The sequence below is a fragment of the Anaerocolumna xylanovorans DSM 12503 genome, from assembly GCF_900143645.1.
Classification (GTDB): Bacteria; Bacillota; Clostridia; order Lachnospirales; family Lachnospiraceae; genus Anaerocolumna; species Anaerocolumna xylanovorans.
Map to the genome: position 1 here is coordinate 1 of NZ_FRFD01000003.1, position 461,373 is coordinate 461,373.

A 461,373-nucleotide genomic window follows, 5' to 3' on the forward strand; every position below is an offset into this window, starting at 1 on the left:
GCTGGCCTTAAACCAGTACCCGCAGATGATATCATGCTAAAGAAATCCTTATTGAAACACTAATTATCAGCTGAAAATATGATACAGGCAGAGATTAGTCCATGAAAATGTAAATTCATCGTGTGGAACTTACTTTTACACAGTATTTTCCAGATGTCTGCTTTTTGTACGCAAAAAAAAGCTAAAAACAGTGTCCACAGTTCTATTATAGCTATATTAATTTAAAAGTAAATGTAATATTAACTAGTAAAATCAATAAAGTAGAGGTTGTGATTACAAAAAACTTCGCTGTAGTCTATAGGAATTTCGATTTACATTCAAGGTTACCTTTTTATTTTACAGGATATTTTTAAATACCACTTGACTTGGAGTTCACTCCAAGTGCTAAGCTATAAAAAAATAGATAATAATATAGTGGAAAGGAAGTGCGTGAATGAATACAAGGCAATGATGAAGGCAGCCTTAAATTTTGGAGTCACTCCGGTTGAAATAAAAGATGTGAAGCAATCCACGTAAAAATGGATGTAAAAGTAGCAGCAGAGGATTTAATCAAGATTGATGGATTATTAGAGAAATATCCAAATATTGGCCTAAGGTACAGCGCCAATGAAAACAAATTCGTAAAAAAGATTAAACAAAAAGGAGAAAAAATAATATGAATAATTTTGTATACGACATTCCTACCAGAGTTTATTTCGGAGAAAATCAGCTGGGAAACCTGGGTGCTGAATTAAGCAAATACGGTAAAAAGGTACTTATGACCTATGGCGGTGGTTCCATTAAGAAAATCGGTCTTTATGATAAGATTGTTGAGGAGATTCAAAAAGCAGGATTAGAGCTTTTTGAATTATCCGGAATTGACCCAAATCCGAGAGTGGCTTCCGTTAATGCAGGCGCTGATATCTGTAAGAAAGAAGATATTGACGTTCTTCTTGCAGTAGGCGGCGGTTCTGTACTGGATTGTACCAAATACATTGGTGCAGCAACCTATTATGATGGAGATGCATGGGATATCCTGCTTCAGAAGGTACCTGTAGACAACTGCCTTCCGGTAATTACTGTTCTGACACTGGCAGCAACGGGCTCTGAAATGGATGCAGGCGGCGTTATCAGCAATCCGGAAACAAAGGATAAAATCGGTCTGGTTTTCCCAGTAATGCAGCCAAAGGTTTCTTTCTTAGACCCAACTACTACTTACACGGTGAATAAATTCCACACAGCTTGTGGTGCAGCAGATATGCTGAATCACATTCTGGAAGTATATTTTAATATGGATCAGGATTTATATATGTTAGATTGTGTCATGGAAGGACTTATGAAGACCATCATCAAATATGCCCCTGTTGCTTTGGAGGAACCGGATAATTATGAAGCCCGTGCAAATTTAATGTGGACTTCTACCTGGGCAATCAATGGATTTGTCAATGGCGGAAAACGTCAGGCCTGGAGCTGTCATCCAATGGAGCATGAGCTGTCGGCTATCTATGACATTACCCATGGGCTCGGACTTGCAATCCTTACACCAAGATGGATGGAATATACGCTTAACGAAACTACCGTTTCCAAGTTCTATCAATTTGGAACCAATGTATTTGGCATTGATAAAAATTTAGCCCCCATGGAAGTGGCAAAGAAGAGTATTGAGATGATAAGTGATTTCTTATTTAGTACACTGGGACTTCAGAGTACCTTTACCGAAATTGGTATTGATGAGACGAATTTTGAAATTATGGCAAAGAAAGCCTGCATGGATAGCGTATTGCCGGGATTCAAGCCACTGAATCAGCAGGATATTGTTAATATATTTAAGATGTGTCTGTAAGAAAAGAATATATAGGAGAGAAGCGTTTAAATGAGCAAAATAGCAGTGGTATATTATTCCTATACCAATAATACAAAAAAAATAGCGGAAATGATTCAGAGTAAGACAGGCGCAGAGGTATTTCAGATAGAGACCGTTACACCTTATACAGGAAGTTATGATGAGGTGGTAAATCAGGCCCAGAAAGAAATTAATTCGGGCTTTAAGCCGCCAATTCAGTCATTAAAGATGCAGCTTGACCAATACGATACCGTCATTCTAGGTACGCCGGTATGGTGGTATACTATGGCGCCGGCAGTCTTTACATTTCTGTCGGAAGCAGATTTAAGCGGTAAAAAGATTATCCCTTTTGCCACAAATGCAGGATGGCTTGGACATACCTTTAAGGATATCAAGAAATTGTGTCCTGATTCGGAAGTAGTAAGCGGGATGAACATTGAATTTTCAAAAGAAATATTGAAAACATCAATAAAAGCTATAGAAAGTTGGATAGTAGGTTGAAAAATAAATTTTCCAACTACGAATTAGCGAATATTCAATCACGGATTGGATATTCAGGAAAGGCATGGTTATTAATATGACAATTACAGAAGTCGCTGAAAAGTACAATATTACAGCGGATACTTTAAGATACTATGAACGGATTGGTTTAATACCACCGGTACCAAGAAACAATAGCGGAATGCGTGATTATGATGAAGAGTCCTGTGGATGGGTTGAACTAATGCGCTGTATGAGAAAAGCAGGTGTACAGATTGAGGCATTGATAGAATATGTTGCATTATTCCGTCAGGGTGATTCTACGGTTGACGCTAGAAAACACATACTGAAAGAACAACGGAATCAATTGGCAGAAAAAATGGAAGATATACAGAAATCTCTGGAGCGTTTGGATAAAAAAATTGAACGGTATGAGCAGGGGTTAATGATAAAAGAGAAAGTTCTGCAGGATATGAGAGAAAAAGCAGCTGAAAAGTAGTTGCAGTACAGGATAATTGAATGGAGGTTTTAGAATTGAGACGTGAGAGCAATAACTTTCACGTCTTTTTTTATCAAACCACCAGAACACAAAAGCGAAAGGCAGCAGTATCAAAAGTCGTTAAAATACAAATAATCTAGTTTGTGTATATTACCTAAATCAGCAAAAGAATTTATAATAAATTCATAAATACATTTGAACTTAGGGAGGTAGCAAAATGAGTAAAAAGATAACAAAACTATTATCAATGTTTCTGTCGCTTATGCTTATTCTTACATTGGGGGTAGGATGCAATAAGAAAGATACATCTGATGAAAATGCAACGGGGGATAATAGTGAAATAACTACAAATGAGACAGCGGCCAATGACACAACTGCAAATGGGGATGAGCAGATTACATTAACCTTTTGGCATACTTATGGTGATGGTGAAGAGACACAGTTTAAAAATGTTGTTCTTCCTATGTGGGAAAAAGAGCATCCAAACATTAAAATTGATGCTGTAAGGCAAGACAGCAGTCAGTATCACCAGATGATTGTAACTGCATTTGGTACCGGACAGACTCCGGACATAGCAAGAATTGATATTGTTAACACAGCATCTTATGCCAATCAGGGCGGACTTGTTGCTTTGAATAATTTTGATGGTTTTGACGCGAACAAGGCAAATTTCCTTGATGGTCCATTATCAACCAATTTATACAACGGCAGTTATTATGGATTACCGCTTGATACCAACTGCAAGGCTGCGGTAGTGAATATGAATACCCTTGCATCGATTGGATTAAATCAGGTTCCGGCTACATTCGAGGAATTTTTATCAGCAGCTGAAAAATCAAAAACTCCTTTAATTAGTGTTTCCGGCGTTGGAGATTGGGACTTCTATCCTTATTTCTGGCTGTTTGGCGGTACTTTAACTGATCCTGAATTTAAGAAAGCAAGCGGTTATTTAGACAGTCAGGCAAGTATTGATGCTATCAATAAGTTAGTTGAATTAAACAAGAAAAAAATTCTGACAATCAAAGAGGTTGATGGAACAGCTGATGCATGGGATGGTATTAAGACCGGTGAATATGCAATGTTTTTTGAAGGTCCGTGGTTTTTTGGCTCCTATGAGGATAATCTTGCGCAGGGTATTCAAGCTGCTCTGATTCCTGCTTATAACGGCAAAAGTGCTTCAGTTGTAGGAGGTGAGAATATCGTAATGTTTAATAGCTCCAAACACCAGGATGCCGCTTATGAATTTCTGAAATTCATGACTTCGGAGGAAGTACAGTTAGCAATGCTGGATGTTGGACAGCTTCCGGTATTAAAGAGCTTAGTAACGAATGAGAAGGTTACCGGTAATCCGGTATGGTCAGTTTACATGAAGCAAGTAGAGACAGCGGGTGCCAGGATTCCTTCACCAAACCATGATGAAATCGGGGCAGTCTGGAGTAATGCAATGACTAATATTTTTGTAAACAAAGCCGATGTAAAGAGCGAGCTTGAGAGTGCTGCAGCTCAGATTGATGAATTATTAGCACAATAGATGGATGTGGGGTGCCACAACCTGATTTAACGAAAGGGTTGTGGCATGTTTTATGAAAGGGTGAGATTATGCCATATGACATTAAAAAGAGGAAATGGAAAAAGTACAGGAAGGGAATTTTAGCAGCGCTTCCTTTTATCACTCCGGGATTAGTGCTGGTTTGCATATTTGTCCTGTATCCCATGTTGTTTACCTTTAGAATTGCTTTCTCTGATTATCAGATTGTAAAGAGAGAGATAACGTGGATAGGGTTTGAGAATTTTATCTCTGTTCTTACCGCTAAGAATAGCAGCTTTTGGTATGCTATCCGTAACAATTTCTTATATGCATTTGTTACAACACCCTGCATTATCTTTTTGGGTATGTTCTTTGCGTATCTGATTAACAACTTAAGTAAAGGGAAAACAATATTCAAGGTGGGTTTCTATCTCCCGGTTATTACCTCCTGGGTTATCGTCGGTTTAGTATTTCAATATTTGTTTAATAGCAGTAACCGGGGCTTGATTAATTATGTAATTGTAGATGTACTGCATCTGACGAAGAATTATATACCATGGCTGCTTAGAGAGTGGACGGGTAATACGGCAATCTGGATTATGGGTATCTGGAAAAATACCGGTTGGGCTATGTTAATTTATACCGCAGCACTCCAGGGAATTTCAAAGGATCTTTATGAGGCGGCTTCCCTGGACGGCGCATCCTCCTGGCAAAGATTTAAAAGAATTGTGATTCCAATGGTAAAACCAACTACGTATTTTGTTCTTGTAAATATGGTGATTGGATCCTTCAACGTATTTATCCAGGTCATGCTCTTAACCTCGGGTAAGCCAAACGGTACAACCTCAGTGCTCCAATACCTGTTGTATGATAAGGCATTTAATCAGTTTAAATTTGGTGAAGCATCTGCCATCGGTCTTATGACAGCAATTACCATCATCATACTAACGGTTATCTTAAACCGGGGATTGAAATTGGATACAGTGGATAAGGAGGAAACCGTATGAGAAAATTTAAAGGCAAAAAAGCTACAGAACGTGTCGGGCAGGGCATCCTATGGATTTTCTTATTATTTGCGTTAGCGATATTTTCCGTACCTTATTTGTTCATGATATCAAACTCTTTTGAAAAGTTTAGCTTTTCGCTTCCGTTTCCGCCAAGAATTTTTCCGAAACAGATTATTTTTGATGCATACCGGTATATTTTAGGCTTGGATATTTTCACAGTTGCTTTTCGAAACAGTGTAATTAACACAGTACTTACCGTAGCGATTGAATTACTGGTTGCAACTTTATCGGCATATGGCTTTGCACGTATTAAGTTTCCGGGCAGGGAGGTACTTTTTAAAATTTATCTCTTAACTCTGATGGTACCCGGTTTTTTGAACATCATTCCGCAATTTATTACACTGGGTGCTATAAAGCTTCCGTTTCCGGGTCTTAAGGAGGGTCTTGTAGGAACAAGACCGGGATTAATACTGATTTATGTTGCTACCGGTATATGCGGACATACTTTTTTCTTACGCAATTTCTTTCGCGGCTTGCCAGATGCATTATCTGAATCGGTTATTATGGACGGCGGCACACATATGACTATTTTTACAAGAATTATGCTGCCATTATCAAAACCTGCGATCGGAACGATGACAATTTTTGCATTACAGGGAATATGGGAAGAATATTTTACAGCGAAAATACTGCTTGGTGCAAATGAAGCTATGATTACACTTCCAATGCTCTTACAAAGATTGAACGGAGAGCATGCCACCAGATGGGAATGGGTATTTGCAGCTTCGATTTTAATACAGATCCCTGTTATTATTTTGTTCATCCTGTTCCAAAGGAAAACAGTAATCGGTGGGCTTTCTGAAGGCTCAGTGAAACAATAAACAGCATAAGCGGAGGAACAAGTTATGAAGGAACATTTAGCATATGTAGATTGCTTTCCTGATAAAGCCCAATATTTAGAGGGTGAATTGGTAGGTATCCTACTGGAGGCAGAGAATCGGGAAAATATAATAGAAGTAGAATTCACAGTATCAGAACTAGACCGGATTTTATTTAGAAAAACGGTAAGAACATCAGAACTGATGGCAGGCGCTATCGCATATAAAATGTCATGTGAGCTGCCTGTTGGTAATTATGGAGTGGATGTAAAAGTTATCTATGCCGATTATACTATTCAAGTACATACCGCTTGTGATGTAGTGGAAACTTACGATTCCGTAATCCGGTATGGTTTTCTTACGGATTTTTCAGAGCAGGATAAGGAGGATGCCTCTGATATTAACTATGCAGTGAAGCTCCATCTGAATGCATTACAGTTTTATGACTGGATGTACCGTCATGATAAACTGGTCGCTGAGGAAGAAGAATACCTCGAGCCGTTAGGAAGAAAAATATCGTTGCAGACAATCAGAAATAAGATAAATCTTTGTAAACAGCACGGAATTCGCCCCTTTGCCTATGGTGCCGTATACGCGGCAAGTAAAGAAGCATATGCAAAGCACCCCTCCTGGGCTTTGTATAAAAAAGATAGGGAGGTCCTAAGTTTTGCTGATTGGCTTGTTTTCATGGATACCTCTAATGATGCGTCCTGGTGTAACTATATTATAGAGCAGTATGCTGATTCGGTAAAACGTTTAGGCTTTCAGGGAATCCATATGGACACCTACGGTTTCCCGAAATATGTATACAATGACAGGCAGGAAAGAGTATCATTAGCGGAAACATTTCCCGGGATGATAAAACTTGCAAAGCAGGCAGTGAAAGAGATTGATGACAAAGCCGGAGTGATATTTAACGCAGTAAATAACTGGCCGGTTGAATGTGTGGCGGCTTCGGAGCAGGATGCGACTTACATTGAAGTTTGGGCTCCCCATGTTACGTACCATCATTTATATACACTAATTCGTGAGGCAAAGTATCTTGGAGCCAGGCAGGTAATTCTGGCAGCTTATATGAAGCCCTTCACAGAGGCGAAGACAGAGGAGGAAATCTTGGCTGCGGAATATTCCTTGTTATTAACCAATGCGGTGATTCAGGCTTCAGGAGGATATCAATTAGTATTTGGGGAAACGAATTCTGTACTTAGTGACAGCTACTATGTAAACTATTCGAAATTAAGAGATGAATTCATTCCAAAAGTAAGATCCTATTGTGACTTTGCGGTTCGATATGGTAAACTCTTATATGACAAGGATGCTATGGATATATCAATGACGGCTGCAAATGGAATTAACGAGGATATTATTTTTACTTCGCTTAATGACAGCAACATTCAGTTTACTTCCAGCGGCAGAGAAGGCAAGATTTGGACTATCATCCGAGAAGCCAGGAAGTATCTGACGATTCAGATGATTAATCTAACCCAGATAAATGATTTGTGGAACCAGCCGAAAACCAAGCGGCCGGAAGCAGTATCCGGGATACAGGTTAATATACTGTTAGATACGGATATCAAGGGCGCTTTTATGGCATCACCGGATGATGGAACCTGTACGCCGATTAGATTGGAATATCGGCTGGAGCAAAAATCAAATGGTCAGCACGTAATTATTACAGTACCTAAATTGGAATTATGGAACATGATATGGATAGAACTTTCATAAGAGTGGAGGATATGGATGTTATTTTCATATAATACGGATATCTTGCCTAAGGTAAGAATGATAGGGAAAATTAATTATATCAATCCTTGGATACATTTTGAAAGAATCTCGAATGAATTTATCTTATATTTTATTCGGGAGGGCGAGATGTATCTGGAGGAGAATAAAATCCAGTACCATTTAAAGAAAGGCGATTATTTCCTTCTGGAACCGGATTTATGCCATAAGGGGTATAAGGAAGCTCCCTGCAGTTACTATTATGTGCATTTTAAACATCCAGACCTTAATAGGGTTGACCCCAAATCAGAAGAACAGGCAATTACCGGCATTATCGAAAAGAGGAAGACCTCACTTCTTAGCTATAATTTAGATGAGTCGGACCCAACCGATCCTTATGCAATAATAAATAAGAGTGACAGCATAGCAGATTATCAGGATTACAAAGGTGTTTTGAATATTGCTGTCAGCATTTATAACCGAAGAGAAGAACACTATAAACGTCTGTCATCGGTAGAATTTCACCGGTTTTTAATGAAAATCGCCCATGAATTCGTTCTGAATAATGTAACACATACTGCGGGCACGGCAATAAAAAAATCCATTCTGAAGGTGGATGGAATATTAAATTATTTAAACAGTAATTATATGAATAAAATCTCCAGTAATCAGATTGAAGAACTGTATGAAGTGAATTTCGATTATATTAATCGGGTGTTCTCGGAACAAACCGGGCATACGATATTTCAATATTTAAACTCAATAAGAATTAACCATGCCAAAGAATTAATCAGTACAACGAATCTTAACTTTAATGAAATTGCGTATCTTACCGGAATTGAGGACCAGTATTATTTTTCTAAAATCTTTAAAAAATATTGCGGAATAACACCTACCCAATATTATGAAACTATGAAAAGTAAAACGATAAATCAGTGACAGTTTTGCTGAGTAAACATCAATAAGAAGAAAGAGATTGACAAATATTTTAATGGTCTTGACTTTCTTAACCATTGAACATTTTATTTCTATTAATGGTATAATTGTTTAAACGGTTAAAGCTATAATTCTATGGAGGAAGAAAGTTGGATATTATAAAAGCAATGGAAGTGAGACATTCGGTCAGGCAGTATCTGGATAGGAAAATACCAGGAGATATCATTGAAGAACTAAAGAAAGAAATTGAAATCTGTAATCAGGAAGCCGGACTTCACATTCAGCTTGTTACGGATGAAAAAGATGCTTTCAGCGGAATGATGGCACACTATGGAAAGTTTGATGGAGTTCAAAATTATATAGCACTGATAGGAACAAAGGGAAAAAAGCTGGATGAAACGATTGGATATTATGGTGAACGAATTGTATTAAAAGCACAGCAGTTAGGGTTGGATACCTGTTGGGTGGCTATGACATTCAGTAAAAGAAAGTGCAGGGTAAAGATAAACAAGGGAGAAAAAATGGTGTGTGTTCTTTCTCTTGGCTATGGAAAAACACAAGGGATTTCTCATAAAAGTAAAGATATCAGGGAATTATGTGATTTTGAAGGGGATATGCCTGACTGGTTCAAAAGAGGGATGGAAGCTGCAGTACTTGCACCTACCGCAATGAATCAGCAGAAGTTTATGATTTCCTTGAAGAATGATACAGTCAGTGCAAAGAAAACAGGCGGTTTTTATTCCAATGTTGATCTTGGGATTGTGAAGTATCATTTTGAAATTGGGTCTGGAAGAGGATTAATTTAACGTAGGAAGAAAAAAGCAGGGTAAAGCTTGTGCTTACCTTAATAATATTATAGATATCAACAAATAGAAAAGTGTCAGAACCTTTGTATGGGGTTCTGACACTTTTCTGCCTGAAGGTTTTAATCTGAAAACAGAGCCTTGTATTCGGAAATGCTCACGGTCCTCCCTTTATCTGTTAACTTAATGACTTCCGCTTCAAGGACAATATTTTCTTCCTTTAACAGCAGCCTGATAATCTTATCTGTAAAAGCCTTATCCCAGTGAAAATGGTTTGCCAATGTATGAACACCGGCTTCCTGGGCTTCTTCATCACTTCCTTCATGATTATATAAATGAAACAGAAGTGTTTTTTTGCTGAAGTCTAATTTCTGTCTGCTGCGCCTTTTTAAGGAACTTACCAATCCTCTGCGGGGAGCAGTTATGAACACTATGAAGAATACAAGCCCTGTCATTACTGCCATGCTGCCGGATATAGAAACATCAAAGAATACTGCCAGGTAAAAGCCAAGGATACCATTTACAGCTCCTATCATTGCACTAAGTATCAGCATATGCTTCAAATTATCCGTCAACAGATAGGCTGTAACAGGCGGGCCAATCATAAAAGCAACTACCAGTACGGAACCGACTGCTTCAAAAGCGCCTACTGTTGTCATGGAGACAAGCATCATAAGTCCATAATGGATAAGAGCGGGAGAGAATCCAAGAACGGCAGCCAGCATTGGATCAAAGGTCACGACTTTTAATTCTTTAAAAAAGGTGATAATAAATGCAAGGTTGATAATTAATAAAGCCAGGGTACTATAAATTGCTTTTGCACCGATATCGTACCCGAATACCACCATACGGTTAAAAGGAGCGAAGGCAAGTTCGCCAAGCAGGACAGAATCCGTATCAAGATGGACGGAGCCGGCATATCTGGTTATCAATATAATTGCAATGGAAAATAGAAATGGAAATACAATACCGATGGCGGCATCTTCCGAAAGCAGCTTCGTCCGGTTTAAGGTTTCCGTAAGCCATACAGTTGCCAGGCCTATTAAGGCGGCACCAAGTATCAGGAACGGAGAGGATAGATCATGGGTCAGGAAAAAGGCAAGGACAATACCCAAAAGAATAGTGTGGGTAATGGAGTCCGACATCATTGACATTTTCCGCAAAACCAGGAATACGCCAGGCAGAGAGCAGGCTACGGCAACAATTACAGCAATCAGCTGGATTTCAAATTGTGGGGACATCAGGCTCACCTCCTTCATTTTGTAAAAGCTGTTTCAGGTTTCTTCTGTGTATTACTTTCTGGAGAATACCTCTTCCCGGTGCAAACAGTACACTGAATATAACAAAGCAGCTGATAAAAACTACAATGGCAGGTCCGGTAGGAAGCTTTGCCGTAAGGGAACTGGCGGCCGTGCCTAAAATACCGGATATTCCACCGAAGAGAGCGGAAAGGACTGCCATAATCCAAAATTTATTGGTCCATTGCCTTGCCGCAACAGCGGGGGCAATCAACATAGCACTCATAAGAATAACGCCTACGGTCTGCAACCCGATAATAATTGTCATGACAATCATAAAAGATAATAACAGGTTTAATTTATGTGCTGGGAAACCAAGACTCCTGGCATATTCCGAATCAAAGATAAAAAGCTTAAATTCTTTCCAGAATAAAAGAATCAGGGTAAGCAGTACTACACCGCAGATTACCATAAAATAAACATCTTTTTGCAGTAAGGTGGATGCCTGCCCGAAGATAAACCGCTTTAATCCCGCCTGATTGGAGTTGGGAATCTTCTGCACATAGGTCAGGAGCACAAGACCGGCTCCAAAAAATACCGACATGACGAGGGCAAGGGCGCTGTCAAATTTAATCCGTGTGTGCTTTACAATACTGATTATGAATAAAGTGGCAATAAGCCCTGAAAGCAATGCTCCGAGAAGAAGTACCTCTGTATCCTTGGAACCGGTCAGTACAAATGCCATTACGACCCCGGGAAGTGCCGCATGGGATACTCCGTCCCCAAGAAGGCTCTGTTTGCGAAGCACGGCAAAGCTTCCTAAAACACCGCTGATTAATCCCAGGATGGCAGAACCCAGGGCGACTGTCTGAAAGGTATAGTCTTTTAGCAGATAAATAAGATTTTCCATAAGAATCCTTCCTCCCTAAACCACACTCTTTAATAAGTTACAGGTACTGCGGTAAGCCTTTTTCAGGTTCTGTTCGTGGAAAACTTCTTCCACCGGTCCGCTGGCAATTACTTTGATATTGATCAGAGTGACCCAGTCAAAATATTCCGGAACGGTCTGTAAATCATGATGTACCACCACTACGGTTTTACCGGATTCCTTTAGTTCTTTTAATAATATTACAATAGCTTTTTCCGTCTGGACATCGACGCCTTTAAAGGGTTCATCCATAAAGTAGATATCGGCAGTCTGCATTAAGGCTCTTGCCAAAAAGACTCTTTGCTGCTGACCGCCGGACAACTGGCTGATTTGACGTGAAGCGTAATCCTCCATGCCGACTTTTCGTAAACTTTGCATCGCTGCCTCCCTGTCTATTTTACCGGGGCGTTTTATGAATCCCAGCCTGCCATAACACCCCATAAGTACAATATCCAGTACAGTTGCGGGGAAATCCCAGTCTACGCTGCCGCTTTGGGGAACATAGGCGACCTTATTCTTTAATTTACGAAGACTGTTGTCTGTTTCCTGGAAGAAACGTACTGTTCCCGATACCGGAACTAAAAGTCCCAGCATAGCTTTTAATAGTGTAGTTTTACCGGCTCCGTTGGGACCTATGACTGCCATTAATTTACCCCGGGGAATATCTAAATCAATATCCCATAGAACCGGTTTTGCATCATAAGCAACGGTTAAATCCTCTATTTGAACGGCATAATCTGATTTGTTTAATTCCATATGCATAACCCTCCTTTATATTGTGAACTTTATTTTAAAGCTTTTACAATAGTATCAATATTAGCTCTTACGGTCAGAATGTAGGTTTCGGCACCAGAGTCTTTACCGCCTAAGGAATCGGAGTAAAGTTCTCCTCCTATACTGACATCAAAACCCTTTGCCTTGACTGCAGCCTGTAAGGCTTCAATAGTTTTAGGCGGTACGGAAGATTCCACGAATATTGCTTTTATTTTGCGTTCGGTAATAAAACCGGCTAAACTGCTGACATCAGCAGTCCCAGCTTCGGCATCGGTACTGATACCCTGTAATCCTTTTACTTCAAAACCGTAAGCTCTGCCGAAATAATTAAAGGCATCGTGGGCTGTTATCAGGACCCTTTGTTCCTTAGGGATTTCATTAACCTTATCTTTGATGTAGGTGTCCAGATCATCCAATTCTACCAGATACTCCTCAAGGTTATTGGCGTAATCCTCCCCATGGGGCGGATCAGCTGCAGATAATTTATCGGCCACGGTCTTCGCAGCGTCCTTCCAGAGAGAAACGTCAAACCAGATATGGGGATCGTGTATGGAAGTATCATTCTCCCAGGATAACAGATCCTCTTCATTAAGTCCGTCTTCTATGCATATTACGGTACGGCCTCGGTCCGTGAGGGATTCAAAGATTTCTCCCATTTTGCCTTCCAAATGCAGGCCGTTGTACACAACAACATCTGCGTTTTGCATCAATGTAACATCTCCGGCACTTGCCTGATATAGATGGGGATCAATACCGGGCCCCATAAGTCCGTTTACCGTGACATGTTCTCCGCCGATAATTCCTGAAAGATCAGCCAGCATGGTAGTGGTTGCTACAATGTTTAAAGTATCCGCAGTTTCTTTCGGTTCGGTTTTTTGGCAGCTGGTTAAGAATAAGACTGCTATAATACTTAAACTGAATAAAATTTTAAAATTTCTAATCATGAAAATCCTCCATTCATTAAACTGATATAAACATAAGTCTTAAATTACATATTCTCTTGTGTTAATCTGAACCCTTTATAGGGTTTAATAGTCAGCAGAGGTTTATTGCGTCCCAGCTGATCAAAAGTTCATAATTTAGGCATGCCTAAATTAATTTTAATTATAAACCTAAATTATATAAAATGCAAGTGATTATCAATATCAATTAAAAAATAAAAATACCTTATTGGCAGTCAGGCCACTCTGCGTTATTATGTAGCGGTACTAAACGTTGTTAAGTACCTATATGGATATGATGGGACTTTTTAAGAGAATGAACACAAATTTTAAGAAATGACGAGGAGAAAGAATTATGAGCTTTAGCAATGAAACTAATTTCATTTATCTATCCACTTCTCTGCTTTATGGGAAAATGCTAATTTTAAAAGTAGTGGTGTGATGACCGTTGTCAGTAAAACAACAAGAATGGTCGGAATAAAGACTTCTTGTGTAATGATGCCGTTCTGTACGCCTATATTGGCAGTTATAATAGCTACTTCACCGCGGGAGATCATGCCGATACCAATCTGAAGGGATTCGCTGTGTTTCATTTTGAAAAACCGTGCCGCACAGCCGCAGCCTATTACTTTGCCTGTTACGGCAACAAGGAACATTACAATTGCAATTAAAAGAACTTTTGCTGTGATTCCATCAAGGGTCACAGATAGCCCGACGCTTGCGAAAAATATCGGCGAGAGAAATCCGGATGAAATAGTTTTTATACCACGTTCCAGGTAGTTCCTTCGTTCTGTTCTGGAAAGCAATAATCCAAAAAGGTAAGCTCCGGTTATGGCAGCGATACCTAAATGTTCCGCAGTAAATGCAATTAGCAAAGCACTTGCAATTGAGAAAGCTAACTGTGATTTTCCGGAGGAAATCTTAGAAGCAAGTGTGTTTATGTGTTTAGGCAAATAAATAGCCGCAAGGGTGAAACACAGAAAAAACACCATAATTCCTGCTATGGTAAAAATAACTGATCTACCAGAGCCTTTATCAACAGATAACAGAACGGATATTAACATAAGACCCAGGATATCATCGATAACTGCGGCCCCAAGAATGTTTATTCCAACTCTCGAATGCAATTTTCCAAGTTCGTTAAGTGTTTCTACGGTAATGCTTACGCTTGTGGCAGTAAAGACAATGCCGATAAAAATATTTTCAAGGATATTGCTGTAAAATAGAAAGGCACACAAAGAGCCAAGAATCAGCGGTACAAAAACGCCCAATACGGCTATTACTGCTGAGGTTTTTCCTGATTTCCTGAATTGGTCAAAATCGGTCTCAAGACCGGCATGGAACATTAGCAGGATTACGCCGATATTGGCTAACAATTTTATATTGTCGTCATATGGAACGGCGTTAAAAACCATAGGTCCCAGAATCACACCTGCCAGTAAAGCACCCAATACTTCAGGCATTTTAAATTTTTCAATAATCATACCCCCTAATTTGGTTGCTATCAGCACTAATGCAATTGAAAGTAAAGCGTTCTCCATCTGTTTCTCCTCCAAATAAATAAAAAGTGGAAAGTCCCTAAAAGGACTTCCCACCCAAGAAGTTCGTTCTTGAAAACGATATTAAGAAATACCGTCCAACCGATTCGTTATCATTATTTTTTGTATTCTACCATAACTTTATATTCCTGTCAAATAATTAAGAAGGATATTGGAGGAAATAAGGTTTTCAGCTCTGCCGGTGTGCCGTTAGCGATTATATGGCCTTTATGGAAAATGGCAATTACATCAGCTATCAAGACCTGCCGTAGTTCATTCCCTAAAAGAGTACATTTGCTTTTATTTCTATGTTTGGCATATAATATAATAGAAAGTTCATACTTGCATAAAGAGAGAAGTGAGTATAACGAAAAGGTTAAAAACAATATTACTTTAAGTGGGAGAACTTCCAAGTGAAAAAAATTCTTGTAATTGATGATGAGATTGCAATCAGGGATCTGATTGAATTGGTGCTAAAAAGAGAAAATTATCAGGTAAAGACTGCTGAAAACGGTGCTATTGGACTTATGGAGATTGACGCTTTCCATCCGGATTTGGTTTTGCTTGATTTAATGCTGCCTGATTACTCCGGCTACGATCTTTGCAGGGAAATTGTAAAAAAGTCTACTATTCCCATTATCATGCTATCGGCAAAGAACGAAACCATTGATAAAGTGTTAGGGCTTGAGCTTGGAGCAGAAGATTATATGACAAAGCCTTTTGATAATAGAGAACTTATAGCCAGGATCAAAGTTGTACTAAGAAGACATGAACCGAGTGATCAGATTAAAACCGATAAGATGGAACCAATTGTATGTGGAGAACTGGAAATTGATCTGGAAACAAAAAGGGTGTTAAAGGAGGGAAATCAAATTTCCCTGACAGCAAAAGAATTTAAGATTCTTGAAACTCTTTCAAAAAGACCCAAAAAGATTTTTACCAGAGATGAACTCTTGGAAATTGTATGGGGGTACGATTATTTAGGTGACAGCCGGAGTGTTGATATGACAATTATGCGGCTTAGAAAGAAATTGGAAGATGATTCTGAGAACCCGAGATATGTAAGGACCATTTATGGATTTGGCTACCAGTTTGGAGGTGACTCTCTTTGAAGTATGCAACCAGGCTTCTTTTGAGTTACTTATTTTTCTCTGTATTATCCTTTTCCATTATTATTATCTCGGTTAATAAAGCCATTGATTATTATAGCTTTGTGACAATAGAGAAACAGATGATGGAAAAGGCGGATATTTGTGAGCTGTCTTTTAGAGAAGTACTTACAAGGTACGAAAAATCAACCGATCAGGTACAACCTTCCCATGTGGCAAAGGATGTCCTCGAAGTTTTAAAAGCTTCAGGAAGGGAAGTTAGAATCTATGATAATAACAGGAAGCTTTTAGGGCTGGCGGTGAACGGAATCTTAGTAAATAACGGCTCTCCTAAGATTTTTGAAGGAAATATAGGAAATGCCTTGAAGGGAAACTATTCTTATACTGTCACAAATAATGGTCTGATTTATTTTGCAATACCTGTTCAGGATAAATATTACCAAAATGCTTACGTTTTTGAGATAGTGGAAAATATATCTTATTTTTACGAAATCATGGACAAGATCAGGTATATATTATTGATTGGCGCAGGCGGGTTTACTTTTTTGATAATTCTTTCAAGTTTGTACATTGCCCGTAAAACAACAAAGCCGATTAAATATCTTCTTGGGGCTACGGAAAAGTTCTCCAGACAGCAATTTGAACAGGTCGAATTAAACAGGAAAGATGAGCTGGGGATGCTTGCGGCAGGATTAAACCAGATGGGTACGAAATTAAATGACTATATTCAGTATCAAAAGCAGTTTGTTTCCAATGTATCTCATGAGCTCAAAACACCCCTTGCCGCAATTCGGGGTTTCTCTCAATATTTATACGAGGGTGAAAATGAGGATGAGGACTTAAAAAAGATCTATTTTCATCTGGTAAATGAATCGGAACGCCTTACAAAGCTCATTAATGAGCTGCTGATTCTTTCTAAATTTGATAAAGCAGCACAACAGCTTAGTACGGAAAAGGAAGATTTATCGGAATTAACCTATAGTGTTGTTCAAGAGATGAAGCCAAAAGCAAAAAAAAGAGAAATAACGATAGAAGCAGATTTGGGAAAGGGAGTTTTGGCTGACGTAAATAAGATATTGATGACACATGCAATTGCGAATATTTTAGATAATGCTATAAAATACTCAAATATAGGAGGGAATATCAAAGTAGAGACTTCTGCCGGTCAAAATGAAGCAGTTATAAAAATAAGTGATCAGGGCATTGGGATTGATAAGAGTGACCTTTCTTTGGTACAGGAAAGATTTTATAGGGCAGGAAATTCAAATATTGCTAAAGGTTCCGGGCTGGGACTTTCTCTTTGCAGAGAGATTGTAGAAAAGTTTAATGGCCGGTTAATCCTGGAAAGTGAGATTGGAGTCGGAACTACCGTTTCACTTTTACTTCCCTTGGCGTAATGTTACAAGAATGATACAAGTTTGTTATTACTCTGATAAAAGTATTCTCTATAATGACACTGTAACATAAATAAATGAATTAAGATGTTTTGAAGGAGGAATAACAATGAAAGTATTTAGAAAAGCAGTAATAATGACTATGCTTTTGGTATTTTGCGGAATGGTTTTGGCAGGATGCGGGAAAGGAGAAGTTAAGTCACCGGGAAATACATTAAACGATATGCCCACTGATACACCGAAGGATGACACCCCCACGGATACTCCTGCCGACAGTTCAACGGATGCTTCTGAAGAAGTGATAAAGGAAGGCACAGTAGAAAAGAGCGGAAACGTTGTTTTAAAACAGTTGGCTTTTGTTTACAAGGAGAATGCAATTGCCATTTCGGACATTGCAGATGATGAAAAAATCGAGAGTATGCTGGGAAAAGCGGATGAAATCAAAGTTCACACTTATTCCCAAGATGATGGGTTAAATATGGATCAGCTTAATGGAATGACGGAAAAACAGTACCAGTTTCCTGGGCTTGTTATAAAAACCATTGATGGGGCTGAAGATAAGAAGTCTTTTATCTTTAACATTGAAATTACGGACCCGAAATATCCTACAATAAGAAATATTAAAGTTGGAGACAGCTTTGAAAAGCTCAAAGAGGCTTATCCTGAAGGGAATTTGCTGGGGGGCGAATTGAGTGACGAAGAGGATGATTTCCGATATGAGCCGGTAAATTATGTGGATGTAATGACTTTTCATATAAAAGATAAAAAGATTGAAAGTATTCAAATATATACACTTCTGGATTAAGCGGGTCAATTATAATGATTTATTTATTGCCGGCAAGCAGTGCCCTGTTATTTTTCTTTTAAATGGTTTTTGCCCCACTTGCTCATACTTTCCAATATGGGAATAAGTGATTCACCTGATCTGGTGAGAGAATACTCAACCTTAGGAGGTATCTGTGAATATGCTTCCCTATGTATAAAGCCGTCTGCTTCCAGCTCTTTAAGCTGCTGGCTTAACATTTTATGTGTGATGTTATTTAAGGATTTTTTGATTTCACCGTATCGCATTACCTTCTCTTGAGACAAATGCCATAAGATAACTAATTTCCACTTGCCTGCTATTAAATTCATAGTATATTCAATTGGGCAGCCATAGTTTACTTCGTTTTTAATTTCCATCTTATTTCTTTCCTTTTGGGTAGTATTATACGAAAAAGTGTATACTTGCGCGAAGTATCATTTTTGATATTATTATAGCATAAGAGAAAATAAAAGAAAGAATAAAATATTGGAGGCAACCATGTTAAGAAAAATAGATAGTACTAAATTGGGTAAATATAAAGAAATCGTTATATGGCTATAAAGCTGTTGTAAAAATTAATATATAAATTATTTGATAAGTAAGGTCTTAAAAGATACCTTTATAAGCTCTTTGGATGAATTAATATCCGGGGTTATAAAGGTGTTTTTTATGCAGATTTCCATTTATAAGTTTACTGCTTTTTGACAGCTAAAATGATACATTAACAAAATTGAAACAGCAAAGGAATTCTCGGATAAGTGTGTGGAGGCAGCTGGTAATTGGGCACCGGTAGCAGAAAGATTATGGGTAAATACCTCTTAAGGCAAAACTCCAAAACAATCTCCGGGCTCTCGTAATTTCCTGTCAATTGGTTTCATGTGTTTGCCGCGGTATCATGGTATCTTAGACTTGAATTAATCATTCAATAATGTAATAATAAATATAAGTAAAATATGATATTGTTTGAAGGAATAACATTGACTTTATACCAGCGGAGGAACTTATGGAAGAGCACGGAACCCAGGAAAAATCCTATATGAAAGTAATTGATTACATAAAAAGGCAGATACGCAGGGGGGAACTAACACTTGGCGGTAAACTGCCTGCGGAAAGGGAATTATCTGAAACACTGGGAATAAGCCGCAATTCTGTAAGGGAGGCTATCCGTACTTTAGACATCATGGGCGTTATTTCAAGCCAGCAGGGGGCCGGTAATTTTTTAACCGGTAACTTTGAAAATAATCTGGTAGAATCCCTGTCCATGATGTTCTTACTCAATCAAATTGATTATAAGCAAGTCAGCCAGCTGCGCAGGGCTCTTGAGATGGAAGCCTTAATGCTTGCCATAGACAACATCACGGAAGCGGAAATCCAAACCCTTAAACAAGTCATTTCCCAATTGGAGAATGAAACAGAGGCAAACAATGTTGTTCTGGATAAGAAGATGCATTATAATATTGCCCTGGCGTCGAAAAATACTCTGATAATCAATATCCTGGAGGCCCTTTCGGAAGTCCTGGATAAGTTCATTGTAGATTTAAGAAGAGAAATATTAAGTCAGGATGACAGCAGAAAACTTTTGATGGAAGCCCATAATGGGATGATTGAAAGTTTAATTACAAAGGATAAAAACCTCGCTTATGAATCAATTAACAAACATTTTGGCGTAATTGACGAAAAACTCAAAGAAAATGAGTAAAAAATAATGTAAAAATGCCTTTCAAAGTAATTTTGTACAAAGCATATGTTAAAAAAATGACGTTTGTTGACATATGTGCTGGGTGTAAGTATAATAAAAATACAAAGTGGTCCTACCAATTCTGCTTGTTTTGGTAGCTAATAGGTGTAGTAAAACAAACTGTTTTGCAGCACCATTTTTTTTACAGCAAAAATTGGTAGGACCAATTTCAGACAATTTATTTTGAGAGGCCATTGGGAATCTGGAGAAGTTCCTTTTGTCTTACAAAGTACCCACAGAATGGAGAAAGGTATGAAGATGATTTTAGAATTTGTTTTAGCCTTATTACCCATTATCTGGTTAATAGTTGCTTTAACAGCTTTAAAAATTCCGGGGTTTAAAGCTTGTTCCATCGCATTGGCAATTGCCTATGTACTTGCCGTATTTGTGTGGAAAATGCCGTTTACCGATAGCCTGCGTGCAGTTACAGAAGGGGCTGCCCTTGCAATGTGGCCTATCATTATTGTTATTATTGCCGCCATATTTACTTATAATGTCTGTGTTGCCACCGGTAAGATGGAGGTAATCAAAAAAATGCTGGCCGGCGTAACGAAGGATAAACGGGTCTTAGTACTTATCATTGCCTGGGGGTTCGGCGGTTTTATGGAAGGAATGGCAGGATTCGGCACAGCCGTAGCCATACCGGCCAGTATGTTATGGGGACTGGGATTTGATCCGGTATTTGCGGCTATTGTCTGCCTTATTGCAAATGCAACGCCAACAGCCTTTGGTTCCATCGGTATACCCACCACCACACTGGCTAAAATTACTGGTCTTAATGTGATTGATTTATCCACCAATACGGTAATCCTGTTAGCCATATTTATTGTACTAACGCCCTTTGTTTTAGTGGCCTTAACGGGAAAATCAAGAAAACCCTTTAAAGGTATCGTCCTTATTACTTTAATATCCGGACTTGCCTTTTTGATTCCGGAATACCTGGTAGCAAGATATCTGGGAGCAGAGCTTCCGGTGGTTATCGGTTCTGTCTGCTCCATGGCAGCCACCGTTTTAGCAGCCAAGTTTCTAGGTAAGGGAAAAGTGGATGAAGAGCATCTCTTGGAAGGAAAAAATGAAGAAAAAGTAACCGGAAAGGAAGCTTTAGTCGCCTGGAGCCCATTTATACTGATTTTCTTGTTCCTTCTGGGAACCTCCAAATTAGTGGCACCATTCAACGAGCTCCTTTCAACAGTAAAGACTACCGTTAACATTTATACAGGCAAGGGAGGTTCTCCTTATACTTTTTCCTGGCTGGCAACACCAGGTCTGTGGATTATCCTTTCTGCCTTTATCGGCGGGAAAATACAGGGGATTAGTTTTAAAGAAATGCTTCTTATCTTAAAAAAGACAATCCTGCAGATGATGAAAACCATTATAACCATTATAGCCATTATGGCTACCGCTAAGCTGATGGGCTACAGCGGCATGATTGCTTCCATTTCCCTGGTGTTTGTTACTTATACCGGTCCTTTTTATCCGTTATTTGCGCCTTTCTTAGGCTCTATCGGAACCTTTGTAACCGGAAGCGGTACCTCCTCCAGTGTGTTATTTGGAGGACTGCAGGCAGAAACCTCTACGGCACTGGGCCTAAACCAGGCCTGGATTTCTGCTTCCAATACCGCCGGTGCGGTTATGGCTAAAATGATTTCACCTCAAAGTATCGCCGTTGCAGTAGCAGCTGTAAAGCTTGAGGGAAAGGAAAACAAGCTGTTAAAAGGAACCATAAAGTACTTTGTTTTGTTTATTATTGTTGTGGGAATTGTTACCTTTATTGGGTCGAGATTTTTTATGTAATTTGTAAAAAAGGAAAGGAGTTAAGAGATGAATATTTTAGTATGTATTAAACAGGTGCCTGACAGTAATAAGGTGGAGGTGGATCCGGTTACCGGAGTACTGAAAAGGAATGGTGTGGAGTCCAAAATGAATCCTTATGATTTATATGCTATTGAGACTGCACTCCGGATAAAAGAAAAATTGGGTGGAAGCATTACCGCCTTAACCATGGGGCCGAATCAGGCGGCAGGAGTTATCAGAGAAGCCTTTGCCATGGGAGTGGACCATGGAGTTTTAATATCTGACAGAAAATTCGGCGGGGCGGATGTTTTGGCCACCAGCTATACCATTTCCCAGGGAATTAAAAAATCGGGAACCTATGATTTGATTCTCTGCGGTAAACAGACGACGGATGGGGATACCGCCCAGGTGGGGCCGGAAGTGGCGGAATGGCTTGGCATTCCCAGTTTATCCAATGTGTCTAAAGTCACGGAACTAAAGGCCGGTTCCATGGTAGTGGAGATGGATATGACCCATGAGATAGAAATAGCCGAGATTGAATATCCTTGCCTGTTAGCCGTTGATAAAGATATTTTTATTCCCAGGCTTCCCTCCTTTGTGAAAAAGCAGGAAACAAAGGACAGGGAAATAAGAGTTATAACCCTGGCCGATTTGGAAGACAGGGAAGAAAAGCATTATGGCTTGAACGGTTCTCCTACCCAGGTGCAGCGTATCTTTCCTCCAGAGGTAAATAACCATAGGGAAGTCTGGAACGGAGAGGGCAGTGAACTGACCGGCAGGCTGTTAAGCAAGCTGAAAGAATTGAAATTCGCTTAAGGAGGAGAAAAAATGGCTAAGTTAATCATAAATCAGGAGAAAGTCGGCAATATAAAGGAACTCATAAGCATATGTCCTTTTGGAGCCTTGGAAGAAAAGGACAATAAACTTCAGATAAATGCGGCCTGTAAAATGTGCAAGCTATGCGTAAAAAAAGGCCCCCAGGGTGCCATCGAATATGTGGAAGAAGCGGTGGAAGCAGTAGATAAGGATAAATGGAAAGGAATTGCGGTATATGTGGACCATATTGACGGAGTTATCCACCCGGTTACTTATGAATTAATCGGAAAAGCAAGAGAACTGGCAAAAAAAATCAATCATCCGGTTTATGCCATTATGATGGGGCATCATATCGGTTCACAATGTGAAGAGCTGCTCCATTACGAGGTAGACAAAGTATTTGTATACGATAAGGAAGAACTGGATCGTTTTAAAATGGAGCCATATACAAAAGCCTTTGAGGATTTTGTGGAAAATATAAAACCTACGGCTATTTTAATGGGGGCTACTCCTGTGGGCAGGCAGCTGGCGCCCAGACTGGCAGCCAGATTAAAGACCGGGCTGACGGCAGATTGTACGATACTGGATATCAATGAAAATACGGATCTGGTGCAGATAAGGCCTGCCTTTGGCGGAAATATCATGGCACAGATTTTAACACCGAATCACAGGCCCCAGATGGCAACTGTCCGTTACAAGGTTATGGATGCACCGGAGAGGAAGGATGCCGCCCAGGGAGAAATCATCCGCTGTAATATTGATTCGAAAGAATTGGCAAGTAAGGTTTCCGTATTGGATATCATTGCAAAAGAAAAGGAGCAGTTTATTGAAGCTTCCGAAGTTCTTGTAGTAGCCGGACGCGGAATTAAAAAAGAAGAGGATTTGGCTATGTTAAAAGAGCTTGCCGAACTTTTAGGCGGACAGATTGCCTGTACCAGGCCGGTCATGGAAGCCGGGTGGCTGGAAGCAAAACGCCAGGTAGGCTTAAGCGGGCGTACTGTAAGGCCAAAGCTAATCATTACCTGCGGAGTATCCGGTTCCGTCCAGTTTACGGCCGGCATGAATAACTCCGAACAGATAATTGCTATCAATAAGGATGAAAATGCACCTATTTTTAAGGCAGCACATTATTGCCTGGTCGGTGATTTATACGATATCATACCAAATTTAATCAGTCAGATAAAGGCAGGCAAAACGGTAAGCGCTTAGAATCCGGATGTGAGTTGCCTGTGAAGAAAAACATCTTCACAGGTAAAAATGAAATGAACAAAACGGTGCACATTTCAGGCTTTAGAGGTGCAAAATAGCAGGAATGGAGGAAATTATGAATTATAAAAGATTAGACCAGAACGATTTGAAAACTATCCGGGCAATCATAAAGGAGGAAGAAAGAATTCTTTATGGTGAGGAAATTAATGAAGAATACAGCCATGATGAATTAAGTGATACGGTCAGTTATCCCGATGTAGTAGTAAAGGTAATATCCACGGAAGAAGTATCCGAGATTATGAGGTATGCTTATGAAAATACCATTCCGGTTACCCCAAGAGGTTCCGGAACTGGCTTAGTAGGCGCTTCCGTAGCAATAGAACACGGGATTATGCTGGATACCAGCCTGATGAACCGTTTTCTGGAACTGGATGAAAACAATCTTACCATAACCGTAGAGCCGGGAGTACTGTTAATGGAGCTGGCAGCTTATGTACAGGATAGGGATTTATTCTATCCGCCGGACCCGGGAGAAAAATCTGCGACCATAGGAGGTAATATCAGTACCAATGCGGGCGGCATGCGGGCGGTAAAATACGGCGTTACCAGAGACTATGTGAGAGGCCTTGAAGTGGTCCTTCCCGACGGCAAGGTTGTGGAATTCGGAGGAAAGGTAGTAAAAAACAGTACGGGATATGCCATGAAGGATTTAATGGTAGGCTCGGAAGGAACCTTAGGGATCATTACAAAAGCTACTTTAAAGCTCCTTCCTTTGCCCAAAAAAGCAATCAGCCTCCTGATTCCCTTTCCGACCCTGGAAAAAGCAATCCGTACCGTGCCTTTTATCATTAAATCCAAGTCCATACCCACAGCGATTGAATTTATGCAAAGGGAAGTAATCCTGGATGCGGAAAAGTATCTGGGGAAAAAGTTCCCGGATAGCAGTGCGGATGCATACCTGTTACTGAAGTTTGACGGTAATTCCACGGAAGAAATTGAAAAGGATTATGCCAATGTAGCCCAGATCTGTTTGGAGCAGGGGGCAATTGATATTCTAATTTCCGATACCAACGAAAGGGAAGAATCCATTTGGAAAGCAAGAGGAGCCTTTTTAGAGGCAATCAAAGGTTCTACCACTTATATGGATGAAGTGGACGTGGTGGTTCCGAGAGGCTCTGTAAATGAAATGGTGGAATATATCCATGGATTATATAAAGAGGTGGATATCCGGATCAAAAGCTTTGGCCATGCAGGGGACGGCAATCTCCATGCCTATATTTTAAAGGATGATTTAAGCGAAGAGGAATGGGAAAATAAGATGAAAGCTGCCATGGATAAGATTTATGGAAAAGCCAGAGAACTAAGCGGGCAGGTATCAGGAGAACATGGTATCGGTTATGCGAAAAAGTCCTACCTCATGGAATCCATGGACCCGGCTACTGTTGAAATTATGAGAGGAATCAAGAGAGCTTTTGACCCGAAAAATATCTTAAATCCCCATAAAGTATGCCAGATGTAGGGATAGTGGATAAAGCATAAGGGACAGCTTAAATGGTATGCAGCCGTTTAAGCTGTTTCTTTTTTAATTCATACGGGAAAATTTTCGAATTTCCTCGTATGAATTAAAAACGCTCCGCTTAGGATGCGCACTCGCTTTCGCGGAAGAAATCCTCCCGCTGGTCGGATGCGCGAGACGTCAAGAATGTGCCAGGGCACATTCTTTATTTTATATACAATTAATCCAGGATGTATTAAAATAACGGTAGAATATAATTTATATAGGAAAGGCGGAGATTATCAGTGAATAATAAGAATTCTTATGACCTGATTCTGGCGGGTACCGCCGGCGAATCTTTACAGGAAGGAGTTGATGTGCACAATAAATAATAAAGGAGAAATTAAATATGAAAATAAATCATCCTTTATGGCGAACTCTGCGTTCACTTAAAGGAAATCAACGGGCTTGCGTTGTAACGGAGCCATTATGGGCAATTCCCAATAACCTTTTTCTGCCCTTCGCATCGATATATATGGCCGCAATAGGATTGCAGGACGTCCAGATAGGTATGGTTGCCAGTTTGGGATTGGCAGCGCAGTTCTTATCGGGATTGTTATCTGGAGCTATTGTAGATAAATACGGCAGGCGCAGAACAATGCTGGTATTCGGTTTACTTAGCTGGCTCCTCCCCTGTATGCTTTGGGCAGGAGCACAGGGTTACTGGTATTTTATGTTTGCCGCAGCCTTGAATGGAATGTGGAGAATAACAGGTAATAGCTTCAGCTGTATGATTGTTGAAGATGGTGATTCCGGACAACTTATTAATATCTATACGATTCTTAACTTTTTTGGCTTGATGGCGGGATTTATTTCGCCGGTGGCAGGTCTTTGCATCGACCGGTTTACCCTGGTGCCGACCATGCGGGTCATATATCTGGCGGCAATGATATTGATGGCCATTAAGTTTGTGATACAGTACCGTTTGGCAAAAGAGAGTGGGATTGGCCTGCGCAGAAGAGAGGAATGCAGGGGGCATTCATTATCTTCGCTGGCCTTTGGCGGCTGGGGTGTATTTGTATCTGCGCTCCGTCACACCAAGCTGTTGCCCTATGTGGTACTTATGACGCTGATGACCTGTTTTAATATCGTACAGGCTACGTTCTGGCCGTTGTTTGTTACGGCTTCTTATGGAATAAGTGCTTCGATGCTTTCAGTGTTTCCAATGGTTAAAGCCATTACCACGATATTGGTTTACCTGTTTATAACCTCACATATCAGCATGAGGTCCCTTAGACATCCTTTGCTGTTTGGACTGGGATTGCAGTTTCTGGGGCTGACGGTATTGCTTTTATGCATGCCTTTTGCGGCGGCATCAATCTGGGCAGTATCCTTTTCGGCAATCTGCGAAGCCTTTGCACTTGCAGTCCTTGGCCCCGTAACAGAATCCATGATGTCGGTTGCGATTCCAGCTAAGGAACGTGCCAGGGTAAACAGCCTGATTATGGCGATGATCTTACTTATCAGTATCCCGGTGGGTTGGATTGCGGGACAGCTCTCCCAGCGTGACCGGATGCTGCCGCTGGTTATGAACATAGGCCTGCTTCTTGCGGAATTTCTGATGGTACTGGTCATTACACGAATATCAAGGGAAAAGCACCCATTGTTATAGAAAGATTTAAAAAATTAACTGCTATGTTTAGGAGGCAAGATGAAGATAACAGATGTGAAGCAAAACCATGGCAAAAGCGGACTCGTTGATTTACATAATCAGATATTACAATGCCGGTTATGTCAGGATACTTTTGGATTCGAACCGCATCCTATTATACTGGGTACTTCTAATGCCAAGATCATGCAGATCAGCCAGGCTCCGTCTAAAAGTGTGCATGAGACAGGAAAGCCGTTTAATGATGCCAGCGGAAGAAAACTTCGCGGGGAATGGTATCGAATATCGGATGAGGAATTTTATAATCCTGATAATTTCTATATTGCATCAATGGCGCATTGTTATCCCGGAAAGGCGCCTGGCGGCGGAGACCGCCGTCCGCCCAAAGTTTGTTCGAAACAGTGGCTTCTTAAAGAAATGGAGCTTGTCGATAATCAAATTTATATTTTGATCGGTGGAATTGCAGCGGAATTTTTCTTTCCGGGAGAGAAAATTACATCCTTAGCTTTTGAAGACAGGAAAATTAATGGGAAACCTGCCTATATACTGCCCCATCCGTCACCTTTAAATATGAAATGGTTTAAAGATTATCCCGAATTTACAGAAAAAAGAGTTCTTAAGATACAGAAAGAAGTTCATAGGGTATTGGGCATTTAAAGGAACATAGATTACCATTGAAGATGTTGCAAATTACTGTCATTCCCAAAACCACCTCCAGCTGCTGCCGTAATCTGTAGTATCATCAGCCGTTGTCTCGGGGCATGAGTATACGATATTATAACCAAATCCTTCAAGTATAATCGCGTCACAGCCGGCACCGTTATCTTTGGCAAAGATTGGACTCTGATTATTATCATAACGTATTTTATCAATAGCAGCAAAGCTGACCGGAATGAGTAAAGCTATCAGTAAAACTAAAACAAATAATGAGAGAAACACCTTTTTCTTTTTCATATATGGTTCCCATCTGCGTGCTTATTAGCACATCTGAAGTATGCTTTAGATGTGCTAAAGCACGCGTACAAAATCAGGGCGAGTGAAAGATTTATCTTTCACTCGTATCCTCCGCTCTATAGTAAAGTATTCACATATAGCATAACTTAAATTTTACCAATTAACAATACTTAAGTTAGCTCATCCGCCTTTTTCCGCCTGTTGTCTGAATTCTGTAGGGGAAAGCCCCCAAATCTTCTTAAAAAGCCGGCTGAAATAAAGGGGATTCTCATATCCGGTCAGCTGTGCCACCTCGGATATCTGGAAGAGAGGATTAGTCAGCAGCTCTTTTGCCGTGGTCATACGGATATTGATAATATACTGCCTTGGTGAGGTTCCCACATGTTTTGTAAAGGTATCAATGAAACGGTAATAATTCAGCCCGCGCTCCCTGGCAAATTCCCTGATTGTAAAATCCTTTTCCGGAGACAAATGAAAAATTCGCAGTGCCTCTTCCACTTCTTTATTATAATTCTCAAAAGTCTTATTTTCCCTGATTCGGTTTCTGCCCATTTTTAACAGAAGCTGCTGCATCATCAGCTTAAGCTGCTCCTCGCAAAGGGGCTGCTTTAACTGCAGTTCCTGGATGATTCCGTCAAAGAGGTGGATATAACTGTTATGGACTCCCACATTATAGATATTCTCTTCTCCCCAGCCGGTTTGGCTTAAAAATAAGTTATCTTTTTTGCAGGAGAAGTGAACCCAGTAAACATCCGGATGGTCCTTTAGATAATAATAATAGAACTGGGGATCTCCCGGATGGAAAAGAACACAACTCCCCTTCTCCAGTATCTGAAGCTTCCCCTTTATTCGAAAGTGTGCCTTTCCGTCAGCTACATAGATAAGCTGGTAATTAGCAGCTCCCAAAGGCCTTTCTGTCTGGAATTCCTCTTTATGAAGCAAGCGGTACCTGCCGCTGCAATGAACGAAAAAGTCCTGATCCGATACGGATTTTTCATCGGACTGCCAATCATAATATCCTACTACTGTAAGCATAAGACCTCTTTTCTAAAAGACTCCGGTATTTTTACCGCCGTGTATGTTCGTATCTATATTGTATATTTCTTTCTTTCCGGTGTCAAAACAAAATGAAAACTTTGTGCATATAGATATCAATTTTATGTATGGAAATATGGATAATATTTTGGTATATTCAAAAAAGAAAATAAATTTTATGCTGATGAAAGGAATAATTATGTTAAAGTCAGAATTAAAATTACCCCTGTATTATGAAGATCCTTCTGTTCTTCATGTGGGCTGTGAGGAAAACCGCAGCTACTATATTCCCTTTGCTCCCGGCGAAACAGGGAACAGTTCCCGGATGCAGCCGTTAAATGGAGACTGGGATTTCAAATTTTATACTAACCCTTTTGAAGTGGAGGATTTTACGGGGGCAGGCTATGTTTATGAAGGCTATGATTCCATTCCCGTACCGGGATGTATACAAATGTTTGGCTATGATCATCACCAGTATACCAATGTTAATTTTCCCTTTCCCTATGATCCTCCCTTTGTTCCGTCAGATAATCCCACCTGCGTCTACCATCGCAGCTTTATAGTGGAGCAGGAGACAGAGAGTTTTCATTATTATCTGAATTTCGAAGGGGTGGATTCCTGCTTTTATGTCTATATCAACAAAAACTTAGTTGGGTTCAGCCAGGTATCCCATTCCACCAGTGAATTTGATATCACTTCCTGCATAACCCCGGGTGTAAATGATATTACCGTGGTTGTACTAAAATGGTGTGACGGCAGTTATCTGGAAGACCAGGATAAATTCCGCATGACAGGAATTTTCCGTGATGTATATATTATCAGCCGCCCTGCAAATCATATCCGTGATTTCTTTGTAAAAACCCTGCTAAAGGATAACTATACCAAAGCAGAAATCAGAGTGGATTTTGAATATTCCGGTGAAGAGGTTCCGGTAACCTGTACCTTAACGGAGGCTTCCGGTAAGGTGATAGCAGAAGGAGCCATAAAGAATTCACAGCTTGTGCTAAAAGTAACAGACCCGGCGCTCTGGAGTGCAGAAAAACCTTATCTGTATACCCTTATCATTGCCGCTCCAGGTGAGGTCATTTATCAGAAGTTGGGTATACGTTCTGTTGAAGTGATTAAGGATGTCATTCATATTAACGGTGTAAAGGTAAAGTTTAAGGGAGTTAACAGGCATGACAGTGATCCCTTAACCGGTTACACCATCAGCAAAGAGCAGGCATTAAAGGACTTAAAGCTAATGAAGGAAGCCAATATTAACGCCATCCGTACCAGCCATTATCCCAATGCCCCCTGGTTCACCGGATTATGCAGTGAATACGGCTTCTATGTTGTGGGAGAAAGTGACCTGGAAGCACACGGCGCCACATGTTTTTATGGAGGAGGCTGGGAGACCTATGGTGATCTGGTTCAGAGGGAGATGTTTGCCAAGGCAATCTTAGACCGCAATCAGAGAAATGTTATCAGGGATAAGAACAATGCCAGCGTTATTATCTGGTCTATGGGAAATGAGGCGGGTTATGGCAAGGCTTTTGAGGATACGGGCCGCTGGATAAAAGAGTATGATCCTACGAGGCTGGTGCATTATGAAGGAAGTGTCAGCCAGTCCGGCGGACACATAAATGATACCTCCATGCTGGATATATACAGTACCATGTATGCTTCTATCCCCAGTATAGCGGAATATTTAGAGAGCAATCCCAAGCCTTATATGCTGTGTGAATTTGTCCATGCTATGGGTAACGGGCCGGGAGATATAGAGGATTATTTCGACTGCATTTATTCCCACGAGCGTTTTGTGGGCGGCTTTGTATGGGAATGGTGTGACCATGCCATTTACCGCGGAATTACCAAAGACGGGCGTAAAATATTCCATTACGGCGGAGATTCCGGTGAGTATCCTCATGACGGGAACTTCTGCGTAGACGGCATGGTATCCCCTGACCGTATTCCTCATCCTGCCCTGGCAGAATATAAAAATGTTATCCGTCCGGTACGTGCCCGTCTTGTAAGCAAAGAGGAACTGGCTGTTGAATTTGAGAATAAGCTGGACTTTACAAACCTGAAGGACTATCTGACCATAGAAGCAGAGCTCCTTTTAAATGGGGAGAAAATAGAAACCTATGACCTGGGGGCAATTGATTTACCTCCCCATGGCAAGACAGTAATGAAACTGCCGGCAGAAGAAAATTTTTTAACAGGTAAGAACGGCAGCATAACCGTAAAGATTAACTATATTCAGTCCATAGAGCTTCCCTTTACCTCAAAAGGGCATGAGCTGGGCTTTGACCAGCTGTTTATCAGGGAGAGTGCGGTTCCTTTTGTGATAGCCGGTGATAACGGTATAGCAGGGGATGCAGCCGTTACAGTAGAAGAAAATGCAGCTAAGGTTATCGTTACAGGGGCGAATTTTATATACCGCTTTGACAAATTACATGGTAATTTCGAAAGTATGGTGATAAATAACCGGAACATATTAGAAAAGCCCATAGAATTTAATATCTGGCGCGCACCGGCAGACAATGACAGAAATATCCGTGAATTCTGGGAAAAGGCCCGCTATGACAAGGCATTTCCCCGTGTATACGAGACCAGGGTATCGAAGGAAAACGGTGTAACAGCCATTTATTGCCGCCTGGCGGTTACGGCTGTTCAGATTCAGCACATATTGGAACTTGAGGTAACCTGGTTCATTGGAACGGATGGTACCATTACCATACAGATGGACGGAAAACGGAATAAGGAACTTCCTTTCCTGCCGCGCTTGGGCCTGCGGTTATTCCTTCCGAAAGAATATGACACGGTTAATTACGTAGGTTATGGACCTGGGGAGAGTTATATTGACAAGCATCGTTCCTCCTGGTATGGAAGGTTTAGCCAGAAGGTATCTGATATGTATGTGGATTACATCAAACCCCAGGAGAATTCCAGTCACTACGGCTGTGAGAAGCTTGAAATTCTCTCTTCCTTCGGAAAGCATATACATGCTACGGCAAAAGCACCCTTCTCCTTCCAGGCAAGCAGGTATACCCAGGAAGAGCTGGCATTAAAAGCTCACAATTATGAGCTTGAGAAGGCAGATAGTACAATCCTCTGCCTGGATTACAAAATGAGCGGTGTAGGTTCCAATTCCTGCGGGCCGGCACTTTCTGAAAAGTATCAGTTAAATGAAGAAAATATCTCCTTTCATATAACACTGCAATTTGAATAAAAGCTGTAATAGAAATCATACCAAGCCTGACAGATAGAAGCTGTAAACAAAGACCTGCCCGTTTCCGGGTGGGTCTTTGTTTCATTTAGCGGAGAATGTTGTCCCTGCTTTCCCTGAAGTTTCTGAATAGTGAAAAGAGCCAATTTTTCTTGAGTTGAAAATACAATATTTGTATTTTTTGTCGTGAATTTAATAAAAATATCTAATTTGTACAAAAAAAATATAATATTTTTAATAAAATCACGAAAGAAAAGGACATGTGACCTTTTCTGATTTGTAGAAATGTAATAGAATATCGACAGATTGCTGCAAATCATTTTAAGAATACAGAATCTATTAATATAAGCGCATACCGGAATGTGCATATGAGAGCTAAGAAAGGGGAACTACATGAAAATAGATGCAAAAAAAATATTTTATGCCCTCCTGGGTATTTTCCTGATTGGAATTGGTATTGCATTTAACAGTTGTGCAAAACTTGGGAATGACCCTGTTGGAATCGTATATGACGGGGTAAGAAATATAGCAAAGCTTAACAGCGAGCAGTTAGGCACCGCTTCTAACTTTGTGAATTACGGATTAATTGTACTGCTGATTTTTATAGGAAGAAGATACATCAATATAGGTACTTTCATTTATATTCTTCCTTATGGATTGTTTGTAAATTTAGGAACAAAACTTTACTATTATTTATTCTCTTCCAATTTAAATAATATATATTTTCAGAGCCTGGCAGTTGTAGTCGGATGCCTGTTATTGTATACTGGAGTTGCGATATTTATTGTTGTTGATATTGGTCTGGATCCATTTACCGGTGTGGTTATGGTGATTCGGGATAAAATTAAATGGGATTATAAACGGACTAAGATTATGTTCGATGTTACTATGGTCATAATCGGCACAATACTTGGAGGAAAATTAGGAGTTGTTACTATCGTTACAGCACTGATAGCAGGTCCGACGATTCAGTTTCTAGCCAACCAAATTAAAGCAATATTTGTAGAAAGGAAAGTGTAATAACATGGAGCAGAAATGGTTACAGCAGCTGCCCAAACTGGACTTACACTGTCATTTGGACGGCTCGATGAATTTAGAAACGGTTTCCTGCTTACTAAAGGAACAGGGAATTATCATACCGAAGGAACAATTACAAAAGGAGCTTCTGGTTTCAGAAGATTGTGAAAGTTTGCATGAGTATCTGCAAAAATTTGATTTGCCCCTTAAGTGCCTGCAGACGGAAAGCGGTCTGAAACAGGCCGCTATGGATTTGCTAGAAAGTGCGGCTTTAGAAAATGTAAAGTATCTGGAGGTGCGGTTTGCTCCTATGTTTTCTGTCGCAGGAGGACTTAGCTGCAATAGGGTAATTGAAAGTGTTCTGGACGGAATCTTAGAGGCACAGCGTCAATGGGATATTAGGGCTTCTGTTATTGTTTGCGCCATGAGGCATTATCCCCTTGAAAAGAATCTTAAGATGCTTGATTGTGCAAGGGAATACCTTGGAGAAGGTGTCTGCGCTCTGGATTTAGCAGGTGATGAAGCTGCTTTTCCGACCAGCGAGCAGCGGGAATTATTTCAAATGGCGAAGCAGCTTAATATGCCATTTACAATACATTCCGGTGAGTGCGGAAGTATTGTAAATGTGAAAGAAGCCATTACAGTGGGAACGAAAAGGATGGGTCATGGAATTGCATTAATGAAGGACAGTTCCCTTATGAAGCAATGCAGGGAAATGGGAATTGGAATTGAACTGTGCCCCACCAGTAATTTTCAGACGAAAGCAGTTAATGACTGGAAAGGGTACCCATTAAGGCGGTTTTTAGAGGAAGGTTTACTGGCAACTGTTAATACGGATAACCGAACGGTCAGTAACACCACAGTAACCAAGGAACTCTTAAGCTTAAGTGAAAATATGGGATTGGACGAAGGGATGATCAGGCAGCTTCTTAAAAATTCCGTAGAAATCTCCTTTGCTGCTGATAATATCAAACACAGACTTCTGAAAGAAATGGAGAAATAGGTGTGGAAGAAGGGAATGTCAATAAGATAGTTGCATTGCAAAACAGTCTGCCGGAAGAAAAAAGGGATTATTTAACCCGATATTTAAGCAATTCGCCGCTTTGGTTTTTTGAATCCATGCAGATTATACGCAAAGAAAAGAATAGTGTTTTTATCGAAGAAAATACAGAAGTTGATAATGTGTATATTTTGGTGGACGGGATTGTAAAGGCAATTGATTACCGCATTTGCGGTATTGTATATGATTATACGCGGTTCTATTCCATTAAGGTATTTGGAGCAATGGAAATCCTGCTGAATATGAAAAAATACAGAACTACACTCCAGACCGTAACGGAATGCACCTTAATTGTTATTTCCAAGAGTATGTTTGAGAAATGGATGTTAAATGATATCAATGCATTGCACATGGAAATAGAGTCCATAGGGACTTATCTTTTGGACCAGTCCAGAAAAGAAAGGGTATTACTGTTTCTTCAGGGCATTGACCGTATCATCTACCTGTTTACCCAAATTTATGAACAAGCCGGACAAAAAAGCCAGTGCGTGTTAAATCTTACCAGACTGGAATTATCAGAGCGTTCAGGATTAAGCGTAAAGACCATCAACCGCTCTGTTAAAAAAATGGAAGAGGATGGCTATATCAACCGGTCCGGCAATAAGATCATTATTGCAAATAAGCAGTATCTTCTCATGAAAGAGTATTTGGCACCAATTGTTGACCAGTCTTAGTTATCGTTTCGAGTGAATGAAAAATTAAACAACAATACCGGTGGGGGTATGAAGTGTTTAAATAGATGTTGACAATAAAATAATTCGGATGTAGAATTAAATTACTTCGAACCAAGAAGCAAATGGAGATGCTATGAAGATAACGGCTATGGAATTGGAACAGGAGGTCTACCGTTTTGCGGACAGTATAAAAGACTTGCTGTCTCCGGAGATTTGGGAAAATATCCTGTTGGATTGCTCCAAGAATGAAATGTTTGTTTTATGGCTTCTGTACCGGCAGAAGGAAGCCAATATGTCTCAAATTGCAGAATATATTCACGTTCCCCTGAACACGGCAACAGGCATTATCGCCAGAATGGAGAAGCGTGCTCTTGTAATAAGAGAGCGCAGCACAGAAGATAAGAGAATTGTGACAATACAGCTGGCTGAACAGGGAATGGCACAGATGCAGGCGGCTATTCGCGAGTTTTCCTATTATGGAACACAGGTATATGAGGCTTTTACTGAAGAAGAAATGGAATTATTCTACCGCATGATACAGAAACTTATGGAGATTATGAGGCAGGAACGTAAAACAGATACGGGAAAGCCCAAAATAAAGAAAATAACCATTGAATAATATGTCAGCACTGCTGGCATTTTATTCGGCTAAATAATTCGAAGCTCGAAGTGTTCATACAATGAATTAATAAATATCCAATCAAGGACTGAATATTCAGAAAAGAGGAGTGTGAAAAATAAAATGCATTTTTCACTTTCTATTTGGGCAGTATCGCAAGTAAACTTGCGATATGCATGGGTGTTAGTGTGAAAAATAAAATGCATTTTTCACTTTCTATTTGGGCAGTATCGCAAGTAAACTTGCGATATGCATGGGTGTTAGTGTGAAAAATAAAATGCATTTTTCACTTTCTATTTGGGCAGTATCGCAAGTAAACTTGCGATATGCATGGGTGTTAGTGTGAAAAATAAAATGCATTTTTCACTTTCTATTTAGGCAGTTTCGCAAGTAAACTTGCGAAATGCATGGAGGTTAATATGAGCAGGCTATATATTTTTACAGGAAAAGGCGGAGTCGGGAAAAGCAGTGTTGCTGCCGCCCATGCAATCAAGAGTGCGAAGGACGGGTATAGGACATTGTTGGTTAGTACGGATATGGCACATAATCTGGGGGACATTTTTGAAACAGCTTTAGGCAAGGAACCATTTGAAGTGGCAGAGAATCTGGATGCTTATGAGATTGATCCAAATTATGTGATGGAAAATGACTTTCCAGGTATTCAGGAAAGCCTTGGCAAACTTCTCCCGCAGACAGGCGGCAGCAATATGGAGGATTTCGGAATGCTTCCCGGAATGGAGGAATTATTTTCACTTCTAAAGATCACAGATATATACAAGGAAGACAGTTATGAGAGGATTATTGTAGACTGTGCACCAACAGGAGAGACCCTTTCACTTTTAAAATTTCCGGAATTATTGTCCTGGTATATGGAAAAGTTTTTTCCTGTTGGAAAAGTTGCAGTTCGTCTTTTGGCTCCGGTTTCAAAACAGTTTTTTAAAATAGAATTGCCAAATAAGAAGGCCATGAATGATATTGAACAGATGTACTTAAAACTGGCAGAACTTCAGGAACTGTTTAAAAACAGGGAAACAACAAGTATAAGGCTGGTGACGATACCGGAAAAGATGGTAGTCGAGGAGACCAAGAGGAATTATATGTACATGAACCTCTATAACTTTAATGTGGATGGACTCTATATTAACCGTATTCTTCCACGGGAAATTGAGAATGAATTCTTTGATGACTGGCTTTTGATACAGAAAAAATACATGGCACAGCTGGAAGATAATTTCGGAATGCTCCCAATCTATCGAATACCATGGTATGACGAGGAGCTAAAAGGCAGCCATGCTGTGGAAAGAATCTGCAAGGATGTACTTAGCGGAGATGAGGTGTTTGATACAAAAGTAATTACAGACCGTGAGACTTTTGAACGGAATGAGAAGGGATATGTACTGTCGGTGTCACTGCCATATGCAAAAAAGGAAGAGGTGGACCTGTATCAGTCTTATACGGATGTTGTTATAAAGGTTGATAATTTTAAACGGAATATTCCATTACCGAATGCACTTCGTACCTATACCATCACATTGGCTAAATTAGAAGAAGGCATACTTCACATTCAGTTTGAAAAGGAGGAAGAAGAAAATGAATAAAGAGATGGTGAGCAGATTAAGAGAAGCAGGGAAATATGAAAAGATGGCAATTCGCGCACTTCTTCCGGAAAGAGCAGTAAAGCATATGGAAGTGATTGAAAAGGAAATGCGCACCATGTTTATGGAAATGGTGACAGATGCCGTCAGGTGTGCGGGAAACGTCAGAAACGATGACGGACAGAATGAAAGTGAAAAAGAGAAAGATTCTAAGGTAAAGAAAATAAATATCGGTTAGCGGGAGGCAGAAATAATGAGAATTATTTTATATACAGGAAAAGGCGGCGTAGGTAAAACCAGCATGGCAGCAGCCAGTGCAGTCAGGATTGCAGAATCCGGTAAAAAAGTATTGGTTATGAGCACGGATCAGGCACACAGCCTGGGTGATTCCTTCGATAGGAAGCTTGGCAGGGAACCGGAAAAGCTGGCAGATAATCTGTATGCAATGGAGATAGATTCCGTTTACGAAAGTGAAAAAAGCTGGGGTAACTTAAAAGGATATTTTAAAGAACTTTTGACAATACAGGGAGATGGAGGAATTGAAGTGGAGGAACTTCTTGTATTTCCCGGATTGGAAGAATTGTTTTCCATGTTTAAGATATTAGATATCTATGAACGGGGGGAATATGAGGTGTTGATTGTAGACTGTGCGCCAACCGGTGAAACACTTTCCCTGCTCAAATATCCGGAAAAGTTATCAGGTTTTATAGAAAAGGTACTTCCAATTAAGAGAAAAGGGGCAAAAATAGCCGGTCCAGTGGTGGAGAAGGTAATGAAGCTGCCAATGCCGGAGGACAATGTATTTGACGACATTGAATACATCATGCAGAAAATGGAACGTCTGCAGAAGTTAATGTTGAATAAAGAAGCTGTCAGTCTCCGTATCGTAACAACACCGGAAAAGATTGTTATACAGGAAGCAAAACGTAATTTTACCTGCCTGCACCTGTATAATTATAATGTGGATGCCATATTTGTGAACCGTGTTTATCCGGATAGGGCAATGGAGGGATATTTTCATAAATGGATTGCCATGCAGGAGGAGGGACTTCGTGAAATTGCAGAAAGTTTTTCGGAGGTTCCGCGTTTCTATCTTGAACTGCAAAAGGAAGAACTGCGCACATTTCCGGTTCTTAAGCGGGTTGGTGAGGAATTATTTGCAGGTACAGATATTACAAAGGTGTTGTTCTGCCAGGAAATTTACCATATTAATTATGAGGAAGATAAGACGGTTCTGAAAGTATTTCTTCCCTTTGCCGACAAGGAAGAACTGGAGCTGCGCCAAATTGGAAATGAATTGTTACTGGGTGTAAAAAATGAAGTCAGAAGATTCCCGCTGCCCCTTAAATTGCAGGAAAAAGAAATCAGCAGTGCAAAATTCGAAGAAGGATTTTTAAATATTTCTTTTAAATAGTTATTGGTATTCTAAGTTAGCTGTCATAGCAGGAAATATGTTATAGCATTTCAAAGCATCCTGTTTTATAATGAAGCCAATGGCTAAAACTGCCTCGGACTGTATCGGCTGCACAGCTTGTGAGAAACGCTGTCCTTTCGGAGTAAAGGTAGTGAAACGCATGGAAAAGGCCGTGAGGTTGTTTGCCTGATGCAAATGAGTTATGGGGAATGTAATTGTATATTGTTATCAGCAGAAGATAAATCGGAAGAGAAAGTAAAGAAATTATCGACAGAGAGGTTAAGAGGTATCAATAAAGAGAAGGCTTAGAAGAGAATCAAAGAAGGTTGGACATCTGTCTATAGAAAATATTCATAAATGTTGTAATTGAGAGTTTTAGATGTTAAAATATGGGCAGCTATGAAGTCGGATTATGCAATTAGGAGGAACGGGGAAAAGGTGGAGGTCAAATGAAGTCATTGGAGGAGAGAATAACCGAACTTGAACAAAGAGTGGCTTATCTGGAGTGCGTCATAAAAGAATCAGAATTTGACAAATCGGGAATGCCAGGTACTGAAACAGCAGATAAAGAAACAGAGCGGGCAATGCTAATACAGGGAGAAGTAAGAAGGAAGGAACCTGCTGCAGCAATACGAACCCAGCCGGAAGAAGACAAGGAAAGCAAAAACGAGGGAAACAAAGACAAAGAAGCATTGGTTGGAAAATACCTGATAGGGGCATTGGCAGCGATGCTTATTTTTATAGGAGCCATTTCTTTTATCGGCCTGGTATGGAATCGAATGACACCGGAAGTGAAATTATTGATTATAACGTCGGCAGGAGCTATATTGACTGGTCTGGGGTTTTGGCTTATTAGGACAAAGAAAAATCCAATAACATCAATTATCCTTGGAACAGGAGCCGGTTTACTCTTCATTGCGATATTATCTGCCAATCTGGCATTTCATTTGATTGGAAACAATATATCCATATTCTTAGCCGGTATATGGGCGGTATTCTTTATCCTGTCTTCACGGTATACCAATTTATTTTTTACGACGATTATAGCATATATTGGAAGCTACATTGCATTGCTGTTAGGGTTGACGCTTATACAAGGAGATATGGACCTGCTGGTAATGGCCCTGTTCGTATCGAGTATTTCAGCGGTAATGCTATACAAAACCTTCAAAGGTAATAAAACGGAATTAGTAACCAGTATAGTCCTGTCCATTGTAAGCTATGCAACCATACTGTTCCGATGCTATATGGACGGAGCGGCTGGGGCAGAACAACTGCTGGACAGTTATGCCGTGCAGACGGTCACGATTATCATTGTGTATCTGCTTATGAACCTGTTTTATAAAAAGATTAACCATGGGGGCACTACTCCGGCTTATCTGGGAGTCAGTGTAACCACAACGATATTGACAATTTTATATATAAGCAACTTAAGTGACAATTATCTGGATTTGAAAGGAATAACCTGTTACATATTGTTTTTTGCAGTTAACCTGGTGCAATTTCTGTTAAATAGTGTATTTTACAAAGAGATGGAAAAATGGTTAACGAGATATTATGCCGTTATTCTGGCAGCTGTTTCTTTCTTGATCAATGTAAAATTGTATCAGGTGCCTACCGGAATCATTCTGATAGGACTTTTGCTGGTTGCAAGTGAGAGGGTATTTAAAAAGGAAGTCCACTCCTTATTGATCGGGTTTATAATTCTATTTGATTCGTTTTTCCTGATAAGCAATTATTCCGATAATTTGATATGCTCAGTCTATGGATTAATCCAGTTAGGATTGCTGGTATATGTGTTATGGCAAAGCAGCAGCCTGAAAAAATATAAGCAGATTAACATCCTTAAGTTAATCGGTATCGCAGTAATAATGATGAACAGCTTTGGTATACCTTCCAATGTGATAAACTGCATACATGCGCCGCACATAAGCAGATACACGGACAATGCGGCGGGCTATTTCCTTGCTGTTCTTGCTGTCATTGCCTTGGTAAAGGTCGGTTATTTCAAAAATTGGGAGAATGAACAGTTCAAGTTTTGGGGAACAAATGATAGCTTGGAAAATGATAAAAAGATGCATAGGCTGGTCTGCTTGCTTACTACTATATTATATTTTTATGGGCTAAGTGAAATAGCGGCTGCAGACAGGACATTTCTTCGGCTGATATTTACCCTGGCTGTAACTGCGGTTGCATTAATGCAGAGCAAAATAATTCTTTCTGATAACAGCCGGTATAAGCAATTGACAGGAATCTGGATTGTTCTAAAATATTTAATACTGACATGGACTATACTTTGGGCGTTTTTAGACACGGAAATAGCATCGGTTGTATATAGCATAGTTGGACTAATCGTAGCTATAGGAAGCATATCAGTAGGATTTAAGTTAAAAATCAAGAGTATAAGGCAGTATGGGCTGGTATTGACCATCTTAATGGTAGCAAAATTCATATTTGTGGATCTTAACCAGGAAAACTCAATTACCAGAGTTTTTGCACTGATTATAGGGGGAAGCCTGTGTTTTCTGATCAGTTTTATTTACAATAAATTAAGCCAGAATTATTCATAAGAATTTCGTGGGTTTTGCGGCCGATTGGAAAGGATAAATATTTGCGGATGTATTTTCTACCAGGAAGATACATCTGCTTTTTTAAATTCATTCTGTAAGAATGAATTTAAAAATAATTGTATTGCTACCTAAGGTAAATAAATGATAAAATAAAAAAATGCAAATTAATGAGGCAGAAGGAGAATGAAAGATGCAGAGGATTCTGGTTGTTGAAGATGAAGCGCCAATTTCAGATTTAATTGTTTTAAGCTTAAGTTCTGCCGGATACTTTTGTGAACAGGTTTTTGACGGAGAAGAAGCTGCTGATAAATTGATAGAAGAAAGATATGACCTTATATTGCTGGATATTATGCTTCCCAAGGTGAATTGATTTGAATTAATGGAGTTTATCCGGCCGCTTGGCATTCCTGTGATATTTTTAACTGCCAAAGGTAAAGTAGAGGACAAGGTAAAAGGCCTTAGGCTGGGAGCAGACGATTATCTGACCAAGCCGTTTGAAATCATGGAACTGCTTGCAAGAGTTGAGAGTGTACTAAGGCGTTATAATAAGGCGGCTGATAAATTAGTATACAGGGACATTATAGTGGACATTCAATCCCACACGGTAAGGAAGAAAGATGAGGAAGTAATTCTTACGGAAAAGGAATTCGACCTGCTGGTTTTGCTGATAAGAAATAAGAATCTGGCGTTATTCAGGGAGCAGATTTATGAAAATGTCTGGGGCGGAGAGTATACCGGGGACAGCAGAACGATTGATCTGCATATTCAAAGACTAAGGAAGAAGCTTGATTTAAAAGAGAATATCGTATCCTTATTTAAAATAGGGTATCGGCTGGAGGAGTAAATGAAGCTTTCATGGAAGATATTCAGAAATACAATCTTATTGGTCTTTTTTGCTTTAAGCCTCGGAGGAACGATAATGATTTCTATGACACTGAAGCATTCAATCTCATCCGAAATAATGCAGGAAAAGAAAGAAATCCAGTCAATGCAGCGGGATATGGCAGTGCTGATGGCTAATGACAGCCGGACCTTATACCTGGAAGAAAGCAAAGTGCTGGAGTTGGTAATAGAAACCCTGAATGAAAACTGGAGAGCGGAAGGGAGACAATTCCGTATAAGGGATAAAGAAGGAAAGATACTTGCTTACAGCGGAAATAACCCATTTGTGGACATGGAAAGCCCGGGTGAGAATAAGTTAAAGTATACGATTTACCAGGAACAAAAACTGTATTATATGCAAATGACATTAGCTGTGAAATTTACAAATGATACGGTAATACTTGATAAGTGTACAAATATCACATCAATATTTTCATTGAGGAATACACAGTTACGTTTCTTTTTCATAATTATGCTAAGTGTTGGCATCCTGTGTGCGGTATTGAATTTCCTGAACATGCTTTGGATTTCCAAAACATTGTACCAATTGCAGGATACAGTAGTAAAGATGCAGCAGGGCGATTTAAAAGCCAGAGTTCATAGCAATTCAGATGATGAGATAGGGGTGCTTGCGGAAAGCTTCAACAATATGGCGGACAGGCTGGAGAAAGATATCCTTGAATTAAAGGAGGAAGCGAGAAGGCAGGAAGAATTTGTTGGAAGCTTTGCACATGAAATCAGGACACCATTAACCTCTATTATAGGTTATGCGGATTTATTAAGAAGAAAGCAGCTGGAGGAAACCGCTTATTTTACTGCAACAAACTATATTTTTACAGAAGGAAAACGGTTGGAAGGGTTATCAGTAAAATTATTGGATTTACTGGTAGTAAAAAGTGCAGTACGAGATTATACGGTGCTTTCTATCCGTAAGCTGCTGGAAGATTCTATCGGTACGATGCAAAGCCTCTTAGACGAGAAGGAAATTACCGTGGTGAGGGAGTTGGACGAACTTAATGTCAGGGCAGATGAACAGCTGATGAAAACTGTTCTGATTAACCTTATGGATAATGCGAGAAAAGCAGTAGATATAGCCGGAAGAATACGCATAGAAGCGAAAGCAGAAGGGAAGAAGGTACGGATTACGGTCTCGGATAATGGGAGAGGTATTCCAACGGAAGAAATACCAAAGATTCAGGAAGCTTTTTACCGGGTGGACAAATCCCGCTCCAGAAAAGAGGGAGGAGTCGGACTCGGACTGGCTATCTGCGCCAATATTATGAAATTGCATGGCGGAGAAATCCAATTTGAAAGCGGGTTAGCAAAAGGAACGAAAGTAACGCTGTTATGGGAAGGAGCAGTCAATGAAGCACAGGCTAAGTAATATAAGAGAAATCCTTGCGGTAATTGTTGTTACAGGCATTATTACTGTTGTTCCGTATATATATTTTCAATTGCAGGAAGGGCATTTATTGGGTATGAAACCGGAAATTCCGGTTGATACTGTGGAAATACAAAAAAGTAATGCAGAACAGCTCAACCTGGAGCAAAGAAGAGATATGATTCGCACCGGCGAAGCGGATGTAGAAAGAATTTCCCTTAAGACGGGAAATGCATATAGCCTGTATGAAGCCAGAAAACAATGCTATAGGGAGCTTTGCAAAATACCGGCTTTAAAAATGGATATCGATGGACCTGTGCAAAGAGAGATTGATATATCGCCGCAGTTGCTGGTGAATGCAAAAGTTCCTTCATATTCCATGATTATATGGAGCGGCTCTTTGGAAATAAAGGATATTCCTTATAAAATAGTATTGGATGAAGATAGCGGAAAACTGTTAAGTATTCAAATAGCAGATGAGAATATAAAGGAGTATGAGAAGTTACAGGAAGTTTTCGAAAAGGAATTGGAAGAATATTTTTATCAATAACCGGTGGAAGATACAAGTTAGATACATCTCTGTGAGACACTTATATGGTAATAATAAATGTCAGGAGGATTTGAAATGAAAAAGAGAAGAATGAAATTATTTGGTATTGTCATGGCGGTTATTCTGGTAGTGGGAGGCTGCGGGACAAAAAAGACAGAGGTTAAAACAGAAAAAGCTTTTGGTACCGGTATTGAATCGAGTGCTAATCCGGCAGAAACGAAAGAGGGAACTGATGAGGCACAGGTAAAGGCGGATATTCCTATGGTAGATTTGCCGGAAGGTATAAAAGGAGTAAAAGCAGAAACTGCAGCAAATGGGGAACTAAGGGACTTGATTGTTGAGGATATGGAAATACCGGAGGATTACCTTGAAACAACTCACTATTATTATAATTATGTTGATTTAAATGATGATGGTGAAGATGAGATATTTGCCATTGTTACCGGACCTTATACGAGCGGAACTGGCGGCAGTACGGCTATATGGGTATCGAAGCAAGCCGGTAAACTGCATATCCAGGAGGATTTTACAATAGTTAATACACCAATTATCATAAGTGATAAAATAGAAAACGGATATCACGAATTGATAGTTCCTTATTATGGAAATAGTAAAGATCAATATTCTGTTCTAAGCTATCAGGATGGAGAATATATCAATGTTCCCGATGGTAAAATTATAGATTCTCTGCAGGGGATTACTGGAAAAGCTATTATAGCAAATGATTTTATAAAAGAAAGTGAAGCCGGTATTAAGGGCTTTAATTTAATGGCAGAATAGAGTAATACCTGTGGGTACAAAAGCAAATTTGACAAAGTGGTTCTGGTCATAATCCGGAGCCGCTTTTTTATCTTATAGAAAATTACATCCTATAAGATAAAAAGCCTTACGGGCAGGATGCACATGCCATATGGCCATATTCAGGCCATATTACTGTGATAATTTATTACTATCTTATTTAATAGGATACAATTAATTATCAATAGCAGGAGGAAAGACATGGACAAAAAGATAACCACAGTAAGATATTTTTCGAAAACAGGTAACACAAAGAAATTAGCAATAGAGATAGCAAATGCAGCAGGGTGTGAGGCATATACAATAGACAAGCCGGTAAAGGAGAAGGTTGATGTACTTTTTCTGGGAGCGTCCGTATACTGGGGAGGGATAGACAGTCAGGTAAAAGAGTTTATTCGTACTCTGGATGCGAATAAGATAGGAAAAGTAGCTGTTTTCTCTACTTCGGCTCTGGCACAAAGAGCATATCCTGAAATCAAAAAGCTCTTACTTTCACAGGGAATCCAGACAGCAGAAGGAGATTTCTACTGCAGAGGGCAGTTTAAGGTAATGCACAGGGAGAGGCCGGATGCAGAGGATTTAAAAGCAGCACGAAAATACGCGGAAGTAATATCAAAGGGATTAGCAGGGGAAAAGAAGGTTGCAAAATGAGACTGGCATGGAAAGAAATCAGATACAATTGGAAAAAATACTTCTTTATAGAAATCCTGCTTGTGCTTATGATATTTATGGTAATGTTTTTATCCGGTCTGGCAAACGGTCTGGCAAGGGCGGTCAGTGCGGGAATTGAAAATATGGATGCTTCATATTTTGCGGTAAGCTCCGACGCAGAGGATTTGATAACGGTATCAAATCTTAGTACAGATACTTTGGAACAGGTGAAAAGTGCCGCAAGGGGTAAAACAGCAGTCCTTGACATACAAAGAATGAATCTGAATAAAGAAGGAAAATCAGAAAAGCTGGATGTTACGTATTTTGCTGTTAATCCTGACGAGTTCTTAAATCCCGGGGTCATAAAAGGCGGTAAACTTACAAGTAAAGCACATACCATTGTTTTAGATGATGCCTTTGAAGAGAATGGCATAAAGGCGGGAGATGTTTTGGTGGATTCAGCATCCGGGGTGGAACTTACGGTAACCGGTTTTACCAAGGACGCAATGTATGGGCATACTCCTGTTGGTTTTATCAGTACAAAGACCTATACCGATATTCGGACCGCCATTAATCCGGGGTTTAAGGCAGGGTATCACGCTATTGCCCTGAAAAGTGATAATCTGTCCGGTAAGAGAATAGACAAAACGGATATTGTCAGCAAAGCGGAAATTATTGCTCATATTCCCGGCTATCAGGCGGAACAGACAACGATTAATATGATATTATGGGTGCTGGTATTCATATCAGCGGCAATCTTGGGAGTGTTTTTCTATATTCTTACCATACAAAAGTACAAGCAATTCGGTGTTATGAAGGCAATTGGAATGAAGATGGGAGAAATTACAAGAATGCAATTTTCCCAGGTGCTTCTTCTGGCATGCTTTGGTATGCTGTGTGGGAATATTTTGGCCTTTGGTATGGCCGGTATACTTCCGAAGAGTATGCCTTTTTATCTAAATCAGATGAATGCTTTTATCATCTCGCTGGCATTTGTCGCGATATCACTTCTTTGCAGCTTACTTTCTGCCGGTAAGATAGCGAAGGTAGACCCTGTAACAATAATCGGAGGAAGTGAGGAATAATGATGTTTGCGCTGGAATTAAATCATATATCAAAGGCTTATCAGGATGGAGAAAGGGAAAACCTTGTACTGAATGATCTCTCCCTTAAGATAGGGAAGGGAGAGTTTGCCGCAGTACTCGGCCCTTCCGGCTCCGGAAAAAGTACGCTGCTAACAATTGCAGGGATGTTGCTTTCTGCGGATAAAGGAAATATAATAATAAATGGAGATAATGTATCCGACAGGAAACAAAAGGAATGGACAAAAATCAGAAGGGAAAAGCTGGGATTTATTTTTCAAAACCATCAGCTCCTCCCCTATCTGACAACAGAAGAGCAGTTAAAACTTGTTGCTGATATGAAGCCCTACAAAACAAAAGAAGAAAGAAACAAAGCCGTAGACGAATTGTTACAGGAGCTTGGAATCAGTAATTGTAATAAAAAGTATCCGAAGCAGATGTCAGGCGGTGAAAAGCAGCGTGCTGCCATCGCAAGAGCCTTCATAAACCGCCCGGAAGTTATTCTGGCGGATGAACCTACGGCAAGTTTGGATGGGACAAGGGGACGCCAGATAGCGGAGATGATCAGGCAGGAAGTAAAAATAAGAAATACAGCGGCTATTATGGTAACTCATGACGAGCGCATTCTTGATCTTGTGGACAGCGTATACCGTCTGGATTACGGGAATCTGCTTAAAATATAACGGAAAGGGGTGACAGGAAATGTTTTCTATATTGGTTGTGGAAGACGATGAAACACTCAATAAAATGATATGTGCAAAATTAAAGCAGGAAAATTTTAAAACATTTCCTGCCTTTGACGGAGAAGAAGCCCTGCAGGTAATGGATAAGGAATACATTGACCTGATTATCTGTGACATTATGATGCCAAAGATGAATGGCTATGAGCTGACAAAGGCCCTGCGCTTTGCCTCTTACCAATTGCCAATATTAATGATAACAGCCAAGGACCAGTTAGAAGATATGGAAAATGGGTTTAAGGCCGGAACAGATGACTATATGATAAAGCCAATCCGGATGAAGGAAATGGTACTAAGGGTCAATGCACTCCTGCGCCGTGCCCAGATTGCGGTTGACAAGAAAATAGTAATAGGAAATACGGTGCTGGATTACAATGCTTTAACGGTACGGATAAAAGAAGAATATTTTGAAATGCCTCCAAAGGAATTCTATCTGTTATTTAAGCTCTTAAGCAATCCCAATAAAATATTTACCAGGCTGGAATTGATGGATGAAATATGGGGAATGGATTCGGAAGCGGACGAAAGAGCAGTGGACTCCCATATTAAAAAATTAAGGCGTAAGTTCGAAAACTATCCGGACTTTGAGATTATTACAGTGAGAGGTTTGGGATATAAGGCGAAATATTAACCCATGGGAGGTTTTATGAAAAATGAGGATAGCAAAAAAGAAAAAAGAAGATACCGGATGTCACTCCGGCTTTATTATTCCCTGGTGTCCATTACTACCTTGTGCAGCGCCTGTATTTTTTCCTTTGTTTTAGTTTTAATTGGAATGAAGCTGTTTTATCACGGGGCATTTACCCCGCAGGTGGCTATTATCGTATGTCTTCTGGTGTGTACCCTCACCATGCTATTTGGCGGTATTATGTTGTGGTTTGGTGCAATACATCTTATAAAACCCATCGAAGAAATAACCAGGGCTGTAAAAAGAATAGCCGGCGGAGATTTTACCGTTCATATTGACAGAAAAACAAAAAGCAGCAGCGAATATGAATTTACCAACGAGATAGATGAGCTGGCCCGTAATTTTAATACTATGACAGCGGAATTAAACGGAATGGATTATATGCGTAAGGATTTCATGAGCAATGTATCCCATGAAGTAAAGACGCCGGTGGCAGCCATTACCGGATTCAGCGAAATATTAATGGAAGGCGGTCTTAGTCCCGGGGAGGAGCAGGAATACCTTATGTTAGTGAATAAAGAATCCCTCCGCCTGTCCCGTTTATGCGAAAATATGCTTCGTATGTCAAGGCTGGATTACCAGCAGATAGTTGCAAAGAAGGATAAAATACGTGTTGACGAGCAGATACGTAAGTGCATTATCATGCTGTCTGAAAAGTGGCCGGATAAAAGCAGAAACTATGAAGTAGACTGCGGCAATCTCCTGGTTATAAGCGATGCGGATCTTTTGACGCAGATATGGGTGAATCTCCTTGACAATGCCATAAAATATTCTCCCGAAGACAGCAGTATCTGGATTACCGGTAAGATTGAAAGGAATAATCTGATTGTAGCCATCAGAGACGAGGGAGAAGGAATCAGCCCCGAGAAACAGTCAAAGATTTTTGATAAGTTCTATCAGTGCGAGGAATCACACAAAAAGCAGGGAAATGGACTTGGACTTTCCATTGTAAAAAGAATTATGGAGTTACTGGGCGGAAGTATCACCTGTATAAGTGAAGAAGGTAAGGGTACCATAATGGAAGTAAAGGTACCGCTTCTATAGCAGAAAGAGAGGAATATAAAGAATGAGTCCTATTTTTACCGGCGTACGGGCCAAGTGGTTACCCCTGTATAAGGAACTGCACGGCATGGCAGCAGAAAAGCTTGGAACCTTTGAAGAATATGAGACATCCAGTACCTTGACCTGGAAACATAATTCAACATTTGCAGAGATTAGTGGGAAAAAGGATTGCATGGTTGTCGGATTTGCTTCGGATAGTATTCATGAGGAATGGGAGCCGGCTAAAGTAGTAAGAACCTCAAAGAACAGGGTGACCCATTATTTTGAAGTGACAGATAACAAACAATTCCCTGAACTGCTTGAGCGTATAGTTAGGGCATATGACTTAACCAAATCCAACCGCGCTTCCAGAAGTGTGGAAGATAAACCAACATACACCACCTTTGAGGAATATTTTGCCTTATTCCCGGAAGAAGTGCAGGAGATTCTAAAGAAGATACGTCAGACCATCAGACAAGCTGCCCCGGAAGCCAGGGAAAAGATAAGCTGGCAGATGCCGACCTTCTGGCAGAAGGAAAATTTGGTGCATTTTGCCGCGATGAAAAACCATATCGGACTCTATCCTGGGGAGAGAGGGGTTGCTGCTTTTACCGATAAACTTTCCGGCTATAAGACTTCAAAGGGAGCAATTCAATTTCCGTTATCAGAACCTATACCTTATAAGTTAATTGAGGAAATTACAAGGTTTCGGGTTAAGGAAGCCACAGGTACCGAGGGAATAAGCGGAGACGGCAGGAAAGAAGTATATGAGTTTGAAGCTGTTATTAAAAAGGTTCCGGACATAGACGGCGCTTATGTCGAGATTCCCTTTGATGTAAAAGAAAAATACGGTAAAAGCAGGGTACCGGTTCATGCCACTTTTGACGGAGAGCCCTATGACGGAAGCCTGGTGAAGATGGGAACACCCTGTCACATCCTTGGTATCCGTAAGGAAATCCGTGCAAAAATCGGTAAGCAGCCCGGCGATACTGTCAAGGTTACTCTGGAAGAAAGAAATACAAAATAGAGGCGGAAAGTGGCACAAGAAAATTGTAAAATTCCTAACTTACTGGTATCATAATAATAGAAGAATCGACATACAGGCTAAATCAGGCTGTGGTTTTAAATAGACGGAAAATGAAGGATTTGAATAGATTATGAAAAAACTAGTTATTGGAATATTAGCCCATGTGGATGCCGGCAAGACAACATTATCAGAAAGTATGCTGTATCTAAGCGGTAAAATAGGAAAGTTAGGCAGGGTAGATAAAAAAGATGCCTATCTGGATACCTATGAGTTAGAAAAGGAAAGGGGAATCACCATATTCTCCAAGCAGGCAATCTTTGATATAGGCGAAACCCAGATTACCTTATTGGATACTCCGGGACATGTGGATTTTTCCGCGGAGATGGAAAGGACACTTGGGGTACTGGATTACGCCGTTCTGGTAATCAGCGGTGCAGACGGAATACAGGGGCATACCAAGACCTTATGGCACCTTCTTGATAAGTATCAGATACCGGTGTTTCTCTTCATCAATAAGATGGACCAGGAGGGAACGAATAAGGATAAACTGATAAAGGAATTAAAGCAGTTAGAGGACGGATGCATCAATTTTGAAGATGAGACAGATGGTTTTTACGAGCAGCTTGCCATGTGTGATGAAATTATGATGGAGTCCTATCTGGAAACCGGACGTATTGAAATGGTGCAGATGAAAGAAGCCATAAAGAAGCGCAGGGTATTTCCATGTTTTTTTGGTTCTGCTTTAAAGGTAGAAGGTGTGGAGCAGTTACTGCATGGTATCGAAAAGTATGCCACAATACCTTCTTATCCCAATGAATTTGGTGCCAGGATATTTAAAATAACAAGGGATGAGCAGGGAAACCGTCTTACTCATCTAAAGCTTACCGGCGGAAGACTTAAGGTGAAAGATACCCTGACAAATGGTACATGGGAAGAAAAGGTCAATCAGATCCGCCTTTATTCCGGAGAGAAATACGAGGTAGCAGGTGAAATAGAAGCAGGTTCCATATGTGCAGCAGTAGGACTTAGCATGACAAAAGCCGGAGAAGGACTGGGGATAGAAAGAGCGATTCATACACCGGTATTGGAACCCGTGTTATCCTATCAGATTATTCTTCCGAAAGACTGTGATCCAAGAGTGATGCTTCCAAAACTTCGCTGTCTTGAGGAAGAGGAACCGCAGCTTCATATAGTCTGGGATGAGCAGCTTAAGGAAATTCAGGCACAGATTATGGGAGAGGTGCAGATAGAGATTCTTTGCCATCTGATAGAAAGCCGGTTTGGTATTCCGGTAGTATTTGGTGACGGAAGGATCGTGTATAAAGAGACAATTGCAGATACTGTAGAAGGGGTGGGGCATTTTGAACCCTTGCGCCATTATGCGGAAGTTCATCTGCTATTAGAACCGGGGGAACCCGGAAGCGGTCTTGTGTTCGGTTTGAACTGCAGCGAGGATATTCTGGGTAAAAGCTGGCAGAGGCTTATATTAACCCATCTGGAAGAGAAAGCACATAAAGGAGTGTTAACCGGGGCGGCGGTTACAGATATGAAGATTACCCTGGTCTCCGGCAGAGCACATAATAAACATACGGAGGGCGGAGATTTCAGAGAGGCGACTTACCGCGCGGTACGGCAGGGGCTAAAGGAGGCCAAATCCGTACTGCTAGAGCCCTATTATACCTTCCAGCTAGAGCTGCCGGAGAGAATGGTCGGAAGAGCCATGACTGATATTGAGAAAATGTGCGGCACAAGTGAGATTGCACAGACCCATAACGGAATGGCATTTCTTAGAGGCAGTGCCCCGGTTATTACTATGCGAAACTATCAAAAAGAAGTGGCTGCCTACACCCAGGGCCTTGGCAGGTTATTTTGCAGTCTGAAAGGATATGAGCCATGCCATAATGCAGAGGAGGTCATTGAAAGCATCGGATACGATTCGGAAAGAGATATGGAAAATCCGACGGGCTCCGTATTTTGCGCACATGGTGCAGGCTTTTTGGTGGACTGGTATGAAGTAAAGAACTATATGCATATGGAAGGGTATCTGAAAGAGAAGACTAACTTACCGAAAGAAGCAGTCGGAAATAAACCCACACAGGCAGAGGATAGGTGGATTAGCTTAGAAGAAGTTGATAAGATAATAGGCAGCATTTCCTATGCAAACCAGGGAAGGAAGTCGGGCTGGAAAAAGCGCAAAACAGCCCTTGAAAACTATTATGAAAGCATCAGCAGCGGTAAAGCCGGCAACATGGGAATACAGAAAGAAACCAGGGAAGAGTATCTTCTGGTAGATGGATACAATATCATCTTTGCATGGCCTGAACTTAGTGAACTTGCAGAGGATAATATGGACGGCGCAAGGATGAAGCTGCTGGATAGTTTAAGCAATTATCAGGGAATCCGTAAATGCCGGATAATTGTTGTATTTGATGCATACCGGGTTCAAGGGCACCTTGAAGAGGTGATAGATTACCATAATATCCATATGGTATACACAAAAGAAGCGCAGACAGCGGATCAGTATATTGAAAAATTCGCCCATGATAATCAGAAAAGATACAATATCGTGGTTGCTACCTCGGACGGCTTGCAGCAGGTTATCATACGGGGAGCCGGATGTTCTCTGTTATCTGCCAGAGAACTAAAGGAAGATATGGAAGAGGCCAGTGAGAGGATGAGGCAGGAATATCAGAGCATCCAGGAAAATAAACGAAACCACCTGATAGATAACCTGTCTCCTGAAGCAAAGCAACAGATGGAAAATCTGATAAAGGAAGAAAAGGAGAAGTAAACAAGAATGTTTGCTTCCCCTTTTCTTTTATGTATCAGGGATAAAATTCTTCAAGATATTCCAATAGTCCCATTCTGGAAAACAGGCGGTCTGCCGCTAAGGGCTTTGTACGGCGCTGTTTGCCTGAAAGTATTTCCTCTGCAACATTCTTTGCTTTAAGAGGTAATACCCTTAACAGCATGGCAGAGACAATATCGTCATAGCTTATCATAAAGTTACTTGGCATAACAAGCATATTTTCATAAAATACGTGAAAGCCCTTTTGTTCCAGCTGCCGGATAATGCGTACACGACATGCGGTATTGGGGCTGATTTCTCCACCCCCGGAAACAGAGATGACCGAAGAACGTTGCTTTTTGCCCCTTGGCAAGGATGAAATCCATTCTTCCAGAAGCTTTGGGGCGTTAAAAGCATAAACAGGGTAAAGGATAAGGAGCAGGTCAGCCTCATATTGCAGGGAACCCTTTAAGGGAAGTTCTGCTTTGCTTATAAGAATGCCTTTTTCCAAAAAGATTTTTTCCAGGTTACCGGCAATCAGCGCGGTGCCTCCGGTACCACTGAAAAACATAAGATGGATTGTTTTAACAGATTGCATAATTGACTCCTTTCTTATATGCGGCGGCTTTTTATCCGCAAAAAGATTCCGGTAAAGAGGAGTAAGAGCTGTACCAAAGCAACGGCAATCCATACACCGTTTATGCCAAAAATCTTCGGCAGAATAAATGCTGCAAGTGGCAGCAGTACAAAAGCTTCTCCATAAACCATAACGGCAGCATTTCTGCTCTTTTTTACAGCGTTGAAATATTCCGTAGTCACACGGGAAAAAGCATACAGCGGCAGTGACAGGGCACATAGCGGCAACGCTGTTTGCAGGACCCTTGCTGTTTCCCCCGATACACCAAAGAAGTCCGCAATGGGATTACGCAGCAGGATAATGGCGGCAGTAGCAAGGATGCCAATAACAAAGGCCATAGCATAAGTCCATTTCCGGAAGGTCTTTACTGCCTGGGGGTTCTTTGCTCCATAATAGAAGCTGATCAAGGGCTGGGTACCTTCCCCTACTCCCTGTAAAAGGAGCTGCCCGATGCTTAGGACATAGGAAATAACCGCAAAGGCGGCAATTGCCGTGGTACCGCCATAGGTAACTGCCTGCCGGTTAATAATAAGTATGGTCAAAGAGGGAATAAAGCTTAAACCAAAAACAGGTATTCCCACCTTAGCAATGTGGCAAAGCATATTTTTCTCCAGTTTATAACAGGAAGAAGGAATCCGGCTCTCCTTTTTAAATAAAATAAATAATGCAGGAATGCAGGTAATAAATTGCCCCACCAGAGTAGCCAATGCAGCGCCCCTGACACCAAAGCCAAGAAGCATAACAAATACGCCGCTTAAAACCGTATCAATAGTAAAATTCATCAGCATCAAAGACATGGCAATCATGGGTTTGTTCTGATTGCGGAGTAAAGGCGTGACTCCGGTAGCAAAGACTTGCACAACAGCTCCGCAGGCAAGGATTTTTATATATTCACTGCCTAATGTAAGAATTTCGCCTTCCGCTCCCATTAAACGCAGCAGCGGCTTTCCAAACAGAAGCAAAAATGCGGTAATTACAAGGGAAGATAACAGCAATGCAACCAACGTGTTGCCAAAAGCTTTATCGGCTCTTTTTTTATCGCCTGCTCCCATATAGTTGGAGATATTAACAGAGCCACCCATACCGATTCCGGTTCCGATATCCAATATCAATGCGGCAAGGGGCCAGGCCACATTAATACTGGCAAGACCGACATCTCCCACTGTACGTCCTACAAAGAAGCCATCCACGCTGACATAAATGCCGGTTACCAAAAAGGTAATCATGGACGGCAGGATGTATTTCCAAAATTGCTTTTTCATTCATAAACCTCCAAAATAAAACCAGTGTACGGATGCATTATAACTTTTCATTCTTATTTAATGCATCCTTTAGATTATGATAAAAGGCCCAATTGCCCTTTATCAGCCCTTCCCGCTCTGAGAGACTCATATGCCTAAAAGCTTCCTGCTCAAAGGCAAGCAGATCAGATAGAAGAAGGTCTGCATATTGCTGCCCGGCTGTGGTGAGCGTAATAATCTTGCTGCGCTTATCATCTTTGGCGGTTTCTCTTGTAAGATATCCCTTTCTTTCAAAAGAATCCAGGATAGTGTTTACGGTCTGCTTTGGGAAAAGCAGACTTTCACAAAGAAACCGTAAAGTACATTGGTCCGGATATTCGTGGATGATATAAAGTGTAAACAGGGAATTTATCGTAAGACCGTATCTTTTGGCCCAATTCTCATAAATGAAATTAACACCCCAATAAACATCGTAATAGTTTTTGATCTCCTGCCTGATATCATTATTGCACATGAACAAAAGCCTCCTGGTATATATAAATTAGTCCGTATTCGGACAAAATTAATAATAACATAGTTTTGTATTTTTTTCTATAGCTTTTCCTCTAAAATTTATTTTAAAAACAGTTATGAAATTAGAATTAATATTGACATATGCTGGGTGTTATATTATCATAATCATAACAGCGTTATTAAATTTAACACTGTTATGATTTTATGGAGGAATATTTTATGGCACGGGAAGAGCAAAAAATGCGCAGTGAAATAGTTCGAAGGGAGATTCTTGATACAGCATTGGAAATCGGCATCAGAGAGGGCTTTGAGGAGGTATCCATAAGGAAAATCATCAAAAAGATGAAATACTCTACAGGTGTTATATACCATCATTTCAAAGATAAACAGGAAATTATAGACGCAATAGAAGAAACACAGACAGAATGGCTGCGTACTCAAATCATGGAAGTGCTGGATAACGAAAAGGACATTGTCTCCGAAATGGAAGCGGTATTTCATAGAATTATGAAGCTGGCATTTGAAGAACCTGAAAAATACAACTTAATTGTCCTGCATAAATATAGCAGACGAATAGCAGAAAAACCTCAGTGGATATCCCATTTGAGCGAAAGGCTGAAAGCAGGAATGGAAAGAGGGTTGATAAAAAAAATGGACCCTGAAAAAGCTGCTTTTGCTATTTGGAGTTCTTTTCTGGGTTTTCATCTTATGATTTCAAGGCATACAGATATGACAATGGAACAGGCAGAAGAGATGTTTAAGGTTCAATATAATATTATCTTAAAGGGGGTTCTTTATCATGAGTAAATCACGTATTGTATATGCAACCAAGACCAGGCACTCTAAAAAGCTTGCACTGGCAATGGGAAAGGCTTTAAATGTTCAGGCAGATAATGTAGCAGATAATCCTGCTTTAGAAGAGGTGGGGTTACTTTTCATTGTCGGCGGTATTTACGGAGGAGGAAGTCTTCCGGAGCTATTGGAGTTTGTAAAGAAGTTAGACAAAGAAAAAGTAAAAAAAGCTGCCCTCGTAACTTCCAGTGCAACAAAAAAACAGGGGCAGGATATGATACGAAAGCTTCTGGAGGAAAAAGGGATTCCGGTTGCAGAGGAATTGTTAAGTCAGGGTAGCTTTTTATTTATGAAAATAGGCCATCCCGGTAAAGATGATGTGAAAGAAGCGGCAGAGTTTGCTGTCAGGCTGTCGGAAAGAGTGAAGGAGTAGATGAAAAAGGCAGGTATAGTTCTTTTTATTATAATTATTATTGTCCTGGGAGCTTATTTATGGATGGCTGGCAGTGCAAAAAGTGAATTAGCAGCAATGGTGTATGAGAACGTTGATATGAATCTGGTGGCGGACGGCACCTATTATGGGGAAGCAGATGCAGGCATGGTTTTTGTCAAAGTCAGCGTGACAGTGAAGGATCACTCGATAGAAAAGATTGCTATTATAGAGCATAAAAACGGATTGGGCAGTAAAGCGGAAGCTATCACAAAAGACATGATAGCTGGGAACAGCTATCATGTGGATGCCGTCAGCGGTGCAACGTTTTCCAGTGAAACGATAAAAAGTGCCGTCAGCAAGGCATTAAAAGAAGGTTACAATAGTGGCAGATGAAGGGGAAAAGGCCGGTATATATCACCAACTGAAAGCCATCGCCTGCAGTTGGTGATATCCATTATATTATGATAAGGAACTTTTAACAGGCCTTCTGATTTATTTATCGCTTTTTTCTACCAGTTCCAATTCTACACCATTAGGGTCCTGAATCAGCATACCGCGGCAATGAAGCTTATCCATTAGGGTTGGCGGCATAATAACCGGTACATTGTATCTTAAAAACATGTCGTGATAAGAATTCAGATTGTCGACCTCAAATGCAAGATGGCGGAAACAGCCTAATGTTTTTTGCGTATTGGCGGACTTGGGCTCTTTTGTATAATAATTAATCAGTTCCAGTCTGATCCGGCCTGGCAAGGAATAGTAGGTTATACATGAATCCCCCATATCAATGGTTTCCAGTTTCTCAAAATGCAATATTTTGGAGTAAAATATATCGGATTGCTCCTGATCAAGTACATTAATTGTAAAGTGGTCAATTCCGGTTATCATAGCAGCACCCCGCATTAATTCATTAATTTTCCAGTATGATACGTTCTTTAATCTCCGGGCTGACAAGTACTTTTACCAGTTTCTTGTTTTCCTGGATTTCTTTTAGAGCGGACTCCAGTTCTTCAAGGGGGACGATCATGGATATTAGAGGAGTGGGGTCGATCCGGTTATATTGTAAGAGTTTAATGGCGTCACCCCAATCGTTGCCAATCCCTGCACAGCTTCCGGATACCCTCTTTTCATGCAGCACGAATTGATAAGGAGAAATGCTCATCTGGTCGGTTTCCTTGCAGATACCAAAGGATTCTACTTTACCGCCTCTTCGCACCATCTGGAATGCCTGCTCATAGGTCCTGGGATTTCCCACTGCTTCAAGAACGTAATCAGCACCGATTCCGCCGGTCAGGCGCTTAACCTCAGCAACGGTGTCAGGTGTTTCGGTGAAATCAATAATATAATCAGCGCACATTTCTTTTGCCATTTTCAAGCGGTCTTTATTTCCGTCAATGACAATAATGGGAGCGGCACCTCTTAATTTTGCGAGGCAGCCATGAATAATGCCAAGACCGGAACCGATAATAACGACACTTCCGGCAATATTGCAGTCCATATTGCGGGATGCCTGGATTGCGGTGGTAAGAGGTTCAACAAAGGCTGCCTTGTAGTCGTCAACCTCATCCGGAACATGGTAAACATTCTTCCAGGGAACTTTGATGTATTCCGCAAATCCACCCGGCAAATCCTTGGTACTGATGCCTATTTGTTCAAAGGATTCGCAAAGCAGTCCGTCACCATGCCGGCAGTAATAGCAGGTGCCGCAGTTAATAACAATATCTGCACTAACACGATCCCCTATATGTATGCCCTTGGCATTCTTACCCGCTTCGGCAACTGTACCAAAGAATTCATGCCCTGTAATAAGAGGCAGCTTTTCGGGAACATATTTTCCTGTGAAAATACTCCAATCGGAACCGCAGATTCCGCAATATTTAATCTTAATAAGGACCTCGTCATCCGTAATTTCAGGAACAGGTACTTCTTTTAAGGTCATCTTATAGGGAGCTTCCACTACCTGAGCTTTCATCATTTTACTCATGATACTACCTCCTTATTTGGTAAAAAGTTTGTCGTTACGTCCTTCGTAAGGCGCCTGAATCATCAAGGGCTTTAAGAAGGCAATGGTCTTATCGACACCGTCTGCTCTGGACATTGTTACATCTTCATGTTCATAGCTGAATACTCCGTCATAACCGGCAAGGTAAAGCTCGGTGATGAGGCTCTTCCAGTCAACACTGCCCCAGCCTGGGATACGGAAGCGGAAGGAGCGGTTTAGCTCTGCCCAGTTACCCTGGAACATCCAGTATCCGCCGCGGGGAAGATTATGGGAGAGAATTTGTGTGTCCTTTGCATGAACAGCAAATATCTTATCTTTCATCTCATCCACGAAAGCTTCTACGGATATCCCTGTGTAAAGGAGATTTGCAGGATCCATATTTATACCGAAGTTCGGATGATTGTGAAGTAATTCGACAGCTCTTCTGGCGCTGTGTAAATCATAGATAATGTTATTGGGATGGGCTTCGATTGCTAACTTAACACCATATTCTTTATATTTTTCCAGAATGGGAGTGAATCTTTCTACGAAGTTTTGCTCCTCTTCTTCCCATCCCTTGCTGTTAGGAAATACGTTGAAGTGTCCCATATTTTGAATGCCGGTAAAGCCTATAACAGTCGGAACCTCTAAGGCATTGGCTATCTGTGCGCTGCGGATTAAGCTGTTTATACCAAACGCATGCTGTTCTTTGGGGGTTCCGCCGCAGATGTGGGCAACATCCTTGCCTTCACCTAGGATTGCCATACTGTCAGCATGATTACTCAATGCAGATATAAAGAGTCCGTGGCTTTCTACCATTGATTTTAATTTTTTTGCATTATCACCCTTTGTAATTTCATCGGGGTCAAGCTGCCCATTGTCTGTATAAGTTGGAATTTCGACTGCTTCATATCCTTTTTCAGCAGCCAGTTTTACTACATCCTCAAGTTTCCAGTCAGAAAAGTTAACTGTACAAAAACCTACTTTCATAAATAGTACCTCCTCCAATTATTTCTTTATCTTTTTCTCGACTTCTTCAAATATTGTATTAGCAGTTCTTACACCGATTCCAAAACGGTCACAGCCTGCTTTTACCATCTGTTCCAGGGTATCTAAGTTTCTTACGCCGCCGGCTGCTTTGATTTTTGCAGAATTTCCAATGACTGAACGAATCAGCTTTACCGTCTCTACTGTGGTTGGCTTCGGTCCCCAGCCGGTGCCTGTTTTTATGTATGTCGCTCCGGCAGAAACACCGATCTCGCTGGCTCTCTTAATTTCCTCATCTGTAAGGTAGCAGATTTCCAGGATAGTCTTAACTGGAACACTGCCTGCCGTTTCAACAACAGCTTTGATATCGTTTTTTACATAGTCATAATTGCCGCTTTTTAAGGCGCTGACATTGATAACCATGTCCAGCTCTTTGCAGCCCATAGAGAGCAGTTCATTTGCTGTAGATACTTTAATGTGAGTAGTTTCAGCGCCTCCGGGAAATCCGACCACGCCTGTAACAACAGTATTAGGGCAATCTGCCAATTTGTCAAGGGTATAACGGGTAGCCCAAGGCATTGGACTGGCACAGATACAATTGTACTTTCGTACAATATCAATCATTTGGTTGATTTCCTCCATTGTTACGTCGGTCCGAACTGTACTGACATCCAATATTCTACCCAAATTAGCGTAAAAATTTGTTTCATTAACCATTTTACATTCCTCCGCTGTATTCATTTTGAAAACATAATTATGAATTCGAGATGAATATAACATAAAAATAATGTTTGTGTCAATAAAGTTACTGAAAAATATTTTTGTTGTACAAATATCACAATAAAAATAATAAAAAACCATATAAATGCACAAAGTGAATTAATATAAAGTCCAAGTGATTGACAAAACATAATTATGTTTGTATAATATGCCTCATAATCAAGAAACGAGGAAAAGCCGTTATGAAAGTAATTGCGTTTGATCTTGGAACAGGTGGTGTAAAGGCTTCCTTGTATGATGAAGCTCTTGATACACTTGGAAAGGTATTTATTGAATATGAGACGTTATTTCCGGGACCTTCGTTCCATGAACAGCGTCCGAAAGATTGGTGGCAGGGTGTGGTCAGATGCTGCCGCAGCCTGTTAGAAGAGACTGCTGTAAGGAAGGAAGAGATTGGATGTGTTGCTTTGTCCGGGCATAGTCTTGTGAATGTTCCGGTTGATAAGAATGGAAATTGTCTTCTGGATGCAGTTCCTATCTGGTCAGATACCAGGGCTTTAAATGAGGCGGACGAATTTTTTCAAAAAGTAAACAAGGATGAATGGTATATGACCACAGGAAATGGATTTCCCAGTGCATGCTATTCTATATTTAAACTGATGTGGATGAAAAAGCACGAACCGGATGTTTTTAGGAAGACCTATAAAGTGCTTGGCTCAAAGGATTATATTAATTTTAAACTAACAGGGAAGATGGCAACGGATTTCTCCTATATTTCAGGGTGCGGCGCTTATGCTTTAAAACAGAAAAAGCTAAAGGAAGAATATTTGGAGACAGCAGGATTGCCGGGAGATATCTTCCCTGATATTGTGACATCCCATACCATAATAGGATATGTTACCCGGGAGGCGGCACAATTGACAGGCCTTAAGGAAGGAACGGCCGTTGCCTGCGGAGGTGTTGATAATGCCTGTATGGCATTGGGGGCAGCAGGGGCAGAGGAAGGAAAATCTTATATTTCCCTTGGAACCTCCAGTTGGATCCCTGTTAATTCTCATGAACCAATCCTTGATAAGGAGAAAAAGCCTTATGTATTTGCACATCTTGAAGAAGATATGTTTACTTCCGCCTTCTCCATCTTTTCGGGAGGAAATTCTTTTAGATGGATACGGGATGCTATCGGAAATGAGACAGAGGGAATCAAGGAAACCTATGACGAGCTTTGCAGACAGGCAGAAAATTCTCCTCCGGGAGCAAAGGGAGTGATATTTAATCCAAGCCTGGCAGGAGGGACATCCCAGGATAAGAGTGTTAATATTCAGGGGGCTTTTCTGAATCTGAATTTGGCAGTCACAAGGCAGGATTTGATTCGATCCGCCTTGGAAGGTATTACAATGAATCTGAAATGTTCCTATGACTTTATGAAAGAAAAAGTGGTTATGGATGAGGAACTGCTGATATGCGGAGGCGGGAGCAAAAGTCCCTTCTGGATGCAGCTATTTGCGGATGTCTTTGACGTTACTGTTATAAAGAGCAGTATTGACCAGGATGCAGCATCTCTGGGAGCGGCCGCGGCAGCCGCAAGGTCGTTGGGAATTATCAAAGACTACAGTTTTATAAAACATCTGCACAGGATAGAAAAAAGCTATATACCAAATGCAGAGCATGTGCGGATATACGAAAAGCAGTTAGAGATATTTAAGCATGCATCAAAAGTACTGGCTGATTTTGGTGATTATATGCATAATGCATTATAATACATTTTATAATTTAACGAATCGAAGGAGGATTTAAAAAATGGGGTACAAGGAAACATTATTATCTCCAATCAAAGTCGGAACACGTGAATCTAAGAACCGCTTCTTTATCCAGGCTATGGAATGCTGCGATGCGGATAAGGAAGGCAATCCGAGTGAATTAACCTTGGAACGCTATACCAATCTGTTCAGAGGTAAGGCGGGAATAATTACGCTGGAAGCTATTTCAATTACTCACGAATCAAGGAGCCGTGATAATCAGTTAATGATTATGCCTGAAAATGCAGAAGCGTTAAAACGGTTTATTAAAAAGCTGAAAGAAGTTAATCCGGATGCTTTAATCGTATTTCAGTTAACACATTCCGGGGAATTGAGTAATCCAAATTTTTCAAGAAGAGTAACAGTTAACCCGCTTTATGGTTATGGCGGGGATTTGTTAACGGAAGAAGAAGTGGATAAGATTATGGATGAGTATACACTTTCTGCTCAAATTGCCCATGAGGTTGGAGCAGATGGTGTGGATTTAAAGCTGTGCCATGGCTATCTTGGCTCTCAGATTATCCGCCCTTATAACTCCAGGGACTGGAAGTATGGCGGAAGCTGGGAAAACCGCAGCCGTTTTGCATTTGATTTATACGAAAGGATCTCACGTGCCGTAAATGATAAAAACTTCCTCATTGGCTCCAAGCTTTCCATGTGGGAAGGTTTCCCGGGCGGTTTTGGTACGGATGCAGAGGATTCTGCCCTTATTGATTTGAAGGAACCCCTTTCATTGGTAAAAGGGCTAGAGGAAAGAGGGGCCCAGTATTTTGTTGAAACCCTTGGAAGCCCTTCCATTACGGTAAGTCTTGTACAGGCAGAGCGTCAACATCCATACATAGCTTATTTACACCAGACCTTTCAGAAAGCATTAAAGGATGCAGTAAAGCCGGAAACAGTCATTGTGGGCTCTAACTATTCCGTATACGGAAGGGGAAATAGAGGACTTCAGGCATGTGATCCTGCTGAAAATACAATGCTGAAGGTTGGTGCACGTAATATTGAGCGCGGAATCACAGATATGATTGCATTGGGAAGACAATCCTTTGCAGACCCTTTACTGCCTTTGAAATTAGAAGAAGGAAAAGAGCAGGATATTCATTTTTGTACAATCTGCGACAACTGTCTTGAATTATTAATTCGCCAGAAGCCTATTGGATGTTGTACCTTTAATAAATACTATACGGATACTCTTGTAAATACCAGAAAAGAAATGGGGAAATTAAATCAGAATCATACCTGATGTTTGGGTGCCGGAGGTTATGAAATAATATCTGAAAAATTGAATTTATATGATACAAGGAGAAGAATATAATGGATGCTAAAAATTTTTGTAAAGCTCATTTGTTAATAGGTATTCTTGCAGGTTTGGTTATGCTGCTTACAAATGTTTTACAGGCGGTTGGTTTTATTACACCGAATGCAGGGTTGACTTTTGTGGCTTTTATTGCATGGTCGTGCTACTTTTTTTCCGGCTGCACGCCAAAGGATGCTCTTATTTCCTGGAGCAGTTTTGCTGTAGGTATTATCTGTGCAGTTATTATTTTTCTATGTGGTTCCTTATTCAGCGGTTTTGGTATGAATACAGCCTATGTAGCCCTTCCTCTTGCAGTGGTGGTTGGAGTTATCTTCATGGATTTGGGTGAAAAGCTTCCCTTTGCCAACAGGGTTTCTGCAATTTATCTGGGGGCGGCAACATTTTTCGGTATGATGGGGATACCGGCAGTAGCTGAAAAGAGATATTTATTAGTAGCCGTTGCCGAACTGGTTTATGCTGCAATCGGATTCTTTTCAGGATATCTGACAGTAAAGATTTTAAACTACTTTTCTCCAAAAGCTTAAGCTGGAAAAATACAAAGTTCGGACAGGCAGAAAGGAATACCGGATGATGGGGCCGTGTGAAAATGGTATAAAAAAAGATATACCTTCCGATTTGTTAATAGGCTTTGGCAGGCAATTAACAAGAGAAGATATATCCCTTCAAAGAAACCCATTTCAGTAAGTTTTCCTTGATAGTAACAGTATAGCAAAGTAATTGGAATTTGAAAAGAGGAAATAGAAGCTTGTTTGACAGAATGAAAAGTTATTGCTATACTTAAAGCTAAAATAAGGAAAAAGTATGAATCAAAAGGAGCATTGTACATATGGCAGGGATTCCGTCTTATAAAAAAGTTTATATTGAACTGAAAAACAATATAAGAAATGGAATATATAAACAGGGTGCTCTTCTGCCGACAGAACCAGAGCTAGAGAAAATGTTTTCGGTAAGCCGGACGACTGTCAGAAAGGCAGTAAGCCTTTTAGCAGCGGACGGATACCTGAAAGTAAAGCAGGGACGTGGTACGGAAGTAGTTGATTTAACTGCAATTCAGCGTTTGAATAAGATTACTTCCATTACGGAAACACTGACACAAAAGGGGTATAAAGTAACCACTCAGGGGATGTGCGTCGAGAGAGTTATGGCGGCGGAGGATGTTGCGGCAGCATTAGGAATTGCTGTGGGAGATGAGGTTTTCAAACTTCAGCGTGTGCAGTGTACAAATGATATTCCTATTGCTATTATGGTAAACTATATAAAGATGGAGGCTGCTCCGGACCTGGATAAGTATATCAATCAGTTTACAAGCCTGTATTCATTTTTAGAAAAGCAATACCATATCGTATTTAAGGATGCAACGGAACATATCTTTGCCATGGCAGCAGACTTTAATGAATCTCAAATTCTAAGGATTCCATTTGCTTCCCCGTTGCTTTGCAGCAAACGTATTACGCAAAATGAGCAAGGACCTGTTGAATATGCGACGATAAAGCTGGTTGCAGAAAAATATGAGTACAGTGTATATTTAACGGGACGTGATTAAAAGACAGGTGTGCCAGGACGAAATGAAATAATCGTCTTGGCACACCTGTTTATTTGTCCCGAAAATTCTTGAAGTAATAGACTGCTCCCACGATTCCGGCGTCATTAAAGAGGGAAGCGGCCTTTATCTGAAGGCCCTGGCGAAAGGCCGGCATTACCCGTTCCATTACTTTTTTTTGGAGCGGTTCGATAAACAGCTTCTCCTGCTTGCTGACACCTCCGCCAAGGAGTATAAGCTGCGGGTTGAAGATATGGGTCAGACTGACCAGACCTTGGGCAATATCATCAAGCCATTGGCCATAAATAGGCAAAAGTACAGGATTACCGCAGGAGAGTAATTTGAAAATACTCCTGCCGTTAATACTTCTGTTTTCAAAGTCCTCCAGGGAGAGCAGCCCCTTTGAGACACTTTCGGCAACGGCATTTACCAGTGCCGTAGTAGAGGCATACTGTTCATAGCAGCCCCTGTTGCCGCAGGTGCAGGGCTTTCCGTCTCCTTTTAGGGAGAAATGCCCCAGCTCTCCGGCAAATCCCAAGCCTGTGAAGATTTTGGAATTGATAAGGATGCCGCCGCCTACACCTGTTCCGATGGTTATTACAAGAGCATCGGATACTTCTTTTGCTCCCCCAATCCACTTTTCTGCAAGGGCTGCGCAGTTCGCATCATTCATAACAGTAACCGGCAGTTTAAAATTCTCAAAAAGGGTATCACGGATTCTGCTCCCCTGCCAATTCTTTATATGTCCGGCAGTACCTGCAATTACACCATTTGATGGGTCTACCTGTCCCGTTGCAGATACGCCGATTCCGGCAAATTCGCCTGGAAGCCGTCTATGTTCCTCTAAAAAATGTTTAAGGCTCTTTACCGCTGTGTTAAGGATAGGGGTTTCATACCCGTCGAAAGCAACCTCGAAAGCGGCGGAAGAAAGCACAGTGCCTTCTTCGTTAATGATACCAAGCTTTAAGGAGGTACCGCCGATATCCATGCCGATGTATTCCATAGTAACCTCTTTCTGGATATCCAATCTCTGATTGGATATCTGTTCCTCCTGATTAATCATTTAGAGATTTCCTTAAAGCAAAAAGGGTTTCTTTATGCTTTTGGGATTTAAAAAAAGAATCGTTTTCAACATAATAGGTGTAGAAAATATCAATCATTACCAATACAGGAAATTGAGGTGATATCATAGTGCCGCCTTCCAGATTCTTGGTTGTGGCAACATAGAGAATCTCATCGCAGTATTCTTTTTCGGCAATCTCTTTGTTGGAGGTTATCAAAATTATCCTGGCATTATGTTCCTTTGCCAGCCGTATTCCTGACAGGATTTCCTTTGTTTTTCCGCTTAAGGAGATAGCAATCACCAGATCATCAGAATCCAAAAGAGCGGAATACATTTGTATCATCTGGGAATCTGTAATAGCTTCTACGAAAAGGCCTGTCCTCATGAACCGGAGGCGGAATTCATTGGCAGCAAAGCCGGAGCTTCCCATACCATATACACAAACCCTTCTGGCTTTGTTTACCATATTGGCAATCCGCTTCATCTGTGCTTCATCCAGCAATTCATAACTTTCTTCCAACAGCCTCCAGTAGGTGTTTCGTACCTGAGCTGACAGGGTACTGATATCCTTTTCTTTTATACTGCCTTCCAAATCCTTTTTATATACGAAAATCAGCTCCCGGTAGCCCTTAAACCCGCATTTTTTAGCGAAGCGGGAAAGAGTGGCCTCCGATACGTACAACAGCTTGGACAGATTTCTGGATTGAAAATCCATTTTCTTGGTATTGTTTAGAAAAAAGTCGGCTACACTCTTTTCAACAGGTGTAAATTCATCATAAACTTTTAATATTTTCTGCTTGATTTCTCCGTTTGCATAGTTCATAAATCTACTCCTATTGTGCACAGCATGTTTAGCCTCATTATACACATATCATATTGTTTACACAATAGATTATACCACAGAAATGATGAAAGTATTTTCACAAAACATATGTATAGTTACAACTTGTGCAATTACTTTCAGTATAGGGCTAACTTATTGTTAAATTAAAGGGATGTGCTATAATTCAAACAACAGATACCGGTGAACCGGCGGAGAAGGAAAGGAGCCAGGAATATCGAATCAAAGATTTGATATTCACGAAAGGAGTTAAAATGAAACTGGATATCAGCCATTGCAGTATGGAAATCAGGTGGGTAGTAGAAGAAGTAAAAGATATATTGCATATAGACCTTACGGTTGGAGGCAGAATGTTAATTGCCAAAAGCTGCGAGGAACGGGGGTTTGAAATAAACAGCAGCAAAGAAACATTGAAAATACAGTATCAGCGGATTCCTGATTTTTGCCGTGCTTTACTGACAGCCTGTGCCAGAAATGATGCAGACTATATGGTAAGAGAAGCCTCTTCCTTTCAGGAGTTTGGGGTGATGCTTGACTTTTCAAGAAATGCAGTGATGCGTCTTAGTAAGATTAAGCAGTATATCCGGCTGCTGGCGCTTATGGGATACGATTTTCTTGGGTTTTATATGGAGGATACCCTTAAAGTAGAGGAAGAACCCTATTTCGGATATATGAGAGGCGCTGTGACCAAAGAGGAGCTAAAGGCGGCAGATGAATATGCCATGCTCTTTGGTGTGGAAATCAGAGCATATATACAGACCCTTGCCCATTTAAATCAAATAACCAGATATGAGGACTACAGAGAAATTATAGATACCCAGGATATTCTTCTGGTGGGAGAGGAAAAGACCTACCAGCTGCTGGAAAATATTATCCGCACAGTCAGTGAGGCTTTAAGCAGCCGGAAAATTAATATCGGAATGGATGAAGCACATATGGTAGGGCTTGGGCAGTACCTGGATAAGCATGGCTTTACTGACCGTTTCGATATCATGGACGGACATCTTAAACGTGTTTTGGAAATTTGCAAAAGACATGGCTTAAAGGCCCAGATGTGGAGTGATATGTTTTTCCGGCTTGCCTATGCCGGTGAATATTACATAGATGATGATGCACCCTTTAAGCTTCCTGACATACCGGAAGATGTGGAGCTGGTATATTGGGATTATTATTCCTGTAAGGAAGAGCATTATAATGGGATGCTTAAAAAGCATTTAAAACTTACCGATAAAATTGGGTTTGCATCAGGAGCATGGAAATGGATGGGGTTTGCACCCTATAATTCCTACAGTATGGAGATTGGAAGAACATCAATAAAAGCCTGCCGTGATAACGGTATCAAATCTGTAACGATAACGGCATGGGGAGACAATGGCGGGGAAGCCAGTCATTTTTCCATTCTGCCCGCTCTTTATGCCGATGCAGAGTATAACTACAGGGAAGAGCCGGAAAAGGAGAAGTTTAAGATCTTAACGGGAATAGACTTTGATAAGTTTATGCTGATAGATACTGCCAATCCAAGCCCGGAGGACAAAACAGTACATAATAACGCCAGCAAATATCTGCTGTATAACGATGCTCTGCTTGGCACCTTCGATTCCCTTGTTACGAAAGGCTTATCAAACTATTATGAAAAGGCGGAGGAACAGCTTAGGGAATGCTGCATGTCTGCAGATTATGGTTACCTGTTTGCCACCCAGAAAAAGCTGTGCCGGGTGCTTAAAGATAAAGCAGAACTTGGAATACAGATAAAAGAAGCTTATGACAGGAAAGACAGCCAGCTGCTAAGGGAAATTGCCAGCGAAAAAATCCCGGTAATACAGGCAGAACTGGAAGATTTTTATCATGCTCTGGAAGTGCAATGGGAAACAGAGAATAAGCCTTTTGGCTTTGAAGTCCAGTGCATCCGCCTTGGAGGCCTTCAAAAAAGACTGGATTATGTAAAGAAAAGGCTGGCAGAGTATACCTCGGGAAGAGTAGACAGCCTGGAAGAACTGGAAGCTGACAGAAAACCTTTCGGATATTATAAGGAAGAGGATATAAAACAGGTGAATTATAATTTTTGGCACCACATAGTAACACCATCTGTAATGGAATAGTACAAGGCAATAAATGTATTTTTTATCCACGATAACACGGTATGGCAAGGGGGCCTGCCTGTTAAATATTTTATTTATCTTAAGGAGGATTTTATATGAGGAAAGCAATCAGTATGTTACTGGTGTTGGTACTTGCCATTGGAATGATGGCTGGCTGCGGCACCAAGAGTACGTCGGAAAACACAAAGAAGGATACACCCGCGGCAACTGGAGATGATAAAACCGCGACACCAACAGAAACGGCTGAAACCGCGGAACCGGTTACCATTGAATTCTGGACCATTTCCCTGCAGCCTACTTTCACGGATTTCTTCAATGGGCTGATCAAAGACTATGAAGCCGCAAATCCGGGTGTTACTGTGAATTGGACTGATCTGCCCTATGATTCCATTCAGCAGAAACTGGTTACAGCTGCAGCCGGGGGCACTTCACCGGATGTAGTTAACTTAAATACCCAGATGGCATTAACTCTTGCCGGAAAAGGTGCACTGGTGGATTTAGAGGCAGAAGCTACGGCAGAGCAGAAGAGCATTTATGTGAAGAGTTTATATGACTCTGCAAAAATAGGCAACTCTGTCTATGCATTTCCCTGGTATGCATCTCCGAACATTATGTTCTATAATAAAGAACTGTTTGAAAAGGCAGGTCTGACAGAGATTCCATCTAAATATCAGGATGCCTTTGAGATGGCAAAGACTATGAAGGATAAAACAGGCGCTTATCTTTACAATCCTCCGGAATTCTTTAGTTTATTATTTGAGCAGGGGATTCCGATTTTAAATACGGATAGTACTGCTGCAGCATTTAATACACCGGATACCGTTAATTTACTTCAGTCTTTTAAGGATATGACGGATGCGGGTTATCTGCCAAAGACTAACTGGGGCAGTTGGGATAATGAATTAAAGCTGTTTGAGACAGGAAAATTAGCTACCATAAGTTCTTCCGGATCTTCCTTATCCAGAATCAAGGATGAGGCACCGGATGTATACGAAAAAATTTGTATTGCCACACCTATGACGGGCAGTATAGGCTTAAGCCGTAACCCCCTTATGAACGTTGTCGTTCCGGAAGCCAGCAAGAACCATACGGAAGCAATCAAATTTGCATCCTTTATTACCAATGATGCAAGCCAGCTGGCATTCTGCAAGCAGGTTGCTATTTTCCCTTCTACCACTGCTGCCAGTGAGGATCCGTACTTTGAATCAGACACAGCCACTCTGGAAGGAATCGCCAGAAAGATGTCCGTTGATATAAGCAAGACCTCCAAGGATTACTCTTTGGGTATCGAAGATCAGGGAGATGTACAAAGTGGTGTTAATAAGGTTTATGAGGCTGTTATCATTAACGGTGCTGACATTCAAAAGACGTTAGACGCGCAGGAGAAAGCAGTTAACAGCGTATTACAGAAATAGTGTTTTAAGAGGGCTGCTGCTAAATAGCACCCGGATGTATTAAGTTTGTCTGGATACACACAAGTGTACTGCCTGGCTCATTTTTAGCAAATCATGAGGCGGGCAGCACACTAAGTTTTTATGACAATGCTTAATTAAGAAGGAGGTATTTATGAAAGTAAAGACCAGACAGACCATTAAGGCATATATGTTTATGGCCCCGGCGCTGTTCATGATAGTCGTCTTTGTTCTTGTTCCAATCATCGGCAGTTTGCCTTTAATGTTTTATGATTATTCTGTGTTGGGAAAAACTAAATTTATTGGAATGGATAATTTTAAGCGTGCCTTTAGTGACCCGGAATTTCGTATTTCTATTATAAATTCTATTTTGTTTGTGGCGGTAGTACCGGTATTACAGATACTGTCCATTCTTTTAGCTTTGCTGGTAAATCGAAAATTAAAGGGAATTTCCATATTCCGTACTTTGATATACATTCCTGTTATTACTTCTATGGTTGCAGTTTCAATTATCTGGGGTTTTCTCTTTGATCCCAGCGGTCTTATAAATACGGCTCTGCAGGATATGGGTCTGATCAGCAATCCTCTCGGATTCTTAAGCAGCGGGAAGACAGCCATGATCTGTATCATGTTCATAACGATATGGCAGGGGCTTGGTTATTATATGATGTTGTATTTGGCGGGACTTCAATCTGTCCCGAAAGAATTGGAAGAGGCGGCAATTGTAGACGGTGTCAATAAGCTGCAGGGTTTTATAAAAATTAAACTTCCTTTATTAAAACCTTATATTTGGTTCTGCACTCTTAATTCGGTCATATCGGCAGTCGGAGTATTTGATGTTGTCTATGTACTGACCAAAGGCGGACCTTACAATGCGACACTGGTAATCAATTATTATTCCTATACGAAAGCATTTACCGATTTTGAGTTTGGTTATTCGGCTGCAATCGGCGCGGTACAGGCAGTTATTACCTCGGTGCTAAGCATTTTTGTCTTTCTTTATGGCAAAAAGGGAGGAGGCATGACCTACAGTGATTAAAAAAATCAAACGAAAAAATAGGAGCACGATACTTGCCTATCTTGGCCTTATCCTGATTTCTCTCATTTGTGCAGGCCCTTTTTTATGGATGCTTTCCACTTCCTTTAAAACCGGACAAAACATCTACAGCCTGGAATTTTTTACGGCTCACCCGACTTTGAATAATTATCTGGGCGTGTTTAAATTCCTTTCAGTACCGAGATATATCTGGAATACGCTGGTTATTACCTTAAGTTCCATTGCCATTGATGTTGTTTTTTCAGCGCTGTGTGCCTATCCTTTGGCCTGTATGGAATTTAAAGGAAAGAAAATCATTATGGGGATACTGATATCGACTATGATTATTCCGGCAGCGGCAGGAATGATTATTAATTACCTGATTATCAGTAATGTACATTTGCTGAACAGTCTGGTGGGTGTTATACTGCCCGGTTCTGTCAAAGTATTTAGTATCATTTTACTTCGGCAATCCTATCTTGGCGTACCCAAAGAGCTGATTGAAGCGGCAAGAATTGATGGCGCTAAGGAAACAAGAATATGGAGACAGATTATGGTACCGGGTATTATGCCTTCTGTCAGTACGGTTGTAATTTTTGACTTTATCAGCCGCTGGAATGAATTTCTCTGGCCTGTTATTGTTCTGCAGGATCCGAAAAAGTATCCGTTAGCAACCGCCTTGTCGTATCTAAACGGCAGCTTCAATTATAAATTCGGTTATATTGCCGCGGGAACTGTCATATCGATTGTACCTATTGTTCTTGTATTTTTGCTTTGTCAGAAGAATTACATCGAAGCCATCAGCGGTGCGGTGAAAGGATAACACAACACAATGAATTCAAATTATTTTGTATGGATAGAAATCGAGGCAAATAAACGGACGATAACCAATGCAGCCTGCTTTGAACAAGCAATGGAGAAGTGCAGGGCAGCAGGTATTGACGCAGTAATTCTTAGCGTAAAGGATACCACGGGATTTGTTATTTATGAGAGCGAAATTGCACCCCATTATGCAGAATATGATGAGGCATTTGAAAAGAAGGATTATCTGAAAGAATGTTTGGAAACAGCCCACCGTAAGGGATTGAAGTTCTATGCCTCCATTGATGTGTTTGCCGAAGGGAATAAAAGGAAACCTCATGAAAAAATGCCGGGCATCCTTAGGAAAGACTGGCAAACTTATGTATATGGCATTGATGAAGCAAAGAAACCGGTAATTCAGCCGGTATCAGAAAAAGCCGTGATAAATACCATTGGCAGCATAGATGATTTTGGAGAAATATTTGTGAACCCGGCTAATGAAGAGGTATGCAGCTACGAGTTGTCCCTGCTGAACGAAATAATGCAGAAATATACTATCGACGGTATTGTACTGGACCGTGTCCGCTACGTAGGATTAAGCTCGGATTTTGGACCTGTTACAAAGAAAAAATGGGAACAGCAGTTTAAAGATGTATGCAGTTGGCCCGAAGATATTTACCGCATTAAGGAAGAGAAAGGGAAACTGCAGATAGAATATGGCAATTTCTTCGGAGAATTCCTTAATTTCCGGGCAAAGACCATTACAGATTTTGTGAAAAGGGTAAGAAAACTGGTGGACAGCCAGGACAGAAGGCTTGAATTCCTGGACTATACCGGTTCGTGGTATCCTCTTTACTATCATGTGGGAGCTAATTGGGCTTCGAAGGATTATGACGCCAGGGAATATCCTTTCGTGGATATACAGGAATACAAAAAGACCGGATATGCGGAGCAGCTTGACGGCCTTTTGTCAGGATTCTATTATCCGCATGTGACAGAACAGGAGGCAGAGGAGGCAAGGCAGCCTGCTTTCTGGTACAGCGTAGAAGGTGCTGCCAGGTTAGCGGGTCATGTCACACAAAATGCCGTGACCGTTGTCGGAAGCCTGTTTTTGGAGCAATACCGGGAAAACCTGGAGGACATGACCAGGGCGATAAGAATGTGTTTTGAAAAATCCCACGGCTGTATGCTATTTGATTTGTCCTATCTGGTGGACAATGATTGGTGGAGCTATGTTTCGGTAAATGAACAAAAAGGATTCTTTTTGGAGCCTTTGCAGGAAAATGATCTGACAGAATTAATTCAGCTTTGGAGTGAATGCTTCCCGGAGGAATTTCAGGTATCCGCAGAACATCTGCACAGATGTACCTTTCTTGATGAGCAGTTTTGCCCCGAAGCATCCCTTTGTATCCGAAGCAGAGAGGGACAGAGGCTTTTGGGCGCCATCTTATGCAAGAAATCCGAAAGTTTGGGTAAGGGACAGAATTCAAATGCATGGATCACAGCGTTGTTGATTAAACCGGAATTTCAGAACAGGGGATTGGGAACACATCTGTATCTGGCTGCCCAAAAGGTACTGTCAGAAAAACCGGTCGGCAGGATATACGCTGGACAGGATTATCACAATATATTTTCCGGTATTCCGGCACCCGATGAGAAGAAAACAGCCTTCTTTCGGAAAATGGGATTTCAGGTCAATACAGAGGAGCATTATGATCTGACAGCCGACCTGTTCGGAAATGATAAAATCGACCGCTTTGACACCTCTTCCTTTCAGGAAAAATTCTATGCGGAAGTTCTAAAGATGGAGGAGAAGCAGGAGTTGTATCGGTTTTTGCAGGAGGAATTTCCGGGAATCTGGGCCGAAAGCATGGAAGAGTATCTGGAAAATGGTGGCAGTCCATGTGAAATTATAGTATTAAAGGAGCTGCAGAATAGAAAAATCGCCGGTTTTTGTAAGGTTCATGGGAATTGTGACCAGAACGGTGAACTGGGACCCATTGGAATTGCCAGGGCAGTCAGGGGGAACCATGCAGGGGAATACCTGCTCCATCAGTCACTTCTTCATTTGAGAAATCTCCAATGCAACCACATACGGATTGATTGGACAATTTTAAAAGATTTTTATGGGATATTTGGTTTTCAGCCGTATCGGGCATATCGGGGAGCTGTTAAAGAACTGTAAAATGCGGTTATTTTTTGGTAATGAAAAAAATACGACGAATGACCCGGCAGAGAAAAGGAAAAATGAAAGGTTTGTGCTGCCAATCTGCGGGGAAGAAAAGAGGTTGATAACTTGATTCATATAAAAGGTTTTTCAGAGGAAGGCAATTGGTATAAGGGTAACCTTCACAGCCACACTATCAATTCGGACGGAATGTTCACTCCCTGGGAAGCAGTAGAGGAATTTAAAAAGAACGGATATTCATTTTTGTGCATCAGTGACCATAATTTATATTTAGATTACAGAGAGCAGCTTGGGGAAGAAGATTTCTTAATACTGCCCGGAGTGGAAGCAGCAGCCATACTCTACGATGATGAAGACAGATGCGTAAAGGTACACCATATGAATGGTATCCTGGGCACAGCAGCCATGCAGGAGAGCGCTCCGATGAAATACCAGCATATGGAGGAGGTAGGACCTTTTATTTACCGTGGATCCTGGGACGGTGCCGGGGCTGCCGGGAATCTGGCAAGTGAGCTGCATAAAAGGGGATGTTTTGTTACCTATAATCACCCTATATGGTCCAGAGTGGAAGCAGAAGAATTCATCTTAGAGGATTTTGAGATACTGGAGATTTTTAACTATAACACCCAGAATGAAAGTGAAACAGGATATGATACGACATACTGGGATGTCATGCTTCGAAGGGGAAGACACATTTTGGCGGATGCGTCGGATGATAATCATAATGCCGGTTTATTTGATGATGCCTTTGGCGGATATATTGTAGTAAAGGCAGACAGTTTAACTCATGATTCCATTGCCAGGTCTATTCTTACAGGGAATTATTATTCCTCTTCCGGTCCCGAAATATATGACTGGGGAATCAAAGACGGAAAGGCCTATATTACCTGCAGTGCATCAGAGAGAATCAGTTTTATCACCGATGGCTTTGTGGGGGCAGGAAGTACCGTTTTAAGAAAAGCAAAAGAGGATTGGCTGCAGGAGGCGGTATATCCGCTTACTGGCAATGAAACTTATATTAGAGCAGAATGCAGAGATTTATACGGGAAAAAAGCTTGGACTAATCCAATCTATATAGAATACCAAAGAAGGTAAAGAACATTTCATAAAAAAGATGGGAGGAGGCTAAATCCATGAAAAAACACTATGATGTCATTGTAATCGGGGGAGGAACGGCCGGTTCGGCCGCAGCCATAGCATGCGCAATGGCCGGTGCCCGGACCCTTATTGTTGAACGGAATTCCTATCTTGGCGGCAGTGCATCAGGAGGACAGGTCACTCCCATGATGCATATAGGAATCGACGGCAATTATGGGGATTCTTATCTGAATGAAGTAATAAAGAAAAAAATGGCGGGAGAAGGAAATGCAGCCGACGATCAGTATGGCAACGACGGCTGGATTAATCCCGAGATGCTTAAATTTACACTGGAAGAGCTATACACGGAACACGGCGGTGAAATTTTGTACCTTACCGAGCTCATTGACACAGTGGTAGAAGAAAATAATATAAAAGGAATCCTCGTTCACAACAAATCAGGTCTTACACTAATTACCGCAGAGGTATTCATTGACTGCACCGGGGATGCGGATGCGGCTTATCTTGCGGGAGTTCCCTGTTTTGTCGGAGATGAAAAAGAGCATAACAATCAGGCTATGTCCCTGCGCTTTATGCTTGGAAATGTCGATATAGAAAGGTTGAAAGCATTTTTAAAGGACATAGGAGAGGAAGATATACTTAAATATCCTCTTGTGGAGATTGCTTCGGTATGGGAACAGGATACCCCGTTATGCAGATTGTTCCGAAAGGGTCTTAAGGAACACAGGATTGAATATGAGGATGGTATGTATATTCAGGCTTTTGCAGTTCCCGGGATGCCTGGGGTGATGTCATTTAATTGCCCGGAGATCCCTGATATCTATAATACACTTGATTCGGCAGAGATTAGCTGTGCCCTGGTAACCGGAAGGAAAATGATAAAAAGGCTGTATCGTTTCCTGCAGGAATTTCTTCCCGGATTTGAGAAGAGCTTTTTGGTATCGGTAGCAGAGATGCCGGGTATTAGAGAATCCAGAAGAATAAAGGGACTGTATGTACTAAGCGAAGAAGATTACGAAAGAAGGGCAAAATTTGACGATGCAATTGCAAGGACAGCTTATCCGATAGATATTCACGGTCTGCTGGATGAGAAACAGCTGGGAATCAAAGCAATGGAAAGAGGGGAATATTTCGAAGTTCCTTATCGGTGCATAGTCACAGAAAAGCTTGAAAATTTACTGGTGGCAGGAAGATGCCTTTCATCGACCTTTACCGCCCAGTCGTCTGTCAGAATACAGCCTACCTGCAGAGCTCTCGGAGAGGCCGCGGGTATTGCCGCCGCTTACTGTGTAAAAAACGGCAGGAAAGTGAATGAGCTGGACGGCAGAATTGTAAGAGACTTTATGGCATCCCCTGATTATTCTTCTCTTCTATGAGAGGGATGACGAAACTTTCGGTATAAAAAGAAAGGATAAGAGGTATGGGAATCGGAGTGGCGGAATTAACCGGGCAATTTGGGGAAGCCGGGTTAGGCCGGGGGGATACGGTGTTGTTTCATAGTTCCCTGAAAAGTTTCGGATTCATAGACGGCGGGGCCGATGCGGTGATTGCAGCGCTGACAAATACCATTGGAGTGGAAGGTACGTTGGTTGTACCGACACTTACCGGGCACAGAGAAGATTCGAAATCCTGTCCGCCCGTATTTGATGTGGTAAATACGAAATGCTGGACAGGGATACTTGCAGAAACCGTAAGAAACCGGAAGGATGCCATACGTTCCCTTCATCCTACACATTCAGCTGCAGCAATCGGGTACCGGAAGGAAGAATTGACCAGGGGGCATGAATATTCAGGCTCTCCCTGTGATGAGAAAAGTCCTTATTATATCAATGCTGCAGTAAAGGGATATATATTGCTGGCGGGTGTTGACCAGGAAAGCAATACTTCCATACACTCCTGTGAAGAAATTGCTATGGTGCCTTACCATTTGCAGCCGGATACGGTCAAAATCAATATCACCGGCTATGGAGGACAAAAGCTTACAGTGACAAACCGGCTGCATAATTGGGAAAAGCCTGCAACCGATTTTAATAAGCTGGATGAACTCTTTGAAAGCAAGGGTATTATGAAAAAGTACCGGGTTGGCAGCTCCCTTATCCGGCTGATCAATGCTTATGAAATGTTTGAATTTACGGTAAGCCTGTTAAGAAAAACTCCGGATTATCTGCTTGTATGAGGTCCGGTATATATAATGAAATGCTGGCATAGATAAACATAGAAAAATGGCATGGGAGGGAAAGGAATGGATAAGGTAAAAATAGGCGTGATAGGGACAGGGAGCATAAGTAACTTACATATGGCGGGTTATAACCGTCTGGAAAATGTCGAAGTAATTGCTGCATGTGATATTAACGAAGAGCGTGTAAGAAAATTTGCGGAAACCTACCATATAGCCAATACATTTACCGACTATAATGAGATGCTGAAAATGGAGGAACTTGATGCGGTCAGCGTAACGGCATGGAATAATGTCCACGCTCCCGCAAGCATTGCGGCACTAAATGCCGGAAAACATGTATTGTGTGAAAAACCCCTGGCGCTAAATGCAGATGAGGCATTGGGAATGGTGGAAACATCGAAAAAAAATGGTAAAATTCTAATGGTGGGATTTTGCAGGAGATTCGGAGAGAATGCGGTATCTTTAAAAGAAATGATTGCAAAGGGAGATTTGGGTCAGATATATTATGCAAAGACAGGCTGCCTTAGAAGGTGTGGAAATCCCGGCGGATGGTTCTCGGACCGAAGCAAATCCGGCGGCGGTCCGGTTATAGATCTCGGAGTGCATATGATTGATCTGGTGCGGTATCTTTCCGGCAAACCGAGGGCTGTGTCAGTTATGGCATCAACCTTTGACCATATGGGAATGAGAACAGAGGTCAAGGGGATAACAAAATATAACTCGGCTGATTACAGTGAATACAACGATGTGGAAGACTGTGCAACAGCTTTGATCCGGTTTGAGAATGGAATGACACTTTTTTTTGAAACGAGCTGGGTGCAGAATATAAAAGAGGATTCTCTTTACCTGGAGTTGTTTGGAGATAAGGCTGGTGTAACAATGGAACCCGAGTTTGAAATATATGAAAGCAAATACAATTACCTAAGAAATACAAAACCGGTATTGAATGCCGAGGGCAGCGGCTTTGAACATAATTTTATTGAGGAAATAAAGCATTTTATAAACTGTATTGCTGATGGTGCCATATGCCTGAATCCGGCAGAGGATGGTCTTGAATTGATGAGGATAATTGATGCAATCTATCAATCAGCAAAAACCGGTCACGAGGTATTAATTTGAAAAATGCATTGCATTTTTCAATTTATTATTTAGGCAGTATCGCAAGTAAACTTGCAATATGCATGGGGATTAGTGTGAATTATTGAGAAGCATAATTCACAGACAAGTTTGTGCCTGCGAAATCCTCGGCCCAAACTTGAGGCGTGTTGGAAAGGGCATCGTTGTTGGTGCGAAAATTTAAAAAGCAATATGGAGGTTATTATGAAACTGTCAGTAAGCGCATGGTCTCTTCAGGAGAAGCTGTTTGGGCAGGAGATTACCATATGTGATTTTATTCATTACTGCCATCGTAACGGCATCAGATCCGTTGAACTCCTGGATTGTTTTATAAAAGGAGAAAGTGACATAAGAGAAATTACCGAACTCCTTGCAAGACTTGACATGGAGGTGTCCGCATACTCCATAGGGAATGATTTTGTACTCCCGGACTCTGGAGAAAGAAATAAACAGGTGGAGTACCTAAAGAAAAGCATGGATTTAACAAGAAAGCTTGGCAGCAGCCGGATGAGAGTATTCGGCGGAAGTGAAAAAGAAGGTATAGCCTCTGAATATGCAGAGGATTGGATCGTAGAATGTTTTCAGAAAGCTGCCCCTTTCGCGGAGGAAAAAGGAATCACAATGGTGCTGGAAAACCATGGACTTATTACAGGAAAATCGGAGCAGATAAAGAGAGTTATCGAAAGAGTTGGTTCTAAAGCTCTCAAGGCAAATGCGGATGTCGCCAATTTTATTCTGGCAAATGAGAACTCTCTTGATGCAGTAAAAGCTCTTTATGATCAAATTGGTTATGTTCACTTGAAAGACTTAAAAAGAGTGAATGGGGAAGAGGGTTATACTGCATTAGATGGAAGCGTTTACCAGGGAGTTGTTCTAGGCTGCGGTGATGTTCCTATTGCCCAGACTATTCTTTATTTGAAAGAGAAAGGTTATAGCGGCTACCTGTCAATTGAATATGAGGGGTTAGGTGATCCTATGAAGGATACGTCTGAATGCATTGAATATTTAAAGAATGCCGTAAGGTAAGAAGCGGGAACAGATGAATATGACATTTAAAATAGATTGCTAATACAGTGATTATAACTCTATAAGAATTATAACATTTCAGGAGAAAGGCATAAGATATGAAGAAAAAAATCGTTTTACTTCCATTAGATGAGAGACCCTGCAATTATAGTTTTCCCTACCGCCTGTTTGAGCATGAAGACATCGATATTGTAAGGCCGGAGAATTTGGGACATAAAAAGGAACCGGCGGACGTTCTTACAGTTGCAGAATTTCTAAAAAAAGAATGCAAGGATGCGGACGGGCTGGTATTGTCGGTTGACATGCTGCTCTATGGCGGGCTGGTGCCCTCCCGTATTCATGACAGAGAGTTAGAAAAGTTAAAGGAACAGGCAGCAGTTATAAAGTCTCTCAAAAAAGAAAATCCCAAATTGATTATTTATGCATTTCAGGTTATCATGAGGTGCCCTGATTATTCCAGTGATGATGAGGAACCGGATTATTATGAACAATATGGCAAGATGATTCATTTAGCCGGTGAAATAGTGCATAAGAGCCGTCTTGGCCTGTGTGATGGCGGGGAACTGGATCATATATTAAGCCGTATTGACTGTGACAAGCTCAATGACTACGTAGCAAGAAGAGAACGCAACAGGGAATTAAACTATACCCTTATAAACTATGTAGGACAGGGCTATGTGGATGCGTTAGTCATACCTCAGGATGACTCTGCTCCCTATGGTTATGCCGCCATTGATCAGGAGGAGGTTCGTGCCAGGATAGACAGTGAAGGACTATCCGACAGGATTCTGATGTATCCCGGAGCCGATGAGGTAGCACTTACTCTGATGGCCAGAATGATAAATACGATAAAAGAGAAAAAGCCTAAAGTATATGTTAAATATGCCAGTGAAGGTTCCAAGGCAGTGATACCTATCTACGAAGGTAATACACTGGAAAATACCATAAAATATCATATCCTTTCAGCAGGCTGCCAGCTGACGGACTCCTATGAGAATTCAGATATTATACTCGCGATAACTGCTCCGGCCTATAAAATTGAGGAAGCCACCGAACAGCCCTGCCTGGCAAAGGGATACTGTGCCGACAGGAATCTTCCGGAGCTTATAGATTTTATAAGGAACAGGGTGGCAGAGGGAAAGATAGTCACAATAGGAGATAATGCTTATGGTAACGGCGGGGAGCTTCTTTTAATTCGTCTGTTAAATCAGAACCGCCTTTTGGATAGAATAGCAGGCTATGCCGGCTGGAATACCTCTGCGAATACCCTTGGTACTTCTATTGCAGAGGGAGTAGATTATTATCATTACGGAAGTACAAAGAAGCATATGGATTTCCTGGTGGAGCGTTATATTGAGGATGCCGGTTATTGTTCCGTTGTAAGGAAAAATGTGACCGAGGACTTAGAGAGCTATGGGATGAATTATTTTGATGTAAAAGAGCAGCAGGGTGAAATCAGCAAACGGGTGAAAAAAGAGTTGGAGCAGTTTATGCAGGAGTATATGCCATCCATTTCACCGGATATCCTCTTAAAGAGTGTGTGGATGCCCTGGAGCAGAATGTTTGAAGTTGGAATAGAAGCAAGCCATGGTCCCTCTAAGGAGCTTCTCTAAAAAGTTGATAGTAAATCTGGTTTCTGTATAAACAAAAGAAAGGTGAGAGTATGAGTAGAAATGAGCAAATATTGCAGCAATTAAGGGGAGGGCTGATTGTATCCTGCCAGGCATTAAAAAATGAGCCTCTGCACAGTTCCTATATTATGTCCAGAATGGCGGTATCAGCAAAAGAAGGCGGAGCGGCGGGCATTCGTGCAAATTCTCCGGAAGACATACGAGAAATCAAAAAGGCAGTGGAATTGCCGGTGATTGCCTTATACAAGCAGGATTATGAAGACTCTGAAATATATATAACTCCTACAGAAAGGGAAATAGAACTGTTAATGGCTGAAAACCCGGAAATAATTGCGATGGATGCCACAGGCAGACTTCGTCCCGGGGGAATCACACTGGAAGAGTTTTTCCCTAAGATAAGAGAGAAGTATCCGCACCAGCTGTTTATGGCCGACTGTGCTACTTTTGAGGATGGAATGAATGCACAGAAGCTTGGCTTTGACATTGCAGGCACTACCTTATGCGGTTATACAAAAGATACCAAAGGAGTTTCCCTTCCGAATCTGAACCTGATAAGAAGTCTGACAGAAGCCCTTAAAATACCGGTTATTGCAGAGGGGGGAATTTGGGAAGTAGCCGACTTACAGTTAATAATGAAGGAAAAGGTACTTGCTGCCGTGATTGGTACTGCAATTACCAGACCCAGGGAAATAACAAGAAGATATGTGGATAGCATATAGAAGAGAATGAGAAAAGCCCAAGAGCTCTTTAAAAGATAAGCTGCCAGTCTTACATGCGTTCAGTAGATATTTCTATGATTGCATGCAGGACTGGCAATTTATCTTTGTGTCCTTCTTAAGACATTTGTTAAGGGCAGTTAAAATTTTGTGAAATTTCAATTTCTCCTTGCGTTGGAGCTAACTCCAAGTGATATCATGAAAGTATTATAAGATACATGAAGGGAGATTAAGAAATGAAGAAATTAGGATTTGGCTGCATGAGACTTCCTATGAAGGCTGGAGACACCGGAATAGAAGAAGTGGATTATGAACAGTTTAACCAAATGATTGATCTGTTTCTGAAAGAAGGTTTCAATTATTTTGATACGGCCCATGGATATGTGGGCGGAAAAAGCGAGCTTGCATTAAGAGAATGTCTGGTAAAGAGATATCCAAGAGATTCTTATATTCTTACAGATAAACTTACTACACACTTTTTCAAAAAGGAAGAAGAAATCAGACCCTTATTTGAGCAGCAGCTTATTAATACGGGAGCCCAATATTTTGATTATTATCTGATGCATGCCATGAATCGTGACTTTTACCAGAAATATATTAAATGCCATGCCTTTGAGATAGTAAGACAACTAAAGGAAGAAGGTAAAATCAAGCATATCGGAATATCCTTTCATGATAAAGCGGAAGTGTTGGAAAAAATACTCCGTGAACAGCCGGATGTTGAAGTAGTGCAGATACAGTTTAATTATGCCGACTATGACGATCCGGGAATTGAAAGCTATAAATGCTATCAGGTATGTGAAAAATATAATAAACCGGTTATTGTAATGGAACCGGTAAAGGGAGGGGCGCTTGTTGATCTCCCGGGGGAGGCAAAGAAATTACTTTCAGATCATAACAGTGAAGTAAGTTTAGCCAGCTATGCCATCCGCTATTGTGCTTCCTTTGAAAAGGTATTCATGGTGTTGAGCGGTATGAGTAACATAGAGCAGATGGAAGACAATATCAGTTACATGAAAGAATTCAAGCCTTTTACCAAAGAGGAGTATGGTATGATAGACCGTATCAGAGAAATGCTCAAAACCCAGGATAACATTGCCTGTACGACCTGCAGATACTGTATTGATGAATGTCCAAAGAGTATACCCATACCGGACCTTTTTGCCTGTTATAATGCGAAGAAGCAATATAAGGACTGGAACAGCGAATGGTATTATGGCGTTTATACAAATGGAAAAGGAAAGGCAGCCGATTGCATAAAATGCGGTAAATGTGAAACAGTATGTCCCCAGCATTTGACGATTAGAGACTATTTAGAGGAAGTCAGCGGTATATTTGACAGTAAATAAAGATGTTTATTGACAGATGTCTGCCAAGATACCAGGGATCAGGAATAAAGTTTTTATTTTGCAAGGAGTATTTATAATAAGGCTGACCTGAAAATTGGTTAGCCTTATTTTTAAACTTTTTGAGTTTCAAAAGGCAATATAGTACAACAAAGTGCAATAAAGTTTATTAAATAGCAATAAAGTGTTGACAAGTACAAATGAATCAACTAGTATTAAGCTACAGCCAGGCTTGGAGGATAAACCATTATGGAAGAAAAGTTTTATACAATTTATCAGGTTGCAGATTTGCTGGGCATGCATCATAAAACAATCAGAAAGTTTATAGCAGAGGGGAAATTAGGAGCGGCTAAGGCAGGAAAGCAGTGGCGAATTTCTGACAACGACTTATCTGCTTTTATGGAAAATAGTAATGTGAAGGCAGAAGAAAAAATAGAAGGAAATACCTCTTTAGACTTTACAACAAAAACGATGGATGCTGCAAAGACAAGAATAAATGTGTCAACCGTCATCGACATAGATGATATAGATAAAAACCAGTATATGCGGGTATCGAATACCCTTATAGCTTCGATGAACAGCAAAGATTTAATATTTCAGGGTTCTACCCTTAACGTGAAATACTATGAAAGCGAGAGCAGACTAAAGATATTGCTTTGGGGATCGGTAAAATTCATAGAAGAAATGCTGGATATGGTGACTATGCTGGTAGAATCTGTTTAAGGAAGGAAAATAAATAAGATGAACATTAAAACATTAGAAAAGAATAATATTTTAATAGCAATTGTACAAAGCGATGAGGTCATAATAACAGATGTACAGTCCGCATTGGATTTTATGATGAGCATAAATTATGAAACTGGCTGTAATCATATTGCCTTAGATAAAGCGGCCGTTACGGAAGAGTTTTTTAAGCTGAGTAGTTGCCTTGCAGGAGAAATTCTTCAAAAGTTTATAAATTATCATGTGAAATTCGCTATCATCGGTGAATTTTCTCATTATACAAGCAAGCCCTTAAAAGACTTAATATATGAGAGTAATCATGGGAAAGATGTGTTTTTTGTCTCCACAGAAGAGGAAGCAATCGAAAAATTGTCTTCTATATGATAAATAATAAGTGGATTTGCAAATAGAAGAAGGTTGTTTAAAGAGAGAAAAGAAAGAATATTAAGTGAATGAATATCATTCATTGACAAATGGGATAGCTTATGTTAAGATGCGTTTATAAGCAAGGCAGGTGAGTAAAATGAGAGAGGTAAAGCCGGTAGAAGTCAGGAAACAGGAGATTTTGCATGCGGCAATAAAGGTATTCAAGGAAAAGGGATATGATAAGACTTCAATCTCTGACATAGCTACATCTTTAAAAATATCCCAAGGCTTATGCTACCGGTATTTTAAATCAAAGGAAGAGATTTTTGAGAGTGCGGTGGACGTATATGCCGGGTATATTGCCGACAAGATGATTGAGGTGCTATGTAATCCTAAAATGAATTTACTGGAGAAGATAATTTATATTCCCAATTTCAGCGACATTGAGAAGGAAAATAAAGAGTATTATGATATTTTTCACGGACAAGGAGCGGATTCCTTTCACGATAGATTGTCATTAAATATCTGTAAAAAGGTTTGTCCCCATGTTCAAAGGCTGCTGACAGAGGAATGTGAGAAGGGACAGCTTCGGTTAAAGGATCCTAAGACAGCGGCATCCTTTATGGTTTTCGGACAGTTAGGAATACTGATTGATAAAGAAATTGAGGGTGAGAAAAAGAACATAAAGATTATGGAATTTATAAAATCTGTACTGGAAGAGATTACTTTGTAATAAAAGGGCTTTCTGTAATTGGAAGTCCTTAAAATAAAATCAAATAATGAATGATATTCATTCATTAAAGAGAGACAAGTGTGAAAAGGAGCATGGTTATAAATATGAATTATCAGGAAAGAACGGTTACAAAAACAAAAAAACATTTTGAAGAATCAGCAGAGTATTATGATGAATCCTTTGACGGAAAATTTGTAAAGCCAATGTATGAGCATATACTAAGGCGGTTAAGGAAAGAAGAATGCGCCAGTATATTGGATGTAGGCTGCGGAACCGGTAATGTGTTAATCGAACTTGCCAATGGAAGCAGAAAGCTGTATGGTGTTGACCTTTCAGAGAATATGGTAAATATCGCAAAAGAAAGGCTAAAAGATAGTGCAGTAATAGTAACAGCAGATGCCGGAGAATTGCCCTTTGAAAATAACTCCTTTGATATCTTGCTATGTAATGCCTCTTTTCATCATTATCCGCAGCCGGAAGCTGTACTGGGGGAGATGAGAAGGGTTCTAAAGCCCAGTGGCGTACTGTTAATAGGCGAAGGATATGCCTATCAGCCATTTCGAATGTTTTTGAATATTTATTTCCGCTTTTCGGGCGGAGGAGATTACCGTTCCTACGGAATAAATGAATTGAAAAAGTTGTGCAAACGTGCCGGCTTTGATGAAATCACAATAGAGAGAAAGGGAATGCGGATATTTTTAGAGGCAAAAACGGTAAAGTAGAGACCTATGAAAAATAATAGTAAAATACAAAAAATTGAACTATTTGAAATATCTGTTATAGCATTTTTTTATATCCTGCCAGCTATATCGATTGCGACGGAATATCTTTATGATAAAAGTTCAATTATATACATAGCCGTTAAATGGATTCTATTTTGGGGAGTAGGCATGCGGCTTTTTACATGCGGCTTGAAGCAGGCTATTCAACCTGCATTTACTGCAAAAAGCATATTTGATATCAGAGAAGAAAAGGCATATTCTATTGTGAGAGAATTAGGTTTTGCCAATATTTCCACTGGTTTGTGCGGAATTCTTTCGCTATTTTACGGAGGATTCAGAGGAGCAGTATGGGTAATAGGTTTGATTTATTATATGCTTGCCCTTATTCAACATACTGTCAGAAAAGAAAAAAATGCGTCAGAAAGATTTGTTACTATAACAGACTTTACGATTGTACTGGAGCTGATTATTTCAGGTTTATTGTTAGCTAACAGATAGTATCATAAAAAAAATAACTTAAAGGATAGAGTCTATCCTTTAGGTTATTTTTTTGAATAGGATTTTAATTCTTTCGTTAAATCCTCCAATGTGACCTTTGACAATTCTTCTCTCATTGCAGCTATTGCATCATCAAAATGAGAGTGAAGGAGACTGCGGATATTGCTGCCTACAGGACAAGTACAGGAGGTATGGGGATGAAACTTAAAGATTTCGTCCGTTTCATCTGTTTCTACAGCAGCATAAATATCCCATAGTGAAATCTCACCGACAGGCTTTGCAAGCTCCATTTTACTTCTGCCGGGTCTGACGGATAACAGACCGGCCTTTTTTAGTTTAAGGAATATATTGCGAATAATGACGGAATTACAGCCTGCACTTTTTGCTGCAAGTTCACTGGTAATCCGTGTATCCGGAAAATAAGCAACCATCATCAAAGCATGTACTGCGATTGGAAATTGTGTACTTACACGCATATTAATCACCCGCTTTGATTGTAACTGATTTTATTAAAAAAGTCAATTGTAAGCGTTGACATTACAAATATGGAGTGTTATTATTGTAATGTAAAATATTACAGAAGGAGAATTTGGCATGGAAACATTGAAAGCTATGGCATTGAGAAAATCAGTGCGCGCGTACAAGGATGAACAAATAGCAGAAGAGAAGCTGGAAACTATTTTGTCTGCCGGCTGTGCTGCGCCAGTTGGTATGGCAAGGTATGATTCTTTACATCTGACGGTAATCCAGGATAAAGAAGTAATAAAGAAAGTTTCGGAAAGCATCATGCAGATGCTGAAGAGAGAAAATGATCCGCTCTATGGTGCAAGGACACTTATTTTAGTTTCTTCCCAAGAAATGCCTGCTCCCGGTCTTGATTATACCAATGCTTCCTGTGTTATGGAGAATATGTTGTTAACAGGAGCTGATCTTGGAATCGGAAGCGTTATTGTCTGGGGAATAGCCCTTGCAGTGGAAGCAAATGAGAGCCTGAAAGAGGCGCTTTCTATCCCGGAAGGATTCAAGCCGCTTATTGGTGCATGTTTTGGATATGCAGCAGATACAGAGCAGAAAGAAAAGGAATTAACAGTAAAGATTCAGTCAAATAGAGTATAATATAAAATAGGATTTTTTAAATGAAAGACGTAAGAGTGCAATAACTTTTATGTCTTTTTTAGTTTTGCTATGTCCTCAAAATAATCAAATATGTAAGGTTAAGTTGACATGCTTATTGAACAGTAGTATAATCAATGTAAGGTTAACATTACATATAGGAAAGGCATGGTTATTAAAATGAAGAATAGAGTCAAACAATTAAGGGAAGCCCTGGGGATGACTCAGGAGCAGTTGGGCGAATTAGTCGGAACCTCCAGACAGGCTATCAATGCTATTGAAACAGAAAAAAACGAGCCGTCTATATGGCTTGCATATGATATCTCCAGGGTTTTTAATGAACCCATTGAGAATGTGTTTTTATTTGAAGAAAGTGAAAGAAAGTCAAGAGCAGATGTAAGCAGGGGGTATACTTATGGCATTAAGAGAGATTAGGACCTTTGAGGATGATTTCTTAAGAAAGAAAAGCAAACCGGTTGACAAAGTCGATGACCGTATCAGACAGCTTCTTAAGGATATGGCAGAGACTATGTATCATACTCCTAACGGAGGTGGATTGGCGGCATGTCAGATAGGAATACTAAGACGTCTGGTAGTTGCCGATATGGGAGAGGGATTGTTAAAGCTTGTTAATCCGGAGATTATTGAAGAAGAAGGCGAGCAAATAGTAATAGAGGGATGTTTAAGTTATCCTGGCATCTGGGGCAAGGTAAAAAGGCCTTCCCGGGTAGTAGTAAAGGCCCTGGATGAAAACGGACAGCCGATTACAATAGAAGCAGCAGGAGCAATGGCAAAATGTCTTTGCCATGAAATTGATCATCTGGAAGGAGTTATCTTCACGGATAAGGTGATAGAATATGTCAAGGTAGAATAGGACAATAAACATTTGGACTTAAACGGAGAGAATGTTAAATGAAAAGAAGAAGATTTACTTATGATGAATGGGCAGGCTTATTAAAACAAAATTTTTGCCAGCAAAGAATAGATAATATGCATTTTAAGGGCATGGCCCGGCTGATTACGATGGAGGAAGTAAAAGAACCTGTCATTTGGAATTTTCATAATGATGAAATTCTCATATGTGATAATGGAATGAAGTGGTTAGCTATGATGCCCGATAAGGAGTATTATGTAATCAGTGCTCTATTAAATTCTAAGAATGAAATCACTTTGTGGTATATCGATATGATTGCAGAGTCCGGGATCGATGAAGATGGTATTGTTTATTATTATGATTTATATTTGGATTTAGTGGTTTATCCGGATGGAAAAGTTTATACAGATGATATGGACGAGCTGGAGGAGGCTTTAAAAAACAAAGATATATCAAGGGAACAATATAATCTGGCAATTGACACGAGTAATAATTTAAGGGCAGGATTACTGGCAGACAGAAAAAAACTGCAAAATATCTCTATGAGCTGCCTGCAGGAATTTTTCATGGAGAAAACTTCCCGCAGGGGATTGTGAGAAAGGCTTACTAATCAGTTATACGAAAAGACACCATCTGACACCGAACTTATCAATAAAGTCTGTACATAGCGGGCTGAAATCGCATGGACCCAAGGGAAACAGGATTTCACTGCCCTCTTTCAGTGTCTCATAAGCATGTTTCACTGCATCTTCATTTCCTTCGCCATAATGAAAGCAAAACTGCATGGTATTACCGGGAGTGCTCTTATCCATGCCGTCGTTTGCCTCGGATATTGCAAGGATATGACCGTCAACATCAAGTTCCGAATGGTAAAATGAACCGTCTGAATTTTTTACATGAAAGCCCAAGGTGGCATGAAATGCTTTTAAATACAACTCCACGGTCTCACCGCTTCCTTTTACATAAATTTGCATCATTGATCTTATCATAATAACCTCCATGCATACCGCAAGTTTACTTGCGATACTGCCTAAATAGAAATTTGAAAAATGCTTCGTATTTTATAGACCAGCTTTATCTGTTATTTCTGACTTGATATCATTGTCCGCAGACGGCGGTTTCCTGGCAAGGAGAATATAAGAAGTGATCCCTGCGGTTATCGGTATAATCAAAGTGACACCCAGGCTGCTGCACAGGATGGATATGATTTCAGAGCAGAATACCTTTGAATTTATTATGGTTGAAAAGGAGTAATGCAAATCTTTTAACCAGAGAATAAGAGCCATATATCCGCCTACAAATGCAAAGTAGAGCGTATTTGTGGTGGTTCCAAGGATATCCCGTGAAATATTTAAGCCAGACTCAAATAATTTACGCCTTGTAATGGAAGGGTTATGGATATATACCTCATTCATGGAGGAGGAGATGGATATTGCAGTGTCAATAATTGCCCCGATTAACCCCATAATGATAGTGCTGATAACGATTTTGGTAAAATTAGTGCCGATATAAAGGGAATATAAGCTGATTTCTTCAAACTCCTCTTCACTAAAGCCCTGTATCCTGGCGGCATAGCCTATAAAATAGATAAAGAAAAACAGGACAGCCAATGTGATAAGGGTGGACAAAAAGGCAGCCGTTGTTTTAGGGTGTTTCCCATTTATGTAAAAGAGAGAAACATAACTTATCAGAATGCAGGCCAGAATGGTTATAACGATTGAGTTTAAGTTATGTGCTATCAGTATAATGGCAACAAAGATAATAAGAAAATTCAACAATAAGGAAAGAAAAGATTTAGTACCCTTTTCTTTGCCGATTAATTTCATGAGAATAAATAAGATGACAGCTAAAATAATGATAACATTCATCTGTTTCTATCAGCTGTTGAGCAAGGAGGGCATTTGCTGCAGCGTCCTTTCTTCTTGATTTTAACTATTCATAGCCTCTGTTTTACGAAACCTGCTCCCTTTTCTTTAAATGCCGGTGCTGCATAAATACAGAGGTATAAAGGGAAAGAGGGATTGCCAGAACAATGCCGATGCTTCCTGTTAAAGCACGTATCAGCTCCAGGGAAAGGTTCATATTAAAGCTGTATCCGGTTTGAAAACCATTTTTAAGGTATACCAGCAGCATTGGAATGGCACCGCTGACATAGGCAAAGAACAATACATTCGTCATGGTACCCATAATGTCCTTTCCTATTTCCATTCCGGAATCCATCAAGGCTTTCCTTGAGATATCCGGCTTTTTTTCGCATAATTCATAGATGGAAGAAGAGATAGTGATACACACATCCATAACAGCCCCGAGACACCCCACCAGAATTTCAGCCATGAAGATTTCATGGGGAGGATGGGTTAAAAACTGCATTTCTTCATACCGTACCCCTTTTTCATTGGTCAGCTTCATTACAATATAAGCAATAATCAGTGTGAGGAAGGTACCTGACAGTGTGGATATAATGGCTGTAAAGGTCTTTTGGTTGTACCCGCCAACAAGGATAAGGGAAAAGACTGTGAATACAATAACCACGATGCTGCAAACGAGTAAAAGGTTAATTCCTCTTAAATACAAATCCATAACCAAAGAAAAAAGGATAACATTAAAAGTAAGGCTAAGCAGTGAGAAAAGCCCCTTTTTCTTTCCGACGGCAATAATAAAAACAGTAAACAAAACAGCCATTAGTACAATATAAGAATCTCTTTTAAGTCCCTTAATGGTTCCGGTCAGCGTGGCCTTTGTGTTGTCATCCAGTGATATAAATAAAGCATCGCCTTTTTTGTACTGATTATCTGCGGCACCGGAATAGGAGTACTGATTTCTAAGCTCTATGCTTTTGCTTTTTAATGTCCCATTTAGAATCTTACCGGTAAGAAGCTGAGTGTATAGAATGTCTTTGTTTCCGTAATAATCCGTAGCCGTTTCTTCTTTTATCAATTTTACGGCTGTTATTTTAACAATGGTCTCCTTGTAAAAATTATAATTATTGTTCACGAACACAAGGAGAAATAAACAGCAAATTCCTAACAGGATATACAGTGATTTTTTCATAATCGCGCCTTTGACATAAATAAAATTGTCTTAAAATCTCTAATTATCCTATCACAACACTTAAAAATTGTAAATATCAATTATTTATACCGGATTTATTTGACTTGTCAGGTGACAAGACATGTGCTATAATAGGCGAAAAATGAAACTTGGGAAGTGATGAGTGATAGAAGACATGATTAATAAGATAGAGGAATTAAAAAAGGAGAAGGATATAGCGATACTGGCCCATTATTATACCGACGGTCAGATACAGGCTCTTGCCGATTATGTCGGGGATTCCTATTATCTAAGTAAAATAGCAACAGAGATACCCCAGAGCACTATTTTGTTCTGCGGGGTGTCTTTTATGGGGGAAAGTGCCAAGCTGCTTAACCCGGAGAAAACCATAATTATGCCTGACAGCTATGCTGACTGCCCGATGGCGCATATGGCTGATATTGATGAAATAGAAAGAGTAAGAAAAGATTATGAGAATGTGGCAGTGGTCTGCTATGTGAATTCAACAGCTGAGATTAAGGCTCATTCCGATGTATGCGTAACTTCGGCAAATGCCTTAAGGATAGTAAAAGCACTGCCTAATAAGAATATCTATTTTATACCTGACGGGAACCTGGGCAGATATCTTGCTAACAAAATTCCTGAAAAGAATTTTATATTATGTGACGGTTTCTGCCATGTACATACGAGCATTACAAGGGAAAATGTAGAAAAGGCGAAGCAGGTGCACCCAGAGGCTCTTGTTTTGGCACATCCTGAATGTACCTGGGATGTATTAGAACTTGCCGATTATATCGGAAGTACCTCCGGAATTATAGATTATGCTACCCAAAGTGAGGCAGAAGTTTTTATCATATGCACGGAAATGGGAGTGCTCTACGAGTTGGAATTAAAGAATCCGGGTAAAAAGTTTTATTCCGTAGGGCACAGGCAGTTCTGCCCGAATATGAAGCGGATAACAACAGAGCGGGTTTTGGAACAGTTACAGAATATGAGCAACGTGGTTGAACTTGACGAAGAAATGTATGATAAAGCAAACAAACCTCTTGAGAGAATGTTGGCTCTGTCAAAATAAGGTGAAAAGAGTGAATATGAAGGCAGATGTTGTAATAGTAGGAAGCGGCGTGGCCGGTTTATACTGCGCACTTAACCTGCCAGATGATAAAACAATCCGACTGATTACCAAGAATTCTTTGGAAATGAGCGATTCTTATCTGGCACAGGGAGGAATATGCGTACTGAAGGAAGAAGGAGATTATGAAAACTTCTTTCAGGATACTTTAAAAGCAGGACATTTTGAGAATGACAGGGCAGCTGTACAGCAGATGATATGCAAATCCCCGGAGGTAATAAAGGATTTGATTTCACTGGGGGTAGAATTCGAGCAAAAGGACGGAAAACTGCTGTACACAAAGGAAGGTGCCCACTCCCTGCCACGAATTTTATATCACAAGGATATTACAGGGCAGGAGATTACCGGAAAGCTCCTGGCACAGGTAAAGAAGAAAAAGAATGTCATTCTTATGGAATACACGGAAATGGTGGACTTAATATGCCGTGACAACCGTTGCAGCGGCGTTGTAATCCGCACAAAAGAAGGAATTAACTTAAGGCTGGATGCTGACTTTACCGTATTGGCAACGGGGGGAATCGGAGGGTTATATGAGGATTCCACCAATTATCCGCATTTGACAGGGGATTCTCTGGCACTTGCTATAAGGCATAATATCCGGCTAAAGAATATTAATTATATACAGATACATCCTACCACCCTGTATTCTAAGAAGAAGGGCAGACGATTTTTAATTTCAGAGTCCGTAAGAGGAGAAGGAGCATACCTTCTCAATGCAAAAAAAGAACGATTTGTAGATGAGCTTTTGCCAAGGGATATTTTGACACAGAAGATTCTGCAGCAGATGAAAAAGGAAGGCAGCAGGCATGTGTGGCTTTCGGTTACCCACTTGGGAAGGGAAAAGATAATGGAGAGGTTTCCTAATATTTATGAGCGCTGTAAGGAGGAAGGAATCGATATTGCAAAGGATTGTATTCCTGTAACACCGGCGCAGCATTATTTTATGGGAGGAATTGAAGCAGACCTAAGCAGCAGAACCTCCATGGAGTATCTTTATGCGGCAGGAGAGACCAGCTGTAATGGAGTACATGGAGCAAACCGTCTTGCCAGCAATTCACTATTGGAAAGTCTGGTTTTTGCAAGGGAAGCCGCAAGGCATATCTCAAAAGTACAGAAAAATAAGAGTTTTCCTCCGGTGGCAGTGGATCTTAAGCAGTATAATGATTATGAGAAGCTGCAGGCTAAGAATAAAGAGCTGGTATTAAAAGAAATAGAAAGGGCAGCACAGAATGTACAACGAAATAACCTTCAAGTTAAATATGGATGAGCTTATATTGCAGGCTTTAAGGGAGGATATCTCCAGTGAAGACATCACAACGAATGCAGTTTTAAGAGAGAAAAGAGAAGGCAGGGTCGAACTTCTTTGTAAGCAGGCTGGCGTCATAGCAGGCATGGAGGTCTTTTTCCGGGTATTCCTTCTGTTAGACCCGGCTGCCAGGATGGAAACCCATATAAAAGATGGAGACAGGGTTAAGAAAGGCGACCTCCTTGCTGTGGTAACAGCCGATGCAAGAGCATTGCTCTCGGGAGAAAGAACAGCATTAAATTATCTGCAGCGTATGAGTGGAATCGCCACTTATACAAGAGAAGCAGCTGACCTTTTAGAGGGAAGTAATACCAGGCTGCTGGATACGAGAAAAACAACACCCGGCATGAGAATCTTTGAGAAATATGCAGTTAAAGTCGGAGGAGGCTATAATCACAGATACAATCTCTCGGACGGAATCTTGTTAAAGGATAATCATATTGCAGCAGCAGGCGGAGTGAAGCGGGCAGTTGAGATGGCAAGGGAATATGCTCCTTTTGTGCGAAAGATAGAAGTTGAAGTAGAGAATCTGGAAATGTTAGAGGAAGCTTTGGAGGCCGGTGCAGATATTATTATGCTCGATAATATGAGTATAGACATGATGAAGCAGGCGGTTGAAAGGACGGCAGGCAGGGCTAAGACAGAATGCTCCGGGAATGTGACAAAAGAGCGTATTGTAAGCTTAAGGGAAATCGGTGTTGATTATATTTCCTGCGGAGCCTTAACCCATTCCGCTCCCATACTGGATGTATCGTTAAAAAACCTTGTTATAGTGGAGGATGAATTCCACAGCTAATATGAATATTCATAAATTACCGGGTAAGTGTTATTAGAAACGGGTTAATTAGGTTTTATTTACCCTAACAGAAGAGATTATAGTGTTCAAGTACCATCGACTACAGTAGTAAGATCAAGGGTTCCAAAGTTAGAATAAAACTTTGGGACTCTTAATTTTTGCTATTTGCTTATCAGGTAGTTGGTTTAATGGAAGGAAGTTTATCCCATTTCTCATGGCTTATTCTTAAGAATCGGTTTGTGTTCCCCGTAACTGTAACTGTTTTATAAGAATTATCATGGCCGAATTAATCTATAAATACTCCGATTTGTTGGTATGGTTTTTGAGGAGTTCTAAGCACACATGGATATCAAGCAATCATAAAGTAGAAATTTAATATACAAATAAATAGGATAAAATGAATTAATATTTTACAATATCACAAAAAATGATAAAAATAACCAAAAATATAACGTTAAATACTTACAAAAAAATGCTAAAATTATCACAATATTTGGAAAGGAAGTATATGAATTGAAGAAAAATCAGATTATAGCTATGTCCCTGCGAAATCCGAAAGAATAGAGTCATGTCTCATGAAGGAATGGAAGTGTACAGAGGTTGTAATACCAAATTATTATTCGAGTATTTCAAGTTTGTTACATATATTAACATGCTTTTAAGTGATACATAAAATAGCAAGAGTATATAGGAGAATTTTGTATGACTATTGAGAATGAAGTTATATTAAAAAGTGTTATAGATATTTCATCATTACAAAACATTGACCTGGAAAGTGTTAATTGGAGCAAAGTAGTTGATATTCTAGTTGAAAAGAAGCTTATGTTGTTTTTGTATCCAAAGATTAAAAAATATATTGTAGATGAACAGATGGATTCTTATGAGCGGATATACAAAAACCTATATCAGGTTATAGACAGACAAATAGATGAAATAAAGAATATCCAAAAGAAACTTAGTAATTGTGGAATCGAAGCAATGTTTGTAAAGGGGGTATTTCTTTCAAAGGCAGCATTTAATAGTTTGTATGCGAGACAATGTGCTGATATAGATATCTTGGTTAATAGAGAAGATATGGTAAGTGCTTATAACAGTGTTTATGAATTAGGATATAGATTTTGGACTGGAAATGATGAAAATGGTGAGCCATTACTTTCAGAAAAACCAGATTACTTATTTAGTGATGACTATCATGAGTTTGTATGTTTAAAAAAGGGAAAAGGTTACAATGATAACAATAATGTTATTATAGAGATAAAATATGCCACTTCAGCCATTCCATACAAATACATAATGGATTTTCAAGAAAATTTTCAGATAGAAGACGTTGATGATGTCAAAATCAAAACATTTGATATACCCTTTACATTAATACATATATGCGCGCATCTATATGTAAATACTCAATGTGAAGATGGTTATTTAAATGATGGAATGTTTAGAGATCTTGTTGATTTGAAAATGTTTTTATATCGGCACGAAAATATTGATTGGAAGTTTATTTATAAAAAGGCAAAAGAATATGAGATTGTTCATGAATTATATTTTGCATTGTATTCAGTAAATTCAGTTTGGCCGAATACAGTTAGTGAAGAAATAGTAGAATGTTTCAGCCCAAGAAATATTACTTATGCTTATAATGGAAATGAATTTGGTGAGCTCCATAATTGGAAGATAGATATCGTCACAAGGTGTTTTGATGAAAAACTCCGTTTGAAGCAATACAGTGAATTATATAAAACAGATATTTTCAGTGATGTAAACACCCCTGTCATTGTGAGTGACGGCAGCATGCATCCGTTTCTAATGGAAAAGGATGATATACAGATTCGGCTATTTATATCATATGATTATGCTAATAGTTGTATTAAATTGATTACTTTATTTGATCTTGAAATGTTTAAACAAGAGAATTTTTATTTTTTTATCACAGTAGTTGATAACGATGCGTCTCAAGACCTTATAGAGCGTACAATTAGTAACCATAAGAAGTTGTGTCGCACAAATCTTAAAGGAACATGGGAGACTTATGATTACCATAAACAGGGGATTAACTTTATTAATATAAAAACAGAAGAAATATTCAGTTCTCAGTGTGACAAAGTTTATATATTAATAGATACATATAAAGCAATTGGAGAGGGGGGATTTAGAGGAACCGGAGTTAAAGAAAAATACATTATTTGCAATACGACAAAATAAATAATTATTTGGAGGGATAGAGGAGAGAATTGTGAAGCGAAGAAACGGTAAATATTCCGTATGGGAGAATAGCAAGTATGTAATTGATGGGGTTAAGATGTGGCAGCCTCTTGTATTACCATTGACGATAATACATGGATTGATGTATGGACTGAGTGCGTATGTATGGTTATACGCAGTAAAGTGGATTATTGAGATACATGGAAGTCCGATGGGGACAACTGATAAAGTAAAACAGATATTTATACTTATAGGCGTTTTATCAACTATGGAACTTGTTATGCTCGTAATATCCAACTTATCCGATAAAGGCAGTGAGGGAAGGATGCACGATGTTGAATATCGCTTCGCACAATTCTGGGTTACCAAGGTTTGGACAATGCCATTTAGTATGCACGAAGATCCGGAAGTACAGAAGAATATCTTTAAAGCCAGGAGAGCAATTAATAACAATGGTAATGGTTTAGCGGGGTTACAATATTGGACGAATCAGATGCTTCCGCATGTAGTCAAGGTTGTTATAGCATTTATACTTCTTACTATGATGAATCCTTTTATAGTTATACTGATAATAATATTATCCTACATTAGATTCGACCTGATAAATCGAGCTTCCATTTATGAAAAAGAGCAGTGTGAGAACATAGTGGCAAAAGAGCAGTTGGCTAGTCGAAAGTATCAAGAGGAAGTCGCAGACTTTACACATGGAAAAGATATCAGATTGTTTAAAATGCAGATACCGCTCTATCGACTGCTTCGTAAACAGAGTGATATTTTAAATAAACAAAGTATTCTGGCACAGAATAGATATGCAAGGAATTATGTGATAGGTGATATTCTGGAGTTCATTCAGGAAGGAATTGCCTATAGCTTGCTTTTTTATAAGGTGCTATTTAATGATTTATCAGTAGCCGATTTTACTTTATATCTGGGAAGTATACATAATGCAGTGAATGCATTAAACGAGATTTTTTCTAAGATAATTCGTATTAATAGTGAAAGCCGCCATATAACAGACTTTCGAGAATTTATTGAAAGCAGTCTTAAACAAGAAGATATGTATGCAAAGAGTACATTTAAGGAGGATTACCTTACCTGTATCAAGGCATATGAAGAAAGAAAAGATGAGTTTAAATGGGATCAGAAGGCTGAATATGAATTTATATTTGAACACGTATCTTTTAGATATCCTGGAGCCAAAACTTATGCGTTACAGGATGTATCACTCTGTTTGAAAGCCGGCGAAAAACTGGCAATTGTGGGAATTAATGGAGCCGGGAAATCGACTTTTGTGAAACTTTTATGCCGCCTGTATGAACCCACGGAAGGTCATATTTATCTGAATGGTAAAGATATTAGGGAATATGATTTAAATGTTTACAGATCATTGATTGCTCCGGTTTTTCAGGAAGATGAAAGTCTGGCTTTTTCTATTGCACAGAATGTATCAATGAAAAAAAAGGATGAACAAGATCGCGATAAGATTTTGGATGTTTTGGATAAGGCTGATTTAAAGAAAAAAATACAAGAACTTCCGGAGAAAATGGATACGTTCTTGTATAAAAATCTGAGTGATGCTGGTGTTGATTTATCGGGTGGGCAGAAACAAAAATTGATGTTTGCGAGAGCGCTTTATAAAGAGTCACCGGTCATTATTTTGGACGAGCCGACGTCAGCGCTGGATGCGATTGCAGAGAGCAAGTCGTATGAGGATTTTAATCTGATTTGTGAGGGCAGAACTACCGTTTATATCTCCCATAGACTTTCCAGTACGAAATTTTGTGATCAAATTGCTATGTTTGAAAGCGGTCAGTTGATTGAGTATGGTACGCATAATGAGCTTATGCAAAAGAAAGCAAAATATGCAGGGTTGTTTGAGGTACAGGCTCAATATTACACGAAGGAAGGGAAAACACTGTATGCTTAAGACATTAAAATTCTTTTATTCTATTGCATGGCGTGAAAGACGAGACTATATTGTTCTCCTTTTGATCAGTATTATTTTGAATGTCGGCCAACCATTTCTTAACCTGATTATTCCTAAATTTATACTTGAAGAACTGGTTGGCGGTAGAAGGCCCGATGTGTTGATTGAGCTGGCAGCATGCATTACACTTGGTAATATGTTATTTATGGCTCTAATTCATATTGTCAAGACTAATCTTGCAAAGTGTGATGACTGGTTTGATCGGTATCTTAATGACGGAATCAGTCAGAAGTCTATGTCAATGGACTTTGCATTGACGGAAAATCCACAGGCACTAAATCAATATAGAAAGGCCAGTGAAGGTATCGCCTGGTATTCGGGCGGTATGAAAGGATTGAGTGAAAGTGTTCAGATGTTTTTCTCATACATTTTTACAGTAGCAGGTGTAATGTTTATCGTGGCAGTAAAGAGTCCGGTACTTCTTGTTGTAGCTATTTTTGCAGTCGTAGGCGGATCGGTTGCCGTGTGGCAGACTAATAAGTGTTATAAGATTGAATTTGAGGTTTTTCCAAAAGTGAACAGAGCCTTTGCATATGTAACAGGGAGTGTATTGGAGCCCAGGTATTCAAAGTGTATCCGCTTATATCATGCAGCATCAATGATGAGGGATCAGTTCGAGGAAACAACAAAACAATGCGCAAAAATTTTTGGTTATACTGCGGTTAAGATTGGAAGATGGAACTGTATTGGCAGTTTAGTTAACTTCTTAAAGAACCTTTGCATCTATGGATATCTCGGATATATGTTTCTGATTGGAAATATAAATATTGGTGATTTTGCGTTATTGACAGGATCGGCGAATACATTGAAGGATAGCTTACAGGGGGTTCTAAATCAAGTACAGGATCTTCGGAAAAAGTTGAATTTCATGGAAGAATACGTGAAGTTTATAAATATGAGAGAAGACACCAAGCTTGGAAGTCTTCCTGTTGATACGAATAAAATACCTATGATTGAGTTTAGGCATGTATCGTTTCGTTATCCGTCTGTTAAGGAGTATGTATTGAAGGATGTTAATATAGTCATTCCACAAGGGCAGCATTTGTCCGTGGTGGGATTGAATGGTGCTGGAAAAACAACATTTATTAAACTTCTGTGCCGTCTTTATGAGGTTGACGAGGGAGAAATTTTGCTTAATGGCGTAAATATTAAAGATTATGATTATGATGCTTATATGAAAGCACTTGCAGTAGTCTTTCAGGACTTTAAATTGTTTGCGTTATCCATGCGAGAGAATATTAAGTTGGGTGACAGTGAAAAAGAAGAGCAAGATCTAAGAAGTGTTTGTGAATTGAGCGGACTCGCTAACAAAATTGATACTCTCCCTAAAGGTCTTGATACGCAGATATATAAGTTTTTCGATAAAGAGGGAATTGAACCTTCTGGTGGTGAGATGCAGAAAATGGCAATTGCACGCGCTCTTTATAAGGATGCACCGATTGTCGTTTTGGATGAGCCTACCGCAGCCTTAGATCCGATTGCAGAACATGAAGTATATAGTCATTTTGATAAACTGGTGGGTGGAAAAACGGCTATTTATATTTCACATCGTTTATCTTCCTGCAAGTTTTGCGATATGATTGCTGTATTTGCTGATAATACAATTAAGGAATATGGTTCACACGAGGAATTAATTAAAAAGCAGGGTGGATTCTATGCAGAGATGTTTTCGGCACAGGCTAAGTATTATGCATAAAAATCTAAAGCTAATCAAATAGATAATTAAGGTGAGTATGTATGGAAAGAAAAAAAGAAAAAGCAGGTAATATTTCTTATTTAACACTTAAATTGACTAATCGATGCAATTTGAACTGTGCTATGTGTGGACAGGTGTTTTCACCGGAAAGATTTTCGAAAGATGAACTGGAATTGGACATTATTAACCGGATTTTAGAGGAAACACCATTTGTGAAGCAGGTTTATTTGTTTGGCGGCGAGCCACTTCTTTATAAGGAATTATCTGAATTATTAGAGCTGTTGCAGAAAAAAAATATTATGTCACGGATTACAACAAATGGAACGCTATTGGTAAAATACGCTGAAGATATTGTTAAATATGGTGTAACTAATGTAGAGGTTTCACTAGACAGTCATAATAAGGATGTTCTATCAAGCATAAGAGGATTTGATATTTATGATTTGATTATAAAAGGAATTGAACATCTGGTAGATGAGAAAAGAAAATATAATAGTCAATATCCCAAAATAAATATTAATTGTGTAGTGTTACCGCATAATTACAAGGAATTGGTTGAATTTGTAGATCATGTAAGGAGCCATATACAAGGCGTCGACAGTATTTATTTTCAATATCCTATGATAACAACGCAAGAACAGGGAATATCTCAAAATAAAGTAACGCAAAAGCTATTTGGAATGGATAGTATTTCGTGGAAGTGGTTTAATAATCCGGCTCAGCAATTTGCAGATGAAGAAATTCGATATATATATAATGAATTAGAGTTATTAAAGCATGATCCATTAGCAAATTTTAAAAATGTCAGTAATTATGAGGAACTAGAAAGGCTATTATCTCCACGTTATGTTAAGGAAGAGAAAGTTTGTGAGTGCCCGTTTACCGCATTAACGATATTCCCCAACGGTGATGCAACATTTTGTACTGATTTTCCTGATATTGTATTGGGCAATGTGTATAGAGAAAGTTTAAATAATATTTGGAAAGGTAGTAATAGCCAAAGATTTAGAGAATATTTAAATGTTGAAGGTGGCTTTCCGATTTGTGCGCGGTGTTATCATGTTGACGAAAAACTAATGGAAAGTTAAAGGTGGTACTGCAAGTATGAGTAAAAAAGATTATTTAGAAATAGAAAATATGGAGTGGGATAAACAGTATGTAGACGGGATGTGGGATTATCTATGTCAGCCGGATGAAGGAGCGAGGTATTCAATTATCTGTGGCTTTCTTCGAAGGTATGTATCGGGTGGTAAGATACTGGATTTAGGCTGTGGAGCCGGTGGCCTTTGGGATTACCTTATCGATACGGAAAGAGAACAATATACTGGTATAGATTTTTCTGATGAGGCTATAAATCTTGCTTGCAAGAAATCTTTCAAGTCTTTTTTGGTCGCCGATATACGGGATTATATACCTGGTAAAAAGTATGATGCAATTATATTTAATGAAGTTCTTTATTATTTGCCCCAAGCATTGAACACCGTCAAAAGATATTCGAAATATTTGGAACTTGGCGGTATACTTGTTGTTTCCATGTTTTCTTATCCTAATATTTTTGATAATGAATATAAAATTGTAGAAAGAACCCTAAAGGCACTGGAATATGAAGACAGTTTTTTAACTCTGGATAAGTTGGTTTTAATAAATGAAACCAGATGGAAAAGAAAATGGTATTTAGTTGCTTTAAGAAAGAAAAATAGTATACCTATAAAATTTTCAGTTGAACAGGCATTCTTTGATGAGTTTAGAAATTATAAGGTAGGTCCCGGAGAATACTGCAATATTGAAGGAGAAGAATTTTTCTTAAGGTCAAAGTTTGGTTATCATCTCTATTGCATGTTTTTTTCTGTAAATAATGCTAAAAAGACAGTAATCATAAGTCATGGGGATGTTAATTACATCCCTTATCTCAAATATATTAATATATTCTTCCAAAGAGGATTCAACGTATTAGTGTATGATATGAGAGGATTTGGGAAAAGTGGTGGAGATGCTACGACTTTTGGGTATTATGAAAAAGACGACTTGAGCTCTTGTATTGATTGGGTTATGAATAGATGTGGAACTGATGGTGTCGTAGGACTATTTGGGGATTCTATTGGTGCTGCGGTATCCCTGCAAAATATGCGGATAGATGACAGGGTATCTTTCTGCATATCAGATTGCTCGTTTATCGACATGCCGGCATGGCTGAAAGGCAGTATGGGTAAGAAAGAACATATTCTCCCCGTATGGATTAGATATTTTTTCAAAAGTATGCTCTATAAGATTAAGACAGGTATTTCATATAAAGATATTTCACCTTTTATTGCTGCTTCTGAAATTAAAAAGCCCATCCTATTTATTCACGGGAAAAAAGATAGTATTGTGCCTTATGAAATGAGTGTTAGGATGTATGATATTAAAAAAGGTATAAAACAAATAAAATTATTTGACAACGCAAATCATGTTACAAGCTATACCCAAAATAAGGAGGAGTATGATAGAACTATTGGCGAATTTCTGAATGAAATTGGAATTGTCTAAAATCATACAGAAAGATTGTTGTGTTTGGTTACAATTCCTTTGTCCGGGAAAAAAGAATGGCTTTGATTTGTTGGGCATAGTTGAATTTATCATTGCTGCAGAAGATGGCGTTATTGAAACTAAGTAATTAAAATTAATTTTGGATTTAAAGATAGATACCTATCATTACAAGGAGACATAGAATGAAACCTATATTTATATCAGGGCCACATGGATGTGGGAAGACAACATTAATTAATAAACTATTGAAGGACCAAATTAATTTTGTTCTTGATGATTATAAGATTGACTTCGTAAATGATTTAGCGAGTATTTCAATAATGACAGTCTACGAAGAATGTCTACTTAGAATATATCATAGATTTTATACTGCAGAGCAGGCTATCTTGAAATGTAAAAATACAAGCGATAATAAAATATTAGTGGTTGATCGAAGTATCTATGATTCATTGGTATACAACAAAGTAGAATATATATTGGGGAAAATTACAAAGAGCCAATATGATAACCTGACTGAAATTGCTGATAATGGGTTAAAGGTTATTAAACCGTATACTGTAATATTAAATCCAAATCCAGATATAGTAGTAGATTACTTGGAAAAAAGGCAAGTTTCAGGTACACGAAAAGATAGAGACAAATTATGCGCTCGCGAGGATACCCATGAATATATCAATATGATGAATGCTGAATATGTTAAACTATATACAGAAGAGAATGTTCTTGTTATCGATAATAAAGAAATTGATGGAATGAACAAGGTGTATAAATGGATATCGGCTGAAGTGCTTCTATAATAAACATACACAGTTATGACTCTTTTACTTTGAAATAAATACATATCTATCATAAAGGATACATTCGTTCCTTATTTGATACTATTTTTTAAAAATAGAGTGATTTTCAAAAACAATTACAAGTTTTAAACAACAAGGAGGAAATTTTAATGAAACCAATATTTGTAGCAGGGCCACACGGTTCGGGAAAAACAACACTAATTAGCAATCTCATTGAAGACTCAGACAAATTTATCAAGGATGATTTTCAAATTGATTTTTCAAATGAGATGGAAAGTCTTCCAACAATGACTATCTTCGAAAAATGTCTTATTAGATTATACCATAGATTCTATACTGCTCAACTTGCTATTAAAAAATGCAAGAATTCTGAAGATGATAAAATTCTTATAATTGATCGAAGTATTTATGATTCTTTAGTATATATCGAAGTTGAGTATTCACTTGGAGAACTTACGAAAGAACAATATACAAAGTTAAAAGAAATTGTGGATAATGGATTAGAAATGATTAAACCTTACACCATAATTTTAAATCCAGATCCTAATGAAGTTGTTAATCGTTTAAATAAAAGAAGACTTATGGGGACTCGAAAGAAGAGAGACGAGTTATGTGCACGAGAGGATAATGTTGATTATGTAGGTATGATGAATGATCAATTTATTAAAATTTATACGAACGAAAATGTTATTCCTATAAAAAATAATGAATCTGGAGAACTTGAAACAATTTATAAATGGATTGATGAGAAAGTACTTTCTTAAAATACATAGGATTTGAGAAAAAATTATGGACAGATATATTATATTAGATATTGATAGAACAATTATTAACGGTACATCTTGGTATCATGCATGTACATATCCGGATTTGTTAATTCGTGAGGATAAGATTGAGTCATTTAAAGAACTAAACAATAATTTATATAACCGAGGAACTTTTTTTGATAAGGAAAGTTTTAGAAAATTAACTTTTGAGTTAATCAGTAAAAATGTCACAGAAAAATGTATTAATATTTTAGAAGAGCAGGATTGTGCCGGAAATTTATTTCCAAACCAATATATAAATAATGATTTTCTTGAATGTATAGGTCTATATACCATAAAAAAGTTAGTAAGTATGGATGACTATTGTATAAAAATCATATCAATGATACAGAGATATTACACCGGTAATATAAAAATATTATTTTTAACAAGTGGCTACGCTTCTTATATGAAAGGTCTATTGTCTGTTTATATGGATAATTTCAAAGAAACAATCGATTGGTCTGTTATAGGATCTGATTTATCTTTTCATGATGGAAATGTGCAGTTTGAAAAAATTATTACTCAAACAAAAAAATACTATATTGTTAATGAAATGATATCTCAAAATAATGAAATTGTTTTATTGGCAGATGATTCTCAAGAGGATAGAAGACTATTTGATGTTGTTGGAAAAAATGGGGGGTATGCCTTTAATGTTCAATATAATTCAAAAAATCATACATTGAATTGGGATGATTTGTATAAAAAAATAAATACGAAAGATAATATAAAAAAGTATCTGACTCAAAATAGTGAGATAAAACTACAGGAACTTCCAAGTAATATTGCAGCATTTTTTAAAAATCATTGTAATGAAATTGGTATACTTCAACTCAATAAAGATGAATTTTTATCTTTCTGTGATACATTGAATGATGCTAAGTTATGTGAGTATGTAAATAAAATGGTATATGAAAAAGATCAATATACATATTTACGTGGGTATACATATTATTTTTGGTTACCGCCTTATATAAATATGAGCTTAGAAAGTAAATTTGTTAGATGGAAGAAATTGTATACCATTGGATGTGATCTGATTCGTTATATAAATAAAAAGGAATTAAAGTTAAGCCAAAATGTAAATCTATTAACATACATGGCATGCGATCACTTGCTGGCTGCATTATATTTGGCTTTATATTGCATGGAAGAACAGAACCTGAATGGTAAATATATTGATATACTAAATTATCAGAAGATTCAAGAAGCAGTTTGCGTATTTAATCATATTGTATACTTAATTTTAGAAGATAAGAATTATATATCAGAGCTAAATGAGTTAGATGATATTCTAAATGCAATTAATGTTTCTGATTTGTATATAATAGATGAAAGTAAGAAGTATCTGCTTGAATTAGATAATTATATGACAGTCTTTACATCTGCAAAAAGCATCGTTGAGGAACTTGATGATAAGGTTTCTGAAATTGATTCAATAGTATGCTTTGGTTTCGGCGGAATTGCGATAGGATATGCTCTTCAAGCAATTATAAATTTATCAAGAACAGTACCAGCTAATTTGTATACCAGCCACTACAGTTCTAAAAGATTCTTAAATGAAGATAATTTAATAAAACAAATACCTATTATCAATCAAAGAAATACTTGGAAAGATAATAGTAAGATTTTATTAGTTGACAATAATGCAACGACTTTTAAAACACTACAACGTGCAAAAAAATATTTAATAGCACGAAAAAACGAAGTATATTGTGCAGTTGCAGAAGTCGACTATAATAATGTATGTAGTTGGATTCTTGATGAAGAGGGTTGCGAAGAAATGTGTGATGAATGGTATGATACACTTGACTTTTCTCCTATTAATGAATACATAAGTGCATATAATACTTGGGGTACCAGTCAAAAAAGTGTATTTTTAGAACACTTATATCTTAAAAATGTAGCAGTGTGTGAATTGAGCAGCAAGACGAAGAAAAATATTTATAGCAAACATAGGAAAATATGTCGCGTACATAATATTTATGATCTTAAAATTGCGCTTTCTATGGGAGCTACAATGATTGGAATACATGCTGTGATTAATAAAAATAATAATTATTATGATGATGAAATTTTTTGTGGAAATCATGAAAAAAGATATCCTAATTTACCTGTACCTGATTACGAGGTCGACGGTATAAGATATATGATAGCACATTTACCACCAAACATTACCCCGGTTTTAGTCATTGAAAATGAATTAACAATAGAAGAAATAAAAAAAATTGCTGAAATATATGGATTAAGCATAAATAAGAGTGGAATTCAATTCCAGTTTTCGATAAATGAAAATTATTTAAATTCAATTATTAACATGGGATTTGCACATCTAATTATATCAGTGGGTATCATGCAAAATGACATTTTCTTATATTTGGAAAATATTAGCATGCTGCTTAGAGAAGAAAATGATTATCTTTTATTAGATATGTCAAAACATCAGCCACAGTTGATAGCCATGAATGCTCACAAGGCCGAGTATTCTGTTGAATTTGAAGATAAATTCCAGAAACTACAAAAATTAGTGGACTTACTGAAAAAATTAAGTATATCAATATTATTAGCAGATGATTTGAATCCTGATGAATTGATATTATGTCAGTTAGCGTTAATGTCAAATGGTGTTAATTTAGTAGGATTAGATATGCAAAATAATATAGAACTTCATAAATCGGAACAGGGTTACTGCAAAATAAAATCAAAAGATAATATTTATTATTATGCAAAAATAAGAAAGTCTATTGACAAAATAAAGAAATGGCAAATATACGAATCATGTCCTTTAGACTAAATTATCTATAAATTGCTGTTTGGGATATAGGATGAAATACTATTTATATCAAATTAATATTCTATTTAAAATGCTAAAGATTGTTTGGAATCACGATATTAAAAAGAAAGGAAGCTATGGTGGCTTGCTTCTATAAACATCATACAAGGTAAAAATGAAAAAAGATGAAATTATAACATTAAATATGACGTCTAATGTAGTTGACGATGGGAATTTCACCACTGATTACTATAAAGATTTAATTTTATATAAGAAAGATACAAAAACTTATATGATTTTAGAAAGAAAATTTCTATCAAATTATTCATTAAGCTCATATAACAATTTGACATGGAATGTCAAGTTGTTATCGTTTCCAACAACGAAGCAAAACAATTTTATTGTTGATATGAATGGAATTGATAATTTCATAACTTCAAAATCCTTAGTGTTTAATGATTCAGATATTAGAAAAATAATACTTTTACACCTTAATGTTCAGAATAAATGCTTTACCAGATTTGGTGTATCTGGTGCTCAGCCAAGTGTATATCATCCAGGTGGGGAAGTCCTTGAATTTCAGAATATAGATTATTCTAACAATACGGGAAAATCAAAAAGTGTCAGTGGGTATATGAATTTACCTGAAGATGAGTATAGCAAAGCCATTATGTTAAGTGAAGATGGAATTAATTTGCGAGAAGAACGGGCTGTATATTCACATACAGCATGGATTGATCAGCAAGAAACAAACACACCTATAAATATAGAAGTTACACCAGAAAAAGATGGTGCGAGTTTGCTGTCTTTAATTTATGATTTTTGTAGCAGTACTGGATTAGATGCTGCTGGAGTGTGTGTTAAGTTAATCGGTAATAAAAAAATTCACATTAAAGGAAGAGTGCTTAAACATATTCCACAAGAAGCATTTAAGTGCCTTCAAGAGGCTACAGATATTGCAACAGAAAAGGAATTTGAATTGCCTCCAAATTCTGAAATGCAGATTTATGGTACTATATATAAGCGATATGAACCTGAATGGGGTAAATTAACAAATGGAAGACAATACGAAAAAAGAGGTCACTATCATGCGCTAATTTCAGGTGAGAAACTAGATAATATTCATCAAGTTTTTCATGTGAGAGAAATAATAGTTGACACTGATGTATCTATTGCAATTGAATTATATCCAATTAATAAAGCGTTTAGAATATATCCACTTGAAGCAGAAAATGGTACTTATCATATTGCATCGTCACATAGAGAAGCTAAAAGTTTTGCTGATGAATTTGCTGAAGAAACATGCGAAATAAAAGCAAAATTAATATAAGCTCTAACTATATTGCTTATAGTTATTTGAACTCAACAATAATACATAAAAGAAAGGAAAAACATAATTATATTATGTGAAATTAATTATGAGTGAAAAAATATCAAGAAAAATTATAGTTACTGATTTAGATGGAACTTTATTAAAGGATGACAAAAGTATATCTAAATATACTTCTGATGTAATTAAAAAATTATGTAATAATGGGCATAAATTTGTTATTGCAACCGCAAGACCGCTTCGTGCTGCAAAAAAATTTATGGAAAACATTGATATAGATGCCGGAATATATCATAATGGAGCATTGATTTATATGGATGGAGAGAAAACAGATGGTTTTCAAATAGATAATGTTAAAATACTGATAGATAATATTTTATTTGAATATCCACAAGCAGCAATTGCGGTAGAAGCCGACGATGTATTGTATTCTAATTTTGATGCTAATCGCCTTTGGCCAGGTAACGGATTTATATATACCAATTCCAATTTTTCAGAATTGATTGAAAAAAAAGCTGATAAAGTAATAATTGAGGTTTCCTCCTTAGAAGATATGAAAAAATACCAAGAATTACTACCAACAGATTTATATATACAGCTTTCAGAAAATAAAATCGGAATGATTATGAATAAAAAAGCAACTAAAAGTAATGGAATTAATTTTCTCGCTCAAAAGTATAAAATTGATGTAGAAAATATCATTGCATTTGGTGATGATTACAATGATATAGATATGCTCAAATTTTGTGGTATGGGTATTTGTGTAAAAAATGCAGTGGATGATGTAAAAGTTTTTGCTAACCAAATTTGCGACACAAATGAAAATGATGGTGTTGCAAAATGGATTGAGGAGTTTATTTTATGATAGAAAAAGAACTAAAGATTAAAATATCTCAACAACAATATGATTTAGTAAAAGATTTATTTAATTGGGATTCTAAAGTTGTCCAAACTAACTTTTATTATGGTGATTTGAATACAGTTGAAATAAATAGTGAAATGACAATAAGGATCCGTGAAATAAGTAATAAACGGTTACTACAAATAAAAAAACCAATTGCTTACGATAAATCAATACACATAAAAGAAGAGTTTGAAAAAATTGTAGATTCAATTCCCTTAAGTATAAGCAAAGAAGAGCTAAAAGAAATAGCAGGAGTAGATATGCCTGATGTTTCATTACTAGGTAAACTAGAAACATTAAGATTTACTTCAAATTGGGATGATAAAACAGAAGTATGCTTAGATAAAAGCCAGTATTTTGATTGTATTGATTATGAAATTGAAATTGAATATCAGGATGAATTACCAGAGGAAATCCTAACAATACTAAGCAAAAATTGTATAACATTAGCTGACAAAGTATATGGAAAATTTGCTCGTTTTATGAGAGCTTATTTAAAAAAATTACATGAAAATAAGTGATAAAAGGAAGCATTAGATAATGAGAGAACGACAAGTATTGAATATTGGGCTATGTCCCAATAATATGAATGAAATACATCAACTTTTAGACAATATATTTAATGGTTATATTAAGCAAAGCAGTAATGAGCAAGACAATATTTTCAATATACTGTTTAAAAAGAATGATCATTTTGTTTGTATTATAGGTGAAATGCATGAAGATATTGTTACATTGTTGTTTTATGGAAATATCGATTTGCACGAGATAGAAAAAAAAATAAAGTCTCTAAACATAGACTATTTTCGAACTGTATTTTCTAAACAAACATTATCATAATTTTTAATCAGTGCTGTTATTTTTACAATTTGACACTTATCTTATAAATACAAAATATAATTATGTTATACATTAAGAGTTGTGTGAAATACCTCTGACTGCTTGTGTAGGTTTGGATTGTAAAGGATTATTGTTTTCGTAGCTTAATAAGGTTAGGATGTATCAATGTGGTCCGAAATGATTCATGATGAATATTTTAAGAATATAATAGCACATAGGAGTATATCGTAACCGCAAAATAATCCTACTATGTATTTCTCTTGTCGAATTATGTGTTCATTGATGGACTTGCTGCCATTGTCCAAGAACAGTTTCATCTGGATCCATTTTCAAAATGTCTCTTCCTTTTTTTGCGGAAGACATAGGAACCGTATGAAAGCTCTTCTGTGGGAAGGTGATGGTTTTATTCTTCTATACAAACGATAAGGAACCGGTTATTCTTTATGACTGTCAACCCTCCAGAAATGGAGACCATGCAGCAACCTTTTTGAAAGATTTCAAAGGTTATGTGCATTTGGATGGTTACTCAGGCTATAATAAACTGTCCGACATTACAAGGTGTGGCTGCTGGGGTCATCTGAGACGAAAAATATGGAGAATTACCTTCTTGACGGAAGATGTTCCATATCAAACAATGCAGCCGAAAATGCTATCCGCCTTTTTACAGCCGGACGCAAGAACTGGTTGTTTGCAGATACTCCTAAAGGAGCTTCTGCATCAGCAGCTGTATATAGTATTATCGAGACAGCGAAAGCAAATGGTCTTACTGTATATACCTATCTTGAATATCTGATATTATACATGCCAGACACAGACTGGCATAATTATCCGGATGAGCTGGATAATTATGCCATGGTCAGAAAATGTAAAAGCAGTATGTGCCAAGTAACTTAGGGATCGGGAGTATAACCGGTCCTTTAACTATACCTTATTAATTTTTTTACTGTAGTCAGTGTGTTCCATTATCTTATCTTGTATGTCAATCAAGGCCGGAATAACCACCGGAAGGAATACAAGACTAAGCAGCATAAGCCCGATAACTACTGCAATAGCAAGTTCCATCAAGATTACCAGATTGGAAGGGTACAGGGTGGCAAAGGTTCCGGAGAGTATGACTGCGGCGGATAATACCACAGAGCCTACATGTCTGGCTGCCTGTATGATAGCTTCCTTTGCAGGAAGTTCAGGATATTCCCGGAAGCGTTCCATTAAGAAGATACTGTAGTCAACTCCCAGAGCGGCTATCATAACAAAGGCAAAGAAGGGGACATTCCATGCCATTCCGCCGGGATTATGAAACAGCATATCCGAAAGCCATGAGGTAACGGACAGGGAGGTGTAATAGGCAGCAATCAGAGAGCCAATGATATATACAGGGATCCAAAAGGAACGGGTAACCAGAATCAGCAGGATAAAGATAGCTGCGAGTACAATAATCTGGGTAAAGGTAATATCATGGGTAGCCATATCACTCATATCCTTTGATAGGGCTGTTGCGCCTGCAAAACCGAACTTTGCATCACTTAGAACAGTACCGTTTAGATGGCTTTTTACTACTTCGTTAAGGGTATTCATCAACTGAATGGAGGAATCGGCGTAAGGCTCCGTATCTAAGTTGATGGTCACCCTGGCATAGGTTCTGTCATCTGACATGTAAGCGTTTAGCATGGTAGTGATGTCATCTGTGCTTAAAGCTTCCTCTGGAATATAGAAAGATTTTGCGGCAGTTAGCTGGTTAAGAAAATCACTTCCTTGAGTAAGTCCGTCTGTAATTTTAGTAAGTCCGTTTTTCCCGGTAATGATGCCGTTCTTTAGGTCACTGATGCCGCTTGCTAGGGTGGTAAGGTTGTTGGTCAGAGTGCTTACACCTTCCTGTACCTGGCCAGCTCCTGTCTTTAGTTTATCCATATTGGCGATAATCTGCTGCTGTCCTTTATTTCCCTCTTTCAGTCCGGTGTTAAGGACTTTTGCTCCTGCCTCTAACTGGCTGATTCCTTTCATCAGTTCAGAATCAGAAGAAGTATTTGTGATTACAGAAGAGAGCGCAATGCTTATCTGGTCAAGCCCTTTATTTAACATGGCATAGTTGGTATTTGCCTGGGTCATTCCTAAAGAAAGCTGGTCTAAAGACTTTGAGAGGGTGGCAAGATATGCCTTTAAGGCAGCAACATCCACATCACCGGGAAGCTTTTTATCAAGATTGCCGACACTGGCTTCCATGAGCTGTTCCAATTGCTTTAACTGGCCTATGGAGGTGCCTAAGGTTGTATAGCCATCCGAAAGGCTGACGTAACCGGTCTTAACCTTATTAAAGTTCGTGTTGATGGCTTTCAGGCCCTGATTTAAGGTTGTGATACCGGTCTTAAGCTTTGCGGCACCGTCAGCCAGGGAGGCAGCACCGTCTGCCCCTTGCTTAATACCGGAATCAACTGCTTTTAAACCGTCGTTTACGGCAGAGAGCCCCTTTGTCAGATCGCCGGTTCCGCTGTTCAGGTCATTTAACTGGGAGAAATCAGGAACACTTAATTGCTTTTCTATGGTATCAAGACCGTCATTTACCTTACCGATTCCGTCTTTGGCGTCGGAGAGTCCTTTTGTTACCGTCTTTAGCTGGCTGTCCGTGTACAAATCGGAAATGGGTTTTCCAAGAGGCTGTGTGGGGCCGGACACCAAAGCTATGCCATTTACGGTTTTTAAGGTTTCTGTCAGATTGTCGAGAGCTGCCAGAGCCTCATTGTTATCCATGGCATCTTTATTTTTTATAACCAGAGTGACAGGCATTGCCTTCCCGGCGCCGAATTCATCGGCAATAATATGAAAGCCCTTTACGGAAGGAGTGTCGGAGGGCATATCAGCCATACTGTCAAAGGACAGCTTTGTAGTATTAAAAAAGATTACAGGTACGATAACCGCTGCGACAATCAGTAAAGACAGAATGGGGTGCTTTACACTGTTAGAGGTAAGCCCTGCCCAGAATTTACTTTCCTTATGTCCGGCAGAGGCTTTGGAAGGCCAGAACAGGCGGGGACCCAACAGTCTCATTAATACCGGTGTCAAGGTCAGTATCTCAAGGAGCAGGATGGCAATACCGATGGCGACAGAATTGGCGGAACGGTATACCGGGAACTGTACAAAGCTTAAGCTTACAAATCCCATGAACACCGTAAGTCCGCTGTATAGGATTGTTTTACCGGAGGTCTTTAAGCTCTTTATTACGGCATCATCCACGGACAGTCCATGGGATAACTCTTCTTTAAAGCGGTTTAGTAACAGAATGTGGTAGTCTGTACCGATACCAAAGAGCACTACGATGATAAACATCTGGGTGAAGTTCGTAATGGGAAAGCCAAAGGCTGAATTTAAAACACCTATAATACCCATAGAGCAGATATAAGAAATTCCTACAGCCAGCAGGGAAACGATTGGAGTGACGGCAGAGCGGAACATTAGTATCAGGACTATCAGAATGAATATAATCGTTATGGCACCGCTTTTTTCAACACCTTTATTTACAGTGTTCATATAGTCATTGGCAATTGCAGGGCCTCCGGTTATGTAATGCTCCACCGGAATATCTTTTACGGCAGTTTCAAAGCTGTCAAGAATCTCTTTGCGGTTTCTGTCAGCTAAGTCGTAAGTAACCTGAACCATCAAAGTGGTTTTATCTTCGGAAATCAATTGGTCCTTTGCTGAGGGAGTTCCAAAGGGATCAATCAGATTGGTAATCTTTAGACTGTCTTTATCGGCATTCAACTTATCAAGGCCCTTGCTGATATTGTCCATATCATTGGTTGACAGAGCATTATCACTGTGGAATACAACAATCAAAGTATCTCCGTTAGAAGAACTCATATCATCCAGCATTTTTTGTGCAACATTGGAAGGAGAGTCTTCTTGTAGTGTCGCTTCCCCTTTTCCGCCAAGGATACTGCTAAGGTCTGGCTGGTTTAATACAAATAGTACTGTAACGGCAACCCAGACGGCTAGTATCAGGTAGCGGAAGCGAATCATATTGCGCATAATTATTCCTCCTTTAATTAATTACATTTGTACAAACTGTTTAATATAAAACACTTGTATATTATCTCAAGTGAGAGTATTTTAGTATAAGAAGAGAAAGGGTTCAATCATTAATACAGGAGTGTTTTGTGGGATAATCGACAGATGGGGGAACATTTGTAGAAAAGTTTATAAAAATATTAGAATCATAAAAAGGGGATTTGTTTTGAAAACGAATAATAATGACCGCAGGGTGCGAAGGACAAAAAAGCTGTTAACAAAGAGCCTGACTACCCTTATGAAGGAAAAGAAGATTAATAAAATTACCGTGACAGAATTAACAGAGTTAGCTGACGTGAACCGTTCCACCTTCTATCTGTATTATAAAGATATCTATGATATGATTGAGAAGATCGAGAATGAAATGTTCGAAGACTTTAGTGTGGAATTGAATAAGCTGTGCCTTTCAGAACCCAAAAAGGAAAATACCGTATCTTTCTTTATCTTCGTTTTTGATTTTATAAGGGAGAATGCTGACATCTGCAAGATTCTTCTAGGGGAAGACGGTGACTATAATTTCTTAAATAAATTCAAGGAAGCAATCCTTAAATATCAGCCTCCGGTTATGTATAAGTTTGGAGGTGCCATGGAGAAGTATTTTATGCCCTTTGCCATATCGGGATGTATCGGGGCTATCCAGCAGTGGCTGGAGGATGATATGAAGATTTCTTCCATGGAAATGTCGGCTTTTTTGATGGATCTGATATCCAGCGGGATAAAGCCTGTTGGAGAGGAGATTGATTAGGCAGCTTTTTTGGCTATAATCTCAAAACAAATGGATGCTTTGGGATTTTTGCATTGACATATATAGACCATCTATATATAATGTTATATATAGATAATCTATATATAAAGGAGAACAATATATGGCTATTGATAAAAGCTTGCTGACGGGCAGTACAACGACACTGATTTTAAAGTTACTGGAAGAAAAAGACATGTACGGATATCAGATGATTGAAACCCTTGCCAGGAAGTCAGATGAAACCTTCAAGCTAAAAGCCGGTACCTTATATCCGATTTTGCATGGCCTTGAAAATGACGGTATGGTGGAATCCTATGATGAAAAAACAGATGGAGCCAGAATCAGAAAGTACTACCATATAACATCAAAGGGGAGAAAGCTCCTACAGGAAAAGAAACAGGAATGGGCAGCTTATACTTCGGCAGTCAATAAGGTTTTGAATGGGGGTGTGAGCTATGCAGCCGTTTGAAGAAATCAAAAAGTACAGCAAAACTGTTTGTGAACAAATAAGATGGAAAAAGGCACACTCTATGATTGCAGAGGAAATAGAAAATCATATCTGTGACCAGCGGGATGCATATATTTCAGAAGGTGAAGAGGAAGAAACGGCAACCCGTAATGCAATCACACAAATGGGAGATGCAGTTACGGTTGGAATGGAACTGGATAAAACACATAAATCAAAACCACAGTGGGTACTGATTTCTTTGACTATTATTTTAATGCTGATTGGAGCAGGCGTGAGTTATTTAACCAATACCTTCTGGAATTCTCCGGGCAGTTTTCATATCTTTCCGTTCATAGTTGCCTTGGCTGCCTTTCTTATTACATATTTTCTGGACTTTTCTGTTTTAGGAAAATATCCGAAGCAGTGTTATCTTTTGACTTTGGTAATTGGCATGTTGGGATTGATGCTGTCTTCCCAGATCAACGGCAGGGCCTGGTTTGTGTGGGCAGGCAATTCAGTAAGTCTGGCATATTTATCCCTGCTATTTCCGCTGACATACTCCCTGTTTATCTATACTATGAGAAATAAGGGAGCTCGCGGCATTATTTTTTGCGGGATAGCGTATATTCCATATGCAATTATTTTATTGCTTATTCCAACTGCCACAGGCTTTGTTTTGTACACTCTCACAGCCTTAATTCTGTTATGTGCTGCTATTGCTAGAGGCTGGTTTGGTGTCAGTAAAAAACTTGGTATGTTATTCGTGCTCTTTCCCGCAGGATGTGCAGCTGCGCTTTCATGTGTCTGGTGTGTGTTTAACGCTTACCGGATTAGCCGGATTAGTATACTGCTCCATCCCTATTCTGATCCAAAGGGGTATCAGACAATTCTGATCCGTGAGCTGATGTCTAATGCGGCATTTACAGGGAAAGGCACCATCCCCCAAAAATACGGAGAGAATCCTTTATCTATGTCGTTTTTTGGCACCGACTTTGCACTTACGGCATTGACACATCATTATGGATGGATTGCATTTCTTGGTGTCGTGATGATTTTTACCGTCTTTTCTATCCTAGGTTTTCATTATGTGTCGAAGCAAAGAAGTGTTCTGGGGTTAATGGTGTCCTTATCCATTCTGTTGACTTTTGTAATGCAGGCAGCTATCTATATAATTGACAATCTTGGATATGGCTTATTATCAGCACTTTCCCTGCCTCTGGTATCCTATGGGAAGGCAGCTCTTCTAATCAACTCGGGCTTGATTGGATTTATGCTTTCAGTGTTTCGGACAGGGGATATTGTTAAGGACGGTTACAAGCCTTACAAAAAACCAGGCTCTTTTATTGTTTATGAAGATGGAAAATTAATAATAGACTTGACAATGCGAAAGACGTATAAGGAGAATTGAATTGCCATTTTTTACCCTGAAAAGGGAATCTATCATCAGACGGGAGGAAAGAATGAGTGTAGCGTGGGACTGGCGCACCAGTCCCCCTGCTTGCCATCGGCTTGTTATATTACTCCTACCGGAGCGGCAAATACCAGCTTTGTTACATGATCACCGTTATTGCGGTCTTTTTGGTTGTCTTTCCGATTGTTTTTATCACAGGCGGAGGATTTCGGGGTTCCATGCCGATGTACTTTATTTTCGTAGCCCGTACGGTAAAGATTAATATCGCACCTTGCTGAATATGTACTCGTTTTTGCAGGGGCTGGACAGTTCAAACCAGCCGTCCTCATCGAACTTCATCTTTTTGCGCAGATTGGACACATGTGCCTTCACCGTGCCGGATGCGCCGGGGGACATCTCTCCCCACGCACGGCGATAAATTTCATGAAAGCTGGGCCGCTGTCCGGCAAACAGGGCGAAGCAGTCTAAAAGCTGCAGCTCTTTTGAGCAAGCAGAATGTGATTTCCGTCCAGGGTGGCTTCTCCCGCCAGAAAATCAACCGTAAGCGGAGGAAGCTCGATTTTCCCGGCGGACATAACCCCGTTTCTGCGAAGCTGCGCCGCAACATGGGCACTCAGCACATTCAAATCATAGGGCTTGGTGACGTAATCGTCCCCGCCCTGAAGCAGTCCTTTTATCACGCTCTCATTTTCATCCCTGCAGGTCAGGAAGATGATGGGGGCGTTTGTTTTTTGCCTCAGCTCGGCGTAGAAGTCAAAGCCGGGGCCATCCGGCATCATCACATCTAAAAGAATCAGGTCGGGGGCGTGTTCCTCCAGCGCAAACCGTGCCTGTGTAAGGGTGGCTGCGCAGATTGCCTCACCTCCATTTCATTAAATTATTTTACCATATTTTGTATGAAAAAGGAATATTGAAAAATTTTTCAAAAACTGGTAAAGATTTCTTAACCTTACGCACAGGGAGAAATTTTTCTGCTACGATTTAAACTATGCCGGAATGTAAAAGCGGAATCGGCGGAAATGAGGTGATAACGTATGCTACAAATTACCCGGGTGGACATTTTAGACGGCCAGACCTTGGACATTGAGCTGAATAACGGCAGCATCGTGCTTCTGGCTTTGGCTGTGCTGTATGAATTTCCGGGATATGAAGCTCTCAAGGAGGACGACCGCATCCTCTGCCCCAGGACGACCGGGCAATTTGTCTACTGGCGGGACGGTCCAAGCCTCAAGATGGAAGAAATCATGAAACTGTCGTTTCAGCAAGGCAAGGATGAAAAGTAGTATGAAAAAAATCAAGACAATCGTAAGGAGGAATGATTTGATGAAACGAACATGGGAATAAATGGGTATCCTGCTACTGGCGGTAGCAATGGTATTCACCATGCTGCCACTGACGGCGGAGGTGGAGGGTGGCATCTGTACCCACGAACACGGGAAGGGATAGACCGAGGCCGCTTTCCGTGGATGAGCTACTTGCCATCGTCGGCAAGCCCGGCGATTAAGAATGGCAAGTCAGGGATTCCAGTTTTTCCAAAAAATGAGAGGGGGATTACCGTCATTGAACACGACCCGTACTGGAACATATAAACCATCGCAATACAATACACTTATTTCATACTGGGACGAATTTGTTGTCTACAATTCACTCAGCGGCTGTTTGTCTTTGCTAAACGCCGAAGAAAGAACGGCGCTGGAGGATATAGGCGGCGGCAACCCGGATATAGGCGGTATGGATGACGATTTTTTAGACAGGCTCTTAATAAATAACTATGTCGTTCCGACTGATATTGACGAGCGCGTCATTTTGCAGGAAAAATACCTGAATATGCAAAATGAAGGCTCCACCTTGACTATGACCATACTTCCAACGCTCTCCTGTAACTTCCAATGCGATTATTGCTTTCAGGGCACAAACAAAACAGGCGGGGTAATGGCAGATGACGTACAGGATGCGGTTATTGCTTTTGTGAAAGAAAAACTTGCGGGAAAAAAATCGCTACATATTACTTGGTTTGGAGGAGAACCAACTCTGGCGATGGACATCATCAAACGGATTTCCGACCGCCTGATTGCCTATTGTGATAAAAACAACATCGCTTATCAGGCCGCTATCATCACCAACGGTTATTTGCTCACCCCGGAGTGTGTCGGTGAACTGTATGTCAGGCGGGTACGCACCATACAGATCACTTTGGACGGCCCTTCCAGAATCCATGACGCCATCCGCTATCTCAAGAGCAGCAAAGCCGGTACCTTTAGTCAGATTATCGGCAACATAAGCGCATACCGGAGTGAGTTTCCGATTCACACCACTATCCGGGCAAACATAGACGCGAACAATAACGACTTATGTGATGAACTAATTGATGAAATGAACGCGGTTTTTCAGTCTAAAGAAAACATCAGTTTGTATTTTTCGCTTATACACGCTTCTACGAAAGAATGTAACCATATTGCAGAATCCGTCCTCGATGGGCAGACTTACGCCGGTATGGAAACAATCTGGTTGAAAAAAGCTGTAAACAGTGGTCTGTCAGGAATCGACCTTCCCATACAAAACATGGGCATGTGCGGTGCATCAAAAAACAACGGCTACGTTATTGTTCCCAACGGTGACTTACACAAATGCTGGGAAACGGTATCGCGATCCGAGTATAGAATTGGAAATATATGTGACTCACCGTCTATTCATCCAGATGCCGTGAGTAAATGGTTAGACTGGTCGCCGTTTGCCGAAGAAGAGTGTCGGGAATGCGCTATCTTGCCTAATTGCCTTGGATTCTGCCGCTATCATTTTATATATAAAGAAAATTATAGTGGTCACTCTAAGGAATCTATGTGTCCATCTTTGAAATACCAAATATCGGAAAGGCTGCGGCTCTATTTGGATACACATAACCATCGTCCTGAGAAAGCAGCCGTCGTAGAAAAAAATTGGAGGGATTGTACATGAAAGAAATCAAAGGTGCTGATGTCAACGGTTATATCACCGGGGGGCTTGACCTTACGGTGCGGGCAAGGACGGTGAACGACGAAATCATTGCACTTACGGTCACCCCGGATGGAACGAACGCAATGTTTAGCGGCGTGGAAATTACCCTGCCCGATGAAATCAGGCATATCGACCGGATAGTGGATTTGTTAGATATCTTAAAAAACTGCCGAGTCGAATTGCTTGACGGCAAGGCCTTGCAGTTGCTTCCACTGGAACGGCAGGTGGGTTTGAGGGCGGCGGGCGGTTGCAACTCCCAAGGATGTGCGACCGCAGCATGCACCACCAATTACCCGAACTGTAATGCGGAAGCCTGTGCGGGCGCAGCATGCTCCCCCGACGTGTCACCGTGTTTTGCGGAAGCCTGCGCCGCAAATGCCTGTGCGGCTTTAGCGTCTCCCTGCAACGGACTTCTCTGCTCGGCTAAACTATGCGCCGCCGACGCTGCACCTTGCGCTACGGTTGGCTGCGTTGCTGCCGCCTGCGCCGCGGCCTCCGCACCCTGTGCCGCGGCTGGCTGCGCAGGAAAGGCTTGCGCGGTAGACGTGATACCCTGCGTAGGAGACGGTCAGCTAGGCCCGTGCTTGGTCAATTTTCCATACTGCCCGTTTATACTTTGACAGGTTAAGAAGGATAAAACTCATGCAAATTAAAAGCAAAATCCTATCCCTGCGGCCGGTACATCCCTCAGATTGGTTTGAGGGCACTGAAAAACTATTCTAAACAGTAATTAGAAAAAGCACTATAAATGTTGAAAAGTTACAGCGTTTATAGTGTTTTTTTGTATAATTATGTTATCAACTTTTAGAAGATATAACTTGTAAACAACTTTCTCAAGGAAAACGCTAAAGTATACTCAGAAACCTCTCTTTTTATCCATTATATTTCTCACTCTTGAATATTTCCTGGGCAAGAAATATAATGGATAAAAAAAGATTGCTTCGGAGGGAAGTCATGGAATATATCAGTGTAAAGGAAGCGGCACTTTTCACGGTTCTTGCTCTGACGCTGCTGGTCAGGCCGCTGGAAAGTCCGTATTGATTACATGAAAGGTTGGCAGGCAAATGAAGAAAGCATTACAATTTATTATAAATAAATTTTTGAATAAACAGCTTAACCTGCGTGCCCGGCTGTTTAATGTACTGGCAATGGCGGGAATTCTGGTCAGCTCCGGAGTGGGCACTCTCGCTTTAATAACGGACGCCGGTGCGGAAGCCGCACCTTTCTGCTATCTTTCGACGCTGCTTTCCATCGGCTTGTTATATTACTCCTACCGGAGCGGAAAATACCAGCTTTGTTACATGATCACCATTATTGCGGTCTTTTTGGTCGTCTTTCCGGTTGTTTTTATCACAGGCGGAGGATTTCGAGGCTCCATGCCGATGTACTTTGTTTTCGCAGTTGTTTTCACTGCATTTATGCTGGACGGGAAAAAAATGTTTGTCATGGCGGGAATCGAACTGTCTGTCTATACAGGGCTTTGCTTATTTGCCTATTTTTTCCCCCAGTATATCATCTGGTACAAAGCGGAATGGAACGTTGTTATTGACATTATTGTTGGCCTGATTGTTGTCAGTGTTTCCCTGGGCGCCACCATGTCCGTTCAGCTTCGTCTTTACGACGAACAGCATCGGGAGCTTGAAAAGGCGCGAAAGCAGTTGGCGGCGGAAAATGTTGCCCTTGAACAGATCAACCGCCTGAAAACCGAGTTTTTGGGCAATGTCTCCCATGAACTGAAAACACCGCTAACGGTGATGTCCGGTTATGCGCAGACAACAAAGCAGCTTGCACAGCAGCCCGACACGCTGGACGGTGAGGAGGTATCCCGCCGGATGACGCTCATTTCCTCCGAGGCGGAGCGGCTTTCCCTGATGGTGGGACAGGTTCTGGATGTGACCCGCATGGAAGAGGGCCGCATGGTCATGGAGCCGGTGCGCTGCTATGTGGATGAGATCATCCATGCCGCTGTTGAAACCCATTACCCCATACTGAACAAGAACCAAAACCGGCTGAACATCAGCATCAAAAGCGGGCTTCCCGCCGTCCATGCCGACCCGGTGCGAATTTCTCAGGTTATTGTCAACCTAATCTCCAACGCGGTACGGTTTACGTCAAAGGGGCTGATTACTGTGTCCGCAAGGCTGGAGGACCCTCATATCTTAGTCTGCGTGTCAGATACCGGTGTTGGAATCGCAGCGGATCGGCTTCCACATATTTTTGAGCGCTACAGCAAAAAACAAAAATCCGGCGGCGGTCAGGATACCGGCACCGGACTTGGGTTATACATATGCAAACATATCGTGGAACAGCACGGTGGAACAATCTGGATTGAAAGCAAGGAAGGGCAGGGCACCGACCTGTTTTTCACCCTGCCCGTACTGTAAAGGCTAATACCGCACCTTGCTGAATATGTACTCGTTTTTGCCGGAGCAGGACAGTTCAAACCAGCCGCCCTCATCAAACTTCATCTTTCTGCGAAGATTGGACACATGTGCCTTGACCGTGCCGGATGCGCCGGGGGACATCTCTCCCCACGCGCGGCGGTAGATTTCATGAAAGCTGAGCCGCTGACCGGCAAACAAGGCGAAGCAGCCTAAAAGCTGCAGCTCTTTTAACGTAAGCGGAATGCGATTTCCGTTCAAGGTAGCTTCTCCCGCCAGAAAATCAACCGTCAACGGAGGAAGCTCGATTTTCCCGGCAGACATGACCCCGTTTCTGCGAAGCTGCGCCGCTACATGGGCGCTCAGTACATTCAAGTCATAAGGCTTGGTGACGTAATCGTCTCCGCCCTGAAGTAAACCTTTTATCACGCTCTCATTTTCATCCCTGCAGGTCAGGAAGATGATGGGGGCGTTTGTTTTTTGCCGCAGCTCGGCGCAGAAGTCAAAGCCGGAGCCGTCTGGCATCATCACATCCAGCAAAATCAGGTCAGGGGCGTTTTCCTCCAGCAGAAACCGCGCCTCTGCAAGGGTGGCTGCGCTGATTGCCTCATATCCCTTGCCTTCAAAGTATTCCCGGTTGATTTCCAGCACATTGGCTTCATCCTCTACCATTAAGAGCTTTATTTTCTTCATTCCATCACCTCACGTTTGCTGAAATGAGTTTACCATATTTTGTATGGAAATGGAATATGGAAAATTTATAAAAAGAAAGTGGTAAAGATTTCTTTACCTTACACACAGGAAGAAAATTTTCTGCTAGGATTAAAACTATGCCGGAATGTAGTAGCGGAAACGACGGAAATGAGGTGATAACCTATGCTGCAAATTACCCGGGTAGACATTATAGACGGTCAGACCTTGGATATTGAGCTCAGTAACGGCCATTTGATCCTGTTTGATACCCAGCGCCTGCCCGAAACGGATCACAGCTATGACAGCCTGCGGGATTTGGAGGTGCTGCCCCGCCCGAGTACCGACGGTCAGAGCATCTTCTGGCGGGACGGTCCACGGCTCGCGCTGGGGGACATCCTGCGCTGGCTGACAGTTCAAAAAAACAATGAATGAGGAGGTAATATCAAAAAATGAAACGAACACTCAAAAAACTTGGCGCAGCGCTGCTGGCACTGTGCATTGTGATGACAATGCTGCCGGTAGCAGCTTTTGCCGGAACAGAGGATAATGTCACCGTTTCAACGGCGGCGGAGCTTAAAGCTGCGTTGGAATCAGCCACGCCCAAAAATATCACGGTGAACAGTGCTCTAATCCAAATGAATCTCACCATGGTGGGGGCCGACCACACGCTGAACATTGCCCAAGACCAGATAGTAGAGGTCATGGGCAGTATACTGACCATTCCCGCGGGTAAAACACTGACGGTGCGGGGCCCGGGAACCTTCAGGAATTGGTTAAACGATGGTATCGAATTGGAGGGAACGCTCTCGTTAAAGGATGGGCTGACCTTTAATGTCATTAACAACAATACGGGTACGGGTATGGGAGTGAACATCGGCGTCAACGGAAAACTTCAATCGGTGGATTGTGCGATAGCCATAGGGAATTCCGATGCTTCCAGCTCCGGCACCATTGGAATTGGCTCTTTCGGTACCATTGATATTCAAGGTGGCACGCTCCGGATTTATAATCAATGTTTTGGTTCAACAGGAATTTTCTCCCTCAGTCAGATGACCGTGTCGGATGGATGCGAAATAACGATTGAGAACACTGGTGATGGGTCAGTTGGAATTCTCTCCTTTTCCAATAGCATGCTTATAACGGGGTCCATGCTTACCATCAAAAATAGCAGGCAGATCGGCCAAAACACAGGACTTTCTCTAGCGGGTATTGCTGACATCGAAAGCAGCCAGGTTACGTTTGAAAATGCTGCAAATGGAGTGGCCATTGATCCTAGCGACGGAGCTTTGACCTTTAAAGAATGCGGGATCACGGCAAATACTTCAGAATGGGGCATTTTTTCTTCGGGGGGTACAGGATCAGTAGTCTATGAGGACACTACGATCACCGTTCCGTCTGGCAAAGCAATGATAGCCCAAAATTTATCTTCAATCGGGGGGAGCGGCACCTCAAAGATTATTTTGGCAGAAGGCGCCGGGCTTCAAGGCTATCCCATGCAGGACCGCGACACACCGCTGACCTCAACAGACCCGGTAACCGCAGGCGCGGCGGACGCAGCCGCCTCCCCCACAGGCTTAAGCGCGGGAACCTATACATGGGACGGCACCTATTTTACAAAGAGCGTTGACACCACTGCTCCCACGCTTTCGGCCGGAACGGTAAACCGTACCAGTGATACGGAGGCTGCCATCGGCTTTACCACCGGTGAAGAGGGCACTGCGTTCTATGCGGTAGTGGACAGCGGCGCAGCGGCTCTCACAAAAGAAAGTGTCGCGGGAGGAACCTCCCTTGGCACGGTTTCGGGTACAGTTACCGATAAATCCGTTACCCTGACCGCCGGAGCGAAGGACATCTATGTGGTGGTCAAGGATGCGGCAAACAACATCAGCGAGCCGCTGAAAATAGAAGCGGCGGCGTATTCCGCGCCGATCGGCGACGCGGGCTGGACGCTGGAGGACGGCCACCTGGCCATTACCAGCGACGAGGGCATGACCGGCTGGATAGCTGCCGGCTATACCCCCAAGGCCTCCGTCACCACCCTGACCATCGGCGAGGCCGTGTCCGGCATTCCAGTCAACGCGTTTGTTAGCTGCCTCAATCTGGCCACGGTAACCTTTGACGGCACGCCGGCCGTGACAAGCATTGGCGGCAGCGCATTCTCTTACTGTGCCCTCACCGCCTTTACCATACCCGCCAATGTTAACGCGATTAACCCCACAGCATTTGTCGGCACCCCGATTACCACATTTACCGTGGCAGATGGTAATACAGTCTTTGGCGTCTCCGCACAAAGTGGTGCGCTGCTGACAGACGGCGGGGCCACGCTGTACACCTTCCCTAAGGGGATAACCGGTGAATACACCGTGGAGGACAGCATTACCGCCATCGGCGGATTCGCGTTTGACGAAACTGATCTTTCCATCGTCGTCATCCCCGATACCGTGACCTCCATTGGGGACAGTGCATTTCCAGGCGATTCCATGCTGACCGCCGTGTTTTTCGAGAGCAATAATCCGCCCGCCATCGAAGGCAACGATAATTTTCTATATTGCGATAAGCTATCCTCCATCTATGTTCCGGCGGGCGCAGTGGATACCTACAAGGAGGTACCCGGCCTAGCCAACTGCGTCGATATGATCAAGGCGAAACCCGATGAAAACCCCAGTGTCAACAACGAAGACGGGCTGAAAGCGGCGCTGGAATATGAGCTGCCGCAAACCATCACGATGACGGACGACATCACGGTGAGCGCGGGCAACGTTATCGTGGGTGCAGACCACACGCTGAACATTAACGGCAACATGTTGACCATCAGTGGTAGCAAGGCCATCTATACAAACGCCAAAGCCCTGACCATTAACGGCGGCACGGTAAGGGTCGCCAACCCCGCCCAGAGTGGTATTCGGGGCGATACCGTTGGTGCCACCGGTGCTACCAGCGGCGGTACGCTGAACCTTGTAAACGTCACGGTGAATCTGGAGAACACAGGCAGTAGCGGCGGTCTGTCCAATATGAACATTACTGTGGGCAGCGGCGCCACCATCAACCTGAATTCTTCGACAGCAGGAGGCCAGATCCTGTTAGGAAATGATAGAACCCTGACCATCAACACCGGCGCCGCGGTGAACGTCAATGCTTTTAGTAGCATAGGTATTAACATCCAGGGGGGCACAGTGCATATAAATGGCGGCACGTTAAGCGTTAAGGTGGGTTCAGGGATTAACCAGGGTATTCGCTACAGCATGGGTGGCAGCCTCCTGAATTATTCTTCCGGTACACTGTCCGCCGAGGAGGGAAGCGGGATTTATTTAATTGATACCTCAAAGGTCAAAGGCCTAGGCGGCAAATTCAAGGACCGGGGCACGGTCTTTACCGATTCCGGGCAGGTCACGGTGGGCGACGGAAACGCAGCAGCCTCGCCGAACGGCTTAACAGAGGGCACATATTTCTGGAACGGCACTCAGTTCGAGAAGCATGGGATCAATGTCACCACAGAGCCGCAGGATGCAACTGTCACACAGGGCGCAATCAGCGGATTCCTGTCGGCAGAGGGTACAGCCAGCAATGGCAATCTGACGATCGGTTATCAGTGGTGGCAGCGCAACGAATTTCCAGGAGGGGGATTTAAGTACAGTATGATTGACGGGGCGACAGGCAGCAGCTTTGCCATCCCGACGGATTTAACGGAGGGGATTTATATCTTCCGCTGCAAGCTCACCGCTGCGGGCTGCCATGACGGGTATACACGCGATGTAACTGTGACGGTGAATGCGGCGGTACCATCAAGCAACGCCAATCTGGCGAGCCTGACGGTCAGCGGGGGAACCTTATCCCCGGCATTTGACCCGGGCACAACCGGCTACAGCGTCAGTGTGGCAAACAGCGTCAGCAGCATCACAGCAGGTGCGACGGCGGCGGACGCCGGAGCGACCGTTACCGGCGCGGGTGCGAAAGCCCTGAGTGTCGGAGCGAACACCATCACCATCACAGTTACCGCTGAGGACGGCGTGACCACAAAGACCTACACCGTCACCGTCACCCGTGCGGCGAATTCTGGCGATGGTAATAACAGCGGCGGTTCCCCGAGCACACCAACACCGACACCAACACCGGACCCTTCCACTTATCCGGTTACCGGCAATAGTGCAGAAAGCTGGAGCGGCGTTATGCAGGCACTGCAAGGCGGCGGCTCCGGACAGTTAAATATCAATATGACCGGAACCACAGTTCTTCCGGGAGCGGTGCTGAAAGAGCTGGCAGGGACGAATCAGACCGTTACCTTTACCTTAGGAGACGGAATTTCCTGGAGCATATCGGGAAATGAGATAAAGAAAGCAAGCGAAGATGGTTCGGTACCTGACTGGAAGAATATTGATCTGAAGGTCACGGTGGGAGCCGGACAGATTCCGGAGAAGACTCTGGAAGCGCTGGCAGCGCAGACAGGGGCAGCAAACAAAGAAGGAATCATCCTGTTGAGCCTTTCCCACGATGGAAGCTTTGGCTTTACACCAAGATTATCGGTTTCTATCGGCAGCAGCCAGGCGGGAAGAACAGCCAATCTCTTCTATTACAATCCGGCTACCGGACAGCTGGAGCTGATGTGCACGGCAGCGATTGATTCGGAGGGCAATACGGTATTCCCCTTCAGTCATGCCTCCGACTATGCCATCGCAGTGGACGACGGAACAATTCTGAAAGCAGAGCTTGATAAGCTGGCATTGACACCGGCAAAGAAGACCCTCTATACCGGCGGAAATACCGGGAAGTCAACGGCGCTGAAGGTTAGCCCGCCCGCCAGCTTAAGCACCCTGACAAAGGAAGACAGCCTGTATCCTGTTATCACCTATACCTCCTCTGATCCTAAGGTTGCCGCTGTGACGGCAGAGGGTAAGGTAACTGCGAAAAAGGCAGGGAAGGCAGTAATAACCGTCACGGTTACGGCCGGCGGAGTCTCTAAGGCTTTAAAGACGGACATCACGGTGAAGGAAGCCTATATTAAGCTGGTTAAGGCTCAGAGCAGCCTGAAGCAGGGGGAAAGCTTCACCTATACAGCCACCGGCTATGGAGTGAGCACCGATAAGATCACCTGGACTACCACCAAGAAGTCCATCGTGGTAATTGATAAAAAAACCGGAAAGGCCACTGGCAAATCGGCCGGAACGGATACTGTAGTTGCCAAGTATGGTAGCGTACAAAAAGTAATCAAGGTTATGGTTAAGTAAATTACTTTTATAGTAAATTATTTTTACAGGACGACAGAATGTGAAACAGTACCATCTCTTTTGTTGGAGGGAAGGTACTGTTTTACGTTCTGTTTTTGCGGTAACAAAATCATTGTTATAATCCTTATTTAAACTTATGCTGATCGAAACCTATATGGACCAAAAGGTACCGAAGGACGAATGCCTGCGTGTGCAAATACCGACAGTTTTGAGGAAAAGTCAGAAACTACTAAACGATATGAGACGGACCAGGTTGCTTAGAGCATGTGATAAAACTATCAAAGAAGGGCCACTATTTTACAGAGAGAGAAGTAAATAAATCATACAGCTCGGGAAGAACCTTTTTAAGAGAAACCGGGCGCTTTCTATTCGAATCAAAATAGCAATGAATGCTTTCTCCCCTTGTCCGAAGTTTACCGGTTAGAGCATCTGTAATCTCATATTGGACAGTCATTTTGGTTACGGTCAGGGAAGTAAGGGAAACCTGAATGTTTACTGTATCACCGAAACAGACCATAGACTTGTATTCGCAGGATATGCCAAGCAGTGCAAAGTCGATACCTTCTTTCACAGCACGTTCATAGCCGAAGCCAATCTGTTCCATAAAATCTACCCTTGCTTCTTCCATCCAATGAATATAATTGGCATGATGGATGATACCCATTTGATCGGTCTCATAATAATGTGTTTTTCTTACATATGGTTTGATATCCACGGGAAATACCTTCTTTCGGCTCTATTGTATGAATCTATAATAGTAAGTCCTCTTTTTAGGAGGGGATTAAGAGGTTAAGGAATCCGTTCTAAGTTTCTTAAGATACCTTATCATATTCTCTTCATCTATTTGGTTATATTCATATGAAAGACTGTCTGCAACAAAAACTGCTGCAGTATGGAAAAGTTCACAGGAATGAAATACGGATTCCCAAAGGTTATGATAGTCGGAATAGGTAAGTTCATATAATTCGTAAAGCTCCCCTGGCAGGTATTTCTTAAAATATTTGCCCCACATTCCCACAGATACTTTAAAACCGGTCTGCACACCAATATACCATTCCAGCATTTTATCCAGCTCGGCGTGGACTGTCTCATGATACATTCTCATGGCATAGGGCATCTGATCTCTTACCATAGCCTTGGCAACATTGTTAAGGCACCACCAGAATTCATTGCAGCAGCCGTCATACCAGTTCTTTGAAGGCTTCTTGACCCAGTAACCGCTGTCGTTTGACGGGGGAACGGCAGGAAGGAGATTGTCCTTATCCAACAGGGGGATGGTTAAGGTGTCAAGGGTATATTCTTCCTCCGTCACTTCTTTAATCTGTATATGCAAATCAATACGGTTGCCGTCTAAAAAAAGCATCAGCCAGCCATAGGAGCGGCTGTAATCAACATCCATACCAAATCCCAGGTCATTGGAGTCAGGCTCTTGTACCATGGCAAGTTCTCCAAACTTTTCTATCCAGTTTCTATCTTCCAGAAAGGAAGCCGTTTCTGTGACAACATATACAATATCGTAATCCTGGTAGTTGTCCCTCGTTACATTGGGGTTTGTTCTGGAACCGTTCATGTAAACAGCCCGTATACGCTCATCTTCTTTGGCAATTCCAAGAATCAAACCAAACATTTCATCTTCTGATCGCATGATTTGTAACCTCCGAGTTTGTATTTGTCTATCAGATCCCGGTTAGGAAGCCGGAATTGGGCGATAGAGTTCAAAAATAAGATAATTTCTATAAGCAGGATATGGGATAATACAGTTCACACTCGCAGTAGTGTTTATTGCATCTGGAATAATCCACATATTCGAAGTGGAACAGTTCCTCTAAATCAAACTTCACTGTCGGTGCCCAGGTGCCTAAAATATACTTCCAGATATCACGTAAAGACAGGGAGGAAAGTTCCTCAGGGCAATGTGGGCCCATATACTTAAAGACACCGTATTTATGTGTTTTGATGTGTTGTACTTTCATGCCAGGGGGAAGAATACTGTTCTGGTCCACCATAAGGGAAGGCTGATAATAGGTAAAAGTGGCCTGCTCCTTCGGAATTGTTGTTAAGCCTATGTATATATCTCTTTTGACAGGGTTTGCAATGAGGAGTCTGTGATTATAGAAGAAATCAATCCCATATCTTGTTGCAGTCTGGTTAAGTCGGTTATCTTCTATATCGATGATAAATTCATGTCCGGCAATTTTAAATGCCGGCAATACCGTAACAGAGCGAAAGAACATAAGCCCTTCTCCGGCTTTATTCATAAAATCCGCATTGAAGCGGTCCAGGATCGATAAGGGGGTAGGATTTCTTCGCCATTTGGACGGAGTGGCACCGAATTCTTCCTTAAACAGCCTGCTGTAAGTATGATCGCAGCCGAAGGTGTATTTGGAGGATATAAATTCGATGCTGTTATATTCACTGATTAAGTCCTTTAAGGAGCAGGCTATTCTTCTTCTGCGTACGTATTCCATAAGCCCGGTTCCGGTAGCGCCTTTCCAGATTCGAAGCAAGTGGAACTTTGATACATTCACATTCTCCGAGATATCATCCAGACTCAATTCTTTTAGAAGATTCTCCTCGATATAGTCCGTTGTAGCCTTTATGACGGCAAGCAGATAATTATCCATGAATTCCCTCATCCCAGCAATTTTTGTCCGTTTTTTCCTGTAACAGAATAGTATAATTATACCACATTTGAGAATGAGAACAAGCGTTTTGATGGAAGATTTTTATAGTTATTTTATAGGTTCTTTCGATATGAAAGGAGGAAGAAAGAGAATGGGGAATATTAAGCCTGAAGTGCAGGAGAAATACAATAAGGCAGTGGAAAGCTTTGTTATGAATATTAAGAGCGACCCTAACGTGATTGCGGTAATTGTATGCGGAAGTCTGGCCTATGATGTGGTATGGGAGAAGAGTGATATCGACACTACGGTCATTGTCAGGGATCAGGTGCTTAAAAAGGCTTCCTACTGCATTGCAGAGGATGATATTGTAATTAATGTAAATCTGATCACCCGGAGTGATTTTAAAAGGGGCTTTGAGAGGATGAAGGGCGGAAGTTTCCTGCAATCCTATTACTCAAGGGGGAAGATGGTTTTTACTTCAGATGAAAGCCTTAAGGACTATTTTGAAGAAATGAAAATCATGGACAGGGGAGATGTGAATTTATTCTTATTCTATGCCGCCTGCGAGCTTGTGGGGATTTCTGAAAAATGCCAGAAGTGGATAGAGGTAAAGGATAATCCTCTTTATGCCCAGTATTATCTGTTAAAGGCAGCAGATGTTATCGCCCGGATGGAAGTCTGCAAGACAGGAGAGGCTCCAAGCAGGGAAGCTATTCTAAAGGCAGTCACTTTGTCAGAGAAACTTATGGAGCCCTTTTATCAGGAAGCCATGGCGCATCATTTTACGAAAGAAGAGGTAAACAGATGCATTGCCCTTATTGATAACTACCTGGAGGCAAATCTGGACGCGATAAAGGAGCCGGTAATTGACTATATGAAGGACGGGGAGCTAAAGACACTGACCCTGCTTACAAATCATTTTCATACGGATGGGCATTTTATTGTATCCATATTCGATTATCTGGCAGAAAAGGGAATCATTGAGCGGGTATCCCAGACCATAAGGATAACTCCAAAGAGCAGACTGGCGGTTGAAGAGCTTGGGTTCCTTTACATTCCATGAGCATAGAAAAGCTATTCAGAAGTAACTTACATTAGAAGGAAACTGCATTTTAAATGAAAGGAGAAAGCAATGTCAGTCCGTACAACGATTGAAATATCCGGCGCAAAGCAGAATAATCTAAAGAATATATCTGTCGAAATTCCAAGGGACAAGCTGACCGTAATTACCGGTGTATCCGGTTCCGGTAAGTCCTCTCTGGCCTTTGATGTGGTGTATGGGGAGGGGCAGAGAAGATTCTTAGACTCTATCTCCACCTTTGCCAAGAGCCGTATCAGCCAGTTAAAGAAAGCAAAAGTGGACTATGTAAGGGGTCTATCCCCGGTCATAGCCATTGAACAAAAGAAGTCAAACAACAATCCCCGTTCAACGGTAGGTACCGTAACGGATATCAGCGATTATTTAAGATTGCTCTATGCTACTGCGGGAGCAGGAAAATGTCCGGTCTGCGGTAAGCCCTTAAAGCAGCTTTCGGCGGCCCAGATAGCAGAGCATATAACAACTCTTCCTCTTGGGACGGTAGTTGAACTTAGGGCTCCGGTTTATAAAGTCTATGGGGAGGATTACAGTTATACCTTTGATGCGCTTAGGGAAAAAGGGTATAAGAACCTTTTGGTGGATGGGGAGCCCTTTTCCCTTGCAGATAAGAAAGAGCTGGATGAAAGAAAGGAGTATAAGCTGGAGCTGGTCATTGACCGCTTTACCTTAAGGAGTGATAATTACATCCAGATAGCCAAGTCCATTGAAGCGGCAATGCTTTCACTGGAAGAAGATATTATGATAAAGGTGGAGGTTATAGGCGGTGTTTCGGATTCCTTTTATGAGAATTTTGCCTGTACAGAGCACCATTACTTCCTCTGTGATATGCAGCCTTTTCACTTTTCCTTTAATACACCGGCAAGTGCCTGCCGCACCTGTATGGGTGTGGGACTTTCCTATGTGGTAGAACCCAGGTTTTTGGTAGTTGCACCGGAGAAGAGTATCAACAAAGGAGCTCTAAAGAACACGGTCTATAATACCTCGGGAAAGGACAGTTACCGCACGGTAATTATGTACAGCCTGTCCCAGAAATACGGCTTTAGCCTGGATACTCCCTTTCACGAACTGTCGGAAGAAATCTATGATATTCTTTTTTATGGCACCAAAGGAGAGCCGGTCGAGATGCTCCAGCCGCCTTTTTCCACTAAAAAGAACTGGATTATAGGAAGAGAACGTCCTTTCTGGGGATTTGTCCATGAACTGGAAAGCTGGTATAAGCATTATATCCGCAAATCTTCCACTACAGAGGCCTTTGAGCCAAACTTTATCAAGGAATGCATGATTGAGAAGATATGTCCTGAATGCAGCGGAGCAAGGCTTAAGAAGCAGCGCCTCCTGATAACCGTAGGCGGAAAGAATATTGATGAACTAAGCCGCATGCAGCTGCCGGAACTTCTCGAATTCTTAAACGGCCTGTCTTTTGAAGAAGAAGTACAGGATGTGGCAGCCTCCATTATCCGTGAGATTACTGTCAGGCTAAAGCTTTTAATTGACATAGGACTTCATTATATCAGTTTAAGCCGCAGAAGCGACAGCATATCAGGCGGTGAGATGCAAAGGATTAAGATGTCGACCCAGATAAGCAGTGAACTGATGGGGATGCTTTATGTTATGGACGAGCCAAGCATCGGACTTCATCCGAGAGACTCCTTTAAGGTCATTGAAACCATGAGGAAGCTGCGGGATATCGGAAATACGGTAATCGTGGTAGAGCATGACCTGGATACGATTAAAAGTGCGGACCACATTATTGAAATCGGCCCCGGTCCCGGTATCCACGGCGGAAATGTAGTAGCCCAGGGAACGGTAGAAGATATTATGGCAGAGAAGACTTCCGTAACCGGGAAATATCTGTCGGGAGAGGCTAGAATAGAGATTCCGGTAAAACGCAGAAATCTGGGAGATGATTTTCTTTCCATACAGGGAGCCAGAGAAAACAATTTAAAAAATGTAGACCTTGATATTCCTCTTGGAGTATTTGTATGCGTAACAGGTGTTTCCGGCTCCGGTAAGAGTTCTCTGATAAATGAAATTCTGTATAAGCAGCTTAAGATTGACATGACAGGAGCCAGGATTGTGGCGGGAGAGCACGATTTCCTGTTTGGTGCCGGCTTAATTAACAATATCATTAACATCGACCAGGCGCCCATCGGCAGAAATTCCAAGTCTAATCCGGCTACCTATATCGGAATCTATGATAAGATCAGAGAATTGTTTGCAGCGCAGCCGGAGGCAATGGAGAAAGGCTATCAGGCTATTGACTTTAGCCTGACCCATGCGGGAGGAACCCGCTGTGAGCACTGCTCGGGAGATGGCATCATTGTAACAAATCTGCAATTCATGGCAGATATCGAAACCATATGTCCTATCTGCAAGGGAATGCGCTTTAGCGAAGAAGGGCTGGAAGTGAAATATCACGGCAAGAGTATCGCACAGGTACTGGATATGACCGTGGAGGAAGCCTGTGAATTCTTTAAGGACAATACCTACCTAAAGCATAAACTTGGCATTATGAATGAACTGGGGCTGGGATATATGTGTCTTGGACAGAGTTCCACGACACTCTCCGGCGGCGAAGCACAGAGGGTAAAGCTTGCCTATGAATTATCTAAAATTAAGAAGGGGGCACATAACCTTTATATTCTGGATGAGCCCACTACCGGCCTTCATTTGTCCGATATCCAGAAGCTCTTATTAAGCTTAAATAAGCTGGTGGATAAGGGACATTCGGTTATTGTGATTGAACATCACCTGGATGTCATAAAGTCAGCGGATTATATTATTGATATGGGTCCGGAGGGCGGCAGCAAGGGGGGCTACGTAGTTGCCGAAGGAACACCGGAGCAGATTATTAAGGCAGAGAACTCCTATACCGGAAGGTATTTAAAGGAAGTAATAGGAGCTGTATAACAGCTCCTATTCTACCGATTTTAAAGATTCAACCATATCAATTTTTCTAAGATTAAAATAAGTAGTAATCTGCATAATCACAGAAAAGACAATCGTGATTAAAAAAGTCCATAGGAAGCTTAAACCCTTGATGGATTTAAAATATACAAACTCGTCTCTTTCTATGATTCCTATTACAAAATGATGTAATCCGATACCTAAGAGAAGTCCGGCAGCGATGCTGATTAAGGTCAGAAGAAAGGCCTCCCGGTAAATATATTCGTTTGTTTCCATATCGTTAAAGCCAAGAACTTTTAAAGTGGCAATCTCACGCTTCCTCTCACTGATGTTAATAGACGTCAGATTGTAAAGCACAATCACCACTAAGAGGCAGGATACAAAGACAAGCAGAAGGACAACACTGTTTAAGCTGCTGTTTTCCTTTAGAGCCCGCGACAGGATATCATCCGTAAAGGTTACATTCACCACGAGATTGCTGTCAAGCAGGCTTTTGGCAAGTGTGCTTTTGTCTCCCTTGTAACCTGAAACAATCATATTATAGGAAAGATCTTTTTGAAATATCCTGGTATAAAGGCCTTTGCTGATATAGATATAATTTTTTAAATAATTTTCTGCAATATCGGAAACAGGCAAAGCAAAGGAATTATTATCGGAGTCTTTTATTTTTAAAATATCACCCTTTTTTATCTTGTAAATGGTGGCGATTTTCTCTGAAATAATAACTCCGGTATCATTTAAGCCGGCAGTATTTCCTGTCTTATAGTTCTTAAGATTGTAGTAGCCGGGGAAAATTTCCTCATCCTGCGGTACGATTAAATAGGCATCCAGTTCCTTCTTTTTCGACTGGCAGGTAACAGATGTCTGCTTTATCAATAAGGGATTTGTAATGTCATCCTCCAGGTTTATGGTATCATCTTTTAGTACAATCATATCGCTGTACCGGAAGATATCCCCATACTGTTTCTCTGCTATACCGTTGAAACTGTCTTTGATACCAAAACCTGTGAGCAGCAATGCCGTACAGCCGGCTATCCCGATGATTGTCATAAAGACTCTGGGTTTATAGCGAAAGATATTACGCATGGTTACCTTCCAGGTAAAGGAAAGGTGTTTCCAGATAAAACCGACTTTCTCAAGCAGGATAATCTGGCCTTTCTTAGGCGGAACCGGACGCATCAGGGCGGCAGGACGTTCTTTTAATTCATGATGGCAAAAGGCAGCAGTTACAATGGTCATAAGCAGTATGGCAACAGCCAGAATGGAAAATAAGCTTATGGCATCAAATTGCAGAATTAACGGCGGCAGGTTATAAGGAAAACAGTTGTAGACGATTTTCGGAATGACAGTACAGCCAATAAAATATCCGCTGATACTGCCCAAAACCGTAGCAGACAGAACATAAAGGAGGTAGGTTGTTACGATGCTTTTGTCATGAAAGCCTAAAGAAGCTAAGGTACCAAGCTCTGCGCGCTCTTCTGCAATCATGCGCCCCATAGTATTGGAAGTCATTAGCACAACAATCAGCATAAAAAATATGGGAATGATTACAGCAATCTGTTTAATGGTATTGGCAGCGGCTTTTAAATCATCATACCCGTTAACAACATTGTTTCGCTCCAGAATGGTCCATTTGGGCTTTTCGATTTCCGAAAGTTTATCCCTGGCATCCTGCAGCTTATTTTCTGCGTCGGCTATCTTGGTTTGGAATTCCTTTAAGTTCTTATTGTATTCGTCATATCCGTCCTTTAGTTTTTCATCATTTAGGGTAAGTTCTTCCTCACCTTTTTTTATTTGTTCTTTGGCACTTTCAATCCGGGTGTTAAATTCAGCAATCCCCTGATTTAACTCTTTTTCCTTTGCTGCAAGGCTCTTAATGGACTCATTTAGTGTAACAAGTCCCTTATAGGAAGCAGAATGGCCTTGAATCTGTGATTTAAGCTGCTGATATTCGGCACTGTCTTTGGGAAGTTTGCTTTGCTTGGCCTTTAAGATTTCAAGAGCCGTGTTTAGCTCTGTTATTTTGCCCTCCAGTTCATTTTCCTTCATGCCGTATTTTTTTAAGGTAGAATCAATATTACTCCAGCCGTCTGCAATCTTTTCCTTTGCATCTTTAAAAGCAGCATTCTGAGTAGTAATAGTTTGGTTTAGGTCTGATTCCTTCTTTGACAGTTCTTCTTTGGCATCACTTAATTTTGAGGTATTTTCATCAAGGGTATTCTTAGCATCGGATAGCTTTTTTTCGCCCTTTGTTTTTTCCTCTTCAAAATCCTTTTGGTTTTTTTGAATTTCGTTGTTTGCCTTATCGTAAATCTCCTGATATCTGGCGCTTTCCCTTGCCGGTTTTATACTTTCAATTTCGGTTTGAAGTGCTGAAATGATATCTTTGTATTCTTCAGAAAAAGCATTGAGATTCTTCGTACCTGCGGCTTGTATATTGATAAGAGTATACACATCCAGGATAAAATTCTCTTTCTTTACATAGAAATAGGAATAGAGCTTTCCGTCACCGACAGTAGTACTTCCGTAATCATCCGATAAAAAAAGAGGCGTTTTTACGGTACCCACAACGGTAAATTCGGTGTTCTTAAGATTGTCACTTTCATCGCTGGTTATCTTGATTTTATCACCGATTTTATAGTGCTTATTGTCGGCGGCACATTCGGTTTCACTTTCAGGCATACGGCCTTCCAACAGCTTTACAGTATTAACCTCTTCCTCGATTGCCTGAATCCTTAAGGCTTTTCCCTGCTCCAGCACATCAAGAGAATAGCTTGGTGTAACGGAACTTACGTTTTTTAAGGCTTTTAGGGCATCCGCATCCTCTGCGGTCAATCCCAAAGTACTTACTATTTGAAAATTCATTAATTTTTGGGACTGCATATAACTGCTTAAGGAGGAGGTAATGTCCGGGACACTTTCCTTTATTCCGGCAAAGAAGCCTACTCCTACCAGTACAATTAGAAAGAGGGAGAGGAATCTTCCTATTGATTTTTTTATTTTAATCAGAGTATTTTTATACAGCACGTTTATCACCACACAATTTCACTTGGATTTTTAGGGTTCTCATTGAGAATAACATGATTTACGGTTCCGTTTTTAATATGGATGACCTTGTCGGCGATATCTGCCAGCACTGCATTGTGGGTTATGATAATAGTTGTTGTCCCCATTGTTTTGCAGGTATTTTGAAGCAGCTCGATAATTAGCTGACCGGTGGTGCTGTCAAGAGCTCCGGTAGGTTCATCGCATAATAAAAGCTTGGGATTCTTGGCAATTGCCCTTGCAATAGCAACCCGCTGCTGTTCACCGCCTGAGAGCTGTGCCGGGAAATTATTCATACGGTCGGATAGGCCGACCCGTTCCAGGATAGTTTTTGGGTCAAGGGAATCCCGGCATATCTGGCAGGCAAGTTCTACATTTTCAAGGGCTGTCAGATTTGCTACCAGGTTGTAGAACTGAAAGACGAAGCCGATATCATTGCGCCGGTAGTTTACAAGATTTTTTTTATTGTATTTGTGAACCTCATTATTGTCCACCAGGATGCCGCCGCCGCTTGGACTGTCCATACCGCCTAAAAGGTTTAGGACGGTAGTTTTTCCCGCGCCTGAGGGGCCAAGTATAACAACCAGTTCTCCCTTTTCTACCGTAAAAGAACAGTCCTTTACTGCGGTTATGGTCACATCTCCCACTGTATATTCCTTTTTTATATTTGTTAGCTCAATAAAAGCCATGTATATTCCTCCATGAATTCGTTGTGTATATTATTAGACAAGGTGTTGAATACCTATCCTTGATATAGTATACTGACGGCATGTAATTAATTCAACAAGCAAAAATTTGAGAAATGAAAATTAGACAACAGATTTTATAAATGTGTTGGGAAAGTAACAAATAAAATTCAAAATGGGGATGAAGAGGATGATATGAAAGAAAAGAAAAACGACAGGCGGGTAAGGTACACGATCATGGTTATTAGGCAGAGCTTTGTAAAATTATTAAAGACAAAGCCCATTGCAAAAATCACAATCAAGGAAATCTGCGAGGAGGCAGATATCAACAGAGCCACATTCTATGCTCATTATCAGGATCAGTATGACTTGCTGCAGCAGATAGAGGATGATATCATTGACAACATCAATCAGTATCTGGGCAGCTATGATTTAAGAAATGCCCATGAGGTGCCGGTTGAAATGCTTGATAAAATATTAGAATACATAAAAGAAAATTCAGAAATATTTGATGTACTTTTAAACTCCAGCGGAGATATTAAATTTCAGCAGGAAGTTACCAATATAATCGGGAGACAGCACTTTGCGTTGCAGACAGCAAAAGAGGATGATGCCGAATATGTATATCTGTTTTATGCCAATGGCTGTATCGGTGTTATATTAAAATGGTTAAAAGACGGAATGAAGAAACCGGTAAAGGAAATAACCGAATTGATACTGGGGCTATCTTCCAATGGTGTGGAAAACTTTAAGGGATGTTAGGTGTTCGGCTTGACAGAAAATGAAAAGGAGTAAAGAATCACATGCAAAGTGCGAAAATAAACAGGGAATATGAGGATTCCGGCTATCAGGAGGCATATCCCTCCTTTACAGAATCGGTAATGATGCTTACGATGAAGGACGGAATTAACCTTAAGACATATATCTACAGACCTGCGGATAAAGAGAACAGGCTGCCGGATAATTCTATACCTGCTATCCTGGTGCGAAGCTGCTATCCTTCGCAGATGGAGGCTTATAAAAGCCACGGTGAAAACCTGGCCAAAAGGGGATATGCCTTTATTCTGCAATTTTGCAGAGGAACGGGAGGTTCTGAAGGAGAGTGGGTTCCGAATGTAAAGGAAAGAGAGGATGGGCTTGTAACCGTTAACTGGCTGAATGAACAGAGTTGGGTGGATGCAATCGGCTACTGGGGGAATTCCTATCTGGCCTTAACAGGCTGGGCCATAGCGGATATGGTTCCGGAAAAAGTAAAAGGAATGTGCCTGACCCATTATGGTACGGACCGCTTCTATTCCGCTTATGAAAAAGGAATGTTCCGTCAGGATGTACTTACCTCCTGGGCTATGGACAATGCCGGGTTTCCGGTTACGGCGGATTACCTGGAATCCTTAAAATATATGCCCCAGGCAGAGGTGGATGAAAAGCTGTGGGGAGGACGCCTTGACTGGTACAGAGAGTGGATTCTGAATACCCACAGAGAAGATGAGTACTGGCAGCAGGGATTTTGGAAAGAATTATATGAAATACCCTCCAAGGTAGAGGTTCCCTTATATATACGGAGCGGCTGGTATGATCACCACCATGGAAGCTCGATGCATACGTGGGATAATCTCGCACAGGAGGCAAAGGAAAAGTCCTGGCTGGATATCGGCGGTTGGAATCATTCCTTTCATTCCTGCCTTGAGGACTGTAAGACAGAGAACAGCAGGAACAGTGAAATCTTTGCTATCCTTGAATGGTTTGAGCTGGTTTTAAAGAGGAAAGAGACTCCCAAACAGCGGATTCGTACATACGCTATAGCTGCTGATTGTTGGCTTGAGAATAAAATATGGCCGGAAGAACCGGATAAGGTTCTTACCTGGTATCTGGGAAATCGTACACAGGAAGAACAAAAGAAAGAAATAGGCGGAACTCTTCAAATAGAAGCAGAAAAAGCAGAAGGGGAATTCACCTATGAATATGACCCGGATAACCCTGTGATTTCTAAAGGCGCAGAATCCCTCCTAAAAAATATGGCTCATAACGGAAGCTTAAAACAGCCTAAGGCAGGCAGACGGGCTGATGTTTTAAGTTTTCTATCGAAACCGATAGAAGAGAATATTCTGATCAGCGGAAAAATGAAGGCAATACTCTATGTATCTTCGGACTGCCCGGATACGGCCTTTACTGTTAAAATTATGGAAGTCAGGGAAAATGGGGATGCCTACAGTATCCGTTCTTCTATCACAGACCTTTGCTATGATATCGGACATACTTATGAGCCGGGGACAGCGGTGGAAGTTTCCGTTGATATGTGGGATATCGTCTATGAATTGCAGAAAGGCTCCGTACTGCGGATTGATATATCCTCCTCTGACTTTCCGCAGTATCATATTCACAGTAATTATGCCGGGAATTGGGCACTGGCCACGAAGCGCCAAAAAGCCATGCAAAAGATATACAGCGGGAAAGTTTATGCTTCAAGGCTTGAAATACCTGTAAAAATTACGGACTGCAAGTGAATTTGCGATATGCATGGGGGTTAAAATGCGAAATTTAAAAAATGATTTTGCCGAATCTGTAAAGAAGATGCTGGACAGTAAGACCCTGGATAAGATAACTGTCACAGACATTGTGAATGATTGCAAGGTTTCCAGGCAGGCATTTTATTATCATTTCAGTGATATTTATGACATCGTTGAATGGATTTTTAAGCAGGAAACGGAATATGCCCTGGAAAAGCACCAGAATATAGACACCTGGCAGATTGGTTATTGCAATCTGTTAAATTGGCTTAGGGATAACCGCTCTCTTGTAACGAATACCTATAAGTCCATCCAGCGTGAATATATTGAGAATTTTATGTACAATGTACTGTTTAACCATATCAATCAGGTGGTGGAAGATCAGGCAAAGGGATTTAATGTAAGCAAATACCAGAAGGAATTTGTGACGAAATATTTTACGCTGGCATTCAGCGCTATCGCTTTGGACTGGATACGTAATGGGATGAAGGAAGAACCGCAAAAAATCGTAAAGAATATTGAGGTACTGGTCAGAGGGGATTTTAAGAAGGCCCTGGAAAAGATGCATGCTGAAAATATGCTTTACAGATAACCGATGGTGTAAATTGTACTTTATGAATTCGAGGTATATATTGAGATTATAATATTTCGAAGGAGGTATTTGTACATGTATTATACAAATGGTAATTATGCGGCTTTTTCAAAACCTTTAAAATCCAGCACCGCTGACGGCAAAAAGGCATATTTAGTCGGCGGAGGGCTGGCAGCGTTGTCCGCGGCAGCCTTTCTGATCAGAGATGGACATATGGAGGGCAAAAACATATGTATTTTGGAAGAATTGTCTCTGCCCGGCGGTGGCTGCGATGGTATCAAGGACGACAACAGAGGATTTATCATCCGCGGAGGACGGGAAATGGAGGACCATTTCGAGTGCCTGTGGGATTTATACCGCTCTGTTCCATCACTTGAACTGGAGAATGCATCCGTGTTAGATGAATTTTATTGGCTGAACCAGTCTGACCCTTCCAGTTCCCCCGTAAGAGTAACGGTAAATCAGGGAAAGGATGCCGGTACTTTGCACAAATTCACGCTAAGTGACACAGCAGCTATGGAACTTTCCAAACTGGTGCTTATACCGGAAGAGGCACTTGATGATAAAAAGATTACAGATGTATTCAGTGAGGATTTCTTTGCTTCGAATTTCTGGCTGTTCTGGCGTTCCATGTTTGCTTTTGAGGAATGGCACAGTGCTATTGAAATGCGCAGGTATCTGACCCGTTTTATCCACCTGACCCATACGCTGACGGATCTTTCCGGTCTGCGTTTTACAAAGTATAACCAGTACGAATCCCTGATACTTCCTCTCGTTAAGTATCTGGAAGCAGAGGGCGTGCAGTTTAGATACGATACAATAGTAACAAACATTGAGTTCGACTGTAAAGCTGATAAAAAGGCGGCAAAGAAAATCATATGTACATCTAAGGGAGAAGATACCGGCATCTTTCTCGCAGAGAGTGATTTAGTGTTCATAACCCTTGGATGTAACACAGAGCAGTCTGGACTTGGGGATGATGACCATCCGGCAGCGGTTCCCGAAGGTATCGGTCCTTCCTGGGAGTTGTGGAAGAACATTGCAGCACAGGATGAAGCGTTTGGAAAACCGGAGAAGTTCTGCGGTGATGTAGCCGGTTCCAATTGGGAATCAGCCACCATAACCTGTCTGGATGATAAAATTCCGGCTTATATTTCAAAACTAACCGGCAGAAATCCCTATAACGGAAGAATTGTAACGGGAGGTCCTATTACCGTAAAAGATTCCTCTTGGCTTATGAGCTGGACGGTAAGCCGGCAGCCTCATTTTAAGGCACAGTCACCTGACCAGATAGCGGCCTGGGTGTACGGCCTGTTCTCTGATGTGAATGGAGATTATGTTAAAAAGCCTATGAAGGACTGCACCGGTACGGAAATTGTGGAAGAATGGTTATACCATATTGGAGTTCCGGCAGAGGAGATTACAGAGCTTGCAAAGAATCACGCACATTGTATTCCCTGTATGATGCCCTATGTCACTTCTTATTTTATGGTAAGAAAAGCAGGCGACAGGCCGGATATCGTTCCAAAAGGCGCTGTGAACTTTGCTTTCATCGGTGAGCATGTGGAAACTCCAAGAGATACGGTATTTACAACGGAATATGCTGTGCGTACCGGTATGGAAGCAGTTTACACGCTCCTTGATGTGGGAAGGGGTGTTCCCGAAGTATTTGGTTCGGCCTTTGATGTACGTATGCTTTTAAAGGCTACTGCAAGTCTTTTGGATGGGAAAAAGCTCAGTGAGATTGCCATGCCGCAGGATAAAAAGATGGCTCTTGGAAACCTTTTAAAAGAAGCTAACGGCACTGTTATATTAAAACTGCTGAAAGAAGCCGGACTTATCTAGTACAATATGCTAAAAGAAGCCGGATAGTATAAAGGGTATTTAAAATTAAGGTACGGGCGGCAGATGAACAGAGAATCTGCCTGCACGTACCTTTTTAAACAGGTGACTATAAGTTTCGGTTGATAAAATCCTTAATGATATCCAGCAATTCATTGCCCCAGAAGGAACCTTCGTGGGGAGCTCCGTCTACACAGATAAGTGTTGCATCGGCGCCTGCATCGGACAGCCTGTGATATATCAGTTCACTCTGGGAGTAATCCACGACAGTGTCTTGGTTGCCTTGCAGAATTAAGAAAGGCGGATAGGTAATTCCCTCTTTTATATGATTCACAGGATTCATTTCTAACAGTTTCTCTAAGTTTTCTTTTGTGTCTTCCCCGCGAAGGGCTGCAAAAAGTGCTTTCGTATCTTCATCCATTTGTGGAATATTTTCTATTACATCAGATAAATCTGTAGGGCCAAAGCAGTCAACAGCCATTTTTACGGAATCTGAAAATTCCGGGTATTCTTCTGTTTTATAACGCTTCTCATCTCCTGTAAGACCTACTAATAAAGCGGTATTGCCGCCGGAGGAAGTTCCCCAGATGCCGACTCTTTTAGGGTCAATCTGATATGTGTCAGCATTTTTTCTAAGAAAACGGATTCCAGTCTTTATGTCCTCTAAATATGCCGGAAAAGGATGTCCGTCAAGACAGTTCCGGTGGGTCAGCGTGGCAACTACATAACCTTCTCTTGCAAATTGTGCCAGCTGAGGCAGTTCATAATAGACATCAGGAAAAGTCCATGCACTGCCCTGTACAAATACAATCAAAGGATATCGGGGCTGTTCTTTTGCAGATTCATCTGCCCAGGGTTTTACAATCTGCATCTTTAAATCGACTCCCTGCCCGGTGGAAAATACAACATCAGGAATCATAACTGCCATGCCTTTTAAGGTCGGGTTGTTTTTTATTACTTTCACTTCTTTGTACGCCATAATAATCCCTTTCCTGAATATAAAATCTTTAATTTGATATTCGCCTGTTACATGTATATTACCATAAAATAGCGGATAAATGTAAAGAATCTTAAAGGGTAAGGATAGTAAATTGTACAAGAAGGGAAGTCAGTGAAAGAATCACCCAGCAGGCCAAACCTAACAGGATAGGTTTTAAGCCGTTTTTTACAAGTTTTACGAGGTTGGTGTTAAGTCCGATTGCCGACATAGCCATAACGATAATGTACTTTCCGGTCTTTACAAGCAGTTCCTTTGAGAAATCCGGCATCGGAAGAAAGGTACTGATAATAGAAGCAATGACGAAGCCTAAGATAAACCAGGGAAATATCTTAGACAGCCTGTAATTTAATTTATTCTCCTGTGATTTTTTTCTGGAAACAAATAGTGCAAGAACAAGAGTTACGGGAATAATCATAAGTGTTCTTGTAAGCTTTACGATAACGGCGAGATTTCCGGCTGCATTGCTAAAGGAATATCCGGCAGCAACGACGGAAGAGGTATCGTTTACGGCGGTCCCTGCCCATAGCCCAAAATGGTAATCGGTCATGCAAAGCACATGACCCAGAAAAGGAAAAAGAAAAGCAGCAATAACGTTAAATAGAAAAATAGTAGATATGGAGCGTGCCACATCCTCATCATCAGCCTGTATGACAGGAGCTGTGGCTGCAATTGCGGAACCGCCGCAGATAGCAGTACCGACACCGATCAGGATATTGGTATTCTTTTCTATCTTTAATACTTTTCCCATAAAAAAAGCACCTAAGAAGGTGGCAGTAAGGGTAAAAAGCATCAGAACGATGGTCTGGCTTCCTACCTTTAAGACACTGTAAAGATTCATATTAAAACCAAGCAATATAATGGAATATTGCAGAAGCTTTTTTGAAGTATATGTAATTCCGGTCTCAAGGGACTGTGGCCTTTTAAAAAATGCCAGTATCATTCCAAACAGGATTCCAAGCACCGGACTTCCGATAATGGGAAACTTCCCGCCGATTAACCAGGCCGGTATTGCAATGATAGCAGTCAATAATATCCCCGGTATTCTGCTGTGATTTTTGAACATAATGCCACTTAATTTGTTTTTTGTTAATTTAGCCATGTTTACACCTATTGCTGCCACAAATAATATGAGGGGAAGAATCCGTATGTAGCAGCTTTCTTTTTCTGTATTTTCTTCCACTTATTTTTTTGTCTTACTCCTTACCAGACAATAAATAATCAGGTCTTGTATCAGTATATCCCTTGACTGTTTATAAGTAAAATATTATTATCTTATACATATAATAAGTAAATAATTATGGATATAAAAGGAGTGGATAGTATTGACCTTACGGCATTTTCAAATATTTGTAGCAGTCTGCGATCATAAGAATATGACAGCTGCCGCAAGCACCATGTTCATGTCACAGCCCGCTGTCAGCCAGGCGGTATCCGAGCTTGAGGAGTATTATAATGTACGTCTTTTTGAAAGGTTATCAAAGAAATTATATCTTACCCAGGCAGGAGAAAAATTATTAAGTTATGCCAGGCATATCATAGGACTTAATGCGGCAGCGGAAAATGAAATGCGGGCCTTGAGTGAGAGTGGAAGGTTAAGGATCGGTGCCAGCGTAACAGTGGGTTCCTGTGTTCTCCCAAAGCTGGTAGCTGATTTTAGTAAGGTATTTCCGGGACTTAAAATCGAAGTAACAGAGGACAATACCTCCAAAATTGAGCAGTTGATCATAAATGATAAGCTTGATTTAGGACTGGTGGAAGGTGAAATTACATCCCAGGATATCATAAGCAGACCTATGGCAGACGATATTCTGGTTCTGATATGCGGGGCTGGTCACCCCCTTGCAACACGTAACAGCATTGAACCCTATGAACTGGAGAAAGAGAATTTTATTCTGCGGGAAATAGGAAGCGGAACAAGAAAGACATTCGAGGATGTTATGGCAGAGAATTCCCTGAAATGGACTGCAACCTGGACCTGCAATAATACGGACACCATCAAAATGGCTGTGGCAGAAGGCCTTGGCATCTCTGTGATTTCAAAGAGGGCAGTCAGTAAGGAAATAGAGGAAGGAATTCTTAAGGTTATAAATGTAAATGGTCTTTATTTTAAGCGTCAATTTAAGCTGATCCATCATAAGAATAAATATTTAACAGAGGCTATAAAGAAGTTTACCAAAGTTTGTCTGCAAAACCAGTAAAACCATGTGAATAGACGGTGTATCCCAACTATTTTGTTGACATGTATGAGAAATTCTTGTATGCTTGTGGTAGATTTAGTTTGTCGGTTTATTACTGATGTGCAGGCGGATTTGGAGGTGCATGGGGTTTTCAACTAATAGCAAATTAAGTATGGGCCTGACTGGCATGGAAGGGTCAGAATTATTTTGAGTATATGTATAAATATGACAGGGTGTCTTCAAAAGTATAATATTTTCTTCACAGTCTATAATATAGTTAAGATTTTACATCTCTATTTCTATTTTTATTGGCGTCTGGAAGAATATACCTTTGCGGCGCTCTTTTTTTACCACCAATTAAACAACAACATATGAATGACGTTTTATGAAGATTATGGGGTGATTTCCAAATGATTAAAAGGCATACAATTGCCAGTGCCATAATGATAGCTGCCATTTGTACCATAACCAGTGTGTTTTTCTGGATATCTTATCAGCGTATAAATATGGTATATCAGGAAGAAACGCAGGTTACAATTACAAATATAAGAAAACAGTTTCTGAAAGATACCGTCAATAATATCATTCAGGATATAACGGCGGACAGGGAAAATGAACGGGAGCATTATAAAAAAATTATTGATTTAAGATATAAGACACTGTCCTATGAGCAAAATCTGTCGGGTAAAGGGTATGCGGATTATTTTGCCCGTTGGTTTGGCTCTGATTTTTCAAAAGATATCAATGAAAATGAATGGACAGTTTTTTTATGGAATGACAGCAGTAAAAAAGTACTTTATGACCCTGCCAGCTTGGTTAAGGAGGATATAGACAAAACTCTGGGGGAGATAAAGCCTCAGATGCTTTATTACCGGATTATCGCCCATGGGAAAATTTACGGTTTTATCGGTGTAAGTAAAGGACATGTCGATAACAGGGTAAAAGAGACGGCAGCTGATAAGATACGAAAACTGAAATTCGACAATGGCTCCTATGTGTGGGTAAATGAAATCATCCATTATACAGGAGGCAAGGATTACGCAATCAGATTGGTGCATCCGAATCTCCCAAAAACAGAAGGAGTATACCTGTCAACGGATATGACCGATATTAAAGGAAACCGTCCCTATGCGGAAGAACTGGCAGGAGTAAAAGCACACGGGGAACTGTTTTTTACCTATTATTTTAAGGAGTTGGATAACAATATCGTATCGGAAAAGCTGACCTATGCCAAATTGTATAAGGATTTTAATTGGGTCATTGATATGGGCATTCCTTTAAATGATATCCGGCAATATATAGACCATACCAATGCTAAGAGTATGAAAACTGTAAGAAGCCAAATGATAGCTCTTGTGGCGTTGATGGTTGTTTTTCTTTCTTTCGGTTTGTTTCTTTTTCTCTTACTTGAAAGGTTTTATGCAAAAAGTATGAGAAAACAGATGGAACTGGAAATGAACAAGGATACTTTATCAAAAGCCCATAGCCGCAGATACGGTACCATTGAGCTGGTGAAGGCATTCAAGGAATATAAGAAAAACAGAATAACGGATACAGCAATTATTATGTTTGATGTGGATGATTTCAAAGGAATCAACGATAATTTCGGGCACGATGTGGGAGATAAAGTATTGACTCAAATTGTAAACAGGGTATACCAGGTGATACGAAGCACAGACTGCCTGATTCGCTGGGGAGGAGACGAATTCGTAGGTATCTTCCGCGGACTTAAGGAAGAAAATTCCGTCTATGCAGCCGAGAAGGTAGTAACCGCTATAGCAGATTTAAAAATACTGCAGGGAGAGGAAGTCATAACTCCTACTATTTCACTTGGTATCGCGTATTTTGAGGGAAAAGATGAAACTTTTGAGGAGGTTTTAAAGAGGGCCGACACAGCAATGTATATGTCAAAAAGAGAGGGTAAGAATAAGGTAAGCCTTTATAGGAAGGGGTAAAAAGAAGGACATAATGCTTTCCGGCCTGTCGGCCATTGGCATTATGTCCTTCTTTTAATCACGATAATATTACTGCTGTTCGTTGGTTAAGTGGAACTTTTCTAAGATATAGAAAGTAAGGGAAAGTGCCATACCAACAACACATGCAAGTACCATACCTTTTAAGGTAACCTGGCCGATTTGTAACGCCACACCTGACAGACCTGTTATGAAGACAACGGAGGTCAGAACAAGATTACGGCTGCGGCTGTAGTCTACCTGTCCGTCTACCATAACACGGATACCGGAAGCTCCGATAGTGCCATATAAAAGGAAGGAAATTCCGCCGATAACCGGTCCTGGAATGGTCTGAATTAAGGCTGCAACGGGCCCTATAAAGGATGATAGAATGGAGAGAATGGCAGCACCTGCGATAACCTGTACGGAATAGACCTTTGTCATAGCCATAACGCCGATGTTTTCACCATAAGTAGTGGTAGGAACAGAACCAACAAAACCGGAGAGCATAGTGGAGATGCCGTCTGCTAACAGGGAACGATGCAGACCGGGATCTTTAAGGAGGTCTTTTTCAACGATTTTACTGGTAACAATCTGATGTCCAATATGTTCGGAGGCAATAACCAGGATAACCGGCAATATCATAATAATAGCTTCAAGCTTAAACTTAGGTAATTGGAAATTAGGAATTACAAAGAGGTGAGCATGAAGCGCATTACTAAGATCAGCTGTTGTTACAACCTTTGTGATAAGTGCTGTAATGTATCCTGCAACGATAGCAACTAATATGGGGATTACAGCAAAGAATTTGCGAAAGAGTATATTGCCAAATACGGCGACTGCCAAGGTTACAAGAAAGACCAGAACATTTTTGGAATCAATAACTTTAACTTTATCAGAAAGGATAAGTCCGGCTTGGTCAGCGGCGGTTTGGGCAAGCTCTAAACCGATGAGAGCTACAACAGGTCCCATGGCTGCGGCGGGAAGTACGATATCAATCCATTTGACACCAAACTTATAAATGATGAAAGATAAAAGACAGGCGGCAAGGCCAACTGCGATGAAACCGCCCAGTGCGTAAGGATAACCCCATTGGGTGATAACGATACCGGCGGGCCCAAGAAAAGCAAAGCTGGAACCGAGATAAGCGGGAGCTTTGCCTTTTGTAATAAAAATAAATAACAGTGTGCCAATACCATTCATCAACAGTACAACTGCGGGATTGATATTGAAGAGAATCGGGACTAAAACCGTTGCACCAAACATGGCAAACATGTGCTGAAGCGATAGAGGAATCAGAAGCTTCGGCGCTACCTTTTCTTCGACTTGAATAATTCTTTTGTTTTCCACAAAAAAGACCTCCTTCTTGATTTTCTTGAGTAGTATAACACGGACTTCGATGGATTTCTATAACAAAATTTAAATATTTATTATTTTTTTTACTCTTAGTCCCCAGAAATTATAAATTATAACAATAAAATTACTGAAATGCCAAATTTAACCTGTATATTATTAACAGGAATTAAAAAAGGCTGCAAGAGCAGCCTTTTCATCTTTATTTTCATTTCCACTGGCAGAGACAGTTAACATATCTCTAGATTATTCCTGCACACCAGTTAATTGCATTGCATAAAAGCTGTTTAAAATCTTCCTGCTGCCAGGCACTTAACGTATGTCCGGGAGTCAGCACACATAAGCGGCCTTTTCCTATATTTCTGGTATATCCTCCGACTTGCTCTCCTCCGGTTGCAGAATAAGTCCTTAAGAAAATATCGGCATCGGAAGCAGTTAATTTGATATTGTAATGTTCATCTCTTACAGTGAAATCCCTGACATTGTCAACGATGGGATGTGCGGCAGATGCCTTCACCTCCACCATACAGCGGGGCGGATGTCCAACGAAATAGTTCCCGACAAAATCGGTATAAGATTCACCTTCCTTGGATGTGTTTCCGGCATGGAGAGAGAGAAAACCTCCGCCGTTTCTTACATATTCTTCGAATTCTTTCGGGCAGACCTCCGTAACCCCTTCTTCAAACCAGGGAAAGGTATTGGAGGAATTCACGACATTTCCCTTACAGCAGATAATTACCGGGTATTTTGCAATCATCTCTGGGGTTAAGATATCTTTGGCTGCTTTGATAACAGTAAAGTTATAAAGGTCCTTAAGAGGTTCAATGCCTAATTCCACAACTTCGGCAGGGTGCCAAAGGTCATCGCATAACAGCAATACATCATTCATATAAAATTACTCCTTGCAGATTCAGTCTTATGTTATTGTATGTCTATTCTTATAGTATATCCAAAGACAGGAAAAATGTCGAGGTGCGAAATTATACCTGGATACCCATGTCTGTACAATTGCCTTATATCCGCTATCCTTGGTTGATTTCACCTATAAGAGGTGATAAAATAAGGCGGAGAAAGTTTGAAAGATGCACAGAGATGGAGGTAAATCATGGGAAAGGCCGCTGTAATTACAGGAGCTGACAGAGGACTTGGGTTGGCGATTGTCAAAGAATTTTTAGAAAAAGGCTATTTGGTATATGCCGGACAGTATATGGCAGAATGGGGAGAACTTGGAGATTTAAAGAAAGAGTACGAAGATAAGCTTCGTATTATACCATTGGATGTAGGTGACGACTCATCTGTTAAAAATGCCTGTAAATTAGTTCAGGCAGAAACAGATTCTATTGATATGCTTGTGAATAATGCAGGAATCGCAGGCTCTGCCGGGGATATATACGAATTGGAGGAATTAGAGCGCGGTTTAGCCATGTACAATACCAATTGTCTGGGAGCCTTGCGTATGGTACATGCTTTTTTGCCCCTGCTGGAAAAAGGAGAGGAAAAGAGGCTGTGCTTTGTATCTTCAGAGGCGGGAAGTATCAGTGTATGCCACCGCGGGGAAGGATTTGTATACCCAATGTCAAAAACGGCCCTTAACATGGCAGTCCGTATGTTATTTGAAGAATTATACCCCAAAGGTTATACCTTCCGTCTATTTCACCCCGGTTGGGTAAAATCCTATATGTCCGGTACGAAAAGCACTGTGGGTAAATTTGAACCGGAAGAATCTGCTGCATCAGCCTGCAAATTCTTTGCAGAAGAGTTAATGCAGGAGGACGTACTAAGAATGTATGATAACGAATTTGCTGTATGGCCTTTTTAGACAGGCCGCAGATATTCAGAAAAGAGGTCATTATGGGATATAAAGTAGCAATAGAAGGACAATCAGATTCCTTTAAAGAGGAGCTTAACAGGGAATTTAAGAAAGCCGGGCATGAGGCAGCAGAAAGCGGAGCAGTGGATATTCTTGTATACTGTATTAATCCGCTTTCCTGTGAGGCAACGGATTATGATGCTTTATTAAAGGCATATGAGAATACGGCACTGGAGTTATTAAGAAAGGTATCGGAGTACCTGCCTTTATTAGAAAAGGGAAATAAAAAGAGGCTTTGCTTTGTTACCTCTTTAGATTCCAGTATTAACAATACAAGGACCAGCGACCATTGGGAGAGGATAATTTCGGCTTCCTGCAATATGGCGGTAAAGACTTTGTTTAACCGCCTGAACCCTCTTGGCTTTACCTTTCGGGTATTTGCTGCAGAGGATTTTAACAATCTTTCGGATGCTTCCTATGCTGTGCGGTATATGCTCCAGGACAGAAGCATGGAGGAAGAGTCCCACCAGCATTCCGATGAGAAAAGAATTGTTATCAGAGATAAGTATGAACGGGAATATCCCTGGTAAACTGTGTGAAAGTATAAATAGAAGGTCAGATTCCGGTAAATTTAAGGAATCTGACCTTTAATACTTCCTCTTTATTTTATAAGGTATTTTATGAAAAACATAGTTGCCATTGGGGTAGAAAGATGATATGCTAAAAGCCGTAAAGCTTGATTTATAACAGGGCTTTATTAGTTTAATCACCCTGGCTGGTTAAATTATAAATATTTGGATTAAAGGATGATTATTATATGTGTGAAAAAATTGATTTTAGCTATAAACCTGTTCTGGAGGGAGAGAAGGTTATCTTAAGGCCCTTTAAAGAAAATGACTGGGAAAAGATGCTTGTAATATTGGAGGAACCTGAATTAAGGCGATTAACGGGTTCCGTTACCAATGAAAAGGAAGCAGAGGAACCGACTGACCCCAAGGAAGCAGAAGTAATAAAGCAGTGGTACTTAAGCCGCAATGAGCAAACAGACCGCCTGGATCTTGCAATCATTGATAAGGAAAGCGGTGAGCTGGTTGGAGAAGTGGTATTTAATGAGTACGACGAAACAACCGGTAACGTTAATTTTCGTGTTTTAATGAGGCAAAGCGGCTGTAACAAGGGACTTGGAACAGAAGCAATTTTCATGTTCATAAAGTATGGGATGACAGAACTTGGAATCCATAAGATTGGACTGGAAGTATACAGCTTTAATCCAAGAGCCGAAAGAGTGTATCAAAAAGCGGGATTTGTTTTAGAAGGCGTAAAACGGGAAGATTTTTGCTACAACGGTGAGTATATTGATACCAGAATGTATGGAATGCTGCGGGAGGATTATTTCAAAAAATAAATGTATTTCACTTACAGCGGTTTATTAATTTAAGAAAGTATAAACAATGAGAATTATTATATCACCGGCTAAGAAAATGAAGATAGACACCGACACCCTGGAATATGAAGAAATTCCAAGGTTTATAGAGGATACGAAGGTCGTGCTTTCCCACCTAAGGAAATTAAATTATGAAGAAGCGAAAAAGCTATGGAACTGTAACGAAAAAATCGCCGCCTGCAATTATGAAAGACTTCTAAAGATGGACTTAAATCATAACCTGACTCCGGCTATCCTGTCCTATGAAGGAATCCAGTACCGGTATATGGCACCCAGTGTCTTTGAGTCAAAGGAACTTGCCTTTATTAAGGAACATCTTCGGATTCTGTCAGGATTTTACGGTTATTTAAATCCCTTTGACGGAGTTGTTCCCTACAGGCTGGAAATGCAGGCAAGGTTAGCCGGTGACAGCTTTCATTCCCTTTATGAATTCTGGAATAAAAAACTGGCGGAGCAGCTTTTTTTAGAAAGCAGCTGTATTGTTAATCTGGCTTCTGTTGAATACAGCAAATGCATCTCTTCCTATTTACCGGATAAGGCCGAGTATATTACCTGTATCTTTGGTGAACTGACAGGCGGAAAAGTTGTGGAGAAAGGGACACTGGTGAAGATGGCAAGGGGAGAGATGGTACGCTTTATGGCGGAAAACCAGATAGAAGACATAAAAGGAATGAAGGAATTTAACAGGCTTAACTTTACATATTCAGGGAAATTATCCAATAGAAATACTTATGTTTTTATAAAAGAAAAGAAATAAGAGTGTTATATAGAGGGCTGTCACCCATGGCTTACAAAAGGCCTTAGGTGACAGCCTGAATTTTTGATAACAGATAAAAAGTATGAAACAGGGTAAAATAATAAAAATTTTTTATTTTTAGTGTAACTTTTTATCACGATAGAACGAATAAGTAATGTATACGAAAGAATTATCAATGAGGTGCACTTCAATGATTCCTGATAAAACATTATATAGAGCCTTTTTGGAGGGTGACATTTCCGGATTCGAGGAGCTGGTATTACGTCACCGGCACAATCTGGTTTATTTCATTATGCAGTATCTGAAAGATTTCCACACTGCCGAAGATATGGCACAGGAGGTTTTTGCTTATATCTATCTGCATCCGGACAGGTATTTGACAAAATATGAATTCAAGACCTATTTATTTATGCTCGGGAAAAGGAGGGCAATTGATTATTTGCGCAAAAACAGCAGAGTAAATATGGTTTCTGTGGATGACCTTCAGCTGGAAGATGCAAAATCACTGGAAGACATCATCTATCAGAATGAGAATTCCAAAGCAGTACAGGAAGCAATAAAAGAAATGAAACCAGAATACAGCCAGGCAATAATACTCCTTTATCTTAATGGCTTTTCCTTAGCAGAAACAGCAGCCATTATGGATAAGCCGGTTTCTTCCATAAAGGTATTATCCCACCGGGCAAAAAATAAGCTGAAGGAAATTTTGCAGAAAGGGGGATACGCATATGAAATCTGATCAGGAGTTTTTAAAAGGTATATACGAAAAAGCAAAGGAAATGGAACTGTCGGAGCAGGAGGAGTTGAAAGAGAGCGAGAGCAGAAAAAGCTTTTTAAGAGCAATACCTTTAAGATACGCAGTAACGGCAGCCGCTTTTTTCATCCTGATTTCCGTAAGCGCTTTTTTACACAGTAAAAATAAACCGATGGAACAGGTGACCCCGCAGCCCATGACTATTGATGTAAGAGGAATTGATTTTGGAGACGGTCTGCAGCAATTATTTGACAACGCTACGGATATCATAGAGGTAAAGCAGGACAACAGCGGTGAAAAGGCTTATCAGGTCGTTGAAATTTACAGGCATTCCGGTGATGAGAAGGATATTTTATCGAAGATTACGGACAAGTTGCCTCAGTTAGAGAAAACACAGACGGCAGTTGTATTTCTTAAGAAAGAATCAGGCAGTATGAATGTACTGGAGAGTTTCATTGGAAGCACAAAGGAAGATACTTACCAGAATGATTACGGTGAGATACTAACAAAAAAAGAACTTTTGGAAATAAAATAACGGCTATTGTGAAAAATAAAAATCATTTTTCACTTTCTATTTGGGCAGTTTCGTGTAGATTGCAAGCAATCTACTGGTAAACTTGCGAAATGCATGGAGGTTAAAATGTTTAAGAAAATAATGAGTATGATGATGATTGCAGTATTGGTAATAGGTCTTGGAGCCTGCTCAAAATCCGCAAAGGATACAGTGACAAAGGGACCTGAGGGGGAACCGGGTGATATTATTAATAAAATCTATGAGCAGAAAGATCCCGGCTTAAAACTGGAAACAACCAAGCTTGACCTTACTGATTCAGATAAGCTGAAGTATTACCTTGGTCTTACCGATGCCTCTCTTATAAAGGAAGCTGCCGTTTCTGAAGCAATGATTACCTCCCAGGCATATTCCCTTGTTCTTGTCCGTGTAAAGGACAGTAAAGATACCGAAAAGGCAGCAAAGGAAATGTTGGACGGAATCGACCAGCGCAAGTGGATCTGTGTTATGGCAGATGATTTAAAGGTAGCGGCCTGCGGGGATATAATAATGTTAATCATGGTACAAAGTCAGATAGCAGACACCGTAACTTCCGACCAGCTTGTGGATGCCTTCAAGATAGTTTGCGGCGGTAAGCTTGACCAGACCCTGGCAAAGGACGAATAACCAGAGCCAAAAAATCAGGTATAACAAGGAGAAGCCATGTTATTTTCAAGTATAACCTTTTTGTATTATTTTCTGCCGGTTGTATTACTGTTGTATTTTCTTATGCCCTTTCGGTATAAGAATATGGTACTTTTGATTGCCAGTCTGATATTTTATGCATGGGGAGAACCGGTCTATTGTATTCTTATGCTGTTATCCATTTTACAGGGATATTTCATTGGGCTGCGTATTGAAGGTACTGCAGATAGCAGAAAAGCAAAGGTCCTAATGGCATCTTCTATTGTAATAAGTCTTAGCATACTGGGGTTTTTTAAGTATTTTGATTTTTTTATTGCAAATGTAAACAAGGTAACTCATCTGTCACTGCCTTTTCTTCGTATTGCTTTACCCATGGGAATCAGCTTTTATACTTTCCACATTATGAGCTATACCATCGACGTTTACCGGGGGAAAGTAAAGGCAGAGAAGGATATTTTGGCCTTTATGACTTATGCCATGCTGTTTCCCCAGTTAGTTGCGGGGCCAATTGTAAGGTATGCCGATATAGCAAAGCAGCTGCATGAAAGGGAGCATAGCTTATCCCAGTGTTATCTGGGCAGCAGAAGGTTTGTGGCAGGGCTTGCCAAGAAGGTACTCCTTGCCAATTCCTTTGGCGTACTGTGCACAAAGTTTCAGGATTCTTCCGATAAATCGGTTTTATTTTACTGGATTTATGCCATTGCCTATACTTTGCAGATATACTATGATTTTTCAGGCTACAGTGATATGGCTATAGGGCTTGGAAAGATATTTGGATTTCAATTCATTGAAAACTTCAACTATCCCTACATTTCAAAAAGTATAACAGAGTTCTGGAGACGCTGGCATATTTCCCTAAGCTCCTGGTTCAGGGATTATGTATATATTCCCTTGGGAGGCAACAGGGTTTCTAAGTTTAAGCATATACGAAACATCCTGATAGTATGGATGTTAACAGGCTTCTGGCATGGAGCCGCCTGGAATTTTATCCTGTGGGGCTTGTATTTTGCTATTCTTCTTATACTGGAGAAATACTGTTTTCCCAAATGGACAGAAAAGGGAAATGCTGTTTTGTCCCATATATATGTGATGGTATTGGTTATCATAAGCTTCGTATTGTTTAATGCGGACAGCCTTTCACAGGCAGGAAGTGACATTGGCAGTATGTTTGGCTTATCGGACATACCTTTTGTTTCAACGCAGGCACTGTATTATCTAAGCAGTTACGGTGTATTGCTGCTGGTTGGAATAACCGGGTCAACGCCGTTGTTTAAGGTACTTTATGAAAAGTTTGCAGAAAAGGGCAAGGGAGCTTTTCTTTTTGTTATTCTGGAGCCGGTGGTTCTTTGCAGTCTTCTGCTTGTTATAACAGGATATTTGGTGGATGGTTCTTTTAATCCGTTTTTGTATTTTAGATTCTAAGGGAGGTTAGTGTGAAAAATAGAAAGCATTTTTCACTTTCTATTTGGGCAGTTTCGCAAGTAAACTTGCGAAATGCATGGAGGTTAGTATGAAAGAGAAGTTGAAATATCGTATCGGAATTGCGGCGTTAGCAATTACTTTATTTACCGGTTCAGCTATTAACTGCCTAAAGCCTCAGGCAGAGTTCTCGGACAGTGAGAGAAGGCAGCTAAAAAAGCATCCCGAATGGTCTTTTGGTTCCTTTTTAGATAATACCTACGGTGATAAATTCGAAGATGCAGCCATGGACCAATTCCCTTTCCGGGATGAATTCCGAAGAATAAAGTCCTATACTCTGTATGACCTGTTCTGGGAAAAGGATAATAACGGCATCTATATTGAGGACGGATACGCAGCCAAACTGGATTATCCTTTAAAGGAAGAGTCCGTGCAGAATGCGCTTACTTCCTTTCGATATATTTATGATACTTACCTTTTGGGAGGCAGCTCAAAGATTTACACCTGTATTGTACCGGATAAAGGCTATTACCTGGCAAAACAAAACGGATATCCGGCAATGGATTATGAAAAACTCTATAGCAAGATGAAGGATGGCATGGATTATTCCGGTTTCATTGACATCAGAAATATGCTGTCCATAAAGGATTACTACAAAACCGACACCCACTGGAGACAGGAGGATTTAGGGCAGACAGCAAAGAAAATCGGTGAGAAAATGGGAATTGGAGATTCCTTGTCAGGCAACTATACAGTAAATACTTCGAAATTGCCATTTTATGGCGTATACTACGGGCAATCGGCTTTGCCTCTTAAAAGTGAAACCATCAAATACCTGACCAATGATATTATAGACAGTTGTAAGGTTTATAACTATGAAACCGGTAAAACAACAGGAGTATATGAACTGAACAAGCTCTCCGGAAAAGACCCCTATGAGATGTTCTTATCCGGAGCAGCTCCGCTATTAACTATTGAAAATCCAAAAGCAATAGAAAATAAGGAGCTTATCGTGTTCAGAGATTCCTTTGGGAGCAGCCTTATACCGCTTCTTATCGAAGGTTATTCTAAGATAACGGTGGTGGATATCCGTTACGTCAAAAGTTCCATTCTAAAAGACTACATCGATTTTGATAACCGGGACGTGCTGTTCCTTTACAGTACCCTTTTATTAAATGACAGCTATAGCTTGAAATAAAGACATCTCTTTTGTATCCGCTGTCAGGAGATTCGGATTTGGTTAAGGGTATAAATCCGCAATAGCCGGTTAAGACGGATGAGCAAATTGGATAGTATACCGGAAGAGGGATTCAGGGTGAAATCATTGCAAACAGGGTGGCTTTCCAGAAGACTGATTTGAATTCCCCATTTTTCAAGACTGCATATATTATTTGAACCCCACTGCATTTTCGCACCGTGGATTCCGGAACGTTTGACCATATGGTCTGCAGTTGCCAGACCGAAAGGGGTCAAATGATCAAAGAGAACTTCGCATCCGGGAAAGCGGGAGGCCAGAAGGCGGAACAGTGATCTGACCTCCTCTTCTGTAAAATACATAAGTACTCCGCTTATGAGAAAAAGAAGGCCATCTCCGGAGGGGATAATTTCGTCGGGAAAGCTGGGGTCGAACATGGATTTTGCAATAGAGGTCTTCCGGGGATCGTCTTTTAAGAGGGTTTTTCTTAGGTATACCACACCGGGAGCATCAAGATCATACCATTTTACAGTACCGTTATTGATACGGTAAAAGGTCGTATCCAAGCCGGCTCCGATATTCACTATGGTGGCACCGGGGTGGAGGGATATATAACGTTTTACCTGCTGCTCCATTTCCTTGGCCCTTGCTGCCAGCAAAATGATAAAATAATTTTTGATATGGGAATGGAATCCGGAAAAGTCATAGTCCAACTGTTTAATAATATCGTTGGCGTACAGGTCCTCTAAATCCGGGCAGTGGAATTCCGAAACCATTGCCCGGCACCAAAGTGGCAGCAGAAGTGTTTCATGAACATTCTTTAAGTTAACTTTGATATCACCTGTTGTAGTTTTAACTTCAGATAAATTCATATTTATAACCATGCTCCTTTCAAAGTTTGGAGACTTTATACCCCTTAATAAATATTTTTACTAAAATAACGGTCACCACGGTCGGGAAGGATTACCACAAGATTGTTGCCTTTTTCTGCACCTTCTGCAGCTTTTCTGGCGGCGGTTAGAGCTGCTCCGGAAGAAGATCCTGCCAGAATGCCTTCCCTGGCAGCTAACAGGCGGACTTCTTTTAAGGCTTCTTCATCCGTTACCTTAATGACTTCATCCACCAAAGCCATATCCATGGTCTCCGGCATAAAAGTATTTCCAATTCCTTCAACGGAATAGCAGCCGGGAGTACCGCCGCCCATGGTGGAACCTACGGGGTCTGCCAGGATGCATTTTAAGGCGGGAAGCTTTTCTTTCAGATACTTTGCCGTTCCGCTGAAAGTACCGCCGCTGCCGGCTCCGGCTATGAGGTAATCAATATTTCCGTCCAGATCGTTGTATATTTCAGGTCCTGTTGATTCATAATGTGCCAGCGGATTTTTGGGATTAGTAAATTGGTTTAGCAGCACTGGATTTTCAATTTCTTTCTTTAATTCTTCCACCTTTTCAAAGGCACCCTGCATTCCCTTTTCCAGAGGAGTATGGACAATTTCTGCTCCGTAAGCTCTCATAACGGCCTGTTTTTCTACGGAGAATTTTTCGGGAACGGCAAAGATTACCCGGTAACCTTTGCCTAAAGCTGCCAGGGCAAGCCCGATTCCGGCATTTCCGGCAGTGGCTTCTATAATAACGGAACCGGGTTTTAAGATTCCTTTTTCTTCTGCATCCTTAACTAATGCCATACCCATGCGGTCTTTTACGCTGCCGCCGGGGTTCCATAATTCCAGTTTGGCAAATACCCGTATGCCTTCCGGAAAATCCATCCGGTTCAGTAAGACAAGGGGTGTATTGCCGATTAAATCGCGGTAATCATTATAATATTTCATAGTGATAACGAACTCCTCCATAAAATAGGAGGAAGAGTTTCCTTTCTGTTATTTTGGGATAATGCCAGAAACAGTGCTATTATATGGAAGAATGGGAAAGGGCATTTTCCAGATCTTTTATTAAATCACGTTTGTCTTCGATACCGATGGAAAGCCTTACAAGGTTATCCGTTATCCCCAGCTGATTACGCAGCTCGGCGGGGATGGAAGCATGGGTCATGGAAGCCGGATGGCAGGCTAAGGATTCAACGCCTCCAAGACTTTCACCCAGGATTATAAGTTCCAGATGTTTATAGAATTCCCGGATATCAAAGCCTTGTGCCAATGTAAAGGAAATGATTGCACCGGCACCTGAAGCCTGCTTTTGATGAATCTCATAACCTTTAAAATCAGGAAGTCCGGGATAATATACCTGCTCTACCGATTTCTGGCCGCGAAGAAAGTCAGCGACATAGGAGGCATTTTCCAAATGTCTGTCAAGGCGCACCGATAAAGTTTTTATTCCGCGGATTAAGAGCCAGGAATCAAAAGGTTCCAGGATACCCCCGGTGGCATTTTGCAGGAAAGCAAGTCTTGCAGAGAGCTCTTCATTGCCCGTAACTGCAAGACCGGCTATCAGATCGCTGTGTCCGCCAAGATATTTTGTGGCACTGTGCACCACGATGTCAGCACCCAAGGTAAGGGGCTTTTGCAGATATGGGGTCATAAAGGTATTATCAACGATAGTAAGTATACCATAGGTTTTGGCAAGCACAGAGACAGCTTTAATATCAGTAATTGTAAGAAGCGGATTGGCAGGGCTTTCTATGAAAATACCCTTAACGGAAGGTTCCAATTCCTTTTCCAGCAAAGAGATATCGGAAGTGTCAACGATTTTATAAATAAGGCCAAACTGTTTAAAGACCTTATCCAGGATGCGGAAAGTCCCGCCATACACATTGTTGGAGATTAGAATTTTATCTCCGCTTTTAAATAACAGCAGTACGGTTGTGATTGCTGCCATACCGGAGGCAAATGCAAATCCGGCAGTGCCTTCCTCCAGTTCTGCAATCAGCTTTTCAAGTGCCTCCCTTGTAGGATTACCGGTTCTGGAATATTCATAGGGGACTTTTCCTCCCAGTTCCTTTTGACGGTAAGTTGAAGTCTGGTATATGGGGACACTGACGGCACCCGTATGTTCATCGCCGTCTACGCCTCCGTGAATTAGCTTCGTATTTATCAGATGTTCAGCCATAAATAATACTCTCCCTTCGCAATAAATTTTAGGTTTTCTGTTTACTACACCCTAAATCATACTATTAATATATGTATAATATGATTTTGGGTTACATTCTATTATCCATAGAAGGGAAAATGATGTCAAGTAAATTTTTATATCATTTTTATATTTTAAGTCATCTTGTATTATTGATAAAAAATGGGTATGATTTAACTATAAAAAAAGAAGGAGACAAAACGATGGAAAAAACCTATGAATTTCTAAAGAAATGCGGCACCTATTATCTGGCAACCCTTGACGGGGACAAGCCTCGTGTAAGGCCTTTTGGTACGGCTCATATTTTTGAAGGAAAACTGTATATTGAAACCGGTAAGGTAAAAAACGTATCAAAGCAGATGCATGCTAATCCTAAAATTGAAATCAGTGCCTTTACCGAGGGGAAATGGATCCGTGTGGAAGCAACTGCCGTAGAAGATGGGCGGATTGAGGCACAGCAGAGTTTATTAAACGAGTATCCTTCTATACAGGGTATGTATAAAGCAGGGGACGGGAATACGGAAGTATGGTATTTAAAAGATGCTACCGCTACGATCAATTCCTTTGGGGGAGAACCGGAGGTGGAGACGTTTTAGTTCTTAAGAGGAGTGCATATGTGTTTGACTAAAGGAGAAAGCAAAGTTTATGAAATTTTATTTTGCCCCATTGGAAGGGATTACAGGATATATTTACAGAAGTGCGCACAATACATGTTTTGGTAAGGCAGATAAATACTTTTCTCCTTTTATCACCACGAATCAGGATGACGCCTTTAAAAACAGAGATATCAAGGACATCATGCCTGAGAATAACAAAAATATGGTGTTGGTTCCTCAGCTGCTTACAAACAACTCGGGTGGCTTTATCAGCGCGGCGAAAAAGATAAAGCAGTTAGGATATGAGGAAATCAACTTAAATCTTGGATGTCCTTCAGGGACAGTCGTAGCAAAGCATAAAGGTTCAGGTTTTCTGGCGCTTAGGGAGGAACTGGACAAGTTTCTGGAAGAAATATTTACGGACCCGGTTATGGAGATTTCCATTAAGACCCGGATAGGAAAGGACCAGCCGGAGGAATTCTATGAACTGCTTTCAATCTATAATAAATATCCTCTAAAGGAACTTATTATCCATCCCAGGGTACAGAAAGATTTCTATAAGAATAAGCCAAACCGGGAAATCTTTAAAGAGGCATTAACTTTAAGCAAGAACCCCATTTGCTATAACGGAGATATCTTTACCCTTAAGGATTATCAGGAGTTTACAGAGGAATTTCCCGAGGTAGAAACCGTGATGCTTGGGAGAGGATTACTGGCTAATCCCGGACTCATAAGCCTGATAACAGAGAATAAACAGCTAAAGAAAGAGACCTTAAGGGAATTCCACGACAACCTATATGAAAATTACCGAAAGATCCTTTTTGGCGACAGGAATATACTCTTTAAAATGAAGGAAATATGGATTTACCTGGCGGCGTTATTTACAGAGCATGAAAAGTATCTGAAAAAGATAAAGAAATCCGAACGGCTTAAAGATTATGAGGAAGCTGTAAACAGGTTGTTTGCAGAGCAGGAAATACTGGCCGGTTAAAAGGAAAATCCTTTATGGCATTGGGCGGCCCGGCTGTGGGGTAAACAGCCCGGCCGCCTCAATCACGTTTTTTAAAAGCCTATTTAGAGAGCCGGTCAAAGTAGACTGTTATTGCCCTGCCAATGAAATCCGAAGCACCTTCTCCGTATATTTTATCCGTAGCTTCCCGAACAGCCTGGTTTGTTAAATATCCATCTGTCACGAGGTCCCAATAATTATCCCCCATATCTATTCCTTTTAAGCTGCGGTTAATAAGCTCCATTAATTCTCCGGTAATTCCCTGAATTTCATCAGAAGCTGTGTCTTTTGTCAAATCGGAGGTAAGTTTTTGGTGGAGCTTTTTATTTTTCTCAATATAATCTTCTGCAGTATCTTTGATTTCCTGCATCCGGTCCATGGTTTCTGTAAAGTTATCCAGATTTTTCTTCATAGCCTCCGTATACTTCTCAATGCTTCCATATTGCTTTACAGCCATCTGACCGATTACAGATTCCTTTTCTTTCATATTACCTTGCATCTTTTCGTATTCTTCTAAACTGCCCCAATATTTTATAATTTCGTCAAGATGGTTTTCCTTAAAATCATCCAGAGTATTGAAATATCCGGTCATATCAAATTCCTTAAAGCTCATATCATTTTCTCCTTTTAAAAGTCTGTCAATTAAGTCGGACAAGTTACTTAGTCTGTCAAGCTTAGCCTTAATCAGCTTCTTTTGGTCGGTTAAGGCCTTTTGCCTGTCAAACTGGGGGTTTTGCATAATCAATTTTATATCCTTTAAAGGAAAGTCAAGTTCTTTAAAAAACAATATCTGCTGCAGGGTTTCCAGGGATTTCTCATCATAGAGCCGGTAGCCGGCCGCAGTAATACTCTTTGGCTTCAGCAGACCGATTTCATCGTAATACTGCAAAGTACGGACACTTACACCCGTCAAAGCGGAAACCTGTTTTACAGTCATCATGGCGGTACCTCCATATAGTTGGATTATTATTTAAAGTTACAGCTGTAATTTTAAAGTACACTATCACGCACCGTGATAGTCAAGAGTTTTTTACAAATTTATAATTTTATTTTTATACCCGGACAAAAAATAAAAGAGGCAGGAAATAAATTTCTCTGTCTCTTTCTAATTATATAATACCACAAAACCGGGAATTTTTCAAGACTTGTAATAGATTGTAAACTGCCCTATAATGAGGTACTTACCTTGGAAGGAAGTTAGTGTGAAATAAAGGACATTTCACACCCTGATTGGCGGCAGTGCCACATCTGCAAGCAGATGCGGCATGCAATGGGAGCTAGTTTGAAAAATGCAAATTTGTGCCTACGTCCCAAAGTTTGCAGGTACAGGAAAGGGCATGGTTATTTTATGGAGGACAATTTATTTGAGTTGATGCAGCAAAAGAAACAGGAGGAAGAAATCAGGACTTTGGTGGCAGCTAATGAAAAATCAGAGGGTTTTGGACTTACGCTGTCTTATGAGGAAGCAAGGGAACTGGTTGCCGGGAGGAACAGCAGTCTAAAGAACAGCCAAAGAGTTGAATTTGGGGATGGTATCTTAAATAAGCTCATCTATCAGTTTTGTGACTCACAGTATATCAATCAGGATAACTATCTTCAGACATTAACGGACCTTCAGGACATCTTTTATCAGTTTAAGAACGAAGCGGAGGATAATCTGACAGATGATGAGCTGATAACTTTCATGAAAGAACAGTTTGAAGAAGTATGTACAGGAGATGTCGACTATCTTGCAGGAACCTGCCTTGAGAAATTTGCCGAGGCTGTCAGAGCAGGCTACAGAGGCTATACGGAAACAAGCGGGCATGGAGAGTACAGCCAGTTTGATGATGTGGTGCGCTGGGATAAAGATCTGTACTTTTCCGTACTAAAAGAACTCTTTTGGGAATAAAGGGAGGATGCATGGAATACGAAATGGAAGAGCTGCTTCCCCTTGTGGAAAAACTGACTTTTAAATACACTTCCGGAGATAGCAGCTCTGTCACTTATGAAACAGCCAGAATGCTGATGGAAGCTATTCTTTATTGTATCAGGGAGTATGACAGGGAGGGCAGCGAATTTGGTATCAGGACAAATGAAAAAACGGATGCAGCCACGGCTTATAAGCTTGGGTTTGAGGCAGTGACGGCAAAGGTTTATAAAACAAAAGAGCTGTATCATACCATACTGGAGGAGTTTGAGGATTATGGCTGCCGGAACTTACGGAATACTGTAATAGAAGGGATGCCGGCCTTTTTCCTTTGGTACGATCCGAAATTTAAACCCCAGGACCATCTTTTGACCCTTGATTATCCTGCCTTAAGACCGGTAAATGACCTATGCGGAGTAGATGCAATTTATCAGTATCTGCACAATATTAAAATAGAATCTGACTTTTTAAAGGCCTTTGGGAGCGTGCAGGTGGAAGAACTGTTAGAAAGGGTGATGCCTGATTACAGGAATCTGTATTATGACAATATATCCTATGAGGTGCTTTTAACGGTTGTGGGATGTATTGCAGCCAATAAGCCAGTCGGCAGGCTGCGTCTTACAAAGAAAGACTTGTCCGCGGTGGAAGAGTATTTTAAGGGAGATAGTGAAGAAACAGCGGAAATGAAGATAAACAGTCTGCTTTCTGATATGTTTCGGAGGGTTTATTTTGATAATGGAGAAATGGAAAGGTATTTCTGCTATCTTGGGAGGGAATATGCCGTGAGGATATTAAACGGCCTAAGGCATAATTCCCTGCCGCAAATTTTTTATATTATATGAAACACAGCATTACTGTAAAAGGATGTGACTTTAGTCATATCCTTTTCTTTCTTTTATCACTACCACAGGATAGACTGTCATGCTAAGATACCATTAGAAAGAAAAAGGCAGGGAGGAAAAGCAGAATGAGTGAGATTGTTTTAAGAACGGATGGAATTACAAAAAAATACAATAGCAAGGCAGTTGTGGATTATCTCACATTGGAGATAAGGCGCGGGGAGATATTTGGCCTTCTTGGCCCTAATGGCGCCGGCAAATCCACTACGATGAATATGATTTGCGGGCTGATAAAACCCAATGCAGGGAATATCAGTCTGTTTGGAAAGGAAATGAAAGAGGAAGGGAAGAAGATACTTGCTAAAATAGGCTATATTCCGCAGGAGCTTGCCATACATGAGAATCTAAAGGCCTGGGAAAACGTGGAGTTGTTTACATCCCTCTACGGAATCAAAGGAGCAAAATTAAAAGAGGCGGTAGAAGAGGCACTGGAGTTTGTAGGCCTGTCAGATAAAAGGAATATATTTGCCAAAAACTTTTCGGGAGGGATGAAGCGAAGGCTTAATATAGCCTGTGCGTTGGGACACAAGCCTGAACTTTTAATTTTTGACGAACCCACAGTAGGAATTGATCCCCAGTCCAGAAATTTCATACTGGAGAAAATCAAAGAGGCAAACAAGAACGGAACAACTGTCATCTATACCAGCCACTATATGGAAGAGGTAGAGGCTGTTTGTGAAAGGATTGCTATCATGGACAGCGGCAAAGTGATTGCGACAGGCACAAAAGAGGAGCTAAAGCAGCTCGTGACGGCGGATGCGGATAAGGAGCTTACTCTGGAAGAAGTATTTCTGACATTAACAGGTAAGAAACTGCGGGATTATACGGAGGGGGTATAAACTATGCCTTGGGCTTTTATAAAGAATAATTTCAAATTAATGTTTCGGAACAAGTGGAGCCTTTTACTTATGCTTGCCGGTCCTATACTCGTGATTGCTACATTATCCAGTGCTTTTGGCGAAATGATGAAAAGCTATACCCCGGCAGGTACTTTTACAGCAGGCTACAGTATAGAGGAAGGGAGCGGCTGGGAAGACGCCATGACCGGGATAGGGGAGGCGGCAGATAATAACGGGATTGAACTGCGGGAATTTTCTTTTAGCGGAACGCCTTCTTCCAAAGAAATCAAAGATATCTTTCAGAATAAAAAAGCAGCGGTGTTTGTAGAACTCGGGAAACATTCCTATCATATATACAAGCAGAAGGACTTAGAGGCCCAGGGAGGGAAATTTGAATATTTCTTTTATCAGGTAATACAGTCCTTAAGTCAGAAGACGCCAGGAAGTTTAGATGAAACCAACATTAAGACGGTCTTTGTTGATGCGGTGCCAAGACCCGATTCAACAGATTACTACGGCATTGTTCAAATCGTTTATTTTAGCTGGTGCGGTATTATTATACTGTCGCCGCTGTTTACCAGTGAAAAGAAAAACCGGATCGTGCAAAGGCTTAATGTATCCCCGGTATCCGGCTTTTCACTATACATGGGAAAGGTACTGCCCTGTATTGCGCTTACAATGCTCTTAACCTTTTTCGGTGCGGCATTGTGTACAATATTTTTAGGAGTAAGCTGGGGGAATCTGCCTGGTACTTTACTGGTTATGGCCTTTAGTATCATAGCATCTTCGCTGTTTAGCATTCTCATTTACTATCTTTTGGGGAATATGGCAATAACCATTGGAGTGATATTTACTCTGGTGTGGATAGCAGGCTATCTTGGAGGAAGCTTTGAAACCTATATATTTACATCGGTTCCCGACCGCTTGAAGGAATTATCCCCTTTGTATTATATAAACAGAACCCTGGTGGAGTATTCCACAATGGGAAGCAGCAGTTTTGCATCAAGGTGCCTTTTGTACCTTGCTGCTATCAGTATTGTTACTTTTGCGGGAGGACTGCTATTGGCAGGCAGAAGGAGGAAAAATCTATGAATGCTCTTCGCACACTCTTAATAATGAATATAAAGCTTTTGATACGAAACAAAGGATTTCTCTTCTTTCTTTTTGCTGTCCCGGTGCTGTCTGTGATGCTGTTAAATATCAGGCTTGGTGACGCTCCGGGTTCAAAAGTAAATATTCGGGATATTATTGAACAAAAAGATATGACAGAAAAAATAGTATATGACAGAGATTATACCCTAATGCCTATATTGGTATATGATAAATCCATGACAGAACTGTCAAGGTATTTCCAGGAGCAGCTGGCTAAGACAGGCATCTATCAGATTTACCGTGTAGATGCAACACATATCACGGATACTGAAATAGCGGATAACAGGAAGCTTCACCTGGAAAGGGATGTTGTTGCCAGCTTTATATGCCTGGATAAGGATTTTGATAAGAAGGCTGTCAATGGACGGATTGAGGATGGTTTTACCTTTTATAAAACAGGATTGGATGAAAGAGAAGAATTACTTTATCAGTCCGTCAAACAGACGGCAGTCTTCTATCATACTGCTGCAGGGAATAAAAATGCGGATGACATGTTAAAGCAGTTAAAAGCCCTGGAAAAAATCCAGCCGGAAAAGAAAGTAACAATTGTTGAGAATGGCGGGCTGACAGATTTGACGGACGAACAAAAGATAGATTTGTACGCTGTTAAAATTTCGATAGCGGTTGTAACAATAGCTTTTCTCTATGCCGGTATATTCATAGCCCAGACAGCAGTGGAAGAGAAAAACAATCTGGTATACACAAGGCTTAAACTTACCGGTACCAGTGAGCTTACGTACATGCTGTCAAAAATTATCATAACCCTGGTGACAGGCTTTTTGCAAACTGTTATAATGGGAATAGGAATTGCACTATTTGTAAAAGCGGATTTTGGAATCAGTATATGGAATTATCTGTTTCTAATCGGACTGTTGGGAATGGTATTCTGTAACATGAGCCTGGTGATGGGGATACTTTTAAACAATGTTATGAATGCCTGCTATCTGGCATTTATGATTTGGAGTGTAAGCTCCATGCTGTCCGGTCTGTACTTTCCTTTGGAGGAGGCTGGAAAGCTGTTAAAGAACCTGTCAAATCTGATGCCTCAGAATTGGACCATTGTTGCCGCAGAAGGGATAATGGGAAAGGATATCTCCGTATATTTTATGATACTGTGTGTTACGGCAGCCTATATTGTGATTATTATGAGCACAGGGGCCATAGGATTAAGATATAACAGGAATGAGTGAGAATGCAGGAACACTTGGAAATGCGTTATTTTGTATTTATAAAACTGATGATGGTTGTGGCTGTTGCCGTTTATGCGGCGGTATTTGCAGAAAGGGCGGATAGGGGCATTCCCTATCAGGTCCTGCTTGTAACAGCCCTCCTTTTTATGTCCGTAGTTGTATTGGAATTAATGGAAGAAAAAAGGGAAAGCGGGGCTCTTTTGGCTAGGAAAGGCTCTGTGGGAGCTTTGGCAGCGGAAGTCATATTTACTTCCGTTCTTATATGGGGATTCGAAAGAGACTATATCTATCTTCTGCCCATGGTATTTTTGGATATCATAATAGTGTTCAGACAGCCCTCTTTTTCTTATCCGGCAGTTTACCTCGGAATTCTTACGGCAGGTGACAAAGCGGCATATTTTGCAGCAGCTTCCTTTATTCTGGTGCTGTATTACCAGCATTATATCATTGTAAAAAAGGAACAGGTAAAGACAGAGGCAAGTGAGGAAAAGGAAGAAGAGCTTAAAAGGTATCTGGACAAAAGTGAAATAAAGTACAGGCTGGAGATTGACAGAAACCGCCTGTACCTTGAAGACAGGATTTTAGAGGAAAAGGTACGGCTGTCCCAGGCACTCCATGATAAGCTGGGGCATAGCATAAATGGTTCTGTGTATCAGCTGGAAGCAGTCAAGGTATTGATGGAGAAGGACAGGGAAGAAAGTAAGGCGATGCTTCAGACTGTTATTGACAACTTAAGGTCCAGCATGGATGAAATCAGGGTCCTTTTGCGGCAGGAGCGGCCCGGGAAGCGGCAGCTTGCTTTTATCCAGCTTAACAGCCTGTGTGAGGATTGCAGAAAAAAGTTTGGAATTGAGGCGGAATTTTCTTTGACCGGAAATGGGGAAGATATCAGCGGAAAGTATTGGGAGATTATTTTGGACAATTGCTTTGAAGCAGTCTCCAATGCACTAAAATATGCTTTCTGCACCAGAATTACCATTGAAATACTGGTCATGAACCGCATAGTTCGCTGTACGGTATCAGATAACGGCAAGGGCTGCGGGAAAATAAGCGAAGGCATGGGGCTTGACGGGATGCGAAGGCGGGTCAGGGAAGTGAACGGTTTTATCAGCTTTGCGGGAGAAGAGGGCTTTGTAATAAATATGCTTCTGCCCATAGAAGGCGGTCAGAATGAAAGAGAATGAGGAAAGGGCATGGTTATTGATATGGCTGACAGGATACGGGTCATTATAGCAGACGACAGTGATTTTGTACGGGACGGAATGAGAATCATACTAAGTGTGGATGAGGAATTCGAGGTTACAGGCTGCGCTGCAAACGGCAAAGAAGCGGTAGAAGCAGCCAGAAAGAATCCTTCGGATGTAGTTCTTATGGACATACAAATGCCGATCATGGATGGGATTGAGGCTACCGGAGTCATTGTAGAAGAAGGGCTGGCAAAGGTACTTATCCTTACGACCTTTGATGACTACGATCTGGTTCGGCAGGCAATAAAGAACGGTGCCAAGGGTTATCTGATAAAGAACCATACCCCGGACCAGTTAAAGCAGATGATAAAATCAATACATAACGGTGCCGGAGTTATGGAGGAAAGTATTCTTACGAAGCTTGCCAGAGAAGATAATAATGTGGTACCGGAGGCGAAGGGCTTTCCCAGTGAATTGTATACGGACAGGGAAATGGATATTATAAGAGCTATAGCGAAAGGTTTATCCAATAAGGAAATTGCGGAAGAATTGTTTTTGTCCGAAGGCACAGTGAAGAACTATATCAGCAATATTCTGGATAAAGAAGGAATATCCCACAGAACCCAGCTGGCGGTTTATTACCTGACGGGAAAACGGTGAGCCTAAAAGAAAATACTGTAAACAACCGGAATGATAATAGCAGGAAGAAGATTGCCGACTTTAAGCTTCTTCCCGAATATGAGGTTTATCCCTACACCAAAAATAAGGACGGAACCTATACAGGATAAGTAGGAAATCAGCCTGTCATCCATATAATGAGAGATAAGTGCCGCGCTAAGGGTAATTGCTCCCTGATAAACTAAAAGTGGAATAGAGGAAAACATGACACCGATTCCAAGGGAAGAAGCAAATACCATAACAATAATAAAATCCAGCATTGATTTTGCAAAAAGCATGGTAGCATCTCCTGTCAGTCCATCCTCAATCGATCCTACAATAGCCATAGCGCCAACGCAGATAACCAATGTTGCAGTAACAAAACCCTCGACGAATTGTGTATCGTTGTTGTCTTTCAGAAGCCTTTTAAGTTTATCTCCTAAATTCTCCATACGGATTTCAAGATTTAGAGCCTCTCCTATGAGACCGCCAATTACCAGGGAAAATACCAGAAGCATGGTATTAGAAGTTTCAAAGGCTCCTTTATCTGATAATTTCATAAGACCTGCCATAGCGCCGCTAAGTCCGATAAACAGGGTGGCAAGACCGCATGCCTGAATCAGAATATCATGGAATCTTTGTTTCAAACCATTCTTTATAATAAGTCCCAGACCACTCCCTAATATAACAGCTAAAAAATTGACTATTGTCCCTAAGCCTTTCATGCCGGTCTCCTATGTTGTTCATACTTTAAATTACATTTTCCACGTAAAATTCATTGTATCATAGATGAAAAAGAAAGAAAATAAAAAATACAAATTTTTCAATTTGAAGGACTTGACAAAATGAGGAATGCGAGTATAATTTGCTAGTCAGTTGCAATTAATAATTATACGAATGAACCTATGAGAGTAAGGAATAAAATAACAGAGAACAGGCACTAGTGTGAAATGAAAATCAATCATAAAAATAAGAAAATTTATCAGAATATTGTATATCCTTTAGCAGGTACCATATTGACAGCTCTGCTTCTTACCGTTGTTATTGAGAGTTTAAGCCGTGCATCACTTTATCAGGCATTGCTGTTCTTTAAACAGAAGCCCCTTTTGTTCTTTCTTAATTTTGCGGTTATATTGATAACCTTATCCATTTCCCTGCTGACAGCAAGAAGAAAGTTTTTCTTTTTGACCTTTACCGGAATCTGGCTGGTACTGGGTATTGTAAACCGGGTAGTACAATGCTTTAGGCTTACACCGATTTCAGCTATGGATTTATATCAGGCATCCGGACTGATTAAGACCTTGCCGGTGTACTTTAATACAATCGGGCTTATTTTTATTGGACTTTTACTGTTAGCAGGAGTTGCTTTCCTGTTTATATTATGGAGAAAGCTTAAGAAATCAAAACGCCTGGTGATTGCTCCTGTTTCTTTGCTGGTTCTTGCTTCTTTCCTGTTTATCCTGTTGTTCCATACAGTAACAAAGGAAAATATGCTGCAAAAAGAGTTCGACAATCTGCGGGATGCCTACCTGGAATATGGCTTTGCCTATTGCTTTACCAACAGCATTTTTGAGAGGGGTATCGACAGACCTAAGGACTATTCAAAAAAGCGGATGGAAGAAGTCTTAGACCAGATAGAGAATGAAACGGATAAGCTCTATACCGGAAGTACAGCGAAGGCAGAAAAGCCCAATATCATAATGGTACAGCTGGAATCCTTCTTTGATGTGAGCTATTTTAAAAATTATACATTTTCTGAAAATCCTGCTCCGAATTTCACAAAGCTTAAGGAAAATTGTCCTTCCGGTTTCCTGAAGGTTCCTGTTTATGGAGCCGGTACGGTAAATACGGAATTTGAAGTAATGACCGGAATGAGTATGGAGTTCTTTGGAACAGGGGAATATCCTTACAGAACTGTTTTGCGTTCAAAAACCTGTGAAAGCATCCCCTATAATCTTGACAGGAACGGATACCGCAGTTTTGTGATTCATAACAATACGGCGACTTTTTATAACAGGAATGATGTGTTTCCAATGCTGGGCTTTGATTACTTTGATTCCTGCGAATATATGAATGGATTGATCTATAATAAGATTGGCTGGCCAAAGGATGAGGTATTGACCGGTGAAATCCTAAAGGCATTAAACTCTGATGCAGAGAGGGATTATATTTATACCATAACCGTCCAGTCCCATGGAATTTACCTGGATAAAGAGCAGGATGATGCGAAAATAAAGGTAACACCCTCATCCGGGAATATTGCCTATCCGGATAATTTGTATAAGTCACTTTCTGGTTACGTCAATGCCATAGAATATTACGTCAACGAGCTGAATGAAACAGATCGTTTTATCGGGGAGCTGACGGAAAGCTTATCAAAATATGAAGAACCTACGGTAGTAGTATTTTACGGAGACCATTTGCCCCCTCTTTCTCTGAAACAGGAGGACATAACCAATGACAGGCATTCTACAGAGTATGTTATCTGGAGTAATTTTCCCATGGAAAAGACCAGATATGATCTTTCTGCCTACCAGTTAGGTGCTTATGTATTTAACAGGCTTGGAATGGAAGACGGTATTCTGGCAAAGTTTCACCAAAGGTGCTTTGAGGATGCGAATTATAGAGAAAATTTAAAGCTTTTACAGTATGATTTACTGTATGGTAAGAAGTATGTATTTAATCAGGAGAATCCCAATAAGAAAACGGATATGAGTATGGGAATCTATCAGCCGGAAGTCAAAGAGATTACCAGAGACGGGGATAATCTTCTCATAAAAGGAAGCGGATTTACCGAATGCAGTACAGTGATTGCAGATGGGAAACGTTGCAAAACAGAATTTATAAATGATACCTTGCTGAAAATACCATATAGGCAGTTGGAAGGCAAACAGGTTTATGTGGAACAGCTTGCAGGGGAAAAGACAGTTTTGGGAAAGAGTAAGGCTTTTAAATATGAGTAAGAGGGCAAAGGAGCTCTGGTCTTTCGGATTATACCGTAAGTCTGGGCTCCTTTCGCTTAATTAACGCATTATTGGTAATGGCGTCCTATCAATTGTTATATTAGTATTAATAAGAAGAGAATATATTTATATATTATACTATAAGCCGATTAATTACAGAATTATCAAAAAAGTGTTGTAAGTTTCTACAAGAATATTTATAATTTATGTAATAATTTAATGGAAAAGAGCGGCTTTTAAATTTAATTATGTTGGATTCTTAGAAAGAGGTCAATATGAAAGGTACAAAAGAAGAGATTGACAAATTATTTGAAAAAAGCTTGAAGGAATTAGATTTACACCATTTGGATGAAGCCATTAAGAGCTGTACGGAAGCAATTATTGGCTATGAGGAATTGGGAGAGTACTTTAAATGTGCCAGATGCCAAAATCTTCAGGGAGTTATTTATGCCGCTATGGACAATGAAACGATGGCAGTCGACTGCTATCTTTCCGGATTAGAATATTGCCGTAAGCATCATGTGAAAAATATAGAGCACCTCTTTTACTGTAACATTGGTACCAGATATATGGAGCTTGGGGATACTGCCAAGGCCCTTGACTTTTTTCTGAAAGCATTAGAGAGTTTGGAGGAAAATGGAGAAGGACTCTCTGAATTATATGAAAAGTGGACGATTGTAAACAGGCTGAATCTGGGGAGTGCCTATCTTAGACTTGGAAGATTGCAGGAAGCAGAAGACAATTTAAAGACAGCCATGGATTTGTCGGAGAGAACGAATGACAACACCTACAGTTTTACCATTATGTGCGGACTTTCAAAATGCTATCTTGCCAGAGGGGCAGAGGAATATACAAGAGAAAATCTCCAGATTATGATGGAATATGCCAGATTAAAGCTTGAACCGCTAAATGACTACATGCAGGACATCATAAGCTTTACGGAAATACTGAAAGCATTGGAGGAATATGATTTATGGAGGCAATGCATTGAGGAGTTCGACCAGCTCTCCAGAGTAGTAAAATCACGGACAGTAATGCTGCAGGCAGTTGAATTCTGGCTGGATTACTATTCCAGCAGAGGAATGGCGAAGGAGTACAAGAGAATGTGCATCCGCCACACCCAGCTGTATCTGGCCCTAAAGAAACATATTAACCAGGATAAAATCATGGCTTTAAATGCAAAGCTTGAGCTCCAGCAGGCTGAAGATGATGTAAGGGCAGCAAGGATCAGACTGGAGAAGGATGATGTTACAGGACTTAAAAACCGGTATGCCATGCAAAAGTATGGGGGCAAAGAGGTAGAGCTGGCGTATAAAACAGGAACTATGCTTGCCGTAGGCATATTGGATGTGGATCATTTTAAGGAATTAAATGATAATTACGGGCATCTCCGCGGAGACACGGCCTTAAAGCAGGTAGGTAATATTCTGGATAATTGTCTTGATGGATACGGGAATGTCTATCGTTATGGCGGTGACGAGTTCGTACTGATTATACCGAATGGCACCTATGAAGTGGCTGATAAAGTAGCTAAGAAGATTATTAAAAGCATTGCTAAAAGCCATATCCCCAACAAGACGGCTCCTATCAGGGGAGAACTTACGATATCCTTAGGGATATGCTGCTGTATTCCTAAAAAATCAGACCGGCTGGAGAATTTATTTGATATTGCAGATAATATCCTATATCAGGTTAAAAATAACGAGAAGAATGATTTTATTATAAAGATCATTGAAAATAACGAAAACAGTACTTCATAAAATTTTTTAAATCCGTAACATATGTTACGGATTTTTTTATGCACTCCTGCTATGATAGGTACATCAGGGCGAGATGAAATCAACAGGTAAAACGCCTAATAAACACAAATAACAGGAGGATATAAGAATGGAGAACAAGATGTTTTGTTATCAATGTCAGGAAACAGCAGGCTGCAGCGGATGTACACAGGCAGGGGTATGCGGTAAGAGCCCGGAAGTAGCGGCAATGCAGGATTTGTTAGTTTATGTATCCAAGGGGATTTCCGAAGTGACTACAAGACTTCGTGAGGAAGGAAAGAAAGTCAGTCCTGAAATTAACCACTTGATAACCTTAAACTTATTTACTACGATAACCAATGCTAATTTTGACGAGGAAGCGATTGTTTCCCGTATAGTTACAACTATAGATGCAAAAAAAGAACTGTTAGAACAGTTAGGTGATCAGAATAATCTTAGTGAAGCAGCCCTTTGGGAAGCAGGCAGAGAGGAATTTGGGGCCAAGGCAGCTAAAGTAGGCGTTCTTTCTACTGAAAATGAAGATATCAGATCTTTAAGAGAACTTATCACTTACGGATTAAAGGGCCTTTCCGCTTACGGCAAGCATGCCAATGCACTTCTTAACGATGATGAAGAGGTGGATGCTTTCTTACAGAAGGCACTGGCAAAGACTTTAGATGACAGCCTTGGAGCAGAAGAACTTGTTGCACTTACCTTAGAAACCGGTAAATACGGTGTAAATGGAATGGCACTTCTTGACAAAGCCAATACCACAGCCTATGGCAATCCGGAAATCACAAAGGTAAACATCGGCGTAGGAAAACGCCCCGGAATCCTTATATCAGGACATGATTTACGTGACATTGAAATGCTTTTAAAGCAGACAGAGGGAACCGGTGTTGACGTATATACCCACTCTGAAATGCTTCCTGCCCACTATTATCCTGCATTTAAGAAATACACCCATTTTACCGGCAACTACGGTAATGCATGGTGGAAGCAGAAAGAAGAATTCGAAAGCTTTAATGGGCCTGTCTTAATGACAACTAACTGTATCGTTCCTCCAAAGGACAGTTATAAAGACAGACTTTACACCACAGGAGCAGCAGGCTTCCCGGGCTGCAAGCACATCCCCGGTGAAATCGGAGAAGAGAAGGATTTCTCTGAAATCATTGAACATGCGAAGAAATGTGCTTCTCCTACCGAAATTGAAACTGGTGAAATCGTTGGAGGCTTTGCCCACAATCAGGTACTTGCCCTTGCTGACGCCGTAGTTGGCGCCGTTAACTCCGGAGCTATTAAGAAATTTGTTGTTATGGCTGGCTGTGACGGAAGAGCAAAGTCCAGAAACTACTACACAGATTTTGCAAAAGCACTTCCCAAAGATGCGGTTATATTGACAGCGGGCTGTGCAAAGTATAAATATAACAAGCTTGACCTTGGTGATATCGGTGGTATTCCAAGAGTTCTGGATGCCGGACAGTGTAACGATTCCTACTCTCTTGCGATTATTGCACTTAAGCTTAAGGAAGTATTCGGCTTGGACGATATTAATGACCTGCCTATTGTCTATAATATCGCATGGTATGAGCAGAAGGCTGTTATCGTATTATTAGCTTTACTGTACCTGGGTGTAAAGAACATCCATTTAGGACCCACACTTCCTGCCTTTCTTTCCCCTAATGTAGCAAAAGTTTTAGTGGAAAACTTTGGTATTGCAGGAATCGGAACAGTAGAAGATGATATGGAGTTATTCTTTGGCAAAGAAGATGAGGCAGCTGCAACAGCAGAAGAAGGCATCATCACAAAGGATATGTTAATTGGTGATATTCTCCGCATTGATTCAAACCTTGCTCCTGCCCTGTTAGAGATTGGTATGCACTGCTTGGGCTGCCCTTCTTCCCAGATGGAATCCTTAGAGGATGCCTGTGCAGTTCACGGTATTGATGTAAACGAAGTTATTGTAAAGTTAAACAGCCAGTTAACAAAGTAATTCCTGCTCCCTTCACCTTCCCTACTTGCTAAAAACCATGGAAATTCAGGGACTCCCGTATTCTGTATTTATTGTAAGATATGGCAGTCCCAGGTGTCCATGAAAAGGAGAAACATATGAGTGCATTTTTAGGACCAATCCATTACTGGGTATTTAATAAAGTAATATTACAGGAAGAATTAATACAAGATATTATAAAAGCATCCGGTGCTGATAACTGGGATGATAAATTAGAAGATAAGCTTTCAGAAGCCTATGGAACGATAGAAAATAAGCCTCTGGAGGATGTGATAGATTATAATAATATACATGGATGGCTTCAAGGCAGAATCTCTGTTACGGAAGGAAGACTAAGCCTGGCAGCAGCCGTTTTGCTGAAAGCAGACCCAAAACGCAAAGAAGATATTATCCGGATAGCCTATGAATTCGGAGAAAAACACCCCATTTCAGAAGAGGCAGATACCGAAGAAGCATTCAAGGCTATCTGTGACAGCCTGATTGATGGTATGCCCTGTGACGGAGTAAATGAAGTGCTGGAACAGGGAGAGGCTTACACCAGCTGGCAGCAGACTGCCTGTGTTCACGCCGGATACTGGGAACAGGTTGGAGAATCCGTCAGTGTTTATTATGAGCTAAGAAAGGCAATAATAGAAGGAATGTTAAGAGGGACAAGACTTACATTCAATGTAAAAGAAGACAGTATTTTTGAAATTGTAAGACAATAAGGATAAAAACAGGTCAAGGAGGTATGCATATGTACAGTGTGGAATTAATGGTGATGGAACACGAGAATATCCTTAAGTTTATCGGAGCGGTAGAAAATGCCTGCTGCCGTATCATAGAGGGTGATGAGGTTGATACAGATGACTTTGAGAAGATGATATACTTTGCCAGAAACTACGCTGACAAGCACCATCATGGCAAGGAAGAGCAGGTATTATTTGCGGAAATGACGAAGCATCTTGGAAAAATCGGAACGAATCTGATCCAGCACGGTATGCTGGTGGAGCATGACCTTGGACGTTTGCATATGTCCGACCTGGAGGAATCCATAAACCTTTACAAAAAAGAGCCGAAAACCATTCATAAACTCGGTATTATTGCAGGAGCTTCCGGCTATGCCAATCTGTTAAAAAGGCATATCGGAAAAGAAAACGAAGTAATTTATCCTTATGCGGAAAAAAGCCTGACCTCTGAAATCCTTGCCTCTGTTGATGAAAGGGTGAAAGCCTTTGAAGAAGAAGCAAAGGGACAGGGAGTACAAGAGTATTGTCTTGGATTATTAAAAGACCTTACCGGTAAGTACAACGGATAAGACCTTTCGTGTAAGCCCAGAGGATATCTTATCCTGTGTCAAGAATTATTAAAAAAATTCTTGAGGTATTAAAATAACCGGAATACTGATAAGATATTGCTGTAGAGGTAATACAAAACGGAAGGAGCGGTAAGGTATGAGACCTGATAAGCGCATCTATGAATCAATTTAATAGGGAACCTGTAATGGATTCGTTATGAAGAAAGCACTTAAAAGGGCATACTTTTGAAATAGTAATGCAGCACTGTAGAAGGAGGATTCTTTCTGCAGTTTTTTTGTTCATTTTTTTCATGGATCCATTTACAGTATTAAAACAGATGAAAGGAATGAAAAAAGATTGTGAAGGACTTATTTGTAAACGGTGTAAAAAAATATTTGGATTCTACCCTGGTATTAAAAAATATTAATTTTATGGTAAATGAAGGAGAAAGGGCAGGAATCATTGGGGAGAATGGCAGCGGTAAGACTACAATTCTTAAATTAATTGCGGGGATATTAACCCTGAATCATTGTGCCGGATATCCCTATGCTCCCGTACCTCCGGGCTTTGATGAGGGATGGGTGGTGATGCCTAAGGATGCAACCTGTGCTTACCTTAACCAGATACCGGATTATGAAGCAGGAGTTAAGGTTATTGATGTACTAAACCTTGCTTTTGAGGAGGTATATGGCATAGAGGCAGAGCTTAGAAGCCTTGAGGCCGAAATGCAGCAGGCACAAGGAACAGAGCTTGAGCGGATATTAAGGAAATACGATAATTGCCTTAAACTGTATGAAAGCAAAGGCGGTTATGAAGTTACGGAAAAATTAAACAGAATATGCAAGGGTCTTAAATTCAGCGAAGAATTCTTAAAGAAGGATTTTAACATATTAAGCGGCGGGGAGAAAACCACAGCGGCCCTTGGAAAGCTCTTAATGGACAGTCCGGATATCCTGCTTTTGGATGAACCAACGAACCATCTTGATATGGAATCCGTGGAATGGTTAGAAGAGTATGTAAGAAACTATAAGGGAACAGTAATTATTGTATCCCATGACAGATATTTTCTGGACCATACCGTAACGAAGATTGTTGAGATAGAAGACATGGAAAGTGAGACCTATCAGGGAAATTATACGGATTATGTCCGTATAAAGGAAGAAAACATAAGACTGTGGCAGGAAAATTATAAGGAACAGCAAAAGAAAATAGGGGCCATGGAGAATTCCGTCAAGCAATTGAGGGAATGGGCAGATAAAAGCGGAAATAACAAATTTTACAAGAGAGCTGCCAGTATCCAGAATAAGCTCGAGAAAATCCAACGGATAGAAAGGCCAAATTCTAAGAAAAGCATGAAACTAAGCTTTTCAGAGGCCAATAGATCGGGAAATATTGTAATCAAAGCAAAGGGGCTAAAAAAAGCATACGGAGAGAAAATACTCTTTGAGGATGCGCAGATGCAGGTCTGTTACGGAGAAAGAGCTGCTCTTATCGGGCAAAACGGCAGCGGTAAAACGACTTTCTTAAGGATGCTTTTAGGAGAAGAAACACCGGATGATGGCATTATCGAGTTTGGCAGCAGTGTAAAGGCAGCTTACCTTCCCCAGCAGCTTACCTTTTCAAACGAAGAACTGACAGTAGTTGAATGTTTCAGAGAGGATATTTCCATTCTGGAAGGAGCCGCCAGAGAATATCTCTCAAAATTTTTGTTCTTTGGAAGTACGGTATATAAGAAGGTAAAGTATCTTTCAGGGGGAGAAAGAGTACGCCTAATGCTTGCTAAGCTTATATTTCATAAGGCAAATCTTCTGATACTGGATGAACCCACCAATCATCTGGATACCTCTTCTATCGAGAATATCGAAAATACGCTGGAGGCCTTTAAAGGAACTGTGTTTTATATCTCCCACGACAGGTACTTTATCAATAAAACTGCTGACAGAATAGTAGCTCTGGAGGAGAGAAAGCTTAAAAGTTATGCCGGAAATTATGATGACTATAAGGCGGAGCTGGAAAAGAGGGACGCTTCCTCCAAAAAGGTGAATGAAAATGACAGAAAAGAAAGCAGTAAGAAAGAAAATAATAGAAAAAGTAACGGAATAAATACTAAAAGAAACGAAATGAAAATAGGGAAAGAGACAGGAAAAAGTGAGATAGAAAAGCTTGAGCGTACGATTGAAGAGCTGGAAAATGAGATAGAAATCATATCCGGGCGTATGAATTCTTCAAAAATCCAGCCGGAAGAATTAAATGATCTATACTGTAAGCAGGAAGAATTATCTTCCCGGTTGGACTGCTGTATGGAAGAATGGCTGAAAGCCAACAACTGAAAATGAATGCCGGCAAGACAGGGATTATAGGAAAGATAATGGGATACCGGGCAACTAAAAAAATAAGTTGCCGGTATCCCATTTATTTTTAATATTATAAATTTTTAAATTTGATAGTTGACATTTAAAAGAAGATAGTATATTATATGGAAAACATTATTAAACATATATGAATAGTATGTTTGAAAGGAAAGCTCTAAATAAGCAAATCCGATCACGAGTTGCAAATCAGTTAATGAAAAAAGAATAGGAAGGGTAAGGATTATGGCGAAAAAAACGACACAAATTGCAATCTACGGCAAAGGAGGCATTGGTAAATCAACGACCACATCCAATCTGTCCGCGGCACTATCAGAAATGGGCTATAAGGTAATGCAGTTTGGCTGCGATCCGAAAAGTGACTCCACCAATACACTCCGCAATGGTAAATACATACCAACCGTACTGGATACGTTGAGAGAAAAAAATTCAGTAAAGGCCAATGAAGTAATTTTTCAAGGATTCAATGGAATCTATTGCGTAGAAGCCGGAGGCCCCGCTCCAGGTGTCGGATGTGCCGGAAGAGGTATTATTACTGCCGTTGAATTATTCAAGCAGCAGAAAGTTTTCGAAGAACTGGATTTGGACTTTGTAATTTATGATGTACTGGGAGACGTTGTCTGCGGCGGGTTTGCAGTACCAATCAGAGAGGGTATTGCCGAGCACGTATTTACCGTATCTTCTGCAGACTTTATGTCTGTATACGCTTCCAATAACCTGTTCAAAGGAATCCACAAATACTCAAAATCGGGAGGAGCTTTACTTGGCGGTGTTATTGCCAACTCTATCAATGCACCTTATGCAAAAGACATTATAGATGATTTCGTAGCACAGACAAAAACCCAGGTAATTGAATATGTTCCCCGTTCTGTAACTGTTACCCAAAGTGAATTGCAGGGAAAAACGACCATTGAAGCAGCACCCAATACAGCCCAGGCTGATGTGTACCGCTCCCTTGCAAAAAAAATAGCAAACCATACGGAGTCAAAGACTCCGGCTCCTCTTGAAGTCAGCGAATTGAGAGAATGGGCTGCCAAATGGGGGGATTATCTCTTAGCCATGGAAACGGGAACCATAAGGACAGAGCAAGCTGGCAACTTATAATAGAAAAGGAGGCAATTCCATGGCAATTAATCTTAAGGTATCCACTGTTGGCACCAGAGAAAACCGTTTGGGGTCCATTACCGGTTATGAAGGAGACTTATATGATATCGTAGAGCAATCCCACTGCGGTTCGCTTAAGAACAAAGAGCGTTGTTTCAGCCAGTCAAGCACCTGTTTGTCTTCTTGTGCCCTTGGCCAGCTTTCAGGCATCCGGGATGTTGCGGTTATCAACCATGCTCCGGCAGGCTGTACGGCAACGGCTCCCGGCTCTGTGGTATTAAATAACCAGCTCGCAGCAAAGATAGGTGTAACCAATGATACAGTATTCCTGGGAACGGATATGAATGAGAAGGATACGGTATTTGGAGCTACTGACACCTTGCGGGAGATTGTGTTAAAAACTTATCGGACCTATCAACCAAAAGCCATTTTTGTGGCTACCTCCTGTGTTACCGGAATCATTGGTGAGGATGTGGACAGTATCGTTGAGGAGATCAAAGAGGAAATACCTGTTCCTGTAGTTGCTGTTCACTGCGAAGGTTTTAAGTCCAGGATATGGGCATCAGGCTTTGACATTTCCGACCATGCAGTGCTGCAATCCATTGTAAAGCCTCCGAAAGAAAAACGGGATGTTATCAATTTTAAGAACTTTTTTGAGAGTGAGAGACAGCAGATTACAGAGCTTTTTGAAGAATTTGACGTCAAGGTCCAGTTCCTGTATCAGAATGCTACCGTAGAAGAACTGGAGCATATCTCGGAATCCCTTGCCACCGTCTGTATCTGCGGTACTCTGGGAACTTACCTTGGGAATGCCCTGGAAGAGCTGTATGGAGTGCCCTATATCCGCACGATAAATCCTCTTGGTATTACCGGTTATGAGACCTGGCTAAGGGAAATCGGCAGGGTGATCGGAAAATCCGATAAGATTGAGAACTACATCGAAAGAGAGAGAGCAATCTATCTTCCACAGATTGAAGAATTAAAGAAAGAATTAAAGGGTCTTAGGGCTGTTATCGGTATGGGACCCGGATATACATATGAAGTATCCAGAGTGCTGCAGGAACTTGGAATGGAAGTAGTATGGGCAGCGGCCTGGCATTATGACGGTAAATACGATAATGAAGCAGTTCCACCGGCACTGGATCATTTAAAGAAAACTTCACCTGTCAATATCAAGCTAAGTGTGGCGGACCAGCAGAACTTTGAAGTGCTTAATATCTTAAATGAATACAAACCGGATATCTATTTCTCAAGACATCCGGGAACTACGGTATGGGCAATTAAACAGGGAGTGGCAGCACTTTATGTTGCGGATGAATACTTTATCTTCGGTTACAAAGGTACTCTGAATTTTGCCAAATCCGTACTGGATACCGTAAGGAACAGAAGCTTTGAGAAGAATCTGGCAGCCAGAGTGAAACTTCCCTATACCGATTGGTGGTATAAGCAGAATAATAATGCATTCTTAAAGGAAAGTGTCTAAGATTGGGAGGAAAGAGCAAATGGCTAAAATATTAAATCAACCGAGATATAAATGTGCACTGGCGGCGATGCAGACCGTTCAGGCAATTACAAGAGCACTGCCGATCCTGCATTCCGGTCCCGGATGCGGTGAAAAGTTAGGAGGAAGTGTCGGAAGTTCAGGCTTTTTTTCACCTCATATATTTCCTTGTACCAGTATCAGCGAAAAAGAAGTAATCTTTGGCGGAGATGAAAAGTTATATGAGACCATTGAGAATTCCCTTAAGATTATTGATGCGGATCTTTATGTGGTACTTACCGGCTGTACTCCGGAAATCGTCGGAGACAATGTAGAGGATGTGGCAGGCCGGTTCAAAAACAGTGAAAAACCAGTAATCTTTGCCTCTACGGCCGGCTTTAAGGGAAATAACTACCGTGGGCATGACTGGGTATTAAAGGCTATTTTTGACCAATATCTTACGGAAAAGAAACCGGTTCAAAAAGGCCTCGTAAATATCTGGGCGGGACTTCCCATGCACGACCCCTTCTGGCTGGGCAATCTGCGGGAATTAGAGAATCTGATTGAACGGCTGGGGCTTATTCCTAATACCATCTTTGGCTTTGGGAGGGGAATTGAAAATATCAATAAGATTCCGGAGGCGCAGTTTAATCTGCTGGTGTCACCCTGGGTGGGGCTTGAGAGCGTGCAATTACTGAAAGAGAAATTCGGAACACCCTATCTGCACTATCCGGTACTTCCTATTGGTGCTTATGAGACCTCCAAATTCCTCCGGGCGGTGGCGGATTATGCAGACTTTGACACAAAAGAAAGAGAAAAGGCAGAGGCGTTTATCCTGAAAAAGGAAGAAGAATATTACTATTATATCGAACGTTATGCAGATGTTTTTCTTGAGACACGTGTTATGTCAAAACGGTTTGTAGTAGTTTCCGATGCCAGCTATACCTTGGCAGTGACAAAGTTTTTGGTAAACGATTTGGGATTATTTCCATCCAGGCAGTATATTACGGATGATGCTCCCGAAGAGTACAGAGAGGATATTAAGAAATACTTTAAAGAATTAAACTACGGAATTGAAGCAGAAGTCACTTTTTCAAGTGACGGGCATCAGATACATAAAGAGATAGAAGAAGCCGACTTTAACGGCTACCCTCTTATTATCGGAAGCAATTGGGAGAAAAGCATTGCCAGAAAGACCAATGCACATTTTGTGAATATATCCTATCCATTAATTGAGAGGCTAGTTATTAACAGCAGCTATACCGGTTACGGGGGCGGCCTGAAACTCCTGGAAGACATTTATTCTGTGGCATTTACCCGCTTTAACTAAGACGGCAGATATTCGGAAAGTATCCGGGAATTATTGCCGCCGGCAGTTACAGCCACAAGTTTCGATGCATGGAAACAGCGCATAAATAGGAAAGGGTGAAAGAAAATATAAATATGAATAATTACGAGAACCTTAAGAATTCTCATCCATGCTTTGCGGGGCACAAGGCGAATAAAGGCAGAATCCATCTGCCGGTGAGCCCCGGGTGTAATATACAATGTAAATTCTGCGACAGAAAAATTAATGATTATGAACAACGGCCGGGTGTTACCTCTGTGGTAATTAAACCGGATGAGGCCTTGGAGGTCGTAAGGAAATCCCTTGAATTATGTCCAGAGATTACGGTTGTTGGTATTGCAGGTCCGGGGGACACCCTGGCAACAGATTATGCGCTTAATACCTTTCGACTCATAAAAGAGGCCTTTCCGGATATCATCAAGTGTATGAGCACCAATGGATTATTGCTGGAGGAAAGGGCAGAAGAAATTATTGAGGTTGGAATTGATTCTTTAACGGTAACAGTCAATGCAGTAGATCCTGCCATCCTGACCAGGTTAAATTCAGCAATTATCTATCACGGCAAGCATTATGAGGGGGAAGAAGCAGCTGCGATTCTTATCAGGAATCAGTTAGCCGGAATACAAAAAGTCTCGGAGGCAGGAATTACGATTAAAGTGAACACGGTGCTTGTGCCGGGGATTAATGACCTTCACATTGAAGAGATAGCAAGGACTGTCAGCGAAGCAGGAGCTTCCATTTACAATCTGATACCGTTGATTCCCCAGCATGAGCTGTCGGAATGCGAAGCGCCTAACTGTATGCAGATTGAAACGGCCAGAGGAAAGGCCGCAAAATATATTGATGTCTTTAGACATTGTCAAAGATGCAGGGCTGATGCCATTGGTATACCGGGGGAAAAGGATTTTGGAGACCAGATTTATCTGAATCGGATTGCCCATAAGGATACCTTTTCTCATGGCTGAACACTGTACTGAATTAGCAGGATGCAGTACAAGACGGCCAAAGATTTGATATCCGCAAAAGGAGTTAGTTTGAAAAATCAAGTTTTTCAAACGCAAATTTGTGCCTGCGGCCCAAAGTCTGCAGGTACAGGAAAGGCATGGATATTATATGTCCTACAAAATAGCAGTTGCCAGTACGGATGGCAAGGTAATCAACCAGCATTTCGGAAGAACGGAGAAGTTTTATATTATCGGGGTGGAGGATTCCGGTGAATACCATTACCTTGAGACAAGGGAAACATTGGCTGCCTGTCAGGGAGGCAGCCATGATGAGGATGCCCTGGCGCGAAATGTGGAGCTGTTATCCGACTGTAAATATGTATTAGTAAGCCAGATTGGTCCGGGGGCTGAATATGCCCTTAGTAAAAGAGGAGTTACGGCTTTTGCAATCGCTCATTATGTTGACGAAGCGGTAAAAAAGCTGATTCATTATCAGTCGGAAATGAAACTGAACCAAAAATGAAACCAGAGAATCAGCCTCTTAAGACAGAGGGCTAATAAACAGGAGATCGGAGAATGAAGATGAAGAGAAGAATAAGCAGCATGCTGGCTTTGTTACTGGTATTGGTATTTGCTTTATCGGCGTGCAAAGAGAAAACATCTACAGAAGCGGATACAAAGGATGCAACAGATTTAAGCTCTGTAACCCTTCGCGTTGGGGCTACCGGCTGGAACCTGCAGGGAGAGATTTTAAAAGTAGCAGGACTTGATGATACGCCTTACAAGGTGGAGTACACTGTGTTTCAGGGCGGAAATCTGGGACTGGAAGCAATGGCGGCAGACCAGATTGATTTTACTACGACTAGTGAAATTCCTCCGATTTTTGCATCCTTAGCTGAAAATGAAGGGAATTTCAAGATTATCGCCGTCAATAACAGCAATACACTGCTTCAGGAATTGATTCTTCCCCCCAACACAGGTATCAAGAGCGTTGCAGAATTAAAAGGCAAGAAGGTTGGGTATATCAAGTCAACAACAGCACAGTACTTTCTTTATGAAATGCTTAAGGAGGCAGGCCTTAAATGGACGGATATCGATGCCGTTGAAATCTCAACGGCAGATGGTGTGACCGCACTTCTTGGAGGCAACTTAGATGCTTTCGCAAGCTATGGCAATTCCATAAACGCAGCAAAGAACAGCGGAGCAACAACTCTTGCATCAGCACAGGATATCTTGTCCGGCAATTTCCCCTATGAAGCATCGGTAAAGGCTTTAGGTGATAATGCAAAAAGGGCTGCCATTGCTGATTATCTGGCAAGGCTTCAGTTAGCCTATGAATGGCAGAAGGGACACTTGGATAAATGGGCAAAGATTTCGGCTGACCCTACAGGACAGACCGTTGAGGATGCACTTGATGTCCTTAAGAAGGGGTATGAGCAGAGGGATACGAAGACGGTTGTTATCTCTGATGAGATTAAAAAATCGGAGCAGAATGTAGCAGATGCTTTTTATGAAGTGGGACTTTTAGAGAAGAAAGTGGATGTGAGCACCTTCTATGATGATTCTTTGACGAAAGCGTACCAGAGTGCTCTTGAAGCATTAAAAAAATGATAAGACAGGAAAGAGGAGATTATGAAATTAAAGCGTAAACAAGGGAAAAAGCAATATGAAATATTTCTTCAATGGCTTTTACCCCTGCTTTTAATCATTGCGTGGTATGTTGCTACCAGTAGTGGACACTCAAATACAATTTTTCCGTCTCCAATAAAGGTATTAAACCGGGCAGTAACCATGCTTGAAAACGGCCAGCTCCTTGAATATACGGCAGTCAGTGCCAGAAGAGCTGTTATCGGCTTTCTGATAGGAGGAGGGATAGGCTTTCTCTTAGGATTAATTAACGGCCTGTGGAGAATCTCGGATGTAGCGCTTAATACAACCCTTCAAATGTTAAGGAATATACCGGTTCTGGCACTTATTTCATTGTTTATTGTATGGTTTGGAATAGGAGAGAAAGTAAAAATCATTATGGTAGCCTTTGGTGTGTTCTTTCCTCTTTATATTAATACCTATCATGGAATTAAGAATATCGACAAGGGATTGATTGAAATGGGGAAGGTGTATGGGTTAAGGGGAATATCCTTATTCACCAATATAATCCTTCCGGGAGCGTTATCTTCTGTATTGGTCGGAGTCAGGTTATCTCTTGGCATTATGTGGCTGGTATTAATCGCCGCCGAAACAATTGCCGCCGACGCAGGAATTGGTTACATGGCGATGACGGCAAGGGAATTGATGCAGATGGATAAAGTCGTTCTTAGTATTATCATTTATGCCCTGTTAGGTAAACTTTCCGATGTCATAGCTTCAGCATTGGAGAGAAGGTTATTAAAATGGCGTGCTGTTTAAAGGGGATGTGCGGATATGAGTGAAAATGCGAACGGATATAAAATTGAATTAAAAAATGTGAAGAAAAGATTCGGGCAGTGTGAGGTCTTAGAGGATGTCAGCCTGACCATTGAGTCGGGAGAATTCGTTGCTATCGTAGGTCACAGCGGCTGCGGAAAGAGTACCTTACTGCGGATGATAGCAGGGCTTGATGTACCGACAGAGGGCACTATCCTGGTCAATGAAAAGGAAGTAACGGGAGTCAACAGCCAGGTTAGGTTCTTATTTCAGGAGGCAAGGCTGCTCCCATGGAAAAGTGTAATAGCAAATGTAATCATCGGCACGCCGGATAAAAACGAAGCAACAGCAGCACAGTCACTGGAAAGAGTAGGGCTAATCAATAAGAAGCATGAATGGCCGAAAGTACTTTCCGGCGGACAAAAGCAAAGGGTATCCTTAGCCAGGGCTCTGGCAGGAAGGCCGAATGTTCTTCTGCTGGATGAACCCTTGGGGGCATTAGATGCCTTTACCAGGCTGGATATGCAGGAGTTGATTGAAAAGCTCTGGTTAGAGCAGGGATTTACGGGGATTTTAGTTACCCATGATGTGAGTGAAGCGGTCAAACTGGCTAACAGAGTTATATTGATGGAAGATAAAGAGATAACCCTGGATATGAAAATAAGCCTTCCAAGGCCCCGCCAGAAGGACAATGACTCCAATTATTTCGAGCACTATATTTTAGATAAAATAATGAAGCTGGATGAGAAGGCGGCAGAAGTCCGCCGTGAGGATTACGCAATATAACAGAGTATAGGACCTAAAAGAAAGGAGCACAGGTATGCTTTCCATAAAGACACCTCTGGAATACGTCAGTCAGCCGGATGTGATAGAAAAGGCCGGGAAATACATAAAAAAATATGGCAATAAAGCACTGATTATCGGAAGCAAGACACCCCTTAAGGCAGTAGGCGAAGCATTTTATAAAAGCCTTGAAGAAAATAATATCGAATACATCATAAAAGAATTTACGGGTTTCCCCACTTTGGCAGCAATTGAAGATTACAGCAGGCAGGCAGAGGAGGAAAAGGTAAATCTTATCATCGGTATCGGGGGAGGAAAGGTTAACGATACGGCAAAGGCAGTAGGTAATAAAACGAAACTTCCTGTTATCGCCATACCGACTATTGCAGCCACTTGTGCAGCCTGGGCAGCGGTATCCATTCTTTACAATGAAGAGGGAGACTTTGTGACCTCCTCTCTTAATGAGAATTCCCCCAGACTAATTCTTGCAGATACCAGGATTATAATAACGGCACCGGCCAGATATACTTATGCCGGCATTGTAGATACACTGGCTAAATGGTATGAGACAGTGCCAAACCTTGATATAGCAGAAGATAATATCACTCTCAATATTGCAGTAAACGGAGCGAAGCTTGCCTTTGACCTTTTAGTAAGACACGGCAGAAAGGTTGTAGAGGATGGGCAGAAGAATATTATTACAAAGGAGTCTGTTGCTGTGGTAGATGCCATCATTTATCTGGCAGGTTTTGTAGGCAGCTTTACGGAAGACGAATTTTACGGCGGGTTTGCACATCCCTTCTACCATGCCTCCACCAGACTCTCCGGCACCCGTTTCCGTCTTCATGGGGAAAAAGTGGCCTTAGGCTTGCTGATTCAGCTGGTGCTTGAAAAGAAGCAGGAAGATTATATTATCGAAACCATCAGGGAGTTTGACCGCTTTCATCTGGCATTAACGCTGGAAGATATCGGAGTCAGGGAGAATGCGAAAGAAGACCTTAGCATAGTGGCAGAGCGGGTATTAAAAGAATTTCCCGGTTATACGAAACTGGGTATCGGAAAGACAGCGGAAGAAATTGTCGATGCCGCCTTTAGGGCAGATGCACTGGTAAGAAGAGTTCTTAGCAATCCTGTGGAGGTGTTTTGAGTGAGTACCGGGCAAAAAGAAGCTGCACCCAGAAAAGCGCTGGAGCAGATAAATAATTATATAACAGCCAAGACCATCGAATCGGTAAAGCGGGAGCTTGGTATAGACAGAATCATTAAGCTGGCAGGGAATGAAAATACCAACGGATACTCTCCCAAGGTAAAGGAAGCAATCAGGTTATCCCTGGAGGGCTTGTCTTATTATCCTGACATGAATTGTACCATCCTTCGCGAAAAGCTCTCAAAGCTTCACGGGGTTGAAGAGGAACAGCTGATATTCGGAAACGGTTCCTTTGAGCTTATTTCCATCATAGCCCAGACTTATCTGGAAGAGGGGGATGAATCCATTATAGCGGAACCTTCTTTTGGCTGGTATAAAAATGTTACCTGGCAGATGGGAGCGAAGGTAGTGAGTCTGCCTTTAAAGAACCACAAAGTGGATCTAGAGATTATAAGGGAAAATATAACGGACAGGACAAAAATCATATGGATCTGCAATCCGAACAATCCTACCGGAACCATTCTTACGGAGAAGGAATTAAGAGAATTCTTACAGGAACTGCCCTCTGGTATTATCCTGGTTCTGGATGAAGCTTATGTAGATTATGTCATGGAAGAGGGCTATCCGGATTCCGTCAGTCTGCTTAAGAGTTATCAGAATGTTATCCTGCTTCGTACTTTCTCTAAGGCCTATGGTCTTGCATCCTTTCGTATCGGGTATGGTATCGCCTCAAAGCAGGTAGTCTTGCAGCTTAATAAAGTACGTCTGCCGATTAATACCAATGCCCTGGCCCAGACCGCGGCAGCAGCCAGCTTAGAGGACCGGGAATTCTACCGGTATGTGCTTCAAAGTAACAAAGAGGGGCTAAAACTTTATTATAAAACCTTAACAGAACTGGGACTTGAATTCGTCCCGTCCAATTGTAATTTTATTCTTTTTAATACAGGTTTGGATGGTGATACCGTTACCGGAGAGTACTATAAGAAGGGCATTCTTATACGGTCCGGTAAGGAGTTTGGCCTGCCCACCTGGGTTCGGATATCCATAGGAACCAGAGAAGAGAATGAATTGGTCCTGGAAACCTTAAAGGAAATTTTAAGGCGGCAGGCATGAAGGAATGATAGAAGTCCTTTCACGAAAGGAGTCTTTATGAGTAAAACTTATTCAGGTATCAGAGAAAGCCGCCCTTATACCTATAATGATTGCGGCGGTAACAGCAGGGAGTTATCTTCCGAGTTTGGGAAACGCTGTTTGAAAGCAGCAGACCGTACCTTCAGCCAGGGACTGCAATGTCAGCAGATAAACAGCATGGCAGCCCTGATGTCTTTAGACGATGCTGTATTTGTTGCGCATTCACCCCAGGGCTGTGTCGGCTGTACCAGTATGGCAAGCGATATGTACCGCGTCGGCCAGGCACACAGAGGCGTCCATTATATAAAAAGTGCAAGAATCATTGTTACCAATCTGGATCAGAAGGATGTCATCCTTGGTGGTGAAGCGAAACTTAGGGAAGCTGTAAAATTAGCCCGGGAAAGATATCAGCCGAAGATAATATTCATATTTACCTCCTGTGCTTCCGGTATTATCGGTGATGATATTGATGCTGTGGCAAGGGATTTGCAGGAAGAGAGTGAAGCGTTGATAATTCCCGTACATTGTGATGGCTTCAAATCCAAAATATGTGCCTCCGGTTTTGATGCGGCATTTTTGGCAATTTCATAGTACATCTTAAAAGGAGAGAAGCCCCAGAAGCAGAAGGGACTAATCAATCTCTTTGCTCCGGTTTCCATAAGCTATAAGGATCAGTTGGAAATTGAAAGAATGCTGGGACTTCTTGGCCTTGCCTGTAACTATATCCCTTTTTACAGTTCCCTGGAGAAAATCAAAAGAATACCCTCTGCAGAAGCTTCTACTTCCATCTGTAAAGTATTTGCAGATGAATTTATGAAGGAGCTGGAAGAAGACTATGACATCCCCTTTTCCCACACGGTAATGCCTATCGGTGTCCGCAACACGGATAAATGGTTCAGGGGAGTTGCTGCTTTGTTTGGAAAAGAGGCCGAGGCAGAGGAATATATCAAAAAGGAACATGAAAGAGTTCTTCCGCAAATTGAAAAAATTAAGGAAAGGCTCCAGGGCAAGAGGGTCTTTATCTGCGGCGGAACCGGCCGTTCCTTTGCTGCCGCTGCTTTAATTGACGATTTTGGAATGGAGTTGGTGGGGCTGGAAACGCCTACCTATGATGATGACGCACAGATAGACATTGACTATCTGAATGAAATCCATAAGGATTATATTATTGATATTGCCAATATGCAGCCCTTTGAACAGGTAAATATCGTAAACCGCCTGAAACCGGATGTTTTTATCGGAGTACCTTCCTGGTCGGCAAGACTTGGCATACCGACGACCCATGTACTGGATATGAAGCGGCCTACTATGGGCTATGACGGTATTTTATATCTGGGGAATAAGATTGCTGACCAGATTGAAAATCCCGGTTTTAATAAGAAGCTTGCAGCTCATGCCAGACTTCCCTATAAAAAATCCTGGTATGAATCAGATCCCTTCAAATTCATAAAACCTTTGGAGTAGTGTCTATGGGAGTTTGGAATGGAGGAATATGTGCCGCGGGCAGGCGGCGGAATGGAGGTTATAAATGTCAGTTGTAGTAGAAAGTCCTCGTGGTACGTGTGTTCTTGGCGGAATCAGTGCGGTACTAAGCGCAGTAGATAAACTATGTCCGATTTTTCATTCAGGACCCGGCTGCTGTATGCAGACCACTGCCGGAGAAGCCGGGCAGTCAGGCGGAAAGCAGCCCCATTTCCTATCGGGAGTATCCTTGCCTTCTTCTAATATGTTAGAGAGGGAAGTGGTGTTCGGAGGAGTGGATAAGCTTCGCAGTACCATAGAGGGGGCTGTGGAGATTATAGACGCGGATGCTTATTTTGTACTAACCGGCTGTACAGCCGGAATTATCGGTGATGATATCAAAAGTGTTACTTCGGAATTTGCCGAGAAAGGGATCAGAGTATACCCAATAGAGACTCCGGGTTTTGCAGGTGACAGCTATTTAGGCTATGAAGCAGCTTTTAAAACCTTTCTGACCTACCTTGTAGAGGAGGATATTCCGAAACAGCCGAATCTGGTGAACCTTTTTGGTGTCATGCCCTATCATGATCCCTTCTGGTCAGGTAATCTTGAAGAATTGACCAGGATTCTAAAAAAGCTTGGGCTTAAGGTAAACACTTTCTTTACAGAACATCAGGGAATTGAGGCAATCCGCACTTCCTCTGCTGCTGCCTTGAATATTATCGTTAATCCCTGGCTGTTAAAAAGTGCGGCGGCAGAATATGAAGAAAGATTTGGTGTACCTGCCCTTCGCATTCCGGGAATCCCCTTTGGCGCAACAGACACCTCTGCCTTTGTAAGAGAGGTCGGGGAAGCACTAAAGCTTGACAGAGAGCTGGTGGAAGATATCATTGCCGAAGAGGAGGATTATATCTACAGCTATCTGGAGACAGCTATCGGTGCATTGAGCTGGAAGAAGTTTGCGGTAGTAGGTGACTCTAATACAGCAATTGGGGTGACCAGATATCTGGCGAATGATTACAGTTTTACGCCTACCGTTACTATCATTACGGACCCGGTATTCAGGACAGAAGATAAGGAGCGCATTATCAGACAGCTAAAGGAGCTGGAATACGCGAAACCTCCGGAAGTAGTATTTGAATCCGATCAGTATAAGATAACGGAGGAGCTTAAGAAGCATGGGGAGATAACCCTGCTGCTTGGAAGCACCAATGAGAGGGAGATTGCTTTGGTGAAAGATATCCAGTGCAGTGTTATATCCTTTCCGGTTACAGACCGGCTTATTTTTAACCGTACCTACGCCGGCTACAGGGGAAGCCTTACCTTTATTGAGGATCTCTATGACAATTTATAAATGTTAGAGATGCTTTTATCAGAAGATGGGAGGAAATTATGAGCGGAATTAAAAAGTCCATATCTGAGCTGGTAGGCCGCACGCCGCTGCTCGAATTGACAAATTATGAAAAGCAGAACAATCTGGAAGCGGAAATTGTTGTAAAACTGGAATATTACAACCCGAATCAGAGCGTGAAAGACAGAATTGCTCTTGCCATGGTGGAGGATGCAGAGCGTAAAGGATTACTAAAGCCAGGTTATACCATTGTTGAAACGACCAGTGGTAATACCGGAATCGGCCTTGCCGCAATAGCAGCAGTCAAGGGCTATAAATTCCGTGTTTATATCCAGGATCAGGTCAGTGAAGAGCGTTTTAAGGTAATCCGGGCTTTTGGAGGGGAAACTATCAAGCTTACGGAAGAACCGGTATTAGCAGAGGTTTTAAAGGAGACCAACGGGGATTTTGTAGCTGCAATTAAGGAATTGGAGGATAAGGTGCTTTCCAAAGAGAAAGACATCTTTTTCGTGAACCAGATTGCCAATACAGCTAACCCGGAGATACATAAAGCGACCACGGGGCCGGAAATCTGGGAGGATACCGGAGGTAAAGTAGATATTCTGGTCGCTACAGTGGGAACCGGCGGGACAATATCCGGAACAGGAGCTTACTTAAAGGCTAAGAATCCTGACCTTAAGATTATCGCAATCCAGCCGGGACCGGACTCTCTTCCCAGTGAAGCCAATCCTACGCCGGAAGAAATCACGGGAGTTCATCCTTTCTTTGGAGTTCCCGGTGAGAGGGTTCCAAGCACCATGAATCTTAATATCTATGATGAAGCCTTTGAGATAGAGACGCAACAGGCCTATGAGGCAGCCAGAGCGGTAGCAAAATCGGATGGGATTTTGATAGGAACCTCTTCGGGCGCGGCAATTCATGTGGCAACCGAGCTTGCTAAAAAGCCGGAAAATAAGGGGAAGAGAATCGTTGCGGTATTGCCGGATACAGGACTTCGCTATCTTTCTATGAATCTTTTTGAATAATTACTTTTTATATTGACAAATAGACATGGGAACTTTATGATATAAAACATATAAAAAATATATGTTTAGAATGAAATATAAAGAGTTTGAACGGAGGTTGTTATAATGAAAAGTGGAATGAAGATTTATACCATTGCTTTCAGAAACAATATACCTGCTCGATGTTGCGGCAGAAAGGCAGGATTATTTATTTGAAAAACATAATTATAATCGATTAAAAGAAAAGGAGACTTCTTTATGAAAGCAAAAAAACTTGTTACAGCATTGGTATTAATCGGGGTATTATCTTCTGTATTGGCAGGATGCGGTACAAAGGACAAAACAACCTCTGGCAGTAATCAGCCTGCTGTTACAGCAGCCTCGGATAAAAAAGGTACAGACACAGCCAAGGTAGAAAAGATCAGAGTTGCAGTAGCCAATGATTTTAATCCTTATGCATATCTTGACGAGAAAGGCGATTATATCGGCTATGAAGTTGATGTGCTGAAAAAAGTGGATGAACTGCTGCCCCAGTATGAATTTGAATATCAGACGGTGGCTGACCAATTCGTAGCTTTGACCTCTAATAAGGTGGATTTAATTTCCCACCAGTGGGAAAGCAATCCGGAGAGGCAGAAAACCTACCTGTTTGGAAAAGAAATTGTAACTACCTGGGCAGCCTATATTATAACCAAGGACGGTGCGGAGAAGCTTCAGACTTATAAAGAGCTTGAGGGAAAGACCGTTGCGACCTTCCAGGGCTCCAATGATGCATATCAGCTGGAAACCTATAACAAAGAACATAATAATGCCATTAAGCTTGAGTATAACAGCGGTGATTTTTCCGTGATACTTAGTAAGCTTGAAAGCGGTGCCGTAGATGCGTTCCTTTTGCCTCTTAGCTATTTGCCAAGTATCGAAGAAGGTTATAAAGTAAAACTGCAGCGCTCGGATGAGCCTTCCTATTATTCAGGAACGTATTTTATCTACCGCAGGGACGATGCGGACGAAACAGCCCTTCAGGAAGCAGTTGATGGTGTGCTGAAAACCCTTCACGAGGATGGGACCCTTGAGAAGCTGTCCACCCAGTGGCTTGGCGCTGACTATACAGTGGAGCCGGAAGATCAGAAATAGCCCTGTATTATAGGATTAGGAGATTAAAGCAGTATGGGAAATATAGATTATTTCAGCTTTCAAAGGGTTGCGGAATATTTTCCGCAGTTGCTGTCCCGCCTACATATTACACTGATTATTACCGTACTTTCACTGGTTATCGGATTGTTACTGGGTACATTGATCGCGGCTGTCAGACTTTTTAATATACCGGTTTTAAAACAGATAACTACGGTGTATATCTCCTTTATCAGAGGGGTACCAATTAATATTCAGCTCTTTATCGTATACTTCGGATTGCCGGCTTTACTGAATCCGGTGTTCTTAAGATTTAATATTGATTTGAATATGCTGGATGCGTTTTCTTTTGTTGTTGCTACCTATGCATTTAATTCGGCGGCATTTCTCTCTGTTGTGGTTACGGCAGCGATACAGGGAGTGGATAAGGGACAGTTGGAGGGGGCACGGTCCATAGGGATGACAAGAGGCCAGATGTTTATGCGGGTTGTATTTCCCCAGGCGTTTCATATTGCTATTCCGGAATTTGGTAATACTGTGATATCAACTCTGAAAGATACTTCACTGGCTTTTACGGTAGGTGTTGTTGATATGGTGGGTGTCATTTCCTCTATTGCGGCAAGAACCAGACATTCTCTGGAAGGGTATGTAGGAGCGGCGATTATATACTTTGCATTTTGTATTGTATTGGAAAAGGGATTCTCTGCACTGGAAAAGAAGCTGCAAGTGTATAAATAATAAGCACGCAGATAGGAACCAGGAGTGAAAGAAAATTTAAAATAAAAGGATGCCACGTATAGATTCTTTCACTCATTTTTATTTGTGGCAATATTGCAGACCGGTCTGCGGGTAAACCTGCGATATGCAACGGGTATAAATATGTATAAATTCGATTATTCATTCTTTCTCCACGAGCTGTGGGTAGCGGTGACTTATATACCATTGACTTTGAAGCTTTCCATGATTCCCATGGTATTCGGGTTAGTCTTTGGGACATTACTGGCTATCTTAAGAATCCAGAAAGTTCCGGTACTTAATACGCTCATAAAGATATATATCCTGATTTTTAGAAGCATGCCAATGGTACTTATGATCCTTATTCTGTATTTTTCCTTTATGTACGGATTTGATACTATTGCAGAATTAATGCACTTAAAGATACGTTCAGGTAATGTTCCGCCAATTATTCTGGCCTATATTATTTTAAGCATTGTATCCGTTGCATTTATGACAGAATCCATCCGGACGGCCCTTCAATCCGTACAAAAGGGGCAGGTTGAGGCGGCGCATTCTATCGGAATGAAAACTTCTGCGATTTACCGACGGATTATCATACCGCAGGCACTGCCGGTAGCGATACCGATTCTTGGAAACACTTTCATTGGATTGACCAAGGGAACGGCACTGGTATATATGATTGGAGTGACGGACCTGATTACGGGAGTGAAGATCGAAGCTAATGCAAGCTACCGCTATCTGGAAGCTTACATAGCCATAGCTGTCATATACTGGCTGTTATGCATAGCCATAGAGCAGGGAATCAGGTTACTGTCCCATAGAGTCAATGCAGTCAGCTAATCATTTATCGCAGTAGGAGCAAGGGGGTAAGGCATGATTCAGGTAAGGAATTTACAAAAATCCTTTGGCAGTAACAAGGTGTTAAAGGGAATTGATTTAAGCGTTGAGGAAGGAGAGGTTGTAGTAATATTAGGGCCCTCCGGTTCAGGAAAGACAACTTTGCTGCGGTGTATTAACTTCCTTGAGAAGGCTGATGAAGGTGAGATTGTCATAGGAAGCACCCAAGTAAATGCAAGGCATGCAACCAAAAGACAGATATTGGATATTTGCCGGAAAACAGCCATGGTATTTCAATCCTTTAATCTATTTAAAAATAAAACAGCTCTGGAGAATGTTGCGGAAGGACCTGTCATCGTACAAAAGGTTGAAAAACAAAAAGCCCTTGAATATGGCAGGGAGCTGCTAAAGAATGTCGGTCTTTCGGATAAATATGACGCTTATCCTTCTGAATTATCGGGAGGGCAGCAGCAGCGGGTCGGAATCGCCCGCGCTCTGGCACTGCATCCGGAGGTCATACTTTTTGACGAACCTACCAGTGCTCTGGACCCGGAGCTTGTGGGAGAAGTTCTGGGAGTTATTAAGAAGATAGCAAAAAAAGGGATTACAATGATTATTGTAACCCATGAAATGTCGTTTGCTCAGGACGTAGCCAACAGAGTGGTTTTTATGGATGAAGGTGTTATTGTGGAGCAGGGAACTCCGCAGGAAATATTCCTGGATGCCAAAGAAGAACGCACGAAACAATTTCTAAAGCGTATTACGCCGGAATATACCTATCAGATATAAGGCCGCTCAAATAAAAAACATAAAGCCCTGTTCGGCTTTCTGTCTTTCTGATTCGAATACAAGATCATAAAGAGTTGCCTTCTGGAGAGTTTCCTTAATCACAGAATCAAGAGGATCGAAGACCGTTACCTTCATAGCGGTTTCGATTTCAGGGGCTTTTTCCTTAATGGTTTCTTCCGTATTTTCAAATAAAGAGGTTTCGACAGCAGCCAGGATATCATAAACCGTAATTTGCTGCGGATCTGCGCTTAACTGGTATCCGCCCTGAGAACCTTTGATAGAAGTAACGATTCCGCCGCGTTTTAACAGGGAAAAAACCTGTTCCAGATAAATTTTGGAAATATCCAGTCTTTCAGAAATACTGATTAAGGTTATATAATCGTTTTTATTGTTAGCCTGTGCCATGTGTATGGTTGCCGCAAGTGCATAACGGCTTTTTGCTGATAATCTCATTGTACCCTCCAATCTGTTGCCGAACAGATTTGATATATTGTAAATTGATGGTGTTTGTTTTGAAAAAATGTGTATTAAAGCAGTTTTATCTGACAATAAAACTATATTTCACATTATTCAAATATGTATTCATAATATATGAAAAATACAACACTGTCAAGGGTATACAATAATGCACCATGGACAAACCCATGAAGGATGTCTTGGGAAATGTACGGTGATTTTCACATATATTTATTCATTTTCTCATTCAGGAACCCTTATTCCACTAAGAATGCCAGCCACAGTTTCTGCCATTTCAGTGTCATAAGGAACCCCTCAATAGAGACCTCATAAATATATGCAAAAATCACCTGTGTTCTTCCAATGACTTTCTTCATGTGCTTATCCTTATAATACATCATTTGCAGCACAAAAAAATTCCTGCATCCTTTGTTACCCTAAGGCCGCCTTTGCCAAGTTTTTCTGTTAAAAACCTTTCAAAGGTTTCTTTTTCGTCCCTTATAATACTCATTTGATTGCCATGGCAGGAATAGATATAATCGGCCAATGGTTTTATTTCCGTTACCAGCAGACTGTCATCATAGAGGTGCTTTTCTACGGTTTTAAAGAAAGGCTTTAATTCTTCCTCTCCGTCATCAAGGCCAAAGATGTCATAGAGCTTAACCTCGGAAAGAGCAATTTGATCGTTGTATTCCTTTGCCAGCTCTTCGATTTCTTTCATATGTTTTCTGCCATAGGTGCTAAGACACAGGCAGCCGCCTTTTTTTAAGACACGGTAAAGCTCACTTAAGGCTTTTTTTCTGTCTTTGGCATAGAACAGGACATGGTTGGCGAGGATTAGATCAAAGGTATTCTCTTTATAGGGAATGTCCTGTATATCAAACTGTTCAAAGGAGAAGAAAGAGGATATACCTTTTAATCCGGAAGAAGCACTTCTTAGCATACCGGAGGAAATATCGGAGAGCAAAGCAGAGATTCCCGGGGGCAGAGATGAGTGGTTCTCCCTCCAGAACTCTCCGTTTCCGCAGCCGGTTTCCAGAATGTTTTGATTTTCTTTTAAGGGGAGCATTTTGTATATCCACTGGTACCAGCCTAAAGGATTTACGGAGAATCTTTTGTGCAGGTCAATACGCACCTTAAGATTTCCGGCAGTTTTGTACTGGCTAAGGAGAGTTTCCTTCATATTAAGGAGGTGTATCAGACCGACAATATGATTCCAGTCAGGTTCTTCCCTTTCTGAAAGGACAGCTGAAGTTTCACGTAACATCTGTTCCATCTGCTTTAATTCAGCGATTTTTTCGTGGATAAGTTTTTGCTGCAGCTGTAAGGATTCCTTTATAAAGGATGTATCCAGGGAATTAACGGTTATCTCCTTGATTTCTTCCAGCCCAAAGCCCAGCTTTTTCAGTACCAGGATTCTTTGCAGGATAGCAAAATCCCTGTCTGTATAATAACGGTAGCCGGATTCTGCCATAAGGGAAGGCTTAAGCAGCCCCTTTTCGTCATAGTACCGTATTGTTCTTACGGATATGTTGGCCCTTTTTGAAAATTCTCCGGTAGTATAAAAGTTCTCTGCCATCGGACGCACTCCTTTTTATACATTTTCAATTGCCGAGTTTAGTTCATTTGGGAATATTTAAGAATTCTTTATTCTCCATATACCATTCTACCGTTTTCTCTATTCCTTCTTCAAAAGAAATCTCCTGTTTCCAGCCAAGCTCCTTCTGAAGCTTTGAAGAATCCATGGAATACCGTCTGTCATGGCCCTTCCGGTCTTCTATAAATTCAATGGGGGGAATGGTTAGGTGGTATTTCTCTCTTAAAATGCCGGTTATGCTTGAAACCACCTCAAGATTTGTATAATCCTTTCTGCCGCCGATATTATAAACTTCGCCTGTACGCCCTTCTGCCAGTACTTTATCAATGGCTGACAGATGATCTGTAACATAGAGCCAGTTCCTTATATTCTTTCCATCTCCGTAGATTGGGATAGGATTACCGGTCAGGCAGCTTAAAATGCAGTTTGGAATAAACTTTTCCTGGTACTGATAAGGACCGTAATTATTGGAGCATCTTGTTACCAGGACAGGAAAATCATAAGTTTCATAATAGGCTCTTGCCATATGGTCGCCTCCGGCCTTACTGGCAGAGTAGGGATTTCTGGGGCATAGAGGGGTATTTTCTGTGAATTTACCGGTTTCTCCAAGTTCACCATACACTTCGTCTGTTGAGATGTAGAGAAAGCGTTTGCCGTTATAGTTATTCTCCCAGGCTTTTTTGGCGGATTCTAACAGGCATAAGGTTCCGCAGACATTTACCTCGGCAAATTCCTTCGGGGAGCGGATACTTTTGTCCACATGGGAGTGGGCTGCAAAATGCACCACATAATCAATGGAATATTTTGCAAAGATTTCTGCTAACAGAGTTTCATTTCGGATATCACCTTTGATAAAGCGGTAAGCGTCATTTCCTTCATAACAGCTTACATTTTCTGACCTTGCGCAATAGGTCAGGGTGTCCAGGTTTAAGATTCTGACTTCGCCTTTATAGTGCTGCATCAGGTAATGAATATAATTGGAGCCGATAAATCCGGCTCCTCCGGTAATAAGATATGTTTTCATAGAAAACCTCCTGTATGTTTTTAATAAACACATTGTAGAAGGTCACCTAACGTAAGAGTCAAGAGCTTTAAAAAAAAAATTACATTAGCATGGTATCCATAATCTTTTGAAGCTTTTCTGTCTCTGGCTGACTGCTTCCAAAAGGATTTTCCGGCATTTGGGCAAGAAAGGAAAAGGATACGGGAAAGTACTTTTCTATACTTTTCATATAATCCTTTGGAAAGTATTCCTGGCTTTTTTGTACGCCCATCAAAATTAACTGATAACAGTTCATCAGAACAAACTCCAGAAAGGGTTTGTTACCGGCAGGGAAGGAACGGCACAAATCAGTTATAAAGGATAAGAGCTTATTAACCGTTTTTTCTGCCTCTTCACAGCGTGGGCTGATAGTAAATAAGGTCTGATGGTCTTTCATAGAATCTTCCTTTATATCCTGCAAATCGTCTGCAAGCTGCAGAAAGAAGCCAAAGCCCAGATAGAAGACCATATCTTCTCTGGTTATTTTTTCTTTTACAAAGTAGCGGTCGATTAATACGGACATACCGCCTTTGTACATAGAGATAGCAAGCCGCTTTTCATAATCTAATAAAATATCCGTTCTTTGCTGGCTTAGGCTTTCCACCTGTGCATCCAGCATTAAAAGTAAAAGCTCCGTTACCGGGCAGGGTTCTCCTTCTATACAGTCATCTTTTGCAGCAGAAAGAAAGTATAAGGTCTTTTCATCATACCAGGAGGTTGTATTCACCGACTCCCCTTTCAGGAAATCTCTGATAAGCGAGTTGTAGCGGGCTTTTTCTTCTTTTGTGCAGGCAGTATTGTCTATGTAATTATCGGTAAAGGGATAGAGCATGCTGTAACCGTAACAGGCTTTTGAAAAGAGAGAAGTATCCTGATGGATTTCCTTAAACATCAGGTAGACAATATAATTTCTTAGGGCTTGTCCCATATCCTCAAAGGACATGGCGGGGACATCCATACGTAATGTCTTTATAAATTCTTTGGTTTCCGAAACAAAGACTTCTATTCTTTCACGGGATAGATAATGATGCAATCCAAGGACCGTTTCTTCGGAAAGAACCTGGTATAGTAGTTTGTAGGTCTTTTTATTCCATTTTCTTTTCCCAAAGGGAAGGCGGGGATATCCTGTTATTTGCCGGTGAAACTGTGCGGATATCTCTTTTGCATAGGCTTCGTTCTTATTCTTATCCGCCTGCGGTACTTCCGTTAAATAGGGCGGAAAGGTGTCGTTTGCTGATAACCAGCGTTCCCTTACGATTGGAAGGAAAGAATTCAAAATTGTGTCCTTGTGAAAGAAATTCATGGCTTTTCTCCTTTATTCCCATTATCTGTATTATAAAGAAGATGTCCGTGAAAAGCAACAGGCTATTGATTGTATGGGATTGTTTTTGTATAATGGATACAGGAGTAATTGATTATAATAATTGGAGGAGCACACATGTCACAGACGACAAAGAGGGCTCTGGCTTATTCTCTCAAGAAGCTGTTAAAAGAAAAACCCCTGGATAAGATAACAGTAACGGATATTACCGAAGACTGTGAGGTTAACAGACAGACCTTTTACTACCATTTTAAGGATATTTATGATCTGGTGGAGTGGATTTATACTGTTGAGGCAACCAAGGCATTGGATGGCAATAAGACTGCCACCACCTGGCAGCAGGGATTTTTTCAGATATTTGAATATATATTGGAAAATAAGACATTTGTCAGAGGAACCTATCATTCTGTTAATAAAGAGCACCTGGAAACCTATCTTTATAATGAGACCTTCAATCTGTTAATTGGGGTATTGGATGAATTTGCGGAAGGAATGTCTGTAAGGGAAGAGGATAAAGCCTTTATCGTAAACTTTTACAAATATGCTTTTGTCGGTTTGATGCTTGACTGGATAGGGAAGGGGATGAAGGAGGAGCCCAAGGATATTTTGGATAGGCTTAGTATACTGCTGCAAGGAGATTTTAAAAATGCCCTGGAGAAGTTTAAGGGTAAATCCTACGCTTTAAATAAGATGAACCATGAGAAAAAATAATGTGGTCCTGTATAAAAAAATTCGATGAAGGCAGAATAATTTATACAGAAAACACAGTGTGTATAAAATTTTTACAATAAGAGCCCACTGATTAAAATTTCATCAGTGGGCTCTTATTGTATATTGTACCTGGCAGGGAAAAGAGATATAGTAAAGAAAAAATGATGGAGGTAACTTTTATGTATTACAGTAATGGAAATTATGAAGCGTTTGCCCGTCCCAGGAAGCCGGAGGGTGTGGATAAAAAATCCGCCTATTTGGTAGGTTCAGGTCTTGCCTCCCTGGCAGCTGCCTGCTTTCTTGTAAGAGACGGCCAGATGAAGGGAGAGCATATTCACATCCTGGAAGAGATGAGCCTTCCCGGCGGTGCCTGTGACGGTATCAAGGACAGCCAAAAGGGATTCATTGTCCGTGGCGGAAGAGAGATGGAAAATCATTTCGAATGTCTGTGGGATTTGTTCCGTTCCATTCCTTCACTGGAAACAGAAGAAGCCTCCGTTCTGGATGAATTTTATTGGTTAAATAAGAAAGATCCTAACTATTCCTTAATGAGAGCTACCATTAACCGCGGAGAGGATGCTCATACGGATGGAAAATTCGGTCTTAGTGAAAAGGCTTCTACGGAAATCATTAAGTTGTTTTTCACCCGAGATGAAGATTTGTATGATAAAAAGATTGAGGATGTATTCACACAGGAATTCTTTGATTCTAATTTCTGGCTCTACTGGAGAACCATGTTTGCTTTTGAGAATTGGCACAGTGCTCTTGAGATGAAACTCTATATTCAGAGATTTATCCATCACATCGGAGGACTTCCTGACTTTAAGGCGCTGAAATTCACCAAATACAATCAGTATGAGTCTTTGATTCTTCCTATGGTAAAATATCTGGAAGCTCATAATGTTCAGTTCCAGTATGATACAAGAGTTACCAATGTTATCTTTGAAAAGAAGGGCGGCAAGAAAGTTGCTGTTAAAATTGAATGTATCAGGGAAGGCAAGAAAGAAAGCATTGACCTGATTGAGGATGACCTGGTATTTGTAACAAATGGAAGCTGTACTGAGAATTCTTCCCTGGGTGACAATGACCATCCGGCAGAATTAAAGGAAGGCCCGGGAGGCTGCTGGGAGCTTTGGAGAAACATTGCCAGGCAGGATTCTTCTTTCGGACACCCGGATAAATTCTGCACTGACATTAAGGCAACCAACTGGGAATCTGCCACTGTGACAACTCTGGATGATAAGATTCCTCCTTACATTGAAAAGATCTGCAAGAGGGACCCGTTCAGCGGAAAGGTAGTAACAGGCGGAATTATTACGGTGAAGGATTCCAAATGGCTTATGAGCTATACCTTAAACCGTCAGCCTCACTTTAAAGAACAGCCCAGAAACCAGCTTGTTGTATGGGTATATGGTTTGCTCACCGATGTACCCGGTGACTATATCAAGAAACCCATGAAGGATTGTACAGGCATCGAGATTACAGAAGAATGGCTGTATCACCTTGGAGTACCGGAATCCCAGATTCATGACATGGCTGTTAATTCCGCAAAATGCGTTCCTTGTATGATGCCTTACATTACTGCTTTCTTTATGCCAAGAACTGCTGGAGACAGACCGAAGGTAGTACCCGACGGCTGTACGAATTTTGCTTTTATCGGACAGTTTGCCGACACGGTAAGAGATACCGTCTTCACCACCGAATATTCTATACGTACTGCTATGGAAGCAGTATATACACTGCTTGACGTAGACAGGGGTGTACCGGAAGTATTTGCTTCCTGCTATGATATCAGAGTGCTCCTGGATTCCACCTCAAAGATGATGGACGGTGAGAAGATAGGGGATAAGAAGCTTCCTCTGGCTGCAAATGTAGTCAAGAAGAAGGTATTAAAGAAGATATCCGGTACGGTAATTGAAGATTTATTAAAGAAATATAATGTAATCTAAACCTTTTCTACTAAATTGATTATCTATAAAAGGGGGCGCTGCAGTAATTTGCTGGGCTCTCTTTTGTACTTGTGTGTTTCTGGCGGGCAATGATAAAAAATAGGCAACAAAAGCGGAATGAATTCATGATATCTTCTTTACAAGGCTTGTTACTAGAGATATAATAGTTTTAATTACTACATATGGTAGCATATGGATATATATTAGAAGTATAAATTAATAATGCCGGGAGGTAAGAATATGTCTGACTATATTATAACCTGCTGTTCCACAGCAGATATGGCAGTTGAATTCTTTCAGGAAAATAATATTCCTTTAATTCACTTTCACTATACCATGGAGGGAAAGGAATATGAGGATGACTTGGGCAAGTCCATGCCCTTTGATATGTTTTACAGCAAAATAAAGGACGGGGCTGCATCTACCACTTCACAGCCCAATGCAGAGCAATATATGGAAGTATGGGAGCCGCTTTTAAAAGAAGGGTATGATGTATTGCACATCAGTTTATCCAGCGGTATATCAGGAGCTTTCAATTCGGCCTGCATTGCCAGGGATATGTTAGGTGATAAATATACGGAAAATAAGATTTATGTAGTGGATTCACTGGCTGCCTCTTCAGGCTTTGGGCTTTTAGTCACCCTTGCAAGTGAAAAGAAAAAAGAAGGATACTCTGTTGAAGAATGTTATAATTGGCTTCAGGAAAATAAGCTGACCATCCATCACTGGTTCTTTTCCACAGACCTTACAAGTTATTACCGCGGAGGAAGAATATCTGCGACTTCTGCCGCTTTTGGCACTATCTTAAAAATATGCCCTCTTCTTAATGTAAGCCATGAGGGAAAGCTGATTCCCAGAGATAAGTACAGGGGAAAGAAAAAAGTCTCGGAAGAGATGGTAAAGCGTATGGAGCAATATGCCAAGGACCGTTATGACTATTCGGGAAGGTGCTATATTTCCCAATCATCCTGCTATGAAGATGCAAAGCTGGTTGCTGATATGATTGAAGAAAAGTTCCCGAAGCTTAATGGAAAGGTAATAATTAATAACATTGGTACTGTTATTGGCTCCCATACAGGCCCCGGGACGGTTGCACTTTATTTTGTCGGTGATAAGCGTACAGAATAGGAGTGGCATCATTTCTTGTCTTCCAGAAGGTTCTTAAGCAGACTGATTAAAAAGGCTGCAAGTAAGGAATTTAAAAAGCCTCCCATGGTTATACCGGTTACAAAATGATCTGCAATCATAATAGTCCATGCATTGATTACAAAGTTAAATAACCCCAGAGTCAGAAGATTAAGAGGAAGGGTTATTAAGAGCAGGAGCGGTTTTAAGAGCAGGTTTACAATCAATAAGACAAAGCCGACTAGCAGTAAGGAAGCACTGCTGTAAACCGACACGGTCGGAATGGCAAGGGAGAGCAGATAAATTACCGCAATGTAGGAAATATAGTGAAAGAATATCTTTTTCATAAAAAGCCCTTTCTGATATGTTTATAGAATTTTTACAAAAACCTGTACGTCCCCGGTGGTTACATCCACTAGTTCATAAGGACCGTAATCTCCTAAGGAATGTAAAATGGAATAGCTCCCTTCAAGAAGTATTTTCAGTGCCTCCGGTGAAAAGTATACCTTTTTTTCACCGGAGGTTATTTTAGGAGTCGAGCCCTTAAAGGTAAACCATGATATAACTTCTAATAAATCCAGTGTACTGCCAATAAGCTCATCCAGTAGCTTTAAGGGTACGGGAAAGGAAAACGAAAAGGCTCTTTTTTCTTTTGATTTAATCGATACCCACATAACCGGATAGAGTTTATTCCACATATATTTTTACCCGTATCATACTTTTGCTGTCTTCATCCCAGGCTTCTACGTCCACAATGTCAGGGTCGTCCAGGGTACCGTTTAACAATTCACGTATAATGCCCTGAAAGTCGATGTCTGACAGATAAACTCCCTTACTTTCCATTTTGACTTTGGCATCGGGCGGAATATGGGTCAGGACCTTGCCGGTTACTTCACCGAGAGTTGTAATAAGACCTAAGGGGATATTGACATTGACATTGACAGTTTTGTTATCGGAAGTAACCTTAATTTTTAAGAACTTATAGCTGCTTTTTCTGATAACCGGATTTTGTACGGGAATCTCTTTTGATTCGCTGTTTTCTGATGTCTCCTTTGCGCTTCCTAAAGCTTCTAAGAGTTCCATGCCTTCGGCAGCAGTAATCTGCCCTTTTTCAATCATTTCCAGAATCTTTAATTGTTCGTTCATACTTTATACCCATTGCATATCGCAGGTTTGCCCGCAGGCCGGTCTGCAATATTGCCACAAATAAAAATGAGTGAAAGAATCTATACGTGGCATCCTTTCATTTTTAAATTTTCTTTCACACTTGGCTCCCATTATATTATATTATAGTTGCTATGCATTTAATTTCTTAATCCGTTCTGCTGCTTCCTTTGGGGAGATTTCTCCTCTTGATAATTGTTCTAATATTTCATTTTTGGCTTCTCTTAATAAATCGTTATCCCGGACTGTTTCCTTTGATGGCACCTCGAATCCAAGGTTTCTGATAACTGCATCTAATTTGCCGCGGACTGTTGGATAGGAAATTCCCAATTCCTTCTCAACATCCTTGATATTGCCTCTGCATTTGATGAATACCTTTGCAAATTCCAGGTCATCAGCCGGTAATCTGCAGAATTCACAAGGTTCAAAGTCTCCCTCCAGCGAGGTATGGCACTTTGGACATCCAAGCTTTGTGATAGAAAGCTTTTCCCCGCAAACAGGACAGTTGCCGGGTGCTTTAAATTTCATGGAAAATACCTCCTTTGTGTTCTTTCCTACAATATACTACCATGAATTCATTATGTCAATATAAAAGTTAAAAATATTAATATTTATATTAATATAATTGATTTTTGAATTAAATAATTGAATTTTAGAATGAAATATTGATAGAAAGTTCTTACTTTACCATAGAAAGGCCGTAATTGGATTTTTATTTGCGAAGCAGGGGAAAATATCTTATAATAAAAACGATGTATCAAGAGAAAGCAACAGTAAAATGTACGGGTGCATTTGCACAGAAATGAGGAAGTTATGTACGAGAAAGTTTTAGAATCAGCAGAATATATTAAGAGCAGAATAAGCCTTTCCCCTAAGATTGCCATAGTGCTGGGCTCGGGACTTGGCGATATTGTAGATTCTCTTACAGAGGTCGAAACAGTAGATTATCTAGATATACCGAATTTTCCAAAGTCTACCGTGGAGGGACATGCCGGAAGAATAGTTGCAGGCAGGTTAAAAGGCACTGAGGTGCTTATTATGCAGGGAAGATTTCATTTCTTTGAAGGATATCCCATGAAGGAAGTTACCTATCCGGTATTTGTAATGAAGCTTCTTGGCATTACGAAGCTGATACTTACCAATGCCTGCGGAGGGATTAATGAAAGCTTCATCCCGGGAACGATAATGCTTATCAATGATTTTATCAATCTTATGCCGTCAAATCCCCTTATTGGTATCAATGATGAGAGATTTGGCCCAAGATTTCCTGATATGACGGAACCCTACAATACGAGGCTTATCGAACTTGCAAAGCAGGTGGCATCAGAGAACTCTATTTCCTATGGGGAAGGAGTATATGCAGGCTTTCCTGGACCTTATTATGAAACTGCCGCGGAGATAAGGATGATAAGGAATTTCGGTGCGGATGCTGTTGGTATGTCAACGGTACCGGAAACAATAGCGGCCAATTATATGGGAATACAAGTACTGGGATTAGCCGTAATTACCAATATGGCAACAGGTATCCAAAAGGTAAAGCATTCCCATGAAAGAGTGCTCGAAATTGCAAAGAAAGCTTCCATTGATTTAAGCTGCCTGATAAGCGGAGTGATTGAAGGACTGTAAAAGAGTTTACCCTTTTTCATTTAAGAGGGATAATGCAGAGTAAAAAACATATATTGTAGTAATCGTTTTATAGGTGCTTGTGTATGTCAAATAAAAAATATCTGTGTATTTGTGGTATCCTGGCAGTTACACTGATAATATTATCGCTGCCGTTAATTAACTTTTCAGGGAATTCAGAGCAGGTAACCTCTTCTGTCAGTATGGAAGTACCTGCTGGAACAGAGGAAAAGATATACCTGCCTGTTGTAATGTACCATGACATCAAGAAGAGCAGTTCGGGTAAGGATATTATATATCCGGGTGAATTTAAGAGTGATTTGGAATATCTGAAGGAAAACAATTATACCTCGGTAACGATGCAGGATGTTATTGACTATGTTTATGAAGATAAGCCTCTTCCGGAGAATCCGATTATGATAACCTTTGATGATGGATATCTTACAACCTACCGTTATGCATATCCGCTCTTGCAGGAGTATGATACAAAGATTGTTCTCTCAATTATCGGCAAAAGTACGGATGATTTTACAAGGGTGGGGGATGACCATTTGCAGTACGCACATCTTACCTGGCCGTTGTTGGATGAGATGCTTGAGGCGGATGTGATAGAAATACAAAACCATACCTATAACCTTCACTCTACCCGTGCCGGCAGAGTGGGCTGTAAGCAAAAAAGAGGGGAGTCCTTAACGGATTATGAGGCTGTACTTACGGAAGATATCATGAAGCTTCAGCAGGAAGTCGTTGAAATGACCGGAACAGCTCCGACAACCTTTACAATTCCTTATGGGGAATACAATGAAAATACCATAGATATTATAAAAAAGCTGGGTTTTAAGGCTGCTTTGACCTGTGATTATGGAATTAATAAGATAACGAAAGACAAGGAGACGCTTTATCACTTAAAAAGAATATGCCGTTCTCATAACTACCCCATAGATGAACTCTTAGAGGATGTCAGAAAGACGATAAGATAAGAAAGACTGCTGATGCTGTAAAATACGCAGAATGTGTAAAAACATAAGAATGGAGAAATGTTGAAAGAAAATATGATGATAGAGAGGATGCCACGCTATAATTCTTTCAACTTTTTATTTGTGGCGAGGGGCTGTTGCAAAATAGAATTTACATACCATAGATTGCACTAGTGAACTGCAATTCTTCTAACATATGGTATATATTTCGTATTTTGCTACAGCCCCTGCAATGGGTATAAAAATGCAATTACAAATTGAAAAAGTCATATCCGAAGAGGATATCGGGCAATTGGCGCAGCTGGCTGATAAAATATGGAATGAGTACTATGTTCAGATTATATCAAAAGAACAAGTTGATTATATGGTAGAAAAGTTCCAGTCCGTAAAAGCAATTACGGAGCAGATGAAAAACCAGGGATATGAATATTATCTTTTAAAGCCGGATGGTGCAGCGGTAGGATATATCGGAATGAAAATAATGGAAGATAACTCCCTTTTTCTAAGTAAGTTCTATATCAGCAAAGAATGCAGAGGGATGGGCTATGCAAGGGAAGCTATGGACTTTATAGCAGCGTTTTGCAAGGACAGAGGATTGAATAAAATCTGGCTTACGGTAAACAAGCATAACAACAGTATAAAAATCTACGAAAAGCTGGGATATCATATAAAACAGACTCAGGTTGCCGATATTGGAAATGGTTATGTGATGGATGATTACATAATGGAAAAGGATATTATCTGAATTTTAAAAACATATAGAAAAGGCCGGAAGGCGGATTGTTTTATTATCCGCTTTCCGGCTTTTTCTATGCTTTTTACAATAAAGTCATGAAATTACACAACTGTAAAAATAAATAATTACAATAATCAAATGTATTTAAAATATACAAACAGAAGAAATTTGTCTACCATTTATGGTGTAAAGATTCCAAGAAGTATTTTAAATATCACATTGGGGGTAATTTATGAAGAAAGGAATATTTGTGAAAAAGAGTTGGAAGAAATGGGTTGCAGCAGCATTAACTCTGACTCTTGTTTTCAATGCAGGACTTCCGGGGCAGAAAGCTGGCAATACAGTATCAGCCGCCGGAAGTGACAAAGTAGTATTTACAGATTTTGAATCAACGGACTATACGGCTGGTGCCTATGGAAACAGCATTACCAGAGACAGCGCCAATGTATTGGAAGGAAATCAGGCCTTCCAGTATGTACAAGGCGGCGAGAAAAAGTGGGACAATGATTTTAAAATCAGAAGTGTATCCGGCAGTGCTATTGATGTTTCTTCTATGACAAAAGTAGTAGTAAATGTAAAGGATACCGTAGGAAGCAATAATTTTGAAGTGAAGTTAATTGATGCAAGCGGAAAAAATTCTGCTAAGTATACCTCTGCTAATGCTGTAAAAGACCAATGGACTACACTGGAAGTACCGTTAGATCAGTACAGTGGCATTGATAAGACTGCTATCAGTCAAATAGCTGTCTGGGAATGGAATGATGGAGACTATTATTTTGATGATATCCATTTTGAAGATGCCGATGGACATAGAATGGATTTTCAGGATTTTGAACACAGCCTTTACTATAATACCAATAATGGAACCAATAAGCTTACCCAGGCTGACCAAAACAGCGGAAGTGCTTCCTTACTCTATAATCAGGGTACGGCTGGCGGAGGAGGGGAAGCAATTATTAACCCCGGCAAGGAAAACGGAGCAGATGCTTCCGGTAAGACCTATATTGTATTATGGGTTAAGGATACCACCGGTGATAACAATTTTAAACTGGCACTTACAGATACCGATGGAAATACGTTTGACGATTGGACGGACGGAAGTAATTCACTGCAAAAGGCAGTTAAGAACCAATGGAAGGAAATAGCGGTACCGTTAAGCAAGTACAGTACCAACGGAGTAAACTTAAGTAAGATTGCTCAAATAAAAATCTACGAGTGGAATGCCGGAGATTTTTATATTGATGATATTTACTTTACAAATACCCTTCCTCCAAATCCTCCTGCGGCAGATTATGGGGAAGGTAATTATACCGAAAGCTTTCAATTAACACTGACGGCTCCGGAAGATGGCGGAACAATCTATTATACCACCAATGAGACAAAGCCGACTGAAGGCTCTGCTGTATATGCGGCACCTATTGCAATAACTGCTTCCACGGTAGTAAAAGCAGTTTTTGTCAAGGACGGGGAAAGCAGCAGAGTACTTACACTTAATTATACCATTATAGCAAGCAATGTTCCTAAGAAAGCGGTACTGGAGGATTTTGAAGGAACACCTAAGGTGACCAACGGTACAGTAACAGATAAGGATAAGTACCAGGGAACAAAGAGTATTGCTTATACTCTTACCGCTTCTGCAGATCCCACGGAGGGCAGCAGTTTATATGTTGAAGGAAACCAGACAGATACCTCCGTATACTCTTATCTGGTATTCTGGTTAAAGGATACCCAGGGAGCCAATACTGTGAAGCTTGGACTTGTGGATAAAGATGGAAATAAGACCGGGTTTAGTTGGATAAATACCCTTACCACAGAGAAAGGCAGTGCCGTAAAGAATACCTGGACAGAATATGCAGTAAAACTAAACAGCATATCCGGAATTAGTAACATTGACCGTACTGCAATAAAGGGAATATACATTGGGGAGTGGAATTCCGGTACTTATTATATTGATGATATCTATTTTACCAATAACCTTCTGCCTGTCAGCCCGAAGTCCAACTATGCTTCCGGCACCTATGAAAAGTTAGAGGGAGTAACCTTAACTACCACAACGCTGGGTTGCGATATCTACTATACAACGGATGGAAGTACGCCTACAAAAGCTTCTGCCAAGTATCAGACTCCTTTTAATTTTACAGAAAACACAGTAGTAAAGGCGGTTGCAATCAGGCAGTCTGATGAAGAGAGCAGTGCTGTTGCGGAATTCAATTATCACGTAAAGGCACTTCCAACCAGTGCAGTTGTTCCCTTTAATAATTTTGATGACGGAATTGACAAGGTAACGGCACAGGCAGGGGCAAAAATATCTTCCAATACAAAAGACAGCTACCAGGGTAAGAGTATAACCTATGAGATGAATACCTTAAGCGGTTCCCCTACGGAAACATTGAGAAGTATTACCATAAAGCCTGAAGATGGAATGACGGCTGATGTAAGGTTATCAAGATATCTGGTATTTTATGTAAAGGATGAACAGGCTTATAACAATACCAGAATGTTTATCAAAGATGATTTCGGCAATGAAGCTTCCGCATGGACTGACTGCAGCACGAAATACGGTGAATGGAGCATGTACTATGTGGATTTAAGCACGATGGAGAATTATAAGAATCTGGATCTTGCCTTCATTAAGGAAGTAACCTTCGGATTCTACAATACAGGAACTTATCTGATTGATGAAATGTATTTTACAGATAAGCTCTATACCGGACTTCCGGGAGCTGAAAAGCCTGCTTTAAGCCCGGCGGCAGGAGAAGTACTTACAAGCCTTACTCCAGGTACCTATGGAGTATTTGCACCCGTTGAGCTGGCAGCAGAAAAGGGTGCGGATATTTACTATACTCTTGACGGAAAAACAGATCCTGCCGATACAGCCCAGGCAAAGAAATACAGCGGGGTTATTAGTCTTACGGCACCTGCTGTTATCAAGGCAGTTTCAATTAAGGACAGTGCAGCAGGAAGCGTTTATACCTTTGACTATACTATTAAGCCCGGCACGGTTGTTACCATTTTCGGAAATCCGGGAACCTATGATAAATCTGTTATTGTAGCATTGCGTTCCTCGAAAGATGATACTCCTGTATACTATACACTGGATGGCAGTGAACCGACTACGGACTCCATCCGTTATAATTCTCCGTTCAGGATAGAAGAAAGCACTACCATTAAGGCTATCGGTTATGATAAGGGAGTAGCAAGTGATGTTAAGACCTTCGATTATATCATACAGGGAACAGAGGCAGGTGTAAAAGCACCAAAGGCTTCTCTTGCCGCAGGAATCTATGGAGCAGCCAAGGCAGTGGCGCTTACAACAGGAACAGCCGGTGCAGCAATCCATTATACCACCGACGGAACAACACCTGCCGTATCATCACCGTTATATGAGGGAGAGATTACCATAAATACAAATACCATTTTAAAAGCAATTGCTTTAAAAGATGGTAAGGCAAGCAGCATTTCAGAATATCAGTATACTATTAAAACCAATCCATCCAACTTCTTAAAAGCAGATGGAAAGAAGATCCGCAATAATTATGGTACCGGAGAGGAAGTAATCCTTCGGGGAACCAATGCAGGCGGCTGGCTTGTAACAGAGAACTGGCAGTGCCCGGTGGATGCCAAGGATATGATTACTTTAATAAGGACATTTACAGAGCGCTTTGGCAGTGAAAAGACAGCAGAGCTTATCAAGCAGTACCAGGATAACTGGTGGACGGCGGATGACTTTGACCTTGTGAAGGCAGAAGGAATCAATGTACTTAGACTTCCTATTACATATTTTGAAATGCTGAACGATGACGGAAGTTTGAAGACAAGTGCTTTTGAAAGACTTGACTGGTTTATTAAGGAAGCTAAGAAACGTGATATTTATGTCATGATTGATATGCACGGTGCAGTAGGCTCCCAGAACGGAAAAGATCATTCCGGTGACACCACGATTGCTGATATCGGTAATTTCTATGGCAATGAAGAAAATATTAATAAAACCATTGTTTTGTGGAAGGAAATTGCAAAACGTTACAAGAATGAATCTATCGTATGCGGTTACGACCTGTTAAATGAGCCCAGTGCAACAAAGCTGGTGCAGTATGATGTTTATGACAGAATTTATAAAGCCATCAGAGAAGTAGATAAGGACCATATGATTTTCATCCAGGGAATCTGGAATCCTACCGATTTGCCGGATCCATCCCTTTATGGCTGGGAGAATGTAGTTTACCAGTATCACTTCTACCAATGGTCAGGTTTGACAGACGCCACAGTCCAGTCAGATTTTATCAAAGATAAGATTAAGATGATAAATGAAACTACGAATTATAATGTTCCTTCCTTTATCGGTGAGTTCACTTTCTTTAGCAATACCGATAGCTGGAAACAGTGCATGGACCTTATTGAAGCACAGGGCTATGGCTATACCACATGGACCTTTAAGGTATCCGACGGAGGAGAAGGCAGCAGCTGGGGACTTTATACCGGCAAATCCAATCCGGTGCTAATTAATACGGATTCCTATGAGAACATTATAGATAAGTGGAGTACGATTAAAACGACAACCGGCTTTACCAGAAATTCTAAATTTGCAGACGTTCTAAAAGTATATTTTACAAAGAACAGACCGCTTGCTGTTCCTTATTCGGAATCCTCTGGCGAAACACCGGAAGATAACGGCAACACCGGAAATGACACCGGAAATAATAACGGAAACAATAACAGCGGAAGCAATCAGACAGGCAATAATTCAGGAAATACTGTAGCAGCAGCTCCCGTTATAAGCGATACACAGATTAAGGATGGCAAAGCTGTTATAACCATGTCACTTTCACAGGCAGAACTGCAAAAGGCGGCTGCCGGAAAAGATAAGCTCACAGTTTCCTCTTCTCTTCCGGAAAGTGAATTAGCCGCGCAGTTAAAGGAAGGCAGAGATATCTCACTCCGTATGGATTTAACACAGGCAATGAGTATCTCCAATGTGGAAATTGAAAAGATTCTTTTGACAAAGAATATTATGGAACAGATGGCTGCAGCACAAAAATCAATAGATGTAGCACTTGTTCTAAAAGACGTAACACTTAACTGGCATTTTGACGGAGCACTTATAAAAGCATCGCAGCGCCCGGTTACCGATGTTAACCTGATGGGTCAGGCAAGTGTGATTGCAGTCACAGGAGACAGCGGACAAAAGGGATTGAAACTCTCCCTTAATCATTCCGGATTGCTTCCTTCCACCGCCATCATTACGGTCACAGCCGGAAATTTAATAAATGAAGCCGGTTTAACAGTTGGAGGCGCAGCCTTTGTATACTATTATGACAAAGAGGCAGGAAAGCTTTTAGAGATTCCGAATAATAATGTAAAAGTAGGAAGCGGCGGAGAAATCAGTGTTCCGGTAACTCATTGCTCTGACTATGTTATTTTGGCAAAGAAACCGGATAAGTCCCTTCTTGTTACCCTCCTTGACCAGATTAAGGTAACAGCTGATAAGATCCCTGTTTATGTAAATGGCACAACCGGTAATACAAAGAGCATTAAAGTTACCTTGCCCCAGACCCTTGTAAAAGAGGGAAGCCAAACAACTGTTAAAGATTCCGGCATTGATACGGCAGCAATCAGTTATTCTTCATCCGATAAGAAGATTGCTTTGGTCGATAAAAACGGAAAAGTTACCGGTAAGAAAGCAGGAAAGGCTACCATTACCGTAACAGCGAAATTAGCAAATGGAACTTCAAGAAACATAAAGGTTTTAGTAACTGTTAAAAATGCATGGGTAGAAGTCATTAAAGCACCCAAAACAATAAAGAGCGGGAAAACAGGAGGATATCTGGTAGCATTTCATGGTTTTAAAGACAGCGATATTACCTGGATGACCACAAAGAAAGGTGCTGCAGTTACAGGAAAAAATACCGGAAAGGCAGCAGTAACGGTGAAGGGAACCACGCCCGGAAAAGATACGGTGGTTATTCTTTCAAAGGGTAAAAAAATCAAGACCTTTAATGTTACGGTAACAAAATAAAGTTTTTTATTGCAGATAATACAAAAATATCATAAAATTACACTTGTATTTAATGTAAAGTATACAGCAACCATAGGGAAGCACCTCATTACAGTGGTGATAATTTCCCTATGGTTGTTGGTGTGAAAAATACTATGTACTTTTCACATCCTGATTTGAGGCAGTAAATCATCTGCGAGCAGACGATTTATGCCATGGGAGCTGGTGTGAAAAATAGAAAGCATTTTTCACTTTTGATTTGGGCAGTATCGCAAGTAAACTTGCGATATGCATGGGATTAGTGTGAAAAAGAACCCCCTGCAGCAAGGGAAAGGAAAGCTTATGAAAAAACAAGTGAAAATAATTGCATGTATGCTTCTGCTAAGTTGTTCCATTTTATCTGTATTTACGGCTTGTACAAAAAAAGAGCATAAGTCTGAAGATGCTGTCAGGGCAGGGGATACTTTAGAAAGAGCAGACCTTGTGTTTTATCTGATGGGGGAGCCGCCTGCTGATATGTCCCTGATTCAGGATAAGATAAATGAACGGCTGCTGGAAAAGATTAATACAACAGTAACCTTTAAGTTCACGACATGGACGGACTGGCAGACAAAGTATGATATGATACTTTCCTCCGGGGAAGAATGTGATCTTATCTATACTGCCAACTGGATGAATTATGCAGGACTGGCCAGCAACAATGCATTTGCTCCGCTGGATGAACTGCTTACGGCATATGCACCGGAATTATACAATTATATTTCACAGGATGTATGGAAGCAGATGAAGGTGAATGACAAGATTTATTCTGTGCCAAGTATGAAAAAGGAATATACCAATGCAGGCATCATGTACCGGGAGGACTTAAGGGAGAAGTATGACCTGCCAAAACCTGACAGCTTAGAGAATCTGGAGGCTTATTTGATGGGAGTGAAGAAAAATGCCCCATCCCAGAGTATTATGAAGCCCTCTATTAACCCGGCTTCCTTTTCCTATTCCTTTAGTGCCACTTCTGTATTGCAGGCAAAGTATGCATGGGTACAGCCGGGAGCACCTTACGGTCTGGCAGCTGACTACAATACACCGTCACAGCTGTTTAACTACTGGTCATCAGAAGATTTTAAGAATGATATGAAGATTATGAAGAAGTGGGCAGATGCCGGCTTTTGGTCAAAAAGTGTTTTATCGGATGCCAATAATTCCGATGCTTTTATAAATGGGCAGGAAATCTGCATTGTAGACGGACAGAATCCGGCTAAATATATAGGGACCTATTATAATTCCAAGCTGGGAAATGACTGGAAGGTAGGCTATGTTCCTTATGCCGAGATTAACGGAATCGCTTATGCCAACCATCCCAGCGGTAATGGAACGGCTATTCCGACTAACTCCAAGTACCGGGAAAGGGCGGCGATGGCGCTGAATTTATTATACATGGATAAGGATATTAACAGGCTTATCCAGTATGGTGTTAAAGGCACCCACTATACTCTTGATGCGGAAGGGTACTATAAGGATGGTGAGGCACACAAAAACTTTGCGGCAGAGTCTGCCAACGCCTGGAGTTTAAGAAACCCCTTATATGCACTGCCGTCAAGAGGAGATGATAAACTGAATAAAATCTTTTCAGAGCTGCATGGCATTGCCCTGAAAACAAATTATCCCGATATTGATATTGCTTCGGGTTTTGTTGAAGTATACGATGATTATGCTTCTGAAAGAGCGGCCCTTGCAACGGTAATGACAGAATATCTTGCACCTTTGCAGGCTGGGCTTAAGGAGGATGTTGATGGGGCGGTGGATGAGTTTTTAAGAAAGGCTGACGAAGCAGGTCTCACTAAAATCCAGGAGGCTTATACAGCACAGTGGCAGGCCTATTGTGAGATGAATGGGTATAAATAAGCTGGGGGGAAGAGAAGATGCGTTTATTTAAAAAGGGTATATTTTCGAAATTATTTCTAAATATCACGCTTTGCGTTGTTTTAGCAATTTTACTCACCTCTATCGTACTTTATTCCAATTTTGAATCCATTCTGATGCATTATGAATACCAGGCCAGGGCAGAGCAGCTTAACAGCCAGCAGGGACAGGTATCCAAACTGTCGGAGGTGGCTGTTAAAATCGGAAATCAAATATATCACGATATGAATATAACGAAACTCTTATATGTAAAAGAGCCTAATGTCAATGACATGAGTGCGGCCTTTGGACAGCTGCGCACTTACAGGGCCTCCATACCCTATATAGAATCCATCTATATCTATAACAAATACAATCATTATGTATATGTCGAAGGGGGCAGTGACTATTCTGAACTTACTGCGAATGGTTATGAAAAGCTTAATGAGGGCTTCTTAGATGCTTCTGCCAGAGAGGTTATAACAAATTTTAAGGATTATAAGCCTTTTAAGCCAATTCCCAGATCATATTATTCAAAAACGAAGAAAAAGACAAATTATTTCTACACATTTTTTATGTATGATTCCTATACGAATAAACCGGATACCAGCGGAGTGCTGATAAACTTTAATACCGGTTATCTTTTGGATTCCTTTAAGGAGAATCTGAAAAATGACTCGGAATATTTTATAGTGGATGAAAAAGGCAATATCGTTTCCGAGGGTTCGAAGTTTGATATGCTAAAGAATTATTCTACAGCCGGATATATCAATAAGATAGTAGCCAAGGGAGATAAAAAGGGATACTTTACTGATACGGTAAATGGAGAAAAGCTATTTTTTGTATACAGCCAGAGGGATAAATACGGCTGGCAGTACGTCAGCCTGACCAAATATAAAACAATGCAGGAGAGCATACAGAATATTCAGGTGCTCACTATGATTGTAAGCATTGTGTTTGTTATATTCAGTATCCTCCTGGCATTCTGGATAACCAGAAGATTGTACCATCCCATCTATGAGATGGAAACAGACATCAGGGAATTGGAGCGTGAGAGGAGAAATGCCAAGAATATCCTAAAGCGTGTATACATCAGTGACCTGCTCTCCTCCAAAGAAATACCGGATAAGGAATATCTGCGCAATTATTTTCGAAAGATAAATATGGAATTGGACTTTGAAAAAGAGCTGCAACTTCTGCTCATACGTATCGGCAGGTATAAAGATGTGGCAGAGCGGCCGGATAAGGAACTGGAGCATGCCATAAAATTTGCCGTAATCAATGTGTTCACGGAGGTACTGGGGGAGGAATATACGGTACATGGTACGGATATGGGAGAAAATGACGTTATTTTGTTTATCAATACCGCTGTGGGGATTGACAGAGGACAGTTTATTGAGAAGCTTGGGCAGGCAGGGACTGTAGTATCAGGTTACTTTAATATTACACTTTCTCCGGTGTTAAGCAGTGACGGCAGGAAGCCGGAGCAGATTATGAATCTGTACCGCCAGGTGTCCGAAGGGGTACTTCACAGAGTCTTTTTCCCAAAGGGCAGTTTTATTGATGCCAAGTTAATTAATACGAAGGAAGCCAATGAATACGAATATCCTCTTTCAAAAGAAAAACAGCTGATGGAAGCGCTGATGGCAGGCAAGATTGCAGAAGCGAAGGAGTATTTTCTCTTTATCACAGAGGAGCTAAAGGACTATCCGATCTCAATATTTAATATGGCAACGGCCAGATTGGTAGTAACACTTAATAATACCGTAAATACTTTAAGGAAGAATAGCATCAGCGGTTCCTTTGAAAATGCGGATATGGTGCTGATGCTTCATCAACTGGAATCCAAGGAAGAATTCCTTGAAAGTTTCTACAGCTTCTTTGATAAAATCGGAGAAGAGCTGGAAAAGAAAAAGGCCGCCAGGCAGGAGAGCTTCTATGAGCAGATAAAAAATTATATATACAGTCATTATCAGGACCCGGATTTTTCCGTAGAAAGCCTTGCAGGTGCAATGAATAAGTCTGTTCCCTACATCAGCCGGGTATACTCCCAGACGAATGGAACTACGATAAAGGATACCATCAGCGAACTTCGGATGGACATGGCAAAGCAATTGCTGAAAGGCAAGAATCTGTCCATTAATGAAATAGCAGCAAGAGTGGGCTTTTCCAGTACTTCTTATTTTCACAAGGCTTTTAAGAAAGCCACGGGTGTTACACCAAAGGAATATCAGGAAAAAGGATGAAAGGAGCATGGTTACAAAGATGAAAGTTGTAAACGGAAGATTAATAGAAAACGGAAAAGAAATTGTACTAAGGGGTGTCAATCTGGGGGGATGGTTAATTCAGGAGAGCTGGATGTGTCCGGTCAGCGGAGAAGACCGCAAATGGGCTAACCTTGATACCTTAAATATTCTGGAGGAGAGATTTGGGAAAGAGCAGGCGCAGAAATTAATAGAGAGCTACCAGGACAACTGGATAACCGAATGGGATATACAAAACATTGCGGATAAAGGACTGAATGCTATCCGTGTTCCTTTCTGGTACAGAAACTTTATGACAGGGGAAGAAGGAAACTGGATAGAAGAGAACTTTTCTGAAAATCCCGGATTTAAACGTTTGGACTGGGTAATAGAAATTGCCGAAAAGTACGGTATCTATGTGATTCTGGATATGCATGGCTGTCCGGGAGGTCAGAGTATGGATCACTGCTGCGGAACCCTATGCAGAAATGACCTCTATACCAGTGAAGAACATTTAAAAAGCATGGAAAAGCTTTGGATAGCCATTGCCGGGCGTTATAAAGATAATAAGACTGTTGCGGTTTACGACATTATGAATGAACCACAGAATAACGGTGGTTACGAAGGAGAGCACAGCTATGACCCATTTCAGGAAGAAAGCTGGCAGATGAGCAATGCTGTTTATGACAGAATGATAAAGGCCATCCGTAAAATTGATAAAGAGCATATTATAACCGCAGAGGGTATCTGGCGGGTATCCAATCTGCCGGATCCGGAAGAAATGGGTTGGGACAACATGATGTACCAGACTCATCTTTACGATGATGACGAGAATTTTCATAATTGGACTCTTGCCATGGCTAAGACCAGGGAGAAATATGGTGTTGCAGGCTATGTCGGAGAGTTCCAGAACCTGAATGGAATCTCTATGTGCAATGAGCAGGGACTTAGTTGGACAACATGGTCCTATAAAGGCACAAAAGATGTTAAAACCTTCTTCTGGTATGTGGAAGAACTCCCCAAAGCAGATGTCAAAAACGATTCTTATGAAGAGATTCTGCTAAAATGGGGAGAGGTTTTAAGAACAGAGCACTTTACCGAACAAGAAGTTGTTACAAAGGCCGTAAACCTGTATAGTGACGGACGCTTTGAGGAGTACAAAGAGAAGATAAATATTCCGGAAAAGTGATTTTAATCTTTTATGCCAGGGATATTTGAGGTATGATAGAGGTGAGGTAAAGAGTAAAAGATAAATCTTTTACTCCCCCTGATTTTATATGCGTGCTAAAGCACGCATATGGGAGCCATAGATGAAATATAAGCACGAAAAAAGTGAAAGAAGAGAATACTGCATAACAGATTCTTTCAGCGGGTGAACCTTGGTTCACATATTTAGTGAGCCAGCTTTTGGTTATAAGGAGGACATATGAAAATTTTAGCAATTGGAAACAGCTTTTCAGAAGATGCTACGGCATATCTATATCAGATAGCAAAAGCAGGAGGAGATGACATTAAAGTAGTAAATCTCTATATCGGCGGCTGTTCTTTACAAAGACACTGGAACAATGTGGAAGGAAATATTGCTGACTATGATTACCAGTTAAACGGAAGCCATACTGACAGAAAGATATCTATAAAAGAAGCGCTTGTGGAAGAAGAGTGGGATATCGTAACCTTGCAGCAGTGCAGCGGGCAGAGCGGCCTTACGGAAAGCTATTACCCCTATATTGAAAAGCTCTCAGAGTATGTAACCAGTCTGGTACCCGGTGCAAAGCAGTGGATACATAAGACATGGGCTTATGAGAGGGATTCGGATCATGAGGAATATGGCTATTATGACCGCAGCCAGGACAAGATGTATGAAGCACTAATGAAGGCCTATGGCCTTGCCGCAGAAAAGCTTTCTTTAAAGATGATACCCTGCGGTGATGTGATCCAATATTTAAGAAAGCTTCCGGCTTTCGACTATGGAAATGGCGGCATGAGCCTCTGCCGTGACGGCTATCATATGAATATACCTTACGGGCGTTATGCACTGGCGCTGACCTGGTATAAGACTTTGCTTAATGGTGATATTCTTCTCAATACCTTTGTTCCTGCGGGGGAAGATGTACAAACAGATACAGAGCTTCTTAAGATAGTAAGAGAAGGTGTGAACGCCTGCTTTTACTAAAATATAAGGGCGTAATAGTATTGTGAACGGAAGATAATCTACAGTATATTTGGAGGTTGAAAAAATGAGATTATCCGATAGATGGAGCACAGAAAGACTGGTTATACGAAAGGCAGCTTTAGAAGACAGCAAAGAACTTAACTGTATATGTGCATCATGGGAAGATAAAATACATATGGAGGGTGATGATTTTCCAAAAGATTATATAGAAGATTGTATTGTTAATGGTGATCTACCCCCTATAGAGAATGCTGATATATCTGATTATTACATGATGACAATTCAAAAAGTGAATGGTCAGATTATAGGATTCTTTGATTTATATCATGGTTATCCGGATAAAGATACAATATGGATAAGTATTTTTGTAATAGATAAAGAGGTTCAGGGAAAGGCATATGGACAAGAGGTAATAAAAGCAATTTGTGACGAATGTAAAAAAGCAGGATGGAAATCAATTGGGCTTGGTGTATACTTGAAAAATTGGAAAGGTCTGCGTTTTTGGAGTAATAATGGCTTTAATAAGATAATGGGTATTTATGGCGATAAAGAATATAGTGAAAATACATTTTCTATAATTTCCCTTCGCAAAGAACTATAATAAATTCCTACTCCGATGAAGTAAGGTCAGGCTTAAGCAGTATCTGTGTATGTCCTGCGGCATCATAGTCCAAAGTAATAAGTTTCTTTAATATCTCAACAGCAATCTTTGCCTTTTGCCTGTTACTGATTATAATTCTTCTGGTATCAGCCATCAGTATATCCGTATCCTGATTGGAAGAAATGATGGCGATATCGGAATTATCAACATACCGTTCTACCTCGGAACCGAGGATATCACCAATAATGATACCCTTTCGGTTCTTTTTTGCATAAAGAAATTCCTTCAATCCGCAGTTACCATGATGGATATAAATATCTTCCTTTGCAAAGCAGTCGGTAATCCGCTCCCGCAAAGTTCTGTTAGTTACATTATCCATAACAAGATAGGGAGACTCTTCTTTTAAGAGTGCTTTTGCCTGGGTGATTGCAGTTTCATAATCGGGGAGTATTTTATAAAATAAGCCTTCATCAAAATCACAATCCAGGAAAATAACCGGAACATAATATTTGCTCGTAACCTTCTTTAGGGATTTCTCGTTAATATCTATGATAAATACAGCTTCCAGGGAGTGCTTGTATTTCATTTCAATATTCTCCAATTCATAAGCAACGGAAAGAATCGAATCATAGCCCGCAAGGTAAATTTCCCTCTCAAGCTCGGCAGCTAAATCTAAATACTGGTATTTTAGATTAGAGGAGGGAGGATTGCTTAAGTTCACAATAATCCCTACCAGATTACTTCTTCTATTGGCAAGGGACTTGGCAGTCTGGTTAGGTACATAACCCATGCTCTTGGCGGTTTCCAGTACCTTAATCCGGGTATCATGGCTGATTTTTTCCTTTTCCGAATGATTGATGACATAGGATACCGTTGCAAGGGACAACCCCAGTTTATCCGCTATGTCCTTCATTGTAACCTTTTCTCTTTTCATAAACAGACACTGCCTTTCCCGCATAATAAAGCAATTATAACATTATATAACTTGTCTTTCAATAAGGGGAAAAATAAGCTTTTATTATGGAAATAGCACAATGGGTGAAAATTTAATTAACTTAAATTTTAATGATAAATTCTATGAAAGCCTTGATTTATAAGGGATTATTAAAGATATAAACTACTTAACAAAATAATACTTAAGTTAAAAATATGTATAATATAGATAATAAAATCAAAAAATACATAGAATAAATTATGCAATATTACTTGACAAGGCAGAAAAAAGGTGATACTCTATGAACAGATTAAGCGCTTAAGTACTACTTAAGCAGAGTATAAATTATTCATTATAGCCAATTGTGTTGGCGTGAGGATTTAACGGATATCCAAGAACGGGATAGTGTGAATTATTGAAAAACATAATTCACACCCTGATTGGTGGCAGTGCTGCATCTGCAAGCAGACGCAGCATGTAATGGGAGCTAGTGTGAAAATTAAAAGACAATTTTCACACACAAGTTTGCGCCTGCGGTCTAAAGTTTGCAGGTACAGGAAAGGCATGAATATTAACATGACGAAACGAAAAGCATCGGTACTGATATCAGCGTTTTTGTGGGGCGGAGGACAGTTCTTTATAGGGAAGCAAAGAGTAAAAGGTCTCCTGCTTTTTTGTATAGAGATTATTTTGCTTAGCATTGAAGGCTTTTCCGGATATTGGCTGGATTATTTCGCAGGCAATATCAGAAATTTTAGAATTGGAATATATGGCGGTTTTTTTACCAGAGGTATCTGGGGACTTACTACGCTGGGAGACAAAGCGGGGGCAAGGTACGGGGATCATTCCACTATGCTTATGATAGAGGGTATTATCAGTGTGATGGTGCTTGCACTCTTTTTGCTGATATATATCTGGAATCTACGGGATGCTTATTTTACCGGTAAAGAGATAGATACAAAGGGGGTATATACCACCTCGAAGGAATATCTAAAGCATACCCTAAGCAAATCCTTTCCCTATATCATTCTGACCCCGGTAATTATCCTGGTGGCATTTATGGTACTGATGCCGATACTGTTTTCCTTTCTGACAGCCTTTACGAATTATAATAAGAACCACCTGCCGCCGGCAAGCCTTATAGACTGGGTGGGCTTTTCAAACTTTGTAAAGCTGTTCAAAGTACCGATATGGTCGGGAACCTTCTTCTCGGTACTGTTATGGACCGTCATATGGTCCCTGCTTACAACCTTTACCACTTATTTTTTCGGGATGTTTCAGGCGGTACTGTTAAACAGCAAACATGTAAAAGCAAAATCACTTTACCGGAGTATTATGATTCTTCCCTGGGCAATTCCCCAGATGATAAGCCTCCTGGTATTTAAGAATCTCTTAAACGGACAGTTTGGTCCCTTAGGGCAGTTTTTAATCGACATTGGGGTGACGAATAAGAGAATTCCATTTTTAACGGACCCCTTTCTGGCAAAAGTAACCGTTGTGCTCGTGAATCTCTGGATGGGATTTCCCATGTTCATGATTATGATACAGGGTATCCTTTCTAACATTGACAAGAGTTTATACGAGGCAGCCCAGATAGACGGCGGCGGAGATCTCCAGGTATTTAAAAAGATAACCCTTCCCCTGGTCTTTCAGGCAACAGGACCACTGTTAGTTATGAATCTTGCAGGGAACTTTAACGGATTCGGATCTATTTACTTCTTAACAGAAGGCGGACCGGTCAATCCCAATTACCAGCTTGCCGGAGACACGGATATTCTGATTTCATGGATTTATAAATTGACCTTGAACAATCAGATCTATGATATGGCTGCAGTCATGTGTATCATACTCTTCTTACTGGTAGGAAGCGTATCCTTCTGGAACTTTAAGAGAAGCAGTGCTTTTAAGGAGGTGTAGGAAATGAAAAGTAAGAAGAAAAGTCCAACCAGGATACTGAAGGCGGTTTTAGTAAATGCAGAGCTTATAATAACCTCCCTGATTGTTCTGATACCTGTAATATGGATTGTAATGTCCTCCTTTCATAAGGGAACAGGCCTTACCGGGTCCTCCTTAATACCAAAGCACCTAACCTTGCAGAATTATGTTCGTTTATTTCAGGAAACAGACTATATGATATGGTTTCGGAACAGTCTTTCCATTGCAGTACTAAATGCAGTTGTATCCGTTATCCTGATTTTGATAACGGCGTGGGTGGTTTCCCGGTTTCAGTTTAAGGGAAGAAAATCAGGGCTTATGGCAATGCTGATATTATCCATGTTTCCCAGCTTCTTATCCATGACGGCAATCTATACCCTTTTTATTACCTTTGGATTAAATAAGAGCCCTTTGTCGCTTGTCCTGGTTTATTCGGCGGGAGCTATTCCCTATAATGTATGGCTGGTCAAAGGGTATCTTGACGGAGTGCCGACTTCTCTCGATGAGGCAGCTTACATAGACGGAAGTTCTAAAATCAACACCTTCCTTAAGATTATAATTCCTATGGCAAAGCCGATTATTGTTTACTGTGCCGTTGCCCAATTCATGGCACCCTGGATGGATTATATTCTTCCCAACCTCCTGTTTACGGGGACCAATACGAAGACCATCGCAGTGGGGCTGTATGCTATGATAACCGGAAATGAAAACTCTTACTTTACAACCTTTGCAGCGGGAGCAGTACTAATTGCCATACCAATTACGATCCTTTATCTCTTATTCCAGAAATATTTGGTGGAAGGTATAGCAGCAGGAGCCAATAAAGGATAAAGAGATCTGAAATTATAAAGAAAAGAGGCATTATAAAATGAAAAAAACTCTGTCATTACTTCTAATCGTTACCATGATAGCAATGCTTGGCGGGTGTAAAAGGCAGCTTCCGCCGGAGGAAGCACCTGCAAATCAAACAACAGCGGATACGAAAACAACTGACACGAATACATCAGACACAAAAGCCACAGATGCCGCAGCCACAGCACCGGGAGATGAGGATACCGCACTGGTTCCGGAGGAAGGTGCAAAGCTCCTGTTCTGGACAGGGGACTTAGAATTTGGCAAGGCAGTAGCCGAGAAGTTCCAGGCAAAATACAATGTGCCGGTTACGGTAGAAGAAGTGGGACTTGGCGCCATTGATAAGATATCCTTAAGCGGTCCGGCAGGTACCGGAGCAGATGTCTTTATGAGTCCCCATGATTCTTTTCAGCATGGAGTTTCGGCAGGTCTGTTTTTACCGTTGGAGGATTCTGTTGCAGGCACCCTAACAGAGAGGGTAAATGAGGTAGGTATTAAAACAGTAACTTCCGATGGGAAGCTGTATGGAGTGCCGGTATCCTTAGAGACCAGCTGTTTATTCTACAACAAGGATATTGTGGGGGATGAACCTGCGGGGACCTTGGAAGAAATCATGGAAAAGGCGAAGTCTTTTAATAATACGGACAAAAATGAATTCTATTTCCTTAGCACCATTGGTGACGGGTATAAGATTTATCCTTTCTTAAGCGCAGAGGGCTTTCGTCTCTTTGGCAAGGATGGACTTGATAATGACAATCCGGGCTTTGACACCGATGAATTTGAGGGAGGGCTTGACCTTATTAAGCAGCTTCACGATATCGTGCCGGTAAGCTCAACGGACCTTGGTAATGTCAGTTTCTTAAGAAGCCAGTTTGAAGACGGTAAGGTAGCCTATGAGATATCAGGTCCCTGGGATATCAAGGAATTTAAGAGCAGCGGAGTAAACTTTGGCGTAACCTCTCTTCCTACCTATAAAGGAAAACCTATGACTCCCTTTGCCGGAGTGCAGAATGCGCATGTATCTGCCTTTAGCAAATATCCAAAGGCCGCACAGCTTTTAGCACAGTTTTTAGTAAGTGATGAAGGGGCAGAACTTTTGTATGAAAAGGCAAATAAAATTACAACGCTAAAAGATGTCAGCAATATCAAGGGACTTCAGGCGGATGAGTATATAACGCCTTTTGTGGATCAGTTCGCCAATTCCTACCCTATGCCTTCCGTACAGCGTATATCCTTCTATTGGACCATATCCGCAGGTGTGTGCCAGGCAGTCTTTGACGGTACCCTGACACCGGAAGAAGGAAGAGAGAAGGCAGTCTCGGACTGGAAGACCATGCTTACAACCGAATAGGAAAACTACAAGAGACACTACAACAGAAAGGCAGAAAAACAGCATGAATTTAGAAGCAATCAATCATACTCCAAAGAGCAGCGATGCTCATGCCTACGGAGAAAATACAATGCATATACGTCTTCGGACAGCAAAAGACGATGCTCTTAGGATAGAGCTGGTATACGGTATCAAATACGACTGGATGAATTATAAGACAGTCCCGATGAAGAAGATACTAACGGATAATCTCTATGATTATTATCAGGCGAATCTTGAGCTCACAGATACACGGATTGGCTATTATTTTAAAATAGAAGGAAAAGAAGAAAGCTTTTGCTATACAGAGGGCGGATTTTTAGAGAAGTTTCCCGATGATATGTCCTATTGCTATTTCTTTCAGTATCCTTACATCAATAAAGCAGATGTACATAGGGAACCGGTTTGGGTAAAGGACGCCGTATTTTATCAGATTTTTGTGGAACGTTTTTTTAACGGTGATGAACAGAATTCACCTAAGGACCTGGTACCCTGGGATTCCGAGCCAAAGCCAAAGAGTTTTTTCGGCGGTGATTTAAAGGGAATTCTAATGAAACTTGATTATCTGGCGGAGCTTGGAATTAACGGCTTATATCTGACGCCCATCTTTGAATCGCCCTCCAATCACAAGTATGATACGGTGGATTACAGAGAGATTGACAAGTATTTTGGGGATAAGGAGGTCTTTGGAGAGCTGGTCAGAAAATCCCACGAAAAGGGGATAAAGATAATTCTCGATGCCGTCTTTAACCATTGCAGTGACAGCTTTGCGCCCTTTAAGGATGTAAAAGAAAAGGGAAAAGCATCTCCTTACCATGATTGGTTTTTTATAGAAGATTACCCTTTGAGTAAGAATCCTTTGAACTATCAAGCCTTTGGATATATTTCTTATATGCCGAAATTAAACACTTCCAATAAAGAAGTGAAGAAATATCTTTTTGACACCGTAAGATACTGGATGGAGGAATTCGATATTGACGGCTGGAGGCTGGATGTATCGGATGAAATCGACCACTGCTTCTGGAGAGAATTCCGAAATACCGTAAAGGGTATCAAAGAGGATGCGATTATTATCGGTGAGAACTGGCACAATGCCTATCCTTGGCTTATGGGAGATCAGTTTGACAGCGTGATGAATTATCCGGTAACCAAGCTGTGCATGGATTACTTTGCCAGAAATATTATTGGAGCGAAGGAGTTTGAGAAGGGACTTGCTACCTTGTTAATGAGATATGCAGACCAGGTAAATGAGGCCATGCTAAACTTTTTAGACAGCCATGATACAGAGAGATTCCTTTATACCTGCAAAGAGAATAAAGGATATCTTATGAATGCCGCAGCCTTTTTGTTTAGCTATATAGGAATCCCCTGTACCTATTACGGAACGGAAATCGGAATGACGGGAGCTTATGATCCGGGCTGCAGAAGGGGCTTTGACTGGGAGAGGGAGCATTGGGATAAGGTTTTGTATGACTTTTATAAGAAGCTTATCCAAATCCGCAAAGAAGAAAAAGCATTAAAGCATGGTACTATCAGCTTTCACAGCGAGAATAATCTCTTTATTATGAAACGAAGCTTTGAGAAAGAAACTATCTATGTAGTTATCAATAATACAGAAGAAGATAAGCTATTTGAACTGCCTGAAAAAGAGAATGCAATTGTAAAAGAGTTACTAAGCGGTGCAGAAACCCGGGTGGAAAAAGTGGCTGGAAGATTTTTAATACCTGCTGTATCCTCCCTTTATCTGAAAACCGTTTAAATAAAAAGAAGGAAGGTAAAGTTATGAAAAATTTATGGAAAAAAGTAATGGTAGTTTTACTTGCAGCGATTGTAATCACTTCCGGGTCCGGTTTACAGGCACAGGCTGCCGGTAATAAGGTTACAATTCATGTAAAGGACGGAGCAGAATGGGGAAGCATGAATGTCTATAACTGGGGTGATGCCGGTGAAACAGCAGGAGTATGGCCGGGAACAGCTATGGAAGAAGAAGGGGACGGATGGTATACCTATACCTTTGATGCCACTGTGAACTTAAACCTTGTATTTAGTGCAAAGTCCGGAACACCTCAATCCGGTAATGTAAATGATGTATCCAAAGACGGTAAGGAATATTGGATTGTTGTAGGCGGAGAAGCTGCGGATAATGACATGGGAGTATCCGGCACGGAAGCTGTACTCTATACAGAGCCCGAAGAAGGCTGGCCGGCACTTGCAGCAGCTGAAGCTGCTGCTGATAAATCAACAGAGAAGTCAACTGCAGCAGCATCCGATGATGCAGTAAAAGATGTTCCTAAGACAGGAGAATCTTTCAGTGTTCTTCCTATCGTACTTATGGCAGGGGCTGTAGTAGTTTATGGTATTGCTTCCGTTCATAGCAAAAAGAGCAGAGCATAATATATAATATATTGTAAAGAGATTTTTATTTCATTACACTGTGGTTATAGAGGCAAATATAACTACAGTGTAATTTTTATGTTAAAGAACAGAGATATTGCTCTGTTACTCTTTGTAATATCCCGACTTATTGAGGGTGTACCAATCTAAAACAGTATTTTCCGGCTTTGCGTTCAATAGCAACAGGATTTCTTTTGCAAATTCTAAAGTTGCAGAGCCATTAGCCGTAATTATATTAGAATCGCAGACAGACTGCTTTTCGATAAAATTCTGTTCTCCATCATAAAAAAGATGACAGCTATATGTCACCTTTTATAGTAAGTATTCATTTTATCTAACCGGGGCAGAAGGCTTAAGGCTCTTGGTATTTGTATTATTAAGGCAAATAATGTATAATTACTTTTGCATAAAAGATTTATTTTCGATTGTGTTCAATGTTGTACATGGTTACGAAAGGATACTACAGATGGAATATGGAATGCCGACATTAATTGAATTTGATACATTAAGAGAAAATGCAGAGCTGTGTCATGACCTGGGACTTAAGTTTATTGAGCTTAATATGAATTTGCCTCAATATACGGAAGAATCATTTCAAAACATAAGCTATCTTGCGGAGTTGTCGAAAGAATATGGGATATACTATACCATCCATCTGGATGAGAATCTGAATGTATGTGATTTTAATAACCGGGTGGCAAAGGCATATGAAGAAACCGTATATGAAACTTTAAGAGCGGCCATAAGGCTTGGAGTACCATTGCTTAATATGCACATGCATAAAGGAATTTACATTACCCTTCCGGATAAAAAGGTATATCTGTTTGAAAAACACAAGGATATTTATTTTAAAAAGCTGGAACAATTCCGTAACCGGTGCGAGGAGATTATAGGAAGCAAAAACCTTACGGTATCCGTTGAAAATACGGACGGATATCAGCCTTTTCAAAAAGAAGGAATCGAATTGCTGCTTAAAAGCCCTGCATTTACCTTGACTTGGGATATTGGGCATTCCCATGCAGCAGACGGCATAGATGAAGAATTTCTTCTGGACCATCAGAAGCGGCTAAAGCATTTTCACATTCATGATGCTATAGAAAAGAAAAACCATCTTACCTTAGGAACAGGAGAGATAAATCTTTCTGAAAAGCTCTCCATTGCAGAAAATACCGGGAGCAGGTGCGTATTAGAGACTAAAACAGCTGTAAGCCTTAAGGAATCTGTGAAATGGCTGAAGGAGAGAGCGCTTTTCTAAGACTTTTATTCTAAATTGATTCCAAATCATTCTTGACAAAACCAGGCATACTGTATATAGTGTATATATACAGTATGCCTGGTTTTGATATACAGTTGTAATGAAAAAAGAAAAGGAGTGATAGATTGGATATATTCATCAGTAATTCGTCCAATGTGCCAATATATGATCAGATATGTAAGAGTATCAAGGATTTGATTGTATCAGGAAAGTTAGAAAGCGGAGAAGCTCTTCCTTCTATCCGTAATTTGGCAAAGGACTTGCGTATCAGTGTTATCACCACAAAAAGGGCTTATGAAGAATTGGAAAGAGAAGGCTATATCGATACCATACCGGGAAAAGGCTGCTTTGTTGCAACAAGAGGAATTGAGCTGTTAAAGGAAGCAAATCTAATAAAAATCGAAGAGCATATGCAAAGTATTGCGAAGCTGGCTGTTTCCTGCAATCTGGCCAATGAAGACCTGGTTGAGATGTTTCGGACACTTTTAAAAGAGGATATTTAAGAAGAGATATCATATAAGAAAGGATAGATCAAAATGAATGCATTGGAAGTTAAAAATCTTAGTAAAACCTATAAGGGTTTCAACTTAAGCAATGTCAGCTTTACACTTCCCAAGGGATGTATTATGGGACTTATTGGGGAGAATGGTGCCGGTAAAAGTACGACCATTAAGCTGATTATGAATACTATCAGAAGAGACGGCGGAGAGATAACAGTGCTGGGGAAGGATAATACCAAAGACTTTAAAGAAACCAAGGAAGACATCGGCATCGTACTGGATGAAGCTTATTATCCCGAGCAAATGACAGTCCTCCAGATTAATAAATTCTTAAAATACAGTTATAAAAATTGGGAGGAAGACAGGTTTTTTAATTATTTGAAGAATTTTAAGCTGCCGGAGAAAAAAGCCTTCAAGGAATTTTCCAGGGGGATGAAGATGAAGCTTGCTATTGCTGCGGCTATGTCCCATAAAGCAAAGCTTTTAATTTTAGATGAAGCTACCAGTGGACTGGACCCGATGGCAAGGGATGAAATACTGGATATATTTTATGAATATACCAGGGATGAGGAGCATACGATTCTTATTTCCTCCCATATTGTATCGGATTTGGAAAAGCTTTGTGATTATATTACCTTTCTCCATAACGGTAAGCTGCTCTTTAGTGAGGAAAAGGACCGTTTGTTGGAAGAATATGCCATTATGCATTGCAGCAAAGAGGATTTGAGAAATATACCAAAAGAAAAGATTTTAGGTAAGAGGACTTCTGCTTACGGGGCAGACCTGTTAGTAAAAAGAAGCAATGGATTTAAGCAATATCCTTTGGATAAAGCAGGAATTGAAGATATCATTCTATTAATGATCAAGGAGGGCGTTGCATAATGAAAGGTTTGTTATTAAAAGATTGGTATGTATTATTAAAACAGGGAAGAATTATGCTCGTATGCATCGCTTTGTATGCGGTACTTGCAGCAGGAGGCAATGAGGGAATGGGGTTTTTTGCTGTTCTTTTTGTCGCCATGCTTCCCTTCTGGGTTATAGGTATAGATGAACGGAATAAGTGGGATAATCTAGCGGCTGCAATGCCTTATGAGAAGAAAGAAATTGTCTTAAGCCGTTATATACTGGTAGGGTCAGGGCTTATTGTACTGATAGCCTTGTATCTGATAGCCAGCCTTGCAAAAGGGCTGTTAATGCCCCAGGCAGAAGCATCCTTTCATTGGCAATATATCATCAGTATAATAGCAATCGGGCTTATTTACGCTGCCATTAATTTACCGGTTATTTTCCGCTTGGGGGTGGAAAAGGCCAGACTATGGTTTATTATAATAACCGGCGGTATTGCGGGGGGACTTGGGGTATACTATAGCAGTCATTCAGAGGGAAGCAGCAAAGTAACGCACTTTTTATCAACAAACCTCTGGTTCGTCATGGTTCTTGCAATCCTGTTATTTTTACTGTCCGGTGCTATATCCGTCCGTTTGTATGAAAAGAGAGAGTTTTGACAGGTATTCATACTAATTCCTTAATACATCCGTCTGTTTCCATTTGCCGGAGAAGTAAAAGGACATGGAAAGGATAGCGGCTGCAATCCAGCCGATAGGCCAGGAGGCCCATATTCCATTGGTTCCGAATATAGGAGCAAGGGTATAAGAAAGTACCACTCTTAGAAATAAGTCGGTCAGAGTCGCTGCCATAAACTGTCCCATGGAACCGGCGCCTCGCAGCACACCGTCTGCCAGGAGTTTTACAGAGATAATAAAGTAAAAGGGAGCGGCAATCTGCAGAAAATGAATACCGGTGGCAAGTCCTAAGGAACTGTCTACCTTAAAAAAGGACATAAGCTGGCTCCCGAAAAAGGTATAGGATATTACAAAGGGCAGACAGATGGCTAGAACCATGCCAATACCGCTATGAAAGCCCTTTTTTATCCTGCCGTAATCTCTGGCACCGACGTTTTGGGCAGTAAAGCTGGACATTCCGTTGGCAAGGGTTGACAGCGAGGTTATGGCAAAGGTATTTAGCTTAATAGCGGCGGAAAAACCGGCAATAACCGATGTGCCATAGCGGTTAATAAGATTTTGCACGATGATATTTCCGATGGATATAAAGCTTTGCTGTAAAATGCTCGGACCCGCTACCCGTGAGATCTGCCATAAAACAGTAAAAGAGAAACGGGGATAAGTCTCTACTTTGATTTGCTTTAACCTTACTGCCAGTGTAATGAGTGACAGGATACAGGCAGTACCCTGTGCAATGAAGGTAGCCCAGGCAACACCGGCAACGCCAAGGTGCAGATAACCCACAAACAAAAGGCATAAGAGGATATTTGCCACGGAAGAACCTATGAGAAAATATAATGGCGTATTAGAATCCCCAAGAGAAGTAAAGATACCCGTTGCTACGTTGTATAAAAAGAGAAAGACAAAGCCTCCTATATAGATTTTAAGAAATAAAGAACTGTCCTTAAAGATATCCCCAGGCGTCTGAATCAGCCTCATCATAGGATCGGATATAAGAAGTCCTATCACAGTAAGAACAATGGATAGAACAAGGGTTGTAACTAAAGTAGTGGAAATGGCTGTTTTACATTTGGCATATTCTTTTCTTCCGAAAAGCTGGGAGATAATAACGGAGCAGCCGATGTTGCAGCCAAAGGCGATAGCCATGAATACCATTGTTATAGGATAGGAAGCGCCAACGGCAGCCAGGGCATTTTCCCCGGCAAACTTGCCGGCTATTATACTGTCTGATAAACTGTACATTTGCTGGAATATAACACTGATAAACATAGGAATAGAGAATTGGATCAGAACCTTACCGGGACTTCCTTTGGTCAAATCTTTTATCATACAAACTCCTTTTGTGAATATATAATTGAAAATTAATTTTTTTTGGGATTTTCTCTTGTTTCTTGACACGCATTTCATTATAGTATTCTTAAAACCATTTGTAAAATAGTAAAATGCGTCCATATCCATAGAGAAAAGGAATGGATAGAAAGGAATATATGAAGGTCAATCTGGAACATTATAAGATCTTTTACTTTGTGGCAAAGAATAAGAGCATAACAGCGGCAGCAAAAGAGCTTTATTTATCCCAGCCCACGATTAGCAAATATATTCAGAATCTTGAAAAAGAACTTGGAATGATACTTTTTATCCGCTCCAAAAAGGGAGTGGTATTAACTCCCGAAGCAGAAATGCTATACGAGCATGTATCAAAGGCTTACCGGCACATTGATCTGGCAGAAGAAGAACTGATGAACCGGAGAGAGTTGCAAGAGGGAATACTGCATATAGGAGCCAGTGAGATGACCATGCAGCATTTCCTTTTATCCTACCTGGAAAAATATAAGACATGGTATCCGAATATCCGGTTAAAGATATCTAACTGCTCCACGCCTTCTGCCGTTGAGAAGCTTCGGAATGGAATCATAGATATGGCTGTAATCATAACGCCCATGGAAGCGGAGGATTTAAATATTTATAAGTTAAAAGCCTTTAAAGATGTATTCATAGCAAAGAAAGGACATCCGCTGTGTGAAGGCAGGGTTTCTTTAAGAGAGCTTTGCTGCTATCCTTTTGTCTGCTTGGAAAAAGGAACCATCAGCAGAAAATATCTGGAGGAGTTGTTTTTGGCCGAAGGGGAAGGATTAGTTCCGGATATTGAACTGGCCTCAACGGATTTAATTGCACCCGCTGTAGCATATGGCCTTGGGATTGGCTTCGTTCCTTATAATTTTGCCGCTGCGGCAATAAGGGAAGGGACAGTTGAACTGATTGATGTGGCGGAGTCCTTGCAGGAAAGATATATCTGTGCAGTTACACTGAATTCACGTCCCCTGTCATCAGCCGCACAGAAAATGATGAAGCTGCTTATAGAAAGAGAAGAAGGTTTCAGATAAAGACAAACTGGACCATGACCATATAGACAATCGTGCCCCCTGCTATACTTAGCAGGGTATTTCTTTTCCATATATGAAGAAACAGGATTGACAGGACAGCGGCGGCTTCCGGCATGCCATGGGGAAAAGAAAGGAAGGAAACTCCTTTCAGGCAGTAAACGACTAAAAGACCGATAATAGCACTTGGCAGTACCTTGCCAAGGTAAGTTATGTAAGCAGGCGGAGTTTTCTTTTCGGGAAACAAAAGAAAGGGCAGAAACCTTGTAAGCATTGTTCCAAGAGCAATAGCAAATATAATAATAAGAGCCTGGATGGGTGTTAAGTACATGAGGGGATGTCTCCTTTGCGGAATTTTCGGTAAAGACTAAGCACGAAAAGTATTAGCAGCATGGAAGGGATGATAAAGTTTCCGGTGCCAAAGAGCATTAAGCATATTATTGAGCAGGCAATACCGGTTACAGCAGAAAAGTGATTCTTACCCTCCATCCATTGTTCAAGGAATATTACAATAAACAGGGCAGTCAGGACAAAGTCAAGTCCCTTGGTATTAAACTGTATGGCACTGCCAAACAGTCCGCCCAGGGTGGACGCCGTAACCCAATAAAAATAATCCAGGAAGGACACAAAGAAATAAAAAGCAGCCCTGTCCACACCTTCGGGAGGTTCTTTGCTGTTGACAATAGAAAAGGTTTCATCGCACAGTACATATATCAAAAATGGTTTCACCTTGCCGATGCCTTTGTATTTTTCCAGCATGGATAATCCATAAAATAAATGCCTGGCATTGACCATGAGAGCCATATAAAGGGCTTGCAGAGGGGCGAAGGGGCTGGTAAGCAAGGTTACGGCAACGAACTGCATACTGCCGCAAAATGCAATGGAGCTCATCAGAAAGGACCAAATAGGACCATAGCCGTTAGCACTCATTAAAAGTCCATAAGCAAATCCAAGAAAAGCAAAGCCGGTCAGTATGGGGAGAGTATTGGGAAAAGCGGCTAAAAAGGCGCTTTGATATTTATGCCGTTGGTTCATAGAGCGGCTCCTTTCAGTGTTTTTTGCAGCAGCATGGTACAGTGCCACAATGCCCTGCAAGAACAATTTTAAAATTATTAAAAAGGTTTGTCAATAAATTTGGAGCTATATGTCATATTGCTGTATGTTTGTCGGAATATATAAAAGAAATTATGTAAAACATATAATATAGCGATTGACAAAAACGTTTTCGCATGATATAGTATAGTTACAAAAACGTTTTTGAAATGATATTTCAGGTGGAGGTCTATTATGAGGAAAAAATTATTAGCTATTGCAATGTGTCTCGTGTTAGTAGCAGCATCTTTTGCAGGATGCAGTAAGAGCGACAACAAAGATGCAACAAATGCAGCAGCAACATCTGAACCTACAAAAGCAACATCTGATTCAGATGCCGGTAAGACAGAAAATACAGGTGAAAAAATCACTATCACAGTTACCAAATGGGGCGAAGTAACAGAAAATGATGTAGAAACCAAACTTATTGATGAATTCAATAAGACTAATGACAAGAATATTGAAGTGAAGCTGGATGTAGTACCCGGAGACGGCTATGGTGACCGTCTGACAACCTCTTTTTCCTCCGGTGAGGGATATGATATCTTCTTATCCGGCGAAGGTGACTTTTATAAATGGGTCGATAAAGGGCTTGCCAGTAATTTAAACGACCTGATTAAGGCAGACAGCTCATTTGCAAACAATATGACAGAATCCATTTACAATATGGGTAAAATCAATGATGGACAGTATTACTTAGTAAAAGACTATAATCCGATGTGCCTGTGGTATAACAAGGATATGTTTGACGCCGCCAAGGTAGAGTATCCAAATGCAAACTGGACTTGGGATGATTTATATGCAGCAGCACAGAAGCTGACAACCAAGAATGATGACGGAACCTTTAAGACTTTTGGCTTCCAGGCACAATCCTGGGCATATGCAGTATCCTGTTACTTAGAATCTAAAGGCTTATCCTATATCAGTACAGACGGAAAAACAGCAGACGGCTACTTTAACAGCCCGGATATGGCAAAAGCCCTTGACTGGTATTTCGGAATGGCAGACGGCGAAACAAGAGTATCTCCTACAACTGCAGATACTGATACTTACGGTGACGGAACATCCATGATGGTAAGCGGCAAACTTGCTATGTTCATTTCCGGCGGATGGGTAAAATCCTCCTTAGAAAGCGCAGGAACCAACTATGGTACTGCATTAATCCCCGGAAACCATACATCCTATATCTGTGCAGCCGGTTATACTATCGGCTCACGCTGCAAACATCCGGAGGCAGCCTGGGAAGTATTAAAGATGTTAACAGGTGAAAAAGCCTCTGAATTAAGAACACAGTATGAAGCCGTATTGCCTACTTCAAAGACTCAGCTGGATAAATTGGCGGCAACCTTTACAGATGACCAGAAAGCATTATTGCAGACACTGGATTACGGTGTACAGCCAATCGGTTTAAGAGGAGCTTTAGGCAGCAAGATTAACGAGATTTTATCCAATACCTTTGACCGCGTTGTCTTTAAAGACGGTAAAACACAGGATATTCTAAATGAGGAATTAAACGGCATCAAATAAATGAATGAATAAATAACAGGACTTAGGTGTCAGGAGTTTTTCTTAAAAATTTATACGAGCTTTAAGAAAATTCCTGGCACTTCTTTCAAGAAAAGAAAAGGAAGAGGTTATGATGAAAAAGGAAAACAAAAAGAAAGCAACTGCTTCACAAAAACGGGAGAATAGACAGGGCTATCTGTATGTTATGCCATGGATATTGGGATTTTTCCTTTTTACCCTGATCCCCATGTTGTTTTCGTTAGTATTGTCTTTGTGTAATTGGGATATTGTAACAGGACTTAAAACTGTTAATTTTGTTGGAATTGATAATTATAAGAATTTATTTCAGGATAGGGATTTCTTAAGATCTTTGAAGGTTACCTTTAAGTTCTGCCTGATATCCATACCTTTTTATCAGATAATATCATTGGCTGTTGCGCTGATGTTAAATATGAATATAAAGTTTATGAAGACTTTCCGTCTGATATATTTCCTGCCTTCCATTATTCCGGTCATCGCTTCCACCATGATATGGTCGCAGATATTCGGGGAATCAGGACTTTTAAATCAGGCATTAAGGCTTTTTAAAGTACAGGGACCTGCATGGCTGAATAATCCCAGAACTTCTTTATATGCCCTTATCATTATGGGGGTATGGGGTATCGGAAACACTATGATAATCTATCTGTCAGGGTTGCAGGGAGTAAATGAGGAGCTTAAGGAGGCAGCAAAAATTGACGGCGCCAAAAGCCACCAGATATTCTTCCGTATTACGATTCCTATGATTTCACCCACTATTTTCTTTAATGTGGTTATGGCAATTATCGGCTCCTTCCAATACTTTACGCAGGCTTACGTTATGACAGAGGGCGGACCGCTAAAATCCACATTGTTTTATAATCTCTATTTGTACATCAAGGCTTATAAGGACTATGAGATGGGCTATGCCTCTGCTATGGCATGGGTTATGTTTGCAATTATTATGATATTAACGCTGATTGTAATTAAGAGCTCCAGCTTCTGGGTTTACTATCAGAATGACGATAAGATTTAGGGAGGCAAGAATGAAAAACACAAAACTGTTTACCGGATTGGCCATGCTCCTTCTGTTGGCAGGTGCCGTCCTGATTATGGTGCCTTTGGTGTGGACTGTATGTATGGCTTTAAAGCCGGACAGCGAGATTTATTTAAAGAGCTTTTTCCCAAGTACTCCTGTCTTTGGGAACTTTAAAAGAGCTCTGACATCCATCGACTTTACCAGGTATTTATGGAATACCGTGAAAATATTAATACCGAATCTTATTGGTACTATCATTACCTCTGCTATTGTTGCCTATGGTTTCTCCAGATTTAACTTTAAGGGAAAAAGGGTGTGGTTTTTGATATTGTTAGCGACCATGATGCTGCCGGGTCAGGTTACAATGATACCCCAGTATCTGATTTTTCGCCAGCTTGGATGGGTTAATACTGCAAAACCGCTTATTATTCCGGCATTTTTCGGAGGAGGAGCTTTTTATATCTTCCTGTTAAGGCAGTATATGTCCGGTATCCCCAAGGATTTTGACGAAGCCGCAAGAATTGACGGAGCCAGTTCTCTTAGAATCTTTTCAAAAGTCATCATGCCTATGTGCAAGCCCGTACTTACGGCAGTCGGTATCTTTACATTTATGGGAGTCTGGAATGACTTTAACGGCCCCCTGATTTATTTATATGACAGCAAGAAATTTACCCTGGCCCTGGGATTATCCTTTTTTAAAGGACTCTATACCAGCAAATGGAACCTGTTGATGGCTGCGACCTTAGTCGTTATGCTTCCTATCCTGATTTTGTTCTTTGTTGCACAGGATTACATCATTGACGGTATTTCTATATCATCCGGTACAAAAGGTTAATTAGGAGGAATTATATGTATAGCGTAAAGACAAAGAGCACTAAACCTATGTATGTCTGCTCAAATGAACGAATTAAATTAATCGGAACCATAGACGGATATTTTCCTGACTTCGGACATCATCTGGAAAAGGAGATGGGAGGGCTGTGGCTTCATCCGATTAAGCTTTTAGACGGCTTTTGGCTGAAATTCACGGACCATACCAGTTCTACCGTGGATAGTTATATCCTGTCTGATGGCTTCGAGAATTTTCCCCATAAGAATGTTTTTTATTATGGCAATTCTTTAGGACATACGCCGGTAACTATAAAAAGAACCCAACTGGCACCCCTTAACTTAAATGGAATTATTATCACATATGAATTTGTAAACAGAAGCAGCACCGTAAGACAGTTATCGGCCTCCTTCCTGGCAAGAACGGATCTGTCACCGGTATGGCTATCGGAAGAAGCAGGTATCTATGACGGCAGAGCCGATGAAATGGAATATCTTCCGGAGGCTTCCGGGTATTATGCGAAGGATTCTGATAACCCCTGGCATTTAATGATTGGCAGTAATGTAAAAGAAGATAACAGCAGGATCGGGCAGTTTTTCGGGCCGGAAATCACAAGCGGAAGGGGAATAAGCCTGGCTTTGGATTATTCCTTTGCTCTGAAAGAAGGAGAAAGCAAAACCCTGCAATTCTTTGCCACCGGCTCGGACTGCTCTAAAGAGGAATGTTTCGAACAGTTCCAAAGAATCCGAAGCGGGGAAGATTTTGAAGCGGAAAAGATAGAGCATTACCGTAAAATCACAGAGCAGGCAAAGCTTAAGGTAGGAGATACAGACTTTGAGACGGTTTTTGACTGGATTAAGATTAACACAGATTGGCTGATAGTAGATACTTCAAAATACGGCAGGGCAATTGCGGCCGGAATACCGGAATATCCATGGTGGTTTGGCTGTGACAGCTTTTATACACTGCAAGGGGTACTGGCCCTGGGGGATTTTAAACTGTGCAGGGATACCTTAAGCCTTCTTTTAAATTATTCCAGGCAGTTAAACGGCAACGGAAGGATTGTCCATGAGATTACAACCAACGGCTGCTCGCCCAATTTAGGCAATACACAGGAAACAGCACACTTTATATCAGCACTCTGGAAGTACTATGAATGGACGAAAGATGAGGATTTCTTACGGGAAGCCTATGACTATGTGAAGCTCAGCATCAAATGGCTGTTAGAGCAGGATGATGATAAGGATTATTTTCCCACCGGATATGGAATTATTGAAATTGCCGGTCTTAACATGGAGATGATTGATTCTGCCGTATATACAGCAGAAGCTTATGAATGTTATGCAAAAATGTGTGACCTGATAGGAGAGAAAGAAGAAAGCAAAATATTTGCAGAGTTAGCAGAAAAGACGAAAGAAGCAATTAATACGAAGTTCTGGGAAGAAGAAACCGGCTTGTATTGTGATGCCCATGCTTCAAACGCTGCAGTTAACAAAAAGCGGGACATTATCATCGGTCAGCTAAAGGAAGCAAAAAACAGCGAGGCAAAGGAATATGTAAAGAGAATACTGGCGGAAAGAGAAGGCCAGGCAGAAGAGGAGTGCGGCTGGCTCCTGAACCGCAACTGGATCATCAATACCCCTATGGAGACTGGGATAGCACCAAAGGATAAGGCAGAGCGGGCACTTAAGAAGCTGCATACTTCCCAGTTTATCGGAACCTATGGAATGTACCTGGATGGCTTAAAGCAGGATGCCACCATGACCATATCCACCGGCGTTATGGCAGCAGCGCAGGCCAGATACGGATACAGTGACCGGGCTTTGGAACTGCTTGAAAGAATGTTTGCAAGCTTTTCTAAAAGTACCCCGGGTTCCATTTCAGAGATGTCACCGGATTATGGCTGCTTTGTCCAGGCATGGACGACTTATGCCGCAGTCGTTCCCGTCGTGAATTATTTCTTTGGAATACAGCCTCATGCATACGAGAATGTGATTTCCTTTGAACCTTCTATGCCGGAAAAATGGAAGAAGGCGTCCCTTGAAAAAATCCGTGTATTGGACGGTGAGCTGGATATATTTTATGAAAATAATAACGGAAAGAAAATCTTCCGTGTAAGAAATACCTCAAGTGCAAAGCTTGTAATAAAAGAGGAAGCAGATTATCAGGTGATAGATTGAAAAATGCATTGCACTTTTTAAATTTCCTAGAAAAGAGGTTAGGTTATAATGACGATAATGGACTATAAAAGGGGAAGCGGAGAGTTCCTTAACTGGGTGGTCACTGAATCCGCTTTTGATTCCAGATATTTGGGAAAATGTGAATCCATCTTCTGCCAGGGAAACGGATATATGGGCTTAAGAGCGGCACTGGAAGAGCAGTATGTCGGGGAAACCAGAGGGATGTTTGTTACAGGCACCTTTAATAAATTCGATGACGGTGAAGTGTCGGAACTTCCTAATTTTCCGGATATTACGAAATTAATGATAAGTATAGGCGGCCATCCCTTTGGAATGGACAGGGGAACCATAAAGAATTACGAAAGAACACTCAACTTAAAGAACGGGGAGGTTACCCGAAGCTTTCACTGGACCTGTGATAAAGGAGACGAATTTGAGTTTCGCTTCAGACGGATGGTTTCCATGGAGAATGAGCATGTGATAGCAGCTGCAGTTGAAATTACTCCTGTGACAGAAGATATTCAGATAGAAATCGAGAGCGGAATCGACGGAACAGTTACCAATACAGGCTCCCAGCATTTTTCGGAAGGAGCCAAAAGGATATATGAGAACCGGTTCCTGGAAATGATATCGGAAACCACACAGTCCCATGTTTTAGCGGCTGTTCATGCAGCTCATAAGATATTCACAGATGGCAAACCGGCAGAGGTAACACTCTTGCCTATCATTGACCGCCGGGTTATCAGAATCCGATATACTGTAAATGTAAAAAAAGGAAGCACCTTACGATTTGAAAAGATATCTGCTGTACATACCACAAGGGATCTAAAGTATGACGGATGGAAGGAAGACGATGCCAGGGAAGATATGAAGCTGCGTGCAGGGCAGCTGTTGATGGATATATGTGAAAAGGGCTATGACAGGCTCTTAAAGGAAAGTGAAAGAAAATGGGAAAAAGTATGGAATAAACAGGAAGTAAAGATAAGTTCCAGGAATGATTTCGACCAGTTAGCCCTACGTTTTGCCATCTACCATCTTAACATTATGGTGAAAAAGGATGACAGCAGAGTTGGAATCGGAGCTAAGGCACTTAGCGGAGAAGGCTATAAAGGGCATTCCTTCTGGGATACGGAAATTTTTATTCTTCCCTATTTCATGCTGACACAGTCGGAGACAGCGAGGACACTTCTTGAATACCGCTATAAGTGCCTTAAGGGAGCCAGAAGGAAGGCAATTGAAAATGGTTATGAAGGAGCTATGTATCCATGGGAATCCGCCTGGATTGAAGACGGTGAGGTGACACCCCTTTGGGGAGCTGCGGATGTGGTAACCGGAGAAACACTGAAGATATTAACTGGATTAATCGAGCAGCATATCACAGCAGATGTGGCCTATGCAGTATGGCAGTATTATATCATTTCCAGGGATGAAGATTTTATGGAGCGTTACGGCTATGAAATCATTCTTGATACTGCAAAGTTTTGGACCAGCAGACTGGAGTGGGATGAAGAAAAAGGATGTTATGGCATCAAAGATGTTATAGGCCCGGATGAATATAAGGAGCATGTTGATAATAACGCATATACCAACCATCTGGCTTTCTATAATATGAAATTAGCTTCCAAGCTTATTTGCGAATTAAAGGCAGAAAAACCTGTCGTATATACAAGGTTTCAGGAACAGTTTGATTTAGAGGAGCTTGGGGAACGGCTCACAGAGTGTATACATAAGCTTTACTGTCCTCTTCCGGAAAAGGAAACAGGTATTATACCGCAGTTTGACGGCTTTTTTGACTTAAAGTCCATCGACCTTACAAAATATAAGAAATCCTCTGTGGTAGGCACTATTTATAATGACTATAACATGGAGCAGATCAACAGTTTTCAGGTGTTAAAGCAGGGGGATGTAGTTGTTCTCTTATATCTGCTGGATGATTTATTTTCCGAAGAAATCAAAAGAAAGAATTATCTTTATTACGAAGAAAGAACTCTTCATGATTCCTCTTTAAGCAAAGCAACGCATAGTGTTCTGGCAAATGACCTGGGACTTAAAGAAGAAGCTTACCATTTCTTTGAGGGTGCCTGCTGTATTGATTTGGGTACGGAGATGAAATCCTCCAATTCAGGTATACACAGTGCTTCCGTCGGAGGCATCTGGCAGGCGGCGGTAATGGGCTTTGGCGGAGTAAGGGTCACCAGCGGCCAGTTGAGGATTAATCCAAGCCTTCCAGAAGAATGGAATGAACTGGAATACCGCATTGTATGGCGGAATTCTACTTTAGTAGTAACAGTAACCAGAGATGAAGTGAAAATTTTGAACCAGGGTAAGGAAGTCACTGTAATAGTTGGTAAAAAAGAGCTATTGATAAGTGAAGGAGCGGCCATAGTTGAAAGCATATAGTCAAAGCATAAGGAAAAAATTATATGAGCAGTATTCTGTTACAGAATACTGCTCCTGTACTCTGGCCGGTGATATTGAAGAAGTAACCCTCTGCGGATATGAGATGGATATTGCTGCGGCAAGGTATCCTGTCTGCATTACTTATTATGAAAGCGGATGGGGAAAGGAATACAGGGAGAGAAAATTTGACCTTGGAGAAAGACAGGAATTTTATATCGAAAATACCAGGGGGCGTTCCAGCCACCAATACCACCCTTTTTGTATCATTGCCTGTGAGGATAATGTTGTAATGCTGCTTGCTTTGGCCTGGTCCGGTAATTGGTACCTTAGAATCACAGAGGACGGCAGAATTCTGTCAGGACAGACAAAAGAGATGTTTACGAGGGTATTAAAGGCAGGAGAAGAATTCTATTCTCCTTCTGTTATCACAGCCCAGACAGAGGATGGAGATCTGGATACTCTAATTAACCGGATGCACCGGTTTGGAAGAGACATCTGGCTTAAGTATAATGCAGAAAGCAGGAGTTTATGGACAGAGTGGAATCACTGGTGGACCTTTGAAGACTGCGGTATTAACGAAGAAGTTTTTCTTGCAAATGCCAGAAAGGCAGCAGAGCTTGGTATTGAGCTGTGTACACTGGATGCCGGCTGGTTTGGAAATAGTACGGACATTACCTGGAGCAAGCTTCAGGGAGACTGGTCAAAGTGTAACAAAGAGCGGTTTCCCCACGGGATTCGTTACCTTTCTGATAATGTGCATAAAGAGAGGATGAAGTTTGGCATTTGGATGGAGCCGGAAGCAATGGGTACCATGTCAGAGCTGCGAAAGGAACATCCGGAATGGGAAGCCTTAAGGGATGGGAAGCCCTGCAATAGTCCCTATGTTTGTCTGGGCAATAAGGAGACAGAAGAATGGCTGTTTCAAACCATGACTGCGCTGGTAGAAGACACCGGATGTGATCACATCAAACTGGACTTTAACTTGGATCCGGAGCTTGGATGTAACAGAGAAGACCACGGGCATCAGAAAAACGATGGATTACAGGTGCATTATGAAGGCTACTACAGGGTACTTAAACGGGTGGGTGAAAGGTTTCCCCATCTGGTAATTGAGAACTGCTCCTCCGGAGGACTTCGCACAGATTATGGAATAATGAAGTGGGCTCATACGGCTTTCTTGAGTGATGTAGATATCAGCTCCCACAGTTTAAACTGTTTTTGGCATTTATCCATGTTCCTTCCTGTAGAAAATATACTGCACTGGATATGGTCAGAAACAAGGGAATATGAAGACGGCACTCATGTGTTTGAAAGTTTTCCTATGGATGAAGATGCGGAAGAATCCCGCATAAAGTATACTCTTCGTGCCGCCATGCTCCATCAGCTTGGGATTTCCAGAGACTTGACAAAGCTTTCTCCCAAATGGAGCCGCCTTATAAAAAGTGAGCTGGATTTCTATAAGAACTGTATCAGGCCCCTGCTTGGAAAGGGAGATTTCTTCCATGTTCTGCGGACAGAGGATATTTATGCATTTCTTATAAAGGATGAGGAGAAAGGATATCTCTTCCTTTATAACACCGGAAGCACTGTTCATCAGCCAAGCCTGATTATCAGAGGATATGATAATAGCTGCAAGTGCAAGATCGAAAATATAGACACAGGTGTCGGACAGTATTATAGAGGAAAACAGCTGTTAGAGCAGGGATTTCCTGCGGATGCCATAAACGGCGAATCAGCGGCAATTTATAAAATCATAGAGATGAAATGAGCTATATGCAAAAGAAAGGTATGATGCCTATTATGAAGAAATACATTACCTGCAGTTATGCAATAATGCATTTACAAATAAGTTGACGAAAATAATTCCCTCGTGTTATAGTATCTAATGTCAAAAACGTTTTTGAAAGAGGGCGAGAGAATGAATGTAACAATCAGGGAAGTAGCAAAAAAAGCCGGGGTATCGGTTGGAACAGTATCCAGAGCATTTAACGGATACTCCGATATCAGTCCCGAGACCAAGGAGCGGATTGTTGAATCAGCAAAGCTTTTAGGATATACACCAAATGTAAATGCAAGAAGCCTGTCGGCTAAGGTTGCACCGAATATGGGTATTATTGTTTCAGGTTTAATGGAGAGTGACGGAAAGGACAATTTCTTTCTGCTGCTATTACAGGGAATCTATCGGTATACCCTTCAAAATGATTTCGAAATTACTTTATATGCGACAGATTCCAAAAATCAGAATCAAAAGCCATATACGAAATTCTGCATGGAACATAATATATCAGGAACGATTTTAAGCGGAATCACAACCAATGACCCATATTTTCATGAATTAGTGAATGGCGGCATGCCTTGCGTATTAATTGATATTCATCTGGAAGGCAAAGGACTGGGCTGTGTATCGATTGATAACTATGCAGCGGCAAAGGAATTAACGCAGTATTTATTTGACCACAATCACAGGGATATCATGTTGATTGGCGGTAAGAAAAATGCAGCGGTCAATATTGAGCGTGTAGCAAGTGTCTATCAGGCCTTTCATGAGAATCAGCTGGAGCTGCAAAAGAACAGGGTAATGTATTGTGATTTCAACGAAGAAGTCGCTTATCAAAAGGTAAGCAAATATCTTAAGAAATATGGGAAATCCCAGATTACAGCTTTCCTTTGCCTTAGTGATATTATGGCACTGGGGGTAATACGGGCAATCAGAGACTGCGGTTATTCCATACCGGAGGACTTTTCCATTGTAGGTTTTGATGGGATTCCTCTTTGCTCCTATGTTACGCCTAAGCTGACCACGATATACCAGGATATCAATGAGATGGGCTATCAGAGTGCAAAGCTGCTGCATGAGCTGGTGATGGATGATACGATGTCAAAGAATGTATACGTGCCATATAAGCTTATAGAAGGTGAAAGTGTCAGGACATTATAATATTCCATATCAATAGGAAAACCATGACTATTTGCCAAGTTATAGCAAATAGTCATGGAAATAGTACAGAAATACTATGATAAAAACGGAAACAATATACATAATATACCAAATAAAGATTGCATGTATAAAAAAACCATGTTAAAATAAGATATGAAGTAAAGGCAGGGCGTATATAGTTTAACGTTAAACCAACAAAATCACTGCTTTTATGGAATATAAAAGAGCTCTTAAAAATCAGGGGAGGTGAAGGGCCGGGCTCATGCTTATAACGGTTATCCGTTAAGTCTGAAAGGCAAGAAATTGCGTAAAAGGCAAGCAGGGCCAAAGGGGGAGGTATTGCTGTATCCGGAACGGTGATATTAACCTTTTATTGTCACTTATGGGTTTACAATTATGATGTGGAGGGTATCTATGAAAAGTAATCGTAGAAAATTATTAACAGTCCTTACAGCATTGGTGTTAGTAATCTGCCAGGTGTTCGTTTATACACCTGAAACTTTTATCAAAGCCGCAGATACAGCCAATCTTGCTTTAGGGAAAACCGTAACGGCCAATAACTATATTCAGAATTATGCTGCTGCCAATGTAAATGACGGAAATGTAAATACTTATTGGGAAGGGGCGGCAAATTCCTATCCTAACAATCTCACAGCAGATTTAGGAAGCAGCCAGTCCGTTAACAAAATAGTATTAAAACTCAATTCTTCCTGGGAAGAAAGATTCCAGACACTTAGCGTTCTTACAAGTAATGACAATACGAACTATACAACTGCCGTTGCACCGGCAGCGTATACCTTTAGTCCTTCAGCTTCCAATACGGTGACAATTACTTTTAACCAGGTAAGTGCCCGTTATATAAGACTTCAGTTCACGGCCAATACAAAGGCAACAGGCGGACAGGCAGCTGAATTTGAAATCTACGGAACGGCTGACTCCGGTTCAGGCGGCGGCTCTGGCACGCCGGACCTTGTTGTTACTGACATCAGCTGGAATCCTGCCAGTCCCGCAGCGGGAAACAGTGTAGTATTTTCTGCAACCGTCAAGAATCAGGGAACAGGCGCTACACAGGCAGGTGTTATTAATGGCGTAAGCTTCTTTGTAGATGGAACGCAGGTAAGCTGGTCTGATAACAACACCTCCTCCATTGCGGCGGGAGATTCTGTAACTGTTACAGCAACAGGCGGCCCAGGCAGTACTGCTTCCTGGAGTGCCGTATCAGGGAGCCATACAGTAAAAGCATGGGTAGATGATGTTAACAGGATCAGTGAATCCAATGAAGATAATAATCAGTACAGCAAGAGTATTACAGTAACAGACAGCGGTCAGGGCGGCGGCACAGGCGGTACACCGGACCTGATTGTAACGGATATTACCTCTTCTCCTGCTTCACCTTTAACAGGCAATACAACAACCTTTTCTGCAGTAGTAAAGAATCAGGGAACAGGTGCAACACCGGCAGGAACAATTATTGGCGTAAGCTTCTTTATTGACGGTATTCAGGTAAGCTGGTCCGATAATACAACTACATCTCTGGCAGCAGGAGATTCTGTAACCGTTACAGCAACAGGCGGTCCCGCAGGAACTGCAGCCTGGATAGCTGCAACGGGAAGCCATACGGTTAAGGCTTATGTAGATGATGTAAACAGAATAACAGAAACCGACGAAAACAATAACCAATATTCAGAAAACCTCACGGTAACGACCGCTCCTATGCCTGATATGGTTGTAACAGGGCTCACTATAACTCCCTCTTCTCCTACAGCAGGAGATACCCTTACCTTTAGTGCAGCAGTAAAGAACCAGGGAAATGCAGCAGGAGTACCGGGCGTATTGGCTATCGGTGTTGACGGAACGACAGTCTATACATCAACGAATAATACAACTCCCTTAAACACGGGAGCTGTCACTACCGTTACAGGTACGATAGCAGGTCTTTCGGCGGGTACCCACACCATAACTGCCACAATTGACAACGCAGGTACGACTGCCGAAAGTAATGAAACCAACAATACATACAGTACAAGCCTTACGGTAAATCCGAAACCGGGAATTGATTTTGCCATCACACAGGTAAGCTATTCTCCTTCCTATGTAACAGCAGGCAATGCCGTTACCTTTAATGCAGTAGTGAAGAATCAAGGGACCATGGCAGGCTCTGTTGGAACAGTTGCTTTTCTTGTTGATGGAGTACAGGTAGCGGCATCAGCAAACAGCACTGCATCGATTGCGGCAGGAAGCACACTTGCCGTTACCGCAGCCATGGCCTGGACAGCAACCGGCGGAACCCATGTAATTACTGCTGTTGCAGACAGCCTTAACGCAGTAAGCGAGACGGATGAAACCAATAATACCTTAAATGCCAACCTGACCATAGGAAGCGGCGGAAGAGGTGCAACCGTTCCTTATACCAGATATGAATCCGAGGATGCACAGCTTGGAGGAGGAGCCGTACTCCGTACGGCACCTGACTTTAATTACGCATTGATTGCATCAGAAGCTTCTAATCAGGCTTATGCAGCACTTCCCTCCAATGGTTCTTATGTAGAATGGACCATTAACCAGGGCGGTGCCGGTGTTGATATGAGATTTACCATACCGGATACTTCCAACGGTATGGGATTAAACGGTTCTTTGGACTGCTTTGTAAATGGAACGAAGGTTTCTACTATTAATTTGACTTCCTATTATTCCTGGCAGTATTTTACCGGCGACCAGCCGGCAGATGCACCAAACGGCGGTCAGGCAGCCTTCCGTTTTGATGAAGTACACTGGAAGCTTCCTGCAGCTTTAAAGGCAGGAGATAAACTTCGTATCCAAAAGACGAACGGAGACAGTGTTGAGTACGGTGTCGACTTTGTAGAAGTTGAACCGGTACCCTCTGCAATTGCACAGCCGGCTAATTCACTGTCCGTAACCTCTTACGGTGCGGTAGCCAATGACGGTGCCGATGACTTAACGGCTTTTAACGCTTGTGTAAGCGCAGCTGCTTCACAGGGAAAGACGGTTTATATACCTGCCGGTACCTTTAACCTTGGCGGTATGTGGACAATAACTGCACAGAATATTACCATAACCGGTGCCGGTATGTGGTATACGAATTTACAGTTTACTTCTCCTAATGCAGCCAGCGGCGGTATTTCTTTCCGTATCACAGGTACGGTTGACTTTAGTAACGTATATATCAACTCTATGCTAAGGACCAGATACAATCAGAATGCTATCTATAAATGTTTCATGGATAACTTTGGAACGAACTCCAAAGTACATGATTTCTGGGAGGAGCATTTTGAATGTGGTTTCTGGGTAGGTGATTATGCCCATACACCTGCAATTGCTGCGGATAATCTTCTTATTGAAAAAGGCAGGGTAAGAAATAACCTGGCTGACGGTGTCAACTTCTGCCAGGGAACAAAGAATTCTACTGTACGTAACTGCAGCGTAAGAAATAACGGTGATGACGGTCTTGCTATGTGGCCGGACAGTACCATGGGCGCACCTATGGAGGTCAATAATTCCTTCCTTTATAACACCATTGAAAATAACTGGAGGGCAGCAGGTATTGCAATATTCGGCGGTTCCGGCCATAGGGCACAGTATAACTACATTAAGGATTGTTTTATGGGTTCCGGTATCCGTCTAAATACAGTATTCCCGGGATATCATTTTGAAAATAACACAGGTATTGTGTTCTCGGATACTACCATAATCAATAGCGGTACCAGTAAGGATTGCTACAATGGCGAAAGAGGAGCCATCGACTTGGAGGCTTCCAATACCAGTATCAAGAATATAACCTTTGAGAATATTGATATCATAAACAGCCAGAGAGATGCCATCCAGTTTGGTTACGGCGGAGGCTTTAGCAACGTTGTGTTTAAGAATATCAATATCAACGGAACAGGAAAGGATGCCATCACGACTTCAAGATTCTCCGCACCTCATCTTGGAGAAGCAATTTATACCTATACTTCTAACGGTTCGGCAACCTTTATTAACCTGACAACCAGCAATATCGAAGCACCGGAGAAATACCTGATAATGAACGGATTTAACATAACCTTTCAATAAACAGACAAATTAGAAACTTTATACAAGGGGTACTGCAAAACTTGATTGGTTTTGCAGTACCCCTGCTTATTTTTCGTGTTTCTTTTTAATGGATTTGGATTTATAATCAGAATATAATAAGTCAGTTTATATAGGAGGTATCTGATGAAAAAGGTAAAAAGAATGCCCGTATTATTTGCAGGTCATGGTTCACCCATGAATGCCATTGAAGATAACCGGTTCACAAGAGGCTGGGAAGAAGCAGCACGTATAATACCCAGACCGAAAGCAATCCTGTCGGTATCTGCCCATTGGTTTGCACCCCAGACGGGGGTTTTTACAGAACAAAAGCCCAGGCAGATTTATGATATGTATGGATTTCCAAGGAAATTATATGAGTTAAAGTACGAGCCGGAAGGCTCACCGGAACATGCCATGGAGGTGTTAAGCCTTCTTAAGGAAGAAGCAGTTTCTGATAACCGGTGGGGGATGGATCATGGAACCTGGTCTGTTCTTTGCAAGATGTATCCTATGGCGGATATACCGGTATTTCAGTTAAGTATCGACAGTTCAAAGGATGCCCTGTATCACTATGAGTTAGGGAAAAAGCTGGCACCTTTAAGAGAAGAGGGCGTATTAATTCTGGGAAGCGGAAATGTTGTCCATCACCTTGGCAGGGTCAATTGGGAGATGGAAGAAGAGGGCTATCCCTTTGCAAAAGAATTTGACAGCTATATCAAAGAGTGCCTGTTAAAAAAGGACATCGACGGAATTATTAATTACAGGAGGTCCAAAGCTTCTCTGGAGGCTTTTCCGACACCCGAACATTTCTACCCGCTTCTTTATGCCTTAGGGGCAGCAGGGGAGGATTATGAAGCAGAAATATTCAATGAGGCATATGTGCTTGGAGCCCTATCTATGACTAGTTATCTTCTAAATTAAAATGATAAAGAAAAGCTCTGTTTTGTCCGATACAGTTATCAGAAAGTAAACAGGGTGGGAACATGATAATAGACATTGAGATAAAAATTGCAGATGATAATGGAATTACCTTAAAGCATTATGTTAAACGGCTGGATGACTGTACAGACGGAACTATCCGTCTGGAGGATATCACAGGAACAGGGGAATCTTTTAAGGAATTACTGGATAAATATTTGTCACACAGCGGAAGAAAAGTGCGGGATAAGCTGCTTCCTTCTGCCAGACAGTATACAGAAAAGCATCGCAATGGGATAACGATAAAGAGACTGGAGAATAAAAGCAGAGAGCTGATACACCATACCTTGTCACAGGTAGTCTGTAAGTATGAAGCAAATTTTCAGACGTTGGAAGAAGGGGCTGTCCACGATGAATGTTCCTGATAAAGATACATACGCAGTATCGCAATTTCTATTAAAACAACTCCTGTAATATCTGCTATAATACCAACATAAGGAGTTGCATCCGGCAAAGTCAGCTATCATAAAATTGAAGGCCGGGTGTGACTGCATAGAAGATATGAAGTGAGGTGAACTGTGATGGAAAAAGGAAATTCCCTAAAGAAAATAAAAACCTATATTGACAGCCATCTGCAGGAAGAGTTGGATTTGAATAAGCTTGCAAAGGAAGCGGGATATTCAAAATACCATCTGGAAAGGCTTTTTACAAAGCATTATGGCTGTACACTTACAAAGTATATAAGAGAAGAAAGGCTGAAAGCAGCGGCTATACAGCTTGCCTTTACCAATGCCTCTATTTTAGAGATAGCACTTGGGGCCTGCTATGAATCCCAGCAGGCATTTACATTGGCTTTTAAGAGGCTTTATCAGGTAGCACCCGGAAGCTACCGCAATAATATTAAGAAAGCATTAAGCTGTGCAAGCTTTGGCACCGTTTTAAGTGCAGGTACGAAAAGGAGGCTGGCAGCATGAGTCTGATACCCTATGTAGTCGAGCAGTCAACAAGAGGAGAGAGAAGCTATGATATCTACTCCAGACTGTTAAAGGATAGAATAATATTCTTAAATGAAGAGGTCACTGATGCCTCTGCAAGCCTTATCGTAGCACAGCTGTTATTTTTGGAAGCGGAAGATTCCGGAAAGGATATCCATCTTTATATTAACTGTCCGGGTGGTTCCGTATCAGCAGGATTTGCCATATACGATACCATGAAGTTTATCAAATGCGACGTATCTACCATATGTATTGGCATGGCTGCCAGCATGGGAGCTTTTCTGTTAGCCGGAGGAACCAGGGGTAAGCGTTACGCCCTTCCCAATGCAGAAATAATGATACATCAGCCTTCCGGCGGCGGTAACGGTACGGCAAGCGATATCAGAATCATAAGTGAGAAAATCCAAAGAACAAAGAAACGTTTAAACGAAATTCTTTCCCAGAACACGGGAAGAACCATGGAAGAGATTGAAAGGGACACCGACAGGGATAATTTTATGACAGCCAGAGAAGGAATAGACTACGGCCTCATTGATGATATCATGGAAAGAAAACCTAACAGTTAATGACTGTGGGTATGGGTATGGGTATGGTGAAGATCGGGAGTATGGCTGTGTGCATGGGTAAGGGGAGCATGGGTATGTATATGACTGTGTTCCCCTTTAACAGATTCCTCGTGGTAATGATCATGGTGTCCGTCATCATGGCTGTGCCTGTGTTCGTGGGTAATGGCTGCGTGGGTATGAAGATGTTTGTGCCTTTCACTGGAAGCCAGATAAGCACCTAAGCCAAATAAGAGAAGAGCAGCCAAAAAGGAAAGGGTCAGCCGTTCACGGAAAAGCAAAAAGGATAAAAATACCCCTATAAAGGGGGCAAAGGCATAGTAAGCACCTGTTCTTGCAGCACCCAGTTCCCTTTGGGCCATTACATAGAAAAAGATGCTAAGGCCATAAGAAACGAAACCAAGCAGGCAGGCGGCCAGGACAGACGGCATGTGAAAAGAAGGTTTTTCCGTAGCAAGACTTATGATAAGAGAGCCAAGACCGGAGCCAAAGCCTTTTAATATGACGATTTCCATAGGACTTTTAAGAGACAACATACGGGTACAGTTATTTTCAAGTCCCCAGCATATACTTGCCAGAAGTACAAGGAGGGAGCCCGAGGAGAGGGCAAAGCTTCGGATATCACTTACGCTAAGAATCAGGCAGCCTGCAGTAATAAGAAGGAGGGCTTCCCAGAGCCTTTTGCCAATGGCTTCCTTGAATACGAAAAAGGCAATAAGTGCCGTTGCTGCAATTTCAAAGTTACCCAGCAGGGATGCGTTGGCGGCACTGGTCTTTGTCAATCCGGACATCAGTAATATGGGAGCAGCAATATCTAAGAATATCATACCAAGTATAAAGGGAAGCTCCTGCTTTGTCAGTCTGGCTTCCTTTTTATGGTGGGAAGTTCTTTGTAACAGGTAAAGAAATGTCATTCCAAAGCCGGCACCAAGATAAAGTAAGGCAGCCATTAAAGCCGGAGGAATCTTTTCAAGCAAGAGCTTTGAAAAGGGGGAGTTAAGGCTAAATAAAAAAGCTGCAAGTATGGCATAAAGGTAGGAAGGGTGTGAAGAATTTTTCATAAGGGCTCCTTTAAAGGGAAAGTAAGGGTATCCCCCCTGGGGGGATACCCTTACTTTAGCATAAAGGAAGAAGAATAGCAATACAGGAAAAATAATTGTATTTTTTTCGTAGTATGCTATAATTCTCTATGTGCAAATTTTCTTGGGACTGTTTTGTGAAATCAGATAAAAAAAGACGGAAAAAGAGCCTCCGTGAAAACTGGTGTAAGTAATTAGATTACTTGAAATCCGGAGGCCCCAAAGGTTTAGGTGATTTGAATTTTTACAGTTACAGTATAATATACTTTTATCTATTTATCCAATATATAGTTTAAATGGCAGTGATAAATAAAAGTTATGACCTGTAAGAATATAGAAGGAGGAGAAAGGATGGAACTGCATTACCTTAAGATATTTCATACCGTAGCGAAATATACAAGCTTTAAGAAGGCCTCCGAGGTACTTTGTGTAAGCCAGCCTGCTCTTTCCATACAGATTAAGAAGCTGGAGAGCCAGGCAGGGCTTAAGCTTTTTAATAAGATCGGCAACCGGATTGTATTAAGTGAAGATGGGGAAATGCTCTATCGTTATACCCAGAAGATTTTTGCAATTGTGGAAGAACTGGAAAATCATGTCCAAAACCTTGGGAATGAGATAGCAGGTACGATCAACCTGGGGGCCAGCAATACCCCCGGCGTGTATATTCTTCCGAAAGTGATAGGGGAAATGAAGAAAAGGTATCCGGGGGTAACGGTAAATCTTCATGTTGCAGATACCTCTGAAATAGCAAATCTCATCGAAAATGGTACACTTGACGTGGCAGTAAACGGCGGAAACGGCAATTATAACAGCAATATTTTTACCGAAAAACTCTTTAATGACCGGCTGGTTATAGTAGCCTCGCCGGAAAATCCCCTGGCAGCAAAGGATTCCCTTGATATACAGGAACTTTCCGATACCGCTTTTGTAGTTCACAGCACGACCTCGCAGCTCTATACCTATTATAAAAAATTTATAGAAGCCTATGGTCTGACGGAGAATATCGGCATGCATTTTGGAAGTATAGATGCTATTAAATACGCCATTTATGCGGACCTTGGGGTATCCATTCTGCCATTTTATGCCGTGAAGTCTGAAATAGAGAAGGGAATGCTTACGGAGCTTCGTATCAACTGCGATAAGCTGGAATATCCCTACAGCTTAATCTATAACAAGAATAAGCATTTATCAATTACAAACCGAAAGTTTATTGAGATATTAAAAGAAGTACTTTGAAGTACCTTAAGATATTTCTTGGAAAGGAAGAAATTACTATGAAATTAATGATTGCATCCGATATACATGGCTCTGCCTATTACTGTGATAAAATGCTGGAGGCTTATAATAGAGAAGGAGCAGACAAGCTTCTTTTGCTTGGGGATATCCTCTACCATGGGCCAAGAAATGACCTGCCAAAGGGTTATGAACCAAAGAAAGTTATTGAGATGTTAAATAATGTAAAGACAGAGCTGCTATGTGTCAGAGGCAACTGTGATACAGAAGTTGACCAGATGGTACTTGAATTTCCGGTTCTGGCGGAATACATCATCCTCTACCTGGATAACCGGATGATTTTTGCCACTCACGGGCATCACTTCAACCCGGATAATAAACCCTGCATAAAGAAGGGGGATATCCTGCTAAATGGACATACCCATGTCCCGGCATGGGAGGAAAGGGAGGATTTTATCTATGTGAATCCCGGTTCCGTATCCATTCCAAAGGAAAACAGCCCTCACAGTTATATCCTTTGGGAAGAGGAAGTGTTGTTTAAGAACCTTGAAGGGGAGGTTTATAAGAAGGCATCTTTTCCACTCCCTGATTTGAAGTAGTAAATCATTTGCATGGGGATTAGGCTGGAAATTGGGATTTCTATTTATACGTGAATATATATGCAATCAATGATAGTATTCATGCAAGAACAGAAAGATAAAGAAAGCTATAAATTGGCAATATAACTGTAAATGAGCATGTTTACAGATGAAAAAATGAAAAATTATACCGTGAAATTTTGTGGTATAAATGCTTTATTTATTCATTGCAATCACGCAGGATATGTGGTATTATAAAAAGCAAAAAATTTAATAAACTGCAATGTGGCAATTTCTCATGGCAGATTATTACAATCAGCATACATAATGCTGCCATTTTTATGTATATTTGTTCTTACCCGCGGCAAATATTTGCTTAAAGGCCAGACTACAGATAGAAAGCTAGAATATTTTAATTACGGTGGAGGAAGATATGATTAAAGTAGTTAAATTCGGCGGGAGTTCCTTAGCAAACGCAGAACAGTTCAAAAAGGTTGGGACGATTATCTGTTCCGACGAAGCAAGAAGGTATGTAGTTCCTTCGGCACCCGGTAAACGCAATTCCAAGGATACCAAGGTGACAGATATGCTGTACCAGTGTTATGATATGGCGATGGCAGAAGAGGATTTTACAAAGACGCTGGGGGAAATTGAAAAGCGTTACATGGAGATTATAAAAGGACTTGACCTTACCATGTCTCTTGACAAGGAATTTGAACAGATTGCTGCTGACTTTAAGGCAAAAAAAGGTTCGGATTATGCTGCTTCCAGAGGAGAATATTTAAACGGGCTTATAATGGCAGAATATTTAGGATATGAATTCATTGATGCGAAGGATGTCATATTCTTTGATAATAACGGAGTATTTGATGCTGACAAAACAGATGCCGTATTGGCACAAAAGCTGAAAGGTATACAAAAAGCCGTAATTCCGGGCTTTTATGGTGCATTGGAAAATGGTGAGATTAAGACCTTCTCCAGAGGCGGTTCCGATATCACCGGTTCTATCATAGCAAAGGCGGTGAAAGCTGATATCTACGAGAACTGGACGGATGTATCCGGTTTTCTGGTATCAGATCCAAAAATTATTAAGAATCCGGAGGTAATATCTACTATAACCTATAAAGAGCTTCGTGAGTTATCCTACATGGGAGCTACCGTATTGCATGAGGATGCTATCTTCCCGGTAAGAAAGGAAGGCATTCCGATTAATATCCGCAATACAAATTCACCGGAAGATCCGGGAACCATGATTGTAAAGAATACCTGCTTAAAGCCGGAATATACCATTACAGGAATAGCCGGAAAGAAGGGCTTTGTTGCAATCAATATTGAAAAAGATATGATGAATTCGGAGATCGGTTTTGGGAGAAAAGTTCTTCGTGTGTTTGAAGACAACGGTATTTCCTTCGAGCATATGCCCTCTGGCATTGATACCCTGACTGTTTTTGTTCATCAGGATGAATTTGTGGAGAAAGAACAGAGTGTATTAGCCGGAATTGACCATGTTGCCAATCCGGATTCCGTTGATTTGGAAAGTGATTTGGCTCTTATTGCTGTTGTTGGGAGAGGTATGCGCCAGACCAGAGGTACAGCAGGAAGAATCTTCTCTGCATTGGCTCATGCCAATGTAAATGTCAAGATGATAGATCAGGGTTCCAGTGAGCTTAATATCATAATTGGTGTAAGTAACAAGGACTTTGAAGCAGCAATAAAGGCTGTTTATGATATTTTCGTATTGTCCAAGCTGTAAAGAGAATCTGTAAGGGGATTAGTTTGAAAAATGCGTTGCATTTTTCAAAGTTTGCAGTCTTTGTGAAAGGCATGGAGAATAGAGAATGCTGCAAAGGTAATTAAAAGGATAGAAGAAGCCCTGTAATTTTCCTGTAATACACTGTCTGAATGGTGTGTAAAGGAAAGTTATAGGGCTTCTTTTTTGTCCCCTTATTGGATTTTTCTTTTGGCAAGAGGATTTTCAGATATTACAAGGCCGGCTATGGTAAGGAGAGTGCCAAGGCCGCCTATCAGAGTCATTTTCTCATGAAGAAAAATAGCGGAGGTTATAATTGCGATTACCGGAATGATATAAATGTACAGGCTTGTCTTAACTGCTCCTAATACCTTTGTGGCCCAATTCCAGATGACATAGCACAGGGCGGAGGCGCCAAAGCTTAAATACAGCAGGTTGCCAAGATAGGCCGGTTTTATCAGTTCCTTATAATTATAAGAAAGATGAAAAAAGGGTATGAGGGGAACCATGGTAATAAGTCCGTAGAGAAAGATTTTACGTGTTGCTATCATCATATTATAGCCCAAATCACTGATTTTCTTTGTGAATATGGAATAAATCCCCCATACGAAGGCAGCCGCCAAGGCTAGTAAATCTCCCATAGGATTTAAGGAAAGAGCCGTACTTCCGTTGTAGCTGATAAGGCATATTCCGGCTATGGCAGCTAAAAAGCCGAGGAAGAAGGAAGGACGGAACCTTTCGTTCTTAAGCAGAAAATGAGCCATGAGTGCGGTAAAGAAGGGAGCAGTGGATACAATAACTCCCACATTGGAAGCATAAGTTAAGGACAGGGCGTTGTTCTCCATTAGAAAATACAAAGTAACGCCTGATAAACCGGCACCAAGAAACAGCCATTCGTCTGACCTTTTCTGACCAGGCAGTCTTATGCCTTTGGCGGGCTTTATACACCAGAGGATTATGTAGCCGATAAGAAAGCGCAGGATAAGGATTTCAAAGGGAGTAAAGGCTTTTAATAATACTTTAGTCGAGATAAAGGTAGTGCCCCAGAAGATTACACTGAATAATGCGGCAATATGACCTTTTATGTTCTGCGATGATGACATAGAGACTCCTTTAGTTATGTTGCTGGTCTACGCCAGCAGGTTAAGAAAGAAAAGCCGCAAAGAAACAGGGAGGAGTGCAGCTTCCTGGGCAGCATCCTCCCGGTGATATACCTGTTTATTTGATAACGGTTTTTCCGCCCATATACGGCTGCAATGCTTTCGGGATATTAATAGAACCGTCGGCATTTAAGTTGTTTTCCAGGAAAGCAATTAACATTCTGGGAGGAGCAACTACCGTGTTATTTAAGGTGTGGGCAAAGTATTTGCCGCCTTCTCCTACAACACGGATTTTTAAGCGGCGTGCCTGTGCATCTCCAAGGTTGGAGCAGCTTCCCACTTCAAAATATTTGTTCTGTCTGGGAGACCAGGCTTCTACGTCAACGGATTTTACTTTCAGGTCAGCAAGGTCACCGGAACAGCATTCCAGGGTTCTTACGGGAATATCCAGGGAGCGGAAGAGGTCAACGCTGTTCTGCCATAATTTATCGAACCAAATAGGGCTGTCTTCTGGTTTACATACTACGATCATTTCCTGTTTTTCGAATTGGTGGATACGGTATACACCTCTTTCTTCCAGACCATGGGCACCTTTTTCTTTTCTAAAGCAGGGAGAATAGCTGGTTAAGGTCTGGGGAAGATTTTCTTCGGGAAGAATCGTATCAATGAACTTACCAATCATGGAGTGTTCACTGGTACCGATAAGGTATAAGTCTTCTCCTTCAATCTTATACATCATGGCATCCATTTCTGCAAAGCTCATAACACCGGTAACAACGTCGCTTCGAATCATGAAGGGAGGAATACAGTAAGTAAAGCCTCTCTCAATCATAAAATCTCTGGCATAGGATATAACGGCGGAATGAAGTCTTGCAATATCGCCCATCAGGTAGTAGAAGCCATTGCCGGCTACCTTTCTGGCGCTGTCTAAATCAATGCCGTTTAATTTCTCCATGATTTCTGTGTGGTAAGGAATTTCAAAGTCAGGCACTACAGGTTCACCGTAACGCTTAACCTCTACGTTTTCGCTGTCATCTTTACCGATGGGAACACTGGGATCAATAATATTCGGTATCGTCATCATGATTTTCTTGATTTTTTCTTCTAACTCGGCTTCCTTTGCTTCTAATTCTGCCAGTCTTTGGGATTCGGCATTTACCTTAACTTTCATCTCCTCGGCTTCTTCCTTTTTGCCCTGCGCCATTAAGCCGCCGATTTGCTTTGATATCTTATTTCTTTCGGCTCTTAGAGTATCAGCCTCCTGCTTGGCAGTTCTGGACTCGGCATCCAGCCCGATAACCTCATCTACCAGACCAAGCTTGTTCTCCTGGAACTTATTTTTAATGTTCTGCTTTACAATGTCTGGGTTTTCTCTTACAAATTTGATATCTAACATAATTTCCTCCTTAAAATGTAATAGTATAAATAAGCAAAATAAAAAATCCTGTCATCCCCAAAATAACATGGGACGAAAGGATTCCGCGTTGCCACCCAAATTGCCGTATAAACGGCCGCTCAACATGGCAGGATAGAGGCTGCCGCCCTTTCGGTTTCCTAATTCAGACAATAAAATAAATTATTGTACCTTATTTTTCGCCGACAGCTCCAAAAGTGGAAGGATTTGAGCTTTCACCGGTTCACACCAGCCACCGGTTCTCTGGGGAAATCTCATAATCGTAGCTTTTATCAACACTGCTTCATACTATATTTGTATTTATTATACACAAATACAGAAAAAATACAAGTGGCTTTTTTACTACAGGCATATCTGTTATAATATTAGCGTAACTCAAGCAGCACTTGAGTTGATTTTTTATGCCGCTCAACCATCGCTTTATTCCCATTTGCGGTCATTTCGCTATAATGAAAAGCGTAACCGGATAGATGATTTGATATTCAAGAAAGGAGTTATTATGTTTAGTACAGTAGAAGTTGGAAGAAAAATAGCAGAGTTTCGTAAAAGAAAAAATATGACACAGATGGAATTAGCGGATAGCTTAGGGATAAGCTATCAGGCAGTCAGCAATTGGGAGAGAGGGAATTCCATGCCGGATATTTCTAAACTATCCGAGTTGGTTTCCGTATTAGACTGCACGATTGATGAACTGCTTGGAAACAAAAAGGAAAGTGAACTGTTTCAGAAGATTATTGATGGAAATGAAAAAGAATATGTAAAAGAGCAGAAGGTTTCTATAGAAGATGTAGCTTCTGCAGGACCTGCATTAAAGCCAAGCCAGACAGAAAGCCTTATCGAAACTATTGTAACGGAGAATTCGGACAGGGTATCCTTAGAGGATCTGGTAAAGATCGCACCTTATGTCAGCGAGGAATATCTGATGCAGTGGATTGAAAGATTGGATGTGATAGAAGATTTGTCAGGTATAACGGCGCTGGCCCCTTTTTTAGAGGAAGAATCCTTAGATAAAATCGTACGAAAGATAGAATACCTTGGCGGCCTTTCCAAGGTTGTGAAACTGGCCCCTTTTCTATCGGATGAAACCATAGACAGATTGGTGGATAAGGCATTGGAGGAAGGAAACATTGGAGACTGTACCGGATTATATCCATTCTTAGATGACCATTCCGCTAAGAAGTTGGCTGATAAGCTGATGAAGGACGGTAATATGAAGGAATTTATCAAGCTTGCTCCGTTTCTTGGCTGAAATATCCTCTGAGAAGGAAAGTGTAACAATCAAAAGAGTAAGCAGTTTGCTTCGGAAAGGGAGTCATGAAGGAATTATTATTAAGGCGTAAGGGGAAATTCATTCAATACCTGTTTGCTAGCTTTTTATTCATTGGTGATCATTTTGCACAGATGGGGATTTTTGTACTGCTGCTAAGAGCAATCGAAAAGGGAGATATGAAACATTTTGGCTATGTCGTAGCCATTACCGTGTTGTTTATATTCTATGCTCCGGTGAATTTCCTGATATCAAGACTTTTGCGTATCCGCTATATGAGGGATACCATATTGGACGTAAGGAGGCAGGCTTTTGATAAGATCATCAATATGCCGTTTAAGAAGTTCTCTGCCAAGTCAAAGGAAATTTATATCTCCAATCTGATAAATGACATTAATACTTTTGAGAATAAATTTTTCATAAGCCTTCTAAACTATCTTATTAATATGGGAATGTTCCTGTTTACTATAATAATCCTAGCTTTTCTGGATTATAAGCTGGCCATAGCTATGGCTTTGCAGGCGGGATTATTAACTGCTCTGGCGACTCTTTTTACCAAAAAGGCTTCCGCCCTGGAACAGGAGCTGTCAGAGTGCAACGAGAACTTTACCACAGATATGGCAAATACCTTTAGCGGTATGGAAATCTTAAAGCTTAACCACATAGAAGAGAAATTCAAGGAAAAGAGCATGGCATCTATCACCAGGGCTGAGAATAAAAAATATGCCGCAGCCTTCTTTACTGATATGCAAAAGCATGTTATCCGCATCATATCCTTTGCCTCTTCGGTTGCTGTTATGATTTATCTGGCTTACAGCTTTTTAAGCGGAATGAGCCTAAGCATGGGAGGATTTTTGTTCCAGTTATGCTCCTCCAGCGGCAACTATTTAATCAATGCTTTTCCTATGCGAAACCAGATGAAAGCCTCTATGACCATCTATAAAAAGATAGCAGAGCCTGAGGAAGACAGGGAAGAGGCGGATAAAGGCAGTGAGGAGTTTGTGTTTCAGGATACGGTTAGCATAAAAAATGTAAGCTTTTCTTATGGCAATAAAGAAATACTTAAAGATGCTTCCTTTACCATCGAGAAAGGAAAGAAGTATCTCATTAAAGGGCCCAGCGGTGCCGGTAAATCCACCCTGATGAATCTTTTAGCCAAAACGACAGAAGATTACCAGGGGGAAATATCGGTGGACGGAACCGATTACCGCTGTATAAATGAAAAGTCTTTTCATGGCAAGGTAGCCTTTGTTTATCAGGATGTATTTCTCTTTGAGGATACGATCCGGAATAACATTGCCCTGTATCAGGATATTCCGGAAGAAAAGATACAATTTGCCGTTAAGGTATGCGGACTGGAAGGAATCTGTGCTGATAAAAAGGCAGGAATTGATGAGAAACTTTCAGAAAACGGTAAAAACCTTTCAGGAGGCCAAAGACAGAGAATATCCATTGCAAGAGCCATTGCAAAGGAGGCGGAGATTCTCTTTGTGGATGAAGGTACCTCCAGCCTGAATGAAGAGCTGGGAAGGGAAATTGAAAAGGTGTTCTTAAAACTGGATAATACGGTTATTGCCATCAGCCACCGTTATTATGAAGGGGTTACCGACCTATATGACTATGTGCTGGAAATTAAGAACGGCAGGGTCCATCAATTTTCGGCACAGGAATATTTTCAAGTGGTAGTAGCGTGAAAGAGGTTAGTGTGAATTATTGAAAAGTATAATTCACACAAATGCCTGCGAAATCCTCGGCACAAACTTGAGGTGTACTGAGGAAGGCGTGGGAGCTAGGGTGAAAAATAGAAAGCATTTTTCACTTTTAATTTGGGCAGTTTCGTGTAGAGTGCAAGCAATCTACTGGTAAACTTGCGAAATGCATGGGGGTTAGTATGTTAAAAAAATTAATGAGAGCCTTTCCCTATCTGATGCTGGCCTTAGCGGTATCCTTACTGCTAGCCGGTCTTGATGCGGTGGTTACAAAAAAGATGCTTGGGATGCTGGATTTGGCGCTAAAGGGTGATATTGCAGCAATGAAAGCCGAAACACTGCCTCTTTTGGCAGGGGCAGTCATACTTGTTCCCCTGGGAGTGGCAGAAGCCCTGACCGGCAATTTTTATCGAAAGAAAGTAAATCTAAATATAAAGTATTATTATGTAGAGAAGGTCTTTGGGAAAAATATCAGAGAGTTTCAAAAGGAGAATAACGGAAGATACCTTTCTGCTATGACCAATGACTTTAATACCCTGGAAACCAATTTGATTATGGGAATCTATACGGTAGGAAGAGGAGTTATCAGTTTTCTGGCCGGAATGTGGCTCTTATCCACAGTGGATTACCGTATGATATTCTTTGCCTTTGGGATTATAGTTGTTAACCTGACCATCTCTGTTATAACCTCCAAACCCTTAAAGAGGAATTATAAGGAACGCAGTGATCTCTTTGACGGGTATACCTCTTACATAAAGGAGGTTCTGTCAGCCTTTCACATCGTTAAGAACTATAACCTCCAGGATAAGGTAACGGAAGACTACTATCAAAAAAGTGATGAGATACAAAACAAAGGTTTTATTATTGACAGAATGATGTCTTTCGTAAATGCGTCACAAAATCTTTTTATGAATGGAAGTTTTTATGGAATCCTATGCGGAATCGGTTACATGGCAGTTACGGGAAAGATAACGGCCGGGGGTTTGATTGTGATTATGGAGGGAATTAACCGGATGGCATTTCCTATCTTTGATCTGGCAGAAAACCTCCCGAAGCTTTTTACCGCCGGAGACTTAATAAAGAAAATAGAGGATTCCCTTAAGAATTCGGATGCCTATGAAGAAACCGTAGAATTAAAGGATTTTGACGGAGAGATTCAGTTTAGGGAGGTAGGCTTTCACTATGAAGAGGATGAAAGGCAGATACTAAAGAATATCAATCTGACTCTTAAGAAAAATGGAAAGTATCTGGTAGTAGGTCCAAGCGGCGGAGGTAAATCGACATTTCTTAGGCTGCTGCGCAAATATGTAAATCCCACGGAAGGGACGATCTTTATCGACGGATATGATTTAATGGATGTAAAAAAGGAGGATTATTTCGGGCTCATTGCCAATATCGAGCAGCAGGTATTTCTCTTTGAGGATACGGTTCGAAATAATATTACCCTATATAAAGAATGTGAAGAAGAGGAAATTCAAAGGGCAATAAAGGCATCGGGGCTTCTGGAATTTATTCAGGGACTGCCAAATGGGCTTGATACAATTATTTATGATAACGGCAAGAACGTTTCCGGCGGGGAAAGGAGCCGAATTGTTATAGCCAGAGCGTTGCTTAGCAAGGCCAGAATTCTGTTAATGGATGAAGCCTTTGCTTCCCTTGATATGGAAAGGGCAAGAGAGATTGAAAAAACAATCCTTGGTCTTGAGGGTATTACGGTCATTAATGTAAGCCACGTGCTCTTTAAGGACACGAAAGATTCCTATGACAATGTGATAACCATAAAGGGAACCAGTTCTCTTCGATTTGGCTGACAGAGGAGCCTTTGCCTTATTTATCTGCAGAACTATCAGAGGAGTCTGCGCCTGATTTACCCGTGGAGTTATCGGAAGAATTATCAGACTGGCCATCACAGGAGGTGGTATCCTCCTCCTTGGAGCCATTCTCTGACCCAGAGGTATCCTCGTCCCCTTCTAAAAGTTCTTCTCTGACCGATATGGTTGCGAGAGTATCACCCAGCTGCGCAAAAACCGCCGCGAGGAGTGATACCTCGTCGGAAGAACAAGTATTGGCAATACTGCAGGCAATGGCTGTTACAAAGGTAACAAGCTCGCAGGAAGACATTTTACAGCGGTTATTTTTCATAGAATTGCACCTTTATGCTTTACCTAATGTATATGCAAAAGATTTTATATTTTTCTTGTAATTTACAAAAGACTTTGTTATAATGGCTGTAGTTTATCAGGGAGGTATTATAACAAATGTGGATAAGATTACGTTTATTTTCTTTATGCTGCTAATTTCATAGTGCTTAAAGCTCTGTCTGACAGAGAGTAAACGGGATTAATCTGCCTTTTTATAATAAATCGCTTATTGAATAGATAAGGTGTGGGGATAAAACTTTCGCACTTCTTATTTGGATAGTACTGCAAGCAGGCTTGCGGTATATATAGGTGTTAGTAAGAGAAGGAGAAGCATACCTTCTTTTTTTGTGCTTAAATTTCCGGTGTCCTTTTCAGTCAGTCAGAAGCTTGGAAAAGGAGAAATTTTATATGATGGAAAAAGAAAGAGCCCTCCTGGCGGGAGGAAAAAGAAAAGGGGATGAAGGCTTTGAGTCTTCCATGGAAGAATTAAGGCAGCTTGCCCTTGCCTGTGATATAGAAGTTGTGGGAGAGATTACCCAAAATCTTGAAAGAATTCATGTGGATTTGTATTTCGGAAAAGGAAAAACAGAAGAATTAAGAGAACGAATGGAAGAATTGCAAGCAGATATTGTGATATTCAATGAAGAACTGACACCGTCCCAGACAAGGAATCTGGAAAGGTTTTTAGCGTTAAGGGTAATAGACCGTTCGATTCTTATTATGGATATCTTTGCAAGACGTGCCAAAACCAAAGAAGCGCAGATGCAGGTAGAAATGGCAAGGCTTAAATATATGCTGCCAAGACTGTCCGGACTTGGCGGCAGCTTAAACCGCCAGGGCGGCGGCGCGGGTCTTCACAACAAGGGAACAGGAGAGACAAAGTTAGAGCTTGACAGAAGAAAGATCGAAGAAAGAATTGCCAGGCTTGAGAGGGAACTTACGGAGCTGGTCGGCAGAAGGCAGAATCAAAGGCAGAAAAGAGAGAAGAATGAAATCCCTCTGGCCGCATTGGTAGGCTATACCAATGCCGGAAAGTCCACGGTTATGAATTCAGTGCTTAAGTTCTTTAATACCTCCGGGGATAAGATGGTGCTGGAAAAGGATATGCTCTTTGCTACCCTTGAAACCTCTGTCCGAAAGATAACGACGAAGGAGAACCGGACATTTCTGTTAACGGATACGGTAGGGTTTATCAGCAGGCTTCCGCATCATCTGATAAAGGCCTTCCGTTCAACCTTGGAGGAAGTATTGATGGCAGATCTTTTAATCCAAGTCGTAGATGCGTCGGATGCAGATTACGAAAAACAGATGACGGTGACGAAAGAGACTTTAAAGGAGCTGGGGGCTGACAACATCCCGGTATTATATGCCTTTAATAAAACCGATAAGGTGACAGAGGAAGAGTTAGAGGTTATTAAAAAGGAGAAGGAAGGATTAAACTGCATCTTTCTCTCGGCAAAAAAGGAAGAGGATATTAAGGAACTTATCGGGCACGTTACAGAAGTTTTATTTGAGGAAGATGTTAGCTTAGATCTTTGTCTGCCCTATAAGGACAGCAAATGGGTTGCTTTCTTGCAGGAGAATGCCACCGTAACCAGTCTTGATTACGGGGAAGAAGAAATAGGGGTCACCGCACTGTGCAGAAAAGGTTTATATGAGAAGTATTTTAAGAATTCTGATTTTAAAATAAAGAATTAAATATATTCTGACAGTCTGTATCAAGGATGGAAGGCAAAAAAAGATTGACAAACTCTATCCTATCAGGTATCATTTATGTACTGTAGTAAGGGAGTAGTTAGCCGATTGTGTGTAATAGAGCCAACATACTGATAGACATCTATCTGGTTTTATTTTAAATAACGAGACTTACCTGCAGCCGTATGGCTGTAGGTGGGTCTTTTTTTGTATATGTCAGGTGGCGGCTGGACATATACTGCACAAGGCGGCACAGGACATAAAAAGGAGAGAATAACTATGAATTTGGTAGAATTACTTATTTTAGCCGTGGGACTGGCAATGGATGCATTTGCAGTTGCTGTCTGTAAGGGGTTATCCGTTAAGAAAATATCCGCAAAGCACCCGGTAATTGTGGGTTTGTACTTTGGATTCTTTCAGGCAGCAATGCCAATGATAGGGTATTTTCTGGGAAAGCAGTTCAGTGACAAGATAAATGCCATTGACCACTGGGTTGCCTTTATCCTGCTTGGAATCATAGGTGCAAATATGATTAAAGGCTCTATAAAAGAAAAGGAAGAAGAGGATGAGTGCAGCAGCTGCAAAGATGTGGACAATTCTTTGAAGGTAAAAGAAATGTTGGTGCTTTCCGTTGCAACCAGTATCGATGCCCTGGCAGTCGGTATAACCTTTGCCTTCTTAAAGGTTAATATCTTAATGGCCACCTCCTTTATCGGTGCCGTAACCTTTTTGATTTCGGCGGCCGGTGTTATAATCGGAAATATCTTCGGGGGAAAATTAAAGTCTAAGGCGGAAATGGCCGGAGGGATTATATTAGTCTGTCTTGGCACCAAGATATTGCTCCAGCATCTGGGCATTCTTGGTTGATAGGATGGCAGGAAAGAAAAAATACAGAATAATAATTGATAAAAGCCGCATCAGACAGCAGGATACCAAAAAGGGTCCTGCTGTTTTTTTGAATTTTCCGGTTTATCCGTTCTTTCCTTTTTGTGCCTGTAATGGAATCTTCTTTTCAGGAACGATGTATTCAAGGAATTTTACATAGTATTTGGAAATCGGCAAGAAAATCACCGCACTTAAGAGGTTAAAGATGGTATGGGTATTTGCCACAAGGCGATTGCTGTCTCCGTTAACCAGATGGGTAAAGAAATGGACGAAGGTGCAGAACTGGGGGAAGATCAATATTACCAGAATAACACCGATAATGTTGTAGATGGTATGGGCCCATGCAGTTCTTTTTCCTGCCGTACCGGACCTGATGCTGGCAATCTGGGCAGTTATACAGCTCCCCACATTGTCCCCCAGTGTGAGAGCTACGGCTGCGGAAAACGGCAGCAGTCCGTTGTTGAACAGTAAAATCGTCATGCCCACCGTGGCGCTGCTGCTTTGTACCAGCATTGTAACAATCAGCCCTATGAACAGGCAGAACCACAGGTTATCTGCATGGCTTTGCAGCCATTGGGCAATCAATATATTTTCCTTTATAAAAACAACACTTTTCCCTAAAATATTCAGACCGGAAAATAACAGGCCGATTCCGGCGAGCGCATTGCCGGTTGTTTTTAGCTTTTTGAATGGACCGAAACTTAAAATACTGCTTGCGATAAGGATATACCATGCATATTGGGAGATATTAAAGCTCATGAGCTGAGCGGTCAAAGTTGTTCCAATATTGGCTCCATAAACGATACCGACTGCGCTTCCCAGCTGAATGATACCGGAGTCGACAAAACCGATGGTCAATATTGTAACTGCCGTACTGCTTTGTACAAGACCGGTGAGAAATATTCCAATCAAAAAGGACGTCCACCTGTTTTTGGTAAACAGATGCATGGCATTATTGAGTAACTGTGAATTTGCGTGCTCCAGTGTTCTTCCCAGAACATTGACGCCAAACACAATCAGGAATGAACCTGTTATAAAGTTTAGTAGAATTGTTACAATAGTAAGCATATGCCCCGGCAAAGAAGATTACTTTATATCATGATACGTAAGGTTCCGGCAATTTATGTTCCACATCTAAGGGGCAAACTTATTTTTCATTAATCATAATAACTATTTTGGAATTTCCGCAAGTATCTCTTGATAATTATAAAAATTAGGTATATAATAAAAATAGATTTAGGGCTACCTAAAAAGGAGACAAACAGTATGACTCGAAATAAAGAAGACTACATTAAGGAAATATATAAACTGGGCGGCGGAGAAGAGCAAATAAATAATAAGCAGATTGCGGAAGTATTAAATGTATCGCCTGCCTCTGTCACAGAAATGTTAGGAAAGCTTCAAAAGGAAGAGTTAATTGTTTACGAGCCTTATAAGGGTTCCAAATTAACGGAAAAAGGCATGAAAGCAGCCGTTACCCTGTTAAGGGGACATAGACTATGGGAAGTATTTCTCATAGAGCGGCTTGGATATACATGGAGTGAAGCCCATGAAGATGCGGAGAAGCTGGAGCATGTGGCGCCTGTAAGGCTTATTGACAGGTTAGAGGAGTATTTGGGATACCCGGCATTTTGTCCCCATGGCAGTGCAATTCCACAGGCTGACGGTAAAGTTCAACGGCTGCAGTTAAAAAGCCTGTTGGAAATGAAAGAGGGAGAAAGTTCCGCTATCCGGAGAGTGGTTGAGAAGAATGACCTGATGGATTATCTCCAGGAGCTTGGAATCCACATAGGAAGCAAAGTTACGGTAGAGAAATTCGAGGCCTTAGAAGGACCTGTTGCCATCAGAGTAGATGACACACCCAAGCAGTTAAGCTATAAAGCTGCCGGTATGGTGTATGTGGATAAAAACTAGAAAATACAATAAGACAATAATTATTATATAACGATCAAACAAAACAAAGAGAAAGGGAACTATCAACTGGGTTTCATAGAATACCAATGAAAGATGGGATATTCATGGAAGGAATCAGGTTGAAAATGAATTTTTCAACTGCATATTCAGGAATATAAAATCAAGTTTGATATTCGCGAAAGGAGTTAGTATGAATGTAAAATATTATGTGGAACGTAAATTAAGTATGCTGTTTGTTATTCTTATGATGCTGGTTATCTTCGCCTGCTGATTTGCTTGCAAATATTTTATCATATCGCTATAATGAAAAGAACAGGCTGCAAAAGGTACTGTTCTTTTCTTATACAGTCATTTGGAACAGTAACAAAGGCAGGAAATGACTGTAAATCCGGACATGTGAGGAATTAAAATGTACAGTTTTATGAATGATTACAGTGAAGGCGCCCATCCAAAGGTACTGGAACTGTTGATAAAGAGCAATTTAGAGCAGAATACAGGCTATGGGGAAGATACCCATACCATAAGAGCAAAGGAATCTATCAAAAAGCTACTGTTAAAGGAAAAGGCGGATATTCATTTTATTCCCGGTGGAACCCAGACCAACCTTCTTGTAATATCTTCTTTTCTAAGGCCTTTTGAGGCAGTGATCGCAGCAGATACCGGACATATAAATGTTCATGAAACAGGCGCAATTGAAGCAACCGGGCATAAAGTAATAACAGTACCAAATAAGGACGGTAAGGTTACCCCTAAGGATATCCTTGAAGCAGTAAGATTCCATAGTGATGAACACATGGTAAAGACAGCTATGGTGTATCTCTCGGATTCTACGGAGCTTGGAACTGTGTATACAAAAGAAGAGCTGTACAAAATCCGCCAAGTGTGCAATAGAGAAGGACTTCTATTATTCTTAGACGGTGCAAGATTAGGTTCTGCGCTGGCTTCGGAAGAGAATGATCTGGAGCTTTCTGATATAGCGGAGCTTACGGATGTATTTTATATCGGCGGAACAAAGAACGGAGCACTTCTTGGAGAAGCTCTGGTAATTGTAAAAGAAGAACTGAAAGCAAATTTCCGCTATCTGATTAAACAAAGAGGGGCTCTGATGGCAAAGGGCTTCGTGGCCGGCATACAGTTTGAAGCACTGTTTTCTGACGGTCTGTTCTTTGAACTGGGAGAGCATGCTAATGAAATGGCAGGCAGGATACGTGACACCTTAAAGGCTTTGAAGGTAGAGTTTTTAGCACCGCCTGTAAGCAATCAGTTATTTCCCATACTGCCCGATGAATTCTTGGAGGAACTAAAAGAAGAGTTCGCATTTTCCGTACAAAAAAAGATGGAGAATGATAAAAGTGCCGTCCGTTTTGTAACCTCCTGGGCTACAACACCGGAAAGCGTAGAGGCGTTGTGCGGATTCCTAAACCAGAAGCTAAAAAGATAAGACTATGTATAAGAAGTCTTTAAGTACCCTAAAATAAAGGCAGGCAGGTAAATATGCCTGGAAGGAGAGTATCTATGGATAATAATTATAAACAGAAAATCATTCAGGGAAGGGAAATTATGAAAGCATCTGATTATGAGGTGGAAAGTGATGAGAAAAAGGGTTTGCCCCAGCCGTCCTTGTCAAATGAAAAATCTGCTGATACTGTTGTAAAGCTTTCCAAAGAATTTGAAGATATCCTGACAGAAAACAGTTTTCTTGACATCTTAAACAACCGGGGCAGCAAAAGAAAATATACCACGGAAGCACTGACCTTAAAGGAACTGTCCTTTCTCCTTTGGGCTACCCAGGGAGTAAAAGGTGTAATCGGCAATAATAGAAAAGCAACTCTTCGCACAGTACCTTCTGCGGGAGCAAGACATCCCTTTGAGACTTATTTATTTGTAAACCGGGTGGAAGGTCTTATACAGGGAATGTATCATTATCTGCCACTTACACATGAACTGGAACTGATAAGAGAAGACAGCGAACAGGAGAATAAGGTCACAAAAGCATTCCTGGGGCAGAGCTTTGCAGGAGGAGCACCGGTAAGCTTTGTATGGAGCGTTGTGCCCTACCGCAGTGAGTGGCGTTATACGGTAGATGCCCAGAAATATGCACTGATAGATGCGGGACATATCTGCCAGAACCTCTACCTGGCAGGAGAAGCCATCGGCTGCGGCGTATGTGCTATCGGAGCTTATGACCAGCAGCTTACCGACAGCCTTATCGGCTTGTCAAAGGCATACTCTTTGGAAGAAGACAGTGAATTTACCGTGTATGCGGCAGCTGTCGGAAAGAAGGTAAAAGAGAATTAAGCGATGAGAATAGGAACTTTGCAGATATGGCTGTATATGCCCTGGGTGCATTCTTTAAAGGAAAAGCGCATGGTGGTAAAGAGCCTGTGCGCTAAGCTAAGAAATCAATTTAACCTGTCTGTGGGAGAAGTAGAGGAGCAGGATACCCATCAGATTGCCGTATTTGGCATTGCCTGCGTAGCAGGGGACACGGCACAGGCAGACAGTATATTAGATAATGTCCTGACCTTTGTAGAAAGTAACACCGAGGGAGAGATTACGAAAATCGAAAGAGAAATACTGTAAGAAAAGGGGATACCAATGAAAAAAGACGACTGGTTTCAGATACGGGAAGCGAAGGAAGAAGATACCAAAGATATCCTGGACTTAATCATAGAGCTGGCTGCTTATGAGAAAATGGAAAATCTGGTAACAGCTACAGAAGAGATTCTAAAAGACTCTCTCTTTCACCGGGGTGTGGCGAAGGCATTGATTGCTGAATATGATGGCAAGCCTGTCGGCTATGCTATCTACTTCTTTAATTTTTCAACATTTACGGGAAAAGCGGGAATCTATCTGGAAGACATCTACATGAAACCTGCATTCAGGGGAAAGGGCTATGGAAAGGCTCTCCTTGGTGAAGTTGCAAGAGAAGCGGTTAAAAGAGGATGCCCCAGACTGGAATGGGCCTGCCTTAACTGGAATAAGCCATCTATCAACTTTTATGAAAGCCTTGAAGCAAAGCATCTGGATGAATGGAGAACCTACCGTATCACAGGAGAGAATATCAGGAAGTTAGCAGGAGAAGAGTAAGATTAAGGATGATAAACAGGAAGTTGTAAACTTGTTGAATAGAGTTTAGGCAATCTCTGCGGTAACAGTAAACATATGAATAGAAGAAGCCCTTAGCTTTCCTTGTATAATGAATTGCAGGAAAGCCAGAGCTTCTTTTTATTTTTGTCATTGTTTCGATTCAATATAAGGCCTTATTGTAAGATGCCAAGACGGAGCTTCCAGATCAGGATACGGATAACAGAAGCATCAATCCGTTCTTCCTTGATAGTGCCTTTCTTTAAGGCGTCTAATACGGCAGGAATCTGTGTGTCAAAGTTAGAAGCTATCAAAAGATCATTGCCGGCTTTGATGGCAAGAACAGCCGCATTATCATCAGAGGTATAATCCTTGATGGCATCCATACTAAGGTCATCTGTCATAATTACACCTTCAAATCCCAAAGTATCCCTTAAAACATCATGGACAGCAGAAGATAAAGAAGCAGGATGGTCCTTATCCAGGCAAGTAACAATATTGTGGGATACTAAAATACTGTCAGCGCCGGCTTTAATACCGGCCTCAAAGGGAAGAAAATCATTCTTAACAAACTGCTCATATTTCCTGGTATCGGTAGCAACGCCTGTGTGAGTATCCACGTTATTGCCGTAGCCGGGAAAATGCTTTAAGGTACTTCCAATCTTATCCTGCTTCATTTCCAATACGACAGTTTTAACATAGTTGGCGGTAGCCTTAGCATCCTTTCCAAAGGAACGTTTATAAATAAAATCACTTGGATTGGTAGAAACATCACTGACAGGTGCCAGATTAACATTTATGCCAAGGCTTAATAACAAGTCGGCTTTTTCCTTCGTATCAGCCTGTATTGCTTCAAAGCCGCCTTTTTTATACAAATCGATGGGAGATTCAAAAGGGCTGCTTCTAAAAGCAGAATATTTGCTAAGGCGGTTAACAGTACCGCCTTCTTCATCCACACCAATAAGCATGGGAATGGAGGAAGCTTCCTGATAGCTGTTTAACATTTTCTTAATGCTGGTCTTTGTCTCATCCTTAAAATCATCCCCAAAGAGAATATAACCTCCAAGGCGGTAATCTGAAACATCCTTAATACCGGTGTCTTTTCTTAGACGGACAAAAAACATCTGTCCTACTTTTTCAGCAAGGGTCATATCAGAGGCTATTTCCGTAGCTCTTGCTTCATAGGAATCACTATCCTTAGTACCATTATTGGAAGAGGAGTTGTCAGTGGGAGAACCGGTTGAGGGTATGTCTGTCGGAGTCTGTGAAACCGTACCGTTGCCGGAGACCGGGCTGGTCACATCGGTGCCGTCAGAATCATCTGCTCCTCCGGTGGGACCCTCGGCAGTGTTATCATCCATATTGATAGAAGGAATAGGGACATTTGTTGCAGGCTCACCGGTACCTTCTGTATTGCCGGAATTATCATCGGTATCCGGTGCAGGGGTAACAGTATCCACCGGAGAATTATCTTTTGGTGCGGAAGGAAGAATTCTGCTGCAGCCGGTAATGAATAGAGTTAATAGTAATAATAAGCAAACAAATTTAGATTTGTGGGATTTCATAATAAATTCCTTTCTTTTAACATAGCAATCTTTTTTATAGTATATCCCAAATGACAGCAATTACATCAACGCAGCGAGCTTTGGAAATGGAACATTTTTCAGCAGGATATAATCATTGTTATAGATAAAGCTGAATCACATTTTAGCACCATATCTCATATGTGTAAAGGTACAATTATAGCCAGTTCTTATGGACAAAGACCGGTAATATGACGTATAATAAGCTTCGCGGGTTGAAATGCCGGTAATCTGGCGATTAAATAAATATAAAGAAGATATCATGTAGGAAGTATGCCGTACTTTTTGCATTCAAAATACGTATTCAGAGATATCAATTAAAACATGTTTTTTACGAAAGGAGTCAGCATGAAAAAAGGAACTCAATATACAGGAACAGTAGAAAGAATAGACTTTCCGGGAAAAGGAATCGTTAATATAGAGGGTGAAAAGGTAGTTATCAAAGACACCATAACAGGGCAGAAAGTAAGCTTTGCCATAAGCAAAGCCAGAAAAGGGAAGAAGGAAGGCCGTTTGCTGGAAGTGGTCGAAAAGTCACCTCTTGAAACAGTGGAGGCAAAATGCAGGCATTTTGGTCCTTGCGGCGGCTGCAATTACCAAACGATACCCTATGAAACCCAGCTAAACATAAAAGAAGACCAGGTAAAGCGGTTACTGGGAGCTGTCACCGAAGAGCTGCCTTTTCAGGGAATCAAGGGAAGCCCCAAACAGTGGGAATACCGGAATAAGATGGAGTTTTCCTTTGGAGATGAAGTAAAAGACGGACCTCTTAGCTTAGGACTTCACAAAAAAGGAAGTTTCCACGACATCATAACAACCTCCGGCTGCTGTATTGTACATTCGGATTACAATAAGATATTAACCTGTGTTTTGGAATGTTCAAGGGAGCTCGGGTTGCCCTTTTACCGGAAAATGTCCCATATCGGTTATTTAAGGCATCTTCTGGTCCGCAGGGCAGAAAAGACCGGCGAAATACTTATCAACTTAATAACCTCTTCCCAGTGGGAGCTTTGCACTTCTGCTAATGAAGAAACAGACGGACAAATCCCTGATACAAAAAAGAAAGACACTCTGTCAGAAGCCGGAATGCTTGAGGAATTAAAGACACGCCTCTTAAGCCTTCCCATTGACGGAAAAATAGTCGGATTTCTTCATACGGTAAACGACAGCCAGGCAGATATCGTGAAAAGCGACAGAACAGATATTATATACGGGCAAGATTATTTCTATGAAGAACTCTTAGGTCTGACCTTTAAGATATCAACCTTTTCCTTCTTCCAGACAAATTCCCTGGGCGCAGAGGTGCTTTATGATACCGCAAGGGAATTCGTCGGTGAGACAAAGGACAAGCTGATCTTTGACCTTTACAGCGGGACAGGAACCATTGCACAGCTTCTTGCACCGGTGGCAAAGAAGGTGATTGGCGTCGAGATTGTTGAAGAGGCAGTAATTGCAGCAAAAGAAAACGCAGCCCTGAATAATCTTGATAACTGTGAGTTCATTGCAGGTGATGTGTTAAAGGTAATCGATACTATTGAAGAAAGACCGGATTTAATCGTGCTTGATCCCCCAAGAGATGGCGTAAATCCCAAGGCTTTGGAGAAAATTATTCAATACGGGGTAGAGCGGATCGTATATATTTCCTGTAAACCTACGAGCCTGGCAAGGGATTTGGTGGTGTTGCAGGAAAAGGGGTATAGGGTGGAAAAGGTTTGCTGTGTGGATATGTTTCCGAATACTGGGCACGTGGAGACTGTTGTCTTGATGTCACGCAAAGATAAATAAATAGGCTTAAAAAGCCTGAAATCAAAGGTTTCCAGACTTTCGGTATCAATCACCGTTTGATGGAAACCTTATTTTTTTATCGTTCAAAAGCAGCCCCGGTTTAAGAGCATTGTTGGGTTGAGGCTATAGAACTGCTTTTTATCCTGCGAGACAAGGGAACTACTGTTTTTGGATAGGGTTGAAACTAGAGAACTGTTGTTAAATGAATGAAATAAAAGGCAGTAGCCCTATTACAGAACTACTGCCTTCTACTATGTTATCTTCCTAAATCATCTCGGCTAATATGTTGTTGTAGAATTGTTCTCATACGCTTGATCATATCGTTAACCGATGACTGTGGCTTATTAATTAGGTTTGCAATGGTACGCTGTGATTTTCCGTCATAAAGCACCTCAAAGATTGGTGCCAACTCAGGTGCCTTGTTACGAAGACTTTCAAGAAGGTCTTCAAAGAGCATAGCTGTCAGGATTGTTTCGCACTGATTAGCAGCTGGGTCCTCGAATTCAAGCTCTGTTTCCTCGAAGAAGGATTCAAGCGAAAGCGGAGCTCCATCTTTCATCTTCTTGCAGGCCTTGCAGTCCATTTCGCAGCGTTTGAGGCTTCCCTTGCCATCGCTCACAATGCAGCGGCGACCGCGTTCTTCACGTTTCATTTCTGCCCAAATGGGACGCATGTACGAAAGATAAAGTTCTTCATCATCTGTAGGAATCATTATAGCTGATACTATTTTGTTCCCGATTTTTGCTGGTACCACATCTTCTTTTTTTATACCGTAAGCTTTGATTGTCTCTCTTGTTACCTCCATAGGGATGAGGTATGTTTTTTTGTCTTTCTTTGTCATAATATAAGCCCTCCTTCGGCTTGAAACCGAAGCGAGAGCTCACATGACGTGCACCAGCCAAAAAAGGCAATAGTCGACCGTCCGAATGGGATTACTCCCGCTTCAGAATTGGCGACCAGCTATTCCAGTGGCTGGTGGCAGTTGTTTAGTTGTTCACCCGATAGGTCTGGAATCATCCTTGATCAGGGGATGCCCTATGAGGTGATAGTTCATTAACCGAAGACTATGCAACGGTCGAAGCAGACACCAAAATAATTATTGTTATATTGTGGAAAGTCGTGATATAATGAACCAGTAGGATTTACTGGGAATTATATCGATTTGTTAACAACAAAAAGCTGATGTCCAAGCTTCTGACATCAGCTTACCAATATAGCGATTTGCTCCGTGTTAGAGCGGAGATTGTTTCTTATTTACAATGACTTACAAACGGTTGATTGTGGGTTACATGCCTATCAAACAACATATTTCAAGGGGGACAAACGATGATGCGATTGTGTTTTGGAACATTTGCGCGAGTGCTTCAGTTGTGCAAGCTTGACGTTGTTACCGATCCTCGGCTCGTCGGTACAATGACACGTACAATTGACCCACAATGCCAATACATAATGAGTGGTAATGCTACATCAGTACATCGTCTATTGAATTGTACTGGAAACCTCTCTCCAGGCAATATTACGGAGGGTGGTGTCGGCGTCATTAGAAGGCCTGGTAAAAGTATAAGTAATGTACTTTTGATGGCACCAAGAGCAAACAGAGATGACGTGATTCGTAAATTTGGTGAGGATGTCATATCCCTGCTAAATGAAGACAAAAAGCTTCAAGCAGTCCTTGCTCTATTGGATATCATTGAAAAGGATACAGTACTTGATGATGATAGTTCCGAGGGTAAGAAAATGAGTTTTGAAAAATATGTCGGGACAACAAAAAACGCCCTGCTTTCGCAGAGCGAGTATGTTCTTTCTGATTTATTGGCTGGTATATTCCTATACACAGTTGCTGCAGGGGTAGTAAATACTGTCGGCAGAGAGACTGTTCAGACTATTACACCGGAGTACATAAGTGGAATTGCAAACCCAAGGGGCATAAAGGTTATTGATTATTCTCCTCAATTGGAGCAAATCGTGCAAAGCGGAACTATGGTGGCGGCAACAGCATTACCAGCATTTGACCAGGAAACTTTTTTAACATACCTTACTAATGTTAGAAATAAGTACAGCACCATAAAGACGCTTCTTTATAATGAACAACCAAAGCCGTTTTACGATTTTTATGTATGTAACAATATTACTTGGCGTACACGTATTGAAGGGGACGGGCCTCCATTTAAAAGGGAGTTTGTCAGTGATGCTAATATTAAAAAGCTGGCCGAAATTTCACACTTTATATTTATTACGGGGGCTGGCGGTCTCGGAAAATCCATGATGATGCGCCATCTTCTGCTTAACGCAATAGATAACTATAAGGATTTTAAATTAGTCCCAGTCTTCATTCCTCTGAAGGAATTTGATGACGCTTCCAGCAAGCTATTTGATTATATCTTTTCAAAAATTGATGATTTTGGTGGTGGTATAACAAAAACCGATTTTGAAAATATTCTAACCGCCGGAAGCTGCCTTTTGCTTTTGGACGGGCTTGATGAAATAGGAATGAACAACATCGGCTATTTTGAGCGGGAATTAGATTCCTTTACAGATAAATACCCGAATTGCATCTATGTGATTTCATCGCGTCCTTATCAATCGTTTGTGTCATTTGAACGGTTTAGTGTTTTACGCCTGTTGCCGTTCAACTTAGAACAGGCAGTGCGACTGATTGATAATCTGGATTTCAGACCCGACGATCCATCTATCAAAGAGAAATTCAGGGAGGAGTTGAGGACAAGGCTCTACCGTACACATAGGGATTTCACAGAAAATCCACTCCTGCTGACGATCATGCTGCTAACATTTGAGATGTTTGCCGAAGTACCATCGCAAATGCATATCTTTTATCGGGAAGCTTTCAATGCCTTATCGAGAACACACGACGCAAGTAAAGGTGCCTATAAGCGTGAACTTAAAACTAAGCTCTCGGTTGATGCCTTTGCGGATGTGTTTGCAGAGATTTGCTTCCGCACATACTGGGATGAAAAATTTGAATTCAGTATGCCAGAATTTGAGGCTTATTTCAAAAAGCTAACCAATCCATATGTTGGTCCTGTTTCAGCCGATGATTTTATGTACGACTTGTGTTTTAGCATGTGCCTGATGTATCAAGAAAGTGGAAAATACTATTTTACACATCGCTCGTTTCAAGAATATTTCAGTGCTGTATTCCTTTCCAAACAAAAGGATACAGTGATAAGCAAACTTGGCGATTTTTTTGAAAAGCGCGATAGACGAATGCGTGGTGATCAGACATTTTTCATGTTGAATGATTTGATACCGGATAAAGTGGACGAATTTATTTTCATCCCATTTCTTAAAGGATTGTTTGACAGATGCGATAAGGCAGAAGGCTACTGGACTTTTCTTAATGAAATGTATCCTACTATAGAATATAATACGGGCGAAGTACCAATTCTCTTCAAACGCCCACCAAATTCATTTTTATTTACATGTTTGCTATCTCGCATTAAAAGGCCTGCCCGTGGCTCGTATTATGAACTCAAAGACCTGCCTGAATATGATGAGTTTATAGAAACTACATATTACTGGTTACCGGTAGGAAGTGATGAGGATGAAGTTGACATTGTTCCAGAAAACCGAATTCCAAGTGAATATATTGAAGCTCACGGTGAGCTGGAAGTTGCAGGACGTCATTTTGAAGCCGAATTATCCACCGTTTTGGAAGATTCTGAATACTACAATATGTTTATCAAACTTCTCGATGACGACAAGTTTATATATAAAATTCAATACAATATTGCACGGAAATGTCTTGAGGATCTTAAAGCAAAACAGAAATCTTCAGATGCATCGTTGTTGGATTTGTTATGATGGGCATACTAAAGGTTAATCAAACTATTTCATATCAAATCATACTAAAACATTGTAGATCGAATCAAGATATGCTATTATAATATGGCATGGACTGTACGTACAAGAAAGAGGAGGAACAGACATGACTAATGAACCTGAAAAATGGTCAAGTCTTGAAGAAATTGCCGAACATCTCGGTGTAAGTAAAGACACAATTAGAGCTTGGATAAAAAAGGAAGTTATCCCGTATCGCCGCATCGGTAAACAGTATAAGTTTAAAATATCGGAAGTGGACGCGTGGGTCGAAAGCGGAGAGAGTGCGAAAATAGAGTAATATGAGAATGGGAGGCGATTAAGAATGGGTACGACTATTAAACGTCGAGATTTCCCAGCGGTCATCAAGCAGACGCGGCAAGGTGTGTTCGTGTTAGCTCCCAACGTGACCGCGCCGGTAAATGCTTCTGTCGTGAATGTCGGACTTTTACTTAGTGAAAGAATGCTTAGAGTAAAAACCGAAGGTTTATCCACCAGTATCACAAGTGAGCTGGATAACATTTTAGACGAAGACAACGGCGACATCCTCCTTACAAACACAGACATCCTCTTTGCTCCAGAATACGGATTGGATGTGATAAAGCTACTTCTGCAGCTTGGCAGAAACCAGCGGCTCTATCTACCATGGCCGGGTGAAATTACTGGAGAAAGATTGACATATTCCGAACCGAGTAGATTTGATTTTAAAGAATACAACGTCAAGGACTATGTGGATACATACGTCGTCTTGAGATAAGGAGCGATAAAATGAAGTATAGTGATTTAATTCAATTTGACCCGATCGTTACGGTAATTGAGCTTAAAAGCGCAGATGATAATGAAAAAGCAAAAGAACTCGTGCGTAGTTATGTAATGAGTGACAATATGGCTGACCTTGTTTCTACTAAAATCATCTCTCAATTAAAATTGGAAGATGTCGTTGATAATAAGGGTGTTTTAGTAGTTGGAAACTATGGTACAGGTAAATCTCACTTAATGAGTGTTATTTCTGCCATTGCTGCAAATTCCGCGTATCTTGAAGAAGCACAAAACGAGAAATTCCGTGCCTCCGCTAAATCTATTGCTGGTAAGTTTGAAGTATTACGTATTGAAATAGGCAGTACGGAAGCGTCTTTGCGTGCCATCATCACGGGTAACATCGAGCAGGATTTGGCTCGACGTGGCATTACCTATAAATTCCCTGATGTCGGCAACATTACAAATAACAAAGATGCACTCATGGCAATGATGGCGGCTTTCGCTGAAAAATACGGCGAGAAGGGATACCTCATTATTGTTGATGAGTTACTGGATTATCTAAAAGGCCGCAAGGATAATGAACTGATGCAAGACATCGGCTTTATGAGAGAGCTTGGTGAAATTATAAAATCCACTCGCCTGCGTTTTGTCAGTGGTATTCAAGAAGTACTGTTTGAAAACCCAACTTTCCATAATGTATCAAATTCGCTGCTAAAAATGAAAGATCGCTATGAGCAGGCGCTTATCCGTACTGAAGATATTGCTTATGTTGTTAAACAGCGTATTCTTCAAAAAACACCGGAGCAGAGAGCCATGATACGCGAACATTTGACTCCATTCTGTCCGCTTTATCAGAGCATGACGGAGCAGCTCGACGAATATGTGGATTTGTTTCCAATACACCCTGCTTATATCAGTACATTTCAACGGATGGTAATCGTTGAAAAACGTGAGGTGCTAAAAACCATCTCAGAAACAATTAGTGAAATTATCAATAAGGAAATTCCAGCGGGTCAACCGGGAATTATTTCTTATGACACATATTGGAGCCGTATTAAGGGTGATCCAGCAAAGCGCGTTGAACCCGCTGTCCATGAGGTGCTACAAAAAAGTGGCGTATTGGAAGACATCATTCAACGTTCTTTCCCTAAGCCAGCATATAAGCCTATAGCACAGCAGATTATTGCCGCACTAAGCGTTCATCGTCTGACGACGGTCGTACTTGATGCAAAGCTCGGTTTAACTGCGCAAAACCTGAAAGATGAACTCACACTGTTCATTCATCTGCCCGTCATGGAGGAGGACTTTCTGCTTACAACGGTTGAAACCGTCCTACACGACATCATGAACACCGTCAGCGGACAGTTTATTGAATATAACAAAGACAATGGTCAGTATTTTCTTGACCTTAAAAAAGATGTTGATTACGACAAGAAGATCCAAGAGAAAGCGGACTTCCTCGGCGAAGATCGTTTGAATCAGTATTTCTATACGGTCATGTACGATGCTGCTGATTTGCAGCTCACTGAACACGTTACCGGCCGAAAAATATACGAATATCGAATCAACTGGACGGAGAAAAACATCTTCCGTGAAGGGTATCTATTTATGGGATTGCCAAGCGGAAGACCAACGGCACAACCTCCGCAAGATTTCTATGTATATATGCTGCCACTGTTTGGCTCAAAAATAATATATGAACCAAAGGAAGACGAGGTTTATTTCACTTTTCAGAACAGCGAAAAATTTATCTCGCTTTTGAAAGAATATGCAGGGGCCAAGGAAATGGAGGTCATGTCTGCACAGGGCGAAACCCGCTCCACCTATGCAAAACGTGCCACCTCTACGCTTAGAGATATTCGCCGTTATTTGGAGGAAAACAAAACCATTTGTTTTCAAATATCATACATGGGTGCTGAAAAGCCAGTATTGGAATTCCTACACGGAGCTCGCATGAACGAGATTACCGTGCGCGATGTTATCAGTATCGTTGCGTCTAAAGCTCTCAGCAGCTATTTTAACGAGCGTTACCCGTATTATCCTGTGTTCAAAAAGCCTGTAACAAAAGATAATCAGGCTACGATGCGAGCTGAAGCTATTAATGCCATCGCAGGGAAAGCAACTCAGCTCGGGCAGTCGCTTCTCGAATCCCTTGGACTGCTTCTCGACGGTAAGGTTCGAGTAGAAAACTCAAAATATGCCGCGTATTATCTTCAAAAGTTGAAACAACTTCCAGAAGGTAGTGTTTTAAATTCTTCTGATATCATGACATCGCTCAATGGGCAAGACATGGTTGACGAAAAATTTCGATTGAGCGTCATTTGGACTTCAGTGATTTGGACGGCACTGGTTTATAGCGGAAACTGTGTCCTCGTCGGTCCTGATAACAAACGCTATGATGCATCGAATGTTGAGGAATTTATCAAGAATCCCAGCATAACATACGACTTTAAAAGGCTTGAAAAACCTAAGGCACCTGCCGTTCAGCTTTTGCGTCGTCTGTTCAATAACATTTCCATCAATGATGGTTTGATTGTGAACCCCAACACTTGGGATGACGGCTGGCAGGAACTCTATAAACGTAGCAAGGAACTCAGTGAAGAGACCTTCCGGTACGACAAGCTTTTTAAAGGCTCTTTATATCTGTGGGGCGACCAAATCGTACCAACAAACCTTGCAGAGAAATATTGCCGTGAGATGGATGCACTCCGTACTCTTTATAATGATGTGCAGAGTCGCTGGAGTACGCCTGCAAAACTCAAGAACTTCGATTATTCCGATGGGCAGCTTGATAACCTGACTCGAGGTATCGATGCGCTGGCAATCGCTCATATCATAGAGGATTTCAAAACATCGGTTCAGGATATCATGCAATATCTCGCAACAGCTGAAACGATGGTTGGTGGGAATGCTACGCTCAAAACCCGTTTCCAATCGGCAAAAGATAAATATCTCGCTTTGAGAGATGAACTACTTGATGTTCATTATGACACGGACAATACTGACGCATTGATAGATGAGCTGGAAGCTTTGAAAAAGAGCTACATCGATTTCTACCTCGAACAGCATAAGTTATACCGCCTTGACCATGCGGGCCTCAAGCGCAAGCAAGCCATAATTAACGGTGATGAGATGGCTAAACTTCAGCAATTGCTCGGGATTAAGGATATTCTCTCCACCGGTCAATATCAAGAGCTTTTGAATGTACACCTGAACGGGCTCAAGGCTTGCTATGAATGTACAGCAACTGAACTTCAGGTAGCACCAATATGCTCTCACTGTGGTTATAAACCCGGAGATAAAGATAAGCCTGTCGTCGGAAAACTCGATTATATTGAAGAGCAGCTATTTAAACTCGTTTCCTCGTGGACCGCAGCCATACTCAGTGCGGTAGATGACCCGATGCTCGACGATGATAAAGCATTGCTATCAAAGCCGAAGAAGAAAATCATCGATGAACTTATATCGACGAAGCAGCTTCCCAAAAATATTACACCTGACTTTGTCGCGGCTGTAAACGAGTTGCTTTCCGGACTTGATAGTGTCGAGGTAGATCCTGAACGTATTGAACGGGAGATGGTTTCTTGGGGACCGGTAACACCATCAGATTTCAAAAAGAAGATGGATGCACTTATCGAAAGCTATCTCGTCGGTCATGACGAGGAAAAAACACGGCTTGTTGTAAAGACAAAATACACAGAAGATTCCGGGGAGGTATAAAGTGATGGAAGAAAGAAAACTTACAAAAGGAGATATCGACCGCGTGCGCAATATCGAAGGTTTCCCAATAGCGAAGGATGAGGACATCATTGCGCTCTCTCGGCCTCCATATTACACTGCCTGTCCGAATCCGTTTATAGAGGATTTTATCCATGAGCATGGTACACCATATAATGAAGAGACAGATGATTACCATCGGGAGCCATTTGCTGCTGACGTTAGTGAAGGGAAAAGCGACCCTATATACAACGCACACAGCTACCATACTAAAGTGCCTTATAAGGCTATAATGAGATATATACTACACTATACAAATCCGGGTGATATCGTCTTTGATGGTTTTTGTGGAACAGGTATGACGGGTGTTGCAGCTCAGATGTGTGGCTTTCCTGACGCCGAACAGGAATACTTGTTTAATAGCAAAATGCCCGAAATAAAATGGGGTGGTAGAAAGGCAATTCTTTGTGATTTATCGCCTATAGCAACATTTATTGCTCATAATTACAACACAATAATTAATGTGGAGGATTTTGAGCGAGAAGCTAAAAAAATACTCTCAGAATCTCAAAAAGAGTGTGCTTGGGTATATGAAACATATAGTGTTGATTCAAACGGCAAGCCTCAGTTAGATTCTTCTGGTAAACCCATAAATGGGAAAATACTTGATTTGATTTGGTCAGATATATTTGTTTGTCCCACTTGTTCAAAAGAATTTTCTTTTTATGATGTAGCGTTAGATGTTAATAGTGGCGCGGTTGCTGAGCAGTTTGAGTGCCCACATTGCAGCAGTTTACTTAAAAAGAAGGACTGCAATAACGCTGTTGAAACAGTAACTGATCCTATTTTGAACACAATAATAACAAGATCAAAAAAGAAACTCTCAGCAATAAAATATATAGTAGGGAAAAATCGGCTCTTAAAAGTACCAGATGAGCACGATATATTAGTTCAAAATAAAATTGAAAATTATGAAATTAAAACATGGGTGCCTATCGAAAGAATGACTGAAGGACGAGAAAGTCGCAGAAATGATAAATTCGGCATAACTCACGTTCATCAGTTTTATGAGCGTAGGAACCTATATGTTCTATCCGATTTATTCAGTAGAATTGCAAAAAGCAAATATTCAGAACAACTAACGATACTCTTTACCAGTCAACTAATTAATTTAAGTAAACTTAATAGGTATAGGCCACAGGTATCATTTCCTTATAACCCTTTGAGCGGAACCCTATATATTTCGTCTCTTAACTGTGAGTCAAATTGTTATGTTGCATATGAGAACAAACTGAAAAAACTAATAAATGCGTATTCATTAATCAAAGATAATAAAGTGATAATATCGTGCCAATCATCAACGAAACTACAGATGCTTGATAACTCGATAGATTATATTTTTACTGACCCTCCATTTGGTAGCAACTTGGATTATTCAGAGCTGAGTTTTATTTGGGAATCTTGGCTCAAAGTAAAGACTAATAATAATGAAGAAGCAATTATAAATAAAGTACAAAACAAGGGGTTGCCAGAATATCAAGCTTTGATGGAAAGCTGTTTCCGTGAATTCTATCGTGTGCTTAAGCCTGGAAGATGGATGACCGTTGAATTTCATAATAGTCAAAACTCTGTTTGGAATGCGATAACAGAAGCACTTCTACGGGCGGGATTTGTTGTTGCTGATGTTCGAACTTTAGATAAAAAACAGGGTAGCTTTAAGCAGGTTACTGCAGCTTCAGCTGTTAAGCAAGACTTGATAATATCAATATATAAGCCTACATCTGCATTCGTAGAGAAATTTGAAAAACGTGCTGGAGACCCAGAGATGGCATGGGATTTCGTAAGCCAGCATCTGCAAAACGTACCGAAAGCTCCTGATTCTACCGGAAAGATCGAGGTAGTGTCTGAACGGCAAGATTATCTGCTCTTTGACCGTATGGTGGCTTTTCATATTATGCGCGGTATTCCTGTTCCAATGGATGCGCATACATTCTATGCGGGTCTGCGGGAACGGTTTATTCAGCGTGACGGGATGTTTTTCCTGCCTGATCAGGTAAATGAATACGACGAGCGTCGCCAAAAGATGGAATTACAAGACCAGCAATTATCACTTTTTATTACTGGTGAAAAGAGCGCCATTATCTGGCTTAATGCGCAACTCGGTCAAGAACGCCAGTCATACTCGGAAATACAGCCCAAATTCTTACAGGACTGGCATCGCAACAAGTTTGAGCAAATGCCGGAACTCCTTGATATGCTCAAAGAGAATTTTCTTCAAGACGAGGATGGTAAATGGTATGTACCTAACCTTTCAGATAAGGCTGACCTTGAAAAGCTACGAAGAAAAAGGCTACTCAAGGACTTCTACGATATTTATATAAAAGGAACCGGACGAATCAAAAACGCCCGCACTGAGGCAATTCGTGTTGGCTTCGATGAATGTTGGCAAGAACGTAATTACTCCCTTATCGTAAAGGTCGGTGACCGCTTACCGGAAACTGTCCTGCAGGAAGACCCCGCTCTGTTGATGTATTATGATAACGCTGCAAATAGAATGTGAGGTGTGATACCGTGTTTACCGTTGGAGAAAGCGTAATAGACACCCAAAGCAATCGTGTTGTACTCATTGTTGAGGTTCATGAGCTTTGGGGTATAACAACTTACAAGGTTATCGATATGGTGACGAATGCAGTATATTCTGTTAATGCCGAAAACCTTGCATCTTCCGTGGCTGCATCCGTGGCCTCGGAGGCGTTTGTGCGCTTTGTCGCAGCATGGTGCAAGGTAAAAAACGAGCTTGCCAACGGTACAGTTTTCGACACCAGCGAAAGTGTTCTCCCGCTTCCTCACCAGCGTTATGCATTAGAGCGGGCAATGGCATCAAACGAAGTCAGATATATGCTTGCCGACGAGGTTGGGCTCGGAAAAACAATCGAAGCGGGCTTGATAATTAAAGAATTAAAAACACGAGGCATCATTGAACGCATTCTTGTAGTCTGCCCCAAGGGTCTTGTTACACAATGGGAAGCAGAGATGCTCGAAAAATTTGGTGAGCGGTTTACTATTGTTTCACCTGAAGACTATGCAACATTAAAGAAGATAAACCACGACCAGAATGTTTTTACACAATTTCCGCTGGTCATTAGTCCCATGGATGCTATCAAGCCACTGGAACAACGTAATGGTTGGACACAGGACCGCATCGATCAATACAATGATGACCGTATTGAGGCTGTCGTAGCAGGTGGATGGGATTTGATAATAATTGATGAGGCGCATCGTGTGGCAGGCTCAACCGGTGAGGTAGCACGGCACAAACTTGGAGACATGCTCTCAAAAGCAAGCCCGCATCTGCTGCTTCTTACAGCTACACCACATTCGGGTAAAACGGAGCCTTTCCTGAGGCTAATGCAATTACTTGACCGTGATGCTTTTCCAAATCCGAAGGCAGTGGTAAAAGAACAGGTAACGCCTTATATCATTCGTACAGAAAAACGAGAAGCTGTGGACAATGAAGGAAAACCGCTTTTCAAGGAGCGTCACACGCATCTTGTAAAAGTGGAATGGCAAGAACGCCATAGTTTGCAGCAGGAGCTTTATGAGCAGGTAACCGAATATGTGCGGACCGGCTACAATAAGGCCATGCGTGAAAAGAAACCGTACATTGGTTTTCTCATGGTGCTGTTTCAACGACTGGTTTCCAGCAGTACTGCCGCCATTGCTGACGCACTGGAACGTCGCTTAGAAATTATCACTACACAGTCAGAACAGCTACATACGGCAAACATTGGAGATTTAGCAGACCAAGAGATGGAGGAATCACTTGAAGAGGCATTGACTGTTCTTTCTGCCGGTATCGCTGAGGAGAAATTGCAGCTTGAACAGCTTCTGTCACTGGCAAAGCAAGCGAAAAACCAATTTATTGATGCTAAAGCCGAGCAGCTGTGTGAAATTCTTCGTGTGCTGTCTACGCAGGAAGCTGATGCGAAGATTATTATATTTACCGAATTTGTAATGACGCAGAAATTCATACAGGCGCTGGTTGAGGCACGCGGCTTTACAACCTCGCTTATCAACGGTCATATGTCAATAGAAGAAAGAAATGTTGCACTGCGTCAATTTCGCCGTGAACATAACATACTTATATCCACCGATGCAGGTGGTGAAGGTATCAATATGCAGTTCGCACATATTGTAATTAACTATGACCTTCCTTGGAATCCGATGAAGATTGAACAACGTATTGGTCGTGCAGACCGCATTGGGCAAGCCAAGGATGTCGAAGTATTTAATTTCATTCTTGATGATACTATTGAAAATCGAGTGCGCTCTGTTCTTGAGGAAAAACTGGCTACAATCCTAACAGAACTGGGTTTTGATAAACTTCAAGATGTGCTTAATAGTGATAGTGCAGATCTTGACTTCACCCAGGTATATATGAAAACTATAGCAGCACAAAGGTATGGAACATATTACACTGATGAGCTTGGCAAAGATATGGAAAAACAGGTTGGACAGGCTGTTAAGATCCGCGATATTATACGTGATGAAAAAACGCTTATGCCTGATAGTCAGTTTGAGCGGCAGCAACAAGCATTCCACAGTGTATTACGGACTATGCTCACTCATTATAAAACTTGGAAAGGATATTCCATTGATCCGCTATTTGATTTAGAACTGTCAGTTTCCGACCCTCAAATACAAATGCTACTTGGCGATAAAATTGTATGGCATCAAAAAGATGGCATTCCTGTTTTTGAAGTGAAAGGCGTAAATACCGAGAATGGGCTATGGTCATTATGGCGAATTTCCTTGAGCGATGGCGATGAAAACCAGCGCATGATTTCACTTTTTGTTAATGATAATAATGTCTACCGTCCTGCCGCATCTAAGCTGCTTTGGGATGAGATGCTTCACAATAAAATAACACTTAATATGCTGGGTTCGGAATCGCTTGACGATGACACATATAGTGCTATTTTCTCTCGTGCTGCTGAGCTGACTGAAGATACATTCCTTGAAATGAAGAATCATTATTATTCTCGGCGTGAACAAGAATACAAAAAGCGCAGATACGCCCTAACACTTCGCATAGAAGCGGCTGAGAAAATCGGCATAGAAAATATACGCGTGTCTCGTATAAAAAAACTTGAAAGGCAGTTGCAAGAGCTACAGCAGGAATACAATCGACATAAGAGTATTTGCCCTACGCTGCAGCCGATGTTAATATGCAAGGTGAAAAAGCCATGTTGAGAGATATACTTTTTGAAAAAGCTGGGCTGCCTTGGGTTGAACGGCTTATCATATACGATACTGATAACCTCGTTTCTCGAACTGCCGGAACCAACGGATTGTATTGGGATGAGTATAGAGTTTTTGAAGTGAAATACTCTGAAGAGCTCCGCTTCATTTATGAACGGGATTGTCGTCAGACTAAAGAAAGCACCATTTTTATAGTACCCAGTCTGGATATCAAAATACCTTATGACATTTATAAACAATTCACAATTGTTACGGTGGGGCTTGACACAGTATTTCCAAGACTTGATACCTCTACCCTCCGTGCTTCTCGCAATATTGATTTTGATTACTTATCTGTAGCAACGAAGTATTTGAATGGACGTCGTTTGACTGCAAAACAAACAAAAGCGTTTTTAACAGTTGATATGTTCAGTCAGGATATAGTAAATGAGTACTCTGCAGCTGCTACGCGAGAGCTTATAATGCGTTTGGCCTCATGTAAGACATACCGCGATTGGACGCCAATTATAGAATTGCTGTCAAAGCTTATGCTTCTAAGCGACAAAGGATTTGCGATTAAAGATATTCAAGAGACTTACAGTTCAGTTGATTCAACTTTCCGCAATTGGACTTCTGAGCGATACCCTTCTCTCGCGACGACGGCAGATATTAGCCAGCCAGTAATGCTTCATCACGTTTTGGATTTTGTGCGTAGAAGTAGCCAAAAGCCAGCAATCATTGTTATTGATGGTATGAGCTTTGTGGACTGGCAACTAATCCAAGAATCATTTGCAGATGCACCGTGGAGATTGAACGTCAATGCAGTTTTTTCGTTTATCCCAACGATCACAAGCATTGCTCGTCAGTCTCTGTTTTCAGGGGCAATACCGGTGCAGAACGCGAAGACATTCTCTTTAGCTGATGAAGAAAAACAGTGGCGACATTATTGGACGGAGAATGGTCTCCGAGACGATGAGATATATTTCGGAAAAACCGAAACACCCGAAATCCCCGATAAAATCAAAACAGCAGGAATTGTTGTGAATTTTATTGATGACCTGATGCATAGACAACTTCAAGGAACTCCAGGAATGGCAGTGGATATAGAAACATGGCTTAAAAACGGTACACTTCGAAGTATGATTGAAAATCTGTTGTCAGCTGGTTTTGATGTTTTTATCACTGCCGATCACGGACATACTGAAGCAGTTGGTAGTGGTCGATTCTCAAAGCCGGGACTTTTGACCGAGGATGTCAGCCGCAGGGCTGTTATTTATAAAGATTTTGCCGGTGCTGAAGAACTTGATAAGTTCAAGGTTTGCGAGTATGCTGGCACTTATATGCCGAAAGATTATCGCTATTTCCTCTTTGCAAATGAAGAGTGTATTGGTGATCGTGACAAAAAATACATCACACACGGTAGTGATTCTATTGAGGAATTACTGGTCCCGTTTGTTAGAATAGGAGTGGTTTAATTATATGGCAAAAATTGTTGCCTTTTCATTACCAATTGATCTCAACCAGCTGAATGAGGTTTATGAATTATACATTGCTGGTGTATCCAGAGAAGATGCTCGCACAAGGCTTGACGAACAAATAAGTCAGCATCTATCAAGTAAGGATACAATTAGAAAAACCCGTACAATATTGCTAAATGTTTGGTACGATGAAGAATCTATTATTCATCAATCTGCTGTTGAAGCCGCTCGGTACTTAACTCGTTCTGAGCGCTTACCAGTACATTGGGCTATGATGTTGATGCGGTTTCCCATTTTCAAAGATTTGTGTATTGTACTTGGCAACCTTTATGAGTTAAAGGACTGTGTATCGGCAGCTCAAATAAAAAAAGAAATATTTAACAAGTGGGGTGCACGCTCAACCCTTGAAACTTCATTGTCAAAAAATCTTAAAACGTTGCGTGATGTCGGGGCAATAAAATGTGCTGATAAAAGCGCAAACTATGAAAAATGTGTTCATACTGTATCGGACCCTAATGCCGTGGCATTGCTGTTTGCGTCAATCTTGCTGGCTACAGAACAGCAATATATGACCTGGGAAAGTTTCATATCTCATCCTGCAATTTTTCCGTTTTCTATTTGTAATGTTACGCAGGCAGATATGGCAGCAGTTCCATATTTGGCAATGGAACGCATGGGTGAGCAGGTAGTTTTCCGTGTTATTTCGCCTTTATCATAACCTTTTATTTCCGATGTTAGCCTATGACCTCAGAAAGCCCTTATCTAAGACGATACAAATACTGAATAGATTATAGCCTCCGAAGAAGTTACATTACATTCGGAGGCCTTTCTTTTTAGTCTTTCTTATAAAACATTGTCTCATAGCCATCGGCTCTAAGAGTCAACCCTTTTATCCAGGGTGGCGTTCGTCCCATCTGTTCACAAACTGCTTTAAGGGAGACATCCATGCTGCACTCGATAATTAGCTCGTCATGGACGTGACCACAGATAAAGCAATGCCTGAGTGTTTTCATGGCGTAGGCCAAGATATCTCGGCTGATTGCCTGGACAACATTTTCTGTAAACTTCGGACCGTAACTTTCTATGCGTTCCCATTTCTTAGTGTTGCCGGTACCTTCGTAGGTGACAGACTCACCACCGAACTGGTTCTGTTCGATTTTTGGTTTTACATAGGAAAGTCTCCTACCGGAAGGGAGCTCAATAAAAAGCATACCCTTCTGGTAATAGAAACTAATGCCATGTGTGTTGGTATGGGTTCGGAAACGGATAGCATCTTTGGCTGCCCTGTCAACATCCCACCACAGCTTTGTGATCTTCGTGTTTGAAGCTCTCCAAGAATCAACCAGCGGCTGCAGTTCATCTTCGTTCAAACCCATTTCTAAGGCACCCATAGCTTTAAGTGCTCCAACGCTTCCACCATATCCAAGTGCCAATTCTGCGATTTTTCCTTTTTGCCGAAGGTGGCTATTCACACCATGCTTCTCAACCGGTACATGGAACATAGCAGAAGCAGAAGCGCAGTAGATATCACCATTACTTTCAAATACGTCTAATCGCCATTGCTCCCCGGCTAAGAAAGACAAAACTCTTGCCTCAATAGCACTGAAGTCGCACACAATAAATTTGTATCCTGACCTTGGAATAAAAGCAGTTCGGATAAGCTGAGAGAGTGTATCCGGCACGTCATCATAAAGAAGCTTCACTGCATCATAATCTCCGAGCTTTACAAGTGACCTTGCATCTTCCAAATCAGGGATATGATTTTGAGGTAAGTTCTGTAATTGTATATGCCTGCCTGCCCAGCGACCAGAACGGGAAGCGCCATAATATTGGAACATGCCTCGAGCCCTGCCATCTAAACAGACAGTGTTCTGCATGGCCTGATACTTTTTAACGCTACTTTTTGCAAGCTGCTGGCGAAGTTGAAGCACGTCGCGTTGTTCCTCAGGCGCAGTCTTTATAAGAGCTGCTACATTCTTTTTGCCAAGCGACTCTGTCTCAACACCATTATCAGAAAGCCACTGTTTTACCTGCACTACGCTGTTTGGGTTATCGAGGTTGGTAAGCTCCTTCATTGCAGCAGTAAGTTCTTCTTTAGATTTCTCATCGAAGATGATGGCATTTTTAACGACACCCATATCAAGTAGGATGCCTCTATCATTAATCTCCTGATCCAAATGGTATTCATCCCATACAAACTCAGGTACTGGATAGCTTTCTAATCGATTCTTAATTGCCTGTTCCACCTCAACATCTCGGATATTGTATTTCTTAAATAAGGACCATTTTTCTATATCATGAGCAGGCAGGTTACGAGTACGGCCACCGTTTACTTTGGTGGGTTTGCAAGGAACACAGAAATATTTGATGAGGTCTTTGCCTTCTTTTAGTTTCTGTTCTCCGAGCTTAAGAACTGTGCCTACACCTTCAAGTGAAAGCGGTAATCCCATATAAGCTGACCATATCATACTGCAACGCCAAGAAGATGGATTAAGGTAACCGTTGGCAGTGTCCTCTGGTATGCTGTAGCTACTAAACTTATCCGGGTAATGCTTGCGAAGCCAATATGATAAACAAACACGTTCGAAGGAAGCGTTAAAGGCCCATTTTGTTACGTTATCATCGGTTAATGCATTTAGTATCTCTTCTGGAATTTTCTCACCTAAGGCCAGGTCAATAACGTGTACCTCACCGCCATTAATTGCGTAACCAAACAGGAGGACTTCAAAGCTTGGAGATTCTGCATAGCGATAGACACCACACTTGCCAAGGTCCACATCCGAGTAAGTTTCAAGGTCAAGAGAAAGTGTTTTTATATCTTCCATAACATCCTCCTTTCAAAAGAATAAGGCAGCAGCAGGAGTGCCACCGCCCAAGCAATTAAAACTTATCAAGTGGATCAAAGTTTTTCTTTGCTTTTTCTTTCTTGTGTTTTTTGATGGCGTCATTAATTTCAGTTACGACCCAGAATAAGGCTCCGATGATAAACACGCCGTATAAAGTAATAAGTTCAATAACAAGAATAGTTTCCATATGTTTACCTCATTTCTTTGATTGTCTAAGGTGGCAGGTTTTCCTACCACCCGGATTGTCAGTTACCGTTTAGGAAAGGAAGTCTTCATCATCCTCAGTAGCGAAGTCATCCTCGGCGTTAGACTTGCCGCCAAGATGCTCGCCATCACGGATTTTCTGAAGGTTATTAAGGGAACAAGCGATACCCTTATTTCCGTTGGTGTTGAATGCGTAGAAATTTACACTGGCACGACCGTAAACACCGGAATAAATCTCAGAGCGCTCGATGATAGGCTGACGGTCTGCATCTACGATGCCAGGTGCAGAGCTGTTGTTGGCATTCATAAAGTAGGCGTTTGCGTAAGTGGGATCATCAGGACGTTCTACATCGCCATCGCGAAGAGGAGTCTTAAGGGTTGCAAGAGGCGGTACTGTACGACCATTGCCTTTGAGCTTGCTTTCACCTTCGTGGTAAGCTGCTTCTATTGCAGCTTTTATCTTAGCGATGGTCTTCGTGTCGGACTTAGGGATAATGAGAGATACACTGTACTTAGGGGTGCCACCATTTATGGATTTAGGCTCCCATGCATTCACATAGCTCCAACGGGTATCAGGGCCAGTAACTACTTTTAACGGATTAACTGTCTTTGTCATGATTTATTTCCTCCTTAATTTTCATCAAAATCTTCAAATGCTGAGTTGTATTCAGGTCTCTTGTCATCAGCTGTAACAAGGACCGGTTTTCCAGGCGGCTTAAAGGTTAGACCACCGAGAATATCTTCAAATGTTTTCTTGCCGAGAAGTGCTGTCATGGCTGTGATGCCGAGCAGTTTCTTCTCATAGGGGTCTTTACCGGCTGCAATAACGACATCAGCCACTGCAGTTTCGTCGGTGTACTTTCTGTTGGAACGACCAGCGACTACTTTGAAACCTTCAAACGTGGTACCATTTAGAGCTTCCTTCAGAGCATACTCCTTGACATCATTTACCCAAGATACCAACTCATCAGCTTTTCCCAGGATGGCTGCGATCTCGTCGTTATCGAGAGTAGCGGGTTCTTCGAAGTCATACTTTGCGAGCTCCAGATTGTATTCAGCACGCTTCCTGCAGGTTGCTTTTGCCTTACAAAACTGGCAGTGCTCACCAGCCTTGTATTCGCCTTCGCCTTTGATAGCAAGCTGTGCAGTAGGAGCCAATACTTCCTCGGCCCACTTGATTAGTTCGCTCTTAGAGATGCTGTATTCGCTAATGTTTTCTCTACGAGGCTGGTAGATGATCAGGCGGATATTGTCGATGTCGTAAATGCCATCGAAAAGAGCCAAGCCTCCAAGTGCATAGCAGAACATTTGCGGATTTCTTTCCGCTGATACTTTAATTCCGAGACCGTATTTGTAGTCAATTACGGTAAGTGTGCCGTCTGATATAATCAAACAGTCAACATGGCCAAAGCCTTCCGGGACATATTTCGAGAAATCAAGTTTCTGCTCAATAAGTATCTGAGGATCAGCACAGGTTTCTTTTGCTTTCTCAAGCTGTTCAAGTACGAAGGCTGCATAGTATTCAGCATGGCTGTTCATTTCCTCATCGTAGAAGCTTAAAGATTCAGTCGGGTCCTTTGTGTCAAGTCCCAGCAATTTTTCAAGCTTGTACTGCGCAAGTGTATGGGCATCAGTGCCTTCCTGTGCAAAGCTACTGGACGCATCTTCAAACTTCTTACTAAGTAGTGCCGATGGTGGGCAAGCAATCCACTTGTGTGCGGACGAGGCTGAAAGCAGTGCATGTTTTACGCTCATTTAATTGCCTCCGCATCCGCAAGTAATGCGGCATACTGTGACGGGTCTACGCTGGAGAGCTTCTCTGCACCGTATTTTTTCAGAAGTCCCTTAAGCGCTTCTGTGTATCCAGCTCTGGACATTTCTGCAAACTTTTTGCGAACATCTAAGAACGAATACTCTGGGTTCGGTTCCTCTGTCGGTATCATGGGTGCTTCCATAACATTTTCGGGCTCGTCACCAGTACTTGAGAAAATCTCTGTAAGCGAGTCAGCAATGTTAATGAGAGTTTTGCCACAGTCCCTAAGTTCAGAAAGAACCTGACTAAGTTCACTCATCTTGCTCATTTGGAGTACCTCCTTCCTCCTTTTCTTGTTCCTTTGCAGACAAGGCTTTGATTTTCTGAGCCAGTCTCTTGGATACAACGCTAATGGCTGTGAGGGTGTCAGCGAGTTCTTCATCAAACTGCTGATCTTTTGAAGTCTCTGCATTCGTCTGTGTCTGCATCGTATTACCTCCCTTTCCGAGAGGAGTTGCTCCCTCTCTAATAGTCCCAGGACAGTTTTGTGTGGTTTGAACGAAAAATCTTTTGTGATTTTTTCAGGCCACACATTTTTCATGTCCTTCACTAATCCCAGGACACTTAAAACGAAAATGAACGAAAAAGACAGCAGATTTTTTAGGTCTGCTGTCGCTTATATAAGGAAGGAAAAATTTATTTTCAAAAGTTCGTTCAAAGCGGTGCTTTCTGTCCTGGGACTGGTAGAGGGACTTTTATGCCGCTCGAATCTTAATAAGGAGGTTCGCTTATGAACGAACAGATGAGATGTAAATATGGTACTGGCGGAGTTGACAAGAAAAACAGTGAAGGCTATCCCGACCCTACCGCATACGAGGCGCTGACAAACATCAAAAAGGAAGACAAGGTCTTCAAACCGCTCGTGTATATCTGCTCACCTTATGCGGGTGATGTAGAAAGAAACACTGAAAGAGCCAAGGTTTATAGCCGCTTCGCTGTTATCGAAAGAGATGCTATCGCTTTTGCACCACACCTACTTTTTCCTATGTATCTTTCGGATGATGATCCTGCGGAACGTGAGCTTGCACTTTTCATGGATATAGTCTTCTTAGGCAAATGCAATGAGTTGTGGGTGTTTGGTGAAAACATCACGAAGGGTATGCAGATGGAGATTGATAAAGCGAAGAAGCGCCATATGACTATTCGTTATTTTACCGAGGACATGGAGGAGGTTGAAACATGCAACTAACAATTTGTACTGCAAATTGCATCGGCAATCAAAAGAACTGCCTCTATCCAAATAGGAACGTTGTCACCTCGGCTGAAGAATTAAAAGAAGCCGCAAAGCTAGACCACGTTTGCGCGGAGTATAAGAACAACTATCGCAGTGCAGATAATTTCTTAAAGTCTGATGTCATCGTCATGGATTGCGATAATGATCACACTGAAAATCGGGATGAGTGGATAACGCCAGAGGCATTGGATGAAATTTTAACGGATATTTCATATGCGATTGCTCCCAGTCGTCACAATATGCTTTCTAAGGATGGAAAGGCTGCAAGGCCCAAGTTCCATGTTTACTTTTCTATAGAAGAACTAACAGATGCGGAAGGATATGTGGCTATAAAAAGAGCTATCCATGCTCAGTTCCCCTTCTTTGATGATAACGCTCTGGATGCAGCACGTTTTATCTATGGGGCTGATACCGGTGAAGTTATCTGGCATGAAGGTTGGCTCACGATTGATGAATTGCTGGAGAATGTTCCTGCGCCTACAAATACAGGTCGCAGCAATTCAATACCTGAAGGTCAACGCAACAATACTCTGTCTCGTTTTGCTGGCCGCGTTGTAAAGAGATACGGCAGCACAGATAAGGCCCATGAGATTTTTCTGGAAGAAGCCAAGAAATGTGATCCTCCTATGGATGATGAAGAACTTACAGCTATCTGGAATAGTGCTATTAAGTTTGCGAGGAAGGTGCAAGGTCAGGAAGGGTATGTTCCTCCAGATGACTACAATTCTGACTTTGACTCGCTGAGACCTTCCGACTTTTCTGATATTGGCCAGGCAAAGGTGCTTACTCGTGAATATGGCAATGAGCTCTGCTACACCGATGCCACAGATTATCTTCGTTTTAACGGTGAGTATTGGATGGAATCAAGGCAGCAGTCAGTAGGCGCAATGGAAGAGTTCCTCGATTTACAGCTTCAAGATGCCCTTGGCGAGGTGGAAAGCGCTCTTAATACCTTACTTGCTTTGGGTGAAAAGGAAGAAGATATCCTTGCTGGCGGTAAAAAGTATGAAGCTTCACTTTCAGGAGACCCATTAAAGGCATTTAAGAAGTATCAGTCAGCTATTGCTTATAGAACTTTTGTAATGAAGCGCAGGGATATGAAATATGTCATCTCAGCATTGCAGGCTGCAAAGCCAATGCTGGAAATCAAGGTGAGCGACTTAGACAAGGATGAGTTCCTACTTAATACACCGGGTGTTACGTTTGACCTTCGTAAGGGTCTGGCCGGTGGTCGTGCTCCAGAGGCAGCGGATTATATTACAAAGCAAACAATCGCTTCTCCGGGTGATAAGGGTGAGCAAATTTGGTTAGATGCTCTGAACACCTTTTTCTGTAATGACCAAAAGCTGATTGATTACGTTCAACAGATTGTTGGCCTTTCTGCAATCGGTAAAGTCTACCTCGAAGCTATCATTATTGCCTATGGTGGAGGCCGCAATGGTAAATCTACCTTTTGGAACAGCATCTCAAGGGTGCTCGGCTCCTACAGCGGTGCTATCTCAGCAGATACACTTACAGTTGGTTGCCGTAGAAACGTAAAACCTGAAATGGCAGAGCTTAAGGGCAAACGCCTCATCATTGCTTCCGAGCTTGAAGAGGGTATGCGCCTCAACACTTCAATTGTTAAACAGCTTAGCTCTACGGATGAAATCGAAGCTGAGAAAAAGTATAAGGACCCGTTCAAGTTTGAGCCTTCTCATACACTGGTGCTTTACACGAATCATCTTCCCAGAGTCGGTGCCAATGATGATGGCACCTGGAGACGACTCATCGTCATTCCCTTTAATGCAAGAATTGAGAATAAAAGTGACATCAAAAACTACGCCGACTACCTTGTTAAGAATGCAGGCTCGTACATCATGAGCTGGATCATCGAAGGTGCAAAGAAAGCTATTGAGGCTAATTACCATTTCAGTGTTCCCGCATGTGTTCAGGAGGCCATTGAAGCGTACAGAGAAAATAATGACTGGCTTGCTTCCTTTTTGGAGGATTGTTGCGAAGTGGATAAGAAATACCAGCAAAAATCCGGAGAGTTTTATCAGGAATACCGTGCCCATTGTGGGCGCAACGGTGAGTACACAAGAAGTACAACAGATTTCTATACTGCTTTGGAGACTGCTGGGTTTGAACGTAAAAAGACCAAAACAGGTAGCTTCATTTATGGCGTGCGCTTAAAGGAGGAAGAGTTTCTAAGTTGAGTTGCACCGAGTAGCACTGACCTAATATGGTGACGGTCAGTTACGGTCATATATAGAACTTCGCATTAGAGAAAAATTTATAAAAAATTCTTTATATAAGAGGTTTATGAGTAGACCTTCACAGACCGTCACCAATTTTGATGGAGATATAGCGATGAGAGAAAAAGAAATAGAAAAGAAGTTAACTTTGGAAGCAAAAAAGCGTGGCGGGCTGGCGGTGAAGTTTGTATCTCCTGGCTTTGATGGTATGCCGGATAGAATCGTTCTAATGCCTGAAGGAAAGATGGCCTTTGTTGAGGTTAAGGCTCCTGGTAAGCGCCCGCGCCCATTACAGATGGCAAGGCACAAATTACTTAGAGCATTAGGCTTTTTAGTTTTTGTACTAGACGACGAGAGTCAGATTGGAGGGATTTTAGATGCAGTACAATCCACATGACTACCAAAAGTATGCTATCAGTTATATCGAATCACATCCGGTATCGGCAGTACTGCTTGATATGGGTTTAGGAAAAACAAGTATCGCTCTTACTGCAATAAATGACCTGCTGTTTGATTACTTCGAAGCCCATAAGGTGTTAGTGGTAGCACCACTTCGTGTAGCAAGAGATACCTGGCCTGCTGAAATTGAAAAATGGGATCATCTATCCGACCTTATCGTTTCTGTTGCAGTAGGAAGCGTCACTGAAAGGGTTCAAGCGTTAAAAGCTGCAGCCGATATCTACGTAATCAATCGTGAGAATCTTTCCTGGCTCATTGATGAGAGCGGACTGACCTTTGATTTCGATACAGTTATAATTGATGAGCTTTCTTCCTTCAAAAATCATCAGGCCAAGCGCTTTAAGTCTTTTATGAAGGTGCGTCCTAGAGTAAAACGCATTATTGGAATGACAGGAACACCAAGCAGCAATGGACTAATGGATTTATGGGCAGAGTTCAAGTTGCTTGACATGGGTGTAAGACTTGGAAGGTTCATAACTGCGTTTCGTACCAACTACTTTATGCCGGACAAAAGAAATGGCCAGATTATTTATAGTTACAAGCCTCTTCCCGGAGCAGAGAAATGTATCTACAAGAAAATTTCCGATATTACAATTTCAATGAAGTCTACTGATTATCTTAAGATGCCTGAATTGGTTAGTAGTGAATACACAGTTATGCTTTCTGAAAAAGAGGCAGAACGCTATGACGAATTAGCAAGAGACCTTGTACTTACGCTTCCTGATGGTGAGGTTACTGCTGGAAATGCTGCAGCACTTTCCAACAAGCTCTGCCAGATGGCTAATGGTGCAATTTATATCGACAGCGGAGAAACTCAGGTCATCCATAATCAGAAATTAGATGCATTGGAGGACATTATTGAAGCCGCTGCCGGAAAGCCAATACTTGTGGCCTATTGGTATAAGCATGACTACGAAAGAATCGTAGAAAAGCTTCGTAGTATAAAGGTTCCATTTTCTAAGCTGGATACCGCTGAAAGTATTCGAAGGTGGAACAACGAGGAAATACAAGTAGGTTTAATTCATCCGGCATCTGCAGGACATGGCTTAAATCTTCAGGCTGGTGGCTCTTGTATTGTGTGGTTCGGTCTTACTTGGTCATTAGAATTATATCAACAGACAAATGCTAGGCTCTGGCGTCAGGGCCAAACAGCTGAAACGGTTGTGGTGCAGCACATCGTTACCAAAGGTACTATTGATGAGCGTGTCTTGAGGGCTCTTTCCTTAAAGGATAAAAGCCAGTCGGCGCTTATCGAAGCTGTTAAAGCTGATCTGCAAATGAGAGTCAAATAGAGACAATCCGTGCCAATCCGAGAAACAAAAACTTGGAGGTGCGATATGGAACTATATGAAAGTTTAGCGAATGCGATTATAGTACAGGCAGTCAAGGATTACCGGGAAGCCTTACAGCGTTTGGACCGTCACCCGGAGAAAAATGATTACAAAGCTGAGGTTAAATCTCTTGAGCGTTTCTTCTGTTCCGGCTGGTATCAGATACTAACCGATCTTGACGGTAACCTCTTAATGCGCAAGGTACGAGAAAAATTGGAGGTGGCTTGCCTATGACTGCTAAAGAATATCTGTCCCAAGCCTATCGTTTGGACCAGCGTATCAACAGCAAGCTGGAGCAGGTTGCTTCGTTGAATGATCTGGCAACCAAATGCACGACCACGCTGACAGGGATGCCACGTAATCCCAATCATGGTACATCTATGATGGCCGACGCTATTTGTAAAATCATTGATCTTCAGAACGAGATCAACAGAGACATTGATCGCCTTGTGGATCTAAAGGGTGAAATAATAGGAGTCATAAAAGCGGTTGACAGTTTGGAGTGTCAGACGCTCTTAGAGCTACGATACCTATGCTTTAAATCGTGGGAACAAATTGCAGTGGACCTGGGATATAATGTACGCCACGTTTATCGACTGCACGATGTTGCCACCTCACTGATTAAACTTCCTGAAACAAGTCAGTGAATGTCACTGTTTGTCAGTGTGGTTCGTGTGTTACTATTACAATAGAGAAATAGAATTCCAAAGGCCATCGTGGAGAGATCTGCGGTGGCTTTTGTTATGCCCTGAAAGTGAGGTGAACCAATGCCCTACAAACCTAAGCGTCCCTGTGCTTACCCCGGCTGCGGTCGGCTTGCTGTACGCGAGCAATACTGTGCCGAGCATCAAAAAGCGATGGATAAACATTACAACCAGTATGAACGTGACACTGCTTCTAACAAGCGATATGGTCGTGCTTGGAAGCGTATCCGTGACCGTTACATCAAGTTGCATCCTCTTTGTGAGGAGTGCGAGAAGCAAGGCAAGCTCACACCTGCCGAAGAGGTACACCACATCCTTCCACTCTCCAAGGGCGGCGGCAATGAAAAGAGCAATCTCATGGCTCTTTGCAAATCCTGCCACTCTAGAATTACTGCCGAGAGCGGTGACCGGTGGGGGCGGTCAAATCTCTAAAACTATTTTAAGCGGACAGCGGCGTGGGGCTTCGTGTTAAAAAACGCGGTTTCAAACGAGGGAATAGCCCCAACCCTGCTAAGTGAGGTGAAAATATGGCGAAAGACGGTACAAATCGAGGCGGCGCTCGTGTAGGTGCAGGTGCGAAAAAGAAGCCCCTGACTGACAAAATCGCCGAAGGCAATCCAGGAGGCAGAAAACTAACCGTGATGGAATTTAAGGATACGGCAGACCTGAAAGGACTTGAAATGCCCGAGCCAAATAAAATGCTCGAAGCTATACAAAAAGACGGCAAAGCACTGGTTGCAGGAGAAATCTACAGAAATACATGGCAGTGGCTAAACGAACGTGGATGTGCAGCTCTAGTAGAGCCTCAGTTATTGGAACGTTATGCCATGAGCGTGGCTCGTTGGATTCAATGTGAGGAAGCTGTCACAGAATATGGCTTTTTAGCAAAACATCCGACTACGGGTAATGCCATTCAAAGCCCCTATGTGGCAATGGGTCAGAATTACATGAACCAAACCAATCGGTTGTGGATGGAAATCTTCCAGATCGTTAAAGAAAACTGTACAGGAGAATACAACGGCGCTAGCCCGCAGGACGATGTAATGGAACGTTTGCTCATGGCAAGGCGAGGAAAATAAAACAGATAGGAGGAAGTCTTATGCAGATAGAAAAACTGAAAACTGAACTGTTGATCCCAGCCGACTATAATCCTCGTAAAGATTTGAAACCCGGTGACCCGGAATATGAAAAGCTAAAACGCTCCATCGAGAAGTTCGGTTATGTTGAACCCGTTATATGGAATAAGACTACATCTCATGTTGTCGGTGGCCACCAGCGTTTGAAGGTGCTGCTTGATATGGGCATCACCGAAGTCGAGTGTGTGGTTATTGAAATGGATGAGGAAAAAGAAAAGGCCCTCAACATCGCCCTCAATAAGATCAGCGGTGATTGGGATAAGGATAAGCTGGCTCTCCTCATTGCGGATTTGCAGGGAGCGGACTTTGACGTGTCCCTCACCGGCTTTGAGCCTGCCGAACTTGATGCGCTTTTTAAGGATTCGCTCAAGGACGGTATTCATGATGATGACTTCGATGTGGATGCTGAACTGCAAAAGCCTGCACTCACCAAGCATGGCGATGTCTGGAAGCTTGGGCAGCACAGGCTCGTCTGCGGTGACTCCACTAAGGCTGATACATTTACATTACTGATGGACGGGAAACTTGCAAACCTTGTTGTAACCGACCCTCCGTACAATGTCAACTATGAAGGTTCGGCGGGTAAAATCAAAAACGACAATATGGGAAATGAAGCATTCTACAATTTTCTGCTTGAGGCGTTTAAGAACACCGAGGCAGCAATGGCAAAGGATGCTTCTATTTATGTATTCCATGCAGATACTGAAGGCTTGAATTTCAGAAAGGCATTCTCTGAAGCAGGTTTCTACCTTTCCGGTACTTGTATCTGGAAAAAGCAGTCGCTTGTTCTCGGACGCTCACCTTATCAATGGCAACATGAGCCTGTTCTTTTCGGCTGGAAGAAGTCTGGAAAGCACAACTGGTATGCTGATCGTAAGCAGACCACCATCTGGGAATTTGAGAAGCCGAAGAAAAACAACGACCATCCCACTATGAAACCCGTGGCGCTGGTAGCATACCCGATTCTCAACTCAAGCCTGACCAACTGCATCGTGCTTGATCCTTTTGGAGGCTCAGGTAGTACACTCATCGCCTGTGATCAGACTGAGCGCATTTGCTACACTGTTGAGCTTGATGAAAAGTATTGTGATGTCATTGTAAAGAGGTATATTGAGCAGGCTGGAAGCACGGATGGTGTATTTCTATTGAGAGGTGGTACCGAATACAAGTATCAAGATCTGCAGGAAGTAAATGCTGACGACTAAACTTCATTCTACACAAATACCGCTAATCAATAGAAACAGTTTCTATACAGAAATATGCTCGAAATGACTTGCTATTTACAGCGTTCAGAGTGATATATGTAATACCGAAAAAGAAAGGCGGTATGAAAAATGCAGATTAATTATAATGTTACAGGCGCACAACGAAAATCACTGGTAGGAGCAATCAGCCAGGAATTAAATGCTCCGACAAAATACCTCGGTGCACCAACCTTCGCTTACGAGGTTGGTGGCTATCACATCGACAAGAACGGGATACTTAGAGGAACTGACAATCCTGGTCTGGTTGCTGATCTACATGGATTGCACGACTTCAAGGCAATTACTGAAGAATACGACACTCCCCTCCCGGAAGCAGAGCCTGTACCGGACGATGTTCAAATTCCTTACGAAGCCGCTCTTGGTGGCAGAGTCAGTCCTTACAGCGATTACGAGGAACCACCCGTTTATGGGGAACCCGAGCAAGGTGATGCACTCGAAGCCAACCATTTGACTATTGAGATGCCAAGGTCGGCTTTCACAGATATGGCTCTTGAAAATCTTAAGAGGTTGATTGAAAGCAAATCGTCACTAATCAAAAAAGCTCTCGGTACTGATTGCACCCATATCATTACAGGTGAAGAAACTATCAGCTTCCCTTGGTTTCAAGGAGAGATGACTTCAGATGAGGTCAAAGCCTACACCCATTTTGTTACTGCGCTCTGCGAGATGGCAAAAACACAGCAAAGGGTCAATGCTACCGAAAAGCAAGTGAAAAATGAGAAGTATGCTTTTCGATGTTTCCTCATCCGGCTTGGTTTTGTTGGCACTGAATACAAGATGGAACGCAAAATCCTGCTAAAGAACCTATCAGGCAATAGCGCCTTTAAGAATGGCGCTCCGATTAAAGCTGAGGAGGTAACGACTGATGAATAACTTTCCTTCAAGGGAGACGGTGGAACGCCTCCGTAAGCAATACCCATCTGGCACACGAGTGGAATTGGTACACATGAACGACCCTTATTCTAAACTAAGGCCCGGCGACCAAGGAACCGTGGACTTCGTGGACGACACGGGTACAATTTTCTGCTCATGGGATATCGGTTCCTCCCTCGGCGTTGTGTACGGAGAGGATGCGGTGCGTAAGCTGTAACGGTATCTGGTTTCGTAGAAACACACCCATAAATTGATGTGTTTTATTTCTCGGATTTCGCTTGCTATATAAGCCTTTTAGAGTGATATATGTACATGCGGAAAGCGCAAAACTTACACATTCAGGAGGAAAACCACATGTTTACAAGCAGATTCGGGATTGAGATTGAGTTTACAGGCATTACAAGAAACGACGCGGCCAAGGTTGCAGCCGACTTCCTAAACGGAACGGTTACACACACCGGCGATTATTACGATACCAAGAAGGTAACGGCCCCGGACGGACGGGTTTGGAAGTTTATGAGTGACGGCAGCATCTCCTGCCAAAAGAAACAAGGCCGCCAGAAGGTAGCTGCCACCCGCGATTATAGCGTTGAGCTGGTAAGCCCCATATTAACCTACCGCGGGGACATTGAAATACTTCAGGAATTGGTCAGACAGCTTCGTCACGCTGGCGGATTTGCAAACAACTCCTGCGGAATTCACATACACCTTAACGGCTCGGATCATTCACCGAGGAGCATAAGGAACTTCATGAACATCATCGCCAGTAAGAATGACCTTTTTTACAAGGCTTTGCAGATAGCACCTGAACGAATGAGTTACTGCAAAAAGATGGATAGCCTCCTGGTCGAGAAAATAAACCGACGCAAACCGAAAACGATGGAAGCCATAGAGAGCCTTTGGTACGAGGGCTACAGCGAAAGCACCAGCCGCCACTACCATTCAAGCCGATACCATTTTCTTAACCTGCACAGCTTTTTCACCGGCAATCATACGGTCGAGCTTCGAGGCTTCAACAGCGAGCTACACGCAGGTAAGGTAAGAAGCTACATTGTTCTCGCCCTTGCTCTCAACCACCAGGCACTCACACAGAAATGCGCCTCGGCAAAGAAACCGCAAGCTGAAAATGAAAAGTTCGCAATGCGGACCTACCTAAACCGCATCGGTTTCATCGGCGAGGAATTCGCAAACTGCCGGGAGCACTTGACCGCTCACTTAGACGGCTCGGCGGCTTGGCGATTTCGGGCAGCCTGAACGGTTGCCCCGCAAAAATAAGGAGGACAAAGACAATGAATAAAACATTCTATCTCGCCTATGGCTCAAATCTTAACCTTGAGCAAATGGCGCACCGTTGCCCCACAGCAAAACCTGTCGGGCCGGTAGTTTTGAAGGACTACCAGTTATTGTTTCGAGGGGCACACGGCGGCTCTGTGGCGACCGTGGAACCTTTTAAAGGCAAGATAGTCCCATGCTTGCTGTGGGAGATTACCCCGGCTGACGAAGCGGCACTCGATCGCTACGAGGGTTTTCCGTTCCTCTACCGAAAGGAAACAGTCAAAGTCAAACTTGGCAAAAAGAACGTAGAAACTATGGTTTACATCATGAATGAAGGTCGACCACTCGGCACTCCAAGCTGCTATTATTACAGCGTTATCTTAGATGGCTACAAGACTGCAGACTTCGATATCGGTATTCTAAAACAGGCTGTCGAGGATTCTAAGGAGGTCGAAAATGGATAAGAAGATAAAGGAACAGATTCTCGCCATCCGCGCAACAGGTGAAACGAACATGTTTGATGTGCCGAAAGTGAAGGAGATCGCTATGAGAGAGGGATACGCTGAGTTGCTTGTTTATCTCGCGGATAACACTGGTGCATATGCCCGTTTTATTCTGACTGGCGAAGAGAAATAAATACTAAACACAGAGAACAGTGCCTAAAACGGCTCTGTTTCTCGTACAGAAAGATTTAGAAGGCTTGCTTAATGCAGGTCTATTTTTATGCTCGGAAGGAGGCGGCGGATATACGAAAACTCAAGAAATACACACCAACCCGGTTTAAGTCGGCTGATTCGATCTATGATAAATCCTCCGCCGATTATGCCGTTGCTTTTATCGAAGCCCTCTCACATACCAAAGGCACGTGGGCGGGAAAGCCTTTTGAACTGATCGATTGGCAGGAAAGGATAATTCGTGATGTATTCGGAACTCTGAAGCCGAACGGCTACCGGCAGTTCAACACAGCTTATGTAGAAATACCGAAGAAGATGGGAAAAAGTGAGCTAGCGGCGGCTGTTGCCCTGTTGCTCACCTGCGGAGATAATGAGGAACGCGCTGAGGTTTACGGATGCGCTGCTGACCGCAACCAGGCATCCATTGTTTTTAACGTGGCAGCAGATATGGTGCGAATGTGTTCGGCTCTGTCCAAACGAGTGAAAATTCTCGACTCTATGAAGCGGCTCATCTATCAGCCGACAGGCAGTATTTATCAGGTGCTTTCAGCTGATGTTGGAAACAAGCATGGCTTTAACACCCATGGTGTGGTGTTTGACGAGCTTCATACCCAGCCAAACAGAAAATTGTACGACGTTATGACCAAGGGCAGTGGTGATGCAAGAATGCAGCCGCTGTATTTCCTTATAACTACTGCTGGCGACAACCAGAACAGTATCTGCTGGGAGGTACACCAGAAGGCCCTTGATATTATAAATGGCAGAAAAAATGATCCCACCTTTTATCCCGTTATATATGGGGCCGATCCTGAAGATGACTGGACAGATCCAAAAGTGTGGAAGAAAGCAAATCCATCTTTGGGAATCACCGTCAGCATGGATAAGGTTAAAGCAGCATTTGAATCAGCAAGGCAAAACCCGGCTGAAGAGAACAGCTTCCGACAGCTTCGTCTCAATCAATGGGTAAAGCAGGCTGTGCGCTGGATGCCAATGGACAAATGGGATGCTTGTGCTTTTAACGTTGATACAGAAGCTCTAAAAGGGCGCGTCTGCTATGGTGGGCTTGACCTCTCATCATCGACCGATATTACGGCTTTCGTGCTGGTGTTTCCGCCATTGGATGAGGATGATAAATACATGGTTATGCCGTTCTTCTGGATACCTGAGGACAACATTGATTTGCGTGTTCGGCGTGACCATGTAAATTACGATGTGTGGAAAAAGCAAGGGTTTCTTAAAACCACGGAGGGCAACGTGGTTCACTATGGCTTTATAGAAAACTTTATAGAAGAGCTTGGTACAAAATATAACATTCGAGAAATTGCCTTCGACCGCTGGGGCGCAGTACAAATGACACAGAATCTTGAAAACCTTGGTTTTACAGTGGTTCCGTTCGGTCAAGGTTTTAAAGATATGTCTCCACCTACCAAAGAACTGATGAAGCTAACCTTGGAGCAGAAGATTGCTCACGGTGGTCATCCGGTACTGCGGTGGATGATGGATAATATATTTGTCCGTACCGACCCTGCCGGAAATATCAAGGCAGATAAGGAAAAGTCCACTGAGAAGATTGACGGCGCGGTAGCAACCATCATGGCACTAGACCGCGCCATCCGATGTGGTAACGGCAGTGGCGGAGAATCGGTGTACAACGAAAGGGGGTTATTAATATTATGAGTATATTTTCAGGGCTGCTTCGTTCCCGCGACAAACCCCAAAACCGTGTGGGTAGCGCGTTTTCATTCTTGTTTGGCGGCACCAGCAGTGGCAAAACAGTAAACGAGCGAACGGCTATGCAGACCACCGCGGTTTATGCCTGCGTAAGAATATTGGCCGAAGCAATCGCTGGACTGCCTTTACATGTATACAGATACCGCTTGGATGGTGGGAAGGAACGCATCGCACAGCACCCACTGTACTATCTTCTTCATAACGAACCTAACCCTGAGATGACTTCATTTGTGTTTCGAGAAACACTGATGAGTCATCTTTTACTTTGGGGCAATGCTTACGCGCAGATTGTCCGAAACGGTCGCGGCCAGGCTGTTGCGCTTTACCCACTGCTACCCAACAAAATGGAAGTCGGTCGTGCTCAAAACGGTGAGCTGGTCTACACCTATTACCGTGATGTTGACGAAAGCGGACTAAAGCCTAAAGGCGGCTATGTTACGCTCCGCAAGGATGAGGTGCTTCACATACCCGGTCTTGGTTTTGATGGGCTTATTGGCTACAGCCCCATAGCAATGGCCAAGAATGCGATCGGCATGTCACTTGCCACTGAGGAATACGGTGCTGCGTTCTTCGCTAACGGTGCAAATCCCGGCGGTGTACTGGAGCATCCCGGTGTAATCAAGGATATCCAGCGAGTCAAAGATAGCTGGAACAGCGCTTATCAAGGAAGCGGTAACGCTCATAGAGTTGCCGTACTGGAAGAAGGCATGAAGTTTCAGGCCATTGGCATCCCACCAGAGCAGGCGCAATTTTTGGAGACACGTAAATTCCAAATTAACGAGATCGCACGTATCTTCCGTGTGCCGCCACACATGGTGGGTGACCTTGAGAAATCCAGCTTCTCCAACATCGAGCAACAATCGCTGGAGTTCGTAAAATACACACTTGATCCATGGGTAGTTCGCTGGGAGCAGAGCCTTCAGCAATCATTAATTCTGCCTTCAGAGAAAACGTCGCTGTTCATCAAGTTTAACCTAGATGGATTGCTTCGAGGTGACTACCAAAGCCGCATGAACGGTTATTCAGTTGGAAGGCAAAACGGATGGATGTCTGCTAACGACATCCGTGAACTGGAGGATATGAACCGCATCCCAGCTGAGGAGGGCGGTGATTTGTATCTGGTGAACGGCAATATGCTCCCGCTCTCACAGGCGGGCAATTTTTATGAAAAGGAGGCTAAAGGCCAATGAGAAAATTCTGGAACTGGGTGCGAGATGAAGCCACCGAAGAGCGCACCCTCTACCTCAACGGAGAAATCTCCGATGAGACCTGGTGGGGCGACGAAGTAACACCAAAGCTATTCAAGGATGAATTGATGGCTGGCTCTGGCAATGTCACTGTGTGGATCAACTCGCCCGGTGGTGATGTTTTCGCTGCTGCGCAGATCTATAACATGCTAATGGAGTATACCGGAAAAGTCACCGTGAAGATCGACGGATTGGCAGCAAGTGCAGCATCAGTTATCGCTATGGCAGGTGGCGATGTATATATGTCGCCCGTTTCCATGCTGATGATCCATAATCCTTCGACCATTGCTATCGGCGACAGTGAGGAAATGCTCCGAGCCAAAGCCTTGTTAGATGAGGTCAAGGAGAGCATCATCAACGCATATGAACTGAAATCCGGGCTATCCCGTACGAAGCTATCGCATCTCATGGATGCGGAAACGTGGATGAATGCGAATAAAGCCATTGAACTTGGCTTCGCTGACAAAATCATGTTCACGGAAGGTGAAGATCGTATCCCTCTTGATACAGGGCAAGGACTTATATTCTCCCGTGCGGCTGTGTGCAACTCCCTGCTTGGCAAAATGCCCAAAAAGCCAAAACCGAAAACAGGTACCCCGATTGAGTCGCTGGAAAAGCGGCTCTCTTTAATTTCACACTAATTTGAAGGAGGAAATTACAATGAGTAAGATTCTTGAATTGCGCGAAAAGCGCGCTAAGGCTTGGGACGCAGCAAAGGCGTTCCTTGATACGAAACGTGGTGGTGACGGGCTTTTGTCCGCAGAGGATACCACTACTTACGAGAAGATGGAAAACGACGTCGTGGCATTAGGCAAAGAAATTGAGCGCCTTGAGCGTCAGGCCTCTATCGATTTGGAACTCTCCAAAGCTACCAGCAATCCCATTACAAACGCTCCATCCAAAGGAGCTGAAGAAAAGACTGGTCGTGCATCGGCCGAATACAGGAAAGCGTTCTGGAATGCTATGCGTACTCGTGCAGGTGAAGGACTTGATGTAAACGTAAGAAATGCCCTGCAAATAGGTACAGACACCGAGGGTGGTTATCTCGTACCTGACGAGTTTGAGCGTACGCTGGTGGAGGCCCTCGAGGATGAGAACATCTTCCGTTCACTGGCCAATGTTATCACCACATCTTCCGGTGATAGGAAAATTCCAGTCGTAGCTACCAAAGGCACTGCTTCATGGGTCGATGAAGAAGGCATTATTCCAGAGAGTGATGACAGCTTCGGTCAGGTGTCTATTAGTGCCTATAAACTGGCAACCCTGATCAAAGTCTCTGAGGAGTTGCTGAACGATTCCGTGTTCAACCTCGAAGCCTATATCTCCAAAGAGTTTGCAAGGCGTATCGGCAACAAAGAAGAGGAAGCCTTCTTCACTGGTGATGGCTCCGGTAAACCAACAGGCATCCTTGCCGCTTCAGGCGGTGCCCAAATCGGTGTAACTACCGCAGGTGCTACGGCAATCACTATGGATGAGGTGCTCGACCTGTTCTACTCGCTGAAGGCGCCTTACCGTAACAGGGCTGTATTCGTTATGAACGATGCTACTGTAAAGGCAATACGTAAACTAAAGGACGGTCAGGGCCAGTACCTTTGGCAGCCTTCACTTCAGGCAGGTACGCCTGATACCATCATGAATCGCCCTCTGTACACCTCGGCATATGTGCCAACTATTGCTGCGACCGCCAAGAGCATCGTATTTGGTGACTTCAGCTATTACTGGGTAGCCGACCGTCAGGGACGTATGTTCAAGAGATTAAATGAGCTTTATGCAGTCACCGGGCAGGTAGGTTTCGTAGCTACCCAGCGTGTGGACGGTAAGCTGATACTGCCGGAGGCTATCAAGGTTCTCCAGCAGCACGCATAAGGAGGGCTGACCTATGAGTTATAACTCAAAGAACTATATGGAACAGGGCGGCGAAAAGTGGATCATCGGTGGCACACTGGAAGTCCTGCCGGGAGCCTCGGTAACGGGGCTTCCTGCTGCAGAGAATCAAGCGAATAGCACTACCACCGATGTCGCTGGTCTGGTCACGGACTTCAATGCTCTTCTCACAAAGCTAAAAGCAGCGGGTTTGATGGCGGCAGACGAATAATGACCGGAAGGAGGCGGATGGCATGACAACAGATAATCTTCTCCCTAAAGTAAAAGCGAACCTGATCCTGGCACATGATGCAGACGACGGCCTTCTGCTGCATTACATCAAAGCCGCCGTCTCCTACGCGGAGAGTTACGAACATGTCGCTGAGGGTTATTACACTGAAAACACTATGCCGCCCACTACTGAACAGGCAGTAATCATGCTGGCGAGTCATTTCTACGAAAGCAGAGATGGTTCGACGGCTGGTTTTTTTGCCGATAGCGTGCAGGCAGGCCAGCAAGTATGGAATACGGTGAACCTACTGCTTAGACTCAACCGGGATTGGAAGGTGTAGATTATGAGCTTTGGAAAGATGAACACCTTTATAGACGTTATAGAGACAGTAACGATAAAAGATCCGGAGGGTTTCAGCACTGAGATTGACAATATTGTTGCTTCCATCAAAGCATATCGGGAAGGTCGGCACGGCACCGAAATGTGGGCGAACAGAGCCGCATTTTCAGAAGCCACCGACCTTTTCCGTTTCCGCTGTATTCCCGGTGTCACCGTTACAACCACAATGCATATTGCTTGTGAAGACGGACGATTTGAAATCACCTCGGTGGAGGATGTCAAAGGTCGTGGAATGTACATTGAAGTACTCGCCAAGGAGGTGAAGCCCAGTGGCTAAAGTAACTATGAAAATGCCGGAGGACTTTCTTCTGAAGGTTTCCCGGTTGAACGATAAAACAGATGAAATCATCCCTCGTGTGCTTGAGGTTGGCGGTGAGATTGTGCTTGATAAGGTAAAGTCTAATCTAAATTCAGCGGTTGGTCGTGACACAAAGTATCCTTCGCGTTCCACCGGCGAGCTTGCAGCAGCATTGGGGGTTTCACCCGCTTTACAGGATAGAGATGGCAACTACAACGTTAAAGTAGGCTTTTCCGAACCACGTCGTGATGGAAGCAGCAATGCAAAGATAGCGAATATCATCGAATACGGAAAATCGGGTCAACCGGCAAAACCATTCTTAAAGCCCGCGAAAAGCACCAGTAGAAAGCCGTGCATCGAAGCGATGAAAGCAAAGCTGGATGAGGAGGTAAATAGGATATGAGTCTACTTTCTGATTTAAGCGAGATACTGCAACCTCTTAATATTTCTATTGAAACGGGTGTGTTCAGCGGTGTACCTCCTGACGAATATCTAGTCTTTATTCCTCTTACGGACATTTTCGAAGTTCACGCGGATAACCGCCCCGGCTTTGATGTGCAGGAAGTGAGGATATCACTTTTCTCAAAAGGCAATTACTTAGAGCGGAAAAGGCAGATTACTACGGCTTTGCTGAATGCGGATTTCACTATAACAGAACGACGGTATATCGGACACGAAGACGATACCGGATATCACCATTATGCCATTGATGTGGCAAAAAACTATGGATTGGAGGAATGACACATGGCAACTATCGGTCTTGACAGGCTGTACTATTCAAAGATAACCGAAGATTCTAGCGGAGTAGAAACCTATGCTGTACCTTCGGTGCTTGCTAAAGCTATTACCGCCGAGCTCTCGGTGGAACTGATTGAGGCGATTCTATATGCGGATGACGGTGCCGCAGAGGTTGTAAAAGACTTTAATAGCGGTACGCTCACCCTCGGCGTGGATGACATTGGCCCCACTGTAGCGGCAGATCTAACCGGAGCATCCACCGATGACAACGGTGTGCTGATCTCCGCTAGTGAGAATGTGGGTACACCCGTTGCTGTGGGTTTTCGAGCGCAAAAGGCCAACGGAACATATCGTTATTTTTGGCTTTATCGCGTAAAATTTGGCCTACCCGCAACAAACCTGCAGACAAAGGCGGATTCTATCACCTTCTCTACACCAACCATCGAAGGAACGGTTATGCGTAGGAACAGATTGGACGGCATGGGCAAACACCCATGGAAAGCGGAGGTCACCGAAGGCGACGCAGGCGTCTCTTCCGCTACTATCACCGGTTGGTTCACTGAAGTTTACGAGCCTGTCTACACACCGGAACCGTAGGAGGATTGAACTATGGATATTGAGAGAAGCGCAGCAATCAACATCGGCGGTAAAGACTATGAACTGATTCTGACCACACGTGCAACAAAAGCGATTGCCGGTCGTTATGGCGGGCTTGAAAACCTCGGAGAAAAACTCATGAAATCCGAGAACTTCGAGATGGCCCTAGACGAGATCGTTTGGCTAATCACACTGCTGGCAAACCAGTCAATCTTAATTCGCAACCTTAAAAATAGGAACATGCCAGAGGATTTGCTCACCGAGGAAGAGGTGGAACTTCTCACTTCACCGCTTGACTTAGCGGCATATAAAAATGCAATTACCGAGGCGATGTTCAAAGGTACAAAGCGCAATGTAGAAAGTGAGGAGGAAACTCCAAAAAACGTGGAAGTCGGGTAACGGACGCTGAAGTCTTTACCCGGCTTCTTTACTATGGAACAGTTCAGATGGGTATGGATGCAGAGGAATTCTGGCTCATGCCCATCGGACTGTTCTTTGATTTATGGACCTGCCACAAGCAATGGCACGGAATTGAAAAGCCGAAGAAAACCCGGACAATTGATGATATTATCCCGCCGGGTATATAGGAGGAGGTGAAGATATGGCGGACAATTTTGGCTTAAAAATAGGCGTTGAGGGTGAGCGTGAATTTAAGAACGCTCTTTCTGAAATCAATCAGTCATTTAAGGTGCTCGGCAGCGAAATGACCCTTGTAACCAGCCAGTTTGATAAAAATGATAAATCCATACAATCGGTTACCGCTCGGAATGCGGTTCTGAATAAAGAAATTGACGCACAGAAAGATAAGATTGCTACTCTTAAAGCTGCTCTTGATAATGCCTCCACCTCTTTTGGCGAAAATGACCGCCGTACGCAGAATTGGCAGATTCAGCTGAACAAGGCACAAGCGGAACTCAATGGTATGGAACGTGAACTTGAGCAGTCCACAATCGAAGCTGATAATCTCGGTGCAGAATTAGAGGATTCGGGTAAAAGTGCAGAAGATGCTGGTGGCAGGTTTGATAAGCTCGGTGGTGTACTCAAGGGAATCGGTGTAGCAATGGGTGCTGTTGCCGTTGCCGCAGGAGCCGCTGCTATTAAGTTAGGCAAAGAAGTAGTCACGCAATTTGGAGAGTTGGAGCAAAACTTGGGCGGATCAGAGGCGGTTTTCGGCGCATACGCTGCGTCTATTCAGAAAACCGGTGAAGAAGCCTATAAAAATCTGGGTATCTCTCAAAGCGAGTATCTTGCTACTGCCAATAAAATGGGTGCGTTGTTCCAAGGTTCTGGTATACAGCAACAGAAAAGCCTTGAACTTACCGAAAAAGCTATGCAACGTGCCGCAGACATGGCATCCGTTATGGGAATAGATATGTCTACTGCGATGGAGGCTGTCACAGGTGCTGCAAAGGGCAACTTTACCATGATGGATAACCTCGGTGTTGCTATGAACGCTACAAACATCCAAGCCTACGCTCTCGCAAAGGGTCTGGACTTTACTTGGAATACCGCAACACAAGCGGAAAAAGCCGAAGTTGCAATGCAGATGTTTTTTGAGAACACCGAGCAGTATGCGGGCAACTTTGCGAAAGAATCAACTCAGACCATTTCTGGTTCGATTGGATTGTTACAAGCTGCGGTTGGCTCTTTTACAGCAGGACTTGGCAATGCCAATGCGGATATGACAAATCTGACTGAGAATCTTGTTGATGCTTTCGAGGCAGTTGTCACTAATATCGTACCGGTTTTAGAGAATATAGTAGCAGCATTACCGACAGCGACGGGCGCAATTTTAGCAGCGGTGGCAGACTTGCTCCCAATGCTTCTTGAATTAGTGACAAATATATTCAAGCAGGTACTGGAGGCTATTTTGAACCTTTTACCTGAACTTATCCCAGCGGCGGTTAGTGCTCTAATGACAATTGTCGGAACGCTGATTGATAATCTTCCATTGCTCATAAATGCAGCAATCGAACTGGTCACCGCGCTTGTGGATGGTATTGGCATAGCTTTACCTAAGCTCATACCCGCAGCAGTTTCGGCTGTCACGAAGATTGTTCAAGGTTTGATTGAGAACCTGCCAATGCTGCTTGATGCGGCTTTGCAGTTGATTATAGGATTAGCGCAGGGATTGGTGGACGCGATACCTCAGCTTGTTTCTGCCTTGCCTGTCATCATCGAAGCACTGGTGGATTTTCTAATAGAATCCATTCCAGAGATTATCGATGCGGGTATTCAATTGCTCACTTCACTGGTGACAGCATTGCCTACCATCATTACGGCAGTTGTGGAAGCAATCCCGCAAATCATAGACAGTATTATTAATGCAGTCATTGGGTCGATTCCCCTGATTATTGATGCAGGCATCCGGCTTTTGATATCGCTAATTCAGGCACTTCCTCAGATTATTAATACTGTTGTAGCCGCGATTCCAAAGATCATAACCTCACTGGTAAATGCTATTGTAGGTAATATCGATAAGATCATCCTGGCCGGTGTTCAGCTTTTTGTGGCATTGATTGCAAACCTGCCAAGGATAATTGTGGAGGTTGTTAAGGCAGTTCCGCAGATCATCTCAGGACTCGTCAGGGCCTTTACCGGTTATATAAGCTCAATGGCCCAAGTGGGTGGCAATCTGATTAAGGGATTGTGGAATGGTATTTCGGACGCGGGTGCATGGCTGTGGAGTAAGATCTCAGGATTTTTCGGTAATGTGGTATCGAAGATCAAGAACTTTTTTGGTATCAACTCTCCCTCAACCCTGTTTGCTGGAATTGGTCGCAATATGGGCGAAGGCATCGGTGTGGGCTTCGAGGATGCAATGACAGCAGTTTCAAGGGATATGCAAAATGCGGTACCTACAAACTTTGATTTGAATTACAGAGGATTATCCGGGCAAGGCAGCACCAATGGAACAAGCATTACACAAAATCTCTCGGTGGTGACACCAAGGGCTCTATCTGAAAAAGAACTGGCACGGGAGTTCAAAAACCTCTCCCGTAAGCTGGCACTTGAATTATAAAGGAGGTCTGACTATGGAACTTACTTATATTAATGCCGATGGCAGAAGTATTACACTTAAACAAAGCCGCCCGTATTTCCTTACCAAGATAGACGGCACAGGCAACATACGTCAGACTGTTAACACCTTCAAGGCACCAGATCAGGACGGTGCTTTTTATATTTCCTCTACACTGGATATGCGAAACATCATACTGGAGGGTACGATCGTAGCAGATACACCTGACGAGGCTTTTTCGCGACGACAGCGCTTCTTTCAGATATTTAGCCCTAAGCTGAATGGAACACTCATTTATCGTGAACGGCAAATTGCCTGTGTTGTAGAGGAAGCGGGCTTTACCGTTTCCACAAGGCAGCGAATACCCAACTTTTTTGTCAGTCTCCTCTGCCCGTCTCCCTTCTTTGAGATGCTTAATGAAGTGCGTGAGGAACTGGCATCTTGGATACCTTTATTAGAGTTTGAACTGGAAATACCTGAAAGTGGCATGGAGTTTGGAATGCGTCAGCTAAGCCAGATCATCACGGTGGACAACATCGGTGATGTTTCTTGTGGATGCGAGATAGTATTCCAGGCGCTGGGAACGGTAATAAATCCAGAACTATTAAATATTGATACCGGGGAATACATTCGCCTTCTCACTACAATGAATGCTGGTGATGAACTTCGTGTATATACCCATTTCGCTGGTAAGCGTGTGGTCAGTGTCAACGGTTCTGTGGTAACGAATGCTTTCTCCTTGTTGGACACCGATTCGGTATTTTTCCAGCTTGCTGCAGGCATTAACACTTTGCGCTACGATGCTTCAGTCAATATGGAACTGCTGGAAGTTAGCATTTACTATCGTCCGCAGTTTCTGGGGGTGTGAATATGCAACTATATATCTACAATCCAAACCGGGAGCTTACGGGTATTGTGGAGTCTTTTGAGTACCTGCGTTGGACACGGCGTTACTCCCAATGTGGTTCATTTGAGCTAAAAGCCATTGCAACACGGGAGAACACTGCACTCTTAAAAGAAGGGAACATCATTTGGAAGAACGATGATGAGGAAGCCGGAATCATTGAGCATCTGGAACTGTCTCAATCCGAGCATGAAATTATCTCGGCGAGTGGTCGCTTTGCTACCTCCTTCCTCGCCCGTCGTATTTTGTGGCAAACCGAGATACTTTCCGGAGATCTTTCTGTCTGTGTTGGGCAGCTGATAAATAATAACCTCATTAACCCTACTGACACAGCGCGTCAGATTACCGGAATATCCTTCTCGTCGCCTAACTTGGGCATTCCTGTTAGTACCCAGATATCATATCGGAATTTGATGGATTCCGTAACGGAACTTTGCGCCTCTTCGGATATTGGCATTAAGACCGTGTTTACTCCAGCTACAGGTATTTTTACAGTGACGCTGTATAACGGTGCCAACTCCCAGGCGGTATTCTCAAAGGAGTACGAGAATCTGACTGAACAGATTTATACAGAGAGTGTAGCGGATTACGCCAATACCGCACTCATCGGTGGCGAGGGTGAAGGCGCAGACCGTACATTTGTAGCCATCACAAGCGGTTCTGGGGAGACGCGTCGCGAAATCTTCGTGGATGCCAAAGACTTACGGGCTGAGGACTTTGGAACAGATTACGTCAATACTCTGACTTTTCGAGGTCAGAGTAAGCTGAATGAACAGGCCATACGATATACGTTTGACACATCGGTCAATCCGCATGGCAACTTAACCTACAAGATAGACTTCGACCTTGGGCAGACCGTCAAAGTAATCTCCAAGGCATGGGACGTATCCATGAGTACGCGAATCACCGAGATCGAAGAAACCTATGACGCGGATGGGCAGAGCATCAGCGTAGTGTTTGGAAAGGCTGAGCTAACTATAGCGCAGAAAGTCCGTTCCGACATGAGCGAGGTTAAAACAGCACTATTGGCCCCTACCGGCATATCCGAAGTTGCCGAGGCCTTAAGCGTCGTGGAAGGAACACTGGGTGACTTGACGCAGGTGGACCCGAAAATTCAGGGTGATGACGTCGCGGATACCTTCAACAATCTGTTTGGAAAACTTCCTGCACTCGAAATTTTTGTAGGTGCAGGTACCATATCGGTCGGTCAGTATGCCTTGTACAACATGGTACCAGGAGATACTTTATACTTCACCTCGTACAGTGGTAACAAGTTCAGTGACCAACCAAGTGAAAACGGACATGTCTTTTTAACAAAGCATAATGGGGATAATACGGGCTATGGCTATCAGCGAGCAATGGGTTTCTTTATCAGTAGGGACACTATGACGTTTTATGTAATTTCTGTTTTCGTATTCAATAACCTATCTGGGCAGGCGAACTGGCTCAACATTAATAACGAACCAATAACCACGACTAGGCTTGCAAACGGCGCAGTCACCGGCGTAAAAATCGCAGATCGTACAATTACAGCTTCAAAAATTTCATCTACGTTTACTGACTACTCTACGACAGAACAAAACACAGGGCGTTTATGGATAGATGGTAAGACGATTTATCGCAAGCAAGTGAATCTTGGGTCACTTACAAATACGACACCGAAAAGCGTAGCTCACGGCATATCAAACCTCAGCACTGTTGTCAGTTTAACTGGCTTTGCAACAAATGGGACAGTATTCTTGCCGCTGCCACTTGCTCGTTACAACAACTTCGCCTCGCAAATCGGGCTTTATATTGATACAACCAATGTCGTTGTCGAACCTGGTAATGACCGGACAACATATACAGGTTATGTGGTTATAGAGTATACGAAAACTGTTTAATAAGGAGGAAAATAGTGTATGGAGAAAAGCGGATTTTTTAACTCATCGGACGGAGACAGAGTCTATGATGCTGCGGATTTTGCGTCATATTTCGGAAGCCTCGTCTCCAATGGTGTTTTTTATATGTTAGCAACAAACCTACAGGTGTCGCCAGCAATTGGCTTAGCTGTGAATGTGGCAGCAGGAAGTGCATGGATTAACGGATACCGTTATGAGAATACGGATGTCTTAAATATGCCACTGACAACTGCAGACGGAAGCAATCCCCGCATTGACCGAATTGTGATCCGTTTAAGTCAGATCAGCCGAAGCATTCAGCTTGCTGTTGTTGCTGGTACTCCCGCTGCAACACCAGTGGCACCTGCTCTAACAAGAACCAGCGACATCTATGAACTTGGTATTGCAGATGTGCTTGTACCTACAGCCGCTACATCAATAGTCGCAAATAACATTACTGACACCCGTTTGAATACCGACCTTTGTGGGTTGGTAAATTCGCTGGTTTCGGCGGTATATGAGTGAGGTGAATTTCTATGGCAACTTATCAGGCAACTAATGCGTGTACATGGCGTAATGGTAGCTGGATCGCAGGTGTAACGGATTATGTTCGGCAAGGGGTTTATCCTGATGCTAACAATTATGAGAACGTAGGAGCTATGCTGTTTGACCTTGCCAGCATCCGGAATACTTACGCAAATTATTATCCCACATCGGCCAGCATTCACCTTGTCAGGATAGCTGCGGGTGACTGGGGTTCAGCCAGAACCATGACGTTATATGCTGGAAATGCTTCTGGCATGCCAGCACCCAGTTCCAGCACCAGTGTGTCCGGGAGCAGGCCTACAAAGGTTACCTCTGCGTATAACTACACCGTTTCCGCCGGACAAGGCGCAAAAGATATCGCCATTTCTACCGCGCTCATAGATTCCATCGGTAGTGGTGCTAGCAATTGCCTATTCATGGATGCAGGCTCCAGCACCTTAAATTACATGGGCTTTGGCGCAAGGGACAATTTAAGTCAGATTGTACTGACTATTAACTGGGCAAGCCGTACAACCGCTTGCAGTGCTCCGACTTCCTGCTCGTTAAATGCAACCCTCTCGGAAAGTGACGTTACTCTGTCATGGAGTGGTGCATCGGGCGGTATAAATAACTCAATATCCTCCTATGAGATACAATACAGCGATTCCTCTGACAATATCACATGGGGAGCATGGACAGCACTGACCACGGTGATCACAACTGCCACTAGCGGCAGCGTTTCTGTTGCACCACCTACGACGCGAGGTAATTATCGTAGATTTCAGGTACGGACACGTGGTACTGCAGGAGCAAGCTATTACTCGGGCTGGAAGGTTTCGACGAATTCTGTCCGCAGAAACACAGTACCAAGCTCTGCCACCACTGCAGTTGCGTCTCCCTCAAACTATAGCGATGAAACCATTACGCTGACATGGAGCGGAGCTTCCGGTGGAACAAGTGCCATCAAGGGATACCAGATTGCCAGCAGAACATCCACGGATAATAGTACATGGAGTTCATGGAACGTTCTTACCACTCTGACACTCTCGGCAAGCGGTGGTAGCTACAACCCAAATGTATCAAGAATTCCAGGAACCTATACTCAATTCGGTATTTGGACGATAGATACTCTTGATGTTTACTCTTCAGAGATGATCAGTAACAGCATCTACTGCAATATTACTGCCTGCGTAGCACCGACCGCTTGCTCAGTAAGCGCAACGTTGGCTGAAGGAAACGTAACCCTTTCATGGAGCGGAGCATCCGGTGGTGCTGGAAATGCCATCACATCCTATGAGATACAGTTTAGTGATTCGACAGATAACAGCACATGGGGAGCCTGGGCAGCACTGGCTACGGTGTTCACTTCAGCAACAAGCGGTAGTGTAATTGTTAGTCCACCGACTACACGCGGAAATTACCGCCAATTTAGGGTAAGAACACGTGGTGCAGCCGGCGAGAGTTTCTACTCAGACTGGACTGTTTCCAGCAACACTGTCCGTAGAAATACACTGCCTACGCCACCGACTTCCTTTACCGCCGCTCCAGCCATTTACGAATCCAGCACCGTAACCCTTACATGGAGCGGAACAATACCTGGAACCAGCTCAATCAAGCAGTATGTCATTCAGCGTTCAACTTCAATGGACGAGATTAACTGGTCGGCATATGAGGCTCTGACAATCGTCGTTTCAAGTGCAACCTCTGGGACATATATAGCAAACGCTTCTCAGGTAGCTGGAATGTATACCCGCTATCGTATCAGCGTAACCGATACATTGGATGCAGTTTCTGCCTATGTAGTAAGCGGTACAGTAAAGAAAAATAGTCCGCCGACTGCACCACTAATCGTCTGCCCGGTATCTGGCAGTTCAAGTTACAAGGCTACACCGCGTTTCATGATTACAACGGGTATTGAGCCGGATGGTCAAAAGCAGATTGTAGAAGTGAAAATCGACACGGGCATTTGGATTAACAGCGTAGATAATCCTGAGATGTTTTCCGTAAGCGGCTACCTGGGTAATGGTGTAAAAACGGTGTATCAATCGGCAGCGCTGGCCGCAGGGAATCATACTGTGACCGTACGCTGCATTGATAGTGATATAGAGTCGTCAAGTCCGGAGGTTGTACGCACTTTTACTGTATTGCCACCGCCATTTGAGACGATAACTGCGAACGAAACGCACGTAAAGGCAATTCATATCCAGATGCTACGAACTGCTGTAAACACAGTGCGTAGCTATTACAATCTGTCGCAGGTTACTTGGAGTGAGGAAATTGTTGCTGGTAAAAGCACCATCAAAAACTGGCCTTTCCACATCACAGAGCTTAGAAAAGCTATCGAGTCGGTTATTACAATAGTGAACAACTTTGATTCCTCGTCAACTTTTGATATCCCGCCCTTAACATGGCTACCCATTGGAACTGGGCGACCAAAAGCGGATGTGATGCAACAGATTCAAGACCTAATCTTGGAGCTTTAAATACAATACAACCAATAGCGCTCTCGTAATATGCGGGAGCGTTTTTCTATACACAAATTCATGAAAAGGAGGTATTTCAAATGAAAGAGATTTGGAATTGGATACAACTAGCTTTTGTGGCTGTCGGTGCTTTTCTCGGTTGGTTCCTTGGTGGACTGGACGGGTTCCTTTATGCGCTCATAGCATTTGTCGCCATAGATTATGTGACCGGAGTGCTCTGTGCCATTGTAGATAAAAAGCTGTCCAGTGAAATCGGCGCGAAAGGCATCTTCAAAAAGGTTCTTATTTTTACATTGGTGGGTGTAGCGCATATCCTTGATACGCAGATACTGGGTAGTGCTGGTGACAATGGTGGTGTCCTTCGGACAGCAGTAATTTTCTTCTACTTGAGCAATGAAGGCGTGTCTATTTTAGAGAATGCCGGACATATTGGGCTACCAATACCTGAAAAACTCAAGGAAGTTCTAAAACAGCTACATGGGCGTGATGATGAGCCCCCTAAGTTAGGTGATGGAATATGATTGATTTAACAAAAGCTGTAACTGTGTTCATAGGCAGGCGCGGTGAACACTACTTTCGCCACCTTGAGTTTGATGTTTCCAGTTTATTAGATGACAGGTATCCCGGAGCCGCCCTAAATGCTATATATAAAAGACCTGATGGTATTGCATATCCAGTGATCACGACCTACGCTGATGGAGTTCTTACATGGTCACCCAGCGCAACTGACACACTGGTCGTCGGTGTGGGGCAGCTAGAAATAAGAGTTACTTATGGCGATGTGGTCGGAAAAAGCGTTCGGATATTAACCATCGTTGAGGAGGCTCTTGCAGACGGTATAGTTGAACCACCCGAGCCACCCGCACAAGAATGGCTAAACCAAGTGCTTTCTGTCTTAGCTGAACTGGATATTGATGAGATAAACAGTCTGTTAAATCTCACATATACCCTGTTAAACACTACGCACGATTTGGTTGAAGATACGCGCGACAATCTGTATATGCGGACTGGAGTCCTCCTGAACCATTCGCATCCGATAGAAACTGCCACAGCACCGGATATGATAAGCCGAAGAGCGTCCATCACATTTAGTGGCATCACGAATGGCAACAACGTAGTAATCGGCACGGTAACATATACCTTTGTTACGGCTTTGGGTAGCCCTGCCGCAAACAATGTTCAAGTCTTAATCCAGGGCACCCTCCGCAATACCGTCAAGAAACTTGCAGAAGCTATAAGGGGTATTCAAGATGTAGCGAATATTGCTTATGGAGCAGGAACATCACCAAATCCCGCAAGCACAGCCTATTGGACGAGTCGAACCTTTTCAATTGGTGATATTACCATTCCTTCTGGTGAGAGTCTATTCTTATTGGAAAGAACAGAAAATGCTACGACACCATTGACCCTTACCTCTACTGCAACAGCTACTATCAACGCATTCACCAGAGCAAGCTATTTGAGATATGTGTTGAGCGGTAACGCTACCGGCGCGGGCGGTATTAATAGCGTCCGAGGACCTTTGCACACATTATTGCCCATTGGTAGTGTGGTTATAGGTGGACAGGGCGGATTGCTTTATCCGACGGCTTATGATTGTCATTTGGTTACCCTATGCCGTCAATCGGATACAAGTGAAAAAGAACTAGACTTATATATCTCAAATGATGAAGTGAACTTTACCAGAATCTCACGCAGCACGCCTATCGGTGCTGATAGTTCAAACGCTGGGTTGCATATTCATATTCAAATGCGTCAAAGCCGAGTGCCTTCTGGATATGGGCTGTATATCAGTATGGGAAGTGATGGCACATCGGCGAGTGCTTTCTGCGATTTGAAGTTTACCTACCACCTATACCCTGTCAGTCTTGCAACAACCAACATGTAAATTAGAGGTGATTTTAATGAATTTACGCAAGTTAATACTTACGAATAATGCCTGCTTTAAAGCAGGCAAAACAATAATTCCCAAAGGCATCATGGTACACTCTACCGGGGCAGATAACCCATGGTTGAAGCGCTATGTTGGCCCGGATGACGGCTTGCTCGGAAAGAACCAATACAACAATCATTGGAATCAAGAAAAGCCCGGCGGTCGTCAGGTATGCGTTCATGCCTTCATCGGTAAGCTGGCAGATGGAACAATCGCCACATATCAGACTTTGCCATGGAACCACCGAGGCTGGCACGCCGGAGGAAAAGCAAACGACACACATATTGGCTTTGAGATTTGCGAGGATGGTCTTTCGGACAGCACCTATTTCAACAAGGTGTACCGGGAGGCCGTTGAACTTTGTGTCTATCTATGTAAGGAGTTTGGTCTAACTGAAAAAGATATTATTTGCCATAGCGAAGGATATAAGCAAGGCATCGCCAGCAATCATGGTGATGTAATGCATTGGTTTCCTAAACATGGAAAGTCGATGGATACCTTCCGCTCCGATGTAAAATCCGGTCTTGCCTCTGCTGATCCGGTCGAGACGGCTGCACCCAAGAAATACTACCGCGTCCAGATTGGAGCCTTTTCTATTAAGGCAAACGCAGAGACCATGCTCAGCAAGGTCAAAGCAGCTGGCTTCACCGATGCCTTTATTAAATACAGCGAATAACAATTAATTTAATGCCTATCGAGAGATTCGTCTTTCGGTAGGCATTATTTTTTTGCTTTTTTCGTTCATTCGGCTGATTTCTGTCCTGGGACTGTTAGAGGGTATTGATTGATATGTTCCCTCGGAAAGAGGTCGAGAAAATGAAATTAACAAAATTAGAAGCCGTTGATTCCATAAAGTATGTAGCGGAAAAGCCTACAGAGGCTTCCCTTAAGAACGAGCACGATTATTTGGTGGCAGAAAAACTTACAAAGAAGCTCTTAGAAAAGGGGCTTATTAGCCAGAGTGAATTTGACAAGATCATGGTCAAAAACCGTGAAACGTTCTCTCCATTTTTAGCAGAGATTATGTCCTAAAAGACTTGATAAGTAAGACTTTTAGAGTGATGTATAGTACTGCGAGAAAGGAGGTTGAGACAATGAAACGGATAACAAAGATTGAAGCAAATGAGAAGCTGCAGAAGGCACCTAAAAAACTGCGTGTTGCTGCCTATGCTCGTGTTTCAACAGATAGCCGCGAACAACTCGTCAGTTTGGAAGCTCAAAGAAGTCACTATGAGACTTGCATTAAGAGCAATCCCAACTGGGAGTATGTTGGACTTTACTACGATGAAGGCGTATCAGGTACAAGCATGGCCAAGCGTGATGGACTTATCAAAATGCTTGATGATTGTGAAGCTGGGAAGATTGACTTTATTATTATAAAATCCATCAGCCGCTTTGCAAGAAATACCACAGAGTGCCTTGAAGCGGTTAGAAAGCTTATAAAGCTTAAGGTGTTCATTTACTTTGAGAAAGAAAATATCAACACCGGCGATATGGAGAATGAGTTGCTACTTACAATTTTTAGCAGCTTGGCAGAAAGTGAGTCTATTTCCTTTTCGGAGAATGAAAAATGGTCCATTGAGAAGAGATTTCAAAACGGAACATACATTGTTGCCTCTCCGCCTTACGGGTACAAAAACGAAGATGGCTTGATGGTGATCAATGAAGATGAGGTTGATGTAGTAAGGTACATTTTTGCAGAATGTTTAGCTGGTAAAGGTGGTCATGTAATCGCTAGAGATCTTAATGATAAAAGAATCCCAACCAGGCGAAAAAGAGAATGGACACCGGGCACAGTAAATGCAATCCTTCGAAATGAAAAATACAAAGGTGATGTGCTTTTTCAAAAAACATTTACCGATGAGACTTTCGTTAGGCATATCAATAATGGTGAGAAGGCGCAGTACTACGTTACTGAGCATCACGAAGCGATAATAAGTGTTGAGGATTTTGAAGCGGCGCAGACAATGATTGACCAGCGCTCCAAAGACATGAAAATCCAGCAAGGAGATGCAAAGTATCAAAACCGCTATCCTTTTTCTGGAAAAATTGTTTGCGGCGAATGTGGTGCTACATGGAAAAGGAGAACTCATAGCGAATCGAAAGTAAAATATTACGCTTATGCTTGCAACACACATCTTAAGAAAAAAGACCAATGCAGCATGCAGTTTATACGTGAAAAAAGCTTTGAAGTGGCTTTTTTAAACATGATTAATAAGTTGGCATTTACTAAGAAGGTGTTGTTGCAGCCGCTACTTGCAAGTCTTAAAGCAATTAACCAGGAGGCAGCAATTGCCCGAATTAATAAGCTGGAAGCGGCTCTTGAAGCCAATTTCAACAAGAGGCAGCAGCTTATGAATTTATTTACGAAGGAATATTTGGAGCCAGCCGTTTTCAACGATCAGAATTCAGGTCTTCTTGCTGAGGCTAAAAGTTTAAGTGATGAAAAAGAAGCATTATATGCTTCCGTGAATCATGAGTACGAGCATGTTGAAGCTTTGAATAAACTTATTAAGTACGTCAACAGCGCAAGGATTTTTACTGAATTTGATGCTGACGCATTTGAGGAGCATGTGGATTACATTATCGTTTTCAAAAGATATGAAATAGGTTTTGTATTAAAGTGTGGATTAACACTAAGAGAAAGGTTGTGAGATTATGCCGATTCCATATGGATACAAAATTGAAAAAGGCAAAGCGGTCATAGATGAAGTTCAAGCGGAGCAGGTTAGGATGATTTACAAAGGTTATCTCTCCGGCCTCGCCTATGTTGCTGCAGCAGAGGCTGCTGGGCTTAAGCTTCTACATCCAGGTGTAAAGAAAATGCTACAGAATAAACGCTACCTTGGTGATAAGTACTATCCGGCGATCATCGATCAGGAGACTTTTGATAGAGCAGAAGCCGAACGCATCAAACGCCAGAGAAGGCTTGGTAGAGTATTTGCGGATAAGCCGGTAGAGGAATGTAAGCCAGCTACTAAATTTACAATGCCGAAAGCAGGAAAGATATTCATCGATCCATTTAAGCAGGCAGAGTACATTTACAGTCTGATTGAAAGTGAGGTGGAAGGATGATCTCCTTAGCAAGTAACGTAACGGTTATTCCGGCAAAGAAAACCATCGGGACGCAAAAAGCAACCGACAAAAAGCAGAAAACCAGAGTCGCAGCGTACTGCCGAGTCAGTACCGACAGCGATGAACAAGAAACTAGCTACGACGCCCAGATACAGCATTATACCTCATACATTGAAAGTCATCCGGACTGGGTACTAGCCGGAGTTTATGCAGATGATGGCATCTCTGGAATGAATACGAAGAAGCGCGATGAGTTCCAGCGCATGATTAATGACTGTAACGACGGCAAGATAGATATGGTTATTACCAAGTCCATCAGCCGCTTTGCAAGGAATACGGTCGATTGTCTGAATTATACCAGAGCTCTTAAGAATAAGAACATTGGCATCTACTTCGAGAAAGAAAATATCAACACTCTCGATGCTAAGGGTGAGGTGCTCATGACAATTATGGCTTCTCTCGCACAGCAAGAAAGTGAGTCATTGTCGGCTAACGTTCGTCTGGGCCTGCAGTTCCGGTACCAACAAGGAAAAGTTCAGGTCAATCACAACTGGTTCTTGGGATATACCAAGGATGAAGAGGGGCACCTCATCATTGATCCAGAGCAAGCTGAAGTCGTGAAGCGCATTTATAGAGAGTACCTTTCCGGTAAGAGCTTCTTACAGATAAAAAGATCGCTTGAAGCCGACGGGATTCTAAACGGTGCTGGTAATGAAAAATGGCATGAAAGCAATATAAAGCAGATACTTACAAACGAGAAGTACATCGGAGACGCTTTGCTTCAGAAAACTTATACTGTGGATATTCTTGAAAAGAAGCGTGAAGCTAATAAGGGGCAGGTTCCTAAATATTATGTAGAGGACAGCCATGAAGCTATTATTCCAAAGGATATATTCCTAAAGGTACAGGAGGAAATCGCAAGACGCGCCAATCTTACCAAAGGCGCCACAAAGCGCAAACGAATCTATAGTGGCCGTTACGCTTTATCTGGAATAGTTTTCTGCGCATACTGTGGCGACATCTTCCGCAGAATTAAATGGAACAATCGCGGGTGTAAGTCCACCGTTTGGCGCTGTGTCAGCAGGGTTGAAAAAGACGGCCCTGATTGCCCGGCAAGAACTGTTCACGAGAAATTGCTTCAGGAGGTAGTTATCAAAGCTATAAACGAAGCGTTCCGTGAAAAGGAAGCAATCCTACCACTTTTACGAGAGAATATCGAGAGTAGCCTTGAGGAAGTCACCTCAAATCAGATTGCAGCGATTGATGAACAGATGAAGTCAATGCAGCAGGAGCTAATGGCAACGGTTAATTCTAAGAATACCGGTGATGAGCTTGGTCTGGAGATTAGGAGGCTGCGCGATGAGAAGCAGTCCCTTCAAAACGAGCAGGCATCCCGACAGGATCTGAAAAAGCGAATTGATGAGTTGATGCGTTTCCTTAACGACCTGCCTTGTGAGCTAACGGAATATGAAGAAGACTATGTGAGGACTCTCTTGGAAAAGATAACGGTTTACGACGACCACATCATAGTTGAATTTAAGTCCGGAATTGAAATTCAAATTGACGAATAACTAAGCAATGCTAAATTACCCGCAGCTCTTGTGTCAGAGTTGCGGGTTTCGTTGTTTATAAAACAATTAATGTGTAAATATTGTAAATTGAAACCAAATGGTTTACAATGTTCCTATTGAGGTTTGGAGGAATTATAATGAAAACTTCGGACATGGTACGACAGCTTTGTGAACAAATGAACATGAGCATTTCCGAATTGGCTAGGCGGTTAGGCCAGTCCCCACAGAACTTCGGAAAGAAGCTAAAGCGTGAGACTATTACATTAGAAGAACTTAAGGCCATAGCAGATGTGATGAATGTTAAGTTTGAGCAGACTTTCATTCTGCCCGATGGCAATGAAATAAAGACAGGAAATGAGTAAAGGAGGCGGCCTAACATGATGATTAGCCCGGAAGGATACTACGAAGAGTATCTTAAAGGAAAAAATAAAGAGCAGATTCTGACCGTTATACGTGGGCTTAAGCAAGAAATAGGTCGTCTTAAAAATACAATGGAAAGCCCCGACTATGGCGTAAAACTTATTATGCATCCGAGTGAAGATACGCGCCTTCACTGGACTCGTGAATATTTGGAAAGAGCCAAGCAAGCCTATGCTGAAGCTGGTGGAACTTATACCATATCAAAGTCAGAAGAAAAGGTTGCTGACTTTGATGCCAATATGGATGCCATCAGCAAGATAACCTTTAGCATCGGCGGTTTCTTTGGTGGCTACCGTAATTATGTTGTAGAACTATCAGATGGATTAAAAGCCTATACAAAATTATGGGAAGACGAAGAACCACTCTCATTGGTGGATGATAATTACAAGGAGCCATTTACAAAGGATACTTTTATAGCCGCACTTAAGGAACTTCACATCGGTGAATGGCGCAGAAGATATTCAACTAAGCGCTTCGGATACACAGTGTGTGATGGTACGCAGTGGGAGCTGGAATTTGAATATAACAATGGACATAAACCGGTAATGTTTGATGGTGATAACTCATACCCGTATAACTTCGATAAGTTCCAGACGTTATTTGGCATTAATGAAACTGAGGAGGACGAGGAGGACGAGGATGAGTAGATTTGATATTTTAGTGAAATACATTCCCATGATCCAGGCAGATAGTTTTGGTGAATGGGTTATTGATAAAGAAAACGATGGTACACCGGAACATCCGATGCAGATGCCTTTTGTGGGTTATTCCGAAATGGTAAATAACTTCATCGACGATGTTTACACCTTTGAAGAAGGTAACAAAGATATGGAGCTTACCCGTTATGGAGATATTCTCAAAGATAACGGCCTTGAATGGGGTACGGAATCGATGAAGAATGCTGACGTTTCAAATTTGAATGCACAGTGTGTGCTTGCGCTCATTATGGGTGCTGTTAGAGCCGAGCGTTTTTGCGATGGTGCATTATTAGATTTCTTTAAGAGTGGCTGCATATTGAAGTGGCTTGAAAGATTAAGCAGTATTGAGTAAGGGAGGTTTGACTTTGGATATTAACAAAATGAAAGCTCTATCGTATGATGAGCTACGTGCTTTATATAAGAACTTCCTACATAGCCAGAACATTTCAACAGCAACAATTAATACTGCTTATGTGGACACCTTCTACCTTTGGAGGAAAGGAAGCAAAGATCTGTTCTGGAATGCGGTGAACGCTACTGATTTTGAGACTGAAGCAAAGAGCGCATTAATAAAAGCTCTTTCTGAGAACTCGACCGGTAATGTCAATTCACTTGTTAGTGGGTATTTGTCACATATCAGAAGATTTCGCTTGTTTCTGTCATCGGATGAAACCGTCCCTCCTGTTGAATATAAACGACAAAGCACAGCAAAAGTAAACCCAACACATATGAGCCGTGAAATAATAATTAACAAAATGTATGTTGGAGCATATTTGTCAGAGGGCGATAATATAGGACATGAAATCATAAATCTCTATAAGGCAGATGATGGGAAAAACTATATTTATCTCAATTCACAAGGAACAATAGAATTATCTCATGGAGAAAATAGAATAACTGTTCTGTTGGTACGAAAATTTGCCTCGAAAACATATAAAGTACTGGCCAAGGCGGAGGGTGTTACGATTCTTGATTTTGCAGACAGCAAACTTCCACGAGAAGAGAGATATAAAGGTCAAGTTGCATTAGGGCTGACCTATGGCGGAATAAGTCTTGTAGATTTATTTAATGAAAACTTGTATCACGGAAGTCTTCAGGAAGAAAAGAATGCTTATACTACCTTTGTTGCAGATAAAGTTATCAAGCCTAAAAATCAGATATATATTACAGACGATGCATCTGTAAGTGGTAACAACACTTTTTTCATTCGTACTAATAAAGGATTTGGCAAACAAACATTAAGGGAATTCTACAACGAAAATGAAAAGCCGGATTCTTTCGATGATTTGAATCAGATAATTGAGAACAGAGAGTTATGGGAAGATGCTAATACGACACAAGCAATTTCTGAATTGCCGGAACTTCAAAAAGATCCATATTTCAATTTCCTAAAAATAATCAGACAGGAAGACAATGAACTCGCTTTTTCAAATATGTTTGCTTACTTTTTTGATATAAATAGAGAAGCTTTTTCTCGTTTTGCAAGAGAGGTTCTACATATCGAGGTACAAACAGATTTTACTATTGAGAGAGAAAAGAGGAACATTGACCTACTTATTTCTGACAAAAATAATGCCGTTGTAATAGAAAATAAAATTAAATCAAGCATCAACGGTATTGATGACCGACATGATATCTACAGCGACCAAGTACAGTCCCAGCTAAAAAAATACTATCAATTTGTTACATCTGATGATGAATATCGTAAGAAAACTCCGAGCTGCTTTATTTTTTCACCGAATTACAATCGCATTGACCTAAGTAAGTTTTCGTGCGGTGAAAAGTACACTATTATTTATTACAGAGAAATCTATAATTTCTTTATTGAAAAAAGAAGCCTGTATGATGGTGTGCCTTACTTTGATGATTTTATTAATGCAATGTATAAGCACACTAAGGATTACGATAATGATTTAGAGGAAGAAATGCAAAGAAGATTTCAAAATACTATTTGCAATACGAAAAAGGGGTATGGAGGCCAACAATTATGAAGATACATTATTTCCAAAGATACCATGAGAAAGAAAATGTTGCTACAGCTAATACAATGCTGTTGTTGTCTCGTTTATATCAATATTCTTCTGATAAGTTCTTTCGGTTTCTAAAATCGGAATTCTTCTCTGATTCCTTTGAACCGGAAATCGCATTTAACTTACAAGAGAAAAGTGTTGATAGTATCCCTGACGCAACCATTACTCAAGAGAGCTTCAAGATTGTAGTTGAGACAAAGATGTCCGACTGGTTTTATTCTGATCAGCTTATGAGGCATCTGAATTCCTTTAGTGGTGAAAAGTATAAGGTAATGATTACGCTGGCACCAGAACTGATGGTAGAAGACAAAAAAGAGATATTTGAAAAGCAACTCAAAGAATATAATGCTACACAAGACCATCCGGTCATCCACATAAACACTACCTTTGAAGGCATAGCAAATGCGATTCAAGAGGTTATCGATGATAAGGATTATGATATGCAAGAAGTACTAGATGACTACTTAAATTATTGCTATAACGATGGTCTTATAGCGGTATCTGATTCATGGAAATACATGAGAATGCAGCTTGCAGGTACAACACTTGATTTCAATATTAGAGAAGACATCTACTACGATAATGCTGAGCGTGGTTTTAGAGCACATGATTATTTGAGTTTATATAAGAATAAGAGTGTACGTGCAGTGGGTAAAGTCTGTGCTCGGATTACCGCAGTTGAAACCGAAAATGGTATGCAATATGAAGCTGAATTTGGGGATTTGACTGATCAAAGAAAAGAAAAAATTATCAAGGCTATCGCAGACGGTGATGAACATGGCTATGATTTAAGAACGATTAAGCACCGGTATTTCTTTGTGGAAAAATTCTATGAGACGGATTTTAGTAAGATAACACCTCGAGCACCAATGGGTACACGAATATTTGACTTATCACAAATTTTAGAGACAGAGCATCTGCCTGAAACTCAGGGAATAGCAGAGTTGCTTAAAACAAAGACATGGAGTTAATAGATGGGAGGATATAAGATGGCTAATTCAAAAGTTCCTGTTGCTACAACGATTCCTCTATCCCCGATGGATGGAGAGGAGTTTTATGCAATTATTACTCAGGAAGAAAGAAATAAGAGAAAGTGGAATATAATGTGGTTGTTCCGTAAAGGATGTGGAGTGGCACACTTTTGTGTGGAGACAAGCGCGGATAATGATGATGGTACCATGACACCAGATGGAATTAAGGCATTGGATGCTATAGGGCGTTTTGATGAAAACAAAGAAATGCTCCTCGAGGAAAAATAATGGCTAAAAGAGATCGTTATAATGTGTTGGTTATACTTACAAATAATGCGGCTCTCATATGGAAAGAAGCTCGTGGGATTGCACCGGATTCGTCAGCAGATAAGCTGGACGATGCTATGCTCGAATGGCAAAGCGAATTGACAAAAACATTGAAAATTTGGATTGATAAAGGACTCGCAATGACCGCAGGTGAGCTGATTCTTGCACGTGCAAATCTTGGTGCAGTCGTTGAGTCGTGGCTTAAATTTTTTTACTGTGTTTATTATGAAGATTATTGTAAGAGCCCGATTACAAATAATAAAGGTAAAATGATAGAGCCGGAAAAAGCCTCATTCGATAATCTTAAAGATTTTAGTAGTGGGAAGCTATGGGATGATGTAAATTCACCGGTATACGCTTGGGTTGATTCTGTTCAGCATAAAAGGAATGCAATTCATTCGTTCAGATATAGAGATATTGGAACTGCACAGGAATTTTTGGATGATATTGATCATCTTTATAATTTTGTAGAAAATGTGCTTTCACACTTTCCACCACTTGAGGACTATATCGAGGCATATCCTGCGGACTATGTTATGAATCCATATTCTGATTGATATGTTCCCACGAACAGTAAAACCGTTGATATGTTCCCGCATACCTCGAAAACGCTAAAAAAGCCGTTGACATGTTCCCACTTACGTAAGATTGAAAACCTGCCATCTGACATCAGTTGACCAAACTCGGGCCATGTGGAGACCATAATCCTGTTGCAACGCCGAAATGCTTGATGAATAGGGGGGTATAGAACTTCAGACGGAAACATGTTTTGACGTGAGAGGATACTTTCACGTCTTTTCTTTTAGTAGAATATTAATGTGCCACCACATTTTATATAGAGAGTGAAGGAACACAAATGAAGCAGTAATTGCAGTATCGTTTTTTCTAAAATGTCCAGTAGCTCGCTTGGTAATTTCATTTACGGATTTTTCTGTCTCATCACTTTGTTTCTGTAAAAAATTAGCCATTTTGCGGCCATCTTTTTTTGAAATTCTCAATAAAGGGTTTCCGTATCATATTTCTGCTGCTGTAATGTCTATTTATCATAGAAATATATATTGCTTTCATATGAGTCATTCTAAAATTGGCATTTACATTCCATTTGTTGTTTTGTGATATAGACAGTGTCACCGTTATCGAAGGCTGTCACTGTAGATGCTACAAAATATTTCGGCCATTTTATGTGGGGGCTGTTGCATTCCGGTTCTGATCCATTCAGACAGTACATTGTATGTGGCGCCGCTCCAGAAATGGGATAGAACTGGAGCGCTATTGCTATCATTCGGAATTAACTCAACAAACAGTTCATCTATGAATCGTAGAATCGTTTCTCCCATACCTGCATTTAGCAGCACAAGATAAGAATTCACAAACTGCTGGATTGTGGAAAACAATGTTGTCCAACAGGAAAGCGGATCATCCATACCAGCATAGGGAGAGATAGCTTCTTGAACCGTCTTCCAATTTGTTCTCATATAGCTGTCCAGAATCTCTTCTTTGCTGTTGTAATTACGATAGTAGGCCATACGCGATACCCCGGCCTTCCGGACTATATCAGATATAGTTATCTGCTCATTCCTGTTATTCTCAAGCAATAGAATGAAGGCTGTTTCGATGCTTTCTTTTACTACTTGGTTTGACAATTGATTGGAAGTATGCAGTGATTGCAGCTGTTTATTCGAACTTGCTGTTCTTGACATTACAGTTTCGCCTCCTTTGTCACATCGGTTTATATACTATTGCTATGCCGAAGTAGACATGATAAGATGGTGTTACATTTGTAACGCCATCTTATCATATTTATCCCATAATAACAAGTCCGAAAACTATGATATATTCATGTGGGAGAACGGCTTTTCATGGGTTTTGATGACCTGCGCCTAATCAATAAATAACAAATCGGAAAGGAGATGCTATTATGCATTATTCAGGGGTATTAAACAGACCGCCCTACGAAAGCGATTCTATTCTATTAGAGGTAACATCCGGCTGTTCCCACAACAGCTGCAAGTTTTGCAGTTTCTATAAAAAGGTTCCATTCAGAATGTCTCCTATGTCAGAAATTGAAGAAGATATACTTGAGATTAGCAGAAAGAGTCCTGGCGCAGAGCGAGTATTTTTACAAAGCGCTGAACCCTTTGTCTTAAACTTCGAAAAGTTGAGAGATATAGGGATAAAAATAAGAAAGCATTTACCAAACTGTAAAAGCATCGGCTCATATGCTCGCATAACAAATTTTAGAAATAAATCGGTGGAACAGTTAAAGGAGCTAAGAAAGCTTGGGTATGATGGTCTATTCATAGGTGTGGAATCAGGTGATAATGTTCTGCTGGATCGTATGAACAAGGGCTATAGGGCGGAAGAGGCGGCTGAACAATGCAAAAAGCTTGACGAAGCGGAGATCACTTATATCATCACAATTATTAACGGACTTGGTGGAAAAGGTTATGGATTGGATCATGCTGTTAAAACAGCAGAACTTTTTAATCAGCTGCATCCTATTATAGTAGGTATGTCTCAGTTAACACTTTTCCCAGATACTCCACTCAACGATGATGTTAAAAATGGAAATTTTGAAGAGGCTGGCGAAAAAGAACGGTTGGTAGAATTAATTGAATTTGTTAAACGCCTTGAAATACCCGTTTTTTTTGCTGGTGTCCATGTTTCCGTGACTACACCAGCTATGGGAAATTTACCAAAAGATAAAGAAAAGATATTGGCTGTTCTAAATAATGCTTTGATAAACACGAAAGAAGAGGATTTGAAAGAGTATCGCAATAATGTCAGATCATTATAAAAGAGCTTAGGTTTAGATTTGACAACAGAATTTGCTATTATGGTATATAAAATTATACAGGAGGCAAAAGCATGAAATACGCTAAACTTTTTAGCCAAGGAAGAATTGGGAATGTTCAGACTAAAAACAGAATTGTAATGACTGCAATGGGTGTGGATATTTCTCACTATGATGGTACTGCCAACGAAAATACAATCGCTTATTATGCAGAACGAGCCAAGGGTGGCGTAGGTCTCATCATTACGGAGTATACACGAATAAATGAAAAAGATGGAGTTGTGGCGCCAGCACAGCTTTCTATGTCTTCCGACAAATATATAAAACCTTTTTCAAAAGTAGTGGATGCAGTACATCAGGAAGGAACAAAAATTTTTGTGCAGCTTCATCACCCAGGACGTCAAAATGTTGTGATATTTCCGACGATGTGGGGGATAAACAAAAAGCTGGCTAAAATAATTCCTGGATATTGGAAGTGGTTTTTCTCCATCCTTGCAAAGCAAGACGCGGACTCGATGTCTGACCCCAAAATGCAGAAAATGTTGAACAAATATATGAGGCCTTTACGTGCCCCCAGTAACGTACCAGCAGGTCTAGGTCTTTCTGTATTTGGAAGCCAACGGATTGAACCGCTGTCCGTTGCTGAAATCAAGGTGCTGGTACGGCAGTTCATTGATGCTGCGGTCAGGGTTAAAAAGTCCGGCGCTGATGGAATTGAACTCCATGCGGGACATGGATATCTGCTCAACCAGTTTCTTAGTCCACATACTAATATACGCACTGACAAATATGGTGGCAATACCGAAAATCGAACGCGTATTTTGAAAGAGATTATCCAGGGTATCCATCACGTATGCGGAAGAGACTTTCCTGTGGTCGTTCGTCTGACAGTAGATGAATTTTACGAAAAAATTGGTTATCCCGAACAAGGTATCCATTTGTCTGAAGGCGTAAAAATTGCTAAGGCTTTAGAAAGCTTTGGTGCGGATGCAATTGATGTAACGGCTGGTACAGTGGAGACGCTTTTTGTCATACAGGAACCTAACAGCTTTCCTCTCGGTTGGAGAAAATATATGGCACAGGCGATAAAAGAGGCTGTGAGCATTCCGGTAATAGCAGTGGGGATGATTAGAACGCCAGATATGGCAGAGAAGTATTTGGAGGAAGGCGTACAGGATTTTATCGGACTGGCGCGTCCCCTTCTTGTTGATCCCCATTGGGCAAAAAAAGCTGAACTCGGTCAAGATAAAGATATTCAAAGGTGTATTGGCTGCCTTTATTGTATTGAAAGCTACGAAAAAGGTCTCACCAATGGTCATCCAGTACAATGTTCCTTAAATCCTCGTACTTGTCGCGAGGCAAAACTAACGGAGCAGATGGCTGATGGGAAGAGGCGAAAGATTGTTATTATTGGAGCGGGGCCGAGTGGACTTACCGCCGCCCGTGAATTGGCTATCCGTAATTTTGATGTGACCGTGCTTGAAAAAGAATCGGAGTCAGGTGGGCAACTTCAGCTTGCAAAAATCCCGCCACACAAAGAAAGGCTTGCTTGGTGTTATGAGGATTTGGAGTATCAGGCAAAAAACGGCGGTGTAACAATCATATATAATACTACAGCTTCAAAACAGCTTATTCAATCCATGAATCCATATGCGGTTATTGTAGCAACGGGTGCATCTGCATTTAAACCCAATATACCGGGAGCTGATGCAGAGTATGTGACTACCACAACGTCAATACTTGACGGCAGTTTGAAGCCCCTGAACAAGAATATTGCTGTGGTCGGTTCAGGCATGACGGGCATTGAAACAGCCGAACTGCTGGTGGAGCAAGGAAATCGTGTAACTGTTATCGAAATGGCTGACAAAATCGCACAGGGTGCTTTTAACGTTGGTGTGTGGGAGGTAATGCAGTCACTTGATAACGGCGAGACAGTTTTTCTACCTGGATGCAGGCTGGAACGTATTGAAGATCACAAACTCACATTAGTCCAGAAGAATGCTGTACGGGAAATATTACGATTTGACATTATTGTGCTTTCGCTTGGTGTACGCAGCAATACGGAAGCGATTGATGAGCTGAAAGGATGCTGTGAAAAATTCTATGTAATAGGTGATGCGAAAAAGCCGGGACGCATTAAAGATTCAGTACATGAAGCCTTTCATCTTGCACAAAGCATATGAAGCATATAGGGAGACAAGGCGATGATTCGATTTAAGCAATAGATGTAAAGAATAAGATAGTATAAAGAAAAAGATTCTTCGGCAATCGAAGAATCTTTTTAAGCATAATACAGTATGCACTATACCATAAGTAATAATAAAAGTCTAGTAATATTTTTGATACACGGTACAATTAAGATACCGGTTAAGAAGAATCCTAATTAAAGGAGGTTATTAATGAATTCAATAGTATCAGATTGGTATGAAAAAAAGGAACATGTTGATGAAATGAGGGGCTGGGATAAAGGAAAGTTAAAGATTTGGGAACAACAGGTTGCAGATATGTTCCCTCATGGAGCAAAAATACTTGATGTTGGCAGCGGAATGGGAAGAGAAGCTTTTACGCTTAAGAGGCAGGGGTTCGAGGTAATTGGACTTGATATTTCAAAATATGCAGTTGAAAAAGCAAATGAAGAAGCATTGAAGGCAGATTGTAAGGTGAAATTTTATCACTATGATGGCGAAGTTATTCCTTTTAATGATGAGACATTTGATATAGTTATCATATGGAATCAGAGTTTTGGATTGTTATATGGAGAAGATTACAAGAAAAGCTTTATATGTGAATGTAAGCGTGTTTTAAAATCCGGAGGGCTGTTCAGCTATTCAGGACATTATATGCAATACATAATGAAACACTATGATTACTGTCTTGAAGAAAATAAATTCTACCCTTACAAGGAACGAGATATCTATTGGGAAACATTCTCTCGAGAAGAATTAGAGAATTATGCAAAGCAGGCTGCTTTTGATGTTCTGATGAGTGGAGAAGGTGAGATATGTGTACCGGAAGACGGCGTTATTTTATATTGTCTATGTAAAAAATGAAGTGATTCCAAATTGAAAAAAGATAGTTCAACGGAATATTGGAATAAGGTTGGAACAGAAGAATGGATTGAGGCAGCACAGCGTAATGATTTTCGTATTCACTACATTATACCTTTTACTTTGCAGGCTATTGGAGAGGTAAGGGGTAAACACATTTTGGATTTAGGGTGTGATGAAGGAGGATATTCAAGAGCACTTGCTGATAAAGGTGCAGTTGTAACGGCTGTTGATTGTTCAGAATCTATATTAGCTTATGTTGCTATGATAAAAATATTAGAGTACATACGCACATTTCCGGCAGGACCTGCCAGGTACTGTTGGATACCATATGAAGCAGATAACATAGTAGCGAAAAACTTTATGAAGCAATGATTTGAATAGGAATTTTTTTGAAATTATGTTATTGTTTATATTATATACAGTACAATACATTTTCCGGAGGCATATGATGAAAGATATGTTATTCCAATACCTGAAAAACTATACAAACGTGCCTGACGAAGCACTTAAGGAGGTCATAGAACATCTTCCGGTCCGATGCTTCAAAAAGGGAACGATACTTCTGGAACAAGGGGATGTCTCATCTAAGTGTTATTTTGTCCTAAAAGGATTAATACGTCAGTTTTCCGTTGATACGGATGGCAATGAAAATACGTCAAATTTCTATTCGGAGAATCAAGTTGCGTCCGTATATAACCCGCAGCGTTCGCATGAGGCTTCAAAGTATAGTCTTGTTTGTTTGGAAGACGCTATATTGCTTGATGGAGACTTGAACGATGAAACACAGATGTATGCAAAATATCCTTTTCTGGAAACCATGGTGAGAAAGATGCTGGAAGAAATCACGTCTAATATTCATGATGATTATGCAGATTTACTTTCTTTTGGTCCGGAAGAAAGGTATCTGGCATTGTTAGAGAAGCGCCCGGGACTTGCCGAGCGCATTCCGCAAAATCAATTGGCAAGCTTCTTAGGTATACGGCCGGAATCATTGAGCCGCATCAAGAGAAGGCTTAATCCCCTTAAATAAAAGCCACAGAGGAAGCAGAATCTCGCAGTACATCGGAAGTTTCAGGATGGATGCAATTGCGGTTTCCTCATAGCCTGGAATGCCTAAACCTAACAGACTGTCGACAATATAGCCGCAGAATGCAATTATCAGCAGGATACCCAATACTTTCGGCAGAAAATGTGATTTGATAACCAGATAACCCATTGGGAAAAGCCACAACCCCCAGAAAAACCCTGAAATAAGAATTCCGTATTTGTGCAGCTCAAAAAACAGAAACAGCATATTTTTTGGTTGACCGGCAAACGTTCCTGCAACTGATGGACCACTATTTGCCATAAGTAACGCCATATAATTGCTTAATTCGTTTATCATTGAAATCGGAATCGAAACCAGCATGAATATAACCATAAGCGCCGCTATATTCCCTTTAACCGGCTTAAGGAGCTTATATAATAGCAGAACAATAAAAATATGACTGATCTGTACAACCAGAGAGCTGAGTATACTGAGTCTGAAAAGACCACTGTTTGTGAGAATATTTGCTATTGTTGCATCCGCATCCCCAGGGACGATAAGGAATTGGGGGATGTACATGATGCCGAATGCGCCCAGGGGGATCATTAATGTGTATAATAATCCTGCTATTCTGGCAGTATTATTTTGCAATTTATAATTGAAACGATTTTCCATAATTTATCCTTTCTTTTAAGTTTGATGATAATATTGTATATCATCTCTCTTCATCCTGCATTGACTTAAGTCAATTTACAACGATATCTTTTATTACCAAACTTCTCCTGACAATGAACCACAAGGCAAAAAAGGTGAGTCCATTTTCTATGCCCTGGTTATATTGGGCTCTTACTGCCCGGTAAATCGAGGCAGGGTCAGTTACGAAACAAAATTGTTAAAAATGAGTTACGCTAGCTTTGATGGACCAGCTTCGTGATTGTATAATAAAATCATTTTCCTAAACATACTCCGCCGCCAAGGCCCCACCAGGCTCAAGCGGCATCTTTTTTGACCGTTCAAGGCATGTGGAATCCATAACCCTGTTGCAAAAGAAAAGTAGTTAAATTATGGGATATAAGTAATATAAATTCACTAGAATTGAGGACATGAGAGTGAAAACTTTCACGTCCTTTTTTAATAGAAAATACATGGGATTACCTGACGTCCATGTGGAGCTGGAAGCAAAGAATGTATTAGGGAATGAGCTGGTCATAAGCATTGCAAGTGAATTTATTGAAAATGGTGGGGAAGATACTGAGAAGCAGAGGAAATCAAACATCATTAAGTATTTCCCGATAGGAACAGTATATTAAAGGAAGTGATATCTGAAAAGGATAAATTTCAAAAAATAATTCACAGAAAGAATGGAAGTAGAATTCGTTTAGCAATATTTTCCTGACACCGTGCGACATCTTCTATTTCTGCTGCCATATGCCTCAGGCTTATGGAAATATGTCTGACTTCCTCTAATGCTCATTCAGGGTAAAGCAGCTTCGGCACTGGAATAATAATCTTTGTCGTTTCTTTATAAAAATATTAAAAATATCATTTAGATACTTGACAAACAAATAATTAGTAACTATAATGGTTACAAAAGGAGACGCTTATGTATTCAAGTAAATTATCAGTAAGTATTCATATATTAAGTCTGATTGCGTTGATGGGAGATCACCCCTTGACATCAGAGTACATTGCTTCCAGTGTTAATACGAATCCCGTACTTGTCAGGCGTTTAATGAGCCGTCTGAAAAGGGCAAAATTAATCAAAACGAGTACTAAGCTTGGTGTGACAGGTCTTGCAAAAAAAGCAGAAGATATTACGCTCCTTGATATTTTTCTCGCAGCGGAAGACCACCGGGATTTATTCGGTATTCACAGCAATACCAATCAAAACTGTCCCGTAGGAGCAAAAATAGAAAGTACGCTGAAACACTTATACGGCAATATACAAACCGCAACAGAAGAAAAGTTATCTGCTGTCACTTTGGCGGATATCATAAAAGATTTTAAATAAATTATCAGGAGGTGTGTTATGAAGATAGCAATTATTGGTGCAACCGGTATGGCCGGCAGTGCACTGTACAAAGAAAGTACCTTACGGGGACATGATGTGACTGCCATTGTCCGAGATAAAGAAAAAGCAGTTTCTTTGTTTGGAAGTGGTGCCAAGGTAATCGATAAAGACATATTTGATTTAACGAAATCCGACCTTGAAGACTTTGAGGTTATTGTAAATGCTTTTGCTACCGCTCCGGCTAAAGCATATCTGCACCTGGACCTGGCTGCGAAGCTTATCGGCTTTTTCCGTGAGACAAAAAGCCCCAGGCTGTTTTTTATTCTTGGTGCGGCCAGTCTGCTGGATGAAAACGGCAAGCTGTATTTAGACACCTTAAAGACGGTTCCTGATGCCGCTTCCTGGATATCCATTCCAACGGAAGCCTATAAGACACTTAATTTTTTACGCGGTATTGAGAATGTGAACTGGGTAGGAGTATCTCCTTCGGTTACATTTATTGCCGGAGAAGCTACGGTTCCTCTTTTGGGAACGGATAGTCTTCTGACCTCCGGGAAGGGAGAGTCGATTGTGACAAGCGGAACTATGGCTGTTGCAATTCTCGATGAAATCGAGAAACCGCAGTTTATCCGTACAAGATTTACCGTATGTAATCAATGATCTAAATAATCAATAATCTAAATGGAGGTATATTTTATGAGTAAGACAATTGGAATTATTACAGGCAGTTTAAGAAAAAATTCTTTTAGTGGAAGTATTGCCGATTATGTTAAGAATAACGCACCGGCAGGCTATACGGTTAAACTAATTGATATCGGAGGCCTTCCTCTTTACAGTCAGGATTCTGATGGTGAAGAATTAAAGGAGTACACAGACTTTAGAAATGAAGTTAAAGCTTTGGACGCCGTACTTTTTATCACACCGGAGCACAACCGTTCCATTCCGGCAGCATTGAAAAATGCACTGGATATAGGCTCAAGACCTTATGGTCATAATGTATGGAGCGGAAAACCGGGTGCGGTAATCAGCCAGTCTCCCGGAGGAATCGGCGGATTTGGAGCAAATCATCATTTGCGTCAGGTGTTGGCATTTCTGAATGTTTTAACACTTGCCCAGCCCGAAGCGTATATCGGAGCATACCACACATTGATTGATGAAAACGGAGTATTAAGCAACGAAGGCACCAAAGGATTTATTGATGAATTTTTAGCAGCCTTTGCCGCATGGATTGAAAAAGTAGCATAATGATATAATAGGGAAACAGCATTAGCTTAGCCGTTTCCCTTTTTATTTGCTAATTATGGTGAACAGAAGGTGCAATAGATTATTTAATCATGTAATGGGTGTGAAATGAAAGTAAAAGATGTTATAATATAGAAAAGGATACGATAATGGACAGAATATCCGCAGAAAGGATGAAGATAATGGGAAAATTTGAAAATGCTGAGAAAATTGGGATAAGAAATAAAAAGACAAATGAGCTACTGGCAATCTACCCTGATAAGGCAGAGGGAAGTGATGAGGAAATTACAAAGAAAGTGTCAGACTGGTATTATATGCAAAATTGCTCGGCAGAAGAAGAGCTTAGAACTGCTTATGTTGATATAGTAACACCGGAGGAATTAAAATCACTTAACTAAAGAAGGTGCATACTATTTTATTAAATGACAAAAATGGCAGGATAAAGATTATTAAGGGCGGACCATATGTTGTTACGGGATGCATACCGCTTGTAGAGAAGATAATTATTCCTGTAGACAATCATTACGAATATCAGACAGGTCAGGAATATCCATTGCAGTCTGAATATGCACTGTGCCGATGTGGACACTCAAAGCACATGCCTTTTTGTGATGGCTGTCATGAGAAAGTTGGGTTTGTTGGCAATGAAACAGCTTCCAGAATGAATTATATTGACAGGGCAGAGCGAAGAGAGGGTCCGCAACTGACTTTATTAGATGATAATCGATGTGCCTTTGCGCGCTTTTGCCACAGGGAAGAGGGAAAAGTGTGGAATTTGATAGATAAGTCCGACGATCCCAACCTAAGAGACGAGGCAATTAAAGGTGCTAATGAATGTCCCGCAGGAAGGCTTGTGGTACTTGATCAGGCAGGAAAAGAAATAGAACCTGACTTTGAACCGTCAATTGAGCTTTTAAAAGACTTTTCCAAGAATGCTTGTGGTCCTATTTATGTAAAGGGAAGGATTCCCTTGGAATCTTCGGATGGTATGCTCTATGAGTTAAGAAACCGGATGACACTTTGCCGGTGTGGGAAATCCGTTAGAAAACCGTTCTGTGATGCTTCTCATATTACTACATAGAATTGTGTATTCAAGCCATGTGGAGACCATAGTCCTGCTACAGAAGAAAACAGTCAAATGAAGGATTAAAGTAATTGAAAGCCACTAGAATTGAGGACATGAGAGTGAAAGCTTTCACGTCCTTTTTTGACAGAGAAATTCATGGGATTACTCATTTTACATAGATGTCGGAAAACTATAACGTGAGAAAAATTTATATTGACAATAAGTGAATGTTCGTTTATTATAGAATTATGTTGAGGTGATATCATGAGAAAAAAAGATGATGAAAAAGAGAGAAGCATAAAAGAAGCGGTAATCAAACTCATTCTTGAGGAAGGTTTTCACGGTGCTTCTATCTCAAAAATCGCGAAGATGGCTGGGGTTTCGCCGGCAACAGTATACATCTATTATGAAAATAAAGAAAACATGCTGCAGAATATTTATAATGAATATTCCGAAGATATTTTTGATTATTTACTTAGCTGTGTGGACTTGAAGATGGACGGGCAGCAGCTTATTGAGATACTCATTAGAAGTTACTACAACTATATCATTCAAAATAAGGAAATCTTCAGCTTTGTAGAGCAGTTTTCCAACTGTCCTTCCCTGGTTAACAGCTGTTCAGGAAAAAAGGGAGTCTGTCATATTTACAGCCTGATTGAGGATATGAAGAAAAAGCAGATCATTAAGAATTACCGTTATGATAATCTGCTGGCCATTATCTTTTATCCGGTCAAGGCCATTGCTGTGGATAACCATAAGAGTGAGGCGGAGAGAGCAGATTTATTAAAGGAGATGATTATAATCATACAGGATGCGGTATTAATACAATAAAAGTTTCAGCGAGATATTTTTGTAAACATAACTTGCAAAAAATCTCGCAATTATTAACTATTTATAATAAACGAATATTCATTTAATACAAAAGGAAAGGATGATAGTATGTCAGAGAATAATAATAACAGGGGAATTGTTTTTCCCGTATCCAATACGGTTTTATTGCCGGGTGTCACAACAAAGTTTTTTATAAAAACACCCGAAGAAGTGCAGCTGCAATTTTTAAGAGACGAGAATAGTACCAACATTGCATTGCCGTTAAAGCAGAATTTCGGACAGAAAGGTCTGATGGAAGAAGATTTTTACCGGATGGGGGTAATCTTTACGGTCAATGATACCCGGAAAACAGAGAGCGGTATCCAGCTTACGGTTCATATTGCAGAACGGGTAGAAGTAAAGGAACTGAATATCGAAAGCGGTCTGATATTAGCCGGATATGAGACCATCCCGGACAAAACGGACTTAGACCATAAGAGTCAGGAAGAGATGCTTGACTATCTAAAGAAGGTAATTCGTGAAATCAGTGTGAAATTCCAGGGCGGCGAACAGTATATCCGGATTGTGGAAGAGTTTAAGGATTTAAATGGCCTTATGGTATATTTAAGCCAGTATATGCCTATTTCAAATGAAGAAAGGTATGAACTGCTCGAAATAGAGTCCTTAAAAGAGAGAAGTCTGCGGTTCATGGATCATCTGTTAAAACAGAAGGAAGCCATAGAGCTGCAGCTGCAGATTTCAGAGAAATTTTCAGAGAAAGCCAACAAATATTACAGAGAATCCGTACTGCGGGAGCAGCTTAAAGCCATTCAGGAGGAATTAAATGAAGGCAATGAGGACGAAAATAAAAAAGAGAAGGATTATCTGACCAAAATTAAAGAAGCGCAGATGCCGTCTGATATTGAAAAGAGTGCCCTTGAAGAACTGGATAAACTAAATGCCCAGGGACCCAACAGTTCGGAGTATAATGTTATCCGCAATTATCTGGAACTGCTGGTACAGCTTCCCTGGAAAAAAGCAGAGCAAAGTTCTATTGATCTGGGCAAAGCCAGACAGATTCTGGATGAACAGCACTATGGACTGAATAAGGTCAAAGACCGGATTATACAGCATTTGGCTGTTATGAAGCTGAAAAATGACAAAAAGGGATCCATACTTTTGCTGGTGGGACCTCCCGGTACCGGTAAAACCAGTCTTGGCAAAAGTATTGCGGAAGTATTGGACAGACAGTATATCCGTTTGAGCTTAGGCGGTATCCGGGATGAAGCTGAAATCCGGGGGCACCGCAGGACCTATATAGGAGCTATGCCGGGTAGGATTATTCAAAGCATCCGAAAGGCAGGAGCCAATAACCCGGTCATGGTTCTCGATGAGGTAGACAAGCTGACAGCCGGCGGTTACAGCGGTGATCCTGCGAGCGCTTTGCTGGAGGTCCTTGATCCGGAACAAAACAACAGCTTTACCGACCATTATCTGGATCTCCCCTATGATCTGTCCGATGTTTTCTTTATTGCCACGGCAAATTCCCTGGAAAGCATTCCGGGACCATTATTGGACCGAATGGAAGTGATTCCGGTTTCCAGCTATACCGTTGATGAAAAATTCCATATCGGAAGAAATTATTTAATACCATCTGTTTTAGAAGAACACGGATTGTCAAAAGAACAGCTGGTTGTAGAAGATGAGATCCTTTATAAAATTATCAACGATTATACACTGGAAGCCGGAGTCAGGGGACTGAAAAAACAACTGGCAGCGCTTGCCAGAGTGGCTTCCGAAAAGATTGTTTCGAACAAAGCAGAGATTCCTTATAAAATTCAGATGGAAGAGCTGGAGGAACTTCTTGGCAGACAGGTTTCCAGACATGACAAAGCGCAGCAGGATAATCCCCCGGGAGTTGTTACCGGACTTGCCTGGACACCGGTAGGCGGCGAAATCTTATTTATTGAAGCTACCGATATGCCGGGCAGCGGAGAGGTTATATTGACCGGTAAACTGGGAGAGGTAATGAAGGAATCGGCAAGAATTTCCTTGAGTCTGTTAAAATCCAGGCTGCCTTTAAATACCGTTAACTTTAAAGAAAGAGATCTGCATATCCATGTGCCCTCCGGAGCGGTTCCCAAAGACGGTCCATCCGCCGGAATTACATTATTCACTGCGCTTGCTTCCTTAATTACAGGCCAAAAAGTGGATTCCAAAATTGCCATGACCGGTGAGATTACATTAAGAGGTGCCGTACTTCCAATAGGAGGTTTGAAGGAAAAATTACTGGGTGCCCAAAGAGCAGGTATTAACAAAGTGCTTATACCAAGAGATAATCTGATTGATTTAAAGGATGTGCCGGAAGAAGTAAAGAACCAGCTTACGGTGATACCGGTTGAAACTATTGAAGATGTATTGAAAGAAACTTTGGGAATTTCTCTGCCAAGAATCGAGCATATGTTTCTTCAAAAGGGAACCAAAGGCTTATTCCAGGAGGTATAAATAGTAAAGCAGGGGTGGACAGATAAAACAGGTCTTTTCAAGTCTCAAGCGGTATCTTTTATAATTTTACTCATTGGGTGAGAACTGTTATTGACACTGCACACATTGAAAACACTGGATTTCAAGGCTTGTATATAATAAAAGTAAATATGTCAACTCAACTTTATCCCTCGATATGTGTTTATGGAACATATCGAGGGTATATTTTTTGTATAGAGTTTACGATTAGATGATAAAATTTCCATTTGGATGATTGTATGATATAATTTAATTAATAATAAAATGGCATAAGGGATAAAAGTATTAATTAAAAGTACATCTAAAATATAGAAATGGAGGGGACATGGAAATTAAATTCAAAGATCAATTATCATTAGGGGTTGCATCGGCAGCAACTCAGATTGAGGGAGGTAATTGTGAACATAACTGGAATGACTGGTATACAAGAGGGAATATCAAAGATCATTCCAGTCCGGTCCGTGCAACGGATCATTATCACCTATGGAAAGAAGATGCGGATCTTATGGCTTTGATGAAGATTAAGCATTATCGGATGGGAGTTGAGTGGGCGAGAATATGTCCAAATGAAGGAGAAGTAGATGAGGAGGTAATTGCACATTATAGAGAGGAGCTGCAATATTTAAAGGAACAAGGAATTACGGTTCTGCTTACGATACATCATTTCACCAATCCCATGTGGTTTGAGCGAAAAGGGGCATTCACACAGAAAGAGAACATAAGATACTTCCTTGATTTTGTGAAACTTATTGTAAATGTATTCGGAGGCCTTGTTGCTGAGTACATAACAATTAACGAACCTAATGTATATGCAACCAATTCCTATTACTTTGGGGAGTGGCCTCCCGGAGAAAAATCACTTTCGCAAGCGGTTTCAGTAATGTCAAATATGGCAATCTGCCATATTAAAGCTTACCAGATGATACATAGTATGCGTGAGTCAATGGGATATCAGGATACAAAGGTGAGTTTTGCCAATCACGTTCGTGTCTTTGATCCACAAAATCCGAGAAATCCCTGGCATTGTATTTGTGCTAAGCTATTAGATTGGTTTTTCCAAGGGGCTATAACCGAGGCCATATCCACAGGTGATTTTAAATGGCCGCTAAAAAGATCAAAAGATATCTCACATGGCGAATATCTGGATTTCATTGCAATTAATTACTATACACGGAGTACGGTATCGGGGTTTGGCGATGGGGTCAAGCAGGATGCACCGAAGAATGATCTGGGATGGGAGATCTATCCGGAAGGGCTTATTCGTTGTACTGCTCATATTTATCAGCTTTTAAAACGACCGATTTATATTACTGAGAATGGCACCTGCGATAATCAGGATGCATTTCGATCAAAATATATCTACGAACATTTAAAAGTAATAAGCGAGTCCAACCTTCCGATAACAAGGTACTATCACTGGTGTTATTGTGATAACTTTGAATGGGTGGAAGGAGAAAGTGCACGCTTTGGACTGGTACATGTCAATTATGAGACCCAAGAAAGAACAATCAAAACTTCTGGCAGGTTTTTTACCAGGATGATTGAAGAAAGCGGTATATCGGAAGAACTTTATAGAGAATATGTAGAACCACTAAAGTATCACTATTAATATGAAAGATAGAAAGGCTAAAGGAGAATGTGCTTTGATTACAACTGATGAAAGAAGCTTTCGTTTAGATACAGATTGTACGACCTATCTTATTGGCAAAACAAAGTACGGGCATTTGGAGCATATTTATTATGGAAACCTGTTAAGTAAAGAGGATGGAGTGAATGTTCTGGCTCAAAAACGGTCCATTATGGTTGGCAGCAGTGTTCTTTACAGCAGGGAAGATGATGTATATAGTCTGGATGGTATGTGTTTAGAATGGTCGGACAATGGAAGGGGTGATTACCGCTACAGTCCAACGGAATTTAAAATGCCTGATGGCAGCTTTGTTACCGATTTCATTTATGAAAGGCATGAAATACTGGAGGGCACGGTTGCAATGGAGGCCATGCCTACAGCCTATGGCGGTGATCAGACTCTAATCATAATATTAAAGGATAAGACATATCCTATTTTTATTGACCTGTATTATACAGTATTTAAGCAGACGAATGTGATTAGCAGAAGAGCGGTTGTAAGGAATGAAGGAAGTGTTCCTGTCACAATCCGCCGTATCATGAGTATTTCTATGGATTTACCGGATGAATGTTTTCAGATGTACACCTTAGATGGGGGCTGGATTAAAGAAGGTAACTTGCATAAGCGACCGGTTTCCTACGGAATTACGGTAAATTCTTCCACAACAGGAGCAAGCAGTAATCGTCATAATCCTGCGTTTTTATTAGCGGAAGCTGATGCGAATGAAGACTATGGAAGTGTATATGCCTTCAATATGATTTATAGCGGGAACCATTATAGTATAATAGAAAAAAATGAACGGGATTACGTCCGTGTATGTATGGGAATTAATCCTCATTTATTTGAATGGATATTATCTCCGGAGGAGAAGTTTGAAACACCGGAATGCGTGATGAGCTATAGCAGTCAGGGATTCAATGGCACAAGCCATAATATGCATGATTTCATTAATGAACATATCGTAAGAGGCGACTATAAGAAGAAGGAAAGGCCGATTCTGCTTAATAATTGGGAGGCACACTTTTTTGATTTTAATGAAGGAAAACTATTGCGGCTTGCCAGAGATGCGAAAAAATTAGGGATAGAACTATTTGTACTGGATGACGGCTGGTTTGGCGACCGCAATCATGATAGAGCGGGGCTTGGAGATTATAGGGTAAACCCTAAGAAATTACCGGACGGAATGAAGGCTTTTGCAGATAAAATAAGAAACATTGGATTAGATTTTGGCCTTTGGTTTGAACCGGAGATGGTGAATGAGGATAGCGAGTTGTATAGGAGCCATCCGGAATATGCTATTAAACTGCCAAACCGTCATTCGGTTTTAGGAAGAAATCAGTTGGTGCTGGATCTTTGCAAAAAAGAAGTTCGGGATTATATTGTAGAGCAGGTTAGCAGCATTCTGGATGAGGCAAAAATTTCTTATGTGAAATGGGATATGAACCGCCATATTGCGGAAGCATTTTCTACAGCTTTGAAAAACCAAGGTGAGTTCTATCATCGTTACATTTTGGGTCTCTATGAGGTGTTGACCAGGATATTCGGGCCCAGATCCCATATTTTGCTGGAGAGTTGTTCCAGCGGCGGCAATAGGTTCGACTTAGGAATGCTTTGCTATAGCCCGCAGATTTGGGCTTCTGACGATACGGATCCCATTGAGCGGTTAAAAATTCAGGCAGGTTTATCCTATTTTTATCCCCAATCCACCATGGGGGCTCATGTTTCGGGGTCTCCCCATCAGCAAACCTTACGTGAGACACCCCTTGCAACCCGTTTCCATGCGGCTTGCTTTGGATGCCTGGGGTATGAGTTGGACTTAAAGTATCTGTCACCGGAGCAAAGAAAAGATATTGCAGAGCAAGTTGCATTCTATAAGCAGTATCGAAAGATTTTTCAATATGGAAGATTTTACAGGGTTAAATCCTATAAATCCAATAAAGTTATATGGGAAACGGTAAGCGAGGATAAGGAAACCGCACTCACCGGCTTTTTTCAAACATTGGCCACCGCAGCAGAAAGCAGCGACAAGCTAAAGGTGATTGGCCTGAAAAAAGGAAGGTTTACCATTCGGACAAGATCGCAAAGGCTTTATATTGAGCGCTTTGGAGGATTAATAAAACACGTTGCACCTGTGGAGTTAAATCCCGATGGTGTAATTATGCGGGTAGCCAATCGCCATTATAGTCTGAAGGATTGTGTGGAAACCTATACCTGTTCTTCAGAGGCACTTGCAGCAGGAATACCATTATGCGAGCAGTTTATCGGGACGGGTTATCATGAAAGCATACGAATGCTTGGTGATTTTGGGTCAAATATGTATATTACAGAGAAGGAAAATGAACAGCAAAAGTAGCATTTATATTCAACGGCACAAACTTAAGATGCTCAGAAAACATGAGCAGGAATGGAGTAAAATATGGCAGTAAAAACTAAAAGAAATCATAATCGCTATATGTTTGGCCTTGGGACTATTGGCAGAGATATGCTTTATACAATTGTAAGCATGTATCTTCTATTCTTTTTGACGGATATTTTGGATTTGCCAGATTCCACTATGTGGTGGATGACGGGAGCAATGACCATACTTCGTATATTTGATGCTGTAAATGATCCAATCATGGGATTTTTAGTAGATAATACCCGCTCACGATTTGGAAAATTTAAACCATGGATTGTGATAGGAGGTATTCTTGGAGGTATTTTTACGGCTCTATTGTTCCATGATTTTGGACTAAACGGAGCAGGATATGTAATAATGTTTGTAGTAATCTATCTTCTCTGGGACTTAACCTATGGAGCCAATGATATCGCTTATTGGTCAATGCTTCCTTCCTTGACGCTTGACCAAAAGGAACGTGAGAAAACCGGTTCCTTTGCCAGAATCTGTGCCAATATCGGATTATTTACAACCGTAGTTGCTGTATTGCCTGTTACTGGCGCCTTGGGCGGAGATAAAAAAGCCTGGCAGATTACAGTAATCGCAATCGTATTGATTACATGGGCATTTCTTATGTTTACGGTATTTGGAGTGAAAGAGGATAAAAATATTAATGTTAAGCAAGAGTCCACTTCATTAAAGGAAATGTTCAGAATTTTATTCCAGAATGATCAGCTGTTGTTTACGGCTATATCAATGGCATTGTTTATGATTGGTTATTGCACTACCACCGCTTTTGGAGTCTATTTCTTTAAATATGCTTTTAAAAATGAAGGAATGTACTCGGTGTTTGCTGCGATTCTCGGAGTCTCACAGCTGGCAGCCTTATCTGTATTTCCCCTATTCTCAAAAAAATACAGCAGAAAAACTTTATATGCCTCGGCAACTATATTGGTAGTAGCCGGGTATGTAATATTCTTCCTTTCACCAATGAATATGCTGTTTATCGGCGCGGCCGGCATCCTTCTTTTTACCGGTCAGGCCTTCATACAGCTTCTGATGCTGATGTTTTTGACAGATACGGTAGAGTACGGACAGTGGAAGCTGGGACGTCGTAACGAAAGCATCACCTTCTCTGTACAGCCGTTTATAAATAAAATTGGGGGAGCAATTGCGAATGGGATTGTTGGTGTGACCTTGATTGTTTCCGGTATTAATGCTGCAGAGGCACCGGGGGATGTTACTGATTCCGGACTGTTGATTATGAAGCTGGCAATGTTAATTTTACCACTTATCTTTATTGTGATCGGTTACATCGTTTATTATAAGAAGTTCAAAATTGATAAGCAGATGTATGATAGCATAATATCGGAATTGGCTGCCCGTGGTGAAATAAATAGCGAACAGGAGTGATGTTCTATGCTGACAAAAAAAAGTCGTATCAAAGATGTGTATGCAAATCCAATTGGACGGGACATTATTGACCGAGTGCTCTTACAAATGAATATAAGCAAAAAGGCAGTTACCAATCCGATTGTAGGTAATCTAAAGCTAAAGGTTTTACCGAAGCTGCCTAAAAGCCAGCTGGATGAAGGATTCCTGGATACTTTGCTTACACTTTTAAACACGGAACATGAAGCAGCAAAGGGCAATGATGAGGCAATTCTGAAAGCTTGGTGGAAGGAAGCTGTATTTTATCAGATTTACCCCAGAAGCTTTAAAGATAGCAATGGAGATGGCATTGGCGACCTGCAGGGTATAATAAGTAAATTGGATTACATAAAAGAGTTGGGTATCGATGCTATTTGGCTTTCACCAATTTATGATTCTCCTAATGATGATAATGGGTACGACATAAGAGACTATCATAAAATCATGGCTGAGTTTGGAACAATGGAGGACTTTGACAGGTTATTAACTGAGGTTCATAACCGTGACATGAGGCTTATTATGGATCTTGTAGTGAACCATACCTCAGATGAACATATGTGGTATCAGAAGGCCATCCATGAACCGGATTCCAAGTATGGAGATTATTATATTTTTAAGGATCAGCCTAACAACTGGACATCATTTTTTAGCGGTAGTGCGTGGAACTATGTAGAAGAACGCGGGCAATATGCACTGCATTTATTCTCAAAGAAGCAGATGGATTTAAACTGGGAAAATGAAACCCTGCGTCATGAGATTCATGATATGGTAAAATGGTGGCTGGAAAAGGGCGTAGATGGATTTCGCCTGGATGTCATTAATTATATCTCTAAGCGCAGCGGCTTACCGGATGGAAATGAAAGTATCGGTAAGCTTATGGAATATCATGGGGTAGAACATTATTTCTATGGACCCCGCCTCCACGAATATCTGCATGATATGAAAGAGAAGGTGTTTATCCCGTACAATGCTTTTTCGGTTGGAGAAACTCCCGGAACAGGAATGGAAATGAGCAAGCTATTGACTGCTGATTACCGAAAGGAGCTGGATATGGTATTCTCCTTTGACCATCTGGAAACGCCGGGGCATACACGTTTTGATGATTATCAATATGACCTTAATTATCTAAAAAGCTATATGATTAACTGGATGGAGAATTACGGGAATCATTGTCAGCCATCACTGTTTTATGAAAACCATGATAATCCCCGGATGATTTCTAAAATAAATTCAGACAGGCACTATCGGAACGTCCTGGGTAAGCTTTTGGCTGTAATACAGCTTACACTACGAGGTACGCCATTTATTTACCAGGGGCAAGAGATTGGAATGATCAATCAAAACTTTAGGTCCACCTCGGATCTTCGTGATGTGGAATCGTTGAATCTTTATGATGAGTTATGTAACACCATGAATAAAGAAGAGGCATTTGCAAAGATATTAGCCGGTTCAAGAGACCATGCCAGAACACCGATGCAGTGGAACAATCAGCAATATGCAGGCTTTTCTACCGGGAAGCCGTGGATTATGATGGATGAGGATTATAAGAATTGCAATGTAGAGGCGCAGCTTCAAGATGAGAACTCTATCCTTCGTTTTTTTCAGAAATTGATTGCTTTGCGTAAGGAGCATAGGGTCATTTATTATGGAGAGGTGCTATTTATCAATCAAAAAGAAAAAGATCTATTTACTTATTATCGTAAGGATGGAACAGAAACGCTGTATATTGAGATGAATTTGAGCTCATCCAATAAGAAACGGGCAAAATATCCAGAAGGGATTCGTTTGCTATCGAATTATGCAGAGGATTCATCGTCATTCCTACGGCCATATGAAGCAAGTATATGGAAATATAATTAGTGAAAAACCCCAAAGCACGAAATGTAAAGCTTTGGGGTTTTGCCTTGACTATAGTTTTGTGTGGGAGCAATTTTCAGCTTTTAATTATGTAAATAATCCCTCGGCTAATTTGCGGAAAAAATAACGCAATAATGCCAGTGATGTTATGTACCATGGGTACCATCAATATGAAATATACGATAATACCCATGAGAAATGATCTGATTATTTTCGAAAGCAGTACAATATGAGCGGCCTTTTTTTGATCATATTTTGCAGAATATTTTGCGGTATATATGTTTAAAATAAAATTTCCGATTGAGGCAGCACTGCCAATGACCGTGCCCAGTACAACAGAAAGACTGAACTTGTCTGCAAATAGATAAAAAGCAATTAACAGGAAAGACAAGCCGGCTACACAGAAGGATGTGCTTTCTATTTCTTGTTTTATTTTAGCTTGAGGTATCATTCACTCACCTCCTCCACAAAATCTAATCGGTTCCTGTGCCACTTATATTCCCCGGAACAGCCATATCAAAAAATAACCTGAAAGTAAACAGCGGCCACTTCTGGGATATTGTCGATCAATGTTTTTCACTAGGAGATTTCGAACTTCTTTTTAAAACAGTACGGTTTGAATGACCAAGAATCATAGGAACTTTTTCAATATAAACATCACTGGTGTCAAGTCCAAACCAATTCGATGGCGAAACCGTGAACTTCTGTATAAAAAACTTGGTCCTTAACAGAAAAGAATCCCAGCCTGAGAGAGAGGATTGATTGGAAAGAACTTCTTCGATAAATACAAAACGAAAATCTCCCAGTTTGCGGTTTGGTATAATGGAATAAGTATTAGATTGATTTTCAATTTCCTTATTATTCACCAATTCTGTTGATATCTGCCGTAAAAATACATTAAGATTCTGCTCAATTCGAAAGCCAAGATTTATCTGTATATTTACTATAAAGGATGTATTGTATTTTTCAACTACATAGTCTGCCTGATAAGGCTCATCTGTTACGTAAACATTCACAAACCAGTAAACATCAGCTTTTTTCGGCCTTTTATCTAATAGAAAATACATTATTTTACGTTCTATTTCTTTTGTATTTGGGCAATTAGTCAGGCATACAAGGTTACTTGCATATTTCGGAACATCTGGATCGTGACGCAATTGATTTAGCTGCTTAATATAATTTTCAATCGGTACAACTTCGCGAAAACGCATCTTTATGATATGCGATCTATCCCAGATATACATAATGAACAATATTGAAATAGCGATAATTACTGCAACGAATCCACCGTGAAAGAACTTAATAATATTTGCCAGGAAGAAAGAGGCTTCAAAAGTCATAAAGAAAACAAGCATGATGACTGCAAGTGCAAAAGGTGTTTTTTTCTTCCGCATATAGTTAAAGAGCAGAATTGTTGTCATAAGCATGGTAACCGTGATGGCAAGACCATATGCTGCTTCCATTTTATCGGAACTTTGAAAGTAAAGAACAATTCCGATGCAGACAAAGCATAATATCCTGTTAACTGCGGGAATGTAAAGTTGTCCCTTTAAAGCGGATGGGTATAGCGTATGCAGCCTGGGAAACAGATTCAGTTTAATTGCTTCTGATACAAGTGTAAAGGAACCTGAAATTAAAGCCTGAGAAGCTATAATAGCAGCAAGTGTAGAGATTATGATACCATATATTAGAAATCCTGATGGAATCATCTGATAAAAAGGATTGATATCCTCTAATACGGTATGAGAGGGAGTGTTTTTTTTAGATAAAATCCACGCACCTTGACCAAAGTAGTTGAGTAATAAACTTAACTTAACAAAGGGCCATGTGAAGTAAATATTTTTTCTTCCTACATGCCCAAGATCTGAGTAGAGGGCTTCAGCACCTGTTGAACATAAAAATATGCTGCCCAGTATAAAAAAGCCCAGTTTATTATCATTACTAAATAGGATAGCAATAGCATAATATGGTGATAATGCACGTAACAAGGAAAGATTACCTGCAAGATTTATAATTCCAAAAACGGCTAAACTACTGAACCATAAAAACATAATAGGACCAAAGAGTTTTCCGATAAATTCTGTTCCGCTGTGTTGAATAAAAAATAATATGCAGATTATGATAATAACAAGGATAACGATATTACGTTGGCTGCCTCCAAAAAAATCTTCAAAGACTGGAAGCAGTTTTAGTCCTTCAACGGCTGATGTAACCGTAACTGCTGGCGTCAACATTCCGTCAGCTAATAGAGCCGACCCGCCAATCATCGCAGGGATGACCAGCCATTTGGAACGGTTTCTGACAAGGGTAAAAAGTGAGAAAATACCGCCTTCTCCCTTATTGTCAGCTTTTAGTGTTATAAAAACATATTTTATGGTTGTTAAAATAGTGAGTGTCCAAAAAACCAATGATAAAGTTCCAAGAATAAAATTTTCTGATATATTTTCTAACCCGCCGTTCCCTTGAAGAACCGATTTCATTACATATAGCGGTGAAGTACCGATATCTCCGTATACTACACCTAATGTTACCAGAATACCTCCAAGTGTGAATTTGGTTATGCTAGATTTTTTTGATAAAACCACCGTTTTTTTACTCCCTTTGCAAAAGTTTGATATAAAAGGTCAACAGCCCGATTCAGAGTCATCATAGCCTGCCTCATTCAATAACTGCTTTCAAGCAGGAAGCTTCATGGGCGTCTATAATGGACTTGCAGAGAGGAAACATTCAGAACCCATCTGGTTACCGGACATCTTGCTGCGCTTTCTTTCCTTTAATATTAGATACATACTTTGATAGTATAACATGTACAACATTATGATGGGATTAAGGTTTCTCACATGGCATTAAGATGGTATAAAGATTCCTCTCCAAGAGGTAAAGCGGAATAGGCTTCCTCGAAAAATTAACCCATGACTTATGAAAAGACACGGGTTAGTTTTCGTTAAAGTTTGTTTATTCTAATTTTCAGAATAGGAGTCAGTACATTTGCAATCTTCACTCACCCGAAGCATCCGGTAACCAACACCAATATGGGTTTGAATGTACTTTGGATGTGAAGGCGTTTTTTCAATTTTTTTACGCAGGGTTGCCATAAAAACGCGCAGAGCAGGAACATCGTTAGCATAATCTCCCCATATTTCGTGAAGGATAAAATTATGGGTCAGCACTTTGCCCACGTTCTTAGCCAGCAGACAAATAAGCTTATATTCGATGGGAGTCAAATGTACTTCCTCACCATCCAGCCATGTGCAGCCTGCCAAGTAATCAATCTTCAAAAATCCGTTAGTGAAGATTGTTGCATCCTTTTGCAACTTTTCGTTGTCATAGCGAACCCTGCGAAGGCTGACCCGGAGCCGTGCCAAAAGTTCTTCTATGCTAAATGGCTTCGTCAGATAATCATCCGCACCTGCATCCAACGCATCGATTTTATCCCGGTCCTCACTACGTGCGCTGACTACAATAATAGGCATATTTGACCAGGTTCGTACTTTTGTTATGATATTTACTCCGTCCATATCCGGAAGTCCTAAATCCAGAATCATAATATCCGGCTGTTTGGAAACAGCCTCCAAAATTGAACCTTCGCCTGTCTCGGCTGTATGATATTGGTATCCCTGAGTTTCTAAGGTAGTAGTAATCAGTTTCTGTATGGCTTTATCGTCTTCTACAACTAGTATTAAAGGTTTATTCATGAATATTCACTTCCTCTGCTTGCAAGGTAAAGCTAAATACCGTACCTTGTGGAATATTATTTTTAACATAAATGTTTCCTCCATGTGCGTGAATAATTGATTTACATAGAGGAAGCCCTAATCCGAGTCCACGTCGACTGTCTGCGCTGATACTATCAACTGTATAGAACATGTCAAATAGTTTCGGCTTTGCTTCGTCCGGAATGCCGGAACCATCGTCGGCTATTTCAAACTGAATGAATTGTCCGCTTTTTTTTGCTGAAATTGTAATACGCGATCCTGGTGGTGTATATTTGATTGCATTATCTACGATGTTAATAATGACCTGAATGATAAGTCTGGAATCTATTTTAGCCATAAGAAACTCATCTTCGAGAAAAGTTTCAATTGTATGGTCTACGCTTTTTCGATTCACGTGAAGCAGTGCTTCCGCGATGACCTCATCAAGAAGCTCGGGCTGTAAATTCAAATTCAATGCACCATTATCGAGCCGGGTAATGGAAAGAAGGTTCTCGACTAGATTGATGAGCCACATAGAATCGTCGTAAATTCCGGTATATAGGCTCTTTTTTTGGTCTTCATTTAAAATACTGGAATTTCCCATCAGAATACCTGCGTTGCCGGAAATACTGGTAAGCGGGGTGCGCAAATCATGGGAAATTGACCGGAGGAGATTGGCGCGGAGTTGTTCCTGCTGCATCCGCATGGAAGTCTGTTTTTGTGTTTCGCCCAGCCATTCCTTTTCCAGTGCCAGTCCGCATTCTCCCAGCATGGCAATCAATAGGCTTTTTTCAAATGTCTCCAAAGGGTTCTCCTTGTCCATGACAATTCCTGCAATGGCGAATACTCTGTCTTTTCCGCGTACTGCAAGGTATAGGCATTTAGCAGCAGAAAGGGTGTTTGTGGTAGCTCCTGCGCGCTTATTGTTTTTGTGTACCCACTCGGCTACAGTACGCTCATCCGTTTGGATATAAACCTGTGGGTCGGTTTTTGCTCCTTCTTGGAAGAAAAGGAGCGGTTCCGACAAGCCATCTTGCTGTACAGAATAGAAAATCACAGTTCTGTCCAATAGTCTTACCAATTGTTGTGCCGTTTCGCTTAGAATTTCCGATTGATTATTTGCCTGTTGCAATTTACGGCTTGTACCCAAAAGCACTTCCGTACGATAGGCTTTTTGCACAGCTTGACGTGCCTGCTCTTTAACCCGCTTTGTAAGTGTAGTGGTGATAAAGGCGGCCGCCAGCATAACAGCAAATGTGATAGGATAGCCTGAATCGGTTGCTTTGAAAGAAAAGCGGGGTTTGGTAAACATAAAATTAAACACCAGTACGCTCAAAACGGAGGATACCGCACTGTATATCCGGCCTCTCGTCATAATAGCATTGAGCAATACGCCTAAAATATAAACAGTAATGATATTTGCTTCACTAAAACCAAGAGAATTAAACCATAAACCAATCAGAGTACAAATAATCAGAATTCCTATAGTTTTGATAGAATCAACCAGAGAGAACTTTGAAGGGTTTATGATTTTTGGTAATCTTAATTTGAAGGACGACTGTGTATCAGGAAGAATGTAAATATCAATAGTTGGCGCCAGCACGGTTAACCTGTCAACAAAATTTATTTTTGCCGGCCATCTTCCCGTATGGCTGGAGCGTCCCATGACAAGCTTTGAAACCCGGCTTAATTTGGCGTATTCCGCAATCTGTGCGGGAATATCTTCTCCATACACGGTTGCAATCTGCGCGCCGAGCTGCTCAGCAAGTCTTAAATGTTCCCTTAACTGGTTTCTATTTTTATCTTCTAATTCCGACGTTTCTACAAAGAGCGCTGTAAATGTACCGTGAAAAGCTTCAGCCATTCTTGCCGCAGTACGAATGACTTTGGCGTTGGAAGGCGCTGCGGACAGACAGACTAAGATATGCTCGTTGGTATAAGAACCATCGTTTTTTGGCTGTTCATAGTTTAACACCGCGACTCGGTTGACCTGGTCAGCTGTGCGCCGTAGGGCGATTTCACGGAGAGCGGTCAACTTTTCTTTCGTGAAAAAATTAGAAAGTGTGTGCTGCGCCTGTTCTTCGCAGTATATTTTTCCTTTATGCAGACGTTCGATCAGCTCATCCGGCTCCAAATCCACAAGCTCGACCTGGTCGGCACTGTCAAAAACACTGTCTGGAATGCGTTCACGCACGATAATGCCTGTAATGGCCGCCACAACATCATTCAAGCTTTCGATATGTTGTACATTGAGGGTAGTAAATACATCGATCCCTGCGTGCAGCAGTTCTTCGATGTCCTGATATCTTTTTTGATGGCGGCAGATTTCGGCATTCGTATGGGCCAATTCATCTACAAGAATAAGTTTCGGCTTTCTATGTAGAGCGCTATCCAGATCAAATTCCTTCAAAATGATGCCTTTATATGTTATTTCCAAAGAGGGTATGTTTTCCAATCCCTCTAAAAGGGCCATTGTTTCTGGTCGAGCATGAGGTTCAATATAACCAGCTACCACATCAATGCCGTCTTTTTGAACAGCATGGGCGTCTCTCAACATAGAAGAAGTCTTACCTACACCGGCAGCATAACCGAAGTAAATCTTCAGTCGGCCACGCTTTTTTTCGGCCGGCATATTAGAAAGTTGCCCAAGCAGAGAATGTGAATTGTTTTGCTTGATTGCCATTTAAACCTCCTCTTCCTTAAAAGTTTCTTCTTATATTATAATATAGTATAATCAAAATCAACATAACATTATGATTTTTCCTGTGATATTAAGATTAAATTAAGATAGACTTTAGTCAGTGTAGGCTTATTATATAATATAAATTGATATAAGTCATTTAATTCGTTTCTTTGGTGGTATCCTGTGTCGTTGAAAAAACGGATTATTGGGACAGCCTTGAGGCTATTATCTTCATTTTGGATCAGAACAATGTGGTCGTAAAAATCGTGAAAGTTGCCACTGCCTCCGGTTAACTAATGTAGCCGATTGTTTGAAAGGGCAAAAAAGGGAATACACTTATTGCATTAGCAGCACATAAAAAATTTCCGGCAGGAATCTTGGCAACAATATTATGTGAAGAAAAGAATTGCATAGAATGTTACGAAAATATAGAACCGGTCAGGAGTAGCTTTCCGTGTATTATTTACAGTCATGGATATAATAACTTATACGCAAATACTGTGTTTTGTGCTGACATAGCATCTCATATGGACCACACCGATTTGATGTCATAAAGATTAAGAGTACTTTATCATGGAGGAGAAATATGGTAACTTTTAAAGATAAGCAGATTTTTATTGATGGGAAACCAATATTTTTATTATCTGGCGAAATGCATTACTTCCGCCAGCCGAAAGCAAACTGGCAGCATTTAATTGATGAGGCAAAGGAAATGGGACTGAATTGTATTTCATCCTATGTGCCCTGGATTCTTCATGAAGAAGAGGAAGGGGAATATTGCTTCGAAGATAATTTGGATTTGGGGGCGTTTATTGACATGTGCCAGGAGAACGGACTGCATTTTTTTGTAAGACCCGGCCCATACATTATGGCAGAGATTAAAAAAGAAGGAATCCCATACTGGGTGGGAAAAAAACATCCTGCAGCGGTGCCGGTGGGCTTTGACGGAGAGCAAAGACCATGCAATACCATAGATTATCTGAATCCGGGATATTTGGCAGAATGCCGGAAATGGTACATGAAAGTCATGGAAATCATTGTGCCCAGACTGCAATGTAATGGCGGAAATATTATAGGGGTACAGCTTGATAATGAAATCGGTATGCTGAACTGGGTAACAAATCATCCTACTCTCAATGACAATGTACTGCGCATGATGTCAGAGTATCTTGCTTCCCGATACAGTGAAGAGGAACTGGAATTACGTTATCCCTTCTGGAAGCAGGGCGAGACTGCGGTATTTGCAGCCATGAGATCCCCGAAAGAACCTTATTCTTTGGAGTTCCACCGGGATTTTGGAAAATTTATGAGGGTTTATTACGTACGCTATGTGAAAGAACTGAAAACATATGCAGAAGAATGCGGTGTCCATGACACACCGTTTTTTATCAACATCCATGGAACAGGAGAAGCAAGAATCTTTGATTTTCCGCTGGGAATCAGCCAGCTATATGAGGCTTATAATCAGGACGAAGGATTAATCAGCGGTACAGATGTATATTTAGGCGAACCGACAGAAGGAAAATACCAGGATTTATATGTAATCAATGCAATGACAGATGTTATGAATAAAAAAGAAAATCCTTTGACTTCTATCGAGTTTGAGTGCAGCGATGGACCCTACTGTTCTTTGAATGGAATGCGTTTCCACCCAAGCGCCACTTCCCAGAAAATGCTGATGTGTCTTTCTCAAAATGCACGTATGCTCAGCTTCTACGTGTTTAGCGGCGGCGAAAACTATTTGCTTCATCACCCGGAAGATGACGGGAACGCAAGAATGGCATTTACCGGCGAACTTCATGGATTTAATGCACCGGTGCAGCCGGACGGAACACACAATTACTCTTTCAGGTATATTGCAGATACAGCAAAGTCAATTCATGCTTTAAATGAATTGATAGGCTCTTCTAAACAGGTATTGGATGATGTGAGTATGGCATTTATTCCTGATTATTTCCTTACAGAAGCAGTTTATCCGAAATCAGAGAAAATGCAGGCATTATTCCGGAATTTGAAAAGGTTGCGCTGTGCAGGGCAGATTGACAATATCGGACGAGCGCTGCTGGGACATCATATCAGTTTTGATGCTGCTGATATTCAGCACGATGAGATTAAGCAGAGAAAGGCGCTGGTAGTTCTTTCTGCCAGATATATGGCAGGCGACATCCAACGGAAATTGGTTGATTTTGCAGAAAAAGGCGGAAAACTAATACTGTATGGAGAGGTGCCTGAATATAATATGGAAGCTATTCCATGTACAATCCTGAAGGATGCGTTTGGGATGAAAGAGCCTCAGTATATTGAAACCTTCCAGCCGGTATATTTTCTTTCCATGCAGGCTTGCGGCAATCTCACTGGTGTTGCCCCCATGCAATGCGGACAGTTTGCACAGGCATTTCCCAAGGACGATTCTGCAATATTGGAAGTATACGGAAGCGGTAAAATGTGCGGAATGGTGAAACCGGTAGGAATGGGAACAATCTGTGCCATTACAGGCGATTATCCTGCCGGGATGCAGTTCTGGGGAAAAATATTTGACATGCTTGGCATCCATGCAGGACTTTCGGCAGAATATTACCGTCAGGGAATCTACATTGCACAGACGGAATCGGAGGATGGACAAAAGCTTGTATATATAATGAATTTAGACTGTATGGATAAGAATATTGCAATAAAAATAAACGGGGAATCTCTGTTTGAGAACTTCATGCTAGGGGATAAAAAATCTTTTATTTTACCGGTAAATGTTAGAACTCCTGCTGCAACAGTTGTAAAATCCACAGCAGAGATTACAGGTATGAATGAAAACAGCATTACCTTCAGGCTTAGTCAGTCTGTAGATAAAATTTATCTTTTAACAGACAGAACGGTGATTCATGCGGAAGATTATGAAGTCGGCCGGGAAGAAGGACTTACCGTTATTCAGGCTGTAAAAAAAGGAAAGCAGGAGATTTGTGTAAGATTTGCATAGGATTTTCATGAAGATATCTCTGTTGAAAGAGAGTATCAGGTTCAACGGTCATCTTTTTTATCTCTTCAAGGCAACTCTACCAATTCCAGAGGTAGATCGGAGTTTCCGAATATATAATAAATATCCCGGTAATCAATCCATTCTTTCTCATTCTCTTGAATACTATGCACGGATGGTATTAGTTCTTTAATCCTATTTTCATAGGTATATAGTCTGTGAGCTATAATATTAATCTTATAAAATGTCGAAATTTAATAAATAAACAAAATAAGGAGTATAAATTATATGAGCGAACAGACAATCAATGACTTACATATCGTATTAGATAATATTGATTCGAGAATTGAAGAAGGTACTATTAGTACAGAAGAGCTGCAGTACTTAATGTATCAAAAAATAAAGATATTACAGCTTATTGATGATTTTAATCAAAGAAAAGGATATTTTATAAATTATTAACCGTAAAAACTTTAGGGATGCGGCAGGCTAAAGGAGATTTTGTGAGTATTATGGATGTTAAGTATATAAATACTATTTTAGAGACTTTCAATATTACTTTGGAACAATTCGGAGTACATAATATTAAAAGGTGTAATATTCAAAAGAAAAGCAAAATGTACTTGAATTTAGATTTATCGACAATAGTCTGTTTTCAAGGTGCGGTTCAGGGCGATATAGCTCTTTCTATGCCTTTAGATACTGCAAAAAGATTGGCATCAATAATGATGATGGGGATGAGTATTACTTCCATTGATGATATGGCTAAAAGTGCAGTAGGGGAATTGTCCAGTATGATAGCGGGTTCTTCCGCAACAAAACTTTCTTCATTTGGGTTATCAACAAAGGTCAATCCTCCCAGAGTTATTTTAGAAAACGCTGAAATTAACAGTTTTGAGACTTTAGCGATTGATTTTGAAACTGATCTGGGAAAAATAGAACTTAATATTGGACTGAATATATAAGCTGACAGGCCCAAACGGCATCTTTATTGACCATTCAAGAAAGAGGAGATAGGAGAGATAACAAGAGGTTTGAAAAGACAGAATTATAATGAGGCTGTGTTTTTCTCATATCGAAAAACATAGCCTCGCCTGATATAGCAGAAATATCTATTTTATGATACGTATGGTGCCTTCCTTACGTGGCGGAGGAGTGGATTCCTTACCGATATATCCGATTGCGGCAGCGGAGCAAATGGTGTGTTTTTTGGGGATACCCAGCTCAAAAAGGGCTTCACGCACGCCGGAGTCGCCGCGTAGCCAGTGCAGCTGATTGATATAGCAACTGCCCAGCCCAAGTGATTGCGCCGCTAAGAACAGGTTTTCCAGTCCGAGCGCGCAGTCCGCCATTGCATTCTCATAATCTAGCCGGTTCGAGGCAATAACGAGGGTAGGAGCATGATAATAAAAGTTATAGCTTTCCCGTTGTGAGGCCGCTTTTGCTCCGAGCTTGCCGGGATAGTCGTCATCCGGTACCCAGTGCTGGAAGCCTTCCCGCACAAGCTCATTCAGCTTCAAAAGAATTCCCTTGTTCTGAATGGCGGTAAACAGCCATGTTTGATTGTTTCCGCCGCTGGGAGCCCAAATGGCGGCATTAAGCAGCGTTTCCAGGCATTCCGGCTCAATCTGCCGCTCCTGGAAGTTTCGAGTGCTCCTGCGCGCATGGATACTGTTCAATACTTCGTTCTCAATCACAGTGAATCCTCCTATCCGCAGCCGAATATACTCCGGCTGCTTATCCATATTAGTTTATCCTAAAATCGATTTTCTTGCCGGACATTTGGTGTGGTCGGTAAACCAGAAACAATTTTTACAACTGCGGCACATGTTGACCGGTTCGCTCCTTAGCACATGATTTGCAAATTCAGGATCGGTCAGCATGCCTTTACCAATGCCCACAAGGTCTGCATAATCATTCTCAATCAGAAATCGGACCTGTTCTTCCGTCCGGATTTCGTTGACCGCGATCACAGGGATGCTTACTTCTTTCTTGATTTTACACCCGCTATAGGTCATGGAACTGCATAAAAAGCCTTCAGGGACGGGCTGTACGGGTGGTTTTGTACCAAAGGAAATATTGAGGATATTGATGCCGGCTTTTTCAAAAATCTTAGCTGATGCAATGCCATCCCTGCTTTCAGGCTGATATTCACCCATTCGGACGCCCAAAATGAATTTTTTATGTGTATTTTTCCGTATCTCCGGCAGAATCTCGGTAAGGATTCTCGTACGGTTATCAGCATTGCCGCCATACTCATCGATGCGCCGATTGTAGGAAGCATCGATGAATTTGCATAAAGTGTATCCATGGGCAAAATGGAACTCGGCACCGTCAAAACCTAATGCACAGGCAGTGACAGCCGCCTGTATCATATCCTGCTGTATCGAATGAATTTCCGAAAGCGTCAGCTCATTGATATCCAGATCGCCGCAGGCAAGCTGCATCATGACAACTGCACCGTATTCGTGGCAGTTATCAGCAATCTGTCTTAATACCCGGGTATTCTCTTCTGACCACTTTTCGGTGGAACCCGCTGCGCCGGAAACAGCGGTGGCCTGAATGAATATTAGCCCCGCACCGCCTTTGGCGCGGGCGGTGTAATGTTCAATGTGCTGGCTGCCATAAAAGGAACCGTTGTCCCCGTGGAAGGAAAACGTGACCATGGGCTCCATAACAATTCTATTTTTGATCGTATTGCCCCGAATCGTGAGGGGCTCCTGCAGTTTTCTCATAGTTTAACTTCCTCTTCTCAAAAATGATTGTAGAACACAGTATCCGCTAAAGGCTTTCTGTGATTATGCATCTGCTGATTCGGTGCTGCGTCCTCTGCCGGATATCCCATTGGCAGCAGGGCAACTGGTATAAAATGTTTCGGCAGGGAAAATTCTTTTCTGACAGCGGCAGGGTCGAAATGGGCCACCCAGGTGCTTCCCAGCCCGAGATCAGTGATTTGCAGCATCAGATGTGTGGCAACAATGCTGGCGTCAGCTTCTCCGGTGTCGTAGTTGTCATAGCTGCGTTTCGCACTGGCGGCGTTGTCATAGCAGACGAGCAGAGCCACCGGAGCATTAAAATGGCAGGGTGTGCATTTCTTTAATTTTTCCAATGCCTCGCTGCTTTCGATAATAAGAATGCGCTGTGGCTGAAGATTACCGGCAGTCGGCGCAAGCTGACCTGCGTTGAGGACCAGCTCGAGTTTTTCTTTTTCCACCGGTTTATCGCTGAATTTACGAAGGGAATACCGCTCTTTTGCAAGACTTATAAAGTTCATTTACCTCTCCGCCTTTCCGATTCAATTTTCACTAATGTTTATGCATTCATCGCACAGTATTATGAAAATCAGTCTTTACATTTTTTGGGGAACTGATTATACTAAGTATATTCTATAAGGAACATATCTACAAGTACGCACATTTTTGTGCCTTAGATTAGGAGATTTATGATGTCAAAAGAATGTGAGAAGACAAAGGCGGTTCATAAGAAGAAATGCGCCGTGATACATGCACTCGAAATTATCGGCGGGAAATGGCGGTTGCCGATTATCTGGGAACTCTCTGCGAAGGAAAGCATGCGGTATAACGAGCTGAAACGCTGTCTGGATGGGATTACCAATATCATGCTGACCAGGGCATTGCAGGGTCTGGAAGAGAACGGGCTGGTCAGACGTGTGGAGCTCTGCCAGATACCGCCCCATGTGGAATACTCCCTTACCGAGAGCTGTAAGCAGCTGCTGCCCGCTTTAGAGATTATCAATGAGTGGGGTAAAAGAAAAATGCTTGATACTTCCTGTTGACATTCTGTATGGTGATGGCCTTTTTAGATTAGCCATGTTATAATACAGATAAATATTTGTCGGATAATGTAAAGAGCAGAAAATTTATGAATCATAACAAATAAGCACTATACCGTGTACGGTATTAAACGGCTCTATAACGTGAGTATTGAGATTATCTAACTTGCTAAAGTGATGTATAATCGTTATGTGTAGCAGCTTTGCGCTTTAACGATAACATAAAAAAGTTACATTTTCAAATATGACACGTTGTTGTCTGGTTTGTCATGCTATAATGATGAAAATTTAGTAGGAGGAGTTAAAAATGAGCAGGTACGAAGACGGAATAAAATTAATCGAGGAAAGGTGCGGCAACGGAAAAGATAATATCATCTCTCTCTCAACCATCGCAATGGAACCGAACGCTGACGGAAAACCCCGTCCTTATATCCGTGATGTGGACGCTTATTATGAAGACGGCGTGTTTTATGTTACTACTTGGGCGAAATCAACTAAAATGCAGCAGATAGCTCAAAACAAAGAGGTTGCATTTGCGGTTTGCTTCGAGTGGTTTTCCGGAAATGGAATCGGCGAAAACCTCGGATGGGTTTTAGACCCGAAAAACGCTAAGCTAAGGACTAAACTTCGTGAAGCATTTTCCAAATGGTACGACGACGCAAATAATGAAACGGATGAAAACAGCATTATTTTGGCAATCCGCATCACAAGGGCCACGGTAATTAAAGACCACGGTGCTGTGCGTTACAATATGGACTTTGTGAATAAGGTAGAGACTGAAGAAGGAAAAATTAAATAAGGTGCTAAGCCGTATCTAAATATTCGGTGCTTTAAAATGGCACCTAAGGTATTTAAAGAATTTGTTTTGAAAAATTGATAGCTGAAGGATATGGCGATATGAATTCAGTATTTAATAGACCACAGTTAAAGAGAGAAGAAATTGCCTTTGAATTAGCTAAGATAAGATCACCATTAGCCAGATTATTACCAGAAGAACAAGTGGAATGGGTAATCATACTACATTATAGCAATATAGCTTGATGAGAAAAAGTAATTATATATGATTTAGACAGTAAAGATTTACGACGATATAGCAATATATATTGAACGATAATATAAGACTGATAGGAGATGGGAAAACTGTAATGGTATTTACGAAAAAAGACTATAAGTCTTCTGACGTGCTGCGGCTGGCATTTGAGGCGTCTCCTGTATGTACGGTGCTTCATGCACTATTATCCGTTACATATGCTGCCTTGAAGACGGCGATTTTGGCATTGGCAACGGCGAACTTTGTTGACACTGCCACTGAAATACTGCAAGACGTGCGTCCACAGGGCGACATCTATTGGCCACTGGCACTGCTCCTCCTGACGCTCGGTGTCTTTACTACTATTGGTGCGGTGACCCAGCTCCTTTGCTCACGCATCAACTTAAACCTTCAGCGCAAGCTGAAGCCGGCGGTAGTTAGGATTCATGCCGCGCTGGATTTTAAACATATCGAGAACGCTGAGAGCTGGGAGCTCATTTCGCGTGTATCCCGTGACCCGGTGAAGTCCATCATGGATGGATTCAGCGCTTTTATGCAGCTTTTACAGATTATTATCTCCGTCTCCTCAGTCTTGATTCTGATAGTAACACAGGTATGGTGGGCGGCGTTGGTTATCCTGGCATTCTCCGCCCCTATGTTCGGGCTGTCGCTGCGCGCCGGCAAAAAGACCTATCAGGCTGGGCGCGAAGCCGAGAAGTTTAACCGGCGTACTGATTATCTGGGTGAAGTACTGACCGGGCGCGACAATGTGGATGAGCGTACGATCTTCGGTTATGACGATGAGATCAACCGCAAATGGCAGGAGCAGTACAAAGCCGGACGTATTTTACAACTAAAGGTGACGGCTAAATCATTTCTGATTACCAAAAGTTCCAGCATGATCATCGCTCTGACTGCCCTGTTCGTGGCACTGACGCTAATCAGTCCGGTGGTGAACGGTCAGATGACAGCAGGTATGTTTATGGGCGTCATGGGTGCGGTGTTCAGTATGATTCAGCAATTGGGTTTTCAGATGTCACGTTCCCTTGAAAGTATTTCACGCACAGGCGAATACATGAAGGATCTGACCGCGTTCACTCAGCTCAGTGAAGCAAAAGACGCGCTTAGTGAGCCTGACGTCGAGCCGATTGCATTTGAGTCACTAGAGTTTCGTAATGTTCGCTTCCAATACCCCAGCGGTGACCGCCTGATACTGGATGGTCTATCCTTTAGGCTGGAAGCCGGGTGCCATTATGCCTTTGTTGGTAAAAACGGCGCGGGTAAAACGACGATTACGAAGCTGCTGACCGGACTATATACCGAATACGAGGGCGAGATCCTGATCAACGGAAAGGAACTGCGCGAATATTCGACCAGCGCCCTAAAGGCGCTCTTCTCTGTGGTATATCAGGATTTTGCAAAGTACTATATTTCTGTGAAAGACAATATATTGATTGGTGATATCCATACAAAAGGGAAAGAGGCGCAAGCGGCACATTTGGCCGGTCTGGATGAAACCATTGCCGAATTGAAGCACGGTATCGACACCCCTCTGGGCAAAATATTGGAGGGTGGGCAGGATCTTTCCGGCGGCCAGTGGCAGCGTGTGGCTATTGCCCGGTCGCTGATTAGCCACGCTCCTGTCAAAATGCTCGACGAACCCACCGCCGCGCTTGATCCGATCAGCGAGAGCCGGGTGTACAGCGATTTCGAAAAGGTGATGCGCGGGAAGACAACAGTGTTTATCAGCCACCGCCTCGGTTCGACTAAGCTCGCCGACGAGATCCTCGTGATTGATGATGGGAAGATCATAGAGCGTGGCACACATGACGTGTTGATGCAGGCAAATGGACAGTACGCCGAGATGTTTGAGGCGCAGAGGGAGTGGTATCAATGAGTGAGCAAAAAAAGAAATACCCTTTTTTCAAAACCCTGCTACGGATTATCCCGCTCCAGTTTAAGAGCGCACCATGGAACTGTATTATTGAGAACTCACTGGCAATTGTCCATGGGGCGTCATTCTCACTCTCCGTTATCGCAACACAGTACCTGTTTGATGCGATTGCCAATGCCGCCACTGGGAACGCAGGCTTTTGGGATTGCCTGATTCCGCTGCTTATTTTGGCGGGAGTAACCTTTGGACAGCAGATTATTAACGGCGTACAAAACTTTCACGGCATCGGTATTCTGTTGCCGAAATCGGCAGGAGGGCTGACGGATCTTCTTCACCGCAAACTCCAGCGCATCGACCCTGCGCAATTTGAGGATACAATTTTTCTGGACAATCTGAATAAGGCAAGGGAAGGCGTTCGCGCAATTACGATGTTTTGCATGGTTGCCTTTGTTATGGTCAGTTTTTACGGCGTCTATTTTCTAACAATCGGCGTATACCTATTTAGCCTGAAGCCGATGCTGCTGATCACGTTGCTGTTAGCCTTCATCCCTGCGATATCGGCGCAGATCGTCCGCGCTAAAGTGTTTACGAAGCTGGAAGACCAGAGCGCTCCACTGCGCCGTGAGTACGAATACTATCAAAAAACCATATGCGACAGGGAATATTTCAAGGAGACCCGCGTACTGGGAGGGTTTCAGTTTTTCCACAAGCTGTTTTCTAGGACTATGGAACTGCTCACCCGTAAGCAGTGGCAGGCTGAACGCAAAACCGCTCTGTTACAGCTTGCGCTCAACCTTACCACATTTGCGGGTATGGCGCTTTCGACCTATATCCTATTTACGGCGACGATGGCGGGGGAGATCTCGGTCGGTGCATTCGCGGCAGTGTTTACGCAGCTGGGGAGTATTTTCAGCATTATGCAGGAAATTGTCAATCAACACATCGGCAACATGAATAGGGATATCGGCAAGGTTGTCAACTTTATCCGCCTGCTTGACATGCCGGAGAAAAGCGGTACGGAAGGCTCGCCGGACTTTACAAAAGGCATCGTTGCAGAAGGCATCAGTTTTACCTATCCCGGCAGGGAAAAGCCCGCAGTCAGGAATGTGTCCTTTACCCTCGTGGATGGTGAAACGATTGCTATTGTCGGAGAAAACGGCGCGGGGAAGAGCACGCTTGTGCGTTTGCTGACCGGGATTTATCGTCCGTCGGATGGGCAGGTGACGGTCGGGGGATTGGATACGGCCGAGACTGCCCCGGCCTGTGTGTATCAGGGCATATCGGGTGTGTTCCAGAAGTATCAGCGGTATAAAATGACGCTTGGGGAAAACGTGGCCATCAGCGATACTCGGACGAAAGTCGATACCGCGAAGATCAACGATTCACTCAAAGAAGCCGACGCGGAACTTGGCAGCGATATCAGCTTTGAGACAATGCTTTCGCCGGAGTTTAACGGCATTGATTTGTCCGGCGGTCAGTGGCAGCGGGTGGCGATCGCTCGAGGGCTATACAGGGCGAATGGCTTTATCGTGCTGGACGAGCCGACATCCGCCATTGACCCGGTGGAAGAAACACGGATATATAAGCAATTTCAAAAGTTGGCGGAAGGCAAATGTGCTGTCATCGTAACGCACCGCCTTGGTTCTGCTAAACTAGCGCACCGTGTTGTGGTGATGGACGCCGGAGAAATTATTGATGTCGGGACGCACGACGAATTGCTGTCTCGTCCTGGAAAATACGCCGATATGTGGGTGGCACAGGCACAGTGGTATGATAGGGCGCAATAAAGATGCTATACAGTTTTTGAGGCCTATAGTTATTCAAAAGAGTATGGGCTGGAAAGAGAATTGCGAGATGCAATGGCTTGCAGTATTTACTTGGGCACATCTGCAATAATTAAACTGCCGCCAGGACCCCACCATGTTCAAGTGGCATCTTTGCTCCAGATACAATCTGTTTATGATTAATCAGACCGTGCAGCGAAAAATCTAATCCAATATCATAGTTTTATAATATTTCTCCATACAAGCTTTTGTAATGAAGTGATACTATTAGTATGAGCATGAATTATTATGAATACGAGGAGAAGATAGTATGAACACACAGCTGCAATTTACAAAGGTCAAAATGAAAATCAGCAAACTGGGCTCGGAAGCATCTCTACCTGATATTTTTTGGGACATGCAGGAGAAGAGCAAGGTGAAATCCAAATTAAGTGAATATGAAGAAATCTTTGAAGGATATGGCAGTGTTAATACAGCATATCCCTATCGGCAGTACAATACATACAACCGTCAATTACATACAGAAGAGGTATCAGCGGCAGTTCTTGAGAATTCTTTTCTAAAGGCTACATTTCTGCCAGATTATGGAGGAAGATTGTGGAGTCTGATCGATAAGGTGACAGGCAGAAATTTGTTGTATACGAATGACGTGATTCGTCCAAGCAATCTTGCTCTTCGGAATGCATGGTTCAGTGGTGGAGTGGAATGGAATATTGGAATCATCGGTCATAATCCGTTTACGATGTCTCCTTTATTCACTGCCGAATTTTTGGATGAGGAAAAAGGACCGATTCTTAGGTTTTATGAGTTTGAGAGAGTTCGAAAGGTTTCCTATCAAATGGATTTTTGGCTGGAGGAGAATAGTAAATATCTGAACTGCCGCATGCGAATCAGTAATCAGAATGACACGGTCATTCCGATGTATTGGTGGAGCAATATGGCAGTGCCGCAGTATCAGGGAGGACGAGTTGTAGTTCCGGCAACATGGGCATATACTTGTATTGATAATGTATTACAAAAGGTCGAAGTGCCGAATAATTGTGGTTATGATTTGACACAGTACGAAAATATCAATAATCAGATTGATTACTTTTTTGATATTGAAGACAAGGATTCCAAATACATCGCAAATATTGATCAAAACGGTTATGGATTATTGCAGATGTCCACGGACCGCCTAAAGGGTAGAAAGCTGTTCTGCTGGGGAAAGAATGAAGGCTCCGACCGTTGGCAGGAGTATTTAACCGAAGAAGCGGGAAGATATGTTGAAATACAGGCAGGACTGGGAAAAACACAATATGGCTGTATCCCTATGGCTCCCAATACGGCTTGGGAATGGTTGGAGCAATACGGTCCGATACAGATAAGCAGTGGGGGAACACAAAACTTTGATGCAGCTAAAGGTGAAGTAAATGATTATGTTTCTTCTTTAATTGGAGGACAGAAGTTAGAGAAAATTCTTCTTGAGACCAGATCCCTCTCAAAGGTCAAGGGTAGAGTAATGTATCAAGGCAGTCAAAATGGAGTTATGGAAAACTGCGTTCGAAAGAAGCAGGAAATCCCTCCTATATCCCCGCATCTTGATTTTACAACCGCCGATGAACGATATAGTGAGTGGATCTCATTTTTGGAAGATGGGACATTGTGTTGTCCGGCACCGGATAAAAAACCGATGGAATATATCTGTGATGAATTCATTTATGATAAATTGAAGTCCGAAGTAAAGGCAAAGGAAGCGAATAATTGGTATGCTTGGCTTCACATTGGTTTTTATAGTTTGTATAAGGAAAACTTTCAAGAAGCGAAGGCTGCTCTGTCAAAATCAAACCAATTACAAGAAAATGCCTGGGCTAAGTATGGCTTATCCATTACTGCAATTGCTGAGTGCTGTTACGAAGAGGCAATCACATTACTGGAATCCGGAATTAAGCAAAACAGAACGGATCTGTCCTATGTGAAAGAGAGCTATAAAGTATTAAATAAACTAAAGGCTGTTAAAGTAATGCATGAGCTTTATCTTCAATTACCGGCGGAGATTGCTGCCGAATCAAGAATGGTTTTAAATTATATCATAGCACTCAAAGGAATTGGAGAATATCAAAGAGCATATGAGCTGCTGATGAACAACGGCGGTCTGGAGGTTGATGACATCAAGGAGGGTGAAGACAGCATAGGAAGCATATGGCTGGAATTGTATTCGAAGTTGTATCCGAAGGAAAATGCTTTCGTGCCGCATAAATTCCATTTCAGATCTTTCTAAAATTTATCTTGCCATATTACAATGAAAAAGGAATGATATCATTATCGAAGGATAACCGGTAATGATATCATTCCTTTTTTACTCAATTACCTTAAATACACGAACCGATTCTTGCAAATCCCTGGACTCTTCCGCCAGCTGCTCCGCAGCCTTATTTAGACATTCTACCGCATTCAATTGTATGGATGCCGCATTTCCAAGCTCACTGGTCATTGCTGTTGTTTGCTGTAGAGTGGAAGAGATACTGTCAATTGCATTCAGGGTATTGCTTTTTGAGCTTTCTACATTTGCTATATAGGATGAAATCTGATGAATATTGTTATTAAGATTCTCAACATGCTTGTTAATTTCGTAAAATACCTGGAAGGAGCTACCGAAGGTCTGCTCTTGACTTCCCAATATATTTGCCGCTTTTTTTGCGGAAGCGACTGTTTTCTGCGTTTGCATTCGTATCTGGGTTATGATTTTATTAATTTGCTCTACAGAGTCGGTCGAGTGAGCCGCAAGCTTTCCGATTTCCTCCGCAACAACAGCAAAACCTAATCCGGATTTTCCGGCTCTGGCTGCCTCTATGGAAGCATTCAGGGAGAGAAGATTCGTCTGTTCTGCTATTTCTGCAATCGTGCTGATAATACTGCCGATTGCGAGGGATAAATGCTCAAGCTCCGTAATGTCTGATATAACTTCCTTTGTGATATGTGAAGTGTTATTAGTTTTTGCACCAAGATCGTCCATAATGTGGATACCCTGAGTAATTACCTCCTGAGTAGTGAAGGAAATGGATTCAATTTCATTTGCATGCTGATAGATTTTCTTAATCTCTCCGGAAAGACCAATCATCTGCTGGAAGCAATGCTCGGCATCATGAGCCTGCACCTGAATCCCATGATTAATTTCGTTTAGGGATACAGAAATATTTTCGGAGGATTTTAAGAGAAGTGTCGTATTTTGTTTTACGTCCTCTGAGGACTGAAATATGTGGTTGCTTACCCCAGTCATTTTTCGTATCAGTGACATCATACTCGCTATCATATGATTAATACTTTTTGAGAGAACAAGAAACTCATCCTTTCGATTTGTGTGGATAACCTTTGTCAAATCACCTACAGACGCGGATGCAAGTACTTTGTTGGTTGAACGAATGGATTTGCTGATTCCGGAAGCAACAAGTGTACCCGTCAGAATTGCGATGGTACTTGCAATCAGTATTATGAAACTAGTAGTACTCTTCACACTTTGAGCATCTGCAATGATTTTAGCCTTGGGGATTAAAGCGCACAGTGTGCCGTCACAGCTGGTCAGCTTGTTATAAATAAATAGATAATCCTGGTTATGATAAGTGATATATTGGTATCCGATGAGTTCATTACCTTTGATGCTCTCCTTATAAAATTCCTGGTCAGAGAAATGAAAATCAAAATCGAAGGAGGCGCTGCGCGTTTGATCCTTTGACGATGATGAATCAGAGGAAAGGCCTTCTCCCGAAAATAGTTGGTGGATCTCCTTATTGTCACTGGAGATAAAGCCTGCGATACTTCCATTGTCAAATCCCATCTCCATTAAAGTATCTTGTATGTATTTATTGGATACGTCAACAACGATGTACCCGACTTTTTCCTTTGATGCATTATAGAGATAGCTTATATTGCTAATACTGAATTTGGTACTATTGGTATTCATAGATTCATCCAGATCAGTATGATAACCCACCCATATGTGGTCGCTGTTACTTTTTTTCAGTTTATCTGCAAGCACAGTTTTGGAAAAGTTATCATACAGCCCTCGGACACTGGTTCTTCCACTGATGGTAATACCGTCGCCGTAATTAGCGAACATTAAGATGTTTTTACAATAATCTTCCGCAAACACGTTCATGGAGATGAATTTTTTCATGTCTTTATAGGTGGTATATTCAACGGCAGGATCATCTTTATAAGATCCCGAATAATAGTTTAAGATATCGGCATTGGAGCGAAGGATATTTCCCTTGGAATTTACTGACTGAAAGCCAAAATCAAGGTAGTTTGACATCATTTTCATGCTGGTTATCGTGGATGCCTCATAATTCTCAATCAGATTTCCGGAAGATTGATGATAGATGATTAGCCCCAGAGCCACGATGAATACAACAGGGATAAGAAAGCATAGGATGAGGGTGGTGCGTATGGAGTGTAAAAAAGCCGATTTCATAGCCCAAGGGTGTTTCAAGTTTTTTTTCATAAGTAACTTCTCCTTCTTTAGGTGTTTCTAAATGCTATCACGTTTGTTCTGGTGCTTTTGTTCTTTTTCACGGTATTGAGAAGGAGAAAGCCCTGTCTCTCTCTTAAATAATTTAGAAAAATAAAAATACTGGTCATATCCGATTTTTTCACAAATAATTGAGATGGGCTCGTTTGTCTTTACCAATAGTTCCATCGCATAATGAATTCTCAAATCCTTGATATAATTAGTGAAGGTTGTTCCGAGTTCTCTTTTAAATACCTGGCTAAGATAGCTTGGGTTGATTGTATAGGTTTTGCAGATATCCTGAAAGGACAAGGCTGAGGTAAAGTTCCGATTAATATACTCAAGAATCTTTTTCATCGTGTCGTTTTTGATTAAATCCATATTTATAAGAATATTCGAGCTGTAGGTTTTACTAAGATGCTGGATAAGATGCTGAAATACGGAATCAATTTCGGGAAACTTCTTTATTAAATCGGAAGGTGTATAAATCGGTTCCTCCGGGTAGCTATGATCCAGTCGTTGTAACAGCGATACGGTGATATGAAATATTTTAATGACATCGTGTATGGTCCGTTCCGGGGCAGGATAAAGGGTGGGATAATTTTTTAATAACGAAAGTACATTCCTCACCTCATTTTTACTTGCCTCTGTATTAAGCAAATCAATATATTCTGTTTTGGGCTTTTCCTGTGAAACTAAAAAATTGCTTTTGGTGATATCGATGGGGGTTAAGTAATAGGAATAAATGCAATCCAACAGTTCTTTTGTTTGATTATAAAAGTTATCGTTTAAGGTTGCAGGAATATAACAGAAATTAATGATTTGCTCCTTCAGCAGCAGTTGTTTAATTCTTCTGGTAAAGCCGATGGAATTTAAAAAATCATAATTTTCAATAATATAGAGATAAGTGTCCGTTTCACACTGTAATTTATAATAGTGAACATATCCGTCAAATTCGGAGCTCATATCTCGTATGCTTGCGGCAATGGTAACTTCCGGTTCACAACCTTTCACATGAAGAAGGTAATTGGTAAATCGTGAAATATTTTCGGAAACAGGCTTGTAGAGCATGGAGTGAAAGAGCGTATTAAAGTAACGCTCACCTTCCTGAATGGATGAATGAATTTGACCCAGAAGGGCAAGAATTTCTTCGTCCTCCAGCGGTTTTACACAATAACCGACGGCGCCTAAAGTGAGTGCCTTTTTTGCATAACTAAAGTCTTCATAGCCACTGATAATAACGAATTTAATCTGAGGCTGTTTCTTTAAGACTTTTTCCATGAGCTGCAAGCCATCCATTTCGGGCATTCGAATATCGGTGAAAACTACCTCCGGCTTTAAGATCAGAATCTGCTCCAAGGCTTCCTGACTGCTTTGGAAGGTAGCAATCACATTAAAATCGGTGGCCGACCAGTTAAAAGCCAGGGCGAGACTGTTAAGAACCATTTTTTCATCATCAACTAATACGACATTATAACTCATAGTTTGTCCTTTCTGGTATGTTTAGGAATGGGTATTCCTTATTGCCTGGTTTCGGGATTAATGTTCAAAGGTAAGGCAATGGTTACGGTAGTGCTGCCATTCTCCATGCTGTTTATTGCTAAGCCAAAGTTACTTCCGCAAATGAGTTTTATCCGTTCATTTACATTTTTAATCCCTAAGTTTTCTCTTGACGCTTGTGCCGGGGACTCTGGAAAATCAGTGAGCTCCTGCTGCAGCTGCAGCAAACGTTCCGGAGCAATGGGGACTCCGGTATTATTTACGCGGATCATCATTTGATCTTCCTTTAGGTATGCGGAGATCGAAAGTATTGAGGATTCTCTGGTACCTTCAATTCCGTGTATGATGGCGTTTTCTATGATGGGCTGGAGTATCATTTTAGGGATGATGACATCATAACAATTCGGGTGGATGTCATACTCAACATAGAAGCGGTCTTCGAATCGAAGTTTTTGTATGCTGATGTAGTTTTTTATGATCTTTATTTCGTCTCGGAAGGGAACATAATCCGAACCCTTAATGCTATATTTGAATATTGTAGCAAGAGCTTTTGTTGCTTCCACAATGTCAGGCTGCTTGTGCTCAGCTGCAATTCCTTTGATACACTCGAGAGTGTTATATAAAAAATGCGGGTTGATTTGACTCCTAAGATAGGAAAGCTTGGCCTGTTCTTTTTGTATTTCTATCATATAAAGCTTACTGTTTGTATTTAATACTGTATTGGTCAGATCGTCAATCTGCTCAAGCATTTCGTTTGTTTCTTTGGAGATGATAGCAATTTCCTTATACCCATACAAATGAACCCTTTTTTTTAAGGTACTTAAACCGCCTTCTTTGATAGAGCTGATAAAGCGCACAAAGGTATAAAGTGGTGCGACTGTATTGATGATTAAGACAATCCACAGGGAAACTATGATAATGGCAACCAGGACCAGTATTGTCAGATAGGATCTCTGGATGTTGATCAGACTATAGATTTCTTCCTCCTGCTTTGTAAGGGATATGATTTTTAAGCCATATCCCTTTATTGTAGTAATTTTGTAATCATCATAGCCAGATGCTTTTAGATCAGATAAGCTAGAGAAATCATTGTTTGTGTTACTCCAGAAAATCTGATTATTGCCGTCCATTAAGTATAAAATAGAACTGGTTTTATTAAAATTTTGGTTTGCCTGATCCAGGAAAGCCGTATCGGATAGTATCAAATAGGCATCACCGATCTTTTGATTGGCATTCTTGTTCGCATTAATCGACTTGATAGGGTAGTGCATCACAAAATAATGGTGGTCCAAATCCGGATTGTAAAGGCAGGAGCTAAGACCGACGGAATCGTAATTGTGAAAGTATTTGGGAAGGATATAATCATTATCGCTTAAGGAATATTCGTTGTTGGCATTGTCATAAATAATCACATCATAAATGTGGTTGTTCAGCATCATGATGCTGGCGAGGTTGGTATTCATCCTTTTGTAATATTTATATTTTTTTTCGTTGTTATGCTCCAGCAAAAAGCTTTGAATATCATCATGGTAGGATACGAACTGTAAAATTTTGGCCAAAGAGGAGTAGTTTGAATTTATGGTCATTTCCGTTTGATAGATGATTTTATTGGTATAATCAGTACTACGATTTTTATATAGCTTTTCAGTATTCTGGGTATAAAAAATAAAAAAGCCGGTAAATACAATAATACTAATTAAAGTCAGTAATATGATGTGTGAAAATAACGGCAATTGTTTAAGCCTAGTCATTAATTCAAATTCCTCCCCGGTGTTGGTATTAGTTACTTATATTATTATATGGGTCAAAAAACGTAGAAAGCAAGCGATTTAATATTTTTTCGGTAAAATATAAGAATAGGTCATCCGTAAAAGTAAGGCAAAAGAAAAAGTTAATAAAGGACATGGATAACTAAATATAATGCATATTGTAACTAAGTTGTTTTCGGTTATAATAAAGTTACTGGTACGGAAGAACGTTTTGGATATAGAAATATGCCAGATGGAGGAGCACGGTTATGAAACTTAATGTTCGCATTGCTTTTACTGCGTTTCTAGTTATAGTTATATTGATTTGCGTTTACTTTATTGCAGGCTTATTAAAGAGCTCATCGGCGGAGGGAAACTACAATAAGCAGCCTGATCATAGGAGAGAGACTGAAAAGCCAATGGAGATCAGTATTGGTATGTGGGGTATTCAGGATTGCTTTGACGGGGATGAAGTACTCACGACCATCGAAGATAAATTTAATGTGAAGTTTATCCCGGTTGACGTGAATTATACGAATTGGACGCAGGAATATCTTAAGATGGCAGCAGCCGACAGCTTACCGGATATTATTGTGCACGATATCATTGGGTCATCTACTTACTCCGCTTGGGTCGAGCAAAACAAAATCAGTGCAATCCCCACAAATCTTAGTGAATATCCGAAACTTCAAGACTATATGAATTTGGATTATAATCAGAATTTTCAGGATGATTCCGGAAACTTTTATTTTATTCCGCGACTGACCTATTCGGACGAAAAATTATGGGCGCTGGATCGTTGCATTGTTATGCGTAAGGACTGGCTGAATAAATTAAATCTTTCGATGCCTCAAAACAGTGAGGAGTTTAATACAGTGCTGAAAGCTTTTACACAGTCGGATTTTGACGGTAACGGAAAGCAGGACACCATCGGCCTTGCGACAGAGAATTTAAATACATTAGAAGCAATTTATCTTAGTGTATTTCCGGAACTGTCCAATGTGGAACGGGGGTGGATGCAGGAGGATAATCAATGGATACCGGTGTATGCATCAAAAAAAGCAGGGGCTGCATTGAATTATGCAAAAGAGCTGTACAGCCTGGGCTTGCTTGATAAGAATTTTCCCTATAGAACGATAAATGAAGCATTTTCTCTTTTTACAGACGGGAAGTGCGGTGCAATCAGCTGTCAATATTTCAGCCTGATAAAATATTGGAATAAAATCAAGAACAATAAGGACTATATGGATAAGATTATTGTTATGACACCCTGGAAAACAAGTGACGGGAATCAATATCGTTTTACGTCGAGCCTGCATTGGTCCGAGTCATACTTTAGTGCTAAGGTCAGTGATGAGAAAATGAAAAAAATCATGCAGATTTACGATTTTCTGTTATCTGACGAGGCTTCCAAGTTGTTTTATCATCAGGATGACCCCTCATGGACAGAACGAAATCGATCCATTGATATCTTTTCCTATCTGGTAAGCTGGAATCAGGATACGCTTTACCAATATACTCCATCTTCCTTGGATACTTATGGTGCGGATGCAATAAAATATGCGAATCAAATGATTGATTGGTATTCCAAAAATACGGAACGGGTGAATTATAACTATGATATTACCTTTTGCAGCACCCCATCCAAGCTTCGTCTGCCTACTTATTCAACAATTCAGGCAGATATGGTGCAAACGATTATCGGAGAGGAGGATGCTGTGGCTGCGTGGGATAAAATTTTGGCAAAATACCGGGCAGAGTCTCCCATGGACAAGGCAATCAACGAAGTGACAGAAAGGGCGAATCGACAAAGAATTAAATGATTTGAGGACAACCGGCATTCTATCCCAATGTAAAAATAATACAAAAACATATAATAAGGCGACAAATAATCGATTTTTGATTGGAAGTCGCCTTTTTTTTATGCAAAATATCGCTCCAATTATAGGGATTTGTTCTTCCTTTATAATCCGGATTTTTTTTGATTTTGTTATAACAGAAATATAAGTTTTTATAAAGTCATCCCATACTAACTTATTCCGGAAAATTGTATACTTTGGAGGTGTTAACAGAAGATAGGTTAACATTTGAAGCACTTAATCTATCACATTCATATCAATAGGAGGAAAACAATATGAAAAAAAGAGTTTTAAGTCTAATTCTCGTATTCCTGCTGATTATTGCAAGTTTAGCTGCATGCGCAAAGAAATCTGACGAGAAAAGCCAGGAAACAGACAGCAAAGGCGGTAAGACAGAAGAAACAGCAGACGCATCAGTGACAGCGGAGCCGGAAGAAGCAAGTACGCTTAGTGGGAAAATTGTTTATTGGTCTATGTGGCAGGAAACCGAGCCGCAGGCTAATATTTTAAAAAGTGCTATCGCGAGCTTTGAAAAAGCAAATCCAAATTGTAAGGTTACCGTGGAATGGACAGGCAGAACAATCAAAGACGTAATACTGCCTGCCCTGGAATCCGGTGAACAAATCGATATCTTTGATACCGATCCCAATAATATATATAAAGCAGATGCATCCAAGCTTTTGGACTTAACGGAACTCTATAATTCCAAATCCCTTCAGGGTACGGAAACTGTGAAGGATTCATTACTTGGCGGTTTGGTAAGCTTAGATGAAACAATGAGTCAGAACGCAGGTTTAACCGGTTATCACTCTCTTCCATATTCCCCTTATGTCGTAAGCTTCTTCTATAATAAAGCACAGTTTGAACAGGCAGGTATCAATGCGGTTCCTAAGACTTGGGATGAGTTTGACGCTGTATGTGCCAAATTAGTAGCTGCAGGATTAACTCCTTTTACGGTTGACGATGCATACCGTGACCTGATTTATTCTTTCTACATGCAGAGGGCAATTGGTTCCGAGGCTTGTGCTGCGTTAGTTCAGGGAACTGCGGACAGTAAAAGCAAATGGGATGATCCGATGGTGAAGCAAATGCTATCAACAATGGAAGACTATGCAAAGAAGGGCTATTTCTCTGACAATATTGATACCAATATTTATCCTGCAGGTCAGAGCGAATTTGCACTTGGTAATGCAACTATGACAGTTAATGGTTCCTGGTTCCCATCTGAAGTAGCGAATATGGTAGATGAAGACTTCCAATGGGGTGAATTTGCATTTCCTACCGTTGCAGGAAGCAGTGTACCGATTACGGAAAATAACATCGGCGGACAGTCCTTTATGGTAAATGCAGATACTAAAAATAAAGAAGCAGTGTTTGAATTATTAAGATATTTTATTTCAAACGAGACACAGCAGAAGTTCACAGAGAGTGGTCTGGTTCCTTGTACGAAATCGACAGATTGGCCGGCGTCTGTTTCCGATCAAAAAGCAATTGTGGAATCCCTCACAAGCAATGTGGATTGGGGTGCAGGAATGGAAACTGATTTTGGTATGTCGGTAGTTCTCACAGAACTTACCAAGGTAATGGCAGGAGATCAGACGGCGGATGATGCCTTAACAAAAATCAAGAGTTTAATCAAATAGTGAATGCTTATCTGTTCGTCGGTTAACATAATTCAACCCTCTTATTTCATGGCAGTGGTAACACTGCCATGAAATAATAAAAACCCAATGTTTGCAAAGGTTTTTACGAACAAATATCATAGAGCAGAAAAAGGAGGAACTTCGTGTGAAAAAGGGCGAACGGAGGATGATAATTGCTTTTGTACTTCCTGTTGTAATCGTATATCTGATTTTCTATCTTTATCCAACAATACGTACTGTATATATGTCCTTTTTTAAGACCGGTGCCCTGTCCAGTGCAGCCAGTACATGGAACTTTGTTGGCTTTGACAATTATACTACCTTATTAAAAAAATCACTCTATATAACATCATTTTTGAATGTCCTAAAGATCCTTATCATTGGTGGAATCATTGTGTTTACCATTGCGTTGTACTTTGCGGTAATCATGCAGGAAAAGTTTAGAGGAAGAAATTTCTTAAAGGCTGTTATCTATCTGCCCAATATTATTACTCCCATCGCTCTCGTAGTTATGTGGACACAATATATTTTCAGCAGTAATTTTGGATTACTGAAAAAAATATTTACCGCACTGGGTCTGGAACGATTAGCGGATATACCATGGACGAATCCCCAGTACAGCTTCTGGGCAATGTTAATTGCTTTCTGTTTTGGTTCCGTCGGCTATTATATGATAATTTACATGGCTGCCATGGAACAGATTCCGAGAGATTATTATGAATGTGCATCTCTTGAGGGGGCTAATAAAATGAAGCAATTTTGGGGAATAACATTGCCGCTGCTAAAGGAGACAACAAAAACTTGCCTGATATTCTGGGCAGGAGGTGCAATTAATTTCTTCACATGGTCACGGGTATTCAGTGCGAATCCGTTAAATGAAGGTACACTCGTTCCTGCCAGCTATATGTATACCTTAGCATTCGGTTCTGCCCATGCAGTGGGTTCCGGATCACTGGAGGTAGGTCAGGCTACGGCAATCGGTGTCATGCTGACTTTGTGTATTTTGGCTGTTTATGCGATAGTATACAAGGTCTTTGGTAAAGAAAAATATGAATATTAAGGAGGTGCGCTATGAAAACATGGAAAAAAAAGCTGGAAGAATTAAAAATATTACATAGAATAGGCAGGCTAAACCTGATTTTATGGGTGATTTTTACCATCGTAGCAATCGGTTGGGTATTTTGCGCATCCTTCAGTACATCGAAAGAAATCTTCTCTGACAAGGTATTGGCTTCAGGATTTCATCTTAATAATTATGTAAGAGTAATGAAGACTTATAACATTGCCAAATATTTTATGAATAGCTTAATCTATACAGGCTTTGCCTGTGTCGGTGTCATAGTATTGATAGCACCCGCATCCTATGTACTGGCAAATTATGCATTCAAAGGAAGAAATATAATACGGAGTGCATACATATCCACCATGGGTATTCCTGGAATAATGTTAATGATTCCGTTATTCATGATCATCAGTAAATTGGGACTGAATAAAACACCGGTAGCAATTATACTGATTTATGTTTGTACCAGTGCTCCTTTCACGATCTTTTATCTTCTAAGTTTCTTTTCTACGATTCCGAAAAGTATACAGGAGGCAGCTTTAATTGACGGGTGTTCCCATATCAAAGCTTTTTGGAGGACGATATTTCCTCTGGCACAGCCTGGTCTGATCACTGTAACCATATTTAACTTTATATCACTTTGGAATGAGTATATGTGGGCTTTGGTTTTTGTAAATACGGACAGGAGAAGGACCTTATCCTTAGGTTTACAGGCAATTGTTGACGGAATGAAGAATTCCGGTGATTGGGCAGGATTATTTGCGGCAGTCGTTATCGTATTTGTACCGACCTTTATCCTTTATATCCTCTTATCCGAGAAGATTATGAGCGGAATTACCGGCGGTGCAGTAAAGGGTTAATTTATACGGAGGAGTGGAAGAACATAATGGATTTAATTCAGTTGGAATTAGTAAGTTCTCTTGAGAAGATATTCCCGGAGGCAGGCCCTAAGGCAACCATGGATTCTGTGATATTATCCGCGTTGCAGGGAGAAACAATATCCTTTCAGGTTGCGTGTTTTTATGACGGAAAGGAAAATAAATACGTTCAGATAAAGGTAAGTTCACCAATTTCCAGATACATTAGGCTGCGGGAGGTAATCTTAGTACCCTCTTCTTTCCCCTGCTACAAAGAAACGGATGACGGCTATCTGCGCAAGACCCCGGGAATGTACCCGGATATTTTAAGAGACCGTAAGAATAACCGTATGAAATTAGTGGCAGGTCAATGGCGCAGCTTGTGGGTGGATGTAGAGACAACCAGGGAAATTCATTCAGGCCGTTATCCGGTTACTTTAGAATTCACCAGTGAGGATGGGAAAGAATCAAATAAGATTTCTACAGAATTGAATATGATAGGAGAAGAGCTGCCTCCTCTGCATATTAAGAATACAAGATGGTTTCACGCTGATTGTCTTGCTGATTACTATCATGTTCCGGTTTTCTCAGAGGAACATTTTCAGATTATAGAGAATTTTATTGAAACAGCTGCCAAAAGAGATATCAATATGATATTGGTACCACAATTTACACCACCGCTGGATACCGCTGTCGGTGGTGAACGAACCACGCTTCAACTAATCGATATTCATGTGAACAATGGAAATTACGAATTTGATTTTACAAATCTAAAGCGATTTATTCAGATATGCCTTACCAAAGGAATACAGTATCTTGAAATGTCACATCTATTTACACAATGGGGAGCAAGGTCAGCACCTAAAATAATGGCCACTGTCGATGGGGTATATCAAAGAATCTTCGGCTGGGATACCACCTCCAATGGACCAGCGTATGAAACGTTTCTGTCCTGCTATCTTCCGCAATTAACGGGGCAACTGAAATTATTGGGAGTTGATAAAATCACATATTTTCATATTTCGGATGAACCGCATTTGGAGCATCTTGAAACCTATCAGCATGCAGCCTCACTGGTAAAGCCATATCTGGAGGGATTTCAGATAATTGATGCAATGTCCAATGTTCAGTTCTATGAATTAGGGCTGACACAGCAGCCAATCTGTGCAATTGATGCAATTGAACCCTTTCTGGATAAGCAGGTTCCGATGCTCTGGGGATATTATTGCTGTGATCAAAAGATAACGGTATCAAACTGCTTTATGTCGATGAAGTCTTCCAGAGCAAGGGTATATGGCTTACAGACCTACTTATTTGATTTGACGGGCTTCTTACACTGGGCATTTAATTTTTATAATACCCAATTTTCAATAGATCATATCAATCCATACGAGGTTACGGATGCCGGAGATAGTTTTCCTTCTGGTGATGCTTTTGTCGTTTATCCCGGCAAAGATTTTAAACCGGAAGAATCCCTGCGGCTTATGGTATTGTACGAAGCGATGACAGATCTTAGAGCCTTGAAATTACTGGAGTCCTTATCAAGTAAGGAATATGTGAAGGATATTATTGAACGAGAGGCAGGGTATCGTATTACCTTTAAGAAGTATCCTCTAAGCAGCTCCTTTTATATTAACTTAAGAAATAAAATCAATCAGGAAATAGAGAACACTCGAACTTTTTGAAATATTCCACACAAATAAGACTATGTAGCGAAGGTTATTGAAACATTTAAGGTCAGGGGGATTTTCATGAAAAGATCCAAAAACTTAAGCATAGTAAAAAAACATTATTTGTTTAACAAGGGAAAAAGATTATTTTTAATACTTTTGGTTATAGTAGCAGCTTTATTGTCTTTATTTATAACTTGCAGAATGGCATCCGGAAAAAATGATTTTTCAATCGTGGCAAAAGTAAACGGTGAAAATATATATTTGAGGGAATACAAGCAAAGGTTATATGGCGTACGCGCAAATGTCTATGATTATTTTAACAAGAAATATAATGCAAATGACAGTAAGAGTTTTTGGAACAAAAGTTATGGTGGAGAGGTTCCTATTGAAGCGGCACGTAAGAAAGCGCTTGACGAATGTATTCAGATAAAAGTACAACAAATTTTACTTAAGGACAAAGGTATTCAAGAGGATATTAGCTATAAAACCTTTCTGAAAGGTTTGGATGAGGAAAATAAGGCCAGAAAAGAAGCAGTCAAAAATCAAAGAGTAATATTTGGTCCACTGCAATTTGGTGAAAAAGAATATTTTGAATATCAATTTAGTCAAATGATTATAGGGCTTAAGGAAAAAATGGGGGAAGATGATTTCAAAATAGACGATAATGATGAGAAAGCCCTTTATGACCAAATAAAAAATGAGGATTTCAAAAATCCCGATTCGGTAAAAGTGGAGAGAATCATCATACCGTATGCACAAATGAATGGGGTTGTTGATGAATCCAAGAAACAGGATGCTAAGCTAAGAATTGATAAAATAAAACAAATGCTGGATAGTGGTGAAAATTTTGAGAAGCTTGCAAAACTTAATAATCCGGATAATTCTTTAGAGACAAAAATCTTTGACAGCAGTACTGCCAAGACCGATGAGTTAACTCCTAAATTGTTGGAATGTGCCGGTAAACTAGCTGTAGGAGAAATCAGTAATGTTTTTGATGAGAATAATATTTATTCTATTATAAAATGTGTTGAACATAAGAATATGGGGGTTAAATCCTTTGGAGAAGTAAAAGAGGCTATCCGCCAAATGTTGATTGAGAAAGCTTACAATGAGTATATTAATAAATTGGTAAAGAATGCTAAAGTAGAAGTGAACCAGGAAATTTACAGTCATATTTTTATTGATTGAGTTATTGGAATGTCATAAATCTTTAATGATTCAAACACCTTAGAATTTTATACCGAATAAACAAAGGTGGGGTAGCATGATGCCAATGAAAAAGTCATTTCTTAGAGAAGTTATAATGGATCCATTAAGGGTTTGGAGGAGCTTTTCAAGAAATAATACTTTTTACTGGCTTTATTAAATCCTTCCTTTATTTATAAAAAAACTCAAGGAGGCCAAAGTATGTTAAAAAGTGTATTAAAAAAACCAGTATCCCTACTTCTGGTATGCACAATGCTTGCATTTTTGTTTGCAGGCATGCCAAGAATCTCATTCGCTGCAGGGGGAGCTACTTATTATGTAGACTCGGTCAGCGGAAATGACAGCAACAATGGAACGAGTTCGTCGACACCTTGGAAGACTGTTAGTAAGGTAAATGCAAAGACTTTCGCTGCTGGAGATAAAATCTTATTCAAGGCAGGCAGTGTATTTAATGGGCAGCTCTATCCGCTTGGATCTGGAGCAGCCGGTAGTCCAATTGTAATCGATATGTATGGTACAGGAAGTAAACCGATAATAAACGGTGGTGGAGTATTAGGCGGGGCAGTCAAGCTATACAACCAATCCTACTGGGAAATAAACAACCTTGAAGTCACAAACACGGCGGCATCGCCTGCTCTTGATTTGGTTGGTATAAAGGTATTCGGAACTTCAACACAAAATCATATCTATATCCAAAACTGTGACATACATGATGTTAACGGTCCTTCAACGGGAACAACAAACTTTCCCAGGAATGATACAAAAAAAACCGGTGGTATTGATATGCAAGGCTGTATAATTAACGATGTATTAATACAGAACAACACCATACATAAGGTTGACCGCACAGGTATAAACGCAATTGATAAAGTAGCAGAAGGAAGTTGCACAGGTGTCATTATAAGAAATAATACCTTATATGATATAGGTGGGGACGGAATAATCTTTCTTGGGGCAAGCAATGGACTGGTTGAAAGGAACGTATGCTGGAATGCCGTAGCAAGATCAGCAGATGCAAATGCCGGCATTTGGCCATATGCTTCTGATAATACAGTATTCCAATATAATGAATGCTATAATCTGGCACTTGGAAACGAGAGTAATACAAAGGATTCCATGGCTTGGGACTTTGATGCGGAATGTACAGGCACAATATATCAGTATAACTATAGTCATAACAACATAGGTGGAGCAGTAATGACCTGTAGTGATAACAATTACGACGAATATGCAAAAAATGGAATCTTCAGATACAACATTAGCCAGAATGACAAGACCAGGATTGTTCGTTTAGCAGGACAGTCAGTCAATTTCTCTTTTTATAACAACACTTTCTACTCAAATACAGGAAACCCATATGTTATCAAGGTTGATACATATGGCGGAATACCTGATAAGAATTATTTCTATAATAATATTTTTTACATCCAGAATAATACACAGGGATATGATATTGCCGCAGGAACAAACAAAGTGTTTGACTATAACGTATTCTACGGTGTACATCCCACCGGAGAGCCGACCGATGCTCACAAGCTTACTTCTGACCCATTATTGGTAAATCCGGGGACCGGTGGAAACGGATTAACTACTGTTAATGGATACAAACTTCAATCAGGCTCCCCTTGTATAAACTCCGGTATGACGATTTCAAACAACGGTGGAAAGGACTATTGGGGTACTTCAGTTCCACAAGGTTCGGTTACAGACAGAGGGGCGTGTGAATACACCGGAACACTGACGATTCCGGAGGTACCTGCAGGTCTGAATGCAACAGCAGCTGGCACATCCCAGATAAATGTAACCTGGAATTCATCATCTGGAGCAAGCAGCTACGACCTTAAGGTAGATGGTGTAATAGTGACAGGAGTAACAAGTCCGTACGCACATACCGGACTTTCAGCAAACACAGCTCATACTTACGCGGTAAGAGCGGTTAACAGTGCAGGTACAAGTGCTTGGTCGTCCATAGTAAGTGCCACTACACAATCCGGTAGCGAAATCAATCTGGTAAAAAACGGAAACTTTGAAGATGCTGCAAACCTTAATTATTGGACAAATGCATCTACTGGTACTGCCACAGCGACTGTAGTAACCGATAGTGGAAGTAAAGCGGCAAAACTTACCGCTACAAGCTCTGATACTGCAAGAATTGAACAGGTAGTTACAGGGCTGACTGCAAATAAGACATATACTTTAACAGTATCAGTAAAAACCGATACAGGTATATATGGCTATGTTGGAGTACAGGATTTCGGCGGAACTTTGATAGAAAAAGGTGGAACAAGCAGTAGTGGATACACAACCTATACCATAACTTTTATTACCGGCACTACGAATACGACTGCTAAAATATACCTCCACGCGTGGAAGCAGCAGAGTGGTTCAGTGTATTTCGATAATGTATCCATTAAATAAGCAAAGATAAATTTATAGGTAAGCGCAGCCAGATTTTAGAGTTGTTTCTTAAATGTCAAATAAAAGTAGTATATAATAAAAGCCGAAAAGTTGATTGATATATAATAATTACTTTTCGGCTTTGCAATCCTGTATATATGGGCTATGCAATTCGGCAGAGGATCATATAACCTGTGAAGACATGGTCAAATGCGCTGATGAAGCTCTTTATAGAGCAAAGTAGAATGAAAGTGCAAAAAACAGGGTCAAAAAATCATTTTTTGACCCTGTTTTTTTGGCATTTTATAGATAACATTTGGAATTTTTCTTGTTGAATATTTAAAGATTAATAAATCTTTTTGTCAAAAGGCTTCCTCATCGTAGATTCCCTGTAAATTGCATCGGTTTGCAGATATGTGTTGGTATAAGGAAGGGCTGTATTCTGAATACGGTCCAGTATTTTTTTTGCAGCGATAATTCCCATATCCGTACTGTGGGAATTAACGGTGGTCAAATGGGGCTCTACCACAATGGAAGCCGGTGCGTTGTCAAAACCGGTTACCAGAACCTGATTCGGAACTTTAATATTCAGATCTTTCAGGCAGGATATCAGATTTATGGCCAGGGAGTCATTGGCACAGACAAATAGTTCGGGAAGCGGATCCATAAGCTTTAACTGGGAAAGCAGCCACATTTGATCCCAATATTTAATGTCTTCTTTATCTATAATACAGGCAGACTTATCCAATGTGAGGTCGCAGTCCTGAAGAGCCATACAGAAGCCGGCCCAGCGTTCGTAAAAACTTAAACAGTGTGTGTAGGAGCCCACGAAGCCGGCTCGGCTGATTCGGTGTTCCTGAATGAGTTTTTTGACCATGTTTGCAAGCCTGTATTTGCTTTCCATTAATAAAATATCAGCCTTTAGATTGTCTTCTGCCACGGTGTAATAGGAATCAATGAATAATACCGGCTTATTTAAGGAACTAAGCATTTTACAATATTCTCTGTCAAATAATTCTACACAAAGAATTGCATCAATATTATTCAAGTCAAAGGTATTCGGCAGCCGCAAATAACGGATATCTGTATCCTGAATGGTAAATAATGAAAGGGTATAGCCGTATTTGCTGATTTCCTGTTCCATTGTGGTTAATAAGGAAGAACCAATATGCTGTTTATCCGGAAATTTGTGAAAGGTCAGGGCAATGTTGCCGTGGATATTTGAGGAAGCATTATTCTCTGCTGATGCAGAACTGTTGAAGTCGGACGTCAAACTGGAAAATTGTTTGTAATTCAGCTCTGCCGCTCTTTGCAGAATCTTCTGTCTGGTCTTTTCTGAAATATTTTCACTGCCGTTTAATGCTTTGGAGACAGTAGTACGTGAAAGCTGCAGGGAATCTGCAATATCCTGTATTAAAATTCTTTGTTTAGCCATGGTGTTAAAGCCCTCCCCTATATATCATTTGTAAATTATTAAACTAGATAGCTTTTTGATTTTTTTATTATATCACAGAAAAAATGTATACGCAATAAGTTGACATGTAAAAGTAAATTTTACAAATGTTCAAATTGTATCAATAAAACTAGTGAAAAAACATACAAAATAAATAAAATGTAATGTTTGATTTTGTATTAATGTACAAAATATACAAAAACAGATTGACAGTTTTTAATGATATGTTAAAATAAAAGTACACATAAGCGATATATGTAAAAATTAAATTTGAACAAATGTAAAATGTTTGAAGAAAGGTATGTAAGCGGATGCAAACAAAAAAAATCAGTAAAAGCAGACATCCATCCGAAAAGAATTATTTCCAAAGATTTGGTGTTTACTTTATTAAGAACTGGCAGTTGTACATAATCTTTTTACTGCCGGCGCTGGCACTCACCATTATTTTTAAATACCTGCCTATGTTCGGCGTTATCATTGCATTTGAGGAGTACAGTCCTGTCAAGGGGTATTTTGGAAGCGATTGGATTGGACTGTACAATTTTAAGAGGTTCTTTTCCTCTACTGAATTTGCAAGGTTGTTATTAAACACATTGAAACTAAGTGGTTTCAACCTGATATGGAGTTTTTTCCCGCCGATTGTCCTGGCTCTTTTACTTAACAGAGTGCGGCATAAAGGTATGAGGAAAAATGCACAGTTGATTGTGTACCTGCCCTACTTTATTTCTACAATCGTCCTGGCAGGTATGGTTCGGTTGTTTTTCTCTCCTGTAGGACCGATTAATGCATTAATGGGAAGCAGTGTAGACTATATGACAGAACCCAGCTGGTTCCGTACACTTTATATTGGAAGCGGTATCTGGCAGAGTGCAGGATGGGCCTCCATTATTTATTCCGCGACTTTAGCCGGTGTAAGTCAGGAATTAATAGAAGCAGCGAGAATTGACGGCGCAACTATTTTACAGCAGATTAAAAATGTTGAGCTGCCCGCATTAAAGCCGGTTATTGTCATCCAATTCATCCTTTCTGCAGGTAATATCATGAGCATTGGATTTGAAAAAGTTTATGCAATGCAGACAGACCTGAATAAAGTAACCAGCGATATCATACCTACCTATGTTTACCGAATGGGACTTGAGATGGGCGATTATGGATATTCTACGGCAGTGGGGCTTTTCAATACCGTTATTAATTTGATTCTTTTAGTTGCTGTAAATATGATAGTGAAGAAATTAAATGAGGGTGAAGGGCTGTAAGGAGGAAAGTAATATGAATAAAAAGAAAGCATTTGTTACGCAGGATAACATAGTTAAAGTAACAGGCAACCTGCTGTTGATTATTTTCCTGCTGCTGATCATTATACCGGTTATTTACATTCTGCTGTGTTCCATAATGGATCCTGCGACCAGAAGCAGTGTGGGAGTATCTTTTGATATAAAGCATTGGACCCTGGAAGGATACCGAAGAGTGTTTGAAGATGCCAATACCTGGCGGGGTTTCCGTAACTCCTTTGTCTATTCTGTTTCTTTTACTGTGATTTCTGTTGGGGTCACTTTATTAGCGGCATATCCTATGTCCAGGAATGACTTTATGGGGCGTAAGTTCTTCAATGTGATTTTTGTACTTACTATGTTCTTTGGCGGAGGACTGATGCCGACTTATCTTTTGATGGATCAGTTAAACCTGATTAATACCGTATGGGCAGTTTTATTGCCAGGTGCTTTAAATGTATGGAACCTGATACTGGCCCGTTCTTATTACCGTTCGATTCCGACGGAACTAAGGGAAGCGGCAGAGATGGACGGTACTTCGGAGCTCCAGTATTTCTTTAAGGTTCTGATACCGGTATGTACACCAATTATCGCTGTACTTTGCCTATATCAGTTTGTAGCCCAGTGGAATTCCTATTTTGATGCTATGATATATTTGGATGATCAGAAACTACAGCCCTTGCAGCTGGTAATCCGGGCGATACTGGTACAGAACCAGATTAATCCGAACCTGGTGGCCAATATGGAAAAAATAGCTGAAACGGCCAAACTGGCGGATTTGTTAAAGTATTCCACTATCGTTATATCCAGTATCCCATTGTTATTAATGTATCCGTTTTTCTCCAAATACTTCGAAAAAGGTATTATGGCTGGTTCTGTAAAAGGTTGATTACAAAAGTAAATGCTAAAGCATTTAACTTATAAAATTATCAGAGGAGGAAATGTTATGTTATTATCCAAAAGATTTAGAAGAGTATTGGGAGTTTTATGTGTAGCTGCCATGGCGATCGGCTCTTTGGCAGCCTGTGGAAGTAAAACGCCGTCAGGCAATGGAAACACCTCTAACGGCGCAGAAGGGGCTGCGGCAGAAGAGGTAACTTTCCCATTAACAGAAAGTTACAAGTTTTCCATTATGACAAGGGTTGCTTCCGATTCCGAACAGGATTTCAGTAAAAAAGCATTGGTCCAGAGAATGCAGGAGGCTACTAATGTAACTGCTGACTATCAGGCGATTCCGGATGAACAGTTTAATGATAAATTTAAACTGGCACTTTCCAAGAAAGATATGCCGGATGTAGTTACCAAGATGTATATTAAGCCTTATGATATTTTAGGTTATGCGAACAAAGGTGTCTTCATTCCGTTGGAAAGTTATATCGATAAGAACATGCCAAACTTTAAGAAGATACTGGATGCAAGGCCGGAAGTACGTGCTGCCATCACATCAGCCGACGGGCATATTTACACCTTGCCTTTTGTAAATGAATGGTCTAAGAACAGTAAGGAAAACATTAATGTTATCGGTGCCATTCCTTATATAAACAAATCCTGGTTAGATAAATTAGGACTTGAAATGCCAACTACAACTGATGAATTGAAAACAGTATTAGAGGCATTTGCTAAAGATATTAAAGATGAGAATGGCAATGTTATCCCGATGTCTTTCCGTATCAATCAGGTTAACCAGGATCCTGGTATCAGCCTGGGTTCTTTCGGAAGCGGTGATAACATGGACCACTATATGGTAACCAATGATAAAAAAGTATTTTATTCACTGGCTCAGGATGATGCAAGAAAAGGTCTGGAATGGCTGCACGAACTATATGCACAAGGTCTGATTGATCCTGAAATTTTCTCCCAGGACGCATCCACCTATTCAGCCAAAGTTTCTACCGGACGTGTGGGCCTGTTTTATGACTGGGCAATAGGTTTGGCTGGTGATTATACGGATGAATACGTGGCATTGCCGCCGCTGTCCGGTCCGGATGGAACCGTAAATATTCCGCGTCAGAACTACTACAGCTTTGATATGGGTGTTACAGCAGTTACAAGTGCATGTAAAAAACCTTCAGTTGTATTGGCATACCTGGATCAGTATTTTGAACCTTCCATGTCTGTTCAAAATTGCAACGGTACTTATGATGATCCAAACTATACAAATGTATTCACAAAAGGCGAAGATGGCATGTTAAAATGGACCAAGGAAGGATTAGAAGACAATAAAGTCCGCAATGATCAAAACTTAGCTGACTGTTTTGCAATCCTGTCCGACTATTATGGAGTATACGTAGATAAAATGCTGGATTCCGATGCACTTCGACTGAATTTGCTCAGCACGGTATATTCTCCTTTTATTACAAGCAATTATAACTATCCGGCTGCATTTATGGAACAAGCTGATATCACACGAATTGCTGAAATTGAAACAGACTTAAAGACTTATGCAGAACAGACAAAAGCAGGTATCGTAAAAGACGGCATTACCGATGAAGCCTGGAAAGCCTATCTTACAAAACTGGATGAAATGGGTCTGAAAGAATTAATTGAACTGAAGCAGAAAGGCTTCGATATGTTTTATGAACTGACAAACTAAGGTAAATATAACGATGGAACTGATCAGCAGCTAAAACAGAAGAAATTTTATAAATATAAGCAGAGAAAATATACGGAAACATAGACAGCAATAGAATAATCATAAAATAAAGGGGCCGGGCCTATGGGTCCGGCCTTTTTCTAATAGGAAAGGAGATAAGATTATGGATTTATTTTATACCCCCGAATATGCGAAAACCGGTGATGTAATTCCTTTTTATAATGAAGATTTGAAGCAGTTTGATCATTATTACCTAAAAAATTGGAACCCGGATGCACCAAAGGATAAAGTTATATATGGCTGGCATCGTATTACAACCACGGATAACCGAAATTATATAGAAACTCCTACAAAAATTCATGGAGGGACTGGCTCTGTTATTAAAGTAAATGGACTGTACCATATGTTTTATTGTACATTTGACCAGGATCCCCCTGCACAGTGGGCCAGACATGCAACCAGTACAGATCTGACAGATTGGGAGGACATTCCGGAAGAAAAATTCGGCCCCGATGGTATGATTTACAAGATGTCTGACTGGAGGGATCCTTTTGTATTCTGGAATGAAGAAGAAAATAAGTGGTGGATGCTCCTGGCAGCAAGAGAGAATGCACCGACGGAAAGAAATGGCTGTGTAGCTCTTTGCGTATCCGAGGATCTGTCGCGGTGGGAATATCGAGAGCCGCTATATGCGCCACGCCTGAACCAGGCAGCAAACGAATGCCCTGATTTATTTAAAATGGGAGATTGGTATTACCTGGTATATTCAAATTATACAGACGGATTCTGCACCTATTACCGGATGAGCCGCTCTTTAAGCGGTCCATGGATCCGTCCGGAGGTGGATACTTTTGATGGCAGAGCTTTTTATGCGGCTAAAACCGGTTTTGATGGAAAAGATCATTATATTTACGGCTGGAATCCCACCAGAGGTGAGAATGGCTGGGAATTTGACCCGGGTAAAGAGTTCGGTAAGGATTATAAAACCTGGAACTGGGGCGGCTCCATTGTAGTGCATAAAATTATCCAGCATGATGATGGTACCCTGGGAGTATGCCCGGTTGACAGTGTTGCAAATGCTTTTAGCAAGATGAAGAATTCCGGTTTGCATTCTTTGACCGGAAACTGGAACATAAATGAAAGTGTAGCAGTCTGTGAATCCCCGGATGGCTATTCCGCCGCTATTGGTGCTAAGATTCCGGAAGTATGCCGTGTGAAGGCCAAATTAAAGTATAATGGAAATCCTACCCGGTTCGGTATTGCCTTACAGGTGGATGATACGTATGCCCAGGGATATTATCTGATGTTTGAACCCTGGTATAACCGTATCCAGTTCCGCTCCGGGCTGCGGATGTATGAACAGGGCGGTCAGATGTTTCCTTATGCAGTTGAAATGGAACGTCCCCTTAAACTGGAGGCCGGTAAAGAATATGATCTTGAAATCTATATTCAGGGAACTCTTGCAGTTCTTTATGTCAATAATGACCTGGCCTTTGGTTTCCGTATGTACAATGAAAAAGACCGTCAGTTAGGATTTTTTGTATCGGAAGGATCACTGGAAGTGAAGGACGTAACGATTGAAGAGGAATAAGAAGTGTACTTGCAAAAGATTTAAAAGTAACAACAGAAAGTGAAGAGCAGAAAGGCAGATGAGGGAATGAGCGAAATGTTGGAAAATGCAAGAAAATATGAAAGGGATGGCTTAAAACAGATTCCGGAGGGGCAGAAACCGTCCTTTCATGTATGCGCACCAGTTGGTTGGATCAATGACCCTAACGGCTTTTCTGTGTACAAGGGAGAATATCATTTATTTTATCAGTATCACCCCTATAAAACTGTATGGGGACCAATGCACTGGGGACACAGCAAATCGAAAGATTTTATAAAGTGGGAGCAGTTACCCTGCGCCCTGGCACCGGATACCGGATACGATGGGCAGGGATGTTTTTCTGGCAGCGCAGTGGAACATGACGGAAAACATATGCTTATGTATACCGGCGTGCTGAATAAAGTACAGGAAGACGGTACCAGGTTATTAAGACAGACACAGTGTATAGCCGTGGGAGACGGAGTGAATTATGAAAAGCTGGATACGAATCCGGTAATCACCGGTGATTTTCTGCCGGAAGGAAGCAGCAGGGAAGATTTCAGAGATCCGAAAATCTGGATAGAGGGAGAAGATTTCTATGCAGTAATTGGCAGCAGGAGTGAAGAGACCGGCGGACAGATAGTATTATTTACATCCCAGGATGCAAAGAACTGGAAATATGCAGGTATCATAGAGGAAAGCCGGAATGAATACGGAGAGGTGTGGGAATGCCCGGATTTCTTTTACATAGACGGCAAACAGGTATTGCTCATTTCGCCCACTGAAATGATGGCAGATGGCCTGGAATTTCACAATGGAAACAGTACCATATATATCCTTGGGGATTATGACAAAGGGAACCATAAGTTAATCCGGGAACGAGTAGCCGCTATTGATTACGGATTGGATTTCTATGCACCGCAGACACTGGAAACAGCAGATGGCAGAAGAATCATGGTTGCCTGGATGCAGAGCTGGGATAATTATCTCACGCCGCCATCTTTTCAGTGGTCCGGCCTTATGACGGTTCCGAGGGAACTGCACGTGAAAAACGGATTATTGTATCAGAATCCGGTAAGAGAATTGGAAAATTATTATCAGAAAGAAGTAAAATATGATGCCGTAACCATAAATGGGGAAAAAGAACCGGACGGTATAAAGGGCAGGCAGTTTGACCTGACAGTGGAGGTGGAAGCCCGTGATTATGAAGAATTTGCTGTTCGCTTTGCGGCAGATGATAAATATTATTCTATTCTGCGATATAATCCGAAAGCAAATACAGTGACTTTTGACCGTACTTATTCCGGTCTAAGAAAGGATATCCTGCACAAACGTTCCATAAATGTAAAAGAACAGAAGGGTAAAATCAAACTCCGTATACTAATGGATAAATATACGGTGGAAGTTTTCGTAAACGATGGAGAGCAGGCAATGACTTCTCTGATTTATACTCCTTTGGAAGCAGACCGGATTCGCTTTCTTAGCAAAGGTGAAGTTAAATGCAGCATTGTTAAATATGATGTTGCAGCAGAATAGATAAAGGCCGCACGGAAGCGTGTAAAAGAGTTATTGATATCAATGGAAATGTGATACAATATACTTGAAAATTAAACTTGATAGTTTAACAGACCTGTTGAAGCAAAGGAGGAAATCTATGATTTTTTCAGATTCGAATGATATTAGCAGATGCACTGAAATAGTAAGAAAAGAGCTATTAAAGAATAATGTTAACGTCAGTGATGAGATTCTAAATAAGATTACTTTAGCTGTTATGAACATTTCTTATTCAAAAGGTGGAGATTATTCTGATAAGATTATTCAAAGCTTTGCTAAGACATATGTTGAAGAAGGAAAGTTTCCTGAAGAAATTGAAAGATGAGCTGATGCACTAAAACTATCGTCGACCACCTGCCTGACAAGGAGTTGACGATAGTTTTAGTGCTATTTAATTCTTAGGGCATTTAAGGTTCTTCCGCATTGGACTTTGGAATAGGATTAAGCTATGGCGCTAAACAATTAGTTTAAATTTATCGCCGATACAAAGCTGCTGGGAAAGATTAAATACATTGTTATTTGTATCCTGTAATATACTATCTATCCTTAGAAGGGGATAGCCCTTAGAAATACTTAAAGTTTTCGCTTCTTTAGAGGCAGCAAATATAATATCCAGTGTTTTTGAAGATTGGTTGAAAATGATATTGCGTTTTTCCTTGAGAATTTCGTATAAAGAGGAATCATTGAGATTCTCACTAAATAGAAAGGAAAAAGATTCGGGGAATTTATTTAGTTCTAAAATTACCGGTTTATCATCTGCGTACCGTATGCGTTCAAGAACAAGTATCTTTTCATCTGTTTTCAAATGCATCAGTTCCATTTCTCTTGGAGTCGGATCTTCCAATGCAATTTTGATGATTCTTGCTCCTGGTTTTACTCCCATCAATTTGCACATTTCTGTAAAACTGATAACTCCCTTTGATAGTCCCCGCTGTAGTTTTTTCTCGGCAACAAAAGTTCCTTTTCCGGATTTTCTGTCCAGGTATCCCATATCGGTTAACTTGGACAGAGCCTTTCGAACTGTGACGCGGCTTACTTTGTATTGTTCACTTAATTCGTTTTCTGTTGGAATTCGGCTTCCTGCCAGACGTTCTCCGTTTTCAATTTCTTTTTGTAATTTCTCCTCAAGCTGCTTGTATAAGGGTGTTGCAATTGTATTATCCAGTTCCATACGAATATTCCTTCTTCTTATTAATATTTATACGAGGTATTTATCGTTTATTATAATACATTTGAGCAATATTGTACATATCAAAAATGTATATATTGACAATTGGTATTATAATGTATTATAATACAAACATAACAATTAAATACATAAATTGAAGGAGAATGAAACGATGGAATATAAGAGTACGGACATTAAGAAAATTATTGAAGCAATTTTGGAACAGAAGAAAGATAAAGGCGGAGTAAAATCCCTTTATTTTGTCGGGTGCGGAGGTTCTTTGGGAGCTCTCTATCCTGCAAAGACTTTTATGGAAAGAGAGTGTGCAGGTATCAAGTCCGCATGGATAAACAGTAATGAATTTGTTCACAGCATGCCGAAAGATTTTGGGGAGAATTCTATCATTTGTCTTGCATGTCATAAAGGCAATACACCGGAAACAATCCGTGCGGCAGCGCTTGGAAAAGAAGCGGGAGCGGCTGTTATTATTCTGACGTGGTTACAGGAATCTGAAATTATCCAGTATGGTGATTATATTGTACGCTATGATTTTGGTGAGGGGAAGGATATAGCAGGAGAAAAGACTATATGTGGACTGCTTGTTGCAGCTGAACTGCTGAATCAGACGGAAGGGTATGAAAACTACGATAAATTTCTGCAGGGGATTGGCATGATTGACCGTATTGTAAAAAATGCATGCAAACATGTGGAGAAACGTGCCTTGGTATTTGCAGAAAACCATAAAGACGACAAGGTAATTTACACAATGGCCAGCGGCGCGGGATATGGTGCGGCATATATGGAAAGTATCTGTATCTTCATGGAAATGCAGTGGATCAATTCAAACAGCATTCACAGCGGCGAATATTTTCACGGCCCATTTGAAATAACAGATGCGAATATTCCCTTTGTAATTCAGATTTCAGAAGGCTCGACCCGTGCATTGGATGAGCGGGCGCTGAAATTCTTAAAAACATATGCGAAGCGCATCGAAATTCTGGATGCCAAGGATCTTGGACTTTCCACAATTGATTCTTCTGTGGTTGATTACTTCAACCATTCGTTATTCAATAATATATATCCGGTATATAATCAGGCATTGGCCATAGTGCGGGAGCATCCATTAACTACCCGCCGTTATATGTGGAAGGTTGAATACTAATATAAGGAGCTAGATATATTATGGATCCGGCAGAAGCTATAAAACAGGCAATGGATTGGTATAAAGCGGTGAACTTTTTCGAGCGGTGTCTTTTAGGCACCGCTTTTGTTCTGCTGGTATTTTTTACAATACATATGTTGGAATGAAAAAATAATGGGGTATTAAAGTGAATATTCAGGGCTGTTTCGTAAGAAAGTATATCTGAAACTATCTTTACCTATTCAATTTAGAGGCCGGAAAGTCAACAGATAAGGTATTATAATGTATCATTGCTATGAAAAGTATATAAAAAATCAAAAAAAGAACCTGCACATTAGGATAAAATGAATAATGCCTCTTGACATAATCGGGGAAAGAATGTATTATTGTATTAAATACAAAGCAATACAAATAGATACAAATGGTGAAAATTTCAAAATGTGATTGCTTTTGTATTGTTAAGGTTAAAGATGTGCGCACCATCTTTAGAAAGTTTGTAAAAAATAAATATTACTCATTAGAGGAGGTTAATTTATGTTCTGGATAGAGTTGATTATTGTCCTGGCTATAATTTTCTGGGGTGTTCGCAAGGGGGGTACCTTCCTGGCTATGGCCGGAGGCGTTGGCATGTTGATTATGACTTTTGTTTTACATGTAAAACCCTCGGATCCGCCAATTACAGTTATTTTAATTATGATTGCAGTAATCTGTGCAGCTTCAACAATGCAGGCTTGCGGAGGTCTGGAGTTTATGGTTAAGATCGCAGAAAAAATTCTTCGTAAGAATCCGCAGATGATCACGGTTTTAGCTCCTGTTGTATCTTATTTATTCACATTTATGTGTGGTACCGGCCATATTGTTTACAGCTTGCTTCCGGTTATTAATGAGATTTCCATAGAGACGGGTGTTCGTCCGGAACGTCCGATATCTGCATCAATCGTTTCTTCACAGCAAGCAATCACAGCATGCCCGATAGCGGCGGCAACAGTTGCAATTCTTGCTTTTATGGCAGACTCATCGTATACGTCGGTAAACCTTTTCACTTTGCTGCTCGTATGTGTCCCTGCAACATTAATTGGTACAGTTGCAGCGGCATTTTCTGTTATTAAAAAGGGCAAAGAGTTAGCTGATGATCCGGAGTTTCAGGCACGTGTTGCTGCCGGACTTATTGAGGATTTTTCAAAGAAAACAGTTGAAGAGAAACCTGCCACAAAAAATGCAAAGATTTCGGTGGCTATTTTCTTAAGTGCAATGGTAGTGATTGTTTTATTAGGTGCATTCAATTCATTTATTCCTAAATTTGCCGATGATTCCGCTTTGCCTATGACTTCGGTAATTGAAATCTTTATGCTCGTTGCCGCAGCTATTATGGTTATAGCTTGCAGACTTGACAGTGATAAGATTTTGGACCAGCCGGTTTTCCGTACAGGTATGTTTGCAGTTGTTTTAGCATTTGGGCTTTGCTGGTTAGTAAATACGTTTATTGGAGATCAGGCTTCATTTATTACTGGCAACATGTCTGCTTTAACTAATAAGTATCCATGGATTTACATAATTGCGGTATTTATTGTTGGTGCCATTACAACAAGCCAGTCATCCACAACAATGATTATGGTGCCCATTGGCATCGCTTTAGGGCTTCCGGCTAATATTATTGTTGCCGGATGGATTGCTTGCTCTTCAAACTATTTTATTCCTGCATCAGGTCAGTGTGTTGCTGCTCTTGCATTTGACTCAGCGGGTACAACAAAGATCGGAAAATTCGTTTTGAATCATAGCTATATGGTTCCCGGTTTGGTTTGTACAGTTGTTTCTGTATTGGTTGCTATCGGTCTTGGAGCTATTGTGTTTTAATAACAATTGTCAATTAGTTTACTCTTGGTTGGATCGCAGCTGATGCCGTAATCGTTATTTTGGCATTGGCTTCGGCTGCGGTCTTGCTTTCTATAAAAGGAGGTTAGTGATGAAATTCGCGCCCATGAGTTATCATTATCTGCGTTATCCCATAGCAAAGTTTCTTGATAAGGTGGAAAGCTCTCCCTTTGACAGTATAGATTTATATTGTTGTGCACCGCAGCTGAATATATTTGACTATCCGCTTAGCAGCTTGATAGATCTGGATAAAGAAATACGCCGCCGGCATTTGAAAGTTATGGCGATGACACCTGAAAACTGTACATATCCTGTTAATTTTTGTACGCAGGATATCATAACGAGGGAATCGAGTCTCCGTTATTATCAGAGGGCAATCGATACCGCAGAATTTTTAGAATGCCCCAATGTCCAGATTAGTACCGGATCCGGATATTTTAATAAACCGCGGGAGGAAGCCTGGAAGAATTGCCGTGAATCTTTGGCGCTGCTTGCGGCATACTGCGAAAAGAAGAATGTAACACTTCTCCTTGAGGAATTAAAAGTTACAACTACAAACGTTCTGATTACCAGCAGAGATTTAGCTGATATGATTGATGAGATTGGTTCGCCTAATGTGGTTGGGATGCTTGACTTAGATCAGATGACTTATGCGGGAGAGACTGTGGCAGATTATTTTACCAATCTTGGCGGCAGGCTCAAATATATTCATTTTAATGATCGTGGCCATACAGTTCCCGGAGATGCCGATTTTCCCATGAAGGATTATTTCGATGCAATGAAAGCACATGGATATGATGGTATATGCTCCTTTGAGATATGTGACCGCCGCTATTATTGTGATCCGGATAAAGCAATTGACGATACCGTTGCCTGGCTGCATAACAACACCGATGAATTGAAATAACATTTCAATATGCGGATGGAATAAGTATTGAAAGAGAATATATAGTTGGATTTCTTACAGAAAAAGAGAGCGGGGAGGCTTTTCGTTATGGTGATAGATACGCATATACATCCGGCGCTGTTTTCGCCGATATGCAAAGACAAACAACGGTTTGAACAGCGTTGTAACGAGATGAATTATCATCTTATGAGTCCGTCAGGAATTGATTTACTGAAAAAACAATATGCACTTGCAGATATTCAGCGCGCATTTTTACTGCCGGAAGACTGCTCTGCAGAAACTAGAACGGCAGCCATATCAAATGATGAGATTGCAGAACTTGTTTCTTATGACCCGGACTTTTTTTATGGATTCGCTTCTGTGGATCCACGAAATGAAGAGGCCAGCGCAGAGCTGGAGAGAGCTTTTGATACATTACAATTGAAAGGACTGGCGATTAATACGGCAAGGCTTCAAATGTATCCTTATGAGAAAAAGTTATATAAACTATACGAAATCTGCAGGAAATATAGCAAACCAATCATATTTCATGCAGGTATCTGTTTTGAGAAGAATGCCTTGGCCCGTTATTCCCGTCCCGCAGACTTTGAGGATGTACTTTATGACTATCCGGATATAAATATTTGTCTTTCTCATTTTGGCTGGCCCTGGGTACAGGAGACAGCAGCGTTATTGCTCAAATATCCGAATGCATTTGCAAATACGGCATTAATGAATTTTGACGGTCCTTATCAGATTTATCATAAAGTATTTAAAGAAGATATGGGTGAGTACTGGGTTGAACATAATATTGCAGATAAGATCATGTTTGGTTCTGATTCCCCAAGGATCCGCCCGGTGCGAAGCAAGAGAGGATTAGACAGCCTTGATTTTAGTTCGAATACATTCGAGAAAATATATTACAAAAATGCACTGAAATTTCTTGGAATGGAGGAATAAGCAAATGGAATTCAAACTAAAGGAAGTTGCGGTTTGTGCTGATAAGGAATTTGAGATGATTAAGATTACAGATGAAGTAACAGACTTCATTGCTGAAAGTAAGATTGAAAATGGAGTAGTTTTTGTGATAACAGAGCATACGACAACAGGAATTACAGTAAATGAAAACCTCCCATGTGTGGAAGCGGACATTATGGAAACCTTAGACCGGCTTGCTCCTGAAAATTATCCATATAATCATAATCACTATTTGCCAACTTATGGGACAATTGGAGGAAATGCGCCTGGTCATTTAAAATCACTATTGACAGGTAATCATTGCGTATTTCCGGTTGTGAATGGAAAGTTGAAGCTTGGCCATGCTGCAGATATCTATTTTTGCGAATATGACGGGATTAAAAACAGGCACTTTATGATTTATATAATGGGAGAAGGAGAGATATAGAAGATGAAGAAAGCAATTGCAATGGCTGACAATTGTATTGATGTCTATTATAAACTCGACCGTTATTATCTCACGGGAAACAGTATTGATTTTGCGCTTAATTATAAGGATATGGGCGGGGATGTATCGGAAATGACAATCCTCGGAAATGATGTCTTTGCTATGGCTTTGGCAGAAAGGCTGAAAGAACGCGGGATTTCGCTGCGAGTGATTAAGCAGGTGGACCGGCCGACGGGAATGGCTACTATGGATATTGTTGATGGTGACAAAAAGCATATTCAGTTTGAGGGTAATGCCATGGAATTGATTGAACTTTCAGAAGAGGATATGGAATTCGTAAAACAGTTTGACATCGTATATGCGGAGCGCTGGGCAAAAATTGACCGCTATATCAGGATACTAAAGCAGCCCGGACAGATTTGGGTTTATGATTTTTCAAAGCGTCTGGAAATGGAAAGTAATGATGTTATATTACCCTATATTGACTATGCATTCTTTTCCTATGATAAAAATGATGATTATATTAGAAGGTTTATGATCGAAACAAAACAGAAAGGGACAGGATGTGTTATAGCAATGCTTGGTGAATATGGAAGCCTTGCTTATGATGGAAACCGCTTTTATGAAATGAATGCCAAAAATGTTCCGGTAATTAATACGGTGGGGGCCGGGGATTCTTATATTGCCGCATTTACCTATGGTGTCAGTTTAGGAGAAACTATTCCGGAATGTATGCTTCGGGGCAAAGAACGCGCAACAAAAATTATTCAACAGTTCAACCCATATATCTAAGAGATATGCTTTTTATTAAAAAAATAAGTGAATCAAAGTTATGAAGTTATAATAGACAGAGGAGAATGAAACAATGGAATACAAAAGTACGAATATTAAGAAAATCATTGAGGAAATTTTGGAACAGAAGAAAGACAAAGGCGGAGTAAAATCCCTTTATTTTGTCGGATGCGGAGGTTCTTTGGGGGCTCTCTATCCTGCAAGGACTTTTATGGAAAGAGAGTGTGCAGGTATCAAGTCCGCATGGATAAACAGTAATGAATTTATTCACAGCATGCCCAAAGACTTTGGAGGGAATTCTATCATTTGCCTTGCATGCCATAAAGGCAATACACCGGAAACGATCCGTGCGGCAGCGCTTGGAAAAGAAGCGGGAGCGGCTGTTATTATTCTGACCTGGTTACAGGAATCTGAAATTATCCAGTATGGTGATTATATTGTGCGCTATGCTTTTGGTGAAGAAAAGGATATAGCAGGAGAAAAAGCTATATGCGGACTGCTTGTTGCAGCTGAACTGCTGAATCAGACGGAAGGATATGAAAACTACGATAAATTCCTGCAGGGGATTGGCATGATTGACCGTATTGTAAAAAATGCATGCAAACATGTGGAGAAACGTGCTCTGATATTTGCAGAAAACCATAAAGACGACAAGGTGATCTACACAATGGCCAGCGGCGCGGGATATGGTGCGGCATATATGGAAAGTATCTGTATCTTCATGGAAATGCAGTGGATCAATTCAAGCAGCATTCACAGCGGTGAATATTTTCACGGTCCATTTGAAATAACAGATGCGAATATTCCCTTTGTAATCCAGGTTTCAGAAGGCTCGACCCGTGCATTGGATGAGCGTGCATTGAAGTTTTTAAATACATACGCGAAGCGCGTCGAAATTCTGGATGCCAAGGATCTTGGACTTTCCACAATTGATTCTTCTGTGGTTGATTATTTCAACCATTCGCTATTCAATAATGTATATCCGGTATATAATCAGGCATTGGCCGCAGTGCGGGAGCATCCGTTAACTACCCGCCGTTATATGTGGAAAGTTGAGTATTAATTTTGACATCGAATAAGAGTAGGAGTGAAAAAAATGAAGAATGGTAGAATTATTTCCATTGGAGATAACGTATGTGACAAGTATCTTTCCCGTGGAAAAATGTATCCTGGCGGACAGTGTGTGAATACTTGTGTTTATGCGAAAATGAATGGCATGGATACTGCCTATCTTGGAAAATATGGAAGTGATGAAGTTGCAGAATATGTACAGAAAACCTTAGCGGAGATTGGAATTGACGACAGTCATTGCCGCCATTTCGAAGGGGAAAATGGATTTGCGCTGGTTACCTTACAAAACAATGACCGCGTATTTCTGGGATCCAATAAAGGAGGCGCAGCAAAAGAGTACCCTTTTGATTTTACACGGGAAGACTTTGAATACATCAAAAAATTTCACCTTATTTATACGAATTTAAACAGTTATATTGAAGAAAATCTTGCAGAATTGAAAGAAACAGGTGTGCCGATTGCTTACGATTTTTCAACCAGATGGACAGATGAATACTTTGCTAAAGTGTGTCCGCATATTACTGTAGCTATTCTGTCTTGTGCACATTTGACGGCTGAAAAACGTGAAGCTGAAATGAAAAAGGTTCAGGCTTATGGGGTTCCCATTGTAGTTGGAACAATCGGCGAGGATGGTTCTTACGTTCTCTACAAAAATGAGTTTATTTATGCCTTGGCGGTTCATGCAGATGATGTCATTGATACTATGGGAGCAGGAGATTCTTACTTTGCTACTTTTCTTTGCTCGCTTCTGGAGTACTCAGAAACGGGAGCGCTTTTAGAAGGTACTGATGAAGAAATGATAGGACGCTTGAACTGTGCAATGAACAGAGGCGCAGCATTTTCTGCAAAGGTCTGTGCCATGGAAGGTGCATTTGGATATGGTACCCGGATAGCAGGAAAAACAGAAGTATAATTAAAAATAAATGGAGGAAATAATAATGAAACCGGATATATATGAAAATAGCAGTGAGGGAATTCTATGTGTTTACAAAAATGAAAAATGGCTGGTAAGTATAAAAAATTGGAAGCCGGACAATGATATAGAGGGTATTGCCCATTTAGAAGTTCATCATTCTACGGATGAGCAATTTATCCTTGCTGCCGGTAAGGCAATTTTGATTACCGCAGAGCGTGAATGTGACAAATTTAAAATAGAATTAACTTTAATGGAAAAGGGAAAAGTTTATAATGTACCTGCTGAATGCTGGTTTTACTCAATAACACAGAAAGACACAAAGATGATGTATGTTCAGGATTCCAATTGCTCAATGAAAAACAGTGACTTCTGTGATCTTTCAAAGGAAGAAGTTGGATATATTCAGACAAATGCACGTAAACTGTTCGCAGAATAAAAGGAATACTGTGAAAGGTATGGTTCTTAAGATGGATAAAAAATATATTCTTTTTGATTTTGATGGAGTTATTGTAAATACTGAAGAAAGTAATGCGAAATATCTTAGGCAGGCACTTGCCTGTTTTGGTATTTTATTAACAGACGAAGAGCGCAGTAGTTTAATGGGGAAAAATGATCCGTCTATATTGGCTGGCTTGCTGTCAAAATCGTCAAAGCAGGTTACGTTAGAGGAATTCATGAATAAACGCAGAGAGATAGGTAATACATACGAAAATAGTTGTATTGAACCTATGCCGGGATTAGTTTCTTTTATTAAAGAGTGCCGGAGGAAAGGAATCAAAACCGGCATAGTAACCTCAACTTCAACACGGCTTATCATTACCGCGTTAAACCGCATGAATATGATGTCACTATTTGATGTGATTATTTGCGGTGATATGTGTACAAAAAGCAAACCGGACCCCCAGGGATATTTAAAGGCTATGGATATACTTGGTGCAGGACCGGAAGAATGTATTGTACTTGAAGACTCTCCGGCTGGAATACGTGCAGCGAAAAGCGCAGGTGCATTTGTTGCGGCATATTGCGGTTCGGGCATTAAGCAAGATATCAGTGAGGCAGATATCTCCGTGGACTCGTTCCGGGAATGCAATGAAAAGATAAAGAATCTGATATTGTAATATCTTTTATCAATAAAACAGAATGACAAATTAGCATGATAAAAGTGTGTGGTGTAGATAATTTTTTAATTAAATAAATGGTAACGGATCCTCGAATCATAAATAAGCGGTTCGAGGATTTTTTTAGGCTGTTTTAAAAATCTTGTATGTAAGAGCTGTGAAAATCGAATATAATTTATTCATAACCAATGGGAAAATGTTATTAATTTTTGCTGATATTTCTAATGATCGGATATTATAGTCCAATGTTATTTTATAAATGACATTATATAATAAGGACATAAAAAATTATATGATGTATTGCATAAAGCGCATGTTGATTATACAATATGATAGTTTTAAAGGGAGCCATGGAGATGAAATTATATGATGATTGCAATTACACAAGATCCAGGTTAAGTCCAATTTTGTTTCAGGCAGATTTTGGCGGGCTAAGTTATATTTAAGTTTACGAATAAGACATATGTAGTTAAAAGTGAGGGGAAATATATGAATAGTGAAACGGAAATCAGATATCTGAAACTATTATCAAAGCTATATCCTACTATTGATGAGGCTTGTACAGAGATGATTAACTTACAGGCTATTTTAAATCTTCCTAAAGGGACTGAACATTTCCTTTCCGATATTCATGGTGAAGATGAAGCGTTTAACCATGTTCTTAAGAATGCATCCGGGGTCATCAGAAAAAAAATCACGGACCTATATGGGAAGACTCTTGAGGAAAAAAATATAAAGAGTTTGGCAACACTTATTTATTATCCCGAAGAAAAACTTGAGTTAGTCTGCAAACAAGAAAAAAATTTACAGGACTGGTATCGGATTACATTATACAGACTAATTGAAATATGCAAATATACTTCATCAAAGTACACAAGGTCAAAAGTAAGGAAAATGCTTCCCAGGGAATTTGCTTATATTATTGAGGAATTGCTGCATGAACAACCGGAACAGATAGATAAAGAAGAATATTATAATGCGATTATAAATACGATTATCAGTGTCGAAAAGGCAAATGAATTCATTGTTGCGATGTCTGAATTGATTCAGCAGCTGGTGATAGACCATTTACATATTATTGGTGATATTTTTGACCGTGGTCCAGGTGCTGATAAAGTGATGGAAACATTATATCATTATCACTCAGTTGATTTGCAATGGGGAAATCATGATATCCTATGGATGGGCGCAGCCTCAGGACATGAAGCCTGTATAGCTACTGTCGTACGAATTTGTGCACGTTATTCTGCTTTGTCCACTTTAGAAGATGGTTATGGTATTAATTTGTTACCTTTGGCTACTTTTGCAATGGAATTTTATAATGGTGATTTATGTGATGATTTTAAGCCCAAAATCTCATCCGGTAAAATGCTGCCAGAAAGTGAAATACGGCTTATTTCACAAATGCATAAAGCAATTGCAATAATACAGTTTAAATTAGAGGGATCGGTAATCCGAAATAATCCGACCTTCCATATGAATGACAGGCTTTTTCTGGAGATGATAGATTATAAAGAGAATACAATAAAAATAGACGGATCAATCTATCAGTTAAAAAGCGGTTATTTCCCTACAGTAAATCCAGAAAATCCATATTTATTAACTCCGGAAGAAATTGAAGTGATAGAAAAGTTAAAATATTCTTTTAAAAAGAGTGAAAGATTGCAAAAACATATGGACTTTCTAATTACGAAAGGCAGCATGTATTTATCATATAATTCCAATCTCCTTTACCATGGCTGTATCCCTTTGAATAAAGACGGCAGTTTTGCAAAATTCATCTTTGAGGAAGGCGGACAGGAATATAAGGGAAAAGCTCTATTAGATCGTTTTGACGCGATTGTAAGGGAGGGATATCTCGCACTGGAAAGGACAAAAGAAAAAGAAGTTTCAATGGATATTATGTGGTATTTATGGACAGGTCCTTTATCGCCTCTTTTTGGAAAAGATAAGATGACTACCTTTCAAAAATATTTCATTGAAGATAAGTCAACCTACAATGAGTTAAAAAATGCTTATTATACATTAATTAATGATGAGCATATGTGTCAAATGATTTTTGATGAATTTGGGCTGGATTCTCAAAAATCCCATATCATTAATGGTCATGTTCCTGTAATCACCAAAAAAGGAGAAAGCCCTATTAAAGCAAACGGGAAATTATTAGTGATAGATGGGGGTTTTTCAAAAGCCTATCAGGAAAAGACCGGGATTGCCGGATATACTTTAGTTAATAACTCCTATGGTTTGTTTATAGTTTCACACAGTCCTTTTGAAGATACAAAGAAGGCAATTTTGGAAGAAAAAGATATTGTTTCGTCAATTTTAATTTTGGAAAATGAAGTAATACGAAAGCATGTAGGAGATACTGATATCGGAAGGGAACTAAAATCATCAATAAATGATTTGAAAAATTTAATCGAAGCCTATAGAAAAGGACGGATAAAGGAGAAGTTTAGTAAATAGATTGTATATATTAAAAATCAGCAATCTGGTGTAACGATTGCAATTGCTATGTTTAAAGATTCCTTAAAAGTAAAACATGTTATATATCCGGCACGATTCATAAGACGGATAAGAATTACGGCAGCAAAAATTATTTTTAACATAGCACATCAGCTGGAAGTGCATACCAGCAGTATAAAAGATGGGGTGTTTTAGAATGCGAAAACTTAATGATAAGTTTATTACCAACTTACAAGCTGGTGAGTTAAATTGCTTGCTTCGTACAGTCAAATCAGATGATACTCTTTGCCTTGAACTTAGAGATAACTATATCAACGTATATTATCGTGGAGGTAATCTGCTTACTATTAAACAAGAAGGCGATAGGTACATATTCTACTTTGACAAACATTACTGCATCAACAATGAGGGAATGTGGAGGAGCCCGGATCTTGCAAGCTTTACCCGCATAGAGGATTATATTTCTGCTTTTCCGCTTCTAAAACGTGAAATGGATCATTGGTTTAGTAAAAACCAGAAGTTAGAACGTGAGTTTCAGCAACTTATTCTTAGAGAGAATAACTGTTCAACCATTGCCAATGATACCGATTATTTTATTAGTGACATTGAATATGCAAACCAAGAGAACAAAAGCCGGTTTGATATGGTGGGGATAAAATGGTCTTCAACTGCGGCAGCCCGTAAAAATGTTGAAGCACCTTCTCTTGCGCTTTTTGAATTAAAGTATGGTGACAGTGCTATGACCGGTGCCGCAGGTATTGTTAAACATTTTATAGATATAGAAAAGTTTGTCAATAGCGAAAAAATGATATCTTTATATAGTGAAGTCACAGAGCAGTTTAATCAAAAGGTCAGTTTGGGACTGATGGGCAGTATTGATAGGAAAATTAAAATTGACCAAAGTAAAAAACCGGAGTTTATAATTATTTGCGTAAATCATAAGCCTGCAAGTTCAACTATGAAGCGTGAGCTGCGAATGGCATTGGAAACCTGTCCGAATTTGCTTAATAAAATAGATATCAAAATGGCGGAATCCAGTTTGATGGGTTATGGGCTATATGAATCCTGTATGCTTCCTTTATTTGAATATATCAATTTATAGTAAGCAATCAAGTCAGAAAATCTTTTTACAGCGCAGTATTTGCTTGATGCCAAAAAGTGGATTTTTAAGTTGGGTTAAATGCCTCAGGACTGGAAATTGACAATAATAGAAATAAAGAAATTAAAGGAGGACATTCCACCCATGTCTTTTAACGTTAAAATGCAGACTAAACTCCCGTTGCGGATTTTAGCCTGCATTTTTTATGCCTGTAAACAGAGCGAAGCCAGCAATAAAAGCCAGGAGCATGTTGAATTATTAACGTATTCAAAATATAATAAATTTGGAAATAATGTTTCATAGATGAAAGGTAAAATTATGATAAAACTTTATTATGTGGAAGATGATTATGTAATTGCATCGGCAGTGCAGAAGTATTTAAAGAATAAGGGATATCATGTGATTATTTTTGAAACGATTGAGCAGACAAAGAAAGTTTTACAAACGGAATTACCATCCCTTGTTTTAATAGACTGGAATCTGACAGATGGAAGTGGATATAATTTATGCAAATGGATCAGAGAGACATGGAATGAACTTCCGATTATATTTCTCACTGTAAAGGGTGATTCCAAAGACATTGTTCAGGGATTTCAAGGCGGAGCAGATGATTACCTGATAAAGCCATTTGATTTAGAAGTATTATATGCCAGGATTTGTGCCATTTTAAGGCGTGCAGGCAATATAGCGGAAAATTATGTGACCTGTGGTGAAATTTCAATAGACAAAATAAAACTTAAAGTGTTTATTTCGGATGAGGAGATAGCGCTAAGTCAAACGGAGTATCAATTATTGAAGCTTCTTATAGAAAACAAAGGCTGCATACTGACAAGGACGGGTTTACTTGAAGTGATATGGGATGCGAATGGTAATTATGTGAATGATAATACATTGACGGTTACTATGAAGCGGCTGAGGGAGAAGTTACATAATCCTCCTTATTTAAAAACAATCCGCAGCTTTGGATATCGTATGGAGGATGTATAATGGAGAAAAAAGATATTAAGTTAGGAGCATGTATTATGCTGATATGTGTCTTGTTATCCGGATCATTGGCCATGATAGCAGGGGCTTTACATTATGCAGATAGTCAATATGATATTTTATCGAATTTGGCACAAAAATTGATAAGCAGGTATCCAAATGATGAACAGAGTATCATCAGAATGATAAAAGAAAATAGTGATATTTATCATAGAGTTCAGAGTGATAAAGATAATTATCTGTCTTTATACGGATACGAAGTTAAGGATTTTGCTATTGGGTATTTAAAGAAAATGCTCCCTGTTGTAATTATGGCTGCAAGTTTGGCTATAGGTTTGGTATTTGCTTTATTCTACCTTGTGAAGAAAAATGAAAGAGAGCGTATTGAAGTTCTTACAAGGTATCTTGAGCGATTGAATATGGGAAGAGAGGTTTCGATATTACCAAACAAAGAGGACCCTTTTTCCGGACTGCAAGATGAGATTTATAAAACGGTGACTATGCTATACAAGACCAGAGAAGAAGCTGTTGCAGCAAAAAAAAATTATGCGGACAACCTTGCAAATATTGCACATCAGATGAAAACACCGCTCACTTCCATGTCCCTTATGACACAACTAATAAAAGCAGATCGGAAAGAGGAGTATGTAGAACAGCTTCAAAAACAAATCGAGCGGCTAACTAAGTTAGAAGAGGCTTTATTGCTGCTTTCCAGAATTGATGCAGGGGTTCTGGAATTGGAAAAGGAGAATGTCGATGTCTATACCATACTGAGGTTATCAGTGGAAGGATTAGAGGAATTACCCATAGCGAAAGCTCTTGAAATCAAACTGGAGAATAGAGGAGCAGTGTCATATATGGGTGATAAAGAGTGGTCAATAGAAGCCTTTACAAACCTGATTAAAAATTGTATGGAATATGCGAAAAACGGGATTACAATCGAATACATACAAAATCCTATTTATACGGAAATAAAAGTATGGGATGATGGAGCAGGTTTTGCAGAGCAGGATCTTCCGCATATTTTTGAACGATTCTATCGGGGTGGCAGGGCGAAGGAGGGCGGGATTGGTATAGGGCTTGCTCTGGCAAAATCGTTGATTGCAATGCAAAACGGATGTGTTGAAGCAAAAAATTTGCCGGCAGGCGGTGCATGTTTTGCAGTCCGCTTCTACTGTCACTAAGATGTCACTTTTCTATGATATGATGCTGCTAACTAATATTTAGAATATCGTGAGGGGGTATTTTTGTGGAAATTCTTAAATGTGCGGGCCTTACAAAGGTATATGGAACTGGGGATAACCAGGTTACAGCATTAGACCATGTGAATTTGTGTATTGAAAAGGGAGAGTTTGTAGCAGTAATAGGAGCCTCTGGTTCAGGAAAATCGACCCTCTTACATTTGCTGGGCGGTGTTGATCAGCCAACAGAAGGAAAAGTATTTGTAGAGGATACGGATTTGTCAACATTGAACCCGACATCAGCAGCAATCTTTCGGCGCAGAAAAGTGGGATTGATTTATCAGTTTTACAATCTGATTCCCACACTTACAGTAAGACGGAATATTATAATGCCAATGCTTTTGGATAAGAAAAAGCCTGATGAAGAGTATTTTGACCAGGTTGTAGTATCATTAGGAATCCAGGATAAGTTAAACTGCCTTCCAAGCCAGTTATCAGGAGGGCAGCAGCAAAGAACTGCTATTGCCCGTTCATTGCTTTATCGGCCCGCATTACTTTTGGCAGATGAACCAACCGGGAATCTGGATCAGAAGAATTCCAGGGAGATTATTGAGATGTTAAAATTGTCCAACAAAAATCTCAAGCAAACGATAGTTATGGTTACTCATGATGAGAAGCTTGCATTAGAAGCAGACCGCATTATCACTTTTGAAGATGGCAGGATTATCTCCGATGAGAATAGAAGGAGGTAATAAGCATGTGGAAAGAGTATTCTATCAGCTATATAAAAAATAACAAAATCACTAGTGTTTCTCTTATGGTGGCAGCGCTTATATCAGCTATGTTCTTGTCGCTTATTACCAGTGTTTTCTACAATATGTGGATTGATAATATTAATCAGATTGTGGCCAAAGAAGGAGACTGGCAGGCAAAAATCATCGGAAGCATTTCGGAAAAAGAGATTGAGAGCATCCAAAGTAACGCTAATGTAAAAAATGTAATAACAACGCAAACAGAAAATGGCATGGAAACTTTAGTCTATTTTTATGAAATAAGAAGTACCTATGAAGATATGCCTAAGATTGCAAGATTGATTGAAGTAGATGCATCAGTTATTCAGTATCATGATATGTTGTTGTCAGAGTATTTTATATTTGCTCCGGATAATGAACATCCGCCTATGTTACTTGCATTTTATGTATTTGTTATGGTTGCTGCATGTATTTCTTTAATTCTGATTATCAGAAATGCTTTTTTGGTATCTATGCAGTCCAGGCTCCATCAATTGGGAATCTTGCAAAGTATTGGCGCAGCACCAGGGCAGATAAAGACTTGTTTATTGCAGGAAGCATTGGGATTATGCCTTTTACCCATTATCGTTGGTATAGGGTGCGGAGCAGGATTATGCTTTGGAGCCATTCGGCTAGCTAATGGAATAGCTGGTGCCTATCGCGGCGAAAATGCAGAATTTAATTATCATATTGGTCTATTTCTGATTACATTTATTGTTTCCATGCTTACAATTTTATGTTCCGCATGGCTGCCGGCAAGAAATTTAAGTAAGGTGAGTCCGTTGCAGGCAATCAAAGGAGAAGAAGAACAGAATTCTGTAAAAAAAGTAAAGAAATTCCTTCTTGTTTCTCTTCTTTTTGGAATTGAGGGAGAGTTAGCAGGGAAATCCCTGTATGTGAGAAGAAAAGCACTTCGTACAGCAACACTATCATTGACACTTTCTTTTTTTGCATTCAGTATCTTTCTTTGTTCTATCACACTGTCGGGAATTAGTACAAAGTATACCTATTTTGAAAGATACAAAGATGCATGGGATATCATGGTGACAGTAAAAGATCAGAATATTAATGATATTGAAGGCACCTTAGATATTGATACTTTAAATAAAGCAAAGAGCTGCTGTGTTTATCAAAAGGCACTTGCCTATACATGGTTAACAGAAGGCATGCTTAGTGATGAACTACAAGCGCTGGGAAGTATTTCAGAGGCAGCAGGCTCTGACGTATCTGTTAAAGACAGTAAATACCAGGTAAAAGTACCAATTGTAATCCTGGATGATACGAGTTTTAAGAATTACTGCGAAAGTATAGGAGTAAATGATGGTGGTTCAGAGTGGGGAATGGTTACCATCAATCGTATCTGGGATAACATCCATAGCAATTTCCGTTATAAAAAATATATACCTTTTATTAAAGAGCAGGATAACACCGGTTTTTCCTTATTTCAAAATAAGGATAGAAATGATTATATGGTAAAAATACCGGTTTTAGCCTATACGGATGAATTACCCGTATTAAGAGAGGAGTATGCGAATTACGCCTTAGTTCAAGTTATGTCTGCAAGTACATGGCAGAATATGCTGGCAAACATGAGTGTAGAATCACAGGAAACATATATTAATGTACAAACGGCAACAGATGCTGCTATCTGGTCTGTTCAGACAGAAATAGAACAATTATTGAGTGGAAAAAATTATGAAATCGAAAATCGTGCAGAAGAAAAGCAGTTTAATGAAGAGATAAAAAAGGGATATATTTTAATTATGGGCGGACTATGCGGCCTCTTGGCTATTATAGGATTGGCAAATGTGTTTTCAAATACATTGGGATATATATACCAAAGAAAACGGGAATTTTCCCGCTATGTTTCCGTTGGCCTTTCTCCCCGGGGAATTAAGAAAATATTATGCATAGAGGCTCTTATCATAGGCGGTAAACCTATTGTGATTACGGTTCCTTTGACTATTGTTTTTGTTATATTTGCAGCCGCGGCAAGCTACATAAATCCCATGGAATTTTTGGAAAGCATGCCAATTGTTCCGCTTTTTATATTTGCATGTATGATTATGGGCTGTGTAGCGTTGGCATATTACATCGGGGGAAGAAAGATTTATAGGAATAATATCATTGAAACGTTGAAAAATGATATATTGTCATAAAATATAAGGTTAACATTTGTATTGAAAGATTCAATTAAAAAGCAGCCTCACCGGCAAAAACGGGAGGCTGCTTCTTAATGCATACTAAACATATTGACATTGTATGAATAAAGTGTTATACTTCTAAAAACACTACAAGGAGGATACTTACATGGATAATATTTTCAGTAAAACATGTGATTTGCATAGGCGCAATAAAGTGCTTCCTGTAAATTATTATGCCATGGTAGAAAATAGATATGGTAAAGGTTCATTGTTCCGGAACATATATGATAAGAAATACATATCTATTTGCGCTGCTCTTGACCGATGTTGTGTGATGTAAAGTTTCTATTTCTATTCACATAACAAAAAGGAGAGTAATTTATGAAAAGAAAACTATATTCCGTTATTTTGACTTTGATTTTAACCAGCACACTATTTCTTGGTGCGTGCTCTAAAGCTGACAACAAACAGGCTGATTCGGATTCTGCCACACCAACCGGCACAACAGAAACAGCAACTCCTGAAGCTACACAGGCACCAACCGAGGCGGAAGATTCCGGTAAATTAAAAGTGCTAAATTGGGTAGCACCCGGTGAAGTTACTACGATGGATTCGGGAAAAAGTTATGATACCATAAGTTCAGAACAGATAGACTTTCAAGCTGACCCCCTTTATCGTATAAATGAGAAAAATGAAGCTGTCCCGAATCTTGCAGTTGCCCTGCCGGAAGTAAGTGCTGACGGATTAACGGTAACAGTCGAAATAAGGGATAATGCAAAGTTTTCAAATGGCGATAAGATTACAGCTGCAGATATTGTATATGCCGCACAGCGTGTTGTAGACCCGGCAACGGGATCACAGAGTGCAAATAACCTGACATACATAAAGAATGCCGCAGAAATTATCGCAGGCACCTTAAAGCCGGAAGAGCTGGGAGTAAAAGCTTTATCGGATACAAAGCTTGAATTTACGCTGGTTGCACCAAACAGCTACTTAAACACAACCTTATCTTCTACTTTACTGTCACCGGTAAGCAAGAAGTTTGTAGAAGAGCAGGGAAAGGATTATGGATTGACCTCGGATGCACTTTTGGCAAGCGGTCCTTATGTATTAAAAGATTGGAATGGAACAGATATATCCTGGAAATATGTAAAGAATCCTTATTATTGGGATGCCGATAACATTCATTTTGATGAAATCAACATACAGGTTGTAAAAGAAGTAGCAACCGGTGCTAATTTATATGAAGCCGGAGAGTTAGACGGCACAAAAGTAACCGGTGAATACATAACGCTGTATCAGGGCAAAGAGGATCTTGTTTCAGTTCAGACCTTGCGTATGACGAATCTTGAAATGGGAATCAGCTCCAATAAATATCTTCAAAATGAAAACCTCCGCAAAGCTCTTTTGTATGCCCTAAACCGTGAAGAACTTTCTACCGCTATTTTGAATGGTGACGGAGTTCCTTCCGTAGGAGTTATACCCAATGGCATAGCGGTAAATCCCGATAATGGTAAAAGTATAGCGGAAGATTTCGGAGTACTTGTATATACGGATGTTGAAAAAGCGCAGCAGTTTTTCAAACAGGCATTAAAGGAGCTGGGAACAGACAGCATAACCCTTCGGCTGGTAACCAGCGATTCGGATGAGAGCATCAAAATCGGACAGTATCTGCAGAGTATTTATGAGACCAATTTACCCGGACTGAAAATCGACCTGGCAAATGTTCCTGCATCTGTTCGCTTTGAAGAGATGATGAGTTATAAATTTGATCTGGCTCTAGGCGGCTGGACCGGTGATTTTGACCCTACCTCCTATGTGAAGCAGCATGAAGAAGGTTATGAGCACAACCACAGCCAGTGGAAATCGGAAGAACTGAAAAATCTGGTTACTGCTCTGGAGACGGCAGACGGTACGGACTTTACAAAGAGATGGGAACATCTAAAAGAAGCTAACCAGTATCTGATAGATAATGCGGTGGTGATACCTATTGTGCAGGCATCACAAAGTTATTTAATAAATCCTAAGCTCAAAGGGTATGTGACCCATGTATTAGGAACTCCTATTGATATTACCCGTGCATATATTGAAGAATAGGTGACTAATAAATAGTAAAAACAAGAACCGCCTTATGAAGCGGTTCTTGTTATATTGAAAGGAGAAACCATGAAACGATGGCTTCGGTTTATCAGTCACAGGCTGGTATATATGGTGACAACATTATGGGTTATTGTAACCATAACTTTTTTCCTGATGAATCTGCTTCCCGGTACCCCCTATAATAACAGGGATAAATTAAGCCCGGCACAGCTTCAGGTATTGGATGAAAAATATGGATTAAGCGAGCCTCTATTTACACGGTATACTACTTATATCAATAATATCCTTCACGGTGATTTCGGAATATCCCTGCAATTTTCAGACCAGAAAGTCACAACCTTATTGGGAAGCCGGATTGGAGTTTCCATTCAGCTGGGATTACAAGCGGTAATCTTCGGTACATTAATAGGAATAATATTGGGCATTATCGCAGCAATGAAGCATAACACCTGGATTGACACTTTTTGTTCTCTCTTTGCCATTGTGGGGCGTTCCGCTCCTAATTTTGTAGTTGCAGTTCTTTTACAGTATATTTTTGCGGTATCCTTAAGTCTTTTGCCTATCGGCCTATGGAAAGACGGTTTCAGTTCCAGCATATTGCCGACCCTGGCATTGTCCATATCACCTATGGCTGATACCTCCCGGTTTATACGTACGGAAATGATAGAAGTGTTAGGCAGTGACTATATCGAACTTGCAAGAGCAAAGGGTATGAGTGAATTGCGTCTGGTCCTGACCCATGGGCTAAGGAATGCGCTGATACCCATGGTAACTATAATAGGCCCTTTAACGGTTTCATTGATTACCGGCTCCATGGTTGTGGAGAATATCTTTGCCATACCGGGAATAGGCGAGCAATTCACAAAATCCGTACTTTCGAATGACTATTCTACTATTATGGCAGTAACTATTTTATTCTCGACTTTACTGGTAATCGTTATATTCTTAATGGATGTTCTGTACCAGCTGATTGATCCGAGAATCCGTGTGGGTCAGAAGACATGATTTATGCAGCAGAAAGTTATAGGAAGAAAGGATGCCAAGAGTACATGAATATCAATATAAACCAGATACCAAAGGAGCTTTTTCGATTTAAAACTACCGGACAGGATACGGCAGTAAAGGAGGAGATAACGCCGTCACCTACATTTTTGCAGGATGCATGGAGAAGGCTGTGTAAAAACAAAGGTGCATTGGCCTCTATGCTGCTGTTGACTGTCATTATCATACTTGCTTTCCTGGCTCCTGTCATTGCCCCTTATAATCCGAATACCCAAAACATACCCCATGCAAATCTGCCGCCTCGCATACCAGGTATTTCAATCAATGGCTTAAATGGGCGGGCGCAGTTACAGGGTAAATTGATTGACCGCTATGCCCTGGCCAAGGTTCCGGCAGACCGGAATTATCTATTCGGAACAGATGAATTCGGAAGAGACCTGTTATCCAGAACTCTGTACGGTACGCGTATATCGCTGACGATCGCATTTATAGCGGCCATTCTGGATCTGACCATCGGGGTTTTCTATGGCCTGACCAGCGCTTTAAAAGGAGGCCGGGTAGATAATTTCATGCAAAGAATATTGGAAATACTAACAGGGATTCCTAATCTTGTATTGGTAGTACTTATGCTGCTGATTTTTAAGCCGGGTATCTTATCCATTATATTTGCATTGACCATATCCTCCTGGATTCCCATGGCCCGTATTGTAAGGGCGCAGACCCTGCGCATTAGGAATATGGAGTATGTGCAGGCTGCCGTGGCGTTAGGCTCCTCCCAGGTGCGCAACGCCATCTCCCACATACTGCCTAACATAGCAGGAATAGTGGTCGTCAGAGCAATGTTTTCCATTCCCTCTGCTATATTTTTCGAAACTTTTTTAAGTTTTATCGGGGTTGGCATGAAGATTCCCAATGCTTCTCTGGGAACTCTCCTCAACAGCGGTTATAAGATGTTCCGTATTCATCCATACCAAATGTGGATTCCGTCTATTATCCTGTGTATCATCATGCTGGCTTTCAATTTATTTGCCGACGGGCTAAGGGATGCCTTCGATCCCAAAATGAAAGAATGAAAGGATGCCATATGTCAAATATACAATTGGATGTAAAGAACTTATCCGTATCGTTTTCCACACAGGCAGGAAAGGTCCATGCGGTCAGAGATGTAAGCTTTTCGTTACATAAAGGCGAAACCCTGGCTATTGTGGGTGAATCAGGAAGCGGAAAGACGGTTACCTGCAGAACGTTAATGCGGCTTTTATCAAAAAATGCATCCATTGATGCCGGAGAAATCTTACTGGAAGGAACGGATATTCTTAAGGTAAGTGAACGTAATATGCGCCATATCAGAGGAAATGATATTGCAATGGTTTTTCAGGACCCTATGACTTCCCTTGACCCCACAATGAAGATTGGACGTCAGATTGAGGAGGTAATTACACTTCACAGGAAGGTGAAACGGAAAGAGGCCAGGAAGAGGATGCTTGAATTGCTGCAGTTAGTGGGAATAGAAGATCCGAGACGCCGCAGCCGGCAATATCCTCATGAATTTTCCGGCGGGCAGAGGCAAAGGATTGTTATCTCCATTGTTCTGGCATGCAATCCCAAAGTGCTGATTGCGGATGAACCGACTACCGCCCTGGATGTTACCATGCAGGCACAGATTATTGATTTACTGAAATCCCTGCAAAAGAAAATCAATACTTCCATCATATTTATTACCCACGACCTGGGAGTTGTGGCAAATGTGGCGGACCGGGTCGCAGTAATGTATGCGGGTAAAATCATAGAAATCGGGCGCGCAGATGAAATATTTTATGATCCGAGGCATCCTTATACCTGGGGACTTTTAAATTCCATGCCGACACTGGACACAAGTGCACCCTCTTTATATACGATACCCGGAGCACCGCCCAACCTATTAAAACCACCGACGGGAGATGCATTTGCTCCCAGAAATGAATATGCTCTGGCAGTGGATGAGCTTTATGAACCACCCATGTTTCAGATCAGTGACACTCATTATGCTGCTACCTGGCTTTTGGATGCGCGGGCACCTAAAGTTAATCCTCCCGCTGTTCTAAATAAGCGCAGAGAGGAATTTATAAAAAGGAGCGGTTTGTATGCAGAAAGCTAATAAAATTCTTGAGGTGGAACAGCTGGTACATACTTATGATACCGGTTCAATGAAAGTGAATGCCGTAAATGATATTAATTTTTATATCAAAGAGGGTGAAACTTTCGGACTTGTGGGGGAATCGGGCTGCGGCAAGACCACAACAGGGCGAATGATAGTGAAGCTGCTGGATATCACATCGGGAACCATACGTTATAAAGGAAAGGATATAGCACAGATTCATCATAAAAAAGAACTGATGAAGTTCAGGCGGGAGGTCCAGATTATCTTTCAGGATCCTTATGCCTCTCTGGATCCGCGTAAAAAGGTAAGGGATATTATAGCAGAGGGCTTAGATATCCATAATATGGCGGCTTCTAAAAAAGAGCGCGATGATATTGTAGCAGAATTGCTGAAGACAGTGGGACTGAATATGGACTTTGCTTCCCGTTATCCCCATGAGTTTTCCGGCGGACAGCGGCAAAGAGTAGGTATTGCAAGGGCATTGGCTTTGAATCCGCAGCTGGTAATTTGCGATGAACCCATATCCGCATTGGATGTATCCATCCAGGCGCAGGTAGTAAACTTATTAAAAGAATTACAAAAGACCAAAAAGCTTACTTATTTGTTTATTGCCCATGACTTATCCATGGTCAAATATATTTCTGACCGTATCGGTGTAATGTATAAAGGAAAGCTTTTGGAAGTGGGTGAGGCGGAGGAGGTCTATCATAATCCCATTCATCCTTATACCAAAAGTCTGATTTCTGCCATTCCGCTCCCGGATCCTTATTTTGAGCGGGAGAGGAGGCGGGTGTCTTATATACCGCTGCCTTACAGAGAGGATCTTAAGCTGCGGGAGTTAAAGCCGAATCATTATGTTTACTGCGATGATGCGGGTAATTTTTAATATATGGTATTTAAAGGGATAAGAAAACAAGAAGCCGGTCATAGGAAATGAGGTTAAAAGTGAAAGGAAAATCGCAGAACAGTCTACTGGCTGGACTGCGGTATGCAATGGGTGTAAATATGGATAGAAGAAAAAGGTTGATTGAGTTTATTGATACAAAAGGAGACATCTACAAAAAGATTGCTGTCGATATACATGAGCACCCGGAAGTGAGTAATTATGAATTTTATGCCTGCAAATGTCTTTCGGAACAGCTGACACAGGAAGGCTTTGAAGTGAAAACAGATGTTGCGGGACACAGAACAGGCTTTTTAGCTGTATACCGGTCAGATAAACCGGGGCCGGTATTAGTTTTTCTGGCTGAATATGATGCGTTGGAAGGTTTGGGGCATGGCTGCGGCCACAATCTCTTCGGAGCAACCTCTTTATTGGCGGCTGCTGCATTAAAGGAGGTCATACAGGAGGCAGGCGGTGAAATAAGAGTATACGGAACACCGGGTGAAGAAGGCGGAGAAAACGGGAGCGCAAAAGGAAGCTTTGTAAGGGAAGGTTATTTTAAAGATGTAGATGCTGCCCTGTGTGTACATCCCGGGGCAAATACCCATAAGTTAACGGGAAAATCCCTTGGCTGTGCACCGGTGGATATTGAGTTCTGGGGGCGTGCAGCTCATGCCGCCGGCACACCGGAAAAGGGGATTAATGCCTTGGATGCAGTAATACAGGTCTATAATTCCATCAACGCGTTGAGGCAGCATTTATCAAGCGACGTCCGTATTCATGGAATTATTACCAACGGAGGGGATGCCCCTAACATCGTTCCGGAATATGCCAAAGCCAAGTTTTATCTTCGTGCGGCAACAGCGCCGAAACTGGAAGAAGTTTATCAGAAAGTTGAACATATTGTAGAAGGAGCTGCTCTGGCTACAGGAGCAAAAGGACGTATGCAGCCATATCAGAACAGGGTAGAAAATACCATTCCCACACCCTCCTTTGACACAGTGTATGAAAAAAACCTAAAACTCTTCGGGGAAATTATTACACCCCATGAAAAGAACGGCCCGTTAGGCTCCACAGATGTGGGAAATGTATCCCAGGTAATACCTGTTATACAGCCTCATATAGCAATTACTGACGTCCCCGTTCCGGGGCATAGTGAGGAAATGAAAGCAGCCGCATGCTCGGAGAAAGGACTTTCTTCTGTTTTACTGGGAGCAAAAGTTTTAAGTTTTACAGCCCTTGATCTGATAGAAAATGAGGAGCTACTATCTAAAATTAAAGCGGAACATAAAAAATGCCTGGAAGAGCAAATCTGATATAGTGGACGGATGGTTATCAGAAGTTTGCGGGTTATCTGCATTCATTAGGAATGTAGCAGGAAAAAATGCAGCAGGGACTGGGAAAGACCAGTCCCTTTTTGTGATGTAAAGGATAAGTCATTAATCTTTGCCAACGTCGGGCGGCATCTTCCAGGGGAAAGGCTGTCCGCTTTTAATCTTACAAATTTGTTAGTTTAGCGTAAGGAAAATCTATGGCTGCATAATCTTTTCGTTGTTATACTGAAGAAGCAAACCACGAAAGGAGTGATTTTAATGAAAAATAGAATATTTAAAATTAGTGTATTGGCACTTATTATAATCAGTTTCATTGCCGGTATTGTAAAAGTATCACCTACTATATATACCGGATATGAAATGTATAAGACTGCAACAAAGGCAGTTAGTATTTCGGATAAGATTATGGAACTCAAACAAAAAGAAAATTATATTACATTTGATGAGATACCGGAAGAATATAAAAAGCAAGTGATAAAATCAGAGGACAAACGGTTTTATTATCATGTTGGTATCGACCCGATTGCTACTGCGAGAGCTGTCGTAAACGATGTTATTGCCGGAAGCTTTGTACAAGGGGGCAGCACCATTACCCAGCAGCTTGCAAAAAACATGTATTTTTCTTTTGAAAAGAAATATGAGCGAAAGATTGCAGAACTCTTTGTTGCCTTTCAACTTGAAAAGAAGCTTACGAAGGATGAGATACTGGAACTTTACTGTAATATTGCATACTACGGTGAGGGCTGTTATGGCTTGAAACAAGCGGCAAATCATTATTATGGCGTTAATCCTCTGGCATTATCAAAAACACAAATCAATGCACTTGTATGGACTATCAAAAGTCCGAATAACTACAATCCTAATGTTTGCCAAAAGGTATTAAATGCTGGCTGATGGCGGAATTGGAGCCCTCTTAAGTTTGTTTTAGCCATGAAGAATTTCATTCTTAAGAAAAATATATCTCTTGATTAACGTAATAAAATAAGTTATACTAAGCCAGTAAATGTATTGATATAGCTGAACTTTATCGGATATCACTATACTGTATGAATATACAGATGGGAAGATAGCAGAATGGAAGAGTAACAGCTTATAATGCATAGAATAAGACTTCTAAAAGAAGTTACATTAGATAACAGGAATATTAAAAATATATAGTCTTGACCATGTAAACAGAAGCGGCAGGAACTAGAAATTATTCCATTTTACATTGTATAGAAACAGATAATTGGATAATATATAATTTGGTTCGATATCGGGCGCTTGTTTGCTGTACAGCAGTTTTTCTGCTGTGTAAACAGGTGCTCTTTTTTCGTATATAACCATTGCAACGGCAGTAAATAGCCGAAAAAGGGTTTCATGGTCTTGGAAAAGGAGCTGGGAAGAGAATGAAAAATACGGTGTCTACAATATTAGAACAAAAGAACAGGAAAGACAAGATAACGATGCTTACAGCATATGATTATTCTACAGCAAAACTAATTGATGAAGCGGGAGTTAATTCCATATTAGTTGGAGATTCCTTAGGAATGGTAATGCTCGGATACGAAGATACATTATCCGTAACCATGGCGGACATGATTCATCATACGGCAGCAGTTGCCAGGGGGTGTAAAGACGCATTTATTGTGGCAGATATGCCGTTTATGTCATATCAGACATCCATTTATGATGCTGTCTTTAATGCGGGGCGTCTTATGAAGGAAGGACGTGCTCATGCCGTAAAGCTTGAGGGAGGGGAGAAGATGTGTCCTCAGATTAAAGCAATTGCAGAGGCTTCTATCCCTGTAGTTGCACATATTGGACTAACACCACAATCGGTAAATGCCTTTGGCGGATATAAAGTTCAGGGAAGAGACGAAGAAGCGGCAAGGCAGCTGATCCAGGATGCAAAAGCTGTGGAGGAAGCAGGAGCATTTGCAGTTGTGCTGGAATGTGTGCCGGATAAGCTGGCAAGTTTAATTACGGAATCAATCCATATTCCTACCATCGGAATTGGAGCCGGCGCAGGCTGCGATGGGCAGGTTCTGGTTTATCAGGATATGCTTTCTATGTACGGTGGGTTTAAGCCGAAGTTTGTTAAATGCTTTGCTGATGTGGGTGAAATGATGACAGCTGCCTTTAAGCAGTATATCAAAGAAACAAAGGCTGGTATTTTTCCGGGAAAAGAACATGCTTTTAATATGGCAGATGAAATAATCGAGAAATTGTATTAAGAGAAGAGAGGGAGATAAAAGTGAAAGAAAATACAAATATGAAAATAGTTAAGACAATAGAAGAAGTTCGGCAGTGTGTAAAGGAATGGAGAAGAGAGGGTTTAAGTATTGGGTTTGTACCCACAATGGGATATCTTCATGAAGGGCATCAAAGCTTAATTAACCGGGCCGGGGAAAATGACAGGGTAGTAGTGAGTATTTTCGTCAATCCCATGCAGTTCGGTCCAAAAGAAGATTTGGCAAGCTATCCAAGAGATTTGGAACGTGACAGCAGATTGTGCAGGGATAATGGAGTGGACTTAATTTTTCATCCGGAGCCGGAGGAAATGTATGACGCCGGTTTTTGCTCTTATGTGGACATGTCCGTACTTACGGAGGAACTTTGCGGGATAAGCAGACCGGTACATTTCCGGGGTGTATGTACTGTTGTTTTAAAGTTGTTTAATATTGTTACTCCGGACAGAGCCTATTTTGGAGAAAAGGATGCACAGCAGCTTGCTATTATAAAACGTATGGTTAAGGATTTGAATCTGAATGCAGAAGTAATTGGCTGTCCGATTGTTAGAGAGTTTGATGGATTGGCAAAAAGTTCACGCAATACTTATCTGAATGCGGAGGAGAGAAAAGCAGCACTTGTTTTATACGGCAGCATCCGGCTTGGAAAGAAGCTTATAAAAGATGGTGAAAGGGATGCGGCTGTTCTGATAAAAGCCATGAAGGAATTTATCCAAAAAGAACCGTTGGCGAAGATTGACTATCTAAAGGCAGTGGATGCAATGTCCATGAGGCAAGTGGAGAAACTGGACAGGAAGGTTTTGGTTGCAATGGCAGTAGTTATCGGAAAGACCAGATTAATTGATAATTTTACATTTGAAAGGAATTAATCTACTATGAAGATTACAATGTTAAAAGGGAAAATACACCGCGCAACAGTAGGGCAGGCGGAACTTGATTATGTTGGAAGTATTACGGTAGATGAAGATCTGTTGGATGCGGCAGGTATCTTAGAGTATGAAAAGGTACACATTGCAGATATTAATAACGGTCAGCGCTTTGAAACCTATACAATTGCCGGGGAACGCGGTTCAGGTCTTATCTGTCTGAATGGTGCAGCGGCAAGATGTGTACAGGTTAATGATAAAATTATTATTATGGCGTATGCCAAACTTACACCCAAAGAAGCTAAAAAACATAGGCCAAGCGTAGTCTTTGTAGATGGCCATAACCATATTGTCCGAAAAACCAATTATGAGAAACATGGATTATTGAAGGATATGTGCGATACGGAACAAGGATAGAGAGGATAAGACGATGCATTTCGGCGATTGAAATTAAGCCAAATGACACTTATTTATGAAACGGCCGGAAGTCGTTCCTGGCATCCGACCCACTTAGTTGCAGCCCTTGGAGAATGGGCAGTGTCCATAAGGAAGCAACTTCCGAATACTAAAACAACGAGATAGACAGCCGACAGACGAATGTATAAGCCTATGAAATAAAAGAAAATTGGACAACAGATTTTTAAAGATGATGATTGACGGATATGCCGTAAATGTTGACCTTGCGCCTGTAAAAGAACTCTTATCACTGCAACGCCGAAGCGTGAATAATCTTTCTCAAATCGCTAAGTATGCAAGCGTGTGCACACTTGCCCTGCTTGCCGGTTAGCGGAAACAACGAATAGCACAATATAGCGACCATAAAGTATTGTGAATATGAGAATAGACTTCTTGTTCTAGTTTTCGTATAAGGTAGCTATATCATGTATTCTACGCTTCATTTCTGTGCGGATATGTAACGGCTCTAAACACTCGCATTTATCCCCAAAACTGAAAAGAATATTGTAGTAGTAATCGTTCTCTATGAAAGGAAAACTAACAATGTAATGCTCATTACCGTCAGGCGAAAAGTGTTCATAAGTGCAAAAATCAAGTACCCTGTCCATGACAGATTTATGAATACGAATTTTGATTTTTGTTTGCATAGTTGCCAAAATATCAGTAAAATCTAACTGCGGTTTTTGATAATCTCGTGGTGTAAAAAATTCCTCTTGTATTTGTAGGTTTGATATGCGAGATATTTTGAATAAGCGAAAATTATTTCTTTTAAGGCAATACCCTTGCCAATACCAATCGCTATTTTTCAATACAAGCTGATATGGCTCGGCTGTTCGTGCAGTTTTGTTTCCATAACGGTCTGTATATTCAAATGAAAGTAGCTTGCTTTCCTGTAAAGCTGTCTTGATAATTTCTAAATATGGTTGTATGTTCCTGTTGCCCATCCACGGACTTAAATCTATGTAAATTTGATTTGCTTTTAATTCAATATCGTTTGCTTTGTCGGCTGGGATAAAGCTTTTAACTTTTGCAAGGGCGTTTGCCAGTTCATCCCCTCGTATCATAGTAGAAAGATTGGAAAGCCCCATCAGGATAGCGGAAAGGTCTGCAGTCGAAAAAACTTTTTTATCAATCTTGTATTTCTGCATGATTTCAAAGCCACCGCCAACTCCCGGTGCAGAACAAACAGGAATACCTGCCATGTTAATAGTGTCTATATCACGGTAGATTGTGCGGGGTGAAACTTCAAACATATCTGCTAACTCTTGTGCTCCTATCCGCTCTTTTTCAAGGAGTATCATAATAATGCTAACAAGCCTGTCAATTTTCATCTGACAGCCGCCTTTCAATTTTTCAAAATTTCTTTTTATCATTATAGATTGTGTCCATACTATTGTCAACAATTACATGGTACAATAAAAAAGCGAACAAATCAATCTACCTATCAAGAGGAGACACTATGCAGAAAAAAGCTTTGGTAATAATAGATATTCAAAATGACATAACAAAGAATTACAAGGATATAATTGACAATATCAATAAAGCTATTGATTGGGCAGTCAATAATAATATTCATGTTATTTATATAAGGCATGAAAATTTATCAGCCGGCACGAGGACTTTTAAACCCAATACATATGGGGCTGAATTAGCTTCAGACTTGAAAATGGTATCAAAAAATGTTTTTACTAAATACAAAGGAAACGCATTAAGTAGTGAAGAATTTACAGACTTTATTAGTAAAAATGAAATATGCGATTTTTACATAACAGGAGCAGATGCTGTTGCTTGTGTTAAATCAACCTGTTACAACTTACGCAAAGCAAATTATGGCATTAATGTCTTATCAGATTGCATTACCAGTTATGATAAAAGGAAAATTGACGAAATGCTGCGCTATTATGAAAGTAAAGGCAGTAAAATCATTAGTTTAAATGACTTGTTACCTAATCACATCTTTGAAAGCACAAAACATTAATTAGAAACATAATGAAAATGGAGGAAATTTATGTTTACAATCTATGTTTACGTTCTTGATACTTTAGCCGACTGGGAATTGGGGTATGCTATTTCGGAGCTGAATTCTTGTCGATTTTTCAAAAAGGGTGAGCAACGTGTATCGCTCAAAACGGTTAGTTATTCTAAAGCGCCAATCAATACAATGGGTGGGCTGACAATAATTACTTAATTGATGATATTGTTGTGAGTGAAACAAGAATGTTACTATTACCGGGTGCAGCTTAAAGCGTAATCCGGATCTTTTCGGGGATGGCAGACCTGTGCCTGCGGAATGGTAATTTGATAAATTTTTAGATTAGATTTTAAGATGGAGGCGCCGAGGGCACCTTTATTTTGTTGCTTCATAAAAGTATAAATATCTTGCAGCGGCAATCAGACAGGGCGGCAGAGGATGCCAAATTGTGAAACTGGTACAAACTTGTCATTTAGCACAAACTTCTACATTGTATTAAGCTTATGGGCATGAAATAATAAAAGTGGATAGTTAACTTTTTATTAGAATGGAGAAGTATATGGAGAAATGGGCGATGTTACCAAAAGTTAAGGAATACGAATATCTGGAAGGAAGTTTCACCTTTGATGAAATAGCAGTAAATACCAATCTGGATAAGGAATTATATGGGGTATTGCATACGGTATTGGGTGAGATTTTATGCCATGACGGCAAATATAATCTGGAATTGCAGGAATCAGAATTAGGAGAGGAAGAATACAAAATACAAATAACCCGGAGTGGAATCGTTATTCAATATGGCAGCCTGAAAGGACTTTTCTATGGAGCAATTACACTAAAGCACTTACGAAAGCAGTTTGGTGTATCAATACCCTGCATGAAGCTGCGGGATTATCCGGATGTGCCGGTAAGGGGAATCCTGTATGATATCAGCCGCAATAAGGTACCCAAATTAGAAACATTGTACTTATTAGTTGATATGATGGCAGATTTAAAATATAATCAGTTACAACTATACGTAGAAGGTCTGTCTTTTGAGTATGAAAGTTTCAGAAGCTACTTAAAAGAAGACTCTTATATCAGGAAAAGTGAGATTGTATCCCTTAAGGAATACTGTAAGAAACGCTTTATTGAATTAATACCCAATCAGAATACATTGGGGCATATGACGGATTGGCTTAGTATTGATGAGTTCAGGAGATTGGCGAGAAATGCAGAGGGAGAGATGGCATTTGGCAAAATGCAGCGTCCGGGAACTTTAGATCCGGAGAACAGAGGAAGTGAGGAATTTGTTGAATGCCTCACCAATGAGATGCTTCCCCAGTTTGAAAGTCAGTATTATAACGTGAATCTGGATGAAACTTTTGGTATTACAGAGCATGGATTATACCAGAAGTGGATTCTTAAAATGTATGATATCTGCAAAAAGCACGGAAAGAAAATGATGATGTGGAGTGATATGGTCATAAGCTTTGCAGACGGTATAGATGCGCTGCCGGAAGACATCACTTTTCTTGATTGGGGATATGAGGATCATTATCCTTTTGATACGGAGTGCCAAGAACTAAAAAAGAGAAATCTGGACTTTTATCTGTGTCCGGGAACCAGCTCCTGGTGTTCTATTGCCGGAAGAACCGATAACATGATTCAGAATGTAGATAAAGCAATTGACTGCGCTCACCGTTATGGTGCAAAAGGAATTCTTATGACGGATTGGGGTGATGCAGGACATTGGCAGGCATTCCCCATATCCTGGCCCGGATTTGCATATGCGGCAGCAAGGACCTGGAATAAAGAAGCTGTTTCTCTGAAAGAACTTACGGATTACTTAAATGATTTCATTTTTGAAGACAGCAACGGGCAAATGGGCGAGCTTTCCCTGATGATGGGAAGAATCTGCCGTTTTGATGATTTTAGGTTACTTAACGGCAGCTTGTTTCATCATCAGCTGGTAATGGGATTATGCTCCAAAGAGGAATTTGAAGACTACGTTCAGTACTTGCGAAACTGGATGATTCCATATGCTAAAAGATTTTATGAGGATGGCGGGAAAGAGCTGATTGAACAAATTGAGTGCGGGAAAGCTTTTGATTATGAGGGCATTAAGAAATATATAGACTCCATGAAAGTAATGGTAAGACAGTCTGATATGAAACGAAAAGATTCCCTGTGGACGAAATCAGAATATGAACAGTCCCTGCTGTTGTTGGAACTGGCAGCAGAAATCCGGCTTTACATAGAAAGCCAGTCTCTGCTGCAGAGGGAAGAACGTCTGGAAAAGCTTGCGGGCTTAAAGCAGCTTGTACAGGAAAGTAAGGAATTATTTATGAAGAACTGGATGAACCGGAACAAAGTGGGAGAGCTTGAGAAAAGCGAGCAAATGTTTGAGCAGATTATGAGGCAGATAGCACAGTCAGAGGAGAAATAGAGCAGATGAGGAAGAAGAATATTGCCAATCGCATTAATATCAAGTCAAAAATGATGAGTATGGTCGTGATTGCAATACTCGTTCCCCTTGCATGCCTGATTTTCTTCTCTGCTTTTTATCAAAAAGAGGTAATTGAGCAAAAGCGGAAGGCTGAAGTGGAATCACAGATGAAATATGCTCTGGGGTTATCTGTTCAAAGATTTCATACGGCAATAAAGCTGTCTAAGGATATTACCTATGAAGAGAAGATAGAAGAATATGCAGAGTTGCTGCAAAAGAATAAGATTAATGAATCCCTTTCTTATAAGCTGATTACAGCAGCTTTAAAAGATAAATTCTATTTAAGCAACGAAATATTATTTACGGCTGTTTTACTGGAAGCAAATAAAGACCAGATTTACTCCATAACAGCAGATGGCTATCACGAAATAGATCATTATATTAAAAGTGTCCACCCTTATATAGAAGAACAGACAAAAGATCTGGGAAGCGGAGTCTGTATCTATGTAAGAGATAAGAAGATCTATATTATACGTAATCTGATTTCTACAAAGAACTTTAAAAAATTCGGTGTTATTATAAACCAGGTAGATACGAAAAAGTTCTTTAAAGAACTGCTGTCAAATGAAACCTTTAAAGACTGGATTGAAGTTACTATTAATCATGAGAGTTTTCAGTTACAGGATGAATATAAAGATAATATCTCTCTGGAAAACAAGCTGCTTACCTTTCACTCCGGTTTAGAGGATGAACAGGTCTCTTTAGCCTGTAATGTCAAAATAGAAAAAGAAAAATTAATACAGGAAGAGACTTTTTTTGTAAGGGGTGTGACGATCAGCGTTTTTCTCATTATCCTGTGTATTTCCTTTGTCCTTTTCCAGACTTATGCCAGCATTGTAGGTCCCATCGTAGAATTAACCGGAGCATTAAAGGAAGTGGAGCAGGGAAATTGGGGGCTTACCCTGGCATCTGACAGGGAAGATGAGCTGGGAGTATTAATGCGGGGATTTAATGAGATGTCTTTAAAGATAGAATATCTCATTGACTGTGTATATAAAGAGGAGCTGAATCTTAAAGAGGCTAAAATCAAAGCACTGCAATCCCAAATCAATCCCCATTTTGTCAATAATACATTAGAGATTATTAACTGGAAGGCCCAGATGATAGGCGGGACGGAGATATCAAAAATGATTCGTGCCCTAAGTGTAATCATGCTTGCAACCTTAAACCGCAACAACAAAAAAATGGTTACCCTTATCGAAGAAATCAGTTATATGGATTCTTATCTTTATATTTTAAAAAGGAGGTTTGAAGACAGGATTACCATAGTGAAGGAGATTGAGGAAGAACTTTTGGAATGTGAAGTTCCCATCCTGATTATCCAGCCTTTGCTGGAGAATGCCGTAGTACATGGAATCGAGCCGGCCAAGGGCGGAAAAATCATAATATTAATTAAGAAAACAGAGGAAGAAATTCTAATCAGCATTGCTAACGATGGAAAACTTCTGACGAAAGAAGAAGAGGAAAGAATCGTAAAAATGCTATGCGGGGAGGTAGTACCCAATAAGCAGCACAGTGTCGGAATCGGAAATGTAAATGAAAGGATAAAACTCATTTATGGTTCCAGATACGGTTTGACCATTAGTAAAAATCAACAAAGCATGACGGAATCTGTTATAAGAATACCATTAACGTGCACAAATAACTCCAAGAAACAACAGGTGTGTCCGGTTGAAAACCAGGGAGAAAAACAATAGAATTATAGCATCAAAAACACAACGAGGAGGTATTTATGAAACGAGTATTTAAAAAAGTGTCATTGCTGCTGGTAATTGTATTGATTTTGGGGACGTTATCAGCCTGTTCCGGAGGGGAAAAAGACACTTCTGCCAACCAGAATGGGAAAGAATCCAAGGAAGCAGATACAAAAAATGAGGTTACGAAGATCAAACTAAAGACAGTGAGTATGTTCGGAGCAACCGACCCGGCCTTGGAGCATTACAACCAGATGATTAAAGATTTCCAGGCTAAGTATCCTAACGTAGAGGTAGTGGATGAATCTTCTGCTTCCAACGAAGAATGGAAATCTAGAATTAAGGCCGATTTTGCAGTGGGCAATGAACCGGATGTCATTCTATATTTTACGGATGCAAACAGCCATGGGCTGATTGAGAGTGGAAGCTTTGTGGATCTTAATACAATCCGCAGTGAGTTCCCGGATTACTGCAAACATATTTATGAGCATGCCTATACCGCCGCACCTGACGGAAAGCAATATGCAATCCCAACCCGTGGATTTTACGAAGCACTTTTTTGTAATAAGGATTTGTTTGACCAATATAAGTTAGAGCTTCCTACAAACTGGGATAAATTATTGACGGCAGTAAATACCTTTAAAGAAAACAATGTCGTACCATTTGCAGTCAGCTTTTCCGATGTTCCTCACTACATGATAGAACACCTGGTTTTAGCCGCAGGAGGAGTGGAAGACCATAGAGTTGTACCTGGTTCCTTGGATCAGATACCGGCAAGCTGGATTAAGGGAATGGAACAGTTTAAGACTTTAAGTGACCTGGGAGCTTTTCCTGTAGATGTTAATTCCACTACAGATGCTCTTTCCGCTGAATTGTTCTACAATAAACAGGCGGCCATGAGAGTGGATGGTTCCTGGTTCATGGGCGGTATCACCGATAAGGAAAATGTCGTGACAATGCCTTTCCCGTCCATGACAAAGGATAACAGCAAGGACATTATTGCAGGCTTTACATCCGGCTGGTATATCACAAAAAAGGCATGGCAGGATGAATCCAAAAGACAGGCTTGTGTTGATTTTGTAGAGATGGTTTCCTCACCGGAATTCCTCCAGAAAATTACTTCTGTTGCACCTTGTGAAATACCCGCTCCGGAAAACATGAGCTTATTGGATCAGACCGGCTGGGATACCTTTGTTAATGCAAAAGACAGAGTGGACCTTCCCATTGACTCCAGAATTACCGGCGAGGCATGGTCATCCTGGTTGAATTCAGTAGGCAACATGGTGGAAGGGACAAAGCAGCCCAAAGAAGTGATAGAGAATGCAATTACTATTTTTAACAGCACAAAAGAATAACTGAATTACATTAAGGGGGCCGTCGCAAAATGAAATAGAAATACCGTATTCACCAATAGCCGGTATGGAAGATTCATTTGGCGACAGCCCCCGTATATTATATGAGAATAGAGGGAAAAAGAGAGATGATTTATCGAAAGAAAATAAATTTACTCTGGCTTTTAGGTCCTATGGTTTTTATCATGATTACCTTTTTATACTATCCTTTTGTATCAAATATCTGGAACAGTCTGTACAATATTGTCGGATTAGGCGGGAACCGGGGAGAATTCTTAGGTGTCAGAAATTATCAGAAGCTTTTTGAGGATCCAAACATACTGATTGCTATTAAGAATTCAGGAATTATTATGTTACTGACAGTGGTGTTCCAGGTTGGAATCGGACTTACTTTGGCTATTTTAGTGGACAGCGTGAAGCGCTTTAAGAAATTTTTTCAGACAGTATACTTTTTTCCAATTGTGATATCGGCAACTGCAATAGGCCTTATGTTTAATTTATTTTACTCCTATTACGGAGGAATGCTGAATCAGATTCTAAATGCTATGGGGCATAATCCGGTTAACTGGAAATCCGACAGCCTGGCACTTATTATGATATCTGTTCCGATTATCTGGAGCTATGCAGGCTTTTATTTTGTATTATTATTAACCGGAATCAACGGGATTTCAGAAGATATCTTTGAATCGGCCATGCTGGATGGGGCAGTGGGGTTCAAAAAAGTATATTACATAACGATTCCCTTGTTAAAAAATGTAATCAGAACATGTATTATCCTTGCCGTTACAGGGTCATTAAAGGCCTTTGACCTGCCCTGGGTAATTGCACCTAAAGGCGCGCCCAAGGGACTTACCCATCTTTTGGGGACGTATATGTACCAGGTGACTTTTATAGAAGAAAATGTGGATTATGGTTCTGCAATTGCTTTTATGATTGTTGTTTTAGGAATTATTATTTCGCAGATTACTAACAGATTAATGAAACAGGAGCAATACTAGGAGCAGGTGAGCATGATATGAGAGAAGAAAACAGGAAAAAGAAAATACTTGGCAGTGTTCCAATTTATATTATATTATTGTTATGGGCGGCTACCACCATATATCCATTTATCTGGTTAATCCTTAATTCATTTAAGTCTTCCAGAGAGATACTGAATTCCTCTTTTAACCTGCCGCAGAATTTTAGCTGGTTAAATTATATAAATGCCTTTGGAAAGCAGAATATTTTGAGGGCATATGGGAACAGTCTGGTAATATCGGGAAGCACTATGTTAATTGTATTATTGATAGGCAGTCTGGCCGCCTTTGCAATGACCAGATATCAGTTTAAATTTAAGAAAATTATTTACTTTATGATAGTGGGAAGTCTGATGTTTCCGGTTTTTGCGACTATTATACCGGTATTTAAGATGATAGTAAAATGGAATCTGGTGAACCAGTCTCTGGGAGTGATTATCCCTCAGACAGCCACTAATCTTGCATTTGCGGTTATTGTGTTAATGGGTTTTATGGACTCGCTTCCCTATGAATTAGAAGAAGCGTCTTTTTTGGAAGGAGCTTCTGTTTCCCGCATCTATACAAAAGTCATAGTTCCATTATCAAAGCCGGCGTTGGCTTCCGTAGCTATTTTCGTCTTTTTATGGTCTTACAATGATTTATTTACGCAAATGATAGTGCTAAGGAGGAGAGAGACCTTTCCTGTCTGTGCATTACTGAATGAAATCAGTTCAAAATACGGAACAGATTTCGGATTAATGACAGCATCTGTAGTGCTGGTAGTGGTACCTGTCTTAGTTGTATATATTTTGCTGCAGAAAAATATAGTAAAGGGACTGACGGCAGGTGCAGTAAAAGGCTAGGAGGATTTTGCATGTATCGTGTGGTTATAATTGATGATGAAGAGATTATCTTAAAAGGACTGCGAAGTGTTGTGGATTGGGAAAAATTCAACTGTAAGATAGCAGGTCAGGCGGATGATGGAATAGAGGGGATCCGGCTAATTGAAAAAGTCAATCCGGACATCATCTTCACGGATATCCGTATGCCTAATATGGACGGACTGGAGATGTTAGAACGTATTAAGCCACAGTTAAAAGAGAAGGAAGTTACCATAATGACCGGCTACGGAGATCTGGAGTATGCCAGGCAGGCAATTAAATATGGGGTTACAAGATATCTGTTAAAACCGTCTCAATTAGAAGAAATAGAGGAAGCACTTACATGCATGGTGGAAAATCTGGATGAGAGCAGGGGAGTAAAACGTGATAAAATTGACAATTATCTGGTAGAGCAGGTGCTGAAATATGTGGAATGCCACTACGATGAAAAACTTACTCTTTCAGAGATAGCAGACAAAAACTTTGTGAGCGTGTGGCATCTAAGCAAATTAATCAGTAAGTATTGCAATAAGAACTTTAAGGATATTGTCAATGAAGTGAGAATGAAGTATGCAAAGAAGTTCCTGTTGGAAGGAAACTATAAAGTGTATGAAGTATCAGAGAAAGTGGGAATCTATGATATCACATATTTCAGTAAGGTTTTTAAGCGGTATAACGGCTGTACTCCCAACGAATTCAGAAATCAGGCCAAGTCAGATACAGGAAAAAATATAAGATAAGTACTAAAGGGATTGGCGTATAATAGTTTTGAATTGTGCAATATGTACGAAAAAAATATTAATTTTTTGGTTAAAGTTTTTAAAGATTTCTCTTGATTCTTTACGTAAGAATTGGTATTATACCTATATAAACAATTTACAGTAAAATGTACAAAGGGGAAACATGGATAAGATTCAAGCGGTACTTATGCAAAAAAACGGTCTGGTATTAATGTATTTGGCCCAAACTCTTTTGGCAAAGCAGGAAGGCGACAGGATGGAAACTATCATCAATATTGCCGATGAACTGAAAGTCGGAAGAGGTACTGTGCAAACAGCTCTCAAGAATCTGCAATCTTTTGGAGCCCTGGATTTTGAGACAAGGGGTCACAAAGGCAGCATAATAACCCAGATAGATTATGGCATTTTAATGAAAATCAGCGGAATTAAGAATCTTGTGGGAGTTATGCCACTGCCTTATTCAAAGAGATATGAGGGATTAGCAACAGGAATCTACAAGACTTTAAATAACAAGGATATATCGGCGAATCTGGCATTTATGTCAGGCGCCGAGCGAAGAATTAATTCCCTGTTAGACGGAAGATACGATTTCTGTATCATGTCGAAGCTGACGGCCAGACATTATATGGATGAACAAGTTCCTATTGAGATAATTGCGGATTTGGCGGATAAGACATACGTAAATGAGCATACTCTCATTGTGAATCACGATTTTAAGGACTTTTTTGACGGTATGCGAATTGGTGTTGACCATTCTTCCTTTGACCAGGTAGATATAACCCACAGATATTTTGAGGGGAAGAATATCACCATTGTGCCTATTAAATACAATCAGATTATTGAGAGTATTAGAAATGGTACCATTGACGGTTCCATCTGGAGCCTGGAAGAAAATATTATCAACAATATTGATTTGAAATGTATTGATATTAACCAGGCAACCGGAAATAGGGAGAATACCCAGGCTGTTATTGTAACAAGAGCCGATGAGACAGGGATTAAGAATTATTTCAAGCGATTTTTTAAATCGGAACGGGTGGAACAAATCCAGAAGGATGTAATAGAAAACAAAATAATGCCTAATTATTAGATTAGGCATTATTTTATAAAAACAATTTACAATAAACTGTACATTGTATAAAAGGTAAAATCAGGGAGGAATTTTTATGGAGTTAATGGAGCGTATAAGGCTATTGCAGGAATACGGCATGATGGATGAAACTGCTTTTGAAGATATTCTTACCATTATAAAGCTGTTTAAAGAGGAGTATGGGATAGAATTAACAGAAAAGAATGCGGGCATTATGATTACCCACATGTCATCGGCCTTTCACAGGAATGTAACGGGAGAAGAAATTGATGCCATGGATGCCGGTATCGTGGAAGAAATAAAACAAGTACCGGAGTATGCAAAAGCAGGGCAGATTCTTGTTTCTATTGTATCCGGCATAAAAAATAATTTATCCAAAAAGGAAATGGAGTATTTCTTAGTTCATATATGTAATCTTTTAGCCAATACTAACTAATCAATATATAAGGAGGAAGGAAATGAGAGTAGCAATTGGAGGAATGAAGAAGCCGGAAATGGAGGCTGCCATTAAGAGAGCGGATTCAACCATCGAGACTGTTATTACAACAGATATCGGAGCCGTTCCTATGCTAGAGAGCGGGGAGGTGGATTATTACTTTGGGGCCTGCGAAAGCGGCGGGGGTGCTGCAATTTCTATACTAATCGGAATGATAGGTTATGGAAAATGCTGTACGGTAGCAAAAAATGGCGGACAGGTAAACCCGGAAGTCATTCAGAAGTTTATTAAAGATGGGAAAATTGTATTTGGTATGGCACACGATTCCATTGAAAAGGCAGTGCCTGTTTTAGTGGAAGCACTGATTAACGCACAGTAGGAGGAAGATTATGTTGGGAGAATTAACGGTATTTAATGTAATATTAGTTACGGCATTATGCGCATTTACAGCATTTTTATCACACATGGGTATGGCAGTTTTTCATGATGGATTACGCCCGGTAATACCGGAATTCATTGAAGGGCGAATGAAGCGAAGTGAACTTAGTTCCATTGCCTTTGGACTTAGTGTTGGTTTTATTGCTTCTGTTGGTATTGCACACACCTTGCCAACGGGTATCTTAAATCCCTGGCTGTTGTTTTTAACAACGGATATTCTGGGAGTTATTGCAACAAAGAAATGGCTGGCACCCATTCTTGGAGGCGTCTGGGGAGCCCTCACCATTACATCTTTAGGAGTAATTAATGCAGCGCTTACAGGACTGCCGGTAGACTTAATCGGTTCCATGGGAGCATTAAGTGATCCGATTGTCTCTGCTTTTGCACTTTTCCCGCTGGTAGCTATCTTTACCCAGTTCGGAGCTAAAAAGGGTGTGACGGCTACGGCAATCACATTAATCATCAGGCAGTTGGTTGCCAGCTTTACAACGGTATATCCGGAATCCATCCAGGTCTTTGTAGGAGTGGTATTATTAATTGTTTTCGCTATTCTTAATGATAAGAAGAATTCTGCTAAAACCAGTGATGATGAAGCCAATGTATTTTCAGAAAGAACAGCCAGGATTAAGAAGAATGTGATATGGCTTATGATTGGCGGAGCTTTAATTGCAGTAGCCTGTAATGTGGGTGTTTTTGCAGGTTCCGATGTTTCTATCTATACCCTTGCAAAAGCTCACAAGGCAACAGATCCGGCCGTTGTCAATGCTTTGACACAGCAGGCTTCTATCGCAGAGTTTATGCGCGGGCTGGGCTTTATTCCGCTGATAGCAACAACGGCTATTACAACGGGTGTATATGGTGTTGCAGGTCTTACATTCATTTATCCGGTGGGGTATTTGATGCCAAATCCGGTTTTTGCGGCAATAGGCGGAGCAATAGTGATTTTCCTGGAAGTATCTTTATTAGGAGTAATCGGTAAAGTATTGGGCAAATTCCCTTCCATCAGGGCATCCTCTGACAACATCCGTTCTGCCATGACTACGGTAATGGAGTTTGCATTATTAATCGGTGCCATCAATGCAACTGTTAAGATGGGCGGATACACAGGTTTCTTTATCGGAGCTATGATTTACTTTATTAATGAATTAACAGGAAGAAGAATCATGAAGATGGCAATTGGTCCGGTAGCTGCAATCGCAACAGGAATCATCTTAAATGTGCTGTACATAGTTGGCCTGTTTCGGATGTAATCTTCCGATAATCTATGGGGCAATACAAGTAATTGCCCCATAGAAATATGAAATGAAGAGTAGTGTAAAAATTAAAAAGCAATGTTCACTTTTTATCCAGGCAGTATCGCAGGCAGGCCTGCGATATGCATGACTACGGGGGTTAGGTTGAAAAATAAATTTTTCAACTACGTATTCAGCAATATCAAATCAAAGATTTGATATTCACAAAAGGAGTTAGAATGATAGAAACGGTAAATGGAAATGTGACTGAACTGGGAATTACAATGTGTCATGAGCATTTAATAATAGATTTAAGAAGAGTCCGCCAGGATGAAGATTCCTATATAGCAGACACGGATTTGGCGGTTCGTGAGCTTTTTAAGGCGAAAGAACTTGGAGTTGAGACAATCCTTGAGGTCACCTGCAATGATATGGGCAGGGATGTTAAAAAGCTTCAGGATATCGGAGCAAGGACGGGAATGAATATTATTTGTTCCACAGGGTTTTATCTGAAAGAATACCACACGGACTTTGTGATAAATGCAAAAACCGAGGAACTGGAAGAATTATTTATCAGGGAATTAAGTGACGGAATCGATAGTACCGGGATAAAGGCCGGAATTATAGGCGAAATTGGATGCAGTAAAAAGGAAATAGATAAAAATGAAGAAAAGGTGCTGACTGCTTCCGGAAGGGCTTCCCGAAGGACAGGTGCGGCGGTAACTACCCATTGCGATATGGGACTTCTGGGGAAAGAACAGTTGGATATTTTACTTAAAACAGGCATGGACAGTAATAACATTATATTGGGTCATACCGATTTGACAGGTTCGGCTTCTTATCAGCTTTCCTTACTTAAGGCAGGTGCCAATATAGCCTTTGATACCATTGGCAAGCAGGCATATTTATCCGATGAAAAGAGGGCAGAATGCATCTGTGATTTATTGGATAAAGGCTATGAGGACAAGATTTTACTTTCCCAGGATGTATCCAGGAAGTCTTATCTGAAAGAAAACGGCGGTTCTGGTTACTGTATGGTCATGGAAAGCTTCCTTCCTCTTTTGTTAAAAAAAGGGGTAAGTGATTCCGAGATAAAGAAAATGCTGATAGATAACCCTAAAAGAATATTGGAAATGGGGTGAGAAATTGTTCTTAGAAACGTTAACCAAAAGAAACCGTGAGTTAATTGCATTTGCGGACAGCTCCCATAAAAAAGGGGAAATACAGCCGGATTCCTATATTCTAGATATAGATACCATTTTGTATAATGCAGCAATTATAAAGAAAGAGGCAGATCAATACGGAATAGAGTTATTCTTCATGTTAAAGCAGATTGGAAGGAACCCGTATATCGCAAAAAGATTAGTGGAGCTTGGATATAAGGGGGCTGTGGCAGTTGATTTCAGGGAAGCACAGATTATGATGGAACATGGAATACCCATTTGCCATGCAGGTCATCTGGTGCAGATTCCAAGGATGCTTTTGAAGGAGTTCCTGGAATACGGAATTGAATATATAACGGTTTATTCCCTGGAAAAGGCACAGGAAATCAATGAGATTTTAAAAGAAAGCGGAAAAAAACAGAAAATATTACTGAAGTTTGTGGATGAAGCCTGCATGATTTATCCTTCACAGGAAAGCGGCTTTCAAATCGGTGAAATAGAAACTATCACAAAAGAACTGTCAGGGCTAAGTTCTGTTGAAATAGCCGGGGTGACGGCATTTCCGGCATTTTTATACCAGGAAGAATCCCAGAGCATAGAGATACTGCATAACTGTGAAGTATTAGAAACAGCTGCCAGGTATCTGGAGGAACACTTTAAACGAAAGATAGAAAGAAATCTTCCCTCCTGCAGTCAGAAGTCTCTGATGAAGACTATTCATGAGAGGAAAGGAACCCAGGCGGAACCTGGGAATGCACTGGCAGGAACTACCCCCAATAATTTTGACGGAAGTGCGGAAGAGATACCAGCCATACTGTACCTTACGGAAATTTCCCATAATTATGAGGGGAAAAGCTACTGTTATGGAGGCGGATTATATTCCAGAGGGAAGGCAAAGAAAGCACTGGTTTGCAAAGAAGATATACAGGAACTGGTTGATGTAAATATGCCATGTTCCGAAAATATTGATTATTATTTTTCATTAGAATATGAGGGAAGAGTATCCAGTACGGTCATTATGTGTTTTCGTACCCAGATTTTTGACACCAGAAGTCAGGTGATACTAGTAGAAGGACTTAGGGAACATGCACCAAAAATTATAGGAAGATATGATTCCCAGGGAAAGCTTTTAGGTTAGATCGAAAAATAAATTTTTCGACTACGTATTCAGGAATACCAAATTAATGATTTGATATTCAGGAAAGGCAGGGCTATTAAAATGAATAAACGCTGTATTGTAATTGTACTGGATGGACTTGGAATCGGCGAAACAGAAGATGTAGCCAAGGTAAGGCCTCAGGATAGAGGCGCCAATACATTAAAGAGTATTCTTAATCATGGAAAGGATTTGAAAATTCCGAATCTAACCAGATTGGGTTTGCTGGAAGCATTGGCTTACGGGGAAGAGAAGGATTATAGTAATTGGGATTATTCGGCCTTTTCCAGAATCAGGTTTGCCCATTATGGAGCAGACACCTTTTTTGGACACCATGAAATTATGGGAAGCAAGCCAAATAAGCCTATACCTCAAAGATTCAATGATACCATAGAAAGTGTTTATAAAGCGCTTATGGAATCCGGCTATCAGGTAGAAAAGATAGGGGAAGACAAGGAACAGATACTTCTGGTTAACAAAATTTTAACCGTGGCAGATAACATAGAGTGCGATTTAGGCTCTGCCTTTAATGTTACGGCAAGTCTTGACCATATTCCATTTGAGGATGTTGTTAAAGCGGGGAGGATTGTAAGAAGTGCCGTAAAGGTACCAAGAGTAATTGCATTTGCAGGAAGAGGAATCAATATTGAAAGAATACTGGAGGCTAAGGAATATAAGGGAGAGTACGTGGGTATTAATGCTCCTAAAAGCGGAGTGTACGATAATGACTACCATTGTATCCACTTAGGGTTCGGCATTGATGCACAGGAACAGGTTCCCCATCTTTTGAGCAAAAAAGGAATTGATACCTATCTGATTGGAAAAGTGGCAGATATTATTGAAAATAAGGAAGAGAATACATTTTCCATGGTACCGACGGCAAATGTACTTGAAAAAGTATTGGAATTAATGGATAAAACAGGTTTTATCTGCGCCAATGTGCAGGAAACAGATTTAAGCGGTCATGCCCAGGATGTGAACCGGTATGCCTCCGTACTGAATATTGCTGATGAGTATATCGGTAAAATTATTCATAAAATGACAGAAGAAGATGTACTTATGGTAATTGCGGACCATGGAAATGATCCGATGATTGGACATTCAAAACATACAAGGGAGTATGTCCCCTTATTAATCTATGGACAGCCCTTAACCAGAAGAGGAAAGATTATGCAGCAGGATACTCTGGCAAATGTCGGTGCTACCGTATGCAGCTTTTTTGAGTGTGAAGCTCCTGTGTTTGGTAATGCCATTATAATATAAATCACATTTTAGTAGTAAGGGAGAGACTTTAATGGAAAAAGTAACTGTAACCGTAGTAAACGCTGTTGGATTGCATGCAAGGCCGGCAAGCCTTCTTACAAAGTTAGTAAAGGGCTTTGAATGTGATATTGAAGTTTATAAAAATGGAAATGACAATAAAAGACATCAGCCGAAAAGTATTTTATCAATTATGGCTTTAGGCGCTGTGCAAGGGGATAAACTTACTTTTGAAGCTAAGGGCAAAGATGAAAAAGAAGCAATCAAAGCCATTGAAGATTTTGTCAGGAACGGATGCGGGGAATAGGAGACAGCTCATGAATACCATAAAGGGATTACCTGTTTCCTCCGGGATAGCAGTCGGAAAAGTATTCTTAAAGAAAACAATCTCCGAGAAAATCAGCTTAGTTAAAGTGAAAGACCAGGAGAGTGAAAAGGAAAGATTCCAGACCGCAAGAGTGAAGGCAATCAGGCAGCTTAATGAAATCTGTTCCGATATGCTTCATACAAAAGGAGAACAGGAAGCTTCCATATTTTCAGCTCATATGGAAATGCTGAAGGATTTTGAATTTATTAATCGTGTTGCGGGAGTAATTGAGGAGCAGAAATGTAATGCAGAATGGGCAGTAAAAAACATAAGGGACGAATTGGTTGAAATTTTTGAATCCATGGATGATGAATATATGCGGGAAAGAGCTATGGATATGAAAGATATAAGCAACAGGGTTATTCGGATCCTAAAGGGTGATGAAAGCGATGGGACCTTAAGGTTAGCAGAACCTGCCATTATTGCAGCCAACGACCTGGCACCTTCTGACACAGCACAGATGAATACAGAACTTGTATTAGGTATTTTAAATGAAAACGGCGGGCCAACTTCCCATGCTGCAATCATTGCCAGAATGTTAGGAATACCCTTTGTGGTGCATCCGCAGATTACTTCTTTGACAGCAAACGGGCAGCTGCTGGCTTTTGACGGTGAGACCGGATGTATTGAATTGGAATTGGACAGCGAAATACTCTTTCAGTATCAAAAAAAGCAGGAAGCTTTCATAGAAAAGAAACGGCAGCTGGAAAAATTAAAGGGTACGAAATCGATTACAGGCGATGGATATGAAATTGTTTTAGCGGGAAATATCGGAGCCTCGAAAGATGTGGATCGTGTTTTGCAGCAGGACGGTCATAGTATCGGCCTTTTCAGGACGGAATTTCTGTATATGAACCGTACGGAGGCACCAACGGAAGAGGAACAATTCATTGCATATAAAGAAACATCAGAAAAGATGCAAGGCAATCCTGTCATTATCCGGACTTTGGATATCGGAGGGGACAAGGAAGTGGATTATCTTAACATTCCCAAAGAAGAGAATCCCTTTTTAGGTTATCGTGCTATCCGTCTTTGCCTGGACAGGATTGCCTTTTGGAAAGTACAGATTAGAGCACTCCTTCGGGCAAGTGCTTACGGTAACATACATATTATGTTCCCTATGATCGTATCCCTGGACGAGCTTAGACAGGCAAAATGCCTTATTGAAGAAGTAAAGGATGAGTTAAGAAACGAAAAAATAGCATTTAATGAAAGTATACCGGTGGGGATGATGATGGAAACTCCGGCAGCAGCTCTAATGGCAGATGTTTTTGCGAAGGAAGTGGATTTTTTCAGTATCGGAACCAATGACCTGATTCAATATACTATGGCGGTTGACCGGATGAATGGTAAGGTCTCACATTTGTATTCCCCTTATGATCCGGCCGTACTTCGCTTTATCAAAAGGATTACTGACTGTGCCCGCGAAAATGGTATATGGGCTGGAATCTGCGGCGAAGCCGCGGCAGAAAAGGCTCTGATTCCGCTGTGGGTCGGTATTGGCGTAAAGGAACTTAGTATGTCACCGGTTTCTATCCTGCAGATAAGGGAGAAAATACAAAGTTTGTCAAAAATGGATTGTGAGAAACTGGCGGAAAAGATATTTACAATGAGCACAGCCAGAGAAATCGAAGACGCTTTGAAAAATACAAATAAACCGGTAAGTAATCGGAGGATACCTTGATGGACCAGTCAAGCTTAGAAATGGATACGTTTTTACTGGATAGATCAGATTATAAGAAATTAACAGAACGGATTTATTCAGGAATCGAAGAAGTTGATACGAATCTTCAGGAAGTAGTAGAATCCTTTGTTGACGCTTCTACGAAAGCGGAAGAGGGAATACAGGTTATAAATACGGGAATTAACCAGATGACCACGATTCGCAAAAATTTTAATTCCGTAGTAGAGGCAATTAATAAATTAGCGTCAAAATCCGAGGAAATAAAAAATATTGTAGAGATGATTACCAGAATTTCAAAGATGACCAATTTGTTATCTTTAAATGCATCAATCGAAGCCGCCAGGGCAGGGGAACAGGGCAAAGGATTTACTGTAGTGGCGAATGAAGTCAGAAGATTGGCAGAACAATCTTCCGGCGCTGCAAAAGATATCGGAGCTTTAATCAATGCAATAGAACTGGAAATTAACCAAACGGAAGAAATCATACGGAACGTGAACCAGGATGTGGAGTTAGGCGAATCCGTCATTGCAGATGCAGGGAAAACCTTTAACGGAATATTCTTAAATATTGAAGATGTATCCAATAAAATCATGAATGTATCGGCATCCATGGAAGATGTATTTTCTGCTGCACGATTCATTATTGATAACAGGGATAGTAACGGTTAGACTTACTTAGAGACACAAGTACAAATTATCAGCATATAGCTATATATAAAAGGAGGGGGTGTTGTAAATTAGTTTTGCAACACCTCCATACATTTTTCTCATTCCTTTTTCGGAAATAATATAAGAAGAAGCGCACCTACTAATTACCGTTATTTGGCATGCAACAGACAATGTATTAGTTTAGGAACTTTACTATATTATATAGATTATTTATTACAAACCACATTTGGGTGAAAAAGAACATATTGTTCCATATTGATGTCCCTTGCAGCCCATATTCCGGTATTAATCTGGTGATTCTCTCTATGCTCCTGGCATCCTTAAACCATACATTATGAAGCGCTCCCTCCATACTATAATAAAAATAGTAGGGTGATGCGGCTATCTCATTAAACTGTATTGGGACTCCGTTGTCAGAGGCTATTTGAATAGCTGTGTCGAATGTGATTGAATTTGCCACGGTATATCCGGGGACATATGGGAGCTCCCAATCATAACCGATTACAGGAAGTCCAAGCACAAATTTATTAGAGGGTACTATCTTTATAAGCTGGTCGATCTCTTCACTTACGATATTAATCGGAGTTGCAGAAGCCGGTGGGCCCAAAGAGTATCCCCAATCATAAGATAAAAACAGTATTGCATCGACGTACTGTGATATGATCGAGTAATCAATGGCTTCATAAGTTATTTCAGTGCCTTCAATATTTATTCTCGGCGTTACGGTAATTGTATATCGTAATCCTTCGCTTCTTAATCGTGTACTCATTTTTATAATAAAATTTTCAGCTTGGTTTTGGGTTTCAGAAACTATAAATTGAAAATATTGATTCAGGCCATAATACCCCTTTGCTTTAATATTAGCTATAATATTATCGATCATACGGTCCTGTGTATCCGGATTATTCAGAATAGCATAAGCTGCCTCCTTACTTCCAACTCCCCGTTCGGATAAAGTAGATACTAGCATCATAGGAAATACACCATATTCTTTTGCCATATTTACAATTTCCTGATCGTCAAGATCATTAATATCGCCGTTTTCATTAACCCGATAATCAAACACTGTCAGAAATGTTAGGAAAGGTAATGTTTTTCTTAATACGTCTTTATCTACATAGGAATAAACGTATCCGCCTATTGACATTGTGCCGATTTTATCTGTATCATAGCTTATTGTAATAGTTTCACCAGGATATATATACTCTCTGTTTGACAAATAGGGATTATTTCTTAAAATCTGCATCAATGGTACATGATACATTTCTGCAATATTTTCTAAGGTATCTCCTTCCTGTATGGTATGATTTATTAAAGGGTAGACAATTACAATAGTTTGGCCAACGACCAGATTAGTGGGATTTAATATACCATTTTCTACTATCAGCCTATTTACAGGAAGGTTGTAAAGATCTGCAATAGATGTAATTGTTTCTCCGGGTTGAACAACATGTATAATCATGTACAGATACCTTATTTCAATTTATATTAAAAATATATGTTATCTTTCAGGGAAAATGTCTTTGCGTTGGAGCATATTCTATTTCCGCTCTGAAAAACTGCGAAGGGTATCCGAATTTAATAGAGAGGGCAGTCATTTTCTGCATAGGCAGAAGGGGTGCCCCTCGGGGTCGAGCATCGTCACGTAATGAGCATCGCCAAATTGTACGGCGGATTTGGAGGCACCGAGGCGGATTGCCTCCTCCACGGCTGAGGGTAAATCGTCCACTTGAAAGTTGAAGTGCATTTGCTTTTGCTGCTTGCCGGGTTCTTCTGGCCAAACGGGTGGGACATACGGTATATCATCTGGTTCTGCAAACAGAAGTATCATACCATTATAGGCTTTAAGAGCCAAGCAATCAAAGGCAATTATCTTTTCCCATCCTGTGAGCTTGGCGTAAAACTCGCGGGTGCGGTTAGCGTTAGTGCAGTCAATCGTTAAGTCGCCGATGGTAATGTTTTGAATCATAATAAATTCCTCCACTCCTTTAATATAAATTCGCTTCGTATCAGCTTTTATCAGGAAAATCATACCACATTTCTTGCTGTACTTCCACTAACGATTTGTTATGCTGATGTCTGGTCCCGGAATGGTGGAGATATTACCGGATTCTTTTGTACTTGATGTTGGATTTATCAGTAAACGAGGTTAGGCAGTAATTGGGCTAATGCAGCGTCCACGATGTAATGGCAAACTAAAATATTTGGGTATTTAAAAATATCTTTATCATTTTTGGGAGTTATGCTATAGTTTAGTAAAAGCTCGTGTTTGATTAATAAACTGGTTGAATACGACAGATTTATAAAGAGGTATAAATTGCGAGAGTTAAAAAGTGTGGAAGAGAAAATTTTAGACAGAGCCTTGTATCTGATTGGGAAAAACCGTTCCTTAAATATATCCATAAGAGCTATTTCAAAAGAAGCAGGGGTAAATGTAAGTGCGATAAATTACTATTTCCGGACAAAAGAAGAGATGTTAAGACAGGCGAAGGAGCTTTATGTAGCCAATACTTTATCCATAACAGCTATTTTAGAGAACGGGGAGCTGGGGCCGGAAGAAAAGTTTTTGTATGCAGCCAATGAGATTATGGAGTATATTATCCGGTATCCCGGAATTGATGTATTGCTAAGGGATGCCAGGGAAAAAGACGATGAAATCTCTGTTAAAGTTCTGAAGGTATCCGAGGAGATGACGGAAGGATTAAATCACATCCTGGACAGCCTCTTAAAAGGAGCTAAAGACATATCCTGCAAACATATCATATTCTGGTCGGCAATAAACTATCCGGTTGAAGATAATCCTTTTATGAAATACAGCGCAGTACTTAATGATAGGAAAAACAGAATGGCTTATATTAAGCTGCTTTTGGCAATGTTAAGGCAGTAGATACAAAAAGACTGTCTTTAGTAAAGGTAGTCTTTTTGTCAATTATCCGTTGAAACACTATGTTAAAATTAAAACAATATGTTTGAAACGGATTGATTAAAATAATGCCTTATATTATAATAAAGCTAGTTCGAAAAATACGATATACTTTTCAAATCCCTTATTTATGCAGTACAGAAGATTGTTTTTATACCAGGCAGCAGTGAAACCTTTAACAGAAACTTAGCAGTGACAGCAGCAGAAGAGTGCAAAATGCAGGAGGATGGTTATGAGCTATAAGTATTTGTTCAATCCCATAAAAATAAGAGGACTGGAATTAAAAAACAGAATTGTGTTTCCTGCCATGGGAACAAAGATGGCAACAGAGGATAAATTCGTCACAAAGCAGTTAATAGATTATCAAGCGGAAAGAGTAAAAGGCGGCTGTGGATTAAATTTTACAGAAGTTTGCTCCGTATACAGTAAGGCTGCCCCGAAGAAATTCCTGGCTATCAGTGAAGATAAATACATACCGGGGCTAAAGGAACTGACCGATGCCATTCATGAAAACGGAGGCAAGGCAGGCGTTCAGCTGTGGTTGGGCGGACTTGCTGTAGGAAGCGACCAAACTCAAATGATTATTATTCCAAGCCCTATGCCGGTACCTGGAACGGAATATACACTGCCGGAGGCAAGTCTTGATACCATAAAGGAAGCCGTGGAGGCTTTTGGAGAGGCAGCTAGAAGAGCGGTGGAAGCCGGTTTTGATGTAATAGAATTTCATGCAGGCCATAATTATACACCCCATTCCTTCTTAAGTCCCTATTTTAACAGAAGGACGGATGAATACGGCGGTGAACTTAAAAACCGTGCCAGATTCTTAATCGAATGTATCGAAGCCATCCGAAAGAATATACCGGAAGATATGCCCCTGTTTATGCGGATTGATGCCCATGACGATTATCTGGAGGGCGGTCTTACTATCGAGGAGATTATCGAGTTCTGTAAAATGGCAGGAATGGCGGGAGTAGATGTACTGGACGTGTCCAGAGGGAATTTCTCCAGTGCGGCCATTAAATATGAAGTACCGCCCATTGACCTGCCAAGAGGGTTTAACGTAGAAAATGCCGCCAGAATCAGAAGAGAAACCGGAATGTTAACCATTGCCGTGGGAAGAATTAATGACCCTCATCAGGCAGAAGATATTCTCACAGAGGAAAAGGCGGATATGGTGGTAATCGGACGTGCCCAGCTTGCAGACCCGGAGTTTTGTAACAAGGCTATGGCTGGAAAGGAATACAGTATCGTCCGTTGCATTGGCTGCAACCAGGGTTGTTATGACGGTTTTGTCTCCACTGAAATGCCTTTTATCACCTGTCTTCGAAATCCTGCTCTGGGCAGAGAAGAGGAATACAGGGTTGTTATGACGGCTACTCCCAAGAAAGTCTTAGTTGCAGGTGGAGGAGTTGCAGGACTGGAAGCAGCGATGCAGTTAAAGAAGAGAGGACATGTACCTGTGCTTTGTGAAGCATCTTCTTCACTTGGCGGTCAGTTTGCCCTTGCCGGTGAGGCTCCAAGAAAAGCAGAGATGAAGGAGGCGGCTCTGGCGATGGGAGCCCAGGCGGTTAGAGAAGGTATTGATATCAGATTAAATACACTGGTTACACCGGAGCTCATTGGCGAGATCAAGCCGGACGAAGTAATAATTGCCATCGGTTCCATGCCGATTAAGCTGCAAATTTCTGGTGCTAATTTACCCCACGTAACCAATTCCCATGATGTGCTTGCCGGAAAGCAAAAAATATCTGGCAAGGCAGTTGTTATCGGAGGAGGGCTTGTTGGATTAGAGGTTGCCGAATATATTCATAAAAATACCGATAATGTTACCATAGTGGAGATGCTTGATAAGTTGGCAAAGGATTTAGGAGATCTGCGTAGTATCTGTGTAATGGAGAGCCTCTATGCGGCAGGGGTTAAGACAATAACCAATGCCAAATGCATTGAAATTAAAGAAAATGCCGTAGTAGTGGACAGAATGGGTAACATCGAAGAGATTCCCTGTGATTATGTAGTGTCCGCAGTCGGTGCAAAGTCAAGAGGATTTGCCGATATCCGTGAATATTGCAGCAAAGAGGGAATTCCTGTTCATATTATCGGGGATGCCCTGCGTGCAAGAAGAGCCTTGAATGCGGTAGCCGAAGCCAATGAGGTTATCAGAAGAATCTCATAAATGGGAAAAGAGCATAAAGGACACTTTTTCAATTTAAATTATTAAAAAGTTAAGTTTTGGTTGAAATATCTATAATTATGCCTATAATAATACATAAATATACAATTAAAAAGTTATGAAAAGGCGGAGGTATTTTCATGCACTACATACCAGAGGGATATTCAAGCAAGACGACGTTAAGAGAAACCGAAACAGCTATCAAGCTGATTAAAGACTTCTTTGAAAACAGCTTAGCAAAAAAATTAAACCTGACCAGAGTTTCTGCCCCATTATTTGTACTGCCCGAAACTGGATTAAATGACAATCTGAATGGTGTTGAGCGGCCGGTCTCTTTTACCGGAATCGGTACCCAGAATAGGAAATGTGAAGTAGTCCAGTCACTTGCGAAATGGAAGAGGATGGCACTGAAAAGATATCAGTTTGGTGTTGGTGAAGGCTTATATACCGATATGAATGCAATCAGATGTGATGAGACACTGGATAATATTCATTCTATCTATGTAGATCAATGGGATTGGGAAAAAGTAATTTTAAGGGATGAAAGAACCATTGATACTCTAAAAAATACGGTGAATAAAATTTATGAGGTGTTTTTAGAAACAGAACAATTTGTCGGCAGCAGGTTTGCTCTGTTTGAGGCTAAGCTGCCCAAGGAAGTTACATTTATTACAAGTCAGGAACTTGCGGATATGTATCCTGAATTATCAGCCAAAGACAGAGAAGCAGCTCTTGTAAGAGAAAAGGGAGCAATATTTATAATGCAAATAGGTGATAAGCTGATGAATGGTGAAAGACATGACGGGCGTGCACCGGACTATGACGATTGGAACTTAAATGGTGATTTGATTTTATATCACAAGCTGTTAGACATAGCGTTTGAAGTATCCTCAATGGGCATAAGGGTGGATGCCGAAGCGATGGACAGGCAGCTGGAGGAAGCAAATGCAAACGACAGAAGAGAGCTGCCGTATCACCAGGATGTTTTAAAAGATCAGCTGCCATTTACAATAGGCGGAGGAATCGGACAGTCAAGAATTTGTATGTACTTCATGGACAAGGTACATATTGGCGAAGTCCAAGCTTCCATATGGGAAGATGACATGTTAGAATATATGGCTGAAAAAGGTGTCGTAATATTATAAACAATAAGATATAAAAATCATTATATGATACAAGCAAGGGCAGAGACCAAAAGAAACCGGATCTGCCCTTGATGACTGTCAAACTATATTACAGTGCTTTTAAGTCTTCTCATCTGCCCAATTTATACTCCTTTTTATTAATTCAGCAATTTCATTTTTGTTTAATTTACTGTCACCCATCAGCCAATTGAATATGACATTAAACTCTGATCCGGTGTATGCATAGATATCGAATATTTCCCTTTCAGACAATTTTTGCTCGCGGTAGCTTTCAATAAAATATCTATTTATCCTGTCCAGATAAATGGCGGATAATCCTGATTTATATAAAATCTTTAAATGATTTTCATATCTAAGAACATAATCAAGAATATGAAGGATATGTTCGTTTTGGTATCTGTCCTTAAAATTCCTCACGGGATATTCTGCATTAAAATTACGCAGTATGTCATCAATATATGTGGATATCACTGCTTCTTTTGAAGTGAAATTACGATAATAGGTCGTCCTGGCAATGCCGGCTTTCTGTATTAACTCGGTAACAGATATTTCTGAAAATGCCTTCTTTTCCATTAAGGAAAATAGGGCTTCTATAGTACTCTGACACACAATCTGATGTTCTTCCTTATGCTTATTCATGAACAAAACCCCCTGTTTTGTACCGCAAAGACTTGCTGTTATTGTGTTATAATTATTATAAAACAAAATGTAACACAAGGAATATACAGAAGTAAAGGAGATATCATGAATTCCAAAGAAAAAGCAGCAAAGATTATACGGATAATATCCGTTCCGCCAATAATGGCCTTAAGTCTCCTGCTGGTAGCCTTCTTTTTTAAAAATGAGATATATAACAGACAGCAGGATTTCGTTTTTTCTATTGCGGCACTGGTTGTATTCCCAATTTTAGCATATCCGGCGAGCGAA

415 protein-coding genes, 4 pseudogenes and 1 other annotated feature (1 of these 420 only partly in view) are annotated in these 461,373 nt (G+C 41.0%); of the genes and pseudogenes, 337 read left to right on the plus strand and 82 right to left on the minus strand.

All coding sequences use genetic code 11. The features are described from left to right. Positions 1–381 precede the first annotated feature (381 nt). From BUF11_RS24625 to BUF11_RS00055, 11 genes are all read left to right on the plus strand, one after another. Positions 382–516, plus strand: a complete 135-nt coding sequence (locus BUF11_RS24625; RefSeq protein ID WP_242952285.1) for a carboxymuconolactone decarboxylase family protein — start codon at positions 382–384, stop codon at positions 514–516. A gap of 2 nt (positions 517–518) precedes the next feature. Continuing rightward, a complete protein-coding gene (locus tag BUF11_RS24190) occupies positions 519–659 on the plus strand; it encodes a hypothetical protein (RefSeq protein WP_175561956.1) in 141 nt (46 codons plus the stop codon). Next, a complete protein-coding gene (locus BUF11_RS00015) occupies positions 656–1,822 on the plus strand; it encodes an iron-containing alcohol dehydrogenase (RefSeq protein ID WP_073586777.1) in 1,167 nt (388 codons plus the stop codon). The genes BUF11_RS24190 and BUF11_RS00015 overlap by 4 nt, the downstream gene beginning before the upstream one ends. 30 nt (positions 1,823–1,852) lie before the next feature. Continuing rightward, complete coding sequence (locus tag BUF11_RS00020; RefSeq protein WP_073586778.1) at positions 1,853–2,323, plus strand: flavodoxin; 471 nt, start codon at positions 1,853–1,855, stop codon at positions 2,321–2,323. A 76-nt stretch (positions 2,324–2,399) separates the two neighbouring features. Further along, entirely contained in the window at positions 2,400–2,801 is a 402-nt protein-coding gene (locus BUF11_RS00025; protein WP_073587828.1) for a MerR family transcriptional regulator, read from the plus strand. Between the two features lie 217 nt (positions 2,802–3,018). After that, on the plus strand, positions 3,019–4,332 hold the full coding sequence (locus BUF11_RS00030; RefSeq protein WP_073586779.1) for an extracellular solute-binding protein: 1,314 nt from the start codon (positions 3,019–3,021) through the stop codon (positions 4,330–4,332). Between the two features lie 68 nt (positions 4,333–4,400). Further along, positions 4,401–5,336, plus strand: coding sequence for a carbohydrate ABC transporter permease (locus BUF11_RS00035; RefSeq protein ID WP_084558375.1), 936 nt, complete (start codon positions 4,401–4,403; stop codon positions 5,334–5,336). After that, complete coding sequence (locus tag BUF11_RS00040; protein WP_073586781.1) at positions 5,333–6,217, plus strand: carbohydrate ABC transporter permease; 885 nt, start codon at positions 5,333–5,335, stop codon at positions 6,215–6,217. The genes BUF11_RS00035 and BUF11_RS00040 overlap by 4 nt, the downstream gene beginning before the upstream one ends. Positions 6,218–6,241: 24 nt before the next feature. Next, positions 6,242–7,939 carry a glycoside hydrolase family 66 protein gene (locus tag BUF11_RS00045; protein ID WP_073586782.1) on the plus strand — a complete coding sequence of 566 codons (1,698 nt, stop codon included), beginning with the start codon at positions 6,242–6,244 and terminating at the stop codon, positions 7,937–7,939. Between the two features lie 15 nt (positions 7,940–7,954). Beyond that, on the plus strand, positions 7,955–8,875 hold the full coding sequence (locus tag BUF11_RS00050) for an AraC family transcriptional regulator (RefSeq protein WP_073586783.1): 921 nt from the start codon (positions 7,955–7,957) through the stop codon (positions 8,873–8,875). 146 nt (positions 8,876–9,021) lie between these two features. Beyond that, positions 9,022–9,678 carry a nitroreductase family protein gene (locus tag BUF11_RS00055; protein ID WP_073586784.1) on the plus strand — a complete coding sequence of 219 codons (657 nt, stop codon included), beginning with the start codon at positions 9,022–9,024 and terminating at the stop codon, positions 9,676–9,678. Positions 9,679–9,797: 119 nt separating this feature from the next. Here the strand turns inward: BUF11_RS00055 and BUF11_RS00060 are convergent, their stop codons facing one another. The 5 genes from BUF11_RS00060 to BUF11_RS00080 all read right to left on the minus strand — a co-directional run bounded on the left by BUF11_RS00060 (position 9,798) and on the right by BUF11_RS00080 (position 15,097). Next, on the minus strand, positions 9,798–10,916 hold the full coding sequence (locus tag BUF11_RS00060) for a metal ABC transporter permease (RefSeq protein ID WP_073586785.1): 1,119 nt from the start codon (positions 10,914–10,916) through the stop codon (positions 9,798–9,800). After that, positions 10,900–11,823, minus strand: coding sequence for a metal ABC transporter permease (locus BUF11_RS00065; protein ID WP_073586786.1), 924 nt, complete (start codon positions 11,821–11,823; stop codon positions 10,900–10,902). The genes BUF11_RS00060 and BUF11_RS00065 overlap by 17 nt, the downstream gene beginning before the upstream one ends. 15 nt (positions 11,824–11,838) lie before the next feature. Further along, positions 11,839–12,597: a metal ABC transporter ATP-binding protein gene (locus BUF11_RS00070; RefSeq protein WP_073586787.1), complete on the minus strand. Its 759-nt coding sequence runs from the start codon at positions 12,595–12,597 to the stop codon at positions 11,839–11,841. Between the two features lie 29 nt (positions 12,598–12,626). Next, positions 12,627–13,559 (minus strand): metal ABC transporter solute-binding protein, Zn/Mn family, encoded by a 933-nt coding sequence (locus BUF11_RS00075; RefSeq protein WP_073586788.1) that lies wholly within the window; start codon positions 13,557–13,559, stop codon positions 12,627–12,629. Between the two features lie 377 nt (positions 13,560–13,936). Further along, entirely contained in the window at positions 13,937–15,097 is a 1,161-nt protein-coding gene (locus tag BUF11_RS00080; protein WP_073586789.1) for a cation:proton antiporter, read from the minus strand. A gap of 44 nt (positions 15,098–15,141) precedes the next feature. After that, positions 15,142–15,198, minus strand: a sequence feature (sodium ion sensor (DUF1646 type); this cis-regulatory element may regulate processes involved in with the transportation of sodium ions). A gap of 309 nt (positions 15,199–15,507) precedes the next feature. Here BUF11_RS00080 and BUF11_RS00090 point away from each other — a divergent pair. The 3 genes from BUF11_RS00090 (at position 15,508) to BUF11_RS00100 (ending at position 18,402) form a co-directional block, all read left to right on the plus strand. Next, a complete protein-coding gene (locus BUF11_RS00090; RefSeq protein ID WP_073586791.1) occupies positions 15,508–16,206 on the plus strand; it encodes a response regulator transcription factor in 699 nt (232 codons plus the stop codon). Continuing rightward, positions 16,203–17,600 carry a sensor histidine kinase gene (locus tag BUF11_RS00095; protein ID WP_175561957.1) on the plus strand — a complete coding sequence of 466 codons (1,398 nt, stop codon included), beginning with the start codon at positions 16,203–16,205 and terminating at the stop codon, positions 17,598–17,600. The genes BUF11_RS00090 and BUF11_RS00095 overlap by 4 nt, the downstream gene beginning before the upstream one ends. Before the next feature lie 106 nt (positions 17,601–17,706). Next, on the plus strand, positions 17,707–18,402 hold the full coding sequence (locus tag BUF11_RS00100) for a hypothetical protein (RefSeq protein WP_073586792.1): 696 nt from the start codon (positions 17,707–17,709) through the stop codon (positions 18,400–18,402). Between the two features lie 47 nt (positions 18,403–18,449). Here the strand turns inward: BUF11_RS00100 and BUF11_RS00105 are convergent, their stop codons facing one another. Then, positions 18,450–18,779 carry a winged helix-turn-helix transcriptional regulator gene (locus BUF11_RS00105; RefSeq protein WP_073586793.1) on the minus strand — a complete coding sequence of 110 codons (330 nt, stop codon included), beginning with the start codon at positions 18,777–18,779 and terminating at the stop codon, positions 18,450–18,452. A 626-nt stretch (positions 18,780–19,405) separates the two neighbouring features. Between BUF11_RS00105 and BUF11_RS00110 the strand changes: the two genes are divergently transcribed. The 7 genes from BUF11_RS00110 (at position 19,406) to BUF11_RS00140 (ending at position 27,780) form a co-directional block, all read left to right on the plus strand. Next, positions 19,406–20,101 carry a FadR/GntR family transcriptional regulator gene (locus tag BUF11_RS00110; RefSeq protein WP_073586794.1) on the plus strand — a complete coding sequence of 232 codons (696 nt, stop codon included), beginning with the start codon at positions 19,406–19,408 and terminating at the stop codon, positions 20,099–20,101. Positions 20,102–20,392: 291 nt separating this feature from the next. After that, the gene (locus BUF11_RS00115) at positions 20,393–21,934 is read left to right on the plus strand and encodes an L-lactate permease (RefSeq protein ID WP_139243231.1); all 1,542 of its coding nucleotides are present in this window, start codon (positions 20,393–20,395) and stop codon (positions 21,932–21,934) included. A 27-nt stretch (positions 21,935–21,961) separates the two neighbouring features. Beyond that, the gene (locus BUF11_RS00120; protein WP_073586795.1) at positions 21,962–22,750 is read left to right on the plus strand and encodes an electron transfer flavoprotein subunit beta/FixA family protein; all 789 of its coding nucleotides are present in this window, start codon (positions 21,962–21,964) and stop codon (positions 22,748–22,750) included. A gap of 12 nt (positions 22,751–22,762) precedes the next feature. Beyond that, positions 22,763–23,959: an electron transfer flavoprotein subunit alpha gene (locus tag BUF11_RS00125; protein WP_073586796.1), complete on the plus strand. Its 1,197-nt coding sequence runs from the start codon at positions 22,763–22,765 to the stop codon at positions 23,957–23,959. Between the two features lie 115 nt (positions 23,960–24,074). Beyond that, entirely contained in the window at positions 24,075–25,478 is a 1,404-nt protein-coding gene (locus BUF11_RS00130) for an FAD-binding oxidoreductase (protein ID WP_073586797.1), read from the plus strand. A 385-nt stretch (positions 25,479–25,863) separates the two neighbouring features. Next, positions 25,864–27,126, plus strand: coding sequence for an MFS transporter (locus tag BUF11_RS00135; protein ID WP_073586798.1), 1,263 nt, complete (start codon positions 25,864–25,866; stop codon positions 27,124–27,126). A gap of 39 nt (positions 27,127–27,165) precedes the next feature. Further along, positions 27,166–27,780, plus strand: coding sequence for a uracil-DNA glycosylase family protein (locus BUF11_RS00140; protein ID WP_073586799.1), 615 nt, complete (start codon positions 27,166–27,168; stop codon positions 27,778–27,780). 39 nt (positions 27,781–27,819) lie between these two features. On the opposite strand, the gene BUF11_RS00145 is transcribed toward BUF11_RS00140, so the two are convergent. Together BUF11_RS00145 and BUF11_RS00150 are read right to left on the minus strand one after the other, a co-directional pair. After that, positions 27,820–28,077 carry a hypothetical protein gene (locus tag BUF11_RS00145; RefSeq protein ID WP_073586800.1) on the minus strand — a complete coding sequence of 86 codons (258 nt, stop codon included), beginning with the start codon at positions 28,075–28,077 and terminating at the stop codon, positions 27,820–27,822. Positions 28,078–28,257: 180 nt separating this feature from the next. Then, positions 28,258–29,112 (minus strand): helix-turn-helix domain-containing protein, encoded by an 855-nt coding sequence (locus BUF11_RS00150; protein WP_073586801.1) that lies wholly within the window; start codon positions 29,110–29,112, stop codon positions 28,258–28,260. Between the two features lie 199 nt (positions 29,113–29,311). On the opposite strand from BUF11_RS00150, the gene BUF11_RS00155 reads away from it, so the two are divergent. The 22 genes and pseudogenes from BUF11_RS00155 to BUF11_RS00260 all read left to right on the plus strand — a co-directional run bounded on the left by BUF11_RS00155 (position 29,312) and on the right by BUF11_RS00260 (position 52,903). Next, positions 29,312–32,326: a glycoside hydrolase family 2 gene (locus BUF11_RS00155; RefSeq protein WP_073587831.1), complete on the plus strand. Its 3,015-nt coding sequence runs from the start codon at positions 29,312–29,314 to the stop codon at positions 32,324–32,326. Between the two features lie 390 nt (positions 32,327–32,716). Beyond that, entirely contained in the window at positions 32,717–33,343 is a 627-nt protein-coding gene (locus BUF11_RS00165; protein ID WP_073586803.1) for a YczE/YyaS/YitT family protein, read from the plus strand. Between the two features lie 4 nt (positions 33,344–33,347). After that, a complete protein-coding gene (gene add / locus BUF11_RS00170) occupies positions 33,348–34,343 on the plus strand; it encodes an adenosine deaminase (protein ID WP_073586804.1) in 996 nt (331 codons plus the stop codon). A gap of 2 nt (positions 34,344–34,345) precedes the next feature. Continuing rightward, the gene (locus BUF11_RS00175; protein ID WP_242952286.1) at positions 34,346–35,074 is read left to right on the plus strand and encodes a Crp/Fnr family transcriptional regulator; all 729 of its coding nucleotides are present in this window, start codon (positions 34,346–34,348) and stop codon (positions 35,072–35,074) included. Positions 35,075–35,207: 133 nt separating this feature from the next. Beyond that, complete coding sequence (locus BUF11_RS00180; protein WP_073586805.1) at positions 35,208–35,693, plus strand: MarR family winged helix-turn-helix transcriptional regulator; 486 nt, start codon at positions 35,208–35,210, stop codon at positions 35,691–35,693. A gap of 419 nt (positions 35,694–36,112) precedes the next feature. Then, on the plus strand, positions 36,113–37,291 hold the full coding sequence (locus tag BUF11_RS00185; RefSeq protein WP_073586806.1) for an ArsA family ATPase: 1,179 nt from the start codon (positions 36,113–36,115) through the stop codon (positions 37,289–37,291). Further along, on the plus strand, positions 37,284–37,526 hold the full coding sequence (locus BUF11_RS00190; protein ID WP_073586807.1) for a hypothetical protein: 243 nt from the start codon (positions 37,284–37,286) through the stop codon (positions 37,524–37,526). Before BUF11_RS00185 ends, BUF11_RS00190 begins: the two co-directional genes overlap by 8 nt. A gap of 15 nt (positions 37,527–37,541) precedes the next feature. Further along, on the plus strand, positions 37,542–38,702 hold the full coding sequence (locus BUF11_RS00195) for an ArsA family ATPase (protein WP_073586808.1): 1,161 nt from the start codon (positions 37,542–37,544) through the stop codon (positions 38,700–38,702). A gap of 79 nt (positions 38,703–38,781) precedes the next feature. After that, entirely contained in the window at positions 38,782–38,892 is a 111-nt protein-coding gene (locus BUF11_RS25100) for a 4Fe-4S binding protein (protein ID WP_242952287.1), read from the plus strand. A 259-nt stretch (positions 38,893–39,151) separates the two neighbouring features. Continuing rightward, positions 39,152–41,272 (plus strand): DUF2157 domain-containing protein, encoded by a 2,121-nt coding sequence (locus BUF11_RS00200; RefSeq protein WP_073586809.1) that lies wholly within the window; start codon positions 39,152–39,154, stop codon positions 41,270–41,272. Positions 41,273–41,462: 190 nt separating this feature from the next. Next, a pseudogene (locus BUF11_RS25105) lies at positions 41,463–42,116 on the plus strand (response regulator transcription factor). Further along, the gene (locus BUF11_RS00210; protein WP_073586810.1) at positions 42,117–43,538 is read left to right on the plus strand and encodes a sensor histidine kinase; all 1,422 of its coding nucleotides are present in this window, start codon (positions 42,117–42,119) and stop codon (positions 43,536–43,538) included. After that, positions 43,519–44,085, plus strand: coding sequence for a hypothetical protein (locus tag BUF11_RS00215; protein ID WP_073586811.1), 567 nt, complete (start codon positions 43,519–43,521; stop codon positions 44,083–44,085). Before BUF11_RS00210 ends, BUF11_RS00215 begins: the two co-directional genes overlap by 20 nt. 75 nt (positions 44,086–44,160) lie before the next feature. Continuing rightward, positions 44,161–44,865: a hypothetical protein gene (locus BUF11_RS00220; RefSeq protein WP_139243233.1), complete on the plus strand. Its 705-nt coding sequence runs from the start codon at positions 44,161–44,163 to the stop codon at positions 44,863–44,865. A 219-nt stretch (positions 44,866–45,084) separates the two neighbouring features. Continuing rightward, positions 45,085–45,534 (plus strand): flavodoxin family protein, encoded by a 450-nt coding sequence (locus BUF11_RS00225; protein WP_073586813.1) that lies wholly within the window; start codon positions 45,085–45,087, stop codon positions 45,532–45,534. Beyond that, complete coding sequence (locus BUF11_RS00230; protein ID WP_073586814.1) at positions 45,531–46,619, plus strand: ABC transporter permease; 1,089 nt, start codon at positions 45,531–45,533, stop codon at positions 46,617–46,619. The genes BUF11_RS00225 and BUF11_RS00230 overlap by 4 nt, the downstream gene beginning before the upstream one ends. After that, the gene (locus BUF11_RS00235) at positions 46,619–47,299 is read left to right on the plus strand and encodes an ABC transporter ATP-binding protein (RefSeq protein ID WP_175561958.1); all 681 of its coding nucleotides are present in this window, start codon (positions 46,619–46,621) and stop codon (positions 47,297–47,299) included. The genes BUF11_RS00230 and BUF11_RS00235 overlap by 1 nt, the downstream gene beginning before the upstream one ends. Before the next feature lie 19 nt (positions 47,300–47,318). Continuing rightward, the gene (locus BUF11_RS00240) at positions 47,319–47,987 is read left to right on the plus strand and encodes a response regulator transcription factor (RefSeq protein WP_073586815.1); all 669 of its coding nucleotides are present in this window, start codon (positions 47,319–47,321) and stop codon (positions 47,985–47,987) included. Between the two features lie 15 nt (positions 47,988–48,002). Then, positions 48,003–49,088: a HAMP domain-containing sensor histidine kinase gene (locus BUF11_RS00245; RefSeq protein WP_073586816.1), complete on the plus strand. Its 1,086-nt coding sequence runs from the start codon at positions 48,003–48,005 to the stop codon at positions 49,086–49,088. A gap of 22 nt (positions 49,089–49,110) precedes the next feature. After that, positions 49,111–49,788: pseudogene (locus BUF11_RS23715) on the plus strand (DUF5655 domain-containing protein); the annotation flags it as partial. Between the two features lie 36 nt (positions 49,789–49,824). Beyond that, positions 49,825–50,112: a DUF1905 domain-containing protein gene (locus BUF11_RS25110; protein WP_073587834.1), complete on the plus strand. Its 288-nt coding sequence runs from the start codon at positions 49,825–49,827 to the stop codon at positions 50,110–50,112. A gap of 130 nt (positions 50,113–50,242) precedes the next feature. Next, positions 50,243–52,903: a translation factor GTPase family protein gene (locus tag BUF11_RS00260; RefSeq protein WP_073586817.1), complete on the plus strand. Its 2,661-nt coding sequence runs from the start codon at positions 50,243–50,245 to the stop codon at positions 52,901–52,903. Between the two features lie 34 nt (positions 52,904–52,937). On the opposite strand, the gene BUF11_RS00265 is transcribed toward BUF11_RS00260, so the two are convergent. The 3 genes from BUF11_RS00265 to BUF11_RS00275 are packed head-to-tail and all read right to left on the minus strand — an operon-like array spanning position 52,938 to position 55,292. Further along, positions 52,938–53,498, minus strand: coding sequence for a hypothetical protein (locus BUF11_RS00265; RefSeq protein WP_073586818.1), 561 nt, complete (start codon positions 53,496–53,498; stop codon positions 52,938–52,940). A gap of 14 nt (positions 53,499–53,512) precedes the next feature. Further along, positions 53,513–54,799, minus strand: coding sequence for an MATE family efflux transporter (locus tag BUF11_RS00270; protein ID WP_073586819.1), 1,287 nt, complete (start codon positions 54,797–54,799; stop codon positions 53,513–53,515). A 37-nt stretch (positions 54,800–54,836) separates the two neighbouring features. Beyond that, positions 54,837–55,292: a MarR family winged helix-turn-helix transcriptional regulator gene (locus tag BUF11_RS00275; protein WP_073586820.1), complete on the minus strand. Its 456-nt coding sequence runs from the start codon at positions 55,290–55,292 to the stop codon at positions 54,837–54,839. Between the two features lie 218 nt (positions 55,293–55,510). On the opposite strand from BUF11_RS00275, the gene BUF11_RS00280 reads away from it, so the two are divergent. From BUF11_RS00280 to BUF11_RS00290, 3 genes are read left to right on the plus strand one after another with little or no spacing between them, the layout of a single operon-like run. Next, positions 55,511–56,098, plus strand: coding sequence for a TetR/AcrR family transcriptional regulator (locus BUF11_RS00280; RefSeq protein ID WP_073586821.1), 588 nt, complete (start codon positions 55,511–55,513; stop codon positions 56,096–56,098). Continuing rightward, positions 56,091–56,516, plus strand: a complete 426-nt coding sequence (locus BUF11_RS00285) for a flavodoxin domain-containing protein (RefSeq protein ID WP_073586822.1) — start codon at positions 56,091–56,093, stop codon at positions 56,514–56,516. The genes BUF11_RS00280 and BUF11_RS00285 overlap by 8 nt, the downstream gene beginning before the upstream one ends. Beyond that, the gene (locus BUF11_RS00290; RefSeq protein ID WP_073586823.1) at positions 56,517–56,909 is read left to right on the plus strand and encodes an FMN-binding protein; all 393 of its coding nucleotides are present in this window, start codon (positions 56,517–56,519) and stop codon (positions 56,907–56,909) included. Positions 56,910–57,008: 99 nt separating this feature from the next. Here BUF11_RS00290 and BUF11_RS00295 read toward each other — a convergent pair whose 3' ends face one another. The 4 genes from BUF11_RS00295 to deoC are packed head-to-tail and all read right to left on the minus strand — an operon-like array spanning position 57,009 to position 60,201. Continuing rightward, the gene (locus tag BUF11_RS00295) at positions 57,009–57,404 is read right to left on the minus strand and encodes a VOC family protein (RefSeq protein ID WP_073586824.1); all 396 of its coding nucleotides are present in this window, start codon (positions 57,402–57,404) and stop codon (positions 57,009–57,011) included. Between the two features lie 22 nt (positions 57,405–57,426). Further along, entirely contained in the window at positions 57,427–58,500 is a 1,074-nt protein-coding gene (locus tag BUF11_RS00300) for a zinc-dependent alcohol dehydrogenase (RefSeq protein ID WP_073586825.1), read from the minus strand. Positions 58,501–58,512: 12 nt separating this feature from the next. Then, positions 58,513–59,487 carry a sugar phosphate isomerase/epimerase family protein gene (locus BUF11_RS00305; protein WP_073586826.1) on the minus strand — a complete coding sequence of 325 codons (975 nt, stop codon included), beginning with the start codon at positions 59,485–59,487 and terminating at the stop codon, positions 58,513–58,515. Between the two features lie 18 nt (positions 59,488–59,505). Further along, positions 59,506–60,201 carry a deoxyribose-phosphate aldolase gene (gene deoC / locus BUF11_RS00310; RefSeq protein ID WP_073586827.1) on the minus strand — a complete coding sequence of 232 codons (696 nt, stop codon included), beginning with the start codon at positions 60,199–60,201 and terminating at the stop codon, positions 59,506–59,508. Between the two features lie 245 nt (positions 60,202–60,446). Here deoC and BUF11_RS00315 point away from each other — a divergent pair, with 245 nt between their 5' ends. The 4 genes from BUF11_RS00315 to BUF11_RS00330 all read left to right on the plus strand — a co-directional run bounded on the left by BUF11_RS00315 (position 60,447) and on the right by BUF11_RS00330 (position 64,861). Beyond that, positions 60,447–61,961: a xylulokinase gene (locus BUF11_RS00315; protein WP_073586828.1), complete on the plus strand. Its 1,515-nt coding sequence runs from the start codon at positions 60,447–60,449 to the stop codon at positions 61,959–61,961. 40 nt (positions 61,962–62,001) lie between these two features. Continuing rightward, positions 62,002–63,243 carry an oxidoreductase gene (locus BUF11_RS00320; protein ID WP_073586829.1) on the plus strand — a complete coding sequence of 414 codons (1,242 nt, stop codon included), beginning with the start codon at positions 62,002–62,004 and terminating at the stop codon, positions 63,241–63,243. Positions 63,244–63,314: 71 nt separating this feature from the next. Then, positions 63,315–63,842 (plus strand): DUF1097 domain-containing protein, encoded by a 528-nt coding sequence (locus tag BUF11_RS00325; protein ID WP_073586830.1) that lies wholly within the window; start codon positions 63,315–63,317, stop codon positions 63,840–63,842. Positions 63,843–64,144: 302 nt separating this feature from the next. Beyond that, positions 64,145–64,861 (plus strand): GntR family transcriptional regulator, encoded by a 717-nt coding sequence (locus BUF11_RS00330; RefSeq protein ID WP_073586831.1) that lies wholly within the window; start codon positions 64,145–64,147, stop codon positions 64,859–64,861. A 49-nt stretch (positions 64,862–64,910) separates the two neighbouring features. Here the strand turns inward: BUF11_RS00330 and BUF11_RS00335 are convergent, their stop codons facing one another. Together BUF11_RS00335 and BUF11_RS00340 are read right to left on the minus strand one after the other, a co-directional pair. Continuing rightward, complete coding sequence (locus BUF11_RS00335; RefSeq protein WP_330393828.1) at positions 64,911–65,921, minus strand: ROK family protein; 1,011 nt, start codon at positions 65,919–65,921, stop codon at positions 64,911–64,913. Continuing rightward, positions 65,914–66,744 (minus strand): MurR/RpiR family transcriptional regulator, encoded by an 831-nt coding sequence (locus tag BUF11_RS00340; protein WP_073586832.1) that lies wholly within the window; start codon positions 66,742–66,744, stop codon positions 65,914–65,916. Before BUF11_RS00340 ends, BUF11_RS00335 begins: the two co-directional genes overlap by 8 nt. A gap of 272 nt (positions 66,745–67,016) precedes the next feature. Between BUF11_RS00340 and BUF11_RS00345 the strand changes: the two genes are divergently transcribed. The 18 genes from BUF11_RS00345 to BUF11_RS00430 all read left to right on the plus strand — a co-directional run bounded on the left by BUF11_RS00345 (position 67,017) and on the right by BUF11_RS00430 (position 86,452). After that, the gene (locus tag BUF11_RS00345; protein WP_073586833.1) at positions 67,017–68,861 is read left to right on the plus strand and encodes a beta-N-acetylhexosaminidase; all 1,845 of its coding nucleotides are present in this window, start codon (positions 67,017–67,019) and stop codon (positions 68,859–68,861) included. Positions 68,862–68,956: 95 nt separating this feature from the next. After that, positions 68,957–70,276: an ABC transporter substrate-binding protein gene (locus BUF11_RS00350; protein ID WP_073586834.1), complete on the plus strand. Its 1,320-nt coding sequence runs from the start codon at positions 68,957–68,959 to the stop codon at positions 70,274–70,276. Between the two features lie 151 nt (positions 70,277–70,427). Further along, a complete protein-coding gene (locus BUF11_RS00355) occupies positions 70,428–71,312 on the plus strand; it encodes a carbohydrate ABC transporter permease (RefSeq protein WP_073586835.1) in 885 nt (294 codons plus the stop codon). Next, positions 71,305–72,132, plus strand: a complete 828-nt coding sequence (locus BUF11_RS00360; RefSeq protein WP_242952288.1) for a carbohydrate ABC transporter permease — start codon at positions 71,305–71,307, stop codon at positions 72,130–72,132. The genes BUF11_RS00355 and BUF11_RS00360 overlap by 8 nt, the downstream gene beginning before the upstream one ends. Before the next feature lie 9 nt (positions 72,133–72,141). Then, positions 72,142–74,295, plus strand: coding sequence for a GNAT family N-acetyltransferase (locus BUF11_RS24195; protein WP_073586836.1), 2,154 nt, complete (start codon positions 72,142–72,144; stop codon positions 74,293–74,295). Between the two features lie 111 nt (positions 74,296–74,406). Then, entirely contained in the window at positions 74,407–75,393 is a 987-nt protein-coding gene (locus tag BUF11_RS00370; protein ID WP_073586837.1) for a CehA/McbA family metallohydrolase, read from the plus strand. A 38-nt stretch (positions 75,394–75,431) separates the two neighbouring features. After that, entirely contained in the window at positions 75,432–76,772 is a 1,341-nt protein-coding gene (locus BUF11_RS00375) for an FAD-dependent oxidoreductase (protein ID WP_073586838.1), read from the plus strand. A gap of 44 nt (positions 76,773–76,816) precedes the next feature. Further along, a complete protein-coding gene (locus tag BUF11_RS00380) occupies positions 76,817–77,572 on the plus strand; it encodes an aminoglycoside N(3)-acetyltransferase (RefSeq protein WP_073586839.1) in 756 nt (251 codons plus the stop codon). Between the two features lie 66 nt (positions 77,573–77,638). Further along, entirely contained in the window at positions 77,639–78,694 is a 1,056-nt protein-coding gene (locus BUF11_RS00385; protein WP_073586840.1) for a Gfo/Idh/MocA family protein, read from the plus strand. Between the two features lie 201 nt (positions 78,695–78,895). Next, positions 78,896–79,717: a sugar phosphate isomerase/epimerase family protein gene (locus tag BUF11_RS00390; protein ID WP_073586841.1), complete on the plus strand. Its 822-nt coding sequence runs from the start codon at positions 78,896–78,898 to the stop codon at positions 79,715–79,717. Between the two features lie 98 nt (positions 79,718–79,815). Continuing rightward, positions 79,816–81,330 carry a DUF4127 family protein gene (locus BUF11_RS00395; protein ID WP_073586842.1) on the plus strand — a complete coding sequence of 505 codons (1,515 nt, stop codon included), beginning with the start codon at positions 79,816–79,818 and terminating at the stop codon, positions 81,328–81,330. Between the two features lie 50 nt (positions 81,331–81,380). Continuing rightward, a complete protein-coding gene (locus BUF11_RS00400) occupies positions 81,381–82,067 on the plus strand; it encodes an N-acetylmannosamine-6-phosphate 2-epimerase (RefSeq protein ID WP_073586843.1) in 687 nt (228 codons plus the stop codon). A 233-nt stretch (positions 82,068–82,300) separates the two neighbouring features. Next, positions 82,301–83,413, plus strand: a complete 1,113-nt coding sequence (locus BUF11_RS00405) for an aldo/keto reductase (RefSeq protein WP_073586844.1) — start codon at positions 82,301–82,303, stop codon at positions 83,411–83,413. A 246-nt stretch (positions 83,414–83,659) separates the two neighbouring features. Beyond that, complete coding sequence (locus BUF11_RS00410) at positions 83,660–84,133, plus strand: helix-turn-helix domain-containing protein (protein ID WP_073586845.1); 474 nt, start codon at positions 83,660–83,662, stop codon at positions 84,131–84,133. A gap of 18 nt (positions 84,134–84,151) precedes the next feature. Continuing rightward, positions 84,152–84,517, plus strand: a complete 366-nt coding sequence (locus tag BUF11_RS00415; RefSeq protein WP_073586846.1) for a DUF4180 domain-containing protein — start codon at positions 84,152–84,154, stop codon at positions 84,515–84,517. Positions 84,518–84,656: 139 nt separating this feature from the next. Beyond that, positions 84,657–85,232 carry a TetR/AcrR family transcriptional regulator gene (locus tag BUF11_RS00420; protein ID WP_073586847.1) on the plus strand — a complete coding sequence of 192 codons (576 nt, stop codon included), beginning with the start codon at positions 84,657–84,659 and terminating at the stop codon, positions 85,230–85,232. Positions 85,233–85,336: 104 nt separating this feature from the next. Next, positions 85,337–85,954 carry a class I SAM-dependent methyltransferase gene (locus tag BUF11_RS00425; protein ID WP_073587837.1) on the plus strand — a complete coding sequence of 206 codons (618 nt, stop codon included), beginning with the start codon at positions 85,337–85,339 and terminating at the stop codon, positions 85,952–85,954. Between the two features lie 6 nt (positions 85,955–85,960). Then, a complete protein-coding gene (locus BUF11_RS00430) occupies positions 85,961–86,452 on the plus strand; it encodes a DUF6790 family protein (RefSeq protein WP_073586848.1) in 492 nt (163 codons plus the stop codon). 44 nt (positions 86,453–86,496) lie between these two features. Here BUF11_RS00430 and BUF11_RS00435 read toward each other — a convergent pair whose 3' ends face one another. Then, entirely contained in the window at positions 86,497–86,928 is a 432-nt protein-coding gene (locus tag BUF11_RS00435) for an Rrf2 family transcriptional regulator (RefSeq protein ID WP_073586849.1), read from the minus strand. A 118-nt stretch (positions 86,929–87,046) separates the two neighbouring features. Between BUF11_RS00435 and BUF11_RS00440 the strand changes: the two genes are divergently transcribed. The 4 genes from BUF11_RS00440 (at position 87,047) to BUF11_RS00455 (ending at position 89,035) form a co-directional block, all read left to right on the plus strand. Then, positions 87,047–87,568 (plus strand): nitroreductase family protein, encoded by a 522-nt coding sequence (locus BUF11_RS00440; protein ID WP_073586850.1) that lies wholly within the window; start codon positions 87,047–87,049, stop codon positions 87,566–87,568. 177 nt (positions 87,569–87,745) lie between these two features. Continuing rightward, positions 87,746–88,000, plus strand: coding sequence for a helix-turn-helix transcriptional regulator (locus tag BUF11_RS00445; protein ID WP_073587838.1), 255 nt, complete (start codon positions 87,746–87,748; stop codon positions 87,998–88,000). After that, positions 87,981–88,439 carry a peptide deformylase gene (gene def / locus BUF11_RS00450; RefSeq protein ID WP_073586851.1) on the plus strand — a complete coding sequence of 153 codons (459 nt, stop codon included), beginning with the start codon at positions 87,981–87,983 and terminating at the stop codon, positions 88,437–88,439. Before BUF11_RS00445 ends, def begins: the two co-directional genes overlap by 20 nt. Before the next feature lie 38 nt (positions 88,440–88,477). Next, positions 88,478–89,035 carry a DUF402 domain-containing protein gene (locus BUF11_RS00455; RefSeq protein ID WP_073586852.1) on the plus strand — a complete coding sequence of 186 codons (558 nt, stop codon included), beginning with the start codon at positions 88,478–88,480 and terminating at the stop codon, positions 89,033–89,035. 18 nt (positions 89,036–89,053) lie between these two features. Here the strand turns inward: BUF11_RS00455 and BUF11_RS00460 are convergent, their stop codons facing one another. From BUF11_RS00460 to BUF11_RS00470, 3 genes are all read right to left on the minus strand, one after another. Beyond that, positions 89,054–89,428, minus strand: coding sequence for a VOC family protein (locus BUF11_RS00460; protein ID WP_073586853.1), 375 nt, complete (start codon positions 89,426–89,428; stop codon positions 89,054–89,056). A gap of 72 nt (positions 89,429–89,500) precedes the next feature. Continuing rightward, on the minus strand, positions 89,501–90,307 hold the full coding sequence (locus BUF11_RS00465) for a YibE/F family protein (protein WP_073586854.1): 807 nt from the start codon (positions 90,305–90,307) through the stop codon (positions 89,501–89,503). A gap of 82 nt (positions 90,308–90,389) precedes the next feature. Then, entirely contained in the window at positions 90,390–91,490 is a 1,101-nt protein-coding gene (locus BUF11_RS00470; RefSeq protein ID WP_073586855.1) for a YibE/F family protein, read from the minus strand. A gap of 166 nt (positions 91,491–91,656) precedes the next feature. On the opposite strand from BUF11_RS00470, the gene nadA reads away from it, so the two are divergent. The 18 genes and pseudogenes from nadA to BUF11_RS25250 form a co-directional block, all read left to right on the plus strand. Then, the gene (nadA, locus tag BUF11_RS00475) at positions 91,657–92,565 is read left to right on the plus strand and encodes a quinolinate synthase NadA (RefSeq protein ID WP_073587839.1); all 909 of its coding nucleotides are present in this window, start codon (positions 91,657–91,659) and stop codon (positions 92,563–92,565) included. Between the two features lie 16 nt (positions 92,566–92,581). After that, the gene (locus BUF11_RS00480; RefSeq protein WP_073586856.1) at positions 92,582–93,889 is read left to right on the plus strand and encodes an L-aspartate oxidase; all 1,308 of its coding nucleotides are present in this window, start codon (positions 92,582–92,584) and stop codon (positions 93,887–93,889) included. Next, positions 93,852–94,724 carry a carboxylating nicotinate-nucleotide diphosphorylase gene (gene nadC, locus BUF11_RS00485; protein WP_073586857.1) on the plus strand — a complete coding sequence of 291 codons (873 nt, stop codon included), beginning with the start codon at positions 93,852–93,854 and terminating at the stop codon, positions 94,722–94,724. Before BUF11_RS00480 ends, nadC begins: the two co-directional genes overlap by 38 nt. 702 nt (positions 94,725–95,426) lie before the next feature. Then, positions 95,427–96,926, plus strand: a complete 1,500-nt coding sequence (locus tag BUF11_RS00490) for a nucleotidyltransferase family protein (protein WP_073586858.1) — start codon at positions 95,427–95,429, stop codon at positions 96,924–96,926. Between the two features lie 31 nt (positions 96,927–96,957). Next, positions 96,958–98,853: an ABC transporter ATP-binding protein gene (locus BUF11_RS00495; RefSeq protein ID WP_073586859.1), complete on the plus strand. Its 1,896-nt coding sequence runs from the start codon at positions 96,958–96,960 to the stop codon at positions 98,851–98,853. Continuing rightward, a complete protein-coding gene (locus BUF11_RS00500) occupies positions 98,846–100,609 on the plus strand; it encodes an ABC transporter ATP-binding protein (RefSeq protein ID WP_175561960.1) in 1,764 nt (587 codons plus the stop codon). The genes BUF11_RS00495 and BUF11_RS00500 overlap by 8 nt, the downstream gene beginning before the upstream one ends. 41 nt (positions 100,610–100,650) lie before the next feature. Next, a complete protein-coding gene (locus BUF11_RS00505) occupies positions 100,651–101,697 on the plus strand; it encodes a radical SAM protein (RefSeq protein WP_073586861.1) in 1,047 nt (348 codons plus the stop codon). Positions 101,698–101,713: 16 nt separating this feature from the next. Beyond that, positions 101,714–103,135 carry an alpha/beta fold hydrolase gene (locus tag BUF11_RS23725; RefSeq protein WP_084558383.1) on the plus strand — a complete coding sequence of 474 codons (1,422 nt, stop codon included), beginning with the start codon at positions 101,714–101,716 and terminating at the stop codon, positions 103,133–103,135. 182 nt (positions 103,136–103,317) lie between these two features. Further along, on the plus strand, positions 103,318–103,932 hold the full coding sequence (locus BUF11_RS00520; protein ID WP_073586862.1) for an AAA family ATPase: 615 nt from the start codon (positions 103,318–103,320) through the stop codon (positions 103,930–103,932). Between the two features lie 149 nt (positions 103,933–104,081). Further along, the gene (locus BUF11_RS00525) at positions 104,082–104,696 is read left to right on the plus strand and encodes a deoxynucleoside kinase (protein WP_073586863.1); all 615 of its coding nucleotides are present in this window, start codon (positions 104,082–104,084) and stop codon (positions 104,694–104,696) included. Between the two features lie 25 nt (positions 104,697–104,721). Then, on the plus strand, positions 104,722–107,535 hold the full coding sequence (locus tag BUF11_RS00530) for a beta/alpha barrel domain-containing protein (protein WP_073586864.1): 2,814 nt from the start codon (positions 104,722–104,724) through the stop codon (positions 107,533–107,535). Positions 107,536–107,689: 154 nt separating this feature from the next. Beyond that, positions 107,690–108,844 (plus strand): hypothetical protein, encoded by a 1,155-nt coding sequence (locus tag BUF11_RS00535; protein WP_073586865.1) that lies wholly within the window; start codon positions 107,690–107,692, stop codon positions 108,842–108,844. 88 nt (positions 108,845–108,932) lie between these two features. Further along, a complete protein-coding gene (locus BUF11_RS00540; RefSeq protein WP_073586866.1) occupies positions 108,933–109,709 on the plus strand; it encodes a Cof-type HAD-IIB family hydrolase in 777 nt (258 codons plus the stop codon). Beyond that, positions 109,706–110,269 carry a CYTH domain-containing protein gene (locus BUF11_RS00545; protein WP_073586867.1) on the plus strand — a complete coding sequence of 188 codons (564 nt, stop codon included), beginning with the start codon at positions 109,706–109,708 and terminating at the stop codon, positions 110,267–110,269. Before BUF11_RS00540 ends, BUF11_RS00545 begins: the two co-directional genes overlap by 4 nt. Before the next feature lie 19 nt (positions 110,270–110,288). Then, positions 110,289–110,588 (plus strand): hypothetical protein, encoded by a 300-nt coding sequence (locus tag BUF11_RS00550; RefSeq protein WP_073586868.1) that lies wholly within the window; start codon positions 110,289–110,291, stop codon positions 110,586–110,588. A gap of 272 nt (positions 110,589–110,860) precedes the next feature. Next, positions 110,861–110,953, plus strand: a complete 93-nt coding sequence (gene tnpB, locus BUF11_RS25155) for an IS66 family insertion sequence element accessory protein TnpB (RefSeq protein WP_408606865.1) — start codon at positions 110,861–110,863, stop codon at positions 110,951–110,953. A 7-nt stretch (positions 110,954–110,960) separates the two neighbouring features. Then, positions 110,961–111,014: a hypothetical protein gene (locus BUF11_RS25160; protein ID WP_073587841.1), complete on the plus strand. Its 54-nt coding sequence runs from the start codon at positions 110,961–110,963 to the stop codon at positions 111,012–111,014. Further along, a pseudogene (locus tag BUF11_RS25250) lies at positions 111,007–111,477 on the plus strand (IS66 family transposase); the annotation flags it as partial. The gene BUF11_RS25160 and the pseudogene BUF11_RS25250, both read left to right, overlap by 8 nt. Before the next feature lie 32 nt (positions 111,478–111,509). On the opposite strand, the gene BUF11_RS00570 reads toward BUF11_RS25250, so the two are convergent. Further along, a complete protein-coding gene (locus BUF11_RS00570; RefSeq protein ID WP_073586869.1) occupies positions 111,510–114,608 on the minus strand; it encodes an MMPL family transporter in 3,099 nt (1,032 codons plus the stop codon). A gap of 205 nt (positions 114,609–114,813) precedes the next feature. Here BUF11_RS00570 and BUF11_RS00575 point away from each other — a divergent pair, with 205 nt between their 5' ends. The 3 genes from BUF11_RS00575 to BUF11_RS00585 all read left to right on the plus strand — a co-directional run bounded on the left by BUF11_RS00575 (position 114,814) and on the right by BUF11_RS00585 (position 117,248). Beyond that, the gene (locus BUF11_RS00575) at positions 114,814–115,392 is read left to right on the plus strand and encodes a TetR/AcrR family transcriptional regulator (protein ID WP_073586870.1); all 579 of its coding nucleotides are present in this window, start codon (positions 114,814–114,816) and stop codon (positions 115,390–115,392) included. A gap of 121 nt (positions 115,393–115,513) precedes the next feature. Further along, entirely contained in the window at positions 115,514–115,861 is a 348-nt protein-coding gene (locus BUF11_RS00580) for a PadR family transcriptional regulator (protein WP_073586871.1), read from the plus strand. Beyond that, entirely contained in the window at positions 115,848–117,248 is a 1,401-nt protein-coding gene (locus BUF11_RS00585; RefSeq protein ID WP_073586872.1) for an FtsW/RodA/SpoVE family cell cycle protein, read from the plus strand. The genes BUF11_RS00580 and BUF11_RS00585 overlap by 14 nt, the downstream gene beginning before the upstream one ends. A gap of 104 nt (positions 117,249–117,352) precedes the next feature. On the opposite strand, the gene BUF11_RS23900 is transcribed toward BUF11_RS00585, so the two are convergent. From BUF11_RS23900 to BUF11_RS00595, 3 genes are read right to left on the minus strand one after another with little or no spacing between them, the layout of a single operon-like run. Further along, a complete protein-coding gene (locus BUF11_RS23900; protein ID WP_139243236.1) occupies positions 117,353–117,565 on the minus strand; it encodes a hypothetical protein in 213 nt (70 codons plus the stop codon). Next, positions 117,510–117,728: a helix-turn-helix domain-containing protein gene (locus BUF11_RS25165; protein WP_084558385.1), complete on the minus strand. Its 219-nt coding sequence runs from the start codon at positions 117,726–117,728 to the stop codon at positions 117,510–117,512. The genes BUF11_RS23900 and BUF11_RS25165 overlap by 56 nt, the downstream gene beginning before the upstream one ends. After that, positions 117,716–118,105 (minus strand): response regulator transcription factor, encoded by a 390-nt coding sequence (locus BUF11_RS00595; RefSeq protein ID WP_084558386.1) that lies wholly within the window; start codon positions 118,103–118,105, stop codon positions 117,716–117,718. The genes BUF11_RS25165 and BUF11_RS00595 overlap by 13 nt, the downstream gene beginning before the upstream one ends. A gap of 180 nt (positions 118,106–118,285) precedes the next feature. Between BUF11_RS00595 and BUF11_RS00600 the strand changes: the two genes are divergently transcribed. The 4 genes from BUF11_RS00600 to BUF11_RS00615 all read left to right on the plus strand — a co-directional run bounded on the left by BUF11_RS00600 (position 118,286) and on the right by BUF11_RS00615 (position 122,629). Continuing rightward, entirely contained in the window at positions 118,286–118,534 is a 249-nt protein-coding gene (locus BUF11_RS00600; protein ID WP_073586874.1) for a hypothetical protein, read from the plus strand. Between the two features lie 277 nt (positions 118,535–118,811). Continuing rightward, a complete protein-coding gene (locus tag BUF11_RS00605; RefSeq protein WP_175561961.1) occupies positions 118,812–120,206 on the plus strand; it encodes a radical SAM/SPASM domain-containing protein in 1,395 nt (464 codons plus the stop codon). Further along, on the plus strand, positions 120,203–120,865 hold the full coding sequence (locus tag BUF11_RS00610) for a hypothetical protein (protein ID WP_073586876.1): 663 nt from the start codon (positions 120,203–120,205) through the stop codon (positions 120,863–120,865). The genes BUF11_RS00605 and BUF11_RS00610 overlap by 4 nt, the downstream gene beginning before the upstream one ends. A gap of 444 nt (positions 120,866–121,309) precedes the next feature. Continuing rightward, positions 121,310–122,629, plus strand: a complete 1,320-nt coding sequence (locus tag BUF11_RS00615) for a sensor histidine kinase (protein ID WP_073586877.1) — start codon at positions 121,310–121,312, stop codon at positions 122,627–122,629. Positions 122,630–122,632: 3 nt separating this feature from the next. Here the strand turns inward: BUF11_RS00615 and BUF11_RS00620 are convergent, their stop codons facing one another. After that, the gene (locus BUF11_RS00620; protein WP_073586878.1) at positions 122,633–123,319 is read right to left on the minus strand and encodes a response regulator transcription factor; all 687 of its coding nucleotides are present in this window, start codon (positions 123,317–123,319) and stop codon (positions 122,633–122,635) included. Positions 123,320–123,502: 183 nt separating this feature from the next. Between BUF11_RS00620 and BUF11_RS00625 the strand changes: the two genes are divergently transcribed. Next, positions 123,503–123,751 carry a hypothetical protein gene (locus BUF11_RS00625; protein ID WP_073586879.1) on the plus strand — a complete coding sequence of 83 codons (249 nt, stop codon included), beginning with the start codon at positions 123,503–123,505 and terminating at the stop codon, positions 123,749–123,751. Positions 123,752–123,768: 17 nt separating this feature from the next. After that, entirely contained in the window at positions 123,769–128,541 is a 4,773-nt protein-coding gene (locus tag BUF11_RS00630) for a leucine-rich repeat protein (protein WP_073586880.1), read from the plus strand. A 292-nt stretch (positions 128,542–128,833) separates the two neighbouring features. Here the strand turns inward: BUF11_RS00630 and BUF11_RS00635 are convergent, their stop codons facing one another. From BUF11_RS00635 to BUF11_RS00645, 3 genes are all read right to left on the minus strand, one after another. Then, on the minus strand, positions 128,834–129,256 hold the full coding sequence (locus BUF11_RS00635) for an acyl-CoA thioesterase (protein WP_073586881.1): 423 nt from the start codon (positions 129,254–129,256) through the stop codon (positions 128,834–128,836). A gap of 66 nt (positions 129,257–129,322) precedes the next feature. After that, positions 129,323–130,186: an aminoglycoside 6-adenylyltransferase gene (locus tag BUF11_RS00640; RefSeq protein WP_073586882.1), complete on the minus strand. Its 864-nt coding sequence runs from the start codon at positions 130,184–130,186 to the stop codon at positions 129,323–129,325. Between the two features lie 88 nt (positions 130,187–130,274). Further along, positions 130,275–131,165: an AraC family transcriptional regulator gene (locus BUF11_RS00645; RefSeq protein WP_073586883.1), complete on the minus strand. Its 891-nt coding sequence runs from the start codon at positions 131,163–131,165 to the stop codon at positions 130,275–130,277. A 151-nt stretch (positions 131,166–131,316) separates the two neighbouring features. Between BUF11_RS00645 and BUF11_RS00650 the strand changes: the two genes are divergently transcribed. After that, positions 131,317–132,228, plus strand: a complete 912-nt coding sequence (locus BUF11_RS00650; protein ID WP_073586884.1) for a nucleotidyltransferase — start codon at positions 131,317–131,319, stop codon at positions 132,226–132,228. A 69-nt stretch (positions 132,229–132,297) separates the two neighbouring features. Beyond that, positions 132,298–135,174, plus strand: a complete 2,877-nt coding sequence (gene uvrA / locus BUF11_RS00655) for an excinuclease ABC subunit UvrA (RefSeq protein WP_073586885.1) — start codon at positions 132,298–132,300, stop codon at positions 135,172–135,174. A 6-nt stretch (positions 135,175–135,180) separates the two neighbouring features. Here uvrA and BUF11_RS00660 read toward each other — a convergent pair whose 3' ends face one another. Beyond that, positions 135,181–138,198 carry an FtsX-like permease family protein gene (locus BUF11_RS00660; protein WP_084558387.1) on the minus strand — a complete coding sequence of 1,006 codons (3,018 nt, stop codon included), beginning with the start codon at positions 138,196–138,198 and terminating at the stop codon, positions 135,181–135,183. 5 nt (positions 138,199–138,203) lie between these two features. Further along, positions 138,204–138,905, minus strand: coding sequence for an ABC transporter ATP-binding protein (locus BUF11_RS00665; RefSeq protein WP_073586887.1), 702 nt, complete (start codon positions 138,903–138,905; stop codon positions 138,204–138,206). Between the two features lie 192 nt (positions 138,906–139,097). Here BUF11_RS00665 and BUF11_RS00670 point away from each other — a divergent pair, with 192 nt between their 5' ends. From BUF11_RS00670 to BUF11_RS00685, 4 genes are all read left to right on the plus strand, one after another. Next, entirely contained in the window at positions 139,098–139,664 is a 567-nt protein-coding gene (locus BUF11_RS00670; RefSeq protein WP_073586888.1) for a TetR/AcrR family transcriptional regulator, read from the plus strand. Between the two features lie 41 nt (positions 139,665–139,705). After that, positions 139,706–141,406, plus strand: coding sequence for a CocE/NonD family hydrolase (locus tag BUF11_RS00675; protein WP_073586889.1), 1,701 nt, complete (start codon positions 139,706–139,708; stop codon positions 141,404–141,406). A 25-nt stretch (positions 141,407–141,431) separates the two neighbouring features. Then, complete coding sequence (locus BUF11_RS00680) at positions 141,432–142,001, plus strand: TetR/AcrR family transcriptional regulator (protein ID WP_073586890.1); 570 nt, start codon at positions 141,432–141,434, stop codon at positions 141,999–142,001. A 75-nt stretch (positions 142,002–142,076) separates the two neighbouring features. Next, positions 142,077–143,846, plus strand: coding sequence for an oleate hydratase (locus tag BUF11_RS00685; protein WP_073586891.1), 1,770 nt, complete (start codon positions 142,077–142,079; stop codon positions 143,844–143,846). A 106-nt stretch (positions 143,847–143,952) separates the two neighbouring features. Here the strand turns inward: BUF11_RS00685 and BUF11_RS00690 are convergent, their stop codons facing one another. Beyond that, positions 143,953–144,822 (minus strand): alpha/beta hydrolase, encoded by an 870-nt coding sequence (locus tag BUF11_RS00690; protein WP_073586892.1) that lies wholly within the window; start codon positions 144,820–144,822, stop codon positions 143,953–143,955. A 91-nt stretch (positions 144,823–144,913) separates the two neighbouring features. Beyond that, positions 144,914–145,942, minus strand: a complete 1,029-nt coding sequence (locus BUF11_RS00695) for a YeiH family protein (RefSeq protein ID WP_330393830.1) — start codon at positions 145,940–145,942, stop codon at positions 144,914–144,916. Positions 145,943–146,165: 223 nt separating this feature from the next. On the opposite strand from BUF11_RS00695, the gene BUF11_RS00700 reads away from it, so the two are divergent. Both BUF11_RS00700 and BUF11_RS00705 read left to right on the plus strand, forming a co-directional pair. After that, on the plus strand, positions 146,166–147,041 hold the full coding sequence (locus BUF11_RS00700) for a LysR family transcriptional regulator (RefSeq protein ID WP_073586893.1): 876 nt from the start codon (positions 146,166–146,168) through the stop codon (positions 147,039–147,041). Positions 147,042–147,430: 389 nt separating this feature from the next. Beyond that, positions 147,431–148,975 (plus strand): diguanylate cyclase, encoded by a 1,545-nt coding sequence (locus tag BUF11_RS00705; protein ID WP_073586894.1) that lies wholly within the window; start codon positions 147,431–147,433, stop codon positions 148,973–148,975. A gap of 69 nt (positions 148,976–149,044) precedes the next feature. Here the strand turns inward: BUF11_RS00705 and uraA are convergent, their stop codons facing one another. Further along, positions 149,045–150,322 (minus strand): uracil permease, encoded by a 1,278-nt coding sequence (gene uraA, locus BUF11_RS00710; RefSeq protein WP_073586895.1) that lies wholly within the window; start codon positions 150,320–150,322, stop codon positions 149,045–149,047. 244 nt (positions 150,323–150,566) lie between these two features. Beyond that, complete coding sequence (locus BUF11_RS00715; RefSeq protein WP_073586896.1) at positions 150,567–151,214, minus strand: ThuA domain-containing protein; 648 nt, start codon at positions 151,212–151,214, stop codon at positions 150,567–150,569. 216 nt (positions 151,215–151,430) lie between these two features. Between BUF11_RS00715 and BUF11_RS00720 the strand changes: the two genes are divergently transcribed. The 9 genes from BUF11_RS00720 to BUF11_RS00760 all read left to right on the plus strand — a co-directional run bounded on the left by BUF11_RS00720 (position 151,431) and on the right by BUF11_RS00760 (position 158,902). Beyond that, the gene (locus BUF11_RS00720; RefSeq protein WP_073586897.1) at positions 151,431–152,144 is read left to right on the plus strand and encodes an SDR family NAD(P)-dependent oxidoreductase; all 714 of its coding nucleotides are present in this window, start codon (positions 151,431–151,433) and stop codon (positions 152,142–152,144) included. A 32-nt stretch (positions 152,145–152,176) separates the two neighbouring features. After that, on the plus strand, positions 152,177–152,725 hold the full coding sequence (locus BUF11_RS00725) for a Rossmann-fold NAD(P)-binding domain-containing protein (protein WP_139243237.1): 549 nt from the start codon (positions 152,177–152,179) through the stop codon (positions 152,723–152,725). Between the two features lie 227 nt (positions 152,726–152,952). Further along, a complete protein-coding gene (locus BUF11_RS00730; protein WP_073586899.1) occupies positions 152,953–153,540 on the plus strand; it encodes a GNAT family N-acetyltransferase in 588 nt (195 codons plus the stop codon). Positions 153,541–153,586: 46 nt separating this feature from the next. Further along, a complete protein-coding gene (gene yaaA / locus BUF11_RS00735) occupies positions 153,587–154,336 on the plus strand; it encodes a peroxide stress protein YaaA (protein ID WP_073586900.1) in 750 nt (249 codons plus the stop codon). A gap of 190 nt (positions 154,337–154,526) precedes the next feature. Then, positions 154,527–155,075 (plus strand): RNA polymerase sigma factor, encoded by a 549-nt coding sequence (locus BUF11_RS00740; RefSeq protein ID WP_073586901.1) that lies wholly within the window; start codon positions 154,527–154,529, stop codon positions 155,073–155,075. Next, positions 155,065–155,625 (plus strand): hypothetical protein, encoded by a 561-nt coding sequence (locus BUF11_RS00745; RefSeq protein ID WP_073586902.1) that lies wholly within the window; start codon positions 155,065–155,067, stop codon positions 155,623–155,625. The genes BUF11_RS00740 and BUF11_RS00745 overlap by 11 nt, the downstream gene beginning before the upstream one ends. A gap of 105 nt (positions 155,626–155,730) precedes the next feature. Then, positions 155,731–156,267, plus strand: a complete 537-nt coding sequence (locus BUF11_RS00750; protein ID WP_073586903.1) for a hypothetical protein — start codon at positions 155,731–155,733, stop codon at positions 156,265–156,267. A 36-nt stretch (positions 156,268–156,303) separates the two neighbouring features. Then, positions 156,304–157,707 carry an MBOAT family O-acyltransferase gene (locus tag BUF11_RS00755; protein ID WP_073586904.1) on the plus strand — a complete coding sequence of 468 codons (1,404 nt, stop codon included), beginning with the start codon at positions 156,304–156,306 and terminating at the stop codon, positions 157,705–157,707. A gap of 88 nt (positions 157,708–157,795) precedes the next feature. Beyond that, positions 157,796–158,902 carry a DHHW family protein gene (locus BUF11_RS00760; RefSeq protein WP_073586905.1) on the plus strand — a complete coding sequence of 369 codons (1,107 nt, stop codon included), beginning with the start codon at positions 157,796–157,798 and terminating at the stop codon, positions 158,900–158,902. 23 nt (positions 158,903–158,925) lie between these two features. On the opposite strand, the gene BUF11_RS00765 is transcribed toward BUF11_RS00760, so the two are convergent. From BUF11_RS00765 to BUF11_RS00775, 3 genes are all read right to left on the minus strand, one after another. Continuing rightward, a complete protein-coding gene (locus BUF11_RS00765; protein ID WP_073586906.1) occupies positions 158,926–159,771 on the minus strand; it encodes a class I SAM-dependent methyltransferase in 846 nt (281 codons plus the stop codon). A 44-nt stretch (positions 159,772–159,815) separates the two neighbouring features. Then, positions 159,816–160,727 (minus strand): PLP-dependent cysteine synthase family protein, encoded by a 912-nt coding sequence (locus tag BUF11_RS00770; RefSeq protein WP_073586907.1) that lies wholly within the window; start codon positions 160,725–160,727, stop codon positions 159,816–159,818. A gap of 79 nt (positions 160,728–160,806) precedes the next feature. After that, positions 160,807–161,961, minus strand: a complete 1,155-nt coding sequence (locus BUF11_RS00775) for a trans-sulfuration enzyme family protein (protein ID WP_073586908.1) — start codon at positions 161,959–161,961, stop codon at positions 160,807–160,809. 224 nt (positions 161,962–162,185) lie between these two features. Here BUF11_RS00775 and BUF11_RS00780 point away from each other — a divergent pair, with 224 nt between their 5' ends. Together BUF11_RS00780 and BUF11_RS00785 are read left to right on the plus strand one after the other, a co-directional pair. Further along, a complete protein-coding gene (locus BUF11_RS00780; RefSeq protein WP_073587843.1) occupies positions 162,186–162,578 on the plus strand; it encodes a pyridoxamine 5'-phosphate oxidase family protein in 393 nt (130 codons plus the stop codon). 49 nt (positions 162,579–162,627) lie between these two features. Continuing rightward, positions 162,628–163,569, plus strand: coding sequence for a tRNA dihydrouridine synthase (locus tag BUF11_RS00785; RefSeq protein ID WP_073586909.1), 942 nt, complete (start codon positions 162,628–162,630; stop codon positions 163,567–163,569). Positions 163,570–163,648: 79 nt separating this feature from the next. On the opposite strand, the gene BUF11_RS00790 is transcribed toward BUF11_RS00785, so the two are convergent. Then, complete coding sequence (locus tag BUF11_RS00790) at positions 163,649–164,527, minus strand: MerR family transcriptional regulator (RefSeq protein WP_073586910.1); 879 nt, start codon at positions 164,525–164,527, stop codon at positions 163,649–163,651. Positions 164,528–164,935: 408 nt separating this feature from the next. On the opposite strand from BUF11_RS00790, the gene BUF11_RS00795 reads away from it, so the two are divergent. The 7 genes from BUF11_RS00795 to BUF11_RS00825 all read left to right on the plus strand — a co-directional run bounded on the left by BUF11_RS00795 (position 164,936) and on the right by BUF11_RS00825 (position 171,423). Next, positions 164,936–165,478, plus strand: a complete 543-nt coding sequence (locus BUF11_RS00795; protein ID WP_073586911.1) for a DUF6323 family protein — start codon at positions 164,936–164,938, stop codon at positions 165,476–165,478. Between the two features lie 11 nt (positions 165,479–165,489). Further along, the gene (locus BUF11_RS00800; protein WP_073586912.1) at positions 165,490–166,338 is read left to right on the plus strand and encodes a DUF6179 domain-containing protein; all 849 of its coding nucleotides are present in this window, start codon (positions 165,490–165,492) and stop codon (positions 166,336–166,338) included. Positions 166,339–166,463: 125 nt separating this feature from the next. Then, complete coding sequence (locus BUF11_RS00805; RefSeq protein ID WP_073586913.1) at positions 166,464–167,234, plus strand: ABC transporter ATP-binding protein; 771 nt, start codon at positions 166,464–166,466, stop codon at positions 167,232–167,234. A gap of 3 nt (positions 167,235–167,237) precedes the next feature. Next, positions 167,238–168,326 (plus strand): ABC transporter permease, encoded by a 1,089-nt coding sequence (locus tag BUF11_RS00810; protein WP_073586914.1) that lies wholly within the window; start codon positions 167,238–167,240, stop codon positions 168,324–168,326. Next, positions 168,323–169,576 (plus strand): ABC transporter permease, encoded by a 1,254-nt coding sequence (locus tag BUF11_RS00815; RefSeq protein ID WP_073586915.1) that lies wholly within the window; start codon positions 168,323–168,325, stop codon positions 169,574–169,576. The genes BUF11_RS00810 and BUF11_RS00815 overlap by 4 nt, the downstream gene beginning before the upstream one ends. Before the next feature lie 2 nt (positions 169,577–169,578). Beyond that, positions 169,579–170,760 (plus strand): sensor histidine kinase, encoded by a 1,182-nt coding sequence (locus tag BUF11_RS00820; RefSeq protein ID WP_073586916.1) that lies wholly within the window; start codon positions 169,579–169,581, stop codon positions 170,758–170,760. 9 nt (positions 170,761–170,769) lie between these two features. Then, positions 170,770–171,423: a response regulator gene (locus BUF11_RS00825; protein WP_073586917.1), complete on the plus strand. Its 654-nt coding sequence runs from the start codon at positions 170,770–170,772 to the stop codon at positions 171,421–171,423. Between the two features lie 2 nt (positions 171,424–171,425). Here BUF11_RS00825 and BUF11_RS00830 read toward each other — a convergent pair whose 3' ends face one another. Beyond that, positions 171,426–172,145: a DUF554 domain-containing protein gene (locus tag BUF11_RS00830; RefSeq protein WP_073586918.1), complete on the minus strand. Its 720-nt coding sequence runs from the start codon at positions 172,143–172,145 to the stop codon at positions 171,426–171,428. Positions 172,146–172,370: 225 nt separating this feature from the next. Here BUF11_RS00830 and BUF11_RS00835 point away from each other — a divergent pair, with 225 nt between their 5' ends. The 23 genes and pseudogenes from BUF11_RS00835 (at position 172,371) to BUF11_RS00945 (ending at position 199,448) form a co-directional block, all read left to right on the plus strand. Then, positions 172,371–174,383 (plus strand): LTA synthase family protein, encoded by a 2,013-nt coding sequence (locus BUF11_RS00835; protein ID WP_073586919.1) that lies wholly within the window; start codon positions 172,371–172,373, stop codon positions 174,381–174,383. A 275-nt stretch (positions 174,384–174,658) separates the two neighbouring features. Further along, positions 174,659–176,143 carry a diguanylate cyclase domain-containing protein gene (locus BUF11_RS00840; protein WP_073586920.1) on the plus strand — a complete coding sequence of 495 codons (1,485 nt, stop codon included), beginning with the start codon at positions 174,659–174,661 and terminating at the stop codon, positions 176,141–176,143. 127 nt (positions 176,144–176,270) lie between these two features. Beyond that, entirely contained in the window at positions 176,271–178,133 is a 1,863-nt protein-coding gene (gene hcp / locus BUF11_RS00845) for a hydroxylamine reductase (RefSeq protein ID WP_073586921.1), read from the plus strand. Between the two features lie 116 nt (positions 178,134–178,249). Next, on the plus strand, positions 178,250–178,858 hold the full coding sequence (locus tag BUF11_RS00850; protein ID WP_073586922.1) for a hypothetical protein: 609 nt from the start codon (positions 178,250–178,252) through the stop codon (positions 178,856–178,858). Positions 178,859–178,887: 29 nt separating this feature from the next. Then, the gene (locus tag BUF11_RS00855) at positions 178,888–179,448 is read left to right on the plus strand and encodes a hemerythrin domain-containing protein (protein WP_073586923.1); all 561 of its coding nucleotides are present in this window, start codon (positions 178,888–178,890) and stop codon (positions 179,446–179,448) included. Between the two features lie 339 nt (positions 179,449–179,787). After that, positions 179,788–181,758: a ribosomal protection-like ABC-F family protein gene (gene abc-f / locus BUF11_RS00860; RefSeq protein ID WP_073586924.1), complete on the plus strand. Its 1,971-nt coding sequence runs from the start codon at positions 179,788–179,790 to the stop codon at positions 181,756–181,758. A gap of 264 nt (positions 181,759–182,022) precedes the next feature. Further along, on the plus strand, positions 182,023–182,901 hold the full coding sequence (gene nifH, locus BUF11_RS00865; protein ID WP_073586925.1) for a nitrogenase iron protein: 879 nt from the start codon (positions 182,023–182,025) through the stop codon (positions 182,899–182,901). A 19-nt stretch (positions 182,902–182,920) separates the two neighbouring features. After that, the gene (locus BUF11_RS00870; RefSeq protein ID WP_073586926.1) at positions 182,921–184,384 is read left to right on the plus strand and encodes a nitrogenase component 1; all 1,464 of its coding nucleotides are present in this window, start codon (positions 182,921–182,923) and stop codon (positions 184,382–184,384) included. A 19-nt stretch (positions 184,385–184,403) separates the two neighbouring features. Further along, entirely contained in the window at positions 184,404–185,711 is a 1,308-nt protein-coding gene (locus BUF11_RS00875) for a nitrogenase component 1 (RefSeq protein WP_073586927.1), read from the plus strand. A 113-nt stretch (positions 185,712–185,824) separates the two neighbouring features. After that, a complete protein-coding gene (locus BUF11_RS00880; protein WP_073587844.1) occupies positions 185,825–186,694 on the plus strand; it encodes a radical SAM protein in 870 nt (289 codons plus the stop codon). Positions 186,695–186,842: 148 nt separating this feature from the next. Then, entirely contained in the window at positions 186,843–187,196 is a 354-nt protein-coding gene (locus tag BUF11_RS00885; RefSeq protein WP_073586928.1) for a NifB/NifX family molybdenum-iron cluster-binding protein, read from the plus strand. 53 nt (positions 187,197–187,249) lie between these two features. Then, on the plus strand, positions 187,250–188,284 hold the full coding sequence (locus BUF11_RS00890; protein ID WP_073586929.1) for an ABC transporter substrate-binding protein: 1,035 nt from the start codon (positions 187,250–187,252) through the stop codon (positions 188,282–188,284). A gap of 21 nt (positions 188,285–188,305) precedes the next feature. Further along, positions 188,306–189,079 carry an ABC transporter permease subunit gene (locus BUF11_RS00895; RefSeq protein ID WP_073586930.1) on the plus strand — a complete coding sequence of 258 codons (774 nt, stop codon included), beginning with the start codon at positions 188,306–188,308 and terminating at the stop codon, positions 189,077–189,079. A gap of 15 nt (positions 189,080–189,094) precedes the next feature. After that, complete coding sequence (locus BUF11_RS00900) at positions 189,095–189,862, plus strand: ABC transporter ATP-binding protein (protein WP_073586931.1); 768 nt, start codon at positions 189,095–189,097, stop codon at positions 189,860–189,862. A gap of 34 nt (positions 189,863–189,896) precedes the next feature. After that, entirely contained in the window at positions 189,897–191,006 is a 1,110-nt protein-coding gene (locus BUF11_RS00905) for an iron-containing alcohol dehydrogenase family protein (RefSeq protein ID WP_073586932.1), read from the plus strand. Then, positions 191,007–192,119: a histidinol-phosphate transaminase gene (gene hisC, locus BUF11_RS00910; protein WP_073586933.1), complete on the plus strand. Its 1,113-nt coding sequence runs from the start codon at positions 191,007–191,009 to the stop codon at positions 192,117–192,119. A 36-nt stretch (positions 192,120–192,155) separates the two neighbouring features. Beyond that, positions 192,156–193,601: pseudogene (locus tag BUF11_RS00915) on the plus strand (nitrogenase component 1). Between the two features lie 64 nt (positions 193,602–193,665). Next, a complete protein-coding gene (locus tag BUF11_RS00920) occupies positions 193,666–194,952 on the plus strand; it encodes a nitrogenase component 1 (protein ID WP_073586934.1) in 1,287 nt (428 codons plus the stop codon). Positions 194,953–194,990: 38 nt separating this feature from the next. Next, positions 194,991–195,974, plus strand: coding sequence for a PLP-dependent cysteine synthase family protein (locus tag BUF11_RS00925; protein ID WP_073586935.1), 984 nt, complete (start codon positions 194,991–194,993; stop codon positions 195,972–195,974). A gap of 237 nt (positions 195,975–196,211) precedes the next feature. Next, positions 196,212–197,087, plus strand: coding sequence for a transporter substrate-binding domain-containing protein (locus BUF11_RS00930; RefSeq protein WP_073586936.1), 876 nt, complete (start codon positions 196,212–196,214; stop codon positions 197,085–197,087). A gap of 33 nt (positions 197,088–197,120) precedes the next feature. Further along, complete coding sequence (locus BUF11_RS00935) at positions 197,121–197,822, plus strand: amino acid ABC transporter permease (protein WP_073586937.1); 702 nt, start codon at positions 197,121–197,123, stop codon at positions 197,820–197,822. A 141-nt stretch (positions 197,823–197,963) separates the two neighbouring features. Beyond that, positions 197,964–198,662 carry an amino acid ABC transporter permease gene (locus BUF11_RS00940; protein ID WP_073587845.1) on the plus strand — a complete coding sequence of 233 codons (699 nt, stop codon included), beginning with the start codon at positions 197,964–197,966 and terminating at the stop codon, positions 198,660–198,662. A gap of 33 nt (positions 198,663–198,695) precedes the next feature. Next, positions 198,696–199,448 carry an amino acid ABC transporter ATP-binding protein gene (locus BUF11_RS00945; protein WP_073586938.1) on the plus strand — a complete coding sequence of 251 codons (753 nt, stop codon included), beginning with the start codon at positions 198,696–198,698 and terminating at the stop codon, positions 199,446–199,448. A 6-nt stretch (positions 199,449–199,454) separates the two neighbouring features. Here the strand turns inward: BUF11_RS00945 and BUF11_RS00950 are convergent, their stop codons facing one another. The 4 genes from BUF11_RS00950 to BUF11_RS00965 form a co-directional block, all read right to left on the minus strand. Further along, positions 199,455–199,901: an RrF2 family transcriptional regulator gene (locus BUF11_RS00950; RefSeq protein ID WP_073586939.1), complete on the minus strand. Its 447-nt coding sequence runs from the start codon at positions 199,899–199,901 to the stop codon at positions 199,455–199,457. A 400-nt stretch (positions 199,902–200,301) separates the two neighbouring features. After that, positions 200,302–201,483: a MerR family transcriptional regulator gene (locus BUF11_RS00955; protein ID WP_073586940.1), complete on the minus strand. Its 1,182-nt coding sequence runs from the start codon at positions 201,481–201,483 to the stop codon at positions 200,302–200,304. Between the two features lie 43 nt (positions 201,484–201,526). Further along, a complete protein-coding gene (gene rfbB / locus BUF11_RS00960; protein WP_073586941.1) occupies positions 201,527–202,525 on the minus strand; it encodes a dTDP-glucose 4,6-dehydratase in 999 nt (332 codons plus the stop codon). A gap of 79 nt (positions 202,526–202,604) precedes the next feature. Then, a complete protein-coding gene (locus tag BUF11_RS00965; protein WP_073586942.1) occupies positions 202,605–203,846 on the minus strand; it encodes a hypothetical protein in 1,242 nt (413 codons plus the stop codon). Between the two features lie 135 nt (positions 203,847–203,981). Here BUF11_RS00965 and BUF11_RS00970 point away from each other — a divergent pair, with 135 nt between their 5' ends. From BUF11_RS00970 to BUF11_RS00980, 3 genes are all read left to right on the plus strand, one after another. Further along, the gene (locus BUF11_RS00970) at positions 203,982–204,575 is read left to right on the plus strand and encodes a TetR-like C-terminal domain-containing protein (protein ID WP_073586943.1); all 594 of its coding nucleotides are present in this window, start codon (positions 203,982–203,984) and stop codon (positions 204,573–204,575) included. Positions 204,576–204,754: 179 nt separating this feature from the next. Continuing rightward, positions 204,755–206,524, plus strand: a complete 1,770-nt coding sequence (locus BUF11_RS00975) for an oleate hydratase (protein WP_073586944.1) — start codon at positions 204,755–204,757, stop codon at positions 206,522–206,524. Between the two features lie 240 nt (positions 206,525–206,764). Then, positions 206,765–207,652 carry a DegV family protein gene (locus BUF11_RS00980; RefSeq protein ID WP_073586945.1) on the plus strand — a complete coding sequence of 296 codons (888 nt, stop codon included), beginning with the start codon at positions 206,765–206,767 and terminating at the stop codon, positions 207,650–207,652. An 8-nt stretch (positions 207,653–207,660) separates the two neighbouring features. Here BUF11_RS00980 and BUF11_RS00985 read toward each other — a convergent pair whose 3' ends face one another. From BUF11_RS00985 to BUF11_RS01000, 4 genes are all read right to left on the minus strand, one after another. Further along, positions 207,661–207,996: a phage holin family protein gene (locus BUF11_RS00985; RefSeq protein WP_073586946.1), complete on the minus strand. Its 336-nt coding sequence runs from the start codon at positions 207,994–207,996 to the stop codon at positions 207,661–207,663. Positions 207,997–208,017: 21 nt separating this feature from the next. Next, positions 208,018–208,347 (minus strand): hypothetical protein, encoded by a 330-nt coding sequence (locus BUF11_RS00990; protein WP_073586947.1) that lies wholly within the window; start codon positions 208,345–208,347, stop codon positions 208,018–208,020. Continuing rightward, positions 208,337–208,795: an SHOCT-like domain-containing protein gene (locus tag BUF11_RS00995; RefSeq protein WP_073586948.1), complete on the minus strand. Its 459-nt coding sequence runs from the start codon at positions 208,793–208,795 to the stop codon at positions 208,337–208,339. The genes BUF11_RS00990 and BUF11_RS00995 overlap by 11 nt, the downstream gene beginning before the upstream one ends. Positions 208,796–208,945: 150 nt before the next feature. Further along, complete coding sequence (locus BUF11_RS01000) at positions 208,946–209,341, minus strand: DUF2089 domain-containing protein (protein ID WP_073586949.1); 396 nt, start codon at positions 209,339–209,341, stop codon at positions 208,946–208,948. A 285-nt stretch (positions 209,342–209,626) separates the two neighbouring features. On the opposite strand from BUF11_RS01000, the gene BUF11_RS01005 reads away from it, so the two are divergent. The 9 genes from BUF11_RS01005 (at position 209,627) to BUF11_RS01045 (ending at position 225,057) form a co-directional block, all read left to right on the plus strand. Next, positions 209,627–210,439 carry a purine-nucleoside phosphorylase gene (locus BUF11_RS01005; RefSeq protein ID WP_073586950.1) on the plus strand — a complete coding sequence of 271 codons (813 nt, stop codon included), beginning with the start codon at positions 209,627–209,629 and terminating at the stop codon, positions 210,437–210,439. An 83-nt stretch (positions 210,440–210,522) separates the two neighbouring features. Continuing rightward, complete coding sequence (locus tag BUF11_RS01010) at positions 210,523–211,416, plus strand: polysaccharide deacetylase family protein (protein WP_073586951.1); 894 nt, start codon at positions 210,523–210,525, stop codon at positions 211,414–211,416. 241 nt (positions 211,417–211,657) lie between these two features. Then, the gene (locus BUF11_RS01015) at positions 211,658–212,158 is read left to right on the plus strand and encodes a GNAT family N-acetyltransferase (RefSeq protein WP_073587846.1); all 501 of its coding nucleotides are present in this window, start codon (positions 211,658–211,660) and stop codon (positions 212,156–212,158) included. A 223-nt stretch (positions 212,159–212,381) separates the two neighbouring features. Beyond that, a complete protein-coding gene (locus BUF11_RS01020; protein WP_073586952.1) occupies positions 212,382–218,162 on the plus strand; it encodes a chitobiase/beta-hexosaminidase C-terminal domain-containing protein in 5,781 nt (1,926 codons plus the stop codon). Between the two features lie 321 nt (positions 218,163–218,483). Then, entirely contained in the window at positions 218,484–220,043 is a 1,560-nt protein-coding gene (locus tag BUF11_RS01025) for an extracellular solute-binding protein (protein ID WP_175561962.1), read from the plus strand. Positions 220,044–220,060: 17 nt separating this feature from the next. Next, entirely contained in the window at positions 220,061–222,286 is a 2,226-nt protein-coding gene (locus tag BUF11_RS01030; protein ID WP_073586954.1) for an AraC family transcriptional regulator, read from the plus strand. A 7-nt stretch (positions 222,287–222,293) separates the two neighbouring features. After that, complete coding sequence (locus BUF11_RS01035; protein ID WP_073586955.1) at positions 222,294–223,472, plus strand: glycoside hydrolase family 5 protein; 1,179 nt, start codon at positions 222,294–222,296, stop codon at positions 223,470–223,472. 237 nt (positions 223,473–223,709) lie between these two features. Then, positions 223,710–224,456: a DUF4886 domain-containing protein gene (locus BUF11_RS01040; RefSeq protein ID WP_073586956.1), complete on the plus strand. Its 747-nt coding sequence runs from the start codon at positions 223,710–223,712 to the stop codon at positions 224,454–224,456. Positions 224,457–224,520: 64 nt separating this feature from the next. Then, the gene (locus tag BUF11_RS01045; protein WP_073586957.1) at positions 224,521–225,057 is read left to right on the plus strand and encodes a GNAT family N-acetyltransferase; all 537 of its coding nucleotides are present in this window, start codon (positions 224,521–224,523) and stop codon (positions 225,055–225,057) included. Between the two features lie 7 nt (positions 225,058–225,064). Here BUF11_RS01045 and BUF11_RS01050 read toward each other — a convergent pair whose 3' ends face one another. Continuing rightward, positions 225,065–225,991 carry a LacI family DNA-binding transcriptional regulator gene (locus tag BUF11_RS01050; protein ID WP_073586958.1) on the minus strand — a complete coding sequence of 309 codons (927 nt, stop codon included), beginning with the start codon at positions 225,989–225,991 and terminating at the stop codon, positions 225,065–225,067. 564 nt (positions 225,992–226,555) lie between these two features. Here BUF11_RS01050 and BUF11_RS01055 point away from each other — a divergent pair. The 9 genes from BUF11_RS01055 to BUF11_RS01095 all read left to right on the plus strand — a co-directional run bounded on the left by BUF11_RS01055 (position 226,556) and on the right by BUF11_RS01095 (position 235,801). Beyond that, positions 226,556–227,908 carry a carbohydrate ABC transporter permease gene (locus tag BUF11_RS01055; protein ID WP_242952290.1) on the plus strand — a complete coding sequence of 451 codons (1,353 nt, stop codon included), beginning with the start codon at positions 226,556–226,558 and terminating at the stop codon, positions 227,906–227,908. Between the two features lie 3 nt (positions 227,909–227,911). Next, complete coding sequence (locus BUF11_RS01060; RefSeq protein WP_073586959.1) at positions 227,912–228,757, plus strand: sugar ABC transporter permease; 846 nt, start codon at positions 227,912–227,914, stop codon at positions 228,755–228,757. A 37-nt stretch (positions 228,758–228,794) separates the two neighbouring features. Next, positions 228,795–230,129 (plus strand): maltose ABC transporter substrate-binding protein, encoded by a 1,335-nt coding sequence (locus BUF11_RS01065; protein ID WP_073586960.1) that lies wholly within the window; start codon positions 228,795–228,797, stop codon positions 230,127–230,129. Positions 230,130–230,172: 43 nt separating this feature from the next. Continuing rightward, positions 230,173–231,906 (plus strand): glycoside hydrolase family 13 protein, encoded by a 1,734-nt coding sequence (locus tag BUF11_RS01070; RefSeq protein ID WP_073586961.1) that lies wholly within the window; start codon positions 230,173–230,175, stop codon positions 231,904–231,906. 23 nt (positions 231,907–231,929) lie between these two features. Further along, positions 231,930–232,541, plus strand: coding sequence for a starch-binding protein (locus BUF11_RS01075; protein ID WP_073586962.1), 612 nt, complete (start codon positions 231,930–231,932; stop codon positions 232,539–232,541). A gap of 466 nt (positions 232,542–233,007) precedes the next feature. Further along, positions 233,008–233,796 (plus strand): sugar phosphate isomerase/epimerase family protein, encoded by a 789-nt coding sequence (locus BUF11_RS01080; RefSeq protein ID WP_073586963.1) that lies wholly within the window; start codon positions 233,008–233,010, stop codon positions 233,794–233,796. A gap of 125 nt (positions 233,797–233,921) precedes the next feature. Continuing rightward, positions 233,922–234,299 (plus strand): GntR family transcriptional regulator, encoded by a 378-nt coding sequence (locus BUF11_RS01085; RefSeq protein ID WP_073586964.1) that lies wholly within the window; start codon positions 233,922–233,924, stop codon positions 234,297–234,299. Positions 234,300–234,332: 33 nt separating this feature from the next. Next, positions 234,333–235,178 (plus strand): ABC transporter ATP-binding protein, encoded by an 846-nt coding sequence (locus BUF11_RS01090; protein ID WP_073586965.1) that lies wholly within the window; start codon positions 234,333–234,335, stop codon positions 235,176–235,178. Further along, on the plus strand, positions 235,178–235,801 hold the full coding sequence (locus tag BUF11_RS01095) for an ABC-2 transporter permease (protein ID WP_073586966.1): 624 nt from the start codon (positions 235,178–235,180) through the stop codon (positions 235,799–235,801). Before BUF11_RS01090 ends, BUF11_RS01095 begins: the two co-directional genes overlap by 1 nt. Positions 235,802–235,813: 12 nt before the next feature. Here the strand turns inward: BUF11_RS01095 and BUF11_RS01100 are convergent, their stop codons facing one another. After that, entirely contained in the window at positions 235,814–237,148 is a 1,335-nt protein-coding gene (locus BUF11_RS01100) for an MATE family efflux transporter (protein ID WP_073586967.1), read from the minus strand. Between the two features lie 140 nt (positions 237,149–237,288). On the opposite strand from BUF11_RS01100, the gene BUF11_RS01105 reads away from it, so the two are divergent. Beyond that, positions 237,289–238,203, plus strand: coding sequence for a LysR family transcriptional regulator (locus BUF11_RS01105; protein ID WP_084558394.1), 915 nt, complete (start codon positions 237,289–237,291; stop codon positions 238,201–238,203). Here the strand turns inward: BUF11_RS01105 and BUF11_RS01110 are convergent. Further along, entirely contained in the window at positions 238,196–238,531 is a 336-nt protein-coding gene (locus BUF11_RS01110; protein ID WP_073586968.1) for a branched-chain amino acid transporter permease, read from the minus strand. The genes BUF11_RS01105 and BUF11_RS01110 overlap by 8 nt on opposite strands. Beyond that, entirely contained in the window at positions 238,522–239,235 is a 714-nt protein-coding gene (locus BUF11_RS01115; protein WP_073586969.1) for an AzlC family ABC transporter permease, read from the minus strand. Before BUF11_RS01115 ends, BUF11_RS01110 begins: the two co-directional genes overlap by 10 nt. Before the next feature lie 252 nt (positions 239,236–239,487). Between BUF11_RS01115 and BUF11_RS01120 the strand changes: the two genes are divergently transcribed. The 12 genes from BUF11_RS01120 (at position 239,488) to clpP (ending at position 256,752) form a co-directional block, all read left to right on the plus strand. Next, on the plus strand, positions 239,488–240,819 hold the full coding sequence (locus BUF11_RS01120) for an ABC transporter substrate-binding protein (protein WP_084558395.1): 1,332 nt from the start codon (positions 239,488–239,490) through the stop codon (positions 240,817–240,819). A 109-nt stretch (positions 240,820–240,928) separates the two neighbouring features. Beyond that, the gene (locus tag BUF11_RS01125) at positions 240,929–241,852 is read left to right on the plus strand and encodes a carbohydrate ABC transporter permease (RefSeq protein WP_207665460.1); all 924 of its coding nucleotides are present in this window, start codon (positions 240,929–240,931) and stop codon (positions 241,850–241,852) included. Between the two features lie 10 nt (positions 241,853–241,862). Next, positions 241,863–242,690: a carbohydrate ABC transporter permease gene (locus BUF11_RS01130; RefSeq protein WP_139243238.1), complete on the plus strand. Its 828-nt coding sequence runs from the start codon at positions 241,863–241,865 to the stop codon at positions 242,688–242,690. Between the two features lie 14 nt (positions 242,691–242,704). Then, entirely contained in the window at positions 242,705–244,864 is a 2,160-nt protein-coding gene (locus BUF11_RS01135) for an amylo-alpha-1,6-glucosidase (RefSeq protein ID WP_073586972.1), read from the plus strand. Positions 244,865–244,912: 48 nt separating this feature from the next. Continuing rightward, the gene (locus BUF11_RS01140; RefSeq protein ID WP_073586973.1) at positions 244,913–247,264 is read left to right on the plus strand and encodes a glycoside hydrolase family 65 protein; all 2,352 of its coding nucleotides are present in this window, start codon (positions 244,913–244,915) and stop codon (positions 247,262–247,264) included. After that, complete coding sequence (locus tag BUF11_RS01145; RefSeq protein ID WP_073586974.1) at positions 247,251–249,032, plus strand: alpha-galactosidase; 1,782 nt, start codon at positions 247,251–247,253, stop codon at positions 249,030–249,032. The genes BUF11_RS01140 and BUF11_RS01145 overlap by 14 nt, the downstream gene beginning before the upstream one ends. 150 nt (positions 249,033–249,182) lie before the next feature. Then, complete coding sequence (locus BUF11_RS01150) at positions 249,183–250,202, plus strand: LacI family DNA-binding transcriptional regulator (RefSeq protein ID WP_073586975.1); 1,020 nt, start codon at positions 249,183–249,185, stop codon at positions 250,200–250,202. Between the two features lie 414 nt (positions 250,203–250,616). Continuing rightward, positions 250,617–254,273 carry a CARDB domain-containing protein gene (locus BUF11_RS01155; RefSeq protein WP_073586976.1) on the plus strand — a complete coding sequence of 1,219 codons (3,657 nt, stop codon included), beginning with the start codon at positions 250,617–250,619 and terminating at the stop codon, positions 254,271–254,273. Positions 254,274–254,417: 144 nt separating this feature from the next. After that, positions 254,418–255,194, plus strand: a complete 777-nt coding sequence (gene ygiD / locus BUF11_RS01160; protein ID WP_073586977.1) for a 4,5-DOPA-extradiol-dioxygenase — start codon at positions 254,418–254,420, stop codon at positions 255,192–255,194. A gap of 62 nt (positions 255,195–255,256) precedes the next feature. Continuing rightward, on the plus strand, positions 255,257–255,616 hold the full coding sequence (locus BUF11_RS01165; protein ID WP_073586978.1) for a hypothetical protein: 360 nt from the start codon (positions 255,257–255,259) through the stop codon (positions 255,614–255,616). A gap of 156 nt (positions 255,617–255,772) precedes the next feature. After that, positions 255,773–256,165 (plus strand): helix-turn-helix domain-containing protein, encoded by a 393-nt coding sequence (locus BUF11_RS01170; protein ID WP_073586979.1) that lies wholly within the window; start codon positions 255,773–255,775, stop codon positions 256,163–256,165. After that, positions 256,162–256,752, plus strand: coding sequence for an ATP-dependent Clp endopeptidase proteolytic subunit ClpP (gene clpP, locus BUF11_RS01175; RefSeq protein WP_073586980.1), 591 nt, complete (start codon positions 256,162–256,164; stop codon positions 256,750–256,752). Before BUF11_RS01170 ends, clpP begins: the two co-directional genes overlap by 4 nt. Here clpP and BUF11_RS01180 read toward each other — a convergent pair. Further along, positions 256,749–257,810 (minus strand): DMT family transporter, encoded by a 1,062-nt coding sequence (locus tag BUF11_RS01180; protein ID WP_073586981.1) that lies wholly within the window; start codon positions 257,808–257,810, stop codon positions 256,749–256,751. The genes clpP and BUF11_RS01180 overlap by 4 nt on opposite strands. Before the next feature lie 369 nt (positions 257,811–258,179). Between BUF11_RS01180 and BUF11_RS01185 the strand changes: the two genes are divergently transcribed. From BUF11_RS01185 to BUF11_RS01195, 3 genes are all read left to right on the plus strand, one after another. Beyond that, complete coding sequence (locus tag BUF11_RS01185; RefSeq protein ID WP_073586982.1) at positions 258,180–259,064, plus strand: LysR family transcriptional regulator; 885 nt, start codon at positions 258,180–258,182, stop codon at positions 259,062–259,064. 38 nt (positions 259,065–259,102) lie between these two features. After that, on the plus strand, positions 259,103–259,660 hold the full coding sequence (gene yfcE, locus BUF11_RS01190) for a phosphodiesterase (RefSeq protein ID WP_073587850.1): 558 nt from the start codon (positions 259,103–259,105) through the stop codon (positions 259,658–259,660). Between the two features lie 412 nt (positions 259,661–260,072). Beyond that, positions 260,073–261,392, plus strand: a complete 1,320-nt coding sequence (locus BUF11_RS01195) for an aspartate kinase (protein ID WP_073586983.1) — start codon at positions 260,073–260,075, stop codon at positions 261,390–261,392. Between the two features lie 191 nt (positions 261,393–261,583). On the opposite strand, the gene BUF11_RS01200 is transcribed toward BUF11_RS01195, so the two are convergent. Further along, the gene (locus tag BUF11_RS01200) at positions 261,584–262,492 is read right to left on the minus strand and encodes a DMT family transporter (RefSeq protein ID WP_073586984.1); all 909 of its coding nucleotides are present in this window, start codon (positions 262,490–262,492) and stop codon (positions 261,584–261,586) included. Between the two features lie 115 nt (positions 262,493–262,607). After that, complete coding sequence (serS, locus tag BUF11_RS01205; protein ID WP_073586985.1) at positions 262,608–263,885, minus strand: serine--tRNA ligase; 1,278 nt, start codon at positions 263,883–263,885, stop codon at positions 262,608–262,610. A 517-nt stretch (positions 263,886–264,402) separates the two neighbouring features. Here serS and BUF11_RS01210 point away from each other — a divergent pair. The 3 genes from BUF11_RS01210 to BUF11_RS01220 all read left to right on the plus strand — a co-directional run bounded on the left by BUF11_RS01210 (position 264,403) and on the right by BUF11_RS01220 (position 268,690). Beyond that, positions 264,403–265,152, plus strand: a complete 750-nt coding sequence (locus tag BUF11_RS01210; RefSeq protein WP_073586986.1) for a helix-turn-helix domain-containing protein — start codon at positions 264,403–264,405, stop codon at positions 265,150–265,152. 65 nt (positions 265,153–265,217) lie between these two features. Then, positions 265,218–266,864 (plus strand): ABC transporter ATP-binding protein, encoded by a 1,647-nt coding sequence (locus BUF11_RS01215; protein ID WP_073586987.1) that lies wholly within the window; start codon positions 265,218–265,220, stop codon positions 266,862–266,864. Positions 266,865–267,061: 197 nt separating this feature from the next. After that, positions 267,062–268,690: an ABC transporter ATP-binding protein gene (locus BUF11_RS01220; RefSeq protein WP_073586988.1), complete on the plus strand. Its 1,629-nt coding sequence runs from the start codon at positions 267,062–267,064 to the stop codon at positions 268,688–268,690. A gap of 16 nt (positions 268,691–268,706) precedes the next feature. On the opposite strand, the gene BUF11_RS01225 is transcribed toward BUF11_RS01220, so the two are convergent. Beyond that, positions 268,707–269,021: a DUF6774 domain-containing protein gene (locus tag BUF11_RS01225; protein ID WP_073586989.1), complete on the minus strand. Its 315-nt coding sequence runs from the start codon at positions 269,019–269,021 to the stop codon at positions 268,707–268,709. A 407-nt stretch (positions 269,022–269,428) separates the two neighbouring features. On the opposite strand from BUF11_RS01225, the gene hflX reads away from it, so the two are divergent. Both hflX and BUF11_RS01235 read left to right on the plus strand, forming a co-directional pair. Then, positions 269,429–270,718 (plus strand): GTPase HflX, encoded by a 1,290-nt coding sequence (gene hflX, locus BUF11_RS01230; RefSeq protein WP_139243239.1) that lies wholly within the window; start codon positions 269,429–269,431, stop codon positions 270,716–270,718. A 276-nt stretch (positions 270,719–270,994) separates the two neighbouring features. Beyond that, complete coding sequence (locus BUF11_RS01235; protein ID WP_073587852.1) at positions 270,995–271,582, plus strand: manganese efflux pump MntP; 588 nt, start codon at positions 270,995–270,997, stop codon at positions 271,580–271,582. A gap of 102 nt (positions 271,583–271,684) precedes the next feature. Here BUF11_RS01235 and BUF11_RS01240 read toward each other — a convergent pair whose 3' ends face one another. Then, entirely contained in the window at positions 271,685–272,668 is a 984-nt protein-coding gene (locus BUF11_RS01240; protein WP_073586990.1) for a Na/Pi cotransporter family protein, read from the minus strand. 198 nt (positions 272,669–272,866) lie between these two features. Here BUF11_RS01240 and BUF11_RS01245 point away from each other — a divergent pair, with 198 nt between their 5' ends. The 5 genes from BUF11_RS01245 to BUF11_RS01265 all read left to right on the plus strand — a co-directional run bounded on the left by BUF11_RS01245 (position 272,867) and on the right by BUF11_RS01265 (position 276,604). After that, positions 272,867–273,514, plus strand: a complete 648-nt coding sequence (locus tag BUF11_RS01245; RefSeq protein WP_073586991.1) for a metal-dependent transcriptional regulator — start codon at positions 272,867–272,869, stop codon at positions 273,512–273,514. A 409-nt stretch (positions 273,515–273,923) separates the two neighbouring features. Then, positions 273,924–274,955 (plus strand): threonine aldolase family protein, encoded by a 1,032-nt coding sequence (locus BUF11_RS01250; protein ID WP_073586992.1) that lies wholly within the window; start codon positions 273,924–273,926, stop codon positions 274,953–274,955. Between the two features lie 74 nt (positions 274,956–275,029). Further along, a complete protein-coding gene (locus BUF11_RS01255; protein ID WP_073586993.1) occupies positions 275,030–275,812 on the plus strand; it encodes a SagB/ThcOx family dehydrogenase in 783 nt (260 codons plus the stop codon). A gap of 3 nt (positions 275,813–275,815) precedes the next feature. Beyond that, positions 275,816–276,097 carry a DUF503 domain-containing protein gene (locus BUF11_RS01260; RefSeq protein WP_073586994.1) on the plus strand — a complete coding sequence of 94 codons (282 nt, stop codon included), beginning with the start codon at positions 275,816–275,818 and terminating at the stop codon, positions 276,095–276,097. A gap of 15 nt (positions 276,098–276,112) precedes the next feature. Continuing rightward, positions 276,113–276,604: a GNAT family N-acetyltransferase gene (locus tag BUF11_RS01265; protein WP_073586995.1), complete on the plus strand. Its 492-nt coding sequence runs from the start codon at positions 276,113–276,115 to the stop codon at positions 276,602–276,604. A gap of 173 nt (positions 276,605–276,777) precedes the next feature. Here BUF11_RS01265 and BUF11_RS01270 read toward each other — a convergent pair whose 3' ends face one another. Further along, positions 276,778–278,166 (minus strand): glycoside hydrolase family 3 protein, encoded by a 1,389-nt coding sequence (locus tag BUF11_RS01270; RefSeq protein ID WP_073586996.1) that lies wholly within the window; start codon positions 278,164–278,166, stop codon positions 276,778–276,780. 366 nt (positions 278,167–278,532) lie between these two features. On the opposite strand from BUF11_RS01270, the gene rlmD reads away from it, so the two are divergent. Next, on the plus strand, positions 278,533–279,969 hold the full coding sequence (rlmD, locus tag BUF11_RS01275) for a 23S rRNA (uracil(1939)-C(5))-methyltransferase RlmD (RefSeq protein WP_073586997.1): 1,437 nt from the start codon (positions 278,533–278,535) through the stop codon (positions 279,967–279,969). Positions 279,970–280,225: 256 nt separating this feature from the next. Here rlmD and BUF11_RS01280 read toward each other — a convergent pair whose 3' ends face one another. Continuing rightward, positions 280,226–280,810 carry a hypothetical protein gene (locus tag BUF11_RS01280; protein WP_084558399.1) on the minus strand — a complete coding sequence of 195 codons (585 nt, stop codon included), beginning with the start codon at positions 280,808–280,810 and terminating at the stop codon, positions 280,226–280,228. A 485-nt stretch (positions 280,811–281,295) separates the two neighbouring features. Here BUF11_RS01280 and BUF11_RS01285 point away from each other — a divergent pair, with 485 nt between their 5' ends. The 8 genes from BUF11_RS01285 to BUF11_RS01320 all read left to right on the plus strand — a co-directional run bounded on the left by BUF11_RS01285 (position 281,296) and on the right by BUF11_RS01320 (position 295,719). Continuing rightward, positions 281,296–283,791, plus strand: coding sequence for an NACHT domain-containing protein (locus BUF11_RS01285; protein ID WP_073586998.1), 2,496 nt, complete (start codon positions 281,296–281,298; stop codon positions 283,789–283,791). A gap of 124 nt (positions 283,792–283,915) precedes the next feature. Next, entirely contained in the window at positions 283,916–284,107 is a 192-nt protein-coding gene (locus BUF11_RS01290) for a helix-turn-helix domain-containing protein (protein ID WP_073586999.1), read from the plus strand. Positions 284,108–284,131: 24 nt separating this feature from the next. After that, a complete protein-coding gene (gene brxF, locus BUF11_RS01295; RefSeq protein ID WP_073587000.1) occupies positions 284,132–284,563 on the plus strand; it encodes a BREX-3 system P-loop-containing protein BrxF in 432 nt (143 codons plus the stop codon). Between the two features lie 11 nt (positions 284,564–284,574). Beyond that, positions 284,575–288,285 (plus strand): DUF6079 family protein, encoded by a 3,711-nt coding sequence (locus BUF11_RS01300; protein ID WP_073587001.1) that lies wholly within the window; start codon positions 284,575–284,577, stop codon positions 288,283–288,285. A gap of 4 nt (positions 288,286–288,289) precedes the next feature. After that, the gene (locus tag BUF11_RS01305) at positions 288,290–290,842 is read left to right on the plus strand and encodes a DNA methyltransferase (protein ID WP_073587854.1); all 2,553 of its coding nucleotides are present in this window, start codon (positions 288,290–288,292) and stop codon (positions 290,840–290,842) included. 11 nt (positions 290,843–290,853) lie between these two features. Further along, a complete protein-coding gene (locus BUF11_RS01310) occupies positions 290,854–293,535 on the plus strand; it encodes a helicase-related protein (protein WP_073587002.1) in 2,682 nt (893 codons plus the stop codon). Next, entirely contained in the window at positions 293,529–294,998 is a 1,470-nt protein-coding gene (gene pglZ / locus BUF11_RS01315) for a BREX-3 system phosphatase PglZ (protein ID WP_073587003.1), read from the plus strand. Before BUF11_RS01310 ends, pglZ begins: the two co-directional genes overlap by 7 nt. A gap of 4 nt (positions 294,999–295,002) precedes the next feature. Next, positions 295,003–295,719 carry a hypothetical protein gene (locus tag BUF11_RS01320; protein WP_073587004.1) on the plus strand — a complete coding sequence of 239 codons (717 nt, stop codon included), beginning with the start codon at positions 295,003–295,005 and terminating at the stop codon, positions 295,717–295,719. A 115-nt stretch (positions 295,720–295,834) separates the two neighbouring features. Here BUF11_RS01320 and BUF11_RS01325 read toward each other — a convergent pair whose 3' ends face one another. The 6 genes from BUF11_RS01325 to BUF11_RS24205 all read right to left on the minus strand — a co-directional run bounded on the left by BUF11_RS01325 (position 295,835) and on the right by BUF11_RS24205 (position 300,292). After that, positions 295,835–297,817 carry a DNA polymerase gene (locus BUF11_RS01325; RefSeq protein WP_334293022.1) on the minus strand — a complete coding sequence of 661 codons (1,983 nt, stop codon included), beginning with the start codon at positions 297,815–297,817 and terminating at the stop codon, positions 295,835–295,837. Positions 297,818–297,881: 64 nt separating this feature from the next. Beyond that, positions 297,882–298,034 (minus strand): hypothetical protein, encoded by a 153-nt coding sequence (locus tag BUF11_RS24200; protein WP_175561963.1) that lies wholly within the window; start codon positions 298,032–298,034, stop codon positions 297,882–297,884. 69 nt (positions 298,035–298,103) lie between these two features. Continuing rightward, complete coding sequence (locus tag BUF11_RS01330) at positions 298,104–298,667, minus strand: DUF2815 family protein (RefSeq protein WP_073587006.1); 564 nt, start codon at positions 298,665–298,667, stop codon at positions 298,104–298,106. A gap of 14 nt (positions 298,668–298,681) precedes the next feature. Continuing rightward, a complete protein-coding gene (locus BUF11_RS01335; RefSeq protein WP_073587007.1) occupies positions 298,682–299,806 on the minus strand; it encodes a DUF2800 domain-containing protein in 1,125 nt (374 codons plus the stop codon). Then, the gene (locus BUF11_RS01340) at positions 299,803–300,132 is read right to left on the minus strand and encodes a hypothetical protein (RefSeq protein ID WP_073587008.1); all 330 of its coding nucleotides are present in this window, start codon (positions 300,130–300,132) and stop codon (positions 299,803–299,805) included. Before BUF11_RS01340 ends, BUF11_RS01335 begins: the two co-directional genes overlap by 4 nt. Beyond that, entirely contained in the window at positions 300,116–300,292 is a 177-nt protein-coding gene (locus BUF11_RS24205) for a hypothetical protein (RefSeq protein WP_175561964.1), read from the minus strand. The genes BUF11_RS01340 and BUF11_RS24205 overlap by 17 nt, the downstream gene beginning before the upstream one ends. A gap of 302 nt (positions 300,293–300,594) precedes the next feature. Between BUF11_RS24205 and BUF11_RS01350 the strand changes: the two genes are divergently transcribed. The 45 genes from BUF11_RS01350 (at position 300,595) to BUF11_RS01565 (ending at position 338,550) form a co-directional block, all read left to right on the plus strand. After that, positions 300,595–301,053 carry a DUF7768 domain-containing protein gene (locus tag BUF11_RS01350; protein ID WP_242952291.1) on the plus strand — a complete coding sequence of 153 codons (459 nt, stop codon included), beginning with the start codon at positions 300,595–300,597 and terminating at the stop codon, positions 301,051–301,053. Next, entirely contained in the window at positions 301,044–303,296 is a 2,253-nt protein-coding gene (locus tag BUF11_RS01355; RefSeq protein WP_073587010.1) for a phage/plasmid primase, P4 family, read from the plus strand. The genes BUF11_RS01350 and BUF11_RS01355 overlap by 10 nt, the downstream gene beginning before the upstream one ends. Positions 303,297–303,450: 154 nt before the next feature. After that, positions 303,451–303,732: a VRR-NUC domain-containing protein gene (locus BUF11_RS01360; protein ID WP_073587856.1), complete on the plus strand. Its 282-nt coding sequence runs from the start codon at positions 303,451–303,453 to the stop codon at positions 303,730–303,732. Continuing rightward, a complete protein-coding gene (locus BUF11_RS01365) occupies positions 303,713–305,086 on the plus strand; it encodes a DEAD/DEAH box helicase (protein ID WP_073587011.1) in 1,374 nt (457 codons plus the stop codon). The genes BUF11_RS01360 and BUF11_RS01365 overlap by 20 nt, the downstream gene beginning before the upstream one ends. 45 nt (positions 305,087–305,131) lie before the next feature. Then, entirely contained in the window at positions 305,132–305,359 is a 228-nt protein-coding gene (locus BUF11_RS01370; RefSeq protein ID WP_073587012.1) for a hypothetical protein, read from the plus strand. Next, positions 305,356–305,772, plus strand: a complete 417-nt coding sequence (locus BUF11_RS01375; protein ID WP_073587013.1) for a hypothetical protein — start codon at positions 305,356–305,358, stop codon at positions 305,770–305,772. Before BUF11_RS01370 ends, BUF11_RS01375 begins: the two co-directional genes overlap by 4 nt. 210 nt (positions 305,773–305,982) lie before the next feature. After that, a complete protein-coding gene (locus tag BUF11_RS01380; RefSeq protein ID WP_330393857.1) occupies positions 305,983–306,261 on the plus strand; it encodes an HNH endonuclease signature motif containing protein in 279 nt (92 codons plus the stop codon). Between the two features lie 95 nt (positions 306,262–306,356). After that, positions 306,357–306,908: a P27 family phage terminase small subunit gene (locus BUF11_RS01385; RefSeq protein ID WP_073587015.1), complete on the plus strand. Its 552-nt coding sequence runs from the start codon at positions 306,357–306,359 to the stop codon at positions 306,906–306,908. 20 nt (positions 306,909–306,928) lie between these two features. Continuing rightward, positions 306,929–308,170, plus strand: coding sequence for a site-specific DNA-methyltransferase (locus tag BUF11_RS01390; RefSeq protein WP_073587016.1), 1,242 nt, complete (start codon positions 306,929–306,931; stop codon positions 308,168–308,170). A gap of 129 nt (positions 308,171–308,299) precedes the next feature. Next, positions 308,300–309,103 carry a virulence protein gene (locus BUF11_RS01395; protein ID WP_073587017.1) on the plus strand — a complete coding sequence of 268 codons (804 nt, stop codon included), beginning with the start codon at positions 308,300–308,302 and terminating at the stop codon, positions 309,101–309,103. Next, on the plus strand, positions 309,096–309,320 hold the full coding sequence (locus tag BUF11_RS01400) for a DUF4314 domain-containing protein (RefSeq protein WP_073587018.1): 225 nt from the start codon (positions 309,096–309,098) through the stop codon (positions 309,318–309,320). The genes BUF11_RS01395 and BUF11_RS01400 overlap by 8 nt, the downstream gene beginning before the upstream one ends. Positions 309,321–309,457: 137 nt before the next feature. Beyond that, positions 309,458–310,357, plus strand: a complete 900-nt coding sequence (locus tag BUF11_RS01405) for an amidoligase family protein (RefSeq protein WP_073587019.1) — start codon at positions 309,458–309,460, stop codon at positions 310,355–310,357. A gap of 35 nt (positions 310,358–310,392) precedes the next feature. Next, positions 310,393–310,842, plus strand: coding sequence for a gamma-glutamylcyclotransferase family protein (locus tag BUF11_RS01410; RefSeq protein WP_073587020.1), 450 nt, complete (start codon positions 310,393–310,395; stop codon positions 310,840–310,842). Next, positions 310,835–311,014 (plus strand): DUF5049 domain-containing protein, encoded by a 180-nt coding sequence (locus BUF11_RS01415; RefSeq protein ID WP_073587021.1) that lies wholly within the window; start codon positions 310,835–310,837, stop codon positions 311,012–311,014. The genes BUF11_RS01410 and BUF11_RS01415 overlap by 8 nt, the downstream gene beginning before the upstream one ends. A 71-nt stretch (positions 311,015–311,085) precedes the next feature. Further along, entirely contained in the window at positions 311,086–312,729 is a 1,644-nt protein-coding gene (locus tag BUF11_RS01420; RefSeq protein ID WP_175561965.1) for a terminase large subunit, read from the plus strand. Further along, positions 312,726–313,973, plus strand: a complete 1,248-nt coding sequence (locus BUF11_RS01425; protein WP_073587022.1) for a phage portal protein — start codon at positions 312,726–312,728, stop codon at positions 313,971–313,973. Before BUF11_RS01420 ends, BUF11_RS01425 begins: the two co-directional genes overlap by 4 nt. Then, entirely contained in the window at positions 313,970–314,671 is a 702-nt protein-coding gene (locus tag BUF11_RS01430; protein WP_073587023.1) for a head maturation protease, ClpP-related, read from the plus strand. Before BUF11_RS01425 ends, BUF11_RS01430 begins: the two co-directional genes overlap by 4 nt. A 19-nt stretch (positions 314,672–314,690) precedes the next feature. Beyond that, entirely contained in the window at positions 314,691–315,896 is a 1,206-nt protein-coding gene (locus BUF11_RS01435) for a phage major capsid protein (protein WP_073587024.1), read from the plus strand. A gap of 13 nt (positions 315,897–315,909) precedes the next feature. Further along, positions 315,910–316,125: a head fiber protein gene (locus tag BUF11_RS01440; protein WP_073587025.1), complete on the plus strand. Its 216-nt coding sequence runs from the start codon at positions 315,910–315,912 to the stop codon at positions 316,123–316,125. Between the two features lie 22 nt (positions 316,126–316,147). Beyond that, on the plus strand, positions 316,148–316,465 hold the full coding sequence (locus BUF11_RS01445; protein ID WP_073587026.1) for a head-tail connector protein: 318 nt from the start codon (positions 316,148–316,150) through the stop codon (positions 316,463–316,465). 3 nt (positions 316,466–316,468) lie between these two features. Further along, positions 316,469–316,801: a head-tail adaptor protein gene (locus BUF11_RS01450; protein WP_073587027.1), complete on the plus strand. Its 333-nt coding sequence runs from the start codon at positions 316,469–316,471 to the stop codon at positions 316,799–316,801. Continuing rightward, positions 316,794–317,225 (plus strand): HK97 gp10 family phage protein, encoded by a 432-nt coding sequence (locus BUF11_RS01455; protein ID WP_073587028.1) that lies wholly within the window; start codon positions 316,794–316,796, stop codon positions 317,223–317,225. The genes BUF11_RS01450 and BUF11_RS01455 overlap by 8 nt, the downstream gene beginning before the upstream one ends. Then, positions 317,222–317,563, plus strand: coding sequence for a hypothetical protein (locus tag BUF11_RS01460; RefSeq protein WP_073587029.1), 342 nt, complete (start codon positions 317,222–317,224; stop codon positions 317,561–317,563). Before BUF11_RS01455 ends, BUF11_RS01460 begins: the two co-directional genes overlap by 4 nt. Positions 317,564–317,566: 3 nt before the next feature. Beyond that, the gene (locus tag BUF11_RS01465; RefSeq protein ID WP_073587030.1) at positions 317,567–318,157 is read left to right on the plus strand and encodes a major tail protein; all 591 of its coding nucleotides are present in this window, start codon (positions 317,567–317,569) and stop codon (positions 318,155–318,157) included. Between the two features lie 12 nt (positions 318,158–318,169). After that, the gene (locus BUF11_RS01470; protein ID WP_073587031.1) at positions 318,170–318,556 is read left to right on the plus strand and encodes a hypothetical protein; all 387 of its coding nucleotides are present in this window, start codon (positions 318,170–318,172) and stop codon (positions 318,554–318,556) included. 47 nt (positions 318,557–318,603) lie between these two features. Then, positions 318,604–318,744, plus strand: a complete 141-nt coding sequence (locus BUF11_RS24210) for a hypothetical protein (protein WP_175561966.1) — start codon at positions 318,604–318,606, stop codon at positions 318,742–318,744. Between the two features lie 14 nt (positions 318,745–318,758). Beyond that, positions 318,759–321,179 carry a phage tail protein gene (locus tag BUF11_RS01475; protein ID WP_073587032.1) on the plus strand — a complete coding sequence of 807 codons (2,421 nt, stop codon included), beginning with the start codon at positions 318,759–318,761 and terminating at the stop codon, positions 321,177–321,179. Positions 321,180–321,192: 13 nt separating this feature from the next. Beyond that, the gene (locus BUF11_RS01480; protein WP_073587033.1) at positions 321,193–322,044 is read left to right on the plus strand and encodes a phage tail family protein; all 852 of its coding nucleotides are present in this window, start codon (positions 321,193–321,195) and stop codon (positions 322,042–322,044) included. A 2-nt stretch (positions 322,045–322,046) separates the two neighbouring features. After that, positions 322,047–323,963 carry a siphovirus ReqiPepy6 Gp37-like family protein gene (locus BUF11_RS01485; protein ID WP_073587034.1) on the plus strand — a complete coding sequence of 639 codons (1,917 nt, stop codon included), beginning with the start codon at positions 322,047–322,049 and terminating at the stop codon, positions 323,961–323,963. Between the two features lie 18 nt (positions 323,964–323,981). Further along, positions 323,982–324,485, plus strand: coding sequence for a hypothetical protein (locus BUF11_RS01490; protein ID WP_073587035.1), 504 nt, complete (start codon positions 323,982–323,984; stop codon positions 324,483–324,485). An 11-nt stretch (positions 324,486–324,496) separates the two neighbouring features. Further along, complete coding sequence (locus BUF11_RS01495; RefSeq protein WP_073587036.1) at positions 324,497–326,968, plus strand: hypothetical protein; 2,472 nt, start codon at positions 324,497–324,499, stop codon at positions 326,966–326,968. 80 nt (positions 326,969–327,048) lie between these two features. Beyond that, entirely contained in the window at positions 327,049–327,489 is a 441-nt protein-coding gene (locus tag BUF11_RS01500; protein WP_073587037.1) for a phage holin family protein, read from the plus strand. Then, positions 327,486–328,856, plus strand: coding sequence for a hypothetical protein (locus tag BUF11_RS01505; protein ID WP_073587038.1), 1,371 nt, complete (start codon positions 327,486–327,488; stop codon positions 328,854–328,856). The genes BUF11_RS01500 and BUF11_RS01505 overlap by 4 nt, the downstream gene beginning before the upstream one ends. A 16-nt stretch (positions 328,857–328,872) precedes the next feature. Then, complete coding sequence (locus tag BUF11_RS01510; RefSeq protein WP_073587039.1) at positions 328,873–329,577, plus strand: N-acetylmuramoyl-L-alanine amidase; 705 nt, start codon at positions 328,873–328,875, stop codon at positions 329,575–329,577. 140 nt (positions 329,578–329,717) lie between these two features. Continuing rightward, entirely contained in the window at positions 329,718–329,933 is a 216-nt protein-coding gene (locus BUF11_RS01515; protein ID WP_073587040.1) for an SHOCT domain-containing protein, read from the plus strand. A 62-nt stretch (positions 329,934–329,995) separates the two neighbouring features. Next, positions 329,996–331,555 (plus strand): recombinase family protein, encoded by a 1,560-nt coding sequence (locus BUF11_RS01520; protein ID WP_073587041.1) that lies wholly within the window; start codon positions 329,996–329,998, stop codon positions 331,553–331,555. A gap of 4 nt (positions 331,556–331,559) precedes the next feature. Next, a complete protein-coding gene (locus tag BUF11_RS01525; protein ID WP_073587042.1) occupies positions 331,560–331,976 on the plus strand; it encodes a serine integrase family protein in 417 nt (138 codons plus the stop codon). Next, positions 331,973–333,547: a recombinase family protein gene (locus BUF11_RS01530; protein WP_139243240.1), complete on the plus strand. Its 1,575-nt coding sequence runs from the start codon at positions 331,973–331,975 to the stop codon at positions 333,545–333,547. The genes BUF11_RS01525 and BUF11_RS01530 overlap by 4 nt, the downstream gene beginning before the upstream one ends. Before the next feature lie 137 nt (positions 333,548–333,684). Beyond that, entirely contained in the window at positions 333,685–333,909 is a 225-nt protein-coding gene (locus tag BUF11_RS01535; protein ID WP_073587043.1) for a helix-turn-helix domain-containing protein, read from the plus strand. A gap of 15 nt (positions 333,910–333,924) precedes the next feature. After that, positions 333,925–334,614 carry a hypothetical protein gene (locus BUF11_RS01540; RefSeq protein WP_073587044.1) on the plus strand — a complete coding sequence of 230 codons (690 nt, stop codon included), beginning with the start codon at positions 333,925–333,927 and terminating at the stop codon, positions 334,612–334,614. Next, positions 334,607–335,017 carry a DUF6508 domain-containing protein gene (locus BUF11_RS01545; RefSeq protein WP_073587045.1) on the plus strand — a complete coding sequence of 137 codons (411 nt, stop codon included), beginning with the start codon at positions 334,607–334,609 and terminating at the stop codon, positions 335,015–335,017. Before BUF11_RS01540 ends, BUF11_RS01545 begins: the two co-directional genes overlap by 8 nt. A 13-nt stretch (positions 335,018–335,030) precedes the next feature. Next, positions 335,031–336,656, plus strand: a complete 1,626-nt coding sequence (locus tag BUF11_RS01550; RefSeq protein WP_073587046.1) for a PD-(D/E)XK nuclease family protein — start codon at positions 335,031–335,033, stop codon at positions 336,654–336,656. Continuing rightward, positions 336,653–337,666, plus strand: coding sequence for a hypothetical protein (locus BUF11_RS01555; RefSeq protein WP_073587047.1), 1,014 nt, complete (start codon positions 336,653–336,655; stop codon positions 337,664–337,666). Before BUF11_RS01550 ends, BUF11_RS01555 begins: the two co-directional genes overlap by 4 nt. Before the next feature lie 18 nt (positions 337,667–337,684). Next, positions 337,685–337,954 carry a hypothetical protein gene (locus BUF11_RS01560; protein WP_073587048.1) on the plus strand — a complete coding sequence of 90 codons (270 nt, stop codon included), beginning with the start codon at positions 337,685–337,687 and terminating at the stop codon, positions 337,952–337,954. Further along, positions 337,954–338,550 (plus strand): hypothetical protein, encoded by a 597-nt coding sequence (locus BUF11_RS01565; RefSeq protein WP_073587049.1) that lies wholly within the window; start codon positions 337,954–337,956, stop codon positions 338,548–338,550. Before BUF11_RS01560 ends, BUF11_RS01565 begins: the two co-directional genes overlap by 1 nt. 576 nt (positions 338,551–339,126) lie before the next feature. On the opposite strand, the gene BUF11_RS01575 is transcribed toward BUF11_RS01565, so the two are convergent. Then, positions 339,127–339,693: a TetR/AcrR family transcriptional regulator gene (locus BUF11_RS01575; protein WP_073587051.1), complete on the minus strand. Its 567-nt coding sequence runs from the start codon at positions 339,691–339,693 to the stop codon at positions 339,127–339,129. A gap of 218 nt (positions 339,694–339,911) precedes the next feature. On the opposite strand from BUF11_RS01575, the gene BUF11_RS01580 reads away from it, so the two are divergent. The 5 genes from BUF11_RS01580 (at position 339,912) to BUF11_RS01600 (ending at position 344,867) form a co-directional block, all read left to right on the plus strand. Then, complete coding sequence (locus tag BUF11_RS01580; protein WP_073587052.1) at positions 339,912–340,790, plus strand: radical SAM protein; 879 nt, start codon at positions 339,912–339,914, stop codon at positions 340,788–340,790. 71 nt (positions 340,791–340,861) lie between these two features. Beyond that, the gene (locus tag BUF11_RS01585; RefSeq protein ID WP_073587053.1) at positions 340,862–342,970 is read left to right on the plus strand and encodes an FAD-dependent oxidoreductase; all 2,109 of its coding nucleotides are present in this window, start codon (positions 340,862–340,864) and stop codon (positions 342,968–342,970) included. Between the two features lie 216 nt (positions 342,971–343,186). Further along, on the plus strand, positions 343,187–343,837 hold the full coding sequence (locus tag BUF11_RS01590; RefSeq protein ID WP_073587054.1) for a class I SAM-dependent methyltransferase: 651 nt from the start codon (positions 343,187–343,189) through the stop codon (positions 343,835–343,837). Between the two features lie 12 nt (positions 343,838–343,849). Continuing rightward, positions 343,850–344,209, plus strand: a complete 360-nt coding sequence (locus BUF11_RS24575; protein ID WP_073587055.1) for a class I SAM-dependent methyltransferase — start codon at positions 343,850–343,852, stop codon at positions 344,207–344,209. Positions 344,210–344,285: 76 nt separating this feature from the next. Beyond that, the gene (locus tag BUF11_RS01600) at positions 344,286–344,867 is read left to right on the plus strand and encodes a Crp/Fnr family transcriptional regulator (protein WP_073587056.1); all 582 of its coding nucleotides are present in this window, start codon (positions 344,286–344,288) and stop codon (positions 344,865–344,867) included. Here BUF11_RS01600 and BUF11_RS01605 read toward each other — a convergent pair. Next, positions 344,826–345,539, minus strand: a complete 714-nt coding sequence (locus BUF11_RS01605; protein WP_073587057.1) for a DUF4386 domain-containing protein — start codon at positions 345,537–345,539, stop codon at positions 344,826–344,828. The two genes, BUF11_RS01600 and BUF11_RS01605, sit on opposite strands and share 42 nt — an antisense overlap. Positions 345,540–345,973: 434 nt before the next feature. Between BUF11_RS01605 and BUF11_RS24215 the strand changes: the two genes are divergently transcribed. From BUF11_RS24215 to BUF11_RS01660, 12 genes are all read left to right on the plus strand, one after another. Continuing rightward, a complete protein-coding gene (locus tag BUF11_RS24215) occupies positions 345,974–346,174 on the plus strand; it encodes a hypothetical protein (RefSeq protein ID WP_175561967.1) in 201 nt (66 codons plus the stop codon). Positions 346,175–346,467: 293 nt separating this feature from the next. Further along, on the plus strand, positions 346,468–346,875 hold the full coding sequence (locus BUF11_RS01610; protein ID WP_073587058.1) for an Rrf2 family transcriptional regulator: 408 nt from the start codon (positions 346,468–346,470) through the stop codon (positions 346,873–346,875). Positions 346,876–346,893: 18 nt separating this feature from the next. Beyond that, a complete protein-coding gene (locus BUF11_RS01615; protein WP_073587059.1) occupies positions 346,894–347,535 on the plus strand; it encodes an NmrA family NAD(P)-binding protein in 642 nt (213 codons plus the stop codon). A gap of 36 nt (positions 347,536–347,571) precedes the next feature. After that, entirely contained in the window at positions 347,572–348,120 is a 549-nt protein-coding gene (locus BUF11_RS01620) for an NADPH-dependent FMN reductase (RefSeq protein WP_073587060.1), read from the plus strand. Positions 348,121–348,299: 179 nt separating this feature from the next. Then, the gene (locus BUF11_RS01625; RefSeq protein ID WP_073587860.1) at positions 348,300–348,515 is read left to right on the plus strand and encodes a hypothetical protein; all 216 of its coding nucleotides are present in this window, start codon (positions 348,300–348,302) and stop codon (positions 348,513–348,515) included. A gap of 5 nt (positions 348,516–348,520) precedes the next feature. After that, entirely contained in the window at positions 348,521–349,198 is a 678-nt protein-coding gene (locus BUF11_RS01630) for a CDGSH iron-sulfur domain-containing protein (RefSeq protein ID WP_330393831.1), read from the plus strand. Between the two features lie 249 nt (positions 349,199–349,447). After that, positions 349,448–350,014 carry a TetR/AcrR family transcriptional regulator gene (locus BUF11_RS01635; protein WP_073587061.1) on the plus strand — a complete coding sequence of 189 codons (567 nt, stop codon included), beginning with the start codon at positions 349,448–349,450 and terminating at the stop codon, positions 350,012–350,014. A gap of 108 nt (positions 350,015–350,122) precedes the next feature. Next, the gene (lon, locus tag BUF11_RS01640) at positions 350,123–352,498 is read left to right on the plus strand and encodes an endopeptidase La (RefSeq protein ID WP_073587062.1); all 2,376 of its coding nucleotides are present in this window, start codon (positions 350,123–350,125) and stop codon (positions 352,496–352,498) included. A gap of 343 nt (positions 352,499–352,841) precedes the next feature. Further along, positions 352,842–354,125 (plus strand): glycoside hydrolase family 1 protein, encoded by a 1,284-nt coding sequence (locus tag BUF11_RS01645; RefSeq protein ID WP_073587063.1) that lies wholly within the window; start codon positions 352,842–352,844, stop codon positions 354,123–354,125. Between the two features lie 34 nt (positions 354,126–354,159). After that, the gene (locus BUF11_RS01650; RefSeq protein ID WP_073587861.1) at positions 354,160–356,496 is read left to right on the plus strand and encodes an alpha-galactosidase; all 2,337 of its coding nucleotides are present in this window, start codon (positions 354,160–354,162) and stop codon (positions 356,494–356,496) included. Positions 356,497–356,559: 63 nt separating this feature from the next. Beyond that, the gene (locus BUF11_RS01655) at positions 356,560–357,933 is read left to right on the plus strand and encodes a glycoside-pentoside-hexuronide (GPH):cation symporter (RefSeq protein ID WP_073587064.1); all 1,374 of its coding nucleotides are present in this window, start codon (positions 356,560–356,562) and stop codon (positions 357,931–357,933) included. Between the two features lie 6 nt (positions 357,934–357,939). Continuing rightward, positions 357,940–359,811, plus strand: a complete 1,872-nt coding sequence (locus BUF11_RS01660) for an alpha-glucosidase (RefSeq protein ID WP_084558401.1) — start codon at positions 357,940–357,942, stop codon at positions 359,809–359,811. Positions 359,812–360,374: 563 nt separating this feature from the next. Here the strand turns inward: BUF11_RS01660 and BUF11_RS01670 are convergent. The 3 genes from BUF11_RS01670 to BUF11_RS01680 form a co-directional block, all read right to left on the minus strand. Beyond that, the gene (locus BUF11_RS01670; protein ID WP_073587066.1) at positions 360,375–362,393 is read right to left on the minus strand and encodes a KUP/HAK/KT family potassium transporter; all 2,019 of its coding nucleotides are present in this window, start codon (positions 362,391–362,393) and stop codon (positions 360,375–360,377) included. 375 nt (positions 362,394–362,768) lie between these two features. Then, positions 362,769–363,503 carry a response regulator gene (locus tag BUF11_RS01675; protein WP_073587067.1) on the minus strand — a complete coding sequence of 245 codons (735 nt, stop codon included), beginning with the start codon at positions 363,501–363,503 and terminating at the stop codon, positions 362,769–362,771. After that, positions 363,496–366,186, minus strand: coding sequence for a sensor histidine kinase (locus BUF11_RS01680; RefSeq protein ID WP_073587068.1), 2,691 nt, complete (start codon positions 366,184–366,186; stop codon positions 363,496–363,498). Before BUF11_RS01680 ends, BUF11_RS01675 begins: the two co-directional genes overlap by 8 nt. 586 nt (positions 366,187–366,772) lie before the next feature. Between BUF11_RS01680 and BUF11_RS01685 the strand changes: the two genes are divergently transcribed. From BUF11_RS01685 to BUF11_RS01690, 3 genes are all read left to right on the plus strand, one after another. Next, a complete protein-coding gene (locus BUF11_RS01685; RefSeq protein WP_073587069.1) occupies positions 366,773–369,157 on the plus strand; it encodes a beta-galactosidase in 2,385 nt (794 codons plus the stop codon). A 285-nt stretch (positions 369,158–369,442) separates the two neighbouring features. Further along, on the plus strand, positions 369,443–369,616 hold the full coding sequence (locus BUF11_RS24220) for a hypothetical protein (RefSeq protein ID WP_175561968.1): 174 nt from the start codon (positions 369,443–369,445) through the stop codon (positions 369,614–369,616). Between the two features lie 50 nt (positions 369,617–369,666). Beyond that, positions 369,667–370,119: a chemotaxis protein CheX gene (locus BUF11_RS01690; RefSeq protein WP_073587070.1), complete on the plus strand. Its 453-nt coding sequence runs from the start codon at positions 369,667–369,669 to the stop codon at positions 370,117–370,119. Positions 370,120–370,266: 147 nt separating this feature from the next. Here the strand turns inward: BUF11_RS01690 and BUF11_RS01695 are convergent, their stop codons facing one another. From BUF11_RS01695 to BUF11_RS01705, 3 genes are read right to left on the minus strand one after another with little or no spacing between them, the layout of a single operon-like run. Next, positions 370,267–370,851, minus strand: coding sequence for a nitroreductase family protein (locus tag BUF11_RS01695; protein ID WP_242952292.1), 585 nt, complete (start codon positions 370,849–370,851; stop codon positions 370,267–370,269). Positions 370,852–370,905: 54 nt separating this feature from the next. Continuing rightward, a complete protein-coding gene (locus tag BUF11_RS01700) occupies positions 370,906–371,889 on the minus strand; it encodes an NADH:flavin oxidoreductase (protein ID WP_073587072.1) in 984 nt (327 codons plus the stop codon). 17 nt (positions 371,890–371,906) lie between these two features. Further along, entirely contained in the window at positions 371,907–372,428 is a 522-nt protein-coding gene (locus BUF11_RS01705) for a nitroreductase family protein (protein ID WP_073587073.1), read from the minus strand. Positions 372,429–372,599: 171 nt separating this feature from the next. Here BUF11_RS01705 and BUF11_RS01710 point away from each other — a divergent pair, with 171 nt between their 5' ends. From BUF11_RS01710 to BUF11_RS01730, 6 genes are all read left to right on the plus strand, one after another. Continuing rightward, complete coding sequence (locus BUF11_RS01710; protein ID WP_073587074.1) at positions 372,600–372,950, plus strand: winged helix-turn-helix transcriptional regulator; 351 nt, start codon at positions 372,600–372,602, stop codon at positions 372,948–372,950. A 304-nt stretch (positions 372,951–373,254) separates the two neighbouring features. Next, positions 373,255–373,746, plus strand: a complete 492-nt coding sequence (locus BUF11_RS01715) for a pyridoxamine 5-phosphate oxidase (RefSeq protein ID WP_073587075.1) — start codon at positions 373,255–373,257, stop codon at positions 373,744–373,746. 98 nt (positions 373,747–373,844) lie between these two features. Then, the gene (locus BUF11_RS24580) at positions 373,845–373,988 is read left to right on the plus strand and encodes a hypothetical protein (RefSeq protein WP_207665461.1); all 144 of its coding nucleotides are present in this window, start codon (positions 373,845–373,847) and stop codon (positions 373,986–373,988) included. A 104-nt stretch (positions 373,989–374,092) separates the two neighbouring features. Next, entirely contained in the window at positions 374,093–375,874 is a 1,782-nt protein-coding gene (locus BUF11_RS01720; RefSeq protein WP_073587076.1) for an ABC transporter ATP-binding protein, read from the plus strand. Continuing rightward, positions 375,871–377,658, plus strand: a complete 1,788-nt coding sequence (locus BUF11_RS01725) for an ABC transporter ATP-binding protein (RefSeq protein WP_073587077.1) — start codon at positions 375,871–375,873, stop codon at positions 377,656–377,658. The genes BUF11_RS01720 and BUF11_RS01725 overlap by 4 nt, the downstream gene beginning before the upstream one ends. Before the next feature lie 307 nt (positions 377,659–377,965). Beyond that, positions 377,966–379,915 carry a DUF5107 domain-containing protein gene (locus BUF11_RS01730; RefSeq protein ID WP_073587078.1) on the plus strand — a complete coding sequence of 650 codons (1,950 nt, stop codon included), beginning with the start codon at positions 377,966–377,968 and terminating at the stop codon, positions 379,913–379,915. A gap of 78 nt (positions 379,916–379,993) precedes the next feature. Here BUF11_RS01730 and BUF11_RS24225 read toward each other — a convergent pair whose 3' ends face one another. The 3 genes from BUF11_RS24225 to BUF11_RS01745 are packed head-to-tail and all read right to left on the minus strand — an operon-like array spanning position 379,994 to position 385,392. Next, a complete protein-coding gene (locus BUF11_RS24225; RefSeq protein WP_073587079.1) occupies positions 379,994–382,135 on the minus strand; it encodes a methyl-accepting chemotaxis protein in 2,142 nt (713 codons plus the stop codon). 27 nt (positions 382,136–382,162) lie between these two features. Then, positions 382,163–383,623 (minus strand): response regulator, encoded by a 1,461-nt coding sequence (locus BUF11_RS01740; protein ID WP_073587080.1) that lies wholly within the window; start codon positions 383,621–383,623, stop codon positions 382,163–382,165. A gap of 38 nt (positions 383,624–383,661) precedes the next feature. Then, positions 383,662–385,392, minus strand: coding sequence for a sensor histidine kinase (locus BUF11_RS01745; RefSeq protein WP_073587081.1), 1,731 nt, complete (start codon positions 385,390–385,392; stop codon positions 383,662–383,664). Between the two features lie 266 nt (positions 385,393–385,658). Here BUF11_RS01745 and BUF11_RS01750 point away from each other — a divergent pair, with 266 nt between their 5' ends. The 7 genes from BUF11_RS01750 (at position 385,659) to BUF11_RS01780 (ending at position 396,108) form a co-directional block, all read left to right on the plus strand. Further along, positions 385,659–387,212 (plus strand): type 2 periplasmic-binding domain-containing protein, encoded by a 1,554-nt coding sequence (locus BUF11_RS01750; protein WP_073587082.1) that lies wholly within the window; start codon positions 385,659–385,661, stop codon positions 387,210–387,212. A gap of 311 nt (positions 387,213–387,523) precedes the next feature. Next, complete coding sequence (locus BUF11_RS01755) at positions 387,524–388,891, plus strand: ABC transporter substrate-binding protein (protein ID WP_073587083.1); 1,368 nt, start codon at positions 387,524–387,526, stop codon at positions 388,889–388,891. A 145-nt stretch (positions 388,892–389,036) separates the two neighbouring features. Further along, positions 389,037–389,951: a carbohydrate ABC transporter permease gene (locus BUF11_RS01760; protein ID WP_084558403.1), complete on the plus strand. Its 915-nt coding sequence runs from the start codon at positions 389,037–389,039 to the stop codon at positions 389,949–389,951. Positions 389,952–389,962: 11 nt separating this feature from the next. Further along, positions 389,963–390,814 (plus strand): carbohydrate ABC transporter permease, encoded by an 852-nt coding sequence (locus BUF11_RS01765; RefSeq protein ID WP_073587084.1) that lies wholly within the window; start codon positions 389,963–389,965, stop codon positions 390,812–390,814. Between the two features lie 26 nt (positions 390,815–390,840). Then, on the plus strand, positions 390,841–392,496 hold the full coding sequence (locus BUF11_RS01770; protein ID WP_073587085.1) for a DUF4091 domain-containing protein: 1,656 nt from the start codon (positions 390,841–390,843) through the stop codon (positions 392,494–392,496). A 66-nt stretch (positions 392,497–392,562) separates the two neighbouring features. Beyond that, a complete protein-coding gene (locus BUF11_RS01775; protein WP_073587086.1) occupies positions 392,563–393,672 on the plus strand; it encodes a peptidylprolyl isomerase in 1,110 nt (369 codons plus the stop codon). A 219-nt stretch (positions 393,673–393,891) separates the two neighbouring features. Then, a complete protein-coding gene (locus tag BUF11_RS01780) occupies positions 393,892–396,108 on the plus strand; it encodes a carbohydrate binding domain-containing protein (RefSeq protein WP_073587087.1) in 2,217 nt (738 codons plus the stop codon). A 325-nt stretch (positions 396,109–396,433) separates the two neighbouring features. On the opposite strand, the gene BUF11_RS01785 is transcribed toward BUF11_RS01780, so the two are convergent. Further along, complete coding sequence (locus BUF11_RS01785; protein WP_073587088.1) at positions 396,434–397,522, minus strand: LacI family DNA-binding transcriptional regulator; 1,089 nt, start codon at positions 397,520–397,522, stop codon at positions 396,434–396,436. A 329-nt stretch (positions 397,523–397,851) separates the two neighbouring features. Here BUF11_RS01785 and BUF11_RS01790 point away from each other — a divergent pair, with 329 nt between their 5' ends. From BUF11_RS01790 to BUF11_RS01815, 6 genes are all read left to right on the plus strand, one after another. Further along, positions 397,852–398,796 (plus strand): ABC transporter permease, encoded by a 945-nt coding sequence (locus tag BUF11_RS01790; RefSeq protein WP_073587089.1) that lies wholly within the window; start codon positions 397,852–397,854, stop codon positions 398,794–398,796. A gap of 13 nt (positions 398,797–398,809) precedes the next feature. Next, on the plus strand, positions 398,810–399,700 hold the full coding sequence (locus tag BUF11_RS01795; protein WP_073587090.1) for a carbohydrate ABC transporter permease: 891 nt from the start codon (positions 398,810–398,812) through the stop codon (positions 399,698–399,700). 57 nt (positions 399,701–399,757) lie between these two features. Then, entirely contained in the window at positions 399,758–401,404 is a 1,647-nt protein-coding gene (locus BUF11_RS01800; RefSeq protein ID WP_073587091.1) for an extracellular solute-binding protein, read from the plus strand. Positions 401,405–401,567: 163 nt separating this feature from the next. Beyond that, complete coding sequence (locus tag BUF11_RS01805; protein ID WP_073587092.1) at positions 401,568–402,995, plus strand: family 43 glycosylhydrolase; 1,428 nt, start codon at positions 401,568–401,570, stop codon at positions 402,993–402,995. 66 nt (positions 402,996–403,061) lie between these two features. Further along, a complete protein-coding gene (locus tag BUF11_RS01810; protein WP_073587093.1) occupies positions 403,062–404,528 on the plus strand; it encodes a glycoside hydrolase family 32 protein in 1,467 nt (488 codons plus the stop codon). Positions 404,529–404,646: 118 nt separating this feature from the next. Beyond that, on the plus strand, positions 404,647–404,871 hold the full coding sequence (locus BUF11_RS01815; RefSeq protein ID WP_073587094.1) for a hypothetical protein: 225 nt from the start codon (positions 404,647–404,649) through the stop codon (positions 404,869–404,871). 129 nt (positions 404,872–405,000) lie between these two features. Here the strand turns inward: BUF11_RS01815 and BUF11_RS01820 are convergent, their stop codons facing one another. Then, a complete protein-coding gene (locus BUF11_RS01820; protein WP_073587095.1) occupies positions 405,001–405,717 on the minus strand; it encodes a GntR family transcriptional regulator in 717 nt (238 codons plus the stop codon). 169 nt (positions 405,718–405,886) lie between these two features. Here BUF11_RS01820 and BUF11_RS01825 point away from each other — a divergent pair, with 169 nt between their 5' ends. From BUF11_RS01825 to panD, 27 genes are all read left to right on the plus strand, one after another. Next, positions 405,887–406,876: an SIS domain-containing protein gene (locus BUF11_RS01825; protein ID WP_073587096.1), complete on the plus strand. Its 990-nt coding sequence runs from the start codon at positions 405,887–405,889 to the stop codon at positions 406,874–406,876. A gap of 20 nt (positions 406,877–406,896) precedes the next feature. Then, complete coding sequence (locus BUF11_RS24905) at positions 406,897–407,022, plus strand: hypothetical protein (protein ID WP_278277089.1); 126 nt, start codon at positions 406,897–406,899, stop codon at positions 407,020–407,022. A 367-nt stretch (positions 407,023–407,389) separates the two neighbouring features. Beyond that, positions 407,390–408,709 carry an anaerobic C4-dicarboxylate transporter family protein gene (locus BUF11_RS01830; protein ID WP_073587097.1) on the plus strand — a complete coding sequence of 440 codons (1,320 nt, stop codon included), beginning with the start codon at positions 407,390–407,392 and terminating at the stop codon, positions 408,707–408,709. A gap of 109 nt (positions 408,710–408,818) precedes the next feature. Further along, the gene (locus tag BUF11_RS01835; protein WP_073587098.1) at positions 408,819–409,634 is read left to right on the plus strand and encodes a sugar phosphate isomerase/epimerase family protein; all 816 of its coding nucleotides are present in this window, start codon (positions 408,819–408,821) and stop codon (positions 409,632–409,634) included. An 87-nt stretch (positions 409,635–409,721) separates the two neighbouring features. Then, positions 409,722–410,573 (plus strand): amidohydrolase family protein, encoded by an 852-nt coding sequence (locus BUF11_RS01840; RefSeq protein WP_073587099.1) that lies wholly within the window; start codon positions 409,722–409,724, stop codon positions 410,571–410,573. 4 nt (positions 410,574–410,577) lie between these two features. Continuing rightward, a complete protein-coding gene (locus tag BUF11_RS01845) occupies positions 410,578–411,018 on the plus strand; it encodes a secondary thiamine-phosphate synthase enzyme YjbQ (protein WP_073587100.1) in 441 nt (146 codons plus the stop codon). Between the two features lie 3 nt (positions 411,019–411,021). Beyond that, a complete protein-coding gene (locus tag BUF11_RS01850; protein ID WP_073587101.1) occupies positions 411,022–411,810 on the plus strand; it encodes a PfkB family carbohydrate kinase in 789 nt (262 codons plus the stop codon). 73 nt (positions 411,811–411,883) lie between these two features. Further along, entirely contained in the window at positions 411,884–412,873 is a 990-nt protein-coding gene (locus tag BUF11_RS01855) for an SIS domain-containing protein (RefSeq protein WP_073587102.1), read from the plus strand. A gap of 33 nt (positions 412,874–412,906) precedes the next feature. Continuing rightward, a complete protein-coding gene (locus BUF11_RS01860; RefSeq protein ID WP_073587103.1) occupies positions 412,907–413,794 on the plus strand; it encodes a fructoselysine 6-kinase in 888 nt (295 codons plus the stop codon). Positions 413,795–413,819: 25 nt separating this feature from the next. Next, the gene (locus BUF11_RS01865; RefSeq protein WP_073587104.1) at positions 413,820–414,233 is read left to right on the plus strand and encodes a cupin; all 414 of its coding nucleotides are present in this window, start codon (positions 413,820–413,822) and stop codon (positions 414,231–414,233) included. A gap of 19 nt (positions 414,234–414,252) precedes the next feature. Beyond that, entirely contained in the window at positions 414,253–414,915 is a 663-nt protein-coding gene (locus BUF11_RS01870; RefSeq protein WP_242952326.1) for an HAD family hydrolase, read from the plus strand. A 489-nt stretch (positions 414,916–415,404) separates the two neighbouring features. After that, positions 415,405–417,381, plus strand: coding sequence for a fructose-1,6-bisphosphatase (locus BUF11_RS01875; protein ID WP_073587105.1), 1,977 nt, complete (start codon positions 415,405–415,407; stop codon positions 417,379–417,381). A gap of 196 nt (positions 417,382–417,577) precedes the next feature. Continuing rightward, positions 417,578–418,483 carry a hypothetical protein gene (locus BUF11_RS01880; protein ID WP_073587106.1) on the plus strand — a complete coding sequence of 302 codons (906 nt, stop codon included), beginning with the start codon at positions 417,578–417,580 and terminating at the stop codon, positions 418,481–418,483. Positions 418,484–418,798: 315 nt separating this feature from the next. Beyond that, positions 418,799–419,467, plus strand: a complete 669-nt coding sequence (locus BUF11_RS01885; protein WP_073587865.1) for a response regulator transcription factor — start codon at positions 418,799–418,801, stop codon at positions 419,465–419,467. After that, positions 419,467–420,648, plus strand: a complete 1,182-nt coding sequence (locus tag BUF11_RS01890) for a sensor histidine kinase (protein ID WP_084558405.1) — start codon at positions 419,467–419,469, stop codon at positions 420,646–420,648. Before BUF11_RS01885 ends, BUF11_RS01890 begins: the two co-directional genes overlap by 1 nt. A gap of 65 nt (positions 420,649–420,713) precedes the next feature. After that, the gene (locus tag BUF11_RS01895) at positions 420,714–421,397 is read left to right on the plus strand and encodes an ABC transporter ATP-binding protein (RefSeq protein WP_073587108.1); all 684 of its coding nucleotides are present in this window, start codon (positions 420,714–420,716) and stop codon (positions 421,395–421,397) included. Positions 421,398–421,402: 5 nt separating this feature from the next. After that, positions 421,403–423,595, plus strand: coding sequence for an ABC transporter permease (locus BUF11_RS01900; RefSeq protein WP_073587109.1), 2,193 nt, complete (start codon positions 421,403–421,405; stop codon positions 423,593–423,595). Positions 423,596–423,961: 366 nt separating this feature from the next. After that, a complete protein-coding gene (locus BUF11_RS01905) occupies positions 423,962–425,677 on the plus strand; it encodes a peptide ABC transporter substrate-binding protein (RefSeq protein ID WP_073587110.1) in 1,716 nt (571 codons plus the stop codon). 69 nt (positions 425,678–425,746) lie between these two features. Next, a complete protein-coding gene (locus tag BUF11_RS01910) occupies positions 425,747–426,685 on the plus strand; it encodes an ABC transporter permease (protein WP_073587111.1) in 939 nt (312 codons plus the stop codon). A 44-nt stretch (positions 426,686–426,729) separates the two neighbouring features. After that, positions 426,730–427,755: an ABC transporter permease gene (locus BUF11_RS01915; protein ID WP_073587866.1), complete on the plus strand. Its 1,026-nt coding sequence runs from the start codon at positions 426,730–426,732 to the stop codon at positions 427,753–427,755. 11 nt (positions 427,756–427,766) lie between these two features. Next, positions 427,767–428,819, plus strand: coding sequence for an ABC transporter ATP-binding protein (locus BUF11_RS01920; RefSeq protein WP_073587112.1), 1,053 nt, complete (start codon positions 427,767–427,769; stop codon positions 428,817–428,819). Then, complete coding sequence (locus tag BUF11_RS01925; protein ID WP_073587113.1) at positions 428,806–429,708, plus strand: ABC transporter ATP-binding protein; 903 nt, start codon at positions 428,806–428,808, stop codon at positions 429,706–429,708. The genes BUF11_RS01920 and BUF11_RS01925 overlap by 14 nt, the downstream gene beginning before the upstream one ends. Before the next feature lie 59 nt (positions 429,709–429,767). Continuing rightward, positions 429,768–431,021 (plus strand): M20 family metallopeptidase, encoded by a 1,254-nt coding sequence (locus BUF11_RS01930; protein WP_330393832.1) that lies wholly within the window; start codon positions 429,768–429,770, stop codon positions 431,019–431,021. Between the two features lie 276 nt (positions 431,022–431,297). Continuing rightward, entirely contained in the window at positions 431,298–431,933 is a 636-nt protein-coding gene (locus BUF11_RS01935; RefSeq protein WP_073587114.1) for a biosynthetic peptidoglycan transglycosylase, read from the plus strand. A gap of 494 nt (positions 431,934–432,427) precedes the next feature. Further along, positions 432,428–433,255, plus strand: coding sequence for a 3-methyl-2-oxobutanoate hydroxymethyltransferase (panB, locus tag BUF11_RS01940; RefSeq protein WP_073587115.1), 828 nt, complete (start codon positions 432,428–432,430; stop codon positions 433,253–433,255). 38 nt (positions 433,256–433,293) lie between these two features. Next, entirely contained in the window at positions 433,294–434,139 is an 846-nt protein-coding gene (gene panC / locus BUF11_RS01945; RefSeq protein WP_073587868.1) for a pantoate--beta-alanine ligase, read from the plus strand. Between the two features lie 6 nt (positions 434,140–434,145). Beyond that, the gene (gene panD / locus BUF11_RS01950) at positions 434,146–434,553 is read left to right on the plus strand and encodes an aspartate 1-decarboxylase (protein ID WP_073587116.1); all 408 of its coding nucleotides are present in this window, start codon (positions 434,146–434,148) and stop codon (positions 434,551–434,553) included. 437 nt (positions 434,554–434,990) lie between these two features. Here the strand turns inward: panD and BUF11_RS01955 are convergent, their stop codons facing one another. Beyond that, the gene (locus BUF11_RS01955) at positions 434,991–435,923 is read right to left on the minus strand and encodes a helix-turn-helix transcriptional regulator (RefSeq protein WP_073587117.1); all 933 of its coding nucleotides are present in this window, start codon (positions 435,921–435,923) and stop codon (positions 434,991–434,993) included. A gap of 128 nt (positions 435,924–436,051) precedes the next feature. Here BUF11_RS01955 and BUF11_RS01960 point away from each other — a divergent pair, with 128 nt between their 5' ends. The 18 genes from BUF11_RS01960 to BUF11_RS02045 all read left to right on the plus strand — a co-directional run bounded on the left by BUF11_RS01960 (position 436,052) and on the right by BUF11_RS02045 (position 454,208). Beyond that, a complete protein-coding gene (locus BUF11_RS01960) occupies positions 436,052–436,570 on the plus strand; it encodes a cysteine hydrolase family protein (RefSeq protein WP_073587118.1) in 519 nt (172 codons plus the stop codon). 30 nt (positions 436,571–436,600) lie between these two features. Then, a complete protein-coding gene (locus BUF11_RS01965) occupies positions 436,601–436,780 on the plus strand; it encodes a type 1 glutamine amidotransferase family protein (protein WP_330393834.1) in 180 nt (59 codons plus the stop codon). Positions 436,781–437,123: 343 nt separating this feature from the next. Further along, the gene (locus BUF11_RS01970) at positions 437,124–438,992 is read left to right on the plus strand and encodes a family 20 glycosylhydrolase (RefSeq protein ID WP_073587119.1); all 1,869 of its coding nucleotides are present in this window, start codon (positions 437,124–437,126) and stop codon (positions 438,990–438,992) included. Between the two features lie 5 nt (positions 438,993–438,997). After that, entirely contained in the window at positions 438,998–440,749 is a 1,752-nt protein-coding gene (locus BUF11_RS01975; protein ID WP_073587120.1) for a sensor histidine kinase, read from the plus strand. Between the two features lie 35 nt (positions 440,750–440,784). Then, positions 440,785–442,101, plus strand: coding sequence for an ABC transporter substrate-binding protein (locus BUF11_RS01980; RefSeq protein WP_073587121.1), 1,317 nt, complete (start codon positions 440,785–440,787; stop codon positions 442,099–442,101). A 125-nt stretch (positions 442,102–442,226) separates the two neighbouring features. Next, complete coding sequence (locus BUF11_RS01985) at positions 442,227–443,096, plus strand: carbohydrate ABC transporter permease (RefSeq protein ID WP_073587869.1); 870 nt, start codon at positions 442,227–442,229, stop codon at positions 443,094–443,096. A gap of 17 nt (positions 443,097–443,113) precedes the next feature. Then, on the plus strand, positions 443,114–443,956 hold the full coding sequence (locus BUF11_RS01990; protein ID WP_073587122.1) for a carbohydrate ABC transporter permease: 843 nt from the start codon (positions 443,114–443,116) through the stop codon (positions 443,954–443,956). A gap of 11 nt (positions 443,957–443,967) precedes the next feature. Further along, positions 443,968–444,714, plus strand: a complete 747-nt coding sequence (locus BUF11_RS01995; RefSeq protein WP_073587123.1) for a response regulator transcription factor — start codon at positions 443,968–443,970, stop codon at positions 444,712–444,714. Positions 444,715–444,877: 163 nt separating this feature from the next. Further along, positions 444,878–445,804, plus strand: a complete 927-nt coding sequence (gene yhfZ, locus BUF11_RS02000) for a GntR family transcriptional regulator YhfZ (protein ID WP_073587124.1) — start codon at positions 444,878–444,880, stop codon at positions 445,802–445,804. A gap of 76 nt (positions 445,805–445,880) precedes the next feature. Further along, positions 445,881–446,240, plus strand: coding sequence for a PRD domain-containing protein (locus tag BUF11_RS02005; protein ID WP_073587125.1), 360 nt, complete (start codon positions 445,881–445,883; stop codon positions 446,238–446,240). A gap of 22 nt (positions 446,241–446,262) precedes the next feature. Beyond that, on the plus strand, positions 446,263–446,619 hold the full coding sequence (locus tag BUF11_RS02010; protein WP_073587126.1) for a DUF2620 family protein: 357 nt from the start codon (positions 446,263–446,265) through the stop codon (positions 446,617–446,619). Between the two features lie 10 nt (positions 446,620–446,629). Then, positions 446,630–447,928 (plus strand): YhfT family protein, encoded by a 1,299-nt coding sequence (locus BUF11_RS02015; protein ID WP_073587127.1) that lies wholly within the window; start codon positions 446,630–446,632, stop codon positions 447,926–447,928. 221 nt (positions 447,929–448,149) lie between these two features. After that, entirely contained in the window at positions 448,150–449,052 is a 903-nt protein-coding gene (locus BUF11_RS02020) for a phosphotriesterase family protein (RefSeq protein ID WP_073587128.1), read from the plus strand. Between the two features lie 4 nt (positions 449,053–449,056). Then, positions 449,057–450,211, plus strand: a complete 1,155-nt coding sequence (locus BUF11_RS02025) for an alanine racemase (protein ID WP_073587129.1) — start codon at positions 449,057–449,059, stop codon at positions 450,209–450,211. Between the two features lie 81 nt (positions 450,212–450,292). Next, positions 450,293–451,492, plus strand: a complete 1,200-nt coding sequence (locus BUF11_RS02030; protein WP_073587130.1) for a phosphopentomutase — start codon at positions 450,293–450,295, stop codon at positions 451,490–451,492. A gap of 31 nt (positions 451,493–451,523) precedes the next feature. Continuing rightward, positions 451,524–451,796 (plus strand): HPr family phosphocarrier protein, encoded by a 273-nt coding sequence (locus tag BUF11_RS02035; protein WP_073587131.1) that lies wholly within the window; start codon positions 451,524–451,526, stop codon positions 451,794–451,796. A 10-nt stretch (positions 451,797–451,806) separates the two neighbouring features. Then, positions 451,807–453,540 (plus strand): phosphoenolpyruvate--protein phosphotransferase, encoded by a 1,734-nt coding sequence (gene ptsP / locus BUF11_RS02040; protein ID WP_073587132.1) that lies wholly within the window; start codon positions 451,807–451,809, stop codon positions 453,538–453,540. Beyond that, the gene (locus BUF11_RS02045) at positions 453,540–454,208 is read left to right on the plus strand and encodes a methyl-accepting chemotaxis protein (protein ID WP_073587133.1); all 669 of its coding nucleotides are present in this window, start codon (positions 453,540–453,542) and stop codon (positions 454,206–454,208) included. Before ptsP ends, BUF11_RS02045 begins: the two co-directional genes overlap by 1 nt. 175 nt (positions 454,209–454,383) lie before the next feature. Here BUF11_RS02045 and BUF11_RS02050 read toward each other — a convergent pair whose 3' ends face one another. Together BUF11_RS02050 and BUF11_RS02055 are read right to left on the minus strand one after the other, a co-directional pair. Continuing rightward, positions 454,384–455,670, minus strand: coding sequence for a LysM peptidoglycan-binding domain-containing protein (locus tag BUF11_RS02050; RefSeq protein WP_073587134.1), 1,287 nt, complete (start codon positions 455,668–455,670; stop codon positions 454,384–454,386). Between the two features lie 132 nt (positions 455,671–455,802). Continuing rightward, on the minus strand, positions 455,803–456,177 hold the full coding sequence (locus BUF11_RS02055; RefSeq protein WP_073587870.1) for a VOC family protein: 375 nt from the start codon (positions 456,175–456,177) through the stop codon (positions 455,803–455,805). A 348-nt stretch (positions 456,178–456,525) separates the two neighbouring features. Here BUF11_RS02055 and BUF11_RS02060 point away from each other — a divergent pair, with 348 nt between their 5' ends. The 3 genes from BUF11_RS02060 to asnA all read left to right on the plus strand — a co-directional run bounded on the left by BUF11_RS02060 (position 456,526) and on the right by asnA (position 460,446). After that, entirely contained in the window at positions 456,526–457,095 is a 570-nt protein-coding gene (locus BUF11_RS02060) for a TetR/AcrR family transcriptional regulator (RefSeq protein ID WP_073587135.1), read from the plus strand. A gap of 268 nt (positions 457,096–457,363) precedes the next feature. Next, positions 457,364–459,304 carry a bile acid Fe-S flavoenzyme BaiCD gene (gene baiCD / locus BUF11_RS02065; RefSeq protein ID WP_073587136.1) on the plus strand — a complete coding sequence of 647 codons (1,941 nt, stop codon included), beginning with the start codon at positions 457,364–457,366 and terminating at the stop codon, positions 459,302–459,304. Between the two features lie 137 nt (positions 459,305–459,441). Then, positions 459,442–460,446, plus strand: coding sequence for an aspartate--ammonia ligase (asnA, locus tag BUF11_RS02070; RefSeq protein WP_073587137.1), 1,005 nt, complete (start codon positions 459,442–459,444; stop codon positions 460,444–460,446). Positions 460,447–460,545: 99 nt separating this feature from the next. Here asnA and BUF11_RS02075 read toward each other — a convergent pair whose 3' ends face one another. Beyond that, entirely contained in the window at positions 460,546–461,085 is a 540-nt protein-coding gene (locus BUF11_RS02075) for a TetR/AcrR family transcriptional regulator (RefSeq protein ID WP_073587138.1), read from the minus strand. A gap of 105 nt (positions 461,086–461,190) precedes the next feature. On the opposite strand from BUF11_RS02075, the gene BUF11_RS02080 reads away from it, so the two are divergent. Continuing rightward, positions 461,191–461,373: the beginning of a hypothetical protein gene (locus BUF11_RS02080; RefSeq protein WP_073587139.1), read on the plus strand. Its footprint extends 408 nt past the window's final position; the window shows 183 of its 591 coding nt (coding positions 1–183); it begins with the start codon at positions 461,191–461,193; its stop codon lies beyond the right edge, outside the window.

Bases quoted from the DNA above. Each gene is read 5' to 3' on its own strand.
- BUF11_RS01340 (WP_073587008.1), bottom strand. From the start codon at position 300,132: ATGAGCAAGATGAGTGAACTTAGTCAGGTTCTTTCTGAACTTAGGGAC.
- BUF11_RS00040 (WP_073586781.1), top strand. From the start codon at position 5,333: ATGAGAAAATTTAAAGGCAAAAAAGCTACAGAACGTGTCGGGCAGGGC.
- BUF11_RS00730 (WP_073586899.1), top strand. From the start codon at position 152,953: ATGTGTGAAAAAATTGATTTTAGCTATAAACCTGTTCTGGAGGGAGAG.
- BUF11_RS01390 (WP_073587016.1), top strand. From the start codon at position 306,929: ATGCAGATAGAAAAACTGAAAACTGAACTGTTGATCCCAGCCGACTAT.
- BUF11_RS00800 (WP_073586912.1), top strand. From the start codon at position 165,490: ATGGAATACGAAATGGAAGAGCTGCTTCCCCTTGTGGAAAAACTGACT.
- BUF11_RS02020 (WP_073587128.1), top strand. From the start codon at position 448,150: ATGATAGAAACGGTAAATGGAAATGTGACTGAACTGGGAATTACAATG.
- BUF11_RS00775 (WP_073586908.1), bottom strand. From the start codon at position 161,961: ATGGCTGAACATCTGATAAATACGAAGCTAATTCACGGAGGCGTAGAC.
- hflX (WP_139243239.1), top strand. From the start codon at position 269,429: ATGATGGAAAAAGAAAGAGCCCTCCTGGCGGGAGGAAAAAGAAAAGGG.
- BUF11_RS00680 (WP_073586890.1), top strand. From the start codon at position 141,432: ATGCGAAATTTAAAAAATGATTTTGCCGAATCTGTAAAGAAGATGCTG.
- BUF11_RS01000 (WP_073586949.1), bottom strand. From the start codon at position 209,341: ATGAAATTTAAAGCACCCGGCAACTGTCCTGTTTGCGGGGAAAAGCTT.
- rfbB (WP_073586941.1), bottom strand. From the start codon at position 202,525: ATGAAAACATATCTTATTACCGGAGGAGCCGGATTTATCGGCTCCAAT.
- BUF11_RS01155 (WP_073586976.1), top strand. From the start codon at position 250,617: ATGAAAAGTAATCGTAGAAAATTATTAACAGTCCTTACAGCATTGGTG.
- BUF11_RS00350 (WP_073586834.1), top strand. From the start codon at position 68,957: ATGAGGAAAGCAATCAGTATGTTACTGGTGTTGGTACTTGCCATTGGA.
- BUF11_RS01055 (WP_242952290.1), top strand. From the start codon at position 226,556: ATGAATATTAACATGACGAAACGAAAAGCATCGGTACTGATATCAGCG.
- BUF11_RS01885 (WP_073587865.1), top strand. From the start codon at position 418,799: ATGATAAAACTTTATTATGTGGAAGATGATTATGTAATTGCATCGGCA.
- BUF11_RS00270 (WP_073586819.1), bottom strand. From the start codon at position 54,799: ATGAAAAAGCAATTTTGGAAATACATCCTGCCGTCCATGATTACCTTT.
- BUF11_RS00455 (WP_073586852.1), top strand. From the start codon at position 88,478: ATGAAAAGAAGAAGATTTACTTATGATGAATGGGCAGGCTTATTAAAA.
- BUF11_RS01105 (WP_084558394.1), top strand. From the start codon at position 237,289: ATGGATAGAAAGGAATATATGAAGGTCAATCTGGAACATTATAAGATC.
- BUF11_RS01805 (WP_073587092.1), top strand. From the start codon at position 401,568: ATGGATTTATTTTATACCCCCGAATATGCGAAAACCGGTGATGTAATT.
- BUF11_RS00140 (WP_073586799.1), top strand. From the start codon at position 27,166: ATGAAGATAACAGATGTGAAGCAAAACCATGGCAAAAGCGGACTCGTT.
- BUF11_RS01795 (WP_073587090.1), top strand. From the start codon at position 398,810: ATGAATAAAAAGAAAGCATTTGTTACGCAGGATAACATAGTTAAAGTA.
- BUF11_RS02010 (WP_073587126.1), top strand. From the start codon at position 446,263: ATGAGAGTAGCAATTGGAGGAATGAAGAAGCCGGAAATGGAGGCTGCC.
- BUF11_RS00760 (WP_073586905.1), top strand. From the start codon at position 157,796: ATGAAAGAGAAGTTGAAATATCGTATCGGAATTGCGGCGTTAGCAATT.
- BUF11_RS01780 (WP_073587087.1), top strand. From the start codon at position 393,892: ATGTTAAAAAGTGTATTAAAAAAACCAGTATCCCTACTTCTGGTATGC.
- BUF11_RS01645 (WP_073587063.1), top strand. From the start codon at position 352,842: ATGGAAATTAAATTCAAAGATCAATTATCATTAGGGGTTGCATCGGCA.
- BUF11_RS01395 (WP_073587017.1), top strand. From the start codon at position 308,300: ATGCAGATTAATTATAATGTTACAGGCGCACAACGAAAATCACTGGTA.
- BUF11_RS01905 (WP_073587110.1), top strand. From the start codon at position 423,962: ATGAAAAGAAAACTATATTCCGTTATTTTGACTTTGATTTTAACCAGC.
- BUF11_RS01335 (WP_073587007.1), bottom strand. From the start codon at position 299,806: ATGAGCGTAAAACATGCACTGCTTTCAGCCTCGTCCGCACACAAGTGG.
- BUF11_RS01980 (WP_073587121.1), top strand. From the start codon at position 440,785: ATGAAACGAGTATTTAAAAAAGTGTCATTGCTGCTGGTAATTGTATTG.
- BUF11_RS00785 (WP_073586909.1), top strand. From the start codon at position 162,628: ATGAAATTTTATTTTGCCCCATTGGAAGGGATTACAGGATATATTTAC.
- BUF11_RS00870 (WP_073586926.1), top strand. From the start codon at position 182,921: ATGGCAATTAATCTTAAGGTATCCACTGTTGGCACCAGAGAAAACCGT.
- BUF11_RS01115 (WP_073586969.1), bottom strand. From the start codon at position 239,235: ATGAACCAACGGCATAAATATCAAAGCGCCTTTTTAGCCGCTTTTCCC.
- BUF11_RS01350 (WP_242952291.1), top strand. From the start codon at position 300,595: ATGAACGAACAGATGAGATGTAAATATGGTACTGGCGGAGTTGACAAG.
- BUF11_RS00875 (WP_073586927.1), top strand. From the start codon at position 184,404: ATGGCTAAAATATTAAATCAACCGAGATATAAATGTGCACTGGCGGCG.
- BUF11_RS00980 (WP_073586945.1), top strand. From the start codon at position 206,765: ATGTCTGACTATATTATAACCTGCTGTTCCACAGCAGATATGGCAGTT.
- BUF11_RS01420 (WP_175561965.1), top strand. From the start codon at position 311,086: ATGCAGGTCTATTTTTATGCTCGGAAGGAGGCGGCGGATATACGAAAA.
- BUF11_RS01535 (WP_073587043.1), top strand. From the start codon at position 333,685: ATGAAAACTTCGGACATGGTACGACAGCTTTGTGAACAAATGAACATG.
- uvrA (WP_073586885.1), top strand. From the start codon at position 132,298: ATGTCAGTCCGTACAACGATTGAAATATCCGGCGCAAAGCAGAATAAT.
- BUF11_RS01975 (WP_073587120.1), top strand. From the start codon at position 438,998: ATGAGGAAGAAGAATATTGCCAATCGCATTAATATCAAGTCAAAAATG.
- BUF11_RS01125 (WP_207665460.1), top strand. From the start codon at position 240,929: ATGATGAAAAAGGAAAACAAAAAGAAAGCAACTGCTTCACAAAAACGG.
- BUF11_RS01200 (WP_073586984.1), bottom strand. From the start codon at position 262,492: ATGTCATCATCGCAGAACATAAAAGGTCATATTGCCGCATTATTCAGT.
- BUF11_RS00885 (WP_073586928.1), top strand. From the start codon at position 186,843: ATGTCCTACAAAATAGCAGTTGCCAGTACGGATGGCAAGGTAATCAAC.
- BUF11_RS01040 (WP_073586956.1), top strand. From the start codon at position 223,710: ATGAAAATTTTAGCAATTGGAAACAGCTTTTCAGAAGATGCTACGGCA.
- BUF11_RS01675 (WP_073587067.1), bottom strand. From the start codon at position 363,503: ATGAATAAACCTTTAATACTAGTTGTAGAAGACGATAAAGCCATACAG.
- BUF11_RS00285 (WP_073586822.1), top strand. From the start codon at position 56,091: ATGAGTAAATCACGTATTGTATATGCAACCAAGACCAGGCACTCTAAA.
- BUF11_RS01860 (WP_073587103.1), top strand. From the start codon at position 412,907: ATGAAGAATGGTAGAATTATTTCCATTGGAGATAACGTATGTGACAAG.
- BUF11_RS00440 (WP_073586850.1), top strand. From the start codon at position 87,047: ATGGAAACATTGAAAGCTATGGCATTGAGAAAATCAGTGCGCGCGTAC.
- BUF11_RS00890 (WP_073586929.1), top strand. From the start codon at position 187,250: ATGAAGATGAAGAGAAGAATAAGCAGCATGCTGGCTTTGTTACTGGTA.
- panD (WP_073587116.1), top strand. From the start codon at position 434,146: ATGAAGATTACAATGTTAAAAGGGAAAATACACCGCGCAACAGTAGGG.
- BUF11_RS01740 (WP_073587080.1), bottom strand. From the start codon at position 383,623: ATGAGTTATAATGTCGTATTAGTTGATGATGAAAAAATGGTTCTTAAC.
- BUF11_RS24210 (WP_175561966.1), top strand. From the start codon at position 318,604: ATGGGTATGGATGCAGAGGAATTCTGGCTCATGCCCATCGGACTGTTC.
- BUF11_RS00410 (WP_073586845.1), top strand. From the start codon at position 83,660: ATGGAAGAAAAGTTTTATACAATTTATCAGGTTGCAGATTTGCTGGGC.
- BUF11_RS00665 (WP_073586887.1), bottom strand. From the start codon at position 138,905: ATGGCTTTTATTGAGCTAACAAATATAAAAAAGGAATATACAGTGGGA.
- BUF11_RS00425 (WP_073587837.1), top strand. From the start codon at position 85,337: ATGAATTATCAGGAAAGAACGGTTACAAAAACAAAAAAACATTTTGAA.
- BUF11_RS02030 (WP_073587130.1), top strand. From the start codon at position 450,293: ATGAATAAACGCTGTATTGTAATTGTACTGGATGGACTTGGAATCGGC.
- BUF11_RS01475 (WP_073587032.1), top strand. From the start codon at position 318,759: ATGGCGGACAATTTTGGCTTAAAAATAGGCGTTGAGGGTGAGCGTGAA.
- BUF11_RS01120 (WP_084558395.1), top strand. From the start codon at position 239,488: ATGAGGAAAAAATTATTAGCTATTGCAATGTGTCTCGTGTTAGTAGCA.
- BUF11_RS00280 (WP_073586821.1), top strand. From the start codon at position 55,511: ATGGCACGGGAAGAGCAAAAAATGCGCAGTGAAATAGTTCGAAGGGAG.
- BUF11_RS01965 (WP_330393834.1), top strand. From the start codon at position 436,601: ATGTTTACAATCTATGTTTACGTTCTTGATACTTTAGCCGACTGGGAA.
- BUF11_RS01520 (WP_073587041.1), top strand. From the start codon at position 329,996: ATGAAACGGATAACAAAGATTGAAGCAAATGAGAAGCTGCAGAAGGCA.
- BUF11_RS01470 (WP_073587031.1), top strand. From the start codon at position 318,170: ATGGATATTGAGAGAAGCGCAGCAATCAACATCGGCGGTAAAGACTAT.
- asnA (WP_073587137.1), top strand. From the start codon at position 459,442: ATGCACTACATACCAGAGGGATATTCAAGCAAGACGACGTTAAGAGAA.
- BUF11_RS01555 (WP_073587047.1), top strand. From the start codon at position 336,653: ATGAAGATACATTATTTCCAAAGATACCATGAGAAAGAAAATGTTGCT.
- rlmD (WP_073586997.1), top strand. From the start codon at position 278,533: ATGAAAAAAGGAACTCAATATACAGGAACAGTAGAAAGAATAGACTTT.
- BUF11_RS00530 (WP_073586864.1), top strand. From the start codon at position 104,722: ATGGACAGATATATTATATTAGATATTGATAGAACAATTATTAACGGT.
- BUF11_RS01130 (WP_139243238.1), top strand. From the start codon at position 241,863: ATGAAAAACACAAAACTGTTTACCGGATTGGCCATGCTCCTTCTGTTG.
- BUF11_RS01495 (WP_073587036.1), top strand. From the start codon at position 324,497: ATGGCAACTTATCAGGCAACTAATGCGTGTACATGGCGTAATGGTAGC.
- BUF11_RS01235 (WP_073587852.1), top strand. From the start codon at position 270,995: ATGAATTTGGTAGAATTACTTATTTTAGCCGTGGGACTGGCAATGGAT.
- BUF11_RS01615 (WP_073587059.1), top strand. From the start codon at position 346,894: ATGAAGATAGCAATTATTGGTGCAACCGGTATGGCCGGCAGTGCACTG.
- BUF11_RS01410 (WP_073587020.1), top strand. From the start codon at position 310,393: ATGAATAAAACATTCTATCTCGCCTATGGCTCAAATCTTAACCTTGAG.
- BUF11_RS02015 (WP_073587127.1), top strand. From the start codon at position 446,630: ATGTTGGGAGAATTAACGGTATTTAATGTAATATTAGTTACGGCATTA.
- BUF11_RS02005 (WP_073587125.1), top strand. From the start codon at position 445,881: ATGGAGTTAATGGAGCGTATAAGGCTATTGCAGGAATACGGCATGATG.
- BUF11_RS00630 (WP_073586880.1), top strand. From the start codon at position 123,769: ATGAAACGAACACTCAAAAAACTTGGCGCAGCGCTGCTGGCACTGTGC.
- BUF11_RS01765 (WP_073587084.1), top strand. From the start codon at position 389,963: ATGAAAACATGGAAAAAAAAGCTGGAAGAATTAAAAATATTACATAGA.
- BUF11_RS00335 (WP_330393828.1), bottom strand. From the start codon at position 65,921: ATGATTAATCAGGAGGAACAGATATCCAATCAGAGATTGGATATCCAG.
- BUF11_RS01100 (WP_073586967.1), bottom strand. From the start codon at position 237,148: ATGATAAAAGATTTGACCAAAGGAAGTCCCGGTAAGGTTCTGATCCAA.
- BUF11_RS02035 (WP_073587131.1), top strand. From the start codon at position 451,524: ATGGAAAAAGTAACTGTAACCGTAGTAAACGCTGTTGGATTGCATGCA.
- BUF11_RS00145 (WP_073586800.1), bottom strand. From the start codon at position 28,077: ATGAAAAAGAAAAAGGTGTTTCTCTCATTATTTGTTTTAGTTTTACTG.
- BUF11_RS00825 (WP_073586917.1), top strand. From the start codon at position 170,770: ATGGTTATTGATATGGCTGACAGGATACGGGTCATTATAGCAGACGAC.
- BUF11_RS00320 (WP_073586829.1), top strand. From the start codon at position 62,002: ATGGGGTACAAGGAAACATTATTATCTCCAATCAAAGTCGGAACACGT.
- BUF11_RS01440 (WP_073587025.1), top strand. From the start codon at position 315,910: ATGAGTTATAACTCAAAGAACTATATGGAACAGGGCGGCGAAAAGTGG.
- BUF11_RS01360 (WP_073587856.1), top strand. From the start codon at position 303,451: ATGAGAGAAAAAGAAATAGAAAAGAAGTTAACTTTGGAAGCAAAAAAG.
- BUF11_RS00950 (WP_073586939.1), bottom strand. From the start codon at position 199,901: ATGAGATTATCAGCAAAAAGCCGTTATGCACTTGCGGCAACCATACAC.
- BUF11_RS00355 (WP_073586835.1), top strand. From the start codon at position 70,428: ATGAAAGTAAAGACCAGACAGACCATTAAGGCATATATGTTTATGGCC.
- BUF11_RS01610 (WP_073587058.1), top strand. From the start codon at position 346,468: ATGTATTCAAGTAAATTATCAGTAAGTATTCATATATTAAGTCTGATT.
- BUF11_RS02050 (WP_073587134.1), bottom strand. From the start codon at position 455,670: ATGATTATACATGTTGTTCAACCCGGAGAAACAATTACATCTATTGCA.
- BUF11_RS00420 (WP_073586847.1), top strand. From the start codon at position 84,657: ATGAGAGAGGTAAAGCCGGTAGAAGTCAGGAAACAGGAGATTTTGCAT.
- BUF11_RS24205 (WP_175561964.1), bottom strand. From the start codon at position 300,292: ATGCAGACACAGACGAATGCAGAGACTTCAAAAGATCAGCAGTTTGAT.
- BUF11_RS00995 (WP_073586948.1), bottom strand. From the start codon at position 208,795: ATGAACGAACAATTAAAGATTCTGGAAATGATTGAAAAAGGGCAGATT.
- BUF11_RS01245 (WP_073586991.1), top strand. From the start codon at position 272,867: ATGACTCGAAATAAAGAAGACTACATTAAGGAAATATATAAACTGGGC.
- BUF11_RS00225 (WP_073586813.1), top strand. From the start codon at position 45,085: ATGGACAAAAAGATAACCACAGTAAGATATTTTTCGAAAACAGGTAAC.
- BUF11_RS01290 (WP_073586999.1), top strand. From the start codon at position 283,916: ATGACTAATGAACCTGAAAAATGGTCAAGTCTTGAAGAAATTGCCGAA.
- BUF11_RS01330 (WP_073587006.1), bottom strand. From the start codon at position 298,667: ATGACAAAGACAGTTAATCCGTTAAAAGTAGTTACTGGCCCTGATACC.
- BUF11_RS00780 (WP_073587843.1), top strand. From the start codon at position 162,186: ATGGAAAAAACCTATGAATTTCTAAAGAAATGCGGCACCTATTATCTG.
- BUF11_RS00705 (WP_073586894.1), top strand. From the start codon at position 147,431: ATGATTAAAAGGCATACAATTGCCAGTGCCATAATGATAGCTGCCATT.
- BUF11_RS01035 (WP_073586955.1), top strand. From the start codon at position 222,294: ATGGTTACAAAGATGAAAGTTGTAAACGGAAGATTAATAGAAAACGGA.
- BUF11_RS00740 (WP_073586901.1), top strand. From the start codon at position 154,527: ATGATTCCTGATAAAACATTATATAGAGCCTTTTTGGAGGGTGACATT.
- BUF11_RS00520 (WP_073586862.1), top strand. From the start codon at position 103,318: ATGAAACCTATATTTATATCAGGGCCACATGGATGTGGGAAGACAACA.
- BUF11_RS00855 (WP_073586923.1), top strand. From the start codon at position 178,888: ATGTACAGTGTGGAATTAATGGTGATGGAACACGAGAATATCCTTAAG.
- BUF11_RS01995 (WP_073587123.1), top strand. From the start codon at position 443,968: ATGTATCGTGTGGTTATAATTGATGATGAAGAGATTATCTTAAAAGGA.
- BUF11_RS01770 (WP_073587085.1), top strand. From the start codon at position 390,841: ATGGATTTAATTCAGTTGGAATTAGTAAGTTCTCTTGAGAAGATATTC.
- BUF11_RS01970 (WP_073587119.1), top strand. From the start codon at position 437,124: ATGGAGAAATGGGCGATGTTACCAAAAGTTAAGGAATACGAATATCTG.
- BUF11_RS01270 (WP_073586996.1), bottom strand. From the start codon at position 278,166: ATGAAATCCCACAAATCTAAATTTGTTTGCTTATTATTACTATTAACT.
- BUF11_RS00275 (WP_073586820.1), bottom strand. From the start codon at position 55,292: ATGTGCAATAATGATATCAGGCAGGAGATCAAAAACTATTACGATGTT.
- BUF11_RS00210 (WP_073586810.1), top strand. From the start codon at position 42,117: ATGAAGCTTTCATGGAAGATATTCAGAAATACAATCTTATTGGTCTTT.
- brxF (WP_073587000.1), top strand. From the start codon at position 284,132: ATGGGTACGACTATTAAACGTCGAGATTTCCCAGCGGTCATCAAGCAG.
- BUF11_RS01725 (WP_073587077.1), top strand. From the start codon at position 375,871: ATGAGTGAGCAAAAAAAGAAATACCCTTTTTTCAAAACCCTGCTACGG.
- BUF11_RS00690 (WP_073586892.1), bottom strand. From the start codon at position 144,822: ATGGCGTACAAAGAAGTGAAAGTAATAAAAAACAACCCGACCTTAAAA.
- BUF11_RS01465 (WP_073587030.1), top strand. From the start codon at position 317,567: ATGGCAACTATCGGTCTTGACAGGCTGTACTATTCAAAGATAACCGAA.
- BUF11_RS01565 (WP_073587049.1), top strand. From the start codon at position 337,954: ATGGCTAAAAGAGATCGTTATAATGTGTTGGTTATACTTACAAATAAT.
- BUF11_RS00770 (WP_073586907.1), bottom strand. From the start codon at position 160,727: ATGAAATATTATAATGATTACCGCGATTTAATCGGCAATACACCCCTT.
- BUF11_RS00020 (WP_073586778.1), top strand. From the start codon at position 1,853: ATGAGCAAAATAGCAGTGGTATATTATTCCTATACCAATAATACAAAA.
- BUF11_RS01435 (WP_073587024.1), top strand. From the start codon at position 314,691: ATGAGTAAGATTCTTGAATTGCGCGAAAAGCGCGCTAAGGCTTGGGAC.
- ptsP (WP_073587132.1), top strand. From the start codon at position 451,807: ATGAATACCATAAAGGGATTACCTGTTTCCTCCGGGATAGCAGTCGGA.
- BUF11_RS01755 (WP_073587083.1), top strand. From the start codon at position 387,524: ATGAAAAAAAGAGTTTTAAGTCTAATTCTCGTATTCCTGCTGATTATT.
- BUF11_RS01415 (WP_073587021.1), top strand. From the start codon at position 310,835: ATGGATAAGAAGATAAAGGAACAGATTCTCGCCATCCGCGCAACAGGT.
- BUF11_RS00325 (WP_073586830.1), top strand. From the start codon at position 63,315: ATGGATGCTAAAAATTTTTGTAAAGCTCATTTGTTAATAGGTATTCTT.
- BUF11_RS01620 (WP_073587060.1), top strand. From the start codon at position 347,572: ATGAGTAAGACAATTGGAATTATTACAGGCAGTTTAAGAAAAAATTCT.
- BUF11_RS01590 (WP_073587054.1), top strand. From the start codon at position 343,187: ATGAATTCAATAGTATCAGATTGGTATGAAAAAAAGGAACATGTTGAT.
- BUF11_RS00165 (WP_073586803.1), top strand. From the start codon at position 32,717: ATGAAAATAGATGCAAAAAAAATATTTTATGCCCTCCTGGGTATTTTC.
- BUF11_RS00190 (WP_073586807.1), top strand. From the start codon at position 37,284: ATGAATAAAGAGATGGTGAGCAGATTAAGAGAAGCAGGGAAATATGAA.
- BUF11_RS01305 (WP_073587854.1), top strand. From the start codon at position 288,290: ATGGAAGAAAGAAAACTTACAAAAGGAGATATCGACCGCGTGCGCAAT.
- BUF11_RS00840 (WP_073586920.1), top strand. From the start codon at position 174,659: ATGAAAGGTACAAAAGAAGAGATTGACAAATTATTTGAAAAAAGCTTG.
- BUF11_RS00715 (WP_073586896.1), bottom strand. From the start codon at position 151,214: ATGAATGATGTATTGCTGTTATGCGATGACCTTTGGCACCCTGCCGAA.
- BUF11_RS01095 (WP_073586966.1), top strand. From the start codon at position 235,178: ATGAAAGGTTTGTTATTAAAAGATTGGTATGTATTATTAAAACAGGGA.
- BUF11_RS01515 (WP_073587040.1), top strand. From the start codon at position 329,718: ATGAAATTAACAAAATTAGAAGCCGTTGATTCCATAAAGTATGTAGCG.
- BUF11_RS01225 (WP_073586989.1), bottom strand. From the start codon at position 269,021: ATGAAAAATAACCGCTGTAAAATGTCTTCCTGCGAGCTTGTTACCTTT.
- BUF11_RS00955 (WP_073586940.1), bottom strand. From the start codon at position 201,483: ATGGCAGAGAACTTTTATACTACCGGAGAATTTTCAAAAAGGGCCAAC.
- BUF11_RS00765 (WP_073586906.1), bottom strand. From the start codon at position 159,771: ATGAATTTATCTGAAGTTAAAACTACAACAGGTGATATCAAAGTTAAC.
- BUF11_RS01820 (WP_073587095.1), bottom strand. From the start codon at position 405,717: ATGGAACTGGATAATACAATTGCAACACCCTTATACAAGCAGCTTGAG.
- BUF11_RS01025 (WP_175561962.1), top strand. From the start codon at position 218,484: ATGAAAAAACAAGTGAAAATAATTGCATGTATGCTTCTGCTAAGTTGT.
- serS (WP_073586985.1), bottom strand. From the start codon at position 263,885: ATGTTAGATATCAAATTTGTAAGAGAAAACCCAGACATTGTAAAGCAG.
- BUF11_RS00880 (WP_073587844.1), top strand. From the start codon at position 185,825: ATGAATAATTACGAGAACCTTAAGAATTCTCATCCATGCTTTGCGGGG.
- BUF11_RS00640 (WP_073586882.1), bottom strand. From the start codon at position 130,186: ATGCGATCAGAAGATGAAATGTTTGGTTTGATTCTTGGAATTGCCAAA.
- BUF11_RS01140 (WP_073586973.1), top strand. From the start codon at position 244,913: ATGACGATAATGGACTATAAAAGGGGAAGCGGAGAGTTCCTTAACTGG.
- BUF11_RS00985 (WP_073586946.1), bottom strand. From the start codon at position 207,996: ATGAAAAAGATATTCTTTCACTATATTTCCTACATTGCGGTAATTTAT.
- BUF11_RS00990 (WP_073586947.1), bottom strand. From the start codon at position 208,347: ATGTGGAATAAACTCTATCCGGTTATGTGGGTATCGATTAAATCAAAA.
- BUF11_RS01060 (WP_073586959.1), top strand. From the start codon at position 227,912: ATGAAAAGTAAGAAGAAAAGTCCAACCAGGATACTGAAGGCGGTTTTA.
- BUF11_RS00540 (WP_073586866.1), top strand. From the start codon at position 108,933: ATGAGTGAAAAAATATCAAGAAAAATTATAGTTACTGATTTAGATGGA.
- BUF11_RS01915 (WP_073587866.1), top strand. From the start codon at position 426,730: ATGAATATCAATATAAACCAGATACCAAAGGAGCTTTTTCGATTTAAA.
- BUF11_RS01005 (WP_073586950.1), top strand. From the start codon at position 209,627: ATGTACGAGAAAGTTTTAGAATCAGCAGAATATATTAAGAGCAGAATA.
- BUF11_RS02075 (WP_073587138.1), bottom strand. From the start codon at position 461,085: ATGAATAAGCATAAGGAAGAACATCAGATTGTGTGTCAGAGTACTATA.
- panC (WP_073587868.1), top strand. From the start codon at position 433,294: ATGAAAATAGTTAAGACAATAGAAGAAGTTCGGCAGTGTGTAAAGGAA.
- BUF11_RS01320 (WP_073587004.1), top strand. From the start codon at position 295,003: ATGGCAAAAATTGTTGCCTTTTCATTACCAATTGATCTCAACCAGCTG.
- BUF11_RS00405 (WP_073586844.1), top strand. From the start codon at position 82,301: ATGAAGAAATTAGGATTTGGCTGCATGAGACTTCCTATGAAGGCTGGA.
- BUF11_RS01195 (WP_073586983.1), top strand. From the start codon at position 260,073: ATGATTAAAGTAGTTAAATTCGGCGGGAGTTCCTTAGCAAACGCAGAA.
- BUF11_RS00110 (WP_073586794.1), top strand. From the start codon at position 19,406: ATGGAAGAGCACGGAACCCAGGAAAAATCCTATATGAAAGTAATTGAT.
- BUF11_RS01375 (WP_073587013.1), top strand. From the start codon at position 305,356: ATGACTGCTAAAGAATATCTGTCCCAAGCCTATCGTTTGGACCAGCGT.
- BUF11_RS01750 (WP_073587082.1), top strand. From the start codon at position 385,659: ATGAAACTTAATGTTCGCATTGCTTTTACTGCGTTTCTAGTTATAGTT.
- BUF11_RS01220 (WP_073586988.1), top strand. From the start codon at position 267,062: ATGTTAAAAAAATTAATGAGAGCCTTTCCCTATCTGATGCTGGCCTTA.
- panB (WP_073587115.1), top strand. From the start codon at position 432,428: ATGAAAAATACGGTGTCTACAATATTAGAACAAAAGAACAGGAAAGAC.
- BUF11_RS01445 (WP_073587026.1), top strand. From the start codon at position 316,148: ATGACAACAGATAATCTTCTCCCTAAAGTAAAAGCGAACCTGATCCTG.
- BUF11_RS00695 (WP_330393830.1), bottom strand. From the start codon at position 145,942: ATGGCTAAATTAACAAAAAACAAATTAAGTGGCATTATGTTCAAAAAT.
- BUF11_RS01690 (WP_073587070.1), top strand. From the start codon at position 369,667: ATGGATGTTAAGTATATAAATACTATTTTAGAGACTTTCAATATTACT.
- BUF11_RS01835 (WP_073587098.1), top strand. From the start codon at position 408,819: ATGAAATTCGCGCCCATGAGTTATCATTATCTGCGTTATCCCATAGCA.
- BUF11_RS00965 (WP_073586942.1), bottom strand. From the start codon at position 203,846: ATGAATTTCTTTCACAAGGACACAATTTTGAATTCTTTCCTTCCAATC.
- BUF11_RS00340 (WP_073586832.1), bottom strand. From the start codon at position 66,744: ATGAACTATGCAAACGGAGAAATCAAGCAGAAAATATTAAAAGTTTAT.
- BUF11_RS00445 (WP_073587838.1), top strand. From the start codon at position 87,746: ATGAAGAATAGAGTCAAACAATTAAGGGAAGCCCTGGGGATGACTCAG.
- pglZ (WP_073587003.1), top strand. From the start codon at position 293,529: ATGTTGAGAGATATACTTTTTGAAAAAGCTGGGCTGCCTTGGGTTGAA.
- BUF11_RS00435 (WP_073586849.1), bottom strand. From the start codon at position 86,928: ATGCGTGTAAGTACACAATTTCCAATCGCAGTACATGCTTTGATGATG.
- hcp (WP_073586921.1), top strand. From the start codon at position 176,271: ATGGAGAACAAGATGTTTTGTTATCAATGTCAGGAAACAGCAGGCTGC.
- BUF11_RS01525 (WP_073587042.1), top strand. From the start codon at position 331,560: ATGCCGATTCCATATGGATACAAAATTGAAAAAGGCAAAGCGGTCATA.
- BUF11_RS00390 (WP_073586841.1), top strand. From the start codon at position 78,896: ATGAAACTGTCAGTAAGCGCATGGTCTCTTCAGGAGAAGCTGTTTGGG.
- ygiD (WP_073586977.1), top strand. From the start codon at position 254,418: ATGAAAAAGGTAAAAAGAATGCCCGTATTATTTGCAGGTCATGGTTCA.
- BUF11_RS01605 (WP_073587057.1), bottom strand. From the start codon at position 345,539: ATGGAAAATCGTTTCAATTATAAATTGCAAAATAATACTGCCAGAATA.
- BUF11_RS00790 (WP_073586910.1), bottom strand. From the start codon at position 164,527: ATGATGACTGTAAAACAGGTTTCCGCTTTGACGGGTGTAAGTGTCCGT.
- BUF11_RS00155 (WP_073587831.1), top strand. From the start codon at position 29,312: ATGTTAAAGTCAGAATTAAAATTACCCCTGTATTATGAAGATCCTTCT.
- BUF11_RS00645 (WP_073586883.1), bottom strand. From the start codon at position 131,165: ATGGATAATTATCTGCTTGCCGTCATAAAGGCTACAACGGACTATATC.
- BUF11_RS01215 (WP_073586987.1), top strand. From the start codon at position 265,218: ATGAAGGAATTATTATTAAGGCGTAAGGGGAAATTCATTCAATACCTG.
- BUF11_RS01815 (WP_073587094.1), top strand. From the start codon at position 404,647: ATGATTTTTTCAGATTCGAATGATATTAGCAGATGCACTGAAATAGTA.
- BUF11_RS01710 (WP_073587074.1), top strand. From the start codon at position 372,600: ATGTCAAAAGAATGTGAGAAGACAAAGGCGGTTCATAAGAAGAAATGC.
- BUF11_RS01600 (WP_073587056.1), top strand. From the start codon at position 344,286: ATGAAAGATATGTTATTCCAATACCTGAAAAACTATACAAACGTGCCT.
- BUF11_RS01585 (WP_073587053.1), top strand. From the start codon at position 340,862: ATGAAATACGCTAAACTTTTTAGCCAAGGAAGAATTGGGAATGTTCAG.
- BUF11_RS00535 (WP_073586865.1), top strand. From the start codon at position 107,690: ATGAAAAAAGATGAAATTATAACATTAAATATGACGTCTAATGTAGTT.
- BUF11_RS00260 (WP_073586817.1), top strand. From the start codon at position 50,243: ATGAAAAAACTAGTTATTGGAATATTAGCCCATGTGGATGCCGGCAAG.
- BUF11_RS01255 (WP_073586993.1), top strand. From the start codon at position 275,030: ATGGATAATAATTATAAACAGAAAATCATTCAGGGAAGGGAAATTATG.
- BUF11_RS01480 (WP_073587033.1), top strand. From the start codon at position 321,193: ATGGAACTTACTTATATTAATGCCGATGGCAGAAGTATTACACTTAAA.
- BUF11_RS01020 (WP_073586952.1), top strand. From the start codon at position 212,382: ATGAAGAAAGGAATATTTGTGAAAAAGAGTTGGAAGAAATGGGTTGCA.
- BUF11_RS00290 (WP_073586823.1), top strand. From the start codon at position 56,517: ATGAAAAAGGCAGGTATAGTTCTTTTTATTATAATTATTATTGTCCTG.
- BUF11_RS00130 (WP_073586797.1), top strand. From the start codon at position 24,075: ATGAATTATAAAAGATTAGACCAGAACGATTTGAAAACTATCCGGGCA.
- BUF11_RS00795 (WP_073586911.1), top strand. From the start codon at position 164,936: ATGGAGGACAATTTATTTGAGTTGATGCAGCAAAAGAAACAGGAGGAA.
- BUF11_RS01580 (WP_073587052.1), top strand. From the start codon at position 339,912: ATGCATTATTCAGGGGTATTAAACAGACCGCCCTACGAAAGCGATTCT.
- BUF11_RS00150 (WP_073586801.1), bottom strand. From the start codon at position 29,112: ATGCTTACAGTAGTAGGATATTATGATTGGCAGTCCGATGAAAAATCC.
- BUF11_RS00940 (WP_073587845.1), top strand. From the start codon at position 197,964: ATGTATAAATTCGATTATTCATTCTTTCTCCACGAGCTGTGGGTAGCG.
- BUF11_RS01170 (WP_073586979.1), top strand. From the start codon at position 255,773: ATGGAAAAAGGAAATTCCCTAAAGAAAATAAAAACCTATATTGACAGC.
- BUF11_RS01110 (WP_073586968.1), bottom strand. From the start codon at position 238,531: ATGTACTTAACACCCATCCAGGCTCTTATTATTATATTTGCTATTGCT.
- BUF11_RS01280 (WP_084558399.1), bottom strand. From the start codon at position 280,810: ATGACAAAGAAAGACAAAAAAACATACCTCATCCCTATGGAGGTAACA.
- BUF11_RS00345 (WP_073586833.1), top strand. From the start codon at position 67,017: ATGAAACTGGATATCAGCCATTGCAGTATGGAAATCAGGTGGGTAGTA.
- BUF11_RS00945 (WP_073586938.1), top strand. From the start codon at position 198,696: ATGATTCAGGTAAGGAATTTACAAAAATCCTTTGGCAGTAACAAGGTG.
- BUF11_RS01935 (WP_073587114.1), top strand. From the start codon at position 431,298: ATGAAAAATAGAATATTTAAAATTAGTGTATTGGCACTTATTATAATC.
- BUF11_RS00065 (WP_073586786.1), bottom strand. From the start codon at position 11,823: ATGGAAAATCTTATTTATCTGCTAAAAGACTATACCTTTCAGACAGTC.
- BUF11_RS01900 (WP_073587109.1), top strand. From the start codon at position 421,403: ATGTGGAAAGAGTATTCTATCAGCTATATAAAAAATAACAAAATCACT.
- BUF11_RS01720 (WP_073587076.1), top strand. From the start codon at position 374,093: ATGGTATTTACGAAAAAAGACTATAAGTCTTCTGACGTGCTGCGGCTG.
- BUF11_RS00400 (WP_073586843.1), top strand. From the start codon at position 81,381: ATGAGTAGAAATGAGCAAATATTGCAGCAATTAAGGGGAGGGCTGATT.
- BUF11_RS01855 (WP_073587102.1), top strand. From the start codon at position 411,884: ATGGAATACAAAAGTACGAATATTAAGAAAATCATTGAGGAAATTTTG.
- BUF11_RS01400 (WP_073587018.1), top strand. From the start codon at position 309,096: ATGAATAACTTTCCTTCAAGGGAGACGGTGGAACGCCTCCGTAAGCAA.
- BUF11_RS01180 (WP_073586981.1), bottom strand. From the start codon at position 257,810: ATGAAAAATTCTTCACACCCTTCCTACCTTTATGCCATACTTGCAGCT.
- BUF11_RS01030 (WP_073586954.1), top strand. From the start codon at position 220,061: ATGCGTTTATTTAAAAAGGGTATATTTTCGAAATTATTTCTAAATATC.
- BUF11_RS01575 (WP_073587051.1), bottom strand. From the start codon at position 339,693: ATGTCAAGAACAGCAAGTTCGAATAAACAGCTGCAATCACTGCATACT.
- BUF11_RS00820 (WP_073586916.1), top strand. From the start codon at position 169,579: ATGCAGGAACACTTGGAAATGCGTTATTTTGTATTTATAAAACTGATG.
- BUF11_RS00745 (WP_073586902.1), top strand. From the start codon at position 155,065: ATGAAATCTGATCAGGAGTTTTTAAAAGGTATATACGAAAAAGCAAAG.
- BUF11_RS00375 (WP_073586838.1), top strand. From the start codon at position 75,432: ATGAAAAAACACTATGATGTCATTGTAATCGGGGGAGGAACGGCCGGT.
- BUF11_RS02055 (WP_073587870.1), bottom strand. From the start codon at position 456,177: ATGATTCAAAACATTACCATCGGCGACTTAACGATTGACTGCACTAAC.
- BUF11_RS00975 (WP_073586944.1), top strand. From the start codon at position 204,755: ATGTATTACAGTAATGGAAATTATGAAGCGTTTGCCCGTCCCAGGAAG.
- BUF11_RS01880 (WP_073587106.1), top strand. From the start codon at position 417,578: ATGCGAAAACTTAATGATAAGTTTATTACCAACTTACAAGCTGGTGAG.
- BUF11_RS01625 (WP_073587860.1), top strand. From the start codon at position 348,300: ATGGGAAAATTTGAAAATGCTGAGAAAATTGGGATAAGAAATAAAAAG.
- BUF11_RS00415 (WP_073586846.1), top strand. From the start codon at position 84,152: ATGAACATTAAAACATTAGAAAAGAATAATATTTTAATAGCAATTGTA.
- BUF11_RS00125 (WP_073586796.1), top strand. From the start codon at position 22,763: ATGGCTAAGTTAATCATAAATCAGGAGAAAGTCGGCAATATAAAGGAA.
- BUF11_RS01830 (WP_073587097.1), top strand. From the start codon at position 407,390: ATGTTCTGGATAGAGTTGATTATTGTCCTGGCTATAATTTTCTGGGGT.
- BUF11_RS00015 (WP_073586777.1), top strand. From the start codon at position 656: ATGAATAATTTTGTATACGACATTCCTACCAGAGTTTATTTCGGAGAA.
- BUF11_RS01825 (WP_073587096.1), top strand. From the start codon at position 405,887: ATGGAATATAAGAGTACGGACATTAAGAAAATTATTGAAGCAATTTTG.
- BUF11_RS00810 (WP_073586914.1), top strand. From the start codon at position 167,238: ATGCCTTGGGCTTTTATAAAGAATAATTTCAAATTAATGTTTCGGAAC.
- BUF11_RS01730 (WP_073587078.1), top strand. From the start codon at position 377,966: ATGAACACACAGCTGCAATTTACAAAGGTCAAAATGAAAATCAGCAAA.
- BUF11_RS01845 (WP_073587100.1), top strand. From the start codon at position 410,578: ATGGAATTCAAACTAAAGGAAGTTGCGGTTTGTGCTGATAAGGAATTT.
- BUF11_RS01850 (WP_073587101.1), top strand. From the start codon at position 411,022: ATGAAGAAAGCAATTGCAATGGCTGACAATTGTATTGATGTCTATTAT.
- BUF11_RS00970 (WP_073586943.1), top strand. From the start codon at position 203,982: ATGTCACAGACGACAAAGAGGGCTCTGGCTTATTCTCTCAAGAAGCTG.
- lon (WP_073587062.1), top strand. From the start codon at position 350,123: ATGTCAGAGAATAATAATAACAGGGGAATTGTTTTTCCCGTATCCAAT.
- BUF11_RS01460 (WP_073587029.1), top strand. From the start codon at position 317,222: ATGAGTCTACTTTCTGATTTAAGCGAGATACTGCAACCTCTTAATATT.
- BUF11_RS00305 (WP_073586826.1), bottom strand. From the start codon at position 59,487: ATGAAAGTAGGTTTTTGTACAGTTAACTTTTCTGACTGGAAACTTGAG.
- BUF11_RS00200 (WP_073586809.1), top strand. From the start codon at position 39,152: ATGAAGTCATTGGAGGAGAGAATAACCGAACTTGAACAAAGAGTGGCT.
- BUF11_RS01425 (WP_073587022.1), top strand. From the start codon at position 312,726: ATGAGTATATTTTCAGGGCTGCTTCGTTCCCGCGACAAACCCCAAAAC.
- BUF11_RS00330 (WP_073586831.1), top strand. From the start codon at position 64,145: ATGGCAGGGATTCCGTCTTATAAAAAAGTTTATATTGAACTGAAAAAC.
- BUF11_RS01890 (WP_084558405.1), top strand. From the start codon at position 419,467: ATGGAGAAAAAAGATATTAAGTTAGGAGCATGTATTATGCTGATATGT.
- BUF11_RS00070 (WP_073586787.1), bottom strand. From the start codon at position 12,597: ATGGAATTAAACAAATCAGATTATGCCGTTCAAATAGAGGATTTAACC.
- BUF11_RS00720 (WP_073586897.1), top strand. From the start codon at position 151,431: ATGGGAAAGGCCGCTGTAATTACAGGAGCTGACAGAGGACTTGGGTTG.
- BUF11_RS00135 (WP_073586798.1), top strand. From the start codon at position 25,864: ATGAAAATAAATCATCCTTTATGGCGAACTCTGCGTTCACTTAAAGGA.
- BUF11_RS00180 (WP_073586805.1), top strand. From the start codon at position 35,208: ATGAAGATAACGGCTATGGAATTGGAACAGGAGGTCTACCGTTTTGCG.
- BUF11_RS00230 (WP_073586814.1), top strand. From the start codon at position 45,531: ATGAGACTGGCATGGAAAGAAATCAGATACAATTGGAAAAAATACTTC.
- BUF11_RS00900 (WP_073586931.1), top strand. From the start codon at position 189,095: ATGAGTGAAAATGCGAACGGATATAAAATTGAATTAAAAAATGTGAAG.
- BUF11_RS01365 (WP_073587011.1), top strand. From the start codon at position 303,713: ATGCAGTACAATCCACATGACTACCAAAAGTATGCTATCAGTTATATC.
- BUF11_RS24225 (WP_073587079.1), bottom strand. From the start codon at position 382,135: ATGAAAAAAAACTTGAAACACCCTTGGGCTATGAAATCGGCTTTTTTA.
- BUF11_RS00395 (WP_073586842.1), top strand. From the start codon at position 79,816: ATGAAGAAAAAAATCGTTTTACTTCCATTAGATGAGAGACCCTGCAAT.
- BUF11_RS01405 (WP_073587019.1), top strand. From the start codon at position 309,458: ATGTTTACAAGCAGATTCGGGATTGAGATTGAGTTTACAGGCATTACA.
- BUF11_RS00835 (WP_073586919.1), top strand. From the start codon at position 172,371: ATGAAAATCAATCATAAAAATAAGAAAATTTATCAGAATATTGTATAT.
- BUF11_RS00650 (WP_073586884.1), top strand. From the start codon at position 131,317: ATGGGGAATATTAAGCCTGAAGTGCAGGAGAAATACAATAAGGCAGTG.
- BUF11_RS01920 (WP_073587112.1), top strand. From the start codon at position 427,767: ATGTCAAATATACAATTGGATGTAAAGAACTTATCCGTATCGTTTTCC.
- BUF11_RS00550 (WP_073586868.1), top strand. From the start codon at position 110,289: ATGAGAGAACGACAAGTATTGAATATTGGGCTATGTCCCAATAATATG.
- BUF11_RS00470 (WP_073586855.1), bottom strand. From the start codon at position 91,490: ATGAAAAAATCACTGTATATCCTGTTAGGAATTTGCTGTTTATTTCTC.
- BUF11_RS00750 (WP_073586903.1), top strand. From the start codon at position 155,731: ATGTTTAAGAAAATAATGAGTATGATGATGATTGCAGTATTGGTAATA.
- BUF11_RS24200 (WP_175561963.1), bottom strand. From the start codon at position 298,034: ATGGAAACTATTCTTGTTATTGAACTTATTACTTTATACGGCGTGTTT.
- BUF11_RS00685 (WP_073586891.1), top strand. From the start codon at position 142,077: ATGTATTATACAAATGGTAATTATGCGGCTTTTTCAAAACCTTTAAAA.
- BUF11_RS01070 (WP_073586961.1), top strand. From the start codon at position 230,173: ATGAATTTAGAAGCAATCAATCATACTCCAAAGAGCAGCGATGCTCAT.
- BUF11_RS00100 (WP_073586792.1), top strand. From the start codon at position 17,707: ATGAAAGTATTTAGAAAAGCAGTAATAATGACTATGCTTTTGGTATTT.
- BUF11_RS24195 (WP_073586836.1), top strand. From the start codon at position 72,142: ATGAATTCAAATTATTTTGTATGGATAGAAATCGAGGCAAATAAACGG.
- deoC (WP_073586827.1), bottom strand. From the start codon at position 60,201: ATGGTTAATGAAACAAATTTTTACGCTAATTTGGGTAGAATATTGGAT.
- BUF11_RS01925 (WP_073587113.1), top strand. From the start codon at position 428,806: ATGCAGAAAGCTAATAAAATTCTTGAGGTGGAACAGCTGGTACATACT.
- BUF11_RS00505 (WP_073586861.1), top strand. From the start codon at position 100,651: ATGGAAAGAAAAAAAGAAAAAGCAGGTAATATTTCTTATTTAACACTT.
- BUF11_RS00235 (WP_175561958.1), top strand. From the start codon at position 46,619: ATGATGTTTGCGCTGGAATTAAATCATATATCAAAGGCTTATCAGGAT.
- BUF11_RS01715 (WP_073587075.1), top strand. From the start codon at position 373,255: ATGAGCAGGTACGAAGACGGAATAAAATTAATCGAGGAAAGGTGCGGC.
- BUF11_RS00315 (WP_073586828.1), top strand. From the start codon at position 60,447: ATGAAAGTAATTGCGTTTGATCTTGGAACAGGTGGTGTAAAGGCTTCC.
- BUF11_RS01990 (WP_073587122.1), top strand. From the start codon at position 443,114: ATGAGAGAAGAAAACAGGAAAAAGAAAATACTTGGCAGTGTTCCAATT.
- nifH (WP_073586925.1), top strand. From the start codon at position 182,023: ATGGCGAAAAAAACGACACAAATTGCAATCTACGGCAAAGGAGGCATT.
- BUF11_RS00115 (WP_139243231.1), top strand. From the start codon at position 20,393: ATGAAGATGATTTTAGAATTTGTTTTAGCCTTATTACCCATTATCTGG.
- BUF11_RS01635 (WP_073587061.1), top strand. From the start codon at position 349,448: ATGAGAAAAAAAGATGATGAAAAAGAGAGAAGCATAAAAGAAGCGGTA.
- BUF11_RS01300 (WP_073587001.1), top strand. From the start codon at position 284,575: ATGAAGTATAGTGATTTAATTCAATTTGACCCGATCGTTACGGTAATT.
- BUF11_RS01810 (WP_073587093.1), top strand. From the start codon at position 403,062: ATGAGCGAAATGTTGGAAAATGCAAGAAAATATGAAAGGGATGGCTTA.
- BUF11_RS01485 (WP_073587034.1), top strand. From the start codon at position 322,047: ATGCAACTATATATCTACAATCCAAACCGGGAGCTTACGGGTATTGTG.
- BUF11_RS01530 (WP_139243240.1), top strand. From the start codon at position 331,973: ATGATCTCCTTAGCAAGTAACGTAACGGTTATTCCGGCAAAGAAAACC.
- BUF11_RS00545 (WP_073586867.1), top strand. From the start codon at position 109,706: ATGATAGAAAAAGAACTAAAGATTAAAATATCTCAACAACAATATGAT.
- BUF11_RS00025 (WP_073587828.1), top strand. From the start codon at position 2,400: ATGACAATTACAGAAGTCGCTGAAAAGTACAATATTACAGCGGATACT.
- BUF11_RS00380 (WP_073586839.1), top strand. From the start codon at position 76,817: ATGGGAATCGGAGTGGCGGAATTAACCGGGCAATTTGGGGAAGCCGGG.
- BUF11_RS01685 (WP_073587069.1), top strand. From the start codon at position 366,773: ATGGTAACTTTTAAAGATAAGCAGATTTTTATTGATGGGAAACCAATA.
- BUF11_RS01545 (WP_073587045.1), top strand. From the start codon at position 334,607: ATGAGTAGATTTGATATTTTAGTGAAATACATTCCCATGATCCAGGCA.
- BUF11_RS01240 (WP_073586990.1), bottom strand. From the start codon at position 272,668: ATGCTTACTATTGTAACAATTCTACTAAACTTTATAACAGGTTCATTC.
- BUF11_RS00925 (WP_073586935.1), top strand. From the start codon at position 194,991: ATGAGCGGAATTAAAAAGTCCATATCTGAGCTGGTAGGCCGCACGCCG.
- BUF11_RS00120 (WP_073586795.1), top strand. From the start codon at position 21,962: ATGAATATTTTAGTATGTATTAAACAGGTGCCTGACAGTAATAAGGTG.
- BUF11_RS00935 (WP_073586937.1), top strand. From the start codon at position 197,121: ATGGGAAATATAGATTATTTCAGCTTTCAAAGGGTTGCGGAATATTTT.
- BUF11_RS00215 (WP_073586811.1), top strand. From the start codon at position 43,519: ATGAAGCACAGGCTAAGTAATATAAGAGAAATCCTTGCGGTAATTGTT.
- BUF11_RS00895 (WP_073586930.1), top strand. From the start codon at position 188,306: ATGAAATTAAAGCGTAAACAAGGGAAAAAGCAATATGAAATATTTCTT.
- BUF11_RS01385 (WP_073587015.1), top strand. From the start codon at position 306,357: ATGGCGAAAGACGGTACAAATCGAGGCGGCGCTCGTGTAGGTGCAGGT.
- BUF11_RS00905 (WP_073586932.1), top strand. From the start codon at position 189,897: ATGCTTTCCATAAAGACACCTCTGGAATACGTCAGTCAGCCGGATGTG.
- BUF11_RS25100 (WP_242952287.1), top strand. From the start codon at position 38,782: ATGGCTAAAACTGCCTCGGACTGTATCGGCTGCACAGCTTGTGAGAAA.
- BUF11_RS00430 (WP_073586848.1), top strand. From the start codon at position 85,961: ATGAAAAATAATAGTAAAATACAAAAAATTGAACTATTTGAAATATCT.
- BUF11_RS00045 (WP_073586782.1), top strand. From the start codon at position 6,242: ATGAAGGAACATTTAGCATATGTAGATTGCTTTCCTGATAAAGCCCAA.
- BUF11_RS00625 (WP_073586879.1), top strand. From the start codon at position 123,503: ATGCTGCAAATTACCCGGGTAGACATTATAGACGGTCAGACCTTGGAT.
- BUF11_RS01505 (WP_073587038.1), top strand. From the start codon at position 327,486: ATGATTGATTTAACAAAAGCTGTAACTGTGTTCATAGGCAGGCGCGGT.
- BUF11_RS01655 (WP_073587064.1), top strand. From the start codon at position 356,560: ATGGCAGTAAAAACTAAAAGAAATCATAATCGCTATATGTTTGGCCTT.
- BUF11_RS00670 (WP_073586888.1), top strand. From the start codon at position 139,098: ATGAAAGAAAAGAAAAACGACAGGCGGGTAAGGTACACGATCATGGTT.
- BUF11_RS01285 (WP_073586998.1), top strand. From the start codon at position 281,296: ATGATGCGATTGTGTTTTGGAACATTTGCGCGAGTGCTTCAGTTGTGC.
- BUF11_RS01265 (WP_073586995.1), top strand. From the start codon at position 276,113: ATGAAAAAAGACGACTGGTTTCAGATACGGGAAGCGAAGGAAGAAGAT.
- BUF11_RS01490 (WP_073587035.1), top strand. From the start codon at position 323,982: ATGGAGAAAAGCGGATTTTTTAACTCATCGGACGGAGACAGAGTCTAT.
- BUF11_RS01260 (WP_073586994.1), top strand. From the start codon at position 275,816: ATGAGAATAGGAACTTTGCAGATATGGCTGTATATGCCCTGGGTGCAT.
- BUF11_RS01135 (WP_073586972.1), top strand. From the start codon at position 242,705: ATGTATAGCGTAAAGACAAAGAGCACTAAACCTATGTATGTCTGCTCA.
- BUF11_RS01660 (WP_084558401.1), top strand. From the start codon at position 357,940: ATGCTGACAAAAAAAAGTCGTATCAAAGATGTGTATGCAAATCCAATT.
- BUF11_RS00610 (WP_073586876.1), top strand. From the start codon at position 120,203: ATGAAAGAAATCAAAGGTGCTGATGTCAACGGTTATATCACCGGGGGG.
- BUF11_RS00265 (WP_073586818.1), bottom strand. From the start codon at position 53,498: ATGCAATCTGTTAAAACAATCCATCTTATGTTTTTCAGTGGTACCGGA.
- BUF11_RS01500 (WP_073587037.1), top strand. From the start codon at position 327,049: ATGAAAGAGATTTGGAATTGGATACAACTAGCTTTTGTGGCTGTCGGT.
- BUF11_RS24905 (WP_278277089.1), top strand. From the start codon at position 406,897: ATGGATCCGGCAGAAGCTATAAAACAGGCAATGGATTGGTATAAAGCG.
- BUF11_RS24220 (WP_175561968.1), top strand. From the start codon at position 369,443: ATGAGCGAACAGACAATCAATGACTTACATATCGTATTAGATAATATT.
- BUF11_RS00480 (WP_073586856.1), top strand. From the start codon at position 92,582: ATGAAGGCAGATGTTGTAATAGTAGGAAGCGGCGTGGCCGGTTTATAC.
- BUF11_RS01250 (WP_073586992.1), top strand. From the start codon at position 273,924: ATGTACAGTTTTATGAATGATTACAGTGAAGGCGCCCATCCAAAGGTA.
- BUF11_RS00035 (WP_084558375.1), top strand. From the start codon at position 4,401: ATGCCATATGACATTAAAAAGAGGAAATGGAAAAAGTACAGGAAGGGA.
- BUF11_RS00185 (WP_073586806.1), top strand. From the start codon at position 36,113: ATGAGCAGGCTATATATTTTTACAGGAAAAGGCGGAGTCGGGAAAAGC.
- clpP (WP_073586980.1), top strand. From the start codon at position 256,162: ATGAGTCTGATACCCTATGTAGTCGAGCAGTCAACAAGAGGAGAGAGA.
- BUF11_RS01790 (WP_073587089.1), top strand. From the start codon at position 397,852: ATGCAAACAAAAAAAATCAGTAAAAGCAGACATCCATCCGAAAAGAAT.
- BUF11_RS00195 (WP_073586808.1), top strand. From the start codon at position 37,542: ATGAGAATTATTTTATATACAGGAAAAGGCGGCGTAGGTAAAACCAGC.
- BUF11_RS01785 (WP_073587088.1), bottom strand. From the start codon at position 397,522: ATGGCTAAACAAAGAATTTTAATACAGGATATTGCAGATTCCCTGCAG.
- BUF11_RS00525 (WP_073586863.1), top strand. From the start codon at position 104,082: ATGAAACCAATATTTGTAGCAGGGCCACACGGTTCGGGAAAAACAACA.
- BUF11_RS01355 (WP_073587010.1), top strand. From the start codon at position 301,044: ATGCAACTAACAATTTGTACTGCAAATTGCATCGGCAATCAAAAGAAC.
- BUF11_RS00220 (WP_139243233.1), top strand. From the start codon at position 44,161: ATGAAAAAGAGAAGAATGAAATTATTTGGTATTGTCATGGCGGTTATT.
- BUF11_RS00620 (WP_073586878.1), bottom strand. From the start codon at position 123,319: ATGAAGAAAATAAAGCTCTTAATGGTAGAGGATGAAGCCAATGTGCTG.
- BUF11_RS00805 (WP_073586913.1), top strand. From the start codon at position 166,464: ATGAGTGAGATTGTTTTAAGAACGGATGGAATTACAAAAAAATACAAT.
- BUF11_RS00585 (WP_073586872.1), top strand. From the start codon at position 115,848: ATGCAGCCGTTTGAAGAAATCAAAAAGTACAGCAAAACTGTTTGTGAA.
- BUF11_RS01540 (WP_073587044.1), top strand. From the start codon at position 333,925: ATGATGATTAGCCCGGAAGGATACTACGAAGAGTATCTTAAAGGAAAA.
- BUF11_RS01165 (WP_073586978.1), top strand. From the start codon at position 255,257: ATGATAATAGACATTGAGATAAAAATTGCAGATGATAATGGAATTACC.
- BUF11_RS00060 (WP_073586785.1), bottom strand. From the start codon at position 10,916: ATGTCCCCACAATTTGAAATCCAGCTGATTGCTGTAATTGTTGCCGTA.
- BUF11_RS01875 (WP_073587105.1), top strand. From the start codon at position 415,405: ATGAATAGTGAAACGGAAATCAGATATCTGAAACTATTATCAAAGCTA.
- BUF11_RS00580 (WP_073586871.1), top strand. From the start codon at position 115,514: ATGGCTATTGATAAAAGCTTGCTGACGGGCAGTACAACGACACTGATT.
- yhfZ (WP_073587124.1), top strand. From the start codon at position 444,878: ATGGATAAGATTCAAGCGGTACTTATGCAAAAAAACGGTCTGGTATTA.
- BUF11_RS01840 (WP_073587099.1), top strand. From the start codon at position 409,722: ATGGTGATAGATACGCATATACATCCGGCGCTGTTTTCGCCGATATGC.
- BUF11_RS01090 (WP_073586965.1), top strand. From the start codon at position 234,333: ATGAATGCATTGGAAGTTAAAAATCTTAGTAAAACCTATAAGGGTTTC.
- yaaA (WP_073586900.1), top strand. From the start codon at position 153,587: ATGAGAATTATTATATCACCGGCTAAGAAAATGAAGATAGACACCGAC.
- BUF11_RS00725 (WP_139243237.1), top strand. From the start codon at position 152,177: ATGGGATATAAAGTAGCAATAGAAGGACAATCAGATTCCTTTAAAGAG.
- BUF11_RS01705 (WP_073587073.1), bottom strand. From the start codon at position 372,428: ATGAACTTTATAAGTCTTGCAAAAGAGCGGTATTCCCTTCGTAAATTC.
- BUF11_RS00050 (WP_073586783.1), top strand. From the start codon at position 7,955: ATGTTATTTTCATATAATACGGATATCTTGCCTAAGGTAAGAATGATA.
- BUF11_RS01680 (WP_073587068.1), bottom strand. From the start codon at position 366,186: ATGGCAATCAAGCAAAACAATTCACATTCTCTGCTTGGGCAACTTTCT.
- add (WP_073586804.1), top strand. From the start codon at position 33,348: ATGGAGCAGAAATGGTTACAGCAGCTGCCCAAACTGGACTTACACTGT.
- BUF11_RS01075 (WP_073586962.1), top strand. From the start codon at position 231,930: ATGAAAAATTTATGGAAAAAAGTAATGGTAGTTTTACTTGCAGCGATT.
- BUF11_RS01745 (WP_073587081.1), bottom strand. From the start codon at position 385,392: ATGACTAGGCTTAAACAATTGCCGTTATTTTCACACATCATATTACTG.
- baiCD (WP_073587136.1), top strand. From the start codon at position 457,364: ATGAGCTATAAGTATTTGTTCAATCCCATAAAAATAAGAGGACTGGAA.
- def (WP_073586851.1), top strand. From the start codon at position 87,981: ATGGCATTAAGAGAGATTAGGACCTTTGAGGATGATTTCTTAAGAAAG.
- BUF11_RS01015 (WP_073587846.1), top strand. From the start codon at position 211,658: ATGCAATTACAAATTGAAAAAGTCATATCCGAAGAGGATATCGGGCAA.
- BUF11_RS01910 (WP_073587111.1), top strand. From the start codon at position 425,747: ATGAAACGATGGCTTCGGTTTATCAGTCACAGGCTGGTATATATGGTG.
- BUF11_RS01955 (WP_073587117.1), bottom strand. From the start codon at position 435,923: ATGAAAATTGACAGGCTTGTTAGCATTATTATGATACTCCTTGAAAAA.
- BUF11_RS01430 (WP_073587023.1), top strand. From the start codon at position 313,970: ATGAGAAAATTCTGGAACTGGGTGCGAGATGAAGCCACCGAAGAGCGC.
- BUF11_RS01865 (WP_073587104.1), top strand. From the start codon at position 413,820: ATGAAACCGGATATATATGAAAATAGCAGTGAGGGAATTCTATGTGTT.
- BUF11_RS02045 (WP_073587133.1), top strand. From the start codon at position 453,540: ATGGACCAGTCAAGCTTAGAAATGGATACGTTTTTACTGGATAGATCA.
- BUF11_RS00570 (WP_073586869.1), bottom strand. From the start codon at position 114,608: ATGCGCAATATGATTCGCTTCCGCTACCTGATACTAGCCGTCTGGGTT.
- BUF11_RS00755 (WP_073586904.1), top strand. From the start codon at position 156,304: ATGTTATTTTCAAGTATAACCTTTTTGTATTATTTTCTGCCGGTTGTA.
- BUF11_RS01210 (WP_073586986.1), top strand. From the start codon at position 264,403: ATGTTTAGTACAGTAGAAGTTGGAAGAAAAATAGCAGAGTTTCGTAAA.
- BUF11_RS00240 (WP_073586815.1), top strand. From the start codon at position 47,319: ATGTTTTCTATATTGGTTGTGGAAGACGATGAAACACTCAATAAAATG.
- BUF11_RS24580 (WP_207665461.1), top strand. From the start codon at position 373,845: ATGAATTCAGTATTTAATAGACCACAGTTAAAGAGAGAAGAAATTGCC.
- BUF11_RS00815 (WP_073586915.1), top strand. From the start codon at position 168,323: ATGAATGCTCTTCGCACACTCTTAATAATGAATATAAAGCTTTTGATA.
- BUF11_RS00600 (WP_073586874.1), top strand. From the start codon at position 118,286: ATGCTACAAATTACCCGGGTGGACATTTTAGACGGCCAGACCTTGGAC.
- BUF11_RS01065 (WP_073586960.1), top strand. From the start codon at position 228,795: ATGAAAAAAACTCTGTCATTACTTCTAATCGTTACCATGATAGCAATG.
- BUF11_RS00465 (WP_073586854.1), bottom strand. From the start codon at position 90,307: ATGAATGTTATCATTATTTTAGCTGTCATCTTATTTATTCTCATGAAA.
- BUF11_RS00300 (WP_073586825.1), bottom strand. From the start codon at position 58,500: ATGAGTAAAATGATGAAAGCTCAGGTAGTGGAAGCTCCCTATAAGATG.
- BUF11_RS00830 (WP_073586918.1), bottom strand. From the start codon at position 172,145: ATGAAAGGCTTAGGGACAATAGTCAATTTTTTAGCTGTTATATTAGGG.
- BUF11_RS01775 (WP_073587086.1), top strand. From the start codon at position 392,563: ATGAAAAGATCCAAAAACTTAAGCATAGTAAAAAAACATTATTTGTTT.
- BUF11_RS01050 (WP_073586958.1), bottom strand. From the start codon at position 225,991: ATGAAAAGAGAAAAGGTTACAATGAAGGACATAGCGGATAAACTGGGG.
- BUF11_RS00920 (WP_073586934.1), top strand. From the start codon at position 193,666: ATGTCAGTTGTAGTAGAAAGTCCTCGTGGTACGTGTGTTCTTGGCGGA.
- BUF11_RS00075 (WP_073586788.1), bottom strand. From the start codon at position 13,559: ATGATTAGAAATTTTAAAATTTTATTCAGTTTAAGTATTATAGCAGTC.
- BUF11_RS00105 (WP_073586793.1), bottom strand. From the start codon at position 18,779: ATGGAAATTAAAAACGAAGTAAACTATGGCTGCCCAATTGAATATACT.
- BUF11_RS01185 (WP_073586982.1), top strand. From the start codon at position 258,180: ATGGAACTGCATTACCTTAAGATATTTCATACCGTAGCGAAATATACA.
- BUF11_RS00245 (WP_073586816.1), top strand. From the start codon at position 48,003: ATGAAAAATGAGGATAGCAAAAAAGAAAAAAGAAGATACCGGATGTCA.
- BUF11_RS23725 (WP_084558383.1), top strand. From the start codon at position 101,714: ATGAGTAAAAAAGATTATTTAGAAATAGAAAATATGGAGTGGGATAAA.
- BUF11_RS01450 (WP_073587027.1), top strand. From the start codon at position 316,469: ATGAGCTTTGGAAAGATGAACACCTTTATAGACGTTATAGAGACAGTA.
- BUF11_RS00030 (WP_073586779.1), top strand. From the start codon at position 3,019: ATGAGTAAAAAGATAACAAAACTATTATCAATGTTTCTGTCGCTTATG.
- BUF11_RS01985 (WP_073587869.1), top strand. From the start codon at position 442,227: ATGATTTATCGAAAGAAAATAAATTTACTCTGGCTTTTAGGTCCTATG.
- BUF11_RS01045 (WP_073586957.1), top strand. From the start codon at position 224,521: ATGAGATTATCCGATAGATGGAGCACAGAAAGACTGGTTATACGAAAG.
- BUF11_RS01010 (WP_073586951.1), top strand. From the start codon at position 210,523: ATGTCAAATAAAAAATATCTGTGTATTTGTGGTATCCTGGCAGTTACA.
- BUF11_RS01560 (WP_073587048.1), top strand. From the start codon at position 337,685: ATGGCTAATTCAAAAGTTCCTGTTGCTACAACGATTCCTCTATCCCCG.
- BUF11_RS01370 (WP_073587012.1), top strand. From the start codon at position 305,132: ATGGAACTATATGAAAGTTTAGCGAATGCGATTATAGTACAGGCAGTC.
- BUF11_RS01870 (WP_242952326.1), top strand. From the start codon at position 414,253: ATGGTTCTTAAGATGGATAAAAAATATATTCTTTTTGATTTTGATGGA.
- BUF11_RS00615 (WP_073586877.1), top strand. From the start codon at position 121,310: ATGAAGAAAGCATTACAATTTATTATAAATAAATTTTTGAATAAACAG.
- BUF11_RS00295 (WP_073586824.1), bottom strand. From the start codon at position 57,404: ATGATAACCGGAATTGACCACTTTACAATTAATGTACTTGATCAGGAG.
- nadC (WP_073586857.1), top strand. From the start codon at position 93,852: ATGTACAACGAAATAACCTTCAAGTTAAATATGGATGAGCTTATATTG.
- BUF11_RS00930 (WP_073586936.1), top strand. From the start codon at position 196,212: ATGAAAGCAAAAAAACTTGTTACAGCATTGGTATTAATCGGGGTATTA.
- BUF11_RS01700 (WP_073587072.1), bottom strand. From the start codon at position 371,889: ATGAGAAAACTGCAGGAGCCCCTCACGATTCGGGGCAATACGATCAAA.
- BUF11_RS00500 (WP_175561960.1), top strand. From the start codon at position 98,846: ATGCTTAAGACATTAAAATTCTTTTATTCTATTGCATGGCGTGAAAGA.
- BUF11_RS24190 (WP_175561956.1), top strand. From the start codon at position 519: ATGGATGTAAAAGTAGCAGCAGAGGATTTAATCAAGATTGATGGATTA.
- BUF11_RS00675 (WP_073586889.1), top strand. From the start codon at position 139,706: ATGCAAAGTGCGAAAATAAACAGGGAATATGAGGATTCCGGCTATCAG.
- yfcE (WP_073587850.1), top strand. From the start codon at position 259,103: ATGAAATTAATGATTGCATCCGATATACATGGCTCTGCCTATTACTGT.
- BUF11_RS00385 (WP_073586840.1), top strand. From the start codon at position 77,639: ATGGATAAGGTAAAAATAGGCGTGATAGGGACAGGGAGCATAAGTAAC.
- BUF11_RS00460 (WP_073586853.1), bottom strand. From the start codon at position 89,428: ATGATAAGATCAATGATGCAAATTTATGTAAAAGGAAGCGGTGAGACC.
- BUF11_RS00490 (WP_073586858.1), top strand. From the start codon at position 95,427: ATGACTATTGAGAATGAAGTTATATTAAAAAGTGTTATAGATATTTCA.
- BUF11_RS00850 (WP_073586922.1), top strand. From the start codon at position 178,250: ATGAGTGCATTTTTAGGACCAATCCATTACTGGGTATTTAATAAAGTA.
- BUF11_RS01800 (WP_073587091.1), top strand. From the start codon at position 399,758: ATGTTATTATCCAAAAGATTTAGAAGAGTATTGGGAGTTTTATGTGTA.
- BUF11_RS00080 (WP_073586789.1), bottom strand. From the start codon at position 15,097: ATGGAGAACGCTTTACTTTCAATTGCATTAGTGCTGATAGCAACCAAA.
- BUF11_RS01150 (WP_073586975.1), top strand. From the start codon at position 249,183: ATGAATGTAACAATCAGGGAAGTAGCAAAAAAAGCCGGGGTATCGGTT.
- BUF11_RS01960 (WP_073587118.1), top strand. From the start codon at position 436,052: ATGCAGAAAAAAGCTTTGGTAATAATAGATATTCAAAATGACATAACA.
- BUF11_RS01380 (WP_330393857.1), top strand. From the start codon at position 305,983: ATGGATAAACATTACAACCAGTATGAACGTGACACTGCTTCTAACAAG.
- BUF11_RS01510 (WP_073587039.1), top strand. From the start codon at position 328,873: ATGAATTTACGCAAGTTAATACTTACGAATAATGCCTGCTTTAAAGCA.
- BUF11_RS01080 (WP_073586963.1), top strand. From the start codon at position 233,008: ATGGAATATGGAATGCCGACATTAATTGAATTTGATACATTAAGAGAA.